We start from the raw sequence: 461,373 nt of genomic DNA, 5'->3' as shown, positions 1-461,373 counted from the left end.
TATTTATCAAAATTGGTATAGGCCCTATTCTTCCGCAATTGTTTGCGGTAGTTGCTAGGGGTGGTATGGTAGTATTGCTTGAACTGGCGGTTGAAGTTGGACAGGTTATTAAAGCCAACTTCGGTGGCGATTTCTAGTACTGGTTTGAGGGTATTGGTCAGGAGCTCGGTTGCGGCTCGCAGTCGGACTTGGATGATAAATTCCATGCAGGAAGTTCCGGTTTGTTGCTTGAAGACTGTCATAAAGTGAGTTTTGGTATAGCCCATTCGGTCTGCCAGTTGTTCAATGGTCAGGTTATCGGCATAATGTTGCTGGATGTACTCGATCAACAACCGCAGTTTTTCATTCTTCCGATACATATCATCGGTATTTTTTCGGACAATGTAGCGGTGGCGATAGAGCAGGTAGAAGAGGTCAAAGAGTCGACTCTTGAGTGGCAATTCGAAGTAGGGTGGCTGGTGTCTGACCAATTCGAAAATGGTTAGTAAGCACTGTCTAATTTCTGCATAGCCTGGGTCTTGGGCTTGGATACGTGGAACACACTTGAAGACATCCGTCTGCAAGGGTTGGAGATAGAGCATGCTGGTTTTGTCCAAGTGAGAAGCCCCTAGCATATCCAGATGAAAGAGGAGGGTATCGGTCTCGTGCCCCCGCTGTTCAATCGGGTGAATGGAATGCGGAGCATTGGGCCGAATAAGGATAATGTCGCCAGCCTGACTATTGAAATAATCGTAGTCGATATGGTAGCGAGCTGTCCCTCCGTAAACATAGTTGATTTCAAATTCATTATGCCAATGAAAAAGAACATCAGGAATCCCGTTCATGACACTGGTGTGGTAAAACTTGTAAGGCAATAATTGACTATCATAGTCAACAGCGTGTTTGAAGTTGTTATCCGTCAATGGTGGTTGCATACAATTCTCCAATTCGTAGGATAGTATCATTATAGCATATTATTTGAGAAGAAAAGGGTTTCAAATCTGTTTATACTATATTTATCAGAAAAAAGATAAGGGAGAAACTTATGTCACGATTTCCAAAAAATTTCCTCTGGGGAGGAGCTATTGCAGCCAACCAGGCAGAAGGTGCCTATAATGTAGACGGACGCGGTTTGGTCCAGACAGACGTTACAACAGGAGGTTCTGTTAACAGCCCTCGCTATACAACCTACATTGATAAGTATGGCAAGCCAGGCAAGTATGCTTCTATGGGGCATGCTGGCGGACATCTGCCAGAAGGGGCAACCTATGCAGTCCTAGAAGACCATTATTATCCAAACCATAAGGCTGTGGATTTCTATCACCGCTACAAAGAAGACATCAAGCTCTTCGCTGAAATGGGCTATTCTGTTTTCCGATTGTCCATTTCCTGGGCACGGATTTTCCCAAATGGGGATGATGCAGAGCCAAACCAAGCAGGTCTTGATTTCTATCGTTCTGTTTTTGAAGAATGCCGCAAGTATGGTATTGAGCCGCTGGTTTCCATTTGGCACTTTGATACACCGCTTAGCCTGGAACAACGTTTCGGTGGCTGGAAAAACCGCAAGCTTGTTGATTTCTATGTCAAATATGCGGAAACCATTTTCAAGGAATACAAGGGGCTTGTTAAATACTGGTTGACCTTCAATGAAATCAACGGTGGCATCATGTTCTTAGATCTCTTTGGTGATGACATGACGGACCAGGATTACCAAGATGCTTACCAAAGCCTCCACCACCAGTTTGTTGCCTCTGCCAAGGCTGTTCAAATTGGGCATGAGATTGATCCAGAAAATAAAATTGGGAACATGATTTGTGGTATCACCTTCTACCCAGGCACCTGTGACCCAGCAGACATTCTTGCCAACCAACACGCTTGGGAGCAAAACATCTACTATTGTGGCGATGTGCAGGCCAAAGGAAAATACGGTACCTATGCCAAACGTCTCTGGGCAGAACACAATGTAGTAGTTGAAATGGCGGAGGATGACCTAGAAGTCCTGGCCAAAGGGAAAGTTGATATGTACACCTTCTCTTACTATATGTCTACCGTTGTGACGACTCATCAGACAGAGGATACCGTTTCTGGCAACTTCTCGGCAGGTGCCAAAAACCCTTACTTGACTTACTCTGACTGGGGCTGGGCACACGATCCGTCTGGACTCCAATACTACCTTGAAAAAATGTACGACCGTTATGAAATTCCGCTCATGGTTGTGGAAAATGGCTTGGGAGCCTTTGATACGGTGGAAGAAGACGGCTCTATCCATGATGATTACCGCATCGACTACCATCGTGCCCATGTTAATGCCATGGCAGATGCTATTGCCAACGGCGTAGACTTGATTGCCTACACCACTTGGGGTTGTATCGACCTAGTGTCAGCAGGAACAGGTGAAATGCGGAAACGCTACGGCTTTATCTACGTGGATATGGATGATGCTGGAAACGGAACACTTGATCGAACACCAAAAGATTCATTCTACTGGTACAAGAAAGTCATTGCCAGCAATGGTGAAGATGTCGAATAAAGAAGACGGCGATGTGCCGTTTTTCTTTAAGGAAGGAGTACAACATGAGGATAGAACATGTAGCAATCTACACTCAGGATTTGGAAGGTATGCGTAATTTCTTTGAAACCTATTTCCATGCTCAATCGAATCAACTCTACCATAATCAGAAAACCAGTTTCGAGTCCTATTTTCTTACCTTTGAAGACGGGGCTCGACTGGAAATTATGACCAGGGACGATGTGGTAGACAAACCAAGCCAGCTCAATCATCTAGGTCTCATTCATCTAGCCTTTAGTCTAGGAAGTGAGGAAGTTGTGAATGAGTTGACAGAGCGACTCGTTGCAGCAGATTACCCACTTCTCAGTGGGCCAAGAGTAACTGGAGATGGTTACTATGAATCGTGCGTTTTAGGATTTGAAGGTGTTCAAATTGAGTTAACAGTGTAAAGGAGCCAAGTAATGTCAGAAAAACAATTTCCAAAAGGATTTCTTTGGGGAGGTGCAACAGCAGCCAATCAGTTTGAGGGAGGATTCGGAGAAGGAGGGCGTGGCTTTGCGACTTCCGATACATCCCGTGCGGTTTCACCAGAGGAGCGTAAATCGATGGGGAGTGAGTTCACTACTCCGATGAATCGAGAAAAGCTCGAATTTGCAATGAATGATACGGAAGGGCTCTATCCTAAACGCTGGGGGTCAGATTTCTACCATCGTTATAAAGAAGATATTGCACTCTATGCGGAGATGGGCTTTAAAACCTTCCGACTTTCAATTGCTTGGCCACGTATTTTCCCGAAAGGTGATGAATTAGAGCCGAATGAAGAAGGCTTGGCATTCTACGACAAGGTCTTTGATGAACTCAATAAATACGGCATCGAACCATTGGTGACCCTTTCGCATTATGAATTCCCAGTTCATCTGGTGACGGAATATGGCGGTTGGAAGAACCGCAAAGTGATTGACTTCTTCGTTCGCTATGCAGAAACAGTTTTCAATCGTTACAAGGGCAAGGTCAAGTATTGGCTAACCTTCAATGAAATCAATATCCTTGGTATGACTGGTTATTTATCAGGCGGCTTGCTATTTGAAGATGATCAGTTGCACTTGGACGAAATGTACCAAGCAGTCCACCATCAGTTTGTCGCTTCTAGTTTAGCAACAAAAGTTGCTCATGAGATTGATCCAGAAAACAAGGTTGGTTGTATGCTGGCTCGTATGGAAGCCTATCCAGCAACCTGTCATCCAGATGATATGATGTACGCGCTACAAAAAGACCAATCTAACCTGTTTTACTCGGATGTTCAAGTGCGTGGGGAATATCCGCGTTACATGAATCGCTTCTTCAAGGAAAATAATATCACCATTCACTTTGAACCAGGCGATGAAGCGATTTTGAAACAATATCCCGTGGATTTTATGAGTTTTTCATACTATATGACCTCCGTTACCCGCCATCCAAATAATCAAACGCCAGAGCAAAAAGCGACAGCAGGAAACTTGATTCTAGGCGAAGCAAATCCATATCTGGAAGCCTCCGACTGGGGTTGGCAGATTGATCCTGTCGGCCTCCGTCTCACACTCAATAAGCTCTACGACCGTTACCAAATTCCTCTCTTCATTGTGGAAAATGGCCTAGGTGCCTTGGATACGGTTGAGAAGGATGGTTCCATTCACGATCATTATCGGATTGATTACCTTCGCAAACATGTGGAACAAATGTATGAAGCCATCGAAGATGGGGTAGAACTCATGGGTTACACCTGGTGGGGTTGCACGGACTTGGTTTCAGCTTCAACATCAGAAATGTCCAAACGGTACGGTTTTGTTTATGTAGATGCGGATGACCAAGGAAATGGCAGCTTTGACCGTTCACGGAAGGATTCCTTCTTCTGGTATAAGGACCTTATCGCAAGTAATGGAGCAAGCATTTTGAATGACTAGGAGGTTTTATGGTAAAAACAATCTATTTGATGCGCCATGGGGAGACACTTTTTAACACCCAAGGTCGTGTACAGGGCGTCTGCGATTCTCCTTTGACGGAAAATGGCAGAGCGCAAGCACAGGCGGCTAAGAATTACTTTGCTGAGCAAGGTGTCCAGTTTGGTGCAGTCTATTCTTCCACACAGGAACGTGCGACAGATACTGCCAAGATTGTGTCAGGTCAGGAGAATGTCCAGCAATTAAAAGGGCTCAAAGAAATGGATTTCGGCATTTTCGAAGCACAACCTGAAATGCTTTTGCCCAAGTTTCGTCCAGGAGCCAATTCATTTGAAGACCTCTTGGTGCCTTTCGGAGGTGAGGATATTCGTACAGTCGGACAACGAGTAGCTCAGACGGTAGAAGAGACGGTGTCAGAACAGGATGAAAAAACGGTGTTGGCTGTCAGTCATGGTGCAGCCATGTGGGGCTTTATGTTACACCACAAAATCGAACTTCCAGCTGATTTCCGATTTAGCAACTGTGCCATTTGCCAGTTAGAATACGATGGGGACCAGATTCGCTTAGTCAAAGTAATCAATCCTGTCCTCAATCAAGTGATTGATTTGTAAGGAGGAGGGAAATGGCAACAAAATTGTACTTAATGCGCCATGGACAAACTCGGTTTAATCAACAAGGTCGCATTCAAGGGGCCTGCGATTCTCCCTTGACAGAACTGGGAAAAGAGCAAGCACTAGCTGCTCACCAGTATTTTCAAGAGCAAGGGATTGAGTTCGATAAAATCTATTCTTCAACCCAAGAACGTGCCTGTGACACAGCTGAATTGGTTACAGGGAGGATGGACTATATTCGCTTGAAAGGCTTGAAAGAACAGGATTTTGGAGCTTTCGAGGGTCAACAGGAATATCTTAACCCTCCTCTCCAAGGAGATATTGGCTACGGTGATTACTTTGTCACCTTTGGAGGAGAGTCTTATCAAGATGTCCGACAACGAATGGTCGAAACCATTGGGGGCATCATGGAAGAAGCAGAAAATCAATCCGTTTTAGTGGTTAGTCATGGAGCTGCCATTGCCCAATTTTTCAGGCAGGTATTGACAAACTATCCGCAAGTTCGGATGCGTAATTGTGCCATATTGAGCTTTGATTATGAGGATGGAAAGTATGACCTAGTCAGTGTCGTTGACCCTGTGAACAGAGAGATTCTTTATCAACAACAAAGCTAGGAAAAGGAGAAAAAATGACAGTAACAAAAGTATTTCCAGAAGGATTTTTATGGGGTGGTGCAACAGCTGCCAACCAATGTGAGGGTGCCTATGATGTGGACGGGCGTGGACTTGCCAATGTTGACGTAGTTCCAATTGGTGAAGAGCGAGGAGCCATTATCACTGGACGTAAGAAGATGTTTGACTTTGAGGACGGTTATTTCTACCCAGCCAAAGAGTCTATTGACATGTACCACCATTTCAAGGAGGATATTGCTCTCTTTGGAGAAATGGGCTTTAAGACCTATCGTCTATCCATCGCCTGGTCCCGTATTTTCCCTAAGGGAGACGAGCTAGAGCCGAACGAAAAAGGCTTGCGATTCTACGAAGACTTGTTTAAGGAGTGCCACAAGTACGGCATTGAGCCCCTTGTGACCATTACCCACTTTGACTGTCCAATGCACTTGATTGAGACCTACGGTGGCTGGCGCAATCGTAAGATGCTTGAATTTTACGAACGCCTGTGCCGTACCCTCTTCACACGCTACAAGGGCTTGGTCAAATATTGGCTGACCTTCAACGAAATCAACATGATTCTCCATGCACCATTTATGGGGGCGGGTCTCTATTTTGAAGAAGGTGAAAATGTGGAGCAGGTCAAATACCAGGCAGCACACCATGAGCTTGTTGCCTCTGCCATTGCCACAAAATTGGCCCATGAAATTGACCCAGAAAACAAGGTTGGCTGTATGTTGGCCGCAGGTCAATACTACCCACACACCTGTCACCCACGTGATGTCTGGGAAGGTCTGCAAGAAGACCGTGAAAATTATTTCTTCATCGATGTTCAGGCGCGTGGCTATTATCCAAACTATGCCAAGAAGAAATGGGAACGTGCAGGCATTGAGATTGAAATGACCGACGAAGATCTAGCACTCCTGAAAGAGCATACGGTGGACTTCATTTCCTTCTCTTACTACTCTAGCCGTGTTGCATCTGGCGATCCAGCAGAGAAGGAAAAAACAGCAGGCAATATCTTTGCTTCCATTAAAAATCCTTACCTAGACGCATCGGAATGGGGCTGGCAGATTGACCCACTCGGTTTCCGCATTACCCTCAACTCTATCTGGGATCGCTACCAAAAGCCACTCTTTGTGGTGGAAAATGGTCTGGGAGCAGTTGACACGCCAGATGAAAATGGCTATGTGGAAGACGATTACCGTATCGACTACCTCCGTCAACACGTCTTAGCTATGCGCGACGCCATTGTCGAAGATGGTGTGGAGCTCTTGGGCTACACCACTTGGGGCTGTATTGACCTAGTTTCTGCTGGAACTGGCGAAATGAAAAAACGCTACGGTTTCATTTATGTTGACCGGGACAATGAGGGAAATGGCACTCTCAAACGCTCTAAGAAAAAATCATTTGATTGGTATAAGAAAGTCATCGCTACAAACGGGGCAGATGTGGAATAAAATATGAGAGACAGGTCTTCGGACTTGTCTTTTGTTATCGTTTCCACTATAATAAAAATTAGTTAACAATAAAGGAGTTTTGCATGAAATACATCGTAAACAACAGCAATGACCCAGCTTATAACATCGCCCTCGAAGCCTATGCCTTCAAGGAATTAACAGATATTGACGAGATTTTTATCCTTTGGATCAATGAGCCTGCCATCATTATCGGTAAGCACCAGAATGCTATTGAAGAAATCAACAAGGAATTCACAGACGAAAAAGGCATCCATGTTGTTCGCCGTCTGTCAGGTGGTGGCGCCGTCTATCATGACCTCAACAACCTCAACTACACCATTATTTCAAACAAGGCAGACGAGGGAGCTTTTGATTTCAAGACCTTCTCTAAACCTGTGATTGATACCCTTGCGACACTGGGTGTTGAGGCGAATTTCACCGGCCGTAATGACCTGGAAATTGATGGTAAGAAAATCTGTGGTAATGCCCAAGCCTACGCCAAAGGCCGTATGATGCACCACGGTTGCTTGCTCTTTGATGTTGATATGTCTGTCCTCGCAAGTGCCCTCAAGGTCAGCAAGGACAAGATTGAATCCAAGGGTGTCAAGTCAGTCCGTGCCCGCGTGACCAACATCAACAACGAGTTGCCTGAGAAGATGACCGTTCTGGAGTTCAAGGATGCCATTCTCAACCAGATGAAGCAAGAATACCCAGACATGGACGAGTATGTCTTGTCAGAAGATGATTTGGCCCGTATCCAAGAAATCCGTGATACGCAGTTTGCAACATGGGATTGGACCTACGGTCAAACACCAGAATACACTGTGGAGCGCAGCGTGCGTTACCCAGCTGGTAAAATCACAACCTACATCAAGGCTGAAAAATCAGTCATCGAATCTATCAAGATTTACGGAGACTTCTTCGGTATCGGTGATGTATCGGATATTGAAGACTTGCTGGTCGGCACTCGCTACGAGTACGCAGATGTACTTGCGAAACTCCAAGAAATCGATACAACACACTACTTCTCACGCATGACAACAGAAGAAGTAGCAAAAGCGATTGTAGCTTAATCCATAGGGCTGCCCTTTGTTTGGGCAGTCTTTATTTTTTGTGAAAATGTTTTCGGCAAACTGTTTTCACTTGCACATTTTCTATATTATGGTATAATTATTTTCTGTGAGTATCCCTCACTTACTCGTGGCTAGACCATGAGTCATTAGACCAAAAGGAGGAACATATCAATGGCTAAATACGAAATTCTTTATATTATTCGTCCAAACATTGAAGAAGAAGCTAAAAACGCTTTGGTAGCACGCTTTGACTCTATCTTGACTGACAACGGTGCAACTATCGTTGAATCAAAAGCATGGGAAAAACGTCGCCTTGCATACGAAATCAAAGATTTCCGCGAAGGTTTGTACCACATCGTTAACGTTGAAGCTAACAACGATGAAGCTCTTAAAGAGTTTGACCGTTTGTCAAAAATCAACGGCGACATTCTTCGTCACATGATTGTCAAACTTGACGCGTAAGAAGGTGTTGTATGATTAATAATGTAGTATTGGTTGGTCGTATGACCCGTGATGCAGAACTTCGTTATACTCCGTCTAATCAAGCTGTTGCGACTTTTACTTTGGCGGTTAACCGCAATTTTAAAAATCAAAACGGTGAGCGTGAAGCGGACTTTATCAACGTAGTCATTTGGCGTCAACAAGCTGAGAATTTGGCGAATTGGGCTAAGAAAGGTGCTCTGATTGGTGTTACAGGTCGTATCCAGACACGTAGCTATGACAATCAGCAAGGGCAACGTGTCTACGTTACTGAGGTAGTTGCAGAAAGTTTCCAACTCTTGGAAAGCCGTACTGCCCGTGAAGGTCAAGGTGGAGGCTATTCAGCTGGCAACTCGTTTGCTGGAGGAAATGACTACAACTCACCTTATCAAGCGCCTGCACAATCTACACCAAACTTCGCTCGAGAAGAAAGTCCATTTGGAGCAAGTAATCCAATGGATATATCAGACGATGACCTACCATTCTAGGTCAAAATTAATAATATAAAGGAGAACACACATGGCTCAACAACGTCGTGGCGGTTTCAAACGCCGTAAAAAAGTTGACTATATCGCAGCTAACAAAATTGAATATGTTGATTACAAAGATACTGAGCTTCTTAGCCGTTTCATTTCTGAACGTGGAAAAATTCTTCCACGCCGTGTAACTGGAACTTCAGCTAAAAACCAACGTAAAGTAACAACAGCTATCAAACGTGCTCGCGTTATGGCTCTTTTACCATTCGTAAACGAAGATTAAAAAAATGGTCCAGTGGACCATTTTTTCATGAGCTCGAAATTAAGAAAGCGAATTAAGTCCTTGAATGGACTGTTTTTTCACGAGCATGAAAATAAGAAAGCGAGTAATGTCCCAGTGGACCATTTTTTTCATGAGCTCGAAATTAAGAAAGCGAATTAAGCCTTTGAATGGACTGTTTCAACCCGAGCCAAGAAGTTAGAAAGCGAGGCACAGTCTGGGGATAGACTGTTTCAGCAGATTACATAGACAAGTGACAGCGGATAAGGTTCTCGGGCGATTTGATAGCTGAACTGTATAGATAAACAAAAGCGACTGGAATATTCCAATCGCTTTGTTTTATTATTGAACTGGGGACATGGCATTGCGAATGTTATATTTCTTTTTCAAGAGGTAGCGTGCACCGAAAGCAGCAGCTCCGATAAGAATAGTAACAAGCGGAGGAAGAACCGGGTTAAATGCGGCTGGAATCAGTGCTGCTAGAATGAAAACGACTGACCAAGCCAGCGTAGCAAGTCCAAGAAAAGCGATAGCTTTCAGCAATTTAGGACGTTGCCCAGTTTTAATTTGTTCTCTGTAAACGAAATGGTACATCAAGTACATCCCTGCACCAACACCGAAACCGATGACAAATAATGTTAATAGCCCATACTGTGCACCTTGGCCAAAAAGATTCATCAAACCATTGATACCAGCAATAATTGCAAGCATGAAAAGACTAGAATCTAGCCACATCAACCATGGATTTTCATTGTATTCCACTTGGTCTTTCTTTTCCTGTTCAGAAATTGTCTTACTAGCAGCCCACTCACTTGGTGCTCCATAGAGATTGCGGGCAGTCACGCCAGTTTTTTGCTTTTCAATGATAGTTGGTAAAATTTCTTCCAAGAGTTCTTTGATTTCGCTATCAGACTTTCCATCTTTAATCAGTTGGTTGGTCGCAATATGGATAAATTCTTGGTTCTTTTTTGTTAATCCGTTGATTTCTGTAAATGACATGTTAATCTCCTTAGGTTAAAACCATCTCTTACGGATGAAGTAGAAGGTGAGTGATAGGCTGATTGCAAATGCGAAGAGGATAATCCACCAAAAAGCATAGGGAATATCGTTAAAAGGAATGATATTGTCCTTAAAGTTCATACCGTATGCAGAGAAGACCATGGTTGGGATAGAGAGAACGATTGTCACTAATGCCAAGGTTTTCATGATGGTATTTTGGTTGTTAGAAATGATAGAAGCAAAGGCATGGGTCATAGAGTTCAGAATGGAACCATAGATGTCTGCCATCTCAATGGCCTGTTGGGTTTCGACCAAGGTATCTTCAAGCAAATCCTCATCCTCTTCATACTTACGGAGTAGACGTGAGGAACTAGCAAGTTTTTTGACCAAACGCTCATTGGTTTTGAGGGAAGCCTTGAAGTAGACGATGGTTTTTTCCAATTCCATGAGTACAATTAATTCTTCATTTCGAGTAGCCTCATGGAGTTGCTTCTCAATCTCTTCGCTCTTTCTGTCAATGGTCCGTAGGGCTGACAAGTAGAGTTGAGCATTGCGGTAGAGAATTTGGAAAACGAAACGAGACTTCATGAAAGTGAAGAAATTCCGTAGACGACGATGGATAAACTGCTCAAACAGTGGCAATGGTTCCAAACAAGTCGTGATAATCGCATCATCTGTTAGAATAATTCCCAAAGGAATAGTAATATAATATGTCTTGTTGTTTCGTTCTTCAAGAATTGGGACGTCGACCAGGATGAGCGTATAGTCATCTTCGACAGTGATACGAGAGGATTCTTCCGCATCGAGCGGTGCTCGCAGGTCAGCGATGTCAATCTTATAGTGTTCAGCCACTTCCATAGACTCGCTCTGGGAGGGGTTGACCAAATTAATCCAAGCCCCTGGTTCAAAGGTTTGGATTTCTTCTAAATCAGTCATGGTTGATAGAAAAATTTGTTTCATATCTTTGCCCTCCTTTTATCTTTGTTGCGTTAACGCAACCTCTATTATACCAAAAAATGTGCAGTTTCGGAAAGGTTTTATATAGAAATGTGTTATAATATGTAGACATTTAAGCGAATAAGTTGTACGGACTTTTCCTTGTTCCGTATACCATAGCTTATAGCCTCTTAAGAAAGGAATTGAATGCGTGCTAAAAGCGTCGAGTTTTATACGGTTTCTTGACGTGAGATTTTCAAAACGATATTTTTTGAAAATCGAGCTAATACAAGATATAGAAATTGCCCATAGGCAGTTTCGTCTGGTGACGCGGAGTTAATCGACCGTCACCAGTTATCTTGTGAACGCACTTATAATTAGAAAGGAATTGAACACGGGCTAAATGCGGTGTCAAAAAGTACTAGTTTCTTCATGGATGAGTATGGAAACTGGTTTTTGCGTCGTAGACATCTGTACTTTCTTCGGTTTTCAACCTGTGAAAGTACTAGTTGTCTTGACGGGGGTGCGTCTTCGAAATCACAGATTTCGGACTTACCGCCTATTTTGACTGTGCATTTGACGCCCTTTGTATCTTAGAAAGGATTCGAATGCGTGCTAAAAGCGTCGAGAAAAAGACAAAATGTTTTGTCACTGATGTGACGTCACATTTTCCTATTTTCTTCTCGCTTTCTTAACGCACTTATATCATGTTATGCAAGAAAATATTGTGATTCATGGGGCGCGTGCCCATAATTTAAAAAATATTGATGTGACCATTCCGCGTGAGAAGTTGGTGGTGGTGACTGGTTTGTCGGGATCTGGTAAGTCGAGTTTGGCTTTTGATACCTTGTATGCCGAAGGCCAACGTCGTTATGTGGAAAGCCTGTCTGCCTATGCTCGTCAGTTCTTGGGCAACATGGATAAGCCTGATGTGGATTCCATAGAGGGTCTTAGCCCTGCTATTTCCATAGACCAAAAAACAACCTCGCGTAACCCACGCTCGACAGTTGGGACGGCAACGGAAATCAATGACTATCTCCGCCTGCTCTATGCTCGGGTCGGGGTGCCTTACTGTATCAATGGTCATGGTGCAATTGCGGCTTCTTCGGTGGAACAAATCGTTGATGAGGTCTTGGAATTGCCAGAACGTCAGCGGCTGCAGATTCTAGCTCCGATTGTGCGGAAGAAAAAGGGGCAGCACAAGACCATTTTTGAGAAAGTGCAGAAGGATGGCTATGTTCGGGTCCGGGTCAATGGTGATGTCTATGATGTGTCGGAAGTGCCTGAGTTGTCCAAGAGTAAGGCTCACAACATTGAAGTCGTGGTCGATCGGATTGTCATCAAAGAAGGCATTCGTTCGCGACTTTTTGACTCCATTGAGGCGGCCCTGCGGATTGCGGACGGCTATGTCATCATCGATACTATGGATGATAAGGAACTGCTTTTCTCTGAGTACTACGCCTGTCCAGTTTGTGGCTTTACGGTGCCTGAGTTGGAGCCTCGCCTCTTCTCTTTCAATGCTCCTTTTGGGTCTTGTAGCGACTGTGACGGTTTGGGCATGAAGCTGGAAGTGGATACAGATTTGATTGTCCCAGATGCCAGCAAGACCTTGCGTGAGGGTGCTTTGGCTCCTTGGAATCCAATCTCTTCCAACTACTACCCTCAGATGCTGGAGCAAGCTATGAACCATTTTGGTGTGGATATGGACAAGCCTTTCGAGGAATTGACGGAAGAGGAGAAGAACCTGATTTTCAATGGTTCTGACGGGAAGGAATTCCATTTCCATTATGAAAATGAGTTCGGTGGGGTCCGAGACATCGATATTCCATTCGAGGGCTTGATTACCAACATTAACCGCCGCTACCGTGAAACCAATAGTGATTACACACGGACAGTGATGAAGACTTACATGAATGAGTTGACCTGTGGGACCTGCCACGGCTATCGCCTCAATGACCAAGCTCTGTCTGTTAAAGTCGGTGGCGAGCAGGGACTTCATATCGGGCAGCTGTCTGACTTGTCCGTGGCGGATCATCTTGAAGTCATTGAAAATCTGACCTTGTCTGAAAATGAAGCAACCATTGCGACACCGATTGTCAAGGAAATCAAGGACCGCCTGTCCTTCCTTAATAACGTTGGTCTCAACTATCTGACCCTTTCACGAGCTGCAGGAACCCTTTCGGGTGGTGAAAGCCAGCGGATCCGTTTGGCGACTCAGATTGGCTCCAACCTGTCTGGTGTTCTTTACATCTTGGATGAACCGTCGATTGGTTTGCACCAGCGGGACAATGACCGCCTCATTGCTAGTCTGAAAAAGATGCGTGATTTGGGCAATACCTTGATTGTGGTGGAGCATGATGAGGACACCATGCGAGAGGCGGACTGGTTGATTGATATCGGTCCAGGTGCGGGAGTCTTCGGTGGAGAAATCGTGGCTTCTGGAACGCCTGCCCAAGTAGCTAAAAATAAGAAATCCATTACAGGTCAGTACCTGTCTGGCAAACGTGAAATTCCGGTGCCTCTCGAACGCCGTGTTGGAAATGGTCGTTTCCTGGAGGTAACAGGTGCCAAGGAAAACAACCTGCAGGATGTGACGGTCCGTTTCCCACTCGGAAAATTTGTGGCGGTGACAGGGGTGTCTGGCTCTGGTAAGTCAACTCTGGTCAACTCTATTTTGAAAAAAGCTATCGCCCAGAAACTTAATCGCAATTCGGACAAGCCAGGCAAGTTCAAGTCCATTTCAGGAATTGAACACTTGGACCGCCTGATTGATATTGACCAAAGCCCGATTGGACGGACACCGCGTTCCAACCCAGCCACCTACACAGGTGTCTTTGACGATATTCGTGACCTCTTTGCCCAGACCAATGAAGCCAAAATTCGTGGCTACAAGAAGGGGCGTTTCTCTTTTAACGTCAAAGGTGGTCGTTGTGAGGCTTGTTCTGGTGATGGTATCATCAAGATTGAAATGCACTTCCTGCCTGATGTCTTTGTGCCTTGTGAAGTCTGTCATGGACACCGCTACAACTCGGAAACCTTGGAAGTACACTACAAGGAGAAAAATATCGCTCAGGTCCTTGATATGACGGTCAATGATGCGGTAGAATTCTTCAAACACATTCCCAAAATCGAACGCAAGCTCCGTACCATTCAAGACGTAGGCTTGGGCTATGTTACCCTTGGACAACCTGCGACAACCCTATCAGGTGGTGAAGCGCAACGGATGAAATTGGCTTCTGAACTCCACAAGCGGTCAACTGGTAAGTCTTTGTATATCTTAGACGAGCCTACGACTGGCCTACATACTGAGGATATTGCCCAGTTGCTCAAGGTCTTGGCCCGCTTTGTCGATGACGGCAACACTGTCCTTGTCATCGAGCACAATCTGGATGTCATCAAGACAGCAGACCATATTATCGATATGGGACCAGAAGGCGGTGTCGGTGGTGGTACCGTTGTCGCGACAGGAACGCCAGAAGAAGTAGCTAGTAACCCAGCCAGCTTTACAGGCCAGTATTTGAAAACGAAGTTGAAGTAAAAAGTCGCCTCTGCGGCTTTTTTTCTCTATCTGCTAGGAAGAATTGGTATTTGTCTGTATTTCTGCTATAATAGTTACAAAATCATTGGAGGAATAGGATGCAAAAAAGACTTGAAAAATTTGAAGCAAAATTAGCTCAATCAACGGTTGATGGAATCTTGGTGACTGGTCAAAACAATATTTACTACCTGACAGGTTTTTGGGGGACAGAGGCGACTGTCTTCATCAGTGGCAAGCGTCGCTTGTTTGTGACTGATTCGCGTTATACCTTGATAGCCAAGGCATCAGTAAAAGGTTTTGATATTATCGAGAGCCGTTTTGCCCTTGAAGAGATTGTAAAGGTGATTAAGGAAGATGGGCTTGAAACCATTGGTTTTGATAGCCAGGTGACCTATGGTTTCTATCAAAGTCTGACCAGCATTTTTGAGGGTTATCAACTGGTTGCCATGTCAAACTTTATCGAAGACTTGCGCATGATTAAGGATGAGAAAGAAATTGCGACCATTCGCCGTGCATGTCAAATTTCGGATCAGGCTTTTATTGATGTTCTTGACTTTATCAAACCAGGTCAGACGACTGAGATGGACGTCAATCATTTCCTTGACCACCGCATGCGTCAACTCGGTGCAGAAGGGGCATCATTTGAGTTCATCGTGGCATCTGGCTACCGCTCTGCTATGCCTCATGGAAGAGCGTCTGAAAAGGTTATCCAAGCTGGTGAGACCTTGACGCTGGATTTTGGTTGCTATTACCAGCATTATGTCAGCGATATGACACGGACCATCCATATCGGTCATGTGACAGATCAAGAGCGTGAGATTTACGATGTGGTCTTGCGTGCCAATAAGGCTTTGATTGAGCAGGCCAAGGAAGGTGTCACCTACCGCGAGTTTGACGCTATTCCTCGTGAGATTATTAATGCGGCGGGTTACGGAGCCAACTTTACACACGGGATTGGGCACGGAATTGGTTTGGATATTCATGAATATCCGTATTTTGGAAAATCTGACGAGACTATCAAGGCAGGTATGGTCTTGACGGATGAGCCTGGTATCTATTTGGATGACAAATATGGTGTCCGTATCGAAGATGACCTATTGATTACAGAAAAGGGTTGTGAAGTCTTGACATTAGCTCCCAAGGAATTGATTGTCATTTGAGAAATTTGACAGTTTGTGGTAGAATAAAACGAATAAATAAAATTTGAAGAGGTATTCAATACAATGATTGAAGCAAGTAAACTTAGAGCAGGTATGACCTTCGAAGCTGAAGGTAAATTGATTAAAGTTTTGGATGCAAGCCACCACAAACCAGGTAAAGGAAACACCATCATGCGTATGAAATTGCGTGATGTACGTACAGGTTCAACCTTCGATACAACTTACCGTCCAGATGAAAAATTTGAACAAGCTATTATCGAAACAGTTCCAGCACAGTACCTTTACCAAATGGATGACACAGCTTATTTCATGAATACTGAGACTTACGATCAGTATGAAATTCCAGTAGCGACTATCAAAGAAGAATTGCTCTATATCTTGGAGAATTCCGATGTGAAGATCCAGTTCTACGGAACAGAAGTGATCGGTGTTACTGTACCAACAACTGTTGAATTGGTCGTTGCAGAAACACAACCGTCTATCAAAGGTGCGACTGTTACAGGTTCAGGTAAACCAGCTACGATGGAAACAGGTCTTGTAGTCAACGTACCAGACTTTATCGAAGCAGGTCAAAAACTGGTTATCAACACAGCTGAAGGAACTTACGTATCACGTGCTTAATCGTTTCCTCTTAAGAAAGGAGAGCCTATGACAACAGAATATCAAGGCGAGATTGTTATCGCACCTCGCGTCCTTGAAGTAATTACAGGCATTGCTGCAGCGAAAGTTGATGGAGTGCATTCCCTTCAAAATAAGCGTGTAGCAGACAGTTGGTCAAAAACATCGTTAAATAAAGGTGTTTATCTTGAAACTGACGAGGAAGGTCAAGTAACTGCGGATATTTACGTCTATCTAGAATATGGTGTAAATGTTCCTGCCGTATCAATGGACATCCAGCGTGCAGTCAAGACAGCAGTTTACAACTATGCAGAAGTTCAAGTGGCTGCGGTTAATATCCATGTCAGCGGCATTGTTCCTGATAAAACACCAAAACCAGCATTGAAAGATTTATTCGGAGAGGATTTCCTTGATGAAGAATAATAGACATGCCCTGCGTAAGTGTGCTTTGCAGGCAATCGTATCACTTGAATTTGGTCAAGAACCTGTTCAGGCAGCTCAGTTTTCTTATCTTTATGATAGAGAAGAAGAGCAAGAAGGAGTTGAAATTCCGCTCTTTCTCCTTAACCTTGTCAATGGTGTAGCAGACTATCGTGATGACTTGGATAAGGAGTTATCTAGCCGATTAAAAGCAGGATGGACCTTAGACCGTTTAACCTTTATTGACAAGAATATCATGCGACTAGGCCTATTTGAAATCTTACATTTCGAAGAAACGCCAGACCGCGTTGCTGTTAACGAGGCTATTGAATTGGCTAAAGAATTTTCTGATGAATCTTCAGCTAAGTTTGTCAATGGAGTTTTGAGCCAGTTTATTAAAGAAGAAGCCTGATGAGCTTCTTTTTTACTTGAGAAATAAGAGAATGTATCACAAAAAAGCTGCACCTAATTTTTATTAGGTACAGCTTTTTTTATATACTAGCTCCTGCTAGTAGGCTAATCGGCAGGATATAGTCTGTTTTTGTCAGTTTTTTTCCTTCGATTTTATCAACTAATAGTTCAACCAGCAGGCGAGCTATTTCGGTTAATGGTTGCTTGATAGTTGTCAGTTGAGGGTAGTAGTTTTCGATGAAACTGGTTCCATCATAACCAATCAATTTAATATCCTCTGGAATAGACAGTTTCATGGAACGAATGACGTTCCATACCAGCATAGCCGTTGCATCGCCAGATACAAAGATACCATCTGGTTTTTGCTTTTCAAGAATGGCTCGGATTTCCATCTCCTTGCGCACAGGTGAGAAATCACTGGAGATATGAAAAACTTCGGCTTTGTTCAAAATAGATGTGAAACCTACTTGGCGAAGGCCGGTAGGTGAATTGGAATCATCGTTCCCCGTAATCATTAATGGATTGTGACATCCCGCTTTTTGTAAGGTTTGGGCAGCTAATACCCCGCCAGCAAAATTATCGGAAGAGACAATGGGAATGGAAGGAGAGAGGTTGCGGTCAAAAGCGATAATTGGAGCTACGACACGGTCGTAGTCTTGGATACCGAGATTGTGACTGCCCGAGATAATCCCATCTACTTGGTTAGCTGCTAACATTTCTAGATACTCACGTTCCTTATCGGACTCGTGCTGGCTATTGCAAATAATGGTTTTATAGCCTCGATCAAAAAGCTCTTTTTCTAGATGGCTAATCAATTCAGAATAAAAAATATTGTTTATTGTTGGGAAGATGAGACCAACTAATTTTGCAGATTTACCTTGCAAACTACGAGCTAAATTATTAGGTTTGTAGCCCAGTTCACGCATAGCCTCTTCGACATTGCGAATGGTTTTTTCAGATAGGTATCCTTTTTTATTGATAACGCGGGAGACAGTTGTTGGGCTAACCCCAGCTAACTGTGCGACATCAGTTAGTTTTGCGACCATAATCTAAATGGTAGTAGGTTCCGGTCGGATTACCAGTCGTAATGACGATACCAGACTGATCCGCATCAGGGAAGACACGACCAGAAAATACTTTCTCTCCTTTATTGATAAAGATTTCAAAGACAGATTTGTCGATGAAGATATTGGCTGTGAGAGCTCCTGGAGAAATCTCGCAAGAGCGACTTGTACCGAAATCGAGTGCGAATGGCTGACCACAGTTGCCGCGGTCCAATGTAATCTGGCCTTGCTCAGTGTCCACAGACAAGACCAAGCCTTTTTCTGCTTCATTTGCGAACAATACGATTTCATGCTTCGCGCCCGCTGAAAAATCAAGTTCCAATTCGTAAACATTATTGGTTTCTTTTTGGGCTGAAAATGGCTGAGCTTCTTTACGAAGACTGGTAATCACGTCGACTGGATATTGGTAGAGCTTACCGTCCTTGATGGTTAATTCTTTAACTAATGACAGACAGCCTTGGTAGTCATAAGCATCGGTTGGGTATTCCACATCTGGAAGTGCCAACCAGCTAACAGATAGAGTTCGACCGTCTGGTGCATTAAAGGCCTGCGTTGCATAGCACTCAAAACCATAGTCCAGATTGATCAATTCGCTCGGTTCGACAATGCTTGCTGTTTCAGGATCGAAACTCTGACCAATCTTGTACATATTTGGATAGATATTGCCATAGTCCAATACCTCTTTGTCCAAGCCTTGTGGACAGTAGAGAAGGATGGGTTGCTCACCGACGAACGCAATATTTGGGCATTCCATCATATAAGCGGTCATGTCATTGGCAAAATCTAGGTCACCAACATAGGACCAGTTGAGGTAGTCGTTATTTTCAGCTTTATAAAGTTTGACAATCCCCTTTTTATCCAAATTTTGTCCACCGACGATAGCGTAATATTGCCCTTTATAGTTGAAAATTTGTGGATCACGGAAATGGTCGGTGGTATCTTCTGGTTGCTCAATCAAGACTTTATCAATCTTTTCAATCTTACCATCTTTATCCATTAAGGCACCGATTTGGTATGGATGGCGAACCCAATTTTCATCGCGGACATTTCCAGTATAGAAGAGGAAGAGCTTGTCGCCAAATTCCATGGCAGATCCAGAGTAGGCACCGTGGCTATCAAGTGGTGTATCTGGGTACATAACCGTACCAGTTTCTTCAAAATGGACCAAATCCGTTGATTCTGTATGGACCCAAGATTTCAATCCGTGCGCAGCACCGAATGGGAAGTATTGGTAAAAAAGCGTCCACTTTCCATTAAAATAAGAAAATCCATTTGGATCATTTAACAGTCCATGTGGTGTTTCAATATGGAAATTTGTCCTCCAAGGAGAACTCTCTGTATTCTTCTTTATTTTTTCAATATATTCGGGTGTCCAGTCAGCATAAGCCCTGTAACGCTCCTCTGTTGTAAATGCCATAATTTTCTCCAAATTTTCTAGTTTTTCATTAATATAGTAAACGTTTTCTTAAAAAAAATCAAGTTTTAACAATGTTTTTAAGAAATTCAAAAAAAAAATGTGATAAACGTTTGACATATTTTATAAAAGTGATATAATAAAACCATCGAAAGTTTGAAAACACTTTCAAAAAATAAAAAATATTTAATAAGGAGATTTTTGCAAGATGAATAATACAGAAATTGCAAAAAAAGTCATTGACGCCCTTGGTGGACGTGAGAACGTACGCAGTGTTGCCCACTGTGCGACTCGCCTTCGTGTTATGGTTGTTGATGAAGGAAAAATCGACAAGGATACAGTCGAAGACATCGAAAAAGTACAAGGTGCTTTCTTCAACTCTGGTCAATACCAAATCATCTTTGGTACTGGTACAGTAAACAAAATCTACGATGAAGTGGTTGCCCTTGGTTTGCCAACAGCGACTACTGGTGAGCAAAAAGCTGAAGCTGCTAAACAAGGTAATGCTTTCCAACGTGCGATCCGTACTTTCGGTGACGTATTCGTTCCAATCATTCCTGCTATCGTAGCAACTGGTCTTTTCATGGGTCTTCGTGGTCTTCTTGGAGCTCTTGGTTATACTCTTCCAGAAGATTTGAACGTTTACTCACAAATCTTGACAGATACAGCCTTCATCGTATTGCCAGCCTTGGTTGTATGGTCAACCTTCCGTGTATTCGGTGGTAACCAAACAATCGGTATCGTTCTTGGTATGATGCTTATTGCGGGTCAGTTGCCAAACGCTTGGGTTGTAGCATCAGGTGGCGATGTGAAACCAACTATTTTCTTCGGTTTCATCCCAGTTGTAGGTTTGCAAGGTTCAGTATTGCCAGCCTTCATCATCGGTTTGATCGGTGCTAAATTTGAAAAAGCTGTCCGCAAGGTTGTTCCAGAAGTTCTTGACCTCTTGGTAACGCCATTCGTGACCTTGTTTGTAATGTCTATTCTTGGCTTGTTTGTCATTGGTCCAGTCTTCCACGTGGTTGAAAACTACATCTTGGCTGGTACACAAGCTATCTTGAACTTGCCAATGGGTCTTGGTGGTCTCCTTATCGGTGGTGTTCACCAAGTTATCGTTGTATCAGGTGTTCACCATATCTTTAACTTCTTGGAAGCTCAATTGGTAGCAAACACTGGTGCTAACCCATTCAACGCTATCATCACTGCAGCTATGACAGCACAAGGTGCTGCTACAGTAGCGGTTGGTGTGAAAACTAAAAATCCTAAATTGAAAGCTCTTGCTTTCCCAGCAGCTCTTTCTGCCTTCCTCGGTATTACTGAGCCAGCTATCTTCGGTGTTAACTTGCGTTTCCGCAAACCATTCCTTCTTTCATTGGTTGCGGGTGCCATCGGTGGTGCTGTAGCATCTCTTCTTGGTCTTGCCGGTACAGGTATGGGTGTTACTATCATCCCAGGTTTGACACTTTACGCAGGTAATGGTCAAATTCTTCCATACATCCTTATGGTTGCTGTATCATTTGCTCTTGGTTTTGCTCTTACTTACCTCTTCGGTTATGAAAATGAGGAGAAAGAAGTAAAAAAGCCTAGTACTTCAGCACAAGAAACAGCTGAAACGCTTGAAGAAGCAGAAACAGGACTTGTAGCTGAAGAAACTCTTGTATCTCCACTTTCAGGTGACGTTGTTGCCCTTGAAAATGTTAATGACCCAGTCTTCTCATCAGGAGCTATGGGTAAAGGTTTGGCTGTTAAACCATCTGAGGGTGTTGTTTACGCTCCAGCAGATGCAGAAGTAACAATTGCTTTTGAAACAGGCCATGCTTACGGATTGAAAACAGCGTCTGGTGCTGAACTTTTAATTCACATCGGTATTGATACTGTATCAATGAACGGTAACGGATTTGAAAAATTAGTAGCAGCAGGCGATAAAGTAAAAGCTGGTACTCCGATTGCTAAATTTGATGCAGCTAAGATTGCAGAAGCAGGTCTTGATGATACAACTATGATCATTGTAACCAACACTGCTGACTTTGCAGAAGTATCTCCACTTGCAGAGGGAACAATCGCTCACGGTGTAGAATTCTTGAAAGTAGCTAAGTAATCTTATATAAAATCGATTTGTAGAGCATGACTCTACTACATAATTAACAGGAAAAAGGCTTTCAGCCTTTTTCTTCTGTTTGCTTATATGTTATAATAAAAGTGATAAAAATTTTGGAGACAATCAAATGACAAAATTATATGGTAGCTTAGAAGCTGGTGGTACAAAGTTTGTTTGTGCAGTAGGCGATGAGAACTTTCAAGTTGTTGAAAAAACGCAATTTCCAACGACAACTCCTTATGAAACGATTGAGAGAACGGTTGAATTCTTCAAGCGCTATGAAGATCGTTTGGCAGGTATTGCGATAGGTTCTTTCGGTCCAATTGATATTGATCAAAACTCACAGACTTATGGTTATATCACTTCGACACCAAAACCACACTGGTCAAATATTGATTTACTTGGTCTGATTGCTAAGGAATTTAACATTCCATTCTACTTCACGACAGATGTGAATTCATCAGCTTTTGGTGAAACATTGGTTCGTAAAGGGGTAAAGAGCTTAGTTTACTATACAATCGGTACAGGTATTGGTGCAGGTGCTATTCAGAATGGTGAGTTTATCGGTGGCTTGGGTCATACCGAAGCGGGTCATACTTACGTTTCCCTACACCCTTACGATGTAAAACATGAATTTAAAGGAATGTGTCCATTCCACAATGGGTGTTTGGAAGGCTTAGCTGCAGGTCCTTCTCTTGAAGGCCGTACAGGTATTCGTGGTGAATTAATCGAGTTAAATTCAGACGTTTGGGATGTGCAGGCTTACTACATTGCTCAAGCAGCAGTACAGGCAACCTTGCTTTATCGTCCGCAAGTAATTGTATTTGGTGGAGGAGTTATGGCTCAAGAGCACATGCTTAATCGTGTACGTGAGAAGTTTGTCGGTTTGATGAACGATTATCTCCCAACACCAGATGTCAAAGAATATATCGTAACGCCAGCTGTTGCTGAAAATGGTTCTGCAACTCTTGGGAACTTTGCTTTGGCAAAACAGGTATCAGAAAAGTAACATAAAAAGTTAGGGACTAGAAATAATCCCTAACTTTTTTTATTCTGTAAAAATACTAGTTCTATAATCATCGGTAAGTTTTAGATAGGCATCGTGTAACAATCCTTTTAATTCAGAAACTTTCGTATTTTCTGTTGTAAAATTACCTGCAGCAATATCGGCTAGGACAGCTTGATCCATCAATTCTTGCAATTGCTCATAGTTTGCTACCGTGAGCTCCTGCCCATTATAGTTGATGGTAACAGGTTTTAGGAAAGCAAGTTTTTGGACGCGTTCTTGGTACATCGCTTTCTTGAAAGTCTTATAATCGCCATTGTATTCAGGGAGAATATTGGCAAAGATGAGTGAATCAGGAACGACATCGCTATCTGCTTGTTTGTATTGGTTAGACATGTAAGGTACCATGCCGTTTTCATATCCTTTTTCAGCTAGAAGTTCAAATGCTGTACGTCGAAAAGAAAGATCACCAGGAACACGCTCGGTTGTTGCGGTAGCCCAGATAGGAGCAAAGAGACTTAGTTTGTGATAGCCGTTGTTCATCACCTCTTCAGGATTATCAGGGTCTCGCTCAATGCGATTGGCAGATTCACGACGGACGGTCACATCATTATCAACAAGGTCATCAACAGTTTTTAGCTCGATGCTATTCCATTCTTCATCTGTGAAATCGCGTTTAAGGTTTACTCCGTAAGGTCCATACTCTTCCGCACCTGGGATGAGTTTTTCTTTAGTTTCTAACTTGTGAAACCATTGGCGTTGAGTGTCTTTATCTTGTTTTAAAATAGCTGTACCTTCAGCGTATTCTAATGTGTAGATGAGATCGAATAAGCCCTGCATATATTGTTGTAAATCTGCTGAATTTTGGAAGCGTTCAGGACTAACATTGTGGTAGCGAGTGCCAGTATGACCTGAATAATCAGATAGAGAATTAAAACCGATGATTGGATAGTCGACACGGTCTGGTGCTTGTAACATTCCTTCAGGAAATGCTTCAAGTTGCATACCAGCTCTTCGGTTATGACCGAGTAAGAATTTATCATAATCAAATGCGTGAACCATCTCGTGCGTGAGTGTTACGGCGCCATCTGTTCCGAGTAATGGGGTGATGACAAAGTTGACTTCCTGTCTCCAAGCGTAAGCACCGGCCCAAGTGAGTTCAGGAAGGAAGTAGGTTCCAGAAGGACCGAAAACTTCTTGAATGGCAGCTGTTGTCTCAGCGGTAGCGTCATTTTGCATTTTCTCAACAAATTCAGGAGTGAGCTTGCCTGTATCGGAATACCAAACACCTTTCCAAGCGTAAGAAGAAGCGTCGTAGACGTAATTGCCGTGTCCTCCCCATACTGGCTGGAAGTAGAGTAAGGTATGCTTATGATAATCAGGCAGGATACGGTACCACATGTCGTAATGAGCACGATACAACTCGGCATCTGCCAGGATTTGTTCTTTTATTTTGGAGAGTTCGGCCTGATAGACTTCGGGATTGCTTAGTTTTAGAGATTGATCAATGTAACGATCGTAGGAACTAAAGATGAGATTTGATAGGTTTGAAATGATGTAAACATTGTCCTCGCTCGTTGTTAATAGCGGTAGTAACATATTTGGATAGGTATCGCGGATACGAGGCGTAATCACTTCTTCAGGGATTTGAGGATCTTTTAATCGCTCATAGACATTTAGTCTGCTATTGTCTTCATCGCTAAGAACGGTAGATTTAGTCTCTACGATAAAGGCATCTGTCGTTTGTTTGAACCAATCGTTGTCAGACATTTCAGGTAAAAAGATTTCTCGATAGGCTTCAAGGAAATCAGTCAGTGATGCCTTGTCTGTGACAGATGCAAAGTTCTCTGCATAGGAAAAATAACTTCTTTGTGGGCTATAACTCTGGTAGTCATTTTGTCCAAAAGTTATGAGAGCATCTAGTGAGTCCGCTTCTCCTCCGAAGAAATCAGTATGGAACATTGTTAATTCCTTGCTATTAATTTCTCCGTAATCAATATCGTACCATCTATCGAGGTAGGCTAAACTGAGTAAGATAATTTCTTTATTCTCTTCGATAGTACGAATGGTTTGTGTGACTGATTCTGGATCATCTAGTTTAACAGACTCGTCATTTATTAACGCTTTTTTTAGATAGTCGCGAATATTTGTCTTAACTTTGTTAAAGGGTTCTTCTAAATATAGACGGTCCATTTGCTGCTCTTGATTTTCTGTAATGGAGAGAGCAGTATACATATTTTCAGAACGAAATTCAACCGCTTGTAGGCTTGGAACTACCTTGTCTAGAATGTCAGAGTAGTCTTGTAATGTTTGGAAAGGTGAATAAGTAACTCCCCAATCCGCTACTTGGTAGTAAGCACGTTTATCTTTGCTTTCTGTATATTGGAGCGGGAAAAATAAGGTGCTGCCATCTTCAAAGTGAGCTAGGAGTGTATTGATGTTTTCTTCTTTTCCCTGTATGTCAGAAATAATGGTATTGTCGGTCATGGGGACAAGGCTGATCATTTTACTACTAGCCAATTTGTGGTCTGCGCCAATATTATTGGCAGCCTTTTTAAGTTGCTGGTTGTCGCTTGTTGGATCTAGTTTTTTTAGATTGAAGAGCAAGGTTTCATTGTTTATAGCACTATCGGTACTATCTTGCTGCTGAGATGATGCAGTTGTGGAAGAGCTCTCTTTATTTTCGGTAGATTGCGGACCTATGTCCTTGTCAGTGACATAGCCTACATACTGATACTGCTTTATGTTACTTGGATCAGGAAGTTGGTCTCCGACTTTTAGCTGATGAACCTGATTGTAGCCTGCAAGTAAATTGCTTTCTAGAGCCTGGATGCTCTGGATAGGTAGAATAGAACCAGTGGCGGTCAGAAGAAGGATGGACGAAATAATCCTTTTCTTTTTGCCTTTTCCAGCCAAACTTATTCCTAGAACTAGAAGAAGTCCCCCTCCAATCGTTAATAGATTGATCCCGGTCTCCCCTGTATCTGGAAGAATCCCAAATATTTTTTTAGGTTCGGTCTTGTAGATGAGATAGATTGTTTGATTCTCCGTAGCTGTTTCTTTGGAAGGTGAGACAGTTTTCAGCTTAGATAAGACAGAATCCTTCTCTGAACTTGTTAGTTCATCTTGTGCAATATATTGATATTGAACAGATACCGTCGATGCATCGTTTGCGTAAACTATAGGAGGCTGGCTTCCCCATAGGCTACTCACTATGGCTACTGTAGTACTAGACATGGCTAGTTGTTTAAGGGCGATTTTCTTGGTATACATTTTCCTCTCCTTTTTACATATTTACTTGTACAATCAGATTATACTACTTGTACGAAGAAAAAAATGCCAAATCGTTCACATTTTTGGGGCAATAGTGCATATTTTTTTAAAATTTTAAATGGTATATTTTTACTAGAGATAGAGGATGGTATCCTGGAATTTATTTTAGTAATTGGTGTCTTAATCATGTTCTTTTTAGCAATGTAATATTACTGTGTAGAAATTTTTCCAGATTTGTTTGTTTTATTGTGTTTTTATCTAAGAATACCGTGTATCCTGGTGCCAAACCTTGAAAATTGCCTAATTTTCTGCTACAATATATTATTGACTAAAATTAAAATAGGATGAATGATATGGTAACAAATGTACTTCGTTCTCTCATTGAAAATGATAAGGGAGAGCTAAGAAAACTTGAGAAAATGGCAGACAAGGTCTTCTCGTATGCCGATGAAATGGAAGCGCTGACTGATGAACAGTTGCAAGCTAAGACAGCAGAATTTAAGGAGCGATACAATAACGGCGAATCCCTCGACGATCTTTTGTACGAAGCTTATGCGGTAGTCCGTGAAGGAGCTCGTCGTGTATTGGGCCTCTATCCTTACAAGGTTCAGGTTATGGGAGGAATCGTTCTTCACAACGGTGACGTTCCAGAAATGCGTACAGGTGAAGGTAAAACTCTGACTGCAACGATGCCTGTTTATTTGAATGCCTTGTCTGGTCAAGGTGTTCACGTAGTGACGGTTAACGAGTATCTTTCTACTCGTGATGCGACTGAAATGGGTGAATTGTATTCATGGCTTGGTCTATCAGTTGGTATCAACTTGGCTGCTAAATCACCCTTGGAAAAACGTGAGGCCTATAACTGCGATATTACTTATTCGACCAACTCAGAGATTGGTTTTGACTACCTCCGAGACAATATGGTTGTTCGCGCAGAAGACATGGTTCAACGTCCTCTCAATTATGCCTTGGTCGATGAAGTTGATTCAATCTTGATTGACGAAGCTCGTACGCCGTTGATTGTATCTGGTGCACAAGGTTCGGAAACAAACCAGTTGTATTTCTTGGCAGATAATCTTGTTAAATCTTTGACAACAGAAGATTACATCATCGACATTCCATCTAAAACGATTGGACTGTCTGATTCAGGTATTGACAAAGCAGAGAAATTCTTCAAGTTAGATAACCTTTACGATATTGAAAATGTAGCCATTACCCATTTCTTGGATAATGCACTTCGTGCCAACTACATTATGACCTATGATATTGACTATCTGGTCAATGAAGACCAAGAGGTTATGATTATCGATCCATTTACAGGTCGTACGATGGAAGGTCGTCGTTATTCTGATGGACTTCACCAAGCCATCGAAGCTAAGGAAGGTGTACCGGTTCAAAACGAGTCTAAGACAAGTGCCTCTATTACCTACCAAAACCTTTTCCGTATGTATAAAAAATTATCAGGGATGACGGGTACTGGTAAAACAGAAGAGGAAGAATTCCGTGAAATCTACAACATCCGTGTCGTACCAATCCCAACCAACCGCCCAATCGCGCGTGTTGACCACGAAGATTTACTCTATCCAAGTCTAGAATACAAATTTAATGCCGTTATTGCTGATGTGAAGAGACGCTATGAGAAAGGGCAACCTGTCTTGGTCGGTACAGTTGCGGTTGAAACTTCTGATTTGATTTCTCAAAAATTGGTAGCTGCAGGTGTCCCTCACGAAGTATTGAATGCTAAAAACCACTATCGTGAAGCGCAGATTATCATGAATGCTGGTCAGCGTGGTGCGGTCACTATTGCGACCAACATGGCGGGACGCGGTACCGATATTAAGTTAGGTCCAGGTGTACGTGAACTTGGTGGGCTATGTGTTATTGGTACTGAGCGCCATGAAAGTCGTCGTATTGATAACCAGCTTCGTGGACGTTCAGGTCGTCAAGGTGACCCAGGTGAATCACAATTCTATCTATCTCTCGAAGATGACTTGATGAAACGCTTTGGTTCAGAACGCATCAAAGTATTTATGGAGCGTATGAATCTAACAGAAGAAGAGTCCGTCATCAAGTCTAAAATGTTGACACGTCAAGTTGAATCTGCTCAGAAGCGTGTGGAAGGGAACAACTACGACTCACGTAAACAAGTCCTTCAATATGACGATGTGATGCGTGAGCAACGTGAAATCATCTATCGCCAACGCCAGGATGTTATTACTGCTGACCGTGATTTGGCTCCTGAAATCAAAGCGATGATGAAACGGACGATTGAACGCCAAGTTGCGGGTCACTTCCTTGGTTCGAAAGATGAAGCTATTGATGGAATTATCAAATTTGCGCATGCAAATCTCGTTGAAGATGATACCTTGAGTAAAGCTACTTTTGAAGCAATGAATCAGAAAGAGATTGTCGAAGAGCTCTATGAACGTGCTTTGAGAGTCTATGATTCGCAAGTGAAAAAATTACGCGATGAAGAACGTGTACGCGAATTCCAGAAAGTTCTTATCCTTCGTGTTGTGGATAACAAATGGACAGACCATATTGATGCCTTGGATCAATTGCGCAATGCAGTCAGTCTTCGTGGATACGCTCAAAACAATCCAATCGTTGAATATCAATCAGAAGCATTTACTATGTTCAACGATATGATTGGGGCTATCGAGTTTGAAGTAACCCGCTTGATGATGAAGGCGCAAATTCATGACAATATTGAGCGTGAGCGTACAAGTCAAGAAGCACATACGACAGCTGTTAAGAATATTATGCCGAACCAATCGCATGCAATTCAGGAGAATGTATCTTTTGAAGGTGTTGATCGTAACGATCCATGCCCATGCCAGTCTGGTAAGAAATTTAAAAATTGTCACGGCCGTAAATAGGAATGACGCGTGGACTGGACGGCTGTCCAGTCCTTTTGCAGTTTTTAGACAAGTCACTAGAGTCAGTTTGTTTATTTTAATAAATGAACTGACTATGCAAAAGGAGACCGATTAATGATAGTAGGACATGGCATTGACCTTCAGGAGATGGAGGCGATTGACAGTGCCAGAATCAAACACCAAGGGTTTCCCAAAAAGATTCTCACAGAGAAGGAATTTGAACGGTATCAAAGTCTGTCCGGTCGCCGTCAGCTAGAATATTTAGCTGGACGTTGGTCAGCCAAAGAAGCGCTGACCAAGGCCTTGGGGACAGGTATTGGTAAGATAGGATTTCATGATATTGAAATTCTGAATACCAGCAAAGGAGTTCCCTATGTGACGAAGAGTCCCTTTGATGGGAATATTTGGCTCAGCATTAGCCATTCAGGAAATTTTGTACAAGCTAGTGTGATTTTGGAGGAGAAAGATGATTGAAAGTGAACATCGACCCACGCAAATTCGGGTTAACTTAGATGCGATTGCGGAAAATTTCGAGCAAGTAATGACCAACTTGCCCCCTAAGACTGAAGCATTTGCTGTTGTTAAGGCGAATGCTTATGGTCATGGAGCTGTTGCGGTAGCGAAAAAGTTATCCAGTCAAGCAGCTGGTTTTTGTGTTTCGAATTTGGATGAAGCATTAGAGTTACGTAAAGCAGGTATCGAGCATCCTATCTTGATTTTAGGAGTGGTTCCTGTACGTTTTTTACCAGTAGCTCATCAACTCAATATCAGTGTGACAGTTGCTAGTCTGGACTGGTTGCAAGATGCAAAAGACTTAGAGGCTGATTTATCTGGTCTAACTGTCCATCTTAAGCTGGATACAGGTATGGGGCGGATTGGTTTTAGAAAAATAGCCGATTTGCTACAAGCGATTGCTATCCTTGAAGAATTAGAGTATGACATCGAAGGAGTCTATACTCATTTTGCTACTGCGGATGAGGTTGATCAGGCGCACTTCGAGAGTCAACTGTCTGTTTTTAAAGAATTTTTGGATGTTCTACCAATTACTCCGCGCTGGATTCATGCCAGCAATTCAGCAACAAGCATTTGGCATGCTGATACAGTATTTAACCTGGTTCGTTTGGGAAACATTCTTTATGGACTTAATCCAAGTGGACGAGTACTAGAACTCCCGTTTGATGTTCAACCAGCCTTATCTCTCGTATCTGAAATTGTTCATGTAAAGCAGGTTGAAGCTGGCACAACAATTGGCTACGGAGCTACTTATCACAGTACCGATTCAGAATGGATTGCGACCGTTCCGATAGGATATGCAGATGGTCTTGTACGAAGCTTACAAGGCTTATCAGTCCTAGTCGATGGGCAGGCCTGTGAAATTGTAGGGCGTATTTCGATGGACCAGATCACCATTAGTTTACCTCATGCTTATCCACTTGGTCAAAAAGTCACCCTAATCGGTCAAGATGGAGATAAAACAATCTCTGTTCAGGAGTGGGCTGATCGCATCGGAACTATAAATTACGAGGTGGTTTGTCTTTTGACAGATCGCCTACCTCGAATTTTTGAGTAAACGTGACGATAATCCGCCTCTTTCACTAGGATAGAAGGCTAAAATATTAGAGAGGTATTGCCTAGAGATTGTCTATAATACAAATATCGTCATTTAGTTGACTTTTATTACTTCGACAATCGAGGAAATATCGTTTCCATATTTCCAACTTCAAACACTCCACTGGATTGTTTGAACTCGCCTTGCCTGATTTTGTAAAAGTGACTTGCTTTGCAAGCAATCTGGGGGATACGAATAGTCCAGCGGACTATATTCGTACCTGAGCCTGAAAACAAAAAAGCGAAGTGCATCAGCTGGTCACCTAGAATAAGAAAGCATGGAGTTATGCCTGTGGCTTTTGATGTGAACATCGTTCACTTTGTCCCCAGTCTCCAACTATCTCCCAGATAGTTGGAGCGAGTACTAAAAGTAAACTAAAAGACTATAATGAGTCTGGTCAAAAAGTCTAATACTCTTCGAAAATTAAAATTATCCGTTGTCAACTTGCCTTGATGAACTCCAGTTCTATCTTCGACTTCGTTTCCTAGGCTACTTTTGATTTTCATTGAGTATAAAAAATAAAAAAATAGCTTAGAATTGCATCGTCAGAAACGTTCATTCTAAGCTATTTTTGTTTATTCAAATTTTAATTGTTACTCAATGAAAATTAAAATCAGACTAGCTCCAATGGAGCTTGACACTCATCAAATCAAGTCAACAATGTCTGGTTTTGATTTTCAAAGAGTATGAAGTGGGAACTGACCGACCTCGTTGTGATTATTGCTCGTTAAAAAAAGCTTCATAGAGTGCGTGCAGAGCGCGTTTCTTTTCTTCGGTTTTGACAACGAACATAACAGAAACTTCACTGGCTCCCTGTGAAATCATTGCCAAGTTGACATTTTGTTTAGAGAGGGCAGTGGTAGCGGTAGCTGTTACACCGACATGGCTCTTCATATTTTCACCAACAATCATGATAATAGATAAACCATGTTCGATTTCGGCCTTGTCAACTTCCATTTTCGTATTGAGTTGACGAAGGATTTCTTCTTCCTTGATAGGAGTCAATTCACGCTCACGGACTACGATGGATAAATCGTCAATCCCGGTCGGCATGTGCTCCCAGCGAATATTGAGATCTTCGAGAATTTGCAACACTTTGCGACCAAAACCAACTTCACGGTTCATCAAGTATTTAGACAAGTTAATGCTGACAAAACCATCGTCTGCAGCAATACCGACAACAGGAACTGTTTGCTCGGTATGTTTGTGTACAATTCGGGTACCAGGGTGAGTTGGGTTATTGGTGTTTTTGATAACCAATGGAATTCGTCCGCGATAGGCAGGAAGGAGAGCTTCATCGTGGAGGACGGAGAAACCTGCATAAGCTAATTCTCGCATTTCACGATAGGTCAATTCTTTAATTGAATGTGGATTTTTAATGATGCCAGGATGGGCTGCAAAAATACCATCGACATCTGTAAAGTTTTCATAGAGGTCAGCCTTGACCCCGGCAGCAATGATGGAACCTGTAATATCCGATCCACCTCGTGAGAAGGTACAAATCTGGTTATCAACAGTTACACCGAAGAATCCTGGGATAATGAGTACTTCATCTGTATCACGAAGCTCTTCGATTTTGTCATAACTTGAAGGCAAAATGCGAGCATTTCCTGGTTCGGAGCTGACAATAATACCAGCTTTTTTAGGATGGACATAGCGTGCAGGCAATCCTCTGTGGGTAAAATATTCGGCAATCAATTTGGCATTATTATCTTCACCAGCTGCTAAGAACGCGTCGTAAAGGAATTCGTTATCATCAATTGGTAGGCTGGCCAAAGAGATGATGCTGTCTGCGATTTTCTTCATGCTGTTAGCTGTGAAACCAAGTTCGTCAACCATTGCTTGATAACGGTTGATGATCCATTCTTGACTGGCAGTCACATCTTTTCCGTTAACATATTCTTTATAATATTTAATCAACGCATCAGTAACTTTAGTATCCTCGGCATTGCGTTTTCCAGGTGCAGACACCACAACAAAGCGACGTTCTGAATCAGATTGAACAATATTGAAAACTTTTTCTAACTGTCCAGCTGAAGCAAGTGAGCTTCCCCCAAATTTAATAACTTTCATTCTCATCTCCTTGGATATTTTTTTCTATTATAGCAGAATGATATGAAATTGTCAGTATGTTCAGACAAATCTTGCCAAGAATTTTATCGAAAAACGAACAAGAGACAAGTATGAAAATTTCAGAAAAACATTTTTTTCTTTCAACTGTGTTACAATTAAAGTAATAGGAGGCGAGTATGGTAAAAGCAATTATTTTCGACATGGATGGTGTACTTTTTGATACAGAAACATTCTATTTTCAGCGTCGAGCAGATTTTTTAGCGACAAAAGGTTTATCGGTTGATCATTTGGATCCATCTATATTTGTCGGTGGAAGGGCTAGTCAAATTTGGCAACGGATTTTAGGGGATGATTATGATAACTGGGATGTCCCTGCCTTGGAAGAAGAATATCGTGTGTATAAAGAAAAGCGACCAACCCCTTATGCAGAGAGGATTTTTCCTGAAGTTAAAGCGGTATTGGAGAGACTAACTATCCAAGGTATTCCTGTAGTTTTGGCTTCAAATACCGACCGTTCAGAAATCGAACGTGCTTTACTAGATGCTGGTATACGCTCTCACTTTAGTCATGTTTTCTCAGCGATGGATTGTGAGGCCCCAAAACCAGATCCCACAGTTTATATGAAAGCAGCTAGTGCAACAGGAGTAGCTAAATCGGACATTTTAGTATTTGAAGATAGTGCGAAGGGGATTGAAGCGGCTAAAAAAGCAGGTTTGACAGTTTGGGCTATTCGAGACCAGCATTATGGAATTGATCAATCGAAAGCAGACAAATTGGTAGACAATCTTGAAGAGGCCTTTGACTTACTGCGATTTTAAGAAATATGATATTGTAGTCCAAGTATTAGTTCTCGTGAAAAATGGTATTTCTAGCTCAGAATCCAGTTAAATCTTCCAAAAGTATTAACGTGAAAAATGATAGTTGTAAATTAAACTTAGAGCCTATAATTTACAGTTCAGATTTGCATATTGAGGTTGTTTTTTCAAAATACAGTCAGTATTTCCCGCAAAAACTACCTTGATGACTGAAAAAGCCAAGGCGCTTTTCGTGTGAATATAGGTTCTTAGACACGTTATTTTCTAGCATATCTAAATTTTATATTGCGATGATAGCCCCCATCTTTTTCGGACGTCACACTTTACTTGCTAGAAAAAAAGTGACAATTTTAAAAACTGTGTTACAATGGAAAACAAGAATTTGAAGTTTGATATTCAAATCTTTTAATTATCAAACTATTTTGAAAGGAGCAAGGGAATGGCCTACCAAACAATTCGTTATGAAGTAATTGATTCCGTAGCGATTCTAACTTTAAACAGACCGGAAGTGGCAAATGGTTTTAATATTCCTATGTGTGAAGAAATCTTAGAAGCAATCCGCCTTGCAGAAGGGGATGCCTCCGTTAAAATTTTACAAATTCAAGCACAGGGTTCCATTTTCTCCGTTGGTGGAGATTTAGTTGAGATGAAGCGTGCAGTTGATGATGATGATATTGCTTCTTTGGTAAAAATAGCAGAGCTGGTGAATGATATTTCGTTTGCGATGAAGAAATTGTCTAAAGTAGTCATTATGGTGACAGATGGGGCAGTGGCTGGAGCCGCGGCTAATATGGCAGTGGCAGCTGATTTTGTTATTGCCTCCAGCAAGACAAAATTCATCCAAGCCTTTGTAGGTGTTGGACTTGCACCGGATGCGGGGGGGCTCTTTCTACTGAGTCGTGCTATTGGGGCTAATCGTGCTAGTCACTTGGCGATGACTGGGGAGGGCTTATCAGCGGATAAGGCTTTAGAATATGGGATTGTTTATAAATTGGCAGAGCCAGAAAAACTAGAAAAGACGGTTGCCCAGGTCATAAAAAAACTCTTGCGAGGCTCGGTAAATTCTTATGCAGCAATCAAACAACTGACATGGGAAAGTCAATTTAAAGATTGGGAGTCTTATCGCCGATTGGAGCTGGATTTGCAAGAAACATTGGCCTATAAAGAGGATTTTAAAGAGGGAGTTCGAGCGCATGCAGAACGACGTAGACCAGTGTTTACGGGAGATTAATTTTTAAATTAGTAAAAAAATGTTTGACAATCAAAGTTTTATGGTTTATACTTTGACTATCAAAGTAAAGGAGGCCTGTTTTGGAAGATCCAAAAGTAAATGAATATCTAACGGCCATTTTTAACAATGTGTTGGTGATTGAAGAAACAAGTCTGCGTGGTAGCCGATTCAATGATATTTCGATTAAGGAAATGCACACGATTGATGTGATAGGAAGCATTGATGGAGCTACTCCGAGTGATGTTGCTCGGACTTTGATGGTAACCTTAGGTACTGTTACAACTAGCTTGAACAATTTGGAAAGAAAAGGATATGTTGAGCGTATTCGTTCGACCAAAGATCGGCGAGTTGTTCATCTCTACCTGACCAAAAAAGGTCGACTAGTCTATCGTTTGCATCAACGATTTCACAATGAAATGGTAAAACAGATTACAGATGGTATGGATGAAACAGAGTATCAGGTAATGAAGAAAGGACTCATGAAACTCTATCACTTCTTGGAGGATTTGAAATGAGAAACCATGCTAAAATCAGTCAGGTGGCCCACTATCTTCCGAAGAAGATTGTGACCAACGATGATTTGGCTCAACGAATGGAGACCAGTGATGAGTGGATTCGTAGCCGTACAGGTATCGGTCAACGACACATTGTTACTGGAGAGATGACGAGTGATTTGGCTAGTCAAGTGGCTAGAAAATTACTGGAAAAGTCTCAGCTAGATGCTAGTGAAATTGACTTCATCATCGTAGCAACGATTACTCCAGATGCTTCAATGCCATCTACGGCAGCTATGGTTCAAGCGGCAATTGGCGCGAAAAAGGCTTTCGCCTATGATCTCGTTGCAGCTTGTTCAGGATTTGTTTTTGCGCTATCAACAGCGGAAAAATTCCTTGCTTCAGGAGTCTATAAGAGAGGGCTTGTCATTGGTGCAGAGACCTTATCTAGGTCTGTCGACTGGTCGGATCGATCAACGGCTGTTTTATTTGGAGATGGTGCTGGAGGAGTTTTGCTGGAAGCGTGCGAACAACCGAGCTTTTTAGCAGAAATCTTGCGAACGGATGGCGGTCGAGGTGCTAGTCTGACAGCAGGGATAGACCAGAAAGAGACGCCATTCTCGACACAAAGTCGTCAACAACCCTTTATCCAAATGGAGGGCAGAGCTATATTTGAATTTGCTACGAGGGATGTTACGGCAACCATGGCAGAGCTGCTAGAACAAGCTGATATGACTGTGGATTGCGTTGATTATTTCTTGCTCCACCAAGCCAATATACGTATCCTAGATAAGATGGCTCGTAAATTGGGAGTGGCGCGTGAAAAATTTCCAGCAAATATGGATAAATATGGCAATACCAGCGCAGCAAGTCTTCCTATTCTCTTATCAGACTGTGTAGAGAGCGGAATGTTGCGATTGGATGGAAGCCAGACTGTTCTCATGGCTGGTTTCGGTGGAGGCCTCACATGGGGAACTCTACTCTTACAACTTTAGTTAATTCCTTGCCCTAGGCAAGATTAAAATATTTTATTTTCCAAAAGGAGACACATATCATGGCAGTATTTGAAAAAGTACAGGAAATCATCGTTGAAGAATTGGGTAAGGATGCTGAAGAAGTAACCCTTACAACAACATTTGAAGATTTAGATGCAGATTCATTGGATCTTTTCCAAGTTATCTCTGAAATCGAAGATGCCTTCGATATTCAAATCGATACTGAAGAAGGCTTGACAACTGTAGGCGATTTGGTTGCTTATGTTGAAGAAAAAACAAAATAATTATAGTCATTCAGTTTATCTTTTATTACGTCAACGAATGAGGAAACTTCGTTTCCTTATTTCCAACTTCAAATAAACTTTTGTTTATTTGAACTCGCAATGCCGTACTCTACGAATGTTACTTGCTATCGTAAGTACGATTTCCAACCTTCAATAGTCCGCTGGACTATTGAAGCTATCTACAGCAATTGACACAAACTTCGTTTGTTTTATTTCCGACCTTTACCAGTCTATTCCTAGACTGGTAAAGCTAGTACTAAAAGCAAACTGAAAGACTATAGTATTCCTCTCCTTATTTCAAAGATAATATAAGGAAGAGGATAGCTAAGAAAAGTGCTGGTGAGCATTTTTCTTAAGTCAAATACTTTGATAATCAAAACATTGAAATATCAAACTATTTTTTGAGTGAGGGGGCAACCCTTCACTTGTTTACCTAATGATTTGATATTCAAATGATTAGGTAAGCAAGAAAAAAGATGAGGGAATTATGAAGACGAAAATAACAGAATTGCTCGATATTAAGTATCCAATTTTTCAAGGTGGTATGGCTTGGGTAGCTGATGGAGATTTGGCTGGTGCCGTATCTAATGCAGGTGGTCTAGGAATCATCGGTGGAGGAAATGCTCCCAAAGAGGTGGTCAAGGCAAATATTGACAAGGTTAAATCTATCACGGACAAGCCTTTCGGTGTCAATATCATGCTTTTGTCTCCTTTTGCGGATGACATTGTTGACTTGGTCATCGAAGAAGGTGTGAAAGTTGTCACTACAGGAGCAGGAAATCCAGGGAAGTATATGGAGCGTCTCCATGCTGCAGGAATTACAGTTATTCCTGTTGTACCGAGTGTAGCCCTTGCAAAACGCATGGAAAAATTAGGGGTAGATGCTGTTATTGCTGAAGGTATGGAAGCCGGAGGCCATATTGGTAAATTGACCACCATGACCTTGGTTCGTCAGGTTGTTGAAGCCGTATCTATTCCTGTTATTGCTGCTGGAGGTATTGCAGATGGTGCAGGTGCAGCGGCAGCATTCATGTTGGGTGCAGAAGCGGTGCAAGTTGGAACTCGTTTTGTAGTAGCTACAGAGTCCAATGCCCATCAGGCTTATAAGGAAAAAGTTTTAAAAGCTAAGGATATTGATACAACTGTATCTGCTTCTATTGTTGGACATCCTGTGAGAGCTATCAAGAATAAGTTGTCATCTGCTTATGCAGCTGCAGAGAAAGATTTCTTGGCAGGTAAAATTTCGGCAGATGCTATTGAAGAACTTGGTGCAGGAGCACTCCGCAATGCAGTTGTTGATGGTGATGTAACAAATGGCTCCGTGATGGCTGGTCAAATTGCTGGTCTGGTTTCTAAAGAAGAATCTTGTGAAGATATTTTGAAAGACATCTATTATGGAGCAGCCAAAGTGATTAAAGAAGAGGCAAGCCGTTGGGCCTCGGTTGGAGAATAGGATGACAAAGACAGCTTTTCTTTTTGCAGGTCAAGGGTCTCAGACAGTGGGGATGGCTCGCGACCTTTACGAATATTCCCCGATAGTTAGAGAAACGTTTGACCAGGCTAGTCAGATTCTGGGGTATGACATTCGCGACCTGATTGACAATCAAGAGGATAAATTACATCAGACTCGCTATACCCAGCCTGCTATTTTGACTACTTCTGTGGCTATTTTTCGACTGTTGGAAGAAGAGGGAATACAACCTGATATGGTAGCTGGTCTATCCTTGGGAGAATATTCAGCTCTGGTGGCATCGGGAGCTTTGGCCTTTGAAGATGCGATTGACCTGATTGCTAAGCGTGGTAAATATATGGAAACGGCTGCGCCAGCAGGGACTGGTAAGATGGTTGCTGTTCTCAACACAGATGTCAACCTGATTGAAGAAGTCTGTTCGTCAGTTACCTCTGGGATTGTTTCCCCAGCCAACTACAACACACCAGCCCAAATCGTCATCGGAGGCGAGGTGGCTGCAGTGGATGAGGCGGTTGAATTGCTGAAGGAAGCAGGTGTCAAGCGGATGATTCCGCTCAATGTATTTGGCCCCTTTCACACGGCTCTTTTAAAACCAGCATCAGACCAGTTAGCCCTGGCCTTGGAGCAGGTGGAATTTGCGGACTTCCAAGTAGAGTTGGTCGGTAATACGGAAGCCAAGGTCATGAAAAAAGAGGACATCAAGTCCCTCTTGACCCGTCAAGTGATGGAACCAGTCCGTTTTTATGAGTCAATCGCAACCATGCAGGAAGCTGGCGTGACTAACTTTATTGAAATCGGTCCAGGTAAAGTCTTATCAGGATTTATCAAGAAAATCGATAAGACGGCGCATGTTGTAGCAATTGAAGATATAGAGGGGCTACAAATAGTATTGAATAAATCATGAGGAGGAATCATGGAATTAACAAATAAAAATGTTTTTGTAACAGGTTCAAGTCGAGGAATCGGATTGGCCATTGCCCATAAGTTTGCCAGTCTTGGTGCCAATGTGGTACTGAACGGTCGTAGTCAATTAGGGCAAGAGATTCTGGATAGCTTTGCAGATTACGGTGTGAAAGTCCTCGCTATTTCAGGAGATATTTCGAGCGCGGAAGATGCCAAACGAATGGTGGCAGAAGCTATCGAAACCCTCGGTAGCGTCGATATTTTGGTCAATAATGCAGGGATTACCAAAGACGGTATGGCTCTTCGTATGACAGAAGAGGATTTTGATACGGTTCTGAAGGTAAATCTTACTGGAACTTTTAATATGACGCAGGCTGTTTTGAAACCAATGACAAAGGCTCGTGAGGGTGCTATTATCAATCTATCAAGTGTATCTGGCTTGATTGGAAATGCTGGACAGGCCAACTATTCTGCTTCTAAGGCAGGTGTGATTGGATTTACTAAAGCCATTGCCCGTGAGGTTGCAGGGCGAAATGTTCGTGTCAATGCGATTGCGCCGGGCTTTATCCAGTCTGATATGACAGATGTTTTATCTGACAAGATTAAAGAAGCTATGACGGCACAAATTCCTATGAAACGCTTTGGTGCGACAAAAGAAGTAGCTGATGTTGCTGTATTCCTTGCCAAGCAAGAATATCTAACAGGACAGGTGATTGCTGTTGACGGCGGCTTGACCATGCAGTAATCCAGTCTTCCAGTTTATCTTTTATTACTTCGACGAGCGAGGAAACTACGTTTCCAGATTTCCAGCTTCAAACAATCTATTGGATTGTTTGAACTCGCTTTGCCGTACTAACGGAGCGTTACTTACTATCGTAAGTACGATTTCCAATCTTCAATAGTCCACTGGACTATTGAAGATGTCTGCAGCTTGTTGAAATGAACTTTGTTAGTAGTACTAAAAGCAAACTGAAAGACTGCAATAACGCACTGTAAATTCAATGTTGTTTTGTGTGTTATTTTAAGAGAGGTTTGAAAATGACAAAATTAAATCGTGTAGTAGTAACAGGCTACGGTCTGACATCTCCAATCGGAAATACGCCAGAGGAGTTCTGGGATAGTTTGAAAGCAGGGAAAATTGGGATCGGAAAGATTACCAAGTTTGATACCAGTGAATATTCGGTCCATAATGCTGCGGAATTAAAAGATTTTCCTTTTGACAAATATTTCGTTAAAAAGGATACAAATCGCTACGATAATTACTCGCTCTATGCACTCTATGCAGCTAAAGAAGCGATTGCTAATGCACAGCTGGATACAGAGACGGTGGATAGTGACCGTTTTGGCGTTATCTTGTCAACAGGTATTGGTGGTATTTTGGAAATTGAAGAGCAAGTGGCTCGGATGAACGAAAAAGGTCCAAAACGCATTCGTCCCATGGCTCTTCCAAAGGCCTTGCCAAATATGGCGGCTGGAAATATTGCTATGCAGGTCGGTGCAAATGGTGTCTGCAAGTGTATCATCACAGCCTGCGCTTCATCAAATGATGCCTTAGGAGAAGCCTTCCGTGAAATCAAGTTTGGTTTCCAAGATGTCATGTTGGCAGGTGGAGCAGAAGCAGCCATTACTCCATTTGCAATCGGTGGTTTCCAAGCTTTGACAGCTATGTCGACTACTGAGGATCCAGAACGTGCGTCTATTCCATTTGACAAGGACCGCAATGGTTTTGTCATGGGAGAGGGTTCCGCGGTTTTAGTATTGGAAAGTTTGGAACACGCAGAAGCGCGTGGGGCGACGATTTTGGCTGAAATCGTCGGTTATGGAAATACTTGCGATGCTTACCACATGACTTCTCCACATCCAGAAGGTCTGGGTGCTATTAAGGCCATGAAGTTGGCCATTTCAGAAGCAGGTTTAGAGCCAGCTGATATTGATTATATCAATGCCCATGGTACTTCGACACCGGCTAATGAAAAAGGGGAAAGCCAAGCTATCGTATCCGTCTTCGGCAAGAACACGCCAGTTTCTTCTACCAAGTCCTTCACAGGGCACTTGTTGGGGGCGGCGGGTGCAGTTGAGGCGGCAGCTGTCATTGAGGCTATGCGTCATTCTTACGCACCAAAGACAGCTGGTACGACAGAATTATCTGAAGATATTGAAGCGGATGTCATTTATGGACAGGGGCGTGATATAGAAATCCGCCATGCCATTTCAAATACATTTGGCTTTGGAGGTCACAATTCGGTGATTGCTTTCAAACGTTGGGAGGCTTAAGTGAATATTACAGAAATAAAGGATTTGATGAGTCAGTTTGACCAGTCAAGTTTGCGAGAATTTTCATATAGCAATGCTGGGGAAACCTTGCATTTCAGTAAAAATCAGCAGGCGATAGTGGTTCCGAGTCCAGCGGTAGAAGCTCCGCTTGTTCCAGTAGCTCCTGCAAGCCCAGCCTCTGTGCCAGCAGTTGAAACGAGTGAACCAGCTCCAGTAGAAGCAGGTGCAAGCTCTGTGGCAGAAGGTACGGTAGTGGAAAGTCCTTTGGTCGGCGTGGCTTATTTGTCACCAGCCCCTGACAAGCCAGCCTTTGTAGCAGTTGGCGATACGGTCAAAAAAGGGCAGACTCTCATGATTATCGAAGCCATGAAGGTCATGAACGAAGTGCCTGCTGACCGTGACGGTGTGGTCACAGAGATTTTGGTGGCCAACCAGGACGTTGTAGAATTTGGACAAGGATTGGTACGCATCAAATGATTGATATTTTGAAAATTAAAGAGGCTCTTCCTCATCGCTATCCAATGCTCTTGGTCGATCGTGTCCTTGAAGTATCGGAAGATGAGATTGTCGCCCTCAAAAATGTGACCATTAACGAGCCCTTCTTCAACGGGCATTTCCCAGACTATCCTGTCATGCCAGGTGTTCTCATCATGGAGGCTTTGGCACAAACCGCAGGTGTCTTGGAGTTGTCCAAGGAAGAAAACAAGGGCAAGCTGGTTTTTTATGCCGGCATGGATAAGGTTAAATTTAAGAAGCAAGTTGTACCTGGTGACCAGTTGATCATGACTGCTAAATTTGTCAAACGCCGTGGAACCATTGCGGTCGTTGAGGCAAAGGCAGAGGTGGACGGAAAACTGGCTGCGTCGGGGATGTTGACTTTTGCTATTGGAAAATAATACTCTTCGAAAATCAAACTCAGCCGTTGTTGACTTGATTTGATGAGTGTCAAGCTCCAGTGGATCTTGACAGCCTGCTACGATAAAATAAGAAAGTAGCAGGGGGCTATCTGCTCTTGGAGAAACGAACTTCGTTCGCTCTATCTCCAACCTCCAAAGGTTTCCCAAACCTTTGGAGCTAGCCTGATTTTGATTTTCATTGAGTATGAAACAGTCCTTTATTTTTCAAACTAGTTAAGGACTGTGATTGTTATAACAATTATTCTATGTTAAAAAGGAGATAGGATTCATCATGTTTGAGAAGATTTTGATTGCCAATCGTGGTGAGATTGCGGTGCGGATTATTCGTGCGGCCAGGGAGTTGGGGATTGCGACGGTGGCTGTCTATTCAGAGGCTGACAAGGAAGCCCTCCACACCATGTTGGCAGATGAGGCTGTCTGTATCGGACCTGCTCGTTCGACAGATTCCTATCTCAATATGCAGTCGGTCATCTCGGCGGCTGTTGTGACAGGTGCCCAGGCTATTCATCCCGGCTTTGGATTTTTGAGTGAAAACTCCAAATTCGCCACCCTCTGTGAAGAGGTTGGTATCAAGTTCATCGGACCTTCTGGAACGGTCATGGATACCATGGGGGATAAAATCAATGCTCGGGCAGAGATGATTAAGGCTCAAGTGCCTGTCATTCCAGGCTCAGACGGTGAGGTCTTGACCAGCCAAGAAGCCCTTGCAATCGCTGAAAAGATTGGCTATCCTGTCATGCTCAAGGCATCGGCAGGTGGTGGCGGTAAGGGGATTCGTAAGGTGGAAAAAGCCGAAGACCTAGTGCCTGCCTTTGAATCAGCTTCCAGCGAAGCCAAGGCAGCTTTTGGCAACGGTGCCATGTATATGGAGCGTGTCGTCTATCCAGCCCGCCACATCGAAGTACAGATTTTGGCAGACCAGCACGGTCATGTCATCCATCTGGGAGAACGGGACTGTTCCCTTCAACGCAACAACCAGAAAGTCTTGGAAGAAGCTCCGTCGATTGCTATTGGCCAGACCATGCGGGATCGTATCGGTCAAGCAGCAGTGCGGGCTGCCCAGTCAGTTGGCTATGAAAATGCAGGAACCATTGAGTTCCTATTGGATGAAGCCAAGGGCGAATTTTACTTCATGGAAATGAACACACGGGTGCAGGTGGAACATCCAGTTACCGAGTTTGTCACCGGTGTGGATATTGTCAAGGAGCAAATCAAGATCGCGGCTGGTCAGGAACTCAGCGTCCGTCAAGAAGATGTGAAGATTACAGGTCATGCTATTGAATGCCGGATCAATGCTGAAAATCCAGCCTTCAACTTCGCCCCAAGTCCAGGTAAGATTTCCAATCTCTACCTGCCAAGTGGTGGCGTTGGTCTGCGTGTGGACTCGGCAGTTTATCCAGGCTACACCATTCCGCCTTATTACGATTCCATGATTGCCAAGGTTATCGTGCATGGGGAAAATCGTTTTGAAGCTCTGATGAAGATGCAGCGAGCCCTCTACGAATTGGAAATTGACGGAGTGGTGACCAATACCGACTTCCAGCTGGATTTAATTTCCGACAAGCGAGTGGTGGCTGGTGATTACGACACCGCCTACCTCATGGAAGAATTTTTACCCCGCTATCAAGCAGAATTATAGTCTTTTAGATTACTTTTAGTACTCGCTCCAACTATCTGGTGGATAGTTGGAGGTTGGAAATAGAGCGAACAAAGTTCGCATCAACAGCCGTAGGCATAGCTGGAGTACGGCAAGGCGAGTTCAAACAATCCAGTGGAGTGTTTGAAGTTGGAAATAAGGAAACGGAGTTTCCTCTTACGTCGAAGTAATAAAAGAAAAACTAAATGACGATAAAAAAGTAAACTAGGAGAATGCTATGGCTTTTTTTCGCAAAAAGGACAAATATATCCGCATCAACCCCAATCGTTCGCGGATAGAGTCAGCACCTCAAGCAAAGCCAGAGGTGCCAGATGAACTCTTTTCCAAATGCCCAGCTTGTAAGGAAATCCTCTACAAAAAGGATTTGGGATTAGAGAAAACCTGTCAACACTGTTCCTATAATTTTCGAATTACAGCCCAGGAACGCTTGGCATTGACAGTCGATAAAGGCTCGTTCGAGGAATTGTTTACAGGGATTGAAACCAAAAATCCCTTGGACTTCCCTAATTATTTGGAAAAATTGGCAGCCACCAGTCAAAAGACAGGTTTGGACGAGGCTGTTTTGACAGGAAAGGCGACCATCAGCGGACAACCAGTTGCCCTTGGAATCATGGATTCGCACTTTATCATGGCTTCAATGGGAACGGTGGTCGGTGAGAAAATTACCCGCCTCTTTGAACTGGCTACTGAAGAGAAATTGCCAGTCGTCCTCTTTACCGCCTCTGGCGGTGCTCGGATGCAGGAAGGTATTATGAGCCTGATGCAAATGGCTAAGATTTCGGCAGCTGTAAAACGCCATTCCAATGCTGGCCTCTTTTACCTGACGGTCTTGACAGACCCTACAACAGGAGGTGTGACGGCTAGTTTTGCCATGGAAGGTGATATTATCCTGGCTGAGCCACAGACTTTAGTTGGCTTTGCAGGTCGCAGGGTGATTGAGTCAACTGTACGTGAAAATCTACCAGATGATTTCCAGAAGGCTGAATTTTTACAAGAACATGGCTTTGTTGATGCAATTGTCAAACGTCAGGACTTGCCTGCGACCATTGGTCGCTTGTTGAGAATGCATGGAGGTGTCAGATGACAAGTGATGTAGCACGTATGATCCGTTTGGCACGTGACCAGGCTCGCCTGACGACCTTGGACTATGCCACACAATTCTTTGATGACTTTATCGAACTGCATGGCGATCGGAATTTCCGTGATGACAGAGCAGTTGTGGGTGGCATCGGCTTTCTAGCAGGTCAGCCAGTGACAGTTATCGGTATCCAAAAAGGGAAGAACCTCCAGGACAACCTCAAACGCAACTTTGGTCAGCCCCACCCAGAAGGCTACCGCAAGGCCCTTCGCCTCATGAAGCAGGCGGAGAAGTTTGGTCGCCCAGTTGTCACATTTATTAATACTGCAGGAGCTTATCCAGGCGTCGGTGCAGAGGAGCGTGGACAGGGCGAGGCCATTGCCCGAAACCTAATGGAGATGAGCGACCTCAAGGTACCTATTATCGCCATTATCATCGGCGAGGGAGGCTCTGGCGGAGCCCTTGCTCTAGCAGTCGCAGACCAGGTCTGGATGCTGGAAAACTCTATGTACGCCGTCCTCAGCCCTGAAGGTTTCGCATCAATACTCTGGAAAGACGGCAGTCGGGCCATGGAAGCGGCAGAACTGATGAAGATCACTTCTTATGAGTTGGAGAAACTCCAAGTGGTTGATCGGGTTGTTTTGGAAAATGGCAGAGCGACCAAGGAAGTCTTGTCTGACATCAAGGAAAACTTGTTCAGCCAGTTGGCTCAACTACAAGCATTGCCACTTGATGAGCTGCTCGAAAACCGTTATCAACGCTTTAGAAAATACTAGGAAGACCTAGTATTTTTTCTTGGTTTTTATTGACAAAAGAAAACTATCGTTGTAAAATCTTGTTAAATAATATAATAAATTTTGTAGCAGACGAGCTATACTTATTTACTATTTAATTAGGGTAGGAGAATGATATGGAAACATTCAGTCAACGATTGAAATGGCTTGGTCGAAAACTTTGGCTTTTGGTGAGAGTGCTTGGCTTGTTAGTCCTTGCTGTTATTCCGGATTTAATATTGGATAATTCTGTCTCGCAAGTCGCGCAATGGGCTGCAGGTTTGGTATCACTGGTTTTGATTGTTTTTATGTACTGGCGAGCTGAGAAGAATGGGCTTGCCATTTGGGATAGAAAATTCCTGACCTGGAAGGGCTTTGGGCTGGTAGCACTAACATTTTCCATAGCTTATTTAAGTAAAAAGCTGGGTTATTTTATTATGGAGCTTCAAGGAATTGAGGATACCGCCAATCAGCTTGATATTGAAACGATTTTGCAGAAGATTCCAGCTTGGCTAGCCTTCATAAATTTTGTATGTCTACCTGCTATTTCAGAAGAAATAATTGTTAGAGGTTATCTGTTCAAGAAGTTATTTGAAAAGTACAAGATGTTGGGAATTGTAGTATCTGGTTTGATTTTTGCCCTTTTACATGGACCAACGGATTTGGGTTCTTGGGTTTTGTATTCCCTTCCGGGTTTCCTGTTTGGGTACCTGTATTATAAGACGGATTACCTCATCTATCCCATGGCAGTTCATTTTATCAATAATGCTTGGGCCTTTTTGGCTTACTATTATCTATAGTTTTTGATCAGGAGGGTATGGATATGGTCTATATGGAGAAGTGGTTAGGAGGTTGGAAATGTTAGAAACATTCAGTCAACGATTGGAATGGATTTGTAGGAAAATCTGGATTTTATTGCAGGCCTTTCTATTATTGCTTCTTGAACTCATTCCAACTTTCATATTGCAACAATCCACCTCGCCAGTCGCTCAATGGACTGCAGGTCTATCTTCTATTACTATTATGGTCTTTATGTGTTGGTTGGCAGAAAGGAAAGGGCTTGCTATTTGGGATAGAAAATTCCTTACTTGGAAGGGACTTGGACTGGTTGCCCTCACCTTACTGTTCACTAGTCTTTCTACTGCCTTAGGGCATACTATCATGGACCTTCGAGGAATTGAAGATACGGCTAATCAGATTGGCATTGAGAAGATGCTACAGATGATTCCTTTTTGGTTAGCCTTTGTCAGAATAGCTTGTCAGGCAGTCATTTCAGAGGCTATCTATTCAAAAAGTTATTTGAAAAGCATAAGATTCTAGGAATTGTAGTATCTGGTTTGATTTTTGCTTTCCTGCATGGACCAACAGATTTGGGTTCATGGATTATTTATGCTAGCCCAGGATTTTTAATGGCTTATCTCTACTACAAGACAGATTACCTCATCTATCCTATAGCAGTGCATTTTATCAATAATGCCTGGGCGGTAGTGGCATTTTACTATTTTCAATAAGGGAAACGAAAAGACGATTCCGTTCGGAGTCGTCTTTTGCATGCTTTAGTTGAGTTCAGACTTGTCTGGTAAAAGTATAGCCAGAATGATGTAGGCAGTTAGAAAGGGTAGGTTGGTTACAATAGCTAATATAATGACCACTAAACGAACATTTTCTAATTTCCAACCGTAGTTTTCATATAGGTCAAAGTAGTCATAAAGACCTGCGATAACGCCAGCCAGTTCACCACGACTTTTGTCCTTATACCATTTCTTTTTCATATTCCTTACCTCTAAGGTTTAATCACATCAACCCCACCCATGTATGGACGGAGAACTTCTGGAATGGTGACAGAACCATCTTCGTTTTGGTAGTTTTCAAGGATGGCAGCCACTGTACGACCAACCGCTAGACCAGAACCGTTGAGGGTGTGGAGCAATTTAACCTTACCGTCAGCAGCATCGCGGTAGCGGATTTGGGCACGGCGAGCTTGGAAATCTTCTGTGTTGGAACAGCTTGAGATTTCACGGTAGGCATTTTGGGCAGGAATCCAGACTTCCAAGTCGTAGGTCTTAGCAGCTGAGAAGCCCATATCTCCTGTACAGAGGGCCAAAACGCGGTATGGCAAGCCTAGTTTTTGGAGAATATTTTCTGCGTTTGCGGTCATTTTTTCCAATTCATCATAAGACTGCTCTGGTGTGGCAAATTTGACCATTTCAACCTTGTGGAATTGGTGGAGGCGGATCAGACCACGGGTGTCACGACCAGCAGAACCAGCTTCAGAACGGAAAGATGGACTCATAGCTGTGAAGTAGATTGGTAGGTCTTTTTCTTCCAAAATTTCGTTGCGGTAGTAGTTGGTCAATGGTACCTCCGCAGTTGGAATGAGGACATAGTTAGTGTCTGCCAACTCAAAGGTATCTTCCTTGAACTTAGGATATTGACCAGTACCAAACATAGAGTCGTGGTTGACCATGTAAGGCGTGATGATTTCTTGGTAGCCTTCTGCGATATGCTCGTCCAACATGAAGTTGTAGAGGGCACGTTCTAAGCGAGCACCCAAGTTCTTGTAGAAGAGGAAGCGTGCACCAGTTACTTTTGCGCCACGTTCCCAGTCCAGAATATCTAGGTCTTCGCCCAAATCCCAGTGAGCTTTTGGCTCGAAAGTGAATTCACGTGGAGTACCCCAACGACGAACTTCCACGTTCTCTTCTTCATCTGCACCAACAGGGACAGAATCGTGCGGCGTATTTGGAAGAACTGCAAGAATGGCATTTAGTTTTTCATCAATTTCCAAGAGTTCAGCATCCAAGTTTTTTACATCGGCAGACAGTTTTTGCATGGCAGCAATCTTGTCATCAGCATTTTCCTTGTTGCGTTTTGCTTGGGCAATCTCTGCTGAAACTGTGTTACGTTCAGCTTTTAATTCTTCTACAGTAACCAAGATTTCACGGCGTTTTTCATCCAATTCCTTGATGTTTGCCAAGGTTTCGGCAACCACACCACGAGTAGCTAATTTGGCAGCCACTCCGTCAAAATCTGTACGAATACGTTTGATATCTAGCATAGATGTCTCCTTTAGAATAAAAAACACAGAATGAGAGATGCTGGAGCGATATTTACCGCGGTTCCATCCAGCTTCACATTCTGTGCACTTGATTGTATGTTGATAATTTCATAACGGTAGAATTTCACAACTTTTTCCTATCTGCTCACAGCGACCGCAGACTTTCTGGAAGGAGCCAGATGCTACTTATCCGTTTCTACTACTATTATACTTGAATTTTTATTTTTTGGCAAATAGATTCGAAATTTTTCTGCCGATTGTTTGCATAAGAGTTGGTAATTTCACAACTTTTTCATTGCCGATATGCTCGCGGGCAATTTTAAGAATCTTACCAGAATCTTTAGATGCAAACAAGAATCGACTTTTCTCTGTATAAATTTCAAAATGACGGCTGATTGCTTTGCCAGAAACGTTTGCGCCAATGCTAGTCATTTCTGACCAAGGAATCTGGATATAGCGTTCAACGTTGCTATCTGGGTAGAATTCAAGTGCCTTGTCACCAATTAGAAATTTACCAACCTTGCCACCAAAGCCCATGTAGGAAACCCCTGTGGTTTGTAGTTCAACGTTTGTATTTTGTGATTGTGCCATAGTGCTCCCTTCCTAGATATTCATTATATCATAAAACCCCGCAAGAGCGGGGTCCTTGATTACATAATGTTGAAGAAACGAGCAAGAATACCTACGATGAAGAGACCGATAATCATTGTGATTGGTGTTACTTTCTTCTTAAGCAAGTGCATGCAGAGGAAAGTAAGGAGAAGTCCCATCAAACCAGGAATCAAGCTGTTCAACTGACCTTGCAATGTTTGTGCTTGAGTTGGGTAAAGGCTAAGTCCGCTAAGGGCGTCACCCAAGATACCTTGAAGTTCAGTACCAGTTACAGTGCCTTCTGGGAAGACGATGTAAGCACCTTCTGACAATTGTTTTGCAGGAAGGTCAACGGTGAAGTTGATAGATACCCAACGTTGAACAAGAACGGCAAGGATGAACATACCAAGGATTGAAGCACCTTTAGTGATGTCTTGAAGGATACCACCAGACATGTCTTTAGTGATTTCGCTACCAGCCTTGTAACCAAATTCTTGTGTATACCATAGGAAGGCCATACGGATTGCGTTCCAACCAAGGAAGAAGATGATTGGTCCCATGATATTCCCAGATAGTGCAAGTGAAGCACCAAGAGCACCAAGGATTGGACGAACAGTAAACCAGAAGACTGGGTCACCGATACCAGCAAGAGGTCCCATCATACCGATTTTCACACCTTGGATAGCTGTGTCATCGATTTCAGCACCATTAGCACGCTCTTCTTCAAGGGCAAGAGTTACACCAAGGATTGGTGAAGCAACGTATGGGTGTGTGTTGAAGAATTCCAAGTGGCGCTCAAGAGCAGCAGCTTGATCTTCTTTTTTAGTGTAAAGTTTTTTGATAGCTGGGATCATTGCATAAGCCCAACCTAAGTTTTGCATACGCTCATAGTTCCATGAACCTTGAAGGAAGGTTGAACGCCACCAAACTTTTTTACGATCGCTTACGGAAAGTTGAATTTTTTCTGACATGATGAATCTCCCTTCTCTTAGTAGTCTTCAAGGATGTCGCCGATTGGGTCGTTAGATGAAGCACCACCGTTACCTGATCCGCCTTGTTTTGACAAGTTGAGGTAGATAAGCGCGATTGCAACACCGATAACACCAAGTGCGATAAGTGTCAATTGGCTGATAGCAGCAAAGGCAAAACCAAGTGCGAAGAATGGCCATACTTCACGAGTTGCCATCATGTTGATAACCATAGCGTAACCTACGGCAACAACCATACCACCGCCGACAGCCATACCGCCTGACAACCAAGCTGGCATAGACTCAAGAACTGCTTGAACTGCCTCAGCTGGAATTGCTAGAAGAAGAGCTGCAGGAACTGCGATACGCAAACCTTGAAGGAGAAGAGCAAACAAGTGGTAACGTTCTACAGCAGCGAAGTTTGCATCTTTAGCAGCGTTGTCAGCACCGTGTACAAGACCGACTGAGATAGTACGAACGATCATTGTAAGGAAAAGACCAGCTACGGCAAGAGGGATAGCAGTTGTTGTTGCAACGGCAATACCTTCAGTTGAGAAGTCGCCACCTTTGATCATGATGATTGCAGCAGCTACAGAAGCAAGAGCAGCGTCAGGAGCAACAGCTGCACCGATGTTTGCCCAACCAAGTGCAATCATTTGTAGAGAACCACCAAGCATAACACCTGCAGCCAAGTTACCAGTCACAAGACCGATAAGGGTACAAGCTACCAATGGTTGATGGAATTGGAATTCGTCAAGGATACCTTCAAGACCAGCGAAGAAGGCAACGATGACAACGAGAATTGCAGAAATAAGTGTAATATCTGACATGTTGTAATCCTTTCTATACTAACAGATCGATTTATTGAACGTTTGCCTTGTTGATAAGTTCAAACAAGTCTTTCTTCGAATCGTTTGGTACTTTACGCACATCAAATTCAACGCCAAGGTCACGCAATTTTTCAAAGGTTGCAACGTCATCTTTGTCCATTGACAATACGTTGTTAACCATTGTTTTACCAGTTGAGTGAGCCATAGAACCAACGTTCAATTCTTTGATTTCAACACCACCTTCAATTGCTTCAAGAGCTTCTTGAGGAGTTTCGAAAAGAATCAAGGCGTGAGTGTTACCGAATCGAGGGTCTTTAGAAACCTCAATCAATTTCTTGATTGGGACAACGTTCGCTTTTACGTTACCAGGTGCAGCTTGTTTGATGAGTTGTTTACGCAATTCATCTTTGGCAACTGTATCTGATGCAACGATGATACGATCTGCTTTGGAAGCAGGAGTCCAACCAGTCGCCACTTGACCGTGCAAGAGACGAGTGTCGATACGGGCTAAGTTGATTTTCAACTTGCCATCACCGATAACAGTACCTGGAGGGATAGCACCTTGTAGTGCAACAGGAGCAGCATCGGCAACAGGAGTAGCTTCAGCTGGTTGAAGTTCTTCTGGAAGAACTTTGATACCATCTTTGGCTTCCTTGATAATGTTTGCCGCAACTTCTTCCACGCCAGCAGCAGCGTTAATCATACGCTCTGTGTAAGCTTGGATAAGCATTGGCAAGTTTAGACCGGTGATGATAGCAAACTTACGATCTGGATTTTCACCAGCTACGCGACTTGCTTGGTTGAATGGTGAACCACTCCAAAGGTCAGCCAAAACCAAAACTTCATCATCGGCATCGAATGCGTCCACGGCAGCATTTAGCTTAGCGTATAAATCATCTGGACCTTCACTTGGCATAAAAGTAACAACTTGTACTTTTTCTTGTTCGCCAAAGATCATTGAACCTGACTGATGAATACCAGCAGCAAATTCGCCATGACTTGCAATAATGATTCCAATACTCATTATTGATCCTCCTAAATTTTTTCTAGTTCCTTTGAAATGTAAAACTATGAATAGGCTTACATTTTTTGAACTTGTCTATTATAAAACGTTTTCAGTGTATTTGTCAAGAGGAATTATGTTAATAGTGCAAAATATTTCCGAAATTTTTCATAAGTTGGTTTCAAAAAAGTGATAAAAATATGCAACGAATATGACAAAAACCTGACAGTTTATCAGGTTTTTGATGCCTATAAAAATAGGTTTTCTAGTTCACGTGCGACACCATCTTCAAAATTAGCAAATGCTGTCAATCTGTCGGCATGTGGACGAAGTGTATCGCTACAATTTTTCATGGCATAGGCTGTTCCTGCTAGGTCTAGCATCTCAACATCGTTGTGCTCATCTCCGAAGGCAATTAAGTCGCTAGGAGTGGCTTGGTAGAGGTTAAGAACATAGCTCAGAGCGGTTGCCTTATTGACACCTTTTGCACAAGTTTCGAGGATATTTAATGGTCCTCCCCACGTATTGATTTCTAATTCATCTTTGAAATAGGCATTCATTTCTTTTGCAAGTTCATACTTATCAGTTGCACGAGTCTGCATAAGGATGGAATGAGGATCACTAGTGATTAATTCAGGTTTGATGAGTGTATCTGGAGTAATCTGTTCAACCCCCATCAGAGCAGGATCAATCTTATCTAAGTTCTTTTGAGTGATGTAGAATTTATTCTTGTATTCACCAGCAATAAAATCTGCCTCGAATGTTTCTTCTTCTTTTAGAAATTCGAGTAGGTATTTTTTGTCGATTAAAATATTTTGTTCCCATTGCCATTTCTTTCCAGGGATGTGAACTAAAGAACCGTTGAAATTAATCATTGGAGTATCCAGTTCTAGTTGTTGGTAAAATTTTTCAGCCATTCGATAGGGGCGACCTGTGGCGATAAGAACGGTGTGTCCTGCTTGGCGGACCTTCTTTATAGTTGAGATGGTATAATCAGATAATTGGCTATCATTATTGAGCAATGTGCCGTCCAAATCGAAAGCTATGATTTTTTTCTTCATATTTAATAGCATTCCTTTCTAGAGTTGTTATACTAGTTTTAATAGTGAATAATGTTTAGCTAGTAGCTAGATTGCTGAGAAATTATTTTATGTGTCAAAGAATAGTACTTGTAGGTAACCATATCTTGAACTAATAATTTCCAGTATAACAAAAGGAGATAATAAAAGCAAAGAAGCAAGTAAATTTATATAGATTTTTTTGCAAGTTTGTAATGTTCGGTAATTACGAATATTCCGAGTTGTAAATTAATAAAATAACGTTTTCAAGATTAAAAAACTTGAAATTGGAATGTTTTTTGATTATAATGTTTTTATCGTTCGTAAATTAAAAGGAGAAATGAAAAAATGGATCAATTTTTTAAATTGAAAGAACATGGAACGACTGTTTCTACAGAAATTATGGCAGGACTTACGACTTTCTTTGCCATGTCATATATCTTGTTTGTTAACCCTAGTGTGTTAAGCGTTGCTGGAATGCCAACACAGGCTGTTTTCTTGGCTACAATAATTGCCAGTGCAGTTTCAACGCTTGTTATGGGATTATTTGCTAACGTACCTTACGCCTTGGCACCAGGTATGGGGTTGAATGCCTTCTTTACTTATACAGTGGTTATTGGTCTTGGTTTTACTTGGCAAGAAGCTTTGGCAATGGTTTTCCTCTGCGGTTTGTTTAACGTTTTTATCACAGTTACAAAGGTTCGTAAGAGTATTATCAAGGCGATTCCAGTTAGTTTACAACATGCCATCGGTGGAGGTATCGGGGTTTTCGTTGCCTATCTTGGTTTTAAAAACTCTAATTTAATCACCTTCTTGACATCTGGTTCAGATATTATTACTGTAAATGGTGTTGCTCCGGCAGATGCAACAGCAGAAACATTCTCAAACGGTGTTTTCTCAGTTTTTGCTGGTGGTGGTGTCGTACCTGGTATTTCAACCTTTACTGATCCAAGTGTTCTCTTGACAGTGTTCGGTCTCCTCTTGACAGCTGTTTTGGTTATTAAGAACGTGCGTGGAGCAATTTTGATTGGTATTATTGCAACGACTTTAGCTGGAATTCCAGCAGGTGTTGTGGATCTGTCTACAATCGATTTTGCAAACAACAATATCGGTACAGCCTTTGCGGAGCTTGGTACAACTTTCCTAGCGGCTTTTGATGGTTTATCTTCGCTCTTTGCAGACTCAAGCCGTCTACCACTTGTTTTGATGACTATCTTTGCATTCAGCTTGTCAGATACCTTTGACACACTTGGTACCTTTATCGGTACAGGTCGTAAGACTGGTATTTTCTCAGAAGAAGATGAAAAAGCTCTCGAAAATGGTACAGGTTTTAACTCTAAGATGGACAAGGCGCTCTTTGCAGATGCGATTGGTACCTCTATCGGTGCACTATTTGGTACTTCAAATACAACGACATATGTTGAATCGGCTGCAGGTATCTCTGCAGGTGGTCGTACTGGTCTGACAGCTGTTACAACAGCGGTTCTCTTCCTTCTTTCAATTCTTATCTTGCCATTTATCGGTATTGTACCAGCAGCGGCAACTGCTCCAGCTTTGATTATCGTCGGTGTCATGATGGTTTCATCATTCCTAGATGTGGATTGGAGCCAGTTTGAAGACGCTCTTCCAGCCTTCTTTGCGGCCTTCTTCATGGCGCTTTGCTTCTCTATCTCTTACGGTATTGCAGCAGCCTTTATCTTCTATTGCTTGGTAAAAGTTTCTACAGGTAAGGCTAAAGAAATTCATCCAATCCTTTGGGGTGCCACAGCTCTATTTATTCTGAATTTCATTATTCTAGCCATCTTGTAATCTGTTTATTATCCTTGAACTGATCTTTATTTGAAGGTCAGTTTTTTTATTTACGATTAAAATATATGGGAATCAATGTGATTTATTCAGCATAATGCTGTATTGAATATTGTAAATTGAAAACGGATGGAGTCTATTTTTCTATTTCGTCGCTTCTCTGTCTCCTCTTAGTGTCATTTTTACTCCTTGTGACTGTATTTTAAATGGCTGTTCGTTATTGTAAGCAAGATGTCACATACCTAGACATCTGCTGGATTAATGTCATGATGGGGTGAAAAATTTATCATGTAGTCTTTGGGAGTCACAGGGCATAGAATAACCCCTGAGCTTGGGCTCAGGGGAGTTTTCTAACTATAATGTTTGAATAGCGAATGAGTTGCTTGATGGATGGTGCGGGCCGTTTCGGCATTGTTCATAGTGTAGAGATGGATACCAGCCACATCATTGGTCACTAAGTCAACAATTTGATCTACAGCATAGGCCAGACCTGCTGCCCGAAGAGATTCAGGATTGTGCTCGTATTTTTCCAAGATGGCCTTGAATTTACGAGGGAGGCGGATATTCTCACAGGTTTTCAAGAGTCGAAGTGCCTGATTCCTGTTGATGATAGGCATAATACCTGCGATAATAGGCACTTCGATGTCTGCTAGAGAACATTTCTCCTGAAAGTTATAAAATGCTTCGTTATCGAAGAAGAGTTGAGTTACCAAGGTTGAGCAACCGGCATCAACTTTCTTTTTCAAATTTTTGATGTCTGAGACAGAATTTGGTGATTCTGGATGTACTTCTGGATAACAGGCTCCAATAATGTCAAAATGTGGAGCTTCTTCCTTGATAAAGGAAATCAAGTCAGTTGCATACTGGAAGTCCTCTTTAGGGGAAAGACCTTCAATGATATCGCCACGAAGTGCTAAAATCTGATGCACACCAATTTCATCGAGAGAATGAAGAACGGATCGGACCTTTTCTTTTGTCAAGTAAGCAGCTGGCAAATGTGCGATAGTTGGAATATGCAATTCATTGCGAACATGGTTAGCCAACTTGACAGTAGTCTCTTCTACGTTCAAATTGTTATTGCTGCATGTAACACTGATAAAATGAGGGGCCAAACCTTGCATCTCATCGAGAGTTTGGATAATCTTTTCATTGCCTACTGCTGGTTTTGGAGGAAAAATTTCAAATGAGAGACTTGGGGTTTGACCGATCATAAATTAGAGTTCCTTTCTGGCTGTCTTAGCTGCTTGAGTCAAGTGGATAAGACTAGCTTTTGTTTCTGATTCGCCACGAGTCTTGAGTCCGCAGTCTGGGTTAATCCAAACTTTTTCTTTCGGTACTTTAGCAAGGATGGCTTGGATTGTGTGTGCAATTTCATCAACGGCAGGGACACGTGGAGAGTGGATGTCATAGACACCAGGACCTACCTGAGTTTGGAAGTTTTTAGCCTTGAGTTCATCTAGAATAACAAGATTTGAACGGCTGGCTTCAAAGGAGATAACGTCCGCATCCATATTGTCGATGGCAGGAATGATGTCAGTAAATTCGCTATAGCACATGTGAGTGTGAATTTGTGTATCTGGTGCAACAGTTGAGTGTACTAAACGGAAGGCAGGGATTGCCCAATCAAGATACTCGCTGTACCAGTCGCTACGACGGAGTGGTAGTTTTTCACGAAGGGCTGCTTCGTCGATTTGGATAATCTTAATTCCAGCTGCTTCAAGGTCGAGAACTTCTTCCTTAATCGCAAGGGCGATTTGAAGGGTTGATTCCTTGATAGAAATGTCTTCACGTGGGAAAGACCAGTTGAGGATGGTTACAGGACCTGTCAACATACCTTTGACTGGTTTGTTGGTACGGCTTTGAGCATAGCTAGACCATTTAACAGTAATTGGGTTCAAGCGTGTTACATCACCCCAGATGATTGGTGGTTTAACTCCACGCATACCGTAGGATTGTACCCAACCGTTTTTACTGAAGAGGTAACCAGACAGGTTTTCGCCGAAGTATTCTACCATGTCGTTTCGTTCAAACTCACCGTGAACTAAGACGTCGAAGTCAACTTCTTCTTGCCATGCAATCCACTCATCTGTTTGAGTTTTGACAAATGCATCGTATTCTTCTTCTGAGATATTTCCTTTACGGAAAGCTAAGCGTGTGCTACGGACTTCCTTGGTTTGAGGGAAAGAGCCAATCGTTGTTGTTGGAAGAAGTGGTAAGTTTAGCTTCTCGCGTTGAATGGCTTCACGCTCTGCAAAGACTGGTAGGCGTGTATAGTCAGCGTCTGTCAGTCCTGCAAGACGGTCTGCAAGGGCTGCATCACGACCAACACGCTCAAGGGCAAAGAGTTCCTTGTTAGCTGTGAGAGCAACTTCGCCTTGACCGTTGCGGATGGCATCCAAATCACGCAATTCGCTCAGTTTTTCAACTGCAAAGGCAAAGTGGTTGAGGATAGCTGGTTCAAATTCTTCATTAGCAGTTGTGAAAGGTACATGAAGAAGGGAGCAAGAAGTTGTTATAACGACATTTTCAGCTGGAATAGCATCCAAAACAGCCAGGCTCTTTTCGTAGTTGTTGCGCCAGATATTTTTACCGTTGACGATACCAGCGTAGAGGGTCTTGTCAGCTGGGAAACCAGTTGCAACAAGTGCGGCAGTTTTCTTACCTTCTACAAAGTCAAGACCGATGGCATCAACTGGTAGACTGGTCAATTCTGTGTAAATATCACGAACATCACCGAAGTAGGTTTGGATGAGAACTTGCAAACCTTTCTTATCTGCCAAGAGTGTTTGGTAGATACGTAGGAAAAGGGCTTTTTCTTCAGCAGTCAAATCCTTGACCAAGCTCGGTTCGTCCAGCTGGATTTTTTCAGCACCAAGCTCTGCCAATTTCTCAAAGACTTGTCCGTAGGCTGTAACTAAGCTATCAGCGAAATCAGTAGCAGTTAAACCTTCTTCAAAATCAGTTAATTGTAAGAGTGTGAATGGACCAATCAAAACTGGACGAGTTGTGATACCCAAGTTCTTTGCTTCTTGGAATTCATCGAAAATCTTATGACCGGCTAGTTTGATTTCTGTATCTTTTTCAATAGCTGGAACGATATAGTGGTAGTTGGTGTTGAACCATTTTTTCATCGGTCTAGCACGAACGTCCCCTTTTTCTCCTTGATAACCACGTGCAAGAGCGAAGTATTTTTCAAGGTCAGTCAAGTCAAGGTTCTGTACTGCTTTAGGTACGATGTTGAAGAGAACAGCTGCATCCAAAACATTGTCATAGTGGGAGAAGTCGTTGCTTGGGATTTCAGTAATGCCTGCTTCTTTAACAATATTCCAGTGCTTAGCACGTAGATCTTTAGCTGCTTCCAAAAGCTCTTCTTGTGGAATTTCATTTCTAAAGTATTTTTCAGTGATAAATTTTAACTCACGGTGTTCTCCGATACGTGGGAAGCCGATAATAGTAGTAGTCATGTTTTTTCCTCCAAAATATTTCTATGCCCCTATCCTAACAGAAAAAACGACTCTTGTATAATTGTAAAAAATTAGAGGGAGTTATAACTTTTGACTATAACAGATTGAAAGAGAGCTACTTTTTTGATATTTCTTCTATATAAAAGCTTGAAAAAACGCCTGTTTATCAAGCTTGACTTTTTTATGCTGGCTCCAGTATAGTTTTTTACTAAGTGTGGTATAGATTTTATCTATGAAACTGCTAAAGGCAAACTCTTGTTTGCGAGCAATTGTTTATAGGTAGTTCTGATGGTTATTCCTATGGGAACCCCTGACTTAGCCAAGGACTATATCAACATGATTGATAAGTTGATTTTATCAGGCGGTCAGCATGTAGACCCAAGTCTATACGGTCAAGAGCGCTTGATTGATAGTAATGATTACCTCTTGGAACGGGATGAATTTGAATTGGCTTTGATTGAGGAAGCTCTTCGTCAGGGAAAACCAATTTTTGCAGTCTGCCGAGGGATGCAGTTGTTGAATGTTGCTCTAGGCGGAAGCTTGGAACAAGAGGTGGCTCATCATTGGCAAGATGGTATTGCGGGGACATCTCATCGTTTACAAGTGAAACCTAAAAGCCGAATCGGTCAACTGTTTGCCCAAGGGAGCCCTATTAATTCCTTCCATCAGCAACGAATCAAAGAATTGGCTCCAGGACTGGTGGCGACAGGTTTGGATCCTAGAGATGGTACGATAGAAGCTTATGAAAGTAGGGGGAACCAAGCTTTGTTTGGTATCCAATGGCATCCAGAATTTTTGTACAATGATTGTAAGCAACATCGAGACCTGTTTCAGTATTTAGTAGATATATTTTAAGAGGGGTATCCCTCTTTTCATTATCAATGCTTATAATTGCAAGGGTATTTGTTATAACGAAAAGTTATAACTTTCTATAAAAAAAGTCAATTAGTCAGAAAGAAAATTCTGTGTTAAGATAGATACAGTTCTAATTTAAGGAGATCATTTTATGAAATTAAAAAAATTGTTTAGTTTGGCAGCAGCTGCTTTATCAGTAGGTGTACTTGCTGCATGTGGTAACTCTTCTTCAAGTTCAGATTCATCTGCAACAACTGTTCGAGTAGGTGTGATGAGCTTGAGTGAGTCGGAAGAAGCTCGTTGGGATAAAGTTCAAAAAATTCTTGGGGACGAAGTGAAGTTGGAATTCACTCAATTTACAGACTACTCACAGCCAAACAAGGCAGTTGCTGAAAATGAAGTAGACATCAACGCATTCCAGCACTACAACTTCTTGAATAACTGGAATCAAGAAAATGGTGAAGACTTGGTTGCTATTGCGGATACATATATCGCACCAATCCGTCTTTACTCAGGTACAGCTGATGGAAAAAACAAGTACACTAAAGTGGAAGAAATTCCAGATGGTGCAGAAATTGCGGTTCCAAACGACCCAACAAACGAAAGTCGTGCTCTTTACCTTCTTCAAGCAGCTGGCTTGATCAAGGTTGGTGTATCTGGTACAGAATTGGCAACTATTGCTGACATTACTGAAAACAAGAAAAACTTGAAGATCACTGAGTTGGATGCAAGTCAAACAGCAAGCTCACTTAGCTCAGTTGATGCAGCAGTTGTAAACAACACATTTGTGTTGGAAGCTGGTTTGGATTACAAAAATGCCCTTTACAAAGAGCAAAAAGATGAAAATTCAAAACAGTGGTACAACTTGATTGCAGCTCGTAGTGATTGGGAAAAATCAGAGCAAGCAGCAGCGATTAAGAAAATTATCGAAGCCTACCACACGGATGAAGTGAAAAAAGTTATTGAAGAGACTTCAGACGGTATGGATGAGCCAGTTTGGTAAAATGTAAATAGGTTGAGGACTGGGCAGTGTTGTTCAGCCCTCTATCTGTTTTTATAGAGATAAGAAAAATCTCTTAACCAAAGTCAGAAATGTGGGAGAATATTTGATTTTGGTTAGTAGATTTAATTGGTTTTCATTGAGTATGAGGAGAAAGTATGGCAGATAGTAAAGTTCAAGCATTTGAAAATGATGCGATTATTCAAACTTATTTTGAAAAGTTGAAGGTCTTGATTTCAAAGAAATCTATTTTTGCTCAGCAGATTGGTTTGTTGGATGTGGCGACTTACTTGAAAGATATGTTTGAAGATGCTGGTGCAGAGGTTGTTTTAGACGACAGCTATGCCGCACCATTTGTCATGTCAACGTTTAAGGCTTCGGTGCCAGATGCGAAAACATTGATTTTCTACAATCATTATGATACAGTACCTGCAGATGCCGATCAGGTCTGGGAGAAGGGCAACCCCTTCGAATTGACCATTTCCGATGGCTATATCTATGGTCGTGGGGTGGACGATGACAAGGGCCATATCACAGCCCGTTTATCTGCCCTGAAAAAATATCAGGCTAGACAAGATGGTCAGCTCCCTGTTAATATCATCTTTATTATGGAGGGGGCAGAAGAGTCAGCCTCTGTCGACTTGGACAAATACCTTTCAAAATACAAGGAACACTTGATTGGTGCTGATTTGCTTGTCTGGGAGCAGGGGCATCGCAATAGCCTACATCAGCTAGAAATTGCTGGGGGAAATAAAGGAATTGTGACCTTCGATCTTCAGGTCAAATCAGCTGACTTGGATATTCATTCTTCCTATGGAGGTGTCATTGATTCGGCAAGCTGGTATTTATTATCAGCACTTCAATCCATGCGGGCTGCAGATGGGCAAATTCTGGTAGATGGCATTTACGATCAGGTTCAAGAGCCAAATGAGCGTGAATTGGCCTTAGTGGAAGAATTTGCACTGGCTACCAGTCAGTCTATGACGGATATTTATGGACTAACCCTTCCAACCTTGGTAGAAGATCGTCGTGAGTTTTTGAAGCGTTTGTATTTTGAGCCATCGATTACCATTGAAGGCTTGTCAACTGGCTATCTTGGTCAAGGTGTCAAGACCATCATACCAGCTCAGGCTTCTGCTAAGATGGAAGTCCGTCTGGTACCTGGGTTGGAGCCGCATGATGTATTAGATAAGATTCGACAGCATTTGGACAAACATGGTTTTGACAAAGTTGAGGTTGTCTTCACTCTAGGAGAGATGAGCTACCGAAGTGATATGTCGCACCCTGCCATTGTCAATGTGATTGAATTGGCCAAAAAATTGACACCAGAAGGAGTTGCTGTCTTGCCGACGTCACCGGGGACAGGACCCATGCATACAGTCTTTCATGCTCTAGGTGTGCCGATTGCAGGATTTGGTCTAGGAAATGCCAACAGTCGCGACCATGCTGGTGATGAAAATGTCAGCATCGCTGACTACTATAGCCATGTTGAATTAGTAGAGGAGTTAATTGCAAGTTATGAGTAAGGAAATGATTAAGCTAGATAATATTGATGTAACTTTCCAGCAGAAAAAACGTACGATCGAAGCGGTAAAGGATGTGACCATCCATATCAATCAAGGGGATATTTACGGTATCGTAGGGTATTCTGGAGCAGGGAAATCTACCCTTGTTCGAGTGATTAATTTATTGCAGGTGCCGTCTGCGGGTAAGATTACCATTGATGAGGATGTAATTTACGAGGGAGAAAAGGTCACACTTACCCCAGCTCAATTGCGGAGCAAACGCCGTGAAATCGGCATGATTTTCCAACATTTCAATCTGATGGCTCAAATGACGGCAGAAGAAAACGTCGCCTTTGCACTTAAGCATTCGGGTTTGAGCAAGGAAGAGAAGAAAGAAAAAGTTGCTAAGTTGTTGGACTTGGTTGGGCTCTCTGACCGTGCTGAAAACTATCCAGCTCAATTGTCTGGTGGTCAAAAGCAACGTGTTGCCATTGCCCGTGCCTTGGCCAATGACCCTAAAATCTTGATTTCTGATGAGTCTACTTCTGCCTTGGATCCGAAAACGACTAAGCAGATTTTGGCACTTTTGCAGGAATTGAATGAAAAATTGGGCTTGACCATTGTTATGATTACCCATGAAATGCAGATTGTAAAAGATATTTGTAACCGTGTGGCTGTTATGCAGGATGGTCACTTGATCGAAGAAGGTTCCGTTTTAGAAATCTTCTCTCATCCAAAAGAAGAATTGACACAGGACTTCATCAAAACAGCAACAGGAATTGATGAGGCCTTGGTGAAAATTTACCAGCAGGATATTGTTAAGAATTTGCCTGAGAATAGCATTTTAGTGCAACTCAAGTATGCTGGTTCCAACACGGATACGGCAATTGTCAATGATTTGTACAAATTCTATCAAGTATCTGCCAATATTTTGTATGGCAATATTGAGATTTTGGACCATACGCCAGTTGGTGAGATGGTAGTGATCTTATCAGGTGAACCTGGTCAGTTGCACCGTGCGATTGAGGCAGTGACGGAGGCGCGTGTGGAAGTGACGATTTTGAAAGGAGCAAACTAGATGTTAGAATGGATTCAAACGAATTTTCCAGATATTTATAAATTGGGCTGGGATGGTCAGACAGGTTGGTTAACACATTTTAATTTGACCCTCTATATGACCTTTGTTTCCTTTGCTTTTGGTGGCTTTATGGGCTTGGTTTCAGGTTTGTTCTTGGTATTGACTGGTCCTCGCGGTGTCATTGAAAATAGGACGGTTTACTGGATTTTGGATAAGGTAGCTTCTATCTTCCGTGCCATTCCTTTCATTATTTTGTTGGCGGCCATTGCTCCTTTGACAAAAATTATTGTTGGGAAAACGATTGGTACGGAGGCAGCCTTGGTGCCGCTTGCCCTTTCAGTCTTTCCCTTCTTTGCCCGTCAGGTTGAAGTGGTCTTGTCAGAATTGGACCGTGGTGTCATTGAGGCCGCACAGGCTTCAGGAGCGACGTTCTGGGATATTGTCCTTGTCTATCTGCGTGAGGGTCTGCCTGACTTGATTCGTGTGACGACCTTTGCCCTGGTTTCTTTGGTCGGCTATACTGCCATGGCAGGAGCTATCGGAGCAGGTGGTTTGGGACAGGTTGCGCTATCATACGGCTACCTACGGTATAATAATGATGTGACCTTTTTAGCAACCCTTTTGATTTTAGTTATCATCTTCGTAATCCAGTTTATTGGAGATTTCTTGACGAGAAAGATTAGTCATAGCTAACAGGAAGCCGTGTTTTTCAATTGTTGGATTGTCCTTGACTTTTTTAAAGCATTTTTATACAATATAATTAATTAAATAAACACTGCCACCGGGTAGTCATGCAACAGCATTTTATGAACGTTGTTAGGTCTTAGAAGATGTTCATAGGGTGCTGATTTTTGTATAAAAGGAGTGAGAATATGTCACAATTTGTTGTTGATTCATCTTTTTGGAGTCTATTTCCAGATGCAAAAATTGGAGTTCTATTATTGAAAGATTATAAAACGCCATCAGAATCACCAGAAGATTTAGTGAAACTACTGGAAGAAAGTAATGAAATTGCCCAGAAATTTCTTACAGAAGATACTTTTAGTGAAAATGAAGTCATCCAAGCGTATCGCCAAGCTTATCAAAAATTCAAAACAAAAAAAGGCGCGCGTTCTAGTATCGAAGCCCTTTTGAAACGTTCAACTAGTGACCGTCCAGTTTCGACAATCTCGCCCTTAGTGGACATTTATAATGCGGCGAGTTTACGTTTTGGTCTTCCATGTGGTGCTGAAGATTTAGATACATTTGTAGGCGATCTCCAACTAACGATCACTGAGGGTGGAGACGAATTCTATCTCATTGGTGATGAAAACAATAATCCAACTCTACCAGGTGAAGTTTGCTATAAGGATGATAAAGGAGCCGTTTGTCGCTGTTTCAATTGGCGCGATGGTGAGCGAACCATGATTACGGATGAGACAAAGAATGCTTTCTTGGTCATGGAGCTGGTCAATTCTGATAGAGTAGAAGATTTGGAAAATGCCCTTGATTTTATCAGTCAACACGCAGAAAAATTCTTGGGAGTAGTACCAGAAAAATATCTATTAGATTGCGATACGCCTGCAATAGCCTTGTAGGATTTGTCAGTGGGATTGTGTTCGGATAAATAGTGGTCTTTCTAGACAAATGCTGATTTTTCTGCTACAATACTAAGCATGAAAGAAGGTTGTTTCAAAAGCCTGTCTAGCGAGCTTGGGAGAGTGAAAGCCAAGCCAGTCTTGAAATAATTGGCGCTTTCCCAGTCGTGACCATGTCCGACTCAATCAGAATCATACAAATGAAGTAATAAATTAGGGTGGAACCGCGTTCTCAACGCCCCTATGTCTGTTGACAGGGGAAAAGAATGTGGTTCTTTTTGTCTGCCGACCGAGTATTTCTTATTTTTCATCTCAAGGTGAAAGACAGCTACTATAAAGAAAGGAGACAAATGTTCACCTTAGAAAATATCAATCGAGGTCATGAACAGTTTACTGGGCCTGATTTTCCCAAACTGATTGCCTATTTTAAGGGCTTGGGTATGGTGGAAAATACTGTGGATATCCAGTCTGGCCAGGTTATCTATCGCTCACAGACAGGTCAAACTCTGGAAAAGCAGGGCTACCAAGTAACGATACCTGTTACTGACCAAGCCAATCTGGACCAGTTTGTGACTATCTTACGCAATCATCAGGCTGGGCAAACAGATTTCCCTACCTTCTGCCAAGAAACAGCAGAAGCAGGCATTTACAAGTGGGTCATTGACCTAGCAGCCATGACCTGTTCCTATCTGGACAAGGCAGAGCAGGCTGTTTTTGTGGAAACCATACCGAGTGTGGAGAACTAGCAATTTTGAAATATAAATAGAAAGAAGGAAAAATATGTCAAAGAAACTTACATTTCAGGAAATCATTTTAACCTTACAACAATTTTGGAATGAGCAGGGCTGCTTGCTCATGCAGGCTTACGATACGGAAAAGGGTGCGGGTACCATGAGCCCCTACACTTTTTTGCGTGCTATCGGTCCTGAGCCGTGGAATGCGGCTTATGTGGAGCCAAGTCGTCGTCCTGCGGACGGTCGTTACGGGGAAAACCCAAACCGTCTCTATCAGCACCACCAATTCCAAGTGGTTATGAAACCGTCGCCTTCTAATATCCAAGAACTCTACTTGGAGTCTTTGGACCGTTTGGGCATCAATCCTTTGGAGCACGATATTCGTTTCGTTGAGGACAACTGGGAAAACCCGTCAACAGGTTCAGCAGGTCTGGGCTGGGAAGTTTGGTTGGACGGTATGGAAATCACGCAGTTTACCTACTTCCAACAAGTTGGTGGTTTGGCGACAGGTCCAGTCACAGCCGAAGTAACCTATGGTTTGGAGCGTTTGGCTTCCTATATCCAAGAAGTTGATTCCGTTTACGACATCGAGTGGGCAGACGGCGTTAAATATGGTGAAATCTTTATCCAGCCAGAATATGAGCATTCAAAATACTCCTTTGAAGTATCGGACCAGGATATGCTCCTTGAAAACTTTACTAAGTTTGAAAAAGAAGCAGAGCGGGCTTTGGAAGAGGGCTTGGTTCACCCAGCCTTTGACTATGTGCTCAAATGTTCTCATACCTTTAACCTACTAGATGCACGCGGTGCAGTGTCTGTAACCGAGCGTGCAGGTTACATTGCCCGTATCCGTAACCTTGCCCGTGTCGTTGCCAAAACCTTTGTGGCAGAGCGGAAGAAACTCGGCTTCCCACTTTTAGATGAAGCAACGCGAGTAGAATTGTTAGCTGAAAAGGTTGAATAATGTCTTTGAAATATGAAGAACCAGATATTTTAATTTCTTTAAGTTTAAAGGTAGATGAAGAAATTAAAATTGATTATCTTGTTAAACCTGAAGAATATCATAATAAGAGGATGAAACGTGCAATTCTGAGTCATTTGCTCAGCGGCTTGTTACCGGAAGATAAATTCAATAATATTTTACTATCGGTGGTGACTTCGTCCGATGACATGAAATTAGTAATCCTATCAATTTCATTTAACTCTTCACTAGTTGAGTTCCTTGATTCATCAGAACGACTTTTAAACTCTTTTAGAGATTCTGAAGGGAAGATTGTCCCATTGTGGAGTGCTGAAAAACATATTACATCTAAGTGTGTAGGAGTAAAAATTACAGAAAGTTAGAATAAGAAGGTATGAAAAAACTATTAATTGAACTTGGTTTGGAAGAAATTCCTGCCTACATCGTAACCCCAGCCATGCACCAGTTGCGTGACCGCATGGCGACCTTTTTGACAGACAATCGCTTGGCTTTTGACAGCATTGATATCTTTTCAACACCACGCCGTTTGGCTGTTCGTGTGCTTGGTTTGGCGGACCAGCAGACTGACTTGACCGAAGATTTCAAGGGTCCTGCTAAGAAGATTGCCTTGGACGCAGACGGAAACTTCACTAAGGCGGCAGAAGGCTTTGTCCGTGGCAAAGGCCTGACGACAGCGGACATCGAATTCCGCGAGATTAAGGGTGAAGAGTATGTCTATGTGACCAAACACGAAGCTGGTCAGCCAGCTGAGGCCGTCTTGGCGGGTATTCCAGAGGTCTTGAAGGCTATGACCTTCCCTGTCAGCATGAACTGGGCTTCCAACAAATTCGCCTACATCCGCCCTGTCCACACCTTGACCGTTCTCTTGGATGACGAGGCATTGGATATGGACTTCTTGGACATTTCGTCCGCTCGCATCAGCCGTGGTCATCGTTTCCTTGGAAATGAAACTGAGATTGCAAGTGCAGATTCTTACGAGGCTGACTTGCGAGCACAGTTTGTCATTACAGACCCCGCAGAGCGTCAAAATATGATTGTTGAGCAAATCAAGGCTATCGAGGACAAACACAATGTGACCGTTGAGATTGATGAGGACCTACTCAATGAAGTTCTCAACTTGGTCGAGTACCCAACTGCCTTTATGGGCTCCTTTGATACCAAGTACTTGGAAGTGCCAGAGGAAGTCTTGGTGACTTCTATGAAAAACCATCAACGTTACTTCGTGGTGCGTGATAAGGCTGGCAAACTCTTGCCAAACTTCATCTCCGTCCGCAATGGTAATGACCAGTATATTGATAATGTCATCAAAGGAAATGAAAAAGTTTTGGTGGCTCGTCTGGAAGACGGTGAGTTCTTCTGGCGTGAGGACCAAAAACTCAAGATTGCCGACTTGGTAGAACGCCTCAAAGTCGTGACCTTCCATGAGAAAATCGGCTCACTTTACGAGCATATGGAACGCACCAAAGTCATCGCAGAAAAACTGGCTGACTTGGCAGGTTTGTCTGCGGATGAAAAATCGGATGTGGCACGTGCGGCGGACATCTACAAGTTTGACCTCTTGACAGGTATGGTCGGCGAGTTTGACGAATTACAAGGGATCATGGGTGAGAAGTATGCCCTGCTTGCAGGGGAAAAACCTGCGGTGGCAACGGCAATCCGTGAACATTACTTGCCAAACTCAGCAGAAGGTGAATTACCTGAGAGCAAGGTCGGTGCGGTCTTGGCACTGGCTGACAAGTTTGATACCCTTCTCTCCTTCTTCTCAGTAGGTCTCATTCCTTCTGGCTCAAACGACCCTTACGCTCTGCGTCGTGCGACACAGGGTATCGTGCGGATCTTGGAAGCATTTGGTTGGGAAATTCCATTGGATCAGTTGATTGCGGAGCTCTACAGCTTGAACTTTGCTAGCTTGACCTATGACAACCAGCCAGCTGTGATGGACTTTATTCGTGCCCGTGTGGAGAAGATGATGGATAAGGCGATTCCGAAAGACATCCGTGAGGCTGTGCTTGCTAGCTCAACCTTTGTAGTCAGACTACAACTGGCAGCCAGCTCTGCTATTTTCCAAAAATCAAAAGAGGCTGACTACAAGGAAGCCGTGGAAAACTTGTCACGGGTCTTCAACTTGGCTGAAAAGGCGGAAGCGGCTGTCATTGACCAGGCCCTCTTCGAAAACGACCAGGAAAAAGCCCTTGCTGATGCAGTGACAGGCTTGGAGTTGACAGAAGACATGGCGGGCAACTTGGACAAGCTCTTTGCTCTTAGCCCAGTCATCGCGGCCTTCTTTGACAATACCATGGTTATGGCAGATGATGCGGCAATCAAAGCCAACCGCTTGGCCCTCTTGAAAGCCTTAGCGGATAAGGCTTCCGCAGTGGCCGTCTTCAATCTCTTGAATAGTAAGTAGGAGGTAGACATGGAACAAGCAAAAATCGATCGGATCAATGAATTGGCTAAAAAGAAAAAAGCTGGTACCTTGACACCAGAGGAAAAAGTTGAACAGGCTCAGCTCAGGGAAGAATATATTGAGGGGTATCGTCGAGCAATCCGTCATCATATTGAGGGGATTAAACTGGTTGATGAAGACGGTAACGATGTGACGCCAGAGAAACTCCGTCAAGTCCAACGTGAAAAGGGCTTGCATGGCCGTAGTTTGGATGATCCAAATTCCTAAGAATAAATGATAATAAACAAGGAAAGACTAGGTTTTCTAGTCTTTTTTTGATATACTATTAAAAAGGAGGTTTGCTATGTATAAAGTGTGGAATTGGTTGATCATAGGCATTTCAGTTCTTTGTGGTTTTGCGAGTGCCATGTACTCAACCTATGGAATGGCTCAACTTCTTCCAGAAAACCTTGCCTTTCATGGGGTGATAGTCCTTGGATTAGGTTACCTCTGGTTTCTAGGTAGTTTTTACCTGACCATTATTCTCCACGAACTAGGTCATGCCTTCTTTGGTTGGCTGACAGGCTTTGACTTGGTAGCGCTTGGCTTGGGCAATCACTTGTTGGTCAAGACTGACCAAGGATGGAAATGGAAGAAAACGGTGATTGTGCAAGGGGCAGCTGCTCAGTATATTGGAGTCAAAAGAGATGAGGATGATCCTCGGGCGATTCTGATGTTTGCAGGTGGCTTGATTGTCCATCTTAGTCTCATCCTTGTTTCTGTTTTGATTGGATTCTTGACAGGGCATTGGAGTCTGCCTCTATCGCAAATTCTCCTCAATCTATCCTTGTTTGTCCTCAATGCCAATCCTTCGGGTATGGTGGATGGTGCTAAGATAAAAGAATTGTGTACTCATCCAGAGTATAGCCGCTTGGTTTATCAAGCGCTTAGTCACACCTCTCAAATCATGGTTGATCCAACTGCAGCGAATTTAAGTGATTTTGTCATGAACCTGCCAATCTTGCCTGGTCATTTGCCACAGATTCACTATCTAAACTGGACGGAAGTGCTGATTTTTAAAGGGGAGTATCAAAAAGCCCAAGAACGCTTGGAAAAACTGATAGTGGCATCGGATAATGACTATATGGTGAAGCTGGCAAAACTTGTACTGTTGGAAGTCTATCTCTTGCAAGGCCTGGAGGAAGAGGCTAGAGCATTAGGGCAGGACAAGCAGGTCAAGGCTCTGTTCAAGTATCCTATGGGAAATTACCAGGTCATCGCGGCTCTCTACCACCAGCGAATTACGAAAGATAGCAAAGCCTTGAAAAAATCTCTGGCTCAGGCTAAAAAAATGCTGCCCAACAGCCCGCTTTTGGCTGATGAGCAGGATTATTATAGCAAACTCTTAGCAGAGATTGAGTTGGAAAGTAAACTATTATAGTAAAATATTTGCGACCGACATCAATAATATGTTAAAACATATTCGTAAATAAATGTATAAAAAAACTCTTTAGGAGGATTTGTCATGAAAAAACTGATGTACACCTTGTTGGTGCTTGCCTATGTTACGGTCGCTTATTTGTCGGTCTACGTCCTTCCTCACTATTATTGTGGTGCAATTATAGGGGCGGCAGGAGCCAGTCTTGGAGCTAGTTTCAAACAGTTCAAGGAAGTGCGAGCTTGTCCTGACCAACCCTTGTTAGCCTATTTTAAGTGGGATAAGAAAAAGACAAGTAGTTTGTTATTGTTCCTTCTTGGAATCATCCTTTTTGTTAGCCTTGTGCTGGAATTTAATTGGCAATATGGCATAGCTTTTGTAGTGGCGATCAGCTATGCTACGTTTTGGAATCTCCTTCATATCCAATTCCTACGAAAATATTATTTTGGGAGTGGGAAAGAACTCGACTAGTCTAAAAAAGAGTTCGTCTTCACACCCCCGCACAGTTGATTAGGTCAGATTTGGAGTGTGAAACACGAACAAATCTGCCAATCAACCACTGCGCTGAGATGTTGACACGAACTCTGAGAAGTGTGCTGGGCTTGAGCCCAGCGTTTTCTTTATATACTTTGTCCAGCTTTTAATTTTTTCATAAAGATGATGGAACTTGGAATCAGGACAATGATACTGCCGATCCAGGCGGCGGGGTTAGCGGCGGCGGTCCCATAAAAACCGAAATACTGCATGCCGATGATGGCGACTGCTGCTCGGAAAATCAATTCCCCAAAGCCTGCTAGTGTTGGGATAAAGCCCTTGCCAAGTCCCTGAATAAAGCTACGGAGAATAAAGAGGGAGGCAACAATCCAGTAACAAGAGCCGTTAATGATGTAGTAAACAAGAGCCAAGTCCAGCACTGTTTGACTGGCATTTGGTAGAAATAGACCAGAAAAGAAACGATTGCCCAAGATGAGAATGACCGCAAATACAATGGCCCAAACAATGCTGAGGAGTAATGAGTGGCGCACCCCTTCTCGAATACGGTCATAGAGTTTGGCACCGTAGTTCTGAGCAGTAAAGGTTGCGATAGCCAAGCCCAGATTAACCATGGGTAGCATAGCCAACTGGTCAGTACGAAGGGCAATGGCCTGGGCGGCGATGGCGTCTGTTCCTAGTTGGTTGACCATAAACTGCAAGGTCATGGCTCCGATGGCGATAATACTGGCTTGAAATCCTATTGGAAAAGCAAGCTGGGCATGTTTCTTGAGATTATCCCTATCCAATTTTAAATCAGCTAGTCCAATATGATAGTGAGGTACCTTGTGGATAATGTAAAAAATAAGAAAGAGGACCGAACAGGCTTGGGCAAGGATAGTTGCAAAGCCAGCTCCGAAAACGCCCCAGTTCATAACTAAGATAAAGAAAAAATCCAGACCAATATTGATAAAACAAGCGATAATTAGAGCAAGTAGAGGTGTTTTAGAGTTTCCGAGACTGCGTAGGGCTGAAGATAGGAAATTATAAAAAATAGTAAAAGTCAATCCTCCAAACATGGCCGTTAGAAAGGCATGGGAGTGGTCAATGATACTCACAGGCGTTTGCATTAAGACCAAGATAGGTTTCAAAAATGCTAAGGCTGAGACTGTTAGTAAAAGGCTGATGAGGGAAGCGTAGAAGAGTCCGTGGACAAACGATTTTTTAAGCCCCTCTAAGTCGCCAGCTCCAAAGCGTTGGGCAGAAATAATGGTTAATCCATTGGTGACACCTTGGGCAAAGCCGATGATTAAAAAAATCAGGCTGGCTGTTGAACCGACACTTGCAAAGGCATCCTTTCCCAAAGTATGCCCCACAATCATGGAATCAGCAAAATTATAGGCCAGTTGAAAAAAAGATCCAATCAACAAGGGAATAGCGAATTGTAAGATGACCGCAATCGGCTTTCCTTTGGTTAAATCATTCATAACGTCTCCTTTTGACAGATGATAAGCCCACTAGATAAATGATAGTCTAGTAGGCTTTCTAGGGATAAAATATTTCTCCTGAAAACGGAGTATAGGGCGTAAATTTGTTATTTAATTTGTCAGCTCTTCAAAATGATCGACAGTGTTATGGTCTGTTACTGCTAAGATGAGTTCGTCAGATTTGAAGACATAGTCAGGAGTCAGTTGGATGTTTAATTCCTGATTTTCGCCACTTCGGTAACCGATGATATTGAGTTTATAATGTTGGCGGAGTTTTAATTCGCCGAGTGTTTTGCCAATCCATTTTACTGGCGGGTGAAACTCGACAATGGAAACATTGCCTTCGAGCTCAAAGAGGCTGGTTGTGTCGCGGTGGAGTAATTGTTTTGCTAGGGAAATACCAGTTTCGCGTTCGGGAGAAATAACCTTGTCGGCACCAACACGAAGAAGGACTTCTTTCGCAGTTGTTCCTTTGACTTTGGCAATGACCATAGGAACGCCTAGGACCTTGCTATGCATAACAGCAAGAACACTGGATTCCAAGTTTTCGCCAGTAGCTACAACAACAGCATCGCAGTTACCGATTCCTGCTGCACGTAGGAGCGAGCGATCGGTGATGTCTCCGACAATACCGCGCGTGAGAATAGGTTCTAGATGATTGATACGTTGCTCATGATTATCGATAGCAATGATATTGCAATCGTAATTGTGTAATGTTTTTGCAATGGTAGTACCAAAAACTCCCAGACCGAGAATTCCGATAGTATAGTTTGGCATGATTTCTCCTTTTAGACAAGCATAGATGATTTTGCGTATTGAAGACTTTCGGTTTTAGATAATTTTCGAACAGAAAGGCTTGCGAGAATAGAAAGTGGACCGATACGGCCGAAGAACATGAGTGCCATAATGACTGCTTGACCGGCCATGGTTAGACTTGGAGTCAGATTGGCCGTAACACCTACAGTGGCTAGTGCTGACATGACCTCGAACATTAAAAATAGAAGTGGTTGTCGGTCATCTGTTAGGGCAAGTGCGAAGAGCCCTATGATGAACATGAGAAGGAAGACTGAGAATGTCGCAAAAGCTTTGCGGATGCTGAGGTTATCGATGGTTCGTCCCATAAAGTTGGTATGAGGGAGACCGAGAATCTCGCTACGAGCATAGAGCACTAAGGTTAGGAAGGCGGTTATTTTAATACCGCCGGCTGTTCCACCTGGGGCTCCGCCAAGCATCATCTGAAAGATATAGAGCAAGAGGGTGATCGGTTCAGCCTTCGTGTAGTCGATACTGGCAAAACCAGCGGTTCGCATGGTGACCGTCTGGAAAAAGCTGGCTAATAATTTATGGCCAAATGATAGTTGCCCGATAGTAGAAGGGTTGTTCCATTCGGTGAGTAAGGTTGTCAGAGTTCCGAGGGTCAGTATAATGGCTGTTAGGCCTAGAACAATCTTTGTATGGAACCCTAGTTTTCGTAGGCTACGTTTTTGCCCGATTTGTGTTTGAAGGTCAAACCAAACCGAGAATCCAAGACCTCCCATAATAATGAGACTGGCTAATGTTAGGTTAATCAGAGGATTATCCACATAGCGCATGATGCTAGTTGCACCAAAATTATCAAAACCAGCATTACAAAAGGCTGAAATAGCTACGAAAATCGAGGTGAATAAACCTCTCGCCCATCCAAATTCAGGTACAAAATGGAAGGAAAGTAAGAGGGCTCCAAAGGCTTCGACCGCCAAGGTAAAACCAAAAGCTGATTTGAGGAAGCTACGAAAATATTTTGTGTCAGATCGGTTTAGAGCCTCTTGTAAGGTTGCCATATTGATGAAATTCATTTTACGGCCACCGCGTAAAGCGAAGAGACCGATGAATCCTATCAAGCTCAAACCACCAATTTGGATTAGCATCATACAGATAATCTGTCCAAAAGTAGAATAGGTTTCAGCAACGGCTTTGGTAAATAGCCCTGTTACACAAACCATGGAGACAGATGTGAAGAGATGATCCCAATAACTTGCTGTAGAGGTGCTAATTTGTGAGATGGGAAGACTTAGTAAAATTGATCCAGTCAGAATCACGAATAAGAAGCTGATAATGATTCGCTGACTGGGGGAAAGTTTGATCCTAAATGGTGACATAATTCTACCTTTGCTCAAAAAATAAAAGATGAAGATATTGTAGCACAAAAGAAAGAAAATGTACGACTAAAACACGCAAAGAACCTGATTTTTTCTCTTCTTGAAAGTTTCATTATTTTTTATTACCATGGATTTTATAAGTGGTGTTTATATGAGGTGGCTTAGGTGGCTCATTTTATTTGTGACAACGGGATTATGGGGAAATTATTATGGGCAATGAAAAAGTAGTGCGGACCATAAAAAGAATCTCCTTAGTTGACCTAGGGAGATTTATTTCCATTCTGCTAAGACTTGTTGATGATAGTGACGTAAAGGTCCGACCTTTTGGAGGAGGTAGGTAGCAGCCAGTCCGACCAATAAGCCTGATAAAATTCCTGTAAAAGCGAGGATTGGCAGGTAGTTTAGTACATAGAAAGACCGGGCAATGGTAGCAAAAACAAGAAGCTGACCAAGATTGTGCAACATCCCGCCCAGAATAGAAATTCCAATAGGACTGACACGGTTTGGACCGAGCTGCTTGGCAGAGAGCATTCCTATATAGCTCAAAGTAGTTCCGGCAAAGCCATAGAGGAAGGTTGAAAAGGTGCCTCCCAGAAAGGTTGAGATGAGCAAGCGTAGTGCGACAACCTTTAGGCTATCCTTTGTAGGGAGGGTAAAAATAGCAATTAAGCTAATCAAATTTCCCAGTCCTAGCTTGGCACCTGGAGCAAAAGCAAATGGGGGGGCGATGAGTCGTTCAATCAAAGAAATGACAACTGCCTGAGCTGCCAGCATCGTAATAAAGTTAAGTGTTTGACGTTTAGAATTCATGGTGTAGAGAAAAAACTCTTTCTAGTCGATTATCTATTTTACTATCATACTTGTTTTTGTTCACTATGGCAAGTTTTGTTTGTTGTATATTACTAATTATTGAAATTCGCTTGTCAACTATCTTGGAATGCGGTATAATGAAAACATGTAATTTGTTTTGATTTTCACAAGGAGGAAACATTGTGACGAAAAATATTGTGATTGTCGGTGCTGGTTATGCGGGGATTGCAGCAGCTCGATTGCTAGGAAAAACCTTTAAAAAGGATCAAGATGTAACAGTTACCTTGATTGATAAGAACTCTTTCCATACCTATATGACAGAGTTGCATGAAGTTGCGGCAGGGCGTGTAGAAGCCAATGCAATCAAGTATGACCTTCAACGTATCTTCAAAAAATATCCAAAGGTTCAATTAGTAACAGACAAGGTTGTTGAGATTGACTACGATAAGAAACAAGTAGTTGCGGAACACCAAACTTTGGATTTTGATTACCTGCTCCTTGCAATGGGTGGTGAGGCTAATGACTTTGGTGTGAAAGGTGTTAAAGAACACGGTTTTACACTTTGGTCTATCGAAGCAGCAGAACGTTTGCATGACCACATGATTGATGCTTGCTATCGTGCCATGCGTGAGCATGATGAAGCCAAACGTCGCGCTCTTTTAACCTTTACCGTTATCGGTGCTGGCTTCACAGGTATTGAGATGATCGGTGAGTTGATTGACTGGGTACCAATTTTGGCGCGTGAGTTCAAGTTGGATCCAAAAGAATTCTCACTTAAGGTTGTTGAGGCAACGCCAAATATCTTGGCTATGGTTACTGAAAAAGAGCAAGTCAAGGCTCGCAAATACCTTGAGAAAAAAGGTGTTGAATTGGTTCTTGGCGATGGTGTAGCAAGTGTACAAAAAGATAGCTTAACACTTTCATCAGGTCGTCAAATTCCTACCTATACCTCTATTTGGACAGCTGGTGTTCAAGCCAATACAGACGCAAGTGAATTTGGTATTGAAAAAGCACGTGCAGGTCGTTTGGTAGCCAATGAGTTCATGGAAGCGAAAGGCAAGGAAAATGTCTATGTAGCTGGTGACTTGGTTTACTTTGAAGAATCAGAAGGGAAACCAACTCCACAGATTGTACAAGCAGCTGAACAGACAGGCCATACTGCGGCAAGTAATATTATTGCAGCAATCAAGGGTGGCGAAAAACATAGCTACAAAGGTAAATATGATGGGTTTATGGTATCTATTGGATCACGCTACGGTGTAGCCTTCTTGATGGACAAATACCACATGTCAGGCTTTATGGCAATGGCTGTCAAACACATGGTAAACCTACTCTACTTCTTTACCATCCGTAGTTTCTTCTACATGGGTTCTTATGTTCGTCATGAATTCTTTGACATTCAGAATAAGCGAAACATTTTCGGAGGTCATACTTCAGGCAAAGGAAATCTTCTCTGGTCTGTGCCAATGCGTGTCCTTTATGGTTCAGTATGGCTCTACGAAGGTATCAAGAAAGCCTTTGGTCTATTTGGAACAACATCATGGTTTGGGGATCAAGTTGTCTTCCCATTCCCTTGGTTAGCTGATCCAGTATCTGGTGCATCTGCTGCTGAGGCGGTTTCAAGTGCCTCACAAGCGGCAACTGCTGCGGCAGAAGCTGCTGAACCAATTTTTGGTTTGAGCTATGCCTATGGTGAAGCACCGATGGCTGTTTTGGACAAAATGCCTGATTGGTTTGCTACTATCATGGAATTTATGATGCCAAACCAAGAAGTAGCACTCTTTATGCAAAAATTTATGACAGTAGCAGAAATCGGTATTGGTCTGGCTTTGATTGCTGGTGCCTTTGTATGGATTGTATCTGCTGCAACCGTTGCTTTGGTAGTTATGTTCAGCCTGTCAGGTATGTTCTACTGGGTAAATATTTGGTTCATCCCAGCAGCTATTTCTCTTATGAATGGTGCGGGTAGAGCCTTCGGTCTAGACTACTGGATTATGCCATGGTTGGGTCGTTTCCTAGACAAGAAGATTTATGGAAAGCCGAAGCATATTTACCGTATCAAGGATAAAAAATAAAGGAAATATAGAAAGTTAGTGGTACATCAAATTTGGAATACCTATCCTGAGATTGAGAGGGGACTTGAAGAGGTAAAATCCATCATCTTATCTGAGATGATGGTCCTGCATCCAGCAGTTACAGCGAAGATTGTTGAATATGTAGAGGCGCCAGGGAAATACCTGCGTGCCGGCCTCTGTCTGCTCTTTGCACAAATGACGGAAGGAAAGATTAGCCGTTCAAAGCTATATTTTGCTGCCCATTTAGAAGTCCTGCATCTGGCGACTCTGATTCATGACGATGTGATTGATGGCGCGGATAAACGGCGGGGAGTCACGGCGGCTCATCAACAATTTTCTAATCGAATCGCTATCTACACGGGTGATTATCTTCTTGCCTATTCAAGTCGACTATTTGGAAAAGGGCTTCGTTTGCTAGAAGTATCACGTGATGATTTGGATTTGGGCAATGATAAGCTGATGGAAACAATTCTTCGAGGGGAATTATCTCAGCTACTCAATCAATTTGATGCCAATATGACTATGAAAGCCTATCTCAAGCAAATTCAAGGGAAAACAGCTTTTCTATTTGGACTTGCCTGTCAGTTGGGGAGCTTTGTACCAGGCCAATCTAGGAAAGACAGTAGCATGGCTTTTCGGTCTGGGCAAGCACTTGGCATGGCCTTTCAGCTACGAGATGACTTAATTGACTACCAGCTGGATGTGGCAGAATCAGGAAAACCTAGATTGCAAGATATTCAAAACGGTATCTATACTGCACCGCTACTTTTTGCCATGCGAGAAGACAAGTCTATCCAGCAGCAATTGCGGGCCTATATTCAATCCCCTACGGCAGAAGGGTTGGAAATCCTTACAGATAGGATTTTTGCAACGCATGCTATTGCCAAAACAGAGAAACTGATTGTTAGCTATTTGGAAAAAATGATGAATTTTGTAGATAGAATACCACAGTTATCGACTGCGTCTATGCAAAATTTGGTGGCAATAGTTTTTAGTCATTATTTTTAAAAAATAACTAGACATTTTCTCTAATTAGGTATATCATTATAAGTATAAAACTATTTACTTAACAAAAGGAGTATTGTTATGAAAACAACTAAAGTTGTGTTGAAAAGTTTGGTAGTTCTTGGTGCTGTATTTGCACTTGCTGCTTGCGGTTCTAAACAAGAATCTACTTCAACTTCATCTTCAACTACCGAAACAGTAGTATTGAAAGATGGTACTTATAAAGCTGAGTCAGGCAAAGACGATTATGGCTACAAAATTGTTCACACATTGACTGTTAAAGATGGAAAAATCAGTGAGTCAAAATTTGACTATGAAGCTGAAGATGGAAGCCTTAAATCAGCAAATGAAGAGTACAACAAAAACATGAAAGATAAAGCTGGAGTTTCTGCTGGTGAAGCAATCGAACAACTCAATGCAGCTTTGGTTGAGAAACAAGACCTCTCAGCTGTTGAAGTTGTATCAGGTGCAACTCATACTTCTGAAGACTTCAAGAAGAGTACAGAAGCCCTTCTTGCAGCAGCTGCTGAAGGAAAAACAGAAACTGTAAAACTTGACTAATTAAGTCTATACAGAAAAGACACAGTCGCACTTGTTTGGCTACTGTGTCTTCTTATTTTTTGGGGAAGGTAAAATCAGTGAAAAAAATTGCAAGTCTATTGTTCGTGGGCCTACTGATGGTTTTGCTTGTTGCCTGTGGTGGTAAACAAAACGAAGGTTTATCTGTTATGAAAACTCCGTTGACTCGTAGTGAAAGCTTACTTCACACAGTAGTGCAGTTGAGCATTTATCATGAAAATCAGGAAGAAGCGATGGATGAAGCTGTCTCCTATATCAAGGAGATGGAAAGTCTGTTGTCCACAAACTTGGAAGGGGCAGATGTCTACCGTATCAATCAGGCAGCAGGAAAAGAAGCAGTCAAGGTGGATGAACGTACCTTTGAAGTAATTGAAACAGCTATTGACATGAGTAATGAAAGTCAGGGCCTATTTGACATTTCCATTGGAGCTGTGAGCAATCTGTGGAAAATTGGAGATGAGGATGCTCGTAAGCCCAGTGATGAAGAAATCAAGGCTGCTCTGCCATTTATCAATTATAAAGACATTACTTTAGATAAGGAGAAGAAGACCGTCTTTATCAAAGAAGGAATGACGCTAGAATTAGGAGCTATTTCCAAAGGTTACATTGCAGATAAGGTTAGAGAATTGTTTGCCAGCAAAGGGATTACGACAGCTATCATCAATCTAGGCGGGAATGTGGTGGTTATGGGGGATTCGCCAACTACACAAAATGGTTGGAATGTTGGAGTTCAAGACCCAGACCAAGTGCGTGGATCAACGGTCGGTTCTGTGCCAGGGACACATGACTCGGTTGTTACCTCAGGTATTTACGAGCGCTACTTAGAGGTGGACGGTGTCAAGTATCACCATATTCTGGATCCAAAAACTGGCTATCCTGTGGAAAACGATATTTCAGGTGTGACAGTCTTTTCCAAAACATCTATCCAAGGGGATGCCTTATCCACAACTCTCTTCTTACTAGGTGTGGAAAAAGGTCTTGACTTTATCAATCAGATTGACGGCGTAGAAGCTGTTTTCATCGATAAGGAGCAGGGCGTTCATCTGAGTGATGGCTTGAAAGAAAGCTTTGAATTAACGAATGAGGAGTATCATCTTGTCAATGAATAAATCAACTAAAGGGCTCAGTTTGCCTGCATTTCTAGAATTTGTTGAAATGAAGACCAAGGTAGCTAGTGTTTTTCCGATGACCTTGGGAATCCTCTGGGCTATCTATCGCTATCAAACCTTTAACTGGCTCAACACACTTTTGTTCATTATTGCCGTTCTTAGCTTTGACATGTGTACAACTGCCATCAACAATAGCATGGACTACCACAAGGCCAAGGATGAAACCTATCGTCAGGAAAGCAATGTGATTGGAAAATTCTCTCTAGATTTCCGTCAGATGATTGGAATCGTCCTTGCCCTGCTTATTTTTTCTCTACTGGTTTCATTGCTCCTTGTATGGCGGACCAGTTGGCTCCTACTACCGATGGGAGCTCTCTGTTTCCTCATTGGTATCTTTTATACCTTTGGACCTATTCCGCTTTCGAGAATGCCACTGGGTGAGGTTTTCTCTGGAGTAACCATGGGATTTGGGATTTTCTTCTTAGCAGTCTTTATCCAAGACCCAGCTGGGCTATTGACCAGCCAAGTGAGTGGCCAGTGGATGACCTTGCAATTCTCTTGGACAAAAATAATAGACATTATTGTTATGTCCCTTCCTTTGGTAACCTTGATTGCCAATATCATGTTGGCCAACAATACCTGTGATTTAGAAGAAGATATTCGCAACCATCGTTATACTCTGGTTTACTATATTGGCAAGAAAAATGCTCTTAAATTGTATTTTGTCTTGGCAAGTTTACCATGGTTGCTGTGGATAATCTACTGTCTGACTGGATTCTTACCAATCTGGGCACTGATCGGTTTAATCGGTGTTTGGCCTGCTTATAAGAGTCTAGAAACATTTTTGAAAAAGCAAGTCAAACGGGAAACCTTTATCGAGGCAGTAAAGAGTTTTGTACTCTTTGCGCTGCTATATGTGGTGATACTTGCTTTAGCCCTTATTTTCTAAAAAGGAAAGACACAGTCGTTCATCAGGCTGTGTCTTCTTTGTTATAGTGGTAAAATGAGTTCTTCTTCGTCAGTGCTTTCCCCGCCAACGGATTTGATTTCAATCAACAGGTTATGTGGCAGGCAGACGGATAATTCGCCCGGCTGACTAATCCAGCTGGTCATAACGGCAATTTGGTCTGGGCTATTGTCTTCCTTGACACGAATGCGTTCGCCATCAACTTCAATGATATTGTATTGCCCTTCATTGGGATAGTAGGTCTTTTCTTGATGGGGTGTGTCCTTTGATAATTCAAATTGGTCGACCACCTCACCATTGATGCGGACATAGGCAATTGTTTTTGCCTCATTTGTATCTGTTGTCAGATGTGTATAGGTAAAAATTGCCGGAAGAAAGGATAAAACTAGGGTGAATCCGATTAAGATATAATCAAATAGTTTGAGTTGTTTGAGAATGGATTTGAATGTCATATACAATCTATTTTATAGAAAAAATCCTACTTTGTAAAATGTTGGATACAGATTACTTTTTCAATTATCTAGAGAAGAGTAGGATGGCTAACATTCCCCAAAATCTAGCATGAAGTGGTTGTATTTTCCCAGCGAAAAATCCAATGGAGAAAGTTAGGGCAAAACCTGCAAAGAGAAACCAGAGCAGCGGTTTATGATAAAGATAGATAGCTTTTTGGACAACATTTGATTCTGGACGGGTAGTTTGCCAGTCACTATTTAAAATTGGAAGTATAGTGAATAGTAAGAAAAGGATTGATGGATTGTCCCCTGTCAGGTAGCTATGTATATATGCTACAAATTGCTGTATAGGAGAGAACAATCAAAGTGAAAATGAATTTCGGTTTGTCAACGTCTATCTGGTTTCTCCTTTTTAAGATAAATCCGATAAAGAATAGCCAGAGCAAATCCAGCAGGAAGGATGAGGGCAAGTGGTTTGACATGCCCTAGCCAAATGCCTACAGAATAAGTCAAGGTCATGGCAAACAGTGCAAAGACAGATTGAATGAGAAAGTAGCGTTTTTCCTCTGTTGTTTTATAGGATCTAAAGATCTGAATGGTCGGTAGCGTAATCAAGAACGAATCGCTGCTAATTGGCTCATTGACCATATAAGAGTAGATGAAGAAGGCAGAAAAGAGGCCATAAAACAAGACAAAAATGTGACAGGTTTGTTTAGGTGTAAAAGGTTTATTCATGGTGTTAGCTCCTTATTTTTTCTTAGCAGTATCTGCTTCCAGTTTTTGCAGATAGGCAATGGCAGACAGGGCTAGACTGGCAAAGAGGCCCATCATGCCACCGAAGAAGAGGGATTTTACGTGGAAGATGGAATCCAGTAGGGGAAGCTGGAGGCTAAAGAGGTCTGCCAGCCCAGCAAAGAGGCTAGATAGCAGGGCAACTCCCAGTCCCCAGAGAAGTGGGTTAAGGGGCCGGGCTTGTCTTTCCTCAGGGCTCAGTTCGTCCACGTCATATTGAGGCAGGTCAGCATGGAGAGTACGCATATTAACGATACCAATTAGGATAATACTGAAGAAGGCAATGATCATTGGATAGTAGGCAGCCACCTCCAGAGGGTAGCGGTAGGCTAGGAAGTAGGCGATGGCATTTCCAAGAGCTAGGAAGTAGAAGTAGTAGATAAAGGCTTGTCCGCCGATAGCATCAGCCTCGGCCCGTCGGTATTCGTCTAAAGGACCGCGGATACCATAAAAACGTTTAATCATATTTTTGATCCACTTGGGTTCTTCTTTGGCAATAGCAGAGCTGACAGTTAGTTTTTCTGCCTTTTTCATGCGTTTACGAAGAGTGATTTCGATATAAATTCCCATGAAAACACCGACTAGACAGGCTGCAAGGAATTTTCGGAGGTCAAATAAATGGTCTAGTGGATTGAGTCCTTCCATCCAGGCATCAAATCCCGTGTTCCAGATATACATACCACAGGTGAAATAGAGGGCGAATTTGATACTTGCTCCCTTGAATTTCTTTTGTTCCTTGGTAGTCAGTTCTTCTACATCTAAACTGTCCAGTTGACTGTGCCGGAGTTTAAACATGATGTAGGTACTAGCAGATAGGTAGGCTAGGAGCAGAGTAACGGGGTAGCCATAGGCAACGACTTCTGGGTAGCGTTTGGATAGAGCGAGTGCCAGTAGGGTAAGAGCCATGGTGCCCCAAAAGAGCAGGATAAAGCAGGTATTGCCTAGTCGGAAGGCTTCTTTTTGGCGAAATTCATCCAAGGGCCCTGCGATACCGTAAAATCGTTTGATTAATTTATCTTGAAAGGTTTCTTTTTTCATAAGCAGCTCCTTATTTTTGATCGAACAATGGTAAGATGTAAACAAAGCCTAAGAAGTAGATGGTCCCAGCAATCAGCAATTGTAGCCAAAATTTTGCTTGGCTGATGGTGTGCAAGATTTCTGCTCCGCTATTGCCCCAAAGCTGAAAGAGGACAAAGAGCGGGATAAAAATAAGGGTAGAGATAAGAGCTTGACGTATATTCTTTTTCATGATATTTTCCTTTCTATTCATTCCAAAAGAGACTATTGAGGTCAGTCTGTAAAGCTTTGGCTAGGTTGATACAAAGGTCTAGCGAGGGGTTGTACTTGTTGTTTTCAATCATGTTGATGGTTTGCCTGGATACGCCGATGGCTTTGGCAAGATCCAGCTGGGAAATCCCTAGCAGTAGGCGATAATCTTTGACACGGTTCATGGGTTCTCCTTTCATGTAAAATATATACGACATTCTATTGTAAAGAGAGAGGAGTGGGGAAGAACTCAACCATTCATAGAAGAGTTCCCCTCACTTCCAAACATTTAGGTTCGGGCTAAAATAGTCCACTGGACTATTTTACTCCCACCTCCGCACAGCTCCAAAGGTTCGAGGAACCTTTGGAGGTTGGAGATAGAGCGAACAAAGTTCGCATCAGTCGTAGAGGTTAGATTTGGAGTGTAAAACACGAATTGCTGAGATTTGCTTCGCAAATCTTATCTCCAACCTTTAACAGTCCACTGGACTGTTAAACCCAATCAACCACTGCGCTGAGATGTTGACACTAACTTTGAGAAGCGGTGCTGGGCTTTTTACCCAGCCTCTAGGCACGATGTCAATTATATGCGACAGTTGGTTGTAAAAAAATGAGGGAGACCTCCCTGTTGATGTCAACTATATGTGACATGTTTCATTACTGTTAGTATATACCTGTTCATATAAGTTGTCAACTATATTTGACAGTTTTTTTTGTAAAAAGTTTGCAACAACTTTTTATTTTAATTTGTGGTACAATAGAAAAGATATGATCAAGGAATTTAATCACACAACTGTTCTCTTGCATGAGACAGTCGATATGTTAGACATCAAACCAAATGGAATTTATGTAGATGCAACGCTGGGGGGAGCAGGGCATAGTGAGTATCTGCTCAGTCAGTTGACGGATGGGGGGCATCTTTATGCCTTTGATCAGGATCAGACTGCTATTGAGCATGCCCATATTCGCTTGGCATCCTACATTGAAAAGGGACAAGTGACCTTTATCAGGGATAATTTCCGCAATCTCAAGACTCGCTTGGCGGAGCTAGGTGTAACAGAGATTGATGGGATTTGTTATGATTTAGGAGTATCTAGTCCGCAGTTGGATGAGCGGGAGCGTGGCTTTTCTTACAAACAAGATGCACCGCTTGATATGCGGATGAATCGAGATGGTCAGTTGACAGCCTATGATGTGGTCAATAACTATGACTATCACGACTTGGTACGGATTTTCTTTAAATACGGTGAGGACAAATTTTCCAAGCAGATTGCTCGTAAGATTGAACAGGCGCGTGCGGTCAAGCCGATTGAAACAACGACTGAGTTGGCAGAGCTGATCAAATCTGCCAAGCCAGCCAAGGAACTTAAGAAGAAGGGGCATCCTGCTAAGCAGATTTTCCAAGCTATTCGGATTGAGGTCAACGATGAGTTGGGAGCAGCAGACGAATCTATCCAGCAGGCCATTGACTTATTGGCTCTGGAGGGACGGATTTCTGTTATTACTTTCCATTCTTTAGAAGATCGTTTGACCAAACAACTCTTCAAAGAAGCAAGTACGATTGATGTTCCAAAAGGTTTGCCGTTTATTCCAGATGATTTGAAGGCGCCACTTGAATTGGTCAATCGTAAGCCTATCTTACCTAGTCAAGAAGAATTAGAGGCAAATAATCGCGCGCATTCAGCTAAACTGCGTGTAGCTAAGAAAGTACATAAATAGGAGAGAGTCTATGTTGCAAGAAAAACGTAGAGAAGCCACTATGCGGGTTATCGGTGATAAAATTAGAACTTTCACACGTGTAGAAAAAGCCTTCTATTCAAGCATCGTATTATCTGGATTAGCCCTTGCGATAGGAATTATCTTTATGCAAACGCGGCTTTTGCAACTTCAATCTGGGATGGCCAAAGTCAATCAAGATATTAGCCAAAAACAGATTGAAATCAACGATGCAAAGCAAGCTGTCAATGAATTGACACGTTCAGCTCGATTGATGGAAATTGCTGAAAAAGCTGGATTAACTTTTAATAATGACAATATTGGAGTAGCCGAATAATGCCCAGAAGAAATAATAAACTCTTGCGGTATGTCTTGAAAAAACGATATGTTCCGTCAAAAAATCGTCGAAGAGTAGGACAGAGCCTACTTCTTTTGACGGTTTTCGTCTTTTTTCTCTTTTTAATCAACTTTGCCTATATTATCGGTACCGATAGTAAATTGGGGGTGAACTTGTCAGAGAGAGCTGATGCGGTACATCAGCGTGAAGTTACCGTTCAAGCTAAACGGGGGACGATATACGACCGTACAGGAATTCCTATTGCGGAAGATTCAACGACCTATACAGTCTATGCCATCATTGACACAGAATATGTGTCAGAACTGAAAAAAGTTTTGTATGTGCAGTCTTCTCAGTTCAGCAAAGTAGCAGAAATCTTTAAAAAGCATCTCGGAATGGAGACGGCTTATGTTATGGAGCAGCTGAATCAACCTGAACTGAAGCAGGTATACTTTGGGACGTTAGGTAAGAATATCTCCTATAGTACGATGTCTTCAATCCAAGAAGAGATGAAGGCGGCAGGTATTGAAGGGATTGCCTTTAATGCTAGTCCAGGACGGATGTATCCGAATGGAAATTTTTCTTCAATTTTTGTCGGGTTAGCTAATCCGGTTGAAAACAAGGATGGTAGTCATAGTTTACAGGGTGTGAGTGGTTTGGAATATTATCTGAATGATATTCTAGCTGGTCAAGACGGAAAGGTTATCTACGAGAAAGATAGCCAAGGCCGTGTCCTACCTGGGACAGAAAAGGTTGAAACAGAGACAGTAAATGGGCAGGATGTCTATACGACCATTTCAGCCGATCTGCAACGTTCTCTTGAAACCAATATGAATACCTTCTTTGATAACGCCAAAGGGCGATATGCGAATGCAACTTTGGTTTCAGCCAAGACGGGTGAAATACTGGCGACGACCCAAAGGCCAAGCTATGATTCAGATACCAAAGAAGGTCTGGGACAAGAAGGACTGCTAGAGCGATCACTCTTATACCAAGAGGCCTTTGAGCCTGGTTCAACAATGAAGGTGCTAACAGTAGCGTCAGCTATCGATAATGGAACCTTTGACCCAAATGCCTATTATACCAATAATGAGTACGTTATCGCAGACGCGAAAATCAATGACTGGACCCTCAATGCAGGTTATTCAGCTGTGACTCTCAATTATGCGCAAGGCTTCTCCCTATCCAGTAACGTTGGGATGACCTTATTGCAGCAACAGATGGGAGATGAAAAATGGCTAAATTACCTCGCTAAATTCCGCTTTGGCTACCCAACGCGTTTTGGTATGGGGGACGAGGCACCAGGAATGGTACCAGAGGATAACATTGTTTCTATCGCCATGTCATCGTTTGGTCAGGGGATTTCTGCAAACCAGGCACAGATGCTTCGTAGTTTTACCGCCATTGCGAATAACGGTATTATGCTAGAGCCTAAATTCATCTCAGCTCTTTATAATCCTAATACAGATACAGCTAGAGTTTCTTCGAAAGAAGAAGTGGGAAATCCAGTTTCAGAACAAGCTGCCGATGATACACTTCGCTATATGATTAATGTCGGTACTGACCCTGTTTATGGTACGCTCTACTCACATGACTTACAGGGGCCAGCAATTCAAGTTGATGGCTATGATATTGCAGTTAAATCAGGTACGGCGGAAATTGCCAGCGAAGATGGTCAAGGGTACATTAAAGGTGCCTACATCAACTCTGTAGTAGCCATGATTCCTGCTGAGGATCCTGAATTTATCATGTATGTGACCATTCGCCAACCGGAAGTTTTGAATGTCCTGTCTTGGCGTGACATTGTCAGTCCTACATTGAAAGAAGCGATGCTGTTGAAAGACAATTTGAATCTGGATTCACCTGCACCAGCATTGGCACAGGTCGCTAATGAGACAGAGTATCAATTGCCGGACCTCATTGGTAAGGCACCAGGCGAGTCGGCTGAGGAACTTCGCCGTCAATTAGTTCAACCAGTTATCCTTGGAAACGGTGCTGAAATTAAAAAAGTTTCAGTCGAAAAGGGAAGTAACGTAATCGCCAACCAACAGGTTCTACTCTTGACAAATAAATTCGAAGAAATGCCAGACCTGTACGCAATCACCAAAGAGAATATGGATATATTTGCTGAATGGACTGGTATCGAAGTGACCTATAAAGGAACGGGTTCAAAAGTGGTCGACCAAAGTGTAGAGGTCGGTACCGCTTTGAATAAAACAAAGAAAATAACAATAACCTTAGGAGACTAACATGCAATTCGCACTTATGTCGGGATTGGTCGCTTTTCTAGCAACCGTTCTCTTAATCCCACGATTTATTACATTTTATCAAGCCAAACGCATCGAGGGGCAACAGATGCACGAAGATGTGAAACAACATCAGTTTAAGGCAGGCACACCAACAATGGGGGGAACCGTTTTTCTCGTTGTTGCGATTCTTGTCAGCTTGTTGTTTGCAACGGCCTTTCAACTGTTGACGGGTGGTGTCCTTGCCATCCTCTTCATCCTTGCCCTTTATGGTGTAGTAGGATTTTTGGATGACTTTTTAAAAATTTTCCGTAAAATAAATGAAGGTCTTAATCCTAAACAAAAGCTTGCTCTACAAATTTTAGGAGGTATTGTCTTCTACTTTGTCCACGTAAGAGGAGCAGGTGGCGGAGAATTGAATGTATTTGGTCACATGATACATTTGGGAGTTCTCTATTTCCCATTTGTTCTGTTCTGGCTGGTCGGTTTTTCAAATGCAGTTAATTTGACAGATGGTATTGATGGATTGGCTTCTATCTCAGTTGTTATCAGCCTTCTAGCTTACTCTGTCATCGCCTTCAATGAGCAAAAATTTGATATTCTTCTAGTTTGTGTGACCATGATTGGTGGCTTGCTCGGTTTCTTTGTTTATAACCGTAAACCAGCGAAGATTTTCATGGGGGATGTGGGAAGCTTGGCTCTCGGTGGTATGTTGGCAACTATTTCAATTGCCCTCCGTCAGGAATGGACCCTCCTCCTTATCGGCCTGGTCTATGTCATTGAAACGTCCTCTGTTATGTTGCAGGTTTCATATTTTAAATACACCAAAAAACGCTTTGGAGAAGGTCGTCGTATCTTCCGTATGACTCCTTTCCATCACCATTTGGAGCTTGGAGGTTTGACCGGAAAAGCTGAAAAATGGAGCGAGTGGAAAGTTGACTTTTTCCTCTGGTCAGTCGGTCTCATCATGAGCTTGATTACCCTAGCTATTCTTTATCTATAAAATGTCAGAAACAGCAGAAATGCTGTTTTTGTGCTATAATAGAAGGCAGTATAATTAAGAATCTGTATTCACAGTTCAAGGTTTCCATATAGGACTAGTTTTCAAACTACTTATCGTTAGTTTTTTCAAAGTACAATCGGTAAAATGACTTTGTTAGCGAAAATGATTTCTTATATAAGCACTTTGCTTGTGAATACAGCTTCCAAAGAGGGAACTATGAAATTTACAGATATGAAACTCAAGCCTTATATTCAGGAGGCTTTGAAAGAAATTAACTTTGTCCAGCCGACAGAAGTTCAGGAGAAATTGATTCCTGTTGTTTTGTCAGGGCGAGACTTGATAGGGGAATCAAAAACAGGTTCGGGTAAGACCCATACCTTCTTGATTCCGATTTTCCAAAAATTAAATGAGGAATTGGACCAAGTTCAGGCTGTTATTACAGCCCCATCTCGTGAACTGGCTACTCAGATTTATCAAGCGGCACGCCAGTTGGCTAGTCATTCGGACATCGAAGTTCGTGTGACCAATTATGTTGGCGGTACGGATAAGAACCGTCAAATTGACAAGCTTCAAGCTGGGCAGCCTCACATTGTTGTTGGGACACCAGGGCGTATCTATGATTTGGTCAAATCAGGTGACCTTGCTATCCATAAAGCCAAAACCTTTGTGGTTGATGAGGCAGATATGACCTTGGACATGGGCTTTTTAGAAACAGTTGATAAGATTGCTGGCAGCCTGCCAAAAGACTTGCAATTTATGGTCTTTTCAGCGACCATTCCGCAGAAACTCCAACCGTTTTTGAAAAAATATTTGTCTAATCCAGTTATGGAACAAATCAAGACTCATACGGTTATCTCAGATACCATTGAAAACTGGCTGATTTCAACCAAGGGGCGTGACCGTAATGCTCAAATCTTGGCAGTAACCAAGCTCATGCAACCATATTTGGCCATGATTTTCGTCAATACCAAGACACGTGCAGATGAATTGCATAGCTATTTGACTGCGAATGGTCTACGCGTTGCAAAGATTCATGGGGATATTCCTCCACGTGAACGCAAGCGGATTATGAACCAGGTGAAGAACTTGGATTATCAATACATTGTAGCGACAGACTTGGCAGCACGTGGTATTGACATTGAAGGTGTCAGCCATGTCATCAATGATGCCATTCCGCAAGACCTTTCCTTCTTTGTTCACCGTGTGGGGCGCACAGGTCGTAATGGTTTATCAGGCATTGCCATCACCCTTTATCAGCCAAGCGATGATGCAGATATTCGAGAGCTAGAAAAACTCAATATCAAATTCTTGCCAAAAGAAATGAAAAATGGCGAATTTGTCGATACCTACGACCGTGACCGCCGTGCTAACCGTGAAAAATCTCGTGAAAAACTAGATTTGGAAATGATTGGCTTGGTCAAGAAGAAAAAGAAAAAAGTCAAACCAGGCTACAAGAAGAAAATTCAATGGGCTGTTGATGAAAAACGTCGCAAGACCAAGCGAGTTGAAGCGCGTGCAAAAGGTCGTGCAGAACGTAAAGCCAAGCGTCAAACCTTTTAAAGTAATCGAGGAAAAAGATGTTACAAAACATTCTAAGTTTTTATTTACAAGGATTGCTAATAGCTTCCTTGTTGATTATCACTTCTAGTCTGGTCTGGTTTATCTGGCGTGCGACAAAGGGTGTGGATAAAACCTTGCAAGAACGACAAGATTTCTTGTTTGATTTGTTGATGATTAATGTGATGACAATCCCCATTGCGGCCTTTGGAGTAGTGGGAATCTTATTAATGTTTAAAGCGTAGAAGGAAAAAGTATATGTACGATACAGTTGTAATTGGTGCGGGTCCTGCGGGGATGACTGCAGCTCTTTATGCAGGGCGTAGCAATTTAAAGGTAGCTCTTTTGGAACGTGGTATTTATGGTGGTCAGATGAACAATACCGCGGAAATTGAAAACTATCCAGGCTATGACCATATTTCAGGTCCAGCCTTGGCTGAAAAGATGTTTGAACCCTTGGAAAAATTCGGTGTGGACCATATTTTTGGCACCCTAGTCCGTATCGAAGAAGAAGGACAAATTAAGAAAGTGATTACTGAGGATGGTGTTTTGGAGACAAAGACAGTCGTTCTAGCCATGGGGGCAAAACACCGTTTGTTAGGTATTCCAGGTGAGGATACTTACAATAGCCGTGGTGTCTCATATTGTGCAGTCTGTGACGGTGCCTTCTTCCGTGGACAAAAACTCTTGGTTGTCGGTGGTGGAGATTCTGCCGTTGAAGAAGCGCTCTTCTTGACACAATTTGCGGAATCTGTGACGATTGTTCATCGACGTGACCAACTTCGTGCTCAAAAAGTTATCCAAGATCGCGCCTTTGCCAATGAAAAAATTAACTTCATCTGGGATAGCGTAGTCGAAGAAATCAAGGGGGATGACTTACGTGTACAAAGCGTGGTTATCAAAAATGTGAAAACTGAAGAAGTCAGTGAACTTGATTTCGGTGGTGTCTTTATCTATGTCGGTCTGGATCCGATGACTGATACAGTTGCAGACCTAGGAATTACAGACGAAGCTGGTTGGGTTATCACTAATGAAAAGATGGAGACGACTCAATCAGGCATCTATGCCATCGGTGATATTCGTCAAAATCAACTTCGTCAGATTGCAACGGCAGTTGGAAATGGTGCAGTTGCTGGACAAGAAGTCTATAACTACATTACAGAACTAGCTGAATAGGGGAATACAATGTTTCATATTTACGATATTCAGAAAAATCCAGATGGAATCTCCTTTGATAAAACCTTGGATTTACAGGAAGAATTGCAAGCTCGAAATGGTGAAGTTCTAGGCTTGTCGCCAGTCCAAGTCACTGGAAATATCCGTTTTGAATCAGGTTTCTTTTTCTTGGACTATCAGATGACTTATGATATTACCTTGGCATCCAGTCGTTCTCTGCAACCAGTTGTTTTGCATGAGGTCCAAAACGTCAATGAACTCTTTGTTGCCAATGAAGCAGTTCTTAAAGAACAAGATTTGATTGATGAGGATATGGTACTGGTAGTAGAAGATGACCACATTGTTCTTGATGAGAGTGTAGCAGATAATATTTTATTGGCTATACCAATCAAAGTCTTGACACCTGAAGAAGAAGCTGGACAGGAACTACCATCTGGTCAAGCTTGGGCTTTAATGACTGAGGAAGATTTTCAACAAAAAGCTCAAGAGAAAAAAGAAGCCAATAGTCCTTTTGCCCAATTACAAGGGTTATTTGGCGATGAGGACTAACTCAGATTGGCAAGATAGTTAAATTATCTGAAAATTCTTGTCAATTTTAAGCTTTCGGTGTATAATAAAAGAGATACAAATTAGAGGAGTAAACAAATGACTAAAGCAAATTTTGGTGTTGTAGGGATGGCCGTTATGGGCCGCAACCTTGCGCTTAACGTTGAATCACGTGGCTATTCAGTAGCCATTTACAACCGCTCTGCTGATAAAACAGAAGATGTTGTTGCAAGCAACCCAGGTAAAAACTTGGTACCAAGTTACGATGTGGAAAGCTTTGTGGCATCAATCGAAAAACCACGTCGCATTATGCTTATGGTTCAAGCTGGTCCTGGTACAGATGCAACCATTCAAGCGCTCTTGCCACACTTGGATGAAGGCGACATCTTGATCGATGGTGGTAATACTTTCTACGAAGACACTATCCGTCGTTCAAAAGAATTGGCAAACTCAGGTATTAACTTCATCGGTACAGGTGTATCTGGTGGTGAAAAAGGAGCCCTTGAAGGTCCATCTATCATGCCTGGTGGTCAAAAAGAAGCTTACGAATTGGTGGCAGATGTCTTGGAAGAAATTTCAGCAAAAGCACCAGAAGATGGAGCACCATGTGTGACTTATATCGGTCCAGATGGAGCTGGTCACTACGTAAAAATGGTACACAACGGTATCGAGTATGGCGACATGCAATTGATTGCGGAGTCTTATGACCTCATGCAACACTTGCTCGGTTTGTCAGTGGATGAAATGGCTGACATCTTTACCGAGTGGAACAAAGGCGAATTGGATAGCTACTTGATTGAAATCACAGCAGATATTTTGAAACGTAAAGACGACCAAGGTCAAGATGGACCAATCGTTGACTACATTTTGGATGCGGCTGGTAATAAGGGAACTGGTAAATGGACAAGCCAATCATCACTTGACTTGGGTGTGCCACTGTCATTGATTACAGAATCCGTATTTGCTCGTTATATCTCAACCTACAAAGATGAGCGTGTGGCAGCAAGTAAGGTTCTTCCAAAACCAGCTCCGTTTGCATACGAAGGCGATAAGGCTGAATTGGTAGAAAAAATTCGTCAAGCATTGTACTTCTCAAAAATCATGTCTTATGCACAAGGTTTTGCACAGTTGCGCGTAGCATCAAAAGAAAACAACTGGAACTTGCCATTTGGTGAAATCGCAAAAATCTGGCGTGCAGGTTGTATCATCCGCGCTCGCTTCTTGCAAAAAATCACAGATGCCTACGGACGTGATGAAGACTTGGCAAACTTGCTCTTGGATGAGTACTTCCTTGATGTAACAGCTAAGTATCAACAGGCAGTTCGTGATGTTGTTGCCTTGGCAGTTCAAGCAGGAGTTCCTGTACCAACATTCTCAGCAGCTATTACCTACTTTGATAGCTATCGTGCTGAAAACTTGCCAGCGAACTTGATTCAAGCACAACGTGACTACTTTGGTGCTCACACTTATAACCGTAAAGATAAAGAAGGAATCTTCCATTACGACTGGTATAGCGAATCAAAATAGAAAAGATGGGCGTGGAAGCGCCCTTCTTTCTAGTCATAATACGATTCCTACACCATTTGAAAGAATAGAAAAGGATGGACAATGGCTAAGAAAATTTTGATTGCTGGTAAAGAACGCAATCTCTCGCATTTTGTTTCCATGGAATTGCAGAAAAAAGACTATCTTGTTGATTATGCATCGACAGGGAAAGAGGCTATGTCCTTGGCACATGAAACGGATTTTGACTTGATTCTGATGAGTTTTCAGCTTTCAGACATGTCCAGCAAGGAATTGGCTACAGAACTGTTAGCGATAAAACCAGCCACGGTCATGATTGTGGTAGTTGAGCCGACAGAAGTTAGTCAATATGGGGAAGAAGTCCTCTCTTATGCTGTTTCCTACGTAGTGAAGCCCTTTGTCATCAGTGATCTAGTGGAGCAAATCTCTGCGATTTTTCGTGGTCGTGATTTTATTGATAATAACTGTAAGCAGGTTCACATGCATGCGGCCTATCGTGATTTGAAGGTTGATTTTCAAAATCGAACAGTGACTCGAGGTGATGAATTGATTAATTTGACCCGCCGAGAGTATGATCTGTTGGCGACCTTAATGAATAGCCCAGAGCCTGTTAGTCGAGAACAACTTCTTGAGCGTGTTTGGAAATATGAAGCGGCTTCTGAGACCAATGTCGTCGATGTATATATTCGCTATCTACGTGGTAAACTGGATTTGCCACATCAAGATTCATATATAAAAACAGTTCGTGGTGTCGGATATGCCATGCGCGATTGATTTAGAGTAGAGAGGAGGGAAGCTTTCCCTCTTTCTTTTTCTATAAGCGTGTGATAAAATAATAGCCAATAAGTAAGAATGGAAAAGTTATGAATACATCATTTAAAGAAAAAGTCATATTGATACTCTTATCTGGAGCGACATTGTTAGCTGTTCTCAACTGGTCTAGTATTTATGGGGCTATTCAACAATTATTAGGCAGTATGAACTCGCTTTTTATTGGAGCTATTTTTGCCTTTATTCTCAATGTTCCCATGAAAAAATTAGAAGATCAGTTTGAAAAAATTTCTTTTTTAAAGAAATCCAAGCGGTCTTTGGCAATTGTTGGAGTATTAATTGGATTTGCTTTAATTGTGACAGGACTGGTGGTGATTGTTCTTCCTACATTGGTGACGACTGTTTCAGAACTGGTTTCGGTTAGTAGCACAGCCATTCCAAAATCGGTAAATGCCCTAACTAATTTTCTTGAATCAAATGGTCTTTTGTCGGGACAAATCGGAGACCAGATTGCCAGCTTTTTGGATCAGTTGAAGAATTTAACACTTATTTCAAGTTTGGTCACACCGATTTTATCTGGCTTGGTGTCCAATGTGACGGGGATTTTTTCGAACACTATGACGTTGATAATGGCTTTCTTCTTCACTCTAGCGATTTTAGGGAGCAAGGAACACTTGCAGGCGATGACGAGAAAGTTCTTGCAGGCTACCTTGCCGGAGAAGGCTGTCAGAGTAGTGAACTATATTGGAGAAGTTATTGTTGATACCTATGACCGATTCTTGATGAGTCAAATTGTTGAAGCGTGTATCATTGGGATACTTGTCTTTGTTAGTTATTCGCTCTCAGGAATTCCTTATGCCAGCATGGCTGGTATTTTGGCTGGGGTCCTATCATTTGTACCTTATATCGGTCCCTTTTCAGCATGTTTGATTAGTGCTCTCTTTGTGGCGGTGCAAAATCCGCTCTTGGCACTCTGGTCTATCGCCCTTTTCCAGATTATTCAGCTGATAGAAGGAAATGTTATCTATCCGCGCGTGGTTGGTCAATCAGTTGGTCTTCCGACTCTATTTACCCTGGCTGCAGCCTTGATTGGTGGTAATTTGTTTGGCCTACTTGGTATGGTCTTCTTTACCCCAATTTTTGCGGTTGTCTACCGCCTGGTTCGTGAATGGGTTGCCAGTCGATTGAAGAAGCAAGATGAATTATTGGTAGAAAGTGAGTAATTCTCGCTTTCTTTTATTTTTGTCATTTTTATGCTATACTGAAGTGATAAAGTTTATGTAGGAGAAAGAGTATGCGTTGTCCAAAATGTCAGAGTTTGAAATCAAGTGTCATTGATAGTCGTCAGGCTGAAGATGGCAATACCATCCGTCGTCGTCGTTCCTGCGACCAATGTGGTCAACGTTTTACCACCTATGAACGGATTGAAGAGAAAACTCTAGTCGTTGTGAAAAAAGACGGGACTAGAGAGCAGTTTTCACGTGAAAAGATTTTCAATGGGATTATTCGTTCTGCTCAAAAGCGCCCTGTGTCAACCGATGATATTGATGAAGTGGTGAATCGGATTGAACAGAAGGTGCGAGCACAAGGTGATAGTGAAATAGAATCCGATGTCATTGGGAATTTGGTAATGGAAGAATTGGTCGAATTGGATGAAATCACCTATGTGCGTTTTGCATCGGTTTATCGTTCTTTCAAAGATGTTGGAGAGCTAGAAAATTTGCTTAAGCAGATGATTTCCAAAGGAAGTAAGGTAAAACCGGGAAAAAAAGATGAAACCAAATGATTTATTTGCCTATATAAAAATCAGCCCGTTTACACCTGATATTGTCAGTCTTAGCCAATGCTACCAGCCGATTATCGGTTTTGATGCATTAGCGCTTTATTATTACTTTTATAGTTTTGCCGATCAAGGGCAAGGCCGTTACAAATGGACTGTCATTCTCAATCACATGGATTTTGGGATGCATCGTTTGGAGAAGGCTCTGGATGTTCTGACTGCCATGGGGCTCCTAGAACTCTATCGTGCAGATGAATTAACAGGTTTGGCGCTACAAGCCCCTCTGACCGTAAGAAGTTTTCTAGCGAAACCCTTGTATAAGAACTTGTTGGCGAGGAAGATTGGGGAGTCAAGCATGGAGAATCTGCTTGTTCACCTACCCAATCAGGAACAGAATATCTCAAAAACATTTTCTCAGGTCTTTACCATGGATGGGCAGGCTCCAGTTGTTTTTGAACCGAAACATGATTTTGACTGGTCTGCCTTTAAGGCATTAATGGCTAAAGATAAGCTTCTTTTTCAGGATGAAGCTGAGGATATTATTGCGCTTAGTTACATAGCAGAGCAGGCAGGCTGGACCTGGTTGGAAACCTATCGTCAGGCTAAAGCAACAGCTATTGGACAGACGATCTCGACCAAACGCTTGCAGCAGTCACGTCAGTCATTGCCAACAGAAAGCGCCAACCTCACTGCCCAAGAACAAGCCATTGTTCGTGAAGCGAAATCAAAATCCAGCCTAACCTTCTTGTCCTTTATCAAGGAGCAACGGAAGGCAGCAGTGACCGCAACAGAACGAAAATGCTTGACGGATTTGGCAAATTTGGGTCTGCTTGATGAAGTTATCAATGTCTTGGTCCTCTATACCTTTAACAAGGTGGACTCAGCCAATCTGAATGAAAAATACGCTATGAAGCTGGGCAATGATTTTTCCTACAAGGGAATTGGCAGTGCAGAGGCAGCTGTTCTTTACCTAAGAGAGTTGAAGACAGGGCAAGTTGTTACCAAGTCTAGCCAGCCACAGAAAAGCAATGTGCCTGAGTGGAGTAAGGAAGAGGTTGTCATGGATAACAGTCCTGAAGCTCAGGCAAGAATGGAAGCACTTAGAAAACGAATGTTAGAAAACGAAAGTAAGGGAGGTAGCTGATGAAATCAGTTCAAGACAGGTTGTCGCAAACAACCAATCCAAGTCCAAAATCTTATCAGCAACTCTATCAGGAGATAGTGAGTGATCCTGAAGTCGCTGCTTTTATCAAAAAAGAAGGTTTGACCCAGCAGGAAATCACCCTCTCCATTTCTAAGTTTTTGGAATATATCAGTCAGCGTGACCTCTTTGTCAAGCAGGATGAATCCTATATTGCAAAAGGCTATCAACCGGTTTTAGTCATGAATGAGGGCTATGCGGATGTTTCCTATCTTGAGACAGAAGAATTGGTCGAATACCGTCGTTTGGAAGCCATCAAGAATCGTATCCAGCTCATCAATATGCCTCAGGCTCTCAAAAAAGTTACAGCTGAGGACTTGGATTTTACGGATATTAATCGTGTTGAGGTTTATGAGGCTATTGCAGATTTTGTCAAACGATTTGAGGAAAAACCAAAAGGGCTCTACATCTATGGCAATTTCGGTATTGGAAAAAGTTATTTGATGGCTTATTTAGCCAATCTTTTGTCCAAGACACATCTTCAATCAACCACCATGCTCCATTATCCAACCTTTGTGGTAGACATAAAAAATGCCATCAAAGATGGTTCTGTCAAGGAGCGAATTGATGAAATCAAGATGGCTCAGGTATTGGTGCTAGATGATATTGGAGCAGAGCAACATAGTCCTTGGGTACGTGACGATGTCCTGCAGGTCATTCTTCAATACCGCATGCAGGAAAATCTACCGACCTTCTTTACCTCCAATTTCTCCTTTGATGATTTGGAGCGTCATTTCGCCTCTGGCAAGTCTGGTGATGAGACCTGGCAGGCCAAACGGGTAATGGAGCGGATTCGCTATCTGGCTCGCGATTTGCATTTGAAAGGAAATAACCGCCGATGAATGAAACCATAGACTTGATGTTGAATCATACTTCCGTCCGTCGTTTTACGGAGGAGCCTATTGAGGCGGAACATTTGCAAGCTATTATTTCAGCTGGGCGAGCTGCGTCTAGCTGGAAGAATTTCCAGTCCTATTCCATCATTGTGGTGCAGTTGGAGGAGAAAAAACAAGCACTCTATGATTTGGTGCCTCAGCCAGCTATTTTACAGGCTCAGGCTATTCTGGTTTTTGTGGGCGACCATAATCGTGCCAGCAAGGCGGCTCAACTCCATGGTTCAGACTTTGATGCCAAAGGAACAGAGAATCTCCTGATTTCTTCTGTTGATGCGAGCCTAGCAGGGCAAAACGCCCTCTTGGCAGCGGAAAGCTTAGGTTACGGTGGCGTCTTTATCGGTATGATTCGCCATAAGGCCTTGGCAATAGCAGAGCTGTTCAACTTGCCAGATTATACCTATCCCATTTTCTGTATTGCCTTGGGTCGACCAGCCCAAAACCATCCTGTCAAACCACGTTTGGCAAGTGAAACCATTGTCTTTCAGGAAGAATATGTGGAGCAAGGCGTGGAAGTAATCCAAGCCTACGACCAAGTTCAGACAGCCTATGCAGGTGCCCGTCAGACAGAAACCTGGTCCGAGCGTATGGTTGCCCAGTTTGGTCAGGCTGAACAACCAGAAACAAAGTCTATCTTAGAAAAGAATAAATTATTGTAAACTAGAAGAGGAGGAGCTATGGCTCTACCAACTATCGCCATCGTTGGACGTCCCAATGTTGGTAAATCAACACTATTTAACCGTATTGCGGGGGAACGTATTTCTATCGTAGAAGACGTGGAAGGTGTGACCCGCGACCGTATTTATGCTACTGGTGAGTGGCTCAACCGTAAGTTTTCCTTGATTGATACAGGTGGTATTGACGATGTGGATGCTCCTTTCATGGAGCAAATCAAGCATCAGGCTGAGATTGCTATGGATGAAGCAGATGTTATCGTCTTTGTCGTTTCAGGCAAAGAAGGTGTGACAGATGCGGACGAGTATGTATCGCGTATCCTTTATAAGACCAACAAACCAGTCATTTTGGTTGTTAATAAAGTCGATAACCCTGAAATGCGTAATGACATCTACGATTTCTATTCACTCGGTCTTGGCGATCCTTATCCAGTATCTTCTGTACACGGTATCGGAACAGGGGATGTCCTGGATGCTATCATTGAAAATCTTCCAGTCCAAGAAGCAGAAGAAAATCCAGATATTATCAAGTTCAGCTTGATTGGTCGTCCAAACGTTGGTAAATCAAGCTTGATTAATGCCATTTTGGGTGAAGAGCGTGTGATTGCCTCACCTGTTGCTGGAACGACTCGTGATGCCATTGATACGCACTTTACAGACCCAGAAGGCCAAGAGTTTACCATGATTGACACCGCAGGTATGCGCAAATCTGGTAAGGTCTATGAAAATACAGAGAAATACTCTGTTATGCGTGCCATGCGTGCCATTGAACGTTCCGATGTCATATTGATGGTCATCAATGCTGAAGAGGGTATTCGTGAGTATGACAAACGCATCGCCGGTTTTGCCCATGAGGCTGGTAAGGGAATGATTATCGTAGTCAACAAGTGGGACACGCTTGAAAAAGACAACCACACCATGAAGCAGTGGGAAGACGATATTCGTGATCAATTCCAGTATTTGTCATATGCACCGATTATCTTTGTGTCAGCCTTGACCAAGCAACGCTTGCACAAGTTGCCTGAGATGATCAAGGCTATCAGTGAAAGCCAGAATACCCGTATTCCATCGGCTGTGCTTAACGATGTCATCATGGATGCCATTGCTATCAATCCAACACCGACTGATAAAGGTAAACGTCTCAAGATTTTCTACGCGACTCAAGTTGCGACCAAGCCACCGACCTTTGTGGTTTTTGTCAACGAAGAAGAGCTCATGCACTTCTCCTATATGCGTTTCTTGGAAAATCAAATCCGCAAGGCCTTTGTCTTTGAAGGAACACCGATTCATCTGATTGCACGGAAACGGAAGTAAGAAATGAAAAGAGGGCAACCTCTTTTTTCTTTGCATACCATGTAAAAAATGCTACAATGAAAAAAAGGAGGTGATTCCATGATAGCGGGCAATGTCATTCTAATGTTGTTTGCATTTCTAACAGTTCCTGTTCTTCTACTAGTAGACTATGAAGATAAGCAGTACAAGCCCTTTGGTCTTCGTTACTGGTTTGGAGTCTTTGCGTGTATATTGGTATTTTTAGTGACTCTTTTGGTTTATTTTGTAACCTACGCAGCTGGATCCATCATGGTTTTCAACCATTTTGACAGGTTCTTGGTTGGCATCTTTCTTTTCTTGGTATTTGGAGCAAGTGTGTTGACGATTCTACTGGCTAGGGCTATCAAAACCTTAATTCGACGGACTAAGTATTATCAGCAGATGAAATAGGGGGACCGACCATATGGAAATAATCGGTGAAACCTTGGTTGAGTTTTTGACTGGTCTAGCAGACTTCGATGAAAAGAAACACCCTCCTTTTGGCCTTCGCTATTGGCTAGGTTGGTTGGGAGTTCTGATTCATATCTTACTCCTTGCCTTGCTTACTTGTGTGACCGTCTTCTTTTTCAAGTTTTTCTTGGGTGGAAAAGGCTTGATTAACGTAGTAGTGGCAGTTGTTTTCCTGCTATTTGCTCTATTTTGGCTTTGGAAAAGCAGAAAAACAATCTTGAAAATGTGGCAGGCAACGATTTATTATTTAGCTATTCATTAGAGACATCAGTTTACCAGCTGGTGTTTTTTTGATACCTATTTAAACAATTCAAATTGAAAATATGCTATAATGAAAAGATAATATTTTATACTCAATGAAAATCAAAAGTAGCCTAGGAAACGAAGTCGAAGATAGAACTGGAGTTCATCAAGGCAAGTTGACAACGGATAATTTTGATTTTCGAAGAGTATTAGATATATTTTACAGAAGAGCTGATGATTGGTTGAAGGATAAAGGAGTTAGAATGGGTCGCATGATGCCAGGGCGGATTCGCCAAGAAGGAATTGATTTGTACGAGGCTGGGAAACTGACTGTTCTTCATAGTGAGAATGGAAAGATGGTGCTGGATATTGCTGGTGAGCGCTTCACTTACGGCGATGCAGATAGCGATTTACAGTGTAGTTGCCAGTTATTTCAAAGTAAGGGCTACTGTCAACACCTAGCTGCCACGGAGTATTTTTTAAAAAATGATGCCTCGGGCAAGGATATGAAGCAGTCTTTGAAAGAAGATGGTGAACAACATAAGGAAACCGTCCGTCGGACTTATTTTGGCGGTCTCTTTTTAGATGAAATTTTGCGGCCAGAATCTGAACTGGGGCTTAAGTATCAGTTATCAGTTGAAGGGAGCTTATTGCCCTATGATCGTCAGATAGATTGGACCTTGAAAATTACCCGTTTGCCAGATACACGTTCGTACATTGTGCGGGACATCGGAGCTTTTTTGCGCATTGTGAAAGCCAATGGTCACTATCAAATAGGGAAAAATTATTATGAGCAAGTTACTTATGAAAATTTTGATGAACCAAGTCAGGCTCTCCTGGATTTTCTCTGGGCCTTGGTACCAGAGAAAGTTGGTATAGATTCGGATATTCTTACTCATTTTGGACGACATTTTCGCCTGCCACAAGCCTATTTTGAGGAGGGGTTGGAGCTGTTAAATCAGCTAGAACATTTTAACTTTTCCTATCAACAGCAGTCCTATTCCTCCTTGATGGTTCTTCCGTTGACAGGTGAGGAAGGGCTCTATCATTTTGAGGTGACCGTTCACACGCAGATGATTGAAATGGTTATTCACGAAAAAACAGTCCGACCACTTTTTCATGGGCGCTATCTCTTAGTAAATGGCACGGTTTATAGTGTCAATCGCCATCAAGAACATCTGATTTACCAAATTTCCGAACTTGTTCCAACCGAATCAGGTTTGAGAAAAGTGCAGGTGGATTTCCCTGACCAAAATCGTCTGGCTTTAAGCTTGCTAGATTTGCAGACAATTGGGACTGTTAAGGCACCTAAACGCTTCATCATTCATGATTTCAAGCCAGAATTTCATATTCAGATGGAGGCAAATGAAAGTTTATCACTCCAATTGGTTTTGGATTTTGATGGACGTCAGGTAAGGAGTGAAGAGGATTTGGCTCTCCTGCCTTTTGCCAGCCATTTCCAACATTTGGAGAGGGTCTATCAGGCTATTCGTTTAGCTGGCTTTAGGGGGACATATCATGCCCAGAGAGCGGCTCTTAGTCAGCAGGATCTCTATCCATTTTTCCAACAACAATTGCCTATATTACAAAAAATGGGGCAGGTTCATCTAGCAGAAAGGCTCCAGGCTTTATATATTGAAGCCAAACCTCAATTAGAAATTGTGCGTAACGGATCACTTTTGGATATTTCGTTTGACTTATCAGGTATTGAACAATCTGAAATCGATCAGGCGATTACAGCCTTGCTGAATCAAGAGGATCACTATACTAGCCCGAGCGGTAAGGTATTTGTTTTTGATGAGGAAACCAAGAAAATCAGTCAAACCCTAATCTATCTGCGGGCCCGTCATGGTAAGGAGGGGCAGGTACAAGTCCATGCTCTTGCTGGTTACCAATTGGCTCAATCCTTGTCACAATTCAACCAAGTCAGTTTCTCCAAGGAATTTGAGGAAATGGCAAGCTATCTAGCTCAGCCAGATTTGTTCCCGCTTCCTGCTGTGGAAGTAACAACGTCGCTTAGGGATTATCAGCAGACAGGGCTTAAGTGGTTGACTATGCTGGATACGTATGGTTTTGGTGGAATTTTAGCTGACGACATGGGGCTTGGAAAGACCTTGCAAACTATCGCCTTTCTGTCCAGTCGGATGACAAAAGATTCCAAAGTTTTAATATTGGCACCGTCTAGCTTGATTTATAACTGGTTAGATGAGTGCAAGCGGTTTGCTCCAGGTTTAGATGTGGCTGTTGTCCATGGAAACAAGGACCAGCGTGAAGAGATCATTGCCAATGGTCACCAAGTCTTAGTTACCTCCTATCCATCCTTCAGACAGGATGTTGCACTCTATAGACAGGAACGCTTTGACTACCTCATTTTAGATGAGGCGCAGGTTATGAAAAATGCCCAATCTAAGATTGCACAGCTCCTGCGTGAGTTTGAGGTTGGGAATTGCTTTGCCCTCTCAGGTACTCCGATTGAAAACCATTTGACGGAACTCTGGTCCATTTTCCAAATTGTCTTACCAGGTTTATTGCCAGGCAAACAAGACTTCGGTAAATTAGCAGCCAAGGACATTGCGCGGACCATTCAACCCTTCGTTCTCAGACGTCATAAGGAAGACGTTCTTCAGGAATTGCCTGATTTGATAGAGGTCAATGTGCTTAATGAACTAACAGATGAACAAAAAGCCATCTACCTAGCCCAGCTTCAACAAATGCGGACTCAAATAGCTGGCGCAGATGATGCTCAAATCAATCGTAGCAAGATAGAAATCCTATCAGGAATTACTCGCTTACGTCAAATCTGCGATACCCCTAGCCTTTTCATGGAAGAGTTTAGTGGTGAGAGTGGCAAACTTAATAGTTTGAAAGAATTACTCTTGCAACTAAAAGAAGGTGAACACAGGGTCTTGATATTCTCCCAATTCAGAAATATGCTGGAAAAAATAGAAGAACAGCTGGTAGAAATTGGGATGACATCCTATACTTTGACTGGTTCAACACCTGCTAACCAACGCCAAGAAATGACACAGGCCTTCAATGCAGGAAGTCGAGATGCCTTTCTCATTTCCTTGAAAGCAGGTGGCGTTGGCTTGAATTTGACAGGTGCAGACACAGTCATCCTAGTCGACCTTTGGTGGAATCCTGCCGTGGAAGCACAGGCTATCAGTCGGGCTCATCGTATGGGGCAGACTGAAAAGGTTGAATGCTATCGCCTGATTACTAGAGGGACAATCGAAGAGAAGATTCAAGAATTACAAGAAAATAAAAAGAACCTTGTCAAAACAGTCCTTGATGGCAATGAAAGCCGAGCGAATTTGACGGTTGAGGATATTCGTGAGATTTTAGGGATTGAGTGATATGGAATCAGTTGGCTCAGCGTAGAATTAGGAAATAAGGCCTAAGTATGGTATAATAAGGGTTCGAAAGGATGACTTATGATTAGACATGAAAAAAGATTTCCACTAGTCGCAGATGATGAGGTACTAGTTGGAGAAAATCCAATTATGAGTTTATATGATGAGAGCGACCTGATTAGCAATATCAGGGGACCTTATCAAGAAAAGGAATTTAGCTGGTCTACCGATTCACAGCGAGTTGCGTCGGCAAAACCAGTAGCACAAACGGAAGATGAGCTCCTGCCTCCTCTGTTTGAAGCTAAGCCAAGCCATTATTCTCGCAAGGAACGCCTTCAGCAACTGACTAAAACGAAGCCTTCTCCAGTGAAAACACAGGGGCAGTTGGCTCGTGAACAGGCTAGAGAAGACTTGAAGAAAAAACGATCAGCAACCTACTTAAGAGATGAAAAACCAGCACCAGCTAAAGTTGTGGTGAAACCTCCTGTCGTTTCAACAACTGAATCTAAGGCAGGTCGGTTGACACGTTTGGCGGACAACCTACGTCAGACAGACTATATTCTCGCTGATATGCCAGCTGTCTATTCTTTGAAGAAAGAAGATAGAGAACAGGAGCAGGTTATAAAGAAAAACTCGTATGACTTTTTAAGAAAGAGTCAGGTTTACAATTATCCTGAGCGCAGACAACATCGAGATCGCCAAGTGGCACAAGAATTGAATTTGACACATATAGAAGAGGAATAACATGACAAAAACCTATCATTTTATCGGAATTAAGGGATCAGGTATGAGCGCACTTGCTCTTATGTTGCATCAAATGGGGCATAAGGTTCAAGGTAGTGATGTAGAGAAATACTACTTTACACAACGCGGGCTTGAACAAGCTGGGATTCAGATTTTACCATTTGATGAGAAAAATATTACAGCAGATGTTGAATTGATTGCTGGTAATGCTTTTCGTCCAGATAACAATGTGGAAATCGCTTATGCTGATGCCCAGGGCTATACCTACAAACGTTACCATGAATTTCTAGGTGAATTTATGAAAGGTTTTACGAGCCTCGGTGTTGCTGGTGCCCATGGTAAGACCTCTACAACGGGATTATTGGCACATGTTATGCGCAATATCACAGATACTTCCTTCCTGATTGGTGATGGTACTGGTCGCGGTTCGGCAAATGCTCAGTATTTTGTGTTCGAATCCGATGAATACGAACGTCACTTTGCCCCATACCATCCTGAATACAGCATCATTACCAATATTGATTTTGACCATCCAGATTATTTCACTAGTCTAGAGGATGTTTTCAATGCTTTCAATGATTATGCGAAGCAAGTAAAAAAAGCTCTCTTCGTTTTTGGTGAAGATGAGCAACTTCGTCGTATCACGGCAAATGCTCCAATCTACTATTATGGCTTGGAAGACAATAATGATTTTGTTGCCTATGACTTGAAGCCTTCTACAAGTGGCTCACAATTCAAAGTTCGCCATGGTGAAGAAGAGTTGGGAGAATTCCAAATTCCAACCTTTGGTAAGCATAATGTGATGAATGCAACAGCTGTTATTGCCAATCTCTATATTGCTGGATTTGATTTGCAACTGGTTGCAGAACACTTGAAGACATTTGGAGGTGTCAAACGTCGTTTTACGGAGAAGATTGTTAATGATACTGTTATCATTGATGACTTTGCTCACCATCCAACGGAAATCATTGCTACTATTGATGCGGCACGTCAGAAGTATCCTAGCAAGGAGTTGGTAGCCATCTTCCAACCACATACATTCACTCGTACCATTGCGCTTCTCGATGAGTTCGCAGATGCGTTGAATGGAGCAGATGCAGTTTACCTTGCTCAAATTTATGGATCAGCGCGTGAAACAGACAACGGTCAGGTTAAGGTAGAAGATTTGGCGGCTAAAATCAACAAAAAAGGTGGACTTGTTACAGTTGAAAATACTTCACCACTTTTAGACCATGACAATGCAGTATATGTATTTATGGGAGCTGGTGATATTCAGTCCTATGAATATTCCTTCGAAAGACTCTTGTCAAATCTTACAAATAACGTCCAATAAAAAGAAAGACGGAGGCCTATGGCCCCTGTTTTTCCGCTATATAAGGGAGAAAATTATGGAAATTCGTTTTGCTACTCCTTCGGATTTAGAACAAGTTGTTTTGATTGAAAATGCCAATTTTTCCAAAGAAGAACAAATAGCTGAGTCTGTTCTTGCTATTTATCTGAATGCTTTGAGTAAAACCTGTTTAATAATGGAACACGATGGGGAAATCGCAGGATATTTATTATCCTGTCCTTCTGTTTCGCAGACTGTTACAGACGATATTTTTTACTTGACAGAGAGTGACATGCCGACAGGCAGTCACCTAGCTATTGCTAGTCTATCCGTAGCGGCTACCTATAAGGGACAGGGAGTGGGGACACTTTTGTTGGCAGCCATAAAAGAAGTGGCTTTAGCAGGAGGATTTGAAGGAGTTTCCCTGACCTGTAAGGAGTATTTGATTGGCTACTATGAAATGAATCAGTTTGAAGACTTTGGCCCCTCCTTGTCACAATTTGGAGGACAAATGTGGAGTGATATGTACTGGAAAGCCTTGTAGAAAGGGAAGTTCTTGCAATTCATAAGCCTTTAAGATATAATGTATAGTAACTGTGTGAAAGGAGTAACAGCGTGACAAAGGATACGAATGAAAAAAACACGCAGTCTTCAAGCTTCCGCGATCAAATTTTACGAGATTTGGAAGAATTGAAGGTGAAACGTTTGGCGGAACAATCAGCGGATGTTCTTGTTGATAAGCGTAATGAAGTTATCAACGAGCTCCAGCCTAGTCTTGCCGAAGAAAAAGCCCCCCATAGAGAGACTGAAATTGTAAAAGTAGAAGGTATTGCCTTCCCTGATTCATACTTGCCAGAAGAACAGCAAGAATCAGAAGTGATGACGGAAAGTATTGAAGAGCCAACATCAGAAACTTTGGCTACTCCAGAGACTTTTGTGATTGAAAAAGAAGTCATTTCAAGTCCGGTTCCTCAAGATACGGTGGAGCGGAACTTGGAAGAGCTACGAAACCTTGTAGCTGCTAATACTGTAGAATTTGATGAGGCTCCATCAAGCTCATTGGTTTCCGAACCAGTTGAGCCTGTCCTTTCAGAGAAGTCTTCTTTGGAAGATACATTTTTGGAATTTCCAACGGAAGATGTATCAGCTGTAACGGGTGATACAGAGGTTATCTCACTGGAAGAAACAATTGTTGCAACGAAGGCAGTAGCTCCAGTTGTAGCGACAGAAGAGCAGATGCAACCAACACAGTCTAGACGATCATCGTCGCACATAGCAAACAAGCAACGTCGTAAAAAACAGGATAAAGCCGCTAAACGCATTGTCTCTGTTATCATGTCGATTATTGTAGTGGCGGTTCTAGTGACAGGTCTTACTGGCTATATGTGGGTAAAATCTAGTCTGGAACCAGTCAATACCAAAGCTACAGAAGCTATTCAGGTAGAGATTCCAGAAGGGTCTTCAACTTTAGAAATTGGTAAAATTTTAGTTGATAACAAGTTGATTAAGAATGCTACTATTTTTAATTACTACTCTAAAATTAAGAGCTATAATAATTTCCAAAGTGGTTTTTATAATTTAAAACAAAATATGTCTGTGGATGACATCGCCAAAGCACTTCAAGAAAGTGGCACTCCGACAGCTCAAAAAGAAGCCGCAGGTAAGATTTTGATTGTTGAAGGGTATACACTGACACAAATTGCTCAGGCTATTACAGATAATACCAAGACAGAAGATAAAAATGATAAAACACCATTTACCACAGAACAATTTATGGCTACTGTGACCAACCAAGATTTTATTAATCGAATGGTTGCTACTTATCCAAAATTGTTTGCCAGCTTACCAGCTGCTGATAGTGGAGTTATTTATCAGTTGGAAGGTTACCTCTTCCCAGCGGTTTATGAATACAGCGATGAAACAACTATCGAAGAGCTCGTTGAGCAAATGATTGCCGCGATGGATAATCGTTTACAACCATATTATGAAACGATTGCTGCTAAGAATTTGACTGTAAATGAAGTTCTTACCTTGGCATCTTTGGTTGAAAAAGAAGGTTCTACTGATGAAGATCGTCGAAACATTGCAAGTGTCTTCTTTAACCGCTTGAATGCAGCAATGCCTCTACAATCCAATATTGCCATCTTGTATGCTCAGGGTAAACTTGGTCAAGAAACAACTTTGGCAGAAGATGCAGCGATTGATACATCAATTGAGTCACCATACAACATTTATTGGACACCAGGATTGATGCCTGGACCAGTGGATAGTCCAAGCCTTTCGGCTATCGAGGCAGTGATTAATGCCAACACGACAGACTATCTTTACTTTGTAGCAGATGTTACAACTGGAAATGTTTACTTTACAAATAATATTGATGAACATAACCAAAACGTTGCTAAGTATGTAAATGCACATCTTAATAATGAGTAAATTCTTACAACAAAATTATGTGGTTTTCCACATAATTTTGTTTTCATGAAAAATAAAAGAAAAGAAAAGGAAAGACAAATGGCAGAAAAAACATATCCAATGACCTTGGAAGAAAAGGAAAAACTAGAAAAAGAACTAGAGGAACTAAAGCTAGTTCGTCGACCAGAAATTGTTGAACGTATTAAAATTGCTCGTTCTTACGGAGACCTTTCAGAAAACTCTGAGTACGAAGCAGCTAAAGATGAACAGGCTTTTGTTGAAGGTCAAATCTCAACAATCGAAACAAAAATTCGCTATGCTGAAATCGTAAACAGTGATGCAGTTGCTGCGGATGAAGTGGCAATTGGTAAGACTGTGACTGTTCAAGAAGTTGGTGAGACCGAGGAAGAAGTCTATCATATCGTTGGTGCTGCAGGTGCAGATGCCTTTGCAAACAAGATTTCAAATGAAAGCCCAATTGGTCATGCTTTGATTGGTAAAAAAACAGGAGATATTGCAACAATTGAAACCCCTGCTGGTAGCTATGATGTAAAAATCTTGAAGGTTGAAAAAACGAAATAAGGTGTGGAGAGAGTCGAAAGATTCTCTTTTTTTTGTATAGTCTTTTAGTATATCTTTGATTTCTTCGACGAGCACTGAGGCGAACAGAGTTCGATTCAGCTCAACAACTTAAAACGAAAAATTGTTGACGAACTCTTCTATGAATGGTTGAGCTCTTTCCCACTCCCTATTTCCAACCTCCAACTATTTCCCAGATAGTTGGAGCAAGTAAACTAAACATACTATATAAGAAAACAACCATCTGAAACAGATGGTTGCGATTTTTTATCTAGAACGTTGTTTACCGGCGTTACGGTTTGATTTCTTCGACGTTTTTTCTTCGATGATAGCGGATGCTTTAGGAGTTACATCCTTGATAGTTGATTTATATGGTTTTGGAGGATTATTTTTAAATTCTTCTTCAACCTTAGCACGGATACGTGGTTTCAAGATGAGGTTTGTAAGAGCTTGTTGAATAAGACCGATAAATCCACCGACTACCCAGTAGAGGGTAACACCAGCAGGTGAAGACCAAGAGAACATAACAATCATCAATGGGTTCATGATTGCCACAGCTCTCATTTGTTTCTTCTGTTCTTCGTCCATACCGACTTGCATCAGAAGTGATTGAGCGTAGTAGAGGATACCAGCAATAGCTGTTAGAATGAGACTTGCAGAACCGAGATCAATGCCAAGGAAGGTTGCTTCTGAGATTCCTTCCGTGTAACGAGCTGCATAGAAGAGTGCCGTAAAGAATGGCATTTGAATCAAGATAGGAAGGCAGCCCATTCCACCAAATACGCTGACACCATATTGTTTTTGAGCAGCAAAGTATTCCTGTTGGGCAGCCAATTGCTCTTCTTGGGAACTTGCATTTTTCATGCGTTCTTGGATTGGACCTAAAATTGGTTTGAGGTAATTCATTTTCTCAGACTGATAGGTTGATTTCCAAGATTGGTAAATACCTAGTGGCATGATGAAGAGACGAACAATCAATGTCACGATAATGATAGCAACACCGAAACCGAGTCCTTGGTTTTCCGCGAAGAATTTAATCAGGTTTCCCATTGGGGCAACAAGGAAGTTGTAGACCCAACCTTCACCAGTAGGAACACCGTTCTTTGTCTGCACACATCCTGATAGAAATACTAGCGTAGACAGGGCTAGACCTGTTAATAAAATTCGTTTATTCTTTTTCAAAATGATACATTCCTTTTTTTACAAGATACATTCTATTTTACTTTTTTTGTTCAAAATATACAAGTTTTATCTATACGCCACCTGAAAATCCTTATAGTCTTCGAAGTTGGCTAGGGTGACATCTAGATAGGTGACTTTGGCCATACGAGAAGGCCCTTTCCGAATTTCATGGATAAAATGGCTAAGTTTCTCAGCATTATCTGACTGAGCTAAAATGGTGACAGTTCCATCATCATTATTCCAAACTCTGCCGTAGATGTCGCCTATTTCCACAGCTAAAAATTGAACAGACCAACGAAAGCCGACTCCTTGCACACGACCAGATGCAATCATTTTTACCTTTCGCATAAGTTTCTCCTTTTGACAAGACATTTACTTTATTATATCATGGTTGGGTAAGACTGTTCAAAAATCAAGATAATTGATTTAGCCGTTGGAAAATTGAAGTTGCTGAGCAGTAAAAGAAAAAGGGGCATTCATGGAGATCATTCGCTCAAAGGCCAATCATTTGGTCAAGCAGGTTAAGAAATTACAACAGAAAAAATACCGTACTTCTTCTTATTTGATTGAAGGTTGGCATTTGTTGGAGGAGGCTTTGGCAGCCAAAGTACCTATTGAACATATTTTGGTATCAGAAGAACATGTTCATCGGGTTGCTGGCTTATCCAATGTAACAGTTGTCAGTTCAGATATTATGCAGGATTTGGCAGACTCACGGACACCGCAAGGGGTAGTAGCTCAACTGTCCTTACCAAATCAGACCTTACCCGATGTCTTAACAGGGAAATTTTTGGTTCTGGAGGATGTGCAGGACCCTGGAAATGTTGGTACCATGATTCGTACAGCTGATGCAGCTGGTTTTGATGGAGTATTCCTATCGGATAAGTCGGCAGATATTTACAATATGAAAGTTCTGCGTTCCATGCAAGGGAGTCATTTCCACTTGCCAGTTTATCGGATGCCGATGACCGCTATTTTTTCTGCTTTAAAAAGCAATCAGATAGAAATCTTGGCAACAACCCTCTCTAGTCAGTCGGTTGACTATAAGGAAGTTACGCCAAATCCGAGTTTTGCCTTGGTCATGGGAAATGAAGGTCAAGGAATTTCAACTTTTGTAGCCGATGAGGCGGATCAACTTGTCCATATTACCATGCCAGGGCAGGCGGAAAGCCTCAATGTAGCCATTGCGGCGGGCATTCTATTGTTTAGCTTTATTTAAGCCAAGTGTACTATAGTGTGGTATAATATTCCAACGAGGTTAACGAATGGTTGCATATAAACAAGATAAAGAATACATGCATTACGTGGGGCACTTGATTGCCACACCCAAGGTGCAAAAATTGGGGAAAATCCCTCATCATTATTACTCCACGCGCTTGGAACATTCCATCAATGTCTCTTATACAAGCTATAAGATTGCGAAAAAATTTGGTTGGGATGCCAAGTCAACAGCTCGTGGTGGTCTATTGCATGATTTATTCTTCTATGATTGGAGAAATACCAAATTCAACAAGAGCCATGCTTGGGTTCATCCAAGAATTGCTAAACGCAATGCTCAGAAACTCATTCAACTCAATAAACTAGAAGAAGACATCATTGTGAAGCATATGTTTGGTGCGACAATCGCTCCTCCTCGCTACAAGGAATCCTGGATTGTGACATGTGTGGATAAGTATTGGGCTGTGAGAGAGTGGAGTCTGCCCTTACAACACAAGTGGAAAAATCGTAAGGTCTTTCGTTTTCAATAAAATGATTTAAAGGAGAATAGTATGAATAACGATTCATTTATTATTAATCAGGTGGATAATACCGCCCTCAACCGTTTCTTCGGTAAAATTTATGGTGTGGTTGCCATGGGAATTGGTCTATCAGCTCTAGTTTCTTTCTTGGCTGTGACCGTCTTTCAATCTTTATTGCTTAGTCTGCTGAGTGCAGGTTCCATCATCATGATGCTGATTATGATTGGTCAGATTGCCTTGGTTGTTTCTGCTTCAGCAATGGCAGCTAAAAATAGCCCAATGGCTCTACCAATGTTTCTTGCCTACTCAGTAACAAATGGTATTACCATCAGCATGATTTTGATGTTCTATACCAGCGAAACAGTTGTACTCGCCTTCGTGTCAGCGGCTCTCATGTTTGCTATCATGGCTGTAATTGGGATGACAACGAAGAAGGATCTTTCTGGTATGGCTCAGGCATTGCGTGCAGCTCTATGGGGAATTATTATTGCAAGTGTTATTAATATCTTCCTTCGTAGCTCAGGTCTAAGCTTTATGATGTCTATCATTTCTGTTTTGGTGTTCTCAGGTTTGATTGCTTATGACAACCAACGTATCCGCAATGTTTTCGAACAAACTGGTGGTAATGTTGGCCAAGGTTGGGTCGTATCCATGGCGCTTCAGCTCTATCTTGACTTCATCAACCTCTTCCTCAACTTACTCCGTATTTTTGGTGGTTTGAGTAGAGACTAATTATGACATATAAAAAAAGAGGGGTGCCCTCTTTTTTTATATGTCGTCTGTTATGCTAGGGCTCCCATTGGATCCCATGGGGCAAGGACTTGTGGTTGAGCTTGATAAGCTGCTAGTTCTTCTGGTGTGAGGAATTCTTTTCGGACAACAATCTGATAAGTATACTCGTCCATCCAGCTATCTGATGCGACGAAGTATCCCTTGTCACCAACCTTGTCACCCCAAGAGTTTTCTACTTTCCATTTGAGAGGTTGCTCATTGTCGTCTAAATCAACACCAGTTAAGACCATAGCGTGGGTCATCAAACTTTCGGAGTAGTCTAATCTTCCAGCCTTGTCTTGATGGAAATGGATACCCAGACCTGAAGAGAAGTCGTAGGTGTTGGTTGCCATAATACCAGTTTGACGGTTGCTACTTTGACCGACATCGGAACCAAACCAAACAGACTCGCCAGCTTTGAGTTGGGCAATAGCCAGTTCTTTAAAACGGTTCATTTCTACATTGAGGTAGCGGACAGCAGGGGCGCCAACGACGTTCCCCAACAATTCGACTGTATAAGATTTATTGTAAGGTTTATCAGTTGTTGGAGCGTTGATAATGGAGACATAGTCAGATAGTTTCAAACCAACGTATTTCTCATAGAATGCCTGAGGTGTCACATTTGTATCACGGTGATAGACATTGTCTTTATCTCTATATGCAAAATCAAAGCTGCGAGGAGGGAGTCCAAGGTTGACGGCTAGGAAGTTAAAGATTTCTTGAAGTAAGTTTTCTTTTTGTACTTGAACTTCTTCTGATGAAGCTCCTTTGGCAAGGAGGTCTCGCAAGATTTGTGCATCTTGACGGAGCAATTTGTTAAGGTACTGATTGAGCTCACGGCTGGCACTGGATGAGATAGATTCTGGATAGACGGATTTTGGTACCACACCATATTTTTCAAATAAGGCAACAACCATATCCCATTGACCGCCATCTTGTTGCGGGGTATCCAATAAGAATTTTACCTTACGGCTACCAATTTCTTGGTCAGCTGTAGCAATGATTTGTTCGAGGAACCAGTTGGACTTTTCATATTTATCCCAAAAGAAGGTATGGGCCTGTGATAGCTCAAAATTCTCCAACTTGAAGTCTGAGATGAGCTTGTGGCGGAAGGTGTTTAATGCAGCAAACATCCAGCAACGTCCAGAAGCCTTTTGGTTTGAAACAGCGTCCTTGGTCAAATCGATTGAAAAGACATAGTCATTGTCGATGGCGCTTTGGCGTGTTTCTAAGGATTTCAAAAGTCCGTTGTGGCTCACGGCATTTTCGGTTGCCTGTAGGCTTGGATTAGCTAGATAGTTGGCATACAAGCGTTCTGTAAAATCAAAATCTAATGTTGACATATATTACTCCTTTTTTTAATGATATTCACATTATAGCGCTCATAATTTATTTTGCAAGTATTTGGTGGAGTTGAAAGCTACAGTTCCTCACATATTTGTGATATAATAGGAAAAATATTTGATGAGGTAGCGACATGACCAAGACACCATTTGTTAGTAAAGAAATTTTGGATACCATTACGGAGCAATTTCCGACTCCTTTTCATTTGTATGATGAAAAAGGCATTCGTGAGAAGGCCCGTGCCCTCAATGCAGCTTTTTCATGGAACAAGGGCTTTAAGGAATATTTTGCGGTCAAGGCGACTCCAACTCCAGCTATTTTAAAAATTCTTCAAGAAGAAGGCTGTGGAGTGGACTGTGCAACAGATGTAGAAGTGCTGATGAGTGAAAAATTGGGCTTTAAGGACATCATGTTCACATCCAATGATACCCAGGCGCAAGAATTTGTCTATGCCAGAAAAGTTGGGGCGACCATTAACCTTGATGCCTATGAGCATATTGAATTTTTAAAAAATGTTGCTGGGATCCCAGAAACGGTCTGCCTGCGTTACAATCCAGGTGGGGTCTTCTCGCTGGGAACGGACATTATGGACCATCCAGAAGAATCTAAATTTGGGATGACCAAGGACCAGCTCATGAAGGGCTACAAGGAATTGAAAGAGCTTGGTGTCAAGGAGTTTGGGATTCATGCCTTTCTGGCTTCAAATACTGTGACCAATGATTACTATCCTGTCTTAGCTCGCCAACTCTTTGAATTGGCCTTGGAAATCCGTGAGGAAACAGGTGTGACCTTGGACTTCATCAACCTGTCAGGTGGGATTGGTGTCAACTATCGTCCTGAACAAGAGCCGAATGACATTGCTGTCATTGGTGAGGGGGTTCGTAAAGCCTATGAGGAAATTCTCACGCCAGCAGGTATGGGACATGTCAAAATCTTTACGGAATTGGGACGCTTTATGTTGGCTCCACACGGTCACTTGATTACAAAGGTGCTTCATCGTAAGGAAACCTATCGGACTTATATTGGTGTCGATGCATCAGCTGCCAACCTCATGCGCCCAGCCTTCTATGGTGCCTACCACCATATCACCAACATCACGCGCTCAGATGCCCCAATCGAAGTGGTGGATGTGGCAGGTTCCCTCTGTGAAAACAACGACAAGTTTGCGGTCAACCGTGAATTACCACGGGCCGAAGTAGGAGACACCTTGGTCATTCATGACAGTGGGGCCCACGGCTTCTCCATGGGCTACAACTACAACGGTCGTCTGCGTTCCTCTGAAATTCTTTTACAGGAAGATGGCACAGCGCGGATGATTCGTCGTGCTGAAACACCAGAGGATTATTTCGCAACCATTTACGGTTTTGAATTTGACAGGTAAGTCTTGGAAAAGCCTGCTGAATTTGGTATAATAGATTCATTAAGAGATTGTCGCAGGGCAATTCCGAATGAATTATTTTTAGAAGAGTCAGGAGATTGACAAATGAACTTAGGTTTAGCAATTTTACTTATTGTATTGGCATTTGCAGGTGGTGTAGCCTTGGGCATTTACTTGTCACGTAGACAGGTGGAAAACTATATTGCTGACAAGCCAGTTTTGGATGAAAATGCTTTGCGTTTGATGATGAGCCAAATGGGTCAAAAACCAAGCGAAGCAAAAGTACAACAAGTACTTCGCCAAATCAAGAGCCAACAAAAAGTGGCAAGCAAGAAAAAATAATCAAACTGGGACTGGGATATTCATTCCCAGATCCCATTTTTTGAGTAGAAAAGAAAGGCTAGTCAGATTTTCTGGCTATTCTCAGTATTATGGATAATCGACCAATAGGTTTTTTAGATTCAGGTGTGGGGGGATTAACGGTTGCGCGTGAGTTAATGCGCCAACTTCCCCATGAAGAAATCGTTTATATCGGGGACTCGGCACGGGCACCTTATGGACCTCGTCCAGCAGAACAAATCAGAGAATATACTTGGCAGTTGGTTAATTTCCTTGTGACAAAAAATGTAAAAATGATTGTCTTTGCCTGCAATACGGCAACAGCGGTAGCCTGGGAAGAAGTCAAGGAAAAGTTGGATATTCCTGTTTTGGGTGTTATTTTACCAGGTGCTTCGGCAGCTATCAAGGCAACGCAAACTGGTAAGGTTGGTGTTTTAGGAACGGCTATGACTATTCAATCCGATATCTATCGTGAAAAAATTCAGGCCCTTTCTCCAGAAACGCAGGTAGCCAGTCTAGCCTGTCCCAAGTTTGCCCCTCTGGTTGAGTCCAATAGCCACCAATCCAGTCTTGCCAAAAAGGTTGTTTATGAGACACTTCGACCACTCGTTGGGAAAGTGGACACCTTGGTTTTGGGCTGCACCCATTATCCTCTGCTTCGCCCCATCATCCAGAATGCCATGGGCAAGGATGTCAAGTTGATCGATAGTGGTGCAGAGTGTGCGCGAGATATTTCTGTTTTATTAAATTATTTTCAAATCAACCGCAGCCGAACCGAAAAGGATATTCAGCACAGATTTTACACAACAGCTAGTCCGGCAGCTTTTAAAGAAATAGCTGAAAGCTGGATGGGCATTGATATTCATGTGGAGCATGTAGAACTATGACAGACAAGATTTACGAGTACAGAGATGAACACAATTGGTTTATCGGAAAGTGGGAGGGTTTTAACTCGATTGCTGGTATTGGAAATGTGAGTGATGAAGAACATTTTTACCTCAATAGGCTTTTGACTCGCCTAAACCCTCCAACTGATAATGATGTTCTTTCGGGCTATGATGTGACAATCGTAAGGAAACAATCTGATTTCCAGCTTTTTCGCTTTATAGTGGAAATCATCAAGACAGAAACAGGTCGTGACTTGCAGGTTCTTCAACACCAAGGAGCTATTCTGGTAACAGAAAATGACAAGCTTCTCTTGGTTCATCTGCCCCAAGCAGGGGTTAGCACGGCAGATTTCTTCGGTCAAGACAAGGGGTTGGCAAGCGTGGGAGATACCATCTTGATTGCCACTAAAAATGAAGGTAAGACCAAGGAATTTCGCAAGTTTTTTGAGCGTTTTGGCTACCAGGTCGAGAACCTCAACAATTATCCTGACCTGCCAGATGTAGCAGAAACAGGTATGACCTTTGAGGAAAATGCACGGCTCAAGGCTGAAACCATAGCAGAGCTGACAGGCAAGATGGTCTTGGCAGATGATTCGGGTTTGAAGGTTGATGCTTTAGGTGGTTTACCAGGAGTTTGGTCTGCACGTTTTTCAGGTCCAGATGCCACAGATGAGCTCAATAATGCCAAGCTCTTGCACGAGTTGGCCATGGTCTTCGACTTGAAAAATCGTTCGGCACAATTCCATTGTACTCTGGTCATGGCTGCTCCAAATCGTGAGAGTTTGGTGGTCGAAGCGGACTGGGAAGGCTTTATCGGTATGGAACTCCGTGGGGAAAATGGGTTTGGATATGATCCACTTTTCCTCGTAGGCGAAACAGGTAAGACTTCGGCAGAATTGACCCTAGAAGAAAAAAATAAGATTTCCCACCGTGCACAAGCACTAGAAAAATTAGTGGAGGCATTTCCAGTATGGCAGGAGCAAGCAAAACAATCCTAGTCATGAGCGACTCTCATGGGGATAGACAGATTGTAGAGGATATTAAACATCATTATCTTGGGAAGATCGATGCCATCTTTCACAATGGCGATTCAGAGCTAGATAGTCAAGATAGTCTCTGGGAGGGCATTCAAGTGGTCAATGGGAACTGCGACTATTTTGGTGGTTACCCTGACCAGCTCATTACTCAATTGGATGGTGTGACTATCGCCCAGACTCATGGTCATCTTTATGGCATTAATTACGGCTGGCAACGGTTGGATTATTGGGCCCAGGAAGTGGATGCGGACATTTGTTTATATGGGCATTTACATGTGCCAGATGCCGAAGTGCGTGGCAAGACCCTCTTCCTCAATCCTGGCTCCGTTAGTCAACCTCGTGGTCTGGTCAGAGAATGTCTCTATGCTCTTGTGACCATCTATGACGATCACTTCCATGTGGATTACTACAATCGACAGCACCAACTTTACCCAGCATTGACAAAGGATATTTCAAGATGATTGCAAGAGAATTTGAAGCCTTTTTATTGGACCAGGAAGAAACTTTCTTGACACCAGCGGATAAATTGGCAGTAATTATTGATACGCATAATATTGACCATGCGAAACTGTTACTCAGTCACATGACCTATTCACGCGTACCTGTGGTAACAGAAGACGGTCGTTTCTTCGGCACCATCGGCTTGACGGAAATCATTAAATATCAAGCTGAAAATGAACTATCGGATGATGAGTTAAACAGAGATATTTCTGTGATTGTAAAGACAGATGAAGAGACTGTTGGTCTGGATTATGATTTGACAGAAGTGATGCGCAAGCTAGTAGATCAATCTTTCTTACCCGTTCTTGGGGAAAATAGAGAATTTATGGGAATCATTACACGAAAATCCATCTTAAAGGCAATCAATGCTCTCTTGCATAATTTCCCCCTAGCATCAAAAGAAGGCAAGAAATGAAGCAGGCGATTGAATCTTTTATCCAGAGCAAAAAGGTCAGTGTCAACAGCCAAAAGTCCTATACCTATGACCTGCAGCAATTTGTGACAGTAACAAAGGGGGAGATTAGCCAACAGTCTCTTTTGGTCTATCAGCAGTCTCTTCTAGACTTGAAACCTGCTGCTCAGAAAAGAAAAATGTCAGCGGTCAATCAATTTCTCTACTTTCTTTATGAAAATAATCTCCTGGATCGTTTTTATAAATTGCAAACGATGTCAGGTCCAGCCAGCGTCAAAAAGAAGCTGGAGCGTGAGGATTTAACTCTCCTCTTTCAAGAAAGTCCTTGGCTTGATGGGCAACTGATTGCTCTTTTGATTGCCTTACTAGGGCTGACTCCTAGTGAAATAGCAGAGCTGACTAGTCAGCAGGTCAATCTGGATTTTCAAGTTCTGACAGTTGAGAAAGGGACGACTAAGCGCGTGCTCAGTCTGCCCAAGGAAGTGATACCCTATATGGAGCCTCATCTGTCTGGAAGCTATGTCTTCGATAAGAAGGGACAGACCTATTCTCGTCAATGGTTCTTTAATCGTCTGACAGAATTTGTCCAGTCCATTGGCAAGCCTGATTGGACAGCCCAAAAATTACGAGAACAGTATATTCTAAAACAGATAGACGAAGGAAAATCCTTGGACCAAATCGCCAAGCAGTTGGGACTGAAAACAAGCATGAGTTTGGAAAAATTTAGATAATGGATATAAAATTAAAAGATTTTGAAGGGCCACTTGATCTCCTGCTACACCTGGTGTCCAAGTATCAAGTAGATATTTACGAGGTTCCGATTACAGAGGTTATCGAGCAATATTTAGCCTACATTGCTACCTTGCAAGCCATGCGTTTAGAGGTAGCGGGAGAATATATGCTCATGGCTAGTCAATTGATGGTCATCAAAAGTCGTCGGTTATTACCGAAGGTTGTTGAGCAAATTGATCCCGAAGATGATCCTGAAATGGACCTCTTGGACCAGTTGGAAGAATACCGCAAGTTCAAGCTTCTTAGTGAGAAATTAGGGGAGCAACATGATGAACGGGCGAACTATTTTTCAAAACCTAAATTAGATTTGATTTATGATGATGTACAATTAGCCAAGGATAAGACCGTCATTGACATTTTCCTAGCTTTTTCTAAAGTAATGGCTGAAAAACAGGCAAGCCTCCGTCAGTCTCATACGACCATTGCCCGTGATGAATATAAAATCGAAGACATGATGGACTTTGTTCGCAGTCGTTTCGAGACTGGTCCACGCCTTGAACTCCGTCAGCTTTTTCAAGAAAGTCAAGATGTCAATGAAATGATTACGATCTTCCTTGCGACTTTGGAATTGGTCAAGGTTCATGAAATCGTCTTGGAACAGACAGAGACTTTTGGAGATATTTATCTAGTAAGGAGTGAAGATGAATCGCTTAGCTGAAATCGAAGTCCTGCTCTTTGTGGCAGGTGAGGATGGCTTGACGTTACGAAATTTGGCAGAGATGTTGGAAATGCAGCCGACAGCTGTCAGCCAGCAGTTAGAGAAACTTAGTGAGAAATATATGGCAGACAAAGCCTCAGGCTTAGCCATCTTAGAATCCTCCAACCGCTACAAGTTGGTTACTAAAAAAGAATATGCAAATCTTTTGCGAATCTATGCCAAAACACCAATCAATCAGACTATGTCACGGGCTCTTTTGGAAACCTTATCAATCGTAGCCTATAAGCAACCCATTACTCGGATTGAAGTTGATGATATTCGTGGGGTCAATTCCAGCGGTGCCATCAGTAAGTTGCAGGCCTTTGACCTCATTCGTGAGAACGGTAAGAAAGAGGTTCTTGGTAGACCAAATCTCTATGTGACGACGGATTATTTCCTGGATTACATGGGAATTAATAGTCTAGAAGAATTGCCTGATGTGTCTGAAATAGATTTGATTCAAGAAGAAACAGAGCTATTCGTAGAAAGAAATGAGTTAGAAAATGAGAATTAATAAATACATTGCCCATGCTGGAGTTGCCAGTCGTCGTAAGGCAGAAGAACTAATCAAACAAGGACTAGTTACTGTAAATGGTCAGGTTGTTCGTGAGCTAGGGACAGTTATCAAATCGGGTGATAAGGTAGAGGTTGAGGGACAACCAATTTATAACGAAGAGAAGGTCTACTATCTCCTCAATAAACCACGAGGTGTTATTTCTAGTGTGTCAGACGACAAGGGAAGAAAGACGGTTGTGGACTTGTTGCCAACAGTTAAGGAGCGGATTTATCCTGTTGGTCGTTTGGACTGGGATACATCTGGGGTTTTGATTTTGACCAATGACGGTGATTTTACAGATGAGATGATTCACCCACGTAACGAGATTGATAAGGTTTACTTGGCGCGTGTCAAAGGGGTTGCCAACAAGGAAGTCTTGCGTCCCTTGACCCGTGGTGTTGTCATTGATGGCAAAAAGACCAAGCCTGCGGTGTATGAGATTATCAAGGTGGACCCTGTTAAGAACCGCTCAGTTGTAGAATTAACAATCCATGAAGGTCGAAACCACCAGGTTAAGAAGATGTTTGAGGCTGTCGGCTTGCAGGTAGATAAGCTGTCTCGTACTCGCTTTGGTAATCTTGACTTGACCGGCCTACGTCCAGGAGAATACCGCAAGCTCAACAAGAAAGACATCAGTAAGCTACATACCCTGGCTGTTACTAAGCCAGTTAAAAAATAATGACTAGACTCTTGATCGGCTTGGTCCGATTCTATCAGAAATTTATTTCTCCTCTTTTTCCCCCCTCTTGTCGTTACCGTCCGACTTGTTCGGCTTATATGATCGAGGCCTTACAAAAACATGGACTCAAGGGCTTTTTGATGGGGTTGGCTCGAATTGGTCGCTGTCATCCCTTTGTGGAAGGTGGGGAAGATCCTGTGCCGGACAGGTTTAGTCTGAAAAGAAATAGGCAGAAGTAGGGCAACCTACTTTTTGTTCTGTATAAATATAGGTTTTTAGGTTGCCTTTAGTACTCTCTCAAAAGGTTTGGGAGCCTCTGAAGGCTGAACATTGTACTTACGATACTAGGTAGCAATCGTGAAGTACAGTCTGCCATTTAACAAAGTAATCAAAGATAAACCAAATGACTCTCCTTTTTGTTACCGACAAGACTATACTATACTTATCCGAGTTCATTGAGTCTTGGGCTTAGTGGATTATCATTAAAAACTAAGAAGCAGTAGGTATGAGGGGAGTTTGCCTTGACCTTCATACCTGATCATTTTTAGTTAGAATGGAAGAAAGTGAGAGTACTCAAAGGCGAATATTGTTGGTCAGATAGTTGCATATTTATGCTAAATCGTGCTATACTATTCAAAATAAATAAATGGGGTAGAGATATGAAAAGAATGAAAAACATCGCTTTAACTGGTATCGGTCTGCTTTCTATTGCAGCGTTAACAGCTTGTCAAACTAAAGAAAAGACGAGCGATGTTGCTCTGACATTTAACTCAGAAGTGACAAACGAAGGACAAACTATCGAAGGCGGGAGTCTCAAATATGCCTTGGTAGCTTCGGCACCTTCGACCGGTATCTTAATTGATGAATTATCGCAAACGGCGGTAGACTCAACCTTTGCAGACATGGTTGATATTTCTATGTTTGGATATGATTCAGCTCGTAAGTTAGACGATTCAGGTCTTGCTAAGGCAGAGTTTGATGTAGACGCAAAGACAGTTACCGTTAGTTTGACAGGCAAGGACTATAAGTGGTCCGATGGGCAAGGCTTCACCATCGATGATTATATTTTCACAATCGAACAACTAGCTAGTCCAGACTATACAGGGGTTCGTGCAGACACTACCTATACAAATATCATTGGTTTTGAAGAATTTCAGGCTGGAACAGCAAGTGAAATTTCAGGCGTTAAGAAGGTTGATGACTATACGGTAGTTCTCTCAGTGAAAGACATGTCTCCATCCATGATGTATGCTGGTGGGGGAGTACCTTATTTAGTCATGCCGAAACACATTTTTAAAGACATTGCAGTCAAAGATTGGGAATCAAGTGAGTATTCTCGTACGGCAAAAGTTGTCGGTATGGGCCCTTATAAGGTCAAGGAAATTGTCAATGGCGAGTCGGTGACCTATGTACCAAATGAGTACTACTTTAAAGGGAAAGTTAAGCTAGATAGTTACAGGATTGATATTGTTTCACCAGATACGATTGTTGCAGAAATGAGAGCAGGCAATTATGATATTGCTGATATGCCAACAGACCAGTACGAATCTTATAAGGACTTATCAAATATTACTTTGCTAGGTAGTCTGGATGGTATTTACAATTATATTGGCTTCAATCTTGGTAAGTACGATGAGACCAGCGGTAAAAATGTGACCAATCCTAATGCTAAGATGAATAATGTTAAATTGCGTCAAGCAATGGGATATGCGTTGGACAATGCGGTGATTGGAGAGAAATTATATAACGGCTTGTATCACCCGACAAACTCACTAATTATCTCTTTCTTTGGAGATGTTCACGATTCAGAACTAGCTGGCTATAGTTATGATCCTGAAAAGGCTAAGAAACTTCTCGATGAGGCAGGATATAAAGATGTTGATGGAGACGGTATGCGTGAAGATGCTGATGGAAAACCACTTACCATCAGTGTTGCAGCACAGAAATCAACCGAAACGCAAGAAACCATGGTACAGCAATACCTTACATGGTGGAAAGAAATTGGTTTGAATGTGGAACTCTATACAGGAAGAACCATTGAGTACAATACTTTCTATGAATCAATTGCTGCCGATGATGAGGGGATTGACGTCTATCTTGCTGCTTGGATTGCTGGCCTAGATCCAGACCCGACATCATTGTGGGGACCTGAAGCGATGTACAACTATACTCGCTTCGTTTCAGATGAAAACACAGCACTTTTAAATAAAATTACCTCTGCTGAGTCATTTGACGAACAGAAAAATATTGAAAATTACAAAGCTTGGCAAGAATATGCATTCGAACAAGCCTTTGCAATTCCAACCTTTGAACGTGAAAGTATTACTGCCGTTAACAAACGCGTTAAATATTACGACGTTTATATCGGTTCGGACAGTAAATCAGGCCATGAAAATCTTGAGTTGACTGCGGAAAAAGGGATTGCAGCAGAATAAATGTAAGAAAGGGGAGTTTATTTGCTCTCCTTTTTCATTTTCTATGAAAATTTGAAAAAAATGGGGCAAAACTCTTGATTTTCAGCCTTCTTTAAGCTACAATAGTATCACGATTTCATTGATTTAACTCAAACCTGTTGTGAGTTAAGTGAATGAATCATCATTCACCATGCTGTTTGCTGAGCTTGACTCCGGGCAGTGTGGCTATTTTTTTGTCTTTCTTGCCATAGGAGACAATCGAGTCTTTTTACTCAATGAAAATCAAAAAAAGAAACTAGAAAACAAGCATGGTATACGGCAAAATGAAGCTGACATGGTTTGGATTTGATTTTCGAAGGGTATTCGTATTTAGTGAAATGTCACCAGAGAGGTCCTTATGAATATTGAAACATTAGAGTATATAGAAGAAACAGCCAAAAACCACATTGTCTTATTTGAACCACAGATTCCACAGAATACAGGCAATATTGCTCGAACTTGTGCTGCAACCAATAGTCCTCTCCATATCATTAAGCCTATGGGATTTCCAATTGATGACCGTAAGATGAAACGTGCAGGACTAGATTATTGGGATAAGTTAGATGTTCGCTTTTATGACAATTTAGCAGAATTTATGGATTATGCCAGCAAACAAGGACGTGTTCACTTAGTATCTAAATTTGCTGATAAAACCTATTCGGATGAAGACTATGATGATGGGAACATTCATTATTTCTTATTTGGCCGTGAAGATAAGGGCTTGCCAGAAGATTTTATGCGTGAACATCCAGAGAAAGCTATCCGTATTCCAATGAACGATGAACATGTGCGTAGTCTTAATGTCTCTAATACAGCGTGTATGATTGTATATGAGGCTCTTCGGCAGCAACAGTTTGCTGGTCTAGATTTGGTTCACACCTATGAGGGGGACAAGTTAAAATAGTGAAAACTTACCAAGCTCTTGCAAATGCAAGGCTTTTTTGGTATGATGAAATAGTCTTCAGGGCAGGGTGCAATTCCCGACCGGCAGTGTAAAACGTGGCTATCTTATTTTAAGACTAGGCAGCGAATCGAAGACTATACTGAATGTATGTCGAGATGAGCTAACGCAGTATTAGAACAAAATAGTCCGTTGGTAGTCTGCGAGCGAAAGCTGATGTGGTGCAATTCCACAACCGACAGTAAAGTCTGGATGGGAGAAGACGAAGTGGAGGCTTTTTGCCTACTCTTCCACGCTTCTTCAATTTTCAAAAATTGGAGGAACCTTATGACAAACACACGCAAAATGACGATTATCGCCATTCTCTCAGCAGTATCCTTTCTGCTCATGTACTTGAAATTTCCGCTGATTCCAACAGCCAGTTTCTTGGAAGTGGATTTTTCTCTCGTACCGATTTTATTTGGTCTGCTTATTCTAGATATGAAGTCTAGTTTTGCTATCCTTTTGGTACGAACTTTTCTCAAACTGATTTTAAATAATCAGGGACCATCGACAATTATTGGCTTACCGATGAATATTGCAGCTATGTCAGTTTTCATTTTAGCAGTAGCTTATTTCTGGAAAAATGACCAAGCGATAAAAAATTATTTAAAAGCAGCCGCTGTTGCAACAATTGGTTCGACAGCAGTGATGCTGGTATTAAATTACGTTTATGCGGTGCCTGTCTATGCAGCCTTTGCAAACTTTGATATTAAAGAAATCTTGGGTCTGACTAACTATCTTTTGATGATGGTGCTTCCTTTTAATCTTTTACAAGGGATTGTGCTTTCAGCAATATTTTATATCTGTTACAAAGCAGCCCAACCTATTTTAAAGAAAGTTTAACCTTTATAAGGTAAACTATATTGTATGAAGAATAAACAAATCCATTTACGAAACGCATCTTTTTTTGCTCTGGCCTTTGTGATATTGGGCTATGTAGTAAAATTTTATCCTACTACCCTAGCAGGTTTTGACTCGACTGTCCAGTCTGCCATTCGTGGAAATTTACCAAGTGGAGCCAGTCAATTTTGGACCTCTATTACTGTTTTAGGAAATACAGTTATTATTTTAGCTATTACCTTGGTTCTAGCTGCTATCTTTTACTACTATAAAAAATGGAAGATAGAAGCTTATTTCCTACTTGCTAGTTTTGCGGCGATGGGTGTGGCATCCACAGCCCTGAAATATGTCTACCAACGTCCGCGTCCAAGTATTGAATGGTTGATTGATACCATCGGTTACTCATTTCCTAGCTGGCATACTGCATCAACTATGATGATTGCAGGAGCAGTTGTTATTATTGTTCACCAGAGGATGAAGAAAGGCATAGCTAGATTGGTGCTACAAGCCGTGTTGATTCTACTTGCTATCCTGGTAGCTGTATCCCGTATCTATATTGGGGTTCACTATCCGACAGATATTATCGGCGGTTGGCTACTTGCCGTCACTCTTTTACAAATGATGTATCCATTTTACGATCAGAAACGCTTTGAATGGCGTTTCCAAAGTAAGCAAAAATAGTCAATTTGACACCAACTCCTACTGTAAAAGGTAGGAGTTTTAATTTGCGGTCCTTTGCAGAAGTGGCTTATTTCACAAGATTTATTGAGACTGAGCTTAGGCACAGCGCAATTTCTTAGAGTTCGCGCTGGACTTATCGGAAAATAGTGCAAAAATCCTCCGAGAAATTCTCAGAGGATGATGATGTATAAATCTAGTTTTTGATTGGGCCATCAGCAACGGCTTCGACAGCATTTTTTATCGTTTGGGCGAAGACTTCGCCTCCATTACTTTCAAGATTGAAATGAACAAGGTCGGTATTGTACCAAATTGGTGGATTATCCTTTGCAACTTGATACCAGTCTGCAATGGAAATGTAATCATATTTTTCAGCCAATTCTTTTTCGTATTGACCTGTTTGATAGGAAATGGATTCGCTCGGAGTGAAGTTTCCATCGTAAGGAGTGACAAAAATAAGGCGACGTCCTTTAGGAAAATCTTTGACTAGTTGGTCTAGTAGTTCCTGATAATTATCCGTAGTATTTGTACCTAGGGCTACAACTACAGTCTCTTTCAAACTATTATTTTGCTGATAAAGACTTATCAATTTAGCAATTTCAGAGAGATTTCGGCTGACAGTTCCATCAATCTGTGCATCTGGTAGCGCGGTCTGTATGGCAGAACTTGCGCGAACAGTAACAGAATCGCCAAAGATGATAACTCCTTTTTGAATTTCAAAACTAGTAGCTTTAGCGTTTTCAGCAGCAGATCGTGTTGTATTTAGTTGGGTCTGAGCTTGATAAAGATTGCTAACCATGCTCTCTTGTTCAAAACTTCCTAATTTTGGTGCAAACAGACAGATACCTAAGCTAATTGCAGTCAAGCAAGCAGAGCTGCTAAGAAGCCATTTTTTATAGGGTTTCAAGTCCATTGGTAATCCAAACAAACTTCCTACTTTACCAGCAATATATGGTTCTAGAATATAGAAGGAAATAGTTGATAGGATAGTAGAAAAAACAAAGGATAATCCCGCAGCGATAGAGGCATTTGTCAATTGTGTAAAGATAATGAGCAAGGGCCAATGGAAGAGGTAGATACCATAAGAAATACTTGCAAAGAAGAGGATAATTGCAGGTTCTTTGATATCTTCGGTTTTCTCGTGAAGTACCCGAGCAGCAAAAATCATAGTTACTGTAGCTAAACTGGATAGAAGAAAACCAATTAGATAGGTCCAGATGGAACTGAATTGAAGAGTAAAGAGAAGAAGAAGTTCTACTCCTAGTCCTCCAAGAAACAGACCTATAGCTTGTTTGATACTCAATGTATTCACTTGTTGCTGGAAGGCAGTTGTTGTATTTCCGATACCAGCGATGGTTGCGAGAATGCTTCCGAGGAAGAATGGGAAGGTATGGGTAAAGCTCGAGTAGTAAATGGTTGAGAAATTATCCACAAAGAAACTTGAGATAGACATTGCTAAAAAACTTAGCGAGAAGAGGCTTATAGATGTTAGAAAAATTGATCCACGTAGTTGCCCCACACTTTTTGAGATGCGAGTCAGATACCAAACTAAACCAGCCCAGACAAGGTAATACTGAACTTCTATGGCTAGGGTCCAAGTATGAACAAATAGATGAGGTGAAAATTGATTCTCGTAACTACCACCAGATAGAATTTCAAAGAAGTTTGTCATGAATCCGAGCGCAGCGGCTATCTGATTGCCGATATTGGCAATGAAATCATTGCGGACAAGCAGAGCAAGTGGAAGAACCAAAAGAATCGTTAAAACCAGAGGGGGGATAATCCGATAGAACCTTCTTCTGAAAAAGCTGACAATATCTATTTTTTTATGTTTTGCAAACTCATCAATCAAAAGGGCGGTTGTCAAATATCCAGACAGGGTAAAGAAGAGGTCAACCCCTACAAAGCCACCTGGGAAATATTTGATAAAGAAATGATAGAGTAGGACAAAGACTAATCCAATCACACGTATAACGGATAACCATTTAATTTTCATATTGATAAATCCCCTGTTTAAAAGTTCCTTCGTAGGTAGCTTGTCCTTCGGTGGTCAATTTTCCTTTTCCATCGGCATAGCCGTTTTTAAATTGCCCGGTATAAACCCACCCACTTGCAGATGTGTAGGTTCCTTGACCGTGGAAAATTCCATTTGTAAATTGTCCTTCGTAGACATCTCCATTATCAAATGTCAATTTTCCTTGACCATTCATTTTATTTGCAACCACATAACCGTTGTACTGCAGGGCGCCATTATTGAAAGTCATGGCTTGCTTGCTGGCAATTCGCCCTGTAAATACAGAGAGGGCACAGATGAGGATGATAATAAGGGAGAGGATTTCAAGTTTTGGACGGGTGAAATGACTTGTTATATTATGCCATTTTATACTAGGTAATTTGAACTCTTTCATCGTTTTACTCTTTCATAGGATTTGACCGATGCTAATCAGTTCTTTCTAGGATACAGTAAGAAATTATCAGTTCAGTCAGAAATAGTTTACCATTTTTTTACAAATATTACAAAAATATTACATAAAAAATCTTATTCTTGGTCAAATGACTGTAACCTGTCCAACCAGTCTTGGCAACCTTTCTTTACCATTTCGTAGGTTTCGTCAAAATCTCCAGTATACCAAGGGTCTGGTACGGATTTTTCTGCGAATTGAAAAATCTTATTTTGGGCATGTGCTGGTGCCATTTTCTGTAAATCTCGGACATTATTGCTGTCCATACCAATGATGACATCAAATGTTTCGAAATCTGTCTGGCTCATTTGCTGTGATGATTTATTTTGGTCATAGGGAATATTGTGCTTTTGGAAAATTTTCTGAGTTCCAGGGTAGATAGGATTACCATGTTCCCAGTTTGAAGTAGCACGGCTTTCAATATGAAATTGATTTGTCAAATCTTTCATGACAAATTCAGCCATAGGGCTACGACAAATATTTCCAAGACAGACAAAAACGATTTTTTTCATAGATTCTCCCTTCGTGGCATAAGAAAAGAGAAGGCAGACTCGACAGGTAAATGTCTGAGTTCCCCTCTCTGCATATTTTTGTTCGGGCTACAGGTAAAAGACCAAATTGAGTGTAATGTTCATTATCAAACAGTGCACGAGCAATCCTACCTATATTGAACTCTTTGTTTATTTCTCTTCTTTGTCGAAAGCATTTCTGATGCCGTTAATGGCACCTTCAAGCCCATCTTTTGCATCTTCGACTAGCTCTTTTGCTTTGCCAATTCCTTTCTCAACAAGTCCTTCAACTTCGATTTCCTTGTCGCCGGTCAGCTTACCAATTACCTCTTTTGCAGAGCCAGATAGCTGTTCTAGTTTTGCGTCAAATTTTTCTTCTGACATAAAATCCCTCCTTGATATACACATATGGGGCGATGATTTTCTAAAAAGAAAATCACATACTATTCTTACTTACTAGTCTAACGTATATAAGTTAATATAGCAAGGGATTTGTTTATCAATAGGTCAGAGGAGGATGAGGGATAATTCTTGCAATTTTTTCTTCTTTTATTTATAATAATTATAAATAAAAGAAAGGGTGATATATGATGAAACAAAAATATTATCAATCTCCAGCAGAAATTGCGTCTTTCAGCCCGCGTCCATCACTGGCTGATTCTAAGGCTGTTTTGAATCAAGCGGTGGCCGATTTATCAGTAGCCCATTCTATCCTCCATCAAGTTCATTGGTATATGCGTGGTCGTGGCTTTATGATTTGGCATCCAAAGATGGATGAATATATGGAAGAAATTGATGGCTATTTGGATGAGATGAGTGAGCGTTTAATCACCTTAGGTGGGGCACCATTTTCTACCCTTAAAGAGTTTAGTGAAAATAGTCAGCTCAAGGAAGTTCCTGGTGATTACACTGTAACGATTGAAGAGCAATTGGCGCGTGTGGTAGAGGTGTTCCGCTATCTGGCTGCTCTTTTCCAAAAGGGATTTGATGTCAGTGATGAAGAAGGTGACAGCGTAACCAACGACATTTTCAATGTGGCTAAGGCTAGTATTGAAAAACATATTTGGATGTTGCAGGCAGAACTTGGTCAAGCGCCTAAGTTGTAAATAGATGAAGGGTCCCCAGTAGGACTCTTTTTTGCTGTATTATTTAATACTCTTCGAAAATCAACATTATCCGTTGTCAAGAGCCTTGATGAGTGAAAAGCTCCGGTGGAGCTTTTCAGCCTGTTACCTTGAAACAAGATAGTAACAGAGTTCTATCTTCAACTTCGTTTCCTAGGCTGCTTTTGATTTTCATTGAGTATAATATGACATTTGTCATATCAGTCCATGACAAAGGCTTCTAGTGTGACTTCCTTTTTCGAGATATACTGTCTATGTAAGATGTTCAAGAAGTAGGAGGTAGCAAGATGATAGAAGTAGAAGCACTAGAAAAAATCATCAAAGGACGGACCATTTTGTCTGATATTTCCTTTGAGATACAGTCTGGGGAATGTGTGGCCTTGATTGGTCCCAACGGGGCTGGGAAGACAACGCTCATGTCCTGTTTGTTGGGCGATAGAAAGGCGACGAAAGGGAAGGTTTTGTTGGACGGTCTGGCTCCGCAGGCTCGGCCCAATAAAGAAACAGTAGCAGTTTTACCTCAAGAAAATGCTATTCCAACGGACTTGAAGGTCAAGGAATTGCTCCGCTTTTTTCAAGCTATCTACAAGGACAGTCTGACAGATGTGGAAATCGACAGCCTGCTCCGCTTTTCCCCAGAGCAAAAAAATCAGCTGGCAGGCAAGCTATCGGGTGGTCAGAAGCGGCTCTTGGCCGTTGTCATTTGCCTGATTGGCAAGCCCAAGTTGCTCTTTTTGGACGAGCCAACGGCGGGCATGGATACGTCGACCCGTCAGCGTTTTTGGGAGATTGTACATGACTTGAAGGAAAAGGGTGTGACCATTTTTTATACCAGCCACTACATCGAGGAAGTGGAGCATACGGCGGAGCGGATTTTGGTCTTGCACCAGGGTAGGCTCTTGCGGGATACGACGCCATTTGCCATGCGGAGTGAGGAGCAGGAAAAAGAAGTAGCACTGCCAATCCGCTTTGCGACGGTGGTGGAGGGCTTAGATGCGATTGACGACATCAGCTATAAGCAGGACACGGTCAGCTTCAAGACCCGAGCTATTGAGCAGGTTTGGGCGAATTTGCAGGAAGCAGGCTGTCGGATTTCAGACTTAGAGGTGCAGAACAAGACCCTGCTCAACAGTCTATTTGACAAGACAAGGGAGGGAGAATCATGAAAGCATTGGTGAAAGTAGAAGCTGTCAAATTATCTAGAAGTTTGGGAGTTTTTCTCCTGTCAATCGGGATGCCTCTTATCTTTTTCCTGATTTTTTCATCAACGGTTCAGTTTGATGATGCGACCACGCAAAAAGCCTTTATCCAGTCCTATATGCTGACCATGACAGGTTTTTCCATGTCGGGCTTTGCCCTCTTTACCTTTCCCATGATGTTGGCGGAAGATAGAAACAATAGTTGGTTAACCTTTATCCAGCATTCTCCCCTACCAATCTGGCAATATTATCTGTCCAAACTCGTGCGGGTCTTGCTCTGCTTTGTGTCTTCCATTGCCATTGTCTTTGCGGTGGGTGGCTTAGTCAAGGGAGTTGAGATGACAGCTCAAGAATGGGGAATTTCGGCTCTCTTGCTTTTAGTAACTTCTATCGTATTTCTAGCCATTGGCTTACTTTTGGTGCAAATCCAGTCGGAACAAACCATGTCGGTGGTGGCCAACTTGCTCTACTTTGTTCTGGCTATCATGGGTGGCTCTTGGATGCCTGTCTCCCTCTTTCCTGACTGGGTACAGCGAATTTGCAAACTTATGCCCAGCTACCATGTTAATCAGCTGGTGACCACCTATGCCCAAGAGGGAGTTTTTCTCTGGAAATCCTTGCTAATTGTCCTAGGATATGCCATAATTTTCTTAGGAATTGCTCTGGCTATTCATAGAAAATCTGAACAGCAGTGAGGTGACCCATGATTTTTGAGAAAAGAAAGATACCACTCATGTTCTTCGTGGGCATGGTCTTTCTCTATTTTCCACTTTATTACGCCCAGTATAGTCCAAATCCGACGGCGGTTATTCTAGCAACCATTCTCTTTGCCTTGGTCTATTGTTCTCTCTTTTACACGGACCACAAGCTCTATTCCATGCTGGGCTGGTTTTACCTGATTGGCTATATCGCCGTCATGAGTTTTTGGTGCAATCTGCAATTTTCACTCTTCATCTTCAACCTATCCAATATGCTGAGCTGGTATTATAAGGAAACTCGGCCGACCTATCGAACGGTGTCCTATGGGATTTTGTTGCTGGTCATTATCCTCTGGGCTCTCTTTGGACCAGTCCCCTTTGAGATGCGGGCCTTTGCACTCATCATTCACTTTTTCGGCCTGGCCTTGCTGATTTTCAGCTGGATTGAAACCAAGCGGGAAGCCCTCCAGCAACGGATTCAGGAGCAAAATGCTTCCATTAACCTCCTGCTTGCTGAGAACGAACGCAACCGCATCGGTCAGGACTTGCACGACACCCTGGGCCATGTCTTTGCTATGCTGTCCGTCAAGGCGGAGCTGGTCAAGACTCTTTTGGACCACGACCAGATTGACCAGGCCAAGAAGGAAGTGCAGGAGCTCCAGACCTTAGCCAAGGACTCCATGCAGGATGTCCGCCAGATTGTCCAGTCCCTCAAGCAGCACACCGTGGCAGAGGAACTCCAGATTTTGCAGCAGATGTTGGATTTGGCAGGAGTGGATTTGGTTGTTTTGGGTGGGGAAATAGCAGAGCAGCTCAGCTTGCCTGTCCAGAACAAACTGGCCATGGTGTTGAGAGAGTTGGGCAATAACCTGCTCAAACACAGCCAGGCTAGTAAGTGCCGTTTGATAGTTGAAGAAGACCAGCAAGAATTAGTCTTGTACTACGAAGACAATGGTGTGGGCTTTGCCCAGTTGACAGGTCAAGAATTGCATACCATAAAGGATAGACTGGTGACGGTGCAGGGGAGTTTGGAATTTCTTTCTCTGGCACAGCCTACCCGCCTGTCCATACGAATTCCGCTTGAGGAGGTGGTAGAATGAGAATCTTAGTCGCAGAAGACCAGGCTATGCTGCGGGACGCCCTCTGTCAGCTCTTGGCCTTTCAAGATGCGGTTGAGGCTGTTTTACAGGCAGAAAATGGCAGTCAGGCCATTGTTCTTTTGGAAAAAGAGCCAGTAGATGTGCTACTCTTAGATATTGAAATGCCTGAGAAGACGGGGCTGGATGTCCTGGAATGGGTGCGTGAGAAATCCCTGCCCGTCAAGGTTGTCATCATGACTACCTTCAAGCGACCAGGCTATTTTGAGCGAGCGGTCAAGGCTGATGTAGATGCCTATGTGCTCAAAGAGCGCTCCATTTCGGACCTTATGCGGACCATTGAAACGGTCTTGGCGGGGCGGAAGGAGTACTCGCCAGAGCTAATGGATATTCTCCTGACCCAACGCAGTCCCTTGACGGAACAAGAATGTCACCTACTTAAATTGGTGGCGAATGGATTGTCCAATAAGGAAATTGCCAGCCAGCTCTATCTGTCTGACGGGACGGTCCGCAACTACATGACCTCTATCTTGGCCAAGCTGGGAGCTGAAAACCGCACGGCTGCTGTTAAGGTGGCACAGGAAAAGGGTTGGTTATGATATAGACACTCAGTTTATCTTTTATTACTTCGGCGAATGGGGAAACTTCGTTTCCTTATTTCCAACTTCAAATAATTTTATCATTATTTGAACTCACTTTGCCTAACTTCAGTTATGCCTGCAGCTTTTGACGTGAACATCGTTCACTTTATCCCCAGTCTCCAACTATCTCCCAGATAGTTGGAGCGAGTATAAAAGCAAACTGAATGCCTATATTAGAATTGGATTATATTGGTGATTTATCCAATCCTTTTTAAGCATTTCATAAATTCCAACTGATTTTTTATATTGAAAAACACCTAAAATTCTGCTACAATTTTTTTATGAAAAGACTTTATGATGTGCAACAATTACTCAAACGGTTTGGTATAATTGTCTATATGGGCAACCGTCTCTACGATATTGAAATGATGCAGATAGAATTAAATAGAATCTATCAGGCAGGTGTCTTAGATCGGTTGGAATATATGGAAGCAGAGCTTGTTTTGAGGCGTGAACATCGTTTGGAATTAGAGTATCAGAAATCAAGGGAGAATGAGTGATGGAAACATTTTGGGTATTTTTAGTATTTTTGGCAGTATTGGGAGCCTGGATGGGTTTTAATTACTGGAGATTGCGCCGTGCGGCGACGGTGATTGATAATGCAGAATTTGCAGAAAAGATACACGGAGGTCAGTTGATTGACCTGCGAGATCCGAGTGAGTTTAATCGTAAGCATATCTTAGGTGCGAGAAATATTCCTTACCAGCAATTACGCCAGTCTACAGCTGCTTTGCGTAAGGACAGACCTGTCTTGATCTATGAGAATGATCGTGGTCAGTTGGTAACGCCTGCAGCCCTTCATCTGAAGAAACAGGGCTTTAACGAAATCTATATTTTAAGCTATGGTCTAAATGGATGGAATGGTAAGGTAAAAACGACTAAGTAACATTGTCAGTAGGCTAGAGTATTTTCTTATGCAATAAGACGGATAAGGGCAAAAATATGGAAAAGAAATTTGAAAAGTTGTCATTGGCAGAAATTGGCATTATTTCTTTTATGGGACTTATTTTATTGATTAGCTTAGGCGCTAGTTGGTATAAAAATGCTCAAAGTGAAACAAGTGATACAAAGACAGTACAGCAAGCGCCCAATCAGAAAAAAACGGTTGATACAGTATTTCAGGATGCTGAGAATGCTGTCATTGTATTAGAAGGAACACATACTGAAGAGAAACTTGCAGAGGCACAATCTGCAGTAAACAAGGTTACGGATGCGACTAAAAAAGCAGCATTACAGAAACGGATTGACCAAGTAAAAGAGCAAGTAGGACAGCAGACAGATGCTCAAACACAGGCTAAGCTAAAAGCGGAGTTGGTCAGGGCGGAAGCAGCCCAAAAAGTAGCTGATGAGAAAAAAATATCTGAAACAGGGACCAGTCAGTCAACGGACCTTGCTGAAGCTAGTGAGACCTCACAAGAATCTTATGTAGTACCTAATCAAAATATATATGGAAACCAAAGTGTGAGTTCAACAAGCCAGTATACAAGCAGCGTGGCGTCAACTAGTACAAGTACTTCAGTCCCTCCGACTAGTGAAGGAGCACCTGTGGTAGAAACTTCAACAGTTTCTGAAACACCGGCGGAAACGACAGATTCAACAACTAGCCTGGTTGAGTCAGTGGAAACAGTTCCAACAGCTGACGAGAGTTCACCAGATAATCCGTAGGCTTTTTAGCTACTGGTTCTTTATGGCGTATTAGCATACTGGAAAAAATAGCTATTTGTATTTTAACACTAATTTTTTCTTGTAACGATCTAGTTTAAATACATACGATAAGAGTGAGGAATTTCGCGTAAAACAGAATTTCCTTGCTTTTTATTTTTATCATTTTGTTGCATAGCGCGAGAATGATTTCCTGCTATAGCGGTTGAGAGTGTATTTGGCGGAAGGTTGAAAAAGTTGGTGCAAAAAGGAAAGCAGGAAGTGCACTTGGTTTCAGCAACGAGCTTCATTTTTTGCTATAATATACCTTATGAGAATTGTATCGGGAAGCTATGGTGGAAGACCACTGAAAACGTTAGATGGAAAAACAACCAGACCGACATCGGATAAGGTCCGTGGAGCCATGTTTAATATGATTGGTCCCTATTTTGAGGGTGGTAGAGTTCTTGACTTGTACGCCGGCAGTGGTGGTTTATCTATCGAGGCTATATCTCGTGGCATGGAGTCAGCAGTTCTGGTTGAGCGAGATCGACGAGCACAAGCCATTATCCGTGAAAATATTGCAATGACTAAGGAAGCAGATAAATTTCAGCTTCTAGCAATGGAAGCTAGACAGGCTTTGAACAGTGTGGAAGGTCCTTTCGACCTGGTATTCTTGGACCCTCCTTATGCAGAGCAGGAAATTGAAGATGTGATAACAGAACTTTGTCGCCGTGACTTACTAGCAGATGATGTTATGGTAGTCTGCGAAACGGATAAGGCGGTCTCTCTTCCGGAAGAAATAGCAGAGCTGGGGATATGGAAAGAGAAACTCTACGGAATTAGTAAGGTAACAGTATATGTCAGATAAGATTGGATTGTTTACGGGCTCATTTGACCCCATTACCAATGGACACTTGGACTTAATTGAACGAGCGAGTGGACTATTTGATAAATTATATGTGGGAGTTTTTACCAATCCTAAAAAGGCAGGACTCTTGACGGGCTTGGAGAGAAAAGCCATTTTGGAGAAGCTTTTTGTAGGAATGGAGAATATCGAGGTCGTTCTGTCTGAAAATGAATTGGTAGTCGATGTAGCTAAGCGCTATGGAGTAACACATTTGGTCCGAGGATTGCGTAATGCGACCGATTTGGAATACGAGTCAAGTTTTGATTTTTACAATCGTCAGTTGGCGCCAGATTTGGAAACTATTTATTTAATCGCCAAGCCAGAGCTTAAGTTCGTATCATCCAGCCAGGTTCGAGAATTGCTGTATTTCAAACAGGACATAGGCCCTTATGTTCCAGAAATTGTTAGTGAGGAGATTAGAAAGAATGAAGAAAAATAGGAAGTTAACCCTAATTGCGTCTATTGTTTTAGGAACTCTTTTGATTTGGTTTGCCGTTTTTGTTCGTCTGCCTTATTATCTGGAAAGTCCAGGTGGAGCTGCCGATATTCGTCAGGTACTAACGGTGAACAATCAAATAGACCAAGAGGATGGCTCTTACAACTTCACCTATGTATCAGTCCAACAAGCTACAGCTTTACAACTATTCGCTGCTCAGTTTGATCCCTATACGACAGTTCGCTCCTCTGAAGAGATGACAGGAGGAGCCGACAATGAAGAGTATTTCCGTATAGCACAGTTTTACATGGAGACATCGCAAAATATGGCAAAGTATCAAGGTTTGACCTTGGCAGGAAAAGAAGTCAATCTTGATTTCTTTGGTGTCTATGTACTTGCCTTGGCGGATGATTCGACCTTTAAAAAAGTTCTTAATATTGCCGATACTGTTGTGAGTATCAATGGAAAAACATTTGAGTCTTCTCCTGATTTGATTAAATATGTGAGTGGCTTGGAACTAGGAAGTGATGTAACAGTTGGTTATATTAGCGCTGGCCAGGAGAAATCTGCGGACGGTAAGATTATCAAATTGTCTAATGGCAAAAACGGAATCGGCATCACTCTCGTAGATCATACAGAGGTTCAAAGTTCGATTCCGATTGATTTTCAAACGGGAGATATTGGTGGTCCAAGTGCTGGTCTGATGTTTACACTTGCCATCTATACTCAACTCGCAGAGCCTGACTTACGTGATGGTCGAATTATTGCTGGTACGGGGACTATCGAGCAGGATGGAAAAGTAGGTGACATTGGTGGGGCTGATAAGAAGGTTATTTCGGCAGCTAAGTCAGGTGCAAGTATCTTTTTCGTACCAAACAATCCAGTTGATGTGGAAGTTTTGAAGGAAGATCCAAAGGCTAAAACTAACTATGAAGAAGCTAAGGAAGCTGCGGAGAAAGCAGGATTGGATATTGAGGTAGTTCCTGTGAAAACGGTTCAAGAGGCTATTGATTATTTGAAGAAAACAAAGGGCGAGTAAATCGTCCTTTTTTGTTAGAGAATAATATTATAATTGTCAGAAATTTCTCCTAAATGGTAAAGTAGAAGAATTTCCAGATAAATCGTGTTATAATGATAAGGTTAAGTGTGAGAATTTAGATTCTGACCAGATAGATTATTAATCAAATAATTTTTACGTATGAAGATTTTATAAGATAGGAGGACAAATGAAAAAAGAAATTTCACCTGAAATGTATAACTATAATAAATACCCTGGTCCGAGTTTTGCTCGTGTCGGAGATAAGGTTGTATCTGAAAATATTGAATTGGACCTTTTGGAAGATTACAAGAATGCTTTTGACCAGACGATTTTTGGTCAACGTTTTTCACAACTCATGCTCAAGTTTGATTATATCGTGGGAGATTGGGGCAATGAGCAGCTGAGATTAAGGGGATTCTATACAGACGATAAAAATGTTAAATCAGACTTAAAAATCAGCCGCTTGGACGACTATTTGACGGAGTATTGTAATTTTGGTTGTGCTTATTTCGTCCTAGCCAATCCGAATCCACAAGACTTGCCTGCTGAGGAGGAGGATAAACCTCGTCGGAAGCGGAGTCGTTCTCGCAATCGTAACAGAAATCAACAGCGGACGGAGCCTATTGCGCCAAAAGAAAACAAAAATAATCGCAATGACCGTCAGAAAAAAGGGAAGCAGCAGAACAAACAGTCGGAACAACGTCATTTTACTATGAAGAATGCTGGTGTTAAGGCGAGTCAAACGGAGCGTTCTCAAAAACGTGAGCGTAAGCAGAGCAAGCGTGAGATGAATGAAGTGAAGCGTAACTTTGTTATCCGCCAGAAATAGGGAGAAATATGAAACCATCAATTTATGCATTTAGTCAAGCCAATCTGGTTGATTGGATTTTAGAAAACGGAGAGAAGAAGTTCCGTGCCACTCAAATTTGGGAATGGCTTTACCGTTCTCGTGTTCAATCCTTTGCGGAAATGACCAACTTGCCAAAATCTTTGATTGAAAAGTTGGAAGAGAATTTTGTAGTTAACCCGCTCAAACAACGGATTGTACAGGAGTCTAAGGACGGTACTATCAAATACCTCTTTGAACTGCCAGATGGCATGTTGATTGAGACAGTTCTCATGCACCAGCATTATGGTCTTTCTGTCTGTGTAACGACACAAGTTGGCTGTAATATCGGTTGTACCTTCTGTGCATCTGGATTGATTCCGAAGCAACGGGACTTGACCAGCGGTGAGATTGTAGCTCAGATTATGTTGGTGCAAAAATACCTAGATGAGCGCAACCAGAATGAGCGTGTTAGCCATATCGTTGTCATGGGGATTGGTGAGCCGCTTGATAACTATGACAATGTTATGACCTTCTTGCGTGTGGTCAATGACGATAAGGGCTTGGCAATTGGTGCTCGTCATATCACAGTGTCAACATCTGGTTTGGCACCGAAAATCCGTGATTTTGCCCGCGAGGGAGTTCAGGTTAACTTGGCAGTATCTCTTCACGCGCCAAATAACGACCTTCGTTCCAGCATCATGCGCATCAACCGTCGCTATCCAATCGAAGTCTTGTTTGAAGCGATTGAGGACTATATCAAGGTGACCAACCGCCGTGTGACTTTTGAGTATATCATGCTCAATGAGGTCAATGATGGAGTGGAACAGGCGCAGGAATTGGCTGATTTGACCAAGAACATCCGAAAATTGTCTTATATCAACTTGATTCCCTACAACCCTGTAAGTGAGCATGACCAGTACAGCCGTTCAACTAGAGAACGGACCTTGGCTTTCTTTGATGTCTTGAAGAAAAACGGGGTCAACTGCGTTGTTCGCCAGGAACATGGTACAGATATCGATGCGGCTTGTGGTCAATTGCGTTCCAATACCCTCAAAAAGGACCGTGAAAAAGCACGTGCTCGTATTGCAGCCGCAAAAGCAAAGGCAGGTATTCGAGCATGAGAAAATTCTTCCAAGCAGATGGAAACTTGACCAAGCTAGGAAGACAGATTTGTAAGACCTTAGCTGGAGCCTATGCTCTGGCTATTGTTTTACTTTGTTTTCTACCTCAGACTTGGTACCCACAGTATAAGGATTTCTCGACCCCAGGAATTATTCAAATCGGCCGTCTCTATCTTTTACCAACGCCTTTCAACAGCATCGTCAACGGGGACAAGGTAGATAGTTTGGCGGACCTAGGATGGATTTTCTTGCAAAACATCACTAATATTTTTCTACTTTTCCCTCTGGTTTTTCTTCTTTTGTTTCTTAGGGAAGAATGGCGGAGCCTTCGAGCGGTGATTCGTTATAGTTTTTGTATCAGCCTTTTTATTGAATGCACACAATTACTACTGGATTTGCTGATTGATGCCCAACGCGTCTTTGAAATCGATGATTTATGGACCAATACAATGGGGGGAATACTAGCCTATTTTACCTATTCATTGATAAAGAGAGGGATAATCCTTTCCAAAAAGGAGTCTTAGAACCTATCGTCACAGGTTCAGAATGTCCATCTAAGGCTATTGTTTAAGCTACACATCGTTAATTTTTTGAAATACAGTCAGTATTCCCTTAAAAATGACCTTGACTAGTTAAAACTATCTTTGATATAAGCGCTTCGCTTGTGAGTACAGTTTTTTTAGAAAGTCACTTAAGCAGAGTGGCTTTTTGTTAGTTTTTAATGGATTCAGACAATGGAAACTGAATGGAAACTGAATTTTCGAATTGTTTAGAAAATTTCTAAAAATTACTTGACCATTTCGATTTTGTAACGTATAATTACAAGTAATCAGAAAAAGTAATAAACACTTTGTCTTTAGAGAGTCTATGGTTGGTGTGAATAGATGATAGAGGTTTATGAAATGGGCTGATGCCAAACAAGCATTCGTATCCATTTTATGGATTGTCTGGTTTAGTAAAGCGAGTTTGGTTCGATGAATTCGAAACAATGAGAATTCGGTCCGCACCCCTTATCGTGCGCCTCCTTGTTAGAGGAGAAAAAGTTATGGACTTTTCTAGTCGAGTCCATAAGTGAGGTGGCACCGTGTCCATTGACGCCCTCGCAGGTTATTTTTCCTGCGTGGGCTTTTTTATTGTCTGTGTAGATTGCTTTTATATTTTGTCGCGATTGGCTTGCCTACTTCAAACAGTCCACTGGACTGTTTGAAGTCAATGCTTGAAAACGAGGAAGCATTGAGTTGTGTTTGCGTCTCCGTTCCTTGTCTAAAAGCAATCTACTTTGACAATGATAGAAATTACGAGGTAATCAAGATGAAACGATGGCGTAGCAATTAAGGATAAGTAAAGAAGGATTAAACTCTTGACCTTATTGGTCTCTTGTAGCGAATGTTGAAAGAGGGAATTATATGACAGAAAAAGGTTATTTTGGACAGTTTGGTGGTAGTTTTGTACCGGAGCAAATTCAGGTTTTGTTGGATCAGTTGGAGGAAACGTTTGAACAGTACCGCAATGATCCAGAATTTTTGGCGGAATACCAAGCTTATCTGAAAGATTATGCTGGTCGTGAAACGCCATTGTATTTTGCGGAATCATTGACCAAGGAGCTTGGTGGAGCGAAAATCTATCTCAAACGGGAAGATTTGAATCACTTAGGTTCTCATAAGTTAAACAATGTGCTGGGGCAAATTCTATTGGCAAAAAGAATGGGGAAAACTCGAGTGATTGCAGAAACTGGTGCTGGTCAACATGGGGTTGCGACGGCTGCTGTTGCGGCACGATTTGGTTTGGGCTGTGATGTCTATATGGGAGCTGAAGATGTCAAACGCCAACGACTCAATGTTTTTCGAATGGAGATGATGGGGGCGCGTGTTCATGCTGTAACGGATGGAACGCAAACCTTGAAAGAGGCAGTTGATGCGGCATTCGGTGCTTGGATGGCTGATTTGGATGCCTTCTATGTTTTGGGATCAGCAGTCGGTCCTCATCCTTATCCGACGATTGTCCATGAGTTTCAAAAGATTATTAGTCTAGAATCTCGCCGTCAGATTTTAGAAAAAGAAGGTCGTTTGCCAGACTACGTTATTGCCTGTGTGGGTGGCGGTTCCAATGCCATTGGTGCATTTTCTCAATATTTACCAGATGAGTCAGTCAAGCTTATCGGTGTAGAAGCAGCTGGTAAAGGTGTTGATACCGAACTGCATGCAGCGACCATGACTAAGGGAACAGTTGGTGTGGTTGACGGTATGAAGACAATCTCCCTCTTTGATGAAAATGGTGGAGTTGCACCTGTTTATTCCATTTCAGCAGGCTTGGACTATCCAGGCGTTGGGCCAGAACATGCTCACTATAAGGAAACTGGTCGTGTTCATTATGTCGCAGCAACAGATGATGAGGCTGTTAATGCACTTCTGACCTTAAGTCGTACAGAAGGAATTCTTCCTGCCATTGAATCGTCTCATGCGATTGCAGAAGCTATTCGATTAGCACCACAACTAGATAAAGATAAAATCATTATTATCAATGTTTCCGGTCGAGGAGACAAGGATGTCGCAGCGATTGCGGATTATTTGGAGAGTAGATAAAAGATAACCCCTGACGGTTGCCTATCGTCAGGGGATAATTTTATTTCCAAAAGTCATCAAAAATCGTGATTGGCAGATGGCGTTTGTGGGCTGTTTTGTTCCACCATCCTTCGATAATGGTTTGGGCTTGAGGGTCGATGGTTTTGCCTTCGAGATAGTCGTCGATTTGGTTATAGGTAACACCGAGTGCGACTTCGTCAGCAAGACCTGGCTTGTCTTCTTCCAAGTCCGCAGTAGGAACTTTGAGGTAGAGTTTTTCATCTGCCCCCAGTTCAGCTAGAAGCTGCTTTCCTTGGCGTTTATTGAGGCGGAAGAGGGGGAGAATGTCTGCACCGCCGTCGCCGTGCTTGGTAAAGAAACCAGTGATATTTTCAGCGGCATGGTCGGTTCCAATAACAGCCCCCTTGCGTTCCCCAGCGATAGCGTATTGGGCAATCATGCGCATGCGGGCTTTAGCATTTCCCTTATTAAAATCAGACATAGTAAGCCCATTTGCATTGACTGCAGCCACCATGGCATCTGTTGATTCCTTGATGTTGATGGTTAAGCTGACATCTGGTTGAATAAAGGCTAGGGCTGCTTGGGCGTCAGACTCGTCAGCTTGCACACCGTAAGGGAGGCGGATAGCGATAAATTGATAAGAATCGTCACCTGTTTCCGTCCGCATTTCTTCCATAGTCAGCTGAGCCAAACGACCAGCCAAGGTCGAATCTTGTCCACCAGAAATCCCCAAGACATAGGTTTTCAAAAATGGGTGTTTTTTTAGGTAGTCTTTGAGAAAGTCGATGGAGCGACGGATTTCTTCTTTGGGGTCAATGCTTGGCTTGACCCCTAATTCTTTGATGATTGTTTCCTGTAGGGTCATAACATACCTTTCTTAGATGGATTTGGTCTGAGTTTGTTTGCGAATACGATTGATGAGGTTCATCTTATTATCCCAAACATCTTGTGCCAAGTCGACTGGATAGAGCTGTGGGTTGAGCACACGTTTGTATTCATCCCAGAGCTTATCAAATTCTTGATTGGCATAGGTTTGAATTTCCGCTAGGCTTGGAAGTTCGTAGACCTGTTTTCCTTTTTCGAAAATAGGAACTAGGAGTGGACGTGCATCAAAGTTCTCGATGGTTTTATTGATGTAGGTGTAAGTTGGATGGAACATATAGATACTATCCATCTGTGTGACGTCAGTGTCCGCAAAGGTGATGTAGTCCCCTTCTGATTTTCCTTTTTCTTTGGAGGTGATGCGCCAAACCTGTTTCTTGCCAGGAGTGGAGACTTTTTCCGCATTAGAAGACAGCTTGATTGTGTCACGCATATTTCCATCTTCATCTTCGATGGATACAATCTTGTAGACAGCGCCCAAGGCAGGTTGGTCGTAGGCGGTGATGAGTTTGGTACCAACTCCCCAGACATCAATTTTTGCCTTTTGCATTTTGAGGTTGAGGATGGTATTTTCATCCAGGTCATTAGATGCGTAAATCTTCGCATCTGTAAAACCTGCATCATCTAATTGCTGACGAACTTTCTTGGAAATATAGGCCATATCGCCTGAATCAATCCGAACCCCTTTGAAGTTAATCTTATCTCCCATTTCTTTGGCAACCTTGATGGCTGCTGGAACACCAATACGAAGCGTATCATAGGTATCAACGAGGAAGACACAGTCATGATGGGTTTCAGCGTAGGCTTTGAAAGCCTTGTAATCATCTCCGTATGTTTGAACCAAGGCGTGGGCATGGGTACCAGCGACAGGGATACCGAAGATTTTGCCAGCTCGAACATTGGAAGTTGCAGATGCTCCACCAATAAAGGCTGCCCGTGTACCCCAGATAGCAGCATCCATTTCTTGGGCACGGCGAGTGCCAAATTCCATCAAGGGCTCATCTTCAATGACAGCCTTGATACGGCGAGCTTTTGTGGCAATTAGGGTTTGGTAATTGACGATGTTTAAGAGGGCAGTTTCGATTAGTTGGCATTGTGCCAATGGTCCTTCGATTTGAAGAATGGGTTCGTTAGCGTAGACCAGGTCGCCCTCCTTAGCCGAACGGACAGTGAGCGTCATTTCCAATTGGGACAAGTAATCAAGGAAAGTCTGCGGATAACCCAGTTCTGTCAGATAGTCAATGTCTGTCTGGCTAAAGCTGAGATTGTTGAGGTAGTTTACAACGCGTTCCAAACCGGCAAATACAGCGTAGCCATTTTTAAAAGGCTGTGAACGGAAATAGACTTCGAATACAGCGTGTTTATTGTGGATGTTTTGATCAAAATAGACCTGCATCATGTTGATTTGATAAAGGTCGGTATGTAGGGTTAGACTGTCATCCTTAAATAGTGTCATAACGTTTCTCCTTTTGCCTTCCGATCAAGAAGGCACTCCAATTATTTTGATGGAGTTGAACTCTAATATGCCTTCTATTATAACAAAAAAATCGAGAAAAACTCGATTTAGATGCACAGAATGATAGGAATACTTGAAAGAAAAAGGAGTGGTACGTAGGGAATAGACTTGGGTTTGAAAATAGTGAAGACAAGAAGCCCTAGGAGGGAACTAATCTGGATAATCCAGAGGAGTTCTGTAAATCCACATATTAAGGCCAAACTTGCCAGATAGAGAAAGTCACCAGAACCAATACTGACTTGCCATTTTTCAGTCAGATAGGCCAAGAGTAAAAAGCCACAGAAAAGCCAGTTGAGCTGGGAGAGTACCAGAGCTATAAAAGTAAAAACGAGCCAGACAGCAAAAGGATATTCCTGATGCTTGATGTCGTAAATGGTTAAAACTAGCCCTGCTAAGCTGAGAATGGTTTCGGTTAGGTTTAGGACTTGAAAATGGCAGAGCAGGACGACTAGACCAGCTAAGACTTCTAGTCCCAGATACCAATAAGGTATCTTCGCCTTGCAGTAACGGCATTTGGATTTTGTCGAAAGCTGGGACAGGATGGGTATTAGGTCCCAGGCCTTGAGTCGTCGCTTGCAGGCATTGCAGTGACTGGAGGGGGAGATAATGGACTGTTCAGGGAAACGGTCGATGACCAATCCCAAGAAGGAGCCGATAGAAGCTCCAAGGAAAAATAGGATAATTGTCTTCATACCTATTTATTCGCAAATGGGTGAGGAAAATGTGAAGTTTTTTTAAAAATTTTTTACAAAATTTCGATGGTACTCTGGACAATACCAAAGGTAATGAGAGAATTTCGTATTTTTACTTTGGTCTTGTCTGCTACAGCAGGATTTGTCAGTTTGACCGTCACCGTCGCGCAATGTTCATATCCATCCATGGTCCAGACATTCAGTTGAGTGATTTCGTGAACATTTTCAATAGCCATGAGAATTCCTTTCACTTCTTCAAGATTTACTCCTTGCGGGCTTGTTTCAAGTAGAATCTTGACATTATTCCAGGCTTTTGGTAGGGCTTTGGAGAGGATGAAGATAGCAATACAGAGCGAGAGAAGTGGGTCTAGAAAGTACCAATCAGTAAATTGAAGAATGATGGAAACAAGGATGACCGCCAGCCAACCCATAATATCCTCTAAAAAGTGCAAGCTGAGAATGGATTCATTATGGCTATGGCCATTTTTTACAATACGGGAAGCAAGGAAATTGATGATGACAGCGATAATCCCAAGCACCAGCATCCCATCTTGATTGACAGGCTGGGGATGGAAGAGATTGGGAATGTTTTCCACAAGGATCAAGCTGGAGCCGATAATCAGAATACTAGAAGTCAAGAGAGCGGCCAAAATATTCCATCTCTTGTAGCCAAAGGGATAGACCTTGTCAGCAGGCTTGTTGGCATAGGTTTGCATGATGGCAGAGCTTCCGATGGCGAGGGCGTCACCCAAATCATGAACAGCATCTGCTAAGATAGCGCTGGAACCAAAGAGCCAGCCAAAGATAAACTCGATGATAGAAAAGCTGAGATTGAGGAGAAAAGCGATAAATGTATTTTTAGAAGATGACATGAGATTCCCTTTCTGTGTTATACTGTTTATAGGTTTATTATGCACTGTAATGGGCCGAAAAACTAGAAACAAGAGAAACGGTTTGTCTTTTTCTGAACAAATTGTTTGAAATGTACGAAAAATGGATAGACGAATTGCAAAAACAAAAAGAGCTATTTTTCAGGCTTTTTTGACCTTATTAAATGATAAGGGCTATGACGAGATGCGCGTGCAGGATGTCATTGACCTGGCAGATGTGGGACGTTCCACTTTCTATGCCCACTATGCCAGTAAGGAAGCCCTGTTGGAAGAGCTTTGTCATGACCTCTTTCATCATTTATTTACAGGTCGTGAAGATGCGGATGTGAAGACCTTGTTGGTTCATATTTTCAAACACTTTCGGACCAATCAAAATCGTGTTGCCAGCCTTTTGTTGTCCCGCAATGCCTATTTTCTAAGAGAACTGGAAGCGGAGTTGAAACACGACATTTTTCCAAAGGTGGCTGAAGATTACATGCAGGATAAGAGAAATCTTCCAGAGGATTTGCTGGTGCATTTTGTTGTGACGACTTTTGTGGAGACGGTCAGCTGGTGGCTCCAGCAACGCAAAAAGGTGGACGAAGCCACCTTGACCGATTATTATGTAAAATTATTAACTTAAGGAGAAAGAATGCTTAGACCTTTACACATGGCCCATGCCTTTTTAGATGAGATATTAACAGACCAGGACCTAGCGGTCGATGCGACGATGGGAAATGGTCATGACACGCTATTTTTAGCCCAACGAGCAGGAAAAGTGGTGGCCTTTGATATTCAGGAACAAGCCCTGGCCACAACGGCTGAAAAACTAGAAAAAGCTGGCTTGACCAATGCCCAATTGGTTTTGACAGGACACGAAAACCTAGATCAGTATGTGGAGGAATGCAAGGCAGCAATTTTCAATCTGGGCTATCTTCCTTCGGCGGATAAGTCAGTTATTACCCTGCCTGCAACCACCCTTCAAGCTATTGAAAAAGTTCTTGACCGTCTGGTGGTTGGTGGTCGCCTAGCCATCATGATTTATTATGGACATGAGGGTGGGGCGGTTGAGAAGGATGCAGTTTTAGACTTTATCAGCCAGTTAGACCAGACTGTCTTTACAGCCATGCTCTACAAACCACTCAACCAAGTCAATACCCCACCATTTTTGGTGATGGTGGAACGATTAAAATCCAGCTCAAACTAGGGCTGGATTTGTTTTTTATAATATCGGCTTAATGAACAATCTTCCCTCACCCAAGTCAATCAATTCCACCTGATTGCCATAAAAATCGCTGAGGAGTTCAGGTGTCAGGATGTCTTCTTTGGATCCCTGTGCCAAGACCTTCCCATCTTTGAGCAGGAGAACATGGGTGAAATTATCAGTGATTTCTTCGGCATGATGGGTGACGTAGATAATGGCAGGAGCCGTTGGGAGTTGGCAGATATGGTCGATGTGATGGAGCAGGCGTTCGCGAGCCAAAAGGTCTAAGCCCACAGTAGCCTCGTCCAAAATCAAAATAGCCGGCTCTTCCATCAAACTGCGGGCGATTAACAGGAGTTGGCGTTCACCTTGTGACAAACTAGCATAGGTCCGACCAATCAAGTGCTCAGCTTTGATTGTTTTGAGCATGTCTATGGCTTCATCCAATTCAGCTTGACCGTATTCACGGTAGAGGATGGAGGATTTGTACTTTCCAGTCAAGACAATCTGTTCAGCTGTCAAATCAATAGGAAAGCGTTCTGCAAGGAAAGAACCAACGACCCCAATCTTAGTGCGTAGGCTGGGAATATCTCCCTTGCCAAACTCCACTCCAAGAACCGTCAAGTCACCAGAGGTCTTCCAAAACTCAGCCATTAGAATACGAAGGAGGGTTGACTTTCCAGCTCCATTTAGCCCTAAAATAGCCCAACGCTCGCCTTTTCTAAATTCCCAGTTGATGTCTTTTAAAATAGTTTTACCTTGTCGTTTATAGTGGACATTCTTCATCGAAATAATCATAGTTGTTCTCCTATTCCTTTTGATTATTGTAACATAAACAGACATGAGGGACTATTTATAACAAGAAATATGTTAATTTTTAGAATTTGTGGTATAATGGAAATGTTATAAATTTTATTATAGGAGAACATCATGGAAGACCCTGGTAGTCAGACCATCTATTTACAACTGTTAATTTTATTCTTATTGACCCTGTTCAATGCCTTCTTTTCAGCCTCTGAAATGGCGCTTGTTTCTCTAAATCGTTCAAGAGTAGAACAAAAGGCCGCAGACGGTGAGAAGAAATATATTCGCTTGCTTCAAGTTTTAGAGAATCCTAACAATTTTCTATCAACCATTCAGGTCGGTATTACCTTCATCTCCATCCTTTCAGGTGCCAGCTTGGCTAATGATTTGGGAGCTGTATTTGCCAAATGGATGGGGAATTCAACAACAGCGCAAACCGCAGGATACTGGCTTGCACTGGCTATGTTGACTTTCGTTTCAATCGTTCTTGGTGAATTGTACCCTAAGCGGATTGCCATGAATATGAAGGAAAATCTGGCAGTAGTCACTGCACCTGTGATTATTTTCCTTGGAAAAATTGTGAGTCCGTTCGTGTGGTTATTATCAGCTGCAACGAATCTTATCAGCCGTATTACTCCTATGAATTTTGATGATGCGGATGAGCAGATGACACGGGATGAAATTGAATATATTTTGACAAAGAGTGAGAAAACCTTAGATGCCGAAGAAATCGAAATGCTTCAAGGTGTGTTCTCTTTAGATGAGCTGATGGCACGTGAAGTAATGGTTCCTCGTACGGATGCTTTCATGGTGGATATTGAGGATGATACAGCAACCATTATGGCAGCTATCCTCAAGCAGAATTTTTCACGTATCCCTGTTTATGATGGCGATAAGGACAATATCATTGGTCTGATTCATACCAAGAAAATCTTGTCAGAAGCTTTCAGTAATGGCTTTGACAATCTCAACATCCGCCGCATTATGCAGGAGCCTCTCTTCGTTCCAGAAACGATTTTCGTGGATGATTTGTTGACATCATTGAGAAATACCCAAAATCAAATGGCCATCTTGTTAGATGAGTATGGTGGAGTTGCAGGTCTCGTTACCTTGGAAGATTTGCTGGAAGAAATTGTCGGGGAAATCGATGATGAGACCGATAAGACTGAAATTTTTGTCCGAGAAATTGCTGACAACACCTATATCGTCCAAGGAAATATGACCTTAAATGACTTCAATGAGCATTTTGAGATGGAGTTGGAAAGTGATAACGTTGACACGATTGCTGGTTATTATCTGACAGGGGTCGGTACCATTCCGAGCCAAGACGAAAAGGTTTCCTTTGAAGTGGATAGTAAAGATCACCATCTAGTTCTTATTAACGATAAGGTAAAAAATGGTCGCGTAACAAAATTAAAACTCTTGATTACACCACTGGAGAAAGAAGAAGCTGATAAGGACTAGGGCAACCTAGTCTTTTAGCTTTCTTTTTACGGAAGATGATAGTTATGAAAGAAAGAAAGTAAATGATAGAAGCGTTTTCATTTTTGTGATATACTAGTCTTATAAAATGATGAGGATGAGATGATGACAGAAATTGATTATCGTAAAGTGACAGGTTTGGTTCATTCAACAGAGAGTTTTGGTTCGGTTGATGGCCCAGGGGTACGTTTTGTAGTCTTTATGCAGGGCTGTCACATGCGTTGCCAGTATTGCCATAACCCAGATACTTGGGATCTGGTCAATCCAGCAGCGACTGAGAGAACGGCAGAAGATGTCTTGAATGAAGCCCTGCGTTTTCGTATGTTTTGGGGAAAAGAAGGGGGTATTACCGTTTCAGGTGGTGAAGCAACCATCCAGATTGATTTTTTAATTGCTCTGTTTACCCTTGCAAAAGAAAAAGGGATTCACACTACTTTGGATACCTGTGCGTTGACTTTCCGTAAGACAGAACGCTACTTGGAAAAATATAGTCAGCTTATGGAAGTAACAGACTTGGTGCTCCTTGATATTAAGGAAATGAATCCTGAGCAACATCGCATTGTGACAGGTCATAGTAACAAGACTATTTTAGAATGTGCTCAATATCTATCAGACATTGGTAAGCCTGTTTGGATTCGTCATGTCCTGGTACCGAATTTGACTGACCGAGATGAGGACTTGATTGAACTTGGTAAGTTTGTTAAAACATTAAAAAATGTCGAACGTTTTGAGGTGTTACCTTATCACAATCTTGGTGAATTTAAGTGGCGTGAGTTGGGCAGACCCTATCCACTAGAGGGGACTAAGCCCCCAACGAAGGCTCGAGTGGAAAATGCAAAGGCATTGATGGAGACAGAAACCTATCAGGAGTACTTGAATAGAATTAAGGGATAATAGTGAAGAGGTCGGAGATTGATGCGGAAAAGATTTAATGTGTTAGGGACAAGTATCACTTGTCTCTTGTTTATTGGGCTTATGCTAGGCTTGTTCTTTTTGGGAGATCGAATACAAAAGGAGCAAACCAAAGTTGCAACGACATCATCTAGCCAAGAAATATCTGCTAGGGACAAAGTGATTGCAAATTATCTAGATCAAATGACCTTAGAAGAAAAGGTCGGACAGATGATTTTTGCTCGGATGCCATCTGCAGGACAAACTGAGGCATTGGAAACCTATCATTTTGGGGGCTATATCTTATTTGCAAGTGATTTTGAAGGTAAGACACTGGAGCAAGTTAAAGAAGAGATTGCTTCTTATCAATCACTTTCAAAAGTGCCGCTATTAATGGCTTCAGATGAGGAAGGTGGGACGGTAACGAGGATTAGTCAACTTCTGGAAACACCTTTTGCATCACCCTTGGAACTGTACCAAGCTGGCGGCATTGAGGAAATTTTGTCGGATGCCAAGCAGAAGACCAGTCTTTTAAAGGAAGAGGGAATCTATGCAGGATTCTTCCCAGTTGCGGATTTGTCCACCGATCCATCATCTTTTATCTACGATAGGACTATTGGACAGGATGCGAAAACCACTTCAGACTATATTGGTCAATTGGTTTCATTGTTGAAAGAGGAACAATTTGCTTCGACCTTGAAGCATTTCCCGGGTTATGGGGATAATGCGGATTCGCATACGGATTTGGTCTATGACAATCGTAGTTTAGAAGAATTGCGTGCCAATGATTTTCTTCCATTTAAGGCTGGGATTGAGGCGGGTGCAGACTCTATCATGGTTAGCCACAATATCGTACCTGCCATTGATAATGTCCCATCATCCATTTCACCTGAAATCAATAAAATTCTTCGGAATGAGCTTGGTTTTGAGGGTGTCATTATGACGGATGATTTTGATATGCAAGGCTTGGTCCAATTTGTAGATCAAGATACAGGTGCCTTGCAGACCATTCAAGCTGGGACAGATATGATATTGTCTTCAAGTTATGCCAGTCAAATTCCTTATATTATCGAACAAGTAAAAGCTGGAACTATTACAGAGGAACGGATTGACCAATCCGTCAAACGGATTTTGGGAATGAAATATGATCTAGGTTTGATCAAATAAACAAAGAAAGGGAGTGCTCAGGCATTTCCCTTTCTTATTTCTATTCTAAGATAAGTTTGGTTTTGATACCATCCACATCGACAAAGGCTGCGCTATTGTCTAGTCTTTGAAGATTTAGGTTTGCGGCAATGGCACGATTCAAGGTTGCTTCAAAAGCTTCTGGATTGGAATAAATGACCGTATAGTAGGCAAGTCCTGGCATGCCTTCTTTTCTGGTTTTCAGATTTTTTCCTCCCCATTCATTGACAGCTAGGTGGTGATGGTAGTCGCCAGAAGCTAACCAGGATGCAGATGGGACGGAGAATTTATCCTCGATAGCTAGGACCTCTTGGTAAAATCGGCTAGAAGCTACGCTTTCTCGGACCGATAGATGGACATGGCCCATGCGACTGCCAGCTGGCATCTGATAGGCTGCGTCAGCTTTTTTCCCTAAAGCATAGATCGTTTCAGCATCCATAGGCTCAGTAATGCCGACGATGCGGCCATCTGGGCGGACATCCCAAGTGTCTTGAGGCAGGTCGCGGTAAACTTCGATGCCATTGCCTTCGGTGTCGGCTAGGTAAATGGCTTCGCTGTAACCGTGGTCGCTGGCACCTTGGAGGGGAATCTTATTGTCGATAAAGTGGCGGAAAATGCTACCAAGGTCTTCACGGCTTGGTAGGACAATGGCCAAGTGGTAGAGGCCGTAGCTGTGGCTGACTTCGCCGTTCTGCTCTGTTTGAATCAGGCGGACAAGGGTGTTTTTTCCAACACCAAGGTCAATCTGCTTTGAGCTTTGGGAGAGAACTTGGAGCCCCAAGACTTGTTGGTAAAACAGGCTTTGGAGTTCTAAATCGCGGACGTTGAGGGCGACATGGCCCAGTTCAAATTGGGAATTGTACATAGGCATTAAGCTTCCAACAATGCTTGAGCTTGGGTCTGCAAACCGGCAATGGCTTCCTCTGACAAGACCAATTCTCCAGTTCCCCATGCTTCTGGGTTGACAGTTGTACCTGTAAATTCACCTACGACTTGCATACGAACAAATGGTAATAGAGCTTGGTAGCTAGCGAACATTTGGTCATGTCCAGCATTGGCAACAGATGATACGGTAACGATTTTGTCTTGAAGGGCAGATGGACCACGTGTATCTGACAAGTCAAGGGCACGGCTGAGCCAGTCAATCAAGTTTTTCACAGTACCTGGGATAGCAAAGTTGTAAACGGGTGAGAAAATCCAGATGGCATCTGCTGCCATAATGGCATCGCGTGCAGCTTGGACTGTTGGCAAGACAGGTGTCTCAAGGTCTTGGTTCATCAATGGGACATCTTTGTAATCAAGGTAGCTTACAGTAGCTTGACCTTCTAAAATGCTTTCTGCTTGTTTAGCCATTTGGTGGTTAAATGAACCTTCACGCAATGAACCGACGATAAATAAGATGTTCTTCATTTGTTTTTCTTCCTTCTTTGTAAAGATTTTTTTGAAAGTTGAGATAAGAGACATATATCCTCCTCTTAAGAAAATTCTTTCCTACTTTCGTAGTTTATGGTATGATTGTAGCAAATACAGTTCAAAATACAAGTACGATTTTTTTGAATAGTCACTATCTTTTTCTAAAGTAATGTGGCGATTCAAGGAAAAAAGGAGGAGTTTGATGCCTGATTATCATACAAAAAATGTTTATGCCTGTCCTTACTTGGCAACGCAGACAGTCTTGTCAGGGAAATGGAATATTTTGCTATTGCATCATATTGAGGACGGACCGATTCGATTTAATGAATTGCATCGGCGGTTAGAAGGGATTTCCCAAGCAACCTTGACTAAGCAGTTGCGTCAATTAGAAGAAGACGGCTTGATTATGCGTAAGGTTTACGCCCAAGTTCCACCAAAAGTGGAGTATGAATTAAGCGAGATTGGTCAAGAATTTAAATTGGTTCTGGAGCAAATCGAAACCTTTGGGGAAAAATACATCAACTTTGTCAAATCAAAAAAATCTGAATGAGTTGTTCATTCAGATTTTTGTGTTTTATAGTTCGTCATCCTTAACTGCATTTAACCATTCGGCCGCAGCTTTGGCGGTGCTTTCGAGGGCACCTTCTTTGAACGGTGATTGGAGGTTTGCGGCTTCAACCACTTGCAAGAAGGACTTGGTACCACCCAAATCACAGATGCGGATGTAGTCTTCCCAAGCCTTTTCATCGTGATCTACCTGCGTACGTTTCCAGAATTGAAGGGCACAAACTTGGGCCAAGGTGTAGTCAATGTAGTAGAATGGGCTAGCAAAGATATGACCTTGACGGTACCAGAAGATACCGCGGTTGAGGGCTTCTGACTCGGAATAGTCACGGTCTGGCAAGTAGAGATCTTGGAGTTTTTTCCAAGTTGCCTTGCGTTCTGCTGGTGTCATTTCTGGATGTTCATAGACTTCGTGCTGGAAGTGGTCCACCAAGACACCGTAAGGCAAGAAGAGTAGGGCGCTTGCCAAGTGGGTGAATTTATACTTATCTACTTGTTCCTTGAAGAAACGGTCCATCCACGGCCAAGTCATAAATTCCATAGACATGGAGTGGATTTCACAGGTTTCATAGGTTGGCCAGACAACTTCTGGACTTTGAATCCAACGGGAACGATAGACTTGGAAGGCGTGACCTGCTTCGTGGGTCAAAACATCAATATCACCGCTGGTTCCGTTGAAGTTAGAGAAGATAAATGGGCTCTTGAAGTCAGGGATATAGGTACAGTAGCCACCGCTGTTTTTTCCTGGTTTTGCGACCAAATCCAAGAGTTCATGCTCAATCATGAAATCAAAGAACTCGCCCGTTTCAGCGGATAATTCGCGGTACATGTCTTGGGCTTGGCTGACGATAAAGTCAGGGTCACCTTGAGGAATAGCATTTCCATCCAAGTACTCAAGGTTGAGGTCGTAGTGCTTGAGGCTTGGAACTTGCAAGCGTTTGGCTTGGCGTTGACGCAAATCTTGCACAATCGGTACGATGTGCTTGAGGATTTCTTCACGGTAGACCTTGACCATGTCACGATTGTAGTCGAAACGGTTCATCTTGAGGTAGCCGTATTCCACATAGTCCTTGAAGCCAAGTTTGTGGGCGATTTCTGTGCGGACTTTTACTAATTCATCATAAACACGGTCAAAATCAGCTTCCTTGCTTTCAAAGAAGGCAGTTGTGGCAGCAGATGCAGCCTTGCGGACCTCGCGGTCAGTTGATTGACCGAATGGCCCCATTTGTGCCAGGTTGTAAGTCTGACCTTGGAAATCAATCTCTGCACCAGCAATCAGTTTACTGTACTCATCGGTCAATTCATTTTCCTTTTGGAACAAGGGAATCACATCAGATGAGAAGGTCTTGAGCTTGTTTTCTGCCTGCATGAAGAAGGTTTGAGGCAAGATGTCTGACAGTTCTTCCTTGTACGGCGTCTGGACAATGACACGGTAGTAGTTGGTGGTCAATTCTTCAAAAAGTGGCGAATATTCATTCCAAAACTTGGTTTCTTCATTGTAGAACTCATCGTTCATGTCGATAGTATGGCGGATCATCCAGAGGTTGTACTGGGTATCGACCAAGTTGAGTAATTTGGTAACGGCTGCCACTAGTGTACGAGTTGTTTCCAAGTCACTTTCCTGAGCCAACTGGTCTGTCAGGTCAGAAAATTGAGCCTTGATAGCTTCATAATCTGGACGAACATAGGTATAGTCTGAAAATTTCATATGGTTCTCCTTTTGTATTGCTACCTTCTATCTTACTCTTTTTGAAAACGTTTGGCAAATCCCGACCCGTCCATGTTCACAAGTCTTTCTATTTATGGTAAAATGTAGGAGATTATTAGAAAAATGAGGTTGTAGACATGTCTAAATTTTTAGTTTTTGGTCACCAAAATCCTGATACAGATGCCATTGCATCATCATACGGTTGGGCTCACTTGGAGCGTGAAGTGTTTGGTCGTGATGCGGAAGCAGTTGCACTTGGAACGCCAAATGAAGAAACAGCGTTTGCACTTGACTATTTCGGTGTTACTGCACCGCGCGTGGTTGAGTCTGCTAAGGCAGAAGGCGTTAGCCAAGTCATCTTGACAGACCACAATGAATTCCAACAATCAATCGCAGACATCAAAGATGTAGAAGTGGCAGCTGTTATTGACCACCACCGTGTCGCAAACTTTGAAACGGCAAATCCATTATACATGCGTTTGGAGCCAGTAGGTTCAGCATCTTCAATCGTTTACCGTGCCTTCAAAGAAAATGGAGTAACACCTCCAAAAGAAGTGGCTGGTCTCCTCCTATCAGGTTTGATTTCAGATACACTCTTGCTCAAATCGCCAACTACTCATGCAACAGATCCACAAGTAGCAGCTGAATTGGCTGAAATTGCTGGTGTGAACTTGGAAGAATACGGCTTGGCACTCTTGAAAGCAGGAACCAACCTTGCCAGCAAGTCAGCAGAAGAATTGATTGACATCGATGCAAAAACCTTTGGTTTGAACGGAAATGACGTGCGTGTAGCCCAAGTCAACACAGTGGACATTGCAGAAGTCTTGGAACGCCAAGCAGAAATCGAAGCAGCTATGACAGCGGCATCAGCAGCAAATGGTTACTCTGACTTTGTTTTGATGATTACAGACATCGTTAACTCAAACTCTGAAATCCTTGCGCTCGGTAGCAACATGGACAAGGTAGAAGCAGCCTTCAACTTCAAGTTGGAAAATAACCACGCCTTCCTTGCAGGTGCCGTTTCACGTAAGAAACAAGTGGTGCCACAGTTGACAGAAGCGTTTAATGCGTAAATACCTAGCACCTTCGGGTGCTTTTTTACTAAAGGAGAAACGATGTCCTACACAGTTAATTTCAAAGAAGTCGAAACGACGGGCTTGGAAACCAGCCCAGTCGCAGAAGTCTTGGCCGGTCTGCGTGCCAATGAAGCCCGCTATTTCTGGAACAAATATAAGCAGGAGTTCGTGGTCTTTACGCCGGAAGAAAAGCCTGAAATCCTGCCCTTCATCGAGAAGGTCTTGGCAGAGCGGGACATGGTTTTTCCTTATACTCCACTCAATGTCGCTCAGCTTGAGGTAGACGGTATTCTTTGGTCATTTGTTTTTTATGACAATGGTCTGGCTGTCAATGTCCTCTATACGCTAGAAGAAGGAGGCAAACGAGCGGTCGGTTTCAAATTGTCAGATGGCATTGATATTCCCAAAGAATTTGAAGGCAAATTCAAGTTTGCCCGCCAACGCTCCAAACTAGCAGGCGAAATTCGTGGCACCTTCTTTGTGGTCAAGGGAGAATATTTGTAAGCAAGAATCTGGGATTTCCCAGATTTTTTAAAAATGGCTTGACTTGGAGTGGACTTCAAGGTGTATAATAAGCGAAATATCGTCATTTAGTTTATCTTTTATTACGTCGTTAACTCACCTTGCCTAACTCCAGTTATGCCTGTGGCTTTTGAAGCGAACGTGGTTCGCACTATCTCCAGCCTTCAAAGGTTCTCCAAACCTTTGAAGCGAGTACTAAAAGTAAACTAAAAGACTATAATAAGCGAAATATAGAAGGGATCTTGGAATGAATATCAAAGAAGTTAGTCAAGTGACGGGTCTATCAGCCGATACCATTCGCTACTATGAACGGATAGGACTTATTCCCAAAATTGCAAGAAAATCTTCTGGAGTAAGAGATTTTGTGGAAAATGATGTAGCCATTTTAGAATTTATCCGCTGTTTTAGGAGTGCTGGTATGTCTATTGAGCGCTTGATTGAGTACATGGGCTTGGTGCAGGCTGGAGATAGTACAGTGGAAGCTCGGATCGATTTACTAAAAGAAGAGCAGGAAGAATTGCGGTCACGCTTGTCGGAAATTCAGCAAGCTCTAGATCGTTTAGATTATAAAATAGAGAATTACCAGACTACATTAAGAGGTGCAGAGAATCAATTGTTTACAGACGGCAGTAGTTCATTCAAAAAAGGCAGAGGATAACTTCTCTGCCTTTATAATTCATTATTCATTTTTTCTTATAACTTGTTTGGGTTTAAATTTCTTCTTTAGCCCAATTTGAACCAAACGTAGTCCAAGAAAACCCGTCGCACTTGCCAATATGATGGCAATAAAAACAGGAATGCCTATGGATAGATAGACATAACTAGCGATGACTGTTATCAAACTAAAAAATGCGATATTAACAAAAAACAACAATTCCTTTAGACGTTCTTTATTGGTATTTTTTGCCTGATAGGTTTGAAAATTAGCCTTTTTCTCTTTCGGGATATACTCTTCGTACTGGTACTCATGGGACTGATAGTGTCTTAATGCCATATCGTCTCCTTTTCTGCTCCTTAAAGAATACCATAACATTGCTGAATTTTTATGTCATTTATATTACAATAATGTTACAAGAGAAAGATTAGAAAAGTCTGAACATTAAAATACAGGTAGTCACTTATCAGATATTTCTCTTTTTGATATAATTATCTTTATGGAAAAAATTATCATTACAGCAACAGCTGAAAGTATTGAGCAGGTCAAAGAACTGCTTGCAGCAGGAGTTGACCGTATTTATGTTGGGGAAGAGGACCATGCCCTTCGCATCCCAACAAATTTTACCTATGATGAACTCAGGGAAATAGCAGAGCTAGTTCATAGCGCAGGGAAGGAATTGACGGTCGCTGCTAATGCCCTCATGCACCAAGATATGATGGACAATATCAAACCGTTTATGGAGCTAATGAGGGAAATCAAGGTTGATTATCTGGTTGTCGGAGATACTGGAATTTTCTATATCAATAAACGTGATGGCTACAATTTCAAGCTAATCTATGATACATCTGTCTTTGTGACTTCCAGCCGTCAGATTAACTTTTGGAAAGATCATGGAGCAGTAGAGGCTGTTTTGGCAAGAGAGATTCCATCAGAAGAACTCTTTGATATTGCTAAGAACTTGGAAATGCCAGCGGAAATCTTGGTCTACGGCGCCTCTGTTATTCACCATTCTAAACGAACCTTGTTACAGAATTACTACAATTTTACAAAGGCTGATGAGACAGATTTGTCACGTGGACGCGGACTTTTCTTAGCAGAGCCGAGCGACCCAGATAGCCACTATTCTATCTTCGAGGACAAGCATGGTACCCATATCTTTATCAACAATGACATTGATATGATGACCAAGCTGTCAGAATTAGATGAACATGGTTATCATAATTGGAAACTGGATGGCATCTATTGCCCTGGTCAGAACTTTGTTGAAATTGTTAAGCTTTTTGTTCAAGCAAGAGATTTGATTGAAAAAGGCGAATTCACTTATGATCAGGCCTTCCTTTTGGATGAACAGGTGCGCAAGCTCCACCCCGCAGAGCGTGGCTTGGATACAGGCTTCTACGAATTTGATCGTAATAAAGTCAAATAAGTTTCAGTTTAATCATATATTTATTATTTTACTTACTCTATCCTGGCAGAGTTAGCTCTGTCACTTACTATGTAAGGTCAGAGCACGAAAACGCCTTTGGGCGATTTTCTAGACTCTGCACTAGGTTTCCACATGAAAAAGTATCGTTTTCACGTGGAAACCGTCGCAAATAGAAAGAAGTTTATTATGTCAAAAACATTAAAGCGTCCCGAGGTCTTGTCACCTGCTGGGACTTTGGAGAAATTGAAGGTAGCCATTGATTATGGTGCTGATGCTGTCTTTGTCGGTGGCCAGGCCTACGGTCTGCGTAGCCGTGCAGGGAACTTTACCATGGATGAGATGCGGGAAGGGATCGAATATGCCCATGCCCGTGGTGCCAAGGTCTATGTAGCTGCCAACATGGTCACCCACGAAGGCAATGAAGAAGGAGCGGGAGCCTGGTTCCGTGAACTACGAGACATGGGCTTGGATGCGGTTATCGTTTCCGACCCAGCCCTTATCGTTATCTGTGCAACCGAAGCACCAGGTCTTGAAATCCACCTGTCAACCCAGGCATCATCTACCAACTACGAAACCTTTGAGTTTTGGAAGGAATTGGGCTTGACCCGTGTCGTTTTAGCCCGAGAAGTGACCATGGAAGAGGTGGCTGAAATCCGTAAACGGACAGACGTTGAGATTGAAGCCTTTGTTCACGGAGCCATGTGTATCTCCTACTCAGGTCGCTGCGTCCTCTCCAACCACATGAGCAAACGCGATGCCAATCGCGGTGGTTGCTCCCAGTCTTGCCGCTGGAAGTACAACCTCTACGACCTACCTTTTGGCGAAGAACGCCGTTCGATTAAGGGGGAAATACCAGAGGAGTTCTCCATGTCTGCGGTGGATATGTGTATGATCGACCATATTCCAGACATGATTGAAAATGGGGTCGATAGCCTGAAAATTGAAGGCCGTATGAAATCCGTCCACTACGTATCAACCGTAACAAACTGCTACAAGGCTGCGGTAGATGCTTATCTTGAAAGCCCAGAAAAGTTTGAAGCGATCAAACAAGACCTGATTGATGAGATGTGGAAGGTTGCCCAACGCGAATTGGCAACAGGTTTCTACTACAGCCCACCGAGCGAAAACGAACAGCTCTTCGGTGCCCGCCGTAAAATTCCAGAATACAAATTCATCGCCGAAGTAGTGGCCTTTGACAAGGAAACCATGACTGCAACCATTCGTCAGCGTAATGTTATCAACGAAGGCGACCAAGTAGAGTTTTACGGACCAGGTTTCCGTCATTTTGAAACGACTATTCAGGACTTGCATGATTCAAATGGAGAAAAGATTGACCGTGCCAACAAGCCGATGGAACTCTTAACTATTAAGCTGGACCGTGAAATCTATCCTGGCGACATGATCCGTGCCTGCAAATCAGGCCTCATCAACCTCTACCAAGAAGATGGGCAATCCCTAACTATTCGTGCATAAACAAACAAAAGGCTGAAATTTCAGCCTTTTGTTTGTTGTTGAGAAGTCTTGATGCTATCTGGAACCAAGGTAACTTTTTTGATGTCCTCGATTTTTATAATGCTGGTAACCTGACGTTTGAAATTTTTCATGATAATCCGTTGGCGATTGGTATCATATTTCACAATGTCACCTGTGAAACTACGATCACCATAGATGACATGGACTGCAGCTTTTTTATATAAAGCCAGCTCCAAGTTATTCTTGATTTCTTCCTTGCTATCTGGCTCAATAGACTTAGGAGCTTTGCCATGTTCTAAAAAGACGGTGATCTGCTCGAAAATAACTTCTAAAAACCTCTTCATGGCATAATCCTTTCAAACTTGATATAATTATATTATCTAATTTTTATAAAAATGACAAGCTTTTTCGAATAGATAAGCGAGGAGGTAACAAATGGCAGAATTTACATTTGAAATTGAAGAAAAATTATTGGTCTTATCTGAAAATGATAAAGGATGGACCAAGGAGCTTAATCGAGTATCTTTTAATGGCGCACCAGCCAAGTATGACATCCGTACCTGGAGTCCTGACCATACCAAGATGGGGAAAGGGATCACTCTTAGCAATGAGGAATTTCAAGTTTTACTCGATGCGTTTGCTAATAAATAAATGAAAGAAGCCTAAGCAAAATAGGCTTCTTTTTTGATAACAGGTTGCAATAAGCGATGACAAATCATGACTAGTGTAATTTTAGCTAAATCAGGAAGAATGAAAGGCAGAACAGTCCATCCGATAGTGTCAGTCCAACTGGCACCTGAAACTAGCTTAAATACAAAACAGCCGAGAAGGAAACAGATACTTGTTCCAAGTAGGCAGGCTAGAAAAATTGTAATTGGTGAGGAGTCTGATTTAGTGAGGGCAGAAGTGATGATAGTGTAGAGTAGAAACCCCCATAGAAAGCCAGATGTCGGTCCTGTGAGTGCAGCAAAGCCACTAGAAAAACCGGAAAAAACAGGTAAACCGATAGCGCCAAGAACTAGATATAAGCTGACACTTGTAATTGCCTCCTTGGGTTTGTATAGACAAGCTACTAAGCCGATAGCCAGGGTTTGTAATGTAAATGGTACAGGTCCAATAGACAGACTGATTTGTGAAAGGGTGGAAATTAAGGCTGTTCCAATAGCGATATAAACAAGTGATTTGATAGAAGTTGTTTTCATTTGTTATCCTCTTAAAATTTTATGGTTAACAAAAATTATAGTGAGATTGGATAAGAAAGTCAATGCTCTTTCATCGGCTGTAACAACTCCATAGGTGATTTTTATAACAACTAATAAGAAACTTATATAGTAAAAAACAACAAATTATATGTAAAACAACCTATACCTATGCTAGAATAATAAAAAAAGAAAGTGAGGATTTCTATGACAGAATTACTTGATATTTACCGTACTCTTAAATCTAAAACTTGGGTAGACTTGACTCACCAAATCAATGAAAAGAGCCCGCATTTCCCTGCGCTACCAGCTCTCGAAAAGAAAGCCCTATTTACTCATAAGGATGGCTTCTTTGTCGAACAATTTACGGTTGTGGGGCAGTATGGAACCCATATTGATCCTCCGATTCATTTTGTAGAAGGAGCTCGTTATCTTGATGAGATTGATTTGAAAGATTTACTCCTGCCACTCTACGTTATTGATAAATCAGCTGCTGTTATAGAAAATAATGACTATGAGATAACTAAGCAGGATATTTTAGACTTTGAGGTTGAATATGGCCCGATAGCGCCAGAATCTTTTGTTGCCTTTCGTTCGGATTGGTCAAAGCGCTGGCCCAGTCAAGATGCCATTCGTAATCTAGACGAAGATGGAGTTCAACGTACACCAGGATGGAGTCATGAAGCTCTAGAATATTTGATTGAAGAACGTCAGGTGAAAGCAGTTGGTCATGAAACATTGGATACCGATTCAGGAGTATCTGCAGCCAAACACGGAGGAAGTTTACCAGAAGAATACTATCTCCTATCAAAAGATATTTATCAGTTGGAAGTATTGGCAAACTTGGATCAGGTACCACCAACAGGCGCATTGATTTCAATCGCTTTTCCTCATTGGGAGAAGGCTTCGGGTTCACCAGTGCGAGCAATTGCTATATTACCATAAGAAAAAGTCCAGACAGTGCTGACCTTCATGTCTGGACTTTTTCAATTGAGTTAACGCATAGTAACAAATTCTTCAGAACCTGTCGGATGGATGGCGACAACGGCATCAAATTCTTCTTTTGTAGCTCCCATTTTGATAGCAACTGAGAATCCTTGAATCATTTCATCGACACCATAGCCAATGCCGTGCAGACCAACGACTTTTTCATTTTCTCCTACGGTTACTAATTTAAACTTGGCCATTTGGCGGTTGTTTTCTAGGGCAGTGTACATAGAAGTAAAGGCTGAAGTATAGACTTTTACATTGTCCTGACCGTATTGGGCAATCGCTTCGTCCTCAGTTAGACCAACTGTTCCGATAGCGGGGTGAGAAAAGACGACAGTTGGGATGGTTGTGTAATCCATTTTTGCGGTTGGTTTATTGTTAAATAAACGTTCTGCCAAAAGGCGACCTGCCTTGATTGCAACGGGTGTTAATTCTTTTTCACCAGTCACATCACCGAGGGCATAGATACCTGGTACAGCTGTTTCTTGGTATTCATTGACAGAAATATGTCCTGAAGAAGTAAGTTGAACACTAGTTGCTTCTAGGTTGAGTTTGTCAATATTTGGTTTACGTCCAATTGCCCAAAGGACCTTCTGAGCAATATGGTTACTACCGTCAGCAAAGTTAATCTGGATTTGTCCATCATCAGTTTTTTCAAGACTGACAGGAGTTTTCCCGGTATGGAGTGGAAGATTGGTACGTTGCATTTCTTCCATCAAGGCATCAACAATGTAGGTATCAAAGCTACGAAGAGGGCGATTGCCACGAACATAGAGGTCAGTTTGGACACCGAGTCCATGTAGGAGACCGGCCATTTCCACAGCGATATAACCAGCACCAATCACAGCCACAGAAGAAGGTAATTCTTCCCATGCAAAGACATCGTCAGATACAATCCCTAGCTCACTACCAGGAATAGCAGGGACTGCCGGTTTGGCGCCAGTTGCGATGACAATGTGTTTTGCACGAATCAGCTCACCATTGACTTCAACCGTTTGATTGTCCACAAAACGTGCGAAACCCTGGATAACTTCTACTCCGTTATTGTTAAAAGTATTACCGTAGGATGCGCGTGAACGCTCAATATAGGCTTCGCGATTTTTACGCAAGGTGGCAAAATCAAAGGTCACTTCTTGGCTAGTAAATCCATATTCAGGTCCATAATGCTGGATGGCTTCTGCTACCTGAGAACCGTACCACATAATTTTTTTGGGTACACAGCCAAGGTTAACACAGGTCCCTCCTAGATAGCTTCCCTCAATAACTGCTGCCTTGGCACCGTACATAGCGGCTCGGTTCATGGTAGCAATGCCTCCGCTTCCGCCTCCGATAGCGATAATATCAAACACTTTCATAAATTTCCTCCAATAAAATCAGTAACTATATTCATTGTAACGTTTTTTTGTGTGTCAATCAAAAATCCGCTACGTTACCTTACAAAAATGTAAGTGGGAAAATTGCCGAACTTTTTATAAAATAGTTAGGAAAAAACTTGCATTTGTTCTTGTATTTGTGTATTATATAGACAACACAAAATAAGTATGTTTTATAAAGAAAAGGAGTTTGTTATGTTAAAGACAAAGAAAGCGAAAATTGCTTTGTTTGGCGGCCTTGGAGTAGTCGCAGTTGCCCTAGTAGGTGGGGCCTTGATTTTTAGCAATATGCTAACGTCGTCACCATCTTCAGAAGAAGTAGCCATGAGTATGACCTATACTGTTGCTAAAGAGGGCTCGATTGCTTCCTCAACGCTACTTACAGGAACGATTACAGCAGCAGATGAGCAGTATGTTTACTATGATCCTTCTAAGGGAGATTTGAGTGAGGTTCTAGTTGCTCCAGGTACTCAGGTCGAAGTAGGCACCCCTTTGATTCGCTATGATGCTACAGAGTTGCAGTCTGCTTTGGATACTGCTGTTCGTGGTCGTGATAAGATTGGTCGCCAAATTGAAGACTTAAGAACCAATGGTCAAACTGTTCAAACAACTGGTGATGCAGAAACAGATGCTGCCGCAACTGCTACTGCACAACGTTCAGTAGATATGCAGTTGGCAGACTTGAATGATTCATACGCAGATGCTCAAGCTGCGGTCGATAAAGCCTATGCAGCCTTAACTGAAGCGACAGTAACTAGCACCGTTGCTGGTACAGTTGTTGAAGTGAATAAGGCTGTCTCTAAGAACTCTACATCTAGCCAGACAGTTGTACATATTGTAAACCAAGGTAGTTTGCAAGTAACAGGTAGTTTGACAGAATACGATTTGGCTAATATTGCAGTGGATCAAGAGGTCAAGCTGACTAGCAAGGTGTATCCTGATAAGACTTGGACAGGGAAAATTACCTATATTTCAAACTACCCATCTAGTGATCAAGCTGGTGCCGCAGTTACAACAGGAACTGGTGGTTCAGGTGCTAAATATCCATTTAAGGCAGCTCTAACTAGTGAATTAGGTGAGTTGAAGCAAGGATTTTCTGTAAATATTGAGGTTGTCAATACAAGTAAAAACATTTTAATTCCGGTGTCCGCAGTTGTGCCAGAAGAAGATAAAAACTATGTGTGGACCCTGGTTGATGGAAAAGCTAAGAAAGTGGAAGTCACTCTCGGAAACGCAGATGCTTTGAACCAGGAAGTGACTGCTGGCGTAGCAGTAGGTGATAAGGTTATTACCATTCCAACTCCGGATCTCGAAGATGGCAAAGAGGTTGAAGCCAATGAAGAACCAGCTTATTAGATTAACGAATATCAATAAATCCTACAAAAATGGTGATCAAGAGCTCCGAGTTCTAAAGGATATTGATTTAGAGGTGGAAGAGGGAGAATTTCTTGCTATTATGGGACCTTCTGGTTCAGGTAAATCAACCCTTATGAACATCATCGGGCTTTTAGATCGTTCCAGTTCAGGAAACTATTGGTTAGAAGGTGAAGAGGTCAGTCAACTTTCTGAGAAAAAATTAGCTCAGGTTCGGAATGACCAAATCGGTTTCGTTTTCCAACAATTTTTCCTATTATCGAAACTCAATGCCCTTCAAAATGTAGAATTACCCTTGATTTATGCTGGAGTTCCATCAAGCAAACGTAAGGAACTAGCTCAACAATATCTTGAAAAAGTTGAGTTGGCAGAGCGGATGATGCATTTACCATCGGAATTGTCTGGTGGTCAAAAACAACGGGTGGCTATTGCGCGTGCACTAGTCAATACTCCGGCTATTATTTTAGCGGATGAACCTACAGGTGCCCTAGATACCAAGACAGGCGAGCAGATTATGCAACTTCTGACGGAGTTGAATAATGAAGGAAAGACCATTATCATGGTTACACATGAGCCTGAGATTGCTGCTTACGCAAAACGAAAAATCGTCCTACGTGATGGAGTGATTACCGAAGATAGTCGAAGGGAGGGAGTTTAGATGGAAAATTGGAAATTCGCCCTCAAATCTATTATGGCTCATAAAATGAGGTCTCTTCTTACGATGTTAGGTATCATAATCGGTGTGGCTGCAGTTGTCATTATTGTTGCCATGGGTACAGGGATGTCCAAGAGCATAGAAAAGTCTCTAGCTGGCGATCAAAATAATGTTCAAGTTTACTTTACTGCCTTCTCCAGCTCAAGCACAGCCTTCGGTCCATTTGGAACAGTATCGACGGAAGAGCCAATCTTAGAAGAAGAGCCAGATTTGACGGATTCTACTTTAAAAGGATTGCTAGAGATTGATGGTGTATCGAGCTATTATTCCAGTATCAGTAACATGGCTGAAGTCAGTTCAGGCAATAAAAAAGCAGAGAATGTCACCATTACTGGTGTCAGTCAGAATTACTTTGCTGTGAAAGAATATGAAATTTTAGCTGGTCGTCAATTTACAGCTAACGATTATAGTCGTTTTTCACGTATGATTATGCTAGATACGGCACTAGCTGAGAAGTTGTTTGGTTCTATAGAGGACTCTCTCAATCAGACGATTAGTGTCAATAGCAATGCTTATCTCGTAATAGGAGTTTACAAAGATCCAAAAGCAGGGACAGCTATTTATGGAATGAATTCAGGCGGAAATGCCGTCATGACTAATACGCAGCTGGCTGCTGAAACAGGTATGAAAGAGAATTCTCAAATCTATGTCCATGTTGAAGATGTTACTCGGGCAACAGAAGTTGGTCAGGCCGCTGCAGATTACTTGACTAAAGCGACTGGATTGAAAGAAGCGAGATATGAGATTTATGATATGTCAGCCATGTTGGAGGAGTTTAAATCTCAAATGTCTGGTGTTACCTTGTTTATCGGTGCTGTCGCAGGTATCTCCTTGCTAGTTGGTGGTATCGGTGTCATGAATATCATGCTGGTATCAGTAACCGAGCGGACTCGTGAAATCGGCCTTCGAAAAGCGCTTGGAGCAACCCGAGGCAATATCTTGATGCAATTCTTGATAGAAGCCATGGTCTTGACCACTCTTGGTGGAGCAATCGGTCTCGCAATCGCCCAAACAATAGTCTTCTTGCTCAATGTGAGCAAGGCGATGGGAGAAAGAATAACTGCTGAAGTTTCAATTCCAGTTGTTCTGGGAAGTCTGGCTTTCTCAGCGGTAGTTGGTATTGTATTTGGTGTACTACCTGCTAACAAAGCATCTAAGCTTGATCCAATTGAAGCTTTGCGCTATGAATAATCTATTGAAACGATTAGGTTTTCCTAGTCGTTTTATTTTTTGAACAAATCAATTGACTATATCACTAATTAGAGATAAAATAAACGCATCAATTAAGAAATAGTGATTTCAAAGGAGAATACATCATGGTAGAATTAGGTATTTCAACATTTGGCGAAACAACTCCACTAGAAAAAACAGGGGAAACTTACAGCCACGACGAGCGGATCCGTCAGCTAGTCAAAGAAATCGAACTAGCAGATGCGGTGGGGCTTGATGTTTATGGGATTGGGGAGCATCACCGAGAAGATTTTGCGGTTTCTGCACCTGAGATTGTGCTGGCAGCTGGTGCCGTCAATACCAAGCATATCAAGCTAACATCAGCAGTTTCAATCCTTTCCTCCATGGACCCTGTAAGGATCTATCAGCAGTACACAACCATTGATGCTTTGTCAAATGGCAGAGCGGAAATCATGGCGGGTCGTGGTTCCTTTACGGAATCATTCCCTTTGTTTGGCTATGATCTCCATGACTATGAAGAACTCTTCGATGAAAAGCTAGATATGCTTCTGGAAATTGACAAGGAAACCAATCTCAAGTGGGATGGGCATTTTACCCAGTCGGTCGATAATAAGCCAGTCTATCCACGTCCTGTTCAGGAAGATTTTCCCATTTGGGTGGCAACTGGGGGTAATGTAGAATCCACCATCAAGATTGCTAAGAAAGGCCTGTCTATTGTGTATGCAGTCATTGGTGCAGGTGCCCATCGCTTTAAACCTTTAGTCGATGCTTATCGCAAGGTTGCCCGCAACTCAGGTCATGATCCAAAGAAGACGAAAGTTGCAGCTCATTCTTGGGGTTGGATTGCAGACGACCATGACAAGGCTGTGGAAGAATACTATCATCCAACCAAAGTAATTACGGACAATATTGCCAAAGACCGCCCACATTGGAGCGAGATGACCAAGGCGCAATATCTCTACTCCCTGACTGACGAAGGGGCAACCATCGTCGGAGATCCAAAACGAGTCGCTGAAAAAATTATTAAGACAATTGAAACACTTGACTTGGACCGTTTCTTCCTCCATCTCCCAATCGGCTCTATGCCACATGAAGATGTCCTCCGTGCTATCGAACTCTACGGAACAGAAGTCGCGCCAATTGTCCGAGAATATTTTGCAAAAAAAGAAGAGAATCAGTCCCAAGACTGATGAGAGAGTTGATAGGAAGAGCTATACTATAGTCAATCCTAAATATTTTTCATAATCTCCTGAAAAGCTTGGTCAGTTGGCCAGGCTTTTTTGCGTACAAAAATACTCTTGGAATTTCCAAGAGTATGTTCAGTAGCAGTGGTGAAAAAGTTTGTTGTCACCTATTTCATTGTAGGGAACAACAACACATCCCGAATGGTAGTGGTGTCTGTCAAGAGCATGCAGAGGCGGTCGATACCGATTCCGAGGCCACCTGTTGGTGGCATACCGTATTCGAGGGCTTCGATGTAGTCGTAGTCAACGCCTGTAGCTTCGTCGTCACCGAGTTCTTTAGCCTTAGCTTGGGCTTCGAAGCGTTCTAATTGGTCGATTGGATCGTTCAATTCTGTAAAGGCGTTTCCATATTCCTTGGTCATGATGAAGAGCTCGAAGCGGTCTGTGAAGCGTGGGTCTTCATCGTTTTTCTTAGCCAGTGGAGATACGGCTACTGGGTGACCATAGACAAAGGTTGGTTGGATAAGAGTTGCTTCAACGTATTCTTCAAAGAAGCTGTTGATGATTTGACCAACTTCTGTATGGTGTTTTTCCACAGGGACCTTATGCTCAGCTGCAAGGGCTTTTGCTTGCTCGAAGCTCATCTCTTGCCAGAAGTCCACGCCAGTTTGTTCCTTAATAGCGTCAACCATATGGATACGCTTGAATGGCTCATGGATAGCAATTTCAGTGCCCTGATAAGTCACAGGACCATCACCGACAACTGCCTTGGCAGTGTGCTGAATAATGCCTTCTGTCAAGTCCATGATGTCCAAGTAATCCGCATAGGCTTGGTAAACCTCAATGGAAGTGAACTCAGGGTTGTGAGTCGCATCCATACCTTCGTTACGGAAGATACGGCCGATTTCATAAACGCGTTCCATACCGCCGACAATCAGGCGTTTGAGGTGGAGTTCTGTCGCGATACGAAGGACCATGTCAATGTTTTGGGCATTGTGGTGGGTAATGAATGGACGAGCCGCAGCACCACCAGCTTCGTTGTGAAGGACAGGTGTTTCCACTTCCAAGAAACCAAGTCCGTCAAGGTAACGGCGGATTTCTGAGATAATTTTTGAGCGGGTCACAAAGCGGTCAAAGCTCTCGCGGTTAGTAATCAAGTCCAAATAACGTTTGCGGTAGCGGGTCTCGATGTCTGTCAAACCGTGGAATTTTTCTGGCAATGGGCGGAGCGATTTAGAAAGGTGAGTCAACTTGCGAGCATGGATAGACAACTCACCAACGTTTGTCTTGAAGACATCTCCCTCGACACCGATAAAGTCACCAAGGTCTGCTTTTTTGAAGATTTCATAATTTTCTTCGCCAACATCATCCTTACGAACGTAGATCTGAATCTGGCCTTCGCGGTCTTGAATGTGAGCAAAACCTGCCTTACCCTTACCACGCTTGGTCATAATACGACCTGCAACGATTGCTGTTTGACCTAATTCTTCCAAGTCTTCTTTTGATTTGTCTTCGTACTGGGCCTTCAATTCAGCTGAGTTGGCAGAACGCTCAAAACGTTTTCCAAATGGGTCAATGCCCTGTTCAGCAAGAGCCGTCATTTTCTCACGACGGACAATCTGTTGGTCATTTAATTCTTCAAAATGTTCAGTTGACATAAAAATTTTATTCCTCCAAAGTCTGTTATTTCTATTTTATCATAGAAGAGAGAAAAAATCAGTATAAATTGCTAATAGGATAGGAAAAAACAGCAGAAAATTCTACTGTTTTGCTTTATAGCTGGTATCATTCCAAGCTAATTCTGTAAAGTTTTCGAAATCGCTTGTTTCTAAAATAGTAACCGATGCATTATCCAAACCACCTCGGTGACGCAGTTGGGCTGGTGGAAAACCAAGCAGGCGATGGATAGAAGCGGTTAGAAAGGCACCATGGCTGACGATGAGGACTGTTTCCAGGTTTTCTTCTTGAAGAGACTGGATAAAATCGACCATTCTCTGTGTGACCTGATGGACAGATTCGGCATCAAAGACATCGTGTTTAAATCGTGCTAGATTATGTTTGAGTGCCCAGGCTTGTTTGGGGTAGATGGCACGAAAAATTGCCATCTTGCTTCCTTCTAGCGTTCCAAAATTCCATTCACGTAGTTGTGGCGTGGTTAGAACGGTTTGGCAATGGTGATTGGCTTTGGCAATTTCTACGGCAGTGCTATGTGCGCGCTGCAAATCACTAGAATAAATAGCATCAAAGGGGATTTCAGCAAGGTATTTGCCGAGTTTTTCTAAATCCTGATAAGATTCGGGCAAGAGAGCTGAATCTCCAGAATAGCCTTGAAAGCGTCCCTCTAAATTCCATTCGGTCTTACCGTGACGGACAAAGTAGATTTTCAAGTCTAGTCCCTCCCTTCAATCAAATCGGCAAAGTCAGCTTTTACAAAATCAGCTAAAACCTGGCTATCAATTTTAATCGACCGACCAATTTCACCAGCAGAGACAATCAAGTGACCGAGTTCAAGGGCAGACTGATCAATATAGATTGGGAAATTATGCTTCTGACGAATGCCCACGGGATTGTTGGCACCGTGGACGTAGCCAGTTGTCTTTTCCAAGTCCTTTTGCGGAATCATGCTCACTTTTTTATTGCCAGAGATCTTGGCTAATTTTTTCTCAGACAGGTGTTCTGTAATTGGGACAATGCCGATAATTGGTCCAGTTTTATCCCCAGTTAATGCCAGTGTTTTGTAAATTTCGTGTTCTTCAATTCCTGGTGGCAATTGGCCATCGAGGGCATTTAAAACAAGGCTATCATGATCGATCTTAGCCTTGTCTAATATTTGGTCCACCAAGGTTTTCTTTATTTTAACCTTTTTTGCCATTATTTATATTTTTCCTCAAGTTTACTCATCCAAAGCCCTAACCATGCGCCTAGTATAAATAGGACAATAGCAGCAATCCATGTAACAAAGTTCGCTCCAGCATAGGAAATTGATTCTTTATTACTTGCTTGTGGAATCAAAATTAGCAGAGTAGAAGATGAGACGATACCAATAATAAAGTGATAAACACGTGAATGGTATACTTTCAGAGCGTGGTCCATTGCTTTTGAAAATGCAACCATTGCAAGAACGCCACCGATTGCGATTGGTAGGAAGGTGCCGAATAGATCAAGTGATTTGAAACCATTTAGCATTGGCGTGTAGATCCCCAAAATTAATAGCAAGTTTGAAGGGCTGAGTCCAGGAACAAGTACCCCTAAAGCAATCAAGGCACCTGCCAAGACAAAACTTGCAAAATTTGCTGGAAGCGTTCCTACAAGATCGCTTAAATTGTAAAGTAGGAGACCAGAAATGATGAATGTCCCAATCAACCAAGCTAAATCAATGCTATCTCGTTTGCTCTTTTGAGTTGATTCTTTAAGCAGGCTAGGAATAGTTCCCACGATTGCTCCCGCAAAGGCCCACAAAACTGGGACTTGGAAATGTTGCAAGAGATACTCAACTGGAAATGAAAAGAGTGCGATTCCCAAAATTCCACCGATTCCTACAGGAACAAAATAAAGAAAGTTTTCCTTGAAATCTTTTCGAATATTTGCTAAAAATCCAATTAGTCGCTCATAAATTCCGAGGATAGCAGCGAGTACTCCCCCAGAGACACCAGGTAAGATAAAGCCGAGTGCGATAATCATACCTTTAATAATTCTTGAAATCCAAGAAGCCATAATTTCCTCCAAAATGTATTATAACGCTCCTATTATAGCATAAAGCAAGTAAAAATAATTAAAAAGACTGCCTGTTAGATAAAATCCAGCAGGCAGTTTTGATTAAAGATTGTAAAAAACTGGTCTTGCTCTATAGAGTAAAATGAGCAGAATAGAGGCAATTGCAGTGGAAGGAAGAATATAGCTGATATTGTAGGTAAAGGAATAGAACCAGACAGGCATACCATCTGGGGCGTAGTCTGCGTAGAAAATAATTCCTGATAAGAAGGTGGCTATCAATCGGATGCTTCCTCCTAGAAAACTAGCCAGAGTAATGATGAGAGTAGCATTTTTAAGATCTTTTTGTTTGGATAGGGTGGGGGCCACTAAACCTGCTAAACCAATTCCGGCGTAAGAAAGTGCATAGTCAAGAAAAACTTGAAAAACGTTTAGGAAGTAGCCACCGTAGAAAAGTTGAATGGTTCCGACAATACCACCAGTAAGAACCCCCACCCCTAGTCCGTGGCGTAGAGCAAGCAGTAGGATTGGAAGCATGACTAAAGACACGGATCCACCTTGGGGCATTGTAAAGAGCGGGATTTTGTCAAAGACGAGGGCAATTGCAGAAAAGATAGCGACTTCGGCTAGGATGGGTAATTTTGATGTGGACATAAAAAGACTCCTTTGTAGATGGTCAACAAAGGAGTCTTTATAGCAGAGTATAGTATCATTCTATAAAGCACACAATTCCTACGCTAGTTTTAACTAGATCAGGTTCGAGGATTTCGCAGTTGCGATCTCAGCCGAAGCACTCCTTTGTGTATATGTAATTAGTGAAATTGTATCATTTTATTCGGGTGTTGTAAATAGTTTCTGATAAACTTCGTTAGGATCTTTGAGTGTAGTAATGAGGTTTAAATCCAAATGGTGTTCAAATCCGTTGACATACCCACGTGATGTGTACTGGTGGAGATCGTAATCCAAATCAGTATTTGGAGCGGCATTGTAGTAGCCAGAATCATCACCATATGTAGGAATCCAGACTGCATCGAATTTATCCACATTGATGCTATGGTCCTCCATGAAATAGGTTCCGACGTAAATTCCAATGTTTTTAGCACCGAGAGTTTCTAACTCTTTTCGAAAAGCCTCCACTCCAGCATTCATATCATCCATGGTATATTCTTCAACGTCTAACCAATAGAAGGTTGGCTTGTATTTATTTGCGGCCTTATAAAAGCTTCGAGCTTCCTCCTGCATGCTCTCAATACTATTTCCCGTGACATAGGCATAGACAGCAACAGGGATATTTCTTGCTTGGAATTCTTTAATATGGGTATCAAAGGATTTATCTAACCCGTTTTTATCAGTTGCTGTATTTTCGTTTTTAGTGTGTGATCCACTTTGAATACGAACGATTGCGCCAGAAATATTTTTGCTAAGAGTATCGTAGTCAATTTCAGACGGTCTCTGCCAAGCAGAAACGTCGACGATAGGTTTCATTTCGAGCGCATTTGCAATGTAATAACTTGAGCTAGAATTTGTTGGTTTAGAACTTGTACTGGTGTTTGATTGTGTGACTGCGGGTTCGTTAGCTACCTCCGTCTTATTTACAGTATTTCCAGTCACCCCAGTGATGAAAATAAGAGCAAAGAAGGAGAGGAAAAAACCAACAACAATCATCGGATTTAGTTTCTTTCTCATCTCCTCAATTCTACCGTAAAATCATGAAAAAATCAAAAAAATACGATTCAAGAAATAGTAAAAGATTATCTGAACTTGACATAATAAAGGGAATAAGGTAGGCTAAATTGGTATGCATGACAAAAGTGAAAAAGTAAGACGTGTTAGTCAGCTAGTTGTTCTGTCCTCTTTGACAATTGTTTTAAGGGTGGTTTTTGGGCCATTTCCCAATATAAAGCCTCTTACGGCTATTTTCCTCATTGTTCTGTCCTATTTCAGTTTGCTGGAGAGCTGGACATTGATGATACTAGCGATGGTAGGGAGTGGCTTGCTTTTTGGATTTGGAACAGTTGTTTTGTGGCAAGTTCTTAGTTTTGCTTTAATCCAATTTATATGGTGGTTGGCAATCGGTCCTTTTATCAAAAAAGAGAGCATTTCCTTGTGGCTACAGAGTCTTCTGGCGGGGATTCTTGTCTTTTTATATGGGCTAACGATAAGTTTTTTATCTGCTACACAGTTTGGGATTTCCCCTATCGTCTTCTGGCTTAATGGTCTAGTTTTTGATAGTTTACACGCGGCTTCAACAGTTTTGTTTTATCCAATTATTGATTATATTTTTAGGAGATTTTATAAATGAAAAAAATTAGTATTATGTTGACGGTTATCTTCTCGCTCTTCTTGGCTGCTTGTACAAACACTAATGAGAAACAGAGCAACTCGGCTATCGAAGTCACTTTGCAGATTACAACCAAGGACAAAGAGAATCGTCAGGAAGTTACTGCGGAAGAAGGTGATAGTATCATGGATGTGCTTAAAGAACATCATGACATTGTAGAAGACAATGGTTTGATAACAGAAATTGATGGTGTTAGCCAAGATGCGAGTACCAATACATACTGGATGTATAAAGTTAATGGCCAAATGGCTGATAAAGGGGCGAAAGACCTTACAGTTGCGAATGGGGATGAAATTGAATTTTATCTTGAAACATTTGAATAGATATGAAAGGCTTCGGCCTTTTTCTTGTTGACAAAAGTTAGTTCCGAATGTTTGCAGAGCAACTTAGAAAGTGATAAGTATTTTTATACAAAGTATGCTATAATAAGAGCTATACTCGAAGAAGGTTGGATAAGCAATGAAGATTGACAAACGCCAGTTGTTGAATTACTCCATACTGATTCCCTATCTCATCTTATCGGTGATTGGGTTGGTCATGGTCTATTCGACAACCAGTGCTACGCAAATTATTAATGGTGGAAATCCATTTAGAACAGTGATTAACCAGGCAGGATTCTGGATTGTCAGCTTGGTAGCAATCTATACGATTTATCGTATGAAATTAAGTTTTTTACGCAAGAAAGCCGTTATCTATTCGGTTATTTTGGTAGAAGTATTTCTGTTAGCTATTTCTCGGTTGTTTCCTCCGATTAACGGGGCTCATGGCTGGATTCCTCTGCCGATTGCAGGAACCTTGCAGCCGGCAGAATATTTGAAATTAATAATCATTTGGTATCTGGCACATGAGTTTGCAAAACAACAGGCGGATATTCGGACTTATGACTATGTATCGTTGATTAAAGGAAGTTGGATTCCGAAAGAGTTTACAGATTGGCGGGTGGTCAGTCTGCTCCTCCTTGGTCTAGTTGCAACACTGCCAGACTTGGGGAATGCGACGATTATTGTGCTGATTATGGTCGTGATGATCAGTGTGAGTGGGATTGCCTATCGCTGGTTTTCAACAGCGGTTTTGGGAATTGTGGCCGCCTCAACAGTTATTCTAGGAACGATTCGTATTTTGGGTGTAGAAACGGTGGAAAAAATTCCGCTCTTTGGTTATATTGCTCGTCGTTTTGCGGCCTATTTTGATCCATTTGGTAATGCCACCAACTCAGGTCTTCAATTGACTCATTCTTACTATGCGATGAGTAACGGTGGATGGCTTGGACGTGGCTTGGGAAATTCGATTGAGAAAAAGGGGTATCTACCAGAGGCCCACACCGACTTTGCGTTTTCGATTGTCATTGAAGAACTCGGTTTTGTCGGAGCTAGTTTAATTCTAGCCTTATTGTTCTTTTTGATTATTCGAATTATTATTGTAGGCGTCCGTGCTCGTAGTCCATTTAATGCGATGATGGCACTTGGAATGGCAGGTATGCTTCTGATTCAAACATTTGTCAATATCGGAGGAATTTCGGGAATTATTCCTGCAACGGGGGTAACTTTCCCCTTCTTGTCACAGGGGGGGTCGAGTCTTTTGATTATTTCCATCGGGATAGGGTTTGTTCTGAATATTGATGCTAGTGAAAAACGTCGATTAATTGAAGAAGAAATAGAGCGTACGCTAATTTAGAGATAGGAAAGAGGTAGGAGATGGCTATTCAAAAATTAGAAAACTATAATAACAAGGAAGCAATCCGTGAAGAAGTAACGATTCTAACATCTATTTTGGAAGAAGTAGCAGCCCAAATGATGCCTGCAGAGACTTTTGCTAAAATTGTAGAATTATCTCAATTGTCTCGTCAGGATGATTATCAGGCATTGATTGCTATTATCAGTCAGTTGAATAATGATGAACTAGCAGTTATTTCTAGATATTTTGCTGTTTTGCCACTTTTGATTAATATATCAGAAGATGTTGACTTGGCCTATGAAATCAATCATCAAAACAATATTGAACAAGACTATCTTGGCAAGATTTCAACAACAATTGATATGGTTTCCAAACAAGAAAATGCAGCTGAAATCCTTGAAAAGTTGAATGTTGTTCCAGTCTTGACAGCCCATCCTACTCAGGTTCAACGCCAGTCTATGCTTGATTTAACCAAGCATATTCATGAGTTGCTTCGTCGTTATCGCGATGTGAAATTGGGCTTGCTCAATAAAAACAAATGGGAAGATGAGCTCCGTTGTTACATTGAAATTATCATGCAGACGGATATGATTCGTGAGAAGAAGTTGAAGGTAACCAACGAAATCACAAACGTTATGGAGTATTACAATTCTTCCTTTATTAAGGCTGTCACTAAGTTGCAGCGGGAATACAAACGTTTGGCCGCTGAGAAAGGAATCGCCTTAAATAACCCTCGTCCAATTACAATGGGGATGTGGATTGGGGGAGACCGTGATGGGAATCCATTTGTTACTGCAGAGACCTTGAAGCTGTCAGCCTTGACTCAGTGTGAAGTCATTATGAATTATTACGATGAGCAACTCTATAAACTCTATCGGAATTTTTCGCTCTCAACTTCCATTGTAAATGTATCTACAGCGGTTAAGATGCTGGCGGATTTATCTGAAGATAGTTCTGTCTACCGTGAAAACGAGCCTTATCGTCGTGCTTTTCACTATATTCAGATGAAACTTGCAAATACAAGAGATTATCTAGTTCACAATAAGCCGTCAGATGTTCGCTATAGTAATGTAGCCGAGTTTAAAGCTGATTTATTAGCCATCAAACAATCTTTGATTGAAAATAAATCTATGGCGCTATTGAAAGGTGATTTTACAGAATTACTTGAAGCGGTTGAAGCGTTTGGTTTCTACCTAGCTAGTATCGATATGCGCCAAGACTCTTCTATTCATGAAGCAAGTGTTGCGGAATTATTGGCTTCTGCCCGTATCGTAGAAGACTACTCCAGTTTATCTGAGGAAGCTAAATGCCATGTTCTTTTGAAACAGTTGGAAACTGATCCACGCATTCTTTCTGCAACGCACATGCCAAAGTCAGAACAATTAGAAAAAGAACTGGCTATCTTTGCTGCTGCGCGTGAATTGAAAGATAAGCTAGGTGAGGAAATCATCAAGCAACACATTATTTCACACTCGGAGAGTGTTTCTGATTTGCTGGAATTAGCTGTCCTATTAAAAGAAGTTGGTCTAGTAGATGTCGATAAGGCCCGTGTTCAGATTGTTCCACTTTTTGAGACAATCGAGGACTTAGATAATGCACCTGATACCATGCGTCAATATCTGCAATTAGATTTAGCGAAACGTTGGATTGCAGGCAATAAATACTACCAAGAAATCATGCTTGGCTACTCAGATTCCAACAAGGATGGTGGCTACCTATCCTCCGGCTGGACACTCTACAAAGCACAGAATGAATTGACGCAAATTGGTCAAGACTACGGAGTAAACATCACCTTCTTCCACGGTCGTGGTGGTACTGTTGGTCGTGGTGGTGGTCCTTCCTACGATGCGATTACATCTCAGCCATTTGGTTCCATCAAGGACCGGCTTCGTTTGACAGAACAAGGCGAAGTGATAGGCAATAAATATGGTAACAAAGACGCAGCCTACTATAATTTAGAAATGCTGGTATCTGCAACGCTTGACCGTATGGTCACACAAATGATTACCGATCCAAATGAAATCGATGGCTATCGCGAAACCATGGATGAAATTGTATCAGATAGCTATCGTATTTATAGAGATCTTGTGTTCAATAATCCACATTTTTATGATTATTTCTTTGCCGCTAGTCCAATTCGTGAAGTATCAAGTCTGAACATTGGCTCACGTCCAGCGGCTCGAAAAACCATCACAGAAATCGGTGGTTTGCGTGCGATTCCATGGGTATTCTCCTGGTCACAAAACCGTGTTATGTTGCCAGGTTGGTATGGAGTTGGTTCAAGTTTCAAACGCTTTATTGATAAGCACCCTGATAATTTGTCTAAGTTACAAAAAATGTACGAATCTTGGCCATTCTTCCGTTCACTTCTATCAAACGTGGATATGGTATTGTCTAAATCCAATATGAATATCGCATTTGAATATGCTAAAATGTGTGAAAGCGAAGAGGTACGAAATATCTTCCATGTCATTTTAGATGAATGGCAGTTGACCAAAGAAATCATTTTATCAATCGAGCAAAATGATGAGCTTTTAGCAGAACTGCCGTTCCTAAAAGCCAGTCTTGATTATCGCATGCCTTATTTCAATGTGCTCAACTATATTCAGATTGAATTAATTCATCGTCTTCGTCGTGGAGAATTGAGCAAAGAACAAGAGAATCTCATTCATATTACCATCAATGGTGTGGCGACAGGTTTGCGCAACTCAGGTTAATACCACTACAAAACAACTTCTTCGGAGGTTGTTTTTTTCTATTCTAAAAATATATAATAATTATAAGAAAGCGTAACCAAATTATCCCTTATTCGTTTTATTAGTGAAAGGAGGAGATGAGTATCAAACTTGATCAATATGAAAAAGAAGTCATTGGTATTGCAGAGGAGATTTCCTACTATCTGCAAAAATCAGGAGCCAGCCCAACTGACAGTCAGGATATTGCCCAAGATGTTCTAGTCAAATTGCTTGAATCTGATATTGTCCTTCCTTTTGAAAAACTAAGAGCTTGGCTTTACCGTTCTGCAGTTCGGGCTTACATTGACAAATACAGGCGAGACAAGCACTACCATGAAATTTTACAAAAGGAGTTTTTTACACCTGAAAATTTTTTGATCTATGACCAAGAAGGCTATGAGGAACTCTATCAAGCTGTTGCAGACCTGCCAGAAAAATCCCAGCAAGTGATTGACCTCTATTATTTTCAGGATATGAGTATCAAGGAGATTGCGCATATTTTAGGTGCTGGTCAAAGTTGGGTGAAAATCAGCCTTTACCGAGGACGCAAACAGTTAAGGAAAGCATTAGAAGAGAGAGGATATGGATATGAAGACTTTTGAAGAGGTAACGAAAAGGAGTAAGCGGAAGAATTTATGGAAGACAATAGGGTTGTCATCGCTCATCGGTTTTATCTTATTATTGATTGGCGTTCAAACCGTAAAAATAATTGTCGGTGCACGAGAAGGTCGTGAGGTGTGGGAACAAACGATGCTAATGGAAATCGCCTATCCAAATATAAATCATGATGGCATTAAAATCCAAAGCACAAGTTATGTATCTGGAAAACTCTACTTCAATTTGTACAAGGATTTAGACGGTGTTCCTATGGCTTTTGGTCAGCATGAAATTTACTATGACCTGTTTGATAGTCATTATGACTTTGCCCAGCATATACCTGGGAATACCCTCAAATACCTATATGATCATACAACCAATACCAAGGTACCTGTTTTTTACAATAAGAATCAGATCGTGTGGAGTGAGTCAGAGATTGCTAAAGAATTGCCTTATCTAAGAGAAATGAGTGGTCAGCTAGTAGAAGTGGCTATTTCCTTTGATAAGAAGTACAGCTTGGCAGAGATTAAGGAGATGATTCCTAGCAACCTCAAGCAAAATTGGTATTGGATAGGGACAGAAGGGAAGCAGAGTACCCATTACTATCGTCCAGAGCAGCTTTTGGGATTAGATCCAGAGGATATTCAACTGGTCTTTTCGGATATGCCTGGAGACTATATGTCAGGTATGGACTATATGAAAGAGTTCTTAGAATCGGGAGATCAGAAACGAGCGCAGTATTTGGACATACCTGTGGATGACTTGCAAGCCTTTGTCGATAAGTTTGGTAACACCGACTTTACCAAACAAGAAGAGATTGATCAGTTGGAGTTCGCAGGCATTATCCTAACAGGAAAAGCAGAAGACTTTGCTCAGTTGGAAGGCAAGGACTGGATTTATTCTTCTAGTATTGGCGCGTCCATTCCTATTCAGCCTTATTATCAACTGCATCATTAAGTGAAAATAGTCAATATATTTTCAATACTTATAGCAAGAGGCTTGCCAGGGAGTCGTAGGATGACTGAACGGAGAAAGGTCTGTTGCAGTAGTCTCGTATTTGTGGCACCTTGTAGCTATGGTAACATCAATATCCCTATAGAAGTGAGGTGTTTTTAGTTGAGTAATAGGTTAAAATGGGTTGATAAAAAAAGTTATGAGCGAAGCTAATAGCCCTTGCAGAAAATGGATAAAATAAAAAACGATAGAAAATGCTTGCAATTCTGCTACAATTTGATAGAATAGTAAGGTAAAGTTAGACTGTATTGCCTACTGTCTATCTATAAAATATATTTTATTGGAGGCTTTTACCAAAATGGCAAAAGAAAAATACGATCGTAGTAAACCACACGTTAACATTGGTACAATTGGACACGTTGACCACGGTAAAACTACTTTGACAGCAGCTATCACAACTGTATTGGCACGTCGCTTGCCTTCATCAGTTAACCAACCTAAAGACTATGCGTCTATCGATGCTGCTCCAGAAGAGCGCGAGCGCGGTATCACTATCAACACTGCACACGTTGAGTACGAAACTGAAAAACGTCACTATGCTCACATCGACGCTCCAGGACACGCGGACTACGTTAAAAACATGATCACTGGTGCTGCTCAGATGGACGGTGCGATCCTTGTAGTAGCTTCAACTGACGGTCCAATGCCACAAACTCGTGAGCACATCCTTCTTTCACGTCAGGTTGGTGTTAAACACCTTATCGTCTTCATGAACAAAGTTGACTTGGTTGACGATGAAGAATTGCTTGAGTTGGTTGAAATGGAAATCCGTGACCTTCTTTCAGAATACGATTTCCCAGGTGATGATCTTCCAGTTATCCAAGGTTCAGCTCTTAAAGCTCTTGAAGGTGACTCTAAGTACGAAGACATCGTTATGGAATTGATGAACACAGTTGATGAGTACATTCCAGAACCAGAACGCGACACTGACAAACCATTGTTGCTTCCAGTCGAGGACGTATTCTCAATCACTGGTCGTGGTACTGTAGCTTCAGGACGTATCGACCGTGGTACTGTTCGTGTCAACGACGAAATCGAAATCGTTGGTCTTCAAGAAGAAAAATCTAAAGCAGTTGTTACTGGTGTTGAAATGTTCCGTAAACAACTTGACGAAGGTCTTGCCGGCGATAACGTTGGTGTGCTTCTTCGTGGTGTACAACGTGATGAAATCGAACGTGGTCAAGTTATCTCTAAACCAGGTTCTATCAACCCACACACTAAATTCAAAGGTGAAGTTTACATCCTTACTAAAGAAGAAGGTGGACGTCACACTCCATTCTTCGACAACTACCGTCCACAGTTCTACTTCCGTACAACTGACGTAACTGGTTCAATCAAATTGCCAGAAGGTACTGAAATGGTAATGCCTGGTGATAACGTTACTATCGACGTTGAATTGATCCACCCAATCGCCGTTGAACAAGGTACTACTTTCTCTATCCGTGAAGGTGGACGTACTGTTGGTTCAGGTATGGTTACAGAAATCGAAGCTTAATTCGATTGAGTTCCCAGAAATAACAATTATAGTCAGACAACTTAATTGTAACTCTCTACTTTCGGGTAGAGAGTTTTTCTGTAAGTATTCATAAAATGCACAGAAATTCTTTAATCTTAGCTAAGTTTATGCTATAATGTACCTTGTACAATAAATATAGAAGAGGTAAGTGAAATGTCACGTAAACCAATCATTGCCGGTAACTGGAAAATGAACAAAAATCCTCAAGAAGCACAAGCTTTCGTTGAGGCAATTGCAGGAAAATTGCCTGCAGGCGACAAAATTGAAGCTGCTATCGCAGCTCCAGCTGTAGATTTGAACGCTCTCTTGTGGTTCGCTAAAGATTCTGAATTGAAAGTTGCTGCTCAAAACTGCTACTTTGAAGATGCTGGTGCCTTCACTGGTGAAACATCTCCAAAAGTATTGGCTGAAATGGGTGTTAACTATGTTGTTATCGGTCACTCAGAGCGTCGTGATTACTTCCACGAAACTGATGAAGATATTAATAAAAAAGCTCATGCAATCTTCCGTAACGGTTTGACTCCAATCATCTGTTGTGGTGAGTCACTTGAAACTTACGAAGCTGGTAAAGCAGTAGAATTTGTAGGTGCACAAGTTTCTGCAGCTTTGAAAGACTTGACTGCTGAACAAGTAGCATCACTTGTTATTGCTTATGAGCCAATCTGGGCAATCGGTACTGGTAAATCAGCTACTAAAGATGATGCACAAAACATGTGTAAAGCTGTTCGTGACGTTGTTGCTGCTGATTTCGGTCAAGAAGTTGCAGACAAGGTTCGCGTTCAATACGGTGGTTCTGTAAACCCATCAAACGTTGCTGAATACATGGCATGTCCAGACGTTGACGGTGCGCTTGTTGGTGGTGCATCACTTGAAGCAGAAAGTTTCTTGGCTTTGTTGAACTTCTAATATAGTCATTTAGTTTTTCTTTTATTACTTCGTTAACTCGCTTTGCCGTACTCCAGTACTGTCTGCAGCTCGTTGCCTAGTACTAAAAGTAAACTAAAAGACTATAACAAAAAGCATCGGCTTGTGAATCCGATGCTTTTTTTGATATTTTAAGAGGCTATTTCAGTACCCATTCTCTAAGAGCGTGGGCTACACCGCTCTCATCATTTGACTTCGTAATGTATTTGGCGATTTTCTTCAATTCAGGATTTCCGTTTTCCATGACAACAGGATTACCAACAACTTCCAACATTGGACGGTCATTTTCTTGGTCACCGATGGCCATGGTTTGATCCATAGTTAGTCCAAGCTTCTCAGCTAGATGAATGATAGCTTGTCCCTTGTTAACAGTTTTAGGGGTGATTTCCAAATAAAATGGTGCTGATTTTGCTACGTTGTACTTCTCAGTCAAGCTGGTCGGTAGAAGTGGAATAGCAGCATCAAGAATTTCTGGCTCATCAACCATCATTGTTTTGATGATTTCCTTGTCAGCCATTTCTTCAGGAGTGCGATAGAAAATGGGTGCACTTACTAGTGTGGATTCGTAAATGGTGTATTTACCGATGTTACGGTTGGCAGTATAGATACCTTCCTTGGTGCTGGCATGCATTGGGAGCTTGAGTTTACGGGCAGCAGATTCGATGTCAAGATAATCCTCATAAGTCAAGGTATCTTTGACAATATCCTCACCAGTTGCTGCATCTTGGACTAAGCCACCGTTAAAAGTGATGACGTAGTCACCTGCTTCTGTAAGATTGAGTTCTTCTAAAATTGCTTGAACACCGGAAATAGGGCGACCAGTAGCAATAACAATTTTAACGCCTGCTTTTTTTGCTTCTTGGATTGCTGAATGTACTTCAGCTGTAATTTGGTGTTGACTATTTAGTAGTGTACCATCAATATCGATGGCGACAAGTTTAATGCTCATTTGATTCTCCAATTATAAAATGATCGTTATGTATATGGCTGTTAAAATCAGCTATTTGAGGTGCGAAAATCCCTGTTTCTTCTAACATTTCTTTTGGGAAATAGAAACGGCTATCGCCGTGGATTGTGCCTGATAGGGAGTGAACAATTGGTGATAGAGAGGATAGTTCTACCAAGGTTTCATCTTTGCGATAAATCTCAATTTGAGTCCGTTTCTTTTCTGCATTCGGACGGTAAATGTCATACGGCAAATCGAAGTTGTGGTGAATAGCAGTATAGTATTCTGGGTCAAACCCGACATCTGCGACCAGGCTACGCAGGCGGTCCAAAGCTTCCTCTTCTTCGGCCTTGAAAGTGATGGATTTGAGCACTTTCCTATTGATATAGCGCTGGGCTAAGTCAGATAAAATATGATCTGGTCCATCTATCCATGATTGAAAGTAAGTATTCATAACTCCATCATCCAGACTGAGGTAGTCGGTTAGACGGATACGATGCTCAAAAAAAGGTAATAGCCGAGGTGAAGTTCGTACAAAAAACTCCTGTTCACTAGTATATAGTAGTTTGGCACGATTGAGTAAATTCTGCAATAGTACTTCCATAGAGCGGCTTGCTGGATGAAAATAGACTTGCATGTACATCTGGTAGCGGCTGAGAACGTAGTCTTCTACTGCATGCATACCAGATTCTTTGAAGGCGATTCCATTTTCTGTCGGGCGAATGACACGTAATATCCTAGTTAGGTCAAATTCACCATAGTTCGCTCCTGTGAAGTAGGAATCTCGTAATAGATAATCCATCCGGTCAACATCAATCTGGCTCGAAATGAGTTGAACGACCTGTTTATTTGGATAGGTGTGTTTGATAACACTAGCAACCTTGTCTGGAAACTCAGGCGAAACTTGTTTCAACAGAGCATTGATTTCCGTTTCTGGACTAGTAATAATAGCACAGGTCATTTCCTCATGGTCTGTATCAAATAGACGCTCGAAGGTATGAGAATAGGCTCCGTGTCCAACATCATGGAGTAGCGCAGCAACCATGGTCAGTAGGGACTCATTTGTATCCCATATTTGTGGATACTTGTCTTCAAATTTTTGAGTAATCCGTCTGGCGATTTCGTAGGCGCCAAGGCAGTGCGAAAAGCGGCTATGCTCGCCACCATGGAAGGTATAGGAAGTAGTCCCTAGTTGCTTGATGCGGCGTAGTCGCTGAAATTCTTTTGTATTGATAAGTTTATAAATCAGCTCATGATCAACATGTACATAGTTATGAACTGGATCGCGAAATACTTTTTCTATCATAGTTTTATTATAACAAAAAAGGGAGATAAATTCCTGATTTTTCTAAAACACAAGGATATTGCTATGTATCCAAAGGAATCTTTTGGTATAATGGAGAAATGAATAATCAAATTATCTTATTAACTATTCAGGTCTTTATTATAGCCCTGATTCTTTGGATGCTTTACACAATTCTATCCTATGCTAAAAAGCACGATATTTCTCTAAAAGAGAAATTTTGGACAGGATTTGGTATCGGTTATGTTACTGATTTGCTAGACACCTTGGGGATTGGAACCTTTGCAACGACAACCACTATGTTTAAACTGACAAAGTTGGTGGAAGACGATCGTAAAATTCCTGCGACCATGACAACGGCGCACATCATACCAGTCTTAGTAGAGGCGCTATTGTTTATTACGATAGTTGAGGTTGACATGGTCACTCTGATTGCTATGGCAGTAGCGGCATTTACGGGTGCCTTTGTTGGTGCCAAGGTAACTCAAAAATGGGATACAAAGAAAGTTCAACGAATTCTTGGGATTTTGCTAATTATTGCAGCCTGTTTCATGGTCTATCGCATGATTACTAACCCTGGCGCAGATCTTACCAATGAAGTAAAGGGCTTAACTGGTTGGAAACTGGCTGTTGGTATTGCCTTTGATTTTATGGTGGGAATGCTGATGAGTATGGGGCTGGGTAACTATGCTCCTGAGTTAATCTTCTTCTCATTGATGGGAATTAGTCCAGCGGTTGCTCTTCCGGTCATGATGTTGAATGCTGCTATGATTATGACAGCAGGTGCCAAGCAGTTTATCCAATCAGGACGAGTAAACTGGCCAGGAGTTCCAGGAATCATTGTCGGTGGGGTGCTGGGTGTTTTGACAGCCGCTTTCTTCTTATCAAATTTGGATATTAATAATTTAAAAATTTTGGTAGTCTTCATTGCAGCGTATACAGGCTTTACTCTGCTTCGTTCTTCCTTTGTTGCTAGGATTAAAAAATAGTAGGAGGATCTATGGATATTCATTTACGAAATGAAATTGATTTGGATGGGCAGATTGAGGTAGTGGATCAGCAATTTCAAGTGGAAGTTAAGGAAAAAGATGGCACTCTCTATCTCATTTATAGTAACGATGAAGCTGAAAAAGTTGTCATAAAATGTGACGAAGAAGAGTTAGTGATGACACGCTTTTCCACTCCGAAGTCTATTATGCGATTTATTTCTGGTAAAGAAGCTATTGTGACCATTCCTACACCGTTAGGAATCCAGCATTTTGTGACCGATACAAAACGTTACCAATTAAACCGTTCGGATCAAAGTGTCCAGTTGCAATATGAATTAAAGGGATTGGAGAACCAGCAAGTTTTTGCTTCCTATGATTTGGAAATCTCGTGGAAATAATCTCTTATTTCCAGAAAAATATTCTTGAATTTCTCGGGATTTTTGATATAATAGTTAACAAATCGAGGGAGTAGCTAGCGGAAAATTCCGTGATATTGTCGTCAATCCGACTTGTTTCCGGCAATATATTAAATAGCGAGACTTGTTTTAATAAGACAGGTCTCTTTTTTATTTGTTAGGTAAAAAAGAGACCGAGAAGGAGAAGGAAATTGTCAAAAGAACAAAAACGCGATTTGTTTTATACACAGAGCGAAGAGCAAGTATTGTCAAGCATGGGGTCTTCTTTAGACGGTTTGTCTAGTGATGAGGCAAGCAAACGTCTAGCAGACTACGGTCGTAACGAATTGGATGAGGGTGAAAAACGTACACTCTTAGCTAAATTCTTGGATCAGTTTAAGGACTTGATGATCATTATCTTGATTGCAGCAGCAATCTTGACGGTGATTACAGAAGGTTCACACGGTTTGACAGATGCCATTATCATCTTGGCCGTGGTTATCTTGAACGCTGCCTTTGGTGTTTATCAAGAAGGGCAAGCTGAGGCAGCCATTGAGGCGCTAAAAAACATGTCAAGCCCAGTTGCGCGTGCGCTTCGTGACAATCATGTAGTCGAGGTTGATTCTAAAGACTTGGTACCAGGTGACATCGTCTTGCTTGAAGCAGGTGATGTTGTTCCTGCCGATATGCGTTTGTTGGAAGCTAACTCCCTTAAAATCGAAGAGGCAGCTCTTACAGGTGAGTCTGTACCAGTTGATAAAGATTTGTCAGCAGTTTTGGCTGAAGATGCACCGATTGGTGACCGTGTCAACATGGCTTACCAAAACTCAAACGTTACTTACGGTCGTGGTCTTGGTGTGGTTACAAATACAGGTATGTACACTGAAGTTGGTCATATTGCTGGTATGCTTGCCAATGCTGATGAGACTGATACACCATTGAAACAAAACTTGCACCAGTTATCAAAAGTCTTGACTTATGCAGTTCTTGTAATTGCTGCGGTAACGATGGCTGTTTCGGTATTTGTACGTGGAGAAGGTATCTTACCTGCTCTTATGACTTCTGTAGCTCTTGCAGTTGCGGCCATTCCTGAAGGTTTGCCAGCTATTGTTACAGTGGTTCTTTCGCTTGGTACACAGGTCTTGGCTAAGCGTAACTCGATCATCCGTAAGTTGCCTGCTGTTGAAACACTTGGTTCAACTGAAATCATCGCATCAGATAAGACTGGTACTTTGACTATGAACCAGATGACTGTTGAAAAAGTTTATACAAACGGTCAGTTGGTGGATGCTAAAGAAGCTTTGGATGCAAGCAATACAACGCTTCGTGTTATGAACTTTGCCAACGATACAAAAGTTGACCCAACTGGTAAATTGATTGGTGACCCAACTGAAACGGCACTTGTTCAATTTGGTTTGGATCAAAACTTTGACGTTCGTGAAGTCTTGGTATCTGAGCCTCGTGTAGCTGAATTGCCATTTGATTCAACACGTAAATTGATGTCAACCGTTCACCAACAAGCTGCTGGAAACTTCTTCGTAGCTGTTAAAGGTGCTCCAGACCAATTGCTCAAACGTGTAACGCAAATTGAAGAAAACGGTACAATCCGTCCGATTACCGATGCGGATAAACAAGCTATTCTTGCAACTAACAAAGAGTTGGCTAAACAAGCCCTTCGTGTCTTGATGATGGCATACAAGTATGTGGATGCTATTCCTGAATTGGAATCTGACATTGTTGAAAACGACCTTATCTTCTCAGGTTTGGTTGGTATGATTGACCCTGAGCGTCCTGAAGCAGCAGAAGCTGTTCGTGTCGCTAAGGAAGCTGGTATCCGTCCAATTATGATTACAGGTGACCACCAAGATACAGCTGAGGCAATTGCAAAACGTCTTGGTATCATCGATCCAAACGATACAGAAGACCATGTATTTACAGGTGCAGAGCTCAACGAATTGACGGATGAAGAGTTCCAGAAAGTCTTCAAGCAATATTCTGTATATGCTCGTGTATCTCCAGAACACAAGGTTCGTATTGTTAAGGCTTGGCAAAATGATGGTAAGGTTGTTGCCATGACTGGTGACGGTGTTAACGATGCACCATCACTTAAGACTGCCGACATTGGTATCGGTATGGGGATTACAGGTACGGAAGTATCTAAAGGTGCCTCTGATATGGTCCTTGCAGATGACAACTTTGCGACTATTATCGTAGCGGTAGAAGAAGGACGTAAGGTCTTCTCAAACATCCAAAAAACTATCCAGTATCTCTTGTCAGCTAACACTGCTGAAGTATTGTGTATCTTCCTTGCTACCCTCTTTGGTTGGGACGTATTGGAGCCAGTTCATCTTCTTTGGATTAACTTGGTAACAGATACACTTCCAGCGATTGCCCTTGGTGTTGAACCTGCTGAACCAGGTGTTATGCAGCACAAACCTCGTGGTCGTAACTCAAGCTTCTTCTCAGGTGGTGTCTTGAGCTCTATTGTCTATCAGGGTATTCTACAAACAGCATTGGTACTTGGTGTCTATGGTTTTGCACTGCTTTACCCAGAACACAGTACTTATGAAGAAATCCATGCAGATGCCTTGACAATGGCCTATGTTACTCTTGGATTGATTCAGTTGGTACATGCCTTCAACGTTAAGTCTGTTTACCAATCTATCTTTACCGTTGGTCCATTCAAGAACAAACTCTTTAACTGGTCTATCGTAGCTGCCTTCTTGCTCTTGATGGCAACTGTTGTGATTCCAGGATTCAATACCTTCTTCAAGGTTTCAATCTTGACACCAACTCAATGGATGGTAACGGTAATTGGTTCAGGTCTCATGGTTGTTGTTGTAGAAATTGTTAAATTTGTACAACGTAAGTTGGGCTTGGATGAAAAAGCTATCTAATATAGTTATTCAGTTTATCTTTTATTACTTCGTTAACTCGCCTTGCCGTACTTCAGTACAGCCTGCGACTCGTTACCTGGTACTAAAAGCAAACTGAAGACTATATCATTTGAAAAAGCTCAGATTTAGTGGTCTGAGCTTTTTTCTGTACTGATAATGTATTTTGGGAAGATTCCTTGTCCCCAAAATGTAAAGATTAGAGATGTAGCAAGTAGGATTATCTTTATCATCGTAGAAAATTGGAAAAAGATGACAATTGGAAGGATAGCCAAGCTGAAATAGTAGAGGGTGAAGTACTTACTGTTTTCCATAGTCATTTGAATTAGCTTTGATACATCGTCACTTTCGCCTTGCCGTACTCTAGTACAGCCTGCGACTCAGTTCCTTGTCTGAAAGCTAATTCATTTGACTATATTACTTGAACCCTATCGCCGTCTTTAACTTGAATGCTTGATTTTTTATCCCCTCGAATGCTTAGTGTAACAGATGATTGTGTGATTGGTAAGCTTAGAATTTTACCTTGAGTAACTGTCCCAGCAATTTTTCCATCTACCAGGAGTGGAAGTTTTTGGGAGGATAGTTGTTTGATAGGTTTTGGATAATGAATAGTAACTCTCATATGAACCTCCTTGTAATCTAGTTTCATTATAGCAAAAAAAGAAAATATGTAAACGTTTTCTGACACTGTTTTCCCCTGTAGGCTTGCTTGAAGAATAAGAAACTGCTATAATTTTGAAGAGGTAGGAGTTTATATGAATTATCTTCAGAATTATATTTTAAGTAAAAGCGGTTATTTGCCATCTGATAAGTTATTCATTCTGCAAAAAGAACTAGAAGATTTAGATGATGAGGCTTTAAACGTTCTTATGATGGTTGAGATGCGTCACCCTCTTGTCGCTCTTATTTTGGCTATTTTCTTCGGTGAGTTTGGTGTCGACCGTTTTTATGTCGGGAATAAAGAATTGGGATTTGCCAAGCTGATTGCTTTTGCAGTATCTTTTGTTACGCTATTTATCTTGATTGGGTTCTTGTTATTTTTGGGACTTTATTTGTGGAAGTTTATTGATTGCTTCTTAATCATGCGAGCATGTAAGGAGGCGAACTTTGAGCGTTTGATGCTACAAATCCATCAATATAAGGCTTTTCAGCATAGCCATCAGACATTTTAAGTAAGATATTTTTGTGAATAAGGGGAGGCTTGGTATTGTCTTCCTTTTCTGTTTTTTAGCAGGATGTAAAGTACTTGTAATATGGAACGAGCTTTGTCACAGAAGTGACATTTTATGGAACAGCATTTATGATATAATGATAAAATATGCTAGTTGAGAGGAGAATTTCTATGCAGACAAAGAAAATGAGTATGTTTTTATTTTTTGCCTATCTCCTTTTACTTACTTGGATGATTGTCTTTAAGATGGACTTGAGCATCTTATATGGACGCTATGGTTATGCTAGTATAAACTTAATTCCGTTTGCAGGAACAGCAGTCTATGATGGAGTGCTGGATTTTCCAGAAATTCTATTTAATATTGTAAGTTTTATTCCCTTTGGTATTTATATGGAAATGCTATTTCGCAAGGCATCGTGGGTGGCTAATCTACGTTTGATTATGTTAGTGAGTCTCTGCTTTGAGGTTCTGCAATATCTTCTTTTACTTGGAGTTGCAGATATAACTGATTTACTGGCTAACGGCTTAGGGGGAGCAATCGGTATTAATGTCATGTATGTCTTGACCAGTATTTGGCGGGAGAAGGCCTATGTTCGTATGAATATTTTTTGTTTTGCGCTAACGTTTTTTGTTATATTAATAACTTATTTAACTCTGTAAGTCTTGCCAAATATGTCTGTGGTTTGCTAAAATGAATATAATGAATATTAAGGAAGAGATTATTAAATTATCTCAGGAAATAGGAATTTCAAAAATTGGTTTTACAACGGCTGATGATTTTGCTTATTTGGAGAAATCACTTCGTGCTAGTCAGGAAGAGGGGCGTTCGTCAGGATTTGAACATAAGAACATTGAAGAACGTATCCGTCCCAAACTGTCGTTAGAATCTGCCAAAACCATCATTTCTATCGCGGTAGCTTATCCTAGACATTTGCCTGTCAAACCGCAGAAGACCCAATACAAACGTGGAAAGATTACCCCTAGTTCATGGGGACTTGATTACCACTATATCTTGCAAGATAAGATGGAGCGTTTGGCACGGGGAATTGAGAAATTGACGGATGGTTTGGAATACAAGGCTATGGTAGATACAGGAGCTTTGGTGGATACAGCGGTCGCTCGTCGTGCAGGAATTGGCTTTATCGGGAAGAATGGGCTAGTCATTTCTAAGGAATTTGGTTCCTATATGTTCCTAGGAGAATTAGTGACCAACCTGGACATCGAACCAGATCAGCCTGTAGATTATGATTGTGGTGACTGTAATCGCTGTGTTGCAGCCTGTCCGACGTCTTGTTTGTTAGGTGACACGACCATGAACGCCCGCCGTTGTCTGTCCTTTCAGACACAAGATAAGGGTATGATGGACTTGGAGTTTCGTAAGAAAATCAAGACGGTCATTTATGGTTGTGATATTTGCCAGATTTGTTGTCCTTACAACAAGGGAATTTCCAGTCCACCTGTGGTGGAGATCGACCCTGATTTGGCCGAGCCTGAGCTGATTCCCTTCTTGGACTTGTCAAATGGGCAATTCAAGGAAAAATTTGGTATGATTGCTGGTTCTTGGCGAGGGAAAAATATTCTCCAGCGCAATGCCATCATAGCCTTGGCTAATAGTAATGATCGCTCTGCTATTCCCAAACTCCTAGAAATCATCGATAAAAAACAAAATCCGGTCCACATGGCAACGGCTATCTGGGCCTTGGGGCAATTGGTCAAACAGCCCAATGATGAAATGGTAGACTTTATCGCAGGTATTTCATCAGACAATGATGATGTCATAGCAGAGCAAACAGCCTTTCTCAACATGGTCAAGGACTTGCAAATGTGATATAATAAAGATTATGAATAAAAATGAGGTGTATATGGATACAGCAGAAATTCGCCAAAAGATTGAAGAACTTGGCAAAAAATTAACTTCCTTTAGGGGGTCTCTTTGACTTAGAAGGTCTGGAAGAAGAGATTGCCATTCTTGAGAACAAGATGACGGAGCCAGATTTCTGGAATGATAATTTGGCAGCCCAGAAGACGTCTCAGGAGTTGAATGAATTAAAAAATACTTATGGAAATTTCCATCAGATGTTGGATTTATATGATGAATCCGAAATTTTGCTAGATTTTCTGGCAGAAGATGAGTCTGTTCGGGATGAACTGGTTGAGAAGTTGGCAGAATTGGACAAAGCCATGACTGCCTACGAGATGACCTTGCTCTTGTCGGAACCCTATGATCACAATAACGCTATCTTGGAAATCCATCCAGGTTCGGGTGGTACCGAGGCACAAGACTGGGGAGAAATGCTCCTGCGGATGTATCAGCGTTATGGAAATGCCAAAGGTTTTACAGTGGAAACCTTGGATTATCAAGCTGGTGATGAGGCAGGTATTAAGTCCGTAACTCTAAGCTTTACTGGACCAAACGCCTATGGCTTGCTTAAGTCAGAAATGGGTGTTCATCGTTTGGTGCGCATCTCACCTTTTGACTCAGCTAAGCGTCGTCATACTTCCTTTACATCTGTAGAGGTAATGCCTGAGTTGGACGATACCATTGAAATTGAAATCAGAGATGATGAAGTGAAGATGGATACCTTCCGGTCAGGAGGTGCTGGTGGACAGAACGTCAACAAGGTCTCAACTGGTGTTCGCTTGACGCACATTCCGACAGGGATTGTGACTCAGTCCACAGTTGACCGTACTCAGTATGGAAACCGAGACCGTGCAATGAAACTCTTGCAGGCTAAATTGTATCAATTGGAGCAGGAGAAGAAAGCGGCAGAAGTTGACTCACTCAAGGGAGACAAGAAAGAGATCACTTGGGGAAGTCAGATTCGTTCTTATGTCTTTACACCTTATACAATGGTAAAAGACCACCGTACTGGTTATGAGGTGGCTCAAGTCGATAAGGTTATGGACGGAGACTTGGACGGCTTTATAGATGCTTATTTAAAATGGCGAATTAGCTAAGATCCTGTATTTACAAGTGAGGTGCTTGTATATAAGAGAGAGTTTTTCGCTCATCAAGGAAGTTTTTTGAGAGAATACGGACTGTATTTTGAAAAAAACGTTCTCAAATCTAAAGAAAGGACTGTCTAAGACAGGAAATCCTATGGGAATAATAGAAATGAAAGACGTTTCCAAGAAATATGGAAACGGAACGACTGCCCTTCGCGGAGTATCAGTCAATGTTGAAGCGGGAGAATTTGCCTACATTGTAGGTCCTTCTGGTGCAGGTAAGTCAACCTTTATCAAACTCTTGTATCGGGAGGAAAAGCTCGATAAGGGGAGTCTAAAGGTTGGTAAGTTTGACCTTGCAAAAATTAAAAAGAGAGATGTTCCTCTTCTACGTCGTAGTGTAGGAGTGGTTTTCCAAGACTACAAACTCTTACCTAAAAAGACTGTCTTTGAAAATATTGCTTATGCGATGGAAGTTATCGGTGAGAAACCACGGAATATCAAGAAACGTGTAATGGAAGTTTTAGATTTGGTTGGTTTGAAGCACAAGATTCGTTCTTTCCCAAATGAACTTTCAGGTGGTGAGCAACAGCGGATTGCTATTGCCCGTGCCATTGTAAATAATCCTAAAGTATTGATTGCTGATGAACCAACTGGTAACTTGGACCCTGAAAACTCTTGGGAAATCATGAATCTATTGGAGCGAATCAATTTGCAGGGGACAACGGTTCTTATGGCAACTCATAACAGCCAGATTGTTAATACCCTCCGCCATCGGGTAATCGCGATCGAAGACGGTCGAGTAGTACGGGATGAAGAACAAGGAGAGTATGGATACGATGATTAGACGATTTTTTAGACATTTTATTGAATCATTGAAGAGTTTGAAGCGAAATGGTTGGATGACAATTGCAGCTATCTCATCTGTAGCGATTACTCTTACTTTGGTTGGTCTATTTGCTTCAGTTATTTTAAACACAGCAAAGCTTGCTTCGGATTTGGAACAGAATGTACGCATCAATGTATACTTGAGAGCGAACTCAACTGATCAAGCTGAGACGATTGTGAACGAAGCAGGAGAGACGGTAGCTAATCCAGATTATCAAAAGGTGTATAATCAGATTACAGCTATAGAAAATGTACAATCTGTTACTTATTCAAGTAAGGATGAACAGTTGCAGAAATTAACAGCTACCTTGGGAGACACTTGGAACTTATTCCAAGGAGATGCCAATCCACTTTACGATGCTTATATCATTGATACGACAGATCCAAATTATGTTAAATCTGTGGCTGCAGAAATTGCAAAAATTGATGGTGTTACAGAGGTTCGAGATGGTGAAGTAGAGACAGAGCGCATTTTCAAGTTGGCTGATTTAGTTCGGACTTGGGGATTGGCAGCGACTGGTTTGTTGCTCTTTACGGCGGTCTTCTTGATTTCCAATACTATTCGAATTACCATTATTTCTCGTAGCCGTGAAATTCAGATTATGCGTCTGGTTGGTGCTAAAAACAGTTATATTCGTGGACCATTCCTCTGGGAAGGTGCCTGGGTAGGGTTCCTCGGAGCTATTTTACCTTCTGTTTTAGTCTATTCTCTTTATAAGATGATCTATACTTCAGTAAATGCTAGTCTTGCTAGTCAAGATTTGTCTCTGATTAGTATGAATGTCTTTGTTCCAGGAATGATTGGCGCACTTTTTGTAATTGGTATTATTATTGGTTCCTTGGGATCAGTCATTTCCATGAACCGCTACTTAAAAATTTAATAGACAAGCTACATGTAAAAAGGTCTGCACAATAATGAGGCAGACCTTTTTGTTATGGATGTCTATGGTGAGAAGATTTGTTCATCTCTTGCTTAATAGTACAGTCGCAGGAACAATCTCCGCAGGATCCTTTTCCTTTGATGAGACTGCGAATAGCAAGAGAAAATAAGATGACGATGATGAGAAAGAGGATAAGAGTAGGCATTAATATTCTCCTTTTTCTAATGTTTTTAGCGTGACGATTGGAAGAGTATTGGCTGGTTTTTTCACTAGGCTGTAGATGGCTGTGATAATTAGAAAGATAGCGATAAATGTCCAGACGGTTGGTAATTGTCCGTAGATAAGTACAAGACCAATCTGATAGATAACCAAACTACTTGCATAGGCTAAACCTGTTTGGAAACCGATAGCAATCCATGTCCATTTGGCTTCTCCCATTTCACGGTGAATGGCACCAATAGCCGCAAAACAAGGGGCACAGAGGAGATTGAAGACTAGGAAGGAATAGGCTGATAATGCTGTATAGTCTTGTTGTAAAAGCCCCCAGAGTTCGGGATTTTCTTCGGTTGTTTCTCCTAATTTATAGAGGATACCAAAGGTGGCAATGACGGTTTCCTTGGCTAAGAGACCTGTAATGGCTGCAACAGTTGCTCGCCAATTTCCAAAACCAAGTGGGGCAAAGAGGAGAGAAAAACTGCGTCCAATGGAGGCTAAGATACTCTCATCTGTTTCTACCATTTGTAAAGACCAATTATAGGAACTACTGAACCAAATAATGATGTTGGTCACAAATATAATGGTACCAGCTCGTTTGATAAAACTAAGCGCCTTATCGAATGCATACCGGAGAACCGTACTGAGTTTCGGTAAGTGATAAGATGGTAATTCCATGATAAAGGGGCTTGCGACTCCACCGAGCTGCTTGGTCTTTTTTAGTGCCATTCCGGATAGGACGATGGCGGCCATACCGACAAAATAGGCGCTTGGAGCAATCCAAGGATTGTCAGGAAAGAAAGCACCGGCTACCAGAGAAATGATAGGAAGTTTGGCAGAACAGGGCATGAAGGTTGCTGTCATAATGGTGATTTTTCGGTCCTGTTCATTTTCAATAGTCCGACTTGCCATGACTCCAGGAACGCCACAGCCTGTGGAAATCAACATGGGAATAAAGGATTTACCTGATAGACCAAAACGTCTAAAAATCCTATCCATGACAAAGGCGACTCGGCTCATATAGCCAATGTCTTCCAAGATTCCCAAGCAGACGAAGAGGACGAAAATTTGTGGTACAAAACCGAGAATGGCTCCGCATCCTGCAATAATGCCATCAAGGACCAGTGATTGTAGCCAGCCAGCGATTTCAAATCGATCTAGATTTTCCTGAATAAGGCCTGGAACAAGCTCTCCGAATAGGACATCATTTACCCAGTCCGTCCCCATTGTACCAACCGTTTGAATAGACAGGAAGTAGGTCAGCCACATGACTGCCGCAAAGATAGGGAGGGCAAGAAAACGATTGGTAACAAGTCGGTCGATGTTATCAGACAGGTTAAAAGTCTTATCGCTGTCTTTTGTGACCAGTTCTGTGATTTTCTCGATAAATTGGTAGCGTTGATTGACGATAATGGCTTCCATATCGTCTGCGTAAATTTTTTCCAAAATGGCAATGATTTCGGTCAAATCAAGCATGTCTTGTGCATTGAGTTGCAATTGATCTAGAATGACTTGATCTTGTTCGAGTAGCTTAATGGCGTAGAAGCGTTTTTGATGATTTGGGATGGAATCCGATAATAGGTCAATAACTTGGGCGAGACCGGCTTCAAATTGCTTATCATACTGAGGATAGATTGGCTCGGCTTGCTGATTGGTAATTTTTTCTACTTCATGGAGGAGCTGGGATATACCTAGCTTTTTTAGTGCACTGATAGGCTGTACAGGAACTCCCAGTTGATAGGAGAGTTGGTCGCTGTTTATTGAGCGACCTTGACTTTTCAGGGCGTCTGTCATATTGAGGGCGATAACAGTAGGAAGGCCCATTTCTAATAACTGCAAGGTCAGATAGAGATTTCGCTCCAAGTTTGTTGCATCAAGGACGTTGAGGATAGCAGCTGGTTGGTCCGCTATCAAATAATCTCTGGCAACCCGTTCTTCTGGTGTGTAGGGAGACAGCGAGTAGATACCTGGTAAATCTTGAATTAGTAAATGCTTTCGCTTTTTGATTGTTCCAGATTTTCTTTCAACGGTGACTCCAGGCCAGTTACCAACACGTTGGTTGGTCCCTGTTAGGAGGTTGAAAAGAGTTGTTTTTCCGCTATTTGGATTTCCTGCAAGGGCGATGTGTTTTGTCATTTCTTCACCTCGCTTGTGATTTGAACACCAATCATTTGCGCTTCGGATTTGCGTAGTGTCAGCTCGTATCCTCTCAAGGTAATTTCGATTGGATCGCCCAAGGGAGCGACTTTTTTGAGAAATAGCTGCGTGTTCTTTGTAAGTCCCATATCCATGAGGCGACGACGGAGTGCACCTGTTGCATAGATGTCCATGACCTTAGCTGAGCTACCAATAGGTGCCTCAGATAGATTGATTATTTCCGTAGCTGACTTTTCTATTAAAACCAGAGATTCAATAATTTCTCTATCTAGGGCTAGACGGCTTGCCTTGACTTGGAAAATAGCATTGGTCTTGGTTTTTGAAATGATGCGAATCTCTTCTCCGACTTTTAAACCCAAGTGCGCTAAGTGTTTACGAATATCATCTTGCGTTAGACAATCTTTGACTAAATAAGATTGTCCAACTTGAAGGTTTTGCAGTTTCATATCGTTTCCTTTGTGATTTTTATAACAATAGTATAGCATAATTCCTTAAAAGTGTCAGATAATTTTTAGGAATGACTTATTTTCGGACTTGTTTTCTCTTTATTTTTTTCCATATTTCCAAAAAATCCATTGACTTTTTTTAGAGATATGATATACTAGTCAAGTACTGCTGGTTTAGCTCAGTCGGTAGAGCGCATCCATGGTAAGGATGAGGTCGCCGGTTCAATCCCGGCAACTAGCATCGAATACTATCGAAAGACCTTGTTTGACAAGGTTTTTTCTTATTTTTGTCCTAAATTCGCCCCAATTGTCAAAAAATCCCTTGACATGAATGTTTATTGTGGTAGAATAGGGCTTAGAAATATGAAAGGAGTAAAACAAATGAACAAGCAACTTGTCATGCAGCAAGCTATTTTTTATCATACACTCCTTTCTAAGCAGGAAAACAGGGCTCATTGATAAACTTATGAAGTTTTTCGTGGGCTATATTTTGAAACATTGAGACAATCAAGCACTGTGGCCATGGTGTGATAAAAATTGTCGACTATGTTCAAGAGCTGGTCTATTTTTGTGGACTTACGCAAGCCTAGGTGGAGTGAAATGCTTCCCTGGGCTTTTTTGCGCGCTTAGAAAGGTAATACTCTTCGAAAATCAAAATTATCCGTTGTCAACTTGCCTTGATGAACTCCAGTTCTATCTTCGACATCGTTTTCTAGGCTACTTTTGATTTTCATTGAGTATAACGTCTATCAATTGTTGCTTATTGAATAAAGTGGCAAATGATAGGTTATAGATTTGTAAAGGAGATATATGTTTCGATTAATTTTTGACTACATCAAGCGTCATAAGTGGCTCTATCTATTGGTTGCTGTGACCTTGATTATTTATGACGCCACACTTTTGCTACCAACGCAAATCATACAGCGGATGGTCGATATACTGACCAAGAATGAATTGACTCAGGCCATATTGGTTCAGGAGATGACCTTATTGTTATTGGTAACAGTACTGAACTATGCAACAGCCTTCATTTGGCATCTGAAATTATTTCAGGCCTCTGTCAACTTCAAGTTTGACATGCAGCAACGTGCCTTTAAAAAATTAGTAACCATGCGGACTCCATTTTATGAAAAATTCCGCTCAGGAGATGTCATGACTCGTTTTTCAACGGATGTGGATGGCCTGATGGAGATGGTGGGTTACGGTCTTATGATTGTCGTCTATGCAGGCGGTATGTTGGCTTTTATCATTCCCACGATGTTCTTCATTGATTGGAAAATTTCGCTAGTAGCTTTACTACCGATGCTATTCATGACACTATGTATATTTTTTATCGGGAGAAAACAAGATAAGGCGATTGATGCCAATAGGGAAGCTGTAGCCCAGCTCAATAATGAAGTTTTGGAGGTCATCGAAGGCATTCGAGTGACTAGGGCTTATAGTAAAAAAGCAACTCAAAAGGCTCAATTTCAAGCTCGTACCAAGCAATTGGCTCAGGGTGGGGATCGCATCACTTCCTTGCAATCATTGTATAATCCATTAGCCACAGTCTGTTTGGGATTATCTACTATTTTCGTGCTTCTCATGGGGGCACAAGCCGTGAAAGCAGGGCAATTGACCTTGGGACAAGTAATTGCCCTTCAATTGTATGTTGGTTCGCTTTTAGAGCCGTTTTGGACACTAGCAGATTTCATCCTTGTTTATCAGACTGGTAAGACATCTTTCGAAAAACTGCAAGAGCTGATTGAGACGGGTGATGATTTGGAGGCTGATGGTTCTAAGGAAATTGCAGAGCTGTCTAGTATTTCCTTCAAAAATTATAGCTTTAGTTATCCACAGGCGGAAAGAGCCAGCCTACAGGACATCAATTGGACACTGAAAGCAGGGCAAACTGTAGGTATCGTTGGGAAGACTGGTTCGGGAAAAACGACCTTGGTTCGCCAATTCTTACGCCAGTATCCGATTGGTCAGGGAAATTTTTTCATCAATCATCAATCTGTTTTAGACTTTAAACGTTCTAGTATAGAGGCAAAAATTGGCTATGTTCCACAAGAACACATTTTGTTTTCAAGGTCTGTTGGAGAAAATATTGCCCTTGGGAAAGTAGCTAGTAGCTCTGAGGAGATTGAACAAGCCATTGCCACAGCAGCTTTTAGTCAAGATTTAAAACGGATGAGTGATGGTCTTGATACCATGATTGGTGAGCGTGGTGTGTCTATTTCTGGCGGTCAGAAACAACGGATTTCCATTGCCCGTGCTTTCCTGCGAGAGCCAGATTTGCTAATTCTCGATGATTCTTTGTCGGCAGTGGATGCTCGGACAGAACGCCAGATTATCCAAAATATTCAAAAAGAACGTGCAGGCAAAACCAATGTCATCGTGACCCATCGTCTATCTGCTGTCAACCATGCAGACTGGGTACTAGTCTTGGATGAGGGGCGTATCGTTGAGGAGGGGCGTCCAGCTGATTTGCTTGCCCAAAGAGGTTGGTACTATGAACAATACCAACGACAACAAAGCCAGGAAGGAGGAGAGTAATGACTATTTTAGGTTTTTTATTAAAACAAATCGGTCGTGTCAAGTGGCTATTTATAGTAGCTGTCGGCTTCTATCTGTTGGCTTCAACCATGGTGCGATTGGCTCCTTTGCTGATTCAGCAGGCGATTGATGGACCGATTACGGATTTAAGCAAGGGTTTGCCCTTTGATGAAGCTGTTTTCTTAAACCAGTCAGCTCAATACATGGGAATGATTATTCTGGGAGCTATTGGCTTCTACCTATCTATGCGTTTACTCATGCATTGCGCCAATCGTATTGCTGAAAATCTGCGTAATCAAGCCTACGATGTTATGCAACGGTTGCCTATTTCTTATTTTGATGATAAGCCCGCTGGAAAAATTGCAACTAGAATTGTCAATGATACAGAAACCCTGCGGACACAATTTTATGGGACCTTAGTTAATGCCTTTAACAATATTGTTCGTTTGCTCTTTACATACGGTGTCCTATTTTACATGAATAGGAGTCTCGGTTGGCTGATGTTACTCTTGATACCACTCTATATCGGTATTCAATTTGCTTACAAGAAAATGACAGACAAGCCAATGAAGGATTTTTATGATGCAAGGAGTGACGTCAATACGCAGGTGAATGAGACCATGAATGGTGCAAGTTTGATTCAACTTTTTGGACAAGAAGAGCGCATCATGAGAGAATTTGAAGTGACTGCTGACAAGATGCGTCGGGCAGATAATAAGATTATCTGGGCCCAGTCTCTTGCCACGTGGAATCTGAGTGGTTTTCTGCAAAATTTAGTCATTGCTGCGATTTTAACGGTAGTCGGCTATCAGTTTCTTGCGGGACAGGATGGAGTTACAGCTGGGAAACTCTTTGTTTATGTCAACTATATCGAAGGAGTCTTCATTGCTTTGGGAGCGCTGGTTCAACAGTTCCCAAATATGCTTCGCTCTTTTGAAACAGGTAAGCGTCTAATGGCCCTTCTAGAAGAAGAAGTGGAGGACGACTGTGATCGTATTTTGGAAGTTGAACAAGGGCAAGTCGTGTTTGAACACGTGAACTTTAGCTATGAAGAAAACAGACCAGTTTTGAAAGATATTACCATTCGGGCAGAAAAAGGAGAAACAGTTGCTTTGGTTGGGCATACTGGGTCTGGTAAGTCTTCTATTATGAACCTCCTCTATCGTTTCTATGATCCACAGGAGGGACGTGTACTGATTGATGGGAAAAACATCCGTGATTATTCCCGTGAAAGCCTGCGCAGTCACATGGGGATTGTTTTGCAAGATCCCTATCTCTTTACAGGGACGATTGCCAGCAATGTTTCCATGAATGAAGAGGAAGCAGATAGAACAAGAATCATGCAGGCGCTAGAAAAAGTTGGTGCAGTGCCTATGCTATCTCGCTTAGAGAAAGGGATTGATGAACCGGTTGTTGAGAAGGGGGCGGCCTTTTCAAGTGGGGAACGTCAGTTGATTGCCTTTGCGCGGACACTCTACTCTGATCCTAAAATTCTGATATTGGATGAAGCAACTTCTCATATTGATACGGAGACGGAAGAAATTATCCAACATGCCATGGAAGTGGTAAAAGAAGGTCGGACAACCTTTATTATTGCTCACCGACTTTCTACCATTCAAAATGCAGACCAGATTCTTGTCTTAGATCAAGGTCGAATTATTGAACATGGGAAACATGAAGAATTGGTTGCACGTGGTGGAGTATATGCTCAAATGCATGAGATTCAAGCAAAGGTGTAATAAGCAGTTAAAAATTCCAAGCTTTGGCTGGAATTTTTTGCTATAATTGACTCATGAAAGCCTTAATTTTTGATGTAGATGATACGCTTTATGATCAGATTCAACCGTTTGAACGTGCTTTGGAAAGACATATTGAAGTAGCAAGGGAGCAAATTGAACCACTCTACCTTTCCTTTCGCAGATATGCGGATGAAGTATTTGAAGCGACAGCAACTGGAAAGATGAGTCTGAAAGACAGTCATATTTATCGGATGAAACATGCTTTGGCAGATTTTGAGTATCAGGTGTCTGATGCAACAGCCTTAGCTATTCAAATAGATTATGATTATTTTCAAGGGCAGATAGAGCTCAGTCCAGTGTTTCTAGAAATATTTTCGTGGTGCCAGGCGCAAGGAATTGCAATGGGGATTATTACGAATGGACCTTATAGACATCAGTTGAGAAAGATACGCACGATGGGGTTAGTTAATTGGTTTGAGCTAGAACATGTCCTTATTTCTGGACAAGTTGGTATCACAAAGCCAAATCCTGCTATTTTTCAACTAATGGAAGAACGTTTGGGGATGTCAGGCGAAGATATTTGTTATCTAGGAGATTCGTTTGAAAATGATGTGGTAGGAGCGAAAGCTGCGAATTGGAAGGCAATTTGGTTTAATCATAGAAAGAGAGTAGAGCCAATAGCTCCCTATCAGGCAGATAAAGTGGTGATAGATTGGGATGAACTGGTCGAAGTTATCCAGTCTTTCTAGTGGTTTCTGCAAGGGATTATCAATTTTTTATAGGTGCGATAGGTAAAATATATTAGCAGGATACCTGTCTTTATGATAGTATAAAATGTAAGCATAGAAGTATAGGTGTGAATCCAAGCAGATTTTTATTCCTACTCTATGAAATTTTTTAAAATGGAGTTACCTATGACACAAGCTTTCTTTCCTATCCATACTCTAGAGACTGTTAGTCCAGAATTACGAGAAAACCTTGCGACTGTCAAGAAAAATAATGGCGGTTATATTCCTAATCTCATCGGTCTTTTAGCCAATTCTCCTACAGCCCTAGAAACCTACCAAACTGTCAGTGGTATCAATCGCCGTAGTAGTCTGAATCCGACCGAGCGTGAAGTGGTACAAATTACAGCTGCCCTTACCAATGGCTGTGGATTTTGCGTGGCAGGTCATACGGCTATTTCTATCAAGCAGGTTAAGATGCCAGATGCTATTCTACAAGCTCTACGCCAGGGAACTCCCATCGAAACGGATGCAAAATTAGATGTTCTCGCTCGATTTACTCTGGCTGTTATTCATGAAAAAGGTAAGGTTGGACAGCCCTTGCTAGAGGAATTTTTCCAAGAGGGCTACACGGCTGAAAACGCCTTGGATGTGGTGTTAGGAGTCAGTCTTGCAACTCTTTGTAATTATGCCAACAATCTCATCAATACTCCTATCAATCCAGAATTACAGGCCTATGCTCTATAGGAGTTCCAGAAGAATATGTATCGAAAACTAGTTAGGACGTTTACGTTATCCTAACTAGTTTTTTTGAATTAACCAAGTATGATTTTCCTAATATACATTTGAGATGGCCTTTGTTTTCTAAAACTAGTTTTAGAAGAGGTATAAAATGTTGAAACTAGTTTCAAAAGAAGACTATTTTCTTTCAAAATAGAAATTAGATTTTAAATGAGGAACTGGGATTGAAAAAAAGTTAATGTGCTATATAATAATATTGTAAGCGCTATCCAGGATGCAGAAATAGAAAGGAGAAATTAATGGGCAAAATCAGTAAAGAAGCTCTAAAAGAACAGATAAAAGATGGAATTATCATTTCCTGTCAGGCTTTGCCAGGCGAACCTCTGTATAGGGAAGAAGGCGGTATTATGCCTTTACTAGTCAAGGCTGCCCAAGAAGCAGGTGCTGTCGGTATTCGGGCCAATAGTGTACGAGATATTAAGGAGATAAAAGAAGTAACTACTTTGCCAATTATCGGAATTATCAAGCGAGACTATCCTCCACAAGAGCCCTTTATTACGGCTACGATGCGAGAAGTAGACGAGTTAGCAGCTCTAGATATTGAGGTCATTGCTCTTGATTGTACCAAGCGTGAGCGTTATGACGGACTCGATGTTGTTGATTTCATTAAGCAAATCAAGGAAAAATACCCCGAACAACTTTTTATGGCAGATATTTCAACCTTTGAGGAAGGATTAACTGCTTATGAAGCAGGCATCGATTTTGTTGGGACAACACTTTCGGGGTATACATCCTATAGTAGGCAGGAGGAGGGACCGGATATTGAATTGGTTGACCGCTTGTGCCGAGCAGGTATCGATGTGATAGCGGAAGGAAAAATACACTATCCTGACCAAGTAAAAATTATTCATGATTTAGGTGTGGCAGGAATTGTTGTAGGCGGTGCAATTACACGTCCAAAGGAAATCGCAGAGCGGTTTATTAGTGCTTTACATAAATAATAAATAGGTTATAGAAAGGAATGGAGTATGAATTTTAAGAAGTTTTCTCAGCTAGGGCAGGCCTTTATGCTGCCAATCTCAATTTTGCCTGTGGCTGGTCTCTTACTGGGAATTGGAGGCGCCTTATCAAATAGTAATGCTGTAGCACAATTTCCTGTATTGGATCAAGCGTGGTTGCAAGCTGTATTCACTATCATGAGTACGGCAGGTAGTGCGGTATTTGCGAATTTAGCGCTGATTTTTGCAATTGGTGTTGCTGTAGGTTTGGCAGATGCTGATAAGGGGACTGCTGGCCTATCTGCTGGGGTTGCATACTTGGTTTATACGGCTACTATTAGTGGCTTTTTAACTCTTTTTGCAGATAAGGGAGCAAGCATTGATACTGGAGTTTTGGGCGCTTTAGCGATTGGTATTACTGTTGCAACTTTACACAATAAATACCGAAAAATTGAATTACCAGCCTTTCTTGGTTTCTTCGGAGGCTCTCGCTTTATTCCAATTATTTCATCATTTGCAGCAATTGCGATTGGTTCCATTTTTTATATAATTTGGCCACCGATTCAGAATTTGTTAGTTGATTTTGGTAAGGCAATCGCAGAGATGGGAAGTTTTGGAACCTTCTTATATGGTTTTGGATTACGTTTGACAGGTGCGTTTGGCTTGCACCATACCATCTATCCAATGTTTTGGTATACTTCATTAGGTGGAAGTGAAGTGGTAGCAGGTGAGACAATCCAAGGTGCGCAAAATATTTTCTTTGCTCAATTAGCAGATGCGAACCATACAGGCTTATTTACTTATGGAACTCGATTTTTTGCTGGTCGATTTGCAACGATGATTTTTGGTCTACCAGCATCTTGTTTGGCTATGTATCACGCAATTCCTAAGGAAAATCGTAAGAAGGTTGGCAGTTTTTATTCAAGTAGTGCATTAACTTCCCTATTGACAGGAATTACTGAACCAATCGAGTTTTCTTTCTTGTTTGTTGCTCCATGGCTATATGTTGTTCATGCATTTTTAGATGGACTATCATTCTTAGTTGCGGATCTCCTGCAAATTCGTATTGGGAACTCATTTTCTGGTGGGCTTATTGATTACTTGATTTTTGGTGTTTTCCAAGGAAATGACAAAACCAATTGGATTTACGTGATTCCTGTTGGCTTGCTTTGGGCAGCAGTTTATTATCTAGTTTTCAAATTTTTAGTAACCAAATTTCACGTGCTAGTTCCTGGTATGGAAAGCAGTGATCAAGCATCGCATTCTGAAAAAGTTTTATCAAACGGTTCTAGTCTTCGTGATAATGCAATTGCTATCATCGATGCTCTTGGTGGACCAGATAATATTGAGAATGTGACTGCCTGTGCGACTCGATTAAGAGTATCGCTCAGAAATAGTGGTCTTGTGGATAAGGGAGTTATTCAGTCTATAGGTGCAACGGCTGTTTTGGATGTAAAAGGAGGAATACAGGCTATTTTCGGAGGTAAGGCTATTCTGTATAGCCAAGAAATCAATCAAATTCTTGGTCTTGAAGAATAGAGTTAGATTTAAGCGAATTAAAAGCATTCAAACTGTACCTATCGGGTATTTTTGAATGCTTTTTGTCTTATTAAGAGTGTTGTGAAATAGAAAGATGGATGAATTATTCTCTAATAGTCTGCTTGAAAATATTCTCTTTTTTCTCCTGGTCAATAGCCAAAAAATAGGCGTAGATAATATCTAGCATGATGAGCAGGGGAATTTGTGGTGAGATACGATTGCCGTAATTGAGGTGGCGGACAGAGGCGACTGGAATGATTTGGTCAAAAGTCGGATGGAGAAAACTCTTGGTTGTTAACAGGGCGGTAGGAATCCCCTTTTGAGCAGCCAGGTGGAGATGCTCCATGACCTCTTCTGTCTGACCAGACAGAGAAAGACCGATGACCAGGCAACTAGGGTCTAAAATAGTAGTTGTCCAAATAAGATTGTTTTTATCAGTAATTGCATCGCAAACTACACCCAGTCGCATAAAGCGGGATTTGATTTCCATTGCAACCAAACCAGAACTGCCGATTCCGTAAAAATAGACACGCTTGCTACTGTCAATCAGTTTGGCAATTTCTTCCAATTTTTCTTCATCAACGAGTTTATTGGTAGCAGTTAGGATTTCCTCATAGTCTACCAAGACTTTTTTTGTTAAGCTCCGCTGTAATTTTTCAAAATGTTTATCCAAGTATTGTTGGTTATTCTGAAAGGCAAAGACAAATTCTCGATAACCGGAAAATCCACATTTTTTGGCAAAACGGGTAAGAGCAGATGGAGAAATGTGGAGTTGCTGTATAGTGTTTTCTTGGCTAAGATTGGCGCTAGATGGATCTAACTGAGTAAAATAACTAGCAATCTGCTTTTCAAGTCTAGTCATCTGATCCAGATGAGACTCAATGATGGCAGAGATGTGTTTCGGTGTTTGTAACATTTTCCATTCCTCTGATAGCTTCTGAGGACATTATACCACTAAAACCCCCTCATTGATAGGTTTTATGATATAATGGAAACGTAAAAGGAATGTAAGATTATGTATATTGAAATGATTGATGAAACAGGGCAGGTTTCTGCTCAAATGCAGGAGCAGATTACGGAATTGCTCCAGTTTGCTGCCGAAAAAATTGGCAAGCAGAATAAGGAAATGGCTGTGACCTTTGTGGACAATAAGCGTGTCCATGAGGTTAACTTGGAGTACCGAGGAATTGACCGTCCTACAGACGTTGTCAGCCTAGAATATAAGCCAGAGTCGGAGATTGTTTTTGATGAGGAAGACTTACTGGACAATCCTGAATTGGCTGAAATGATGGAAGATTTCGATGCTTATATTGGTGAATTGTATATTTCTATCGATAAGGCGCGTGAGCAAGCTGAAGATTATGGTCATAGCTACGAGCGCGAAATGGGCTTTTTAGCTGTACACGGTTTTCTGCATATCAATGGCTATGATCATTATACGCCAGAAGAAGAGGCAGAAATGTTTGGTTTACAAGAAGAAATTTTGACAGCTTATGGACTTACAAGAGAATAATTCAAAAAATCGCTGGAAAAACCGAGAATTGATTGCAAGTCTAGAATTTGCAGTAACAGGTTTACTGACGGCTTTCAAGGAAGAACGCAATATGAAGAAGCACCTTGCTTCAGCTGTCCTTGTTGTGCTTGCAGGACTTATTTTCCAAGTATCTGTGACAGAATGGCTCTTCCTCTTGCTTAGCATTAGTCTGGTTATCGCTTTTGAAATTGTGAATTCGGCTATTGAGAATGTGGTGGATTTGGCGTCAGACTATCATTTTTCTATGTTGGCAAAGAATGCAAAAGATATGGCAGCAGGGGCAGTCTTGTTTGTGTCAGGATTTGCCTTGTTGACAGGATTGATTATCTTTGTGCCGAAAATTTGGGACTTTATTTTTTAGAATTTAGTCTTTTAGTTTACTTTTAGTACTAGGCAACGAGTCGCAGGCATAACTCAATGCTTTCTTGTTTCTAGGTGACCAGCTGATGTACTTCGCTTTTTTGTTTTCAGGCTCAGGTACGAATAGTCCACCGGACTATTCGTATCCCCCAGACTGTTTCAATCAGGCAAGGTGAGTTCAAATACTCCAGTGGAGTGTTTGAAGTTGGAAATAAGGAAACAAAGTTTCCTCATTCGTCGAAGTAATAAAAGAAAAACTAAATGACAATATAAGGAGAATACATGACATTTAACTCAGGTTTTGTGGCGATTTTAGGTCGTCCAAACGTTGGGAAATCAACCTTTCTCAACTATGTAATGGGGCAAAAAATTGCCATCATGAGCGACAAGGCTCAAACAACCCGTAACAAGATTATGGGGATTTATACAACAGAAGAAGAGCAGATTGTCTTCATTGACACACCAGGAATCCACAAGCCTAAGACGGCCTTGGGTGACTTTATGGTGGAATCTGCCTATAGCACCCTTCGTGAAGTGGACACGGTCCTCTTTATGGTGCCAGCCGATGAAAAGCGAGGCAAGGGTGACGACATGATTATGGAACGTCTTAAACAGGCCAAGGTTCCAGTCATTTTAGTGGTTAACAAGATTGACAAGGTTCATCCAGACCAGCTTTTGGAACAGATTGATGATTTCCGTCAACAGATGGACTTCAAGGAAATTGTGCCAATTTCTGCTACCCAAGGGAACAATGTTAATCGTCTCATGGAAATTCTCAAGGAAAATCTGGATGAAGGTTTCCAGTATTTCCCAGCGGACCAAATCACTGACCACCCAGAACGTTTCTTGGTATCTGAGATGATTCGGGAGAAGGTTCTACACCTGACTCGTGAGGAAATTCCGCACTCTGTGGCCGTTGTCATCGAGTCCATGAAACGTGATGAATTTACCGACAAGGTCCATATCCGAGCGACGATTATGGTTGAGCGTGATAGCCAGAAAGGCATCATCATCGGCAAGCAAGGAGCCATGCTCAAGAAAATTGGCTCCATGGCCCGTCGTGATATTGAATTGATGTTGGGCGACAAAGTCTTCCTCGAAACCTGGGTCAAAGTCAAGAAAAACTGGCGAGACAAAAAACTCGACCTCGCCGACTTTGGCTATAATGAGAAAGAGTATTAATAAGGTTTGGGGAACCTTATTAACCCGAGCCAAGAAATTGGAGAGCGAGGTAGGTTCGGGGGAGTGAAACAGTCTGGGAATAGACTGTTTCAGCAGGTCACATAGGAGTGCGAAAGTGACCATGTGAAGAACCGAGCCTAGAAATTAGAGAGCGAGGCAGCCTGGGGATAGGTTGTCTAAGTCAATCACTTAGAAATAGTTAGCAGAAAAGCCGAAAGGCTTTTACTGCGTTATGGAGAAATCTTTTTAGTAAACAAGAAAGGAAAGCTGGTTAGGTGTTGTAATTGAGCACGCCTACGACTCTTTGAAAAAAGATAACCATGACCTAGGTGTCGAAGCACCGTCGGTCAGGTTTCTATTTTTCTTTGAGTCGCTTAACGGCTTAGTATCTTAGTATGCCCGAATTGCCTGAGGTTGAGACGGTTCGTCGTGGGTTGAATCGGTTGGTCAAGGGAAAGGTTATCGAAAGGGTCAAGGTGACCTATGCTCCTATGATTAAGACTGGTGTGGATGCCTTCTGTCAGGACTTGATTGGTCAGGAGATTTTAGATGTGGATCGTCGTGGCAAGTATCTCTTGATTTACCTGACAGACCATGTCCTCATTTCCCACTTGCGGATGGAAGGTAAGTACAATTTCTTTCCTGACCAGGTGCCTGCCAACAAACATTTCCATGCCTTTTTTACTTTTTCAGATGGCTCGACCTTGGTTTATCAGGATGTCCGCAAGTTTGGCACAATGGAACTGCTGGGCAAGGCAGATGTGGATGCCTACTTTCTCAGTCGAAAAATCGGTCCTGAGCCGACGGAGGAAGATTTTGACTTGGAAGCCTTTGCTGCTAAGTTGGCCAAGTCGAAAAAGCCCATTAAGTCGCATCTTTTGGACCAGTCTTTGGTGGCTGGTTTGGGCAATATTTATGTTGATGAGGTCTTGTTCAAGGCACAAGTTCATCCTGCTCAAGCAAGTAATCAGCTATCGGCTGAGCAGGTGGCAGACCTCCGTCAAGCCACCATAGAAGTTCTTCAACTAGGAACTGAAAAAGGTGGTTCAACCATTCGGACCTACAAAAATGCCTTGGGAATGGACGGGACTATGCAGGATTATTTACAAGTTTATGGAAAGACAGGACAGGCTTGTCCCCGTTGCCAGACGGAGATTGTCAAAATCCAGCTGGGCGGTCGAGGGACGCATTTCTGTCCTCAGTGTCAGGTGAAACATGGCTAAAGTTATTGGTTTAACAGGCGGTATCGCCTCTGGAAAATCAACGGTTACAGCTTTTTTGCGAGAACAGGGCTATCCAGTCATCGATGCGGATGCGGTCGTGCATGAGTTGCAGGCTAAAGGCGGAAAGCTCTATCAGGTCTTACTTGCCGAGTTTGGGGAAGCTATCCTGTCAGCTGATGGCAGTCTAGATAGGGCTAAGCTGGGGCAGGCTGTTTTTGCGGATAGCAATCTGCGGGCTCGTTTATCTGTCTTGCAGGACAAGATTATCAGGCAGGAGCTGTTAGACAGAAGGGATGCTCTCAAGCAGACTGAAGATGTAATTTTCATGGATATTCCTTTGCTTTACGAGGCTGATTATAGCGGGGAAGTAAATGAAGTCTGGCTAGTTTATGTCGATAGAGCGCAGCAGTTGGAACGGCTCATGAAACGCAATGGCTTAGCTGTTCAAGATGCAGAAAATCGTCTGGCTGCTCAGCTTTCTTTAGAGGAAAAACGGTCGCAAGCCCAGGTGGTGATTGACAATAGCGGAGCGGTTGAGGCGACCTCAACACAGGTTGCGCAACTTTTGGAGGAATTAAAGGATGGACGACGGTAGTAGTTATTGGAAGCAGAATTTGAAGGTGGCTTGGTTGGGAAATTTCCTAACAGGGACGAGTTTTACCTTGGTTATGCCTTTTATCTCGGTTTTTGTGGAAGAGTTGGGGGTGGGCCCTGGACAGGTAGAATATTATGCGGGACTTGCGGTATCTGTTAATGCCCTTGCGGCAGCCTTGATGGCACCTATTTGGGGGAGTTTGGCGGACCGTTACGGTCGCAAGCCTATGATGGTGCGGGCTGCTTTTGCGATGATTTTTACTATGGGTGGTATGGCCTTTGTACCAAATGTTTTTTGGTTGCTTGCCTTACGTGTCCTAAATGGGGTATTTACAGGGTACATTCCCAATGCGACTGCCTTGATTGCCAGTCAGGTTCCAAAGGATAAGACGGGGTATGCTCTGGGGACCTTATCAACAGGTGCGGTAGCGGGTAATTTGATTGGTCCGACCCTAGGTGGTATCTTAGCAGAGATGTTTGGCGTACATACGGTATTTTTGCTGGTGGGACTTCTTTATGCTATCGTTGTGTTACTGACCGTTTTCTATATTCGAGAGGATTTTGTTCCAATCAAAAAAGGCGAAGAGATGTCGGTTAAAGAGGTATTTGAGCAGGTGAAAGATCGGCAGATGCTGGTTGGGCTTTTTGTGACTTCTATGATTATTATTGCAGCTGCTCAGGCTGTTGTTCCTATATTGACTCTCTACGTGCGGCATTTGGGACAGACAGACAATCTCCTTTTTGTAGCTGGCTTTATCATTTCCTTGCCTGGTATGGCATCGCTAGTGACATCAGGTTATTTAGGGAAAATTGGTGATCGTATTGGCAACCATCGACTTCTATTGATTGCTTTGACTTACAGTCTGTTGATTAATGTTTTCTGTGTTTTTGCAGAAAATCCTTTCCAGCTTGGTTTGTTGCGATTCATGTATGGTTTTGGGACAGGAGCATTGTTGCCTTCGGTCAATTCTCTTTTGACCAAGTTGACTCCAAAAGAAGGGATTTCAAGGATATTTTCCTACAACCAACTCTTTAATAATCTAGGTTCTGTTGTTGGTCCCATGATGGGGTCTGCGGTGGCTGCTCACATGGGTTATGACTGGGTTTTCTATCTGTCGAGCGGACTTGTCCTCTTTAACCTTATCTGGTCTTTGACCAATTTTAGAAACTATTTGAAAGTAAGGGATGTTTAGTGAGAGTTAAAATCAATTTACAATGTTCAGAATGTGGTAGTAAGAACTACTTGACTAGCAAAAACGCCAAGACTCATCCAGATAAGATTGAAGTCCTTAAATACTGCCCAAAAGAGAGAAAAGTAACCCTCCACCTTGAAACTAAGTAGGTTTTATGGTATAATGTCATAAGTTATTGTAGAAAGTGAAAAAAATATGTATCAAGCATTATTAGCAATTCTGTTGATTTTATCTGTTATTTTGATTGTAGTGATTTTTATTCAACCGGCTAAAAACCAGTCTAGCAACGTCTTTGACTCTTCTAGTGGAGCCTTATTTGAACGTACAAAGGCCCGTGGTTTTGAAGCGGTGATGCAACGCATTACAGCTATTCTTGTTTTTCTTTGGATGCTGGATGCGCTGGCACTTGTTATCATTTCAAGTAAGTAGATAAATCAGACTGGGACTTGTTCTTGGTCTATTTTTTTAGTAAAGGTAAGATGAAAAACGAAATTATTAACTATATTAAAGAAGTTGGTCCTGTGACAATGGACCAGCTGGCAGATCAGTTTGGAGCCAGTTCTGCAAAAGGTTTTACAGACTTGGTCAAGCTGGTTTCTAGTATGGAAGGGAGCCGTCAACTTTTCTTTGACAATGCGGGACGGATTGCTCTTCCTGCTCCAAAAATCTCCAAGAACAAGGTGACCTTGCAGGGCATTTTCCGTGCCCACAAATCAGGCTTTGGCTTTGTGACCATTGACGAGGAGGAAGATGATCTCTTTGTCAGTCGTGACGATGTTAATTTTGCCATCGAGGGCGACCGAGTGGAAGTGGCGATCAAGAAAGTGGCGGACAGGCTCAAGGGAACGGCTGCGGAAGCGGAAGTCATTGATATTTTAGAACATAGCCTGAAAACTGCGGTAGGCTTGATTGTTTTTGACGAAGATAAGCCAGAATATGCAGGCTACATCAAGTCTAAAAACCAGAAAATCGCTCAGAAGATTTACATCAAGAAGTCACCTCTGGTATTGACCGGAACGGAAATCCTCAAAGTCGACATTGAAGCCTATCCAAACAAGAAACGGGACCACTTTATTGCGACCATTCGGGACGTGGTGGGCCACAAGGACGATGTGGGGATCGATGTCTTGGAAGTTTTGGAATCCATGGACATCGTGTCGGAATTCCCTGATGAAGTCTTGGCGGAGGCTAATCGAGTGCCAGAAAGTCCGTCTGAGAATGACTTTGAAGGCCGCTTGGACCTGCGAGATGAAATCATCTTCACCATTGACGGTGCGGATGCCAAGGACTTGGATGATGCGGTCCATATCAAGCAGCTCAAGAATGGTAATCTGGAACTGGGTGTCCATATCGCTGATGTCAGCTACTATGTGACCGAAGGCTCTGCCTTGGACCAGGAAGCTGTCAAGCGTGGGACTTCTGTCTATGTTACCGACCGTGTGGTGCCGATGCTACCAGAACGCCTGTCAAATGGCATTTGTTCCCTTAATCCAAATGTGGATCGCCTGACCCAGTCGGCTATTATGGAAATTGACCGCAAGGGCAAAGTGGTCAAGCACTGGATTGGCCAGACGGTCATCAAAACCACCTTCCGCATGACCTATTCTGATGTCAATGACATGATTGCGGGTAATCAGGAAAAGTTGGACAAATACAAGGCAATCGTGCCAAGTGTGGACCTCATGGTCAAACTCCATGAAACGCTGGAAACCATGCGGTACAAGCGTGGAGCCCTTAACTTTGACACGACAGAAGCCAAAATCATCGTCAACAAGGATGGTCTGCCAGTCGATATTCAACTGCGCCAGCGAGGCATTGCCGAGCGGATGATTGAGTCCTTCATGCTGGCTGCCAACGAGTGCGTTGCTGAGCATTTTGCCAAGTTGGACCTGCCTTTCATCTATCGGATTCACGAGGAGCCTAAGTCGGACAAGTTGCAGAAGTTCATCGACTATGCGACCAGCTTTGGCCTGACGGTCTATGGTACGGCCAGCTCTATCAGCCAGGACGCCCTTCAGGACCTCATGGAGCGGGTCAAGGATGAACCCTATGCGGATGTTCTCAACATGATGTTGCTTCGCTCCATGCAGCAGGCACGCTACTCGGAGCACAACCACGGCCACTACGGACTGGGTGCGGAGTTCTACACCCACTTCACCAGCCCTATCCGCCGCTATCCTGACCTGCTGGTTCACCGTATGGTGCGGGAATATGGTCAAAATCCTGCGGAAAAAGCAGAGTATTTTGAACAGGTTATTCCTGAGCTTGCCAAGTCTTCGTCCAGTTTAGAACGCCGTGCCATTGAGGCAGAGCGGGAAGTCGAAGCCATGAAGAAGGCAGAGTTCATGCAAGAATTTGTTGGGCAAGAGTTTGATGGTGTCGTGTCTAGCGTAGTCAAGTTTGGACTCTTTGTCGAGTTGCCAAATACGGTTGAAGGCCTGATCCATGTCACTAACCTCAACGAATACTATCAATTCCACGAGCGTACTCTGACCTTGCAGGGTGAGAAATCTGGGCGAGTCTTCCGTGTCGGTCAGCCAATCCGTATCAAGCTAACGCGTGCGGACAAGATGACAGGGGAAATCGATTTTGCCCACGTGCCGTCCGAGCTGGATATTGTCGAAAAGGCCTTGAAAGCTAAGCGGAGAACGGCTAGTCACTCCAACCGTGACCGTGATGATCGGTCAGGGCGAGGACGGGGCAAGCACCACAAACAAGAAGCTGCTGGTCGCGATAGCGGACGTCACAAGTCTGGGAAAGACCACAAGTCAAAAAGTGGTAAAAAAGACAAGAAAAAGAAACCATTTTACAAAGAAGTGGCTAAAAAGAACAAGAAGAAAAGGAGATAGGCATGGCCAAGGGTGAGGACAATGTGATTGCACAGAATAAAAAAGCCCGCCACGACTATACCATTGTCGATACAGTGGAGGCGGGGATGGTCCTGACGGGGACGGAGATTAAGTCTATTCGTGCGGGGCGGATCAACCTCAAGGATGGCTTTGCCCAAATCAAGCAGGGCGAGGCTTGGTTGGTCAATGTCCATATCGCTCCCTATGATGAGGGCAATATCTGGAACCAGGAGCCAACGCGGACCCGCAAGTTGCTCTTGCGGAAGAAGCAAATCGAGTCCTTGGGCAATGAGGTCAAGGGAACAGGGATGACCCTGGTGCCCCTCAAAGTCTATATCAAGGACGGCTTTGCCAAGGTCCTGATTGGGCTTGCCAAAGGGAAGCACGACTACGATAAGCGGGAGTCAATTAAACGCCGTGAGCAAGACCGCGATATTAAACGGACTATAAAGGCTATCAATAGTCGCTAAGACTGGGAGAAATCCTGGTTTTTTTTATTATCTGGTTTTTCGTTAATCTTTGTTATCCACGTTTTGCAATGTAGCGTTATTTTTCTTGAGAGTTTTCAAGATTGCTGAGAAAACGTTCGATTTTCATAAGCATAAGAGGATGATCGTATATGCGGCATAATTCTCTTGCTTGTAAGTAGTAGTTCCTCACCTGCTCCTTGTCCAAAAATGATGCACCAGCATTGCCGACTATTATTAAAAAATGTTCTAATTGATAGCTAGTATGCTTAGATTTACAGAATTCAATCATTTCAAGTGCTTCTTGCATGGCTTCACTATATTTTTTCTGTGACTGTAAATAGTGGGCGTAGTTGAAACGGATTCGGATATAACCGAAAAGAAATTCTTGGTTTGTCAGATCCTTGGTTTGATAGAGTTCTTTGAGAAGTTTGTAATTTTTTTCATACTCTTCTTCACGTTTGACTAGAGAATAAAAATTAGACAGAGTGTTGAGGATTTTAAGATAAACAAGGGTTGTAGTTGATAGTTTCGAAAGGGCTTTTTCCAAATGTGAGATAGCTTGATCTTTTAAATCATATTTATAAAAGTCAATGATGGCTTTACTCCATTCGAGGTACATTTTATCTTCAAAAGATAAAACACTCTTTTTTTCCATTTCCAATCGATAGATATATTCTAAATTGTCATAATTTCTATCTTCTAATAGTTTTGATGATAATTGTTTGAAATGAGAGAGATTAGACTTGACCTCGACTTGTTCATTAAAAAAGTAATCTAGAGGTACTTCTAGACGCTTGGATAGCTTGAAGAGAAGCTCAGCGGATGGCATGAAACTCCCTCTCTCAATTTTACTAATCTGGCTTTGTTCACAAATGCCTTCTGCGAGAGTTTTCTGCGATAGTTTGAGTTCCTTTCGTCTTAATCTAAATTTTTCACCTAACATATTCATAAATACTCTATTTCCTTTGATTTTCTTCTAGTTTTATTATAAAAGAAATATTCTTTTACAGCAAGTTTTTTTATAAAAATAGCTATCTAAGTAATATATTGTAAAATAATTACAATAAAACATATTTTAAGTTGATTTTGCCATTAAATCATGCTATAAATGAAATAAATTGGTGATATGAAAAATACGTTTGACTGACAAATAGGAGGCTTTATGAAACATCTCATCACTCTGATTTCTAAGTTTAAGTTTTTATTTTTAGGCTGTCTATTGAGCTCCTTTCTTTTTGCTTTTGACGGCATATTATCTCCCTACGTGATGGGAGAGTTATCAGTTAAAATGGAGCAGGGAAATCTTGCTTCAGTAGTGTCTTTGATTGTTTTTTGGGGCTTAGGACTTGTTGGTTTATTGTTAGCCCAGTTGGCTTATAATTTTTTGAAAGGAAAATTTTTACAAAAAACGAGTGTCTTTCTGAGAACAGCAATTTTACAATCCTCCTTTCAAAAAGATCAATTGGATCTTGCCCCAACAAGTTTTCTGACAAAATCCTTATCCGATGTTCCGCTCATCCAAGAAAAAGTCATAACCGCCAGCATTCAACTCTGTTACTGCCTTGCTCAAGGTGCCCTTGCATTTACTTTTGTTCTGTCACAGAATTGGAAACTAGGCTTGGTATTTATTGGATTTGGTATCTTGCCGACACTGGTACCTAAGATAACGGCCAAATGGATTAAGAATGGTACCACGACTTGGCAAGTCAACAATCAAGCTTACGTTCTATCTCTGGAAGAAAGTTTCTCATCGCGTTGGTTATTGGTACGCTTTAAAGCGATTGGAAATATTCTATCCAAAAATGGAGAGCTCTTAGCCACTATGGAGAGTAGTTATTTTAGTATGAATTTTAGGCAGGCAGTTTCTTCCTTCTTTGTCAGTCTGCTCTATAATCTCTCGATACTTGTTGGATTTTTCTATGGAGTTTATCTGATTAGTACAGGGGAACTGATCTTTGGTGTCTTACTTTCGGTTTGTATGGCTTCTGACCGAGTTGTGACCCCACTTATTTCAGCAATCTATTATGTTAACGAAATACTAGGAGCTTTGCCTTTACTTGAAGCGATTCAATTGAATAGCCAAGCTTATGGCTTAAGTGATGAAAAAGCTCTACCAACTAAAAAGATGAAGCAAGGGGAGATTGAGACAAAAGACCTAGCAATTGGTTATGATTCTACTGTCTTGTTAAAAGGTCTCAATCTATTTATACAGCAAGGGGAGAAGGTACTGGTGACAGGTGGCTCAGGAACTGGGAAATCAACCTTATTCAAAACCTTGCTTGGAGAGATTCCTGCTTTAGATGGTACAGTACGGATTGGTCGAGAGGATAAGGAAGAGAGTGTCTATGAGCATATTGCTGTGATTGACCAAAATTCTTTTGTCTTTACTGATACCCTACGGTTTAATCTAACACTTGGTTTTCCGATGGAAGACAGCCGTTTGTTGGAGGTTTTAGGACAAGTAGGCTTAGAAAAATTTGCTGACTTAGCAATCTTGGATACCTTGTTAGGTAAGGAAGGGATTCAGTTGTCAAATGGTGAACAACGTAGGCTTGAAGTTGCACGTGCCTTGTTACAAGAGAAAGAGATTTTGTTTGTTGATGAAGCCTTATCGGGTCTGGATGTGGTCAATGCCGATCTTTTGAGTGCTATTTTACTGCATTACCCTGGTACTGTATTGAACATCGAACACCATATACCAGAGCAGATGAGAGCCTCATATACACAAGTGATTAATCTGAATAATTATTGTTAGAGACGAGTAGGTAATCGTCTCATTGAAGTCTTAGATTTTAAGGTTTGTAACGAACGAGCGATTTCATTTTTACATTTCCTCATATAAAACAACCCCAGACAATTTCGAAACTATCTGGGGTTTATTATTTGATTTTTGAAGAGTATTAATCCACCGTAATCATGGCTTTAATCGTTTTGCGGTTGGCCATGTCTTTGTAGGCTTGGTCAATATTGTCTAGGCTGTAAGTTTGGGTGAAAACTCGACCTGGGTTGATGTCGCCTTTAAGAACAGCATCGAGCAAAATTTCCTTATCATAGGTTGTGACAGAAGCAGAGCCACCACCGATAATGATATTTTGAGCAAAGGTTGAGCCAAGGGCGTGGTTATTGTAATGAGGTACACCGACAAAACCGATACGACCACCATTGTGAAGAACACCGAGGGCTTGGTCAATGGAGGCTTCTGTTCCGACACATTCGAGGGCTGCATCCGCTCCACCACCTAGGATTTCACGGACTTTGGCAATGCCTTCCTCGCCACGTTCTGCTACGATGGCAGTAGCCCCTGATTCCAAAGCCATTTGCTGGCGATCTGCGTGGCGACTCATCATGATAATCTGAGAAGCTCCGCGCATTTTTGCAGCAATGACGGCACATTGACCCACTGCACCATCACCGATGACAACAACCTTGTCACCAGGTTTGACATCTGCAACACGCGCAGCGTGGTAGCCTGTTGGCATAACATCTGCCAGTGTCAAAAGGGATTTAATCATGCCTTCCGAGTAGTCGCTTGGCTGACCAGGAATTTTGATCAAGGCCCAGTTGCCGTAGTGGAAACGAATGTATTGAGACTGGTAGTTGTTGCCCCAGTTGGTGTAGCCTGGATGGTTGTCACAAGTACCGTCAAAGCCAGCACGACAGGCATCACAGTGTCCGCAACCGTGTGTAAATGGAACGATGACAAAGTCACCAGGAACAAGGGTTGTAATGTCTTCGCCTACCTCTTCAACGATACCGATGGCTTCATGACCAGAGTTGGTGTCACCATGGTCATGGTGAATGTCTTCTCCGTAGCCCCAAAGGTCTGACCCACAGACACAGGCCCGAACGACCTTGATAATGACATCATCCTTGGCTTGAAGGCTTGGTTTTTCGATTTCTGCAACGGTCATCTTACCGGCTTTTTCATAAATAGCTGCTTTCATATTCATCACACATTTACTTGTCAGTAAATATCCTTTCTGATTGATATGGAATATTATACACCTTGGAGTTAACTCCAAGTCAAGAAAAAATGGGTTTGAATTCATATTTTCTTTGTGATAGACTAAGTGTATTGGAAAGAAAAGGAGAGATAATGACGGTTTTAGTTCCTTACAAACGCATGCCCATTTGGAATCAGGATACGGTTCCTCAGCATTTTTTGACCAAGCACAATACCAAGGTGGGTACTTGGGCCAAAATCAAGGTTTTAAAGGGCCAGCTCAAGTTTGAGCCCATTTCAGATGATAATGAGATTTTGGGAGAATATGTTTATGGTCCGATAGATGATATTCCTTTTGTGGAGCCACAGGCTTGGCATCGGGTGACCCTGTTGACAGAGGATACGGAGTTTTTCTTGGAATTTTTCTGTCAGCCGGAGGATTATTTTGCTAAAAAATATGACTATACACGGACACATTCAGAAGTCTTGGAGGCTTTGAAAATCATCGAGCCCTGCAAGGTTTTGGATTTGGGATGTGGACATGGTAGGAACAGTCTTTATTTGGCCCAGCAGGGTTTTGAGGTGATGGCGGTTGACAAGCACGTGCCGAGTATTCGGACCCTCTTGCAGGTCAAGGAAGCGGAGGATTTGGACTTGCAAGCTGGGACCTATGACATCAATTCAGCTAGTCTGGAGCAGGATTACGATTGGATTATCTCAACAGTGGTCTTTATGTTCTTGGAGCGGGATCGGGTGCCAGCCATTATCCGCAATATGCAGGAGCAGACACGACCTGGTGGCTATAACTTGATTGTGGCGGCTATGGATACGGAAGATGCGCCCTGTCCTATGAATTTCTCCTTTACTTTTGGAGCAGGTGAGTTGAAGGAATACTACCGTGACTGGGAACTGGTTAAATACAATGAAGATTTTGGTCAACTCCATAAACGGGATGAAAATGGCAATTTCCTTAAGATGCGGTTTGCGACCATGTTAGCTAGAAAAAATGTGTAAAATATATCTGAAAGCACTTGCAAGGCAAGTGTTTTTGCGTTACAATGTAGGTGCAAATGGGTAAATCATATTATACTCCACGAAAATCACCTTCTGTTTGGGTCGGAGACTTGTGTAAAATAGTCTCTGGATTCCTGTCTTTGGAAGGAGCCTACTTCTGATTTTCACAGAGTATCAGGAAAGGAGAAGTCTATGAAAAAGACTTTTGTTCGTATAGCCACATTTCTAATGTTGGTTTGCCTATTCCCTGCTCAACTTGTTCAAGCCTGTTCAGGCTTTATCATTGGGAAAGGGTTGACAACGGATGGTTCTATCCTTTATGGTAGAACGGAAGATTATCCCTATCCACCAGATAATGGAGCGCACAATAAAAATTATATTGTGGTTCCAGCAGCAACCTATGCTGAGGGAGATATGTTGGTGGATGAAACATTTGGTTTTACAGCACCACACTTGGCAAATGAGTTCAAGTACACCTCTACGCCTGATGCGGCGCGTGGGGATGGTTCAAATGGTAATTATGGGGCGCACGGTTTTAACGAAAAAGGCGTATCCATGACTGCTACTGTAACAGCTATTCCAAATGCTAAAGTCTTGGCAGTTGATCCTCTAGTTGAAGCTGGAGGGCTGGGAGAACCAATTTTGATTGATTATGTTCTTCCTAGGGTCACTAGTGCGCGTGAAGGTGTTGAGCTGATTGCAAAGACAATCGATGAAAAAGGCTCAGCAGAAGGGAATATTGTTATTATTGCTGACAAAAATGAAGTTTGGTACATGGAAATTTTGTCAGGACACCAATACGTAGCCATCAAGTTCCCTGAAGACAAGTATGCAATTTTTGCAAATACTTACTATCTAGGTCATGTTGATTTTACCGATACAGAAAATGTGATTGCTTCTGCAAAGGTTGAAGAAGTAGCCAAACAAGCGGATAATTATGTGACAGTCGATGGACAGTTCCATATCGCTAAATCATACGATCCTGCAACTTATGCTGAAGCAGACCGTTCCCGTGTGTATGCAGGTATTAAATTGATGGATCCAGCATCGCCTGTAACCTATGAAGATGCTGTGTATGATTTGCTACGTCAGCCAACAGATCCAAGTCGTCGCTTTAGTTTACAAGATACCTTTGCCTTACAACGTAACCGTTTTGAACATCTTCCAGAATTTCGTCCAGACGATGAAGCAGGTAAGGTAAAACAAGGGGATAATGGTGCGAATGACCAAGCGGCAGATGCGACTTATAAATACGCTCTTGGTAATGAAAACGTCATCGATGCCCATGTTTATCAGATCAATAGTAGCTTACCATCAGCCTTCGGTGGCACAGTATGGTTGGGCTTGGCTCAGACAAGGAATACACCGTATGTTCCATTTTATGGTATTGTGACTGATACTTATGAAGCCTTTAAAAATCGCTCAGCTTCTTATGACACGAATTCATGGTACTGGACGGTACAAAATATTGATAAGATGGCCATCTCACACCCAGAGTTATTTGGTACATCGATTCAAGAAAAATGGATTGCCCTTGAAAAAGAATGGATTGCTGCACAGGCAGCTCTTGATGCTCAATATGCTGGACTTTCAGAAGATGCAGCTGTAGCCCTGGCTCCAACTGTAACAGAGGAAACCTTGGCTCGTTCAGCAGAGATTTTTGCCCAACTAAAAGCTGTTGAAGCTGAAATGATGGCAAAAATTGAAGCAGCAACAAGTCCGTCATCCAGCAGCACCGACTCATCAAGTGGTACTGAAACATCCACTAGTACCGAACCATCATCAAGTGGTACTGAACCATCCACTAGTACCGAACCATCGACCAGCACAGAGCCATCATCAAGTGGTACCGAAACTTCAACCAGTACAAGTCAGTCTACAAGTGCTTCTGACACAGGAGGAGCTACGGATACTTCCTCATCAAGCGGAACAGTAATGTCTTCTGATAAGAAAGTAACACCTACTAATAAAAAAGGTAAATCAAGTCTTCCTAGTACAGGTGAGCAAGTCAGCCTCCTGTTGGTGGCGCTAGGTGTTGCAGGAATTTTAACAGCAATTTTTCTTCATCGAAAAAAATCCAGTAAAGAATAGAATGAGATTATTGGTCATCAGTGGATGACTAGAAATGAAAAAAGCCTTATTTTTAAGGCTTTTTTCATTTTCGGAAATAACTCTGTATTACGAAAAGGTTAACTTTATTAAAAATGTAGTTCGTTCATAACTTAGTATGATAAAATATTAATTTTACGATTATAATAACATACTAAGGAGAAAGTAATGAAATACGGTTATGCACGCATATCATCCTACAGTCAAAAACTCGATAGACAAATCAAGGCTTTAACAGATGTTGGTTGTGATATGGTGATAACAGATAAAGAGTCGGGGAAGAACTTTGATCGAAAAGGTTATAAGAGATTAATGAGGAGGTTGAACAAGGGAGATGAACTCTACATTAAGTCTATTGACCGATTAGGTCGAAACTATGAGGAAATCATTGAACAATGGCGGATGATTACGGTCATAAGAGAAGTTGATGTCATTGTCTTAGACTTTCCCCTGCTCAACACGAAGGAACAAGTTAACGGCTTAACGGGGCGTTTTTTATCTGAACTAATTCTCCAAATCCTCAGTTATGTAGCTCAAATAGAGCGAGAAAACATCAAGCAACGTCAAAAAGAGGGGATTCAGATTGCCAAGGAAAAAGGTGTCCAGTTTGGTCGCCAAAGTTTTGAAATCTCAGCAGAGGCAAAAGCAATAATAGAGCGGTATATTGCAGGTGAGATTAGCTCCTTGAGAAAATGTTCACAGATGATCGGAGTGAGTCATGTAACTGTTGCAAAATGGGTAAAACAGCTAACCCAAGATGAAATGTAAGAAATTAATAAAAAATTGCAATAAAAAGTAAGAAAAATGAAAAAAACAGTAAATAATAGTATACATAAATTTACACTTTAATCCATTCAAAATACCCCTATATTATGTAGTATACAACTATTGTTAAAAAAAGTATACTTTAATTTACAATTTCTCCCCATGAAAAAAAGGAGTAACAAAGATGAAGAAAAAGTCATCAATGAATTGGTATCACCAAAAGCAACGTTTCTCATTACGTAAGTACCACTTTGGCGCAGCTAGTGTGCTTTTGGGGACTGCTTTGGTATTTGGTGGAGCGCAAGTTTCAGCAGAAGAGGTAACTACTACAGGGACGGCTGAAAACACAATGCTTATTGCCAATGAGACCGAAAATGGAGAAGAAGGTGCACCAGCGAGTGAACCAAGTGCGTCAAGTACAACAAGTACGGAGGAAAATACTTCAGTAGCTCCAGCAGAGTCAGGAACTACTGCTGTGGCGGAACAGCCAGCAGCAGAAAACTCTTCTGCGACAGGCGAAGTGATCTATTTGCTTTCAAAGGATGGTCTAGAGAGCGCCATTGCATCGGCAAAATCACAAGACCTGAGCACCAAGACCAGCGAATCAGTAGCGGTTCTTTTGGCAGCGATTGAGCATGCGGAAACAGTCTTGGCGACTGCGACAAGCCAAGCTGAATTGGATCAGGCGCAAGCTGACCTTGTGGCAGCTGAAGCGCAATTGGCTGAACAAGTGGTCGAAGCAGAGGTAGAAAATACAACAACTCAGCCGGAAACTCAACCGATGACAACGACTAGAGCGGCGGTGGTTTCTGAAACAGTGCAACCTCTAGCTGCCTTGTCATCTCCGACGGCGACAGCTGTTCATGTCGCGACGTTTAACACTATTAGAAAGACACCAGGTATTGTCCAGCAAAAAATTACCCTGACGACCAAAATAAACGGTCGCGTAAATATCGGAGATACTCTGGAATATATATTTACGAATGTACAAGTTCCGCCTACTACATTTGGAGCAACCGTAAAAGACAGTAGTGGCAGGACAATTGGAACGGTTAAGCACACTAATATTGTCCCTGTTGGCTATACTAGACAACAGGGAGCAGTGGATGAAAGTCTTGGTGATACCTATGTAAAAGAGAAGTACGTCCTAACCTTTACTGAAGCTCTTGATAATACAGAGTTAAACTGGGACTTCACACTCTCTTCGGGTGCTTTTTATAATAAAGATTCTCATATCATGAGTCAGACAATAGCGGTAGATGGAGTAGAAATTGCTCGCAATGATGAAACAATTCCAGCTATGTCCCTCCCTACTTCAATGGAATCAAGAGGAGCGTTGACGGGACGGATTTATTCACGGCCTGACGGGAATCTAATCACCTCTTTGTGGTTCGACCATTATGTACCTTCAGGAAAAGGAGAAGATGGCGAAGTATCTTTCCGCATAGATAGTGGCAACCTATCTATAGATACCAGATTTATTAAAGTAGGTGATGTAGTCGATCTTATCAATATTCCGCTGACTGATGTTGCTTCAGCTCAATACAATAGTCGCGGTTATATATTTTACCCAAAAGTAGAAGGCGCTAAAGCAACAATTACTAAAGTTACCGATAAGGAACTATCCTACACTGTCACAGGGATTGATCCTAAACTTGCAACAGTCTATCGTCTAAATAAAAGTGTGCAAGGGATAGTCAACGATACCAGTACAGTTGTGAATAATGCGATGCCAATTAGCTATAATGTGACAGGTGCTAATACTGACGGAGAGACAATTTACGACAAAACGTATACAAATGTTCGCAACATTGACTATACAGGTGGAACCTTGAAGTCAGATACAGTTTTAGCTAAGCGTGGCTCCGTTTACGCAACCTATAAGACCGAGGATGGAGTGGAGCTCAAACCACAAGTCACAGTGATGGACAATCAAGTTGTCGGAGATCGTTACACTGCGACTGCAGAGGAGTTTGTAGGCTACAAGCTCGTTGCAACCCCTGCAAATGCGACTGGACGCGTCACAGAGTCTCCAATCACTGTAAACTTTGTCTACGCAGTGCACAACAGCACCGTGACAGTAAACTATGTTGATGCAGAGACAGGTGCGGAACTCCTACCAGTTAAGACAACCACCGTCCAAGTTGGTCAGCCTTACAGCACACAAGCTGAAACGATTACTCACTACGATTTGGTAGAAACACCAGCTAATGCCACAGGTACAGTCAGTGAGGGCGGCATTACCATTACCTATCGCTACAAGCAGCAACAAGCATCTAACCCAGTTATTAATCCTGTAGACACAGATGATACTACTGTGACAGGTACAGGAACTCCAGGGGCAACTGTAACCGTAACTTTCCCAGGTGGCTCAACCACTACTGTACCAGTCAAGACGGATGGAACATGGAAAGTTTCAGCACCAGATGATCTTGCTAAAGATGACAAGATTACAGCTATCCAAACAGAAACAGGTAAAAAGCCAAGTGAACCAGCAACTGTGATTGTAACGGAAGCGCCTGTCAAAGATACAAGTAGTACACCGACAATCAATCCAGTGGACACGGATGATACTACAGTGACAGGTACCGGTACCCCAGGAGCCGCTGTAACCGTAACCTTCCCAGATGGAAGTCAGACCACAACTCCAGTCAAACCAGATGGCACTTGGTCTGTTCCAGTAGCACCAGGTAGCTTGAAAGAGGGTGACCAGGTCACAGCCACACAAACGGAGTCAGGTAAGAACCCAAGTGCACCAACAAACACTAACGTCACTGCTGCACCGACACCACAAGCAGACGACTTCACACCGAAAGGTCAAGACGTGCCAGCTAAAGTAGGCGACACACCAAAAGCCGAAGACGGTATCTCTAACAAAGGCGACCTTCCATCAGGTACAACCTATGAGTGGAAAGATAAGCCAGATACGACAACGCCAGGTGACAAGCCAGCAACCGTAGTCGTGACTTACCCAGACGGCTCTAAGGATGAAGTCCCAGTAACGGTTAAAGTGACTGAGCCAGCCAAGGAAGATAGCGTTCCACCAACAATCAACCCAGTTAATCCAGGTGATACGACAATCGGAGGCGAAGGCACCCCAGGTGGTACCGTTACCGTAACCTTGCCAGATGGCAATACAGTAACTGTTCCAGTCAAACCAGATGGTACATGGACAGCCCCAATCACCCCAGCCAAACCAGGTGACACTTATACAGGCATTCAAACCGAACCAGGTAAGAATCCAAGTGATCCAACATCAGTAACTGTACCGAAGACTCAGGCAGACGACTTCACACCGAAAGGTCAAGACGTGCCAGCTAAAGTCGGCGACACACCGAAAGCTGAAGACGGTATCTCCAACAAAGGCGACCTTCCATCAGGTACAACCTACGAGTGGAAAGATAAGCCAGATACGACAACGCCAGGCGACAAACCAGCAACCATAGTCGTGACTTACCCAGACGGTTCTAAGGATGAAGTCCCAGTAACAGTTAAAGTGACTGAGCCAGCTAAGGAAGATAGCGTTCCACCGACAATCAATCCAGTCAACCCAGGTGATACGACAATCGGAGGCGAAGGCACCCCAGGTGGCACAGTAACCGTAACCTTGCCAGATGGTAATACCGTAACTGTTCCAGTCAATCCAGATGGTACATGGACAGCCCCAATCACCCCAGCCAAACCAGGTGATACTTATACTGGTACGCAAACCGAACCAGGTAAGAACCCAAGTGACCCAACTTCAGTAACTGTACCGAAGACTCAAGCAGACGACTTTACGCCGAAAGGTCAAGACGTGCCAGCTAAAGTCGGCGACACACCAAAAGCTGAAGACGGTATCTCTAACAAAGGTGACCTTCCATCAGGTACAACCTATGAGTGGAAAGATAAGCCAGACACAACAACGCCAGGCGACAAACCAGCCACAGTAGTCGTGACTTACCCAGACGGCTCTAAGGATGAAGTCCCAGTAACAGTTAAAGTGACTGAGCCAGCCAAGGAAGATAGCGTTCCACCAACAATTAACCCAGTTAATCCAGGCGATACGACAATCGGAGGCGAAGGCACCCCAGGTGGTACAGTAACCGTAACCTTGCCAGACGGCAATACAGTAACCGTCCCAGTCAATCCAGATGGTACATGGACAGCGCCAATCACACCAGCGAAGCCAGGTGACACATACACTGGTACGCAAACCGAACCAGGTAAGAACCCAAGTGACCCAACTTCAGTAACTGTACCGAAGACTCAAGCAGATGACTTTACGCCGAAAGGTCAAGACGTGCCAGCCAAAGTCGGCGACACACCAAAAGCAGAAGACGGTATCTCTAACAAAGGTGACCTTCCATCAGGTACAACCTATGAGTGGAAAGATAAGCCAGACACGACAACGCCAGGTGACAAACCAGCAACCGTAGTCGTGACTTACCCAGACGGCTCTAAGGACGAGGTTCCAGTAACGGTTAAAGTGACTGAGCCAGCCAAGGAAGATAGCGTTCCACCAACAATTAACCCAGTTAATCCAGGCGATACGACAATCGGAGGCGAAGGCACCCCAGGTGGTACAGTAACCGTAACCTTGCCAGACGGCAATACAGTAACCGTCCCAGTCAATCCAGATGGTACATGGACAGCACCAATCACGCCAGCCAAACCAGGTGATACTTATACTGGTACGCAAACCGAACCAGGTAAGAACCCAAGTGACCCAACTTCAGTAACTGTACCGAAGACTCAGGCAGACGACTTCACGCCGAAAGGTCAAGACGTGCCAGCTAAAGTCGGCGACACACCGAAAGCTGAAGACGGTATTTCCAACAAAGGCGACCTTCCATCAGGTACAACCTATGAGTGGAAAGATAAGCCAGACACTACAACTCCAGGTGACAAACCAGCAACTGTAGTCGTGACTTACCCAGACGGCTCTAAGGACGAGGTTCCAGTAACAGTTAAAGTGACTGAACCGACACCACAAGCAGACGATTTCACACCGAAAGGTCAAGACGTGCCAGCTAAAGTCGGCGACACACCGAAAGCTGAAGATGGCATCTCCAATAAAGGTGACCTCCCATCAGGTACAACCTATGAGTGGAAAGATAAGCCAGACACAACAACACCAGGTGACAAACCAGCAACTGTAGTCGTGACTTACCCAGACGGCTCTAAGGACGAGGTTCCAGTAACAGTTAAAGTGACTGCACCGACACCACAAGCAGACGACTTCACGCCGAAAGGTCAAGACGTACCAGCTAAAGTCGGCGACACACCAAAAGCTGAAGACGGCATCTCCAATAAAGGCGACCTTCCATCAGGTACAACCTACAAGTGGAAAGATGAGCCAGACACGACAACGCCAGGTGACAAACCAGCCACAGTAGTCGTGACTTACCCAGACGGTTCTAAGGATGAAGTCCCAGTAACAGTTAAAGTGACGGATCCTAACAAGGATACTGATGGCGACGGTGTTACTGATGAGGATGAGAAGAAAGATGGTACTGATCCTAAGAACCCAGACACTGACGGCGATGGCGTCAAAGACGGTGACGAGAAGAAAGACGGCACTGATCCTAAGAACCCAGACACCGATGGTGATGGTGTCAACGACGGTGACGAGAAGAAAGATGGCACCGATCCTAAGAACCCAGACACCGACGGCGATGGCGTCAAAGACGGTGATGAGAAGAAAGATGGCACCGATCCTAAGAACCCAGACACCGATGGAGATGGCGTCAACGACGGTGACGAGAAGAAAGACGGCACTGATCCATTAAATCCAGACACTGACGGCGATGGCGTTAAGGATGGAGATGAGAAGACCGACGGCACCGATCCTAAGAACCCCGATACCGACGGCGATGGCGTTAAGGATGGAGATGAGAAGACCGACGGTACCGATCCTAAGAACCCAGATACCGATGGAGACGGTGTCAACGACGGTGACGAGAAGAAAGATGGCACCGATCCTAAGAACCCGGACACCGACGGTGGTGGTGTGAACGATGGTGACGAGAAGAAAAATGGTACTAACCCACTTGACCCATCAGACGACAAGAAAACCCCAGAAGATCCTAAGAAGGATACTGATGGCGACGGTGTTACTGATGAGGACGAGAAGAAAGACGGCACTGATCCTAAGAACCCAGACACCGATGGTGATGGTGTCAACGACGGTGACGAGAAGAAAGACGGCACTGATCCTAAGAACCCAGACACCGATGGTGATGGCGTCAAAGACGGTGACGAGAAGAAAGATGGTACCGATCCTAAGAACCCAGACACCGACGGCGACGGCGTTAAAGACGGTGACGAGAAGAAAGACGGCACCGATCCTAAGAACCCCGATACCGACAGCGATGGCGTCAAAGATGGTGACGAGAAGAAAGACGGCACCGATCCTAAGAACCCAGACACCGACGGCGACGGCGTTAAAGACGGTGACGAGAAGAAAGACGGCACCGATCCTAAGAACCCAGATACCGACGGCGATGGCGTCAAAGATGGTGACGAGAAGAAAGACGGCACCGATCCTAAGAACCCAGACACCGACGGTGATGGCGTCAAAGACGGTGACGAGAAGAAAGATGGTACTGATCCTAAGAACCCAGACACCGACGGCGATGGTGTCAACGACGGTGACGAGAAGAAAGATGGCACCGATCCTAAGAACCCAGACACCGATGGTGGTGGCGTGAACGATGGTGACGAGAAGAAAAATGGTACTAACCCACTTGACCCATCAGACGACAAGAAAACCCCAGAAGATCCTAAGAAGGATACTGATGGCGGTGCGAAAGATAGTGGAACAAATTCAAATTCTTCCGTTAAAACTCCAACTTCTGGTGCGACTAAGCTTGGTCAACCATCTTCAGTAGGAACAAATAAACAGTTGCCAAATACAGGCGATGCCTCTAATCAAGAAATTGCTTTTGTTGTAGCAGCTCTCTTAGGCGGCACAGCTCTCGCTATGAGAAAACGTAAAGAAGAGGAATAGTGGCTGGTTAGTTTACTTAACTCCTGTTGACTCATTCGTATTTTATTGGGCTATTCAACCCCACTAAGTTTTACTGAATTCTCTTGATACCTCATCCCCCCAGACAATGTTATCAAGATCTAATCATTACTTATATGAATAAATTCTTTCCAAAATACCAATTCTGCTTGCAGAAACATACTAATATTTCTAATGACGAAGGTGAAGCTTTTTATTGAGTAGCCCAAGTGTTTAATAGATAGTGGAGTGGGGAAGGGGTCCTATAGTGGGAGGGATTCTCTTCCTCTGCTCCATTTTTGTTACGTAAAATAAAACCGATTGAATAGAAAACTAAAAGTGAGAAAGGAGACTTATGTGACGTATTCTCAACAAATGGTGACTGTAAGCGTCATGGATATAGATCGCCATGTAGAAGTAGCTAAGAAAACTATTGAAAGCCCGCAAGATTATGATAATGCTAAAGAGTTAGCTATTTGGCTAAATAAGGGATATACAGTTGAAAACATCACAACAGAGGAAGTCGATTCAGAAGTTTTTATTACTCTGTATTTGAAAGAAAGAGTGGTATTAGTACTACCGTCTGAGCCTAAAGTTCCAGGAACAGCAGTTGACGGAAAAGGAAAATTAACATGGCCAGAGGGTGTCGCTGAGGCAGACTTGGTCAATGTTTTTGAACGGATACTCTCTTTTACCTACGAAGATGGTCGTCAGGCTCTCCCTCCTGTTGTTCAACAGATAGTCTTATCACGAACAGCCATGTTTAATTTTGTGACGGAAGAATTGACCTATCTACCTTGGAGGTCTTCTACAGGTAATAAATCTTTTCCTCTGTATTCTGTGCAAGAGCTTCCTGGCTTTACTCCATCAGAACGAGAAATTCCTGCTATTGAGGTTCTTTCCTTGCCTACAAACCAAGTTTCGACGACTATTGTCTATAGACGTAGTACCAGAGAAATTCCTATTCAAGTAGTAGATGAAGAAACTGGGGCAATTCTTGCAGAGGATACTTTCAATGGAAAAACGGGTGATGTGATTCGTTATCCAGCCGCATCGCTTGTTCAGGGCCTTATTGCAAAGGGTTATGAAGTGGTTCGTAATGACTTGGAATCTTCTCAATATATTCATGCAGAAGGCAATGTTCCTATCGTTATCAAGATGAGGCCAGTAGTGATGGATATTGATGTGCCAACTACCTATCCAGCGGTAGGAGAACGTGTCTATCCGGAAATGGAAGATAGTATCGTATGGCCTTCAGAATTAGGAGAAGAAGAGCTTCATCGGGAAGTCCAGCGGACCGTTCATTTCTACGATGAAGAGGGGGAAGTAATTCTAGAACCGATTCATCAGGTTGCACATTTTTATAGACGGGCTCAATGGAACTTGGTAACAGGTCATATCTACTATGGTCCGTGGGAAGGTGAGACAACGGTTTTTCCAGCCGTTGAAGCACCCAAAATTTCTGGTTATTTGGCTAAGCCACTCCATATTCCTGCATGGAATCATCTTTCGCCGATGAAACAAAATCGGATTGAGTCCATCACGTACTCTAAAATTATCCAAAAGATTCTCATTAAATTAGTCCTTGAGGAAGATGGCGTAGAACTAGACACTATTCAGCTATTTGGAAAAGCTGGAGATCCAATTCACTATCGCCCAGATGAGAAAATCCAGACATACTTGGCAGCTGGTTATGAGTTGGTCTCAAATGACTATCCAACAGAAGGGATTTTTGGTGTTGATGATGGAGAAGAGAACACCTATCAGATTATTCTCCGTTCTCGCCTCCTCACGGTAATGCCAAATCAGCCGAAAAAAGCTGGAACGGTTGTTGATGAAAATAGTCCTACAGGGCCGTTTTGGCCAAAGGGTGTAACCGAAGAGGAGTTGAAGCGTACGGTTCACCGTCGGATTCGTTTTTTGTATGAAAATGGGGAAGAGGCTTTTCCTGATAGACTAGATATGGTAAGCTTCTCTCGGAGTGCGCAGGTAAACCTTGTCTCAGGTTTAATTACTTATCAACCATGGGATCATAATCACCTTATTTTCGAAGAGATTACGCCTCCTGAACATCCTCAATTTTATGCGGACCATCTCCGTGTTTCTTCTACGGAGGTCACTCCTTACAGCGCACATCAAGAAATAACAGTATATTATAGTGAACGAGAAACCGTATATACTCTTCGTATTTTTCGAGAATCTGATGGTGTATTACTGAGGGAAAGGAAATGTCATAATCCAGACACAGAAGAGATTACTCGTGTCTTCAATCAGATGTTACTACCTCTGACTGATGCAGGATACTGCCTTCCTAAGAAACATAAAAAATTAGAAATTCAGTACCAACAAATCGATACGGAATTAACGCTCTATGTTCACTCAGTCAAAGAAAAGGTAACGATAGAATCACCAAAAGAAGCTTTTTCGACTATAGAAGGTTATCCACGCCTATCTTGGCCAAGTGGTCTCGAGATGGAAGATTTAACTAAGACTGTAACACGTACCATCTATTTCCAATGTGTTGGTCATGCTCCTTTTAAAGAGGAACGGCAAGTCATTCATTTCTCACGTCATGCCCTTGTTGAGATAGCGACGGGTGAAATTACCTACGGTCAATGGACTTGTTCCACCTCATCAGGATTTGATAAGATTCTTTCGCCAGACTTGGACGATTTTGACATGGAGGTGGGGCATGTACCGGCAAAACCATCCTCCCTTATCACAGAGAATGAAGTTGTCCATGTTTATTATCGACCAAAGGTTGGAAATATTCATATTGATTATCAATCTGAGCACGGCAGTTTAGGAAAAGAAGTGTTAACAGGTATGCTGGGAGAAGAAGTTTCTCACCAACTGCTAACATTTCCGGGGTATGAAATTCTGACTAGTGATTGTCCATCTATCCTATCGTTTAGTGAGCAAGAACTTCACTATACTGTTACCCTACGTTCGAAAGTGATGACTGTCGATTATGAGCATCCGTTACCGGCTTATAGAATGATGGATTTGGATGGTTGTTCGACGATGGTTCCAGTAGGATTGGAAGCACACGATTTAACTTATATCAATCAACGAGTTATTCGATTTTTATCTGACACGGGTCAGACCTTATTTCCAGACATTGTTCAAGAAAGCAGAGTCAGCCGGACAGCGGAATTAAACCTTGCGACGCAGTCAGTCCGATATGGTGAGTGGGAAGTAGAGGCACCGTTCCCAGAAGTTAGGGTTCCAGATTTAGTTGGTTATGAAACTCAAAGGCAGTTAATACCAGAATATTCTGTTACTCCAACAGGTGAGAAGCTTGTTTTTAATGAAATCGTACGATATTATTCTTGTCCATATCGATTCTATATTCGTATCATAGATGTCAATACCTTGCAGGTTCTTGAAGAACTTCAGTTGGTGATTCGAACAGGTGAAGAGGCTCCGTATAATTTGGAGCAATTAGTTGACATCTATAAAGACGAGGGTTATGAGCTGTTGGAGACGAAGGTGGTCGGTGAAGAAGACTATTATCGTGATGTGGAGTTGTATCTTCAAGCACGGATAGTTGAGGTTCATCGCGAAATGATTGAAAACGACTATCAAGAACTCCCCTTGGACTTGGCTCAGTATTTACGTCGTATTCCACATTTGACTCTCCATCATCTTGAAAGAAAAATCAGGAGAACAATCTGTTACCTAAATGAAGAGAGAGAAGAAGTAGCGGATTCATATATTGGGGAAGTGCTTTTCGAAAGGGAAGCAGCAGTCAACTTAACTACAGGAGAGGTATCTTTTGGCGATTGGTATAGCCGCTATCCAATCTTTGATGCCATTGTGCCTCCATTAGTAATTGGGTATCAATCGAGTCAGGAATTTATTCCAAGTATTACATTGGAGAGTTCAGAAACTGCTGATATACTCGAAGAACTATATTATTTTTCAAGCGGTCCATCTACTGTCGTTGATGTTAGCCGTATGGACGAAAAAGATACTCACATTGGTGAAAATAAGTCTTCGACCGATAGACATGCGACTCAGTCAGATGGAAAAGAAGTACCAGCAATTGCTACAAAAATTAAAAAGCAAAGTTTATGGACACGTTTGAAAAAACTATTTCACCTGGGAGACACGACTGATTGATATGTCTTAGATAGGTATAGCGAATGTAGTCGATTCGATAAAGATGTATTAAAAGTACATTGCTTGTTTTATTTGTTAAATTTGTTTCTATGATTTCCATGGTAAACTGCCACTATGGTCTTGTAGAATCAAATCAGACTAGTAAGAAATAGGTTGGGGTCTCTCCAATCTATTTTTTATACTTAATGAAAATCAAAAACAGACTAGCTCCAAAGGTTTGGGGAACCTTTGGAGGTTGGAGATAGAGCGAACGTAGTTCGTTTCTACTTACGCAGATAGAACCCTGTTACTATTAACAGGCTGAAAGGCTCCACTGGAGCCTTTCACTCATCAAATCAAGTCAACAACGTCTGATTTTGATTTTTGAAGAGTATCAATCAAAAATGTTTACAAATGTAGTCGTATGTTGTATAATTTGTTTACAGATGTAGTCGGAAAAGGAGTAACCTATGAAACAAGCAAGCTATCCCATTCAAGGTATGACCTGCGCTTCCTGTGCTCTGACGGTTGAAAAAGCTGTTGGTAAATTAGCAGGGGTAGAAGAGGCTAGTGTCAACCTAGCGACTGAAAAATTGAGTGTTAGCTATGATAAAAAGCTTTTGGGACTAGAGGATATTCGTCAGGCAGTTGAAAAGGCGGGCTATCAGCTAGTCGATAACTTGGTGACCGAGTCTTATGACATTTCAGGCATGACCTGCGCTTCCTGTGCTCTGACGGTTGAAAAAGCTCTGGGCAAACTAGAAGGTGTAGAAGAAGTCAGTGTCAATTTGGCAACAGAAAAGGCGACTATCCGTTATAGCCGTGATAGGCAAAATCCAGCCAGTCTTGAAAAAGCAGTTGAGCAAGCAGGCTATCAACTGATTAGACCAGATCAAGTGGAAGAGACGGTGGATAAGGGACCAAGCAAGGAAGACAGTCTTTGGAAACGATTTGTCTGGTCAGCAGTCTTTACTCTTCCACTGCTCTATATTGCTATGGGTCCTATGTTACCCTGGGGTGGGCTTCCATTACCAGCCTTGCTCCATCAACCGCTAGTCTATGCGGTCAGTCAAGTCCTCCTGCTCATCCCTGTCCTTTATATGGGACGCAGTTTTTTCCAAAAAGGCTTTAAAACTCTCTTGCAAGGCCATCCCAATATGGATTCCTTGATTGCCGTTGGGACTGGAGCAGCCTTGGTTCAAGGCCTGTTGATGATTGCTTTTCTTCTGATGGGGAAAGAAGTAGCCATGCACGGTCACCATCCAGAACTGTATTTTGAATCAGCCGCCGTTATCTTGACCTTGATTACCTTGGGAAAATATTTTGAAGCTAGAGCCAAAGGTCAGACTTCTGAGGCCATTAAGAAATTGATGGATCTGGCTCCCAAGACGGCCCAGGTCTTACGAAATGGGCAGGAAATACAAGTGCCGATTGAAGAAGTGGTGGTCGGTGACCAGGTCATTGTTCGCCCAGGTCAGCAGATTCCTGTTGATGGTCAAGTTCTAGAAGGCCAGACACGTGTGGATGAGTCCATGCTGACGGGTGAGAGCCTGCCAGTGAAGAAGGCTCTAGGCGACAATGTTTTTGGCGGTACCCTTAATCAGCAAGGTGCCATTACCATGCAGGCTACCAAGGTTGGTCGTGATACGACTCTGGCTCAGATCATTCGCTTGGTAGAAGAGGCTCAAGGATCTAAGGCCCCCATCGCCAAATTGGCTGACCAAGTATCTGCCGTCTTTGTGCCAGTTGTCATGGGCTTGGCATTCTTGTCTGGGCTGGCCTGGTACTTCTTGGGGCAAGAATCCTGGATTTTTTCACTAAGTATTATCATCGCCGTCTTGGTCATCGCCTGCCCTTGTGCTCTGGGTCTAGCAACTCCGACGGCTATCATGGTTGGGACTGGAAAAGGGGCAGAAAACGGTCTTCTGTTTAAGTCTGGTCAAGCTATTGAAACCCTACAAGGTGTGAATACCATTGTCTTCGACAAGACAGGGACTATTACAGAGGGCAAACCCCAGGTGACGGACATTCATCTCTTGTCTACTAAAAATCGTGAGCAGGTCCTCCAGCTGGCAGCAAGTAGCGAGCAATTTTCCGAGCATCCTCTGGCTCAGGCTCTCCTGCAAGCTGCACAGACAGAAAAGATTACTCTCTTGCCCGCCACCGATTTTCAGGCTCTTTCAGGTCGTGGTCTTTCGGTGACAATAGCAGAGCAGACCATCTATCTGGGAAATGAACGGTTGATGCGGGAACAGGGAATTAATGTTTCCCAAGGACGTGCAGTTGCGGAGGCATTTGCCCATCAAGCCAAGACGCCTGTTTTCCTAGCCAGCCAGCAAGAATTACTAGCAGTCATTGCCGTTGCCGATAAAGTAAAAGAGACCAGCCGTCAGGCTGTCCAGGCTCTGCAAGCCATGGGCTTAGAAGTGGTCATGCTGACAGGGGACAATGAAAAAACTGCCAAAGCCATTGCCAAGGAAGTCGGCATTGAGCAGGTGGTCAGTCAGGTCCTACCAGATGACAAGGCCAACCAAGTCAAGCTATTACAAGAACAGGGCAAAACAGTCGCTATGGTAGGGGATGGCATCAACGATGCCCCAGCTCTAGCTCAAGCCCATGTGGGTCTGGCCATTGGTTCTGGGACTGATATTGCCATTGAGTCTGCCGATATTGTCCTCATGCATAGTGACATTTTGGATGTGGTCAAGGCTGTTAAACTCAGCCAGGCAACCATGCGGACCATCAAACAAAATCTCTTCTGGGCCTTTGCTTATAATGTGATTGGCATTCCAATCGCCATGGGTCTATTACATGTATTTGGTGGACCTCTGCTCAATCCTATGTTTGCAGGTGCAGCCATGGCCCTTAGCTCAGTGTCCGTCGTCTTGAACGCTCTGCGATTGAAAACCTACAAACTATAGCAAAAATACCAGTCAAAAAACTGGTATTTTTGATTATAAACGCTTACAATAGATATATTAAGTGCAAGGGAGATGTTTATGACAACCTTTATTGGAAAACCGGTGACCTTGGTAGGTCCACGATTGCAGGTGGGAGATACCGCCCCTGATTTTGTCCTCATGGCCAATGACTTGAGCCTGAAAAGTCTGAAAGACTTTGGCAAGCAGACTAAGGTCATCAGTGTGGTGCCTTCTATTGACACAGGGATTTGCGATACCCAGACTCGTCGCTTCAATCAGGAACTGGCTGACCGTGACAATACGGTTGTCGTGACGATTTCAGCAGACCTGCCTTTTGCCCAAAAACGCTGGTGCGGGGCTGCAGGTTTGGAAGATGCCATCACCCTGTCTGATTACTATGACCATGCCTTTGGTAAATCCTACGGTGTGCTCATGCGGGAGTGGAATTTGCTGGCGCGTGCGGTCTTTGTCCTTAATGCCGACAATGAAATCACCTACGTAGAATACTTGGACAATGTCAACGAACATCCAGATTATGATGTGGCTTTAGAGGCTGTTAAATAATAATATAACGGTGTCTGAGCAGGCATCGTTTTTTTGTTTTTTATATTGACTTATAGTGAACTACAAGTGTTATAATGGCATACAGGAGGTATAGACCATGGACAAACTCGGCTACACGATTGCGGAAGTCAGTCAAAGATACCAGATCAATAGTAATACTCTACGTTATTATGAACGAATTGGCTTACTGCCAGATGTTCCAAGAGCAAGCAATGGACATCGCTATTTTACAAAGGAAATCCTGGCTTGGCTGGAGATGATTATCTGTCTGCGTCACTCAGGTGTCAGTATTGAAACGCTGACAGAGTATGCTTCCTTGTTGAAGGAAGGAAATAGCACCGTTAAGGAACGGGAAAACTTGTTGCGGGAGCAGTTGACAACTCTCTATCAAAAGCAGGCCAACCTCCAACGCTCCATTGACCGCTTGGAGAAAAAAATAGCCTTATATGAATCAGGTGAGATTGAACAAGACCTTTCCTACTTTGAAGACTATGCGATTTTATCCGATGAAAAGGACAGTTGGAAGGAGATAGATGTATGAAAATAGATGTATTTGCCCATGTATTGTTGCCCCAGTTTTACCAAAAAATGTTGGCCCTTGATCCAGCCTTGCCTCAGAAAATGCCTTTTTTGCAAAATCCTGTCCTGCAAGACATGGAAAAAAGGCAGGCTCTACAAGATCCAGCTGTCAAACAGATTATTTCATTTGTCAATGTCAATCCAGAAGATTATCTGGAAGCAGAGCCAGCTTTGGCTTTGGTTCAAGAAGCCAATCAAGAACTCTTGGAAACTGTTCAGGCCTATCCAAATCAATTTTTTGCTGGTGTGGCCATGCTGGCCCTGAACAACATTGAGGGAAGTCTGGAAATTTTGGAAGACTTTGTCGATAAAAATCCTGAAATGGTTGGCATACAGCTGTTTTCAAGACACCTTGGACTATCCATTGCAGACCAGAGCTTCAGACCAATCTTCGCTAAATGTGAAGAATTAGATATTCCTATCTGGTTGCACCCTGTATTTGACAATCGCAAACCAGATAATAACATTGTTTTTTCATGGGAATACGAGCAGAGTCAGGCTATGCTACAATTGGTGGAGGCAGGAATCTTTCAAGATTATCCTAATCTGAAAATCATTGTTCACCATGCAGGAGCCTTGGCCCCCTTCTTTAGCGGACGGATTCAGTACATTTTGCCGGAAAAACAGGTGGAGGACTTCCGCAAGTTCTATGTAGATACCGCTATCTTAGGCAATCCAAAGGCTCTAGAATTAACCATCGACTATTTTGGCTTAGATCGGGTACTCTTTGGAACCGATGCGCCTCTTGGGATTGCGCCTGCAGGGGCTACGCTGGTCATCTCAGAAGCTATTGACTCCTTGCACTTATCTCAAGAGGACAAGCAAGCCATTTACTCTGAAAATATCAAACTATTACTGAAGGAGACAAAATAGATGAGTAAGCCAGTTGTTCATTTATTTCATCTAGGAGTTGATGAGAAAAATCGTGATAGCTTTTACCAAGTGGGTATGGAAAATTTCCAGACCTCCTATGAAGAGGAAGCTGGCACTCTTGCCATGTACGCCAGTTCTTTAAAGGGAAATCCGTTGGAGTACAAAATTTTTGAGGTCTATGCAGATGAGGTGGCCTACCAAAGTCATCGGACTTCTCTGCACTACCAATCCTATGTAGAGCAGGTGGGATCCAAACTCACCAAGCGGGAGGTCTATGAAGTAGAAGCCTTGTTTTTGGAAGAAAAGTTGCCGTCTGGAGTGTGGCTAGGACCAGAACACCATTTCCTAAAATTTGCTCAGGTTCAAGTGAGAGAGGGAAGCCAGGAAGCCTTTGAAAATAGTGTCCTAATAAACATGCAAACTTCTATAAAAGAAGAATCAGGTGTTTTAGCAATGTATGCCGCAAAGGACAGCCAGCAATCAAATCGTTATTATTTCTACGAAGTGTATGCGAGTGCGAAAGCCTACGAAGACCACCGTTTGACTCCGCATTTTCAACGCTATATTTCAGAAACGCAGGATTTGGTGGAAGAAAAAAACTTACAGGACTTGGAAAACAGTATCGCAATCTCGAAAGGGCAGTTGGCTTTTTCTAGCTAATTTGTATCCCCTAACTTTCTGTGCTATACTGTTGAAATGAAAAAATTTTAACAGGAGATTCTATGCCCTTTATCAAGCATAAAAAGGTCGAGTTGACCGAATTATTTTATGATTTAGTTTATGTCTATACTATCAGTCAGCTGACGTCGATTATCCACCATTCCCATCAGGGAGTCGTCAGTCTTCAATCATTTTTTAACTTCTCAGTTGGACTGATTATTTTTGTCAATTCTTGGATGGTGCAGACTGTCTTTACAAACCGTTTTGGGAGCAACAGCCTGCGCAATATCATTTTCATGTTTTTGCAGATGATCTGTCTTTTGGTGGCATCAAGTGCAGTTGCAGGAGAGTGGCAGACTAGTTTTGTATGGATTTTTCTACCCATGGCCATTATTTCCTTGCTGCTTCTGGTTCAGTACATTTTAGAATATTTCCAGACTTCAAACGATGCGGATCGGAGTCTGATGAAGCAGTTTTTCTATATCCTCGGTTTGCGGTCTGTCATGCTCTCCCTTTCCTTATTTTTCCCTTATGAGATAGGTATGTGGATTGCCTTGGTTGGTATTCTCTCGACCTGGTTGCTACCTGGATTGCTCAGCGATCCCAACCGTGGCTTTGTTTCGGCTGACTTGAATCCAGTAAATTTTCCACACTTGATGGAGCGCTTGTCGCTCTTAGTGATTATTACCTTTGGTGAGTCCTTGATTGGAATCTCAGAGCATTTTAGTCCAGAGAATTTTTCTTGGGAATCCATTGCGATTTTCATTACTCTAACAAATCTTTTCATGGTCTATATTGTAGAAGTGGACCACCTGCTTGATGTAGAACGGGAAGAAACTGGGATTCGTGCCATTTATAGTCACTACCCCATACTCTTTGGGCTCAGCTTGATAACCATAGCCCTCTCATTTTTTGGAAATGGTGACATGAATACCCAGTACACCGTCTTTTATTTTTATGGTGGCCTAGTCCTCTTTATACTCGGACTCCTTCAGCACAATGTTTATAATAAGCAAGGCAGAATCCTATCCAAGCAATTTCAATCTACCCAGCTCCTGCTCATCAGTATCGGCTTTGGAATTAGTCTGCTAGTCTTTACTCAGTCATGGAGTTGGTTGATCGTGACCAGCTTGATCGTGACTAGTCTGATGATGATTGGTTTTGTTGGTATGAACCTTGGTCATTCGGCAGAATAAAAAATCCCGCTTCAATCGAAGTGGGATTTCTGCTTACTGACGCTCAATAGTCAGGCTGATTTTGACGATTGGTTTGCCTGGCGTCCGCTTGGTCCACCAGTCTTTTATGTGGAAATAGCTGAGCAGGGCAAGCAGGATTGGATAGGCAGTTGACCATACACTGATAAGTGTATGGAGTTTTGAGACTTGAAGTACCAGTGATTCCTTGGTTGCCAAAAGGATGCTCTTATCACGAATGTAGTCTTGAATGCTGTCAAATAAGACCTGCACATCACCAATTTTCGTCAGGGGAGCTTCAGCTACGATGGCTTGAATTTCCGTCCCAATCGCCTGAACATCCAGGTCTTGTATGGCTTGGATATTTTTCCATAAGTCCAGTCCAGTCGAGAGACTAGTCACCAAACCAAAGACAATCAAACCGATTGAGTCCCAGAACAAGAGGCGGTAGCCCCAAAGAATGAAGGTGTTAACCTTGCCGTCCAAGAGCTTGAAGGCCTTGATGAGCTTGCTAGTTAGGACATAGAAGAGAATGATTTCTACTAGGCAGATGAGGACCATGACAAGTAGAAGCAGGATTGCCCGACGCAACCAGCCCTGAACCAGCTGGTCTTGAATCAGATCGCTGATGTTTTCTAGGTCAAGCTGGAAAAGGCCTTGGATTTACTTGTTTAAAATGGTACGTGAAAGAAGAAAATCAAACAAGAAAGTATTAGGTAGATTGCACTCCAAGTAAATGAAGATAGGGATAATTTTTTCACTTTTCATGCCTTTCTTATGCTAACGTTTGCACACCAAGGCATTGTAACATATGTTCAGTTTGAAGTCTAGTGACTGGCTTGCATTCGGCTTATTTTCGTTTATACTTTTCTAGGATTTTAGCTGTTGCTAATCGGATAAACACAAGATAGCAACAGGTCACACCAGCCATTTCCAGCAAGAGTTTCTGCAACTGCTTCCCTACTGTTATGGTAGACTGAGGATTTGCGCCAATCAGAATGGGATATTTTTCTTGGAAGGTAAATCGGAACTGATGTGCCAATAGAAGTAGCATTAATAGGATGAGGGCATAGATAGCAACTTGGAGGAGAAGAGCAAGTAAGGTCAGGCTAGTGGCATATTGACCAGGGGATAGTCCGTTGATAAAGAGGAGACCACGATGTTTGGAAAGGTCAGTCATCAGAAGCCAGACTAAGAGACAGCAGATGACGAGAGGAATCATATAGTTACTAGCTGGAAGAAATTGTAACAAGGTCAGATAAAAATCCTTGGGAGCAGTAGGATAGTGAAAGGTAAGAGTTTGCTCTAGAACTTTTTTATAGACTGTGATACGTTCTGCCAGTTCGCTTCTCGTAAAATGATTGATTCTATTTCCCTTTGCCTCCCAGTTTTGCAAGGTCTGATAGAGTTCTAACTCAGTTTCCAAGACCTCCTGACTTTTGCCTTGGATATGTTCCTTTTCTAAGTAGGTGGTTGCCAGTTCCAAGAGTTTTTTATAATAATCCATGCTTTCCTGGTCTAAGGCTTGGGCCTCCTTATCGTCAGCATACAAGACAATTTCAGCTTCTTTTTTGACTTGTATGATACGGGTTCGATCCTCAAATCGTAGGTTTTCGGCCTCTAGAACATTCCGATAGGACAGAGCAAGTGGAATCAGAGCCACAGCAGTCATGAGGGCTAGAAAAATAGCATTACGTTTCAGTCGTAGAATGAAAAGGAGCAGTAGATTCATGGTCAAGCCTCCCTATTCAAATAGTTCTTTATAGATTTCTTCGGACTGGTGCTCCTGAATGCTAATATCCAATATTTCCACCTGACAAGCCATGAGCTGGTCTAGATAGAAATGCAGACTATGAACACTGGTGTCTACCTGAATGCTATCATTGGCCAAAGTCAGTCCCTTCACTTGCCCAAGTTTCTGAAAAACTGTCTGATTGTCACTAGTCTGAATGGCATATTGTCGCCCAACCTGTTCCAGTTTCCACTCAATGATTTTTCCCTGTTTGAGAAAGAGCAGTTGATCGGTTAGCTGGTCCACCTCGTTTAATTGGTGGGAAGACACGATAATGGTTGAACCATTTTTGGCTAGTTTCTGGAGCAATTTTCTGGTCTGGATGTAGCTGGTTGGGTCCAAGCCGTTCAAGGGTTCATCCAAGAGCATGACCTGGGGCTTGTTCATAATACCGATAGCCAGCAGGAGATGTTGCTTCATTCCTAGGGAATAATTTTTGACAGGGATATTCACATAATCACGGATACCGATTTCTTGGATGACTTCCTCAATCCGCTCTTTGGGTAAACCTTGGATAGTTTGGACCAATCGCAAATGCTCCAGTCCAGTCAATTCAGGGTAGAGGACACGGTTGTCCTGCAGGTAGGCAAAGGTTTGGTAGACATTTGGATTATCGTGCTTTTTGCCATTTATTGAAATCTCTCCCGAATCAACGGTTTGCAGGTTGGCAATGCAGTCTAGGAGGGTTGTCTTTCCAGAACCGTTTGGTCCAATCAAGGCCCAGATTCCAGGCTCCACCAGTTCTAGGTTTAGCTGGTCCAGTATTTTCTTTTTCCCGTAGGATTTGCACAAATTGTGAATGGATAATCGCATGGTTAGACCTCACTTTTTCTTGTCAGGAGATAGAATTGCAGGCAATAGATGAGCAGGTTACTGATGAGAAGGACTGTAAAAACTTTTGGAATACTGTATCCTGTTAATTGATGGTAGATGATAGCACTTCCGTCCGCCAGATTGCCTGCATTCCATAGGCTAAATGGATTGAAGATATGGGGAAAGAAGTTGGCAGAGATGACAAGTCCCAGTGTGATAACCAGTCCTGCCAGTCCATTTTTTAATACTCTAGTCAAGGTCTGTGCCACTCCCAGCAAAAATAGAAGGTAGAGATAGTGCATGCCACAGGCTAGCAAGATGACTTGGTAAATAGGTTTTATGGTTGTGGTGATAAAACTGTAAGCCAGTCCCTTACTGCTATAGGTGGTGACGGGATAGATCCAGCTACTATTTCCATTCAGTAAAAAAGCGATGAGAAACTGGCTAAGATAGAAGGTGAGAAAAAGAGCAGTATATAGTACCAGAAAGGCTAGATACTTGTTTCGCGTAATCTGAATCCTACTCAGACCTAGAGTTTGCAAAAGTCGAATCTGCCGGCTGGTTCCCTGCTGGTCCTTAATGAAAAAATTGGTGAAAGCTAGGAGAAATAGGGGGAGAGAGATGATTAGCCCTAGCTGTTTTTGACCCTGCCAGATTTCATGACTGGTTCCTTTTAAGGCCTGCTGTCCCAGGCTCTTGACGATTTCTCTATCTGTTGGTGTTTTGGGATTCTCAAAGGCTGTTAGGTAAAGCGCGGTTGGAAAGGCTGAGGGTATCTCCTTTTCTAGCAGATACTTGGAAATCAAGAAGGTATTTTCGATGGTTTGTGGGGTAAATTCATAGCTTCGGTAGGAAAGGCTAACGTATTGGCCATCCTGCTGATAGTGCTGGATATTTTTCTCATAAAAATAGGTCCAGTCCTCCTTTTTGACCGCCTCAATCTCCTTCTGGTAGTTGGCAATATAGTCTGTAAAAAATGTTTTTTCAGCCTGATAATCTTCTTCGCTGAGAGTTTGATTCTGATACTGTGTTTCTAAATCTTGTATGATATTTTCAAATTTTTGAATGTATTGTTCATAGTTTTGGATGACATTTAATTTGGCTTGGCGATTTTGGTAGCCTGCTAGAAGGGAACTAGCTAGAATCGTCATCAGCATGACCAAGATAGCGACCAAGTTTTTCTTGATACGGAAAAATAGCTTTCCTTCAATTTGAAACATAGATACCTCCAAGGGAGAAATGGCGAATAGGTAGATATATAAATGTGTTATTTTCTATAATTATAATATCAACATAAATATAAATCAAGAGATTATACAAAGAACTGGAATATTTTTGTCTAATTTGATATACTAAATTTATCATAAACAAGGAGGGTCTTTTATGGAAAAGACACAGATTATTCAAGACGTTTTGGCCCTCATTCAAGACTTGAATCAGGCCTTTCAAGCAGATAAAGTAGGAACAGCTGATGAGCAACGGTTCCAGCATAATTTGACTGAGACGACACGCATATTGTCGGAGGCCAAGACGGTCACCAATTCAGAATTGATTGCGATTGAGAAGTTCTACCGTTCGACTAGTTTTTTGGTTGGACTGGGCGATCTGCGGTTGAGTGAGACTAGCAGGCAGGCTTGGAAGGCCTTTGACCGCTACTACTACCAGACCATCAGAGAAGAGCTGAAACTCTATGGTGGCTCTGCTATTGCCCAAATCTAAAAGATAATAGGAGAGGGTGAGAATCCCTCTTTTGTGCTATAATAAAGTATACGAATTTAGCCGATAGAAAGAGAAGAAGCGAGGTGTGCCATGTCCTACATCCAAGTAAAGAATTCGTCAAAATACTACCAAATGGGGGATGCGACCATTGTGGCAAATGACGGTGTGTCCTTTGAGATTGAAAAGGGGGAGCTGGTCATCATTCTCGGCTCATCTGGTGCGGGCAAATCCACTCTGCTCAATATTTTAGGTGGCATGGATAGCAATGACGAGGGGGAGGTTTGGATTGACGGTGTGGATATCGCACAGCTGTCCAGTCATGAATTGACCAACTACCGCCGTGATGACGTTGGCTTTGTCTTTCAATTTTATAATCTAGTCGCCAACCTGACTGCCAAGGAAAATGTGGAGCTAGCAGCAGAAATTGTCAAGGATGCCTTGGATGCCGAGGAGGTCTTGGAACAGGTCGGACTTGGTCACCGTATCAATAATTTCCCCGCTCAGCTTTCAGGCGGCGAACAACAACGCGTGGCTATTGCCCGTGCTATTGCAAAAAAGCCTAAAATTCTCCTCTGTGATGAACCGACAGGTGCCCTGGATTATCAAACAGGTAAGCAGGTCTTGCAAATCTTACAAGATATGTCCCGCAAGCAGGGGGCGACGGTGATTATCGTTACCCACAATAGTTCCCTAGCCCCTATTGCAGACAGAGTGATTCGAATGCGGGATGCCCGTGTACACTCCGTTGAGTTACACGCAGAACCACAGGATATTGCAAGCCTAGAATATTAGTGGATGAAACTATGAAAAAGAAAATCTACTGGAAGGATATGAGACAATCTCTGCTTTCTTCCAAGGGGCGTTTTTTGTCCATATTTAGCCTGATGATGCTAGGAGCTCTAGCTTTGACAGGTCTGAAAGTAACAGCTCCCAATATGGAAAAGACGGCCCAAGCCTATATAGCCAGTCATCGAACGATGGATTTGGCAGTAATTTCAGGTTTGGGACTTAGTCAAGCTGACCTTGACGAATTAGAAACGATAGAAGGTGCTACTCTTGAAGCAGGCTACTTTAAAGATGTGGTTACTAATGAAGGTCAGACTGCAATTCGGCTGTTTTCAGTTCCCAAGACCCTATCGACCTATAAGCTAGTAGAAGGGGAAATGCCCAGTCAAAAGGGGCAAATAGCCCTATCAGCTTCTTTAAAAAATCGTTACAAATTGGACGATACTGTTCAAGTGACGGAGTCTGATAAGGATGGAAAAATCTTGACACAGACAAGTTTTACTCTTGTGGGCTTTGTCGCATCAGCAGAAATTTGGGACAATGAAACCATGGGCATGGCTGCAAGTGGTGATGGGCAGTTAGGTGGCTACGGCCTTGTTAGTCAGGATACCTTCAAATCAGAAGTTTACACTATTGCCCGTATTCGCTATGATGATTTGGTTGATTTACCATATTACAGTCAGGCCTATCAAGACAGGTTGGACCAGCACCAAGAAGACTTAGAAAAGTTATTGGCTAACAATGATGAACAACGATTGGCAGCTATTCAGTCAGATGGACAGACAGATATTTCAAAAGGGGAAGAGGAAATTGCTCAGGCTCAATCCCAGCTTGAACAGGCAGAGTCAGAACTGGAAACAGGGGAGGAGCAATTAGCGACAGGTCGTAGAGAGTTTGCGCGTGGTAGGGCTAAGGTTGTCCAAACGGAAGCTGAATTACGAGCCGCCCAAGCCCAACTATTAAAAAATAAGTTTGAATTGGAAGAAAGTAAAAAGGAATTGGATGGGCGTAAGGCTCAATTAGAACAGACTGCTTCGTTTCTAGACGGCTATCAGATGGAATTAGAAACGTCAGCCCAGCAGTTAGAAAAGGCCAAGCAAGAATTGGATTCCCAAAATGCCCAACTGAGTCAGACCGCATCTCAGATTTCCACAGGGCGAGCTAGTTGGTTTCAAGCTCAGCAAGAGTTAGACCTTGAAATTGCCAATCACTTGCAAGAAGACCAAACCCTCTCAGACTATCCTGACTTGTTAGCTAGACAGGAAGGTTTGGATGTTGAGAAAAGCCGATTAGACCAAATGGAATCTGTCCATGAGCAGGCCAACCAAGCCTATTTACAAGGTTATGATTACTATCAAACCAAACAAAATGAATACAATAGCAATCTAGCCCAGTACCAAACTTGGAATCAAGAATATCAGGCAGGTTTGGCCCGTTATCAAGCAGGTTTGAGTCAGTATGAACAAGGCATTGCAGCCTACAATAAAGGAGTAGAAGACTATGAATGGGGACTTAGTCAGTTAGAGTCTTCAAATCAACTGCTTCGTCAGGAAGAACTCCGTTTGGAGGAGGCTGATAAAGAGTTAAGTCAAGCTCAATCCCAATTTTCTGAAAAGAAAGCTTCGGCCGATCAAGAAATTAGCCAAGCTCAAACCGAGATTGCTCAGGCCAAATCCGACTTAAGTAAGCTGGAAAAAGCGCCTTATCAGGTCTATACTCGAACAAGCCTACCAGGGGGGGATGGCTATACTACCTATAGCAATGCGACTAGGTCTATTGCAGCAGTGGGCAATGTCTTCCCAGTTGTTCTCTACCTTGTCGCAGCTCTAGTGACCTTTACTACCATGGCCCGTTTTGTCGATGAAGAGCGAACCCAGTCAGGTCTCTTCAAGGCCCTTGGCTATACGAATAGACAGATTATGGCTAAGTTCATTCTCTATGGTTTGGCGGCAGGTCTGGCAGGAACAATAGTCGGCATAATAGCAGGTAATCTCCTCTTGTCTCCACTTATTTCCAACATTATTACGCAGACAACCGTGATAGGACCAGCTAAACTCCATTTTTATCCCCTTTGGACAGGTTTAGCCTTGCTCCTGTCTCTGGCTTCCTCGGTCCTGCCAGCTTACTTGGTGGCTCGTGGGGAACTGACAGAAAAACCTGCTCAGCTACTTTTACCTAAGCCACCGGTTACAGGCTCCAGCATTTGGCTCGAAAAATGGCCGGCTATCTGGTCTCGTCTAAGCTTTACCCATAAGGTGACAGCCCGCAATATCTTCCGCTACAAGCTTCGTATGCTTATGACCATCTTTGGAGTAGCAGGGACCGTCGCCCTTCTTTTTGGAGGACTGGGTATCCGTTCCTCTATTTCAGGAGTTGTCCAACGACAGTTTGGGGAGCTGATCCATTATGATATGTTGGTGGTGGAAAATAGCAGAGCTACTGAGGAAGAGTTGGATAAGTTAACACATTTTCTTCAGTCAGATCAGGTTCGCCAATCCTTGCCAGTGGCTTTTGAACAGCTCAATCAAACGGTGGATGAAAACGGTCAGAGAAAGAATCTATCGATTAGTCTCTACATTTCAGACCGTCGGGATTTTGGAAATCAAGTCAGTATGGAAACTTCGACAGGTCAGCCTATTAAACTGAGTGATAGGGGGATTGTCCTCACAGAAAAATTGGCGCAAATCTACGGAGTCTCAGTTGGTGATAAATTATCACTGACCTTGGAAGATAAGGAAGTTTCAGTCAGGGTAGAGGCTGTGGCTGATATGTACGCAGGGCATTTTATCTATATGACAGATAGCTACTACGAACAAGTGACCGGCAAGCAGAAGACTGCTAATGCCTATCTGGCTCAGTTGAAAGACAGTCAGTTGGGGCATATTCAGACTCTTGCAAGTCAACTCCTAGCGATGCCAGCAGTCAGAAGTTTGGTTCAAAATACTTCTCTTATAGACATGCTTACCACGATTGCAGGCTCGCTTCAGACCATCATGACCATTCTAGTCATTCTATCCATCTTGCTTGGCTTGGTTATTCTTTACAACCTTACAATTATCAATATGTCTGAACGGATTCGTGAATTATCTACCATCAAGGTACTAGGCTTCCACAATAAAGAGGTGACCATGTACATCTATCGTGAAACCATTGCCCTTTCGCTGATTGGTATGTTGGTTGGACTGGTTGGCGGTATCTATCTCCACAAGCTCCTTCTTGCCATGATTGGTTCGGACAGTATCCGATTCAATCCATCTGTCGGACTAGAAGTCTATCTCATTCCTATCTTAGCCATTAGTGGAATTTTGGCTGCTCTTGGTTGGTACGTCAATCACCATCTGAGAAAGGTGGATATGCTGGAGGCCTTGAAGTCGGTTGATTAAAACAGTCTGGGAATAGACTGTTTTAACCCGAGCCATGAAATGGGAGAGCTAGGCACAGTCTGGGAATAGACTGTTTTAACCCGAGCCATGAAATGGGAGAGCTAGGCACAGTCTTGGTTTGGAAGGAATTTTAAAAAGAGAATGACAGTCTTGCGATTCAAAAATCCTAGTGTATCTAGGATTTTTCTGTAAACACAAGTCTAGAAGTATGCTATAATCATCTCATGAAAACAATAAGTGATTTAGGATTAACAGGTCGAAAATTAGTTGGAGAAGGTCTGATCTTAGTCTTCATCGGTCTTGGATTTTTAATTGCTGGTTGGCAATTTCCAGGACTGATTCTTCGATTTGTTCACGCAGGTTTATTCTTTTTAGCTTTATATGAATTAAGCATGATATTTTTCAGAAAGAAGAAGTCGAGTGAAAGTGTACTTGCCCTAGTGGGAAAAGCAGTATTATTTGGAATTTTGGCAAGTATTGATTTGGCTATTCAAATTCCTCTCTATTTTGCAGCTATTTTTATAGGGATTTACCAGCTTTTTACGGCAGTCATTAATTTCATTACTTTCTATCTATATAGAAAAGATGGGGTGCAGCCACGGATTCGTTTTTTGATTGACGGAGTTTGGCTATCCCTGTTAGGCATCGCCTCTCTCTTTGTATCAGGCACACAGCTGGTTGTTCAAACAATTGTCATCGGAGGGTATCTAGTCTTGTACGGACTAACTAATCTGCGTGATGGTTTCTTGTTTGAGGAGGCGATTGAGCAACAAAATCTTAAGCGCCATGTCCGTTTGCCTCTACCTTTATTTTTAGCAGCTTTGATTCCTCGTATGACCTTGCAAAAAGTCAATGATTACTTGGCGGATAATAAGGGACAAACAGCTCAATCTATCTATAACCGCCACAAAGAAATTGCGGAGCTTCCAGCATTAGAAGTCTTTGTACACGTTGGAGAAGAAGGGTTCGGAGCAGTTGGGCATGTTGATTTGAGTTACAAAGGGCAGGTCTACGGTTTTGGTTCATACGATGTCCTGTCAGAGCGTTTGGGTGGTGCAATTGGTGACGGAGTTTTGTTTAAAGCTGAACGTCAGGCCTACATTGATTTTTGTAACCAAGAAGGAATGACTATGTTGGGCTATCAATTAGCATTGAGTTCTGAGCAGGAAAAAGCAGTAGAAACGCGACTAGCTGAAATAGAAGGTTTACTGCTTCCATGGCAACCAAGTGCGGAAAAGGTCTCTAGAAGGCCAGACGGCCAGCCTATCGAAATGTATGCCTACCGCATGAAAGAGGCAATTGGGGCAGCTCTTTTCAAATTTAAAAAATCAAAATTCAAAACCTACTTTGTCCTCTCAACCAACTGCGTCCTTTTGGCTGATTCAGTAATCGGTCAAGCAGGAACAGATGTCCTAGGCTTGCGCGGTTTCATTGCTCCAGGAACCTACCAATCTTACCTAGATCAAGAATATGAAAAACCACATAGTTTAGTAGTAGCAAAGAACATTTATTATCGAAAAGAGAAATCCTAGTCACTGACTGGGATTTTCTATTATTCCAGCCCTCCCTAGTCCACTAAAACATACGTTTCATGCTATAATAGAGACATGAAAAAAAATAAATTATTATTAATCGATGGCTCTTCGGTAGCCTTCCGTGCTTTCTTTGCACTTTATAATCAAATTGATCGTTTTAAGAGTCCGACAGGTCTTCACACCAATGCTATCTACGGCTTCAATCTCATGCTGGACCACATGATGAAGCGGATTGAGCCGACCCACATTCTTGTGGCTTTTGATGCTGGAAAGACCACTTTCCGCACGGAGATGTATGCAGACTATAAGGCAGGTCGTGCCAAGACTCCAGACGAATTCCGTGAGCAGTTTCCTTTTATCCGTCAGATGTTGGATGCCATGGGAGTCAAGCATTACGAACTGGATCAGTATGAGGCAGACGATATTATCGGTACCTTGGACAAAATGGCAGAGCGGACAGACATCCCTTTCGATGTGACCATTGTTAGCGGTGATAAGGATTTGATCCAGCTGACTGATGAGAACACCGTAGTCGAAATTTCCAAGAAAGGCGTTGCCGAATTCGAAGAATTTACCCCAGCCTACCTCATGGAAAAAATGGGGATTAGCCCTACTCAGTTTATTGACCTCAAGGCTTTGATGGGAGATAAGTCCGATAACATTCCTGGCGTGACCAAAATTGGTGAAAAAACAGGTCTAAAACTCCTGACAGAATTTGGTTCTTTGGATGGTATCTACGAAAACATTGACAGCATGAAGGCTTCTAAGATGAAAGAAAACCTGATTGCTGATAAGGAGAAGGCCTTCCTATCTCGTACACTTGCTACCATTGACACCAATGCACCAATCGAAATTGGTCTGGATGACATTGTTTATCAAGGTCCAAAGCTAGAAGAACTAGGACAATTCTACGATGATATGGGCTTCAAGCAATTAAGGGCTCAGTTAGGTACGACCAGCTCGCAAGAGGAAGCGGTACTCGATTTCCAAATCGTAACGGAAATCAACCCCGCTATGCTCAAACAAGACCAGTTTTTCTATTTTGAAATCTTGGGTGAAAATTATCACCGAGAGGATTTGGTTGGTTTAGCTTGGGGAGATAAGGAGAAAATCTATGTCGGAGGGCCTGAGCTACTTGATAGTCCAGTCTTGCGTGACTTTTTAGAACACCAAACCATAAAAACCTATGACTTTAAGCGTGGAAAAGTTCTTCTTGACCGAAAAGAGATTACGCTACCTCCAGCTACTTTCGATAGCCGTCTAGCCAAATACTTGCTTTCCACCGTTGAGGACAATTCCCTAACAACCATTGCCAACCTCTATGGTCAGACCAGTCTTGTTCCAGATGAGGCAGTTTATGGCAAGGGTGCTAAGTTAGACTTGCCAGAACGCGAGGTCTTTTTCCCACACTTGGCACGTAAGGTTCAGGTTTTGATTGAGACAGAAGAGCCGATGTTGACCAAATTAGAAGAAAATCAGCAATTAGATCTTTTGTTTGACATGGAGTTGCCACTGGCAAATGTTTTAGCTAAGATGGAAATTGCTGGTATTAAGGTGGAAGCTGAGACTCTCAAAACTATGCAATCTGAAAACGAAGTTTTGATTGACCAGTTGACCAAGGAAATCTATGAACTAGCTGGTCAGGAATTTAATATCAATTCGCCTAAGCAGCTTGGGACCATTCTCTTTGAAGAGATGGGACTACCGTTGGAATATACCAAGAAAACCAAGACAGGCTATTCAACAGCAGTAGATGTCTTAGAACGATTAGCGCCAATTGCACCAGTTGTGTCAAAAATCTTGGAATACCGTCAGATTACCAAGCTTCAATCAACTTATGTAGTCGGCTTGCAGGATGCCATTTTAGAAGATGGTAAGATCCATACCCGCTATGTACAGGATTTGACACAAACAGGTCGTCTATCTTCGACGGATCCTAACTTGCAAAATATTCCTGTTCGTCTAGAACAAGGGCGCTTGATTCGTAAGGCATTTGTGCCATCGCTTGAAAATAGTGTCCTTTTAGCATCGGACTATTCACAGATTGAATTGCGCGTCTTGGCTCATATTTCTCAGGACAAGCATTTGATTGAGGCCTTCCAGCAAGGTGCAGATATTCACACTTCGACAGCTATGCGGGTCTTCGGTATCGAAAAAGCTGAGGATGTGACACCAAATGACCGTCGGAATGCCAAGGCTGTAAACTTCGGTGTCGTCTATGGTATTTCGGATTTCGGTCTATCCAATAACTTGGGGATTACACGTAAGGAAGCTAAAGCCTATATCGATACCTATTTTGAGCGCTTCCCAGGAATTAAGAATTACATGGAAACCATTGTTCGTGAGGCACGTGATAAGGGGTATGTAGAGACGATTTACAAACGCCGTCGTGAATTACCAGATATAAACTCTCGCAATTTCAATGTCCGTAATTTTGCGGAACGAACAGCCATCAACTCACCAATTCAAGGTTCGGCCGCAGATATTCTCAAAGTAGCCATGATTAATCTCGACAAGGCTTTGACTGAAGCAGGTCTTGCGACACGTATGTTATTGCAAGTACACGATGAGATTGTTTTGGAAGTCCCAGTGGCAGAGCTAGAAACGGTAAAAGCCATGGTAAAAGAGACTATGGAATCGGCGATTAGCCTGTCTGTACCATTGATTGCGGATGAAAATGAGGGACCGACATGGTATGAAGCTAAGTAAGAAAGGAAGAGCATGAAAAAGATAGTTCTTTGTATTGGTCTATGTAGTCTTCTGCTCGCAGGTTGTGGAAAAACAGCGCAGAAGACTGAGAAAACACCAGCTTCCTCAGGGGAAGAGTTTTCAACCACTTTACCGATTTTGCAAGAAAAACAAGATACTACGAACGAACAGTTCAATGTTTTAGCAAATGCAGAGCTTATAGCTGTTAATAGTACACAACCTGCTGACGAAACACAAAAAGGCCACAAGATTTATGCGGCCAATAATGGTGTTGCTGAAAAAGATGAAAATGGGAATATCAAGGAATATTTCCGTTATTATGATGTGCCATCTACTTGGACAATTAATGCAGAAAATACTCAGGATGAGACAGTCGCTGCAGTCTATGATGTTAAAGAAGGTTCCAGCAATTACATGGTCCAACTCTATAATATCAATGCTTTTAATCAGTCTCCATTGGAAGACGGTCGCAATATGACGCCGGAGGAATTAGAAGCACGGATGGTTGAAACAAATCATTCCTTTAGTGAAAAGACAGTTGTCACAATCAATGGTCAGGAATGGCAGGTTGGGCGACAGTTATTAACAGATCAAAAATTAGCTCGTCTGACTTTTTATCGGATGGAATCGACAGCTACTTATGATGACTCCGTGGTTGTGGGTTCAATCTATTATTCCTTAGATCCAGGAACCGATAAAGATCGGACCAACCTTAAAAAGGTTATCGGGCAAGTTAAGGATGTCGTGTACCAAATTGCTAAAAAATAATCAAGGTAGACAAACTATAATCAGTAACGAGTTAAAATTGACAAGATTGTGTTATAGCACACCTTATTCATTAAACTTTTATTGATTCTAACATTTAATATACATTAAAGGAGGTCTCTATGTCTTATTCCTTCCAAAATCCTAGTCAGGACATTATCTTTGACTATCTGAAAAATGCTAAGACTATTGCGGTGGTCGGTTTGTCTAGTCGAGAAGAGACAGCAGCCTACCGCGTTTCCAAGCTCATGCAGGAAGCGGGCTATAAAATTATTCCAGTTAATCCCAAGGCTGCTGGTGAGACTATTTTAGGAGAATTGGTCTATAGTAGTCTAGCAGAGATTGACCAACCTATTGATATTGTAGATGTTTTCCGTAGAAGTGAATTTTTACCAGAGGTAGCACAGGAATTTATCCAGTCGAACGCCAAAGTTTTCTGGGCTCAACTTGGTTTAGAAAGTCAAGAAGCAGAAAAACTGTTGCGTCAGGCAGGTCGTAACGATATTGTCATGAATAAATGTATCAAGATTGAATATCTTGAAATGAAAGAACAATACGAATAAGTCGGGTATATTTATCCGACTTTTTTCATCGAAAAAGCAGTTCAATGAACCATTGAACTGCCGGATGACTCTAAGTGAGGAACGCTTAGAATTGGAACAAATTACTACACATGGCGTAAAAATAGAAAGGAAGAAATCTGCTCCAATACCAAGCAGGCTAAAATAGTCCTTTGTCGCTCCTCAGTCATAGTATAACACAATCCAAATGTTTGTACCAATTATTACTATATTTTTTTCTTAAATATCAACATAAAAAGCGTGTATAAAAATAAGAGCATATATCGCTCTTATTTTTATACGTAACTCATTTTCTTAGCCTGATCATCTAAAATTTCTTCATGGAAGTGCATTTGGGCAGCATAGTGATACGGCCATACATATAAACCAGCCAGGCCAAATGTAATAATGACAAGAAGGAACCAGCCAATGAAGGATAAATCAAGTGTAAAGCGTTTAAACTTGTAACCTTTCACCAACTTTCGACTAGACCGAATGATTGAAAAGGCACTTGTATATTCTTCGCGTTCCAATTGTTCAAACAAGATATATTCTACCTGTGAGTAGGCATAGATTTGTGGAATATAAAGAGCCAACCCTAAAAGGATAAGTAGGATACCTCCCATAGCCATTAGCCCCAGTATGGCAAGGATTTCCATAGGAAGCGCATTAGGATCCAAGGTTTGACTGGATGCAGCTATAATTGTAATCATCGTTCCAGCACCGATAAGTAGACCGATGCCAAGGTAAAACAGGAGTCCCCAAAGGAAGAGCAAGAAACTTTTTAAAATGTAGGTTCGAAAGATTTTCCAGAAATCTTTATGATTGAAAATCATCAGCGCATCTTTAAATGATGTGGAAGTTTTTACCCCTTTGATAAGATGAAATATAGTGCATATAATGGATAAGTGCAGTAGTCCTAATAGCAATCCGTAAAATATTGGAAACAAGGAGGTAGAAATAAAGTAGCTAGGACTAGCGAGTTCCTCAGCCGACACTCCAGCAAGGCTATTGCGAGAGAAAGAAATTAACTGAACGATAACAGAAATAGTGACGGGGATGACGGCCACTTGATAGATACCAGGTGTCTCGTTTAGTGTTTGGCGAGCCCGCTCACGTATATTAGAAATTGTAAACATCTACATAACCTCCTTACCCAACATTGTAACATAATTCTAGATGACAAGCTAGGCTTTTTTTGATAGACTGGAAGGTGCTGTGGTAATTGGTCAGTTTGTTGTGATGCGCCTATCTATTTACTATTAAATAAGTAGAAGACAAGGTAAATATCGCTGAAATAAGCGAGAACATTTAAGACATTCTGATGGATTAGACCATGCAAGATTAAGAAACTGTATTCACAGTAAAGTGCTTTTATGTATGATATGAAAGAGCTGAACTGTGAATCCACAACTAATATCCTAGGACTGTTTTTCCTAGCGGGAGGTAAATAAAACATGACAGATGTTCCAATCAAGTATCGCTTGATTAAGAAAGAAAAGCACACAGGTGCACGTTTGGGCGAAATCATTACCCCACACGGGACCTTTCCAACCCCCATGTTTATGCCAGTTGGAACTCAGGCAACGGTAAAAACCATGTCGCCTGAAGAATTGAAGGCGATGGGTTCAGGGATTATTCTATCCAATACCTATCATTTGTGGCTTCGTCCAGGTGACGAATTGGTGGCGCGTGCAGGTGGTTTGCACAAGTTTATGAATTGGGATCAACCGATTCTGACTGACTCTGGTGGTTTTCAGGTTTATTCTTTGGCGGATAGTCGCAATATCTCAGAAGAAGGTGTGACCTTCAAAAACCATCTCAATGGTAGTAAGATGTTCCTATCACCTGAAAAAGCTATTTCCATTCAGAACAATCTTGGCTCTGACATTATGATGAGCTTTGATGAGTGTCCGCAGTTCTACCAGCCTTATGACTATGTAAAAAAATCCATCGAAAGAACAAGTCGTTGGGCAGAACGTGGTCTCAAGGCTCACCGCCGTCCGCATGACCAAGGCTTATTTGGTATTGTACAAGGTGCTGGTTTTGAAGATCTTCGTCGCCAATCAGCCCATGATTTGGTTAGCATGGATTTTCCAGGTTACTCTATTGGAGGATTGGCTGTTGGTGAAACACACGATGAAATGAATGCTGTACTGGACTTCACGACCCCTCTTTTACCGGAGAATAAACCACGCTACCTCATGGGTGTTGGAGCACCAGATAGCTTGATTGATGGCGTGATTCGTGGGGTTGATATGTTTGACTGTGTATTACCAACACGTATTGCGCGTAATGGAACCTGTATGACCAGTCGTGGACGTCTTGTAGTGAAAAATGCTCAGTTCGCTGAGGACTTTACACCGTTAGATCCAGAGTGCGATTGCTACACATGTAAAAACTATACACGTGCGTATCTCCGCCATTTACTTAAGGCTGACGAGACATTTGGTATTCGTTTGACAAGTTATCACAATCTCTACTTCTTGATTAATTTGATGAAGAATGTCCGCCAAGCAATCATGGATGACAACCTTTTGGAATTCCGTCAAGACTTTATGGAAAAATACGGTTACGGTAAAAACGGACGTAATTTTTAATGCTATTAGAACTCCCTACTATTTGTAGGGAGTTTGTTTTATTCAATGGATGATTTCTATCTGTTTTTTGTGTAAATAATGATGTTCGGATTATAAAAAACATTGAAAAATTGTATGGTTAAAATAAATGAATATATTTCAAGATAATAGGAAGTATTATTCACTAAAATATTAAAAAAAATAACATAGCAACCGATTACATCTGTTTATAATGAAGAGGTTTAAGAAAAAAAGAATAAATATTCAAAAATATATTAGTTGTTTGCAGAAATCTCCTGCTATGAAAAAATAGATACAAAAGACAAAAAAACGAACAAAAAGATATTTTTATAAGAAAATGTTCAAGAAATAATATATTAAATGTTAATTCTTACTAAAAAGTACACAAAAAAAACAAAATAATCCTAAGCCATTTTGATTGACGAAATGTATGATAGTCTATATAATTAGCTTATAGATTTTCGCTTCATTATATTAGGTGAATGTCAAAAAATTTAGGGGAGAATTTAGACATATGTTTAAAGATCAATCAAAAAAGATGATCAAGAAGCAGGAGTATTTCTCGTTGCGCAAATTTAAGCGTGGACTTGCTTCTGTTACTGTAGGTGCGACGTTATTTATGGCAGGCGCAGCGGTGGAATCTTTCGTTGCACCGCAAGTAGTTGTTTATGCAGCGGAGGAAACTTATTCTGCAAATGGAGAATGGACATTTACAGATACAATTCCATCAAGTAATGCTAATGTTAACCCGCAAATGACAGCGTGGGACTACACACCACATACAGCTGGTCAAACAACTGTGACACAACAAGATGGTTCTACTGTTACTGTGACGGCAACTATCACTCCAACAAATGGTAATGAAGTTGGTGTCAGCTACTTAGTACCAGGTGCAGACCAATCTTACTATGATGCGACAGCAGCAATGTTAGCAGGAAATCCAGACCCTGCATCTATTCCAGCGATGGGGATTTATCTCCAACCATCACCATCTACTCCAGGGACTTTGACTGATAAGTTGAACTACAATGGTGAAGTAGAAAACGCTGAATTGACATTGACCTTTAGCGAAGAAGTAACTAACCCAATCATCGACCTTTCAGGTATCGGTGGTAGCGGTAAAGCAATCGTAGACGATACTGCTGGTAACGTATATGTTGCTAAAGGATCATTTAATAGTACAAACTTTAAACTCATCACACCTGATGTTAAATTAGAACAATTAACTGGAACAAACTTGACTGTTACGGATACTACTATTCAAGTAACGGATAGAAACACTTATGACCGTGCAGTTGTTGGTAATGATGATATGTTTCTTGGTGAATACCGCCTGCCAGATTTGGTACCGGCTGGTACTGGGTCAATCCGTTTGGTAGGTACATTTAAAGAAGTAACCTTCAAACTTTTCCACCAAGCAACTCCATTTACGCAATATCCTACTGCAACTCATAACACTTCAAGTCTTTTCTTTGATAACGGTCGTATTGGTGACGGAATCAATGGTTTGAACAAATTCTGGTCAGATCCAGTTAACGAAGTAAGTAACACAACGACAAACGCTGACCTTCTTCGTTTCTCAGTTCGTTTGAGCAATACTAAGTACGGTTCAGTAGTTGTTAACTATGTCGATACTGAAGGTAACGTAATCGGTACAGAGTTCAAAGACACTACAAACCAAGCGGTAGGTACAGCTTACGATACAACTACAGATTCTGGTACAGTCGCATCAGATAAAACAACAGATCGTCCAGCAGTGATTACCAAAGATGGTAAGACATACAAGTTGGTTGCTAAAGATACAACTGCAACAGTTGGTACGGTAAAAGCTGACGGTAGCTTGGCAGCAAATGGTACAAACTTTAACTTCGGTACAGATGCAGTTTCTGGTACAGTTGCTGAAGGTACTAAATCAATCACTTACGTATACGAAGAAGTGAAAGGTTCAGTTATCGTTGATTACGTTGATACAGACGGGAACAAGATCGGTACTCAGTTTGTTGATACTGCTAACGAATCAATCGGTACTGCTTACAATACAGCAAATGATACAGGTACAAAAGCTTCAACAGACACTTCAGAGCGTCCATCTGTGATTACTAAAGATGGTAAGACTTACAAATTAGTCCCTGCTGGTGACTACAATGTAGGTACTGTTGGAACAGATGGAAACTTGACAGCAACAACTAAAGATTTGGGAACAGATGCAGTTTCAGGTGAAGTTGCTGAAGGTACGAAGAAAGTTACTTACGTATACCAAGAAGTGAAAACTGGATCAGTTGTAGTTGACTACGTTGACACAGAAGGTAATGTTCTTCAGAAACAATACGTTGATTCACCAGAAGGTACTGCTGTAGGTACGGCATATAACGCAGAACAAATCACAGGTACAACTGAAAAACCAGCAGTTATCGAAAAAGATGGTAAAACGTATGAACTTGTTCCAGCAGGTACTTATACAGTTGGTACAGTTGGTGAAGACAATAACCTTACTGCAACAACGACAACATTTGGTGTTGCTCCAGTAACAGGTGAAGTTGTTGAAGGTGTAACAAAAATCACTTACGTCTACAAAGAAAAAGTTGAAGCACCTAAGACAGGTAACGTTGTTATCACTTACGTTGATACAGAGGGTCTTGAGTTGAAGGCAACTGTTAAAGACACAACTGACGGCGAAGTTGGTTCAACTTACAACACTAAAGATTCAGCGGATGAGTATCCAGAAACAATCGAAAAAGATGGTGTGACTTACAAACGTGTCGTTGCAGGTTCACACACAGTTGGTGAAACAACAGAAGACGGTCACTTGGTAAGTTCAGATGCGGTAGAAGGAACTGTTGAAGAAGGTACTAAGACAGTTACTTACGTATACGAAAAAGTTGAAACACCAGTTGTTAAGACAGGTTCAGTCGTAGCTCGTTATGTTATCGAGGGTACAGAGACTGAAATCGCAGACGATAAGACAGTTAAACCAACCGATACACCGGTCGATGAAGTCTATGGTGACACCCCACCAGCAACAATCACAAAAGATGGTAAGACTTACGAACTTGTTCGTACACGTACAAATGAAGGTGATGCCCCAGAAAACGGTGTTGTTAAAGAAGGTGAACAAACTATTACATACGAGTACAAAGAAAAAGAAGAAACACCAGTCGTTAAGACAGGTTCAGTCGTAGCTCGTTACGTTATCGAGGGTACAGAGACTGAAATCGCAGACGATAAGACAGTTAAACCAACTGACACACCAGTCGATGAGCCATATGGTGACACCCCACCAGCAACAATCGAAAAAGATGGTAAGACCTACGAACTTGTTCGTACACGTACAAATGAAGGTGATGCCCCAGAAAACGGTGTTGTTAAAGAAGGTGAACAAACCATCACATACGAGTACAAAGAGAAAGTTGAAACACCAGTTGTTAAGACAGGTTCAGTAGTAGCTCGTTACGTTATCGAAGGTACAGAGACTGAAATCGCAGACGATAAGACAGTTAAACCAACCGATACACCGGTCGATGAAGTCTATGGTGACACCCCACCAGCAACAATCACAAAAGATGGTAAGGCTTACGAACTTGTTCGTACACGTACAAACGAAGGTGACGCCCCAGAAAACGGTGTTGTTAAAGAAGGCGAACAAACCATCACATACGAGTACAAAGAAAAAGTTGAAACACCAGTCGTTAAGACAGGTTCAGTCGTAGCTCGTTACGTTATCGAGGGTACAGAAACTGAAATCGCAGACGATAAGTCAGTCAAACCAACTGATACACCAGTCGATGAGCCTTACGGCGACACCCCACCAGCAACAATCACAAAAGATGGTAAGACTTACGAGCTTGTTCGTACACGTACAAACGAAGGTGACGCCCCAGAAAACGGTGTTGTTAAAGAAGGCGAACAAACTATTACATACGAGTACAAAGAAAAAGAAGAAACCCCAGTTGTTAAGACAGGTTCAGTCGTAGCTCGTTACGTTATCGAAGGCACAGAAACTGAAATCGCAGACGATAAGACAGTTAAACCAACCGATACCCCAGTCGATGAAGTTTATGGTGACACACCTCCAACTACAATCGAAAAAGATGGTAAGACCTACGAACTTGTTCGTACACGTACAAATGAAGGTGACGCCCCAAGCAACGGTACAGTTGTAGAAGGCGAACAAACTATTACATACGAGTACAAAGAAAAAGAAGAAACACCAGTCGTTAAGACAGGTTCAGTCGTAGCTCGTTACGTTATCGAAGGAACAGAGACTGAAATCGCAGACGATAAGACAGTTAAACCAACCGATACCCCAGTCGATGAGCCATACGGCGACACACCTCCAACTACAATTTCATTTGGTGGTAAGACTTATACACTTGTACGCACTCGTACAAATGAAGGCGATGCCCCAAGCAACGGTACAGTTGTAGAAGGTGAACAAACTATCACATACGAGTACAAAGAAGTTGTTGATACACCAGATCCAGTTGAGAAGAAAACAGGTAGCGTCCTTGTTCGTCACATCACTGATAAAGGTGAGGTTCTTGCAGATACAACTGATGTCGTTCGTGATGGTGAAGTAGGTTCAACCTATGAAACAACAGTTGGTAATTTCGAAGGCTACACATTTGTTAAAGTTGATGAAACAGGTGCAACACCAACAGGTGAAGTTGAAGAAGGTGAGAAGACTGTAGTTTACATCTACACTAAAGTTGAAACCCCAGTTGCTAAGACAGGTAGCGTCCTTGTTCGTCACATCACAGATAAAGGTGAGGTTCTTGCGGATACAACTGATGTCGTTCGTGACGGTGAGGTAGGCTCAACCTATGAAACAACAGTTGGTAATTTCGAAGGCTACACATTTGTTAAAGTTGATGAAACAGGCGCAACACCAACAGGTGAAGTTGAAGAAGGTGAGAAGACTGTAGTTTACATCTATACTAAAGTTGAAACACCAGTTGTTAAGACAGGTTCAGTAGTAGCTCGTTACGTTATCGAAGGAACAGAAACTGAAATCGCAGACGATAAGACAGTTAAACCAACCGATACACCAGTAGATGAAGTCTATGGTGACACTCCACCAGCTACTATCACAAAAGATGGTAAGACTTACGAGCTTGTTCGTACACGTACAAATGAAGGTGATGCCCCAAGCAACGGTACAGTTGTAGAAGGTGAACAAACTATCACATACGAGTACAAAGAGAAAGTCGAAACACCAGTTGTTCCACCAGTAGTTGAAAAACAAGGTAAAGTAATTGTTCATTATGTTGATGAAAATGGTAATGTTATCAAGACACCAGTAGTTGATACTGAGAACGGTACAGTGGGCGGAGACTACGATACTTCAGACAATCGTCCAAAAGTGATTGTATTCAATGGAAAACGCTACATTCTTGTAGAATCTCGTATTCCAAATAATGCAAAAGGTAAAGTAGTTGAAGGTGAAACTCATGTAACTTACGTTTATAAGCAAGAAAATGAGGAGCCAACAACACCTACAACACCTACTACTCCAACAACACCTAACCAACCAACAACTCCGTCAACTACACCGGTGACTGAGACAACAAAAGTAACACCTAAGACAAGTGCAATCTTGCCAGAAACAGGTGAAAGCACATCTGCACTTGCATTGGTAGGTTTAGCTTTGTTGGGTACAGTTGCAGTGGCGTCACGTCGTCGCAAAGAAAAATAAACAGATTAAGCATTAATCTGATTGGAATGAATAAATTCTGAATTAGTTATTATGCTTCAACATTAGAGTTTTCTCTAGTGTTGAAGCTATTTTATTTTTATACATAAACATTCATTGAAGTGAATGTGGGGGAAAATAATTTTTGTAGACTTTCATATCTTATGAGTTACAATTGTTGGGGGAAGCGACAGGATCGTTAAGCAGTTAAACTGGATGAGAGTCTAACAATGGAACGAGGAAAGAATGAAGAAAACACAAAAATATATGAGTGAGACGAGCCGTAAAACCCGTGTAAAAATGCATAAGGCTGGAAAGCACTGGGTACGTACTGTTATGACTCAAATTGGCTTTATCAAATTTAAGCGATCTGCAAGAGAGATAGATGAGTATGCTGTAAATTCGGGAATCTCGGATTCTGCTAAAATCCTACGAGGAGTAATTGCTGCAGGAACGGTTCTAGGTGGTGGTCTAGCTTTGGATGAAACGGTCCGAGCAGAGGAAACCACAATGGCATCAGAAGTTGCAACAGATACAACGCTTGGAACGGCGGATACGGTTATTATGGAAACGACTCCGACTGTGGGAACTGCGACAAGTGAAACAACTACTGCGTCTACTGATTCAGTAACCACCTCAGTAGAGACAGCCACTTCAGAAGTTGCTCAAAGTGATAATAGTGTGGCTACTGAGGAAAAAGTCGATAAAAGCCTACTAGAACAAGCAATTGCGTCGTTGAAAGATGCACTGGCTAAGTCGGTTCCAGAAAATGTTGATACAACTACAGATAAATATGCTAAGTACTTGAAAGCTTTGGAAACTGCAGAAGCAGCTTTAACAAAGGCAGAAGCAGCGCTTATAGATGAAACATTGACCCAGGAACAAGTAACGAGCCTTGCGACTTCCTCAGCTCAATCAGCTATTAGTTTGACAGGTCGTATTACCCAGCTTACAACTATGAAAGTAGTTGAGGGGTCTGGTTTCCGTGTATTGGCTTCCACTTCAGTTCTCTCAAATGTTGATATTGAATTGAATGTTCCTGACGCGGCAATCGAGCCAATGGGAGCCAATGGCGGAGATATGTACTCAGTCATTAAATTTACACTTGATGATGCAGCTAAAGCGGGCGATACATTTAAAATTGTCCTTTCTGATACCTTGAATACAACAGGAAATGGTGTTGTTAATGATGCAGTTATTCCAAATATTGTTGTCAATGGAAATATAGTCGCAACAGGAACTTGGGATTACGCAAGCCGTACAATTACCTATACAATGACAGAATATGTGACTAATAATAATAATATTTCTGGACAAATTGAACTCTCGGTATTTGTTGATCAACGAACTGTGCAGAATGAGGGAGTACAAACTTTTAATGTTACGGTAGATGGTGAGACAGTATCAAAATCACAGAATGTAGTCTACTCTAATCCTGCTTCAAATGGTGGCATGTATTCTATTAGGAGCTTTTTCACAAATATTGATCGAAAAGCTGGAACCTATGAACAAGTCGTTTATTTGAACGAAAATGGGATGAACACGAATCTACGCTACAATGATAGCTTGACTGTACGAACGGATACTTCATCAGTTACCTATACTCCTGAGAACTCACAAGTTATTGTTTATAGCGTTCCTGTGGGTGGCTTTATCGACAGTATGGAAGGCGATTTTAGTAAGTATACAGATGTGACGAATAAGACAACTGTAACCTATGCAGCGAACGGTTCATCAATCAAAGTCCAAATGAATGGCCATACGGCATCACCTCTCCTTGTTCTTATAAAATCATCTGTAGATATTGATGCAACAGATAAAATTCATGTTACTTCAATTTACGCTAATAGTTCGAATACGACAGGTGCTATCTGGACAACAGAGAACTCAATCTTTGCGAACTATGCTATTGCTGAGGGTGAGAGTAGAATTTCAACATCAGAGTCGACAAGTAAATCTGAGTCCTTGTCTAATTCAGAGTCAGCAAGTAAGTCTGAGTCCCTGTCTAACTCAGAGTCAGCAAGTAAATCTGAGTCCTTGTCTAATTCAGAGTCAGCAAGTAAATCTGAGTCCTTGTCTAATTCAGAGTCAGCAAGCAAGTCTGAGTCTTTGTCCAATTCAGAATCAGCAAGTAAGTCCGAGTCCTTGTCAAACTCAGAATCGGCAAGTAAGTCCGAGTCCCTGTCTAATTCAGAGTCAGCAAGTAAGTCTGAGTCCCTGTCTAACTCAGAGTCAGTTTCAAGTTCAGAGTCTATTTCAAATTCGATTTCAAACTCATTGTCAGAGTCAGTTCGAGAATCGGTAAGCGAGTCAATTTCTGAATCAGTCCGAGAATCGGTTGTTGAATCAGTATCAGAATCGGTTTCAGAGTCAATCTCTGAGTCCATCTCAGAATCAGTTAGCGAGTCGATTTCAGAATCAGTCTCTGAGTCCATCTCGGAGTCAGTGAGCGAATCGATTTCCGAATCCGTATCTGAATCCATCTCCGAGTCAGTAAGTGAATCTATCTCAGAATCGGTAAGCGAGTCAATTTCTGAATCAGTATCAGAATCCATCTCAGAATCAGTCTCAGAATCAGTCTCAGAATCAGTCTCAGAATCAGTCTCAGAATCTATCTCCGAATCGGTAAGCGAGTCTATCTCCGAGTCAGTCAGCGAGTCGATTTCTGAATCTACATCTGAGTCCCTTTCAGAATCAGTTAGTGAATCTATTTCTGAATCCGTCTCAGAATCTATCTCAGAATCGGTCAGCGAGTCGATTTCTGAATCTACATCTGAGTCAATTTCCGAGTCAGTAAGTGAGTCTATTTCCGAATCCGTCTCAGAATCTATCTCAGAATCAGTAAGTGAATCGATTTCCGAATCCGTATCTGAATCTATCTCTGAATCTACATCTGAGTCCCTTTCAGAATCAGTTAGCGAGTCGATTTCCGAATCAGTCTCTGAGTCCATCTCAGAGTCAGTCAGCGAATCGATTTCCGAATCCGTATCTGAGTCTATCTCCGAGTCAGTAAGTGAGTCCCTTTCAGAATCGGTATCAGAATCCATTTCGGAATCTACATCTGAATCTATCTCTGAATCGGTAAGCGAGTCGATTTCAGAATCTACATCTGAGTCCCTTTCAGAATCAGTAAGTGAATCCATTTCCGAGTCAGTTAGCGAATCGATTTCAGAATCAGTTTCTGAGTCCCTTTCCGAGTCAGTTAGCGAATCAATTTCAGAGTCTACATCTGAGTCTGTCTCAGAATCGGTAAGCGAATCCATTTCGGAATCTACATCTGAGTCCATTTCCGAGTCAGTGAGCGAATCCATTTCCGAGTCAGTGAGCGAATCCATTTCCGAGTCAGTGAGCGAATCCATTTCCGAATCTGTCTCAGAATCTATCTCTGAATCGGTCAGCGAGTCCCTTTCAGAATCTGTATCTGAATCTATCTCCGAGTCAGTCAGCGAGTCAATTTCAGAATCCGTATCAGAATCCATCTCCGAGTCAGTTAGCGAGTCAATTTCAGAATCAGTCAGCGAGTCTATCTCAGAGTCAGTTTCTGAGTCCCTTTCCGAGTCAGTCAGTGAGTCCCTTTCTGAATCAGTTTCTGAATCCATCTCCGAGTCAGTGAGCGAATCTATTTCTGAATCTACATCTGAGTCCCTTTCCGAGTCAGTTAGCGAATCTATTTCGGAATCTACATCTGAATCAATTTCCGAATCCGTCTCAGAGTCAATTTCCGAGTCAGTAAGTGAATCCATTTCGGAATCCGTATCTGAATCTATTTCGGAATCTACATCTGAGTCAATCTCTGAGTCAGTCAGTGAGTCCCTTTCAGAATCGGTATCTGAATCCCTTTCAGAATCAGTTAGCGAGTCTATCTCTGAATCGGTCAGCGAGTCTATCTCTGAATCGGTCAGCGAGTCTATTTCAGAATCTGTATCTGAGTCCATCTCCGAGTCGGTAAGCGAGTCTATTTCAGAATCCGTATCTGAGTCCCTTTCCGAGTCAGTGAGCGAATCGATTTCCGAATCCGTCTCAGAATCCATTTCCGAGTCGGTCAGCGAATCGATTTCAGAATCCGTCTCAGAATCTATCTCTGAATCGGTAAGCGAGTCTATTTCAGAATCGGTATCAGAATCCATCTCCGAGTCAGTCAGCGAGTCGATTTCTGAATCCACATCTGAATCTCTTTCAGAGTCAGTCAGCGAATCAATTTCAGAATCTGTATCTGAGTCCCTTTCCGAGTCAGTCAGCGAGTCGATTTCTGAATCCACATCTGAATCTCTTTCAGAGTCAGTCAGCGAATCAATTTCAGAATCTGTATCTGAGTCCCTTTCCGAGTCAGTCAGCGAGTCCATTTCAGAATCCGTCTCTGAGTCAATTTCCGAGTCAGTAAGTGAATCAATTTCCGAATCAGTCTCAGAATCTATCTCCGAGTCAGTAAGTGAATCGATTTCAGAATCTACATCTGAGTCAATTTCCGAGTCAGTAAGTGAGTCGATTTCAGAATCCGTATCTGAGTCAATCTCAGAGTCAGTAAGTGAGTCAATTTCTGAATCAACTTCAGAATCTCTCTCCGAGTCAGTCAGCGAGTCGATTTCTGAATCTGTATCTGAATCTATCTCAGAGTCGGTAAGTGAATCAATTTCCGAATCAGTCTCAGAATCCCTCTCAGAGTCAGTGAGCGAATCGCTTTCAGAATCCCTTTCCGAGTCAGTCAGCGAATCAATTTCCGAATCAGTCTCTGAATCTATTTCAGAATCAGTATCTGAGTCTATCTCAGAGTCGGTCAGCGAATCTATTTCTGAATCTACATCTGAGTCAATTTCCGAGTCAGTGAGCGAATCTATTTCGGAATCTACATCTGAATCAATTTCAGAATCAGTAAGTGAATCGATTTCAGAATCAGTTTCTGAGTCCCTCTCCGAGTCAGTCATCGAGTCGATTTCTGAATCGGTAAGCGAATCGATTTCAGAATCCGTATCTGAGTCAATTTCAGAATCAGTTAGCGAGTCTATCTCTGAGTCAGTGAGTGAATCAATTTCCGAATCAGTATCTGAATCAATTTCAGAGTCAGAATCAACTCCGTCTCGTCAGTCTCAAACTCCGCGTAGACAAGGCGTGTTGCCAAATACAGGTGAACAGTCATCAGCTTGGGCAGGCATGCTTGGAGCGGGTCTTCTTCTTGGTGGTTTGTACAAGAAACGTAAAAAAGAGGAGAAGAAATAGTTCGTCTGAGTTTACGATAAAATATAAAAGTAGCTAGTACAATTTGTACTAGCTACTTTTGTATATAAGAGATTGGAAAGTTTTTTAACGGATAGCACGATGTGATTTTAAATAATTAATTGGAGGTGTGGAGATGCTATTCAAGAGTATACAGCATAAAAAAGAAGGGGGCTACCCTTCAAAATACAGTAATTCTTTTGGTGTTTTTGTAAAGACTTCAAAGCCATTTTTGGTAACGTAACCACAATCCTCGATACGAACACCAACTTTTCCAGGGATGTAAATACCAGGCTCGACAGAGAAACACATACCTTCTTCGATGACCAAATCATTGCCTTCCATAATCGATGGGAATTCATGGACACTCATTCCCAAACCGTGACCGAGTCGGTGGTTGAAGTACTCGCCATAACCTGCTTTTTCAATCACAGAGCGAGCGGCATAGTCAATCTCACCAGCAGTCACACCAGGCTTAATCATATTGACAGCCGCCATGTGAGCCTCCAGATTCAAGTTGTAAATATCTTTTTTAAACTGATCAGGTTTACCGACAGCGACAGTCCGTGTCATATCAGACGTATAGCCCAAAGCTTCCACGCCTAGGTCGAACAATAGCAGAGCGTTATTCTCGATTTTGTTTGTTGAGGGAATACCGTGTGGATTTGCGGCATTGTCGCCTGTTAAGACCATGGTCTCAAAGCTCATTTTTGAGATGCCTTGTTTCTTCATTTCAAATTCAATCTGAGCAATAATATCCGTTTCGGTTACGTTGAGTGAGATATTGTTAAACCCAACCTGCATAGCCTTATCCGCAAACTCTCCAGCAACCAGCATTTTTTCAATTTCATCACGAGACTTGATCAATTTCATAGTATTAATCAGAGGTGTAATGTCTGAAAATGGTTGGCTAAAGATAGACTGAAGACCATGGTAGCGGGTTAAATTCAAATTATCAAATTCTGCACCGATTGCTGAGAAAGATTTTTGTGGCAATTTGCTCTTGATAATCTGCCATGGATTTTCTGAGTCCATATAGCCGGCTACAGGAAAGTCAACCGTCGCAACCGCACGTTCTACATCCAAGGCAGGGAGAAAGAGTAGTGAGTCGTGGTCAGGCATAACAAAGAGCATCATGTGGCGCTCATGAGGATCGCTATGATAGCCAGTCAGATAATAGATGCTAACTGGATCAGAGAAGATGGCCAAGTCCATTTTGTTGGCTTCTAAGTAGGATTTAACATGATGTAATTTTGACATAGTGGAGACCTTTCTAGCATGTAGTGGTAAAAAAAGTGAAAGTTTCGTTTATTATATAGACTATTGTTCCAAAAAATGAAAAAAATTGCAAGTATTATCAAAAAAATGGTGTTTTTCTCTTGAAAGTGGTTTCAAAAAGTGATACACTATACTTGAGTGAAAGCGTAATTTTCATAGAACTAGAACTATTGAAAGGGAGTACATAACGTATGTTAAACACTGACGATACGGTAACGATTTATGACGTTGCCCGCGAAGCAGGTGTATCCATGGCGACAGTATCGCGCGTGGTAAATGGGAATAAAAACGTAAAGGAAAATACTCGTAAAAAAGTATTAGAAGTCATCGACCGTTTGGATTATCGTCCAAATGCTGTTGCACGTGGATTGGCCAGCAAGAAGACTACCACTGTGGGGGTTGTGATTCCAAACATTGCTAATGCTTATTTTGCAACCTTGGCCAAAGGTATCGATGATATTGCCGATATGTACAAATACAATATCGTCCTAGCAAACAGTGATGAAAATGATGAGAAAGAAATCAATGTAGTAAATACCCTATTCTCAAAACAGGTGGACGGAATCATTTTCATGGGTTATCATTTGACAGACAAGATTCGTGCGGAGTTTTCACGCTCACGTACACCGATTGTTTTAGCTGGTACCGTGGATTTGGAGCACCAATTACCTAGTGTCAATATTGACTATGCTGCCGCTAGTGTTGATGCAGTCAATCTGTTAGCTAAGAACAACAAGAAAATTGCCTTTGTATCAGGGCCGCTTGTAGATGACATCAATGGTAAAGTTCGTTTTGCAGGCTACAAACAAGGTTTGAAGGACAACGGAATCGAGTTCAACGAAGGATTGGTTTTTGAATCCAAGTATAAATACGAGGAAGGCTACGCTCTAGCAGAACGTATTTTGAATGCAGGAGCAACTGCAGCTTATGTTGCAGAAGATGAGATTGCTGCTGGTCTATTGAATGGTGTCAGTGATATGGGCATCAAGGTTCCAGAAGACTTTGAAATCATTACAAGTGATGATTCCCTAGTGACCAAGTTTACCCGTCCAAACCTGACCTCTATCAATCAGCCGCTATACGATATTGGTGCAATTGCTATGCGCATGCTCACCAAAATCATGCATAAGGAAGAGTTGGAAAACCGTGAGGTAGTTCTTAACCACGGAATCAAAGTACGGAAATCAACTAAGTGATAAATGAAAATAGCACTTCATCTATTGTGAGTGCTATTTTTATAAACTAAGGAATACTCTAATCTATATAAAAATAAAAGAGCAGTCACAGTTAACGTGATTGCTCTCTCTTTTTACCAAGCAAGTGATTAAACGAGTTGTATATTACCTGGGGGAGGATTTACAACATATTTTTGAAAAATTGGTCGTATATTTTTGGGGGAAAATAGTTTGCTAAATGCAACTATAAATATATAAGACCAATCAAATCTAGCATATACTAAAAAGTGAATGGCTAGGTTGATATTCAAATTATTCCGATCACACTTGCTTTATAATAATATCAAAAAAATCTACAAAAAAACCGTGTTTAATGTATTTTTTTTCTGTTTTTTGAAAAAATATCAACATATTTCAACATAAACTCTGTTGATATTGCACGGGAAATAGACTATGTTTGATTGATAAAAATATTTTTGAACAGATTAGTTGAATTTTTTGGGGATTATATATATAATATCTTTGCTAAAATGAATATATTTTGCATTTGGAATCACAGAGATCAAGACTACTTACTTTTGTAGCAAATTCATCTGATGAGACCTTCGTTTTTACCAAGCAATTGTGATATTTTATAGAGGCTGTTCGGGGGGACAGTTAGATTGTTTGAATGACAGCTCAATGATTGGAGCATGTTTGAAAGTAGAAGACTTGTTTTTTCATTAGTTTTCTTACAATGTTTTAATTTTTGAGCAAGATATTTTATTGATTCCACTAGTCACCTTGACATGCTCGTTAATCTATTTTTAACGAAAACAAGCTGTATGAACAAAAAGTTGGACGACACGAACTTTTGTTTCGTAAGCTTAGTGATATGAGGTGGAATTTTTACATTATTTACCTCTGTACAGTTTTGAGTTCTTGCAGAGGCTTTATTTTGTTTCCGATAAAAATAGATAGCGAGTAGGCTTGCGAACGAACGTTTGCGGGCGTGTAATCATTTTCGCTAAGAATTAGGAGTTTTGCCATTGCAGGCTACCTAATTGTTAGAATTGCTAGATTGTTTTATAAAAATGGAAGGAGAGCGCATGGCAAAAATTTTAGTATTAGAAGATGATTTAGTTATTAATCAGGTAGTCTGCGAATTTTTAAGAGATAGTGGTCACGATGTTTTACCTCTATTTGACGGTGGACAGGCACTAGAAGAAATCCAGAAAATGGAATTTGATCTGCTTATTTTGGATATTATGGTGCCGACGATGACAGGATTGGAGTTATTGACAGCAGTTCGGAAAATTTCATCTGTTCCAGTATTGGTTTTGACTGCTTTAAGTGATGAGTATACTCAATTAATTAGCTTTAATCAGGATATAAGTGATTTTGTGACAAAGCCGTTTTCACCTCTTGTTTTAATGAAGAGAATTGAAAATATTTTAAAAGTAAAACATGTGGATGAGACTATACGAATAGGTGACATCCTTATTGATCAACAGGCTGGCTATGTTCATGTAGGGGAGCAGGAAGTACAGTTAACGAAGAAAGAGTATGAGGTCTTCCTCTACTTGGCAAAAAGAAAAGGTAATATTGTGAGTCGAGATAATCTAATGATGGGAATTTGGGGGTATACAGAATTGGATAGTCGTGTGTTAGATAATCATATTAAAAATATTCGTAAAAAGTTGCCTAGCTTACACTTAAAAACGGTAGTTGGTCGTGGTTACCAAATTGAAGAGGGTTAGATGAAACTTGCCCGTAGACAATTTATTATCGTTACATCTCTAATTTCAGTTACATCCCTCATTCTCGTTGCCCTACTTTATTTTGCTATGCCGATTTATTATAATCAGCAGAGACGTCAAGAATTACGAGATAATTTTAATACTGTTATGGTTAATTTGGACGGTCAATCGAACGAAGATATTCTGACCAATATTGAAAAGTATGATTTGAATCGTCCAGATTTATTGTATAGTCTTTTTGATAGTAATGGTGAGCGACTCTGGCCAAGAGAAGAATTGATAACTGATGATCAGGGGAGACATCCTAATTATAAAAATCTTAGCTCCTACGATGAAGTAGGGTCATGGTCGACAACGCTTGTTTCTAAAGAAAAATCAACCTATATATTAATGGCGGAATATGGCTTTACAGGTCTTTCACAAGTCAGTCAATCACTCTTGACCCTCTATCCTTTCGTGATGATCTTGATTATTATTCTGGCACTGATTGTGGGAGCAATTTATAGTAAATTGTCTACTCGACGAATTGCTTTGATTTCAGAGACTGCACGTAAGATGCAAAGTTTAGAAAGCGGGATTGAATGTCAGGTAGTTGGTCAGGATGAAATTTCTGTTTTGGCTCAGGATGTGAATCGTCTCTACTCTAAACTGTTAATGAGTATTGAAGAGTTGAGAATAGAGACGAAACAGGCACAGAATAGAGAACGTGAAAAATCAGAATTTCTTCGGATGACTTCTCATGAACTAAAGACTCCGATTGCCAGTATGATGGGGCTTGTAGAGGGAATGATTTATAATGTAGGAGAATTTAAAAATCATGACCTTTATTTGAAAAAATGTCGTACAATTTTACAAAATCAATCAGAGTTGGTACATTCCATCTTGGATGCAACTAATATGGAAATTTCTACTCGAAATCCGGAAGAGATTTTCCAACTAGATGAAGTACTTCAGGAATCAATGGCGAGTTACAATGCATTAGCGATTGTTAACCAGTATCAATTCTCAACTATATTGTCTCCGACATCTATAAAAGGTGATCGTGTCTTGTTGATGAAGGCTTTAAAAAATATTATTGATAATGCTTTCCGATACAGTCGTTCAGGAGGAAAGATTAGTCTGATTTGCAAACAAGGGACGTTTATTGTGGATAATGAAGTGGCCCATATTTTACCTGAAGATGAGATAGAAAAGTTGTTCCTTCCTTTCTATAGACCGGATTATAGTCGTGCTAAGCAAGATGGGGGAACTGGGATTGGTTTGTATTTAGTGAAGCAAGTTTTGGATAAGCATGGTTTTAATTATAGTTTCACAGTGGTTGACGATAGTACTATGCGTTTTCGCATCGACTTTGACTTATAAAATTTATCGCCCATGTTGTATTAAGTAAATAGTAGAGAGAATACAAGTATTCTCTCTCTTTTTTATGCTCAAGTAATAGGGGGGATGGGAATGTGGGAAGGAAGAAATTCCTTTTTTTGCTTGTTATTATGTGTTAGTATCAACACGAATAGGGGGAGCTTATTTGATTTCCAATGGCCGTATTGCGAGTCAAAATTAAAAAATGTTATCAGGGAAAAGATATGATTTGTAAGAGATTTTCTCTTATTAGATGATACCTTTTGCCAGTATTTCATGACTACCAATAAACATGTATAGATTTTTAGTACAAAAAAAACAGAGTAAAAACAGATATTTTTGCATATATTTCCTTTCTAAAATAAAATCACAATGTTAAACTAATAATAGGCCAAAAAACAATATAATAAAAGGAGGTATTTCTATGGGAACAGGTGAAGATGGAGGACGAACTGTTGAACTAATCAGCGAGACAAAGGTGCGCCTTCATAAGGTAAAAAAGAAGTGGCTACGTAGAGTAACACGTCTTGTTCGCAAAAGAAAATTGGCAAGAGATTTGGATGATGTAAGAATTTCAAGTCCATCAATGGTCAAGGGGATCGTATCTATAGGGGCGTTATTGAGCGGTGTAGCGATAGAGCAAGTTGTGACTGAGGATGTCGTATATGCTTCAGAGTATACAGAAGAAACAGCGCTGGCAATGACTGATGAAGTCACAATGAATACGGTTGTATCGGATAATGCTGAGCCCGCATCTATTGATGGTGAGCATAGTGTTTCAGAAAGTACAGAACCTGTTATAGAAGAGGTAGTGGAGGAGACTGTTGAAGAATCAATATCGGAGGAGGAAACTGTTCCTCTTGCAAGGGATAATAGTCGACTAGAGGCTATAATGGCTTCGATGAAAGCGGCGCTTACGGAATTGGTTGACCCCGGTGAACAGGCAGATTCTCAGGCTTATAAAGATTACCTGGAGGCACGAACTCGCTTAGAAGAAAAGTTAAAACTGGCTGAACAACTATTACAAGATAAGAGTCGGACACAAGAGGAATTAGATAAAGCAGCCTTGGAGTATGGTCAGGATGCAATCAATTTGACACGTTTGGCTGAAGAGTTTCGGACTTATTCGGCAAGTGTCGGTAGTGGTTTTAGAAGGTTGACCAATCAAGAAGTTATCACTTCAGGAACTGTTTCATTATCGATTCCCTCGACGGTTGAACCAATGGGCTTATCAGGGGGGCAGTTAAGAGCAAACTTAGATTTTTCCATAAATGATTTAGCTAAAGCTGGAGATCAATTTACAGTGACGTTATCTCAAAATTTGAGTCTGTCAGGTAGCGGGGTACCGGAAAATGTAAAAATTCCCGATATTGTGGTAAATGGAAAAGTTATTGCAACAGGGGTTTGGAATCATGATACTCGTACAATTACCTACACTTTGAATTCGAATGTTGATGATTTGCAATCTGTTACGGGAAGTATTAATCTTTCGGTATTTGTGGACCAAAAAGTTGTACAGAGTGAAGGAAATCAGCAATTTACGATTACTTTGAATAATCAACATCAAGCGACGCAGTCTTCTTATATTCGCTATTCAGATCCAGTTTCTCGATCAGATGGTGCCTATTCTCTCCGAGCGTTTCTGACCAATATTAATTTAACAAACGGAACTTATGACCATGTTATCTATATAAACGAGAACGGAAGGAACAATAGTAATTACAATGAAATTGTGCAGATTGTTTCCAAAGGAGCATCCAGTTTTTCAGCGGCAACAACTACTATTCGTGCCTATAGTGTGCCACAAGGACAGTTTATTGATAGTATGGAGGGGGATTTTTCGAACTATGCAGATGCTTCAAATAGGATAACCTCCAGTTTTGGCACAAATGGTCAATCCTTACGGTTGAATATTGGTGGCTATACAGGTTCACCGTTGTTAATTGTTGTTAGCAGCCGAGTTGATGTTAATTCAACAAAGAATATTTTGACAGAGACAACTTATGCGAACAGTACGATGAATACTGGAAGCCAGTGGACTAATGAAAACTACATGTTTGCTAATGCGGCAATTGCCAGGGGCGAATACAATTCGACCTCCATTTCGTTATCCACTTCTGAATCAATATCTACCTCGATTAGTGAGTCTACCTTTGAGTCAATGTCAGAGTCAATTTCCAACTCAGAATCAGAATCTATCGCGAAATCAACTAGTGAATCTACATCTGAGTCTATCTCCGAGTCAGTCAGCGAATCAATTTCAGAATCCGTATCTGAGTCCATTTCAGAATCAGTTAGCGAATCGATTTCAGAATCCACATCTGAATCCATCTCAGAATCAGTCAGCGAGTCAATTTCTGAATCTACATCTGAGTCCCTTTCAGAATCGGTAAGCGAGTCGATTTCAGAATCAGTTTCTGAGTCCATCTCCGAGTCAGTAAGTGAGTCTCTTTCAGAATCTGTATCAGAATCTATCTCCGAGTCAGTTAGCGAATCTATTTCGGAATCTACATCTGAATCGATTTCAGAATCCGTCTCTGAATCTATCTCCGAGTCAGTCAGCGAGTCGATTTCAGAATCAGTTTCTGAGTCCATCTCCGAGTCAGTCAGCGAGTCAATTTCCGAATCTGTATCTGAGTCCATCTCCGAGTCTGTATCTGAGTCCATCTCCGAGTCAGTCAGCGAGTCTCTTTCAGAATCTGTATCAGAATCCATCTCCGAGTCAGTTAGCGAATCTATTTCAGAATCTACATCTGAATCCATTTCCGAATCCGTCTCAGAATCTATCTCTGAATCGGTAAGCGAGTCGATTTCAGAATCCGTCTCAGAATCCATCTCAGAGTCAGTATCAGAATCCATTTCCGAATCTGTATCTGAGTCAATTTCAGAGTCGGTCAGCGAGTCAATTTCAGAATCCGTATCTGAGTCTATCTCCGAGTCAGTTAGCGAATCAATTTCCGAATCCGTATCAGAATCAATTTCCGAGTCAGTAAGTGAGTCGATTTCAGAATCTACATCTGAGTCAATTTCAGAATCAGTCAGCGAGTCTATCTCAGAGTCAGTGAGCGAATCTATTTCTGAATCTACATCTGAATCAATTTCAGAATCAGTCAGCGAGTCGATTTCAGAATCCGTCTCAGAATCGGTCAGCGAGTCAATTTCCGAATCAGTCTCTGAATCTATCTCAGAGTCAGTAAGTGAATCTATTTCCGAATCAGTCTCAGAATCTATCTCAGAGTCAGTGAGCGAATCGATTTCCGAATCCGTCTCAGAATCTATCTCCGAGTCAGTAAGTGAATCCATTTCCGAATCCGTCTCTGAGTCAATTTCCGAGTCAGTCAGCGAGTCGATTTCTGAGTCCGTCTCAGAATCCCTCTCCGAGTCAGTTAGCGAATCAATTTCAGAATCCGTCTCAGAATCCATTTCCGAATCGGTCAGCGAGTCGATTTCTGAATCCACATCTGAATCCCTCTCCGAGTCGGTCAGCGAATCTATTTCTGAATCTACCTCTGAGTCTATCTCTGAATCGGTCAGCGAGTCGATTTCAGAATCTACATCTGAGTCTATCTCCGAGTCAGTAAGCGAATCTATTTCGGAATCAGTCTCTGAGTCTATCTCCGAATCAGTCAGCGAGTCAATTTCCGAATCAGTCTCAGAATCTATCTCAGAATCAGTAAGCGAATCTATTTCGGAATCAGTCTCTGAGTCTATCTCCGAATCAGTCAGCGAGTCAATTTCCGAATCAGTTTCTGAGTCCATCTCAGAGTCAGTCAGCGAATCGATTTCCGAATCCGTATCAGAATCTATCTCAGAGTCGGTCAGCGAGTCGATTTCCGAATCTACCTCTGAGTCCCTTTCAGAATCAGTTAGTGAGTCCATCTCCGAGTCAGTAAGCGAGTCGATTTCAGAATCTACATCTGAGTCTATCTCTGAATCGGTAAGCGAGTCGATTTCAGAATCTACATCTGAGTCTATCTCCGAGTCAGTCAGCGAATCTATTTCGGAATCAGTCTCTGAGTCTATCTCCGAATCAGTCAGCGAGTCAATTTCCGAATCAGTTTCTGAGTCCATCTCAGAGTCAGTCAGCGAATCGATTTCCGAATCCGTATCTGAATCTCTTTCAGAGTCAGTAAGTGAGTCGATTTCAGAATCTACATCTGAGTCAATTTCAGAATCCCTCTCCGAGTCAGTTAGCGAATCAATTTCCGAATCAGTCTCTGAGTCAATTTCAGAGTCGGTTAGCGAGTCTATCTCTGAGTCAGTTAGCGAATCGATTTCAGAATCTGTATCTGAGTCCATCTCCGAGTCGGAATCAACCCCTCCTCGCCACTCTCAAGATCCGCGTAGACAAGGTGCATTACCGAATACTGGTGAACAATCATCAGCTTGGGCAGGAATCCTTGGAACAAGCCTCCTTCTTGGCGGTTTGTATAAGCGACGCAGACAGAATAAGGAGGAGGAAGAGGAGTAATTCTCTGAAAAGAAGAAAAATTAGCTAGTTTCGACTGGCTAATTTTTTTTGATAGAATACAGTTTAAAATATGAAAAAATGTAAAAAAGGGCTATAATGGTATTATGAAAGTACTATTGTATTTAGAAGGTAAAACTGTTTTAGAGAAATCAGGAATTGGCCGGGCACTTCAACACCAGATGGAAGCGCTAGATATGGCAGGTATTCCTTATACAACAGACCTGCTGGGAGATTATGATGTCATTCATATCAATACCTACGGTCCACGCTCCTGGTTATTGCTACATGCAGCCAAACGGAGTGGAAAAAAGGTAATCATGCATGGACATTCCACGAAGGAAGATTTTCAAAATTCCTTTATCGGTTCGAATACCCTAGCTCCTTTTGTAGGGAAATATCTAGCAAGCATGTACCAAAAGGCAGACTTTGTTATCACTCCTTCAGAGTATTCAAAAAAACTCATCCAGTCTTACGGTGTGACAACGCCAATTATAGCCGTTTCGAATGGTATTGATTTAGATAAATATAAGAAGGATGAACGTAAGGAAGCAATCTTTCGAGAGCATTTTAAAATTGAAGAAGGTCAGCCAGTTGTTGTCTGTGCAGGACTTTACTTCCGACGTAAAGGAATTGAAGACTTTGTCAAGGTAGCCGAAAAGATGCCGCATGTCCGCTTCATTTGGCTCGGTTCAATCAATAAATGGCTGATTCCGTCATATATTAGAAAAATTGTTGAGGGAGATCATCCAGCGAATGTCGAGTTTCCAGGTTATTTTAAAGGTGCTGTTTTTCAAGGTGCAATGAGCGGAGCGGATGCCTTTTTCTTCCCATCGTATGAGGAAACAGAAGGGATTGTTGTTCTGGAAGCTCTTGCTAGTCATCAGCATGTTGTTCTAAGAGATATTCCAGTTTACGATGGTTGGATTGACGAAAACGTTGCCGAATTGGGACATACAGTGGATGATTTTGTTGATTCTATTCAGAAAATCTTAGACAAGCAGGTTGATAAACGTGAGGCGGGCTACCAGGTTGCGGTTAGTCGCTCGATTGACAATGTTTCCCACCAATTGGTGGATGCCTATCGACAAGTATTGGAGATGTAAATGCGGATTGGATTGTTTACGGATACCTATTTTCCACAGGTTTCAGGAGTCGCGACTTCGATTCGGACTCTTAAGACAGAGTTGGAGAAATTGGGACATACGGTATTTATTTTTACGACGACAGATGAGGATGTGAATCGCTACGAAGATTGGGACATTATCCGAATTCCTAGCGTACCTTTTTTTGCCTTTAAAGATCGTCGAGTGGCCTACGCAGGTTTTACAGATGCCTTAAAAATTGCAAGTCGCTATAAACTAGATATTATTCATACTCATACAGAATTTTCTTTGGGGATTTTGGGGAAAATGATTGCCAAGGAACTTGATATTCCGGTGGTACATACTTATCACACCCAGTATGAAGACTACGTACACTATATTGCCAAGGGGAGGATTATTCGTCCCGGGATGGTTAAATATTTAGTACGGGCATTTTTAAAAGATTTGGATGGGGTAATTTGCCCTAGTGAGATTGTTGAAGATCTTTTAATGAGTTACAACGTTCCGATTTCTAAACGAGTAATTCCGACAGGAATTGACTTGGCAAAGTTTGATAGACCAGAAATTGGCAAGGATGAAACAGATGAGTTGCGGGAACAACTAGGAATTGCTAGTGATGAAACGATGTTGCTAAGTCTATCTAGGATTTCTCACGAGAAGAATATCCAAGCAATCGTTCAGGCAATGCCAAAAATTTTGCTGGAAGATCCAAAGGCGAAGTTGGTCATTGTCGGAGGTGGACCTTATACAGATGATCTTCAGGAAATGATAGCGGAGCTTAATCTAGATGAACACGTCCAGTTGACGGGAATGATTGCTCCAAGTGATACAGCGCTTTATTATAAAGCTGCGGATTTCTTTATTTCTGCTTCGACCAGTGAAACACAGGGACTAACTTTCTTAGAAAGCTTAGCTTCTGGAACTCCTATTTTGGCACATAGCAATCCCTACTTAAAAAACGTTATAACAGATAAGATGTTTGGGACACTCTTCATTCGAGAACAGGAGTTGGCAGATGCCGTTGTTGAGGCAATTATTGCTACACCACCAATGAATCCGTATGTGCTTGATAAGAAGCTCTATGAGATTTCTTCTACGAATTTTGGGCGCAAGGTTTTTGAATATTATCTAGATTTGAAGATTTCGTATGATTTTAGAAAAGAACATACTAATCAAGATAGTGTAGCAGAAGCTTTGATAAAAGAGGCTATTTACCTACCGCAAAAAGTAGTAGTTAAATCAACAGACACAACAGCAAAAATATTGAAAAAATCAGTCGAACAAGTAAAATCAATCCGGAATTTCTTTGAATAATTTGGAGGTTTCAAATGGAAAAGCTTCGGAAAGAGAGTTGGAAGAATCCGGTTTTGGCAACTCTCATTGTTCTATCCATGTATGCAGGTATTTATCTGATTGCCTTTCATCTGATTAGTGACACCATGCTTTCTAAGGAACTGGTGGTCGGGAATATATTGCTCTATACTCCCATTGTACTATTCCTAACAGGTCTTCTTTATGGATTTTTTCACGGTTTTTCTCCAAGCCTTCTTGCCTTGGTTTTACTGCTTTATCCTGTAACCATCTTTTTCTTTAAGGAATGGATTGTTCTCTATCAGATTGTCTACACCTTATGTGCTCTGATTGGAAATGGGATAGGAGCTCTGCTATTTTCTCTAAGAAAGAAAATGAGGAAAAATCCTTGAAAAATCAGAAAATCCTTGTTATAATAGCCTCTAGAGACTTATCAATTCTAGGAAATCTTTGAGAGAGTGGGCGGTTGGTGCAAGCACATAGAGGATAGGATTGACACTACTCGGTATGATTTTATGCAAACATAAAAGGGTGGTTCCCTTATCGCCAATCTGAGGTAGTCAGGCTTTTCAGCGTGACTGCGAATGAAGGTGGAACCACGTTACGACGTCCTTTTGCGAGGGCGTCGTATTTTCTTTTTTGACAAAACAAGGAGATGAAGTTGACCAGCATTCCACAAGAAACGATTGACCGTTGCCTAGCCATTCGCAAGGCTTACAGAGAGTTGGAAGTCAAGCACCACGACAAAGAGTGGTCCATTGAGGAGTGAAACAGTCTGGGGATAGACTGTTTCAGCTCAACAACTTAAAATAAAGACTTGTTGACCAATGATATTGGCAGTATGAACCGCCTGATTATGACCAAGCAGGGTCGTTACTATGATGAAACGCCTTATACTTTGGAGCATAAACTGGCTGAAAATATCTGGTGGTTGATCGAATTAGCCGATCGACTGGATATTGACAGTCAAAAAGAAATGGAAACCTGATAACTCAAAAAGAAGAGTTACTGGGGATTAAAAATAAAAAAATAGAAAGGACTAGGGCATCCGTATTTGGTTGAACTGAATACGGGCTACGGACTGGGCCAAAAAGATAAACGAGAACTAGACGCTTGCGTCGTCGTTCTGTTTCCTATTTTGTCTGTGTCCGCTTAACGCCCTTTATATCTTATATTATGATTCATATTACTTTCCCAGATGGTGCTGTTCGTGAGTACCAAGCTGGTGTGACTACTTTTGAAATTGCGGAGAGCATCAGCAAGTCTTTGGCTAAAAAGGCTCTTGCTGGTAAGTTTAATGGTAAATTGATTGACACCGCTCGTGCCATTGAAGAGGACGGCACGCTTGAAATCGTAACGCCTGACCACGAGGATGCCTTGGACATCTTGCGTCACTCAGCAGCTCACTTGTTTGCCCAAGCGGCTCGTCGTCTTTTCCCAGACATTAAGTTGGGGGTTGGTCCAGCTATTCAGGACGGTTTCTACTATGATACGGACAATGCGGCTGGTCAGATTTCAAATGAAGACCTGCCACGCATTCAGGAAGAAATGATGAAGATTGTCAAGGAAAACTTCCCTTCAGAACGCCGTGAGGTGACCAAGGAAGAAGCTCTTGAGATTTTCAAAAACGATCCATACAAGTTGGAATTGATTCAGGAGCATTCTGATGATGAGGGCGGTTTGACCATTTATACCCAGGGTGAATACGTTGACCTCTGCCGTGGCCCACACGTTCCGTCAACAGGCCGTATCCAGATTTTTGAATTGCTCAACGTGGCTGGTGCCTACTGGCGTGGTAAGAGCGAAAATCCGATGATGCAACGTGTTTATGGTACAGCTTGGTTTGACAAGAAAGACCTCAAGGCTTACCTTCAAATGCGTGAGGAAGCCAAAGAACGTGACCACCGTAAACTTGGTAAGGAATTGGACCTCTTCATGATCAGCCAAGAAGTTGGTCAAGGCTTACCATTCTGGTTGCCAAACGGTGCAACTATCCGTCGTACCTTGGAGCGTTACATCACAGACAAGGAATTGGCTTCAGGTTATCAGCACGTCTACACACCACCGTTGGCTTCGGTTGAACTCTACAAGACTTCGGGTCACTGGGAACATTACCATGAAGACATGTTCCCAACTATGGACATGGGCGACGGTGAGGAGTTTGTGCTTCGTCCGATGAACTGTCCGCACCACATTCAAGTTTATAAAAACCATGTGCGTTCTTACCGTGAATTGCCAGTGCGTATCGCTGAGCTTGGTATGATGCACCGCTATGAAAAATCTGGTGCTCTTACTGGTTTGCAGCGTGTACGTGAGATGACTCTTAACGACGGTCATATCTTCGTGACACCTGAGCAAATCCAAGAAGAGTTCAAAAAAGCTCTCCAGTTGATTATCGATGTGTACGCAGATTTTAACCTAAACGACTACCGTTTCCGCCTGTCTTATCGTGACCCAGAGGACAAAGAGAAGTACTATGACAACGATGAGATGTGGGAAAATGCCCAGCGTATGCTGAAGGGTGCCATGGATGAAATGGGTGTGGACTACTTTGAAGCAGAGGGTGAGGCAGCCTTCTACGGTCCGAAGTTGGATATTCAGGTTAAGACTGCCCTTGGTAATGAGGAAACTCTGTCAACCATTCAGTTGGACTTCCTCTTACCAGAACGCTTTGGCTTGACCTACATTGGTGCTGACGGTGAGGAGCACCGCCCAGTCATGATTCACCGCGGTGTTATCTCGACCATGGAACGCTTCACTGCCATTTTGATTGAAACCTACAAGGGCGCCTTCCCAACTTGGTTGGCTCCAACCCAAGTGACTATGATTCCAATCTCTGTGGAAGCTCACTTGGATTACGCTTGGAAGGTTGCCAAAGAATTGCAAGACCGTGGCGTTCGTGTACACGTGGATGAGCGGAACGAGAAGATGCAGTACAAGATTCGTCAGAGTCAGACTAGCAAGATTCCATACCAACTCATCGTCGGTGATAAGGAAATGGAAGACAATGCTGTCAACGTTCGTCGTTACGGAAGCAAGGCAACACAAACTCAGTCTGTATCAGAATTTGTGGACCATATCTTAGCAGATATTGCTCGCAAGTCACGTCCAGCTGATGCTGAATAAATAAAGTAAGAAGTCCAAAAGGGCTTCTTTTTTGGTATAATAGTCAAGGAAAGTGATGGTAGTAATGAAGAGAGTAATAAAAGTTATTGTAGGTCTGATGTTAGGAATTGTTGGTTTCTTTATTGTCATGATAGTTGGTTTGTGTCTCTTATTTAGTCCTAGGGTGGCTAGTCGAGAGGAATTGATATCGTATCAGATGATGCTTGAACAGGGGATGGAGTCATATGGTTTCACTGGTAAGGTGGAGTTGACAAAATTTCGTCCTATAGCCATTGGTAACCCATGGGATGTTTTAGAGTATGATTATACCGAAGTTATAGACGGTCAGTCAATTACACTTCAATCCTCTGATACTTTGGTCAATAACCGAATTGAAGGACAGGAGGCATTAAACGGACTACTAAATATGACGGTCTATTTTGATGATAGTCCAAGCGGAATGTTGTATCAATTTGATGGTATCGTTGACCAAGCTATGTGGCATCAGCCGAGAGGTAAATATTTACTGAATCAGGCACAGCAGATATTTAAATTGATGGAAGAAAAAGATTTCACTTTGTTTGAAGTGGATGGTAGGCTTGAAACTCAGGATGAAAAACTGATAAAGTTTTATGAAAAGGTAGAGGAAAATCGCTATAATGGTCGGGCTTTTGCAGGTTTTTATGATATTAATTTAGACTGGCTCATGGAGGAAGAAATGGCGGTAATTGAAGTTGAATTTTTTAATAAGAAGGACCTTGGTTTAGAAAACGACTTAGTAGAGGAAGATAAATTACTAGCTGATTTAAAACAGAAAGTCGAAACATTTGACTATTCTAATGTGGAAGACGGAACCTATAGAATTGGTTTTCGTAGACCTGGAGTGCAGTCGACAAGTTTTTTCGTAACAATCAAGGTAAAAGATCATCATTATTCATTCTTAAAATAGTTGTTACAAACACAAAAACTCCCAACCGACTGGCTGGGAGAAATCTTACTCTATGCTGCTCGCCCAAGACTTAGCCACATAACGTGACAGGCTTGAGATGGCAAAGTTGATGCTAAAGTAAATCAAGGCGACCATGAGATAGAGGGCGAAAACTTGTTCTGCCTCAAAGTAGCGTCCCATGAGGATTTGACTAGAACCAAAGAGTTCTTGCAAGGCGATAACGGAGTAGAGGAAACTAGTGTCCTTGATGACCGTTACAATCTGCGAGATGATGGCTGGCAGCATCTTGCGAATGGCCTGCGGCATGATGATATAGACCATGATTTGCACTGGAGTAAAACCCTGTGATAAACCAGCTTCGGTCTGGCCCGGTCCGATGGCGTTGAGACCACCACGGATAATCTCGGCCATGGCTGCCGTGGTAAAAATAGTAAAAGCAGTGATACCAGCAGGCGTTGACTTCATTTGGAAGACCAAGAAGACAGTGAAAATCCACAACAAGTTTGGGACATTACGCACAAACTCGATATAGATTGTCGCAATCCACTTGAAGAGTGGATTTTTTCCATTTCGCATAATGGCCAAAATCATACCAAACAGGACAGACAAGACCACGGAAATACTGGAAATATAGAGAGTGAGTTTCAAGCCGTTCCACAAGAGTTGGAAGGTTGAAGGTTTGAGTAATTCTAAAACATAATTCATCGTTCAACCTCCTCTTAGTGTGAAAATGCAGACTTATTCTTTTCTTCAATACGACGGCCCCAGCTTGCAACAGGGAAGCACATGATGAAGTAAAGGAAAGCAGCACCAGCAAAGGCTGGTATGTAGTTGGCATTCATGGCAGACCAAGATTTTGTCATAAACATAATATCAGCTCCAGAGATAATGGCAACAGTAGCCGTATTCTTGATTAAGTTTACTACTTGGTTGGTCAAAGGTGGCAGAATCGTAGGAATGGCCTGTGGCAATATGATGATTCGCATGGTTTCAGCCTGGGTAAATCCCTGTGAAAGTGCGGCTTCAGTTTGCCCGGTAGGCACAGCCTCAATCCCTGCACGAATGACCTCTGCGATATAGGCACCGTGATAGAGGCCCACGCAGATAACAGCTGTCCAGTAGATGGACGGCATGAGGACATAATTTGAAATCAGTGGAAGTCCATAATAAACAATCATGAACTGAACCAAAAGCGGTGTATTTTGATAGTATTCAACATAGACACGTGCGATGATTTTTAAAACTTTATTTTTACTTGAAGAGAGACTACCAAAGACAATTCCTAAAAACATGGCCATGATAAAGGCCCCGACAGAAATGGCTAAGGTAAAGAGAAAGCCTTGGAAAAAGGTTGGGAAATCCTTGAAATAACTGACCCAATTCTCCCAAGAGTAAGGACTAGTTGTTAAAACTGTCATATTGTTTCACCTTTCTATTCGTCAGTTTCTGTGACTGGTTTGAGGCCATTGGCATCATAGATGCTTTGTAGGCTAGTATCGGCAGTCCATTTTTCTACGAGACTATTTAAGTAGTCGTTAAGGTCTTTGTTAGATAATTTAGTAACAATTCCATAGTCAGAAGCTGAGAAGCTAAAGTCCATGAGTTCAGATTTCGAGCTGATATACCCAGAAAGGATAGATTGGTCTACAGAAAATGCGTCTGTACGGTGAGCACGTAGCGAGACAGAGAGTTCTGGATAAGAACCAAGTTCAGCAAAGTTTACTGAAATGCCATACTTATCTGCTAGTTCAGAGATGAGGGTACGTGTAATAGAACCCTGAGCCACACCGATTGTCTTTCCATCCAGGTCGGTAAAGGTCTTAATTCCGCTATCCTTATTGACCAAGAAGCCAACGGCATCTGTGTAGTAAGGAGTTGTGAAATTGTAGAGCAACTTGCGCTCCTCGGTGATGGTAAAAGTTGCGATGACCATATCGACTTGACCGTTATCAAGCAGTGGTCCGCGAGTTTGTGCCGTAACAGGGGTAAATTCAATCGCCACCCCTAACTCGTCCGCAATTTTGCGAGCAATGTCAATCTCCATTCCCTCGAATTCACCAGTATCAGGGTTCTTGTAGCCAAAGTTAGGAACGTCCTGTTTCACTCCGACGCGGAGCACGCCCCTATCGATGATAGCTTGAACTTGATCACTATTGGTAATGGATGCGGGTGTTTCTGTTTGAGCTACTGGTTGTTTTGCGAAAACGAGAAGAATAAGTCCGAAGACCAATAATCTAATTGCAAAGAAAATGTTGATTTTTTTCTTATCCATAGACTTCCTCCTAGAGTTTTACTTTGTCAGATTCGTGGTTGATAATCTTGCTGAGGAATTGTTGGGCACGAGGCTCTGTCGGGTTATCAAAGAAGCCATTCACATCTGTTGTATCAACTAAAACTTCTCCCTCGGCCATGAAGATGATGCGATCAGCTACTTCACGGGCAAAGCCCATTTCGTGTGTTACGACAATCATGTTCATCCCGTCACGTGCCAATTTTTGCATAACTGCAAGTACATCGCCGATAGTTTCTGGGTCCAAGGCAGATGTTGGTTCATCGAAGAGTAGAAGCTCAGGTTTCATAGCTAAGCCGCGAGCGATGGCGACACGTTGTTTTTGGCCTCCGGATAGCATAGCAGGGTAGGAATCCTTCCGATCCCAGAGGTTAACAAACTCAAGATACTTTTGAGCGGTTTTTTCAGCCGTAGCTTTATCGATTCCCAAAACCTTAATAGGTGCCAAAGTAACATTTTCTAACACGGTTTTGTGTGGGTAAAGGTTAAAATGCTGGAAAACCATGCCAACTTCTTTGCGAAGTGATACGAGCTCTTTGATAGAAGTAGAGGAAATATCATGTCCGTTGACAATGAGCGTTCCTTCATCAATTGCCTCTAAACCGTTAATCGTGCGAATGAGAGTAGATTTTCCGGATCCGGAAGGTCCAAGGAGAACGACAACCTGTCCAGGTTCGAATTCCAAGTTGATATTGTGTAGGGCGTGGTAGTCGCCATAGTATTTGTTGACATCTTTAAATTCTACTAAAGCCATAAAATTCTCCTTGCATAGTGTTTTTTAGGTATTCCCATCTTAGCACTGCCTATATACAATGTCAAGTAAATTCTGACAATTTAATGTATTGTATGTTATAAAATGTGACATAGCTGTGTCAGGTGGTTTTGAAATATGAATTTTTTAGGTAAGTTTGATATAATAGAAGAAATAAAGCAAAGGTAAGATACTAATGAAAAAAATATTAATTGTAGATGATGAAAAACCAATCTCAGATATTATTAAGTTTAATATGACGCGCGAGGGATATGAAGTTGTGACAGCTTTCGATGGACGTGAAGCCTTGGAAGTCTTTGAGGCTGAGTTTCCTGACATTGTCATTTTGGACTTGATGCTGCCAGAATTGGACGGACTAGAAGTCGCTCGAACGATTCGTAAGACCAGCAATGTTCCAATCTTGATGTTATCTGCTAAAGATAGCGAATTTGATAAGGTTATCGGGCTTGAAATCGGGGCGGATGATTATGTGACCAAGCCCTTCTCTAATCGTGAATTGCAGGCGCGTGTTAAGGCTCTTCTTCGTCGTAGTGAATTGGCAGAGACGCAGACAAATATTGAGTCAACAGGGACTCCAGAGTTGGTGATTGGCGATTTGGTCATTCTGCCTGATGCGTTTGTCGCTAAGAAGCATGGCAAAGAGCTGGAGCTGACCCATCGTGAGTTTGAATTGCTCCACCATCTGGCCAAACACTTAGGTCAGGTTATGACTCGAGAACATCTATTGGAAACAGTTTGGGGTTATGATTACTTTGGTGATGTCCGCACGGTGGATGTAACGATTCGTCGTCTGCGTGAGAAAATTGAAGATACACCAAGCAGACCAGAATACATTCTTACTCGTCGCGGAGTGGGATATTTTATAAAAGGAAATGATTAATCAATTACGTTATTTAATGACCACGGCAGAATTTTGGTTTGTTGTCATTTTGATTGGCTTTCTAATTGCTCTGACGGTCCTTTTGATTGAAAACTATCGGGATAATAAGCAAATTAAACAACTCAATCAAAAAGTCAACGCCTTAATTGAGGGGAATTATGCAGATGTGTTAGACATGAGGGGAAGTCCTGAAATCACAGACATGGCGAATTCTCTTAATGATCTGTCCGAGGTCATCCGCTTAACTCATGATAATTTAGAACAAGAAAAGACGCGTCTGACTTCCATCTTGTCCTATATGAGTGACGGTGTTATTGCTACAGACCGTATCGGACGGATCATCATGATTAACGATATGGCCCAGAAACAGTTGGGGCTTTCTAGCCAAAAGCAGGAGCAGTATCACCTGCTCGAGGTTTTAGATTTATCAGATCGTTACACATTGAGAGATTTGTTGGCTCAGACACCTGAGATTGTGATTGATCACACCAATGAAAACGAAGAATTTCTGACTTTACGCGCTAATTTTGCCACGATTCGTAGTGAGAGTGGTCTGATTTCTGGCTTGGTTGTCGTCTTACATGATATGACCGAGCAGGCCAAGGAAGAACGGGAACGTAGGCTGTTTGTGTCAAATGTGAGTCATGAATTGCGTACGCCATTGACTTCCGTCAAATCCTATCTAGAGGCTCTGGATGAGGGAGCGCTAACGGAGTCTGTTGCACCGAGTTTTGTTAAGGTATCCTTAGATGAGACCAACCGCATGATGCGGATGATTACAGACCTCCTAAGTTTATCGCGCATTGATAATCAGGTTGGTCAGATAGATGTCGAACTGATAAACTTTACTGCTTTTGTGACCTTTATTCTTAACCGTTTTGACCAAATGAAAAATGCTGATTCTGATAAGGTCTATACGATTGTTCGTGACTATCAAATCAGTCCTATTTGGGTTGAGATTGATACAGATAAGATGACTCAGGTTTTGGATAATATCTTAAATAATGCCATTAAATATTCGCCAGACGGCGGGACAATTACCTTCAGCATGAAGACCACAGATAGCCAGTTGATTGTGTCCGTCTCAGACGAAGGTCTGGGGATTCCGAAAGCAGATTTACCTAGAATTTTTGACCGATTCTATCGCGTGGACAAGGCACGATCTCGTGCCCAAGGTGGTACAGGTCTTGGTTTAGCTATTGCAAAAGAAATCGTAAAACAACATAAGGGCTTTATCTGGGCTAAAAGCGAATATGGTCATGGCTCAACGTTTACAATTGTCTTGCCGTACAGCAAGGACATCGCACTAGATGAGTGGGATGATTCAGATGAGGAAGAATAGGAGAATATGATCGGAAAAGGTTTTAATTATAGTATTTTAGCTTCGGGGTCCAGCGGGAATTGTTTTTACTTGGAAACAGATAAAAAGAAAATCTTAGTGGATGCTGGCTTATCAGGGAAAAAGATTACCAGTCTTTTGGCGGAAATTGACCGAAAGCCTGAGGATATTGATGCTATCCTGGTAACGCATGAACATAGTGATCACATCCATGGTATCGGTGTTTTAGCACGTAAGTATGGGATGGACATTTATGCCAATGAATTGACCTGGCAGGCTATGGAGAGCAAATTGGGCAAGATTGATGTGGCTCAAAAACATATCTTCGAATTGGGTGCTATGAAGACTTTTGGCGACCTAGACATTGAGTCCTTTGGAGTTAGTCACGATGCTGCATGTCCGCAATTTTACCGTTTTATGAAGGATGACAAATCCTTTGTTATATTGACGGATACAGGCTATGTCAGTGACCGCATGGTTGGAATTGTAGAAAATGCCGATGCTTATTTGATTGAATCGAACCATGATATTGAAATTTTGCGCTCGGGTTCTTATTCATGGAATTTGAAGCAACGGATTCTATCCGATAAGGGCCATCTTTGTAACGAAGATGGAGCTGATGCCATGATTCGCTCACTTGGAAATCGGACCAAAAAGATTTACCTAGGGCATTTGTCAAAGGAAAACAATATCAAGGAATTGGCTCACATGACCATGGTTAATCAGTTGGCGCAGGCTGATTTAGGAGTTGGAGTAGATTTCCAAGTCTATGACACATCGCCAGATACAGCGACTGCCTTGACCAAGATTTGACAAATTCATTTAACTTGTTTAGAATAAATATATAAAATACGTGAGGTGAAGTTACATGAATAATTAAGCTACTTATTAGTCGTTCTTAAAACTTGTTGAAAATCAATTATTTGATAATTTAGTCTTTTAGTTTGCTTTTAGTACTAGGCAACGAGCTGCAGGCTGTACTGAAGTACGGCAAAGCGAGTTAACGAAGTAATAGAAGATAAACTAAATGACTACACAAGGGATAAGACTGCTCATAAGGGCTTACTATTCATGTGACTTTTTCCATAGGGAAAGGTCATGTTTTGCATGGCTTTTTTCTTGTTCATTGAGCAGAATAGGGGCCCTTTTTGTGAAGAAAAGAGGTCTATATGGAAGTAATGAAATGTATTCAATTAGAGAAGGAATTTGCGGGACGAAGTTTGTTTACAATCAAGCAGTTGAGCCTTCAAGCTGGTCAAAAGGTTGGTTTGGTTGGAAATAACGGTGTTGGCAAGTCTACTTTTTTGAAAATCTTGCTGGGACTAGATAGGGATTTTGCTGGTCAGATTGAGGTAAAAGCAGACTGGGCCTATGTGCCCCAGTTACAGGAAAGGAGCTCGCTTTCAGGTGGGGAACAGGTTTGGAAGTCTATTCAAGAGGCTTTTGCCCAAAGACCACAGTTGTTAATCATGGATGAACCAACTGCCAATTTGGATCAAGAACATCAGAAAAAGCTGATCAAACAAATCAAACGCTATCGTGGAAGTCTACTGGTTGTCAGTCATGATCGGCATTTTCTCAATCAAATAGCCAGTCACATTTGGCATTTAGAAGAAGGAAGTATTCAGGTCTATACAGGGAATTACGAGGCGTTTGTAGAAAGTCGCCGGGCTAGGCGAGAAGGACAGCAGGAGGCTTATGAAGCCTATCAGAAAAAAGTCGCTCAACTAAAAAAAGCCCAACAAGAGCGTCAGGTCAAGGCTCAGAAGATGGGGAAGAGAAAGAAAAGTGTTTCATCGTCTGAGTGGAAAGTCAGTGCTATGATGGGTTCCTATGATAGTCAAGCCAAGTCAATGGCTAAGTCTGCTAAACAGTTAGAGAAAAGGATTGAGAGGTTGGAAAAGGTTAGTCAGCCCAGAAAGGAGGCGTGGGTAAAGATGGAAGCGAAAGGTGCTTTGGATACTGGTCTTCACAGCCTCTTTCGCTTACAGGCTGGTCAGCTCTGGATTAGGGAAAAGTATTTATTTGGTTTCCCTCAGATAGGGATGACGTTTGGGGAGAAGTTAGCCTTAGTGGGGGCGAATGGTTCTGGAAAGACTAGTTTTGTCCAAAAATTATTAAGGAAAGAATTAGCAGGCTATTATAATCCTAAGTTAAAAATTGCTTATTTTGCACAGGATTTGATAAACCTTGATGAAGAAAAGACTGCTTTTGAAAATGTTAGTTGTACCTCTCTTCAAGATAGGATGACGATTCTCAATTTATTAGGTATGTTAGGACTTTCTTACGATAAGGCTCAGCAGAAGGTAGCAAATCTGTCTGGTGGTGAGCGTGTGCGTCTCTCCTTAGCTAAGGTATTGGTGGCGGATGCAAATCTTTTGATATTAGATGAACCGACAAATTTTCTAGATATGGCAGCTATTGAGGCTTTGGAAACATTCTTGAAAGAATATGAAGGAAGTGTCCTCTTGATTTCCCATGATCAACAGTTTGTGGAAACATCTGTTCACAGTCAATGGGAGATAGTGCAAGCTTGTCTCGTGAAGAAATCATAAGAAAATATTTTCTGAAAAGGAGGCTCTGTCTAAAAAATATTTTTTGCCTGTGGTATAATAAGAAGGATATTTCTAGAATGAGGTCTTTGAAGTGAAAAAAAGAAAGAACAAGCCTTTGGAACACGATGGAAATTTTATTTCCCTTCGTTTAAATATTTTATTTTCTATCGTGATTTTTCTTTTCCTAGTTTTGATATTGCGTCTGGCAGATATGCAGATTATCAATCATGATTTTTATAGTAATAAGCTGTCTACTGCCAGTCAGAAAATCATCAGCAATGGCTCTATCCGTGGGCAGATTTACGATGCACAGGGAAAACCTTTGGTTGAAAACGAGATTCAGCAGGTTGTCTCCTTCACACGTTCCAACAAGATGTCTGCTCAGGAAATGAAAGAAGTAGCTAATAAACTCTTGCAGTGGGTCAATGTGTCGGACGTAACAATTACTCAACGTGATAAGGCAGACTATTATTTGGCGGATGAAGAAGTTTATCGTCAGGTAGTCGAGGCCTTGCCAGAAGATAAAAAATACGATTCTGATGGCAACTACCTGAGTGAATCGACAATTTATTCTAATGCGGTTGATAGTATCCCTGCTGAAGCGTTACAATATTCTGAGCAAGATAGCAAGGCGATTGAACTGTTTAAGCAGATGAATGGAGCTACTTACTTCTCTACTGTTAATTTGGTAACAGATACTCTAACTGCTGAACAGGTTGCTCATATTGTAGCCAATGAAAGTCAACTTCCAGGCATTTCAACGACTAACAACTGGCAACGGACGATTTTACCAACTTCCCTCAGCTCTATTATTGGTACAGTAACGAGTGAACAGGCTGGTTTGCCTGCGGAAGATGCGGAATACTATCTCTCCAAGGGCTACTCACCAAATGACCGTGTGGGAACTGCCTACCTCGAGAAACAATATGAAGAAGTCTTACAAGGTCAACGTGAGAAAAAACAAATCAACCTTGATCGAAATGGCAATGTCGAAAGTATTGAGACAATTCAAGAAGGGCAGCAGGGAAATAATATTAAACTGACTATTGATTTAGCCTTTCAAGATGGGGTCAATGCTATTTTGAAAAAATACTTTGAAAGTGAGCTGGCTACTGGTAGTGCACTTTACTCGGAAGGAGTTTATGCAGTCGCATTGGAACCTTCAACAGGTGCGGTGCTTGCCATGTCGGGATACAGTCATGAAAAAGGAGCAGGTAGCATAACAGAAGATGCCCTTGGTACTATTACAAGTGTTTTCACACCAGGTTCCATCGTCAAAGGAGCGACAATCAGCTCTGGTTGGGAAAATGGAGTTATCAGTGGCAATCAAGTGCAGTTAGACGAACCAATATATTTTGCAGGTTCAGCACCAATTACATCTTGGTATGGGGCCTATGGTAGTTTTAATATTGATGCGACAGAGGCTCTAGAATATTCTTCTAACGTCTACATGGTTAAGATTGCCTTAGGACTACTTGGTCAGACCTATTCAGCTAACATGTATTTGAATGATGGCGATACATTGACAAATGCCATGACTAAGCTTCGTTCGACTTTTGCAGAGTATGGTTTAGGTGCGTCAACAGGTATTGACCTGCCACTCGAATCTACAGGATTTTTACCGGAAGAGTATTCGACAGCCAACTTTATTACCAACGCTTTTGGACAGTTTGATAACTATACACCGATGCAGATGGCACAGTATGCAGCGACCATTGCGAATAATGGAACACGGATTTCTCCACACCTCGTTGAGGGAATTTATGGGAATAATGCCCAAGGTGGTTTGGGAGAATTAATTGAAACCGTATCTGGTAAGGAGATGAATCAGGTTAATATTTCCGCTGAAGATATGTCTCTTCTTCGTCAAGGTTTCTACCAAGTTGTCAATGGTAGTGGGCGCTTTAATACAGGTAGTGCTATCGGTCGTGGTGCGGCTGTGACCATCAGTGCCAAGACTGGTACAGCCGAAACCTATACAACGACAGCTTCTGGGGATGTGGTTACTGCGGTCAATACCAACGTTGTTGCTTATGCACCTAGTGATAATCCTCAAATTGCGGTAGCAGTTGTCCTACCAAATTTGACCAATCAAAGTTCAACAACTACTAAGACAATTACTCAAGAAATTATCAATTTATATCAATCACTTCACCCAATGAATTAAGGAGGCTTATGCTTTACCCTACACCTATTGCCAAGTTAATTGATAGTTATTCTAAATTGCCAGGTATCGGTATAAAAACGGCTACCCGTTTAGCTTTTTATACTATTGGCATGGAGGATGATGTCGTTAATGAATTTGCGAAAAATTTATTGGCAGCCAAGCGAGACCTATCTTATTGCTCTATTTGTGGTAATTTGACAGATCAGGACCCCTGTGCCATTTGCCAGGACTCAACGCGAGACCAATCTACTATTTTGATTGTAGAGGATAGTCGAGATGTTACAGCTTTGGAAAATATTCAAGAATACCACGGTCTTTATCATGTCTTGCATGGCTTGATTTCCCCCATGAATGGTATCGGACCAGATGATATTAATTTGAAAACCCTTCTCACTCGCCTGATGGACAATGAGGTTACAGAAGTTATTGTGGCGACCAATGCAACAGCAGATGGAGAGGCTACATCTATGTATATATCACGTGTCCTCAAACCTGCGGGAATCAAAGTAACCCGACTAGCTCGTGGCTTAGCGGTAGGCAGTGATATTGAATATGCAGATGAAGTGACCCTGTTGAGGGCTATTGAAAACCGTACAGAGCTATAGCTGCTCTGTAGTTAGATACGTTCCTAATTTTAAGATAGGATAGATATGATTTGTTAAATTATGCTATACTAAGAGTAATAGCGTTGATACAGGAAGGAAAATATATGTCAAAAGAAACCTTGATTTTACTATATGGTGGGCGTTCTGCAGAGCGTGAGGTATCCGTTCTGTCTGCCGAAAGCGTCATGCGTGCCATCAATTATGATAAATTTTTTGTCAAAACCTATTTCATCACACAAACTGGGGACTTTATTAAGACGCAAGAGTTTTCTCAAACACCGTCTGCCGATGAAAAACTCATGACAAACGCGACAATTGTTGAAGAGCAAAAAATCCGTCCGAGCGATATTTATGAAGAAAAGGCAGTCGTTTTCCCTGTTCTTCATGGACCAATGGGAGAAGACGGGTCAATTCAAGGCTTCTTGGAAGTACTTCGTATGCCGTACGTGGGTACCAACATCTTGTCTTCCAGCGTTGCCATGGACAAGATTACAACTAAGCGCGTTCTTGAATCAGCAGGAATCTCCCAAGTACCTTATGTGGCAGTTATCGAGGGTGAAACTATCGACGATAAGATTGCAGAGATTGAAGAAAAATTGACTTATCCGGTCTTTGTAAAACCAGCTAATATGGGATCAAGTGTCGGTATCTCTAAGGCAGAGGATTTAGCTGGCTTGCGTAAGGCGCTTGATCTGGCTTTCAAGTATGACAGCCGTGTCCTCGTTGAGCAGGGGGTTAATGCGCGTGAGATTGAGGTTGGTCTTTTGGGAAATGCTGACGTGAAAACGACACTTCCTGGTGAAGTAGTCAAAGACGTTGCTTTTTATGACTACGATGCCAAATACATCGACAACAAAATCACCATGGAAATTCCAGCTAAGATTGATGAGTCTATCATGGATACCATGCGGGACAATGCTGCCAAGGCCTTCCGTGCTATCGGTGGTTGTGGCCTTTCTCGCTGTGATTTCTTCCTGACTGAAGACGGAGACATCTTCCTGAATGAGCTCAACACCATGCCAGGCTTTACTCAGTGGTCTATGTATCCACTCCTTTGGGATAATATGGGACTTGCTTACCCAGACTTGATTGAAGAGCTTGTTCGTTTGGCCAAGGAAATGTTTGAAAAACGTGAAAGTCATTTGATTTAATGAGAATGAAAAGGATTGGAAAATTTCCAATCTTTTTCTAGTTCACATTCTTGCAAAGGGTTGCAAAAAAGAATAGAATGGTTTCAAGTATGTGGAGGTGTTTATGTATCAAACGACGGTAAAAGGGGAAGGTCTGTTTCAGGCAGTTTCTCAAGGTTATGGAGAACCAGTTCATACTTTTGGTGTAACAGAGCAGGGAGAAACTCCCGTAAGCCTTGTGAACATTGGCTTAGCTGCCTGTGTGACCATGTGTGTGCAGGGCTACTATGCCAGCCAAGAAGGCAATAAAACCATGCCTGTTCAGGTGGAGAGTCGCTTGGACAATCAGCATTTTGAGGTGTTGATTGGAATTGGAGAGTCGGTTTCAGCGCAAAAGCAGAAAGAGATTCTTGCCTATGTGGAAAAGAAATGTAAAGTCAAAGATCTTTTGAGGGAAGACTTGAAGTTTGAGACAAGTTTTTATGTCTTAGAAAGTGTGGAGTAGATGTTTTTAGCAATTGAAGAAATGCGACAAAATAAGTTGCGTTACGGCTTGATTTTGGGCCTGCTAGTCCTTATAGCCTACTTGGTCTTTTTCCTGACAGGTTTGGCTTATGGTCTCATGCAGGAGAATAGAACAGCTGTTGACAAGTGGCAGGCAGATTATGTCTTACTTAATTCAGAAAGCAATCGTTTGATAACAGCTTCAAAAATTGATACAGCCTTGCTTGATCGGGTGGACGCTGGTGACAAAGCCTTGATTCGCCAACAAGCTGGAGTTGCCTATGTGGATGAAAATGCCACCTCAGACGAAAAAGAAAAGGTAAACATCTTTGCCGTTGAGTCTGATAGTTTTATCGTCCCAAATATTGTAGAAGGTCGTTTGTATGAAAAAACGGGAGAAGTCGTTGTAGACAAAACCTTGTCAGAAGTAGAAGGTTTTGGGCTAGGTGATGAAGTCTATCTGTCGGGAACTGATGAAAAAGTGACCATTGTAGGTTATACAGACAATGCTTATTTTGGAGTGGCGCCTGTTGTCTATATGGACATTACGGCGTTTGCAGAATTGATGCAGGCTGATAAACAACAAGCAGCAACGAGTAATCTTGCTAGTGCCATTGTCGTTCGTGGAGATGTCGCTTCTGTACCAGATGAGCTGGAAAAAGTTGCCATTGCAGACTTTATTGAAAATCTGCCAGGATATAAGGCACAAAATATGACCTTTGGCTTTATGATAGGATTCTTGATTGTCATCTCAGCCATTGTTATTGGTATTTTTATCTTTGTTTTGACAACACAGAAATCACCGATTTTTGGCTTGATGAAAATTCAAGGTCTTTCAAATGGCTATATTTCAGGTTCTGTACTGGCTCAAACCTTCCTACTTGCTGGTTTGGGAACCGTCCTTGGATTGGCTGGAACTTATTTGTCATCCCTTGTCTTGCCAAGCGCTGTTCCATTTGAGAATAACTGGACCTTCTATATTGTAATCGGCCTAGCACTAGTTGTATTTGCCCTATTGGGTGCTAGTTTCTCTGTACGTTCTATCTTTAAGGTAGATCCATTACGAAATCTATCTTAGGAGGTTGTTATGAAAACACTTATTTTTGAAAATATTAGTAAGACCTTCCAAGATGGCAGTCAAACCATTACGGCTCTTAAACCGACTAATTTTAGCATTGAAGAAGGCGAATTTGTCGCAATCATCGGACCGTCCGGGTCTGGGAAATCAACTTTTTTGACCTTGGCAGGTGGTTTACAAACGCCGACAACAGGTCGTGTTTTAATCAATCAATCGGATTATTCTGATTTACCTGAGAAAAAACGTGCCAAATTGCGCTATAAGAACATTGGTTTTGTCTTGCAGGCTTCCAATTTGATCCCATTTTTAACAGTCGAAAAACAATTAACCTTGGTTGATAAGGTCAATAAGAAAGCTGATCCGAGCAAGCGAAATGAGCTTCTATCTGAATTGGGTGTGGACCATCTCAAAAACAAGTTTCCTAAGGATTTGTCAGGCGGAGAACGGCAGCGTGTAGCTATTGCCCGTGCGCTCTACAATGATCCAGCCTTGATTCTTGCTGATGAACCGACAGCCAGTCTAGACAGTAATCGTGCTTTTGAAGTGGTTGAGTTATTAGTGAAGGAAGCCAAAGAACGAAACAAATCCATCATCATGGTAACGCATGACCAGCGCATGATTGAAAAATGTGACAAGGTATATGAGATGAAAGATGGTGTCCTCACTCAAGTTCGATAAAAAGTGGTATAATAGAAAGAGCGAAAGCTCTTTTTTAGTTTATTGGAGAAAACAATGAAATTAATCTTACACGAAGTCGCTCAGGTCTTGGGCGCAAAAAATGATATTAGTCTTTATCCTGATACAGCACTCAACAAGGTCGAGTTCGATAGCCGACTCGTCACAACTGGCGACCTCTTTGTTCCCCTAAAGGGTGCGCGTGACGGTCATGACTTTATTCCTGTAGCTTTTGAAAATGGCTGCGCAGTAACCCTTTCGGAAGTCAGCCTTGATGTTCCCCACATCCTAGTAGATGACTGCTTGGCTGCGCTTCAACAATTAGCGGCCTACTACCTAGAGAAAACAGGGGTAGAAGTCATTGCTGTGACAGGCTCAAACGGTAAAACGACCACCAAGGACATGATTCACGATGTTCTGGCGACGACTTACAAGACTTACAAGACACAAGGCAACTACAACAACGAAATTGGTCTGCCTTACACCGTCCTCCATATGCCTGACGATACAGAAAAACTGGTATTGGAAATGGGCCAAGACCACTTGGGAGACATTCATCTCCTATCTGAAATTGCCAAACCAAGTCTATCAGTTATTACCCTTTTTGGAGAAGCCCATCTGGAATTTTTCGGCTCACGTGAAGAGATCGCCAAAGGAAAATTACAGATTGCGGATGGAATGACAGCTGGTAGTAAACTCTTGATTCCAGCAGATCCGATTGCGGATAAGCTCTTGCCGAGCCATGTAGAACTCATTCGTTTCGGTGAACAGGCTGATTTGCAGGTGACCAGTCTGGTCGAGTCAAAAGATAGCCTAACCTTCACCGTCAACTTTATGGACGGCGACATTTTCCTCCCAGTAACGGGCAAGTACAATGCCACCAATGCCATGGTAGCAAGCTATGTGGGGAAGACCTTGGGTGTGCCTGATGAGGCCATCAAGTCGGCCCTTGCCAGTCTTAACTTGACCCGCAACCGCACCGAGTGGAAAAAAGCAGCCAACGGAGCCGACATACTCAGCGATGTCTACAATGCCAATCCAACCGCTATGCGCTTGATTTTGGAAACCTTCTCTAGCATTCCAGCCAATGAAGGCGGCAAGAAAATCGCTGTTTTAGCAGATATGAAAGAACTGGGTAGCCAGTCAGTCGATCTCCACAATCAGATGATTCTAAGCCTGTCGCCTGATGTGCTAGACACCGTCATTTTCTACGGTCAGGACATTGAAGAATTGGCCCAGCTGGCTAGTCAGATGTTTCCGATTGGAAAAGTCTATTTCTTTAGGAAAAATGCAGAGCAGGACCAATTTGAAGACCTGGTGAAGCAAGTCAAGGAAGTCCTTGGTGGGAAAGACCAAATCCTCTTTAAAGGCTCTAATTCTATGAACCTTGGAAAAGTGGTGGAAGCAATAGAAAAGTAGAGAGGCAAGACCTCTCTTTTTAGCAAGTCTTGTCAAAATATCGAAAAGTTGATATACTAACTTCTGAGAAAAGAGAGGAATTTAATAAAGATGAGTGATTTTTTTAGCAATCAGATTTCTGAAGCACCGAACCTGAACGTATTGGAACATCTGTTTCTCATGATTATTTGGTTTTTCATGCTCCGTCTTTGTTTTCGTTGTTATCAAAAAAGATGGTTTCATATTGTTTTTTGGTGGCTTCAATTTATACAGATTGTCTCCCTTTATACTTGGTATATCGTAGCTGATTTTCCTCTTTCAGAGAGTCTTCCTTTTTATCATTGTCGCTTGGCCATGCTCTTTATTCTTTGGGCGAAGCCCGGACCTCTGAAACGTTATTTTGCTTATCTCGGTCTTTTCGGATCGCTTTCGGCCTTTATTCATCCGGTATTTGATCCATTTGCTTTCCCACACCTTACCTTCTTTACTTTTGTTATTGGCCACTATGCCTTGACCGTTAATTGTATGTTGTACCTGTTATCTGATTTAGAAGGGGAGATGTTGAAGGGGAAAGAGGTAGTGAAATATACGCTTATTATGAATATGCTGATTCTAGGAGTAGCTCTTTTAACTGGTGGAAATTATGGATTTTTAAGACAGGCACCTTTAGTGAATACTAATAATCTTCCTTTGAATTTCTTCTTGGTAACTTGCCTACTCTGTTTCTCTATTTTGAGTATACAAGCTATGCTGATTGCCTATTTGAAAAAAGAAAGCAAACAAATGAATTCGCAGATATTGAAAAAATAAGATTTGAAATTAGTTTTTCAAGTCTTATTTTAGTTTTTAAATGCGCCTTGTTTGTAGCTAATCCAGAAAAAGACAGGGATAAAAATAAGCATTAATCCAGAATAGATTGGCAATGTGTGACTGTTTAGGGGGTGGATTTCAATCAGACCGTGTAGGAAATGGGAGCTGATGAAGAAACCGAAAACGGAATAAATAATAAGAGCCAGTCGAGCTTTTGTCAGTGGCAAACAGGCACGAATGACAGCCAGTAGACCTGTTGAACCAAGAACATAATAAGAGAGGGTTTGCATGTCATGCAAGTTTAAGTATCCAAAGACTTGCAGTAAATGGAAAATAAGGACACTGAGAACAACCATGAGAGCATTTGGTAGGGCTAAGAGAAGAGATTTTCTGAGAAAATGTTTTTCTACGGGGCGGATATTTCGTTCAAAGGTTAGGATAAAAGGAGGAAAACCTTCAACAAATTGACCAATGAGGGTCATTTGTATCTGAATAAATGGGAAAACTAACAAATATTCTGCTTTACCTAGGGCGATACTAGCGATACAGATAAGGCCAAGTAAGAAAGAGTAGATTGTTTTGATAAGAAAGATGGGAGCAATGTGGGAGATGTTATTAACAACGCGTCGTCCCTCAAAGAGAATCTCAGGAATATCTCGAAATTCAGAATCTAGGAGGACTAGATTAGCGATTTGTCTAGTAGCGGGATCGCCTTCTGCCATAACAATGGAACAATCAGCTTCGCGTAGTGCAAGAATATCATTGACCCCATCACCGGTCATTGCAGTAGTATGTCCCTGTGCTTTGAGGGTTTGGATGAGCAATTTTTTCTGATGTGGGGATACGCGACCGAAAATGGCGGTTGTTTCAGCTCTGGCAATTAGTGCTTCGTCGTCAACTTTGGAACAATCGATATAACTATCGTAGTCAGCAAATCCAGCTTCCTTAGCAATGTGTGAGACAGTCACAGGATTGTCGCCAGAGATTATTTTTAGTATCACCTCTTGCGAGCGAAGATAGGCTAGTGTTTCTGCGGCGTCTTCTCGGATTGGGTCGGCAATTTCTAATAGAGCTAGAGGTTCAATATTCTCAGGTAGCTGATTTTGAGAAGAAGGAAGGGACTGTTGGCTAAGCGCAAGAATCAGGACACGGGAACCACGAGCCTGTGCCTCAGAAACAGAAGGAGGATTTTGTGTTAGTAACATTTCTGGTGCCCCTAGAAAAATGCGACCAATGTTTTCTATTGTCATTGCTCCCCATTTTCTATCACTAGAAAATGGAATGATGTGACTAGCTTTATAGTGGTGCTCTAAATCACCATATTCTTTTCGAATGGCCTGAGCTGTTGAATTAGTATCCTCACTTGTCTGGATATAGGTAGCGAGTATCTGTTGGATAGTGTCAAGTGAATAATGGTTGTTTAAGGGGAGCAGGTTTTCGACGGTCATTTTCCCCTGAGTAATCGTTCCGGTCTTATCCAAACAAAGAACATCAACTCGGGCAAGTGTTTCGACGGAATACATTTCTTGTACGAGGACATTTTTCATTCCAAGTTTGATAACGGCAGTTAAGAGAGAAGTGATGGTTAGCAGAGCAATTCCCTTTGGTAACATACCTAGTAGGGCAGTAGAGCTGGTAATAACTGAGTCTTTTAAGGGAAGAAGTTTGATGAAAAAGGCTTCTAGAAAAAGAGCGAGTCCGAATGGAATGATAATTTTTCCTGTAAATTTAGCAATTTTATCCATATTGTAAAGAATACGAGAGACGATAGGTTTGTGAGTTTTCGCCTCAAGCATGAGCTTATTGGCATAGTTTTCTGCGCCAACATGGATGACTTTTGCATAAATCTGTCCGCTAACTAGATAGCTACCAGACAATAATTCAGCCCCATTATTTTTCACAATCAAGTCGCTTTCACCAGTTAACATGGCCTCGTTTGCCTCGGCTATACCTTCTAAAACAATAGCATCACTAGGAACTTGTTCGCCAGCAGACAGCAAGAGAACATCATCTAAGACAATATCTTCTGGTGCAATAGAGATTGTCTCGCCGTCACGAACAACTCGGATAAAATCCTTGTTCATCAGGTTGAGTTTGTCAATCATTCGTCGTGCCCGCCATTCTGTCAGCATTCCTGAAACAGCGTTGAGGACAATGACTCCGAAGAAGAAAAGGTTGGACCATGCCTGAACAGCTAGTAAGGCTAAGAAAATGGCAAAATTGAGTGCGTTAAAAGATGTAAACACATTTCGTCTGAAGATTTCCCAATTACTGGCGCTGGTCTTTGTCTTAAAATGATTGGTTTGCTGGTTTTGAATACGTTCTTGTACTTCCTTGGTTGATAAACCTTTTATTTTTTTGTTCATTATTTTATCTTTCTTTTTCTAGTATATAGAATGCATCTCATACTTATTGTAACATATTTATAATACAACAGTATAGGTCTGTAGACCTATTCTTCAATAGTTTGAAAAATTCCCTTATTTCCGATATAATAAGAGAGTTGTCTAGTAAAGAATAAGGATGAATCCAATGTAAATCGAATAAGATAAGAGCTCAGCTCTGCTATGAATCAAAATACAAAAAAATGAAAAGGAAACATTATGTCACTACAAGAAGAAATCAAGAAACGCCGCACCTTTGCGATTATCTCTCACCCGGACGCGGGTAAGACCACCATTACCGAGCAGTTGCTCTACTTTGGGGGTGAGATTCGTGAAGCAGGTACGGTCAAGGGGAAAAAGACTGGTAATTTTGCCAAGTCTGACTGGATGGATATTGAGAAACAACGTGGTATCTCTGTTACCTCCTCTGTTATGCAGTTTGACTACGCAGGCAAGCGTGTCAATATCTTGGATACACCAGGGCACGAGGACTTCTCTGAGGATACCTATCGTACCTTGATGGCGGTGGATGCGGCTGTCATGGTGGTGGACTCTGCCAAAGGTATCGAGGCCCAGACCAAAAAGCTCTTTGAGGTTGTGAAGCACCGCAACATTCCTGTTTTCACTTTTATCAACAAGTTGGACCGTGATGGCCGTGAGCCATTGGATTTGTTGCAGGAGTTGGAAGAAGTCTTGGGCATCGCTAGCTATCCGATGAACTGGCCGATTGGTATGGGGAAATCTTTCGAGGGTCTCTATGACCTTCATAACAAACGCTTGGAACTCTACCGAGGTGATGAGCGTTTTGCAAGCTTGGACGAGGGTGACAAGCTCTTTGGTTCTAACCCCTTTTATGCACAAGTTCTAGATGATATTGAACTTTTGGCGGAAGCTGGGAATGAATTTTCAGAACAGGCGATTTTGGACGGCGATTTGACACCTGTTTTCTTCGGCTCAGCCCTGACAAACTTTGGTGTGCAGACCTTCCTGGATACATTCTTGGAGTTTGCTCCAGAGCCACATGGTCACAAGACAACGACAGGGGATGTCATTGACCCGCTCAACAAGGACTTTTCAGGTTTTGTCTTCAAAATCCAAGCTAACATGGACCCTCGTCACCGCGACCGCATTGCCTTTGTCCGTGTGGTTTCGGGCGAATTTGAACGCGGTATGGCAGTTAACCTGCCTCGTACAGGCAAGGGAGCCAAGTTGTCCAACGTGACGCAGTTCATGGCAGAATCTCGTGAGAATGTGGAAAATGCAGTGGCGGGTGACATTATCGGGGTTTACGATACAGGGACCTATCAGGTAGGAGATACCTTGACCGTAGGCAAGAACAAGTTTGAATTCGAACCGCTACCGACCTTTACCCCTGAAATTTTTATGAAAGTTTCTGCTAAAAACGTCATGAAACAAAAATCCTTCCACAAGGGAATCGAGCAACTGGTGCAAGAAGGAGCTATCCAGCTCTACAAGAACTACCAGACAGGCGAGTATATGCTAGGTGCCGTTGGTCAGCTCCAGTTTGAAGTTTTCAAACACCGCATGGAAGGCGAGTACAATGCCGAGGTAGTCATGACCCCAATGGGTAAAAAGACTGTCCGTTGGATCAAGCCAGAAGACCTGGATGAACGCATGTCATCAAGCCGCAACATCCTAGCCAAAGACCGCTTTGACCAACCAGTTTTCCTTTTTGAAAACGACTTCGCCCTCCGCTGGTTCGCGGACAAATATCCGGATGTGGAGTTGGAAGAGAAGATGTAGCAAACATCTGGGAGATGTTTGCTATCGGGAGATGGGAACTGACGGCAGTCAGTTTACCGTTGAATAAAGTCTGGGTGGATTGAAACAGTTCGGGGAACTGTTTCAGCCTGAGCCTAGAGATGTCAAGCGAGGTGAAAGGTGGGAGATGGGAGCTGATGGTATCAGCTTACAGCTGTTCAGCTTTGAAAATCAAGCTAAAACTTCGTTAAGTTGCTTCGATGAACCTCTAGTTCAATCTTCAGCTCCTTGCCTAGTTTTATTCTTGAGTTTCTTTGCGTAAAGTCAGTAATCAGCTTTGAAAATCACTATCTACTCGAAATAATAGAGGAATAAGGCTCGGTTAATCCGATCCTTTTCTTTTACCTCGCTTCTATGGGGGATTTTTTGCAAAAAAAACAATATTTTAATATAATTGTATTAAAAGCAAATACTCGAATCAATCGGAGGTGCCGATAGCAATGTTCCATTACCTAAAAAAGTGTCGTTCAGAATTTTTTATCTATAGCTTGGTTTCAGTTGTTTATGCTCTGATTTTAGCAGCGACAGGTTTCGTCTATGCTCGGGTTTCTGAGTCGGCTTTGTCTGGAAATCAGCAGGTATTTTTGATAAGTTCTCTTATAGCAGTTGGATTCTTCATTTGTGATATTTATTTTGATTATTTACCACGCTATCTCAAGTTTAAATTGGTCAATCGTATCATGGAATTGACAAGAAATGAGTTGGTTGCAACCTATGCAGTAGAGGATATTGCTCAATTTGAAGAAAAAGCAAGCTCAGATAGGGTAAGTGTTTTAGTGAATCATTTAGATGTATTAGAAAATGGCTTTTTAATACCAGGTTTATCAATGGTAACGAGTGTCCTTGTATTTACTTTCTCCTTAATTGGAGCACTTTACTTGCAAGGAACAATGACTATTATCATGTTGGTGCTTTGTTTTATCCCTTTCTTAGCACCGTTGATAAATAATAAAATTTTGGCTCATACGACTAAAGAAAGTCAAGAAGAGAAAAATGTCTATTTAAAACGATTTAGTGAGTTTGTACAAGCATTTTCTTTCATACGTATTAGTAATATTACGCTAGTCTTTGAAAAGAACCTAGAGACTTCTAGTCAAGAATACGCTAAAAGAGCCATCCTATTTTCCAAAAAGCAATCTCAAACCTATGCAGTATCTTACGGTTTGAGTAGTATTGTCTATTCTGGTTCATGGATTATTGGAGGTATCTTTGTTTTCCAAGGGATGCTGAAAATTTCAGACTTGATTGCTATGACCACACTAATGGGAACGGTTGCTAGTCCCATTCAAACCATGTCAGGACTGATTACAGAGTATCTTGCTAGTCGAACGGTCGTGGAAGAATTGACGAATATTCTGAAAGGACAACCACATGAAGACAAAGTCCAACAAGAGTTGACAGAACCTATAAGGACTTTAACTTTAGATAGGGTTAGTTCCCATAATCAACAACACCCTATATTTGACAACTTTTCTTATCAATTTCTTGCTGATAAAAAATATGCTATCGTTGGTAAAAGTGGTAGTGGGAAGACGACATTGCTGAGACTCTTGCTAGGTGTTCAATCACCAGATGAGGGGGCGATTTTCATAAATCAGATTAATCTTTCAGAAGTGGCTCAGGCTTCCTATTTTGATAAGATGTATTATCTACCACAAAAAACAGCTATTTTTGCAACAACTATAGGAGATAACTTGACACTGTTTGAAACTTTGGATGAGGCTAAAGCCCTGAAATGTTTAGAACAAGTAGGGTTGCTGGACTGGTTTGAGAGACAGGAGGCTGGATTCGATACACCTTTATCCTCCTCTAAACAACTATCGGGTGGTGAAGAGCGGAGATTTGATTTGGCGCGGGCCCTTTATAGAGATGCGGAGGTCTTACTATTTGATGAACCAACAACGGGGTTAGATAGTGAGAATGAGGCTTTTATTGCAGAGACTCTTTCTAATATTAAAGAGAAATTGTTGATAGTGGTTACTCATTCACAAAGTGAATCATTCTTATCCGTTTTTGATGAGAAGGTTGAGTTATGATGTTTAAAGTCCTTAAAGCAATTAAGCATTACAAGCTTCTGAGTATATAGGCTACATCTTGATATGAAAATCATAAAAGGACGAGCTTTGTACAACTCGTCCTTGTTTTGTTATTTTTCTAGAGTAAATTCTTCATTTCCGTTAATAATGGTGGTATTTCCCTTGCGAGAATAGGAAATAATATCTTTTACAGCAATATCATATGTAGTTAGCTGGTTGATAGCTGCGTCATTAATTTTTGTAATGGTCACGGTATGGAAGAGCCGATCGACTTCTCCCTCGAAAAAGGTAGCTGAGATAGTACCAGTTTCTTGATTGTATGTGGCACCTAGTTCTTTAGCATACTCGTCTTGGTACTTATGAAATTCTTTTTCCGCCTCAGCTTGTGTAGGTAGAAATGATTTCAAGTGCTTTTCATAGTCTGCTCCGAGAGCGGTTGTTAAGTATTCTTCTACGGAAATTCCTAGAGAACTTGCTTCTTTTTGTGCTTCCTCTAACATTACCTTGTAAGCTTGATCCAAGGTTAATTTTGCGATTTTAGGAATATCAAAGCTTGTTGTAGCGGTGAAGACAGCTTTCTTATCTACGACTGTCATCGTATAAGTTGCATCAATCCACGTTTTATCGATACCTGGAAGTTGATTTTGCAATTCCTTGATACTGGTTTCGACAATGTCTTGTTCAGCTTGGGAATTGCGCCATGTACCGCTAATGTTGCCACTATTATATTTGAATAATGCAAGACAGGCAAAAAATACGATAATAGTCGTAAAGACAGTGATGATTATTCCAAGAATGCGATTACGTTTCTTTTTCTGTTCCGCAACGAGTTCTTCGAAAGCTTGAGTAGCTGTGTTTTCCATAATATTCTCCTTCTGTTCCCCCTTTTTCAATATACTATAGTTTGTTTGCTCTGTCAATGGCTATATTAGTGTACAGAGGTGAGGAAGAAGTGTCGAGCCTCCTCGCCTTACAGAAGTAGATGAAGAAGGGGAGCGGAAGTGTTGTGACGTATGATTGCCAAGGACAAAGTAGCCTATTTTCATTATTTTATGTTATACTATAGAAAAATACCAAAGGAGCCATATTATGGGACTATTTTCAGGTTTACTAGGTAATGCCTCGCAAATGGATAATGATAAGATTGAACAGGAATTGGAGCATGTTCTACTGGATAATGAACAGGTTGAGGTGGCATTTAGTCTGGTTCGTGATTTGATTGTTTTTACAGAATATCGATTGATTTTGGTCGATAAGCAAGGAATGACTGGGAAAAAGGTATCTTATAAATCGATTCCTTACCGCTCGATTTCACGTTTTACGGTAGAAACCTCTGGTCATTTTGACTTAGATGCTGAGCTGAAAATATGGATTTCATCGGCTGTTGAACCTGCTGAAATTCTTCAGTTTAAGAGCGATAAGAGTGTTATTGCTATTCAAAAAGCACTGGCTTCAGCAGTCTTAGGAAAATAGGAAAAAAGTACAGAAAGTGGCTATCCGCTTTCTGCTTTTTTTGATATACTAAGGTGGAATGTTTGTGAGGAGAGGATATGATGCAGATAAAATGGAGAGACTGCTTATTGATATGTTTTGGGGCAATCCTATATGCCCTTGTTTTGAATATGCTCATCATTCCACATGAATTTGGCGAAGGTGGGATTACTGGTGTTACCCTACTTTTGTTTTATACGACAGGGATTGAAACAAGTCTGTCCAGTTTTGTTTTGAATGGGATTTTGATTGTATTAGCCTATCGCTTTTTGAGTAAGTTAACGGTTTTCTATACTTTCTTAGCGGTTGCTACTATGTCCTTAACCATGCATTATACGACTTTTCTGCAAATAAAATGGTTGCCCCTGATTCCCTCTGCTCTCTTGGCGGGATTGGTGACAGGTTTATCAATGGCTCTAGTCATTTATGGAAACGGGTCCACGGCAGGAAGTGATATTATTGCATTGTTGTGTAATAAATATTTCAAATGGAAGATTTCCACCGTTATTCTCATTTTTGATGTATTTGTGGTAACTCCTTTGGCTTTTAAAATTGGGCTTGTAAAAACATTTTGGACATTGGTAATGGTTGTCATTATCAGTAAAAGTTTGGACTGGTTCTTGCAAGCATTGAAAAAGAATAATCATAAATAAAAATACAAGAGAAACCCAGTTGTGCATGTATAACTAGTTTTCTCTTTTCTTATAGTCGAATGAATTAATACTCAATGAAAATCAAAAACAGACTAGGCGACGCAGATGCAGATAGAACTGAAGTTCATCAAATTAAGTCGACAATGTCTGATTTAGTATAACTTTCAGACAAGGAGCTGGTACTAGAGTAAGGCAAACCGAAAGTGTCTATGTATCAAAGCTAGTTCAAATGTCTATAAAAATGATGGACTCCTCATGAAAACGTATTATTGACTTTTTAAAGGTAAATATTAACTATTATTGTTAGATTGTGTTATACTTGGTAAGTTACAAATCCAATATCAGTGGTTCGACCCTGATATCTTGTTACAAAAAAAGTTAGATAAGGTAGCTTCGCACTGCCTTTTAGAAAAGAGAATACATTGAAATTTACTGAATTAAATCTATCAGAAGATATTTTGCTTGCCGTTGAGAAGGCTGGTTTTGAAACGCCGTCACCAATCCAGGAGCAGACCATTCCGCTTGCTCTGGAAGGAAAAGATGTGATTGGTCAAGCGCAGACGGGGACAGGGAAAACTGCAGCCTTTGGTTTGCCAACTCTCAACAAGATTAATACAAACAATCAAGCAATTCAGGCCTTGATTATTGCTCCAACGCGTGAGTTGGCGGTGCAGAGTCAGGAAGAACTCTTCAAATTTGGTCGTGAAAAGGGTGTGAAAGTCCGCTCTGTTTACGGTGGATCAAGCATTGAAAAACAAATCAAGGCCCTTCGCTCAGGTGCCCACATCGTTGTTGGTACACCAGGACGCTTACTGGACTTGATCAAACGCAAAGCCCTCAAACTTGACGGCGTTGAAACCCTCATTCTTGATGAGGCTGATGAAATGCTCAACATGGGCTTCTTGGACGATATTGAAGCGATCATTGAACGTGTGCCAGAAAGTCGCCAGACTCTCCTATTTTCTGCGACCATGCCAGAGCCAATCAAGCGTATTGGTGTCAAATTCATGAAAGAGCCTGAGCACGTTAAGATTGCGGCTAAGGAATTGACCAACGTTAACGTTGACCAATACTATATCCGTGTCAAAGAACATGAAAAATTTGACACCATGACACGCCTTATGGACGTTGACCAGCCTGAATTGTCTATCGTCTTCGGTCGTACTAAGCGCCGTGTTGATGAATTGACTCGTGGTTTGAAATTGCGTGGCTTCCGTGCGGAAGGTATCCACGGAGATTTGGATCAGAACAAACGTCTACGTGTTATTCGTGATTTTAAAAATGACCAGATTGACGTCCTTGTTGCGACGGACGTTGCGGCGCGTGGATTGGATATTTCAGGTGTAACGCATGTCTATAACTACGATATTCCACAGGATCCAGAAAGCTATGTTCACCGTATCGGTCGTACAGGTCGTGCAGGTCAATCAGGTCAGTCTATTACCTTTGTTTCGCCAAACGAGATGGGCTACTTGGCAATCATCGAAGATTTGACCAAGAAACGTATGAAAGGTCTCAAACCAGCAACTGCTCAGGAAGCATTCGAAGCTAAGAAGAAAGTTGCTTTGAAAAAGATTGAGCGCGAAATGGCGGATGAAACTATCCGTAGCAATTTCGATAAGTTCAAGAAAGATGCAGTCAAGTTGGCAGCTGAATTTACCCCTGAAGAGTTAGCGCTTTATGTATTGACCTTGACTGTTCAGGATCCAGAAAGCCTGCCAGAGGTAGAAATTGCGCGTGAAAAACCTTTGCCATTCAAGTTTGCACCTGGTCAAGCTAAGGGCAAGGGTGGCCGTGGTGGTCGCGACCGTGATCGTGGTGGCCGTCGTGACGGTGACCGCAACCGAGACCGCGGAGGACGCCGTGGTGATCGTAACGACCGCAACCGTCGTGATGACAAGTTCAAACGTGACAACCGCCGTCAGGACAACAAAAAACCACACCAACGCACATCAAGTGAAAAGAAAACAGGCTTTGTTATCCGTAATAAAGGCGAGAGATAAGCTTAAAACCGCTTCCTAATTGGAGCGGTTTTTGTTATACTAGAAGTAGCAAAACAGGAGGTAAGACCATGGGCATTTTGACAATGGATAAAGCCTTTGTATTCTAAAAAACAATACAAAGGAGAAGATCATGATTACTTACAAACAACATTCTCAACTCGATTTTCAAGCTGTCCTTGAACTCTATGCTTCAGTTGGTTGGACAAATTATACTGACCGGCCTGCCGTGTTACAGAAGGCTTTGGAACATAGCCTGTTTGTTCTTGCGGCCTTTGACGGTAATCGTCTAGTGGGTCTCTTGCGAGCAGTTGGTGACGGCCATTCAATCGTTTTTATTCAGGACATCTTGGTTCTGCCAACCTATCAGCGACAAGGAATTGGGCGTCAGCTTTTGGAGCAGGCCATTACCCACTTTTCAGGGATTTATCAGCTGCATCTCTTGACGGACAATACTGAGAAAACGCGATCTTTCTATGAGGCAATTGGCTTTACAGCCGTTGATAGCCTGGACTGTGTCGCTTACACCTATTTAAAATAATAAAACAATCTAAAAAAGCAGAGGCTGGGAGACCAGCCTTTTGCTTTGAGCAAATGATTTGAATTTCAAATAAAAAAGAGTAGAATGGAACTATCAATAATTAGTAACAAAGGAGATGAACAATGGCAACCGTATTAATTGTAAAGGCCCACCCCCTCGACGCACAAAGGTCCTACGCCTTGCGGGCTTTGGAAGAGTTTCAAACTCGGTACGCCAGTTTGCACCCAGAAGATCGGATTGAAGTAGTAGATGTTTTTGAAGACCAGATTCCCGCCTTAGACAAGTCCTTGTTAGAGGCTATGGGAGCAGCAAAAAAAGGTATAGAAATCAGTCCTGAACAAGCGGAGCAGTTGGACCGCTACAATGCCTTGACCCAACAATTTCTTGCAGCAGATAAGATTGTCGTGGTCAATCCCCTTTGGAACCTCAATGTGCCAAGTCAATTAGTGTCATGGATTAATACCATTAACGTTGCAGGACTGACCTTCAAGTATGGACCTGAGGGCTCTATCGGTCTGGTCAAGGGCAAAAAATTGTTGCATATCCAGTCCAATGGTGGAGTTTACGCAGGTCAAGATCCAGCAGCCCAATACATCAAATCTATCTTTGAGTTTCTGGGCTTTGAAGACATCCATCAGGTCTTTATCGAAGGACAATCGGCTGATCCAAGCCAGGCTCAAGCGATATTTGAAGAAGCTATGGGGAAAATTGATACAATTTTACTACATTTCTAATAAAAAAATAGCCACGCTTCATTTGGAGCATGGCTTTTTTTGCATTTCTGCGATATAGTCTAACTTGTTCTGCCGACTGCGTTTCTTAAAGAGTGCCTCGGCGGACATGGCTTCCTGCTTACTAGCAAAGGCTTCTTGATAGAGCAGGCTGACAGGCAAGCGTCCGCGGGTGTACTTGGCCCCTTTCCCACGATTATGGGTAGCAAGCCGTTTCTCCACATCAGTCGTATAACCAGTATAAAGACTCCCGTCGGCACATTCCAAGACATAAAAGTAGGCCTTATTTTCCATAATAAATCTCATGAATAGCCGGAGTATAGTCGCCGTTTTCTTCATGGACAACCAGAGGTGGCAGGATGTGCAGCCCGTCCACCGAGCCGTCCTTGATAGCCTCAATCAGCAACATATTGGCCTCCTTGCTGGCCTTGGGATAGACAAACTGGATACGTTTGGGAGCAAGTTTGTAGGTTCTTAGTGTGTCCAAAATATCTAAAAATCGGTCGGGTCTGTGGACCATGGCCAAGCGACCATTGGATTTGAGCACCTGTTGGGCCACCTGGCAAATGCTGTCTAGGTTGGTTGCAATCTCGTGTCTTGCCAGAAGATAATGCTCGCTTTCATTGAGGTTCGAACCCTCGTCTACCTTGAAGTAGGGAGGATTGCAGAGCATCAAATCAACCTTGGACCGCAAATTATACTGGGGCAGGTTTGCCAAGTCGTCATTGATGACCGATACCTGTTCCTCCAGACCATTTAGGGCGATGGAGCGGCGATTCATGTCCGCCAACCGTTCCTGCAACTCGACCTGAATAATCTGAGCCTTGGTGCGTGTGGAGGCAAAGAGGCCCACTGCCCCATTTCCACTACAAAGGTCAACAATCAGCCCCTTCTGAGCAGGCATTTTTGGAAAACGCGAAAGGAGGACACTGTCGATCGAGTAGCTAAAAACCTTCCGGTTTTGAATAATCTGAACATCTGTCGAGAAGAGCTGGTCAATCCGCTCTCCGTCTAATAACTCAATTTTTTGCATGGTATTATTATACCATCTTTAGCAGAAAATCTCAGTCCATTTTGGAAGAAAAAAGGAGCGCATATCACGCTCCTTTCAATCTAACTAAAAAATTCAATCCAAGCCCCAACCAGTAAGAAAGCGATACAGAGATAGATTTGCCAATTTGCTTTCAAGGTCCATTCTTTTGACCAAAAGGCACTACGGGCAGTACCGACAGTAGCAAAGAGCAAGAGTGCAAGCCAGAGGCTAGGTCCCTTGTCTAGCCATTCTCCTACACTCCCCAGCAACAACAATATCATCAAATAAAAATTCAAACTCCGATAAAATTCTTTATTAAATTCCTTAAACATATAAAATCCTCACAATACAAAGAAGGAAATGATTATCCAACTAGCAATCAATCCAATCGTCAGATAAATTTGCCATGTTTTTTTAATCCAGCTACGTGACTTAAAGAAAGCTAGATAACCAGCATAAAGTCCAATTCCAAGCTTGAGAAAATGGATAAACCAAAACGGTCCATTTACAGCAGCATAAATCACTTGTAGGATACAAAGAATGGAGAAATAAAATTCCCAAGTTCGATAAAATGCTGTATTGAAGTTCTTAAACATAGTAGACTCCTTTCTACTTACTCAGCACGAATCTAAGATATATAATCAGTACAATCATTCCGAAATGAAAGATGTAGCCCATGCGAGTGAGCTCCTTTTCTTCGTTGAGGAAAAAAGCCCTGAAAATATGAATAGGAATGATTATTAGAATTAGGCTTGTATACCAGAGTGGCCACTGATCAAAGCTATCATTGGCAGTTGGTAGCAGAAAGCAAATCCAAAATACCATAGAATAAAAATTACTGAAACGGTAGAAGTATTTGTTGAATCTGATTTTCATAATGACCACCTCTTTGTCATTATATCAAATTAATAATGGATAATCCAGCAAGTATATGTAAGGGGGGAGATATTGTTATAAATAAAAACTATAACAAAGCTTGCTGTTTTTCTATAAGTATTTTTGGATATTTTTCACACCAAATCTCCTATTTCATGCTAGACTAGATTGTAAGTTAGAATGGAGTAGATGTTATGATAGATTATAAGATTGATACGATTTTGGCACATACTGGCATCAATAACGATGAAAAAACTGGGGCATTGATTTCCCCTATTCACCTTTCGACGACCTATCAACACCCTGAGTTTGGTCAATCGACAGGTTATGACTACACGAGAACAAAAAATCCGACACGTGCCAGTCTAGAGACGACTTTGGCAGCTATTGAAAAAGCCGACTATGCCCTAGCAACGAGCTCGGGAATGGCTGCTCTGGCCTTACTTTTTAATGGTTTTCCTGTAGGGAGTCAAGTGGTAGCGGCGCGTGATTTGTACGGTGGTTCCTTCCGCTGGTTCAATGAGCAAGAGAGTATCGGTAGATTTCAATTTACCTATGCAAACACCGAGGAGGAGCTGATTGCAGCCATCACCGAAGAGACAGACTATGTTTATCTGGAGACGCCGACCAACCCACTCATGGTGGAGTTTGACATCGCTAAGGTTTCGGCTATCGCCCATGCCAAAGGTGCTAAGGTAATTGTCGATAACACTTTTTATAGCCCTATTTATCAAAATCCACTTGTTCTAGGAGCGGACGTTGTCCTACATTCAGCAACCAAGTACCTATCTGGGCATAATGATGTACTAGCTGGCGCTTTGATGACCAATGATCAAGCCCTATATGATAAGCTCTTTTATGACCAAAATACATCGGGGCCAACCCTATCTCCACTGGATTCTTACTTACTCATGCGTGGACTCAAAACCCTCTCGCTTCGAATGGAGCGGGCGACACAAAATGCTCAGAAAATTGTTGCCTATTTGGAGAAGAGTCCAGCAGTCAAGCAAGTTTACTACACAGGAAAAGGTGGGATGATTTCTGTTAAGGTGGTAGATGAAAGTCGGATTCCCCATATTCTCAACACCCTGAAAGTCTTTACCTTTGCTGAAAGTCTGGGTGGAGTAGAGAGTCTGATTACCTATCCAGCCACTCAGACCCACGCAGATATTCCAGCTGAAACCCGTCATTCTTACGGTTTGACAGATGATTTACTTCGTTTATCTATTGGTATAGAGGATGCGGAAGACTTGATTGCAGATTTAAAAACAGCCTTGGAGGGATAAGATATGACACAGTATAATTTTATAGATAGTCCGAATCGCCTATCCCAGCATGCAGAAAAATGGAGAAAGGTAGAGACGGATAAAGAACTCTTACCCTTGTGGATTGCAGATATGGACTTTGAGCCACTTCCAGAAATTCGCCAAGCTATCCGTGACTACGCAGATCATCATGTTTTTGGTTATCCTTATGCTAGTGATAGCCTCTATCAGTCTATTATTGACTGGGAAGATAGACAGCATGGCTATAAGATTGAAAGAGAATCCATCCTACTCATCGAAGGAGTTGTTCCTGCTTTATCTGTAGCTATTCAATCTTTGACCGAAGAAGGGGATGCAGTCCTAATTAACACGCCAGTCTACCCACCCTTTGCACGGACTGTCAAATTAAACAATCGTCAGCTAGTCACCAATTCACTAGTTGATGTGGATGGTATTTTTAGGCTTGATCTTGACCAGCTTGAAAAGGACATTGTAGAGAATCAAGTTAAACTCTATATTTTCTGTAATCCCCACAACCCAGGTGGTAGGGTTTGGACAAGAGAGGAAGTTTTGGCGATTGGACGTCTTTGTCAGAAACATGGTGTTATCCTTGTCTCAGATGAAATCCATCAAGATTTGACCTTATATGGTCACAAGCATTATTCCTTTAACACAGTGGATGAAAGTTTTAAAGAGTTTTCAATCATCTTATCATCTGCGACCAAGACCTTCAATATTGCTGGTACAAAAAATAGCTTTGCAATCATTGAAAATCCAAGCATTCGCAAGACTTTCGCTAAGCGTCAATTGATAAATAATCAGCACGAGATTCCAACGATTGGCTTGTTAACCACGGAAGCTGCTTTCACTTATGGAGATGAGTGGTTGAAGGAGTTGAAGGTTATTTTGGAGAGAAATATAGACTTTGTTGAGGAGTATTTGACAACCCATACAAGGATCAAGGTCATGAAGCCCCAGGGAACCTACCTCATCTGGCTTGATTTTTCTGCTTATGAGTTAGAGCATGCGGAGCTCTTTGATATTCTTCATTGTAAAGCGAAGTTGATTTTGAATGATGGTTTGACCTTTGGTAAGGAAGGTAAGCACCATGCACGTCTGAATGTGGCAGCTCCATTTGATGTCATTGAAGAAGCTTGTCAGCGACTTGGTAAGGTTTTTGGATAAAGAAATAAGGACTAGGTGTAAGTATAATCACCTAATCCTTATTTTTTTGTGTTTTTCGAAATTCTGTCGGGCTCATATGGAAATAATTTTTAAAGGCCGCGCTGAAGGTAAGAGGGTCTTGGTAGCCGACAGAATAGGCGATTTCAGTGATACTCCGAGAAGCATCTTCTAATAGTTGACAAGAACGATTCATTTTTACTTGTAAAATATAATCTTTGATAGAATAGCCAGTTTCCTGCTTAAAAATTTTATAGAGATAGCTTCGGCTTAGAGCTAGAAAATCTGCTATTTCAGAAACTTTAATTGGATGAGCATAGTGGTTATGGATCATCTTGATGGCTTGCTGAACATAATGCTTGGTTTGTGTTTCAGGCTTAATTAATGTTTCACTTGGAAATTCCTCGATGAGTGCTGCTAAGAGTTGATTGAGATAGCCAATTAAGACCAATTCTGTGATAGAGGGGATGGGATGCATCTGAACATGGTTAATCTGATGCATGTAGCCTAGAATTGGTGACTCTAGATTGGAGTGGAGGTAGTAGTTTTCTAGCAGTTGACTTTGATTCAGTAGGTCTTTTGCTCGTGAACCACTAAAACCAACCCATATATAGGTCCAAGGATCTATATCATCAGCTTGATAGAAAATGGAAACATCCTTTGGAAGAACAAATAAATCGCCTGCAGCAAGATAGCTTGTTTTTCCATCAACAAGAATTTTTCCTCTTCCTTTTGTAATAAAATGCAGGACAAAATTATTACGGATAGTAGGACCGAAGGAATAGCCCTTGTCACATTGTTCGGCACCGTAATGGTCTACATTTAGGTCAAAGTTGTGACTATCAAGCTCGTTATAGATGTTCAGAATATTCATCTTACTCCTCCTTAGGAAACATTATAACATGTTTTAAATACAAAAGGCTATTAAATAAAGCGTTTTCATTTTGTAAAATAATAGCATAAAGAAGAGATGGGAGAGATGAATGTGATTGAGACTTATAATGAAAAACAGATTTTTCACCTGAAAACAAGAGAATTCTCTTATATCATCCAAGTGTTGGAAACAGGAGATCTGGTTCATCGTTATTTTGGGAAAAAAATCGAAAAATTTAGCGATGGAAACAAAATAACATATTTAGATCGATCGTTTTCTCCGAGTCCAATTACTGGGGACAGGACATACTCATTGGATGTCCTCCCACTCGAATATTCTAGCAATGGTCTGGGAGATTTTAGAACCTCAGCACTAGATGTTCGGAACGAATTTGGGGTTACTCTTGACCTAAAATACAAAGAGTATCGATTATACAAGGGGAAAAAAGAACTGAGGGGATTACCAGCAAGTTTTGGAAATCAAGAAGAGGTAGAGAGTCTTGAAATTGATCTTTATGATCAGTTGACAGATGTTACCGTAACACTTCAGTATTCTGTTTTTGAAGAAGCTTCTTATCTCGCACGGTCAGCTACAATTCAAACTGGCAAATATCCATGCAAACTAGAGAAGGTCTTGTCTGCAACTCTTGATTTTCCACATCAAGATTTCATTGTTCACAGCTTGACAGGACGCTATGCTTATGAAAAAGAGTGGACACAGACCCCATTGACAAAAGGTCAGTATTCGATTGGTAGCATTCGAGGTGCTTCAAGTCACTCAAGAACACCCTTCTTAGCACTAGCCTCACCCGATGCAAGTGAGGACAAGGGCGATGTTTATGCGGCCCACCTTGTCTATAGTGGCAACTTTACAGCATTTGTCGAAACGACAGCCATGGAAACCAGTCGATTGGGATTAGGATTGGAAAGTCACTATTTCTCATGGCAATTGGATAAGGATGACCGGTTTCAAACTCCAGAAGTTCTCTTATCATATACTGATAAAGGATTTACTGGCATGACACAAAATAGTCATCACTTTATCACAAAACACCTCATTCGATCATCGTTTGTAAACAAACCAAGACCCATTTTAATCAACAACTGGGAAGCGACCTATTTCGAATTTACAGAAGAAAAGATTTTACAGTTAGCTCAGGTCGCAAGTCGAGCTGGTATTGAATTGTTTGTTCTGGATGATGGTTGGTTTGGTAAACGAAACAATGATGAAAGTTCATTGGGCGATTGGAAAGTCAATTTGGATAAGTTGCCAAATGGTTTGAATGGTTTAGCAGAGCGAATAAATGAGCTTGGCATGAAATTTGGACTGTGGTTTGAACCAGAGATGATTTCTATTGATAGCGATCTTTATCGTGAGCATCCTGATTGGGCAATTCGCACAGAAGGACGCTTACCAATCTACAGCCGAGAACAATTAGTTTTGGATTTGACCAAGCAGGAAGTCTGTGACTACATCATTGATAGCGTCTCTTCCATATTAGAATCAGCCAATATTTCTTATGTAAAATGGGATATGAACCGTAATATCACCAATATTCCTGAAGGTTTAGCAAATGACCAGCGCTTTGAGTTCCACCATCGTTACATGCTAGGTCTCTACCGTGTATTAGACCACCTTACCAAGCGGTTCCCAGATATTCTTTTCGAATCCTGTGCAGGCGGTGGAGGTCGTAATGATTTGGGAATCATGTATTACATGCCACAAGCTTGGGCAAGTGATGATACAGATGCGATTGAGCGCTTATCTATTCAAGAAGGTACTAGTTTGATTTATCCCCCTTCCTCAATTGGTGCACACGTTTCTGCAGTTCCAAACCATCAGGTTGGTCGAATCACACCTCTTGCTACACGAGGCAATGTGGCTATGATGGGAGGAGCATTTGGTTACGAGCTGGATTTAACGAAACTTTCGGAAAAGGAATTGGATGAAATCAGTCAGCAAATCGAAACCTATCACTCCATTCGTGAAACTATACAATTCGGTCAGCTCTACCGTCTGAAAAAGACGAGCAATACTTGGGCTGCCAATTATGTTAGTCAAGATAAGAATCAAACGGTCTTTACATTTGTAAAAATTCTTGCCAAGCCAGAAGCGCCTTTGCTTCATGTTCGGTTGAAGGGGCTAGACCCGGATGCCTTGTATGAATGCCCTCAATTGGGAGAAACATTCTACGGGGATGAACTGATGAACATTGGTCTTACAATGCCACATGTTCAAAAAGATTATTTTAGTGTACAATATATTTTTAACAAAATCTAGGAGGATTTTATAATGAAAATGAAAATATTTTTAAAATGTGCATCGGTTTGTGCTTTTGCCAGCTTTTTGGTTGCTTGTGGGAATGCAAGTAGTAGCGATAAGGTAGAAATAGAATATTTCTCACAAAAACCAGAAATGCAAGCTACCCTTCAGGAAATTATTAATGATTTCGAAAAGGAAAATCCTACGATTGATGTTAAATTTTCAAATGTACCAGATGCAGGAACTGTTTTGAAAACCCGTATGGCCAACAATGAAGCGCCAGATGTGATTAACATTTATCCACAAAATGCGGACTTCAAAGCATACGCAGCGGATGGTCGTTTCCTAGAAATTGGTGATGATGCAGGTCTCAGTCATCTAAAAGATGGTGCTGTAACACCATATCTTGTTAACGAAAAAAATTATACCCTTCCTTTGACAGCTAATGCTTACGGAATTTACTATAATAAGGATAAGTTCAAAGAATTGGGGCTCGAAGTTCCAACTACCTATGCAGAATTTGTGGCTTTGGTAGACAAAATCAAGGCTGATGGCAGTGTAGCACCGTTTGCTCTTTCATTGAACGATGCTTGGTCATTGAACGGCTACCATCAGTTAGCTTGGGTAACTGTTGCGGGTGGATTTGATGGTGCAGAAGATATTCTGATTCGCAGTGCAAAGGGAGCGATTCAAGATGATGCTACAACAAAAGTAGTGTTAGAACGCTTGCAATTGTTGAAAGACAATGGACAAAAAGGGGCAACAGGCGCGCTCTATGCAGATGCGGTGGCAGCCTTTGCAGCAGGTGATGCTCTCATGCTTCCACAAGGTACATGGGCAGCTACAGCTGTAAACCAACAAGAACCAGAATTTGAATATGGTATGTTTACATTCCCTGGCGATAAAGAAGGTGGCGACTATACCATCGGTGCAGCTGACCTTGCTCTATCTATTTCAGCAGATACAGAGCACCCAGAAGAGTCTAAAAAATTCCTAGAATACCTCTCTCGTCCAGAAGTTATCCAGAAATACTATGATGTAGATGGTTCGCCAACTTCTGTAGAAGGCGTTGAAACAGAAGGTAAGTTTGAAGAAACTGCTGGAGTGACGCAATATGCCTTCACTGACAAACACGTAGTTTGGTTGCAATCTGAATGGGAATCAGAAGAAGAGTTCTGGAACATCACTGTTGAAATGGTTAAAAATCCTAACTCAGCAGAATTAGTGAAAAAACTGAACGCATTCTTTGATCCAATGAAAAAATAATCCAGGAAAACTATAAGCAGGGGCTAGTTGTAGCCTAGCCTCCTTATAGTTGCCTAGTGTCAGTTTTAGTAACCCTATGGGATTCCTTGAACTGAGACTAAGCAACTATAACTTTATCAAAAGGAGTACCATGATGAATCAAAAAGGATTTATTGCCAAATATTGGCCCTATCTATTTGTTGCCATACCAATTGGCTTACAGTTAATCTTTTTCTTCTATCCTCTATTTACAGGTATCTATTATAGCTTGACGGATTGGAATGGATTGACATCAGATTTTAGTTTGATAGGTATTCAAAACTATCTAGATATCTTGAAGAATCCTGATTTTTATACATCCATGACTTTTACCATTATCTTCACCATTGGTTTGGTCATCGGAGAAATTGTTATAGGGATTTGGTTGGCTAGTCTCCTCAATCGTAAGATTAAAGCTGTTGGTTTCTTTAGAACTTGGTATTTCTTCCCAGCAGTGCTATCCACAGTCACTTTAGGATTGATTTTTGTCCAATTGTTCAACTATGGTTTTACACAGATTGGAGAAATCCTTCATATCGATTGGTTGATGGAAAACTTATTGGTACAAGAAAATACTGTTATTCCAGCTGTACTTTTTGTGGCTCTCTGGCAAGGATTGGCTATGCCAGTTATCATCTTCCTGTCTGGCTTACAAAGTATTCCAGAAGATGTGAAGGAAGCAGCAGCTATTGATGGTGCAAGTCGTTCTCAACAGTTCTTCAATATTGAACTTCCTTTCTTATTACCATCTATCAGTATGGTGTTCATCTTGGCAATGAAGTCAGGTTTGACAGCATTTGACCTTATCTTTGCACTGACAAGTGGTGGCCCAGATGGCAAAACAGAATCCTTGGGTTTACTCGTTTACAACTATGCCTTTGTAGACAATAAATTCTCTTATGCCAATGCTTTGGCTGTAGTACTCTTCATCTTCATTATTGTCATCTCATTGATTCAGATGAGAATTTCGAAGAAATTTGAAATTTAGGAGGACAGACATGAATAATCAAAAACAGAAAAATTGGTGGGTTTACTTAGTTCTCTTTAGTGGGATATTGTTCATGTTTATTCCACTATTGGTAACCATTATCAGTTCTTTTAAACCAACAAAGGAAATTACAGGAAATTTCTTTGGTTTGCCACAAGAGTTTACTTTGAGCAACTATGAACGCCTGTTTAATGATGGGATTGTACAATATTTTGGTAATTCAGCCTTGATTACGATTGTAGCAATTGGCTTGATTCTACTTGTTATTCCAATGGCAGCTTTCGCCGTAGCCCGTCAAATGAAACGCCAGACAGTGTTTAACTTTATCTACTTTTTCTTGATTATTGGGATATTTGTACCTTTCCAAGTGATTATGCTCCCAATGACCAAATTAATGTCAAGCCTTGGTTTGAACAATATTGTCGGTTTGATTATTCTATATTTGACCTATGCAGTTCCTCAGGCCCTCTTCCTCTACGTCGGTTATATTAAGACCATTGTTCCTGAAGAAATGGATGAGGCGGCAGCTATTGATGGCTGTGATAAATTTACTATGTACTGGAAAATCATTTTCCCACTCATGAAACCCATGCATGCAACGGTTTTGATTATCAATGCCCTCTGGGTCTGGAATGATTTCCTCTTGCCGCTCTTGGTTTTGAATCGTGATCAAAGCATGTGGACCTTACCACTTTTCCAATACAATTACCAAGGTATGTATTTTAGTGACTATGGCCCATCATTTGCATCCTATGTTGTAGGAATTATCCCAATCTTACTTGTTTACCTCATCTTCCAAAAACATATTATTTCAGGTATGACAAGTGGTTCTGTCAAATAATTACTAAGGTTGACTAGTTCAACCTTTTATAAAATAGCAAAAAAGAAAAGGCTTACAAAGGAGAAAGTCTATGAAAATTAAAAATCAAGCTATGTTAATTACCTATTCGGATAGTTTAGGCAAGAATCTTAAAGATTTGAAAAAAGTCCTCGAAGGTCCATTAAAGGATGTTGTGGGAGGTATCCATATTCTGCCGTTTTTCCCATCATCAGGTGACCGTGGGTTTGCGCCAATGGACTATACAAAGGTGGACCCTGCATTTGGAGATTGGTCAGATATTGAAGCACTAAGCAAGGACTATTATCTGATGTTCGATTTTATGATCAATCATATTTCTGCAAAATCTCCTTATTTCCTTGATTTTCTTGAAAAGAAAGATGAATCAGCTTATGCGGATTTGTTTATTCGCTATAAAAACTTTTGGCCAAATGGTGAGCCAACGCAAGAAGATGTTGATTTGATCTATAAGCGTAAACCTCGTGCTCCATATCGAATTGCAACATTTGCTGATGGTAGTGAAGAGAAGGTGTGGTGTACCTTTGATGAACAGCAGATTGATTTAGATGTGACAACGGAGACAACCCGTCGTTTCATCCAAGAAAATTTGGAACAGTTGGCAGAGCATGGTGCTTCGATTATTCGTTTGGACGCCTTTGCTTATGCCAATAAAAAAATCGGAACCAATTGTTTCTTTGTGGAGCCTGATATTTGGGAAATGCTCCATTTTCCACGTCAGTTATTGGCACCAAAAGATGTAGAAATCTTACCAGAAATTCATGAACACTACACCATTCAGCAGAAAATTGCCGAGCAAGATTATTATGTTTATGATTTTGCCTTGCCAATGCTAGTTCTCCACGCTTTGTATTCTGGTCATGTCAATCGCCTGGTTCACTGGATGGAGATTTGCCCTCGCAAGCAATTTACAACTCTTGATACACATGATGGAATCGGTGTTGTGGATGTTAAGGATTTGCTGACGGATGAGGAGACAGAGGAGACCCGTGAAGCCTTGTATGCACAAGGTGCCAATGTGAAGAAAATTTATAGCACTGAAGCCTATAATAATTTGGATATTTATCAGATTAACTGTACTTATTATTCTGCTCTTGGCAATAATGATCAAGCTTATCTATTGGCGCGTGTTCTCCAATGCTTTGCACCAGGTATTCCACAGATTTACTACGTTGGTTTACTAGCAGGTGAAAATGATATTGAGCTTTTGGAATCAAGTAAGGAAGGCCGCAATATCAATCGCCATTACTATGATTTGGAAGAAATTGAGCAGGAAGTGCAACGGCCAGTGGTACAATCCTTGTTCAAACTCCTTAAATTCCGCAATACAAGTCCAGCTTTCGACGGAGAGTTATCTGTTAAGATGTTGGATGAAACAAGTATGGAAATTTTCTGGAATAATCAAGATGCAGGGGTGTCTGCCCGTCTAACAGCAAACCTAAAAGAAAAATCCTTTGAAATTGTTGAAATTGAAGAGGGAAAAATTACCACAATTGAGTTATAATATGATTATATAGAAAGAGGGGGGATTCCTCTTTTTCTTGCGTAAATAAGATTGTACAGAAAGGATCAATCAAATGCCAGAAATACAAAAAACAGATTGGTGGAAGAAGTCCGTCATTTACCAAATTTACCCTCGTAGTTTTCAAGATTCAAATGGAGATGGAGTAGGGGATATTAGAGGGATTATCAGCCGATTAGATTATCTTCACGAGCTTGGAATTGATGCTATTTGGCTCAGTCCTGTTTATCAGTCCCCCATGGATGACAATGGTTACGACATCAGTGACTACCAAGGAATTGCTCCAGAATTTGGGACCATGGAAGATATGGAAGAGCTGATTGCAGAAGGCCATAAGCGCAATATCAAAATAATCATGGATTTAGTGCTCAATCATACCTCGGATGAACATTTCTGGTTTCAAGAAGCCCTCAAAGGACCAGATAATCCCTATTATGATTATTATGTTTGGGCTGATGAGCCGAATGAATTACGCTCGACCTTTTCAGGCTCCGCTTGGGAATACGTTCCACATCTGAACAAATACTACCTCCACCAATTCTCTGTTAAGCAACCGGATTTGAACTGGAAAAATCCTGCTCTGAAACAAGAAATCTGGGATATGATTAATTTTTGGATTGAAAAAGGTGTCGGTGGTTTCAGGCTAGATGTGATTGATTTGATTGGAAAAGAACCAGAAAAATTAATTACAGCCGATGGACCGACTCTCCATCCTCTTATTCAGGAATTAAATGAGAAAACCTTTGGTGCTTATGACTTAGTGACTGTTGGGGAAACCTGGAGTGCCAATCCAGAAAATGCTCAGTTATATTCGCATCCTGACCGAAAAGAATTTTCGATGATTTTCCAATTTGAACACGTAGGACTTGATCAGCAGGAAGGGAAAGAAAAGTGGGATTTGGCACCGCTTGATCCAGCTCGTCTACATAAGGTTCTATCCAAATGGCAGACTGAACTGGTTGGTAAAGGCTGGAACTCGCTTTTCTGGAATAACCACGATTTACCTCGTGCCATTTCTCGCTTCGGTGATGATCGACCTGCATTTCGTGAGCTAAGTGGTAAAATGTTGGCTATTTATCTTCATTTTATGTCAGGGACACCTTATATCTACCAAGGTGAGGAAATTGGTATGATTAATACACCGATTACGGATATTAGCCAAGCGGACGATATTGAAACACGTCGCATGTATGCGGAACGGATTGAAAATGGCTTCACCAAGGAGGAATTGATTACTTCTATAAATGCCAAAGGTCGTGATAATGCTCGCCGTCCAATGCAATGGACAGAGGCAGAAGGAGCGGGCTTCAGTACAGGTCAAGCCTGGCTGGCTTTGGGAGATACTGTCAAAGACATCAACGTTGAAAAAGCACTTGCAGACAAACGATCGCTTTTCTATACCTATAAAAAATTAATTGCTCTTCGGAAAGAGTATCCTTGTATGTCTGAAGGAAAATATGAAGTGATGGAGACTGGAAATAGCTCGATAATGGCCTACCGTAAATATGATGAACAGGATGATTTCATCATATTAGTAAACTTTTCAAGCCAGGAGCAGGCTTATACTATAGCTGTGGAAGAATATTCTATTTTCATGAACAATTATGAAAACGAAGAGGCGATTAATAAAGGGATGTTGAGACCTTTTGAAGCTATCGTTTTCAAAAAATAAATAAATTTGCCATATTCTCAAGCATTTTTTCAATTTTTTTGGTAAAATAGAAAAAACAAAAAAGAGAGGTTTTATCATCATGGGGAAATTCCAAGTCATTTCACACCCACTCATTCAGCATAAGTTGTCTATCCTTCGTCGTACATCTACTTCAACAAAGGATTTTCGTGAGTTGGTTAATGAAATCGCGATGCTGATGGGTTACGAAGTTTTGCGTGACTTGCCACTTGAAGATGTGGAGATTGAAACGCCAATCACTAAAACAGTTCAGAAACAAATTGCAGGTAAAAAATTAGCTATCGTACCAATTCTTCGTGCAGGTGTTGGTATGGTTGATGGTTTGCTAAGCTTGGTACCAGCAGCTAAAGTTGGTCACATCGGTATGTACCGCGATGAAGAAACCCTTCAACCCGTTGAGTATCTTGTGAAATTACCAGAAGACATTGATCAACGTCATATTTTTGTAGTTGACCCAATGCTTGCTACAGGTGGTTCAGCTATTCTTGCAGTTGATTCATTGAAAAAACGTGGTGCTTCAAATATCAAATTTGTTGCTCTTGTTTCAGCTCCAGAAGGTGTAAAAGCTCTTCAAGATGCACATCCAGACATTGATATTTACACAGCAGCTTTGGATGAAAAACTCAATGAAAAAGGCTACATCGTACCAGGTTTAGGAGATGCAGGTGACCGCTTGTTCGGTACAAAATAATTGATTAAAAGGAATCAGCTCTGCTGGTTTCTTTTTCATTTCCTGAAATCGTGTTTTTTATTTGACCAATTTTGACTATTCATATATAATGGGTACAGAAAATCTCGAAAAGGAGTAATTTTATGATTCCAGTAGTTATTGAACAAACTAGCCGTGGTGAGCGCTCGTATGATATTTATTCCCGTTTGCTCAAGGATCGCATTATCATGTTGACAGGACCAGTTGAGGACAACATGGCTAATTCGATTATTGCACAATTGCTTTTCCTTGATGCCCAAGATCCTACAAAGGATATTTACCTCTATGTTAATACGCCAGGGGGATCGGTGTCAGCAGGTCTTGCCATTGTAGACACGATGAATTTCATTAAAGCTGATGTTCAAACCATCGTTATGGGAACAGCTGCGAGCATGGGAACCATCATTGCATCAAGCGGTGCCAAGGGCAAACGTTTCATGTTGCCAAATGCAGAGTACATGATTCACCAACCGATGGGTGGAACAGGTGGTGGCACTCAGCAAACAGACATGGCTATTGCAGCAGAACACCTATTAAAAACACGTAATAAGCTAGAAAAAATCTTGGCAGATAATTCAGGTAAGACAGTCAAGCAAATCCATAAGGATGCAGAACGTGATTACTGGATGTCAGCAGAAGAAACCTTGGCTTACGGTTTTATTGACCAGATTATGGACAATACAAAAGTCAAATAAGCAGCGAAAAATATGTAATAACACTGACTATTCCTATTAGCTCCAACTCTTTTACAGGTAGTTGGAGCTTTTCATTTATCATTGAAAACGGTATAATATAGAAAGAGAATTTTTAGAGGAGAAGACATGTTTGAGAAGAAAAATCGCACCTGCTTAACTGTCTATTTACACTACAATCGTGATGCACGTAAACTCAGCCAATATGGAGATATTGTTTACCATTCCAAACGATTGCGATATGTTTTGGTGTATATGGATCAAGAACTAGTAGAAGCTACCATATTAAAATTGAAAAAGGAACGTTTTGTAAAAAAAGTGGTTCCTTCGTACATTAAGGAATTAGACCAAAACTTTGTAGGTAATCTATGGAGAGATGAAGAACCATCAGTCGCAGGATAGTCGGAATTAGCAGGGGATACATACCTGCTAATTTTTTATTTTAAAAATTTTTTCTTTTTTTGTTGACAATTTTCAGATAATTCAGTATATTAGATACATCGTAAAATTTAAGAAAGATTTAAGGAGTTTTCATGAAAACAAGAAAATTTGCAGTAGCGCTTGCTACATTTGCCTCTGCAGCTCTACTTGCTGCATGTGGTAATGTTTCGACAACCAATACTTCAGCCGCAGGTTCTTCTGTAGGTGATACATTTAAAATCGGCTACAACTTGGAGTTGTCAGGTGCTGTTTCATCCTATGGTCAAACAGAGGAAAAAGGTGCCAACCTTGCCGTGAAAGAAATCAATGCTGCGGGTGGTATTGACGGCAAAAAAATCGAAGTGATTACAAAAGACAACAAGTCTGAAACAGCAGAGGCAGCTACTGTTGCAACAAGCTTGGCAAGTGAAGGGGCAAACGTTGTGATTGGTCCTGCTACATCAGGAGCTTCAGCAGCCTCTATTCCAGCATTGACATCTGCTGGTGTTCCTATGATTACTCCTTCAGGAACTCAAACAAACTTGGTTGTGAACGATAAAGGTGAGGTACAAGAATACTTCTTCCGTACAACCTTTACAGATGGGTATCAAGGTCAAATTATGGCTAAATACGCTACTGAGAACTTGTCAGCTAAGAAAGTTGTTCTTTACTTTGACAACTCTTCTGATTATGGTAAGGGTGTAGCAGAGGCTTTCAAGAAGGCTTACAAAGGAGAAATCGTTTCAGAAATCACATTTGCTTCTGGCGATAAGGATTTCCAAGCTGCTTTGACAAAATTGAAAGATAAAGAATTTGATGCCATCATCATGCCTGGTTACTACAATGAAACAGGTACAATTGTGAAGCAAGCACGCGGTTTGGGTATTGACAAGCCAATTCTTGGTTCAGATGGTTTTGACTCACCACAATTTACTGAATTGGCAACTGCATCAGCAGCATCAAATGTTTACTACCTTTCTGGATTTGTAACATCAGCAAGTGAAAAAGCAAAAGCATTCTATGATGCCTATGTGAAAGAATACAATGAAGAGCCATCAATGTTCTCAGCTCTAGCTTACGACTCAGTTTACATGGCAGCAGAAGCAGCAAAAGGTGCAGCTGATTCAGCAGCAGTGAAGACTAATCTTGCAGCTCTGAAAGACTTTGAAGGTGTGACTGGTACAATGTCTGTTGACAAAGAGCACAATGTCGTTAAATCAGTTTATGTTGTTGGTTTAACAAACGGAGAAGAATCGTCTGTAGATACTATCTCTATTGACTAATAGTGGATGAAAAGAGGGAATTCCCTCTTTTTCACTTGTCAGAATGTGTAGAATAGTATACATGCGGATATAAAATTTGGTTAAAATTTCTGTAATTTTAATGATTAAACTCTCTATCTAACTTGCTTATTTTCAGAAAATTTTGTATAATGTAACAATGCTATTGAGCTCGAAAAATATTTAGAAAGATTGGTGAACCTATGCTTCAACAACTTGTCAATGGTTTGATTCTTGGTTCTGTTTATGCCCTTTTGGCCCTTGGTTATACCATGGTGTACGGAATTATCAAACTCATTAACTTCGCCCATGGTGATTTGTATATGATGGGTGCTTTTATGGGGTACTTCCTATTAAATAATTTAACTTTTATTGCAGATGGTGGAACGCGTTTCTTTGTTGCCCTCATTCTAGCGATGGTAGGGACGGCTATTCTCGGTGTCGTTATAGAGTTTTTAGCCTATCGTCCTTTGCGTAATTCAACGCGTATAGCAGCTTTGATTACGGCTATCGGTGTATCCTTCTTCTTGGAATACACTATGATTAAATTCTTTACAGCAGACGTAAAAGCCTTTCCACAAGCAATCGAAGCTGTGACTTTTAACCTTGGTCCAGTTTCTGTTACCAATATCCAGTTGATTATTCTTGGTGTATCGCTTGCGTTGATGGTCGCTCTTCAATTAATTGTCAAACGTACAAAAATGGGGAAAGCCATGCGTGCGGTCTCTGTAGATAGCGATGCAGCTCAGCTTATGGGGATCAATGTAAACCGTACAATCAGCTTTACTTTTGCTCTTGGGTCAGCTCTTGCGGGTGCTGCGGGTGTTCTCCTAGGTCTCTACTACAACCAGATTGAGCCTTTGATGGGGATGACTCCAGGTTTGAAAGCCTTTGTAGCGGCAGTATTGGGCGGTATCGGTATTATTCCAGGTGCTGCACTTGGTGGCTTCGTTATCGGTATCATCGAAACATTCACCTATGTGATTGAATTCGATACTTTCCGTGATGCGATCGTATATACTGTTTTGATCATCATCCTCTTGGTGCGTCCAAGTGGTATTCTTGGTAAAAATGTGAAAGAGAAGGTGTAACCATGAAGCAAAATTTAAAAGTTAATGCGATTTGGTTGGCTATCTTATTGGCTGGTTTTGGGCTTATTCAAGGTCTTGTATCAGCAGGGATTCTGAATTTTTACTACATCCAGATTGTTCAGCAAATCGGTATTCAAATTATCTTGGCAGTTGGTTTAAACTTGATTGTTGGTTTCTCAGGTCAATTTTCACTTGGTCATGCTGGTTTTATGGCTATTGGTGCTTATGCAGTAGGTATTCTTGGGAAAATGATGCCAACTTATGGTGGATTTGCTATCGCCTTGATTGTTGGGATGTTAATCTCAGGTGCAGTAGCTCTTTTAGTTGGTATTCCAACCCTTCGTTTGAAAGGTGACTACCTTGCAATTGCGACTCTTGGTGTTGCAGAGATTATTCGTATTTTAATTATCAATGGTGGTAGTGTAACGAATGGTGCAGCAGGTATTATGTCTATTCCACTCTTTACAAGCTGGCCTTTAGTTTATATTTTTGTAATCATCACAACCTTGGTGACAGTTAACTTTTTGCGCAGTCCGATGGGACGTGCTACAATTTCTGTTCGTGAGGATGAAATTGCGGCAGAATCTGTAGGTGTCAATCCAACATTTGTGAAAGTTTCAGCCTTTGTATTTGGTGCCATGACGGCAGCCATTGCAGGTGGTCTCCATGCAGGATACGTTGGGACAATTGTTCCGAAAGACTTTGCCTTTATGACCTCCGTTAACGTTTTGATTATCATTGTATTGGGTGGTTTGGGCTCTATCACAGGTACCTTTGTAGCAGCCATTGTACTTGGTATTTTGAACGTATTCCTCAAGAGTTACTCTGATATTTCAATGATTATCTATTCATTAGCTCTTATTCTCTTGATGATTTTCCGTCCTGGAGGTCTTTTGGGAACTAAGGAATTCAGCGTAGCAGCTCTACTCAAGAAGAAGGAGGTTAAGTAATGGCATTACTTGAAGTAAAAGATTTAACCAAGAACTTCGGTGGCCTGACTGCCGTTGGTGACGTGACCATGGAACTTCATGAGGGGGAATTGGTTGGTCTTATCGGTCCAAATGGTGCTGGTAAAACGACTCTTTTCAACCTCTTGACAGGTGTTTATGAGCCAAGCGAGGGGACAATTTCTCTTGCAGGGACTATTTTGAACGGTAAAGCACCATCAAAAATTGCTTCGCTTGGTCTTGGTCGTACTTTCCAGAACATTCGTTTGTTCAAAAATATGACCGTTTTGGAAAATGTTTTGATTGGTCTTGGCAACCATGGTAAATCAGAAGTATTTGCAAGTTTCTTCCGTCTTCCAGCATTCTATAAGAATGAAGAAGCGTTGAAAACAAAAGCGCTTGAACTTTTGAAAATCTTCGATTTGGATGGAGATGCAGATACATTAGCTAAAAACCTTCCTTACGGTCAACAACGACGTTTGGAAATCGTTCGTGCCCTTGCGACTGAACCAAAAATTCTTTTCTTGGATGAACCAGCAGCTGGTATGAACCCACAAGAAACGGCAGAATTGACCCAACTTATCCGTAAGATCAAAGAAGAATTTGGTATTACGATCATCTTGATCGAACACGATATGAGCTTGGTTATGGAAGTGACGGAGCGTATATACGTATTGGAGTACGGTCGTTTGATTGCTCATGGTACACCAGAAGAAATTCGTAATAACAAGCGTGTAATTGAAGCCTACCTTGGAGGTGAAGCTTAATGGCAATGTTAGAAGTAAAAAATCTTTCCGTTAACTACGGTGTTATCGAAGCTGTTAAAGATGTTAGCTTTGAGGTTAATGAAGGTGAAGTTGTAACTCTTATCGGCGCTAATGGTGCTGGTAAAACCTCTATCCTTCGTACTATTTCAGGACTTGTTCGTCCATCAGCTGGAACAATTTCTTTCCTTGGAAATGAGATTCAAAAAGTCCCTGCTCGTAAAATCGTAGCAGACGGTTTATCACAAGTCCCAGAAGGTCGTCATGTTTTTGCAGGCTTGACTGTTATGGAAAACTTGGAAATGGGTGCCTTCCTTCGTAACAATCGTGAAGAAAACCAAGCAAACTTGAAAAAAATCTTTGCTCGTTTTCCACGTTTGGAAGAACGTAAAAACCAGGATGCAGCTACCCTTTCAGGTGGTGAGCAACAGATGTTGGCCATGGGACGTGCCCTAATGAGCCAACCAAAGCTCTTGCTCCTTGATGAACCATCAATGGGCTTGGCTCCGATCTTTATCCAAGAAATTTTTGATATTATCCAAGATATTCAAAAACAAGGAACAACTGTCCTCTTGATTGAGCAAAATGCCAACAAAGCTCTCGCTATTGCAGATCGTGGCTATGTTCTAGAAACAGGAAAAGTTGTCCTCTCAGGAACAGGAAAAGAACTCCTCGCCTCAGAAGAAGTCAAAAAAGCATATCTGGGTGGCTAAAATGAGGCTGACGCCTCATTTTAGGTTGGAAATGGGAACTGCCGGCAGGCAGTTTTCTTTATCTCAAGGTCCGGGGTACCTTTTTAGGTCGGAAATAGGGACCGTCGGCAGACGGTCTTTCCTTTTATTCATTTTGGGTACCTTTTTAGGTTGGAAATGGGGATCCTTCTCAAGCACTCTCCCTCGTTATTACTATCTATGCAGTAAGCTTCAAATATAGTATAATGAATGTATATTTGGAGGTTTGTATGATTAAAGTTGAAGAGATTTTATCGACTCTATCACCGAATCAAAAGGTTAACTATGATAAAGTGTTTCAAAAAATGGCAAGCACGTGGCAGGAAGCGGGGCTTCGACCGAAAATTCTCATGCATGTCTGTTGTGCCCCATGCTCGACCTATACATTGGAGTACTTGACTCAATATGCAGATGTAACCATCTATTTTGCGAATTCCAATATTCATCCAAAGGCGGAGTACCAGCGGCGGGCAGCCGTGACGGCCCAGTTTGTCAAAGAATTTAATCAGAAAACTGGACAGTCGGTAGGCTATCTAGAAGCTGACTATAGCCCTCAGGAATTTTTCAAGAAAACTCAGCATCTTGCCAATGAGCCAGAGGGAGGAGATCGGTGTAAGGTTTGCTATGATTATCGGTTGGATAAGACTGCGGAGAAGGCAGTTGAGCTTGGTTTTGACTATTTTGGTTCGGCTTTGACAATCAGTCCACATAAGAATTCGCAGACCATCAATGCTGTTGGGATTGAGGTGCAGAAATTATACGATACCCAGTATCTTCCGAGTGACTTTAAGAAAAATGGAGGCTATCAGCGTTCAGTTCAAATGTGTGAAGAGTATGACATTTATCGCCAGTGCTATTGTGGCTGTGTCTATGGAGCCAATGCCCAAGGTGTCAATCTCGTACAGGTAAAAAAAGAAGCCTTGGAGTTTTTAAAAACGCACAGAGATTATTCCCACATTCCTTTCAAGGTGCTGGATAAGAATTGATTTTCATTTCTTTTCATTAAATATTGAAATCGTTTTCGGATTTGTGGTATAATAAAGTATGATTTACCAAAGGAGGAAGTTCTATGTCTGTTAAAGATTTTATGACCCGTAAAGTTGTTTATATTTCACCAGATACAACCATTGCACACGCTGCAGATATTATGCGTGAACAGGATTTGCACCGTCTACCTGTTATTGAAAATGATAAGTTGGTTGGTTTGGTCACTGAGGGAACGATCGCAGAAGCTAGTCCATCGAAGGCAACTAGCCTATCTATTTACGAGATGAACTACCTTTTGAATAAGACTAAGGTCAAGGATGTGATGATTAAGAATGTTATCACGGTCTCAGGTTATGCTAGTCTGGAAGATGCTGCTTATCTCATGTATAAAAACAAAGTGGGGATTCTTCCAGTTGTTGACAACGGTCAACTATATGGGGTCATTACTGATCGTGATATTTTTGCAGCTTTTCTTCATGTCTCAGGTTATGGAGAAGAAGGAGTACGCGCTCGGTTCCTTGTTGAAAATAAGGCAGGGGAGTTAGAAAAAATTATTCGATTGGTGGCAGATAAGGATTATAATATTGTATCTACTGTGCAACTTGCTACCAAGTCTGGAAAAGTTGTCATCGAAGTGCAGATTGACGGAAAAGTTGATGTTGAAGAAGTTCGAACTCTTTTCGAGGGTGCAGGTATCCAAGTGGATAGCTTGGTTCCGACTGTTGCTAAAAACATTTAAAAACCGAGATTTCTCGGTTTTTTTCTTTAGCTATCATTCTAGTATTTTAGGGGAATGTGATATAATAAAGTATATCACGTATGAGGAGGCTCTATGGGGCACAAATATAAAAAGTATAAGAAATATGGTAAAAATAATTCAGGACTTGTGGCCCTCCTTGTTTTATTGGCAATCGGTTTTGTCATGAGTTTCTGGTATATCTTATTGCCCATTGGGCTCTTAATTGGCTATTTTTACAAGAGAGAGGCTATCCAGCGTTTTTTGAATAGAGATTCTATAAAACGCTTGCAGGTATTAGCGCTATCTATTCGTTCGGGCTATGAAAAGCATCAAGAGCTCTTGGTGGAAAAGGGTGAGGATAAGGTTGTGTTACAGTTGCGAAACAGACTGTTAGGACAATTATTTGAATTAGATCAGCTCTATCAAAAAGTTGGAAAATATCTGAATGGATATGAAAGTAAAGAAGTTGTAGATACCTTGCAACTAAAATATCATTTAAAACTGCCAGAAGCTAAAACAGAAAAAAAGACTGACACACAGGTTTCTACTGGTGGTAATGCTGTGATGGATGAACAAGGCATGATAGCGGATTTAGCTCCTGAAATTTTAGAAACCTATTGTAATATTCAAAGAGACAATCTTGTTATTCTTGAAAAGCTGGAAAAGGCGACAGATAAGCGGGAAGAATTGACAGCTATCCATGAGGCCAATATGAATCGGTTTAATGATATTTTACAGGGTTATTTGAAAATTAAAAAATCACCGAAAGATTATTTTAACGCAGAAGAACGATTGGTGCAGGCAAAATCAGCCATGGAAATGTTTGATAAGGATTTGGATGATACCATCAAACAATTTAACGAAGCGGATATGAAAGATTTTGAAGTCAGTCTGCGTATGATGAAAAGAGAAGAGGAATAGAGAAGATGTCAGGATTTAATTTCGATATTGATCAGATTGCTAATAATAGTTTATCAACTAAAGATAAGACAACAGAGCTTATTCAAGCGACTCCGACTGGAGATAATTCAAAAGTGTCTTTCTTGGCACAGTTGACACCGGAACAACAAACAGGTATTCGTGCCAAGGCTCCCCAATTGGTGGATAATTTCTTAGCTAATCAAAATGCTCTCTTGGATTTTGGTAAGGAAGCGGTAGAAGAAGTCAATGCCACGGTCAATCACATCCTGTCAGAACAGAAGAAGATTGAAATTCCACAAGTGGATGAGCTTTTGGCCAATACCAACCGTGAATTGAATGGTTTTGTGGCTAAGTATAAGGACATTTCCACAACTGCTGAATTAGAAAAGAAACCAGGTTTCTTCCAACGCCTGTTCAAGCAGACCAAAAATGATTTGCAGGAATTTTATTTTGATTCGCAGACTATTGAAAAGAAAATGGATAGCATGGCAGCCAGTGTGGTCAAGCAGGAAGAGGTGTTGGCGCGCAATATTGTTTCTGCAGAGCTTTTGATTGAAAACAATACCAAGTCTATCGAGAATTTGGTGGGGGTCATCGCCTTTATTGAAGCGACTGGTCAAGAAGCGGCAGAGCGTGCGAAATTGGCACAAGAAAACCTCGCAACTTTAGTACCGACTACAGTCGATTATCAAGTAGCTTCTGAGAAGTTGGCACGTGTAACAGAGGTTGCTAATATCCTCGAACAACAACATTCTGAGTATATGAGTCGCTTGTATGTTGCGTGGACAACGACACCGCAGATGCGTAATCTGGTCAAGGTTTCTTCGGATATGAAACAGCGCCTTGGGATGTTACGTCGCAATACTATTCCAACAATGAAATTGTCCATTGCACAGTTGGGCATCTTACAACAATCTATCAAGTCTAGCCAGACAGCAGATGCGATTGTCAATGCTAATAATGCTGCCCTTCAAATGCTTGCGGATACATCAAAAGAAGCCATCCCGATGATGGAACGCACAGCTCAGAATCCGACCCTTTCAGTAGCATCTGTTACCAAATTGGCAGAAAGTTTGGTTGCCCAAAATAATGGCATTATTGCAGCTATAGATGAAGGGCGTCAGAAACGTCGGGAGTTGGAGGCAGCTATTGTACGGTCAGCAGAGACTATCAACGATTCTGTTAAGCTACGCGATCAAAAAATCATTGCTGCTTTGCTGGAGCAAGGCAAAGAAGCACAGTCTGAGGTAGAGCAACCACTTGAAACCAATCAATAATATAAAACCTGCAGTTCAGCGAAACTGCAGGTTTGTTTAATGGCGTTCTATTGGTTTTTTATCTCGATCTAAAGTAAATCCCTCACCGAGTACTTCATGTGCGTCTGTAATGGTGATAAATGCGTGGGGGTCAATGCGGTGAATAAGCTCCTTCATCTCTTGGAGTTGGCTCTTATATATGACCGAGTAAATCATGTTGACATCGGCTTTGCTGTAGAAACCTTGTGCTTTGATAAAGGTGACACCACGCTCGATTTCACAATCAATAGCCTGAGCCAATTGGTCAGATTTTTGAGAAACAATCATAACCCCCTTGCTACCATATCCGCCCTCCGTGACAAAATCAATAACCTTGGAAGCAATAGCAACCATCATTAAAGTATATAGAACTGTTCGGAGGTCTTTAAAAACAATAACAATCAGAGTTAGGATGAGGATGTCAACTGCAAGAATGATTTGTCCAATGGAGTAAGGTAGGAATTTATGACCTATACGAGCAATAATATCGCTTCCCCCAGTCGTTCCGCCAGCACGGAAGATGGTTCCTAATCCTAGTCCCATAAGAATCCCACCCAGGATACTAACGAGTATCAAATCTTGTTGTAGATTGATTGAAAAATGGATTTTTTCAAAAATGGCCAACCAAAAGGTAACGCTAAAGGTTCCTAAGATACTGAGATAGAGAGTCTTCTTTCCGAGTATTTTCCACCCGAGGATGAACAATGGAATATTAATCACAATGTTCATTATCCAAGGTTGAATATGAAAAAGGTAGTAAATAATCAGCGTCAATCCAGTTGCGCCACCCTCGAATAGACGATTGGGCATGATTAAATAATTTAGCCCAAAGGCAAATAGCCCTGCACCAAGCAAAATAAGTAAAATATTTTTCAAACGAACCATAAGCATCTCCGAATATGTGTATATATCAATTTTAAAAGATTTTCTCCTTATAAAACAAGTCAATTTTCAAGTGATTTTTTGACTAATTTTTGGTAAAATGGAATGAATATCTAAGAACCAGTCTTCACAAGTGAAGTGCTGAACTGTGCATACTGGTACTAAGAGCGAGGGAAAGATGAGAAACGGTTTTTTTATTACATTTGAAGGTCCAGATGGGGCAGGGAAAACGACGGTATTGCAACAGTTATTGCCAGCCTTGCAGGAATTGGGGCCAGAAGTAGTCACAACTAGAGAGCCAGGTGGGGTGGCTATTGCAGAAGAAATTCGCAATATAATTCTCAATCCTGCCAATACTGAAATGGATGATAAGACGGAGCTGTTATTGTTCATTGCAGCACGACGTCAGCATTTGAAAGAGAAGATTCTTCCACCCTTGGCACAGGGGAAATTGCTCTTGATTGATCGTTTTATCGATTCCTCTATTGCCTATCAAGGATTTGGACGGGGCTTGGATATAGATGACATTCATTGGCTTAACCAGTTTGCAACAGATGGTTTAAAGCCAGATTTAACCCTCTATTTTGATATTGATACAGAAGAGGGGCTGGCTCGAATTGCCCGCAATGCTGACCGTGATGTGGATCGCTTGGATATGGAAAAAGCAGATATGCATAGACGGGTGCGTCAAGGCTATCTTAGTATTTTAGAGCAGGAACCAGAGCGGTTTGTAAAGATTGATGCCAGTCAGCCACTAGAGGCTGTTGTTGCAGATGCTCTGGCGGTCATTAAGAAACGGTTTGCAGAAAGAACATGAAGATTGAAGAACTTAGAAACTTACAACCCAGTGTATTTCAACGTTTTGTGACAATTTTAGAGCAGAGACGTTTGGCGCATGCCTATCTATTTTCAGGTGACTTTGCTAGTTTTGATATGGCAATTTTTCTCAGTCAATCGTTATTTTGTCAGGAGAAAGAAGGCGTCCTTCCTTGTCAGAAATGTCGGTCTTGTCGCCTAATTGAAGCAAATGAGTTTTCAGATCTTACTGTTATTGCACCGCAGGGAAATGTTATCAAAACAGATACGATACGTGAATTAGTTAAGAATTTTTCACAATCTGGATTTGAATCCAATAAGCAGGTTTTCATTATTCGTGATGCTGAGAAAATGCATGCTAACGCAGCCAACTCTTTGCTAAAAGTGATTGAAGAACCTCAGTCAGCCATTCATATCTTCTTATTGACCAATCAGGAAGAAGCTGTCCTTCCTACTATCAAGAGTCGGACACAGATTATAGGTTTTCCTAAAAATATTCCGGCCATGGAGCGAATGTTAGAAGAGGAGGGCTTGTTAAAAACACAAGCGAATCTCTTAGCTCAACTGGTTTCAAGTCAAGAAGAAGCGAAAAAGTTAGCAGAAAATAAAAACTTTTTAGATTTGATGGGACAGACAAAGAAATTTACAGACTTGCTCTTGGTGGAGCCTACACGTGCTTATTTGCAAGTTGGAATCCTAGTGTCTTTAGCTGTGGAAAAAGCTGAGCAGGGACGTTTGTTTGACCTTCTGAGTCTGATATTATCTGAGAAAATGATGGAATCGGCAAATGTACGTGAAAAAATGGATGCTGTTCTTAAGGCTAAGAAGATGTGGCAGGCAAACGTAAGTCTACAAAATAGTCTAGAGTATATAACTCTGTAAAATAAAAGAAAGGGAGATAATGGATAAAAAAGAAATTTTTGATGCCCTAGATGATTTTTCGCAGAATCTTCTAACCACGTTGGCAGAAGTGGATGCTATCAAAAAGCATTTACAGGGAGTTATTGATGAAAATACGACCCTCCGCTTGGAAAATTCCAAGTTGCGCGAACGTTTGGAAAAAGAAGATAAGACAGGCCATAAATCTTCCAACTTTGGTAAGGAGAATTTGGAGAATATTTACGAAGATGGTTTCCATATTTGTACCTTCTCTTATGGTCAACGTAGGGATAATGATGAACCTTGTATGTTCTGTGTAGAATTATTGAATCGAGATTAGGATGAAAGTACAAAAATCATTTAAGGGACAGACGAGTTTTGGGACTTTATATCTGGTGCCAACGCCTATTGGAAACTTACAGGATATGACATTCCGAGCTGTTCAGATTTTGAAAGAAGTGGATATAATTGCAGCGGAAGATACGAGAAATACAGGCCTCCTACTCAAACATTTTGAAGTAGAAACCAAGCAAATATCCTTTCACGAACACAATGCCCATGAAAAAATTCCAGTTTTGATTGATTGGCTCAAATCTGGTCAGTCCATTGCGCAAGTTTCTGATGCAGGCCTACCTTCCATTTCGGATCCTGGTCATGACCTGGTACGGGCAGCGATTGCGGAAGATATTCCTGTTGTAGCACTTCCAGGAGCATCGGCAGGAATTACAGCCTTGATTGCATCTGGTTTGGCACCCCAGCCACATATTTTTTATGGATTTTTACCGAGAAAATCGGGGCAGCAAAAAGAATTTTTCCAAGAAAAAAAGACCTATCCTGAGACGCAAATTTTCTATGAATCTCCATATCGTGTGGCAGATACCTTAGAAAATATGTTGACAGTTTATGGTGATCGTCAGGTAACGGTTGTTCGAGAATTGACCAAGTTATACGAAGAATACCAGAGAGGAAGCATTTCCGAATTACTAGAGTATTTGGAAGAAAATCCACTTAAGGGAGAATGCTTGATTATTGTCGAGGGTGCTGGTGAGGAAGTCTATCCTTCTGCTGACGAAGTAGACTTGAAGGCTGAGGTAGAAAGAGAAATTGCAAGTGGCATAAAACCTAATCAGGCTATCAAAGAAGTGGCCAAACGCTACCAACTCAAAAAACAAGAAGTATACGATATATATCATGGACTAGGTTAAGGCCTAGTTTTTTGTATGTTTATGCAATTTTATACTCTTCGAAAATCAAAATTATCCGTTGTCAAGAGCCTTGATGAGTGAAAAGCTCCAGTGGATCTTTTCAGCCTGTTACCTTGAAATGAGAAAGTAACAGAGTTATATCTTCGGCTTAATGACGCGAACACAGTTCTCTATACTTCCAGCCTTCAACTATATCCAAGCTAAGCTACTTTTGATTTTCATTGAGTATTAATATGCAGATAGCAATTGGCGACACTCCCCAAACAGTCAAATCTGGTCATAAAATTTTCATTGAAACCTGATAAATCCCTGTGAGGCAAGTGGCTCGTTTATGGCTAAAAGTAAGAGGTGCTTTAGAAAGTAGAATAAATATAAGAAATCCGAATATTTTTACAAAATAATCATATTTTATGGAATTGTCTGAATATTTGTGATATAATGAACAGACTAACTTAATGGAGGGATTTTATGACAATCTACAACTTCTCTGCAGGTCCTGCAGTATTGCCAAAACCAGTACTTGAACGCGCCCAAGCTGAATTCTTGGACTACAATGGTTCGGGAATGAGCGTTTTGGAGATGTCGCATCGCTCCAAGGACTTCGATGATATTATTAAAGGTGCTGAGGCAACGCTTCGTGAATTGATGGCCATTCCAGATAATTACAAGGTTATTTTCTTGCAAGGTGGAGCTTCTTTGGAATTCACAATGATTCCCCTCAACTTCGCTCAAGGCAAGAAAGCCTACTATCTTGTAGGTGGCTCATGGGGTAAAAAAGCCTATACTGAGGCTGTGAAGCTGTCTAAAACAATTGCCTTTGAACCAATTTTGCTTGGATCAACGGAAGATATTACCTATGCAGAATTGCCAACCTTCGATAAAAATGATATTGATCCAACTGCTGCTTACGTGCATTTGACAACAAATAACACTATTGAAGGAACAGCAGTTTATGATATTCCTGACACCAATGGTGTGCCAGTCATTGCTGATATGTCTTCAAACATCTTAGCGGCTCGCTATAATGTTGAAGATTTTGCCATGATTTATGCTGGCGCTCAGAAAAATATTGGTCCTGCTGGTGTGACGGTGGTGATTGTTCGTGAGGACTTCCTCAATGATCAACCAATGCTTTCAAGCATGTTGGACTACCGTATTCAAGCAGAAAATGACTCTCTTTATAATACGCCACCAGCTTATTCTATCTATATTTCTAAACTCGTCTTTGAATGGGTAAAAGAAATTGGTGGTGTTGATGAGATGGAAAAAATCAACCGTGAAAAATCTGGTTTGCTTTATGACTATATCGACCAGTCTAATTTCTATACAAACCCTGTTCGCAAAAAAGAAGAGCGTTCAGTAGCGAACATTCCTTTTGTCTCACCAAGTGAAGAATTAGATGCCAAGTTTGTCAAAGAAGCAACAGCAGCTGGTTTTAAAAACATCAAAGGTCACCGTTCAGTAGGTGGGATGCGGGCGTCGCTCTATAATGCTTTCCCACGTCAAGGTGTGGTTGAATTGATTGAATTCATGAAAAAATTTGCAGCGGAGAATGCGTAATGGAAATTAGATTAGCACATCCAAATGAGATGGAGGCTATTGTTAATATTCTTGAAGATGCTCGTGCATTTCTAGCAACCTCCGGTATCAATCAATGGCAGGGAGAGTATCCTAATAAAGAGAATATCTTTGATGACATTCTTTCTGGCAGAGGTTACGTTGGTATAGTTGACGGTAAGGTGGCAGCTTATGCCGCCGTTCATCGTGGTCAAGAAGCAGAATATGAGGCCATATATGAAGGAAAATGGCAGCATAATCATCCTGTATATACAACATTCCATAGAATTGCAGCAGCTGACGAATTTCGTGGTCAAGGAATCATACAAACTTTTTTGCAAGGTTTAATTGAAGGTCAAAAAGGACCTGATTTCCGCTGTGATACCCACGAGCAGAATAAGATAATGCAGCACATTCTAAAAAAATTAGGCTATGTCTATTGTGGTAAAGTCCCAATAGATGGAGAACGTCTAGCCTATCAAAAAATCAAGCAAAAGAGCGAGCGGAGTCTTTATCAGGAAATCAGTGAAGACGACCGTTGGTTACTCGGAAATAATTAATGAAATAAAGAAAGAAAAGGACCGGGCAAAAGCTTCATATCACTTCTCAAGGTTCGGGTCAACATCTCAGCGCAGTGGTTGATTGGCAGATTTGTTCGTGTTTTACACTCCAAATCTGACCACTACGACTGATGCGAACAGAGTTCGCCTTATCTCCAACCTTAAACTGTCTCCCAGACAGTTTGAGCTGTGCGGGGGTGGGAGTGAAACAGTCTGGGAATAGACTGTTTCAGCTCAGCAACTAGAAATAAAGACTTGTTGACAAACTCTTCTGTAGTTAGGTGAGTTCTTTCCCACTCCCCTTTTTAGGTAAAAATAAATGGTATTTAGCGTACGTACTTTTAACAATATCAATCAAATTGGTCTTAAGGAATTGGGCAATAAATTCCAGATTGACGGAGATCATGCAGCAAATCCAGATGCCTTTATTATTCGATCTGAAAATTTGCATGGATTTGATTTTCCTGAAAATCTAAAAGCTATTGCCCGTGCTGGTGCAGGGACTAACAATATTCCAATCGAAGAGGCAACAGAGAAAGGTATTGTTGTCTTTAACACTCCAGGTGCCAATGCCAATGCCGTAAAAGAGGCAGTCATTGCTTCCATCCTCTTGTCAGCACGTGACTATATCGGAGCGACGGCATGGGCAAATACATTGTCAGGAGATGATGTACCTAAGCAGGTTGAAGCAGGTAAGAAGCAGTTTGCAGGGACAGAAATTTCAGGTAAGACTCTTGGTGTTATCGGACTTGGTGCTATCGGTGCGCGTATTGCCAACGATGCCCGCCGTTTGGGAATGAATGTTCTCGGTTACGACCCTTATGTATCAGTAGAAACTGCATGGACCATTTCAAGCCATGTCAAACGCGTGGATGACTTGAAAGAAATCTTTACCAATGCGGATTACATTACTGTTCATGTTCCTTTGACAGATAAGACACGAGGACTTTTCAATGCGGATAGCTTTGGTCAAATGAGAAAAGGGACAACCTTGATAAACTTTGCCCGCGGTGAACTGGTTAATAATGCTGATTTGTTTGAAGCAATTGAGGCAGGAGTTATCAAGAACTATATCACGGATTTTGGGACAGAAGAAGTGCTCAACAAGGACAACATTATCGTCTTCCCGCACGTTGGTGGGTCAACAGAGGAAGCAGAGCTCAACTGTGCCATTGCTGCTGGTCAGACCATTCGTCGTTTTATGGAGACGGGTGAAATTATCAACTCAGTTAACTTCCCAAATGTGAAACAATTCCTAGATGCACCGTATCGTATTACCTTGATTAATAAGAATATTCCTAATATGGTAGCAACGATCACAACGGCTGTATCTGAGTTGGGAATCAATATCGATAATATCATCAATAAGTCTAAAGGTGACTATGCCTATACTTTACTTGATTTGGATGAAGCGGATAAAGTGAAAATTGAGCAGTTGGTTGCTAAATTTGAAGCAACGGATGCAATTGTCAAAGTGCGTGTCATTCAGAATAAAAACTAATCATGCTGTATAAACAAATCTATCACAGTCCACTTGGCCCCATGTCATTAATTGCTAGTGATAAGGGATTGAGAGGGGCCTGGTTTGAGGGACAAAAATATTTTGAACGAGGCTTGAATGAGAAAGCTATTTTAGCCTCCCATCCCATTTTAGACCAGACAGCTCGATTGCTTGACAAGTATTTTTCAGGGGATCAGGTGGACTTTTCAAACCTTCCATTAGAAGCTGTGGGAACAAATTTCCAAGAGCATGTCTGGCAATTATTGAAGACGATTCCGATTGGTCAGACGACTACCTATGGACAACTGGCTCAGCAACTAGGCCTTCGTTCTGGTCAGGCAGTAGGAGGTGCAGTTGGGCGTAATCCTTATTCTATTATTGTTCCTTGTCACCGAGTTCTCAATCAGAAAGGACAGTTGACAGGTTATGCAGGTGGACTGGATAAGAAAATCTGGCTCTTGCGACATGAGAATCCAGAATTTGAGGTGAAAGATGATTTTATTTTATGAGTATCCAAAATGTTCGACTTGCCGAGCAGCAAAGGCGGAGCTGAAGAGTTTGGGATTGGAATTTGAAGCTATTGACATTAAGTCAACACCGCCTAGTGCTGAAGAGCTAAAAGCTTGGATGGAGGCGACAGGACTAGAATCGAAAAAGTATTTTAATACTTCTGGGAATAGCTATCGTGAATTAGGCTTGAAAGATAAGTTTGATAGTCTTAGCTTGGAGCAGGCACTTAATCTTCTAGCTAATGATGGTATGCTGATTAAGCGTCCCCTACTGATTCAGGATGGTAAAATCTTACAGATTGGCTATCGAACAAAATACGAAAATCTCGGTTTATAAGCCGAGATTTTGTTTATTATAGCGCATATTCTATTGAAATATATTCATGATGTTTTTTCAAAAGATAGAGTATCTGAGGCTTATCTTCTAAGAGTTTTTGGATAATTTCGTGATGGACATTGTGGAGATTGATTTTAACGCGAATCTTCATGCCTTGTTTGAAAATATGGATTTCAACATCATTGCTATCTTCCTTTAAGTAAGGCTCCAATAGCTGATAGATAGAATCATGTATCTCAGGGAAATGGATTGTTCCGTTGGCAAGTTCCTTGAAAGATGCCACTAATAAGTTCCAAGGTTCCTTAAATGAAATGATTGCTAGTGCTAGTGTCAAAAAGAAGTCGCCAGTATAATGCAGGAAGCCGAACCAAGAGTTGATAGGAACAAGATAGAGCAGAAGAATTGCAATTCCAATTGCACCTGAAATGAGTCCGTCTACAAGGTTGCCTTTTGCTTCTGCTAATATGATAGTAGACAGATGATTGACTTTGGTACTCATATGGCGGTTGTATAGGTAAAGCCCCATGCAGACAAAAAACATGGTTATGGTATAAGGGAGAACGGGACCAGTAGTCATTTGATGACCGATTCCATGAACAAAGTAAGCAAAGGCTGTCGCGCTAGTTTCAAGTACAGCAAATACAAGGAGTAGTAGAGTTGCGAGAGATTTCATGATAGCGTAGAGAGGTTCTAGAAAATACAGTCCTTGAGGAAAAGTCTCGGTTTTCCGATGGCTATTTTTCGATATGTAAACTGCAACTAAGGACGAAATAAATGCTATTAGAGAAAAGACTCCGTCTAGGAGGAGGGCGTTTAGGTCAGTCATGATATAAACGGCAATACCTGCTAGTCCAGATAAACCGTTCACAACAGAGGAAACAGTTAGAGATTTGCGTTCGATAATTTTGTGGTCCATAATCCCTCCTTTTAATATATATCTATATATTTATTTTACCACAAAATGACACCGTTTTCAAATCGAGCGGATTAAAACAAGGTAGAGTGATAAGAAATAAAGGCTCAAAACCCTTGCAATAGACCTACGGGTTTTAAGCCTTTAATATCTGTTATCTGATAATTGAAATCAGGTTATACTCTTCGAAAATCAAAATCAGACGTTGTTGACTTGATTTGATGAACTTCAGTTCTATCTGCATCTGCGTCGCCTAGTCTGATTTTGATTTTCATTGAGTATTAATATCCACTGTTAGAATGAAATCTCCATCACAATTGGTGTATGGTCCTGACGAGCACCGGAGTCAATCATATCTGACTTACTTACTTTGTCGGCGATGCGGTCGCTGACAAGCCAGTAATCAATTCTCCAGCCTGTGTTGTTGATTTTACTGGTGCGGCTACGTTGTGCCCACCAAGTGTAGGCGTTGAGAACATCACCGTGCAAGTGGCGGAAGGTATCTGTAAAACCTTTTGCTAGAAGATTTGTAAAACCTTGACGTTCTTCATCTGTAAATCCTGGAGATTGACGGTTACTTGCGGGATTAGCAAGGTCAATTTCCTTGTGAGCAACGTTGTAGTCACCTGTTGCAAGAACAGGTTTGTGGCTATCAAGTTTTGCTAAGTAGTCAGCATACTGTACATCCCAGATTTGACGGTCAGCAAGCCGTTTCAAGCCATCACCAGCATTTGGCGTATAAACTTGTGTGACATAGAAGTCATCAAATTCTAGCGTAATGATACGCCCTTCAGAATCCATGGTTGTTGGAGCACCAATCTCAGGGAAGGTAATGATTGGAGTTAGATGGTTTTTGTAGAGGAAGAGCGTACCAGCATAGCCTTTGCGAGCTGGTTCTACAGATGAACGCCAGGTATTGGCATATCCAGGGAAGTAGCTTTCCAAAATTTCTAGATGCTTTTTAGTCGGTCCCTTATCTGACAATTTTGTTTCCTGAATGGCGATAATATCAGCGTCTTCTGTCACAAGTGTATCGATGACTGCGCGTGATAATAGGGCGCGAGGAGACTCTGCAGTCAATGCAGCGTTAAGAGAATCAATATTCCAAGAAATGAGTTTCATAATTTTCCTTTTCTAGTCTGTTACTGTTTTACATTATACCAAAAATAAAAGTTGCAGGCGAATATGGAAACTTGAAAAAATTTTTATAATTCTTGTATTATAACATTAAAATTGTGATACAATAGAACTAATAAATCTGTGTCAAGGAGGTTATTATGAAAAGAAAATTATTTGTTTTTGCCTGGTTAGCCCTAGTTTTGGAAATGCTAATCTACTACTGGTACCAGTTGCCTGCTTTAAATATTTTGAGTGTGGACTTCTGGATATTTTTCCTTCAATCTGTCGGATTGGTTTGGCTCATACTTTCCATGTTCAGCTCCAAAGGTGCTTTTCAAAAGGTGACCAAGATTTCCGGTCGCCAGAGACCAGTAGATACCTATCAGATTAAAACCTCGCAACTGCCAGCTTACTTAAAATGGTTGGGACGAATTTGGGTATTGGCTGTCCTGGGTTTGTTGGGGTTGGGGCTTATCAACTCACGTGTATTTCGTGCTAAGGATTACGCTGCTGTCATAAGCGTCAAGGATGCGGATTTTAAAGCAGATTTTCCTGAAACAGACATATCCAAATTGGCCCTCCTAGATCGTGCCTCAGCCGAAAAAATCGGTGATACTTATCTAGGTACCATTGACAAGGTCTCCCAGTTTGGCATTTCGGATGATTATCGCCAGATTACTATCGGTCAGCAACCGTTCCGTGTATCGCCTTTAGAATATAAGAATTTTTGGAAATGGCTGAGCAACCATCAAGATGGGATTGGTTACTACGTGAAGGTTAATCAGACAACAGGAAAGGCAGAACTTGCCAAGTTGAGCAAAGCCATGCACTATTCAGATTCCGAATTTTTGCTGAATGATACCTTACGTCATCTTCGCCTGCAATACCCGACAACTATTTTTGGGAAACCATCCTTCGAAGTGGATGACCAAGGAAATCCATATTATATTGCAACGATTTACGAGCCAAAATTTGGACTTTCATCAAATGATCCGATTGGTGCTATTGTATTGGATGCAGTAACAGGCGAAAGTAAGAAGTATAGTCTGGAAGATATTCCAGAGTGGGTAGACCGTGTTTATTCGGCAAACAATGTTATCAGCCGTGTAGATGACCACTATACTTATCAAAATGGTTTCTGGAATACCATTTTCAGTCAAACTGGTGTGAAAAATACAACAGACAGCTATAATTATATTTCTATCGGCTCAGATATTTATCTCTACACAGGTATCACCTCAGCAACTGCTGATTCATCCAACCTTGGATTTATTCTTGTCAATATGCGAACTCGTGAAATTACCAACTACAAATTGGCTTCGGCGACTGAAACAGCAGCGCAAGAGTCCGCAGAAGGTGAAGTGCAGGAAAAAGGCTATAAAGCCACTGCTCCAAGCCTGGTTAAGTTGGCAGATACAGCCTACTATTTAGTATCCTTGAAAGATGATGCCGGCTTGGTTAAATCATACGCTCTTGTTGATGCCGAAGATTATCAACAGGTTACTGTTAACAACGATATTGCGCTCTTAATTTCTCAAGTCACAGGAACGGATGCTTCTAGCCTTTCAGGATTGACGGTGACTGAAAATGGAGAAGTTGGTGAACAGACTGAGGTTATCAGTGGAAAAGTAGAAGCTTTAGCGAGTCAAATAATTGGCGGTGCGACAATCTACTATATTGAGTCTGAGGGCAAGATTTACAAAGTCAAAGCAACGGAAGATAGTACAGATCGATTACCATTTATCAAGGTAGGAGATCACTTTAGCGGTCAGTTAGATAAGAAAAATTATCTTAAAAACTTTAAGGTTAATCCAGAATAATCATAAGAAAGAGTGAGGTAGAAAAGCCTTGCTCTTTTGCTTGTCGTCACCCATGCGAAATATTTCAACTTATGGTATAATGGGGCGTTGTGGTTCTTTGACAGGAATCCGTAGCTTGTTCTGTCGAGTATCCCTATTCTTATTCTGAAGGAGTATTTTGTGAGTTTATTTAGAAAAAAACAAGCAGTCGGTCGCCATAGTCAAATGCGTCGGCATTTAGGCTTAGTTGATTTGATATTTTTAGGTATCGGTTCGATGGTTGGAACAGGTATCTTTACGGTAACTGGTTTGGCAGCAGCCCAGTATGCAGGGCCAGCTCTGATCATCTCAATTGTTATTGCAGCAATTTCAGTCGGACTAACAGCCTTGTTTTACGCAGAATTTGCCTCGCGTATACCGACTAACGGTGGTGCCTATGGTTATCTCTACTCGGTTTTTGGTGAATTTCCTGCCTGGATTGCTGGCTGGCTGACAATCATGGAATTCTTGACTGCTGTATCGAGTGTTGCATCTGGTTGGGGAGCTTATTTGAAAGGACTCCTGGCTAATTTTGGTATCGCTATGCCGACAGCTCTGAATGGAACTTTTAACCCCGCTGCAGGTACCTATGTAGACCTCTTACCAGTTCTCGTCTTGATTTTTGTGGTAGGAGTGGTCTTGCTTAATTCTAAGGCAGCTCTTCGTTTCAATTCAGCCTTGGTAGTTTTGAAATTTTCAGCGTTGGCTTTATTTATTTTAGTAGGGTTATTCTTTATCAAACCAGAAAACTGGTCGAACTTCTCTCCTTTTGGTTTTGGTGCCATTTATGGTGGACAGGCAGGAATTATGGCGGGAGCGTCTCTCATGTTCTTTGCCTTCCTGGGATTTGAGTCTATTTCATTAGCGATTGATGAGGTGAAAAAACCTGAGAAGAATGTACCAAAGGGAATCGTGTTGTCTCTATCCATTGTAACAATTCTTTATATTGTAGTGACATTAGTATTGACTGGTATGGTTCACTATACTAAGTTGAATGTGGCAGATGCGGTAGCTTTTGCACTTCGAGAAGTTGGATTGGATTGGGCAGCGAGTTATATTTCTATTGTAGCAATCCTAACATTGATTACAGTATGTATTTCGATGACCTACGCCTTGTCGAGAATGGTCTATTCCATCAGTCGTGATGGTTTGCTACCGAAATCATTGAGTCGATTAACACAAACAAGCAAGGTTCCTAAGAATGCGACCATTCTTGTGGGGATTTTTGCAGCCATTTGTGCAGGTATTTTCCCACTAGCAAGTATTGCTTCCTTCCTCAATATCTGTACCTTAGCTTATTTGATCATGCTGGCGTTGGGTATTATTCGTCTGCGTCAAGTCGAAGGTTTGCCAAAAGATGGACAATTTAAAACACCTCTTGTTCCCTTGTTACCTATCCTCTCAATTATTATTTGTCTTTCATTTATGTTCCAGTATAGTTTAGATACTTGGTTAGCATTCGGAGTATCCTTGGTCGTTGGAATTTTGATTTACTTCTGTTATGGCTATCGTCATTCGGAAGCAAAATAATAGATTTCCCTTCTTTATTTGAAGGGATTTTTTGTACAATTTTTTTATAGAAATAATGGAAAACTTAAAAATAAAATAGTATAATATATATAACGATACAAATATATGGAAGGGAAAACGCAATGTCTAATAGCGATATTCGAGCTAAAGCAACGGTTATTCGTGAACAAACAGATGGGATGATAACCTTGTTTTTGGCACCTGTTTTGATTTCTTTTCTGTCAGGAGTGGCAGAATTTGGCTTGAAACAAATCTGGGGGCAAACTGGTACTTTCTCCTGGGGCACAACTATTGTGAAAGATGGTGTTACTTGGACTCATCATTTTATTTCTGTTGGCCCGTCAATCATATTTGATTTTATTGCACAATGTTTAATTGTGACAGCTTGTTTTCAACTAATAAGACTGGTGAGAAAGCAAAGAACCAAGGTTAGCTTTACGGAGTGTTTCACTTTACTAGATGGGAAAAATTTTTTACCAGTTTTTAGTACGACATTATTGAAAATGCTGGTCTTGTATTTAGCAAGTTTCCCTGCTGTTCTTGGAATGATATTGATAGGTTTAGCTTTCTATAGTACTATTGTCATCTTTGGTGCTCCTATTGATTATCAGCCTGATTTTTCAGCTTTTTTCAGTTCGTCTTATTTTCAAACAGGATTAATACTGGTATGTGTAGGGATTATTTGTAGTTTATTCGTAGGATATGGGCTCAGTCAGGTCTCTTTTCTTCTCTATGATTATTTGGAAAACAATACCTATTCTTCACCATTTAAACTCTTCAGTCAGAGCTGGCAGTTGATGAAGGGGAATAAATGGCGCCGTTTCCTCTTGGATTTATCTTTTGTTGGCTGGTTTATTGGAGTTCTTTTGACGTTTGGGTTTTTGGGACTTTACGTATATCCATACTATTGGACTTGTCAGACTATATTTTATGAAGATTTGAAGGCCAAGAATCCATTGGTGTTTTCAACTTATAAATCAGTTATCTCTTCCACAGTAGCCTAGGGAGTATGGAGATAACAAATTATTAGGAATCCCTTCGTATTTTGGAGGGATTTTCCTGTTTTTAAGAGATGTTCTGGAAAATTAATGGATAAAGTTTTATACTAATAGTAGGATGGTAAAGTAGTCCGATGTTGATAGAATATTTGCGACGTGACTTTATAAATAAGGAGAGAAAATTGGAGGGGAATTGTGATGATGACGAGTGATATAGTATCAAGAGCGATGATGACTCGCGAGCGGACAAGAGGTACAACACTACTATTTTTGCCCTCCATTTTGCTATCTATTGTTTATGCTGTACCAGTAACAATTTTTCGCCTACTGACATTTCTAGAGCTCCGTCAAAACAGTGCTTTTGTGGAAGGGCGATTGGTTTCTTCGATCAGGTTGACCTATTTAGGTGAGTTAGGCTTCGCTCTGTTGTTACAGCTGTTCATCGGTCTGTCCTGTTTTCATTTATTGGAATTGTTGAGAGGGGATAGACAGGAGTTTTCTTTAAAAGATAGTTTTTCCTTTCTAAAGACAGAATGGAAGAAGCCTATCTGTACCACTTTTCTTTATTATTATTTGCTTCTTTTTATAGCTGGACTTCCAGCTAATCTAGGGGCTGCTTTATTTATTAAAGGCTTCACAATGAGTAGTTTGATGGTCTTATCTCCGGGGGCAATGGCAGAGCTGGCAGTTCATCAGCCTAGTCAATTAATGAAGATAGGGGCTCCGATTTTCCTGCTAGGAATGATTAGTTACCTTGTTGTCTACTATACCTACTCACAGGTTGTTTTTGTCTTGTATGACCATTTGGATAATGCTAGTTATACTGGTCCCCTGGCTGTATTTAGGGAAAGTCGTTTCTTGATGAAAGGGAACTATTGGCAACGTATCTGGTTAGATTTATCCTTTTTAGGTTGGTTTATTGGAGAATTATTGACCCTTCATCTGTTATCTTTTTTTGTGACTCCTTACTATCATTTATCTAGGACTATTTTCTACGAAAAATTGAAAAAACAAAGACTGTCAGCTGTAGAGTAGCTAACAGTCTTTTATGATTATAGGGAGTTTGTTTTGGGCTTGAAATAGAGATCGTAAACCAACCAGGAAATCATTATTTCTTGGACAAGCAAGCTGATGACGGAGCCCTCTACGCCAAACTTTCCACCAGATAGCCACTCAGGACCAGTGATACCGATTTGAATAAAGGCTTGACCAGCATCGGAGCCACTGACTGGGAAAGCAAAAACATTCCCTTGGAAACAGTTCCACGCAGCGTGTAAGCCACCAATCACCCAAATGTTGCCAGTTTTGAGCATAATGAGGCAGGCAAGAACGGCAAATAGGGTTAAATCCAAAATTGGAATGAGTGAAATAGCATTGTTTCCGAGGTGGAGAAATGTGAAGAAGAGGGAAGAAACAATGATACCGATAGGAATATTGTGTCTAGCGGAAAGTGATGAGAACATCCATCCTCTTGTTAGAATTTCTTCTGTCGTACCTTGGATAGACCAGGCAAGGATAAGGATAATAAATTCTCCGACTAATTTTGTAGAGAACTGGATGCTTGTAAATTCAATCGCGCCTAATCCCCACATGATGAGTGTACAAGTGGTCAGCATTGCAGCTCCGATTCCCCACCCGAGTAGAAAATCTTTTCCCGCACCTTTTTTAGTAAAACCAAGTCCTACCCACGGGCTTTTTTCAATATACCGTGCCCATAAAATGACCATCAGGCTGATAAAAGCGAAAGCGAATAGTTCAAAACTTACAGAAAGGGTCTCGCTAAATGGGAGTAAAAAGCTTATTGGAGTGAAAATAACAGCTCCTAGTGAATCTCCTACTAGCAACAAAATAATAGCTACAATAGGAGAGGTGACGATGTTGAGATTGAAAGCTGATTGAGCCTTCTCATTGATAAATTCGGTTTTCATAGGACCTCCTTTTACTAGATACTTTACTAGTTCACTATTCTATCACATTTTTCCAAATAAGACTAGACCTAATTTCCTAGTATATGGTAGAATAGTACAAAGCTATATAAGGAGAATAGTATATGGAATTGAATCAATGGCTGAAGTCCTTTCAACTGAAAGATAATCGACTAGTGGGCCCATTCTTTTATGGCACACCTCTTGCTCTTAGATTTGAAATCGGGCCTGCAGACGAAGCAGAAGAATTATCAAGAGCAATCTATCTTGAAAGAGCCTATGCACGTGCAGTAGAACTTTTTGAGCAGGCTAGTTCAGAATACGACTATGTGCTCCTTTCGCTCCTTCGACAGGAAGATAGGGATATAGACACCTACCTCTGGCATTTTTCATCGAAATTTAACTTCGACAAGCTTCCTGAGCCTGAGTTGATAGAAGTGGAGGATTTGACGGGAGATGTGCTAGTCTTTGAGCGCTATCTCTTTCCAGTTACCGACCAGGACCTGAAGGCTTTGTTGAGGGAGATTGTCAAAGCCGACCATGGAGGTTTTAACTATCTATCAAGTTCCGTTCTCTTCCTATCTAGTCAGGACAATATCATCTATCATTGCTACGATGATCGGGGAGTTGATATTGCTATTTTAGATGATGATAAACGTTTGGAGCTCTTTACAGACTACCATGACCTCCTTTTTGACTATGATATGGAGGAGATGGAGAGGAGGGTGAGGAGGTAGGAAGAAAATGTATATCTGATGACCGTCTTCTATAGTAATTAGTATATTATGGCACACAACTAATTTTTAGGGAGCAAATCAATGCCTTACCGTAAATTAACATCAAGAGATCGGACTTTTATTAAAGGGGAAACAAATCGTATCCTTCATCAGATGAATAGCAGTGCGGAATATTTGGCGACTGTCCAGACCTATGAGGCAGCCAAGGCTCGTGCCAACCAAGCCTATCTGGCAATGGAACTAGAAGATGACCTAGAAAAAAAGTTACGGCTGGCAAAATTGGTTGAAACCTATACTGCCCAAGCCCAGTCTATATTGGATGATTGGGAAGAGAAGAACAGGAGAGCAGAGAAAAACGCAAGAAATGTGAAGTTGATTTTGTGGCTGACCGTGCTCTTCGCCCTTAGCTTTGTTTTCCCGGTCAATATCATTCTAGCCATCCTATTTGCAGTCTGGTTTTATCGGAATTACCTTCGTTCAAGCAGAATTGCCCAAGTGTCTAAGTCTACTGCGAGCCAGTCACTAGTGACAGAAGAGGAAAGTTATGAAGACTGGCTGACAGAAAAGATTGTCACACTTAACAAAGATAAGCGTGAGTGGACAGAGGATGTACTTGCAAAATATGACAGTTTGGATGAAATAGCAGCAGGTATTGGTAAAATTGACGAGATAGATAAAGAAGCTGGTAAGAAAATTCTCCATCGTTATCAAGCAATCTTAGTTGATATTGAAAAATTACCAGATTCTGACCAGAAAACCTATTATTTAGATTTTCATCGAGAAATGATAGCTGATTTGAAAAATGTATTTGAACAGCTCAATATTGTATAAGAACACCGGAAACAGTTCCAAACTGGTACCGGTTTTTCGCTCTTCGTCAATTGACAAGAACAAAACTATAATTTTATAGAGAAGATAGACATTAGCTTTCGACTTGGCTTGTATTTAGAACCGCTTTGTGATTTAGCTGAAAATATGATAAAATAGGATGTTGTCAATAACAGGGTTTCATTTGCTCTGAATTTGAAAGGAAAAAAACATGACAAAAACACCGTTTTACATTACCACACCGATTTATTATCCGTCTGGAAAACTTCACATCGGGTCGGCCTACACAACCATTGCCTGCGATGTATTGGCTCGTTACAAACGCCTTATGGGGCATGAGGTCTTCTATCTGACAGGGCTGGATGAGCATGGCCAGAAGATTGAGGAGAAGGCAAAAGAGGCAGGTTTGACTCCGCAAGCCTACGTTGACGGCATGGCGGTTGGCGTTAAGGAACTCTGGAACTTGCTGGACATCTCTTACGACAAATTTATCCGCACGACTGATGATTACCACGAGGAAGTGGTGGCGGCTGTTTTTGAAAAATTGCTGGCGCAGGACGACATTTACTTGGGAGAGTATTCTGGTTGGTACTCCGTATCGGACGAGGAATTCTTCACCGAGAGCCAATTAGAAGAGGTCTTCCGAGATGAAAACGGCAAGGTAACAGGCGGTATCGCTCCTAGCGGTCACGAGGTTGCCTGGGTGTCAGAAGAGTCCTACTTCCTCCGCCTCAGCAAGTATCAGGATAAGTTGGTCGAGTTCTTCAATGCTCATCCAGACTTTATCCAGCCAGACGGCCGCCTCAATGAAATCATGAAAAACTTCATCGAGCCAGGCTTGGAAGATTTGGCCGTATCGCGTACTTCATTTACCTGGGGCGTGCCCGTACCGTCCAATCCAAAGCATGTTGTCTATGTCTGGATTGATGCCCTACTCAACTACGCAACTGCCTTGGGCTATGGTCAGGAAGAAACAGCCAACTATGACAAGTTCTGGAATGGAACAGTTTACCACATGGTTGGCAAGGACATTCTTCGTTTCCACTCCATTTACTGGCCAATCATGCTCATGATGTTGGATATGAAGTTGCCAGACCGCTTGGTTGCTCATGGCTGGTTTGTCATGAAAGATGGCAAGATGTCTAAGTCTAAGGGCAATGTGGTCTATCCAGAGATGTTGGTCGAGCGTTTCGGCTTGGATCCACTGCGTTACTACCTCATGCGTAGTCTGCCAGTTGGCTCTGACGGAACCTTCACACCAGAAGATTACGTTGGTCGTATTAACTACGAACTGGCCAACGACCTTGGAAACTTGCTCAACCGTACAGTTGCTATGATTAACAAGTATTTCGGTGGTCAGGTACCAACTTTTGTTGCCAACGTGACAGATTTTGATGCGGACTTGGCGGCAGTTGTAGCTGACAACTTGGCAAGCTACCACAAGTATATGGAAGCTGTTGACTACCCACGCGCCTTGGAAGCTGTTTGGAATATCATCTCCCGTACCAACAAGTACATCGATGAAACTGCACCTTGGGTCTTGGCTAAGGACGAAGCGGACCGTGACAAGTTGGCAGCAGTCATGGCTCACTTAACAGCAGGTCTGCGTGTGGTGGCGCACCTCATTCAGCCATTCATGATGACCACTTCAAATGCCATTATGGAACAGCTTGGTTTGGGAACAGCATTTGACCTTGAAAACCTTGACTTTGCAGGTCTTCCAGCTGGTTTGACAGTGGTTGCAAAAGGTACGCCTATCTTCCCACGTCTGGATATGGAAGAGGAAATCGCCTATATCCAAGCCCAAATGGGTGGTAGCTCTGCTATTTCCCCAGAGGAAGAAAAAGAGTGGAATCCAGCTGACGTGGAACTCAAAAACGAGAAGGCCGCGATCAAGTTCGAGGACTTTGACAAGGTGGAAATCCGCGTGGCCGAAGTCAAGGAAGTAGCCAAGGTGGAGGGCTCTGACAAGCTGCTCAAGTTCCGTCTGGACGCAGGTGATGGTCAGGACCGTCAAATCCTGTCTGGTATCGCCAAGTACTATCCAAATGAGCAGGAGTTGGTCGGTAAGAAAGTCCAAATCGTTGCCAACCTTAAGCCACGTAAGATGATGGGCTTGCTCAGCCAGGGCATGATCCTCTCAGCCGAACATGGTGACAATTTAACACTCTTAACAGTCGATCCATCTGTGCCAAACGGCAGTCAGATTGGGTAAGAAAATTCAAACACTCAGCATAGCTGGGTGTTTTTTTGCGAACTAATAAAGAGAGGAGGTTTTATGTTAGTTGCACTTGATGAAGATGGACAAGTTTTTAATGTCTTGGAAAATCCTGCGCCGCAAGGTAGCTATTCTTGTCCAGGTTGTGGAGGGCTGGTCCGATACAAATCCGGAAAAGTTCTGCGTTCGCACTTTGCCCATGTAACCCTGCGGGACTGCCACTACTTTTCCGAGAATGAGTCGGCCCAGCACCTGTCCCTTAAGTCTTGTCTGTACAGTTGGTTAATCAATGCCGAACAAGTTGAACTTGAAAAATGCCTGCCTAGTATAGGGCAGGTCGCTGATTTATTTGTCAATGATCGTTTAGCCTTGGAAGTACAGTGTTCCAGTCTACCCATTTCTCGTTTGCAGGTGAGGACGCAAGCCTATCATGAAGCTGGTCTTCAGGTTCTCTGGCTGTTGGGAAAAGGCCTATGGTTAAAAGAAAGATTAAGCAAATTACACAAGCAATTCCTCTCTTTTAGTATGAACATGGGTTTTCACCTCTGGGAATTGGATGATGAGAAAAAAGAATTGCGTCTTCGTTACCTTATTCATGAAGACTTACGAGGTAAGGTCCACTGTCTGACAAAGGTTTTTCCATTTGGCGAGGGAAATTTATTGGAAATATTGCGTCTACCATTTGCCAAGCAAGCTTTATCGCATCTTACTTGCCCGTTAGATAGGGATTTGCCTCGCTACATTGCTCGTCAGCTGTATTACAGAACTCCCAATTGGTTAGCCCTACAGGCGGAAGCCTATGGTCGTGGTGAAAATCTACTAACCAAGACGGCAGAAGAATGGTATCCCCACATCCGTCTACCCCGCTCTGCCATTGGCTTTGCCCAAATACAAAAAGATTTAACCCTAGTTTATCAGGATTTTGACCAGCATTACGACAGTATTGAAGACAAGCAGAAACAGGTTCTATATCCACCTATAATTTATAGAAAACCAATGTAAATAGAGATAGCTGATGGAGGTGTATATATTGCTTTTGAAAATATGTTCGTTATTTTATGTTAGTCATGCTACTGTTGGTGAGGGTTGTAGACTTTATTATCCTAGTGGCGACTTGCTATAGCGAATGCCAAAAACTATTTTCCAGTTGAATAGTAACCAATAAGCCCTCACTTTCCTATGGAAAGAGGGGATTTTTTATGTTAGAATAAAGGATACGGAGGATTAATTATGTCTAAACAACGTTACGAAATTGAAGAAAAATACCAGTGGGACTTGACCACTATTTTCCCAACAGATGAAGCCTGGGAAGCAGAACTTGCAGATTTACAAGCTGAAACTGAAAAAACAAAAGAATTTGCAGGTCACTTGCTCGACTCAGCGAAGAGCCTTTTGACAATCAGCGAAACGCAACTTGGTCTTATGCGTCGCATTGAAAAACTCTATGTCTATGCGTCTATGAAGAACGACCAAGATACTCGTGAAGGCAAATACCAGGAATTTCAAGCTAAAGCCATGGGCTTGTATTCGGTCTTTTCACAGGCTTTTGCCTTCTATGAGCCTGAGTTTATGGCCATTACTGAAGAGCAGTTGGAGGCCTTTAAGGCAGAGGAGCCAGCTCTTGTTCAGTACAGCCACCAATTTGAAAAACTTTTAGCGGCTAAGGACCATGTCCTGTCACAAGAGGTGGAAGAAGTATTGGCAGCGACCAGCGAGATTTTCGAATCACCTGCTGAAACCTTCTCAGTCTTGGACAATGCCAGCCTGCGTTTCCCAGAAATCGCAGATGAGGACGGTCACTTGGTGCCCCTTTCACACGGTAACTACATTCACTTTATGGAGTCTAAAAACCGTGACGTCCGCCAAGAAGCATATGAGGCTATGTACGGTACCTACGAGCAGTTCCAGCATACCTATGCTAAGACTTTGCAGTCTAATGTCAAGGTCAATAACCTGAAAGCTCGTTTGCGGAAGTACGATTCAGCCCGTCACGCATCACTTGCAGCTAATTTCATTCCAGAATCCGTTTACGATACATTGGTAGCGGCAGTCAACAAGCACCTTCCGCTCTTGCACCGTTATATCAATTTGCGTAAGAAACTCTTGGGTATTGATGACTTGAAGATGTATGATATGTACACGCCATTGTCAGATTTCAGTACCAAGATTTCTTATGAAGATGCACTCAAGAAATGCCAAGAAACCTTGGAAATTTTCGGTGAGGATTATTCGGCTATTGTAAAAGAAGCCTTCGAAAACCGCTGGATTGATGTCCACGTTAATGAAGGAAAACGCTCAGGAGCATACTCAGGAGGTGCTTACGACACCAACGCCTTCATGCTTCTCAACTGGCAGGATAACTTGGATAACATGTACACTCTTATCCATGAAACAGGGCATTCTCTCCATTCTATGTTGACTCGTAAGACTCAACCCTATGTCTATGGACATTATTCCCTATTCTTGGCTGAAATTGCTTCAACGACCAATGAAAATCTTTTGACAGAAAAACTCTTGGCAGAAGTAGAAGATGACAAGGAACGCTTTGCTATTCTCAATCACTATCTAGATGGTTTCCGTGGTACAGTCTTCCGCCAGACCCAATTTGCCGAGTTTGAACAGGCTATCTATAAGGCAGACCAGGAAGGTCAAGTCTTGACGGCTGATTTCCTCAATGAATTGTACGGTCAGACAAACGAGAAATACTACGGACTTTCTGCAGAAGAAAATCCAGAAATCCAGTTTGAGTGGGCTCGCATTCCACACTTCTATTACAATTTCTATGTCTATCAATATGCGACAGGTTTTGCGGCAGCATCAGCTCTTGCAAACAAAATTGTCAATGGTAGTCCAGAAGACAAAGAAAACTATCTTAACTACTTGAAGGCTGGTAGCTCAGACTACTCACTCAATGTCATTGCAAAAGCTGGTGTAGACATGACCAAGGAAGATTACCTCAACGATGCTTTCAAGGTATTTGAAGCTCGTTTGGAAGAATTAGAAGCTCTCGTTGAGAAAGGTGTGCACCTCTAATATGATTTCCTATAAACGTTCGATTGTGGTACCAGTTGCAGTCAGTATTGGTTTGGTCTTGATTGGAATTGGCTTAATGACAAAGCCGGAACCAGCAGTGGTTTCAGGATTGTGTTATTTATTGCTGAATATTCCGTCAGCATTATATGCTTATTTCTTGCGCAAACAGGGAGCTGTCTTTGTCTTGAATGAGGAGTATTTAGAATATCAAAGCAGAGCAGGAGGAGACTATCAGCGCCATTCGTTAGAAGAGATTGCGGAGATTCGATACATCGTTTCTCCTGTCTATCGTGGCTATCAGTCGAAACGTTTGCGAATCGTAGGAAATAAGGGAGCACTACTTGCAGTCGTCAATTTGAATAAGCTTGATGGTGCAGATTTTAATGATATTTACCATTTTTTAGAGCAAGTAGCACCGCATATAAGATGGGATTTTTCAAATTCATAATGGAGGTATTATGTTAACGGAAGAACAGCTACAGGACATTTTTGAACTGGCGGACCTCATGTCAAATGGTGACAGGGAGCTATTTCTCCAACTTAGAGATGTGGTTTTTGCTAGTGATCCGAATCAGATTCTAGACTCTATCGAACGCATCCTAGAACCAGATTCATTCGATGATTTCTTGGACCGTGTTGGGGAGTCTGAAAAGGAAAATCTTTGGTTAATCTTGATAAAATTACTAGAGCATTTTAATTATATTTGTGTGCGTGATTATAAGGATAATCTTGAAGATTTTATCTACTTTTTTGACCGTCTTCATCAAGTCCGCAATGCAGGGATTTCTCTCAAATTGGATTCAGATGGATTAAATCCAGCTGCCTCTATTTCAGAATGGGCAAGAGTCGTTGATAGCAAATATCTTGATGAAAACTTTTGTCTAGGGGCAGTGGATATGGACACGGATAGTTACTATCTCTTTTTCAGTAAGCAAGCGACTTTTGTTCGACTTCAAGAACTAGCTGGAAATTTAGGGTATCGAATTGATTACGCCAAAAATATGTAAAGAAAAGGTGGGGAAACCTACCTTTTAGTGTGTTGAGGAAGAAAATCTTGTCGGCTTATGATATAATGGATTCTATGGTCGAATCATATAGTAAAAACGCAAATCACAATATGCGCCGTCCAGTTGTCAAGGAAGAAATTGTGGATTTTATGCGAACACGTCAGGCGCAAAATACAGGTTTTTTGAAAGAACTGGAAGAGTTTGCTCGTCAAGAAAATATTCCAGTCATCCCTCATGAAACGGTAGCCTATTTCCGCTTACTAATGCAGACACTCCAACCTAAACGTATTTTAGAAATTGGAACTGCTATTGGCTTCTCTGCGTTACTGATGGCTGATAATAGCCCGCATTCGAAGATTACAACGATTGATCGAAATGAAGAAATGATTGGCTTTGCAAAGGAAAACTTTGCCAAATATGATCAGCGCCAGCAGATTGAATTGCTGGAAGGGGAAGCCATGGATATTCTTCCGACTTTACCAGATAACACATATGATTTTGTTTTCATGGATTCTGCTAAATCAAAATATATTGTATTTTTACCAGAAGTCTTGAAAAAGGTCAAAGTAGGCGGTTTAATCATTTTGGATGACATCTTCCAAGGAGGAGATGTTGCCAAGGACATCAAGGATGTCAGAAGAGGGCAGCGCACTATTTACAAAGGATTGCAACGTTTATTCGATGCGACTTTGGATAATCCAGATGTGACTGCTAGTCTTGTTTCCATGAGTGACGGTCTCCTTATGTTGAGAAAAAATAGGGAAAATGTTGACTTAAAACATACAGAAATTTAAGAAGTTTTTAAGCTTTTGTGTTATAATGAAAGGGTTAACGAAAAAAAGGAGAGAGTCTTTAAATGAAGCAAACTAAAAAAATTCTCGCGGGAGCAGTAACACTCTTTGCTGCGGTAACACTCGCTGCTTGTTCCAATGCAGCTGATAAAGATATCATTACGATGAAAGGCAACACGATTACTGTGTCTGAGTTTTATGAGAAGGTAAAAACAAACTCTCAAGCTCAACAAGTTCTATTGTCAATGATTATTAGTAATGTATTTGAAGAGCAGTATGGTGACAAAGTGACTGCGAAAGAAGTCGACGAGGCTTATAACAAAATGGCAGAGCAATATGGTGATTCATTTGCAACAGCTCTTTCTTCAGCTGGCTTGACTCAAGAAACTTACAAAGAACAAATCCGTACTAATAAATTAGTTGAGTATGCTGTAAAACAGGCTGCTGAGAAGGAATTGACCGATGAGAACTACAAGGCGGCTTATGACGCTTATACACCAGAAGTGACTGCACGTATCATTAAATTGACAGACGAAGCAAAAGCAAAAGAAGTTTTAGCTGCAGCACAAGCTGAAGGTGCAGATTTTGCTCAATTGGCAAAAGACAATTCTACGGATACTGCTACAAAAGACAATGGAGGCGAAGTTAAATTCGATTCAACTTCAACAACTGTTCCTACAGAAGTTCAAAAAGCGGTCTTTGCCTTGGATGCAGGTCAAGTAGGAACTTCAATTGTTTCTGCAGTTGACTTAAAAACTTATACTACTAGCTACTATGTTGTAAAACTGGAAGCGAAGTCAGAAAAATCTGCCAAATGGGAAGACTACAAGGATAAGTTGAAAGAAATTATTTTGGCGCAAAAGCAAAGTGATTCATCGTTTGTTGCTACTGTGCTGAAAGAAGCGCTCCAAAAAGCAAACGTTAAGGTTAAAGACAGTGCCTTCCAAAATCTTCTTTCACAATATGTGACAACAGAAGAAAGCAGTTCTTCATCAACGGAAAGTAGCTCTTCGTCGACTGAAAGCTCTTCTTCAACAACAGAATCTTCTAGTTCTTCAGGTCAATAATTGACGCTTTACTTATTAAGAATAGATACTTGATTACTTAGTTCAGAAAATTGGCGGTTGTTGCGAGCCATCTAAGCCAAGTATCTTGCTACTTAATGGAACAATTGAATATAGGTTATGAAATGAGAATGACAAGTCATTGAATGAAGGTGGTACCGCGGTTTTTCGCCCTTCGTTTGGTTTCTTGTTATTTTTTTTGGAGGTTATCATGAAGCAATTTCAAGTGAAACAACGCTTTACTTTTGGTGGTGAAAAATTTGATATTTGTGATAGTTTTGGGGATCTTGCTTATCAAGTGGAGGGATCTTTTCTCGAAATTCCAAAACGATTTATTGTGACCAATTCCAGAGGTGGGGAAGTTTGTCAGATTACTAAGAAGTTTTTGACCTTCCTGCCCCAGTTTACCATTGATATGGCAGATGGTCAATCTTTCTACTTGCAAAAGGAATTTACTTTTTTCAAGGATCGCTATACTGTGGAAAATCTAGGTTTAATCCTAGACGGAAATATCTGGGATTTGGATTTTCGCTTGAAAAGGCCAGATGGTGTGCTCGTAGCCGAAATCTCCAAAGAACTCTTTCATTTAACTTCTCATTACTCCGTTACTGTATTGGAGGACTCCTATGCAGATTTGGTCATTTCCTTGGTGGTCGCAATTGACTACGTCGAAATGATGGAAGATGCATCGAATTAATCGTGAAATAATCATTCAGTTTAACTGTTTCGTTAAATTGAATCCGCCTAACTATCACTTATGAAAGGAAAGGTTCAATTTAGATAATTTTCTGAATTGAACCCGAGCTAAAAGCGTCGAGAAAAAGATAGACCGCCTAGTGCGCTGGCGCACAGCGTTGGTCTCCTATTTTCTTCTCGCTTTCTTAACGCTCTTGGTATCTTAGTTTATGAAAAATTTATCTTCTGCTCAAATTCGTCAAATGTGGTTGGATTTCTGGAAATCAAAGGGGCACTCTGTTGAGCCTTCAGCAAATCTTGTCCCAGTAAATGATCCAACTCTTTTGTGGATCAACTCTGGTGTGGCAACTCTTAAAAAATATTTCGATGGCTCAGTCATCCCTGATAACCCACGGATTACAAACGCCCAAAAATCCATCCGTACCAACGATATTGAAAACGTTGGTAAGACAGCCCGCCACCACACCATGTTTGAAATGCTTGGTAACTTCTCTATTGGTGATTATTTCCGTGATGAAGCGATTGAGTGGGGCTTTGAGCTCTTGACAAGCCCAGAATGGTTTGCCTTTCCAAAAGACAAGCTCTATATGACTTACTATCCAGATGATGTGGATTCATACAATCGATGGATTGCTCTTGGTGTTGAGCCAAGCCACTTGATTCCGCTTGAAGATAACTTCTGGGAAATCGGTGCAGGTCCTTCTGGTCCAGATACGGAGATTTTCTTTGACCGTGGTACTGACTTTGACCCTGAAAACATTGGTATCCGTCTCTTGGAAGAAGATATTGAAAATGACCGTTACATCGAGATTTGGAATATCGTTCTGTCACAATTCAATGCTGATCCAGCGGTTCCGCGCTCTGAATACAAGGAATTGCCAAATAAAAACATCGATACGGGCGCAGGTTTGGAGCGTTTGGCAGCTATTTTCCAAGAGGCTAAGACCAACTTTGAAACGGACCTCTTCTTGCCAATCATTCGTGAAGTTGAAAAGATTTCTGGTAAGACCTATGACCAAGATGGCGACAACATGAGCTTCAAGGTTATCGCAGACCACATCCGTGCTTTGTCATTTGCTATCGGTGACGGTGCCCTTCCTGGAAATGAAGGCCGTGGTTATGTCCTTCGTCGTTTGCTTCGTCGTGCTTCTATGCATGGTCAACGTTTGGGTATTACAGAGCCATTCTTGTACAAACTGGTGGAGACAGTTGGTAATATCATGGAAAGCTACTATCCAGAAGTACTTGAAAAACGTGCCTTCATCGAGAAGATTGTTAAGAGTGAAGAAGAGTCATTTGCTCGTACTATCCATACAGGTTCACAATTTGCTGAACAATTGATGGACAAATTGGCGGCAGAAGGCAAGTCTGAGATTGATGGTCGTGATATTTTCAAACTCTATGATACCTATGGTTTCCAAGTAGAATTGACAGAAGAATTGGCTGAGCACCGTGGTATGACCCTTGACATTGCGGGATTTGAAGCGGCTATGAAAGAGCAACAAGACCGTGCCCGTGCTTCAGTTGTCAAAGGTGGTTCAATGGGTATGCAAAATGAAACCCTGGCTGCTATCACAGAAGAGTCTACCTTTGTTTATGGTCAAACAGCTCTTGAGGCAAGCTTATCTGTCATTGTGGCTGATAATGCGCGTACAGAAGCAGTTTCAGAAGGTCAAGCCCTCCTTGTCTTTGACCAAACACCATTCTATGCAGAAATGGGTGGTCAGGTTGCAGACCATGGTTTTGTGAAAAATGCTGCTGGAGACATTGTTGCGACTGTCATCGATGTGCAGAAAGCACCAAATGGTCAACCATTGCACACAGTTGAACTGTCCGCAAGCATTTCAGTTGGTCAAACCTACACACTTGAAATCGAAACAAAACGACGTAAGGGTGTTGAGAAGAACCACACAGCAACTCACTTGCTCCATGCAGCTCTTCACAATATTATCGGTGAGCATGCAACGCAGGCTGGTTCCTTGAATGAGCAAGACTTCCTCCGCTTTGACTTTACGCACTTTGAGGCAGTTACTGCGGAAGAACTTCGTCGTATCGAAGAAGAAGTCAATGAGCAAATTTGGAATGCTATTCCAGTTGTGACAGTTGAAACTGATATTGACACAGCTAAGGAAATGGGTGCCATGGCTCTCTTCGGTGAAAAATACGGTAAAGAAGTCCGTGTGGTGACAATTGGTGATTATTCTGTTGAACTCTGTGGTGGTACCCACGTTGGCAACACCGCTGAAATCGGTATCTTCAAGATTTTGAAAGAAGAAGGTATCGGTTCAGGTACTCGCCGTATCATTGCGGTAACAGGCCGTGAAGCCTTCCTTGCCTATCGTGACCAAGAAGATGCCCTCAAAGAAGTAGCGGCAACCATCAAGTCACCGCAGATCAAGGAAGTACCAAACAAGGTTGAAAGTCTTGCTCAGCAAGTTCGTGATCTGCAAAAAGAAAATGCAGCTCTGAAAGAAAAAGCAGCGGCAGCCGCTGCTGGTGATGTCTTCAAAGATGTCAAAGATGCTAACGGCATTCGCTACATTGCCAGCCAAGTCCAAGTATCAGATGCAGGTGCCCTCCGTACCTTCGCTGACAACTGGAAACAAAAAGATTACTCAGATGTCTTGGTGCTGGTTGCTGCAATCGGTGACAAGGTCAATGTCCTTGTAGCTAGCAAATCAAGCGATGTTCATGCAGGTAACCTCATCAAAGTCCTTGCTCCAATCGTAGCAGGTCGTGGTGGTGGTAAGCCAGATATGGCTATGGCAGGTGGTAGCGATGCCTCTGCTATCCCAACCCTCTTGAACAGCGTAGCAGAAAACTTGTAATCTATACTGAAAAACTCTTCTATCCAATGGATAGAAGAGTTTTTTGCGCGTTATTCTAGTCATTTTGACAAACTTCATAAACTTTTTGAAAAAAATTGTTGTTTTTTTGACAAAGATAGTTGTCAAAAAGAAAAGGAAGTGTTACAATGATATCAAGATAAAGAGATGAAAACGAATTTATCAGGTAAATAAACAGAAAGCAGGAAACAATTATGAAAAAGGTAAATCAAATTGACATCAAACGTTTTGTACAACTTATCGCTATCATCTATCTTGTTTTTGTCCTGCTGGCTGACATTATGAAGTGGTAGCAGTTGGATAAAACCCATGTCGTTCTTGCTATTTGCACCATCGCAGTGACAGATGAGCGCTTGAGGAAACTAGGTATCAGAAAAGAGTAAAAGGAAAAATTAGTCGAAAGTAAGTGGGGAAAGTTATGAAAAACAATAACAATAAAAAAGGAATTTTAATCTCAGGAACAGCTGTTGTTCGTGGAGTGCAGATTCTAGTTGCACTATACTTGATGTATAGTTTCGTTCAAATATTTGTATTTGGTCAGGAGATAGATACAATGCCACTCTTGATGATGACGAGTTCTCTCCTTCTTTTAGAAGTTACTCTCAGCAGAGAAAAGGAGAAGAAAAATGAACAAGATAGTTAAAAATGGAATGAAAGTAGTCCTACTGTTTTTTGCACTCTTCTTGATAAATATTTTGGTGTTTAAAATTTTAGCCTTGCTAGGATTTGATCTTAGTTTGACGGAAATGAGTTATCTCTTTCCTCCTTTGTTGGCGACACTAGTGTTAGCTCTACAATTTAACAAAAAGAAAAATAGTGAAAAAAGCTAAGGAAAGATAGGAGAAACCTTATGAAACGACACATTTCAACAGATATGGCAGCGATTGTGATTGCAGGCGCAAGTATTATTGGCTTACTGATTGGAGTTGCTCTAGGACTATATAGTTTAGTCTAGCTTGTAGGAAAATGAAGGAGAAGAAGCATGGAAGCGAAAAAGAAATTATATGAAGTCAATATTATGGAAAATAAGAAGTTTGTCTGGGGCTTGAATATTCTTGCTGTGGTACTCATCTTTCCATTTGCCTTTGTATTTGGAATGATAGACAGTTGGTTGATAGCTAACGGTTCGCAATACTCGGAACTGGCCGTATCTGAGGTATGGTTGCTTTTCCCTCTCTATATTCTTTTAATAGTTGTGCATGAAGCTATTCATGGATTATTTTTCAAGATTTTTTGTCCTGAAAATCCTGTCAAGTTTGGTTTTAAATGGAAATCGGGCATGGCCTATGCGACCAGTCCAGGTTCACTCTACAATAGGATGCAAATGCTAGTGATTAGCCTGGCTCCCTTTGTTGTGATTAGTTTGGGCTTGACCATGGTAGCAGTTTTTTGGGGGATGGATGTATCTCTTTATCTGATATTGGTGACTATGCATGCAGTGGCTTGTGTAGGCGATTTCTACTATGCCTATCTCTTATTGGTCAAGTTTGCCAAGGAAAATATAGCTGTCGAAGACACAGAAACTGGCTTGATTATCTACCAAGCCTAGAAAGGAAAACTCATGGAATATGTCTTAAAAAATCGGCTCAAGGAATTGCGAGCCAGAGATGGTCTCAATCAGACAGAGCTAGCAAAGTTAGCAGAAGTATCACGGCAGACCATTAGCTTGATTGAGCGGGGGGAATATACGCCCTCGGTGGTCATTGCCATGCGTATAGCACAAATTTTTAATGAAAATGTGGAGAATGTCTTTCAATTAGTGGAGGTTGGAGAATGAAACAGGGGAAACAAATTACAACAAAACAAAGATGGATGAGGAACCTTACCTATTTGTTTTTAGGGGCAATTTTTGGAGCATTTTGTGGCTTTTTTGGAGTAATGATTGATAAGTTTGGATTGCCGTCTTTTGTCAATCTAGATAACTTTCTATTTTGTTTGCGTATCGTTACTTTTGTCATTTTCGCCGGAACTGTATATCTTGGGCTTAAGGCAAATCAATCGTATAAACTTTATCATTCGATTTCAGATGAGGATGAGGAACGGGCAGATGAACTAAATATGAAAATGTATCGTAACCTAGAATATGCGATTATAATGTTTAATATTGCTGCGTCATTGACTCTTTTAAATTTAGGATTAGGTTTTGGTTTTGGTGTTGCCTTCTTAGAAGAGAGTGCGATCATGTACGGATCAATATTTGATGCAGTTTTCTATGTTATTCTTCTCATTGGTCAGATTTTTATCATGAAATTAACTCAGAAAATTCGTGACTATCAGTTGTCTGCTTTTGCTACGGTAAAAGAAGTGAAGGATTTTATGGAGGCAATGGACGAGGGGGAGAAACAAGCAAACTACGAAATGAGTTTCCAAATCGTCTTCACTTTGAATCAAATCGTGTTACCAGGTTTGTATCTATTCCTATTTGTACTTAGCATGCTATTGCAGGAGCGACAAATTACAGCATTTCTAGTTGTTGCCTTTCTTCACATTTACATCAATGTCATGCAGGTCCGCATGATCCGTCGTTACTTCAAATAAGAATGTTATGAAAGGTTTTTAGGTACTAGCTATGAAAAAGGAAAATGTACACATCAAAGCAATTCGTTATTTCTATGATATTGTTGGTGAGTTAGATGAGGTGTCTTATGCGACCTTGACGAATTTCGGCAACAATATGTATATGCTCTTTATGACAGTGACACTGCTGAGCTTTCTAGTTAGCTTTGCGCTGGGAGAAGATGTCATGGGAATCAGCCTCTTCTTGACGTTGGTTTATTCTCAATTCAAACAGGACGCCATTATCAAACAGTTGGGACTGGATAAATTGTTTGTTGCAAAGGCTGATGTGAAATTGGCTCGGAAGAAAATGATGAAACGAACTCTGTTTCAAACCCTACAGATTGCTGTCTACGGTCTGTTAGTTAGTATTGGTCTCTGGCAGTTACAAATTCCACAGGAAAGCGGGACATCTGCAGCCGAGTATTTCCAGTTTGTCACTCCCATGACAGTTGTCTTGATGACTCTTGTTGGATTCCTTAGTTTCTATATTGTCAACCGTAAGAAAATCAAGCTTATTTAGTTTAAATGGAGTTAGCTCATGAAAGTCTTTATGAAAATTTATCTTGTCCTATTAATCGGCCTTGGTCTCTACGCAGTTGGCTATATTTTCGGAGAGTGGCTGGCTACTGGGCAGATTGATTTGTCAACCCTGAATATCCTCTTGCCGATGGTTTTGGGCTTGCCTGCTCTGCTATTGATCGAAAAAGAAAGTAATGAAAACTGATTTTGTGTATGTGAAGGAGATTGCTATGAATAGACTTGGAAGTGTCAAAGATTGGAATGTGGTTAAAAATTGGAAGTTTCTCTTAGTGGGACTAGCTGTCGTTGCCCTTAATGTATTGACCCAGATGGCTATGTTTACTCTACCAAATTTTGATGGGAATAACCTTCTGATTGCTGCTGCCTTCTTGTTGGTTGCTGTAGTGCTTGGTCTTATCTTGACTGGTAAATTAGGTCTGTGGAAAGGTGAGCAGAAGTGGGGGATAGGTGCGAATTTTGGTTTTGTAGCCCTTGCCTTTATCGTTATGTTTGGTCTGAAAATAATTGGCGGGCAATTGATTATGCTGGAAGAGGGATACGGTCAAACGACTGCCAATCAGGAAATTATCAACAATTCAGGCTTGCCAACCTTAGTTTTATTTCTCTTTGCAGTTTTCTTTGCTCCAGTTTTGGAGGAACTGCTTTTCAGAGGGATTCTTATGGGGAAAGTCTTTGGTAAGGATTCGATTGTGGGATTATTGCTATCGAGTTTTCTGTTTGGACTTATTCACAATCCGACCAATAGCGGATCTTGGGTTGTCTACGGAGGTATGGGCCTGGTCCTGGGACTCGCCTATCGTATTTCTGGCAAATATACCAATGCACTTATTCTACACAGTCTGAATAATCTTCTCGGATTTTTGTTGATGCTACTGATGCAAAGTCTGGGCTTGATATAGGAGGATAGGATGGAACTATTTTTATGGATTCTAGTAGGATTTCTATTTTTCAATTCTCTATCAGATAGGAAAAAAGTGAAGTAATTGCAAGCTAGGGTAAAAAATTGCAGAAAACTACAAAAGGAGAAAATCAGATGTCAGTTTTATTGAAAGAATTGGTCGGAAGTAAAGCCAAAATCCGCTTTGATGAGGAATTTTCTATTACTTATGAATACACTATTTTGGCAGTTGATGAGGAGTGGGTTAAAATTTCTCGTGAATTAGCGAATGGGGAGCTTGAAACCAAGTTGGTTCGGGTCGATAATATTATTGACTTGAGCTTGTAGGGAGGGAATATGTTGAAATTTATCAAACACGCTGCATTACTATTTCTATACTTTGTTGCCTATCAAATTGCTTCAGGTTTTCTAATGGTAGGACCAACCTTACAAACGATTCCTGATATTCCTGCCCAGTTGATTGATAGTACAATTTGGATTTGTGCGATAATTGGTCTTGTTCTCTCTATTGCGCTCATTATTCTGTTATGGAAGTATATCTATCCACGTCATTCTGTTGACTATCGTGTGACAGCTTCATGGTTCCAAAAGATTCAATGGCCGATATTACTCTATATTGCATTTTTTATCTTCCAATTTATTGTACCAGTCCCAGAAAGTGAAAACCAAAAGCTTGTAATCGAATTCGTATCAGCTTATCCCTTGATTGCATTTAGCTCAGTAGTGGTTTTTGCTCCCATTTTAGAAGAATTGATCTTCCGTGGATTTTTAGCGACCTATTTCTTCCCTAAAATGGCAGATATGAAGGCTGTTGGAATCTATCTTGTTGTAACGGGGTCTTTATTTAGTCTAGTCCATATGCCGGCAACCCTTCCTCAATTTTTGATTTATTTCACGATGGGACTCAATCTAGGATGGCTCTATCTGATCAAACGTGATATTCGTTATCCGATTGCGCTACATATGCTCAACAACGGTATTTCTTATTTGATGATTGTATTTTTAGTATAAAAAATAAGCAGCTCGGATTGAACTGCTTTTTTGATTATAAACCGTAAAGATAATCATCATCCTGCATGGCTTCTACTTCACCGAGCAGATAGCCGTTACCAACTTGGGAGAAGAAGTCGTGGTTAGATGTACCGGTTGAGATACCGTTCATAATGATTGGGTTGACATCATCTGCTGAATCTGGGAAGAGTGGATCCTGTCCCAAGTTCATGAGGGCTTTGTTGGCATTGTAACGAAGGAAAGTCAAGACTTCCTCAGTCCAGCCAACTGCATCATAGAGGGAGCGTGTGTAGCCTTCTTCGTTTTCATAAAGTTGGTAGAGCAGGTCGTACATCCAATCGCGGAGTTTATCTTGCTCCTCTTCTGGCAATTCATTGAAACCAAGTTGGAACTTGTAACCGATGTAGGTACCGTGAACTGACTCGTCACGGATGATCAGCTTGATGATTTCCGCAACGTTGGCCAATTTGTTGTTACCAAGGTAGTAGAGTGGCGTGAAGAAACCAGAGTAGAAGAGGAAGGTTTCTAGGAAAACGCTGGCTACTTTCTTTTCAAGTGGTGTACCTGTTTCGTAGATTTCGTTGATAATCTTTGCCTTGCGTTGCAAGTATTCGTTGCTGTTGGTCCATTCAAAGATGTCTTCAATCTCAGACTTGGTGTTCAAGGTTGAGAAGATAGAAGAGTAAGACTTGGCGTGAACAGATTCCATGAATTGGATATTGTTGTAAACAGCTTCTTCGTGCGGTGTACGAATATCGTTGCGAAGAGCTTGGACACCTGTTTCAGATTGAAGGGTATCCAAGAGGGTTAATCCACCAAAGACCTTGCCAACCAGGTCTTTTTCTTCAGCAGTAAGTTTACGCCAGTCATCCAAGTCGTTTGATAATGGGATACGTGTATCGAGCCAGAATTGCTCGGTCAACTTTTCCCAAGTTGACTTGTCAATAACATCCTCAATGGCGTTCCAGTTTATGGCTTTGTAGTAGGTTTCCATCATATTCTCTTTCTTTTTCTTATACTTCAAATATTATATCACAAATAGATAGTAGCCTGTAAAAAAATCCCCTAAAAGGGATTTTTAATCGAGCGCTCATTAGTTGCTTTACATCATGAACGACAGTGTCGTAAGGTAGTAAGCTAAGCCACCAATAGCAGTTAGCGTAGATACGGTAGTTGGCTTGCCAACAGCTAATCCCTTGCAAGTTACGACCTGAGAAAAGTCGTTCGAACTTAACGACTTTTCGAGGTAGTAAGCCACTTAGGTATTGACCAAATAGTCAGTACCGTGCATTCATTAGATGCTTTAGCATTAGTGTCTTACGACACTCCGAAACTGAAGACGATATTTCTTCAGTTTCGGAGTTAGTGAGGTAGCTAGCTAATCCGCCGATAGCGGTTAGCGTAGATTAGCTAGTTGGTTTACCAACAGCTAAACCCTTGCAAGTTACGACCTGAGAAAAGTCGTTCGAACTTAACGACTTTTCGAGGTAGTAAGCCACTTAGGTACTGACCAAATAGTCAGTACCGTGCATTCATTAGATGCTTTAGCATCAATGAATGTTAGTGTCTTAAATCACACAACTTTCACATTGGTTTGCGCCGACTTCTTCGCCGTCATCGGTAAAGGTACGGATGTAGTAGATAGACTTGATACCTTTGTTGAAGGCGTAGTTACGAAGGATAGAGAGGTCACGTGTGGTTTGTTTGTTCTCTTTTTTCCATTCATAGAGTTCTTTTGGAAGCTCGCTGCGAAGGAAAAGAGTGAGTGACAAACCTTGGTCGACGTGTTCTGTTGCAGCAGCGTAGACATCAATGACCTTACGCATATCCATATCGTAGGCAGACTTGTAGAATGGAATAGTTTCTGTTGCCAAGCCAGCTGCTGGATAGTAGATTTTACCGATTTTCTTCTCTTGGCGTTCCTCAATCCGTTGTGTGATTGGATGAATAGAAGCAGAGACATCGTTGATGTAGCTGATAGAACCGTTTGGAGCAACAGCTAGTCGGTTTTGGTGGTAAAGACCATCTGCCATGACTTTCTCACGGAGGTCAGCCCAATCTTGTCCGCTTGGAATGAAAATCCCTTCAAAGAGTTCTTTGACACGGTCAGATTGTGGTTGGTAGTCACCAGTCACGTATTTATCGAAATAAGTGCCGTCTGCGTATTTTGATTTGTCAAAATTATGGAAAGTTGCCTTGCGTTCGCGGGCAATGTTATTTGATTCTACCAAGGTCCAGTAGTTGAGGAGCATGAAGTAGATGTTGGTAAATTCTACGGCTGTTTTTGATCCGTAATCAATCAAGTTCTGAGCCAAGTAAGAATGAAGTCCCATGGCACCAAGACCGATTGAATGCGCCTGACTGTTTCCTGCTTCAATAGATGGTACAGCAGAAATGTGTGAATGATCTGTGACATAAGTCAAAGCGCGTGTCATTGTACGAACAGAACGTCCAAAATCAGGTGACTTCATCAGGTTAACGATATTAGTTGAACCGAGGTTACATGAAACGTCAGTACCCATGGTCAAGTATTCTTGCGAATCATTAAGAATGCTTGGTGTTTGAACTTGAAGGATTTCCGAACAGAGGTTTGACATGATAATCTTGCCGTCAACAGGGTTGCTACGGTTAGCTGTATCGATGTTGATGACGTAAGGATAGCCAGACTCTTGTTGCAGTTTAGAAATTTCTGTTTCCAAGTCGCGTGCCTTGATTTTTGTCTTACGAATGCGAGGGTTTGCCACCAATTCATCGTATTTTTCTGTGATGTCAAGGTAGCTATAAGGGACACCGTATTCCAACTCAACTGAGTATGGGCTGAAGAGGTACATGTCTTCATTTTTACGTGCCAATTCGTAGAATTTATCAGGAACGGTGATACCGAGTGATAAGGTCTTCACACGAACTTTCTCGTCGGCATTTTCTTTCTTAGTCGAAAGGAAGGAAATAATATCTGGGTGGAAAACATCCAGATACACTACCCCAGCCCCTTGGCGTTGCCCAAGCTGGTTAGAATAGGAGAAGCTGTCTTCGAAGAGTTTCATAACAGGAACAACCCCAGAAGCCGCCCCTTCATAGCCCTTGATTGGAGCACCTGCCTCACGCAAGTTGCTAAGGGAAATACCGACACCACCACCGATACGGGACAATTGCAGAGCAGAGTTGATAGAACGCCCGATCGAGTTCATATCGTCAGTGACTTGAATGAGGAAACACGATACCAACTCACCACGGCGGGCACGACCTGCGTTGAGGAAAGAAGGTGTTGCTGGCTGGTAACGAAGGTGAATCATTTCGTTAGCCAAGTTGAGTGCCAACTCTTCATTTCCTTCTGCAAAATACAAGGCGTTGAAGAGAACACGATCTTCCATACTTTCCAAGTAATAGGCGCCATCATTTGTTTTGAGGGCATACTGATTGTAGAACTTGTAGGCAGCCATGAAAGACTTGAAGCGGAAATTTTGGTCTTTCAAGAATTGATCAATTTTAATGATAAATTCTGAACTGTATTGGTCCAAAAATTCTTTCTCAAGATAATTTTCTTCTAATAAGAAGGCAATCTTGTCCAAAATGGAATCAAATTGCTTGGTATTTGGGAGGACGTTTTCTTTAAAGAAGGCCTTAACCGCTTCTTGGTCCTTGTGGAGTGGGATTTGCCCATTAACAGGACGGTTGATTTCGTTATTTAAACGGAAGTAGGACACATCGCCTAGCTCTTTTAAACTCATAGTCGCAATCTCTTTCTATAAACAGTAGGGAGTTAAACCAAGGCTTTTAGTTTTCCTGGTTGAAAACCTGAGAAAACATCATTTTCAGTTTCGATAACAGGTGCAGCTGAGAAACCGAGACCTTTTACGTGATCGATAAATTCAGGCTGTTCATCTAGATTGATTTCTTTATAATCTACACTATGTTGGTCCAAGAATTTCTTGGTCATTTTACACTGTACACAATCATTTTTTGAATAGATCGTTACCATTCAATTTCTCCTTTGTCCATGAGGGATTAATAAAAAATCCCAATTTTGTTACCAATCTAGGATACAAGATTTTAAGGTTAAAGTCAAGAAGGAAGTTTATTTAAAATCACAAAATATAGTGCATAATATTTTTATAAAACACCATATATTGTACCTCCGCTCATTGCCGCTAAGTCGAAAAATAGCGTTTACATAGCTGTTTCTATTTAGTTTGATAACCCTAACAATCTCTCGGTAAAATATAGATTAGCTTTTCTGCAAATGTCATAATATTTTGAAGGAAACATACGTTGTCACAAAATATAACATTTATAGTTATACATGTATTGAATATATATTACATTTTGTACTATACTATTCAATAATGCTGAAAGAGGTTATAAAATATGGAAAAATTACATAGAAAAAGCTTGTTTCATAAAGGGAGAGAATATTCATATTATGCATTGGATTCGATTTCAACGGAAGAAAAAGTGGATATTCATTCACTTCCCTATACTATTCGTATTTTATTAGAAAGTCTTTTAAGAAAAGAAGATGGCGTAGACGTTACAAAAAATCACATAATGGAGTTGCTTCATTATCAGGCGGCATCTCCTAAAGGAGAAATCCCCTTTAAACCTAGTCGTGTTATTTTGCAAGATTTTACAGGTGTTCCTGTTGTGGTAGATTTAGCCTCCATGCGTGATGCGGTGGTGAAAGCAGGTGGAAACCCTGAATTGATTAACCCAGAAATTCCAGTGGATTTAGTCATCGACCACTCTGTTCAAGTTGATTTTTTTGGGACTGAAGATGCTCTGGAGAAAAATATTGACTTAGAGTTCGAAAGAAATAATGAACGCTATGAATTTCTGAAATGGGCAGAGAATTCCTTTGAAAATTATCGTGCAGTGCCTCCAGCGACAGGAATTATCCATCAGGTAAACATTGAATTTCTAAGCGATGTTATTATCAACAAGGATGGCTTGCTTTATCCAGATTCTATGTTTGGTACAGACAGTCATACGACCATGATTAATGGTATTGGTGTACTTGGTTGGGGTGTGGGTGGTATTGAGGCGGAAGCTGCAATGTTGGGTGAAGCATCTTATTTTCCTATCCCTGAGGTGATTGGTGTTCGCCTAGCTGGGCAATTGCCTAAGGTTGCCACTGCAACGGATTTGGCGCTTAAAGTCACTCAACTTCTACGTCAGGAAAATGTAGTTGGGAAGTTTGTCGAATTCTTTGGACCAGGTTTATCTTCTCTTACATTAGCGGATCGAGCAACTGTTTCTAATATGGCTCCAGAATACGGTGCGACTTGTGGCTATTTCCCGATTGATGGAGAAACTTTACATTATATGAGATTGACCAACCGTTCGGAGGAGCACGTGGAGTTGACAGAAGCCTATGCTAAGGCTAATTATTTATTCTATGATGCTGAACATTTTCCGTCTTATAGCAAGGTTTTAGAATTGGATTTATCGACAGTAGTTCCATCTATTTCTGGTCCTAAAAGACCACAAGATTTGATCGAATTAACAGATGCAAAAGCAGAGTTTCAGGCTAGTTTAATACGTGAAGTAGGTGTGCGTGGATTTGGTTTGGAGGAAGCAGAGTTAGATAAAACAGCCACGGTTAAGTATGTTGAAGGAGAGGAGCAAATTCAAACAGGTCATGTTGCTATTGCGGCGATTACCTCATGTACAAATACATCCAATCCGTATGTCCTTTTGGCGGCAGGATTACTGGCAAAAAATGCGGTAGAAAAAGGTCTGGCAGTTTCTAAGACAGTCAAGACGTCATTGGCACCAGGCTCAAAAGTAGTGACTGGCTATTTGAAAAAATCAGGTTTACAGACCTATCTAGATGCCTTAGGGTTCAATTTGGTTGGTTATGGTTGTACAACTTGTATCGGTAACTCAGGTGATCTGCGTCCCGAAGTAGCGGAGGCGATTAAGGAAGAAGATTTATTGGTTTCTGCGGTATTATCTGGAAATCGTAACTTTGAAGGACGGATTAATCCATTGGTAAAAGCTAATTTCTTAGCGAGCCCTCCGCTAGTAGTTGCCTATGCTATTGCGGGAAATATGAATGTAGATTTAACAAGGGATCCGCTGGGGTATGACGAGAAGCAACAAGCTGTCTACCTTGCGGACATTATGCCAAGTCGTGAGGAAGTAGATGACTACATTGAGCGTTATGTGACTCGTGACCTTTATAAGGAAGAATACCAACAGGTATTTACAGATAGTCAGGCTTGGAATGCGATTGAAACAAAGACAGATAAGAATTACAATTGGAATTCCTCTTCTACCTATATTCAAAATCCGCCCTATTTTGACAATATGCAGGCAGATTTATCCATAAAACCACTGGAAAATTTATCTGTTTTGGCTAAATTTGGCGATTCTGTAACGACAGATCATATTTCCCCGGCAGGGAATATTGCACGATTGAGTCCAGCCGCTCGTTATCTCGAAGAAAATGGCATTGTTTATAAGGATTTTAATTCTTATGGAAGTCGTCGTGGAAATCACGAAGTCATGATGCGTGGGACTTTTGCAAATATTCGTATAAAGAATGAGCTGGCAGATGGAAAAATTGGTGGTTGGACAAGAGTTGGTGATGAGATTCTTTCAATCTATGATGCGGCTATGAGATATAAGGAAGCTGGTATCGGTAGTATTGTTATTGCTGGTAAAGACTATGGGATGGGGTCAAGCCGTGATTGGGCAGCCAAAGGTTCAAGTTTACTTGGTGTGAAGGCTGTTCTTGCTGAGTCATTTGAGCGGATTCACCGTTCAAACTTAGTGATGATGGGTGTTCTTCCTTTACAATTTTTAGAAGGTCAGTCGGCAGAAAGTCTTGGCTTGACTGGACACGAAAGCTATACAATCGACTTGCCAGAAGATGTCAGTGTTGGTCAAATTGTAACAGTCCATGTGCAAACAGACGATGTTACAAAGGAGTTTCAAGCTCTGGTGCGGTTTGATGCAGAGGCGGATATTCGTTATTATCGTCACGGAGGTATTTTACCTATGGTAGTAAGAAAGAAACTAGGAGGAAAGGTATGACAGAAACGAATGGGTTAAAAGATGCGATTGCCTGTGATACGCGAATCAGTGCAATTGAAAATGACCGCTTGTCCTATGCAGGATATGACATTGCTGAATTGATGGAGAATAACGCTTCTTTTGAGGAAGTCATCTATCTTCTGTGGAACCTGCATTTGCCAACTCAGATTGAATTAAATTATTTTGAGAAAAGCCTGCGAAAAGAATATGCGATTTCAGATGCGGTAGAGCAATGTATTCTGATTCAATCGCGGCGACATTTGCATCCTATGAGCGTATTGCGTTCGACAGTATCTCTCCTTGGAGTATATAATGTACACGCTGAGGAGAATTCGTTAGAAGCTTTGTATGAACAATCTATTCAGATTATGGCCAAGGTTCCGACAATTATTGCAACATTTGCTCGTTTGAGACGCGGATTGGTTCCAATCGAACCGCGGGCTGATCTTGGTTTTGCGGCGAATTTTCTTTATATGCTGAACGGTGAGGAGCCGAGTGATTTGCAAATCAAAGCGTTTAACAAAGCTTTGGTGCTTCATGCTGATCATGAATTGAATGCGTCTACTTTTGCTGCGCGTGTCACGGCATCAACGTTAACGGATTTATATTCTTGTGTCACCACGGCAATTGGGACTCTGAAAGGCTCATTGCATGGTGGTGCAAATGAACGAGTGTTTGACATGTTGCTGGCTATTCGTGAGGGTGGTGATGCCGAGAGATATTTGCAGAAGAAGCTGGATTCGAAGGAAAAAATTATGGGATTCGGCCATCGAGTCTATAAAACGGTTGATCCTCGTCAAGAGTACTTGAAGGAGATGGCGCGTGATTTGACATTCGGAACAGACGATGAAGCGTTTTATAGATTGTCAGAGGAAGTAGAGAGTTTTATTAAAAACAAAAAAGGTTTAATTCCAAACGTAGATTTTTATTCGGCGACAGTTTACCATGTGCTAGGTATTGATAGTGATATTTTTACATTGATTTTTGCAATGAGCCGTATGGCGGGGTGGATTGCACATGTCCAGGAACAACGGAAAAATAATAAATTGATTCGTCCGCGCTCTTCCTACTTAGGTGGTAGGAATTTGGTTTACATCCCGATTGGAAAGAGGTAAATATGGCAGAAAAAATCCTGATGAGAGAGGGACGGTTAATCGTCCCAGATTGTCCCGTTATTCCTTATATTGAAGGAGATGGTATTGGCAGGGATATTTGGTCAGTCAGTCAAAAAGTTATTGATGCTGCAGTGAAAAAAGCCTATGCAGGTCAACGTTCTATTCAGTGGAGGGAGGTTTTTGCAGGAGAAAAGGCTTATGAATTAACGGGAACTTCTTTGCCGAATGAGACATTGTCAATAATCCGTGAGTATTTAGTTGCAATCAAAGGTCCTTTGGGGACGCCGATTGGGAAAGGTCATCGTTCTCTTAATGTTGCACTTCGTCAAGAATTAGATTTGTATGCCTGTGTGCGCCCGATTCGCTATTTTAAGGGAGTGCCAAGTCCGCTGAAAGAGCCTGGAAAGACAGATATTACTATTTTTCGTGAAAATACAGAAGATATTTATGCAGGTATTGAATGGGAGGCTGGTTCAGATGAAGTTGCCAAAGTCATTTCCTTTCTGCAAGAAGAAATGGGAGTGGTAAATATTCGTTTTCCAGAATCTTCAAGTATTGGTATCAAACCGATTTCGGAAGAAGGGAGTAAACGCCTCATTCGCTCTGCAATAGAATATGCCTTAGAACATCAACTGAAGATAGTGACCTTAGTTCATAAGGGAAATATTCAAAAGTTTACAGAAGGCGGTTTCCGCAAGTGGGGTTATGAATTGGCGAAAGAAGAATTTGCTACAGAACTTGCAGAGGGGACTTTGGTAGTAAATGACATTATTGCGGATAACTTTCTGCAGCAGATTTTATTGGCGCCGGAAAACTTCCAAGTGGTTGCTCTTACAAATCTAAATGGAGATTATGCATCAGATGCTCTTGCGGCACAGGTCGGAGGAATAGGCATCTCACCAGGTGCTAACATTAATTATCAGACAGGTCATGCTATCTTTGAAGCGACACATGGAACTGCTCCTGATATTGCAGGAAAGGATCTGGCTAATCCATGTTCCCTCTTGCTTTCGGCTTGTATGATGTTGGAATATATAGGCTGGAAAGAAGCGGCAACTTTGATTATTCAGGCCTTGGAAGACGCTTTTATAAATAAAAATGTTACGCTTGATTTTGCTAAAATTTTGGACGTTGCTCATCTATCTACTAGTCAATTTTCAGAAGTTCTAATAGATTCTATTTAATGAAGAAAAAGTAAAATGAACCTCTCTTTTTATGACAGAAACATGAAAGAAAGGTAAAAAAATCTTGAAAATGATTTCAAAAAGTGGTATAATGTCCTTTGTAAGGGTTATCACAAATAACTCACAATTTTGTAAAAATAAAGGAGAATCCAAATATGGCTTCAAAAGACTTCCACATTGTGGCAGAAACAGGTATCCACGCACGTCCGGCAACTTTGCTTGTGCAAACAGCTAGTAAGTTTGCTTCAGACATCACTTTGAACTACAAAGAAAAGTCTGTTAACCTTAAATCTATCATGGGTGTTATGAGTCTTGGTGTTGGTCAAGGCGCTGACGTAACAATCTCTGCTGAAGGTGCTGATGCTGACGACGCAATCGCAGCTATCACTGAAACAATGGAAAAAGAAGGATTGGCATAAGAATATGACAGAAATGCTTAAAGGAATCGCAGCATCAGATGGTGTTGCTGTTGCTAAGGCATATCTACTCGTTCAGCCAGATTTGTCCTTCGAAACTGTTACAGTTGAAGATACAAATGCAGAGGAAGCTCGTTTGGATGCTGCTCTAGAAGCATCTCAAAACGAGCTTTCTGTTATTCGTGAGAACGCAGTAGCTAGCCTAGGTGAAGAGGCCGCAGCCGTATTTGATGCACACTTGATGGTTCTTGCTGACCCAGAAATGATTGGTCAGATTAAGGAAACAATTCGTGCGAAGAAAACAAACGCTGAGACTGGTTTGAAAGAAGTTACGGATATGTTTATCGCTATCTTTGAAGGTATGGAAGATAACCCATACATGCAAGAGCGTGCTGCAGATATTCGTGACGTAGCAAAACGTGTGTTGGCACACTTGCTTGGTGTTCGCTTGCCAAACCCAGCAACTATCGACGAAGAGTCAATCGTTATCGCGCATGACTTGACACCTTCAGATACAGCGCAATTAAACAAACAGTTTGTAAAAGCTTTTGTAACGAACATTGGTGGTCGTACAAGTCACTCAGCTATCATGGCTCGTACACTTGAAATTGCTGCTGTTTTGGGTACAAATAACATTACTGAAATCGTTAAAGACGGTGATGTATTGGCTGTTAACGGTATCACAGGTGATGTAGTGATTAACCCTTCTGAAGAAGTGATTGCAGAATTTAAAGCAGCTGGTGAAGCCTATGCTAAGCAAAAAGCTGAATGGGCTCTTTTGAAAGATGCTCAAACAGTTACAGCTGACGGCAAACACTTTGAATTGGCAGCAAACATCGGTACACCAAAAGACGTTGAAGGTGTAAACGATAACGGTGCTGAAGCAGTTGGTCTTTACCGTACAGAATTCTTGTACATGGATTCGCAAGACTTCCCAACAGAAGATGAGCAATACGAAGCTTACAAGGCTGTTCTTGAAGGTATGAATGGCAAGCCTGTTGTGGTTCGTACAATGGATATTGGTGGTGATAAGGAGCTTCCTTACTTCGACCTTCCACACGAAATGAACCCATTCCTTGGTTTCCGTGCCCTTCGTATCTCTATCTCTGAGACCGGCAACCAAATGTTCCGTACTCAGTTGCGTGCCCTTCTTCGTTCATCTGTACATGGTAAACTTCGTATCATGTTCCCAATGGTTGCCTTGTTGACTGAATTCCGTGCAGCAAAAGCAATCCTTGAAGAAGAAAAAGCAAACTTGTTGGCTGAAGGTGTAGCAGTTGCAGATGATATCCAAGTTGGTATCATGATTGAAATCCCTGCAGCAGCAATGCTTGCAGACCAATTTGCAAAAGAAGTTGACTTCTTCTCAATCGGTACGAACGACCTTATCCAGTACACAATGGCTGCAGACCGTATGAACGAGCAAGTTTCATACCTCTACCAACCATACAACCCATCAATCCTTCGCTTGATCAACAACGTTATCAAGGCTGCGCATGCAGAAGGCAAATGGGCTGGTATGTGTGGTGAGATGGCTGGTGACCAACAAGCTGTTCCACTTCTTGTAGGTATGGGCTTGGATGAGTTCTCTATGAGTGCAACATCTGTACTTCGTACACGTAGCCTTATGAAGAAACTTGATACAGCTAAGATGGAAGAATATGCTCACCGTGCCTTGACAGAATGTGCAACGGCAGAAGAAGTTCTTGAACTTCAAAAAGAGTATGTTGATTTCAACTAATAGATAAAAAGGGAAAACAGGGGTAGAAATATCCTTGTTTTTTCTATAACAAAAATAGACTTGCCGAGGCAAGTCTATTTTTGTGCTTAGTTTTTCTGATAAAACTTATTGTGTTGGTAAATTGGATCAAATGTTAAATTGATCCCAAGCTTACGAAGGACACTCTTATCTTCATCGGATAGGATAACAGTCGAATGGGCTTCGCTACCATTTAATTGCCCTAATTCTTTCATGGCACTCGCTGCAAGAGGGCTGTCTTGTGCAGTGATGGCAAGGGCGTTAAGAATCTCACTTGCATCGAGTCGTGTATTGGTTTTATCCAGATAATCTGCCTTCAATTCTTGAATTGGGCGGATGTAATTTGGTTCGATGAGAAGTGTTTCATCATCGATTTGTGCGATTTGCTTGATGGCATTGAGAAGAACAGTTGCAGTTGGTTTGAGGAGGTCTGATGTTTTACCTGTTACAATCTCTCCAGTTGGCAACTGAATAGCAAGGGCAGGGCTAGTTGTCAGCTCTGCTTTTTCGCGCGCAGCGATAACAACCTTACGATCGGCTGGTGTCACACCGACTTCATTCATGAGGAGCTCAATCTTTTTAACTGCTTGCTCGCTCACCCGCTCTGCCTTGAAATCAACCAAGGTCTGGTAGTAGCGGCGGATGATTTCTTGCTTGGATGCTTCGATCGCAGCCTCTTCGTCTACGATGGAGTAGCCCACCATGTTGACCCCCATGTCTGTCGGTGAGGCATATGGTGATTTGTTCAAAATACGTTCAAAGGTACGGTTGAGGACAGGGAATACTTCGATGTCACGGTTGTAGTTGACCGCAGTTTTGCCGTAGGTTTGCAGGTGGAAGGGGTCGATCATGTTGAGGTCGTCCAGGTCGGCAGTTGCCGCCTCATAGGCCAGGTTGACTGGGTGGTGGAGAGGCAAGTTCCAGACAGGGAAGGTTTCAAACTTAGCATAGCCTGATGTTACGCCGTGCAGTTGGTCGTGGTAAAGTTGGGAGATACAAGTCGCCAATTTACCTGAACCAGGTCCAGGTGCGGTAACAACGACGAGATTGCGACTGGTTTCGATGTAGTCATTTTTGCCCATACCTTCTGGTGAGATGATGTGGTCAATATCAGAAGGATAGCCTTTGATTGGGTAGTGGAGATAGGACTTGATACCATGTTTTTCCAACTGCTTGCGGAAGGCATCCGCAGCTGGTTGGTTGCGGTATTGGGTAATGACGACAGAACCAACATAAATATCAATATCATTGAAGGTGTCAATCAAGCGGAAGACTTCTTGGTCATAAGAAATACCCAAGTCGCCACGTGCCTTAGAATGTTCGATATTACTGGCATTGATGGCGATGACGATTTCTACTTGGTCTTTCAACTCTTGGAGGAGTTTGATTTTGTTATCTGGTTCATAGCCAGGTAAAACACGGGCTGCGTGGAAATCTTCCAGCATTTTTCCGCCAAATTCCATATAGAGCTTGCCTTCAAACTGAGCAATTCGTTCTAAAATATGGTCACGTTGCAAATTCAAATATTTATTTGAATCAAATGCGATTTTCTTCATCCAATAAGTCCTCCAAATGTGTAATTTTCTCTGGGAAAAACAAAAATAGCTCCCTAAAACTAGGGAGCCTTTTCTCCGACCTCTCAAAAGAGGTGCCCGAACAATACTATAACAAACTGTGCTAATCTTGTCAAGAAAAAGTCAGATGGAACAAAAATTAAACAAATGCTTAAAAAATATTTAATTTTTATAAAATTAAGTATTGACTTTATTTAAATAAAGTGTAAAATAATATTAAACAAATATTTAATCTAAGTTTAAGGAGATGTTTATGAAAAAACTAGTCAACAATAAATTATTTCTATCTAGCTTTGTGGCAGACTTGATTTCTAACTTTGGAGATACGCTTTACTATCTGGCTTTGATGAACTATGTCCTGTTTCTACCAGATACCAAGTTTGCCTTGGCTATGATTACGGCTTCTGAAACTTTGCCGATTTTGGCAGGTCTCTTTATCGGGATTTGGGCAGATAAGACGAAAAATAAATTGGATACCATTCTTGCAACCCTGCTGGTTCGTGTCGGCCTGTATACCCTTGTTGGTCTCTTAATGGGCTTTGCCCCAGCTCTCTGGATTGTAGCAGTCGTATGTGTCATCAACTTCTTGTCTGATTTGGCAGGTCAATATGAAAATGGTCTTTATCTGCCTGTCAGCCTGCGGGTTGTGGCAGCAGAGGATCGCGAAACAGCCATGGCCTTCAAAATGACAGTCAAATCACTCTTTCAGATTGCATTTCAAGCCAGCGGAGCCATCCTGATCGGATTTATGTCTTATCAACAACTTGCCTTCTTCAATGCTGGTACCTTCTTGGTTAGTCTGGCTATTATGGCAATTCTTCGTCCAGCTTTTGCTAAATTACTGAAAGAAAATCCTATCCAGCAGGCCGAGCAAGTAGAAACTGAAGCTGGGATTGTCAAAGGAATTGGTCAGAGCCTCAAAGAATCCTACCAAGCTGTGCAGAATATTCCCGTACTTAAAGCGTCAATCATCACCATTGCTAGCTTGAATGCCATCTTTACAGCTCTCTCTCCCTTGGTGGTTTTAAATATGAAGGAGTTTTCAGATTTTGTAATTGTCAATGCGGGGACAACGGTGGCTTTGATTTCCATTCTCTTCTCAGTTGGTAGTATTTTGGGTTCAAGCGTGGGGATGGCAGCCTTTAAAAATGTCAGTCTAATCAACCTGCTCAAGTTCTCTACTCTTATGCCAGTCTTACTTTTTTCAGGGATTTTTCTTCACAATATCTATATGGTGCTAGCTGTTCTCTTCGTAACGGCAATGACTTTGGGAATTTTCAATCCGAAAATGGGTGCTCTGGTTATGAATGAATTGCCAGAGGATAAATTGGCGACAGTTGGTGGAGGGATTGATGCCTTCTGTCAGATTGGTATGGTAGCAGGTCAAGCCTTGGTGTCATTGATGGTAATGTTCTTGTCTCCGACCAGTATTTCCCTTATCTTCCTCTTGCTTTCTGTGGGATTGTTGGGATATAGCATTTTTACAGGAAAAAATCCTGAAAAGATTGTAGCTAGTGCATAGATAGAAAAATTTGACTACTAGAAGGAAAATCGCTTGTGAAAAAAATTATCTGTAATAAAATATTCTTGTTCAGTTACCTAGCAGATGTGATTTCCAACTTTGGAGATACGCTTTACTATCTAGCTCTGATGAACTATGTCCTGTTTCTACCAGATACCAAGTTTGCTCTGGCTATGATTACGGTTTCTGAAACTCTGCCAATCTTGTCGGGACTTTTTATGGGAATCTGGGCTGATCGGACAAAAAACAAATTGGATACCATTCTAGCTACCTTAGTTGTACGTTTCGGTTTATATGCACTTGTTGGCTTCCTAATGGGATTTACACCAGCTCTCTGGATTGTAGCAGTCGTTTGTATGGTGAATTTCCTGTCTGACTTGGCTGGCCAATATGAAAACGGTCTTTATATGCCACTTAGCCTGCGGGTTGTTGCAGCAGAAGACCGTGAAACAGCCATGGCTTTTAAGAATACCGTGGGCGGCATCTTGATGATTGTCTTTCGATCTAGCGGTGCTATTCTCATCGGCTTCATGTCTTACCAGAATCTCGCCTTTTTCAATGCAGGGACCTTCTTGGTCAGTCTTGCGATTATGTCAGGTCTTCGTCCAGCTTTTGCCAAGTTGTTGAAAGAAAATCCTATCCAAGAAGTTGAACAAACTGAAACAGAAGCAGGCCTTATCAAAGGAGTCGGTCAGAGCCTAAAAGAATCTTATCAAGCCATTCAAAACATCCCTGTACTAAAGACTTCTATTCTGACCATTGCGGGTATCAATACGGTTATTAGTGCCGTATCTCCCTTGGTTATCCTGGCTATGAAGGAATTTCCAGACTTCGTGATTGTCAATTCTGGAATAACTCTTGCCTTGGTCTTTAATCTCTTTTCTGTCGGCTACATCCTTGGTTCTAGTTTAGGCATGGCTTTCTTCAAACATGTCAGCTTATCCAACCTGCTCAAATTTTGTACAGGTTTGTCGGTCATGCTGTTTGTCGGATTTTACTTTCATAATATCTATATTGTAATGGTAGTTATCTTACTCAATACCATGACGGCTGGTATTATCAATCCAAAATTGTATGCCCTGATAATGAATGAATTGCCAGAGGATAAATTGGCGACAATCAATGCAGGAATGGGGACTATATTTAATATTGGCATGCTTGCAGGTCAAGCCTTGGTAGCTCTGATGGTGACACTTTTGTCTGTCACAAGCATCTCCCTTATCTTCCTCTTGCTTTCTGTGGGGCTAGTAGGCTATACTATTCTTGTGGGTCATAAACCTAAAAATGAAGTAGCTCAAGTTTAGAAAGTATGCGTATGAAATTAGATTACCGAGATTATAGAAGCGAGATTGTCGAAAAGTTCTTTATTCCCTTGATTGTTAAGGAGCGTGAGGAGCCGTTTGAGGTGGATTTGTCACAAAAAGAGAGAGACATTCTCAAAGATGCCTTGGACATTCGTGATGAGATTGAAGAAAAGTTGACAGATTTTCGTCAGGAAGTCAACGAGGTCTTTGTTTGGGGTCATATCTTTAACATTTTGCATAGTCTTTATTTCTATCTCTTGAATGATGGGCAGGATCCAAAAACGATTGAGGAAGCCTGTCAGTTGATTGTAAAGCTGTCTCAAGAAGAAGTAGAAGAGGCCATGCGGACCATGTTGGCGTCTGAAAATGACGGACATCGCGAGAAAGACCTCAGCCTCATGGAACTCTTGGAAAAAACGGATAAAAAGCCAGCAGAGAAGTGGTACTGGTCACTGGCTATTCGCAATCCTTTGGAAACTGTTGAGCGGTCTGTCACTCTCTTAGACAAGCTGCTTCCAATCTATCAGCCTTACTTTGAAGAGGCAAGGGCAGAGAGGGAAGAATTTGCTCAGGAATTTGACATTGAAAAACTCTATCGAGAGTCCAAGCAGTTGTCCATGACTGGCTTGGATGCTTTAGGAGTGGAAACTGCCCAATTCTTCGTCCTCAGTCCTTGGAATTATTGGTTTGCTTATTATGGTAATGAACAATTTGACAATATGAAAGTTGCTTTGCTGGCTTCCTGTCGAATTGATCAGATAATGCTCTCAAATGACGAGCTAGATCTGGATGATTTGACAACGGCTCTTAAAGTCATCAGTGATAGCACGCGTTATCAGGTCTTGGTGGAGTTGACCAAGCCCCATGCCAAGAGCAAGGATATTGCAGAGCGATTGGCTATTACAGGGGCAGCAGTATCCTTCCACACTCAAAAGCTGATTAACGGCGACCTGCTTCTCTTTAATGCCAAAGACAAGAATGTCAAATACAGTGTCAATCGGGATTTACTCCAACAGGTGATTGATAAGTTGAAAGAGGATTTTGATTTGTAAAAAAGCCTTGTAAGTTAAGTCTTACAAGGTTCTTTTGTGCTTATACTCTTCGAAAATCAAAATCAGACGTTGTTGACTTGATTTGATGAACTTCAGTTCTATCCGCATCTTACGGTCACGAACCAAGTTCGTCTAATTTCCGACCTCCAACAGTCTATTCCCAGACTGTTGGAGCTAGTCTGTTTTTGATTTTCATTGAGTATTAATGATTAACCAGCTGAGCAGTTGGCAAGTGATGATGGTGATAAGGAAGACTAACCAACCTTGCTGTATTTTGGTCAGGGCACTAGTTTCTAGGAAGAAAAAGCTGATTTCGACTGGGATAACATGGATAAAATAATAATAGCTGGCGTATTCTTTGAGAAATTGGAATTTTTTCTGGCGGAAGAGGTCTGTGGTTAGAGTCCAGGCGACTAGATAGGCTGTGAATGGAATCAGGCTAAATAGAAAGTTCTTGTCGTAGCCCTGATTGAGATAGATGATTGTAGCCTCAAAAGTTAAAAGAGCTATGCAGACAAGTAGTTTGTTTTTTTGTCTGTATTGGAAAATGGGTTGATTGAGTTTGTCGGCTAGATAAAAGCCTGTCAGGACAAAAATCGGTGCGTAGAAGAGGCCGTTGCGGCTGGTGAAAAAGAAGGTTTTGTAGCTGTCAAATGCGGTCAGGAAAATCGATTCTGCCAGGTAGGAGGAGTAGGTTTCGACTGAGCCTAGGAGATAGAGAAGGCAGGCTAGACAACCTGTGATGCGCCAGCCCCATTTCTCCAAGGAAAAATGAACGAGGACAAGACCTAGAAAGAAAGCGGGCATGTACCAGAGTTGGTAGCTGGTGCCGGTGTAGGTCAGTCCGACTAGGAGTGCGAGGGGATAGTAGGGGAAGGGGATTTCTTGGAGTGTTAGGTAGATGAGGTAGAAGGGGAGGTAGAGGATGGACCAGGTCAGGTATTGTTTGCTGTAGCGGATCAGGTATTGTTTGGAGAGGCTGGGATAGTTACGTCGGAGGAAGAAGCTGGCTGTGACCATGAAGTAGGGAACGACCATGCGGCTAAAGATGGATTTTTGGATGAAGTGGAACTGGTCTGCTTCAAATAATCTGCGGCAATGGAGGGCGATGACTAAAATAGCTCCGATGAACTGGATGAAGGAGAGCAGGGATGTATTGAGTGGTTTTGTCTTATTTTGCATGTTAACATTTTTCTTTTTTCTTCCATTTTATCGAAATCTGATGAATATGTAAATGTTTGCAAAAAGATGTGGAGAGGTGCTGGCTGAAACTTAGTTGACAAGAGAAGTCCAGTGGAAAATATGGTATAATGTTAGGACGGAGTAAATGTAAACCATCTATTTCGTTTAAGTTAGAAAGGAGCATATAGATGAAAGATTTACATGCAAAATTATTGGCTGATTTTGGGATTGATTTTTCGGATTTGAATTTATTAGAAACGGCTTTTACCCATACTTCTTATGCCAATGAGCATCGCCTTCTAAAAATTTCACATAATGAGCGCTTGGAATTTTTAGGAGACGCTGTTCTCCAGTTGATGATTTCCAAATATCTCTATCAAAAATATCCTGATAGACCCGAAGGTGAGATGTCCAAGTTGCGTTCGACCTTTGTACGTGAGGAGTCTTTGGCTGGTTTTTCACGTGCTTGTGGTTTTGATCGGTTTCTTCGTCTTGGTAAGGGGGAAGAGAAGTCTGGAGGACGAAATCGCGATACTATTTTAGGAGATGCTTTCGAGGCGTTCTTAGGAGCTCTGCTATTGGACAAAGGGGAAAAGACCGTGGAGGAATTTATCCATAAGGTCATGATTCCTCGTTTAGAAAAAGGGAATTTTGAGCGCGTGACCGACTATAAGACTGCTTTGCAGGAAATTTTGCAGGTCAATGGTGAGATTGCTATTTCGTATCAAGTAATAGCTGAGTCTGGTCCTGCCCATGATAAGACCTTTGAAGTGGAGGTATCTGCTGATCAGCGTGTGATTGGTCGTGGTCGTGGTCGCTCTAAGAAATTAGCTGAACAAGCCGCCGCCAAAAATGCTGTGGAGGCTAGAGGATAGGTATGTATCTAAAATCAATTGAAATGCAGGGCTTTAAGTCCTTTGCGGATAAGACCAAAGTCGTCTTTGACCGTGGAGTGACTGCTGTTGTAGGGCCGAATGGTTCTGGCAAGTCCAATATTACAGAAAGTCTACGTTGGGCCTTGGGAGAGTCGTCTGCTAAAAGCTTACGTGGAGGCAAGATGCCAGATGTTATCTTTGCAGGAACGGAAAGCCGTAAGGCTCTTAACTATGCCTCGGTAGTCGTGACCTTGGATAATTCTAGCGGATTTATCGCGGATAAGGCTAAGGAAATTAAGGTTGAACGCCACATTTATCGTTCTGGTGATAGTGAGTACTTGATTGATGGGAAAAAGGTTCGTCTACGGGATATTCATGATCTTTTCATGGATACTGGCTTGGGTCGGGATTCTTTCTCTATTATTTCTCAAGGGCGGGTTGAGGCCATTTTTAATTCAAAACCTGAGGAACGCCGTGCAATTTTTGAAGAGGCGGCAGGGGTCTTAAAATACAAGACCCGTAAGAAAGAAACAGAAAGTAAGCTGGCTCAGGCTCAAGGGAATTTGGACCGCTTGGACGATATTATCTATGAACTGGATAATCAGGTCAAACCATTGGAGAAACAGGCACAAACTGCTAAGAAATTTCTAGAATTAGATGGTCAACGTAAGGAATTATACTTAGATGTTTTGGTGGCTCAGTTGTCGCTTGGTAAGGAAAAGTTATCGGAAAAAGAAGCCGAACTAGAATCTGTCAAAACTGAATTGACTAGCTACTACAAACAGCGTTCTGAGCTGGAGCAAGAAAATCAGAATTTGAAAGAGAAGCGCCACCGCCTGTCAGAACAATTGGAGCGTGAACAGGCAGTTCTGTTGGATTTGACCAAGTTAATCAGTGATTTAGAGCGAAAAATTGAGGTCCATAAACTGGAATCTAGTCAAAACGAATCAAGTCGTCAAGAAGCGCAGGCGCGTTTGGAAAACTTGTTGAATCGACGAGAGCAGTTGGCAGAACAGATTGAGCAAAAGCAAGAAACACTTGCGCAATTAGATAGTTCCTTGTCTAGCTTGAAAGAAGATATTGCTGCGGTAGACAAAGAAATTTCCTACTTTTCAGAAGATCCTGATCAGGTTTTAGATCATCTGCGCGAACAGTATGTTGCTCTGATGCAGGAAGAGGCAGAAGCTTCAAACCGTCTGACCAAGATTCAGCAGGATATTGCCAATCAAATCAGTCTTTCTGAGAGTAAATCGGAAGACTTGGCACGCTTACAGACGGAAAAACAAATAGCTCAAGAAGTACTTGATAAGAGTCGGAAAAGTTTGGAAGAAGCTGATCACGTTTTACGCCAGTTACTTGAGGGCTATCAGATCAAAAAAACAGAATTGGATCAAGTCCAGACTGCTTATCAGGCTGAGCAAGGTCGCTTGTTTGATTTGCTGGATCAGTTGAAAGGTAAGCAGGCTCGCCAGTCTAGTTTAGAAGCTATTTTAAAAAATCATTCCAATTTCTACGCAGGGGTTAAGGCTGTCTTACAGGCGGCGCCAAGCTTAGGAGGAATTATTGGAGCAGTCAGTGAACAATTGACCTTTGATACTCGTTACCAAACGGCTTTGGAAATTGCTCTTGGCGGTGCTAGTCAAAACGTCATCGTTGAAGATGAAGCGACTGCTAAACGAGCTATCGCATTTTTGAAAGAAAAACGGCAAGGACGGGCAACCTTCTTACCTCTAACAACTATTAAGCCACGTCAGCTTTCTGGACAGCAAGTCTCTTTACTAGAATCTTCAGAAGGATTCTTGGGGCTTGCAAGTGATTTGGTGACTTATCAGCCAAATTTAGATGCGATTTTCCAAAATTTGCTAGGCACTATCGCGATTTTTGATACCATTGACCATGCCAATCAGGCAGCGCGGGCAACCAAGTTTCAAGTGCGTATGGTGACCATGGATGGAGCGGAAATCCGTCCTGGTGGATCCTTTGCTGGTGGTAGCAATCGAAATAATAGCACGACCTTTATCAAACCAGAACTGGATGCTCTTTTAGGAGAAATAGCAGAGCTGTCTAGCCAGTTGCAGGAGCAAGAAAGCTTGGTTGCAGCTAAGAAAACTAGCTTAGACCAGACCAGAGAAGCCTTGGAAACGATTAAGGCGGAGGGGGAAGAAGCTAGATTGAACCAGCAGAGCGCAAGGATTCATCAGGAACAGGCAGAAAATAGCCTGGTTCAGCTATCAGCCCAGTATGACCTGCAAATGAGTCAGGTCAGTCCGACCATTTTGACTGAGCTAGAAGAGGCTGCTGCTAAGGAAGAAGTAAATGTCCAAGCCTTGAATGAGAAAAAACTAGCCTTGGATCAACAAATCAATCAAGTTCGTGATAATCGCGACAGTATTCAAGAAAGCTTGCAGAAACTACAGACTCAGAAGGGTCAACTAACTTTGGAACAGGCTGAACTCACTAGCCAACTTCGTTTTGAACAGACAGATCTGAGACGTTTGCAAGAAGAAAAAGTGGTTGCAGATAAGGAAATTTCTCTTTTAGAGGATATGATTGACCAGAAGCTAGAAGCTCTTGAAGATACTAGTATTGAGATTCTTGAAGAACAATTGCAGGCCGCATCTGATAAGCAAAACCAGACCAATCAGATTCTAATTCGCTTAAAGTTTGAATTGGAAGATATTGATGGGCAGTTTGAAGACTTGGAAGAAAGATTGCAACAAGCTCGGACTAAGAATGATGATTTGATTCGTAAGCAGGCTAAGTTAGAGGCGGATTGTGAGCAAGCGGGCGATAAATTACGGACTTTACTTGGTAATTTGACCGAGCATTTTAAATTGAGTTTTGAAGCTGCCCAGTCTCAGGCCAAGGAAGTTGAGAATCTTGCAGTTGCTGAACAAAGCCTCAAAGACCTAGAAAGAGCTATTCGTGCTTTGGGGCCAGTCAATTTGGATGCTATTGAGCAGTATGATGAGGTCAATAACCGTCTGACCTTCCTCAATGAGCAACGGACGGATATTTTGTCGGCGCGTGATTTGCTCTTGAATACCATTCATGAAATGGATGATGAAGTCAAGGAACGCTTTAAGGTTACCTTTGAAGCCATTCGCGAAAGCTTCAAGCAGACTTTCAGACAGATGTTTGGCGGTGGTTCTGCGGACTTGATTTTGACGGAGCAGGACATTTTGACTGCGGGTGTGGAGATTTCAGTTCAGCCTCCGGGTAAGAAAATCCAATCGCTCAACCTCATGTCAGGTGGCGAAAAAGCCCTCTCGGCCCTCGCTCTGCTATTTTCCATTATCCGCGTCAAGACCATTCCTTTTGTCATCTTGGACGAGGTGGAGGCAGCCTTGGACGAGGCCAATGTCAAGCGTTTTGGGGACTACCTCAACCGATTTGACAAGGACAGCCAGTTTATCGTCGTGACCCACCGGAAAGGGACCATGGCGGCAGCAGATGCTATGTATGGGGTGACCATGCAGGAATCTGGTGTGTCCAAGATTGTTTCTGTTAAACTGAAAGATGTGGACACTTTTACAGACTAAAATAGGAAAACTTGGAAATTTCCAGGTTTTTTCCTTTAGGAAAAATAGGAAATAGTGTGGATAAATGGTATAATAAAAGGACTGGACGGAGGTTGTTTGTTATGTATAAGAAAATTATCGCAACGGATATGGATGGTACCTTTTTACGAAGTGACCATGGATTTGATGCCAATCGGTTTCGAAATTTGTTGGAGACGTTTAAGGAAAAAGGCTACTTGTTTGTGGCGGCAAGTGGTCGTTCTCTGCCGAGTCTCAAACAGTTATTTGAAGAATTTTTAGATGACATCGCTTTGGTAGCTGAGAACGGAGCAGTTGTTGTTTATCGCAATCAGACCATCTACCTGGATGATCCCATTCAGCCGGCAACTTACCTTTCTTTAGTAGAGGAACTGGTGCAGAGTGGGCACGTAGCTGCACAACATGTGACCTTATCTGGCTTAACAGCTTCTTATATGCTGAAAGCAGTTGACACTGGACTTTATAATATTTTATCGGACTATTATCACGATATTGCTTTGGTGGAACAGTTTGAAGATATTTCTGAGCCGATTATTAAGTTGAATCTCTATGTCGATGAATCCAATCGTCAGTCAACTCAAGACTGGATTAATCATCATTTCAAACAATTGACTGCTGTTACAACTGGTTTTACCTCGATCGATATTATTTTGTCAGGTGTACACAAGGGAATTGGTTTATCTCATTTGTGCCAACACCTTAGTCTAACAGGAAAGGAACTGATTGCCTTTGGAGACAACCAAAATGATCTGGAGATGTTGAAACAGGCAGCAGTCTCAATCGCAACTGCGAATGCCATAGATGAGGTAAAGGCTCAAGCAGACCTAGTCATTGGTCATTGTGATGATGAATCTGTCATAGAATACATGGAGGAATTAGCAAATGGCAATTAAGTTGATTGCGTTGGATTTAGATGGAACGCTTCTGACATCTGATAAACGGATTTCAGAGGCCAATAAAAAGGCCTTGCAAGCAGCACGTGATTGTGGCGTCTATGTGGTTCTAACCACAGGTCGTCCCTTGCAGGCTATTGGAGGTTTCTTAGAAGAACTAGATTTACTTGGAGAAAATCAATATTCTATCACTTTTAATGGTGGTCTGGTTCAGGAAAATACTGGCCGGATTTTAGATAAAACGGGTTTCACCATTGAAGATGTCCGTACCATCCGTCGTGTGACAAATGAATTGGATTTGCCATTGGATGTTTTGTACGGCGGAGATGTTTACTCGCTTCCAGCTGCCCATGAATCTCTTTACCTAACAGCCAATCCACTTTTGAATAAAATCAATGTTTCAGATGAGGAGCTGCCAGAAGAGTTTGTCTACAATAAGGCAGTCTCAGCAGTAGATGCAGCATTTCTAGATGGTCAAATTCCAAAAATTCCTGAGGAATTGTACGATCGTTTCGAGATTTTCAAATCGCGGGATATCTTGCTTGAGTGGAGTCCTAAAGGGGTTCACAAGGCAAACGGTTTGGCCAAGTTGATTGGACATCTGGGGATTGACCAGTCAGAAGTCATGTCCTGTGGTGATGAAGGAAATGACTTGTCTATGATTGAATGGGCTGGTTTAGGGGTTGCCATGGCAAACGCAACTGAAGAAATCAAATCAGCAGCCAAGGTAGTCTTACCCAAAACTAATGATGAAGATGGTATTGCTTGGGCCATCGAGCACTATGTATTGAATGAGGACTAAGTATGGGATTATTTGATCGATTATTTGGACAAGAAAAACAAGAGGAGCAGGTTGCTCTTGTTGAAGAAGTGGAAAGGGAGCAGTCGGCTTCTAGCGAAGATACAGTAACTACTGAAGTTGAGTCAGCTACTCAAGAAATGGAAGAGTTCCAGTCTGAAGTAGCAGAGCCTGAATTGACAGCTGAACAAGAAGCTCAGAAACAACGGACCTTAGACATGATGGCTCAATATTATGCAGCCAAAGAAGCCGCTGCAGCTCGTGTTAAGGAAGCGCAGGAACAAGGCTTTGACCCTGCTATTCAAACCAAGGTCAAGGAAGAGCCTGTTGAGGAAGTTGTTCCAGTAGAGCAAGAAAGTGAGCAGGACAAGTACCAGCGTACCTTGAAAAAGACGCGTACAGGATTTGGGGCAAGGCTCAATGAATTCTTTGCCAATTTCCGTTCGGTTGATGAAGAATTTTTCGAAGAGTTGGAAGAAATGCTGATTTTGTCAGACGTTGGTGTGCAAGTAGCTTCGACTCTGACAGAGGAGCTCCGCTATGAGGCCAAGCTACAAAATGCCAAGAAGACAGATGAACTCCGTCGGGTTATCATCGAAAAATTGGTGGATATTTACGAAAAAGATGGTCAGTTCAGCGAGCAAATCAATTTCCAAGATGATTTGACAGTCATGCTCTTTGTCGGTGTCAACGGCGTTGGGAAGACGACCTCTATCGGTAAGTTAGCCTACAAGTACAAGCAGGCTGGCAAGACGGTCATGTTGGTCGCAGCGGACACCTTCCGTGCGGGTGCGGTAGCCCAGCTGGCTGAGTGGGGTCGCCGTGTCGATGTGCCTGTGGTCACAGGTCCAGAAAAGTCAGACCCAGCTAGTGTGGTCTTTGATGGGGTAAAACGTGCCGTGGCAGAAGGTGTGGATATTCTCATGATTGACACAGCAGGTCGTTTGCAAAATAAAGAAAATCTCATGGCAGAGCTGGAAAAAATTGGTCGCATCATCAAACGGACTCTGCCTGATGCACCGCATGAAACTCTCTTAGCACTGGATGCCTCCACAGGTCAAAACGCCCTTAGCCAAGCCAAGGAATTTGCAAAAATTACTCCATTGACTGGGCTAGTCTTGACCAAGCTAGACGGTACAGCCAAGGGTGGTGTCGTTCTTGCCATCCGTCAGGAACTGGATATTCCAGTTAAACTGATTGGTTTCGGTGAGAAAATCGATGATATCGGTGAATTCAAATCCGAAGAGTTCATGCGTGGACTCTTGGAAGGATTGGTGTAATATTGAAAAAAGTCGTTAGTTGAAAAACTAGCGACTTTTTCTATCTGTATGCAACAGTGAGTAAATGGCAATATCCACAATACCACGATTGTTTCGAGCGGCTTGGCGGAGAGTTCCTTCATAGGTCATACCGACTTTTTCCATGACACGACCAGAAGGACGATTTTCACTATCGTGAACAGCTGTAATCCGTAAACAGCCCACTTCCTCCAATAAATAGTGATTAACAGCTTCAAGAGCTTCGGTCATATAACTTTGCCCCCACCATTTACTGCCCAACACCCAACCTAATTCAGCAGCTTGGACTCTTTCATCAAGGCTAACAACGGAAATATCTCCAATGGGTTGCTGATTTTCTTTGAGCTCAATTACCCACCTGTATGTTTTTTCCTGTGAATAGGATTGAAGACAGAACTGGACATAGTCTTCAGTATCTTGGAGTGTCTGATGAGTTGGCCAGGTCAGATAGGTGGTAACCTTTTCATCTGAAGTCCAGTTTTGGAAAACTGATTCAACATCGCTTGCTTGAAAAGGGCGTAAAACTAGGCGTTCTGTTTCTAAAATCTGAGTTCCTTTATGTTGCATCTTATTTCCTCCTCAATAATGCCTCAATCCAGTCGGGTGCGTAGGCAGAAGTACAGCCTTTTGGAACCTTCATATCGGAATAGACAGCGAGTTCCTGACCGATTGCAAAACCTTGCTCCAGATAGTCAGGATAGGCAACGGCAATCTCCACCAAGCATTGGTTCATGGTCCATTGAACCTGCGGGTCTGCGGTTTGCAAATGCAGGCGAATATGTTCTAGAGTTTCTTCAATTTCTTGGTTTGTTGCTGTTTTTCCAGCAAAGTATTTGGCACTGAGGAACCAGCCAAGTCTGTTAAAGATGGCCTCGTCTTTGGCAAGTAAGATTTCTTCCCAATCCTTGCTGTCTTTTCGTTTGCTGAGAATGATAGAAGCCAGTTTGTCTAGGACATTAACAGAAACTTCTTCATTGAGGCAATTCTCTAGGTCAGCTTGGGGAAGCTGATCAGGCTTATTTTTTGCAATTTGAATAGCTAAATATTGTGCTTCTAGGACACCTGTTTGCCAGAGTGGAGCAAACAAGTCCAGTCGATTTTTATAGGCCTTGGCGATACCAGAAATAGCTCCCATTGGAACGCCGTAGTAGGGCTTGGTTTCGCCAATTTTTTCATAACGCTTGAGGGTGCCAGCATGGCTGGCTGCTTCAAGTTGGGTGAGAATGGTGTTCATTTCAGTCATAAATATCTCCGAAAAAAACTGGATTGCTCCAGTTTTTATATGTAGTCGTTTAGTTTGCTTTTAGTACAAGGCAACGAACTGTAGGTTGCTAGAACAGCCCAGAGGCTGTTCTAGGTTGGAAATAAGACATGCGAAGCAAGTCACTTTCGTGGAGTACGGCAAAGCGAGTTAACGAAGTAATCAAAGATAAACTAAATGACTACTTCAATAAGCCACGTTCACGATACCATACATCAGGTGTCCAAACCCACTTGCAACCGTAGCTTTCTAGCAAATCAAATGCTGCCTCAGGTCCCATAGTTCCAGCTGGATAGGTGTGGAGTGGGACTTGATTGCTTGCCCACAAATCAACAATGCGGTCAATCAAGCTCCAGCTCGCCTTCACTTCTTCCCAATGGCTAAAGTTAGTAGAATCACCATTTAGGACATCGAAAAATAGTTTTTCGTAGGCTTCGGGTGAATTTCCAAGAGCAGTTGCATTGTGGCGGAAGTTGAGTTTGGCAGGTGTAAGAGCAAAATGGGAACCAACTTCCTTACCGTTGATAGAGAGCATAAAGCCTTCAGTTGGTTGGATGAAGATGGTCAATACATTGGCCTCAGAAGGCTGACCAAAAATATCTTCCGCATGCTTGAAGATGATGGTCACGCGCGTGCCCTTTTCTGTCAGACGTTTACCTGTACGGAAGAAGAAAGGTACATCACGGAAACGGTCAGTATCAACGAAGAAGACACCTCCTGCAAAGGTTTCTGTCTGAGAACCTTCGGCAATATTTGGTTCATCCAAGTAGCTAACATAGTCTTTTCCGTCGATGGAACCTGCTGCATATTGACCACGGATGAAGTTGCGTTTGAGGTCCTCATCAGAAGGCTGACGAAGGTGTTGGAAGACCTTGATCTTTTCAGCGCGGACATCTTCCTCTTTGAAGCTGGCTGGCTTATCCATTGCTAGAAGGGATAGGACTTGAAGGGCATGGTTTTGCACCATGTCTTTTAAGGCGCCAGAATGATCGTAGTAGCCCCCACGATCCTCAACACCAATCGCTTCAGCAAATGTAATTTGGACGTTATCGATGTAATCGCGGTTCCAAATATGCTCAAAAATGATATTGGCAAAGCGAACCGCAAAGATATTTTGTACCATTTCCTTGCCTAGGTAATGGTCGATACGGTAGATTTGGTCTTCATTGAAGGCTGCTGCCAATTCATCATTGAGTTTGGTAGCTGTAGCAAGGCTAGTTCCGAAAGGTTTTTCAATAATCAAGCGTTCAAAACCTTGTCCATCAACGATCTGCTCAGACTTGAGGTGTTTGGCAATAGTTCCGAAAAATTCAGGTGCCATAGAGAGGAAGAAGACCTTGTTGTGCTGGGTATCGTATTTTTCACACAAGTCATCCTGCAATTTACGAAGAGCTACATAATGTTCCGTGTCATTGACATCGTGGCTTTGGTAGTAGAAATGACTTGCAAATTCATGAGCTTGACGTGGTGTGTCAGGCAGATCACCTAGTGATTCAATGACGGTTTGCTCAAAAAATTCCTTGGTCCAGGGTCTGCGAGCTGTACCAATTACTGCAAAATTTTCTCGGATATGGCCTGCCTTATAAAGACGGAAGAGGGATGGATAGAGTTTGCGTTTGGCAAGGTCGCCACTAGCACCAAAAATTGTAAACAATACATGTGATGACATAATTTCATTCCTATCTGTTGAATATCATTAATAGTATACCACAAATTGTCAGAAAATTCACTTTTTGAGTTGGAATTATTAGAAAACACGGTAGACATACGGGGAATCTGGCTGTTCAATCTGAACCATCGATTGTAATTCAAGTGTTGGGAGATTTTGTTTCAACGATGTGTGGTAGGAAACCTTGACTGTTCCTCTGGCTTTTACCCAAGTATTGTTAGGAAATTCTGTGGTAGCCCCCGTAGAGAGTAAGCCATATACCCCAGAATCAGCAATGCAGTGAATAATACCAAAGCGGAAAAGGAAAAATTGCTGGCTATTGTCAGGGTCATTGTAGACAAATCCAATCATTTCAATCGTTTTTCCTGAAAATTCCGTAGGATAGTCGTAGATTGCTTCCATCACTTCCATATAGTTTTCATTAGTAACGACAATGGTTTCTTCAGCCAAGTACCGATCAGCAATTTCACGCATCTGGTTTTGATAGGCAGATTTCGTAAAATAAATAGAAGTATCAGGCTTGAGATACTGAACAGTCGTCCCTTCTTGGTTTTGTGTATTAGCATCGTTTTCTGCTGCTAGTGGGAAATGATAGCCCTTGGCAGCAACAGTTGTTGAATCCAGGCTTACCGTAGGAAAGAGCCAGGCTATAGCAAGAGGAATGAGCAATAGTCCAATGCTTGATAGTTTGGCAATTTTGCTATTTAAATGGCTATGTACTCGAATTTCTTTTACCCAGACATATAATTGTACGATGGCAAGTATGAAAGATAAAACCATGGATAGATAGGCTAGATAGCTATAGTGCAGATTGATGTATTGGTCTAATTTTCCAGAGACATAAAGATACATGGTCATCTCAAAATAGCCTGCAAGAATTAAAAAACGAATCATACTACACCTCCAAGTATCAGACTATATCCCAAAATAACGAGAGTGATAGTAATGATAAAACCGGCTATAAATTTCCCCTTGAAATAATGTTTCATCATGAGCAAGTTTTTAACATCCACCATGGGTCCGATAACTAAGAAAGCCATTACTGGGGCGAATCCGAAGCTGGATAGTAGTGATGCACCAATAAAGGCATCGGCTTCAGAACATAGGGAAAGAAGAAAGGCCAGCAACATCATCAGTAAAATAGCTGTTAATGGACTGTGACCGATGGTAGTCAGGACAGCAGTTGGAATATAGACTTGTACGAGACTGGCAAATAGACAACCAAAGACTAGGTAACGCCCCGTATCAAAAAATTCATCAATGGCATGAATAAGTGCGAAGCCAACTTTTTGCCAGCTGGTTTTATCCGAATAATCATGCTGGTGATGGTCAAACTTGCTTCCTCTAAGAATGGGTCCTTTTACGAAAAAACCAAGAATGATTCCCAATACTAGGGATACAATGATGGCTCCTAGGGCTCTATAGAAGGCGAAAAGTAGGGAATTGCCAAAAGCAGTAAAGGTTGCAAAAAGGACGATGGGATTAATCACAGGAGCCGTTACTAAAAAGGGAACAGCAGTATAATTAGGTACTTTTTTCTCTAATAGCCGATTGACAATAGGGACAATACCACATTCGCAAGACGGAAAAATGAAGCCGATAAAGGTTCCAAATAGAATGGCAAGAAACTTGTTCTTGGGAAGGAGTTTATGGACTTTTTCAGGGGTGATAAACACATCAATAAAGCCAGAAATCAATGCTCCAATCAACACAAAGGGCAAGGCTTCAATCATGATAGATAGGAAAATAGCCCCCGCCTGTAGGACGGAGGTAGGTAATTGATCAAGACCGAACATATTATTTTTTATCCTGATTCAAGTTGTTTTTCTCGGAATTTTCTTTTGATTTTGGATCAGGATACTCAATTTCTTCCAGTTTTTCAAATGAAGCAAATTCTTCCAGCATCTTTTCTAAATCATCTTGTCGTTTATAGGTTACAGCCATAGGGCACCTCCAAAAATTTTATATACACATTATACATTTTTTACTAAAAATTATCTAAAGGAATCTGTTTTTATTGAAGCGCAAATATAGTTCGCACCCTCAAATCATGATATAATATTCTTATGAAAACAAGAATATCAGAATTAGTTAGCGTGCTCAATCAATACGCTAAAGAGTATTATCAATTGGACAAACCTAGCGTATCAGATGCAGAATATGATACGCTTTATCGTGAATTAGTAGAACTGGAAACAGCTCATCCAGAACTGATTTTACCAGACAGTCCTACCCATCGGGTCGGGGGAAAGGTGCTAGACGGATTTGAAAAATATAGTCATGTTTATCCTCTTTTTAGTTTGCAGGATGCCTTTTCTCGTGAAGAATTAGAAGCTTTTGACCAGCGAGTTCGCAAGGAATTTCCTCAAGCAACTTATATCTGTGAATTGAAGATTGACGGTCTATCTATTTCCCTGACCTATGAAGCGGGTAATTTAGTCGTGGGTGCTACACGTGGTGACGGTAGTGTCGGTGAAAATATCACAGAAAATCTCAAACGAGTGGCTGATATTCCTTTGACCCTACCCGAAGCTGTGGACATCACTGTCCGAGGTGAGTGTTATATGCCAAAGGCTTCCTTTGACCGTGTCAACAAACAGCGTCAGGAGGCTGGTGAAGCTGAATTTGCTAATCCGCGTAACGCAGCGGCAGGAACTCTTCGCCAATTAGACACAGGTGTCGTGGCCCAGCGTGGACTTGCAACCTTCCTTTACCAAGAGGCTAGTCCATCTGAAGCGACTAGTCAGTCCGATGTGCTTCGCAAGTTAGATGCTCTGGGATTTGTGACCAACCACGAATATTGCTTGGCGGAGTCGATTGATGACACGTGGGATTTTATTGAAAAAATAGCAGAGCGTAGAGATAATCTCCCCTATGAGATAGATGGTGTTGTCATCAAGGTAAATGATTTAGCTATACAAGAAGAACTAGGATTTACAGTAAAAGCGCCACGATGGGCAGTAGCTTACAAGTTTCCAGCTGAGGAAAAAGAAGCAGAAATCTTGTCGGTTGATTGGACTGTTGGCCGGACAGGTGTTGTGACACCAACTGCCAACCTTAGTCCTGTTCAACTGGCAGGAACGACTGTCAGTCGAGCGACTTTGCACAACGTAGACTATATCGCCGAAAAAGATATTCGTATTGGCGATACGGTCATTGTTTATAAGGCGGGAGATATTATTCCAGCAGTTCTGAAAGTGGTGGATAAATATCGAAAAGAGCAAGAAATCATGCCTATTCCTAGTCATTGTCCGTCTTGTCAGAGCGACCTACAACACTATGAGGATGAAGTTGCCCTCCGCTGTATCAACCCTATTTGTCCTAGCCAGCTGATGAGTAAGTTGGAACATTTTGCAAGTCGGGATGCCATGAACATTGCGGGACTGGGTAGTTCAATCGTTGAAAAACTCTTTGGAGCAGGTTTGGTACACGATGTTGCTGATATTTATAAATTAACTGTCGATGACCTATTGACCTTGGAAGGTTTCAAAGAAAAATCAGCTGACAAGCTCTATCAAGCCATTCAAACTTCTAAGAGCAACTCAGCAGAACGCCTCCTGTTTGGTCTAGGTATTCGCCATGTCGGCAGTAAGGCAAGTAAGATTTTAGTAGAAAAATTTGGCGATTTAGAAACCTTAGCATTTGCTGATCAAGAAGCAATTGCTTCGCTAGAAGGTCTTGGTCAGGTTATTGCTAAATCCTTGACAACTTTTTTTGCTAGTGAGGGTGCGCAGCAACTTTTAGCTGAACTTAAGGAAGCTAAGGTAAACTTGACCTATCTCGGACAAGTAGTAGATGAAAATGCTGCGCTATCGGGTATGACAGTTGTACTGACTGGTAAATTGGAGCGAATGAAACGAAACGAAGCCAAAGCCAAATTAGAAGCTTTAGGGGCAAATGTAGCAGGATCAGTTTCTAAAAAAACTAATCTTGTGGTTGCTGGAACAGATGCTGGTAGTAAATTGACCAAAGCACAGGAACTAGGTATCGAAATAAAAGATGAGGCTTGGTTGGAGAGCTTGTAAAGGTAAAACGATGGAAGAAAGAAAACGTGCTAGACTAATATATAATCCGACCTCAGGTCAAGAAATCATGAAGAAAAATGTGGCCGAAGTATTGGACATTTTGGAAGGTTACGGTTATGAAACTTCAGCTTTCCAAACAACTGCTGAGAAAGACTCTGCAAAAAATGAGGCTACACGTGCGGCACTTGCAGGCTTTGACTTGATTATTGCGGCTGGTGGAGATGGAACAATCAATGAAGTCGTCAATGGAATTGCTCCGCTTGAAAAACGTCCGCAGATGGCCATCATACCGACTGGCACCACCAATGACTATGCGCGTGCATTAAAAGTGCCCAGGGGAAATCCTGTAGAAGCAGCTAAGGTTATTGGTAAGCAGCAGACCATTTTAATGGATATTGGTTTAGTCAAAAATCAAAAAAATGGTTTTCATCAAGAACATTATTTTATCAACATTGCTGCGGCAGGTACACTTACGGAATTGACCTACAGTGTTCCAAGTCAACTTAAGACCATGTTTGGCTATTTGGCCTATGTGGTAAAAGGAGCAGAACTCCTGCCACAAGTACAATTTACACCTGTTCGTGTAGAGCATGACGAGGGCGTGTTTGAAGGCTCGGTTTCAATGATTTTTGTTGCCTTAACCAATTCAATTGGAGGGTTTGAACAGATCGTTCCAGATGCTAAGTTAGATGATGGTAATTTTACCTTATTGATGGTTAAAACAGGGAATTTATTTGAAATTCTGCATCTGATTCGTCAAGTCTTAGACGGTGGCAAACACATTGATAGTGATTTAGTTGAATACATAAAAACCAAGAGCCTATCCATCGAAAATCTTAACCCAGATAACCGTCTACTGCTCAATCTAGATGGAGAGTTTGGTGGGGAAGCCCCTGTACGTCTGTACAACCTATCAAACCATATAGAGTTTTTCGCAGATACAGATCTGGTTTCTGACCATGCAATCACTCTTGATACTGATCAGATGAATCGAGAAGATATGGCCAAACGCTTCATTGAAGAAACAGACCATATTAATGAAACTATTAAATAGGAAGAAAAGATGAAACAGTCTTTTCTTTTTATTTTGTAAAAATGAATTAAACGCTTACAATGGCGGTATTTTCTTGACAAATAGATGTTTTAGGAGTATCCTTACATGGTATTAAATTTTAAAAGGAGAATTCGTTATGAGTTTAGGCGCATTGGCCCTTGGATTGGCCTGTCTTGGTGTAAGTATCGGTGAGGGACTGTTGGTGGCTTCATACCTTAGTTCGACTGCACGTCAACCAGAAATGCAAAGTAAATTGATGGCTGGTGTATTTTTGGGTGTTGCCTTTATCGAGGGAACTTTCTTCGTAACCTTGGCTATGACATTTGTCTTGAAATAGTAGAAAATAGAGAAATAGAAAAGGGGGGAACCTCCATTGGAAGAACATTTAAGTCCAACCCTTACCCTTGGTCCCGTAACCTTTGACCTGACCATGGTATTGGTTTCTGTCATTACCATTTCCATTATTTTCTTACTTGTTTTTTGGGCTAGTCGTCGGATGGAGCTCAAGCCAAAAGGAAAACAGAATGTTTTGGAGTACGTTTACGAATTGACCATCAATTTTACAAAAGGGAATCTTGGCGATGCGGAAGCAAAGCGGTATTCCTTGTTCTTCTTTACAGTCTTTACTTTTCTTTTGGTTGCTAATAATCTAGGTTTGATGACCAAATTGGAAACAGCAGAAGGACATAATTTGTGGACTTCTCCAACGGCCAATATGGCTTACGATTTCGGTTTGGCAACAATTGCAACAGTATTTTGTCATGTTGAAGGTATTCGTCGTCGCGGTTTCAAGGCGTACCTCAAATCTTTTGTGACACCCTGGGCTATGGCTCCAATGAACATTTTGGAAGAAGTGACCAACCTTGTGTCGCTTGCTCTTCGTCTGTACGGTAATATTTATGCTGGTGAAGTGCTTGTCTCTCTTCTTCTACAATTATCTCAACAAAGTGCACTTGCATATCCAATTGCCTTTGCTCTAAACGTTGTTTGGACAGCATTTTCTGTATTCATTTCATGCTTGCAGGGATATGTATTTATCATGTTGGTATCTATGTACTTAAATAAAAAAATTAGTGGTGAGAGTGAATAGGAAAGGGAATGACAACTATGGCAACAACTATTACAATGCAATCTAGTACCATTCTTGGAAACTTTATCTTGGTAACAGCCTCATTTACAATACTTATTATTCTTATTCGTGTTTTTGCATGGGATAAAATTACAGGTATTTTTGAAGAACGTGCCAATAAGATTGCAAATGATATTGATGCTGCAGAAGAAAAACTAACAGCAGCAGCGAACCTTGTTCAACAACGTGAAGATGAGTTGGTACAGGGACGTATTGAAAGTCAAAAGATTATTCAAGACGCGGTTGAACGCGCAAAACTAGAGAAAAAACGTATTCTTGAGCAAGCAGATGTTGAAATTCAAGGATTGAAGCAAAAAGCTCAATTGGAAATTGAAGCTGAAAAACGTGAAGCACAAGAAAACTTGCGTGTTCAAGTTGCTGAATTGGCAGTTGATCTTGCAAGCAAAATTATTTTGGAAGATTTGGACCAACAAGCTCATAGTAACTTGATTGACCGTTATTTGGACAAACTAGGAGACAAGTAGATGAACGCTAGAGAAAATGCCATCGTGCAAAAATATGCTCTATCATTTGTTGAAAAAGTCAGTGATCATGCAGATATTTGGGATATGTATGACCAGATTTCTGACTTGATTTCCATCATTCATGATAGTAAGCTGAATCGACTCTTGCTGTCAGCGACAGTGTCGAGAGAAGAAAAGGCTGACTTTGTAAGGACGGTACGTCAATCTAGTTTCTGGCAAATCAATGACTTGATTGAAGATGTTATTCGTGATGGTCATGCAGATTTGCTTCTTGAAACCCTTGAGCGTGTCCAATTACAAATCAGTAAATTTAAAAATGAATTTGAAGCCCATGTGGTTTCTGTTTACCCTTTGACTGAAGGACAAAAAGAGCGTCTCCGTCACTTGGTAGAACAACGATTTTCCTTGCGTGTACGCAATATCACGGAAGAACTTGATCAAAGTCTCCTCGGTGGTTTTATTGTAACGGTTAACCATAAGGTAATCGATGCAAGCGTTCGGACACAGTTGAAGGACGTTAGAAAAAAACTTTAGAAAATAGAAAGTGGTGTTCTTTTGATTAATGCACAAGAAATTAGCGCTTTACTAAAACAACAAATTGAAGGCTTTCAGCCTGACTTTGACTACACAGAGACTGGTGTCGTAACCTATATCGGTGACGGTATCGCCCGTGCGCAAGGTCTTGACAATGCCATGAGTGGAGAGCTTTTGGTATTTGAAAATGGCACCATTGGTATGGCACAAAACTTAGAAACCAACGATGTTGGTATCATTATTCTCGGACAATTTACCGATATTCGTGAAGGGTCAGTTGTTCGTCGTACTGGTAAAATTATGGAAGTACCAGTTGGTTCGGCTTTGATTGGTCGTGTCATCAACCCACTTGGTCAACCTGTGGATGGTCTTGGTGAAATTCGTACTAGTAAGACTCGTCCGATTGAATATCCAGCACCAGGTGTTATGCAACGTAAGTCGGTTAATGAACCGCTTCAAACTGGTCTTAAGGCGATTGACGCTTTGGTTCCGATTGGTCGTGGTCAGCGTGAATTGATTATCGGTGACCGTCAGACAGGGAAGACATCTGTAGCTATTGATGCTATTCTCAACCAAAAAGGCCAAGACATGATTTGTATCTATGTGGCTATCGGTCAGAAAGAGTCAACTGTTCGTACTCAGGTTGAAACGCTTCGTCAATACGGTGCTTTGGATTACACAATCGTAGTAACTGCATCTGCTTCACAACCGTCTCCATTGCTTTTCTTGGCTCCTTATGCTGGTGTTGCAATGGCAGAAGAGTTCATGTATGAAGGCAAACACGTCTTGATTGTTTACGATGATTTGTCAAAACAAGCGGTAGCTTACCGTGAATTATCTCTCTTGCTTCGTCGTCCTCCGGGTCGTGAAGCCTATCCAGGGGATGTATTCTACTTGCACAGTCGTTTGCTAGAGCGTTCAGCAAAGGTTTCAGATGAATTGGGCGGTGGTTCTATTACAGCTCTACCATTTATCGAAACACAAGCGGGAGATATTTCAGCTTACATCGCTACCAACGTGATTTCAATCACGGATGGACAAATCTTCTTGAAGGACGATTTATTCAACTCTGGTATCCGTCCAGCCATTGATGCGGGTTCTTCTGTATCACGTGTAGGTGGCTCTGCACAGATTAAGGCCATGAAAAAGGTTGCAGGTACCCTTCGTATCGACTTAGCTTCTTATCGTGAATTGGAGGCCTTTACGCAATTCGGTTCGGATTTGGATGCAGCAACTCAGGCCAAACTCAACCGTGGTCGTCGGACTGTGGAAGTGTTGAAACAGCCATTGCATAAGCCACTCCCAGTTGAAAAACAGGTTTTGATTTTGTATGCTTTGACAAATGGCTTCTTGGATTCAGTGCCAATTGATGACATTTTGGCATTTGAAGAAGAACTGTACGCATATTTTGATTTGCACTACGATGGTCTTTTGGATGTTATTCGTACAACAAAAGATCTTCCTGACACAGATGAATTGAATGCTGCTATCCAAGCTTTCAAAGACCAGTCTGTCTTTAAGTAAAGGAGTGAATAATGGCAGGTTCTCTCAATGAAATCAAGTCAAAAATTGCATCAACTAAGAAAACCAGTCAAATCACCGGTGCCATGCAGATGGTTTCGGCTTCTAAATTAGCCAAATCAGAGCAATTAGCGCAATCCTTTCAGATCTACGCTAGTAAGGTTCGTCAGATTACAACGGATCTCTTGCGTGGAGAATTGATGGCTTCAGATACAAGCAATCCAATGCTGATTCGCCGTCCAGTTCAAAAATCGGGTTATATTGTCATTACCTCTGACAGCGGACTAAAAGGTTCTTATAATTCCAGTATTTTGAAGGCTGTGATGGGGATGATTGAACAGGATCATGACTCGAAAGATGAGTATGAGATTATTGCTATTGGTAGTATGGGAGCAGATTTTTTCCGTGCTCGTGGTATCAATCCTGTCTTTGAATTGCGCGGTTTAGCAGACAACCCAAGTTTTGAAGAGGTTCAAAAAATCATTTCTAAGTCTGTTGAGATGTACAAGAATGAACTCTTTGATGAGTTGTATGTTTGTTATAACCACCATGTCAATAGTTTGACCAGTCAAGTGCGTGTACAACAGATGCTTCCTGTAGAAGATTTGGACCACAATGAAGCAGATGGTTATACAGCTACCTTTGAGTTGGAACCAAACCGTGAGGTTATTTTGGAACAACTCTTGACTCAATATGCAGAATCAACTATTTATGGAGCGATTTTGGATGCAAAAACTGCTGAAAATGCAGCAGGTATGACAGCCATGCAGACAGCGACGGATAATGCTAAGAATGTCATTAACGATTTGACAATCCAATACAATAGGGCTCGTCAGGCAGCGATTACTCAGGAAATTACTGAGATTGTAGCTGGTGCCTCAGCCCTTGAGTAATAGAAATAGAGGAAATAGAATGAGTTCAGGCAAAATTACTCAGGTTGTCGGACCAGTTGTAGACGTTGCGTTTGCAGCAGAAGATAAACTTCCTGAGATTAACAACGCACTCGTTGTATATAAAAATGATGATTCCAAACAAAAAGTCGTGCTTGAAGTGGCTTTGGAACTTGGTGATGGCGTTGTACGGACCATTGCCATGGAATCAACGGATGGATTGACACGTGGGATGGAAGTTCTCGATACAGGTCGTCCTATCTCTGTTCCAGTCGGTAAAGAAACCTTGGGTCGTGTCTTCAATGTGTTGGGAGATACCATTGACCTTGAAGAGTCTTTTCCGGCAGATTTTGAACGTGAGCCTATCCATAAGAAAGCGCCAGCTTTTGACGAATTATCTACTTCAAGCGAAATTTTGGAAACAGGGATTAAGGTTATCGACCTCCTAGCACCTTATCTAAAAGGTGGTAAGGTTGGTCTCTTCGGTGGTGCCGGTGTTGGTAAAACCGTTCTTATCCAAGAATTGATTCACAATATTGCCCAAGAACACGGTGGTATCTCTGTGTTTACCGGAGTTGGCGAGCGTACCCGTGAAGGGAACGATCTTTACTGGGAAATGAAAGAATCAGGTGTTATTGAAAAAACGGCCATGGTATTTGGTCAGATGAATGAGCCGCCAGGAGCCCGTATGCGTGTTGCTCTTACCGGTTTGACCATTGCGGAATACTTCCGTGATGTGGAAGGGCAGGATGTTCTTCTGTTCATCGATAATATCTTCCGTTTCACTCAGGCTGGTTCAGAAGTGTCTGCCCTCTTGGGTCGTATGCCATCAGCCGTTGGTTATCAGCCAACACTTGCAACTGAGATGGGACAATTGCAGGAGCGTATTACCTCAACCAAGAAGGGTTCTGTTACATCTATTCAGGCTATTTACGTACCTGCGGATGACTATACAGACCCAGCTCCAGCGACAGCTTTCGCTCATTTGGACTCGACTACCAACTTGGAACGTAAGTTGACTCAGCTTGGTATCTACCCTGCTGTGGATCCGTTGGCGTCATCATCTCGTGCGCTTTCTCCACAAATCGTTGGTGAAGAGCACTATGCAGTGGCTATGGAAGTAAAACGTGTTCTTCAACGTTACCAAGAATTGCAAGATATTATTGCCATTCTCGGTATGGATGAATTGTCAGATGAAGAGAAGACATTGGTTGGTCGCGCTCGTCGTATCCAATTCTTCCTCTCTCAAAACTTCAACGTTGCGGAGCAATTTACAGGAATGCCAGGTTCTTATGTGCCAGTAGCTGAAACGGTGAAAGGCTTTAAGGAAATCTTGGACGGCAAACACGACCACCTACCAGAAGATGCCTTCCGAAATGTTGGTTCAATTGAGGATGTGGTCGCTAAAGCTGCTAAAATGAAATTCTAGAGGTGGCTTATGGGACAAATGACTGTACAAATCGTAACACCAGACGGTATCAAATATGACCATCATGCAGCATTTGTTTTGGTCAAAACGGTTGATGGTGAGATGGGTGTCTATTCTGGACATGAAGAACTGATTGCAGTTTTGGAAATCGGTGAAATGAAAGTGCGTCGTGTTGATGATGAAAACCATGTAGACTGGATTGCGGTCAATGGTGGAATCATTGAAGTCAACAAGGATATTATTACGGTCATTTCTGATTCCGCTGAGCGGGAACGGGATATTGATATTAGTCGTGCGGAACGTGCCAAATTGCGCGCGGAACGTGAATTGGAAGAAGCACAGACTGCTCGTAATATTGATATGGAGATGCGTGCAACAGTCGCCCTCCAACGTGCGATAAATCGTATTCGTGTTGGGAAACATTAATCTATATGGGATTGAACTTGGTTCAGTTCCATTTTTTAATTTCATGGTATAATGGAAACATGGTAATTTCAATTTTACAGTTTTTTAGTCATATATTGTTTATCTATCTGGCTCATCATCTCTTGGTTACAACAGTTGATTGGTCACGGTGGTTGAAGGTGACGGGGGACAATCAGCGTAAAATCAATTTGCTGATTCTCTTTCTGGCAATAGCACTGGGGTACTTGGTCTCGACTTTCTTTTTAGAATTGTTGATGATGGGACGCTCTTTTGCAAATATGTGATTTAAGTAAGAAAAGGATAAGAAATGGATACAATTATTGTTACAGGTAGTAAAAACGGTTTGAAAGGACAGGTTGAGATTGAGGGGGCGAAGAATGCCGTTCTGCCTTTATTGGCAGCAACAGTTCTAGCAAGTCAAGGGCAAACCAAATTGACTCAGGTTCCTATTTTGTCTGATGTCTATACAATGAATAATGTTGTACGTGGTCTGGGAGTTCGTGTGAAATTTGACGAGGAAACAAAGACTATCGATATTGACGCAACAGGTAAACTTGGTAGTGAAACTCCTTATAAGTATGTGAGTCAAATGCGCGCCTCTATTGTTATTCTTGGTCCGATTTTGGCACGCAATGGTTATGCTAAGGTTTCTATGCCAGGAGGTTGTACAATTGGTAGTCGTCCAATAGATTTGCACTTAAAAGGTTTGCAAGCTATGGGGGCTAAAATTAAACAGCGAGCTGGTTATATTGAAGCGAGTGCAGAGAACTTGCAGGGAGCTCATATCTATCTTGATTTCCCAAGTGTTGGGGCAACGCAAAATTTGATGATGGCTGCAACTCTGGCGCAGGGCACAACGGTATTGGAAAATGCAGCGCGCGAACCTGAAATTGTTGACTTGGCTATTTTCCTAAATAAAATGGGGGCTAAAGTTAAGGGGGCAGGCACAGAGACGATTACGGTTACTGGTGTAGAAGAATTGACTGGCGCAGAACACCAAGTGGTGCAAGATCGTATCGAAGCGGGTACCTTTATGGTGGCAGCAGCAATGACTGGTGGCGATGTCTTGGTGAAAGATGCGGTCTGGGAGCACAACCGTCCACTCATTTCTAAGATGTTGGAGATGGGAGTTGAGGTGACGGAAGAAGATGAAGGGATTCGAGTTCGTTCGCAAGTGGATAAGCTTAAACCTGTAACAGTAAAAACCTTGCCACACCCAGGCTTCCCAACGGATATGCAGGCTCAATTTACAGCTCTAATGGCAGTTGCAAAGGGTGAATCTACCATGATTGAAACGGTATTTGAGAATCGTTTCCAGCATTTGGAAGAAATGCGTCGGATGGATTTGCATTCGGAAATTTTACGAGATACAGCTATCATCACGGGAGGACAAGCTCTGCAAGGTGCTCAGGTTATGTCTACTGATTTACGAGCAAGTGCCGCCTTGATTCTGGCTGGTTTGGTTGCTGAAGGTGAGACGATTGTAGGTAAATTAACGCACTTAGACCGAGGATATTATCGTTTCCATGAAAAATTAGCTGCTTTAGGTGCAACGATTGAACGTGTGAGTGGAGAAGATGAAAATGGATAAGGATAATCTTAGCTATGTTGGTAAAAATTTAATCTTAGTAGCAGTTGTTTTGTTGATTGCTATTTTGGTGTTTATTTTAGGATTAATGGTTGGTTACGGTGTCATAGGAGATGGAGACAATGTATTTGCGGTGTTGTCACCAGCTAAGTGGCAAGAACTAATCGGTAAATTTACAGGAAAGTAGGCTGGACCTGCTTTTTTGATGGAGAGAAAATGACGAAGAAAAATGTAAAAAAACAAGCAATGAGTCTGCTCAGCTTATTGGCTACGATTGTTGTAGTAGCGGGTGGCTATCTTTTAAGCGATAACAAGAGCAGTAATGTTGCGGATTATTCCTATTATGTCAATCAGTCTAAGGCAAGTGAAGGCACACCTAGTCAGGAACTGGCTAGTTCGGTATTGACAGAAGATGTAAAAAAGCAACTGGGGAATTCGATTGAATGGAATGGTGCTGGAGCATTTATTATTAACGGAAATCAAACGGATTTAGATGCCTCGGTTGCCAGTGTTCCTTATGGTGATAATAAGACAAAAACAGTCCAGGGAGAAACGGTTCCAACAGTAGCCAATGCGCTTTTAGCCAAATCTACACGTCAGTATAAGGACCGTGAAGAAACAGGAAACGGTCGGACTTCTTGGACACCTGCGGGTTGGCACCAGGTCCATGATTTAACTGGAGAATATGACCATGCAGTGGACCGTGGTCACCTCCTAGGTTATGCTTTGATTGGTGGATTGTCTGGTTTCGATGCTTCAACCAGCAATCCTAAGAATATTGCAGTTCAAACAGCTTGGTCCAACCAAGCTAACGACCAAACTTCAACTGGGCAGAATTATTTTGAAAGTCAGATTCGGCGGGCCTTGGATAAAAATAAGCGTGTCCGCTATCGTGTGACCTTGGTGTATGCTGAGAGTGAAGACCTTGTTCCAGTCGGAAGTCATCTAGAGGCAAAAGCAGCAGATGGTAGCCTAGAGTTCAATGTGTTCGTTCCAAATGTGCAGAGTGGTCTCAGTATCAACTATCATAGTGGGGAAATTACGGTGAATGAATAAATAGTCAGACGAATTCTCTCTTGCCAAATCAAATATATCAGACGATTTTCACGTAAAATCGTCTTTTTTTGCGTATAATTAAAAATATTTACAAAAACAGTTGACAAATCATCTGATGAATATTAGAATATAGTTAAAGAAAACGCTTACGACTTTGTCGTAGAAAACATTTAGGAGGAATTTCCAATGGAAAAACATGTTGAGCAACGTGTCGAAGACGTTACTTATAACAAAGCCAAGTTATGGCAAATCATATTATTTGCGATGAACAATTCATCGACGAATATTTACTTGGTTGCCTTTACTTTTGTGACTTATTTATCGACAGGTGTGCTTGGTCTTGCAGCCCTGTTTGTTAGTCAACTCATGGGCTATATTCGTATCTTTGATGGTTTCATTGATCCTACAATCGGAGTTATCATTGATAAAACGGATACTAAGTTTGGTAAATATCGTCCTATCTTGGTTTTGGGGAATATCATTACAGCAGCTTCTCTTTTTATGATGTTAGGTTTAAGTGGAGTTAGTGAGAGTCTCCGTCTTCCTCTATTCATCCTTGTTTTGATTATCCATAAAATTGGTTATTCATTGCAACAGACCATTACAAAAGCAGGACAAGTTGCGCTTACCAATGATCCAAAGCAACGTCCAATCTTTAATATTGTTGATGGTATTGCCACAACTGTGTTGATGACTGGTAGTCAGGTTGTTGTATCAGGGACATTGGTTCCGAAACATGGTGGTTTCACTCCAAGTTTCTTCCAAGAATTGTTCCTCGGTGTAGTAGTAATTTCAGCTGTTCTGGGTATTCTTGCTATTATCGGTATTTGGGAAAAAGACAATAAGAAATACTTTGGTCTTGGTGAGAAGACACAAGAAACGAAGTTGAAAGACTACTGGAAAGTTATCAAAGGAAACAAACCTTTGCAGGTTCTTTCAATCTCTGCAGCCTTTGTAAAATTTGTTGCTCAACTGTTTGGAGATTCCGTTATCGGGGTGATGCTGTATGGTATTATCTTCGGTGACTATGCTCTTTCTGGAAAAATGTCTATGCTTTTGATTTTGCCAGGTATTCTTGTAACAGTTGGTGCTGCGCAATTGGCTCGTCGTAAAGGTTTACGTTTTGCCTATATTACAGCGCTTCAACTTGGGATTGCTGGCCTTGTAACCTTGGCAGCAATGCTCTTTTCAGCTAAACCAGGTATGTTGGATTTGACAAATTGGAATCTCTACACAATCGGTTTCTTTGTTGTTTATATCATTGCTCGCTACGCATCTAGTGCTCCATCTGGTTTGGTATTGACCATGGGTGCGGATATTACAGACTATGAAACTTCAGTATCTGGTCGTTACTTGTCAGGTATGATTGGGACTATCTTCTCATTGACAGACTCAATTGCTTCTTCATTTGCTCCAATGGTTGTTGGATTTGTATTAGCAGGTATCGGTTTTGGTAAAGAGTACCCAACTGTTGAAACAGCATTTTCAACAGATTTGAGAATGGCACTGATTGTCCTGTTGACAGTGATTCCAGCAGCGGTATTGAGCGTATCCTTGTTCTTGATGAAATTCTACAAACTAGACCGTGAAGAAATGGCTCGTATTCAAGAAAAAATCCATGTTATGAAAGCGGCAAAAGACGAAGAACGTGTACGTGCGATTGCGAAAAATGTTCCATTATCTGATATGGATTATGTTGATGTAACTCAATATAAGGTTGATCAATACGACGATAAATAATACATTAACGACCTAGTTGGAGGATACCAGCTGGGTCTTTCATCTAGGAGGCGGTATGAAAAAAATCTTAGCATTTGGAGAAGTTTTATTGCGGCTATCTCCTCCTCATTATCAGACCTTAACACAGGCTACGAGTTTGGATTGTCAGTTTGGTGGTTCGGAGTTGAATGTTTTAGCCAGCTTGGCTCAGCTTGGTCACTCAGTCGAGTTGGTGACGGCACTGCCTAAGAATGAAGTGGGGAAAATGGCAGAACACTTTCTTTTTGCAAGGCAGATTGGACAGAAATATGTGATTCGAAAAGAGGGAAGGCTGGGTCTTTATTATTATCAAAAGGGTTTCTCTCTTAGACCTAGTCAGGTGACCTACGACCGTGATTATTCTGCTTTCAGCTTATCCAAGGAAGAAGACTATGATTTGGAAGGTATGTTTGACGGTATCGATTGGTTTCATGTGAGTGGTATAACGGTCGCTTTGAATCCAGATATTTACCGACTGGCCTTTCGTTTGATGGAAATGGCAAAGGGGCAGGGTGTTAAGGTTTCCTTTGACTTGAATTATCGAGAAAGTTTGTGGTCTTCTTTTGAAGAAGCGAGGGAGAAATTATCTCCTTTTGTAGGTTTAGCAGATATTTGCTTTGGTCTAGAGCCTATTCAACTCTTCAATGAATCTGGTAAAGATGTGAAGGATGAATTGGGGTTGAAGCGCCCTTATGAAAATAAAGAAGTTTTGTTGGCGGTGGTTAAGGGTTTGGCGGAGACTTATTCTTTGCAAAGTCTTGCTTTTACCCAGAGGGAAATGACCTACAATAATGAATATTTGCTGAAGGCATACTTGTATCAAGATGGTATTCTTTATGAAACGGAAAAAGAATCCATTCAAGTTTTGGACCGAGTTGGGACAGGGGATGCCTTTACAGCAGGAATTATTTTGGGTTATTTGCAGGAAAAAACGCCACAGGAAATAGTCGACTTGGGGATGGCTAGTTTTCAATTCAAACATACCATTGAAGGGGACATTAATGTCATCAGTCAATCAGATATTGATTTGCTATTGAAAAAAGGGTCACGTGAAATAAAACGATAGAAAGAAGGAAAAAGTATGTTGTATCCTATACAAACAAAAACACGCTCAGTTTATTCTTTAAATGGAATATGGGCTTTTAAGCAAGGGAACAATGATGTTCATAGTCTGTTAGATACAGATGAAGTAATGGTTGTACCGAGTTCCTTTAATGATGTTGTTGTCGATAAAGCAAAGCGCCGTTTTGTCGGAGATAATTGGTATGAACTCATGGTGGCTCTCCCTGTCGTATCAGCTGATGAGGAGTTGGTTGTGCGTTTTGGTTCGGTGACGCATCAGGCCAAAGTCTATGCAGATGGCCAGCTAATCGGAGAGCATAAGGGTGGTTTCACACCTTTTGAATGCTTGATTCCATCAAACTTATACAACGCTGACCAATTCCGTTTGACAGTCTGTGCCAATAATGAGTTGAATTACACAACCCTTCCAGTAGGGAATTATAGCGAAGAAGTGGATGGGAATGGTCAAATTGTGAAGACCGTCAAGGAGAATTTTGACTTTTTCAACTATGCTGGTATCCAGCGGACAGTCCATCTCTATAAACGTCCCAAAAATAGAATTGAGGATATTGTTATTCGGACGGAGCTAAATCAAGATTTGACTCAGGCGGTAGTGAATGTTGATGTGAAGATAGTTGGGCAGTACGATTCCATCCGTGTGTCTATTTTAGATCAAGAGGGACAGGAAGTAGGTCTTCTTGAAAACGGACAAATGGTCAGTGAACATCCACGCCTTTGGGAGGTCTTGGATGCCTATCTCTATACTGCTAAAGTTGAATTATTTGACGGAGAAAACTTGCTAGATACCTACTCAGAACAATTCGGCATTCGTAGTGTTGCGGTTGAAAATGGGCAGTTTTTCATCAATGGAAAACCTTTCTATTTCAAGGGATTTGGTAAACACGAAGATACCTTTATTAATGGTCGTGGTTTCAATGAAGCAGCCAATCTGATGGATTTGAATTTACTGAAGGATATTGGAGCAAATTCTTTTAGGACATCCCATTATCCCTATTCTGAGGAAATGATGCGGCTGGCAGATCGTTTGGGAATCGTCGTCCTTGATGAAGTGCCAGCAGTTGGACTGTTCCAGCTTTTCAATGCAGCCTTGAATTTGACAGGTGACTCTGAAGAAGTAAAAAATACTTGGGAAGTTATGCAAACCAAGGAGGCTCATGAGCTGGTGATTGATGAATTGATAGCGCGTGATAAGAATCATCCTTCTGTAGTGATGTGGGTTGTTGCCAATGAACCGGCAGGGCATGAAAAGGGAGCACGTGCTTACTTTGAACCTTTGATTCAGCGCATGAGGGACAGGGATCCTTCTAAGCGTCCTGTGACCTTAGTCAATATTATTAAAGCAACGCCTGATAAGGATGAGGTTATGGATTTGGTCGATGTTATCTGTCTCAATCGTTACTATGGTTGGTATGTTGCTCATGGTGACTTGAAGGCGGCAGAGAAAGGGCTCCGTCAAGAATTAGAGATCTGGCAAAAACTTTATCCTGACAAGCCGATTTTGATGACGGAATATGGTGCAGATACCCTTCCAGGGTTGCATTCGATGTGGGATATTCCTTATACAGAGGAATTTCAAGTGGATTACTATGATATGAACCATCGAGTATTTGATTCAATTCCTAATTTAGTTGGTGAGCAGGTCTGGAATTTTGCTGATTTTGAAACCACGGTTGGTCTCATTCGGATTCAAGGAAATCATAAGGGGTTATTCTCACGGAATCGTCAACCGAAGCAAATTGTTAGAGAAATAAAGAAACGTTGGACTGCCATTCCAAACTACCATTATAAGAGGAAATGAGCTATAATAGTAGCAAATAGAAAGTTGTATTGGAGGACCAAGCACATGGCGAAACCCTTGGTAGAAAAAGCATCGGAACGCTTATTGGAATTGATTTTGGAAAGAGGATATGAAGTTGGTGACAAGCTTCCAAATGAGTATGAATTGGCCCAAGATTTAGAAGTTGGACGTTCGACTGTTCGTGAAGCTGTTCGAAGTTTGGCTACTCGAAATATTCTGGAGGTGCGCCAAGGGTCGGGAACCTATATCAGCTCTAAAAAAGGAGTATCAGAGGATCCCCTAGGTTTTTCTTTGGTAAGAGACCGTGTAAAGTTGACGACAGATTTGTTTGAAGTGCGGTATTTGCTTGAACCGAGAATTGCGGAGCGTGTCGCTCAGTTTGCCTCGGACGAAGACATTGCTCGACTAGAAGAAATTGTCCTTGCTATTGAAGAGGCCGTTGCTGCTGGAGACACGAAGCATCTGGAGTTGGATGTGAAATTCCACTGTATGCTGGCTGAGATGAGTGGGAATCTGGCTATGACAAGTCTGATGCCAGTCATTAATCAATCTATTCATCTGATCAATGAAAATTACTCAAATCGTCAGATGAAATCGGATAGTTTACAGGCCCACAGGAACATCTTAATGGCTATCAAGCAACGCCACCCTGTTGCAGCATATGATAGCATGTTAGCACATATTATATCAGTAAGACAGGTTGTTTTAAGCGAATGGTTCGATAAAGATATGACCTTGCATGGTCTCAATGATCATAAATAGAAATACAAAATAAATTGCCCAGAAGAATTCTTCTGGGTATTTTTTGCTTTTTTTATTGACAAATCATCTGATGAATTGTATACTATAACTATAAATGACAACGCTTTCTAATTGGAGGTCAAGATGTTAAAGCAATTAAAAGAAAATTACTTTTTCGCAGTGATTCGCGGAAAAGATGAAGAAGATGCGAAAGAAATCGCTCGTCATGCGATTTTGGGAGGTATTCGAAATATTGAAATTACATTTTCGACTCCAAATGCAGCGACAGTTATCAAAGAATTACAAGAGGAGTTCTCAGACGATTCTTCCGTAGTCATCGGGGCGGGAACAGTAATGAATCTTAAGCTGGCACAAGCGGCCATTGATGCAGGTGCTAGTTTTTTGGTTAGTCCTCATTTTGATAAAGAAATTCAAGACTTGGCGCAAGAGGCTGAGGTATTCTACTTCCCAGGCTGTGCAACTGCAACAGAGATTGTTACAGCTAGTCAGGCGGGTTGTCCTATTATCAAGCTTTTCCCTGGTGGTGTGTTGGGACCTGGATTTATCAAGGATATTCACGGCCCTGTACCCCAAGTGGATTTGATGCCTTCTGGTGGTGTATCGGTTGAAAATGTTGCAGATTGGAAAAAGGCAGGTGCTTGTGCTGTTGGAGTCGGTTCGGCTCTGGCAAGTCGAGTGCAGGCTGAAGGCTATGAAAGTGTAACGACGATTGCTCGCAGTTTTGTTGCAGCTTTGGAGGGATGAAATGAGTTTTAATGATAAAAACTTTATGCTAAAAAATGAGCCTGCTAAGGAGCTTTATGGGAAAATAGCAGAGCTTCCTATCTATGATTTCCATTGCCACTTGGATCCTAAGGAAATTTTTGAAGATAAGGTTTATGAAGATATTGTTGATCTGTGGCTGGGGGGTGACCATTATAAGTGGCGCTTGATGCGGGCTAATGGTATCTCAGAAGAAGAAATCACAGGTTCAGCAAGTAAACTAGATAAGTTTAAGGCCTGGGCAAGAACCTTGGAACGGGCTTTCGGAAATCCTCTCTATCATTGGAGTCATTTAGAATTGCGACGAGTTTTTGGTGTTGAGGAATTGTTGACCAAAGAAAATGCAGAGCGACTCTATCATCAGCTCAATGCTTATTTACAAGAACATCAAATGAGTCCACGGAAGCTGATTGCGGATGCTAGGGTGACCTTTATTGGGACAACTGACCATCCACTAGATAGCTTGGAATGGCATAAGCGCTTGGCTGAGGACTCAACTATAGATACTGTAGTGGCACCAACTTTTCGCCCAGATGAAGCCTTTATAGAACATCGAAATTTCAATCCATTTATTAAACGCTTGGAGGAAGTAACAGGGGTAGCGGTAAGAGACTTTGCACGTTTTGTAGAGGCACTTGGTCAGCGCGTTTCCTATTTTGCTCAACACGGTTGCCGAGCAAGTGACATTAGCTTTACGGCTATTTCATACGAAGAAGCAAGCCTTGAAGAGCTTGATGATATTTTACTAGCAAGACTTGCAGGTAAAGAGGCTGGCCAATCCAGTATCAATAAATGGCAGACTGCCATCTTTAGAGAATTATGTCGATTGTACAAGAAACATGGTTTTGTGACCCAAGTTCACTTTGGTGCCCTACGGAACAACCATACCGGACTGTTTGAAAAACTTGGAGCAGATGTAGGTGTGGATTCGATTGGAGACCAGACATATCTGACTGTGAATTTGAATCGTTTGTTAGATAACTTGGTCAAGGAAAATGCCCTTCCAAAAATGATTTGGTACAATCTCAATCCAAGTTACAACATTGCTCTAGCCAATACTTTGGCGAATTTCCAGTCCAATGAGGAAGGGCTTCGTAGCCAGCTACAATTTGGTGCTGGTTGGTGGTTCAATGACACAAAGTTGGGTATGATTGACCAGATGAATGCCTATGCAGAACAGGGCATGCTTGCTAATTTTGTTGGGATGTTGACAGATTCGCGTAGCTTTTTGTCTTATCAACGACATGATTATTTCAGACGTATTTTAGCGACTTATGTCGGCCAATGGATTGTTGATGAAGAAGTGCCTGAAGATTACAATCGTTTAGGGCGGTTTGTAGAAGCCATATCCTATTACAATGCCAAAGAATTTTTTGAACAATAAAGGAGAGTAAATCATGAAAATGTCATTTCGATGGTATGGGAAAAAGGATCCTGTGACACTTGAAGAGATTAAGGCGATTCCTGGTATGCAGGGGATTGTAACTGCTGTCTATGATGTGCCAGTTGGTCAAGCTTGGCCCCTTGAAAATATTCTAGAGCTGAAAAAAATGGTAGAAGAGGCAGGACTTGAAATTACTGTTATTGAATCCATTCCTGTTCATGAAGACATCAAACAAGGGAAGCCAAATCGTGATGCGTTAATCGAAAACTATAAAACGTCCATCCGTAATGTCGGAGCTGCAGGTATTCCAGTTGTATGCTACAATTTCATGCCTGTGTTTGACTGGACCCGTTCAGACTTGCACCATCCACTTCCAGATGGTTCAACTTCTTTAGCTTTCCTTAAATCTGATTTGGCAGGTGTTGATCCTGTGGCGGATGATTTGAACTTACCAGGTTGGGATTCATCCTATTCCAAGGAAGAAATGAAGGCTATTATCGAAAATTATCGTCAGAATATTTCCGAAGAAGATTTATGGGCGAATTTGGAGTATTTCATCAAGGCGATTATGCCAACGGCTGAGGAGGCTGGTGTCAAAATGGCCATTCACCCTGATGATCCTCCCTACGGAATCTTTGGTTTACCGCGCATCATCACTGGTCAAGAAGCCGTTGAACGATTTTTGAATCTCTACGATTCCGAGCACAATGGAATTACCATGTGTGTCGGATCCTATGCTTCTGATCCGAAAAATGATGTCCTTGCCATGACAGAATATGCTCTCAAACGCAATCGCATCAATTTTATGCATACGCGCAATGTGACAGCAGGTGCTTGGGGCTTCCAAGAAACAGCACATCTGTCACAGGCTGGTGACATTGACATGAACGCTGTTGTTAAATTATTGGTAGACTATGACTGGACGGGTGCCTTGCGTCCAGACCACGGTCGTCGTATCTGGGGAGACCAGACCAAGACACCTGGTTATGGTTTGTATGACCGAGCCCTTGGGGCAACCTACTTTAACGGTCTCTATGAAGCCAATATGCGAGCAGCAGGCAAAACACCAGATTTTGGAATTACAGTCAAAACAGTTGGAAATAAGGAGAGCTAATATGTCACGTGTTATTGAGTTTAAGGATAAGGTTGTTGTTATTACAGGCGCAGGAGGCGTTCTTTGTGGCTATTTGGCAAAAGAATTTGCTAAGGCAGGTGCAAAGGTTGCGCTTTTGGACTTGAATGAGGCTGCGGCTCAGGTCTTCGTTGATGAGATTGCAGCAGCAGGAGGCGTTGCAAAAGCCTATAAATCTAACGTTCTTTCTAAGGAAAATTTGGAAGAAGTTCGCCAGCAAGTCCTAGCAGATTTTGGTCCTGTAGATATATTAATCAATGGTGCAGGAGGCAATAATCCCAAAGCGACAACGGACAATGAGTTCCATGAAATTGGGTTGCCGGCTGGTACCAAAACTTTCTTCGACTTGGATGAGGCAGGGATTAACTTTGTTTTCAATCTGAATTATCTAGGAACCTTATTGCCAACACAGGTCTTTGCACAGGATATGATCGGTCGCTCGGGAGCAAATATTATCAATATTTCCAGCATGAATGCCTTTACTCCTTTGACAAAAATTCCAGCCTATTCAGGTGCCAAGGCTGCTATTAGTAATTTTACCCAATGGTTAGCAGTCCATTTTTCAAAAGTTGGCATCCGCTGTAATGCGATTGCTCCAGGATTTTTGGTAACCAACCAAAACCGTGGTTTGCTATTTGATGAGTCAGGTCAACCGACCGCACGTGCTAACAAGATTTTGACCAATACACCGATGGGACGGTTTGGTGAAGCCGAAGAGTTGGTGGGAGGAGTCTTCTTCTTGGCGGATGAGAATTTGGCAAGTTTTGTCAACGGTGTTGTTTTACCGATTGACGGTGGCTTCTCAGCCTATTCAGGAGTCTGATGATGAAGATGGAATACGTATTTTGTGTGGACTCTGATGGCTGCGCCATGGATACCATGACCTACAAACATAAACTCTTTTTCGGTCCCTTGGCTGCAGATGTTTTTGATGTCAAAGATAAAGAACCGTTTTTAGCTGAATGGAATCGAGTCAATCTCTACTCTCGAGAACGTGGCATTAACCGCTTTGTAGGCTTAGTTAAAGGCCTAGAATTTGCAGGTGTGACGGGTATAGACAACTTGAAAAATTGGGTCGCGACCACAGATTCTTTGTCAAATGCTTCTCTGGAAAGATTGATAGAGGAGCAGCCGTCTAAAGATTTGGAACTCGCTTTAAAATGGTCCAATCAGGTCAATCAAGCCATTAAGCATTATAGCGGTCCTGTTTTAGCCTTCATCGGCGTTCACAAGGGCTTGGAAAAATTGAGCCAGTTAGGAAAAGTCTACGTGGTTTCTTCTGCTAATAAGGAAGCAGTAGAAGAAGAGTGGACAGACCAAGGTTTGATGGACTGTGTTACAGAATTGTACTGTCAAGACCGTGGTAAGAAAGAAGATGTCATCAAACTGTTAATAGAGGAAGGGTATTGTCCTGATAAGATTATGATGATTGGTGACTCGCCTGGTGATTTGAAGGCAGCGGAATTGAACGGTGTCCATTTCTATCCTATTTTAGTAGGACGAGAGATGCAATCTTGGACAGATTTGACAGAAACGATTGCAGATGAATTTGCTCATCAAGCATTCACAGATGAGAAAGAAACAGAATTGACACAGGCATTTTGGAATAATTTAGACGACTAGAGAGAAGGGCTAGAGGCGCTATGCCCTCTAGCTTTTTTGGAGGCCAAACATGACACATTTAGTAGATTTACGGAAGAAACCTTACAGCCTTGATGAAGAGGCTATTTCTTGGATTGAAGAAACCATTGCTCAGATGACCTTGGATGAAAAAATCGGTCATCTCTTTGTCAACATGGGGAGCCAGCGGACGGAAGAATATCTGACTGGAGTATTAAATGATTATAAGATTGCTGCTGTTCGTTACAATCCTGGACCTGCTGCAGATATTTGGGAGCAAAACTATATTTTGCAGACCAAGTCTAAGATTCCTCTCTTGATTGCAGCCAATACCGAATCTGGTGGGAATGGTGCTGTTACGGATGGAACGAAAATTGGGGATGAAATCAAGATTGCTGCGACAGCCGATCCCCGCTATGCTTATGAAATGGGGAAAGTTGCAGGTCTTGAAGCAGCTGCGGTAGGTTGCAATGCCTCCTTTGCACCGATTATGGACCTAAGTCGTAATTGGCGCAATCCAATCATTGCAAACCGAACTTGGGGAGCTAATGTAGACCAAGTCATTGAATTATCTAAAGAATACATGCGTGGCATTATGGAGCAAGGCATTGTGCCGTTTGCTAAGCATTTTCCAGGCGATGGTATTGATGAACGTGACCATCATCTCTCTTTTGCTTCGAATCCTATGACCAAGTCTGAGTGGATGGAAACATTTGGACGGATTTACGGTGAGATGGCTGACGCAGGTCTTCCAGGTATTATGGCGGGACATATTCATTTGCCAAATGTTGAGAAAGAAATGCATCCAGAACGTGAATTGGATGACATGTTGCCAGCTTCGCTGAATAAAATCCTCTTGGATGAATTGCTTCGTGGGGAATTAGGTTACAATGGAGCCATCGTCACGGATGCCAGTCACATGATCGGTATGACAGCCTCTATGCCGCGTCGTGAGCTATTGCCTACAGCTATTGAGGCAGGATGTGATCTTTTCCTTTTCTTCAATGATCCAGAAGAAGATTTGCAATGGATGAAAGAAGGATTGGAAAATGGTCTGCTTTCTGAGGAACGCCTCCATGATGCCCTTCGTCGTACCTTGGGCTTGAAAGCTAAACTCGGTCTTCACCAGTTTGAAGGTCGCCGTCAGGAAATCATGGTGCCAAAAGAAGAAGCGCTGGATTTGATTGGTAGAGATGAGGCGAAACAGCTTGCAAAAGAAGTAGCTGACAAGGCGATTACCTTGGTAAAAGCCAAGCAAGAAGGAATTTTCCCTGTCAATCCAGAACGCTACAAACGGATTTTGTTGGTAGAAGTAGATGGCTATAAGGGTGGTTTTGGCGCCATGATCAATGCTGGCAAGAAGAGAGCAGCCGATACGCTGAAAGAACTATTAGAAGCTCGAGGTCACCAAGTATCTATCTGGGAAAATACAGAAGCACGGATTGCCAAATTGCCAGAAGAAGAAAGACCAGCAGCTATTGCAAATGTCTATGCTTCCAAGCGTCCTATTGCCGAAATTACAGAACACTATGATTTGATTATCAATTTAGTCGATGTCAACTCAGGCGGGACAACTCAGCGGATTATTTGGCCAGCTGCCAAGGGAACACCAGACCAGCCTTTCTATGTTCACGAAATTCCAACCATTGTTGTCTCTGTTCAGCACCCATTTGCACTTGCAGATATGCCACAGGTTGCAACCTATATCAATGCCTACGATGGCTTGCCTGTCACTTTAGAAGCCTTGGTTACTAAATTAGCAGGAGAGTCAGCCTTTACAGGAGTATCGCCTGTAGATGCCTACTGTGGTTTGGTAGATACACGTATTTGGCGAGGAAAATAAGGAGGAAGTAATGCCTAGATTGGTTGATTTACGGAAGAAACCCTATTGTTTGAATGAAGAGCAGATTGCTTGGGTGGAAACTACCTTGGCTCATCTGACTGATGAAGAAAAAATCGGTCAATTGTTTGTCAATCTATTCTTCTTCGGAGGAGACGCTTTTAGCGGAAATAATCTGAGTAATCAGGAATTGATGAATCGATACCACATAGGTGGCGCCCGCTATATGAATGGTAGTCCAGAACAGGTACAAGGACTGATTAACGAGTTGCAAAGCTATTCAAAAGTACCTCTCTTGGTTGCAGCGAACTGCGACTCAGGTGGAGATGGAGCTGTGAAAGGAGGAACCTATATTTCCTCAGGTGCTCAATCTGAAGCCAGTCGGGATCCTCGTATCCCCTACCTAGCAGGTCTCGTATCTGCGCGCGAGGAGACTGCATTAGGTGTAAATGTCAATTTTGACCCTTGCGTGGACATTGTTCAGAACTGGCGCAATACTATCGTCAATACCAGAGCCTACGGTACAAATTCTGATGATGTTATTGCCTATACCAGTGCCTATTTAGAAGGATTGACTGCTGAAAGAGATGTTATTCAATGCATCAAGCATTTCCCAGGAGATGGTACAGAAGAACGTGATCAGCACCTAGTCCTCGGTGTCAATGAGCTCTCTCCAGAAGAATGGGACAAGAGTTTTGGTCGTGTCTATCGTCATCATATTGAAGCTGGTGTTGAGATGATTATGGCGGGTCATATAGCCTTGCCATATTACCAACAACGACTCAATCCAACTTTGAAGGATGAAGACATTTTGCCTGCAACACTGGCTCCTGAATTGATTCAAGATTTATTGAAAGAAAAACTGGAATTCAATGGCTTGGTCATAACAGATGCCAGCCACATGTTGGGGATGACAGCAGCGATGCGTCGTGAAGATTATGTCCCAGCAGCCATTGCTGCGGGTTGCGATATGTTCTTATTCTTCAATAACTTAGAAGAAGATTTTGGATTTATGCTCAATGGCTACCGCAAGGGAGTGATTACTGAAGAACGCCTTCATGATGCTCTCCGTCGCATTTTAGGTCTGAAAGCCAAACTCAATCTGTATATCAAGCAAGCAGAAGGAAACTTACTAAAATCAGCTGATGAATTGGCTATTATCGGCTGTGAAGAACACTTGGCTTGGCAACGTGAAGCAGCAGATAAGGCGATTACCTTGTTGAAAGATACACAGAAAAATCTTCCAATCAGTCCAGAAACCCATCGCAGAATCCGTTTGTATTACCTAGAAGGCGAAAAAGAAGGGATTATTGCGGCAAGTACAGAAGTGGTTGATAACCTTAAAGCTGCCCTAGAGGCGCGTTGTTATGAAGTGACTGTCAATGATGGCACAACTCGAATCAAAGGAAAAACGCTGCAATACCGAGAAGAAGTTGATCTAGCCTTGACTGTTGCCAATGTCATTGGATACGGAGCGCAGAATAACTATCGTATCCAGTGGAAAACAGCCATGTCCAATGAAGTTCCTTGGTATGTACATGAAGTTCCAACCATTTTCGTTTCGCTAAACTATACAACTCACCTTCACGATGTTACCATGGTCAAAACTGCTATCAATGCCTACCATCATAATAAAAACACGATCGAATCCCTCCTTGATAAATTAGAAGGAAAAGATACATTCTATGGTGTGCCAAATGAGAATGTTTGGGCCAATAAATGGCAGGCAAAACTATAAGAACCTGTATCAACAGTTTAGCACTTTCATCTAAGGCTAGTTTTTTCAAAATACTATCTTTATGAGCGAAAAACTAGTTCTTATTTAAAAGTGCTTCGCTTGTAAGTACATGTTCTAAATGTAAACTCCTTTCTATCCTAGATAGAGGGAGTTTTCTAGGAAGATTTCTTGCCAAACTTTCTTATTTTTGATAGAATATTCTTAATTGAATAGAAGTCTGTGAGACTAGTACACCTATGGAAACTGTCCAGGGAGTTGAGCCGTGACTGTAAGCTCAATCAGTGAAAATTGGTCGAATTCACTCACGCAAAGACTTAGAACTAAGGTCTGCCTAGCAGATGAAAACGGATGGTACCGCGTGACAACGCTCCGATATGAGTGGTGTCATGCGTTTTTTTATTGGAGGAATTATGTCAAACATTGAACAACAGTTGGCTGAATTAAGCCAAACTACACTTGAACAATTAAAAGAAATCCAGCACCAAGGAGAAAAAGAACTACAAGACCTGCGTGTTGCGGTTTTGGGTAAAAAAGGGTCCTTGACTGACTTGTTGAAAGGCTTGAAAGACCTATCTAACGACATGAAACCAATTGTTGGTAAGCAGGTCAATGAAGTCCGTGATGTGCTGACTGCTGCCTTTGAAGAAACCGCTCAGAAGGTTGCAGCCGCAAAAATTCAACAGCAATTAGCTTCAGAAACCATTGATGTGACCTTGCCAGGTCGTCAGGTTAAGGTCGGAAAACGCCATGTCTTGACTCAGACTTCTGAAGAAATCGAAGATATTTTCTTGGGCATGGGCTTCCAAATCGTTGACGGATTTGAAGTGGAAAAAGATTACTACAACTTTGAGCGCATGAATTTGCCAAAAGACCACCCAGCACGTGATATGCAGGACACTTTCTACATCACCGAAGAAATCCTTATGCGGACCCATACCTCACCTGTTCAGGCACGGACCATGGACCAGCATGACTTCTCAAAAGGTGCCTTGAAGATGATTTCGCCAGGCCGTGTTTTCCGTCGTGATACGGACGATGCGACCCACAGCCACCAGTTCCACCAGATTGAAGGCTTGGTTGTCGGTGAAAATGTATCCATGGGTGATCTCAAAGGTACGCTTGAAATGATCATCAAGAAAATGTTTGGTGAAGAGCGTCAAATTCGCCTCCGTCCATCATACTTCCCATTCACCGAGCCTTCTGTTGAGGTGGATGTTTCCTGCTTCAAGTGCGGTGGTGACGGCTGTAACGTATGTAAGAAAACAGGCTGGATTGAAATCCTCGGTGCCGGCATGGTCCACCCACAAGTATTGGAAATGAGCGGCATTGACTCAACCAAGTACTCTGGCTTTGCCTTCGGTCTCGGTCAGGAACGCATTGCCATGCTCCGTTACGGTATCAACGATATTCGTGGATTCTATCAAGGCGATGTACGATTCTCGGAGCAATTTTAACGTAGCACTACTTAAGGCTGATAAAGTCAGCTCTTAAGTAGACGGGAATCGCTATTCTGCGACTTCCCTAGCTACCTTACTAGGATTTCAAGCAAAAAATATCGTTTTGCTTGAAATCCGTCGTAATTCGATACTCATAAATGGTGCTGAAGCACCTATTTATGAGACGACAGTCGCTTTGGCGAACTGTCTAATCGTCTCACTAGCTCTAATGTTGAAAAAATATCGTTTTCAACATTAGAGCGTCGTAATCTGCTAAAGTTAGTAAATTGTTGTTTGAGAGAAACGGTAGCTGTTATAGCGGTCTACCTACTCCCCTCACTAGTTCTAATGTTGAAAAAATGTCGTTTTCAACATTAGAGCGTCGTAATCCGATAAAGTTAGTAGATTGAGAGAAGCGGTAGCTGCTCTAGCGGTCTACCTACTCCTCTCACTAGGTTTACAGTTGAAAAAGTAGTGTTTTCTAAAAAAATAAAGAAAGAAAAGTTATGTTAGTAAGTTACAAATGGTTAAAAGAACTCGTTGACTTTGATGCGACAAGCCATGACTTGTCTGAAAAAATGTCAACAACAGGGATTGAGGTAGAAGGGGTTGAGCAAAAGAGTGCTGGCCTGTCTAAGTTGGTTGTCGGTCAGGTTGTGTCTGCTGAGCCAATTCCAGATACCCACCTCAACATCTGCCAGGTCAATGTTGGTGAGGAAATCACGCAAATCGTTTGCGGTGCTCCTAATGTCAAGCCAGGAATCAAGGTGATCGTCGCTCTGCCAGGAGCTCGTATCGCTGGCAACTACAAGATCAAGAAAGGCAAAATCCGCGGAGTTGAGTCCTTGGGTATGCTCTGCTCATTGAGCGAAATCGGCGTGTCCGACTCTGTGGTGCCAAAAGTCTATGCGGACGGAATCTACCACCTGCCTGAAGATGCAGTCGTGGGTGAGCCAGTCTTTTCATATCTTGACCTCGACGATGAGATTATCGAGCTGTCTATCACGCCGAACCGTGCCGACGCCCTCTCTATGCGTGGCGTGGCTCACGAAGTGGCGGCTATCTATGACAGCAAGGTCAACTTCAAGCCTGTGACCTTGGAGGAAAGCGACAAGAAGGCCAGCGATGTGATTGAAGTGGCTATTGAATCAGACAAGGTGACTGCCTACACAGCCCGTGTCATTGAAAATGTGACTATCGCACCGAGTCCACAGTGGTTGCAAAACCTGCTCATGAACGCAGGTATCCGCCCGCTCAACAACGTGGTGGACATCACCAACTACATCTTGCTCTACTTCGGTCAGCCAATGCACGCCTTTGACTTTGACAAGTTTGACGGCAAGAAAATCGTGGCTCGCCAGGCAAGAGAGGGTGAGAACTTGGTAACGCTTGACGGCGAAGAGCGTGACTTGATTACTGATGACATCGTCATTTCCGTTGCGGACAAGGCAGTTGCCCTTGGTGGTGTCATGGGTGGTGCCAACACAGAAATTGACAACAACTCTAAGACGGTTGTGCTGGAAGCTGCCCTCTTTGACGGCAAGTCTATCCGCAAGACCTCAGGTCGCCTCAACCTTCGCTCTGAGTCCTCTTCTCGCTTTGAAAAAGGCATCAACGTAGCAACTTTGAAGGAGGCTATGGACACAGCAGCTGCTATGGTTGCAGAACTGGCTGGCGGTCAGGTCTTGTCTGGCATCGTTTCTGCGGGTAGCGTGGACACTTCTGATGTCCCAGTCACAGCGACCATTGATTATGTCAACCGCTCGCTCGGGACCAATCTTGACTATGCCCAAATCGCAGACATTTTCCGTCGTTTAGGTATGGAAACAACTGGCGATGCAAGTCAGTTTACAGTAGCAGTACCGCGTCGTCGTTGGGACATTCGCATCCCAGCAGACTTGGTAGAGGAAATCGCACGTATCTATGGCTATAATAATCTGCCGACCACTCTTCCGAAAGAGGACGGTACAGCAGGTGAGTTGACCCTGACCCAGAACATCCGTCGCCAAGTACGTAGCCTGGCAGAAGGTGCAGGTCTGACAGAAATCATTTCCTATGCCTTGACAACACCTGAAAAGGCTGTGGAGTTTGCGGCTCGTCCAACCACAGTCACCGAACTCATGTGGCCGATGACCATTGACCGCTCTGCCCTTCGTCAGAACATGGTATCTGGTATGCTGGAAACGGTAGCTTACAACGTGGCTCGTAAGAACAAGAACTTGGCCCTCTACGAAATCGGTAAAATCTTTGAACAGTCTGGCAATCCAAAAGAGGACCTGCCACAAGAAATCAATAAATTTGCCCTTGTTTTGACAGGTTTGGTAGCTGAGAAAGACTTCCAGACACCTGCTGTACCCGTTGATTTCTTCCATGCTAAAGGTATTTTGGAAGCTATCTTTGCTCATTACAAGTTGGCAGTTGACTTTGTGGCGACCAGTGAGATTGCTGCTCTGCACCCAGGTCGTACAGCTGAAATCCATTTGAATGGGGCTTTGATCGGCTTTGTCGGTCAGGTACATCCTCAAACGGCCAAGGACTACGGTATTCCTGAGACTTATGTGGCTGAAATCAATCTGGATGCGATTGAAGAAGCTCTCCAGCCTGCTCAGCCATTTACCGAAATCTCTAAATTCCCAGTGGTTAGCCGTGATATTGCCCTGCTTTTGAGCAGTGATGTCAAGCATCAGGATGTCTTGGATGCCATTGCTGGTGCGGGCGTGAAACGCTTGACCAAGGTGACGCTCTTTGATGTCTATGCGGGTAACAATATCGAGGCTGGTAAGAAGTCTATGGCTTACAACCTGACCTTCCAAAATCCTGCGGACAGCCTGACGGATGAGGAAGTGGCGAAATACATGGAGAAAATCAGTAAGGCTTTGGTGGAGCTTGGTGCTGAAATTCGTTAATTTGTAGATCTTATCAAATCCTAGTCTGCGGGCTAGGATTTTTGGGAGGGAGATATGAGTACTCAAGACATTCAAGAAAAATTTTTCCGAGAAGGGAAGTTACTTGTCATTCCGAAAAAGCTGAAAAGTAAGCAGGTCTTGTTTGCTTACTTACAGGAGGAATTGGCTAAGAAGGGCTCAACATTCACTGAAAAAGAGGTTAATGCCTTTCTAGCTGAGTTTTATGATGACTATGCTGTATTGAGACGCTACTTGGTGGATTATGGCTACTTATCGCGTGATTAGTATGGTTTGGAATACAGAATAGAAGAAAAGAGATGATTGCGGTCATCTCTTTTGTCTTATACTCTTCGAAAATCAAAATTATCCGTTGTCAACTTGCCTTGATGAGTGAAAAGCTCCGGTGGAGCTTTTCAGCCTGTTACCTTGAAACAAGACAGTAACAGAGTTCTATCTTCGCCTTCGTTTCCTAGGCTACTTTTGATTTTCATTGAGTATTACAAAATAAAAGGTTCAATCTTCAAGTCTATCTGGTTGCTATACTTGGCTAGTAAATCGTCTGCCAGGGGATGATAGAGTGCTCGTAGTTGTTCAATCTTGTCAGGGAATTGCTTGCCGATGTAGTCAAACTTGCATTCGATGGTTAAGAAAAGTTGGTGGAAGAGTTCGTTAATCTCATTCAATCGGGCAATCATTTCTTCGTCATCTTTGAGAAAATCAGGAATTTCTGAGCGATTGTTGACAAAACTGTCGATGAGTTTTACGGGGAAAGAGCCGTATTCTAGGACAAATTCGTACATGGGTTTCTCCTTGCCTTACTATTGATAGGACTATTGTAGCATAGATTAGAATGTGACAAAAGAATTTCAACTTTATTGCAGTTTAAGTTTTGTTTAATTTTATTTTCAGTTTCATTTAAAGCTTGGTCGGTAAACTATATCTTGTAAACAAGACAGGGACCTGTCAAAATTTAGGATAGAAGAGGCACAATAATGAAAACAAGAATCGTACAAAAGCAGTTTAAGCGTAAAGAGACTAAATATATCGTTGATAAAAAAACTTTTGAACTTTTAGAAAAGGAACTTCGTCAGTACATGATGGCAGATGAATTTGCGACATCAACGATTACCAATATCTACTTTGATAATGAAGATTTTGATATGATTCAAGATTCACTTGCCAAAAAGAATGGACGTGAGAAAATTCGTATGCGTGTCTATGATGCGACACCATCTGAATCGAGTCAAGCCTTTCTTGAAATCAAGAAAAAAGAAAACAAAATTGGTTACAAATACCGTTTAACTTCAAACCCTGTTTCTGTAACAAATTATATCGAAAATGGAGTGATTGATTCTACAATCAAGGATGATAAGGTAACCTCAGAACTCGAAATGTTGAGAGAACGCTACGGGACTATTAAGCCGAAGATGTATATCTACTACGATCGCGTATCCTATAAAGGAATCGAAGACAAAAAAGTTCGTCTCACAATCGATAAGAACTTACTGTATCGAGACTACGATGTGGATGCAATGGAAGGTAAATTTGGTAAGAACCTATTAGACCCAACCAAAGTAATCATGGAAGTAAAAGTTCCAGAAGAGCGACCAGAATGGTTAGTAGCCTTGCTTGAAAAATACCAGATCGAAAAACAATCATTTTCAAAATATGGCAATGCCTATAAGCTTGCCCACAACATCCCTGGAGAGGAAGTAAGCCAACATGCAGCTGTTTAATAGTATCTTTTCAACGGCCAATAGCAATATTACCTTAGCGCAGATGTCCATGGTTTTTGGAGTTAGTCTATCCATGGGGGTACTCTTAGCGGCTGTTTATAAATATAAATCTAATTATACAAAGGAATTTGTCATCACACTAAGTTTAATGCCAGCTTTGATTGCTGTTATCATTGCATTAGTTAATGGTAACTTGGGAGCGGGTGTTGCGGTAGCAGGGACTTTCAGTCTAATTAAATTCCGCTCAGCAGCAGGTTCTTCGAAGGAAATGCTTGCAGTCCTCTTAGCGATGGCTATCGGTCTAGCGACAGGAATGGGTTTCCTAGGTTTGGCTGTCTTTATGACGGTCATCCTATCTGCTTGTATCTTGATTTTTGAGAACATCAGCTTTGCTCAAGTCAATCAAAATCGTCGTCATCTCTTGGTGACAGTGCCAATGAATTTTGACTATGATCAATTTTTTGAAAATCAATTTGGTAAATCTTGCAAGCAAGCCGACTTGATTTCCCTCAAGTACAAAAAGAAAAAAGAAGCGCTGATCTTAGAATATCAAGTTCTCCTCGATAAAAAAATTACAGATAAACGTTTGGTAGATACAGTATTGTCAGCTGGTCCCCTGGATGTCGTATTGAACAAGCAAATGCCTAAGAAAAAATTCTTATAACGAAAGTAAGCCTTGAAAACCAAGGCTTTTTCTATTTATAGAATTACTCCTCATAAAAATCAACGCTGTAATCCAGCAGTTTATCCCCATCATAGCGAAAGCATGCAGAGAAGAAGGGACGGTTTTCCAAGAGCCACTCTTGAAAATGGCGATCGCCTTCCCAAGTTGGTTTGGAGAGCACTTGGTCATAAGGAACCCATTCTAAATCGCCTTCGTTGCAATCAATCAAACTTCCTTCAAAACCAGTTATCTTAAAGACATAGGTGTACCAGTCTGTGTTTGGAGTAAAGTCTGGGAAGGTTATCACTCCTTTTAGAGCATGCTTTGTTACAGTAAGCCCAGTTTCCTCAAAGACTTCTCGAATGGCACAAGCCTGTGGTGTTTCGCCAGGTTCTAGTTTACCACCAACTCCAATCCATTTTCCTTGATGGACATCGTTTTCTTTCTTGTTTCGATGAAGGAGAAGAAATTCCTTACCATTATCAATGTAGCAAATCGTAGCGAGTTGGACGGGTTTCTTGGTCATAAAGGCTCCTTGTAATTGATTTATCCTATTATACCACAAAGGTGGTAGTAGGGACACCTGCTTGGTGCTCTGGTAGGGGACAGTTTTGGGATTAGAATACTGAAAGCCCTTTTCTGAAAACAGTTTTTGAGGTATAATAAGAACATCAAACTATTTAGGATGCACTATGTCAAAACAAGAACAAATCGAACAAACAATTTATCAATTATTGGAATTATTGGGTGAGGACCCGAATCGTGAAGGTTTATTAGATACGCCTAAACGGGTCGCTAAGATGTATTTAGAAATGTTTAACGGCCTAGAAGAGGATCCCAAAGACCAATTTACAGCTGTCTTTTCAGAGGGATATGAAGAGGTTGTTTTGGTTAAGGATATTCCTTTTCATTCTATGTGTGAACACCATCTTGTCCCATTTTATGGTATTGCACATGTAGCCTATATTCCGAGTAAGGGGCGTGTGACAGGTCTTAGTAAATTGGCGCGTGCAGTAGAGGTGGCGAGCCGTCGTCCTCAATTGCAGGAGCGCTTAACTCATCAAGTGGCTCATGCACTTCAAGATGCCCTTGAACCAGAAGGCGTTTTTGTCATGGTCGAAGCAGAGCATATGTGCATGAGTATGCGTGGTATTCGCAAGCCAGGTAGTAAGACAGTGACCACAGTTGCCCTTGGCAAATACAAGGAAGATGCCATCTTGCGCCGTGAACTCTTGTCCATGATTCACAATAAATAGGAGGTTTTATGTCAATCGAACAGTTAGCGAATCAAGTAACCATTATGGGGATTCTTAATGTGACGCCAGACTCATTTTCAGATGGTGGTCACTATAATGAGGTGGAGTCTGCCTTGGTACAAGTAGAAAAGTTGTTGGCTGAGGGTGCTACCGTCATTGATGTTGGTGGTGAGTCCACTCGTCCAGGTGCAACATTTGTATCTGAAGAAGAAGAGATTGCTCGTGTGGTTCCGATTATACGCGCTATCAAAGAAAACTATGACTGTCTAGTCAGCATTGACACCTATAAAACAGGCACAGCCCGTGCAGCCTTGGAAGCAGGCGCAGATATTTTAAATGATGTCTGGGCAGGACTTTATGATGGAGATATGTTAGCCTTGGCTGCGGAGTACAAGGTACCAATTATTCTCATGCACAACCAGACAGAAGAAAGCTATGCGGATGTTGTTGGAGAGGTCAAAAACTTTCTAGCCGAGCGTGCCCAAGTAGCACTTGATGCTGGTGTTTCTGCAGACCGGATTTGGTTAGACCCAGGATTTGGTTTTTCAAAAAATGTCCAACATAATCTGGACCTCTTGCAAGGTCTGGAACAGATTACTGCTCTTGGTTATCCCGTTCTATTTGGAATATCTCGTAAGCGCGTGGTAGATTATCTGCTTGGTGGAAATAGCTTACCGACTGACCGCGATCAAGCAACGGCAGCCTTGTCTGCCTGGGCAGTCCAAAAAGGCTGTAAAATGGTCCGTGTTCACAATGTCGCTGCCAACCGTGACATCGTTAAAGTTTGGGACCAATTGACTTCTGGAGGTCAACATGGATAAGATTTCTCTCAATAAATGTCGCTTTTACGGCTACCATGGTGCCTTCAAAGAAGAACAAGTTCTTGGTCAAATTTTCACAGTTGACTGTGATTTATTTGTTAACCTGACAGCAGCTTCACAAACTGACAATTTAGAAGACACAGTTCACTACGGTATGGTCTTTGATACCATTAAAGCAGTTGTGGAAGGCAAGCCCTACATCCTTATAGAAAAGGTAGCAGGTGTTATTTGTCAGGAGATTTTTGATCAATTTCCAAAGGTGGAGAAGATTCGCTTGGCCATTTACAAGGAAAATCCGCCCATTGCTGGACACTATGATTCTGTCGGAATTGAATTGGAGCGTGAACGACCATGAAGCATCTAGCCTATCTCAGTATCGGAGGGAACATGGGCAATCGGCAAGCCTATTTACAGGCAGCCCTAGACAAATTAGCCAGTCATCCAGGTTGCCAGCTTGGCTTAGTTTCCAACATTTATGAAACTCCAGCTTGGGGTAAGACAGATCAGGCTGATTTCCTCAATCTAGCCTGTCAAGTGTATACTGATTTATCTGCTCAGGATTTTCTAAGCGTTTGCCAGAACATCGAACAAGAGTTGGACCGAGTACGGATTGAAAAATGGGGACAACGGACCATTGATTTGGATATTATTTTTTGGGATGAGGAGAAGATTCAAGAAGAGAATCTGATTGTTCCTCATCCCTACGCCCATGAAAGAGCATTTGTTCTCAAACCTCTTGCTGAGATTGCTTCTGATTACCGTCACCCAATTTTGAAAAAAGTGGTATCGGACTTACTTGCAGAACTAGGGGAACAAAAAGATATAAAAATTTTCAAATAGTTGCCTCTGATACTAGGTTTATTAGAGGATAGAATAGATAAAGGAGTTTTATGACAATTTTAGCAACTTTAGGGGTTTTATTGGCTATTGTAGCCATTATTTATTGGACATCAAAAAATTTACATGTTATCATTGCGGCACCACTAGCTAGTTTAATCATCATTCTGACCAATCAGATGAATGTTTTGGAAGTTATGTTGGGCAAAGAGCAGTCTTATATGGCGGGCTTAGCAGGTTTTTTGATTAATAATTTTGCCATCTTTATGCTGGGGTCTATCTTGGCACGTTATATGGAGGCGAGTGGAGCTACGCAGACGATTGCCAATAGCATTTTGAAAGTAATGGGAAAAGATAGTCCCTATAAGGGCTTGTTAGCCATCACTTTGATTGCTTCCATTTTGACCTATGGTGGTGTGAGTATTTTTGTAGTCATTTTTACCTTGCTTCCCCTTTCACGCCCCCTCTTTAAAGAGTTGAATATCAACTGGGCCCTTTTTCCGATTCCTGTCTTTTTGGGAGCAGGTACCTATACGATGACAACTCTTCCTGGGGCACCTTCCATCCAAAATGTCATTCCGACAAAAGTTTTGGGAACTAGCTTGACCGCGGCCCCCGTTATCAGTTTGGCAGCCAGCTTGACGCTATTAGTATTTGGCTTGCTCTACATGGCCTACTGCCTCAAGAAAAGTCTAGCAAATGGAGAGACGTATACGGAAGAAGAGGATGAAACTGCAGTAGTGGTAGCTGATAAGACACCAAATCTATTTTTATCAGTCTTGCCTCTATTCAGTCTTATTGGGACGATTTTCCTAATGAGTAAAACTCCGAATGTCCTGGCAATCGGATTGTTGGTCTCTATTCTTCTATCAGCCTTGATTTTTTATCCATATCTGCCAAATCAAAAAGAAATTTTGAATGCTGCGACAACAGCATCTATAGTGCCTGCTTTTGCAACTTCTAGTACCGTAGCATTTGGGACGGTGTTAACCTTGTCAGCAGGTTTTGCAGTCATTCAAGAATGGATTCAACAAATACCAGGATCACCGCTGATCAGTTTATCTGTTTCGACAGCATTGGTTAGTGGTATTATCGGTTCATCTTCTGGTGCGGTAGGTATTGCTTCAAGTAATTTCCTCCCTGCCTATTTGGAAATGGGGATTAATCCAGAGTTGCTGCATCGTGTAGTAGTTGTTGCATCAGCTATCTTGACAGTTGTGCCTCAGTCTGGCGTGATGATTACCTTCCACAATCTTTCGAAATTAAGTATGAAACGAGGACTCAAGTATTCGTTTATCCTAGTGACAGTTGGGCATTTGTTAGCCTTACTTGTGATTTTACTGTTGGCGCCTTTGCTATATTAGGATTGATTAACAAACAAATAAAAGCCCTGCCAAATGGCGGGGCTTTTATGCACGAATAACAAGAAGTGGCTTAAGACCAAAACTTCTCTGCAATTTCTTGGCCTTGTTTAATTTTTGCCCACTGTTGCGGGATGGCCAATTCATTACCTGAATCGCATGAAGCGAATCCACATTGATGTGACAAGTAGAGACGCTCTTTTGGAATAATCTTGCTTGCTTCCTCGAGTAATTTATAAACACGTTCTTCATCATCCAAATCAGAAGTTTTACTTGAAAGTAGACCAAGAACGACTTCGACATTCTTATCACGCAAGCTTTCCAAAGCTTTTAAATCACCTGCACGTTCATCATCCCACTCAAGGAAGAATCGATCGTATTTTTGGTCACGCAGGAATTTTTCAGCAATGGCTTCGTAAGTTCCGCCAGCTGCTGAGCGGCTTTCATAGTTACCACGGCAGTTGTGCGTCCAGACGGTTAAGCCAATTTCATGTCCGTAATCAATAACAGCATTATTGATAGCAACAAACTCATCAGCCAAAGCAGCCAATGCTTCAGAATCGTCTTGTGGCAAGAAAGGTACAGGGTTAGCAGGGTCGAATAATTCCCAAAGGCAGTCATCGAATTGAACGATTTGTCCACCAGCTTCCTTGTACTGGTCTAAAAATTCTCTATAGGCAGCCAATAAACCTTCTTTCAAATCCTCACGTGTTTTATAAACTTGGTCTGGACCGACTTGACCATTGAAGAGAACAAGCTCGGTAAAGGCATGGGCAGGTCCCCATACAGTTAACTTTGTATCAGTTTCACCAGCTAGTTCTTTAACTTTTTTATAAATGTCAATGAAATGGTGATTTTTTGCTGAAAGAGGACCTGTGATACGCAATCCAATATCCTTACGTGTTTCAAAAATTTGTCCATCATGGTCTTTAAAAGGATAACCATGCTCAGCAATGTAACGCTCGATACCATCGAAGCCCCAGACAAAGTCAAGATGCCACATTGATTTTGAAAACTCACCGTCTGTTACAATATCAATACCATTTGCTTTTTGTTCAGCTACAATCGCCTCGATAGTTGCAGCTTCAGTTTCTTGATAGCCATCAAAGGCGTCGTAGAATGGGTATTGGATATTGTCACGATGCTCAATTTTACGTTTAAATTCTCCTAAGTTTGCTGGTCGAAGAAGTGAACCGACTAATTGGAATCTTGAAGTTGTCATATATGTATCTCTCTTTCGTTTTAGTGATGAACCTATTCTAACTCAGAAGCTATCATTTGAAAAATAGTTATTTTCATGGCAAATCCATAGTTAAAAACTATAACTAGAAAAAAAGACAGAAATAACTTTCTATCATTTGTCAACTATGGTATAATCGAAAGTGCTGAAATCCGAACATTAGGAGACTTAGGAGAAAAATGAAAAAACAATCACCCTTTATAATTGCAGGAATCGTCATGCTAGGGGTCGTGATGCGTGCCCCCTTTACAGCTTTACCTGCTATTTTGACAGATGTTGCAGCAGGACTGGGAGTAGAAGTGAGTTCATTAGGAATTTTAACCTCTATTCCGCTCATCATGTTTGCTCTCTGTTCATCCTTAGCACCGCGTCTTGCGGCTAAGTTTGGCATGGAAAAACTAATGGCCCTAGTCTTACTGGTTATGGTGCTTGGTTCAGGGATGCGAGTTCTCAACTTACCAGCCCTTTACATTGGTACTATGCTTGTTGGTGCTACAATAGCGTTTATTAATGTTTTGCTACCAAGTTTGGTTGCGGCTAATTTTCCAAAGAAAATTGGTCTATATACGACGATTTATATCACTCTCATGGGGGTGGCGGCAACAGTTGCATCCATGATTGCTGTTCCAATTGTATCCTCTAGTTCTTGGGAATTTTTTATTCTGTTAATTACAGGATTGGTGCTTCTGGCTTTCCTAATCTGGTTGCCTAATGTAAAAAATAACCATCGATTTTCAAGTGAGAACCAAGGAAAACAGAAATCATCTATCTGGAAAAATAAAGCAGCGATTGCCTTTTTGATATTTGGTGGGCTACAATCAGTCCTCTACTATACAGAGATTACCTGGTTGCCAACCATTTCTCAATCAGTTGGCTTTAGTAAGGCAGAAGCAGGTCTAATGGCTGGTTTCTTTAATATGACAGCTATTCCCATGTCAATGATTATCCCAGCTGTTCTTTCCCGTCAGACAAAAGAAATGCGTCGAAATATCATGCTGGCTATTTCCTCTGTTACCTTGCTTGGCTTGGCTATGATGGCATTGATTCCGACCAATCTCATTCTTTGGTCAGCACTTCACATTATTTTAAGTTTTTCAAATGCAGCCCTCTTCCCTTATATGATGTTGAGCTTTACTTTGAAAACAAGCAATAGCCAGGCTACTGCCCAGCTATCAGGGATGGTGCAGACAGGTGGCTATCTCATTGCAGCGTTTGGACCAGGCCTTCTCGGTTATAGCTATCCAATCTTCGGAAACTGGATGCCATTGATTCTTTCTCTGGCTATCGTCACACTTGCCATGATGTGGACTATTGTTCTCATTGAAAGAGAAGATATTATTTTATAAAGTATAATCCCTTAAGAAGGCTGGCATTTTTCTGTGAAAATGGCAGAGCTTCTAAGGGCTTTTTTGTCAAACAAAAAAAGCTGGGACCTTTGCCAGCTTTTTAATGTGCTACACGTTTACGAGCAGCTTTTTTACGATTTTCCTCAATGAAGGCTTCTTTCTTTTCTTCTGGTTCAATGATTGTTTTGTGAACAGTGAAGACTGCACCTGCTGCAAGAGCAACTGTAGAAAGAACACCTGTCAAGAAACCTTTACCAAAACCTTTAGCCATAGTTATTTCTCCTTTACTTGTGTTATAATAGATTTTAGCGAAAAAACAAAATATTTTCAAGGAAAAAGATGAAAACTAAAGTTATTGTGGTCATTGGACCAACTGCGGTAGGAAAAACTGCTTTAGGCATTGAATTGGCCCAGCGCTACAATGGAGAAATTATCAGCGGTGATAGCCAGCAAGTCTATTGCAAACTAGATATTGGTACGGCAAAAGCTAGTCCTGAAGAGCAGGCTGCTGCGGTGCATCACTTGATTGATGTCCGAGATGTGACCGAGGGCTATTCGGCTTATGAATTTGTAGCAGAAGCCAAGGCTTTAATTGCAGACATTACTAGTCGTGGCAAGTTGCCTATTATCGTGGGTGGGACAGGGCTTTACATTCAAAGTCTGCTTGAAGGCTACCATCTGGGCGGGCAGGTTGACCAAGAGCAAGTTCTTGCTTATCGGGCGGAACTCGACTGCTTGTCTGATGAGGATTTGGAATCAATGGCAGAGCAGGCAGGTTTGACGGTCGAAGGAAACAGCCGACGGAGAATTATTCGTGGGTTAGAGTTGAAAAAATTTGGCAAGAATTTAGAAAATACAGAGTCAGAATTTGAGCCTCTTTACATCTGCCTGACGGATGATAGACAGGTTCTTTACGACCGCATCAATCAGCGAGTGGATAAGATGGTGGCGGCGGGCTTACTAGATGAAGTTAGCTGGCTCTACCAAGAATACCCAGAAGCCCAAGCTGCTATGGGAATTGGCTACAAGGAGTTTTTCCCATACTTAGCAGATCAAATCAGCCTAGAAGAAGCAGTTGATAAGGTCAAGCAAAATAGCCGCCGCTTTGCCAAACGCCAATTGACCTGGTTTAGAAATCGGATGCAGGTTCCCTTTTATTCAGTAGGCGAGCCAGATTACAAGTCGCAGATTTTCACCGCCGTGGAGGAATTTTTAAATGATTGAAACGCAGAAAGAACAAGAACGCGCCCTCCTGATTGGAGTGGAATTACAGCAAACAGATAATTTTGACATGTCCATGGAAGAGTTGGCAAGCCTTGCTAAGACAGCTGGCGCTCTGGTCAAGGGAGTCTACACTCAAAAACGTGAAAAATACGACAGCAAGACCTTTGTCGGCTCAGGGAAACTAGAAGAAATTGCCCAGATGGTCGAAGCTGACGAGATTGATACCGTCATTGTCAATAACCGACTGACACCCCGTCAGAATGTCAATTTGGAGGAGATTTTAGGTGTCAAGGTCATCGACCGTATGCAGTTGATTTTGGATATTTTTGCCATGCGAGCACGGAGTCACGAGGGTAAACTGCAGGTCCACTTGGCCCAGCTCAAGTACATGTTGCCACGCTTGGTTGGACAAGGTATCATGCTCAGCCGTCAGGCGGGTGGTATTGGCTCTCGTGGACCAGGTGAAAGCCAGTTGGAGCTCAACCGTCGGAGCATTCGCAACCAGATTCACGACATCGAACGCCAACTCAAAACAGTTGAGAAAAATCGAGCGACTGTCCGTGAACGCCGTCTGCAATCAGGCGTGTTCAAAATCGGCTTGATTGGCTATACCAATGCTGGTAAGTCCACTATTATGAATGCCATGACGGATAAGCGACAGTATGAGGCGGACGAACTCTTTGCGACACTTGATGCCACGACCAAGCAGGTTAACTTGGCTGACAAGTTCAATGTGACCCTGACTGACACGGTTGGTTTCATTCAGGACCTGCCGACTGAGTTGATTTCTGCCTTCAAATCCACCTTGGAGGAGTCCATGAACGTGGACCTCTTGCTCCATGTCATAGACGCTTCTGACCCCAATCATAGCGAGCAGGAGCAGGTGGTCTTGGATATTCTCAAAGACCTGGATATGCTGGACATTCCACGTCTAGCTCTCTACAACAAGTTGGACAAGACGGACGACAGCTTTACCCCCAGTCAGTTTCCTCATGTCATGCTGTCCGCTAAGGATGAAAATGCCAAAGGCCATATACAGATGATGGTCTTGGCCAAGATTAAGACCATGTTTGAACGGTTTGAGGTCAGGGTCCCACTAGCTGAAGCTTACAAGTTGCACGATTTAGCTACTCTAGCTCTGATAGAAAATCGGACCTACGAAGAGGATGTGGAAGTGGTATCAGGCTATATCGCTTCCAGCAATAAATGGAAGTTGGAAGAATTTTATGACGGATTATCTTGATTTGGCCATCAAATACGGTGGCTTTACCAGTCTGGACAAGGTCTATCTGGCGAAGAAATTAGCTGATTTGACTGACCAACAAAAACTAGATTTTATCACGCCACCGCCTTCGGTTATCAATGCCTATTTTGCGGAAATCTACCAGAAACAAGGAGCAGAAGAGGCGACGAACTACTATCTCACTCTATCTCAGCAGCTCTGCCTTTTTCCAAAAGAGCCCAGCTTTGAAGAAGACAAGCCCTTTGTCCGCCTGAATTTGTCAGGCAAGTCTTTCGGATTTGCCTATGTATCGGCGGACGGTCTGGCTCAGGTTTTTTCGGAAGGAGTAGAGGAAGTGACGGATAGCTTGCTCTTTGAAATTGCCCAAGTCTTTCCCCACTATGTCGTCTTTGTGGAGGAGGGCAAGATTTTTATGAAAGTCAATCCCTTTGTGAACGTCGAGTTAGAGGAAGTTGAAACAGACTACCTCTTGACTCAAGTAGAGACGACAGAAGGTTTGGTCAAGATTTCAGGCTTTAATCAGGAAGAAGTGCTGGAAGTGGCGGACGGATATGCTGGTCAGAGCTATTATGCCTGGTCGGGTCGCTCTGCAATTTTATATATAAAACATTAGAAAGTAAACAATGCAAATTCAATTTTTAGGTACGGGGGCTGGTCAGCCCTCCAAGGCTCGAAATGTATCCAGTTTGGCCTTGAAACTCTTGGATGAAGTCAATCAGGTTTGGTTATTTGACTGTGGCGAAGGAACTCAAAATCAAATTTTGGAAACGACTATTCGTCCACGTAAGGTCGCAAAAATCTTTATCACTCACCTGCACGGAGACCATATTTTTGGACTGCCAGGTTTTTTATCCAGTCGTTCTTTCCAGTCAAGTGAGGAGCAGACTGATATTGATATTTACGGTCCTGTTGGCATCCGTTCCTTTGTCTTGGCAAGTTTGAAAGTATCAGGGACACGCCTACCTTATCGTATTCATTTTCATGAATTTGATGTTGATACGGTAGGTCAGGTCCTAGAAACCGACAAATTCACGGTATTCGCTGAAAAGCTGGACCATACCATTCCTTGTGTCGGCTATCGTGTCATCCAGAAAGATTTGGAAGGGACATTGGATGCAGAGGCTCTGCGCGCGGCAGGTGTACCATTTGGCCCCCTTTTTGGAAAAATCAAAAACGGTCAAAACGTGACCTTGGAGGACGGCAGGGAAATCATTGCCAGCGACTATATTTCTCCTCCTCGGCCTGGTAAAGTGGTGACCATTCTTGGTGATACGCGTAAGTGTCATGCTAGTGTCCGTCTGGCTGTCAATGCTGATGTGCTGGTGCATGAGGCGACTTACGGAAAAGGTGATGAGAAGATTGCTCGCAAGCATGGGCATTCGACCAATATGGAAGCCGCTCAGGTTGCCAAGGATGCTGGTGTCAAGCAGCTCTTGCTGAATCATATCAGTCCACGATTTTTATCCAAGGATATTAGTCAATTACGGAAAGATGCAAGTACTATTTTCGAGCAGGTTCATATTGTCAAGGATTTAGAGGAAATTGAGCTATGAGAACCATTCTAATCACAGGTGCTTCTGGTGGCTTGGTACAGGAAATGGTGCCCTTGCTGAAGGATGATTTTTTGATTTTACTAGGTCGTGATGTCGAAAAAATTGAGCAGCTCTATGCTTACCATGAAAAAAAGGCTGTCTTTGATGTAGACATCCGAGATGAAATAGCTCTGACGGCATTTTTCGATGAACTGGATAGTCAGTTTGGTCAGATTGATATTTTGGTCAATAACGCTGGCTATGCCATTTACGATGATTTTGAGAATTTTTCCAGCCAGCAGGTGCAAGCTATGTTTGACATCAATACTTTTGCTCTGATGACCATGTGCCGTTTAGTAGGTAAACGAATGAAGGCAAGACGGAGCGGGCAGATGATCAATATCATTTCCATGTCAGGCTTGATCGCTTCAAGCAAGTCATCCGTTTATTCGGCGACCAAGTTTGCAGCTATGGGTTTTTCCAATACCATTCGCTTGGAATTAGCCCAGTATGGTGTGACGGTTACAACTGTTAACCCAGGACCTATTGCAACCAGCTTTTTCGACCAAGCAGATCCAGACGGAAGCTATCAAGAGAGCGTCAAGGCTTTCTTACTCCAGCCAGACTATGTTGCCAAGAAGATTGTTTCAGCTATGGGAACGAAGAAACGGGACATCAATCTGCCTCGGTCACTAGCAGCTGCTCATAAACTCTATACTCTCTTTCCAAGAATAGCAGACTACTTGGCCAGTACAGTATTTAATTTGAAATAGAAAAACGCCGAAATAAAACTCGGCATTTTCGTGTATACTAGCTACGCTTTTTTCTACGTAAGGAGATACTGCCTAGAAGTAGGCTACCTAATGCGATAGCGATATAGTTTGTTTTTTCACCTGTTTGAGGTAGTTGTTTTGCATCGGTAGACTTGGTGGTATGTACTACTGTAGTAGTTTTTGGCGCCTCATCCAGAATATTTTTTGGCATTTCAGGTTGTGGTACAAGAATTTCTACAGCTGGTAAGTCTTCTAAGGTTGCTAATTGGCTACCAAATAGGGCGTTGGACACCCAACGGAAGAAGTGAACAGGGTGGACCTTGTTTGTTGGATTACCTGCATAAATAAAGACAGGTTGGTCTTGATAATTTCCAGCGATGGCGACAATTTTATTGGCTAATTTGTCATGACCAGGCCACCACCCTGCGATATAATAATCTTTGTCAGCAATTTTAACAAGTGTTTTAAATCCTTCAGGAATGCCTTCAATCCAATTACCGGAGTTGGAATAGAAAAGTCCATTCATAGCGTAGCCACTTGTTAATGGATCTTTATCATCAATAATAGCCCGCATGAGACCTTCATAGTCACCACCATCTGTAAATTGTTCCGCATTGAAACCTGCTAAGATTCCTAATTCCTCCAGTTTTTGCATGGCGACACCACCTACGATGATAATTGGTTTCTTACCAAATACACTGGCATCGAATTGATCAGATTCGAGAATGATAGCATCAGCCTCATCTGCGCTATTGACAATTTCAAAGCCCATTCGTTCTACCGCAAGTGCAGCATTTGCAAGAATGGCAAAGTCGCCTGCCCAACTATAAGAGTGAGAAGGAGCATACACCTTCATTGCTTTCAATTCTTGTCCAAGAGGCTTCTTATAGAGAGGCTCGCCGTATAGAGCATAGGTGTCCAGTAAGTGGCTAAATTGGTTAGTTTCCATGATGTAGCCATCGTCTGTAAGGTAGACCTTAGCACCTGATTTGATGGCTTGATTAATGGCCTGAACGGCGCTTTCAGATGTGTTTGCAACGATATAGTAAGGCGCTTTGAAATCAATTTCTGTAGTACGTGGAGCTTTTGTCCATGTGATGCTACCTAATTTGCCGCTAAAGGCATTTTCTTCAAATATAGCCTTGGCGCTAAAGCCTTTCATATCTGGGAAGTTGACCACCAATTCAGCATACATGGCTCCCCAAGCAGATTCATCAGAACCAGCGTAGAGGACATGGTTAGCGAATCCTCGTTTGGCTTGAGCCATATCGACAACTAGGTCGCCCTTGCGGAAGTTTCCAACATCTTCAGTTAATTCCTTGACAACAACCCCATTACGATTGAAATATTCAATCATCTTAAATGCTTCTTGCATATCGTTGTGTTTATCGAGCGTCATAGGAATCACATAGTAGTCTGGGAAGAATTTTGGCTGGTCTTTTTTGACACGTCCGACAACAGCTCCGTCTGGTCCGACTAATTCAGACTCTGCTTTTGGATCTTCTACCTTATTGACACCGCGTGAATAGTATTTGAGACGCATTTCCATGAGACTGTCTGGCTTGGTTGCCATATTGTGAACACCGCCCAAAACAGCAAAGAATCCCGCCTTGAATGATTCTTGATTTCCTTCTGGAATTTCAATCGTGTGTCCAAGAATACCGTGGTACATTGCATACACCGCTGTATAGCCTGAGAAGGAATCGTCCCAACCATCTCCCCAGTGGACTTTAGGAATGGTGTAGCGTTCATATTTAGAATTTGCAATACCTGCTCGGCCCATTTCGTGAGCTTTTTCCAGCATAATATCGGCTAGTAAATCATATTCAAAGTTCGGGTCATGTGGCGGAGTGGCAGGCTCGATGAGAAATCCAGATACAAAACCATGAATATCTAAAACAGATATTGGATTCCATTTGTGGATTTGACGGACGATGGCTTGTGTTTCTGGATTCACTTGGAAACCAGTATCGCGGTTAGGGTCCAAACCATTTACTAGTGAACGCAAGTTTTTAACATCGCCATCAGGATTTTCTGTGAAATTGAACAAGAAGATAAATTTATCTAACAAATCTGTCACTTTTAAATGAAGAGTAACAGGATTTCCATCGGCATCTGTAGATGGGAAGGTGATGGTATCTTTTTGTGCAAATTCTTTGAATAGGCTAGTTACTACATCTATGCCGGGTTGTTCATCAGCATGAGTGTTGTTGATGAGAATAGGTAATTTATAGTCGAAGGTTCCAGCTTGCAACTCTTTCAGCATTTGGTCGGGTTGGGTCAGCATGAGTGGCGTTGTTTCAGTAAGATATTTATCAATACTTGCTTGATCTTTAGCCACAACGGCCATTTTTATATCTCTACCTTCAGCTGATTGACCAATTGACTCAATCCTTACTAGGCGGTCGGTCGCGGCATTATTTTTAGTTTCCTCAATCTCTGTCAACATTTCCTCATGTGTACGGTAGGCTTCATAAGGACGGAAATGAAGAGTTTTTGAAATTATCAAGTTTCCATCGGCACTAGTACCTTCCAATAGCATATCTTTTATAAAATGTCGATAGGTACGGCGAATATTACTCGGTGTCCGTTTACTCAAATCTTCTCCAAAGAGAGCTGCGAGCTGGATATTCAAATGAAGTTGGTTATCCTGTCTGCTTTCTTCTACTGTGATAAATGTATCGCCTGTGAAATCTCCCTCTTTCAAATTCCATGTTTTCCATTCGGAGATAGGCTTTCCATCCAATGTCCATTCTATTTTTTCAGTCGTATCTGGAAGAGTGACGGATTCTGTGATAGTGACTGCTTCCGATAGATAGACAGTTTTTGTTTCGAGTGTAATTGTATCAATAGTTGGTACGGCAGATTTTTCTTCTGTAGGATCCTGACTATCATTATTAGCTGATTTGAGCGTAGTTTCCTCGGCATTGGGCTCGGAAGATGTTGTATCTTCTTCTGTGGAAACAGGTGTAGGAGAAGTATCTGCTATTTCTTCAGTTTGTTTTTCTGTCTCCTTCCCTTCTACAAGATTATCTGTAGCTTCGCTTGTGCTAGTTTCCGTGATAGGAGTCTCTTCAGGCAGTGGAGTCACTGTTTCACTAGCAGTAGTTGGCATCTCCTCTGTATTTGCGAAGACCGTTCCCTGAGTGAGAGATGCAGCCAAAAGAACCGTTGAGGCAAGTAGGACTTGATTCAACAGCCTTTTCTTATATGAAAGTTTCATACGAACTTCCTCCTTTTGATAATGTGTACGGGGTAGTAAATTAAAACGGGTTATTTCATGCCTATCTTATCAAAAAATATATGTCTTTACAATATAAATTGAATATGTTTATATATTTAAAATATTCAGAAATATCGGATCATAAAGACTATTTATTTTGAGTAGGATAATGAACTAAAATCTGTTATAATGGTAAAAAAAATAAGGGAGAGATGTATGGAAAAACTTTGGAAAATTATATACAGTCGGACCTTTATCGTCATTAGTTTGATTGTTCTAACCATTTTCCTTATTCTATGGTTGGTAGGTTCGGCAGCTACCTATATGCCTGCTTTATTGATTGTTTTGCAAATTTTTTCGATTTTTGTAGCTATTTCAATCATCAATAGACCGATGAATACCAGTTTTAAGTTAACCTGGATTGTTTTTGTCATTGGTATTCCGATTTTTGGTGCTCTATTCTATTTTATTTTGCAGTCCAACATCGAAACCAAACGCTATCGTAAAAATTTTCATAAGCAAGCACAAAGACTTCGGGAGTATAGTAAGACGTCTGAAAAGGTCATGAAGGCATTAGAGCGGGAAGATAAGGAGCAACTGAAATTAGCTCACTTTATGAGTGAGTACGTTGGCTACCCAATTCATACCAATACGGATGCCGTCTATTTTTCGACAGGTCAGAAAAAATTTGAAGCTCTACTAGAAGAATTGAAAAAGGCAGAGCAGTATATTTTCATGGAGTACTTTATTGTCGATATGGGATATATGTGGGATTCCATCCTTGACATTTTGAAGGAAAAGGCAGCGCAAGGGGTGGAAGTTCGTTTTATGTATGATGGGATGAATTCACTGACCAATCTTCCCTATAATTACTATAAAACCTTGAGAAAATATGGGATAAAAGCCAAAGTATTTTCTCAAATTATCCCAGCCTTATCTACAGTGCAAAATAACCGTGACCATAGAAAAATTGCGATTATTGATGGAAAGGTTGCCTTTACTGGTGGCATTAATATCGCAGATGAATACATCAACAAGAAAGTGCGTTTTGGTTACTGGAAAGACGCAGCGATTATGATTAGGGGAGAAGCTGTTGCAAACTTTACGTTGATGTTCCTTCAAATGTGGAATTACAATGAAAAGACAGAGACAGATGATCTACAATACCTCAAAACGCATAAAGATTTAGAGACGGAAACCATTGATGCTGAAGGTTTCTTCCTTCCGTATGGCGAGAATCCATTTGATGGAGATGAGGTAGCCAAACGAGTCTGCCTAGACATGATTCAGTCGGCAACGGATTATATTTATATCATGACACCCTACTTAGTGTTGGATGATGAAATGATTGATAATTTGACTTATGCTGCGAAGCGTGGAGTCGAGGTTCGCATTCTGCTCCCGCATATCTATGATAAAAAATCAGCCTATTTGGCTGCTCGTACTGATTTTCCGACTTACTTGGAAGCAGGAATTGAAATCTTTGAATTCCAGCCTGGATTTGTCCATTCCAAAGTTGTTTTGGTCGATGATAAGAAAGCTACTGTTGGTACGGTGAATATGGATTTTCGCTCTTTTTATCTTAATTTTGAGTGCGGTCTCTATATTTACAATCACTCAGCAGTTTTGGCAGCTATTAAGGATGACTTTACTCATTCCTTCAAAAAATCACAGCAAATTAACCTTCTAACCTTCCATAAAACGTACTCTTGGTATAAGCGTTTGGGAGGAGCCCTACTGCGAATTATTTCGCCGTTATTATAAATTGCACTATTAGTTCTTCATGGAGCAAGGGATCGATATTCTGTTTCGGTCTTACCTTGCTCCATTTTTCTTGGAAAATGATATAATAGAAAGATAGTTTATACTCGAAAAAGTTACAGGTTACTTGTGATTTTGAGTATTAAGGAGTAAAAAAACGTGATAAAACCCAATTATGACTGGCAATTATTGACCGGTTTTTCTGATGAACAATTTATCAAAATTGCTAAAAAAGAAGGAGTGGACCCGGTAGCGGCTAAGTTGCTGTATGAACGTGGTATCCATTCGGCGGAAGAATTGCATACTTTCATACAACCAAGCTTAGAAGACCTTCACGATCCCTATTTACTACATGATATGGACAAGGCGGTAGAGCGGATTCGCCGAGCAATCGAAGATTACGAACAAATTTTGATTTATGGAGATTATGATGCAGATGGCATGACCTCGGCATCTATTCTGAAAGAAACTCTGGAGGAAATGGGGGCAGAAGTCCAAGTTTATCTTCCCAATCGTTTCACAGATGGCTATGGGCCAAATCAATCAGTTTACAAGTATTTTATCGAGCAGCAGGGGATTTCTCTTATTGTGACGGTGGACAATGGCGTAGCGGGTCATGAAGCGATTGCCTATGCCCAGGAAATGGGTGTCGATGTTGTCGTGACAGACCACCATTCCATGCAGGAAACCCTTCCCAATGCCTATGCGATTGTACATCCAGAGCATCCAGAGGGAAATTATCCCTTCAAACATTTGGCAGGTTGCGGTGTGGCTTTCAAATTGGCCTGTGCCCTTCTTGAAACGGTTCATGCAGACTTGCTGGATTTGGTCGCAATTGGCACCATCGCTGATATGGTTAGCTTGACCGATGAGAATCGTGTCATGGTCAAATATGGTCTGTCCCTTCTCAAACAGACCGAACGTGCAGGCCTCCAAGAATTGATGAAAATAGCTGGCATTGATATGGATAGCCTTGATGAAGAAACAGTTGGCTTCCAACTTGCTCCGAGGTTGAATGCCCTTGGTCGACTCGATGATCCAAATCCAGCCATCGAATTACTGACTGGTTTTGATGACGAAGAGGCCCATGAGATTGCTCTCATGATTAACAGTAAAAATGTAGAACGCAAAGACGTTGTCCAAGCAATTTACGATGAAGCAAAAACCATGCTCCGTCATGATAGACCTGTTCAAGTTCTGGCTAAAGAAGGTTGGAACCCAGGTGTTTTAGGGATTGTAGCAGGACGCCTACTAGAAGAATTGCACCAGCCTGTTATCGTCTTGTCTATTGAAGATGGTAAGGCAAAGGGTTCGGCTCGTTCTGTTGAAGCGGTTGACATTTTCAAGGCCCTTAAAGATCATCAGGACCTATTTATCGCCTTTGGTGGTCATGCTGGTGCAGCAGGTATGACCTTGGAAGTTGACAAACTTGAAGAGCTTGCTCTAACCTTGGCAGACTACATTATCGAAAATAAATTGGATTTATCCAGCAAGTCTTCGCTGGTCTTAGATGAAGAATTGGATTTAGAGGAATTAACCCTAGATACTCTAAAATCTTTCGAGAAGCTTGCGCCTTACGGCATGGATAATAAAAAGCCTGTATTCTACATCAGAGACTTTCAGGTAGAATCAGCAAGAACTATGGGGCAGAATAATGCCCATTTGAAACTACGCATTACTAAAGGTGCTGCTGGATTTGATGTGGTTGCTTTTGGTAAGGGTAATCTAGCCTTGGAATTTTCACAGGCCAAGGGCTTAGAACTAGCTGTTACCTTGTCTGTCAATCAATGGAATGGTAATACCAGTCTTCAGCTCATGTTGGTTGATGCTCGGGTCAATGGTGTTCAACTTTATAATATTCGTGGAAAACAACATCCTATTCCTGCAGGAGTCCCAATTTTGGACATTGAAAATCCAGTAGCAGATAACAAAGCAATTGTCTTAGCTAACTTGCCTGAGGACCTCAGTAGTCTGCGTAGCTATTTTCAGGAAAGAGAATTTGAGGCCATTTATTTTAAAAATGAAATTGCCAAACCGTACTATCTAGATGGTTATGGTAGCCGAGAACAATTCGCTAAATTGTATAAGACTATTTACCAATTTGATGAGTTTGATGTCCGCTACAAACTGAAAGATTTGGCTGGTTACTTAAAAATTAAGGACAGTCTCTTGGTCAAAATGATTCAGATTTTCCAAGAATTAGAATTTGTTACCATTACGGATGGGGTTATGCGGGTCAACAAAGAGGCGCAGAAGCGAGAGATTTCAGAAAGTCAAATATATCAAGAATTGAAAGAAACAGTTATCCAACAAGAGTTGATGGCGCTTGGCACCGTTCAGGAAATTTATGAATGGTTATGTGGTCGCGTTTGATGACAGTAGAAGCTCTGGTTATTGTTGGAGTGCTTGGAACGCTTCTCTACACTTATAGTTTTTTCAGGCAAAAAAGCCTGTTGAAAAATCTTGAACAGATAACCGAAATAAAGCACGCACTGATTGAATTACGGCGAGTAGGATGGTCAGAAAGAGCCATCAAAAAGGTTTTCCTGAAACAACTGTTGCCTCTAAAACAAGAAGCCATCCCAGCATTTGTTCAAAATTTGATAAAAGAAGCTGCTATTTTTGCCTCAACTAGCTTTTATCAGTTGATAAGAGTTGACAGTCGCTCTTTAAACCAAGAGAAAGCGACGGCTTTATTGGAGCAAAGTATGAATATGTTAGATTTTCCTGAGGAATTAAGTCACGGGATATTACCTGAACTTTTGCAGAAGATGGATGTGAATTGTCCTCCACACCATCCGTTTTGGCGGTACTTTGCTAAGCTAGTTGATAAGGCTTTTCCAGTTCGAGAATTAGAAGTCAAACGGCCGTTAAACAGACAGGTCCATCAACTGCGCTACCTTATTTCCTATCAGCAGGCTTTTTGGGTACGTCAGCAGTTTGGAAAAGGAAAAACAGACTGGCAGGCTCTAGTAGCCTATTTACGTAGCCTACCTCGGTGGTCTTACCGCTTACGAGAATCTGCCCGCCTACACAATAAACAACTGTTCGGCAAGAAAAATCAGAAGACCTTGCCAGTCAATATGAAGATTTTGATTCATTTTCACAGTGAATTTATCCTAAATCAAGATGGACAATTTGCCTTGATTTTAGAAGAACGACCACATGTCAATGGCGTGGTAAACGGGGCTTCCTTCAATTATGCCAGAGCTAATAATAAGCGCCATAGACAACTTGATATGGCTCCAGTTGGCACGCAGGATCCCGTTTTTCGGAAAGAATTGCTACGCTCAAAGATGGGAGTCTATTTATCGCCTACTCGCTTGCGCCACTACCAAAAAGGAAGAAATGAGGTTGGCTGGGAGCAGTCTTACTTTAATCAGCAAGGAAGTTTTTCCTATGGTGGGCATAGCAGGGCAGCTTGTGTGGCGAATGTGAGGAGACGATTTGCTAAAGATATAGGTCTGAAATGTACCAAAAAACAATTTCATGGTATAATGAAGAGTAAAAATTATTTTTAAAAAGAGAGAGACAAATGAACTTAAAAGATTACATCGCAACAATTCCTAACTATCCAAAAGAAGGTATCGAATTCCGTGACATTAGCCCTTTGATGGCAGATGGAAATGCTTATAGCTATGCAGTACGTGAAATCGTTCAGTATGCGACAGATAAGCAAATCGATATGATTGTTGGGCCAGAGGCGCGTGGTTTCATCGTTGGATGTCCAGTTGCCTTTGAATTGGGAATCGGTTTTGCACCAGTTCGTAAGCCAGGTAAGTTACCACGTGAGGTTATCTCAGCTGACTATGAAAAAGAATATGGTGTAGATACATTGACGATGCATGCAGACGCAATCAAACCAGGACAACGTGTCTTGATTGTCGATGACTTGTTGGCAACTGGTGGTACTGTAAAAGCAACGATCGAAATGATTGAAAAGCTTGGCGGTATCGTTGCTGGCTGTGCCTTCTTGATTGAGCTAGATGATTTGAAAGGCCGCGAAGCAATCGGCGATTACGACTACAAGGTTTTGATGCACTATTAATCTAAGGTTATAGCCAAAACTTATAACTGGTCCTATTTTTATTCTAATTGAATTGCATAGCAGCCTGTCTTATAATAAATATAAGAAAATTGGGAGGTTGCTTATGCCAATTAAAATTGAAAAATCATTACCAGCAGTTGAAATTTTGAGAAAAGAGAATATTTTTGTGATGGATAGTGACCGAGCTAGTCATCAGGACATTCGTCCTATCAAAATCCTTATTCTCAATCTCATGCCACAGAAGATAGTGACGGAGACTCAGTTGCTCCGTCTTTTGGCTAACACTCCTTTACAGCTAGAGGTTGAATTTCTCTACATGGCTAGTCACGAGTCCAAAAATACACACTCGGACCATTTGAAGCAGTTTTATAAGACTTTTGAGCAGGTCAGGGATAGCTATTTTGATGGGCTCATCGTGACAGGAGCACCAGTTGAAAACTTACCTTTTGAGGAAGTTGATTACTGGCAAGAACTTACTCAAGTTTTTGATTGGTCAAAAACACATGTTTATTCAACATTGCACATTTGTTGGGGTGCACAGGCTGGTTTGTATGCACGCTATGGTGTACCCAAACACAGTATGTCTCGAAAACTATCAGGCGTATATTGTCAAGAAGTGACTAATCCAACTAGCCCTCTTATGCGTGGATTTGACGATGAATTTCGTTCGCCACACTCCCGTTATACGGAAGTAAGAGAAGCAGATATTGCCCATCTGAGTGGGTTGACGATTTTATCACAAGGTCCAGAAGTTGGTCTATCCATTTTAGCCAGCAAGGATTTAAGAGAAATTTATAGTTTTGGACATTTAGAGTATGATAGGGATACCCTAGCTAAGGAATACCAACGTGATTGTATAGCTGGAAAAAATCCCCATTTACCGGAAAATTATTTCAAAGAAGATGACCCTACAAGCAAACCATCTCTCTCTTGGAATTTACCAGCAGCACAATTCTTTACCAACTGGGTGAATTATGCTGTCTATCAAGAAACTCCATACGACTGGCATATCTTTGAACAATCAGCCCAGTCAGCTAGTCTTTAAAGGGGAAGTATGAACTATTCACAGCAATTTCGTCAGGGACATTTGGTCCTGCCAGCAGCAATATTATTCCACTATCAAGAGCTTTTTCCGTCGGCAGATGATTTTTTGATTTGGCAGTTTTTCTTTTATCAAAATTCTTCGGCTATCGAATCATTAGCGCCTAGTGAGATTGCTCAAGCTACTGGTAAAACAGTTGCCCAGGTCAATCAAGCTATTGAAAATCTCCAAGATGCTGGACTCTTAGAATTTAAGACAATCAGTATTGCTGGTGAAATTGAAATGATATTCGATGCGCTTCCTGCTTTTGAAAAATTGGATGCTCTGTTAACTCCAAAACAGGCAGTTGAGATTGTGCAGCAAGAGAATGATTTGAAGACCTTGGTGGGTGATTTTGAACGTGAATTGGGCCGCTTTTTATCGCCGTTTGAAATCGAAGATTTGCAGAAGACTATTGAGGATGACAAAACTTCGATTGATTTGGTTCGTGCAGCCTTGAAAGAAGCTGTTTTTAACAACAAAACAAATTGGAAATACATCCAAGCTATTCTACGAAACTGGCGCCGTGAGGGAATTACTACAGTTGCGCAAGTAGAAGCGAAAAATGCAGAAAGAGAAATTCAGACTCCTAAGAATGTGACTGTTTCAAGTGACTTTCTTGATGCAATGGATCTCTGGAAAGATTGATATGGAAACAAAATTATCTAAAAGGCTGGAAACAGTCGCAAGTTTTGTCCCACAAGGGGCACGTCTAGTTGATGTAGGGAGTGACCATGCTTATCTCCCTCTTTTTTTGGTAGAGCAGGGGCGTATTGATTTTGCCATTGCGGGGGAAGTCGTTCAAGGCCCCTATCAGTCAGCGCTCCAGAATGTAGAGCAGGCGGGACAAACAGAAAAAATTCTAGTCCGTTTAGCAAATGGCTTAGGTGCGTTTGAGACGTCTGACCAGATGACTGCCGTGACCATAGCAGGTATGGGAGGACGCTTGATTGCAGAAATCTTAGAAGCAGGAAAAGAAAAGCTTGCGACCATTGAACGGTTGATACTCCAGCCAAATAATCGTGAAGATGATGTGCGTCGATGGTTGGAAAAAAATGGTTTTAGATTGGTTGCTGAAAAGATTCTGGAAGAAAATGGCAAGTTATATGAAGTCCTCGTTGCAGAATCAGGACAGATGAGATTATCAGAAGTTGAACATCGTTTTGGTCCCTATCTACTAGAGGAGGCTTCACCAGTTTTCGTCAAAAAGTGGAGAAGAGAACTTGAAAAATTAAGTTTTGCTTTGGAACAAGTTCCATCTGAACGCCAAGGTGACCGCTTTGCCATTTCCCAAAAAATCCAACAAATTCAGGAGGTACTCCATGTTAGCTAGTCAGGTTATTGAGCGCTATCAAGCCTTTTGTCTCCCTTCTTTGGCTATGGAAGGCGATGTCAAAGGGCTGCAAATTGGTACCCTTAATAAAGAGATTCAACGTGTCATGGTGGCTCTGGATATTCGTGAGACAACAGTGGCAGAGGCGATTGATAAAAAGGTGGATTTGATTATCGTCAAGCACGCTCCGATTTTTCGTCCTATAAAGGATTTGGTGGCTGACAATCCGCAAACTAAAATGTATCTTGATTTGATTAAGCATGATATTGCAGTCTATGTCAGTCATACAGATATTGATGTGGTTGAGGGTGGTCTCAACGACTGGTTCTGTGAACTATTAGAAATTCAAGATACTACCTACTTGATTGAAACTGCCGAGGGGCAGGGGCTTGGTCGTGTGGGGACAATAGCAGAGCAGACCTTGGAGGATTTGGCTTTGAAAGTCAAGTCTGTCTTTGGTCTAGATGCTGTCCGTCTAGTGACCTATGGGCATCAAGCCAAGCAGTATGTCAGCCGTGTAGCCATCTGTGGAGGCAGTGGTGGTTCCTATTACCATGAGGCTCTTGCCAAGGGAGCAGATGTTTACATCACAGGCGATATTTACTACCATACGGGTCAGGATATGCTGACCCAGGGCTTGCTGGCTATTGATCCAGGCCATCATATCGAAGCCTTGTTTATCAAGAAAATTGCTGAATTGTTGGAAACATGGAAGGCAAATGAAGGTTGGGATGTCGAAATTCTACCTTCAACTGTTTCAACCAATCCGTTTAGACATTTGTGATAAATTAATCAGTACCTAATTATGGAAAGACCAAGACGACATTTAATGTAGTTTTAGGTCTTTTATTTTTTAGATATTTTCTTATTTATTTAAGTGAAAAAGCTTGAATTTTATAATAAATTAGGGTATCTTAATTTATAGGATATGCAAGATTAAACAGGATAGGATGTTAGTTATGACTTGGTTTACTAATCAGTCTGTAGTTCTACAGGCTTTGCTAGGTGGTTTATTCACATGGTTTTGTACGATTATGGGATCTGCCGTTGTATTTTTCTTTAAGACAGTTAGTCGTCGTTTGCTAGACACCATGCTAGGCTTTGCAGCTGGTGTTATGATTGCGGCTTCTTTTTGGTCTTTATTAGCCCCATCAATTGAGTATGCTGAAAGTTCATACGGCAATTTGGCTTGGATACCAGCAGCAGTAGGTTTTGCAGCAGGTGGTATTTTTTTACGCTTGGTAGATGCCTGGGTTCCGCATTTACATTTGGGAAATGATAAAGACAAGGCAGAAGGCGGTGGTGAGAAGGAGAGAAAAAATCTATCCAAAACAGCCCTGCTCTTCTTAGCCATTACAATTCACAATATTCCTGAAGGCTTGGCGGTCGGTGTGACATTTGGTGCACTTGCTTCTAACTATAGTCCAGCAGCTTTTATTGGTGCAATCGGCCTTGCTATTGGGATCGGTATACAAAATATTCCTGAAGGGGCAGCCTTGGCTATTCCAATTCGTACAGACGGTGCATCTAGGTGGAAAGCTTTTTACTGGGGATCAATGTCAGCAATTGTCGAGCCGATTGCAGCAGTCATCGGTGCTTTTGCGGTTACCTTTATGACACCTATTTTACCTTATGCCCTCTCCTTTGCGGCAGGAGCCATGATTTTTGTCGTCGTAGAAGAGCTCATTCCAGAGTCGCAGACAAATGGCAATACGGATATTGCAACTCTGGGCTTAATGGCCGGTTTTATCATCATGATGAT

The 461,373-nt window shown here is 41.9% G+C and carries 424 protein-coding genes, 1 tRNA gene, 6 pseudogenes and 2 riboswitches (2 of these 433 running past the window's edge); of the genes and pseudogenes, 334 read left to right on the top strand and 97 right to left on the bottom strand.

What is annotated here, in order from left to right:
• Positions 1-914, bottom strand: partial view of an AraC family transcriptional regulator gene (locus GPW69_RS08725; protein WP_074391678.1) — the 5' portion only. The gene continues 1 nt to the left of window position 1, outside the view; 914 of the gene's 915 nt are visible here — the first part of the coding sequence; its start codon is at positions 912-914; only part of the stop codon is in view: it crosses the left edge, with 2 bases visible at positions 1-2.
• A gap of 110 nt (positions 915-1,024) precedes the next feature.
• Between GPW69_RS08725 and GPW69_RS08720 the strand changes: the two genes are divergently transcribed.
• The 10 genes from GPW69_RS08720 (at position 1,025) to rpsR (ending at position 9,416) form a co-directional block, all read left to right on the top strand.
• Positions 1,025-2,509 (top strand): family 1 glycosylhydrolase, encoded by a 1,485-nt coding sequence (locus GPW69_RS08720; RefSeq protein WP_024410374.1) that lies wholly within the window; start codon positions 1,025-1,027, stop codon positions 2,507-2,509.
• A 44-nt stretch (positions 2,510-2,553) separates the two neighbouring features.
• Positions 2,554-2,937: a VOC family protein gene (locus GPW69_RS08715; protein ID WP_029171008.1), complete on the top strand. Its 384-nt coding sequence runs from the start codon at positions 2,554-2,556 to the stop codon at positions 2,935-2,937.
• A 12-nt stretch (positions 2,938-2,949) separates the two neighbouring features.
• Complete coding sequence (locus tag GPW69_RS08710; protein ID WP_074391679.1) at positions 2,950-4,428, top strand: 6-phospho-beta-glucosidase; 1,479 nt, start codon at positions 2,950-2,952, stop codon at positions 4,426-4,428.
• Between the two features lie 8 nt (positions 4,429-4,436).
• A complete protein-coding gene (locus GPW69_RS08705; protein ID WP_074391680.1) occupies positions 4,437-5,036 on the top strand; it encodes a histidine phosphatase family protein in 600 nt (199 codons plus the stop codon).
• Positions 5,037-5,047: 11 nt separating this feature from the next.
• Entirely contained in the window at positions 5,048-5,650 is a 603-nt protein-coding gene (locus GPW69_RS08700; protein ID WP_074391681.1) for a histidine phosphatase family protein, read from the top strand.
• 14 nt (positions 5,651-5,664) lie between these two features.
• Positions 5,665-7,104 carry a 6-phospho-beta-glucosidase gene (locus tag GPW69_RS08695; protein WP_074391682.1) on the top strand — a complete coding sequence of 480 codons (1,440 nt, stop codon included), beginning with the start codon at positions 5,665-5,667 and terminating at the stop codon, positions 7,102-7,104.
• A gap of 83 nt (positions 7,105-7,187) precedes the next feature.
• Positions 7,188-8,177 (top strand): lipoate--protein ligase, encoded by a 990-nt coding sequence (locus GPW69_RS08690; RefSeq protein ID WP_014736331.1) that lies wholly within the window; start codon positions 7,188-7,190, stop codon positions 8,175-8,177.
• 171 nt (positions 8,178-8,348) lie between these two features.
• Entirely contained in the window at positions 8,349-8,639 is a 291-nt protein-coding gene (gene rpsF / locus GPW69_RS08685) for a 30S ribosomal protein S6 (RefSeq protein WP_002942403.1), read from the top strand.
• A gap of 11 nt (positions 8,640-8,650) precedes the next feature.
• Positions 8,651-9,145 (top strand): single-stranded DNA-binding protein, encoded by a 495-nt coding sequence (locus tag GPW69_RS08680; RefSeq protein WP_002942409.1) that lies wholly within the window; start codon positions 8,651-8,653, stop codon positions 9,143-9,145.
• 31 nt (positions 9,146-9,176) lie between these two features.
• Complete coding sequence (gene rpsR / locus GPW69_RS08675) at positions 9,177-9,416, top strand: 30S ribosomal protein S18 (protein WP_002939250.1); 240 nt, start codon at positions 9,177-9,179, stop codon at positions 9,414-9,416.
• Positions 9,417-9,755: 339 nt separating this feature from the next.
• Here rpsR and GPW69_RS08670 read toward each other — a convergent pair whose 3' ends face one another.
• Both GPW69_RS08670 and GPW69_RS08665 read right to left on the bottom strand, forming a co-directional pair.
• On the bottom strand, positions 9,756-10,412 hold the full coding sequence (locus tag GPW69_RS08670) for a DUF1129 domain-containing protein (RefSeq protein WP_012027735.1): 657 nt from the start codon (positions 10,410-10,412) through the stop codon (positions 9,756-9,758).
• Between the two features lie 15 nt (positions 10,413-10,427).
• Positions 10,428-11,372, bottom strand: a complete 945-nt coding sequence (locus tag GPW69_RS08665) for a magnesium transporter CorA family protein (protein WP_002939248.1) — start codon at positions 11,370-11,372, stop codon at positions 10,428-10,430.
• Positions 11,373-12,060: 688 nt separating this feature from the next.
• On the opposite strand from GPW69_RS08665, the gene uvrA reads away from it, so the two are divergent.
• The 5 genes from uvrA to nusB all read left to right on the top strand — a co-directional run bounded on the left by uvrA (position 12,061) and on the right by nusB (position 17,496).
• Positions 12,061-14,886 (top strand): excinuclease ABC subunit UvrA, encoded by a 2,826-nt coding sequence (gene uvrA / locus GPW69_RS08660; RefSeq protein WP_074391683.1) that lies wholly within the window; start codon positions 12,061-12,063, stop codon positions 14,884-14,886.
• A 98-nt stretch (positions 14,887-14,984) separates the two neighbouring features.
• On the top strand, positions 14,985-16,046 hold the full coding sequence (locus GPW69_RS08655; protein WP_074391684.1) for a M24 family metallopeptidase: 1,062 nt from the start codon (positions 14,985-14,987) through the stop codon (positions 16,044-16,046).
• Between the two features lie 63 nt (positions 16,047-16,109).
• A complete protein-coding gene (gene efp / locus GPW69_RS08650; protein WP_002942436.1) occupies positions 16,110-16,667 on the top strand; it encodes an elongation factor P in 558 nt (185 codons plus the stop codon).
• Between the two features lie 27 nt (positions 16,668-16,694).
• Positions 16,695-17,087 (top strand): Asp23/Gls24 family envelope stress response protein, encoded by a 393-nt coding sequence (locus tag GPW69_RS08645; RefSeq protein WP_015647326.1) that lies wholly within the window; start codon positions 16,695-16,697, stop codon positions 17,085-17,087.
• Positions 17,077-17,496: a transcription antitermination factor NusB gene (nusB, locus tag GPW69_RS08640; RefSeq protein WP_074391685.1), complete on the top strand. Its 420-nt coding sequence runs from the start codon at positions 17,077-17,079 to the stop codon at positions 17,494-17,496. Before GPW69_RS08645 ends, nusB begins: the two co-directional genes overlap by 11 nt.
• A 79-nt stretch (positions 17,497-17,575) precedes the next feature.
• On the opposite strand, the gene GPW69_RS08635 is transcribed toward nusB, so the two are convergent.
• Complete coding sequence (locus tag GPW69_RS08635) at positions 17,576-18,541, bottom strand: LacI family DNA-binding transcriptional regulator (protein WP_002938271.1); 966 nt, start codon at positions 18,539-18,541, stop codon at positions 17,576-17,578.
• Positions 18,522-19,976: a sucrose-6-phosphate hydrolase gene (locus GPW69_RS08630; RefSeq protein WP_074391686.1), complete on the bottom strand. Its 1,455-nt coding sequence runs from the start codon at positions 19,974-19,976 to the stop codon at positions 18,522-18,524. Before GPW69_RS08630 ends, GPW69_RS08635 begins: the two co-directional genes overlap by 20 nt.
• A 205-nt stretch (positions 19,977-20,181) precedes the next feature.
• On the opposite strand from GPW69_RS08630, the gene GPW69_RS08625 reads away from it, so the two are divergent.
• Together GPW69_RS08625 and scrK are read left to right on the top strand one after the other, a co-directional pair.
• On the top strand, positions 20,182-22,071 hold the full coding sequence (locus GPW69_RS08625; protein ID WP_074391687.1) for a sucrose-specific PTS transporter subunit IIBC: 1,890 nt from the start codon (positions 20,182-20,184) through the stop codon (positions 22,069-22,071).
• Positions 22,072-22,198: 127 nt separating this feature from the next.
• A complete protein-coding gene (gene scrK, locus GPW69_RS08620) occupies positions 22,199-23,080 on the top strand; it encodes a fructokinase ScrK (RefSeq protein ID WP_024410996.1) in 882 nt (293 codons plus the stop codon).
• 39 nt (positions 23,081-23,119) lie between these two features.
• Here scrK and GPW69_RS08615 read toward each other — a convergent pair whose 3' ends face one another.
• Positions 23,120-26,350 carry a ZmpA/ZmpB/ZmpC family metallo-endopeptidase gene (locus tag GPW69_RS08615; protein ID WP_074391688.1) on the bottom strand — a complete coding sequence of 1,077 codons (3,231 nt, stop codon included), beginning with the start codon at positions 26,348-26,350 and terminating at the stop codon, positions 23,120-23,122.
• Positions 26,351-26,703: 353 nt separating this feature from the next.
• On the opposite strand from GPW69_RS08615, the gene secA reads away from it, so the two are divergent.
• From secA to alr, 3 genes are all read left to right on the top strand, one after another.
• On the top strand, positions 26,704-29,229 hold the full coding sequence (secA, locus tag GPW69_RS08610; RefSeq protein ID WP_002938259.1) for a preprotein translocase subunit SecA: 2,526 nt from the start codon (positions 26,704-26,706) through the stop codon (positions 29,227-29,229).
• Positions 29,230-29,343: 114 nt separating this feature from the next.
• Complete coding sequence (gene acpS / locus GPW69_RS08605; protein WP_014636124.1) at positions 29,344-29,703, top strand: holo-ACP synthase; 360 nt, start codon at positions 29,344-29,346, stop codon at positions 29,701-29,703.
• The gene (gene alr / locus GPW69_RS08600) at positions 29,696-30,799 is read left to right on the top strand and encodes an alanine racemase (RefSeq protein WP_074391689.1); all 1,104 of its coding nucleotides are present in this window, start codon (positions 29,696-29,698) and stop codon (positions 30,797-30,799) included. The genes acpS and alr overlap by 8 nt, the downstream gene beginning before the upstream one ends.
• Positions 30,800-31,555: 756 nt before the next feature.
• Here alr and GPW69_RS08595 read toward each other — a convergent pair.
• Positions 31,556-32,911 carry an aspartate kinase gene (locus GPW69_RS08595; protein ID WP_002942489.1) on the bottom strand — a complete coding sequence of 452 codons (1,356 nt, stop codon included), beginning with the start codon at positions 32,909-32,911 and terminating at the stop codon, positions 31,556-31,558.
• A gap of 176 nt (positions 32,912-33,087) precedes the next feature.
• Between GPW69_RS08595 and GPW69_RS08590 the strand changes: the two genes are divergently transcribed.
• The 17 genes from GPW69_RS08590 (at position 33,088) to GPW69_RS10750 (ending at position 47,314) form a co-directional block, all read left to right on the top strand.
• Positions 33,088-33,729, top strand: a complete 642-nt coding sequence (locus GPW69_RS08590; protein WP_014638572.1) for an HAD family hydrolase — start codon at positions 33,088-33,090, stop codon at positions 33,727-33,729.
• A gap of 436 nt (positions 33,730-34,165) precedes the next feature.
• Positions 34,166-34,957 carry an enoyl-CoA hydratase gene (locus GPW69_RS08585; RefSeq protein ID WP_009910717.1) on the top strand — a complete coding sequence of 264 codons (792 nt, stop codon included), beginning with the start codon at positions 34,166-34,168 and terminating at the stop codon, positions 34,955-34,957.
• A gap of 80 nt (positions 34,958-35,037) precedes the next feature.
• The gene (gene fabT / locus GPW69_RS08580) at positions 35,038-35,472 is read left to right on the top strand and encodes a fatty acid biosynthesis transcriptional regulator FabT (protein WP_009910713.1); all 435 of its coding nucleotides are present in this window, start codon (positions 35,038-35,040) and stop codon (positions 35,470-35,472) included.
• Positions 35,469-36,446: a beta-ketoacyl-ACP synthase III gene (locus GPW69_RS08575; protein ID WP_074391690.1), complete on the top strand. Its 978-nt coding sequence runs from the start codon at positions 35,469-35,471 to the stop codon at positions 36,444-36,446. Before fabT ends, GPW69_RS08575 begins: the two co-directional genes overlap by 4 nt.
• 59 nt (positions 36,447-36,505) lie before the next feature.
• Complete coding sequence (locus GPW69_RS08570; RefSeq protein ID WP_002938891.1) at positions 36,506-36,730, top strand: acyl carrier protein; 225 nt, start codon at positions 36,506-36,508, stop codon at positions 36,728-36,730.
• Positions 36,731-37,217: 487 nt separating this feature from the next.
• Positions 37,218-38,183, top strand: a complete 966-nt coding sequence (gene fabK, locus GPW69_RS08565; RefSeq protein WP_074391691.1) for an enoyl-[acyl-carrier-protein] reductase FabK — start codon at positions 37,218-37,220, stop codon at positions 38,181-38,183.
• 1 nt (position 38,184) lies between these two features.
• A complete protein-coding gene (gene fabD, locus GPW69_RS08560; protein WP_074391692.1) occupies positions 38,185-39,105 on the top strand; it encodes an ACP S-malonyltransferase in 921 nt (306 codons plus the stop codon).
• Positions 39,106-39,114: 9 nt separating this feature from the next.
• A complete protein-coding gene (gene fabG, locus GPW69_RS08555) occupies positions 39,115-39,849 on the top strand; it encodes a 3-oxoacyl-[acyl-carrier-protein] reductase (protein WP_074391693.1) in 735 nt (244 codons plus the stop codon).
• Positions 39,850-40,142: 293 nt separating this feature from the next.
• Positions 40,143-41,378, top strand: coding sequence for a beta-ketoacyl-ACP synthase II (gene fabF / locus GPW69_RS08550; protein WP_074391694.1), 1,236 nt, complete (start codon positions 40,143-40,145; stop codon positions 41,376-41,378).
• Positions 41,379-41,855 carry an acetyl-CoA carboxylase biotin carboxyl carrier protein gene (gene accB, locus GPW69_RS08545; protein ID WP_074391695.1) on the top strand — a complete coding sequence of 159 codons (477 nt, stop codon included), beginning with the start codon at positions 41,379-41,381 and terminating at the stop codon, positions 41,853-41,855. It abuts the gene before it with no gap.
• Positions 41,852-42,274: a 3-hydroxyacyl-ACP dehydratase FabZ gene (fabZ, locus tag GPW69_RS08540; protein ID WP_024406598.1), complete on the top strand. Its 423-nt coding sequence runs from the start codon at positions 41,852-41,854 to the stop codon at positions 42,272-42,274. The genes accB and fabZ overlap by 4 nt, the downstream gene beginning before the upstream one ends.
• 292 nt (positions 42,275-42,566) lie before the next feature.
• Complete coding sequence (locus tag GPW69_RS08535; RefSeq protein WP_074391696.1) at positions 42,567-43,934, top strand: acetyl-CoA carboxylase biotin carboxylase subunit; 1,368 nt, start codon at positions 42,567-42,569, stop codon at positions 43,932-43,934.
• Between the two features lie 235 nt (positions 43,935-44,169).
• A complete protein-coding gene (accD, locus tag GPW69_RS08530) occupies positions 44,170-45,036 on the top strand; it encodes an acetyl-CoA carboxylase, carboxyltransferase subunit beta (RefSeq protein WP_074391697.1) in 867 nt (288 codons plus the stop codon).
• The gene (locus GPW69_RS08525; RefSeq protein WP_074391698.1) at positions 45,033-45,806 is read left to right on the top strand and encodes an acetyl-CoA carboxylase carboxyl transferase subunit alpha; all 774 of its coding nucleotides are present in this window, start codon (positions 45,033-45,035) and stop codon (positions 45,804-45,806) included. Before accD ends, GPW69_RS08525 begins: the two co-directional genes overlap by 4 nt.
• 134 nt (positions 45,807-45,940) lie before the next feature.
• Positions 45,941-46,603 carry a CPBP family intramembrane glutamic endopeptidase gene (locus GPW69_RS08520; RefSeq protein ID WP_079848517.1) on the top strand — a complete coding sequence of 221 codons (663 nt, stop codon included), beginning with the start codon at positions 45,941-45,943 and terminating at the stop codon, positions 46,601-46,603.
• Positions 46,604-46,661: 58 nt separating this feature from the next.
• Positions 46,662-47,123: a hypothetical protein gene (locus tag GPW69_RS08515; RefSeq protein WP_232051798.1), complete on the top strand. Its 462-nt coding sequence runs from the start codon at positions 46,662-46,664 to the stop codon at positions 47,121-47,123.
• A complete protein-coding gene (locus GPW69_RS10750) occupies positions 47,036-47,314 on the top strand; it encodes a CPBP family intramembrane glutamic endopeptidase (RefSeq protein ID WP_332068171.1) in 279 nt (92 codons plus the stop codon). Before GPW69_RS08515 ends, GPW69_RS10750 begins: the two co-directional genes overlap by 88 nt.
• A gap of 45 nt (positions 47,315-47,359) precedes the next feature.
• Here the strand turns inward: GPW69_RS10750 and GPW69_RS08510 are convergent, their stop codons facing one another.
• The 7 genes from GPW69_RS08510 to GPW69_RS08480 all read right to left on the bottom strand — a co-directional run bounded on the left by GPW69_RS08510 (position 47,360) and on the right by GPW69_RS08480 (position 53,314).
• Positions 47,360-47,575: a PspC domain-containing protein gene (locus GPW69_RS08510; RefSeq protein ID WP_024381939.1), complete on the bottom strand. Its 216-nt coding sequence runs from the start codon at positions 47,573-47,575 to the stop codon at positions 47,360-47,362.
• An 11-nt stretch (positions 47,576-47,586) separates the two neighbouring features.
• On the bottom strand, positions 47,587-48,861 hold the full coding sequence (gene serS / locus GPW69_RS08505) for a serine--tRNA ligase (protein WP_074391699.1): 1,275 nt from the start codon (positions 48,859-48,861) through the stop codon (positions 47,587-47,589).
• Positions 48,862-49,080: 219 nt separating this feature from the next.
• Positions 49,081-49,452 carry a DUF956 family protein gene (locus tag GPW69_RS08500; RefSeq protein WP_074391700.1) on the bottom strand — a complete coding sequence of 124 codons (372 nt, stop codon included), beginning with the start codon at positions 49,450-49,452 and terminating at the stop codon, positions 49,081-49,083.
• 59 nt (positions 49,453-49,511) lie between these two features.
• Complete coding sequence (locus GPW69_RS08495) at positions 49,512-50,423, bottom strand: PTS system mannose/fructose/sorbose family transporter subunit IID (RefSeq protein WP_024416344.1); 912 nt, start codon at positions 50,421-50,423, stop codon at positions 49,512-49,514.
• Between the two features lie 17 nt (positions 50,424-50,440).
• Entirely contained in the window at positions 50,441-51,250 is an 810-nt protein-coding gene (locus GPW69_RS08490) for a PTS mannose/fructose/sorbose transporter subunit IIC (RefSeq protein WP_024393899.1), read from the bottom strand.
• Between the two features lie 31 nt (positions 51,251-51,281).
• Positions 51,282-52,274, bottom strand: coding sequence for a PTS sugar transporter subunit IIB (locus GPW69_RS08485; protein WP_014638554.1), 993 nt, complete (start codon positions 52,272-52,274; stop codon positions 51,282-51,284).
• A gap of 227 nt (positions 52,275-52,501) precedes the next feature.
• Positions 52,502-53,314 (bottom strand): Cof-type HAD-IIB family hydrolase, encoded by an 813-nt coding sequence (locus tag GPW69_RS08480; RefSeq protein ID WP_074391701.1) that lies wholly within the window; start codon positions 53,312-53,314, stop codon positions 52,502-52,504.
• Between the two features lie 345 nt (positions 53,315-53,659).
• On the opposite strand from GPW69_RS08480, the gene GPW69_RS08475 reads away from it, so the two are divergent.
• Positions 53,660-55,120, top strand: coding sequence for an NCS2 family permease (locus GPW69_RS08475; RefSeq protein WP_074391702.1), 1,461 nt, complete (start codon positions 53,660-53,662; stop codon positions 55,118-55,120).
• Between the two features lie 347 nt (positions 55,121-55,467).
• Here GPW69_RS08475 and metF read toward each other — a convergent pair whose 3' ends face one another.
• Both metF and metE read right to left on the bottom strand, forming a co-directional pair.
• Positions 55,468-56,328: a methylenetetrahydrofolate reductase [NAD(P)H] gene (gene metF / locus GPW69_RS08470; protein WP_074391703.1), complete on the bottom strand. Its 861-nt coding sequence runs from the start codon at positions 56,326-56,328 to the stop codon at positions 55,468-55,470.
• A 3-nt stretch (positions 56,329-56,331) separates the two neighbouring features.
• Positions 56,332-58,581, bottom strand: coding sequence for a 5-methyltetrahydropteroyltriglutamate--homocysteine S-methyltransferase (metE, locus tag GPW69_RS08465; RefSeq protein WP_074391704.1), 2,250 nt, complete (start codon positions 58,579-58,581; stop codon positions 56,332-56,334).
• 282 nt (positions 58,582-58,863) lie between these two features.
• On the opposite strand from metE, the pseudogene GPW69_RS08460 reads away from it, so the two are divergent.
• The 13 genes and pseudogenes from GPW69_RS08460 to GPW69_RS08400 all read left to right on the top strand — a co-directional run.
• Positions 58,864-59,436 (top strand): annotated as a pseudogene (locus GPW69_RS08460) (gamma-glutamyl-gamma-aminobutyrate hydrolase family protein); the annotation flags it as partial.
• 151 nt (positions 59,437-59,587) lie between these two features.
• Positions 59,588-60,439, top strand: coding sequence for a MetQ/NlpA family ABC transporter substrate-binding protein (locus GPW69_RS08455; RefSeq protein WP_074391705.1), 852 nt, complete (start codon positions 59,588-59,590; stop codon positions 60,437-60,439).
• 155 nt (positions 60,440-60,594) lie between these two features.
• Entirely contained in the window at positions 60,595-61,962 is a 1,368-nt protein-coding gene (locus GPW69_RS08450; RefSeq protein ID WP_074391706.1) for a M20/M25/M40 family metallo-hydrolase, read from the top strand.
• Positions 61,955-63,019: a methionine ABC transporter ATP-binding protein gene (locus GPW69_RS08445; RefSeq protein WP_074391707.1), complete on the top strand. Its 1,065-nt coding sequence runs from the start codon at positions 61,955-61,957 to the stop codon at positions 63,017-63,019. The genes GPW69_RS08450 and GPW69_RS08445 overlap by 8 nt, the downstream gene beginning before the upstream one ends.
• A complete protein-coding gene (locus tag GPW69_RS08440) occupies positions 63,020-63,712 on the top strand; it encodes a methionine ABC transporter permease (protein WP_074391708.1) in 693 nt (230 codons plus the stop codon).
• A 179-nt stretch (positions 63,713-63,891) separates the two neighbouring features.
• Entirely contained in the window at positions 63,892-64,596 is a 705-nt protein-coding gene (locus GPW69_RS08435) for a B3/B4 domain-containing protein (protein WP_074391709.1), read from the top strand.
• 350 nt (positions 64,597-64,946) lie between these two features.
• Positions 64,947-65,342, top strand: a complete 396-nt coding sequence (locus GPW69_RS08430) for a DUF1398 domain-containing protein (protein ID WP_232051795.1) — start codon at positions 64,947-64,949, stop codon at positions 65,340-65,342.
• Positions 65,343-65,376: 34 nt separating this feature from the next.
• Entirely contained in the window at positions 65,377-66,294 is a 918-nt protein-coding gene (gene glyQ, locus GPW69_RS08425; RefSeq protein ID WP_074391711.1) for a glycine--tRNA ligase subunit alpha, read from the top strand.
• A 5-nt stretch (positions 66,295-66,299) separates the two neighbouring features.
• Positions 66,300-66,674, top strand: coding sequence for a hypothetical protein (locus GPW69_RS08420; RefSeq protein WP_141668703.1), 375 nt, complete (start codon positions 66,300-66,302; stop codon positions 66,672-66,674).
• 11 nt (positions 66,675-66,685) lie between these two features.
• Positions 66,686-68,719 carry a glycine--tRNA ligase subunit beta gene (glyS, locus tag GPW69_RS08415; protein ID WP_074391713.1) on the top strand — a complete coding sequence of 678 codons (2,034 nt, stop codon included), beginning with the start codon at positions 66,686-66,688 and terminating at the stop codon, positions 68,717-68,719.
• 9 nt (positions 68,720-68,728) lie between these two features.
• A complete protein-coding gene (locus GPW69_RS08410) occupies positions 68,729-68,986 on the top strand; it encodes a DUF896 family protein (protein WP_002942632.1) in 258 nt (85 codons plus the stop codon).
• Between the two features lie 76 nt (positions 68,987-69,062).
• On the top strand, positions 69,063-70,139 hold the full coding sequence (locus GPW69_RS08405; RefSeq protein WP_074391714.1) for a site-2 protease family protein: 1,077 nt from the start codon (positions 69,063-69,065) through the stop codon (positions 70,137-70,139).
• Between the two features lie 84 nt (positions 70,140-70,223).
• Entirely contained in the window at positions 70,224-70,607 is a 384-nt protein-coding gene (locus GPW69_RS08400) for a hypothetical protein (RefSeq protein WP_074391715.1), read from the top strand.
• Between the two features lie 149 nt (positions 70,608-70,756).
• Here GPW69_RS08400 and GPW69_RS08395 read toward each other — a convergent pair whose 3' ends face one another.
• The 4 genes from GPW69_RS08395 to GPW69_RS08375 all read right to left on the bottom strand — a co-directional run bounded on the left by GPW69_RS08395 (position 70,757) and on the right by GPW69_RS08375 (position 75,042).
• Entirely contained in the window at positions 70,757-72,094 is a 1,338-nt protein-coding gene (locus GPW69_RS08395; RefSeq protein WP_074391716.1) for an MATE family efflux transporter, read from the bottom strand.
• 111 nt (positions 72,095-72,205) lie between these two features.
• On the bottom strand, positions 72,206-72,871 hold the full coding sequence (locus GPW69_RS08390) for a potassium channel family protein (RefSeq protein ID WP_014638537.1): 666 nt from the start codon (positions 72,869-72,871) through the stop codon (positions 72,206-72,208).
• Between the two features lie 11 nt (positions 72,872-72,882).
• Entirely contained in the window at positions 72,883-74,232 is a 1,350-nt protein-coding gene (locus GPW69_RS08385; protein ID WP_024406622.1) for a TrkH family potassium uptake protein, read from the bottom strand.
• Positions 74,233-74,502: 270 nt separating this feature from the next.
• Positions 74,503-75,042: a Gx transporter family protein gene (locus GPW69_RS08375; RefSeq protein WP_044762238.1), complete on the bottom strand. Its 540-nt coding sequence runs from the start codon at positions 75,040-75,042 to the stop codon at positions 74,503-74,505.
• 182 nt (positions 75,043-75,224) lie between these two features.
• Here GPW69_RS08375 and GPW69_RS08370 point away from each other — a divergent pair, with 182 nt between their 5' ends.
• From GPW69_RS08370 to menA, 5 genes are all read left to right on the top strand, one after another.
• Positions 75,225-77,117, top strand: coding sequence for an NAD(P)/FAD-dependent oxidoreductase (locus GPW69_RS08370; protein ID WP_024399613.1), 1,893 nt, complete (start codon positions 75,225-75,227; stop codon positions 77,115-77,117).
• 18 nt (positions 77,118-77,135) lie between these two features.
• Positions 77,136-78,125 (top strand): polyprenyl synthetase family protein, encoded by a 990-nt coding sequence (locus tag GPW69_RS08365; protein ID WP_024405955.1) that lies wholly within the window; start codon positions 77,136-77,138, stop codon positions 78,123-78,125.
• A 78-nt stretch (positions 78,126-78,203) separates the two neighbouring features.
• Complete coding sequence (locus GPW69_RS08360; RefSeq protein WP_015647284.1) at positions 78,204-78,683, top strand: FMN-binding protein; 480 nt, start codon at positions 78,204-78,206, stop codon at positions 78,681-78,683.
• Between the two features lie 77 nt (positions 78,684-78,760).
• Positions 78,761-79,810 (top strand): FAD:protein FMN transferase, encoded by a 1,050-nt coding sequence (locus tag GPW69_RS08355; RefSeq protein WP_074391717.1) that lies wholly within the window; start codon positions 78,761-78,763, stop codon positions 79,808-79,810.
• Positions 79,803-80,759 carry a 1,4-dihydroxy-2-naphthoate polyprenyltransferase gene (gene menA, locus GPW69_RS08350; RefSeq protein WP_074391718.1) on the top strand — a complete coding sequence of 319 codons (957 nt, stop codon included), beginning with the start codon at positions 79,803-79,805 and terminating at the stop codon, positions 80,757-80,759. Before GPW69_RS08355 ends, menA begins: the two co-directional genes overlap by 8 nt.
• A 41-nt stretch (positions 80,760-80,800) precedes the next feature.
• On the opposite strand, the gene GPW69_RS08345 is transcribed toward menA, so the two are convergent.
• The 5 genes from GPW69_RS08345 to GPW69_RS08325 all read right to left on the bottom strand — a co-directional run bounded on the left by GPW69_RS08345 (position 80,801) and on the right by GPW69_RS08325 (position 83,472).
• Positions 80,801-81,229: a NusG domain II-containing protein gene (locus GPW69_RS08345; protein WP_029996826.1), complete on the bottom strand. Its 429-nt coding sequence runs from the start codon at positions 81,227-81,229 to the stop codon at positions 80,801-80,803.
• 387 nt (positions 81,230-81,616) lie between these two features.
• Complete coding sequence (locus GPW69_RS08340) at positions 81,617-81,964, bottom strand: MFS transporter (protein ID WP_074391719.1); 348 nt, start codon at positions 81,962-81,964, stop codon at positions 81,617-81,619.
• Between the two features lie 12 nt (positions 81,965-81,976).
• On the bottom strand, positions 81,977-83,059 hold the full coding sequence (locus GPW69_RS08335; RefSeq protein WP_044762246.1) for a DUF3278 domain-containing protein: 1,083 nt from the start codon (positions 83,057-83,059) through the stop codon (positions 81,977-81,979).
• Positions 83,060-83,069: 10 nt separating this feature from the next.
• A complete protein-coding gene (locus tag GPW69_RS08330) occupies positions 83,070-83,270 on the bottom strand; it encodes a hypothetical protein (protein ID WP_002937997.1) in 201 nt (66 codons plus the stop codon).
• Between the two features lie 13 nt (positions 83,271-83,283).
• Positions 83,284-83,472 carry a helix-turn-helix transcriptional regulator gene (locus tag GPW69_RS08325; protein ID WP_002942681.1) on the bottom strand — a complete coding sequence of 63 codons (189 nt, stop codon included), beginning with the start codon at positions 83,470-83,472 and terminating at the stop codon, positions 83,284-83,286.
• Between the two features lie 583 nt (positions 83,473-84,055).
• On the opposite strand from GPW69_RS08325, the gene rsmH reads away from it, so the two are divergent.
• From rsmH to greA, 24 genes are all read left to right on the top strand, one after another.
• Entirely contained in the window at positions 84,056-85,006 is a 951-nt protein-coding gene (gene rsmH / locus GPW69_RS08315; protein ID WP_074391720.1) for a 16S rRNA (cytosine(1402)-N(4))-methyltransferase RsmH, read from the top strand.
• A 10-nt stretch (positions 85,007-85,016) separates the two neighbouring features.
• Complete coding sequence (ftsL, locus tag GPW69_RS08310; protein WP_002937992.1) at positions 85,017-85,340, top strand: cell division protein FtsL; 324 nt, start codon at positions 85,017-85,019, stop codon at positions 85,338-85,340.
• Positions 85,340-87,589, top strand: a complete 2,250-nt coding sequence (gene pbp2x, locus GPW69_RS08305) for a penicillin-binding protein PBP2X (protein WP_044762250.1) — start codon at positions 85,340-85,342, stop codon at positions 87,587-87,589. Before ftsL ends, pbp2x begins: the two co-directional genes overlap by 1 nt.
• A gap of 1 nt (position 87,590) precedes the next feature.
• Positions 87,591-88,589, top strand: a complete 999-nt coding sequence (gene mraY, locus GPW69_RS08300) for a phospho-N-acetylmuramoyl-pentapeptide-transferase (RefSeq protein WP_024376390.1) — start codon at positions 87,591-87,593, stop codon at positions 88,587-88,589.
• Positions 88,590-88,805: 216 nt separating this feature from the next.
• On the top strand, positions 88,806-90,149 hold the full coding sequence (locus tag GPW69_RS08295; protein WP_074391721.1) for a DEAD/DEAH box helicase: 1,344 nt from the start codon (positions 88,806-88,808) through the stop codon (positions 90,147-90,149).
• Positions 90,150-90,166: 17 nt separating this feature from the next.
• Entirely contained in the window at positions 90,167-90,391 is a 225-nt protein-coding gene (locus GPW69_RS08290; protein ID WP_002936682.1) for a DUF4059 family protein, read from the top strand.
• Between the two features lie 13 nt (positions 90,392-90,404).
• Positions 90,405-91,322, top strand: coding sequence for a thioredoxin-disulfide reductase (gene trxB / locus GPW69_RS08285; protein ID WP_002942687.1), 918 nt, complete (start codon positions 90,405-90,407; stop codon positions 91,320-91,322).
• Positions 91,323-91,331: 9 nt separating this feature from the next.
• Positions 91,332-91,871: a YceD family protein gene (locus tag GPW69_RS08280; RefSeq protein WP_014736258.1), complete on the top strand. Its 540-nt coding sequence runs from the start codon at positions 91,332-91,334 to the stop codon at positions 91,869-91,871.
• A gap of 96 nt (positions 91,872-91,967) precedes the next feature.
• The gene (gene gndA / locus GPW69_RS08275; RefSeq protein ID WP_002942698.1) at positions 91,968-93,395 is read left to right on the top strand and encodes an NADP-dependent phosphogluconate dehydrogenase; all 1,428 of its coding nucleotides are present in this window, start codon (positions 91,968-91,970) and stop codon (positions 93,393-93,395) included.
• Positions 93,396-93,476: 81 nt separating this feature from the next.
• Positions 93,477-94,166: a response regulator transcription factor gene (locus tag GPW69_RS08270; protein WP_012027645.1), complete on the top strand. Its 690-nt coding sequence runs from the start codon at positions 93,477-93,479 to the stop codon at positions 94,164-94,166.
• An 89-nt stretch (positions 94,167-94,255) separates the two neighbouring features.
• On the top strand, positions 94,256-95,386 hold the full coding sequence (locus GPW69_RS08265; RefSeq protein WP_024390116.1) for an AI-2E family transporter: 1,131 nt from the start codon (positions 94,256-94,258) through the stop codon (positions 95,384-95,386).
• A gap of 71 nt (positions 95,387-95,457) precedes the next feature.
• Positions 95,458-95,949 carry a transcriptional regulator NrdR gene (gene nrdR / locus GPW69_RS08260; protein WP_002938341.1) on the top strand — a complete coding sequence of 164 codons (492 nt, stop codon included), beginning with the start codon at positions 95,458-95,460 and terminating at the stop codon, positions 95,947-95,949.
• Entirely contained in the window at positions 95,936-97,087 is a 1,152-nt protein-coding gene (locus GPW69_RS08255) for a replication initiation and membrane attachment family protein (RefSeq protein WP_074391722.1), read from the top strand. Before nrdR ends, GPW69_RS08255 begins: the two co-directional genes overlap by 14 nt.
• Complete coding sequence (dnaI, locus tag GPW69_RS08250; RefSeq protein WP_074391723.1) at positions 97,087-97,986, top strand: primosomal protein DnaI; 900 nt, start codon at positions 97,087-97,089, stop codon at positions 97,984-97,986. Before GPW69_RS08255 ends, dnaI begins: the two co-directional genes overlap by 1 nt.
• Positions 97,983-98,696 carry an NADPH-dependent oxidoreductase gene (locus GPW69_RS08245; protein WP_024399628.1) on the top strand — a complete coding sequence of 238 codons (714 nt, stop codon included), beginning with the start codon at positions 97,983-97,985 and terminating at the stop codon, positions 98,694-98,696. Before dnaI ends, GPW69_RS08245 begins: the two co-directional genes overlap by 4 nt.
• An 18-nt stretch (positions 98,697-98,714) precedes the next feature.
• Complete coding sequence (der, locus tag GPW69_RS08240; protein ID WP_044684118.1) at positions 98,715-100,025, top strand: ribosome biogenesis GTPase Der; 1,311 nt, start codon at positions 98,715-98,717, stop codon at positions 100,023-100,025.
• A 78-nt stretch (positions 100,026-100,103) separates the two neighbouring features.
• Positions 100,104-100,433: a hypothetical protein gene (locus tag GPW69_RS08235; RefSeq protein WP_044684117.1), complete on the top strand. Its 330-nt coding sequence runs from the start codon at positions 100,104-100,106 to the stop codon at positions 100,431-100,433.
• 13 nt (positions 100,434-100,446) lie between these two features.
• Positions 100,447-100,755, top strand: coding sequence for a hypothetical protein (locus GPW69_RS08230; protein ID WP_074391724.1), 309 nt, complete (start codon positions 100,447-100,449; stop codon positions 100,753-100,755).
• Positions 100,756-100,999: 244 nt separating this feature from the next.
• On the top strand, positions 101,000-104,092 hold the full coding sequence (locus tag GPW69_RS08225; protein ID WP_074391725.1) for a DEAD/DEAH box helicase: 3,093 nt from the start codon (positions 101,000-101,002) through the stop codon (positions 104,090-104,092).
• Positions 104,093-104,170: 78 nt separating this feature from the next.
• On the top strand, positions 104,171-104,833 hold the full coding sequence (locus GPW69_RS08220) for a hypothetical protein (protein WP_074391726.1): 663 nt from the start codon (positions 104,171-104,173) through the stop codon (positions 104,831-104,833).
• Position 104,834: 1 nt separating this feature from the next.
• Entirely contained in the window at positions 104,835-106,166 is a 1,332-nt protein-coding gene (gene murC, locus GPW69_RS08215) for a UDP-N-acetylmuramate--L-alanine ligase (RefSeq protein ID WP_024378795.1), read from the top strand.
• 55 nt (positions 106,167-106,221) lie between these two features.
• The gene (locus tag GPW69_RS08210) at positions 106,222-106,707 is read left to right on the top strand and encodes a GNAT family N-acetyltransferase (protein WP_074391727.1); all 486 of its coding nucleotides are present in this window, start codon (positions 106,222-106,224) and stop codon (positions 106,705-106,707) included.
• Positions 106,708-106,778: 71 nt separating this feature from the next.
• The gene (gene mltG / locus GPW69_RS08205; protein ID WP_074391728.1) at positions 106,779-108,596 is read left to right on the top strand and encodes an endolytic transglycosylase MltG; all 1,818 of its coding nucleotides are present in this window, start codon (positions 106,779-106,781) and stop codon (positions 108,594-108,596) included.
• Between the two features lie 78 nt (positions 108,597-108,674).
• Positions 108,675-109,157, top strand: a complete 483-nt coding sequence (greA, locus tag GPW69_RS08200; RefSeq protein WP_024384565.1) for a transcription elongation factor GreA — start codon at positions 108,675-108,677, stop codon at positions 109,155-109,157.
• Positions 109,158-109,421: 264 nt separating this feature from the next.
• On the opposite strand, the gene yidC is transcribed toward greA, so the two are convergent.
• Positions 109,422-110,336 carry a membrane protein insertase YidC gene (gene yidC / locus GPW69_RS08195; RefSeq protein WP_074391729.1) on the bottom strand — a complete coding sequence of 305 codons (915 nt, stop codon included), beginning with the start codon at positions 110,334-110,336 and terminating at the stop codon, positions 109,422-109,424.
• 66 nt (positions 110,337-110,402) lie between these two features.
• Positions 110,403-110,684, bottom strand: a complete 282-nt coding sequence (locus GPW69_RS08190; RefSeq protein WP_002942735.1) for an acylphosphatase — start codon at positions 110,682-110,684, stop codon at positions 110,403-110,405.
• Positions 110,685-110,814: 130 nt separating this feature from the next.
• Here GPW69_RS08190 and GPW69_RS08185 point away from each other — a divergent pair, with 130 nt between their 5' ends.
• The 3 genes from GPW69_RS08185 to GPW69_RS08175 are packed head-to-tail and all read left to right on the top strand — an operon-like array spanning position 110,815 to position 112,807.
• A complete protein-coding gene (locus GPW69_RS08185) occupies positions 110,815-111,555 on the top strand; it encodes a TrmH family RNA methyltransferase (protein ID WP_074391730.1) in 741 nt (246 codons plus the stop codon).
• Positions 111,556-111,601: 46 nt separating this feature from the next.
• On the top strand, positions 111,602-112,084 hold the full coding sequence (locus GPW69_RS08180) for an HD domain-containing protein (protein ID WP_074391731.1): 483 nt from the start codon (positions 111,602-111,604) through the stop codon (positions 112,082-112,084).
• Between the two features lie 21 nt (positions 112,085-112,105).
• Positions 112,106-112,807: a Bax inhibitor-1/YccA family protein gene (locus tag GPW69_RS08175; RefSeq protein WP_009910586.1), complete on the top strand. Its 702-nt coding sequence runs from the start codon at positions 112,106-112,108 to the stop codon at positions 112,805-112,807.
• Positions 112,808-112,857: 50 nt separating this feature from the next.
• Here GPW69_RS08175 and pepC read toward each other — a convergent pair whose 3' ends face one another.
• Positions 112,858-114,189 (bottom strand): aminopeptidase C, encoded by a 1,332-nt coding sequence (gene pepC, locus GPW69_RS08170; protein ID WP_024391151.1) that lies wholly within the window; start codon positions 114,187-114,189, stop codon positions 112,858-112,860.
• 134 nt (positions 114,190-114,323) lie between these two features.
• Here pepC and GPW69_RS08165 point away from each other — a divergent pair, with 134 nt between their 5' ends.
• The 15 genes from GPW69_RS08165 to GPW69_RS08095 all read left to right on the top strand — a co-directional run bounded on the left by GPW69_RS08165 (position 114,324) and on the right by GPW69_RS08095 (position 126,385).
• Positions 114,324-115,571, top strand: a complete 1,248-nt coding sequence (locus GPW69_RS08165) for a diaminopimelate decarboxylase (RefSeq protein ID WP_074391732.1) — start codon at positions 114,324-114,326, stop codon at positions 115,569-115,571.
• Between the two features lie 102 nt (positions 115,572-115,673).
• Entirely contained in the window at positions 115,674-115,910 is a 237-nt protein-coding gene (locus GPW69_RS08160; RefSeq protein WP_024384571.1) for a YneF family protein, read from the top strand.
• An 89-nt stretch (positions 115,911-115,999) separates the two neighbouring features.
• Positions 116,000-116,794 carry a glutamate racemase gene (gene racE, locus GPW69_RS08155; protein WP_074391733.1) on the top strand — a complete coding sequence of 265 codons (795 nt, stop codon included), beginning with the start codon at positions 116,000-116,002 and terminating at the stop codon, positions 116,792-116,794.
• Positions 116,791-117,792 (top strand): nucleoside-triphosphate diphosphatase, encoded by a 1,002-nt coding sequence (locus tag GPW69_RS08150; RefSeq protein ID WP_044675066.1) that lies wholly within the window; start codon positions 116,791-116,793, stop codon positions 117,790-117,792. The genes racE and GPW69_RS08150 overlap by 4 nt, the downstream gene beginning before the upstream one ends.
• The gene (locus tag GPW69_RS08145; RefSeq protein WP_074391734.1) at positions 117,765-118,292 is read left to right on the top strand and encodes a metallophosphoesterase; all 528 of its coding nucleotides are present in this window, start codon (positions 117,765-117,767) and stop codon (positions 118,290-118,292) included. The genes GPW69_RS08150 and GPW69_RS08145 overlap by 28 nt, the downstream gene beginning before the upstream one ends.
• Positions 118,289-118,747, top strand: a complete 459-nt coding sequence (cbpB, locus tag GPW69_RS08140; protein ID WP_012027618.1) for a cyclic-di-AMP-binding protein CbpB — start codon at positions 118,289-118,291, stop codon at positions 118,745-118,747. Before GPW69_RS08145 ends, cbpB begins: the two co-directional genes overlap by 4 nt.
• Complete coding sequence (gene xerD / locus GPW69_RS08135) at positions 118,744-119,475, top strand: site-specific tyrosine recombinase XerD (protein WP_074391735.1); 732 nt, start codon at positions 118,744-118,746, stop codon at positions 119,473-119,475. The genes cbpB and xerD overlap by 4 nt, the downstream gene beginning before the upstream one ends.
• Positions 119,475-120,194, top strand: a complete 720-nt coding sequence (locus GPW69_RS08130) for a segregation/condensation protein A (protein ID WP_074391736.1) — start codon at positions 119,475-119,477, stop codon at positions 120,192-120,194. Before xerD ends, GPW69_RS08130 begins: the two co-directional genes overlap by 1 nt.
• Positions 120,178-120,747 carry an SMC-Scp complex subunit ScpB gene (scpB, locus tag GPW69_RS08125; protein ID WP_002939233.1) on the top strand — a complete coding sequence of 190 codons (570 nt, stop codon included), beginning with the start codon at positions 120,178-120,180 and terminating at the stop codon, positions 120,745-120,747. Before GPW69_RS08130 ends, scpB begins: the two co-directional genes overlap by 17 nt.
• The gene (locus tag GPW69_RS08120) at positions 120,737-121,468 is read left to right on the top strand and encodes a pseudouridine synthase (protein WP_012027615.1); all 732 of its coding nucleotides are present in this window, start codon (positions 120,737-120,739) and stop codon (positions 121,466-121,468) included. Before scpB ends, GPW69_RS08120 begins: the two co-directional genes overlap by 11 nt.
• A complete protein-coding gene (gene yidD, locus GPW69_RS08115) occupies positions 121,468-121,707 on the top strand; it encodes a membrane protein insertion efficiency factor YidD (protein WP_024406654.1) in 240 nt (79 codons plus the stop codon). Before GPW69_RS08120 ends, yidD begins: the two co-directional genes overlap by 1 nt.
• 420 nt (positions 121,708-122,127) lie before the next feature.
• Positions 122,128-123,903 (top strand): oligopeptide ABC transporter substrate-binding protein, encoded by a 1,776-nt coding sequence (locus tag GPW69_RS08110; protein WP_074391737.1) that lies wholly within the window; start codon positions 122,128-122,130, stop codon positions 123,901-123,903.
• A gap of 376 nt (positions 123,904-124,279) precedes the next feature.
• Entirely contained in the window at positions 124,280-124,825 is a 546-nt protein-coding gene (locus GPW69_RS08105; RefSeq protein ID WP_024400983.1) for a tRNA (cytidine(34)-2'-O)-methyltransferase, read from the top strand.
• Positions 124,826-124,874: 49 nt separating this feature from the next.
• Positions 124,875-125,090, top strand: a riboswitch (FMN riboswitch).
• 59 nt (positions 125,091-125,149) lie between these two features.
• Positions 125,150-125,707: an ECF transporter S component gene (locus GPW69_RS08100; RefSeq protein ID WP_029186164.1), complete on the top strand. Its 558-nt coding sequence runs from the start codon at positions 125,150-125,152 to the stop codon at positions 125,705-125,707.
• A 24-nt stretch (positions 125,708-125,731) separates the two neighbouring features.
• A complete protein-coding gene (locus GPW69_RS08095) occupies positions 125,732-126,385 on the top strand; it encodes a phosphatase PAP2 family protein (RefSeq protein WP_074391738.1) in 654 nt (217 codons plus the stop codon).
• 193 nt (positions 126,386-126,578) lie between these two features.
• On the opposite strand, the gene GPW69_RS08090 is transcribed toward GPW69_RS08095, so the two are convergent.
• From GPW69_RS08090 to GPW69_RS08075, 4 genes are all read right to left on the bottom strand, one after another.
• On the bottom strand, positions 126,579-128,378 hold the full coding sequence (locus GPW69_RS08090) for an acyltransferase family protein (protein WP_074391739.1): 1,800 nt from the start codon (positions 128,376-128,378) through the stop codon (positions 126,579-126,581).
• Complete coding sequence (locus GPW69_RS08085; protein ID WP_074391740.1) at positions 128,368-128,790, bottom strand: MORN repeat-containing protein; 423 nt, start codon at positions 128,788-128,790, stop codon at positions 128,368-128,370. Before GPW69_RS08085 ends, GPW69_RS08090 begins: the two co-directional genes overlap by 11 nt.
• A gap of 131 nt (positions 128,791-128,921) precedes the next feature.
• Positions 128,922-129,356 carry a low molecular weight protein-tyrosine-phosphatase gene (locus GPW69_RS08080; protein WP_024400988.1) on the bottom strand — a complete coding sequence of 145 codons (435 nt, stop codon included), beginning with the start codon at positions 129,354-129,356 and terminating at the stop codon, positions 128,922-128,924.
• A 168-nt stretch (positions 129,357-129,524) separates the two neighbouring features.
• Positions 129,525-129,737 carry a CsbD family protein gene (locus GPW69_RS08075; protein WP_074391741.1) on the bottom strand — a complete coding sequence of 71 codons (213 nt, stop codon included), beginning with the start codon at positions 129,735-129,737 and terminating at the stop codon, positions 129,525-129,527.
• Between the two features lie 203 nt (positions 129,738-129,940).
• Here GPW69_RS08075 and GPW69_RS08070 point away from each other — a divergent pair, with 203 nt between their 5' ends.
• The 15 genes from GPW69_RS08070 to trpB all read left to right on the top strand — a co-directional run bounded on the left by GPW69_RS08070 (position 129,941) and on the right by trpB (position 142,670).
• Positions 129,941-130,459, top strand: coding sequence for a Dps family protein (locus GPW69_RS08070; RefSeq protein ID WP_024384587.1), 519 nt, complete (start codon positions 129,941-129,943; stop codon positions 130,457-130,459).
• A gap of 305 nt (positions 130,460-130,764) precedes the next feature.
• The gene (locus GPW69_RS08065) at positions 130,765-131,643 is read left to right on the top strand and encodes an ABC transporter ATP-binding protein (RefSeq protein WP_074391742.1); all 879 of its coding nucleotides are present in this window, start codon (positions 130,765-130,767) and stop codon (positions 131,641-131,643) included.
• Complete coding sequence (locus tag GPW69_RS08060) at positions 131,640-132,371, top strand: ABC transporter permease (protein ID WP_074391743.1); 732 nt, start codon at positions 131,640-131,642, stop codon at positions 132,369-132,371. Before GPW69_RS08065 ends, GPW69_RS08060 begins: the two co-directional genes overlap by 4 nt.
• Positions 132,372-132,379: 8 nt before the next feature.
• The gene (locus GPW69_RS08055) at positions 132,380-133,474 is read left to right on the top strand and encodes a sensor histidine kinase (protein ID WP_171841473.1); all 1,095 of its coding nucleotides are present in this window, start codon (positions 132,380-132,382) and stop codon (positions 133,472-133,474) included.
• The gene (locus GPW69_RS08050; protein ID WP_074391745.1) at positions 133,471-134,070 is read left to right on the top strand and encodes a response regulator transcription factor; all 600 of its coding nucleotides are present in this window, start codon (positions 133,471-133,473) and stop codon (positions 134,068-134,070) included. The genes GPW69_RS08055 and GPW69_RS08050 overlap by 4 nt, the downstream gene beginning before the upstream one ends.
• A gap of 323 nt (positions 134,071-134,393) precedes the next feature.
• Positions 134,394-134,612 carry a YqgQ family protein gene (locus tag GPW69_RS08045; RefSeq protein ID WP_004194736.1) on the top strand — a complete coding sequence of 73 codons (219 nt, stop codon included), beginning with the start codon at positions 134,394-134,396 and terminating at the stop codon, positions 134,610-134,612.
• Positions 134,612-134,998, top strand: a complete 387-nt coding sequence (locus GPW69_RS08040; protein WP_004194735.1) for a rhodanese-like domain-containing protein — start codon at positions 134,612-134,614, stop codon at positions 134,996-134,998. The genes GPW69_RS08045 and GPW69_RS08040 overlap by 1 nt, the downstream gene beginning before the upstream one ends.
• A gap of 56 nt (positions 134,999-135,054) precedes the next feature.
• Positions 135,055-135,777 (top strand): serine protease, encoded by a 723-nt coding sequence (locus GPW69_RS08035; RefSeq protein ID WP_074391746.1) that lies wholly within the window; start codon positions 135,055-135,057, stop codon positions 135,775-135,777.
• Between the two features lie 307 nt (positions 135,778-136,084).
• Positions 136,085-136,624, top strand: a complete 540-nt coding sequence (gene rsmD / locus GPW69_RS08030) for a 16S rRNA (guanine(966)-N(2))-methyltransferase RsmD (protein ID WP_014638485.1) — start codon at positions 136,085-136,087, stop codon at positions 136,622-136,624.
• Entirely contained in the window at positions 136,614-137,102 is a 489-nt protein-coding gene (gene coaD / locus GPW69_RS08025) for a pantetheine-phosphate adenylyltransferase (RefSeq protein WP_002939048.1), read from the top strand. Before rsmD ends, coaD begins: the two co-directional genes overlap by 11 nt.
• Positions 137,089-138,138, top strand: a complete 1,050-nt coding sequence (locus GPW69_RS08020; RefSeq protein ID WP_014638484.1) for a SepM family pheromone-processing serine protease — start codon at positions 137,089-137,091, stop codon at positions 138,136-138,138. The genes coaD and GPW69_RS08020 overlap by 14 nt, the downstream gene beginning before the upstream one ends.
• 187 nt (positions 138,139-138,325) lie before the next feature.
• Complete coding sequence (locus GPW69_RS08015) at positions 138,326-138,967, top strand: YutD family protein (protein WP_074391747.1); 642 nt, start codon at positions 138,326-138,328, stop codon at positions 138,965-138,967.
• Between the two features lie 8 nt (positions 138,968-138,975).
• Complete coding sequence (gene rlmN / locus GPW69_RS08010; protein ID WP_074391748.1) at positions 138,976-140,088, top strand: dual-specificity RNA methyltransferase RlmN; 1,113 nt, start codon at positions 138,976-138,978, stop codon at positions 140,086-140,088.
• Entirely contained in the window at positions 140,085-140,612 is a 528-nt protein-coding gene (locus tag GPW69_RS08005; RefSeq protein WP_024406669.1) for a VanZ family protein, read from the top strand. Before rlmN ends, GPW69_RS08005 begins: the two co-directional genes overlap by 4 nt.
• 882 nt (positions 140,613-141,494) lie before the next feature.
• Positions 141,495-142,670 carry a tryptophan synthase subunit beta gene (trpB, locus tag GPW69_RS08000; RefSeq protein ID WP_024406670.1) on the top strand — a complete coding sequence of 392 codons (1,176 nt, stop codon included), beginning with the start codon at positions 141,495-141,497 and terminating at the stop codon, positions 142,668-142,670.
• 40 nt (positions 142,671-142,710) lie between these two features.
• On the opposite strand, the gene nadE is transcribed toward trpB, so the two are convergent.
• From nadE to GPW69_RS07980, 4 genes are all read right to left on the bottom strand, one after another.
• Positions 142,711-143,535: an ammonia-dependent NAD(+) synthetase gene (gene nadE, locus GPW69_RS07995; protein ID WP_044681117.1), complete on the bottom strand. Its 825-nt coding sequence runs from the start codon at positions 143,533-143,535 to the stop codon at positions 142,711-142,713.
• 12 nt (positions 143,536-143,547) lie between these two features.
• Positions 143,548-145,008 carry a nicotinate phosphoribosyltransferase gene (locus GPW69_RS07990; protein WP_044684097.1) on the bottom strand — a complete coding sequence of 487 codons (1,461 nt, stop codon included), beginning with the start codon at positions 145,006-145,008 and terminating at the stop codon, positions 143,548-143,550.
• A gap of 107 nt (positions 145,009-145,115) precedes the next feature.
• Positions 145,116-145,760 (bottom strand): prepilin peptidase, encoded by a 645-nt coding sequence (locus tag GPW69_RS07985; protein ID WP_002942854.1) that lies wholly within the window; start codon positions 145,758-145,760, stop codon positions 145,116-145,118.
• 53 nt (positions 145,761-145,813) lie between these two features.
• A complete protein-coding gene (locus GPW69_RS07980) occupies positions 145,814-146,632 on the bottom strand; it encodes a cation diffusion facilitator family transporter (RefSeq protein WP_074391749.1) in 819 nt (272 codons plus the stop codon).
• A 121-nt stretch (positions 146,633-146,753) separates the two neighbouring features.
• Between GPW69_RS07980 and GPW69_RS07975 the strand changes: the two genes are divergently transcribed.
• Positions 146,754-147,272, top strand: a complete 519-nt coding sequence (locus GPW69_RS07975) for a TetR/AcrR family transcriptional regulator (protein ID WP_074391750.1) — start codon at positions 146,754-146,756, stop codon at positions 147,270-147,272.
• A gap of 9 nt (positions 147,273-147,281) precedes the next feature.
• Positions 147,282-147,836, top strand: coding sequence for a tRNA 5-(aminomethyl)-2-thiouridylate-methyltransferase MnmM (mnmM, locus tag GPW69_RS07970; RefSeq protein ID WP_074391751.1), 555 nt, complete (start codon positions 147,282-147,284; stop codon positions 147,834-147,836).
• Positions 147,837-147,851: 15 nt separating this feature from the next.
• Here mnmM and GPW69_RS07965 read toward each other — a convergent pair whose 3' ends face one another.
• Positions 147,852-148,631 carry an ABC transporter ATP-binding protein gene (locus tag GPW69_RS07965; RefSeq protein WP_074391752.1) on the bottom strand — a complete coding sequence of 260 codons (780 nt, stop codon included), beginning with the start codon at positions 148,629-148,631 and terminating at the stop codon, positions 147,852-147,854.
• A gap of 132 nt (positions 148,632-148,763) precedes the next feature.
• Between GPW69_RS07965 and GPW69_RS07960 the strand changes: the two genes are divergently transcribed.
• The 3 genes from GPW69_RS07960 to GPW69_RS07950 all read left to right on the top strand — a co-directional run bounded on the left by GPW69_RS07960 (position 148,764) and on the right by GPW69_RS07950 (position 152,177).
• Positions 148,764-150,101 (top strand): hemolysin family protein, encoded by a 1,338-nt coding sequence (locus tag GPW69_RS07960; protein WP_044762074.1) that lies wholly within the window; start codon positions 148,764-148,766, stop codon positions 150,099-150,101.
• Between the two features lie 120 nt (positions 150,102-150,221).
• A complete protein-coding gene (gene pflA / locus GPW69_RS07955; protein WP_024401711.1) occupies positions 150,222-151,013 on the top strand; it encodes a pyruvate formate-lyase-activating protein in 792 nt (263 codons plus the stop codon).
• A gap of 21 nt (positions 151,014-151,034) precedes the next feature.
• Positions 151,035-152,177: a glycoside hydrolase family 3 protein gene (locus GPW69_RS07950; protein ID WP_044761223.1), complete on the top strand. Its 1,143-nt coding sequence runs from the start codon at positions 151,035-151,037 to the stop codon at positions 152,175-152,177.
• A 40-nt stretch (positions 152,178-152,217) separates the two neighbouring features.
• Here GPW69_RS07950 and GPW69_RS07945 read toward each other — a convergent pair whose 3' ends face one another.
• Positions 152,218-153,060: a VOC family protein gene (locus tag GPW69_RS07945; protein ID WP_044681204.1), complete on the bottom strand. Its 843-nt coding sequence runs from the start codon at positions 153,058-153,060 to the stop codon at positions 152,218-152,220.
• A 5-nt stretch (positions 153,061-153,065) separates the two neighbouring features.
• A complete protein-coding gene (locus GPW69_RS07940) occupies positions 153,066-153,605 on the bottom strand; it encodes an NADPH-dependent FMN reductase (RefSeq protein ID WP_029171500.1) in 540 nt (179 codons plus the stop codon).
• Between the two features lie 205 nt (positions 153,606-153,810).
• Here GPW69_RS07940 and GPW69_RS07935 point away from each other — a divergent pair, with 205 nt between their 5' ends.
• The gene (locus tag GPW69_RS07935; protein WP_029171501.1) at positions 153,811-154,158 is read left to right on the top strand and encodes a winged helix-turn-helix transcriptional regulator; all 348 of its coding nucleotides are present in this window, start codon (positions 153,811-153,813) and stop codon (positions 154,156-154,158) included.
• A gap of 24 nt (positions 154,159-154,182) precedes the next feature.
• On the opposite strand, the gene GPW69_RS07930 is transcribed toward GPW69_RS07935, so the two are convergent.
• The gene (locus tag GPW69_RS07930; RefSeq protein WP_074391753.1) at positions 154,183-155,880 is read right to left on the bottom strand and encodes a M3 family oligoendopeptidase; all 1,698 of its coding nucleotides are present in this window, start codon (positions 155,878-155,880) and stop codon (positions 154,183-154,185) included.
• A 137-nt stretch (positions 155,881-156,017) separates the two neighbouring features.
• On the opposite strand from GPW69_RS07930, the gene GPW69_RS07925 reads away from it, so the two are divergent.
• The 3 genes from GPW69_RS07925 (at position 156,018) to nmlR (ending at position 158,136) form a co-directional block, all read left to right on the top strand.
• On the top strand, positions 156,018-156,953 hold the full coding sequence (locus GPW69_RS07925; RefSeq protein ID WP_024387158.1) for a manganese-dependent inorganic pyrophosphatase: 936 nt from the start codon (positions 156,018-156,020) through the stop codon (positions 156,951-156,953).
• 42 nt (positions 156,954-156,995) lie between these two features.
• Positions 156,996-157,460, top strand: coding sequence for a hypothetical protein (locus GPW69_RS07920; RefSeq protein WP_044673345.1), 465 nt, complete (start codon positions 156,996-156,998; stop codon positions 157,458-157,460).
• Positions 157,461-157,725: 265 nt separating this feature from the next.
• Positions 157,726-158,136 carry a stress response transcriptional regulator NmlR gene (gene nmlR, locus GPW69_RS07915; protein WP_044681103.1) on the top strand — a complete coding sequence of 137 codons (411 nt, stop codon included), beginning with the start codon at positions 157,726-157,728 and terminating at the stop codon, positions 158,134-158,136.
• A gap of 21 nt (positions 158,137-158,157) precedes the next feature.
• Here the strand turns inward: nmlR and GPW69_RS07910 are convergent, their stop codons facing one another.
• The gene (locus tag GPW69_RS07910; protein WP_044681101.1) at positions 158,158-158,472 is read right to left on the bottom strand and encodes a DUF3270 domain-containing protein; all 315 of its coding nucleotides are present in this window, start codon (positions 158,470-158,472) and stop codon (positions 158,158-158,160) included.
• A gap of 160 nt (positions 158,473-158,632) precedes the next feature.
• Between GPW69_RS07910 and GPW69_RS07905 the strand changes: the two genes are divergently transcribed.
• Complete coding sequence (locus GPW69_RS07905) at positions 158,633-159,562, top strand: peptidase U32 family protein (protein ID WP_024384623.1); 930 nt, start codon at positions 158,633-158,635, stop codon at positions 159,560-159,562.
• A 186-nt stretch (positions 159,563-159,748) separates the two neighbouring features.
• Complete coding sequence (locus tag GPW69_RS07900) at positions 159,749-161,035, top strand: peptidase U32 family protein (RefSeq protein WP_014637579.1); 1,287 nt, start codon at positions 159,749-159,751, stop codon at positions 161,033-161,035.
• 20 nt (positions 161,036-161,055) lie between these two features.
• On the opposite strand, the gene GPW69_RS07895 is transcribed toward GPW69_RS07900, so the two are convergent.
• Positions 161,056-161,379: a hypothetical protein gene (locus GPW69_RS07895; protein ID WP_024384625.1), complete on the bottom strand. Its 324-nt coding sequence runs from the start codon at positions 161,377-161,379 to the stop codon at positions 161,056-161,058.
• Positions 161,380-161,470: 91 nt separating this feature from the next.
• On the opposite strand from GPW69_RS07895, the gene GPW69_RS07890 reads away from it, so the two are divergent.
• Positions 161,471-161,686, top strand: coding sequence for a YdbC family protein (locus GPW69_RS07890; RefSeq protein ID WP_004194749.1), 216 nt, complete (start codon positions 161,471-161,473; stop codon positions 161,684-161,686).
• Between the two features lie 11 nt (positions 161,687-161,697).
• Here GPW69_RS07890 and GPW69_RS07885 read toward each other — a convergent pair whose 3' ends face one another.
• Positions 161,698-162,237 carry a biotin transporter BioY gene (locus GPW69_RS07885; RefSeq protein ID WP_074391754.1) on the bottom strand — a complete coding sequence of 180 codons (540 nt, stop codon included), beginning with the start codon at positions 162,235-162,237 and terminating at the stop codon, positions 161,698-161,700.
• Positions 162,238-162,441: 204 nt separating this feature from the next.
• Here GPW69_RS07885 and GPW69_RS07880 point away from each other — a divergent pair, with 204 nt between their 5' ends.
• Positions 162,442-163,179 (top strand): cyclase family protein, encoded by a 738-nt coding sequence (locus GPW69_RS07880; protein WP_044681096.1) that lies wholly within the window; start codon positions 162,442-162,444, stop codon positions 163,177-163,179.
• Between the two features lie 50 nt (positions 163,180-163,229).
• On the opposite strand, the gene gorA is transcribed toward GPW69_RS07880, so the two are convergent.
• Positions 163,230-164,579, bottom strand: a complete 1,350-nt coding sequence (gene gorA, locus GPW69_RS07875; protein ID WP_044761224.1) for a glutathione-disulfide reductase — start codon at positions 164,577-164,579, stop codon at positions 163,230-163,232.
• Between the two features lie 213 nt (positions 164,580-164,792).
• On the opposite strand from gorA, the gene GPW69_RS07870 reads away from it, so the two are divergent.
• The 4 genes from GPW69_RS07870 to GPW69_RS07855 all read left to right on the top strand — a co-directional run bounded on the left by GPW69_RS07870 (position 164,793) and on the right by GPW69_RS07855 (position 169,067).
• On the top strand, positions 164,793-165,953 hold the full coding sequence (locus tag GPW69_RS07870; protein ID WP_044761225.1) for an efflux RND transporter periplasmic adaptor subunit: 1,161 nt from the start codon (positions 164,793-164,795) through the stop codon (positions 165,951-165,953).
• Positions 165,934-166,629: an ABC transporter ATP-binding protein gene (locus GPW69_RS07865; RefSeq protein ID WP_044681091.1), complete on the top strand. Its 696-nt coding sequence runs from the start codon at positions 165,934-165,936 to the stop codon at positions 166,627-166,629. Before GPW69_RS07870 ends, GPW69_RS07865 begins: the two co-directional genes overlap by 20 nt.
• Positions 166,630-167,877: an ABC transporter permease gene (locus tag GPW69_RS07860; protein WP_044681089.1), complete on the top strand. Its 1,248-nt coding sequence runs from the start codon at positions 166,630-166,632 to the stop codon at positions 167,875-167,877.
• Positions 167,878-168,002: 125 nt separating this feature from the next.
• Positions 168,003-169,067, top strand: coding sequence for an LLM class flavin-dependent oxidoreductase (locus GPW69_RS07855; protein ID WP_044681088.1), 1,065 nt, complete (start codon positions 168,003-168,005; stop codon positions 169,065-169,067).
• Positions 169,068-169,228: 161 nt separating this feature from the next.
• Here GPW69_RS07855 and lysS read toward each other — a convergent pair whose 3' ends face one another.
• The 6 genes from lysS to GPW69_RS07825 form a co-directional block, all read right to left on the bottom strand.
• The gene (lysS, locus tag GPW69_RS07850) at positions 169,229-170,719 is read right to left on the bottom strand and encodes a lysine--tRNA ligase (RefSeq protein ID WP_044681087.1); all 1,491 of its coding nucleotides are present in this window, start codon (positions 170,717-170,719) and stop codon (positions 169,229-169,231) included.
• 102 nt (positions 170,720-170,821) lie between these two features.
• Entirely contained in the window at positions 170,822-171,448 is a 627-nt protein-coding gene (locus GPW69_RS07845; RefSeq protein ID WP_029752197.1) for a histidine phosphatase family protein, read from the bottom strand.
• A gap of 2 nt (positions 171,449-171,450) precedes the next feature.
• Positions 171,451-171,933, bottom strand: coding sequence for an aminoacyl-tRNA deacylase (locus GPW69_RS07840; RefSeq protein ID WP_044764122.1), 483 nt, complete (start codon positions 171,931-171,933; stop codon positions 171,451-171,453).
• Positions 171,933-172,775: a DUF368 domain-containing protein gene (locus GPW69_RS07835; protein ID WP_024410120.1), complete on the bottom strand. Its 843-nt coding sequence runs from the start codon at positions 172,773-172,775 to the stop codon at positions 171,933-171,935. Before GPW69_RS07835 ends, GPW69_RS07840 begins: the two co-directional genes overlap by 1 nt.
• Before the next feature lie 102 nt (positions 172,776-172,877).
• On the bottom strand, positions 172,878-173,426 hold the full coding sequence (gene thiT, locus GPW69_RS07830) for an energy-coupled thiamine transporter ThiT (RefSeq protein ID WP_074391755.1): 549 nt from the start codon (positions 173,424-173,426) through the stop codon (positions 172,878-172,880).
• Between the two features lie 58 nt (positions 173,427-173,484).
• Positions 173,485-173,580: riboswitch (TPP riboswitch) on the bottom strand.
• A gap of 23 nt (positions 173,581-173,603) precedes the next feature.
• Entirely contained in the window at positions 173,604-174,458 is an 855-nt protein-coding gene (locus GPW69_RS07825) for a glycoside hydrolase family 25 protein (protein WP_024406698.1), read from the bottom strand.
• 112 nt (positions 174,459-174,570) lie between these two features.
• On the opposite strand from GPW69_RS07825, the gene GPW69_RS07820 reads away from it, so the two are divergent.
• From GPW69_RS07820 to tpiA, 8 genes are all read left to right on the top strand, one after another.
• Positions 174,571-175,074, top strand: a complete 504-nt coding sequence (locus tag GPW69_RS07820) for a hypothetical protein (protein ID WP_171841474.1) — start codon at positions 174,571-174,573, stop codon at positions 175,072-175,074.
• Positions 175,071-175,436, top strand: coding sequence for a DUF4430 domain-containing protein (locus GPW69_RS07815; RefSeq protein WP_044764127.1), 366 nt, complete (start codon positions 175,071-175,073; stop codon positions 175,434-175,436). The genes GPW69_RS07820 and GPW69_RS07815 overlap by 4 nt, the downstream gene beginning before the upstream one ends.
• Before the next feature lie 136 nt (positions 175,437-175,572).
• Positions 175,573-176,787 carry a cell division peptidoglycan polymerase FtsW gene (ftsW, locus tag GPW69_RS07810; protein ID WP_011922075.1) on the top strand — a complete coding sequence of 405 codons (1,215 nt, stop codon included), beginning with the start codon at positions 175,573-175,575 and terminating at the stop codon, positions 176,785-176,787.
• A gap of 20 nt (positions 176,788-176,807) precedes the next feature.
• A complete protein-coding gene (ppc, locus tag GPW69_RS07805) occupies positions 176,808-179,504 on the top strand; it encodes a phosphoenolpyruvate carboxylase (RefSeq protein WP_074391756.1) in 2,697 nt (898 codons plus the stop codon).
• Between the two features lie 116 nt (positions 179,505-179,620).
• Positions 179,621-180,124, top strand: a complete 504-nt coding sequence (locus GPW69_RS07800; protein WP_044753624.1) for an RNA polymerase sigma factor — start codon at positions 179,621-179,623, stop codon at positions 180,122-180,124.
• A complete protein-coding gene (locus GPW69_RS07795; protein ID WP_044753626.1) occupies positions 180,105-181,076 on the top strand; it encodes an anti-sigma factor in 972 nt (323 codons plus the stop codon). Before GPW69_RS07800 ends, GPW69_RS07795 begins: the two co-directional genes overlap by 20 nt.
• A gap of 355 nt (positions 181,077-181,431) precedes the next feature.
• A complete protein-coding gene (tuf, locus tag GPW69_RS07790; protein ID WP_012775011.1) occupies positions 181,432-182,628 on the top strand; it encodes an elongation factor Tu in 1,197 nt (398 codons plus the stop codon).
• Positions 182,629-182,802: 174 nt separating this feature from the next.
• Complete coding sequence (gene tpiA, locus GPW69_RS07785; protein WP_004298713.1) at positions 182,803-183,555, top strand: triose-phosphate isomerase; 753 nt, start codon at positions 182,803-182,805, stop codon at positions 183,553-183,555.
• 157 nt (positions 183,556-183,712) lie between these two features.
• On the opposite strand, the gene yidA is transcribed toward tpiA, so the two are convergent.
• The gene (gene yidA, locus GPW69_RS07780) at positions 183,713-184,522 is read right to left on the bottom strand and encodes a sugar-phosphatase (protein WP_024377408.1); all 810 of its coding nucleotides are present in this window, start codon (positions 184,520-184,522) and stop codon (positions 183,713-183,715) included.
• A complete protein-coding gene (locus GPW69_RS07775) occupies positions 184,512-185,825 on the bottom strand; it encodes an HD domain-containing protein (RefSeq protein WP_074391757.1) in 1,314 nt (437 codons plus the stop codon). The genes yidA and GPW69_RS07775 overlap by 11 nt, the downstream gene beginning before the upstream one ends.
• A gap of 98 nt (positions 185,826-185,923) precedes the next feature.
• Here GPW69_RS07775 and GPW69_RS07770 point away from each other — a divergent pair, with 98 nt between their 5' ends.
• From GPW69_RS07770 to GPW69_RS07760, 3 genes are all read left to right on the top strand, one after another.
• Positions 185,924-186,811 (top strand): sulfite exporter TauE/SafE family protein, encoded by an 888-nt coding sequence (locus GPW69_RS07770; protein ID WP_074391758.1) that lies wholly within the window; start codon positions 185,924-185,926, stop codon positions 186,809-186,811.
• An 11-nt stretch (positions 186,812-186,822) separates the two neighbouring features.
• Positions 186,823-187,209 (top strand): YwiB family protein, encoded by a 387-nt coding sequence (locus tag GPW69_RS07765; RefSeq protein WP_074391759.1) that lies wholly within the window; start codon positions 186,823-186,825, stop codon positions 187,207-187,209.
• Positions 187,210-187,418: 209 nt separating this feature from the next.
• A complete protein-coding gene (locus tag GPW69_RS07760) occupies positions 187,419-190,103 on the top strand; it encodes a cation-translocating P-type ATPase (RefSeq protein ID WP_074391760.1) in 2,685 nt (894 codons plus the stop codon).
• Between the two features lie 409 nt (positions 190,104-190,512).
• Here the strand turns inward: GPW69_RS07760 and GPW69_RS07755 are convergent, their stop codons facing one another.
• Complete coding sequence (locus GPW69_RS07755) at positions 190,513-190,722, bottom strand: hypothetical protein (RefSeq protein WP_171841475.1); 210 nt, start codon at positions 190,720-190,722, stop codon at positions 190,513-190,515.
• 133 nt (positions 190,723-190,855) lie between these two features.
• On the opposite strand from GPW69_RS07755, the gene GPW69_RS07750 reads away from it, so the two are divergent.
• The 6 genes from GPW69_RS07750 (at position 190,856) to ftsX (ending at position 195,986) form a co-directional block, all read left to right on the top strand.
• Complete coding sequence (locus GPW69_RS07750) at positions 190,856-191,272, top strand: TM2 domain-containing protein (protein ID WP_074391762.1); 417 nt, start codon at positions 190,856-190,858, stop codon at positions 191,270-191,272.
• Positions 191,273-191,442: 170 nt separating this feature from the next.
• Complete coding sequence (locus GPW69_RS07745) at positions 191,443-191,931, top strand: VanZ family protein (protein WP_074391763.1); 489 nt, start codon at positions 191,443-191,445, stop codon at positions 191,929-191,931.
• A 40-nt stretch (positions 191,932-191,971) separates the two neighbouring features.
• Complete coding sequence (queG, locus tag GPW69_RS07740; RefSeq protein ID WP_074391764.1) at positions 191,972-193,099, top strand: tRNA epoxyqueuosine(34) reductase QueG; 1,128 nt, start codon at positions 191,972-191,974, stop codon at positions 193,097-193,099.
• A gap of 34 nt (positions 193,100-193,133) precedes the next feature.
• Positions 193,134-194,229 (top strand): peptide chain release factor 2 gene (gene prfB, locus GPW69_RS07735; RefSeq protein WP_105135597.1). Its coding sequence is split into 2 segments (ribosomal slippage): positions 193,134-193,205 and positions 193,207-194,229, totalling 1,095 coding nucleotides; the frame shifts between segments, so codons are not numbered across the junction.
• 142 nt (positions 194,230-194,371) lie between these two features.
• Positions 194,372-195,064 carry a cell division ATP-binding protein FtsE gene (gene ftsE / locus GPW69_RS07730; protein ID WP_023369634.1) on the top strand — a complete coding sequence of 231 codons (693 nt, stop codon included), beginning with the start codon at positions 194,372-194,374 and terminating at the stop codon, positions 195,062-195,064.
• Positions 195,057-195,986, top strand: a complete 930-nt coding sequence (gene ftsX / locus GPW69_RS07725; RefSeq protein WP_023369636.1) for a permease-like cell division protein FtsX — start codon at positions 195,057-195,059, stop codon at positions 195,984-195,986. The genes ftsE and ftsX overlap by 8 nt, the downstream gene beginning before the upstream one ends.
• Positions 195,987-196,038: 52 nt before the next feature.
• Here the strand turns inward: ftsX and GPW69_RS07720 are convergent, their stop codons facing one another.
• Genes GPW69_RS07720 through GPW69_RS07710 form a run of 3 tightly spaced genes read right to left on the bottom strand, consistent with a single transcriptional unit; the run spans position 196,039 to position 198,802 of the window.
• Positions 196,039-196,191 (bottom strand): FeoB-associated Cys-rich membrane protein, encoded by a 153-nt coding sequence (locus GPW69_RS07720; protein WP_105119105.1) that lies wholly within the window; start codon positions 196,189-196,191, stop codon positions 196,039-196,041.
• Positions 196,191-198,335, bottom strand: coding sequence for a ferrous iron transport protein B (gene feoB / locus GPW69_RS07715; RefSeq protein ID WP_074391766.1), 2,145 nt, complete (start codon positions 198,333-198,335; stop codon positions 196,191-196,193). The genes GPW69_RS07720 and feoB overlap by 1 nt, the downstream gene beginning before the upstream one ends.
• Positions 198,332-198,802, bottom strand: coding sequence for a FeoA family protein (locus GPW69_RS07710; RefSeq protein WP_014637631.1), 471 nt, complete (start codon positions 198,800-198,802; stop codon positions 198,332-198,334). Before GPW69_RS07710 ends, feoB begins: the two co-directional genes overlap by 4 nt.
• A 168-nt stretch (positions 198,803-198,970) precedes the next feature.
• Between GPW69_RS07710 and GPW69_RS07705 the strand changes: the two genes are divergently transcribed.
• From GPW69_RS07705 to GPW69_RS07675, 7 genes are all read left to right on the top strand, one after another.
• A tRNA-Thr gene (locus GPW69_RS07705) sits at positions 198,971-199,043 on the top strand.
• 569 nt (positions 199,044-199,612) lie between these two features.
• On the top strand, positions 199,613-201,340 hold the full coding sequence (locus tag GPW69_RS07700; RefSeq protein WP_074391768.1) for an ABC transporter ATP-binding protein: 1,728 nt from the start codon (positions 199,613-199,615) through the stop codon (positions 201,338-201,340).
• On the top strand, positions 201,340-203,079 hold the full coding sequence (locus tag GPW69_RS07695; protein ID WP_074391769.1) for an ABC transporter ATP-binding protein: 1,740 nt from the start codon (positions 201,340-201,342) through the stop codon (positions 203,077-203,079). The genes GPW69_RS07700 and GPW69_RS07695 overlap by 1 nt, the downstream gene beginning before the upstream one ends.
• Positions 203,080-203,132: 53 nt before the next feature.
• Positions 203,133-203,828 carry an HAD family hydrolase gene (locus tag GPW69_RS07690; RefSeq protein ID WP_074391770.1) on the top strand — a complete coding sequence of 232 codons (696 nt, stop codon included), beginning with the start codon at positions 203,133-203,135 and terminating at the stop codon, positions 203,826-203,828.
• A gap of 165 nt (positions 203,829-203,993) precedes the next feature.
• Entirely contained in the window at positions 203,994-204,551 is a 558-nt protein-coding gene (locus GPW69_RS07685; RefSeq protein ID WP_141668704.1) for a carboxymuconolactone decarboxylase family protein, read from the top strand.
• 293 nt (positions 204,552-204,844) lie between these two features.
• Positions 204,845-205,546, top strand: coding sequence for an N-acetylmannosamine-6-phosphate 2-epimerase (locus GPW69_RS07680; protein ID WP_024406720.1), 702 nt, complete (start codon positions 204,845-204,847; stop codon positions 205,544-205,546).
• Between the two features lie 27 nt (positions 205,547-205,573).
• Positions 205,574-207,082 (top strand): PTS transporter subunit EIIC, encoded by a 1,509-nt coding sequence (locus GPW69_RS07675; protein WP_044673958.1) that lies wholly within the window; start codon positions 205,574-205,576, stop codon positions 207,080-207,082.
• Between the two features lie 103 nt (positions 207,083-207,185).
• Here the strand turns inward: GPW69_RS07675 and GPW69_RS07670 are convergent, their stop codons facing one another.
• Complete coding sequence (locus GPW69_RS07670) at positions 207,186-207,998, bottom strand: MurR/RpiR family transcriptional regulator (protein ID WP_044681065.1); 813 nt, start codon at positions 207,996-207,998, stop codon at positions 207,186-207,188.
• Positions 207,999-208,097: 99 nt separating this feature from the next.
• Here GPW69_RS07670 and ybeY point away from each other — a divergent pair, with 99 nt between their 5' ends.
• From ybeY to smpB, 10 genes are all read left to right on the top strand, one after another.
• Positions 208,098-208,595, top strand: a complete 498-nt coding sequence (gene ybeY, locus GPW69_RS07665) for an rRNA maturation RNase YbeY (protein ID WP_002935749.1) — start codon at positions 208,098-208,100, stop codon at positions 208,593-208,595.
• A complete protein-coding gene (locus GPW69_RS07660) occupies positions 208,576-208,977 on the top strand; it encodes a diacylglycerol kinase family protein (protein WP_012027339.1) in 402 nt (133 codons plus the stop codon). Before ybeY ends, GPW69_RS07660 begins: the two co-directional genes overlap by 20 nt.
• Positions 208,978-209,258: 281 nt before the next feature.
• Positions 209,259-210,158, top strand: coding sequence for a GTPase Era (era, locus tag GPW69_RS07655; protein ID WP_024389976.1), 900 nt, complete (start codon positions 209,259-209,261; stop codon positions 210,156-210,158).
• Between the two features lie 395 nt (positions 210,159-210,553).
• The gene (gene mutM, locus GPW69_RS07650; protein WP_074391771.1) at positions 210,554-211,381 is read left to right on the top strand and encodes a DNA-formamidopyrimidine glycosylase; all 828 of its coding nucleotides are present in this window, start codon (positions 210,554-210,556) and stop codon (positions 211,379-211,381) included.
• Complete coding sequence (gene coaE / locus GPW69_RS07645; protein WP_074391772.1) at positions 211,374-211,976, top strand: dephospho-CoA kinase; 603 nt, start codon at positions 211,374-211,376, stop codon at positions 211,974-211,976. The genes mutM and coaE overlap by 8 nt, the downstream gene beginning before the upstream one ends.
• Positions 211,963-213,168 (top strand): multidrug efflux MFS transporter, encoded by a 1,206-nt coding sequence (locus GPW69_RS07640; protein WP_024411776.1) that lies wholly within the window; start codon positions 211,963-211,965, stop codon positions 213,166-213,168. The genes coaE and GPW69_RS07640 overlap by 14 nt, the downstream gene beginning before the upstream one ends.
• Positions 213,168-213,317, top strand: coding sequence for a 50S ribosomal protein L33 (gene rpmG / locus GPW69_RS07635; RefSeq protein ID WP_012775228.1), 150 nt, complete (start codon positions 213,168-213,170; stop codon positions 213,315-213,317). The genes GPW69_RS07640 and rpmG overlap by 1 nt, the downstream gene beginning before the upstream one ends.
• A gap of 46 nt (positions 213,318-213,363) precedes the next feature.
• The gene (gene secG / locus GPW69_RS07630) at positions 213,364-213,597 is read left to right on the top strand and encodes a preprotein translocase subunit SecG (RefSeq protein ID WP_002935768.1); all 234 of its coding nucleotides are present in this window, start codon (positions 213,364-213,366) and stop codon (positions 213,595-213,597) included.
• A 50-nt stretch (positions 213,598-213,647) separates the two neighbouring features.
• Positions 213,648-216,017 carry a ribonuclease R gene (rnr, locus tag GPW69_RS07625; protein WP_074391773.1) on the top strand — a complete coding sequence of 790 codons (2,370 nt, stop codon included), beginning with the start codon at positions 213,648-213,650 and terminating at the stop codon, positions 216,015-216,017.
• 2 nt (positions 216,018-216,019) lie between these two features.
• Entirely contained in the window at positions 216,020-216,487 is a 468-nt protein-coding gene (smpB, locus tag GPW69_RS07620) for an SsrA-binding protein SmpB (RefSeq protein WP_044673967.1), read from the top strand.
• Between the two features lie 76 nt (positions 216,488-216,563).
• On the opposite strand, the gene GPW69_RS07615 is transcribed toward smpB, so the two are convergent.
• Positions 216,564-217,436: a helix-turn-helix domain-containing protein gene (locus GPW69_RS07615; RefSeq protein ID WP_044673969.1), complete on the bottom strand. Its 873-nt coding sequence runs from the start codon at positions 217,434-217,436 to the stop codon at positions 216,564-216,566.
• Positions 217,437-217,649: 213 nt separating this feature from the next.
• On the opposite strand from GPW69_RS07615, the gene GPW69_RS07610 reads away from it, so the two are divergent.
• Positions 217,650-219,242, top strand: a complete 1,593-nt coding sequence (locus tag GPW69_RS07610) for an ATP-binding cassette domain-containing protein (RefSeq protein WP_074391774.1) — start codon at positions 217,650-217,652, stop codon at positions 219,240-219,242.
• Between the two features lie 145 nt (positions 219,243-219,387).
• Here the strand turns inward: GPW69_RS07610 and GPW69_RS07605 are convergent, their stop codons facing one another.
• Positions 219,388-220,431: a zinc-binding dehydrogenase gene (locus GPW69_RS07605; RefSeq protein WP_074391942.1), complete on the bottom strand. Its 1,044-nt coding sequence runs from the start codon at positions 220,429-220,431 to the stop codon at positions 219,388-219,390.
• A 152-nt stretch (positions 220,432-220,583) separates the two neighbouring features.
• On the opposite strand from GPW69_RS07605, the gene tehB reads away from it, so the two are divergent.
• The 11 genes from tehB (at position 220,584) to GPW69_RS07550 (ending at position 242,203) form a co-directional block, all read left to right on the top strand.
• Entirely contained in the window at positions 220,584-221,444 is an 861-nt protein-coding gene (gene tehB, locus GPW69_RS07600; RefSeq protein ID WP_074391775.1) for an SAM-dependent methyltransferase TehB, read from the top strand.
• Positions 221,445-221,636: 192 nt separating this feature from the next.
• Positions 221,637-223,535, top strand: a complete 1,899-nt coding sequence (locus tag GPW69_RS07595) for a C69 family dipeptidase (RefSeq protein ID WP_074391776.1) — start codon at positions 221,637-221,639, stop codon at positions 223,533-223,535.
• Positions 223,536-223,721: 186 nt separating this feature from the next.
• Positions 223,722-224,321: a recombinase family protein gene (locus GPW69_RS07590; RefSeq protein WP_074391777.1), complete on the top strand. Its 600-nt coding sequence runs from the start codon at positions 223,722-223,724 to the stop codon at positions 224,319-224,321.
• 181 nt (positions 224,322-224,502) lie between these two features.
• On the top strand, positions 224,503-231,309 hold the full coding sequence (locus GPW69_RS07585) for a Rib/alpha-like domain-containing protein (protein ID WP_156697657.1): 6,807 nt from the start codon (positions 224,503-224,505) through the stop codon (positions 231,307-231,309).
• 354 nt (positions 231,310-231,663) lie between these two features.
• Positions 231,664-235,431: a mucin-binding protein gene (locus GPW69_RS07580; protein ID WP_141668705.1), complete on the top strand. Its 3,768-nt coding sequence runs from the start codon at positions 231,664-231,666 to the stop codon at positions 235,429-235,431.
• Positions 235,432-235,880: 449 nt separating this feature from the next.
• The gene (locus GPW69_RS07575) at positions 235,881-238,331 is read left to right on the top strand and encodes a heavy metal translocating P-type ATPase (protein ID WP_044761264.1); all 2,451 of its coding nucleotides are present in this window, start codon (positions 235,881-235,883) and stop codon (positions 238,329-238,331) included.
• Positions 238,332-238,409: 78 nt separating this feature from the next.
• Positions 238,410-238,895 (top strand): thiol peroxidase, encoded by a 486-nt coding sequence (tpx, locus tag GPW69_RS07570; RefSeq protein ID WP_044761265.1) that lies wholly within the window; start codon positions 238,410-238,412, stop codon positions 238,893-238,895.
• Between the two features lie 97 nt (positions 238,896-238,992).
• Positions 238,993-239,436 carry a MerR family transcriptional regulator gene (locus GPW69_RS07565; RefSeq protein WP_044758488.1) on the top strand — a complete coding sequence of 148 codons (444 nt, stop codon included), beginning with the start codon at positions 238,993-238,995 and terminating at the stop codon, positions 239,434-239,436.
• Positions 239,433-240,347: an amidohydrolase family protein gene (locus tag GPW69_RS07560; protein ID WP_074391780.1), complete on the top strand. Its 915-nt coding sequence runs from the start codon at positions 239,433-239,435 to the stop codon at positions 240,345-240,347. Before GPW69_RS07565 ends, GPW69_RS07560 begins: the two co-directional genes overlap by 4 nt.
• Positions 240,348-241,007 (top strand): putative quinol monooxygenase, encoded by a 660-nt coding sequence (locus GPW69_RS07555; protein ID WP_074391781.1) that lies wholly within the window; start codon positions 240,348-240,350, stop codon positions 241,005-241,007.
• Positions 241,008-241,069: 62 nt separating this feature from the next.
• A complete protein-coding gene (locus GPW69_RS07550; protein WP_079848519.1) occupies positions 241,070-242,203 on the top strand; it encodes a low temperature requirement protein A in 1,134 nt (377 codons plus the stop codon).
• 33 nt (positions 242,204-242,236) lie between these two features.
• Here GPW69_RS07550 and GPW69_RS07545 read toward each other — a convergent pair whose 3' ends face one another.
• From GPW69_RS07545 to GPW69_RS07530, 4 genes are all read right to left on the bottom strand, one after another.
• Positions 242,237-242,791 carry a hypothetical protein gene (locus GPW69_RS07545; RefSeq protein WP_141668706.1) on the bottom strand — a complete coding sequence of 185 codons (555 nt, stop codon included), beginning with the start codon at positions 242,789-242,791 and terminating at the stop codon, positions 242,237-242,239.
• A gap of 259 nt (positions 242,792-243,050) precedes the next feature.
• Positions 243,051-243,932, bottom strand: coding sequence for a hypothetical protein (locus GPW69_RS07540; protein ID WP_044761267.1), 882 nt, complete (start codon positions 243,930-243,932; stop codon positions 243,051-243,053).
• Between the two features lie 12 nt (positions 243,933-243,944).
• Complete coding sequence (locus tag GPW69_RS07535; RefSeq protein WP_044761268.1) at positions 243,945-244,805, bottom strand: ABC transporter ATP-binding protein; 861 nt, start codon at positions 244,803-244,805, stop codon at positions 243,945-243,947.
• Positions 244,806-244,807: 2 nt separating this feature from the next.
• Positions 244,808-246,025: a hypothetical protein gene (locus GPW69_RS07530; protein ID WP_044761269.1), complete on the bottom strand. Its 1,218-nt coding sequence runs from the start codon at positions 246,023-246,025 to the stop codon at positions 244,808-244,810.
• 163 nt (positions 246,026-246,188) lie between these two features.
• Here GPW69_RS07530 and GPW69_RS07525 point away from each other — a divergent pair, with 163 nt between their 5' ends.
• From GPW69_RS07525 to GPW69_RS07495, 7 genes are all read left to right on the top strand, one after another.
• Entirely contained in the window at positions 246,189-246,524 is a 336-nt protein-coding gene (locus tag GPW69_RS07525) for a hypothetical protein (protein ID WP_044761270.1), read from the top strand.
• A gap of 90 nt (positions 246,525-246,614) precedes the next feature.
• Positions 246,615-247,316, top strand: a complete 702-nt coding sequence (locus tag GPW69_RS07520) for an ABC transporter ATP-binding protein (RefSeq protein ID WP_074391783.1) — start codon at positions 246,615-246,617, stop codon at positions 247,314-247,316.
• 11 nt (positions 247,317-247,327) lie between these two features.
• The gene (locus tag GPW69_RS07515; protein WP_074391784.1) at positions 247,328-250,693 is read left to right on the top strand and encodes an FtsX-like permease family protein; all 3,366 of its coding nucleotides are present in this window, start codon (positions 247,328-247,330) and stop codon (positions 250,691-250,693) included.
• Positions 250,694-250,917: 224 nt separating this feature from the next.
• Positions 250,918-252,225, top strand: a complete 1,308-nt coding sequence (locus tag GPW69_RS07510; RefSeq protein ID WP_074391785.1) for a hypothetical protein — start codon at positions 250,918-250,920, stop codon at positions 252,223-252,225.
• A 75-nt stretch (positions 252,226-252,300) separates the two neighbouring features.
• Positions 252,301-254,937 (top strand): DNA polymerase I, encoded by a 2,637-nt coding sequence (gene polA / locus GPW69_RS07505; RefSeq protein ID WP_074391786.1) that lies wholly within the window; start codon positions 252,301-252,303, stop codon positions 254,935-254,937.
• Positions 254,938-254,949: 12 nt separating this feature from the next.
• Positions 254,950-255,705, top strand: a complete 756-nt coding sequence (locus tag GPW69_RS07500; RefSeq protein WP_074391787.1) for a glucose-6-phosphate isomerase — start codon at positions 254,950-254,952, stop codon at positions 255,703-255,705.
• A gap of 119 nt (positions 255,706-255,824) precedes the next feature.
• Positions 255,825-256,265, top strand: coding sequence for a CoA-binding protein (locus GPW69_RS07495; RefSeq protein ID WP_074391788.1), 441 nt, complete (start codon positions 255,825-255,827; stop codon positions 256,263-256,265).
• Positions 256,266-256,558: 293 nt separating this feature from the next.
• On the opposite strand, the gene GPW69_RS07490 is transcribed toward GPW69_RS07495, so the two are convergent.
• On the bottom strand, positions 256,559-257,401 hold the full coding sequence (locus GPW69_RS07490) for a DUF975 family protein (protein ID WP_074391789.1): 843 nt from the start codon (positions 257,399-257,401) through the stop codon (positions 256,559-256,561).
• Positions 257,402-257,719: 318 nt separating this feature from the next.
• Here GPW69_RS07490 and tgt point away from each other — a divergent pair, with 318 nt between their 5' ends.
• The 3 genes and pseudogenes from tgt to GPW69_RS10955 form a co-directional block, all read left to right on the top strand.
• A complete protein-coding gene (gene tgt, locus GPW69_RS07485; RefSeq protein WP_002935810.1) occupies positions 257,720-258,862 on the top strand; it encodes a tRNA guanosine(34) transglycosylase Tgt in 1,143 nt (380 codons plus the stop codon).
• 514 nt (positions 258,863-259,376) lie between these two features.
• Entirely contained in the window at positions 259,377-264,554 is a 5,178-nt protein-coding gene (locus GPW69_RS07480; RefSeq protein ID WP_156697656.1) for a MucBP domain-containing protein, read from the top strand.
• A gap of 243 nt (positions 264,555-264,797) precedes the next feature.
• Positions 264,798-265,904: pseudogene (locus tag GPW69_RS10955) on the top strand (Ig-like domain-containing protein); the annotation flags it as partial.
• A 548-nt stretch (positions 265,905-266,452) separates the two neighbouring features.
• On the opposite strand, the gene GPW69_RS10950 reads toward GPW69_RS10955, so the two are convergent.
• Entirely contained in the window at positions 266,453-269,473 is a 3,021-nt protein-coding gene (locus GPW69_RS10950; RefSeq protein ID WP_269472422.1) for a hypothetical protein, read from the bottom strand.
• 91 nt (positions 269,474-269,564) lie between these two features.
• Between GPW69_RS10950 and GPW69_RS10805 the strand changes: the two genes are divergently transcribed.
• On the top strand, positions 269,565-269,765 hold the full coding sequence (locus GPW69_RS10805) for an LPXTG cell wall anchor domain-containing protein (RefSeq protein WP_269472430.1): 201 nt from the start codon (positions 269,565-269,567) through the stop codon (positions 269,763-269,765).
• 171 nt (positions 269,766-269,936) lie between these two features.
• Here GPW69_RS10805 and GPW69_RS07470 read toward each other — a convergent pair whose 3' ends face one another.
• Complete coding sequence (locus tag GPW69_RS07470) at positions 269,937-271,022, bottom strand: M24 family metallopeptidase (protein ID WP_044692778.1); 1,086 nt, start codon at positions 271,020-271,022, stop codon at positions 269,937-269,939.
• Positions 271,023-271,231: 209 nt separating this feature from the next.
• On the opposite strand from GPW69_RS07470, the gene ccpA reads away from it, so the two are divergent.
• The 10 genes and pseudogenes from ccpA to GPW69_RS07415 all read left to right on the top strand — a co-directional run bounded on the left by ccpA (position 271,232) and on the right by GPW69_RS07415 (position 286,252).
• Positions 271,232-272,236: a catabolite control protein A gene (ccpA, locus tag GPW69_RS07465; protein ID WP_004298830.1), complete on the top strand. Its 1,005-nt coding sequence runs from the start codon at positions 271,232-271,234 to the stop codon at positions 272,234-272,236.
• 1,067 nt (positions 272,237-273,303) lie between these two features.
• The gene (locus GPW69_RS07460) at positions 273,304-273,954 is read left to right on the top strand and encodes a response regulator transcription factor (protein WP_024384330.1); all 651 of its coding nucleotides are present in this window, start codon (positions 273,304-273,306) and stop codon (positions 273,952-273,954) included.
• Complete coding sequence (locus GPW69_RS07455) at positions 273,955-275,316, top strand: HAMP domain-containing sensor histidine kinase (protein WP_074391791.1); 1,362 nt, start codon at positions 273,955-273,957, stop codon at positions 275,314-275,316.
• A 421-nt stretch (positions 275,317-275,737) separates the two neighbouring features.
• Positions 275,738-279,784: an Ig-like domain-containing protein gene (locus tag GPW69_RS10945; RefSeq protein WP_074391792.1), complete on the top strand. Its 4,047-nt coding sequence runs from the start codon at positions 275,738-275,740 to the stop codon at positions 279,782-279,784.
• Positions 279,785-279,888: 104 nt separating this feature from the next.
• The gene (locus GPW69_RS07440; RefSeq protein ID WP_014637671.1) at positions 279,889-280,887 is read left to right on the top strand and encodes an LTA glycolipid anchor biosynthesis glycosyltransferase, IagA/BgsA family; all 999 of its coding nucleotides are present in this window, start codon (positions 279,889-279,891) and stop codon (positions 280,885-280,887) included.
• On the top strand, positions 280,888-282,201 hold the full coding sequence (locus GPW69_RS07435; protein ID WP_074391793.1) for a glycosyltransferase family 4 protein: 1,314 nt from the start codon (positions 280,888-280,890) through the stop codon (positions 282,199-282,201).
• A gap of 14 nt (positions 282,202-282,215) precedes the next feature.
• Positions 282,216-282,590 carry a hypothetical protein gene (locus GPW69_RS07430; RefSeq protein WP_074391794.1) on the top strand — a complete coding sequence of 125 codons (375 nt, stop codon included), beginning with the start codon at positions 282,216-282,218 and terminating at the stop codon, positions 282,588-282,590.
• A gap of 263 nt (positions 282,591-282,853) precedes the next feature.
• Positions 282,854-283,260, top strand: a pseudogene (locus GPW69_RS10735) (nucleoside triphosphate pyrophosphohydrolase family protein).
• Positions 283,261-283,374: 114 nt separating this feature from the next.
• On the top strand, positions 283,375-285,324 hold the full coding sequence (gene thrS / locus GPW69_RS07420; protein ID WP_074391944.1) for a threonine--tRNA ligase: 1,950 nt from the start codon (positions 283,375-283,377) through the stop codon (positions 285,322-285,324).
• Positions 285,325-285,379: 55 nt separating this feature from the next.
• Positions 285,380-286,252, top strand: a complete 873-nt coding sequence (locus GPW69_RS07415; protein ID WP_074391795.1) for a hypothetical protein — start codon at positions 285,380-285,382, stop codon at positions 286,250-286,252.
• Between the two features lie 45 nt (positions 286,253-286,297).
• Here GPW69_RS07415 and GPW69_RS07410 read toward each other — a convergent pair whose 3' ends face one another.
• From GPW69_RS07410 to GPW69_RS07395, 4 genes are read right to left on the bottom strand one after another with little or no spacing between them, the layout of a single operon-like run.
• Positions 286,298-286,957, bottom strand: a complete 660-nt coding sequence (locus GPW69_RS07410) for an amino acid ABC transporter permease (RefSeq protein WP_024384909.1) — start codon at positions 286,955-286,957, stop codon at positions 286,298-286,300.
• A gap of 14 nt (positions 286,958-286,971) precedes the next feature.
• Positions 286,972-287,670: an amino acid ABC transporter permease gene (locus GPW69_RS07405; RefSeq protein ID WP_074391796.1), complete on the bottom strand. Its 699-nt coding sequence runs from the start codon at positions 287,668-287,670 to the stop codon at positions 286,972-286,974.
• A 14-nt stretch (positions 287,671-287,684) separates the two neighbouring features.
• A complete protein-coding gene (locus tag GPW69_RS07400; RefSeq protein WP_074391797.1) occupies positions 287,685-288,524 on the bottom strand; it encodes a transporter substrate-binding domain-containing protein in 840 nt (279 codons plus the stop codon).
• 10 nt (positions 288,525-288,534) lie between these two features.
• Positions 288,535-289,296, bottom strand: coding sequence for an amino acid ABC transporter ATP-binding protein (locus tag GPW69_RS07395; protein WP_074391798.1), 762 nt, complete (start codon positions 289,294-289,296; stop codon positions 288,535-288,537).
• 193 nt (positions 289,297-289,489) lie between these two features.
• On the opposite strand from GPW69_RS07395, the gene yycF reads away from it, so the two are divergent.
• From yycF to GPW69_RS07335, 12 genes are all read left to right on the top strand, one after another.
• Positions 289,490-290,194, top strand: coding sequence for a response regulator YycF (gene yycF, locus GPW69_RS07390; protein WP_004298854.1), 705 nt, complete (start codon positions 289,490-289,492; stop codon positions 290,192-290,194).
• Complete coding sequence (gene vicK / locus GPW69_RS07385) at positions 290,187-291,536, top strand: cell wall metabolism sensor histidine kinase VicK (protein ID WP_002935841.1); 1,350 nt, start codon at positions 290,187-290,189, stop codon at positions 291,534-291,536. Before yycF ends, vicK begins: the two co-directional genes overlap by 8 nt.
• 6 nt (positions 291,537-291,542) lie before the next feature.
• The gene (locus tag GPW69_RS07380) at positions 291,543-292,346 is read left to right on the top strand and encodes an MBL fold metallo-hydrolase (RefSeq protein ID WP_044681030.1); all 804 of its coding nucleotides are present in this window, start codon (positions 291,543-291,545) and stop codon (positions 292,344-292,346) included.
• A gap of 356 nt (positions 292,347-292,702) precedes the next feature.
• Entirely contained in the window at positions 292,703-294,088 is a 1,386-nt protein-coding gene (gene vga(F) / locus GPW69_RS07375; protein WP_044681027.1) for an ABC-F type ribosomal protection protein Vga(F), read from the top strand.
• 91 nt (positions 294,089-294,179) lie between these two features.
• Positions 294,180-296,255 (top strand): penicillin-binding protein PBP2B, encoded by a 2,076-nt coding sequence (gene pbp2b, locus GPW69_RS07370; RefSeq protein ID WP_024413929.1) that lies wholly within the window; start codon positions 294,180-294,182, stop codon positions 296,253-296,255.
• A gap of 8 nt (positions 296,256-296,263) precedes the next feature.
• The gene (gene recR, locus GPW69_RS07365; RefSeq protein ID WP_002935848.1) at positions 296,264-296,860 is read left to right on the top strand and encodes a recombination mediator RecR; all 597 of its coding nucleotides are present in this window, start codon (positions 296,264-296,266) and stop codon (positions 296,858-296,860) included.
• A gap of 104 nt (positions 296,861-296,964) precedes the next feature.
• The gene (locus GPW69_RS07360; protein WP_044673859.1) at positions 296,965-298,011 is read left to right on the top strand and encodes a D-alanine--D-alanine ligase; all 1,047 of its coding nucleotides are present in this window, start codon (positions 296,965-296,967) and stop codon (positions 298,009-298,011) included.
• Positions 298,012-298,114: 103 nt separating this feature from the next.
• On the top strand, positions 298,115-298,495 hold the full coding sequence (locus GPW69_RS07355; RefSeq protein WP_044683164.1) for an OsmC family protein: 381 nt from the start codon (positions 298,115-298,117) through the stop codon (positions 298,493-298,495).
• Entirely contained in the window at positions 298,496-299,572 is a 1,077-nt protein-coding gene (locus tag GPW69_RS07350; RefSeq protein ID WP_044683165.1) for an ABC transporter permease, read from the top strand.
• A 9-nt stretch (positions 299,573-299,581) separates the two neighbouring features.
• Positions 299,582-300,250, top strand: coding sequence for an ABC transporter ATP-binding protein (locus GPW69_RS07345; RefSeq protein ID WP_044683166.1), 669 nt, complete (start codon positions 299,582-299,584; stop codon positions 300,248-300,250).
• 54 nt (positions 300,251-300,304) lie between these two features.
• Positions 300,305-301,666 carry a UDP-N-acetylmuramoyl-tripeptide--D-alanyl-D-alanine ligase gene (locus GPW69_RS07340; RefSeq protein WP_044683167.1) on the top strand — a complete coding sequence of 454 codons (1,362 nt, stop codon included), beginning with the start codon at positions 300,305-300,307 and terminating at the stop codon, positions 301,664-301,666.
• Positions 301,667-301,756: 90 nt separating this feature from the next.
• Positions 301,757-302,455, top strand: a complete 699-nt coding sequence (locus GPW69_RS07335; protein ID WP_044681014.1) for a YwaF family protein — start codon at positions 301,757-301,759, stop codon at positions 302,453-302,455.
• A 29-nt stretch (positions 302,456-302,484) separates the two neighbouring features.
• Here the strand turns inward: GPW69_RS07335 and GPW69_RS07330 are convergent, their stop codons facing one another.
• Positions 302,485-304,821 carry a cation-translocating P-type ATPase gene (locus GPW69_RS07330; protein ID WP_044673864.1) on the bottom strand — a complete coding sequence of 779 codons (2,337 nt, stop codon included), beginning with the start codon at positions 304,819-304,821 and terminating at the stop codon, positions 302,485-302,487.
• A 237-nt stretch (positions 304,822-305,058) separates the two neighbouring features.
• Here GPW69_RS07330 and GPW69_RS07325 point away from each other — a divergent pair, with 237 nt between their 5' ends.
• Entirely contained in the window at positions 305,059-306,603 is a 1,545-nt protein-coding gene (locus GPW69_RS07325; protein WP_002935863.1) for a peptide chain release factor 3, read from the top strand.
• A 458-nt stretch (positions 306,604-307,061) separates the two neighbouring features.
• Complete coding sequence (locus GPW69_RS07320) at positions 307,062-308,657, top strand: ATP-binding cassette domain-containing protein (RefSeq protein ID WP_074391799.1); 1,596 nt, start codon at positions 307,062-307,064, stop codon at positions 308,655-308,657.
• Positions 308,658-308,767: 110 nt separating this feature from the next.
• Here the strand turns inward: GPW69_RS07320 and GPW69_RS07315 are convergent, their stop codons facing one another.
• Positions 308,768-309,520, bottom strand: a complete 753-nt coding sequence (locus GPW69_RS07315) for a hypothetical protein (RefSeq protein ID WP_074391800.1) — start codon at positions 309,518-309,520, stop codon at positions 308,768-308,770.
• 226 nt (positions 309,521-309,746) lie between these two features.
• Between GPW69_RS07315 and GPW69_RS07310 the strand changes: the two genes are divergently transcribed.
• From GPW69_RS07310 to GPW69_RS07285, 5 genes are all read left to right on the top strand, one after another.
• A complete protein-coding gene (locus GPW69_RS07310) occupies positions 309,747-310,130 on the top strand; it encodes a PH domain-containing protein (protein WP_074391801.1) in 384 nt (127 codons plus the stop codon).
• Between the two features lie 77 nt (positions 310,131-310,207).
• Positions 310,208-310,801, top strand: coding sequence for a YitT family protein (locus tag GPW69_RS07305; RefSeq protein WP_024386456.1), 594 nt, complete (start codon positions 310,208-310,210; stop codon positions 310,799-310,801).
• A 422-nt stretch (positions 310,802-311,223) separates the two neighbouring features.
• Positions 311,224-312,804 (top strand): DEAD/DEAH box helicase, encoded by a 1,581-nt coding sequence (locus GPW69_RS07295; RefSeq protein WP_074391803.1) that lies wholly within the window; start codon positions 311,224-311,226, stop codon positions 312,802-312,804.
• A gap of 130 nt (positions 312,805-312,934) precedes the next feature.
• Positions 312,935-313,342: a GNAT family N-acetyltransferase gene (locus tag GPW69_RS07290; RefSeq protein ID WP_074391804.1), complete on the top strand. Its 408-nt coding sequence runs from the start codon at positions 312,935-312,937 to the stop codon at positions 313,340-313,342.
• A 122-nt stretch (positions 313,343-313,464) separates the two neighbouring features.
• Positions 313,465-314,076: an FMN-dependent NADH-azoreductase gene (locus GPW69_RS07285; protein ID WP_074391805.1), complete on the top strand. Its 612-nt coding sequence runs from the start codon at positions 313,465-313,467 to the stop codon at positions 314,074-314,076.
• Between the two features lie 18 nt (positions 314,077-314,094).
• Here GPW69_RS07285 and GPW69_RS07280 read toward each other — a convergent pair whose 3' ends face one another.
• The 4 genes from GPW69_RS07280 to GPW69_RS07265 form a co-directional block, all read right to left on the bottom strand.
• Positions 314,095-314,367, bottom strand: coding sequence for a GIY-YIG nuclease family protein (locus tag GPW69_RS07280; protein ID WP_024384890.1), 273 nt, complete (start codon positions 314,365-314,367; stop codon positions 314,095-314,097).
• Positions 314,357-315,106, bottom strand: coding sequence for a tRNA1(Val) (adenine(37)-N6)-methyltransferase (locus tag GPW69_RS07275; protein WP_024384889.1), 750 nt, complete (start codon positions 315,104-315,106; stop codon positions 314,357-314,359). The genes GPW69_RS07280 and GPW69_RS07275 overlap by 11 nt, the downstream gene beginning before the upstream one ends.
• Positions 315,107-315,186: 80 nt before the next feature.
• Entirely contained in the window at positions 315,187-315,438 is a 252-nt protein-coding gene (locus GPW69_RS07270) for a hypothetical protein (protein WP_024384888.1), read from the bottom strand.
• A gap of 9 nt (positions 315,439-315,447) precedes the next feature.
• Positions 315,448-315,702 carry a hypothetical protein gene (locus GPW69_RS07265; protein ID WP_024384887.1) on the bottom strand — a complete coding sequence of 85 codons (255 nt, stop codon included), beginning with the start codon at positions 315,700-315,702 and terminating at the stop codon, positions 315,448-315,450.
• Positions 315,703-316,176: 474 nt separating this feature from the next.
• Between GPW69_RS07265 and GPW69_RS07260 the strand changes: the two genes are divergently transcribed.
• Entirely contained in the window at positions 316,177-317,268 is a 1,092-nt protein-coding gene (locus GPW69_RS07260; RefSeq protein WP_074391807.1) for a cystathionine gamma-synthase, read from the top strand.
• 3 nt (positions 317,269-317,271) lie between these two features.
• Positions 317,272-318,432, top strand: a complete 1,161-nt coding sequence (locus tag GPW69_RS07255; RefSeq protein ID WP_024384884.1) for a MalY/PatB family protein — start codon at positions 317,272-317,274, stop codon at positions 318,430-318,432.
• 31 nt (positions 318,433-318,463) lie between these two features.
• Here the strand turns inward: GPW69_RS07255 and GPW69_RS07250 are convergent, their stop codons facing one another.
• Positions 318,464-319,303 (bottom strand): AraC family transcriptional regulator, encoded by an 840-nt coding sequence (locus tag GPW69_RS07250; protein ID WP_024384883.1) that lies wholly within the window; start codon positions 319,301-319,303, stop codon positions 318,464-318,466.
• Between the two features lie 105 nt (positions 319,304-319,408).
• On the opposite strand from GPW69_RS07250, the gene GPW69_RS07245 reads away from it, so the two are divergent.
• The 18 genes from GPW69_RS07245 (at position 319,409) to GPW69_RS07160 (ending at position 338,463) form a co-directional block, all read left to right on the top strand.
• Positions 319,409-321,583 carry an alpha-galactosidase gene (locus GPW69_RS07245; protein WP_074391808.1) on the top strand — a complete coding sequence of 725 codons (2,175 nt, stop codon included), beginning with the start codon at positions 319,409-319,411 and terminating at the stop codon, positions 321,581-321,583.
• Positions 321,584-321,595: 12 nt separating this feature from the next.
• Entirely contained in the window at positions 321,596-322,831 is a 1,236-nt protein-coding gene (locus GPW69_RS07240) for an extracellular solute-binding protein (protein ID WP_074391809.1), read from the top strand.
• A gap of 133 nt (positions 322,832-322,964) precedes the next feature.
• On the top strand, positions 322,965-323,837 hold the full coding sequence (locus tag GPW69_RS07235) for a carbohydrate ABC transporter permease (protein WP_024413306.1): 873 nt from the start codon (positions 322,965-322,967) through the stop codon (positions 323,835-323,837).
• A 10-nt stretch (positions 323,838-323,847) separates the two neighbouring features.
• On the top strand, positions 323,848-324,678 hold the full coding sequence (locus GPW69_RS07230; protein WP_074391811.1) for a carbohydrate ABC transporter permease: 831 nt from the start codon (positions 323,848-323,850) through the stop codon (positions 324,676-324,678).
• A gap of 70 nt (positions 324,679-324,748) precedes the next feature.
• On the top strand, positions 324,749-326,197 hold the full coding sequence (gene gtfA, locus GPW69_RS07225; RefSeq protein WP_044771698.1) for a sucrose phosphorylase: 1,449 nt from the start codon (positions 324,749-324,751) through the stop codon (positions 326,195-326,197).
• 73 nt (positions 326,198-326,270) lie between these two features.
• Positions 326,271-327,887, top strand: coding sequence for a glycoside hydrolase family 13 protein (locus GPW69_RS07220; RefSeq protein WP_074391812.1), 1,617 nt, complete (start codon positions 326,271-326,273; stop codon positions 327,885-327,887).
• A gap of 79 nt (positions 327,888-327,966) precedes the next feature.
• On the top strand, positions 327,967-328,596 hold the full coding sequence (upp, locus tag GPW69_RS07215; protein WP_012027487.1) for a uracil phosphoribosyltransferase: 630 nt from the start codon (positions 327,967-327,969) through the stop codon (positions 328,594-328,596).
• Positions 328,597-328,697: 101 nt separating this feature from the next.
• On the top strand, positions 328,698-329,309 hold the full coding sequence (locus GPW69_RS07210; protein WP_223375679.1) for an ATP-dependent Clp protease proteolytic subunit: 612 nt from the start codon (positions 328,698-328,700) through the stop codon (positions 329,307-329,309).
• 126 nt (positions 329,310-329,435) lie between these two features.
• Positions 329,436-329,708: a YlbG family protein gene (locus tag GPW69_RS07205; RefSeq protein WP_014638365.1), complete on the top strand. Its 273-nt coding sequence runs from the start codon at positions 329,436-329,438 to the stop codon at positions 329,706-329,708.
• Positions 329,709-329,839: 131 nt separating this feature from the next.
• Positions 329,840-331,009, top strand: a complete 1,170-nt coding sequence (locus tag GPW69_RS07200) for an ABC transporter substrate-binding protein (RefSeq protein ID WP_024384877.1) — start codon at positions 329,840-329,842, stop codon at positions 331,007-331,009.
• Between the two features lie 200 nt (positions 331,010-331,209).
• Positions 331,210-332,097, top strand: a complete 888-nt coding sequence (locus tag GPW69_RS07195; RefSeq protein WP_012027482.1) for a branched-chain amino acid ABC transporter permease — start codon at positions 331,210-331,212, stop codon at positions 332,095-332,097.
• 2 nt (positions 332,098-332,099) lie between these two features.
• Entirely contained in the window at positions 332,100-333,047 is a 948-nt protein-coding gene (locus tag GPW69_RS07190) for a branched-chain amino acid ABC transporter permease (protein WP_002937293.1), read from the top strand.
• Complete coding sequence (locus GPW69_RS07185) at positions 333,047-333,811, top strand: ABC transporter ATP-binding protein (protein WP_024384876.1); 765 nt, start codon at positions 333,047-333,049, stop codon at positions 333,809-333,811. Before GPW69_RS07190 ends, GPW69_RS07185 begins: the two co-directional genes overlap by 1 nt.
• Positions 333,811-334,521: an ABC transporter ATP-binding protein gene (locus tag GPW69_RS07180; RefSeq protein ID WP_002937288.1), complete on the top strand. Its 711-nt coding sequence runs from the start codon at positions 333,811-333,813 to the stop codon at positions 334,519-334,521. The genes GPW69_RS07185 and GPW69_RS07180 overlap by 1 nt, the downstream gene beginning before the upstream one ends.
• 248 nt (positions 334,522-334,769) lie before the next feature.
• Complete coding sequence (locus GPW69_RS07175) at positions 334,770-335,525, top strand: epoxyqueuosine reductase QueH (RefSeq protein WP_024387922.1); 756 nt, start codon at positions 334,770-334,772, stop codon at positions 335,523-335,525.
• Positions 335,526-335,608: 83 nt separating this feature from the next.
• On the top strand, positions 335,609-336,265 hold the full coding sequence (locus GPW69_RS07170; RefSeq protein WP_002935353.1) for a CBS domain-containing protein: 657 nt from the start codon (positions 335,609-335,611) through the stop codon (positions 336,263-336,265).
• A 93-nt stretch (positions 336,266-336,358) separates the two neighbouring features.
• Entirely contained in the window at positions 336,359-337,186 is an 828-nt protein-coding gene (locus tag GPW69_RS07165; protein ID WP_074391813.1) for a hypothetical protein, read from the top strand.
• Positions 337,187-337,191: 5 nt separating this feature from the next.
• Entirely contained in the window at positions 337,192-338,463 is a 1,272-nt protein-coding gene (locus tag GPW69_RS07160) for a toxic anion resistance protein (protein ID WP_074391814.1), read from the top strand.
• Between the two features lie 36 nt (positions 338,464-338,499).
• On the opposite strand, the gene GPW69_RS07155 is transcribed toward GPW69_RS07160, so the two are convergent.
• Complete coding sequence (locus GPW69_RS07155; RefSeq protein WP_002935357.1) at positions 338,500-339,366, bottom strand: YitT family protein; 867 nt, start codon at positions 339,364-339,366, stop codon at positions 338,500-338,502.
• A 175-nt stretch (positions 339,367-339,541) separates the two neighbouring features.
• Here GPW69_RS07155 and tmk point away from each other — a divergent pair, with 175 nt between their 5' ends.
• The 9 genes from tmk to GPW69_RS07110 all read left to right on the top strand — a co-directional run bounded on the left by tmk (position 339,542) and on the right by GPW69_RS07110 (position 346,727).
• Complete coding sequence (gene tmk / locus GPW69_RS07150) at positions 339,542-340,180, top strand: dTMP kinase (protein WP_024412257.1); 639 nt, start codon at positions 339,542-339,544, stop codon at positions 340,178-340,180.
• A complete protein-coding gene (locus GPW69_RS07145; RefSeq protein WP_024381557.1) occupies positions 340,177-341,061 on the top strand; it encodes a DNA polymerase III subunit delta' in 885 nt (294 codons plus the stop codon). The genes tmk and GPW69_RS07145 overlap by 4 nt, the downstream gene beginning before the upstream one ends.
• 19 nt (positions 341,062-341,080) lie before the next feature.
• Positions 341,081-341,398 (top strand): DNA replication initiation control protein YabA, encoded by a 318-nt coding sequence (gene yabA / locus GPW69_RS07140; protein ID WP_002935361.1) that lies wholly within the window; start codon positions 341,081-341,083, stop codon positions 341,396-341,398.
• A gap of 1 nt (position 341,399) precedes the next feature.
• Positions 341,400-342,263 carry a 16S rRNA (cytidine(1402)-2'-O)-methyltransferase gene (gene rsmI / locus GPW69_RS07135; protein WP_074391815.1) on the top strand — a complete coding sequence of 288 codons (864 nt, stop codon included), beginning with the start codon at positions 341,400-341,402 and terminating at the stop codon, positions 342,261-342,263.
• Between the two features lie 468 nt (positions 342,264-342,731).
• On the top strand, positions 342,732-343,823 hold the full coding sequence (gene serC / locus GPW69_RS07130) for a 3-phosphoserine/phosphohydroxythreonine transaminase (RefSeq protein WP_015646952.1): 1,092 nt from the start codon (positions 342,732-342,734) through the stop codon (positions 343,821-343,823).
• The gene (locus tag GPW69_RS07125; RefSeq protein WP_074391816.1) at positions 343,823-344,380 is read left to right on the top strand and encodes a GNAT family N-acetyltransferase; all 558 of its coding nucleotides are present in this window, start codon (positions 343,823-343,825) and stop codon (positions 344,378-344,380) included. The genes serC and GPW69_RS07125 overlap by 1 nt, the downstream gene beginning before the upstream one ends.
• A 319-nt stretch (positions 344,381-344,699) precedes the next feature.
• The gene (locus GPW69_RS07120) at positions 344,700-345,881 is read left to right on the top strand and encodes a phosphoglycerate dehydrogenase (protein WP_014638089.1); all 1,182 of its coding nucleotides are present in this window, start codon (positions 344,700-344,702) and stop codon (positions 345,879-345,881) included.
• Positions 345,882-345,883: 2 nt separating this feature from the next.
• Complete coding sequence (locus GPW69_RS07115) at positions 345,884-346,390, top strand: methylated-DNA--[protein]-cysteine S-methyltransferase (RefSeq protein ID WP_024410949.1); 507 nt, start codon at positions 345,884-345,886, stop codon at positions 346,388-346,390.
• Positions 346,374-346,727: an arsenate reductase family protein gene (locus GPW69_RS07110; protein ID WP_074391817.1), complete on the top strand. Its 354-nt coding sequence runs from the start codon at positions 346,374-346,376 to the stop codon at positions 346,725-346,727. Before GPW69_RS07115 ends, GPW69_RS07110 begins: the two co-directional genes overlap by 17 nt.
• A gap of 16 nt (positions 346,728-346,743) precedes the next feature.
• On the opposite strand, the gene GPW69_RS07105 is transcribed toward GPW69_RS07110, so the two are convergent.
• Together GPW69_RS07105 and GPW69_RS07095 are read right to left on the bottom strand one after the other, a co-directional pair.
• Positions 346,744-347,643, bottom strand: coding sequence for a cation transporter (locus tag GPW69_RS07105; RefSeq protein WP_074391818.1), 900 nt, complete (start codon positions 347,641-347,643; stop codon positions 346,744-346,746).
• Between the two features lie 291 nt (positions 347,644-347,934).
• On the bottom strand, positions 347,935-348,762 hold the full coding sequence (locus GPW69_RS07095) for an exodeoxyribonuclease III (RefSeq protein WP_024410951.1): 828 nt from the start codon (positions 348,760-348,762) through the stop codon (positions 347,935-347,937).
• Between the two features lie 155 nt (positions 348,763-348,917).
• On the opposite strand from GPW69_RS07095, the gene GPW69_RS07090 reads away from it, so the two are divergent.
• The 4 genes from GPW69_RS07090 to GPW69_RS07075 all read left to right on the top strand — a co-directional run bounded on the left by GPW69_RS07090 (position 348,918) and on the right by GPW69_RS07075 (position 354,160).
• Positions 348,918-350,579: a hypothetical protein gene (locus tag GPW69_RS07090; RefSeq protein WP_074391819.1), complete on the top strand. Its 1,662-nt coding sequence runs from the start codon at positions 348,918-348,920 to the stop codon at positions 350,577-350,579.
• 159 nt (positions 350,580-350,738) lie between these two features.
• Positions 350,739-352,127: an amino acid permease gene (locus GPW69_RS07085; protein WP_074391820.1), complete on the top strand. Its 1,389-nt coding sequence runs from the start codon at positions 350,739-350,741 to the stop codon at positions 352,125-352,127.
• A gap of 122 nt (positions 352,128-352,249) precedes the next feature.
• Positions 352,250-353,131, top strand: coding sequence for a DUF975 family protein (locus GPW69_RS07080; protein WP_014638086.1), 882 nt, complete (start codon positions 352,250-352,252; stop codon positions 353,129-353,131).
• Positions 353,132-353,323: 192 nt separating this feature from the next.
• Positions 353,324-354,160: a DUF975 family protein gene (locus tag GPW69_RS07075; protein WP_074391821.1), complete on the top strand. Its 837-nt coding sequence runs from the start codon at positions 353,324-353,326 to the stop codon at positions 354,158-354,160.
• Positions 354,161-354,177: 17 nt separating this feature from the next.
• Here the strand turns inward: GPW69_RS07075 and GPW69_RS07070 are convergent, their stop codons facing one another.
• Positions 354,178-355,053: a CPBP family intramembrane glutamic endopeptidase gene (locus GPW69_RS07070; protein ID WP_074391822.1), complete on the bottom strand. Its 876-nt coding sequence runs from the start codon at positions 355,051-355,053 to the stop codon at positions 354,178-354,180.
• 122 nt (positions 355,054-355,175) lie between these two features.
• Between GPW69_RS07070 and GPW69_RS07065 the strand changes: the two genes are divergently transcribed.
• From GPW69_RS07065 to GPW69_RS06960, 21 genes and pseudogenes are all read left to right on the top strand, one after another.
• Positions 355,176-355,787 carry a DUF3885 domain-containing protein gene (locus tag GPW69_RS07065; RefSeq protein WP_074391823.1) on the top strand — a complete coding sequence of 204 codons (612 nt, stop codon included), beginning with the start codon at positions 355,176-355,178 and terminating at the stop codon, positions 355,785-355,787.
• A gap of 81 nt (positions 355,788-355,868) precedes the next feature.
• A complete protein-coding gene (locus tag GPW69_RS07060; protein WP_074391824.1) occupies positions 355,869-356,618 on the top strand; it encodes a hypothetical protein in 750 nt (249 codons plus the stop codon).
• Between the two features lie 208 nt (positions 356,619-356,826).
• Positions 356,827-358,830 carry a methionine--tRNA ligase gene (metG, locus tag GPW69_RS07055; RefSeq protein WP_044671000.1) on the top strand — a complete coding sequence of 668 codons (2,004 nt, stop codon included), beginning with the start codon at positions 356,827-356,829 and terminating at the stop codon, positions 358,828-358,830.
• 63 nt (positions 358,831-358,893) lie between these two features.
• On the top strand, positions 358,894-359,835 hold the full coding sequence (locus GPW69_RS07050) for a competence protein CoiA (RefSeq protein ID WP_074391825.1): 942 nt from the start codon (positions 358,894-358,896) through the stop codon (positions 359,833-359,835).
• A 228-nt stretch (positions 359,836-360,063) separates the two neighbouring features.
• The gene (gene pepF, locus GPW69_RS07045; protein ID WP_044668708.1) at positions 360,064-361,866 is read left to right on the top strand and encodes an oligoendopeptidase F; all 1,803 of its coding nucleotides are present in this window, start codon (positions 360,064-360,066) and stop codon (positions 361,864-361,866) included.
• Between the two features lies 1 nt (position 361,867).
• Positions 361,868-362,314 (top strand): membrane protein, encoded by a 447-nt coding sequence (locus tag GPW69_RS07040; protein ID WP_044761306.1) that lies wholly within the window; start codon positions 361,868-361,870, stop codon positions 362,312-362,314.
• A 10-nt stretch (positions 362,315-362,324) separates the two neighbouring features.
• On the top strand, positions 362,325-362,873 hold the full coding sequence (locus tag GPW69_RS07035) for a DUF6630 family protein (RefSeq protein ID WP_029176930.1): 549 nt from the start codon (positions 362,325-362,327) through the stop codon (positions 362,871-362,873).
• Positions 362,874-362,947: 74 nt separating this feature from the next.
• Positions 362,948-363,667: an O-methyltransferase gene (locus tag GPW69_RS07030; RefSeq protein WP_043034995.1), complete on the top strand. Its 720-nt coding sequence runs from the start codon at positions 362,948-362,950 to the stop codon at positions 363,665-363,667.
• 62 nt (positions 363,668-363,729) lie between these two features.
• A complete protein-coding gene (gene prsA / locus GPW69_RS07025; RefSeq protein ID WP_044761681.1) occupies positions 363,730-364,731 on the top strand; it encodes a peptidylprolyl isomerase PrsA in 1,002 nt (333 codons plus the stop codon).
• A gap of 208 nt (positions 364,732-364,939) precedes the next feature.
• Positions 364,940-365,425 carry an LURP-one-related/scramblase family protein gene (locus GPW69_RS07020; RefSeq protein ID WP_074391826.1) on the top strand — a complete coding sequence of 162 codons (486 nt, stop codon included), beginning with the start codon at positions 364,940-364,942 and terminating at the stop codon, positions 365,423-365,425.
• A 208-nt stretch (positions 365,426-365,633) separates the two neighbouring features.
• Positions 365,634-368,252 carry an alanine--tRNA ligase gene (gene alaS / locus GPW69_RS07015; protein WP_044763772.1) on the top strand — a complete coding sequence of 873 codons (2,619 nt, stop codon included), beginning with the start codon at positions 365,634-365,636 and terminating at the stop codon, positions 368,250-368,252.
• 436 nt (positions 368,253-368,688) lie between these two features.
• Positions 368,689-368,913: a hypothetical protein gene (locus GPW69_RS07005; RefSeq protein WP_044763774.1), complete on the top strand. Its 225-nt coding sequence runs from the start codon at positions 368,689-368,691 to the stop codon at positions 368,911-368,913.
• A complete protein-coding gene (locus GPW69_RS07000; RefSeq protein ID WP_044763776.1) occupies positions 368,897-369,100 on the top strand; it encodes a hypothetical protein in 204 nt (67 codons plus the stop codon). Before GPW69_RS07005 ends, GPW69_RS07000 begins: the two co-directional genes overlap by 17 nt.
• A gap of 152 nt (positions 369,101-369,252) precedes the next feature.
• A complete protein-coding gene (locus GPW69_RS06995; protein ID WP_074391827.1) occupies positions 369,253-369,819 on the top strand; it encodes a DUF3267 domain-containing protein in 567 nt (188 codons plus the stop codon).
• Between the two features lie 12 nt (positions 369,820-369,831).
• Positions 369,832-370,047: a helix-turn-helix transcriptional regulator gene (locus tag GPW69_RS06990; RefSeq protein WP_014637779.1), complete on the top strand. Its 216-nt coding sequence runs from the start codon at positions 369,832-369,834 to the stop codon at positions 370,045-370,047.
• Positions 370,044-370,808: a DUF3169 family protein gene (locus tag GPW69_RS06985; protein WP_074391828.1), complete on the top strand. Its 765-nt coding sequence runs from the start codon at positions 370,044-370,046 to the stop codon at positions 370,806-370,808. Before GPW69_RS06990 ends, GPW69_RS06985 begins: the two co-directional genes overlap by 4 nt.
• Positions 370,809-370,839: 31 nt before the next feature.
• On the top strand, positions 370,840-371,349 hold the full coding sequence (locus GPW69_RS06980) for a DUF3278 domain-containing protein (RefSeq protein ID WP_074391829.1): 510 nt from the start codon (positions 370,840-370,842) through the stop codon (positions 371,347-371,349).
• A gap of 18 nt (positions 371,350-371,367) precedes the next feature.
• On the top strand, positions 371,368-371,553 hold the full coding sequence (locus tag GPW69_RS06975) for a hypothetical protein (protein WP_044756584.1): 186 nt from the start codon (positions 371,368-371,370) through the stop codon (positions 371,551-371,553).
• Positions 371,554-371,578: 25 nt separating this feature from the next.
• The gene (locus GPW69_RS06970) at positions 371,579-372,268 is read left to right on the top strand and encodes a type II CAAX endopeptidase family protein (RefSeq protein ID WP_074391946.1); all 690 of its coding nucleotides are present in this window, start codon (positions 371,579-371,581) and stop codon (positions 372,266-372,268) included.
• A gap of 9 nt (positions 372,269-372,277) precedes the next feature.
• A pseudogene (locus GPW69_RS10855) lies at positions 372,278-372,594 on the top strand (hypothetical protein).
• A gap of 9 nt (positions 372,595-372,603) precedes the next feature.
• A complete protein-coding gene (locus tag GPW69_RS06960; RefSeq protein WP_074391830.1) occupies positions 372,604-373,278 on the top strand; it encodes a CPBP family intramembrane glutamic endopeptidase in 675 nt (224 codons plus the stop codon).
• Positions 373,279-373,312: 34 nt separating this feature from the next.
• Here GPW69_RS06960 and nrdF read toward each other — a convergent pair whose 3' ends face one another.
• The 3 genes from nrdF to nrdH all read right to left on the bottom strand — a co-directional run bounded on the left by nrdF (position 373,313) and on the right by nrdH (position 377,257).
• Positions 373,313-374,272: a class 1b ribonucleoside-diphosphate reductase subunit beta gene (gene nrdF / locus GPW69_RS06955; protein ID WP_029751858.1), complete on the bottom strand. Its 960-nt coding sequence runs from the start codon at positions 374,270-374,272 to the stop codon at positions 373,313-373,315.
• Between the two features lie 574 nt (positions 374,273-374,846).
• Positions 374,847-377,006, bottom strand: coding sequence for a class 1b ribonucleoside-diphosphate reductase subunit alpha (gene nrdE / locus GPW69_RS06950; RefSeq protein ID WP_074391831.1), 2,160 nt, complete (start codon positions 377,004-377,006; stop codon positions 374,847-374,849).
• A 32-nt stretch (positions 377,007-377,038) separates the two neighbouring features.
• Complete coding sequence (gene nrdH, locus GPW69_RS06945; protein ID WP_004299071.1) at positions 377,039-377,257, bottom strand: glutaredoxin-like protein NrdH; 219 nt, start codon at positions 377,255-377,257, stop codon at positions 377,039-377,041.
• A gap of 386 nt (positions 377,258-377,643) precedes the next feature.
• Here nrdH and acnA point away from each other — a divergent pair, with 386 nt between their 5' ends.
• The 5 genes from acnA (at position 377,644) to ptsP (ending at position 384,769) form a co-directional block, all read left to right on the top strand.
• Positions 377,644-380,313, top strand: coding sequence for an aconitate hydratase AcnA (gene acnA / locus GPW69_RS06940; RefSeq protein ID WP_074391832.1), 2,670 nt, complete (start codon positions 377,644-377,646; stop codon positions 380,311-380,313).
• A complete protein-coding gene (locus tag GPW69_RS06935) occupies positions 380,310-381,428 on the top strand; it encodes a citrate synthase (RefSeq protein WP_074391833.1) in 1,119 nt (372 codons plus the stop codon). Before acnA ends, GPW69_RS06935 begins: the two co-directional genes overlap by 4 nt.
• A 2-nt stretch (positions 381,429-381,430) precedes the next feature.
• Entirely contained in the window at positions 381,431-382,612 is a 1,182-nt protein-coding gene (gene icd, locus GPW69_RS06930; RefSeq protein WP_074391834.1) for an NADP-dependent isocitrate dehydrogenase, read from the top strand.
• A 155-nt stretch (positions 382,613-382,767) separates the two neighbouring features.
• Positions 382,768-383,031: a phosphocarrier protein HPr gene (locus GPW69_RS06925; protein WP_002936050.1), complete on the top strand. Its 264-nt coding sequence runs from the start codon at positions 382,768-382,770 to the stop codon at positions 383,029-383,031.
• Between the two features lie 4 nt (positions 383,032-383,035).
• A complete protein-coding gene (gene ptsP / locus GPW69_RS06920) occupies positions 383,036-384,769 on the top strand; it encodes a phosphoenolpyruvate--protein phosphotransferase (RefSeq protein WP_074391835.1) in 1,734 nt (577 codons plus the stop codon).
• Positions 384,770-384,855: 86 nt separating this feature from the next.
• On the opposite strand, the gene GPW69_RS06915 is transcribed toward ptsP, so the two are convergent.
• Positions 384,856-386,343: a DUF1846 domain-containing protein gene (locus GPW69_RS06915; RefSeq protein ID WP_029171371.1), complete on the bottom strand. Its 1,488-nt coding sequence runs from the start codon at positions 386,341-386,343 to the stop codon at positions 384,856-384,858.
• A gap of 271 nt (positions 386,344-386,614) precedes the next feature.
• Here GPW69_RS06915 and GPW69_RS06910 point away from each other — a divergent pair, with 271 nt between their 5' ends.
• Genes GPW69_RS06910 through GPW69_RS06900 form a run of 3 tightly spaced genes read left to right on the top strand, consistent with a single transcriptional unit; the run spans position 386,615 to position 390,239 of the window.
• Positions 386,615-387,883: an MFS transporter gene (locus GPW69_RS06910; protein WP_044761674.1), complete on the top strand. Its 1,269-nt coding sequence runs from the start codon at positions 386,615-386,617 to the stop codon at positions 387,881-387,883.
• Positions 387,884-387,918: 35 nt separating this feature from the next.
• Positions 387,919-389,187, top strand: coding sequence for an MFS transporter (locus GPW69_RS06905; protein WP_074391836.1), 1,269 nt, complete (start codon positions 387,919-387,921; stop codon positions 389,185-389,187).
• Positions 389,188-389,198: 11 nt separating this feature from the next.
• On the top strand, positions 389,199-390,239 hold the full coding sequence (locus GPW69_RS06900; RefSeq protein WP_074391947.1) for an ArsR/SmtB family transcription factor: 1,041 nt from the start codon (positions 389,199-389,201) through the stop codon (positions 390,237-390,239).
• Between the two features lie 192 nt (positions 390,240-390,431).
• On the opposite strand, the gene GPW69_RS06890 is transcribed toward GPW69_RS06900, so the two are convergent.
• Positions 390,432-391,421, bottom strand: coding sequence for an acyltransferase family protein (locus tag GPW69_RS06890; protein ID WP_074391837.1), 990 nt, complete (start codon positions 391,419-391,421; stop codon positions 390,432-390,434).
• Between the two features lie 188 nt (positions 391,422-391,609).
• On the opposite strand from GPW69_RS06890, the gene rnc reads away from it, so the two are divergent.
• From rnc to ftsY, 5 genes are all read left to right on the top strand, one after another.
• Complete coding sequence (rnc, locus tag GPW69_RS06885; protein WP_012028264.1) at positions 391,610-392,296, top strand: ribonuclease III; 687 nt, start codon at positions 391,610-391,612, stop codon at positions 392,294-392,296.
• Between the two features lie 2 nt (positions 392,297-392,298).
• The gene (gene smc, locus GPW69_RS06880; RefSeq protein WP_074391838.1) at positions 392,299-395,838 is read left to right on the top strand and encodes a chromosome segregation protein SMC; all 3,540 of its coding nucleotides are present in this window, start codon (positions 392,299-392,301) and stop codon (positions 395,836-395,838) included.
• Positions 395,839-395,939: 101 nt separating this feature from the next.
• Positions 395,940-396,749: a Cof-type HAD-IIB family hydrolase gene (locus GPW69_RS06875; RefSeq protein ID WP_074391839.1), complete on the top strand. Its 810-nt coding sequence runs from the start codon at positions 395,940-395,942 to the stop codon at positions 396,747-396,749.
• Entirely contained in the window at positions 396,739-397,551 is an 813-nt protein-coding gene (locus GPW69_RS06870) for a Cof-type HAD-IIB family hydrolase (RefSeq protein ID WP_074391840.1), read from the top strand. Before GPW69_RS06875 ends, GPW69_RS06870 begins: the two co-directional genes overlap by 11 nt.
• A 2-nt stretch (positions 397,552-397,553) precedes the next feature.
• Entirely contained in the window at positions 397,554-398,828 is a 1,275-nt protein-coding gene (gene ftsY, locus GPW69_RS06865; RefSeq protein ID WP_074391841.1) for a signal recognition particle-docking protein FtsY, read from the top strand.
• 27 nt (positions 398,829-398,855) lie between these two features.
• Here ftsY and GPW69_RS06860 read toward each other — a convergent pair whose 3' ends face one another.
• The 6 genes from GPW69_RS06860 to GPW69_RS10650 form a co-directional block, all read right to left on the bottom strand.
• Positions 398,856-399,413 (bottom strand): GNAT family N-acetyltransferase, encoded by a 558-nt coding sequence (locus tag GPW69_RS06860; RefSeq protein ID WP_074391842.1) that lies wholly within the window; start codon positions 399,411-399,413, stop codon positions 398,856-398,858.
• A gap of 1 nt (position 399,414) precedes the next feature.
• Positions 399,415-400,089, bottom strand: coding sequence for a DNA alkylation repair protein (locus tag GPW69_RS06855; protein ID WP_074391843.1), 675 nt, complete (start codon positions 400,087-400,089; stop codon positions 399,415-399,417).
• 199 nt (positions 400,090-400,288) lie between these two features.
• Entirely contained in the window at positions 400,289-401,776 is a 1,488-nt protein-coding gene (gene zwf / locus GPW69_RS06850; RefSeq protein WP_074391844.1) for a glucose-6-phosphate dehydrogenase, read from the bottom strand.
• A gap of 78 nt (positions 401,777-401,854) precedes the next feature.
• Positions 401,855-402,670: a TIGR03943 family putative permease subunit gene (locus GPW69_RS06845; RefSeq protein ID WP_074391845.1), complete on the bottom strand. Its 816-nt coding sequence runs from the start codon at positions 402,668-402,670 to the stop codon at positions 401,855-401,857.
• A complete protein-coding gene (locus GPW69_RS06840) occupies positions 402,667-403,572 on the bottom strand; it encodes a permease (RefSeq protein WP_044693571.1) in 906 nt (301 codons plus the stop codon). The genes GPW69_RS06845 and GPW69_RS06840 overlap by 4 nt, the downstream gene beginning before the upstream one ends.
• Before the next feature lies 1 nt (position 403,573).
• Complete coding sequence (locus tag GPW69_RS10650) at positions 403,574-403,720, bottom strand: SPJ_0845 family protein (RefSeq protein ID WP_002936026.1); 147 nt, start codon at positions 403,718-403,720, stop codon at positions 403,574-403,576.
• A gap of 122 nt (positions 403,721-403,842) precedes the next feature.
• Between GPW69_RS10650 and ligA the strand changes: the two genes are divergently transcribed.
• The 28 genes from ligA to GPW69_RS06700 all read left to right on the top strand — a co-directional run bounded on the left by ligA (position 403,843) and on the right by GPW69_RS06700 (position 434,417).
• Positions 403,843-405,801, top strand: coding sequence for an NAD-dependent DNA ligase LigA (gene ligA, locus GPW69_RS06835; protein ID WP_044751987.1), 1,959 nt, complete (start codon positions 403,843-403,845; stop codon positions 405,799-405,801).
• A 10-nt stretch (positions 405,802-405,811) separates the two neighbouring features.
• A complete protein-coding gene (locus tag GPW69_RS06830; protein WP_074391846.1) occupies positions 405,812-406,855 on the top strand; it encodes a diacylglycerol kinase family lipid kinase in 1,044 nt (347 codons plus the stop codon).
• 136 nt (positions 406,856-406,991) lie between these two features.
• Positions 406,992-407,192 carry a F0F1 ATP synthase subunit C gene (locus GPW69_RS06825; protein ID WP_002936021.1) on the top strand — a complete coding sequence of 67 codons (201 nt, stop codon included), beginning with the start codon at positions 406,992-406,994 and terminating at the stop codon, positions 407,190-407,192.
• A 36-nt stretch (positions 407,193-407,228) separates the two neighbouring features.
• The gene (gene atpB / locus GPW69_RS06820) at positions 407,229-407,945 is read left to right on the top strand and encodes a F0F1 ATP synthase subunit A (protein WP_024407435.1); all 717 of its coding nucleotides are present in this window, start codon (positions 407,229-407,231) and stop codon (positions 407,943-407,945) included.
• A gap of 17 nt (positions 407,946-407,962) precedes the next feature.
• Positions 407,963-408,469, top strand: coding sequence for a F0F1 ATP synthase subunit B (gene atpF, locus GPW69_RS06815; RefSeq protein WP_029171228.1), 507 nt, complete (start codon positions 407,963-407,965; stop codon positions 408,467-408,469).
• The gene (locus GPW69_RS06810; RefSeq protein WP_029171227.1) at positions 408,470-409,003 is read left to right on the top strand and encodes a F0F1 ATP synthase subunit delta; all 534 of its coding nucleotides are present in this window, start codon (positions 408,470-408,472) and stop codon (positions 409,001-409,003) included. It abuts the gene before it with no gap.
• A gap of 3 nt (positions 409,004-409,006) precedes the next feature.
• Entirely contained in the window at positions 409,007-410,527 is a 1,521-nt protein-coding gene (gene atpA, locus GPW69_RS06805; RefSeq protein ID WP_032497571.1) for a F0F1 ATP synthase subunit alpha, read from the top strand.
• An 11-nt stretch (positions 410,528-410,538) separates the two neighbouring features.
• Entirely contained in the window at positions 410,539-411,417 is an 879-nt protein-coding gene (locus GPW69_RS06800) for a F0F1 ATP synthase subunit gamma (RefSeq protein WP_002936012.1), read from the top strand.
• 19 nt (positions 411,418-411,436) lie between these two features.
• Positions 411,437-412,843, top strand: a complete 1,407-nt coding sequence (gene atpD / locus GPW69_RS06795) for a F0F1 ATP synthase subunit beta (RefSeq protein ID WP_024407431.1) — start codon at positions 411,437-411,439, stop codon at positions 412,841-412,843.
• Between the two features lie 9 nt (positions 412,844-412,852).
• Complete coding sequence (locus GPW69_RS06790; protein ID WP_002936007.1) at positions 412,853-413,269, top strand: F0F1 ATP synthase subunit epsilon; 417 nt, start codon at positions 412,853-412,855, stop codon at positions 413,267-413,269.
• Positions 413,270-413,328: 59 nt separating this feature from the next.
• Positions 413,329-413,553 carry a DUF1146 family protein gene (locus tag GPW69_RS06785; protein WP_012775178.1) on the top strand — a complete coding sequence of 75 codons (225 nt, stop codon included), beginning with the start codon at positions 413,329-413,331 and terminating at the stop codon, positions 413,551-413,553.
• 23 nt (positions 413,554-413,576) lie between these two features.
• Entirely contained in the window at positions 413,577-414,860 is a 1,284-nt protein-coding gene (murA, locus tag GPW69_RS06780; RefSeq protein ID WP_074391847.1) for a UDP-N-acetylglucosamine 1-carboxyvinyltransferase, read from the top strand.
• Positions 414,853-415,044, top strand: a complete 192-nt coding sequence (locus tag GPW69_RS06775) for a DNA-directed RNA polymerase subunit beta (RefSeq protein WP_012775177.1) — start codon at positions 414,853-414,855, stop codon at positions 415,042-415,044. The genes murA and GPW69_RS06775 overlap by 8 nt, the downstream gene beginning before the upstream one ends.
• Positions 415,045-415,073: 29 nt before the next feature.
• Positions 415,074-415,913, top strand: a complete 840-nt coding sequence (locus GPW69_RS06770; protein WP_029171223.1) for a DNA/RNA non-specific endonuclease — start codon at positions 415,074-415,076, stop codon at positions 415,911-415,913.
• A 186-nt stretch (positions 415,914-416,099) separates the two neighbouring features.
• Complete coding sequence (locus tag GPW69_RS06765; RefSeq protein ID WP_024394643.1) at positions 416,100-417,653, top strand: MFS transporter; 1,554 nt, start codon at positions 416,100-416,102, stop codon at positions 417,651-417,653.
• A 55-nt stretch (positions 417,654-417,708) separates the two neighbouring features.
• Positions 417,709-418,737: a sugar kinase gene (locus GPW69_RS06760; RefSeq protein WP_074391848.1), complete on the top strand. Its 1,029-nt coding sequence runs from the start codon at positions 417,709-417,711 to the stop codon at positions 418,735-418,737.
• Positions 418,738-418,752: 15 nt separating this feature from the next.
• Positions 418,753-420,552 carry a beta-glucuronidase gene (gene uidA / locus GPW69_RS06755; protein ID WP_074391849.1) on the top strand — a complete coding sequence of 600 codons (1,800 nt, stop codon included), beginning with the start codon at positions 418,753-418,755 and terminating at the stop codon, positions 420,550-420,552.
• Positions 420,553-420,597: 45 nt separating this feature from the next.
• A complete protein-coding gene (locus GPW69_RS06750; protein ID WP_002938037.1) occupies positions 420,598-421,314 on the top strand; it encodes a FadR/GntR family transcriptional regulator in 717 nt (238 codons plus the stop codon).
• 123 nt (positions 421,315-421,437) lie between these two features.
• A complete protein-coding gene (locus GPW69_RS06745; RefSeq protein WP_023369915.1) occupies positions 421,438-422,058 on the top strand; it encodes a bifunctional 4-hydroxy-2-oxoglutarate aldolase/2-dehydro-3-deoxy-phosphogluconate aldolase in 621 nt (206 codons plus the stop codon).
• Between the two features lies 1 nt (position 422,059).
• Positions 422,060-423,460: a glucuronate isomerase gene (gene uxaC, locus GPW69_RS06740; RefSeq protein WP_074391850.1), complete on the top strand. Its 1,401-nt coding sequence runs from the start codon at positions 422,060-422,062 to the stop codon at positions 423,458-423,460.
• A gap of 13 nt (positions 423,461-423,473) precedes the next feature.
• Positions 423,474-424,574, top strand: a complete 1,101-nt coding sequence (locus GPW69_RS06735; protein ID WP_029188531.1) for a mannonate dehydratase — start codon at positions 423,474-423,476, stop codon at positions 424,572-424,574.
• Position 424,575: 1 nt separating this feature from the next.
• Entirely contained in the window at positions 424,576-425,415 is an 840-nt protein-coding gene (locus GPW69_RS06730; protein ID WP_074391851.1) for an SDR family oxidoreductase, read from the top strand.
• Positions 425,415-426,215, top strand: coding sequence for an HAD family hydrolase (locus tag GPW69_RS06725; protein WP_074391852.1), 801 nt, complete (start codon positions 425,415-425,417; stop codon positions 426,213-426,215). The genes GPW69_RS06730 and GPW69_RS06725 overlap by 1 nt, the downstream gene beginning before the upstream one ends.
• A 49-nt stretch (positions 426,216-426,264) precedes the next feature.
• On the top strand, positions 426,265-428,055 hold the full coding sequence (locus GPW69_RS06720; protein ID WP_074391853.1) for a glycoside hydrolase family 3 protein: 1,791 nt from the start codon (positions 426,265-426,267) through the stop codon (positions 428,053-428,055).
• A 10-nt stretch (positions 428,056-428,065) separates the two neighbouring features.
• Complete coding sequence (locus GPW69_RS06715; protein ID WP_074391854.1) at positions 428,066-429,790, top strand: glycoside hydrolase family 3 protein; 1,725 nt, start codon at positions 428,066-428,068, stop codon at positions 429,788-429,790.
• Between the two features lie 410 nt (positions 429,791-430,200).
• The gene (gene pheS, locus GPW69_RS06710; RefSeq protein WP_024400731.1) at positions 430,201-431,244 is read left to right on the top strand and encodes a phenylalanine--tRNA ligase subunit alpha; all 1,044 of its coding nucleotides are present in this window, start codon (positions 430,201-430,203) and stop codon (positions 431,242-431,244) included.
• Positions 431,245-431,732: 488 nt separating this feature from the next.
• Entirely contained in the window at positions 431,733-434,132 is a 2,400-nt protein-coding gene (gene pheT, locus GPW69_RS06705) for a phenylalanine--tRNA ligase subunit beta (RefSeq protein WP_074391855.1), read from the top strand.
• Between the two features lie 54 nt (positions 434,133-434,186).
• Positions 434,187-434,417, top strand: coding sequence for a DUF2087 domain-containing protein (locus GPW69_RS06700; RefSeq protein ID WP_074391856.1), 231 nt, complete (start codon positions 434,187-434,189; stop codon positions 434,415-434,417).
• Between the two features lie 212 nt (positions 434,418-434,629).
• Here the strand turns inward: GPW69_RS06700 and GPW69_RS06695 are convergent, their stop codons facing one another.
• Complete coding sequence (locus GPW69_RS06695) at positions 434,630-434,932, bottom strand: hypothetical protein (protein WP_074391857.1); 303 nt, start codon at positions 434,930-434,932, stop codon at positions 434,630-434,632.
• A 192-nt stretch (positions 434,933-435,124) separates the two neighbouring features.
• Here GPW69_RS06695 and GPW69_RS06690 point away from each other — a divergent pair, with 192 nt between their 5' ends.
• On the top strand, positions 435,125-435,868 hold the full coding sequence (locus GPW69_RS06690; protein WP_074391858.1) for a polyphosphate polymerase domain-containing protein: 744 nt from the start codon (positions 435,125-435,127) through the stop codon (positions 435,866-435,868).
• The gene (locus tag GPW69_RS06685; RefSeq protein WP_024407416.1) at positions 435,855-436,532 is read left to right on the top strand and encodes a DUF4956 domain-containing protein; all 678 of its coding nucleotides are present in this window, start codon (positions 435,855-435,857) and stop codon (positions 436,530-436,532) included. Before GPW69_RS06690 ends, GPW69_RS06685 begins: the two co-directional genes overlap by 14 nt.
• A 43-nt stretch (positions 436,533-436,575) precedes the next feature.
• Here the strand turns inward: GPW69_RS06685 and GPW69_RS06680 are convergent, their stop codons facing one another.
• On the bottom strand, positions 436,576-437,058 hold the full coding sequence (locus GPW69_RS06680) for an NUDIX hydrolase (RefSeq protein WP_074391859.1): 483 nt from the start codon (positions 437,056-437,058) through the stop codon (positions 436,576-436,578).
• Positions 437,059-437,224: 166 nt separating this feature from the next.
• Between GPW69_RS06680 and folE the strand changes: the two genes are divergently transcribed.
• The 5 genes from folE to GPW69_RS06655 are packed head-to-tail and all read left to right on the top strand — an operon-like array spanning position 437,225 to position 440,810.
• Positions 437,225-437,788, top strand: coding sequence for a GTP cyclohydrolase I FolE (folE, locus tag GPW69_RS06675; RefSeq protein ID WP_074391860.1), 564 nt, complete (start codon positions 437,225-437,227; stop codon positions 437,786-437,788).
• 8 nt (positions 437,789-437,796) lie between these two features.
• On the top strand, positions 437,797-438,609 hold the full coding sequence (folP, locus tag GPW69_RS06670) for a dihydropteroate synthase (RefSeq protein WP_074391861.1): 813 nt from the start codon (positions 437,797-437,799) through the stop codon (positions 438,607-438,609).
• Positions 438,602-438,964 (top strand): dihydroneopterin aldolase, encoded by a 363-nt coding sequence (gene folB / locus GPW69_RS06665; RefSeq protein WP_074391862.1) that lies wholly within the window; start codon positions 438,602-438,604, stop codon positions 438,962-438,964. Before folP ends, folB begins: the two co-directional genes overlap by 8 nt.
• Positions 438,961-439,449, top strand: coding sequence for a 2-amino-4-hydroxy-6-hydroxymethyldihydropteridine diphosphokinase (folK, locus tag GPW69_RS06660; protein ID WP_024400722.1), 489 nt, complete (start codon positions 438,961-438,963; stop codon positions 439,447-439,449). Before folB ends, folK begins: the two co-directional genes overlap by 4 nt.
• A gap of 50 nt (positions 439,450-439,499) precedes the next feature.
• Positions 439,500-440,810, top strand: a complete 1,311-nt coding sequence (locus GPW69_RS06655) for a GntP family permease (protein ID WP_044683219.1) — start codon at positions 439,500-439,502, stop codon at positions 440,808-440,810.
• 70 nt (positions 440,811-440,880) lie between these two features.
• Here GPW69_RS06655 and GPW69_RS06650 read toward each other — a convergent pair whose 3' ends face one another.
• The gene (locus tag GPW69_RS06650; RefSeq protein ID WP_044763959.1) at positions 440,881-442,029 is read right to left on the bottom strand and encodes a cobalamin-independent methionine synthase II family protein; all 1,149 of its coding nucleotides are present in this window, start codon (positions 442,027-442,029) and stop codon (positions 440,881-440,883) included.
• 197 nt (positions 442,030-442,226) lie between these two features.
• On the opposite strand from GPW69_RS06650, the gene GPW69_RS06645 reads away from it, so the two are divergent.
• Positions 442,227-443,393 (top strand): MFS transporter, encoded by a 1,167-nt coding sequence (locus tag GPW69_RS06645; RefSeq protein WP_074391863.1) that lies wholly within the window; start codon positions 442,227-442,229, stop codon positions 443,391-443,393.
• A gap of 100 nt (positions 443,394-443,493) precedes the next feature.
• Here the strand turns inward: GPW69_RS06645 and GPW69_RS06640 are convergent, their stop codons facing one another.
• Entirely contained in the window at positions 443,494-443,664 is a 171-nt protein-coding gene (locus GPW69_RS06640) for a DUF3042 family protein (protein WP_012775205.1), read from the bottom strand.
• A 68-nt stretch (positions 443,665-443,732) separates the two neighbouring features.
• Here GPW69_RS06640 and miaA point away from each other — a divergent pair, with 68 nt between their 5' ends.
• The 6 genes and pseudogenes from miaA (at position 443,733) to GPW69_RS06615 (ending at position 448,165) form a co-directional block, all read left to right on the top strand.
• Positions 443,733-444,617 carry a tRNA (adenosine(37)-N6)-dimethylallyltransferase MiaA gene (gene miaA / locus GPW69_RS06635; protein ID WP_074391864.1) on the top strand — a complete coding sequence of 295 codons (885 nt, stop codon included), beginning with the start codon at positions 443,733-443,735 and terminating at the stop codon, positions 444,615-444,617.
• Positions 444,610-445,639 (top strand): annotated as a pseudogene (gene hflX / locus GPW69_RS06630) (GTPase HflX); the annotation flags it as partial. The gene miaA and the pseudogene hflX, both read left to right, overlap by 8 nt.
• A 74-nt stretch (positions 445,640-445,713) precedes the next feature.
• Positions 445,714-445,860 (top strand): annotated as a pseudogene (locus GPW69_RS10940) (GTPase HflX); the annotation flags it as partial.
• Positions 445,844-446,473 carry a cystathionine beta-lyase gene (locus GPW69_RS06625; RefSeq protein ID WP_074391866.1) on the top strand — a complete coding sequence of 210 codons (630 nt, stop codon included), beginning with the start codon at positions 445,844-445,846 and terminating at the stop codon, positions 446,471-446,473. The pseudogene GPW69_RS10940 and the gene GPW69_RS06625, both read left to right, overlap by 17 nt.
• Before the next feature lie 10 nt (positions 446,474-446,483).
• The gene (gene rnz, locus GPW69_RS06620) at positions 446,484-447,413 is read left to right on the top strand and encodes a ribonuclease Z (protein ID WP_074391867.1); all 930 of its coding nucleotides are present in this window, start codon (positions 446,484-446,486) and stop codon (positions 447,411-447,413) included.
• The gene (locus tag GPW69_RS06615; protein ID WP_074391868.1) at positions 447,410-448,165 is read left to right on the top strand and encodes an SDR family NAD(P)-dependent oxidoreductase; all 756 of its coding nucleotides are present in this window, start codon (positions 447,410-447,412) and stop codon (positions 448,163-448,165) included. The genes rnz and GPW69_RS06615 overlap by 4 nt, the downstream gene beginning before the upstream one ends.
• Before the next feature lie 37 nt (positions 448,166-448,202).
• Here the strand turns inward: GPW69_RS06615 and GPW69_RS06610 are convergent, their stop codons facing one another.
• A complete protein-coding gene (locus GPW69_RS06610) occupies positions 448,203-451,388 on the bottom strand; it encodes a M14 family zinc carboxypeptidase (RefSeq protein WP_074391869.1) in 3,186 nt (1,061 codons plus the stop codon).
• Between the two features lie 216 nt (positions 451,389-451,604).
• On the opposite strand from GPW69_RS06610, the gene cls reads away from it, so the two are divergent.
• From cls to GPW69_RS06565, 9 genes are all read left to right on the top strand, one after another.
• The gene (gene cls, locus GPW69_RS06605) at positions 451,605-453,152 is read left to right on the top strand and encodes a cardiolipin synthase (RefSeq protein WP_044769163.1); all 1,548 of its coding nucleotides are present in this window, start codon (positions 451,605-451,607) and stop codon (positions 453,150-453,152) included.
• Between the two features lie 156 nt (positions 453,153-453,308).
• On the top strand, positions 453,309-455,522 hold the full coding sequence (gene recJ, locus GPW69_RS06600) for a single-stranded-DNA-specific exonuclease RecJ (RefSeq protein ID WP_044686005.1): 2,214 nt from the start codon (positions 453,309-453,311) through the stop codon (positions 455,520-455,522).
• Positions 455,501-456,670: a DUF3114 domain-containing protein gene (locus GPW69_RS06595; protein ID WP_074391870.1), complete on the top strand. Its 1,170-nt coding sequence runs from the start codon at positions 455,501-455,503 to the stop codon at positions 456,668-456,670. The genes recJ and GPW69_RS06595 overlap by 22 nt, the downstream gene beginning before the upstream one ends.
• 14 nt (positions 456,671-456,684) lie before the next feature.
• On the top strand, positions 456,685-457,197 hold the full coding sequence (locus GPW69_RS06590; RefSeq protein WP_002937136.1) for an adenine phosphoribosyltransferase: 513 nt from the start codon (positions 456,685-456,687) through the stop codon (positions 457,195-457,197).
• A 103-nt stretch (positions 457,198-457,300) separates the two neighbouring features.
• A complete protein-coding gene (gene metA / locus GPW69_RS06585; RefSeq protein WP_014637718.1) occupies positions 457,301-458,242 on the top strand; it encodes a homoserine O-acetyltransferase MetA in 942 nt (313 codons plus the stop codon).
• Positions 458,243-458,251: 9 nt separating this feature from the next.
• Positions 458,252-458,926, top strand: a complete 675-nt coding sequence (locus GPW69_RS06580) for a DnaD domain-containing protein (RefSeq protein WP_074391871.1) — start codon at positions 458,252-458,254, stop codon at positions 458,924-458,926.
• Position 458,927: 1 nt separating this feature from the next.
• Positions 458,928-459,611, top strand: coding sequence for a tRNA (adenine(22)-N(1))-methyltransferase (locus tag GPW69_RS06575; protein ID WP_074391948.1), 684 nt, complete (start codon positions 458,928-458,930; stop codon positions 459,609-459,611).
• A complete protein-coding gene (locus tag GPW69_RS06570; RefSeq protein ID WP_074391872.1) occupies positions 459,601-460,395 on the top strand; it encodes a Nif3-like dinuclear metal center hexameric protein in 795 nt (264 codons plus the stop codon). The genes GPW69_RS06575 and GPW69_RS06570 overlap by 11 nt, the downstream gene beginning before the upstream one ends.
• A 175-nt stretch (positions 460,396-460,570) precedes the next feature.
• On the top strand, positions 460,571-461,373 hold the 5' portion of the coding sequence (locus GPW69_RS06565) for a ZIP family metal transporter (RefSeq protein WP_024410284.1). It continues 22 nt past the right edge of the window; 803 of the gene's 825 nt are visible here — the first part of the coding sequence; its start codon is at positions 460,571-460,573; the stop codon falls past the right edge of the window.

The organism is Streptococcus suis (genome assembly GCF_902702775.1).
Lineage (GTDB): Bacteria > Bacillota > Bacilli > Lactobacillales > Streptococcaceae > Streptococcus > Streptococcus hashimotonensis.
This window is presented reverse-complemented; position numbering and strand designations above follow the sequence as displayed.

Coding starts and splice junctions, on each gene's coding strand:
- GPW69_RS08720 (WP_024410374.1), top strand. CDS start 1,025: ATGTCACGATTTCCAAAAAATTTCCTCTGGGGAGGAGCTATTGCAGCC.
- GPW69_RS08715 (WP_029171008.1), top strand. CDS start 2,554: ATGAGGATAGAACATGTAGCAATCTACACTCAGGATTTGGAAGGTATG.
- GPW69_RS08710 (WP_074391679.1), top strand. CDS start 2,950: ATGTCAGAAAAACAATTTCCAAAAGGATTTCTTTGGGGAGGTGCAACA.
- GPW69_RS08705 (WP_074391680.1), top strand. CDS start 4,437: ATGGTAAAAACAATCTATTTGATGCGCCATGGGGAGACACTTTTTAAC.
- GPW69_RS08700 (WP_074391681.1), top strand. CDS start 5,048: ATGGCAACAAAATTGTACTTAATGCGCCATGGACAAACTCGGTTTAAT.
- GPW69_RS08695 (WP_074391682.1), top strand. CDS start 5,665: ATGACAGTAACAAAAGTATTTCCAGAAGGATTTTTATGGGGTGGTGCA.
- GPW69_RS08690 (WP_014736331.1), top strand. CDS start 7,188: ATGAAATACATCGTAAACAACAGCAATGACCCAGCTTATAACATCGCC.
- rpsF (WP_002942403.1), top strand. CDS start 8,349: ATGGCTAAATACGAAATTCTTTATATTATTCGTCCAAACATTGAAGAA.
- GPW69_RS08680 (WP_002942409.1), top strand. CDS start 8,651: ATGATTAATAATGTAGTATTGGTTGGTCGTATGACCCGTGATGCAGAA.
- rpsR (WP_002939250.1), top strand. CDS start 9,177: ATGGCTCAACAACGTCGTGGCGGTTTCAAACGCCGTAAAAAAGTTGAC.
- GPW69_RS08670 (WP_012027735.1), bottom strand. CDS start 10,412: ATGTCATTTACAGAAATCAACGGATTAACAAAAAAGAACCAAGAATTT.
- GPW69_RS08665 (WP_002939248.1), bottom strand. CDS start 11,372: ATGAAACAAATTTTTCTATCAACCATGACTGATTTAGAAGAAATCCAA.
- uvrA (WP_074391683.1), top strand. CDS start 12,061: ATGCAAGAAAATATTGTGATTCATGGGGCGCGTGCCCATAATTTAAAA.
- GPW69_RS08655 (WP_074391684.1), top strand. CDS start 14,985: ATGCAAAAAAGACTTGAAAAATTTGAAGCAAAATTAGCTCAATCAACG.
- efp (WP_002942436.1), top strand. CDS start 16,110: ATGATTGAAGCAAGTAAACTTAGAGCAGGTATGACCTTCGAAGCTGAA.
- GPW69_RS08645 (WP_015647326.1), top strand. CDS start 16,695: ATGACAACAGAATATCAAGGCGAGATTGTTATCGCACCTCGCGTCCTT.
- nusB (WP_074391685.1), top strand. CDS start 17,077: ATGAAGAATAATAGACATGCCCTGCGTAAGTGTGCTTTGCAGGCAATC.
- GPW69_RS08635 (WP_002938271.1), bottom strand. CDS start 18,541: ATGGTCGCAAAACTAACTGATGTCGCACAGTTAGCTGGGGTTAGCCCA.
- GPW69_RS08630 (WP_074391686.1), bottom strand. CDS start 19,976: ATGGCATTTACAACAGAGGAGCGTTACAGGGCTTATGCTGACTGGACA.
- GPW69_RS08625 (WP_074391687.1), top strand. CDS start 20,182: ATGAATAATACAGAAATTGCAAAAAAAGTCATTGACGCCCTTGGTGGA.
- scrK (WP_024410996.1), top strand. CDS start 22,199: ATGACAAAATTATATGGTAGCTTAGAAGCTGGTGGTACAAAGTTTGTT.
- GPW69_RS08615 (WP_074391688.1), bottom strand. CDS start 26,350: ATGTATACCAAGAAAATCGCCCTTAAACAACTAGCCATGTCTAGTACT.
- secA (WP_002938259.1), top strand. CDS start 26,704: ATGGTAACAAATGTACTTCGTTCTCTCATTGAAAATGATAAGGGAGAG.
- acpS (WP_014636124.1), top strand. CDS start 29,344: ATGATAGTAGGACATGGCATTGACCTTCAGGAGATGGAGGCGATTGAC.
- alr (WP_074391689.1), top strand. CDS start 29,696: ATGATTGAAAGTGAACATCGACCCACGCAAATTCGGGTTAACTTAGAT.
- GPW69_RS08595 (WP_002942489.1), bottom strand. CDS start 32,911: ATGAAAGTTATTAAATTTGGGGGAAGCTCACTTGCTTCAGCTGGACAG.
- GPW69_RS08590 (WP_014638572.1), top strand. CDS start 33,088: ATGGTAAAAGCAATTATTTTCGACATGGATGGTGTACTTTTTGATACA.
- GPW69_RS08585 (WP_009910717.1), top strand. CDS start 34,166: ATGGCCTACCAAACAATTCGTTATGAAGTAATTGATTCCGTAGCGATT.
- GPW69_RS08575 (WP_074391690.1), top strand. CDS start 35,469: ATGAGAAACCATGCTAAAATCAGTCAGGTGGCCCACTATCTTCCGAAG.
- GPW69_RS08570 (WP_002938891.1), top strand. CDS start 36,506: ATGGCAGTATTTGAAAAAGTACAGGAAATCATCGTTGAAGAATTGGGT.
- fabK (WP_074391691.1), top strand. CDS start 37,218: ATGAAGACGAAAATAACAGAATTGCTCGATATTAAGTATCCAATTTTT.
- fabD (WP_074391692.1), top strand. CDS start 38,185: ATGACAAAGACAGCTTTTCTTTTTGCAGGTCAAGGGTCTCAGACAGTG.
- fabG (WP_074391693.1), top strand. CDS start 39,115: ATGGAATTAACAAATAAAAATGTTTTTGTAACAGGTTCAAGTCGAGGA.
- fabF (WP_074391694.1), top strand. CDS start 40,143: ATGACAAAATTAAATCGTGTAGTAGTAACAGGCTACGGTCTGACATCT.
- fabZ (WP_024406598.1), top strand. CDS start 41,852: ATGATTGATATTTTGAAAATTAAAGAGGCTCTTCCTCATCGCTATCCA.
- GPW69_RS08535 (WP_074391696.1), top strand. CDS start 42,567: ATGTTTGAGAAGATTTTGATTGCCAATCGTGGTGAGATTGCGGTGCGG.
- accD (WP_074391697.1), top strand. CDS start 44,170: ATGGCTTTTTTTCGCAAAAAGGACAAATATATCCGCATCAACCCCAAT.
- GPW69_RS08525 (WP_074391698.1), top strand. CDS start 45,033: ATGACAAGTGATGTAGCACGTATGATCCGTTTGGCACGTGACCAGGCT.
- GPW69_RS08520 (WP_079848517.1), top strand. CDS start 45,941: ATGGAAACATTCAGTCAACGATTGAAATGGCTTGGTCGAAAACTTTGG.
- GPW69_RS08515 (WP_232051798.1), top strand. CDS start 46,662: ATGTTAGAAACATTCAGTCAACGATTGGAATGGATTTGTAGGAAAATC.
- GPW69_RS08510 (WP_024381939.1), bottom strand. CDS start 47,575: ATGAAAAAGAAATGGTATAAGGACAAAAGTCGTGGTGAACTGGCTGGC.
- serS (WP_074391699.1), bottom strand. CDS start 48,861: ATGCTAGATATCAAACGTATTCGTACAGATTTTGACGGAGTGGCTGCC.
- GPW69_RS08500 (WP_074391700.1), bottom strand. CDS start 49,452: ATGGCACAATCACAAAATACAAACGTTGAACTACAAACCACAGGGGTT.
- GPW69_RS08495 (WP_024416344.1), bottom strand. CDS start 50,423: ATGTCAGAAAAAATTCAACTTTCCGTAAGCGATCGTAAAAAAGTTTGG.
- GPW69_RS08490 (WP_024393899.1), bottom strand. CDS start 51,250: ATGTCAGATATTACACTTATTTCTGCAATTCTCGTTGTCATCGTTGCC.
- GPW69_RS08485 (WP_014638554.1), bottom strand. CDS start 52,274: ATGAGTATTGGAATCATTATTGCAAGTCATGGCGAATTTGCTGCTGGT.
- GPW69_RS08480 (WP_074391701.1), bottom strand. CDS start 53,314: ATGAAGAAAAAAATCATAGCTTTCGATTTGGACGGCACATTGCTCAAT.
- GPW69_RS08475 (WP_074391702.1), top strand. CDS start 53,660: ATGGATCAATTTTTTAAATTGAAAGAACATGGAACGACTGTTTCTACA.
- metF (WP_074391703.1), bottom strand. CDS start 56,328: ATGATCGGTCAAACCCCAAGTCTCTCATTTGAAATTTTTCCTCCAAAA.
- metE (WP_074391704.1), bottom strand. CDS start 58,581: ATGACTACTACTATTATCGGCTTCCCACGTATCGGAGAACACCGTGAG.
- GPW69_RS08455 (WP_074391705.1), top strand. CDS start 59,588: ATGAAATTAAAAAAATTGTTTAGTTTGGCAGCAGCTGCTTTATCAGTA.
- GPW69_RS08450 (WP_074391706.1), top strand. CDS start 60,595: ATGGCAGATAGTAAAGTTCAAGCATTTGAAAATGATGCGATTATTCAA.
- GPW69_RS08445 (WP_074391707.1), top strand. CDS start 61,955: ATGAGTAAGGAAATGATTAAGCTAGATAATATTGATGTAACTTTCCAG.
- GPW69_RS08440 (WP_074391708.1), top strand. CDS start 63,020: ATGTTAGAATGGATTCAAACGAATTTTCCAGATATTTATAAATTGGGC.
- GPW69_RS08435 (WP_074391709.1), top strand. CDS start 63,892: ATGTCACAATTTGTTGTTGATTCATCTTTTTGGAGTCTATTTCCAGAT.
- GPW69_RS08430 (WP_232051795.1), top strand. CDS start 64,947: ATGTTCACCTTAGAAAATATCAATCGAGGTCATGAACAGTTTACTGGG.
- glyQ (WP_074391711.1), top strand. CDS start 65,377: ATGTCAAAGAAACTTACATTTCAGGAAATCATTTTAACCTTACAACAA.
- glyS (WP_074391713.1), top strand. CDS start 66,686: ATGAAAAAACTATTAATTGAACTTGGTTTGGAAGAAATTCCTGCCTAC.
- GPW69_RS08410 (WP_002942632.1), top strand. CDS start 68,729: ATGGAACAAGCAAAAATCGATCGGATCAATGAATTGGCTAAAAAGAAA.
- GPW69_RS08405 (WP_074391714.1), top strand. CDS start 69,063: ATGTATAAAGTGTGGAATTGGTTGATCATAGGCATTTCAGTTCTTTGT.
- GPW69_RS08400 (WP_074391715.1), top strand. CDS start 70,224: ATGAAAAAACTGATGTACACCTTGTTGGTGCTTGCCTATGTTACGGTC.
- GPW69_RS08395 (WP_074391716.1), bottom strand. CDS start 72,094: ATGAATGATTTAACCAAAGGAAAGCCGATTGCGGTCATCTTACAATTC.
- GPW69_RS08390 (WP_014638537.1), bottom strand. CDS start 72,871: ATGCCAAACTATACTATCGGAATTCTCGGTCTGGGAGTTTTTGGTACT.
- GPW69_RS08385 (WP_024406622.1), bottom strand. CDS start 74,232: ATGTCACCATTTAGGATCAAACTTTCCCCCAGTCAGCGAATCATTATC.
- GPW69_RS08375 (WP_044762238.1), bottom strand. CDS start 75,042: ATGAATTCTAAACGTCAAACACTTAACTTTATTACGATGCTGGCAGCT.
- GPW69_RS08360 (WP_015647284.1), top strand. CDS start 78,204: ATGAAAACAACTAAAGTTGTGTTGAAAAGTTTGGTAGTTCTTGGTGCT.
- menA (WP_074391718.1), top strand. CDS start 79,803: ATGAATAAATCAACTAAAGGGCTCAGTTTGCCTGCATTTCTAGAATTT.
- GPW69_RS08345 (WP_029996826.1), bottom strand. CDS start 81,229: ATGACATTCAAATCCATTCTCAAACAACTCAAACTATTTGATTATATC.
- GPW69_RS08340 (WP_074391719.1), bottom strand. CDS start 81,964: ATGAATAAACCTTTTACACCTAAACAAACCTGTCACATTTTTGTCTTG.
- GPW69_RS08335 (WP_044762246.1), bottom strand. CDS start 83,059: ATGAAAAAAGAAACCTTTCAAGATAAATTAATCAAACGATTTTACGGT.
- GPW69_RS08330 (WP_002937997.1), bottom strand. CDS start 83,270: ATGAAAAAGAATATACGTCAAGCTCTTATCTCTACCCTTATTTTTATC.
- GPW69_RS08325 (WP_002942681.1), bottom strand. CDS start 83,472: ATGAACCGTGTCAAAGATTATCGCCTACTGCTAGGGATTTCCCAGCTG.
- rsmH (WP_074391720.1), top strand. CDS start 84,056: ATGATCAAGGAATTTAATCACACAACTGTTCTCTTGCATGAGACAGTC.
- ftsL (WP_002937992.1), top strand. CDS start 85,017: ATGTTGCAAGAAAAACGTAGAGAAGCCACTATGCGGGTTATCGGTGAT.
- pbp2x (WP_044762250.1), top strand. CDS start 85,340: ATGCCCAGAAGAAATAATAAACTCTTGCGGTATGTCTTGAAAAAACGA.
- mraY (WP_024376390.1), top strand. CDS start 87,591: ATGCAATTCGCACTTATGTCGGGATTGGTCGCTTTTCTAGCAACCGTT.
- GPW69_RS08295 (WP_074391721.1), top strand. CDS start 88,806: ATGAAATTTACAGATATGAAACTCAAGCCTTATATTCAGGAGGCTTTG.
- GPW69_RS08290 (WP_002936682.1), top strand. CDS start 90,167: ATGTTACAAAACATTCTAAGTTTTTATTTACAAGGATTGCTAATAGCT.
- trxB (WP_002942687.1), top strand. CDS start 90,405: ATGTACGATACAGTTGTAATTGGTGCGGGTCCTGCGGGGATGACTGCA.
- GPW69_RS08280 (WP_014736258.1), top strand. CDS start 91,332: ATGTTTCATATTTACGATATTCAGAAAAATCCAGATGGAATCTCCTTT.
- gndA (WP_002942698.1), top strand. CDS start 91,968: ATGACTAAAGCAAATTTTGGTGTTGTAGGGATGGCCGTTATGGGCCGC.
- GPW69_RS08270 (WP_012027645.1), top strand. CDS start 93,477: ATGGCTAAGAAAATTTTGATTGCTGGTAAAGAACGCAATCTCTCGCAT.
- GPW69_RS08265 (WP_024390116.1), top strand. CDS start 94,256: ATGAATACATCATTTAAAGAAAAAGTCATATTGATACTCTTATCTGGA.
- nrdR (WP_002938341.1), top strand. CDS start 95,458: ATGCGTTGTCCAAAATGTCAGAGTTTGAAATCAAGTGTCATTGATAGT.
- GPW69_RS08255 (WP_074391722.1), top strand. CDS start 95,936: ATGAAACCAAATGATTTATTTGCCTATATAAAAATCAGCCCGTTTACA.
- dnaI (WP_074391723.1), top strand. CDS start 97,087: ATGAAATCAGTTCAAGACAGGTTGTCGCAAACAACCAATCCAAGTCCA.
- GPW69_RS08245 (WP_024399628.1), top strand. CDS start 97,983: ATGAATGAAACCATAGACTTGATGTTGAATCATACTTCCGTCCGTCGT.
- der (WP_044684118.1), top strand. CDS start 98,715: ATGGCTCTACCAACTATCGCCATCGTTGGACGTCCCAATGTTGGTAAA.
- GPW69_RS08235 (WP_044684117.1), top strand. CDS start 100,104: ATGATAGCGGGCAATGTCATTCTAATGTTGTTTGCATTTCTAACAGTT.
- GPW69_RS08230 (WP_074391724.1), top strand. CDS start 100,447: ATGGAAATAATCGGTGAAACCTTGGTTGAGTTTTTGACTGGTCTAGCA.
- GPW69_RS08225 (WP_074391725.1), top strand. CDS start 101,000: ATGGGTCGCATGATGCCAGGGCGGATTCGCCAAGAAGGAATTGATTTG.
- GPW69_RS08220 (WP_074391726.1), top strand. CDS start 104,171: ATGATTAGACATGAAAAAAGATTTCCACTAGTCGCAGATGATGAGGTA.
- murC (WP_024378795.1), top strand. CDS start 104,835: ATGACAAAAACCTATCATTTTATCGGAATTAAGGGATCAGGTATGAGC.
- GPW69_RS08210 (WP_074391727.1), top strand. CDS start 106,222: ATGGAAATTCGTTTTGCTACTCCTTCGGATTTAGAACAAGTTGTTTTG.
- greA (WP_024384565.1), top strand. CDS start 108,675: ATGGCAGAAAAAACATATCCAATGACCTTGGAAGAAAAGGAAAAACTA.
- GPW69_RS08190 (WP_002942735.1), bottom strand. CDS start 110,684: ATGCGAAAGGTAAAAATGATTGCATCTGGTCGTGTGCAAGGAGTCGGC.
- GPW69_RS08185 (WP_074391730.1), top strand. CDS start 110,815: ATGGAGATCATTCGCTCAAAGGCCAATCATTTGGTCAAGCAGGTTAAG.
- GPW69_RS08180 (WP_074391731.1), top strand. CDS start 111,602: ATGGTTGCATATAAACAAGATAAAGAATACATGCATTACGTGGGGCAC.
- GPW69_RS08175 (WP_009910586.1), top strand. CDS start 112,106: ATGAATAACGATTCATTTATTATTAATCAGGTGGATAATACCGCCCTC.
- pepC (WP_024391151.1), bottom strand. CDS start 114,189: ATGTCAACATTAGATTTTGATTTTACAGAACGCTTGTATGCCAACTAT.
- GPW69_RS08165 (WP_074391732.1), top strand. CDS start 114,324: ATGACCAAGACACCATTTGTTAGTAAAGAAATTTTGGATACCATTACG.
- GPW69_RS08160 (WP_024384571.1), top strand. CDS start 115,674: ATGAACTTAGGTTTAGCAATTTTACTTATTGTATTGGCATTTGCAGGT.
- racE (WP_074391733.1), top strand. CDS start 116,000: ATGGATAATCGACCAATAGGTTTTTTAGATTCAGGTGTGGGGGGATTA.
- GPW69_RS08150 (WP_044675066.1), top strand. CDS start 116,791: ATGACAGACAAGATTTACGAGTACAGAGATGAACACAATTGGTTTATC.
- GPW69_RS08145 (WP_074391734.1), top strand. CDS start 117,765: ATGGCAGGAGCAAGCAAAACAATCCTAGTCATGAGCGACTCTCATGGG.
- cbpB (WP_012027618.1), top strand. CDS start 118,289: ATGATTGCAAGAGAATTTGAAGCCTTTTTATTGGACCAGGAAGAAACT.
- xerD (WP_074391735.1), top strand. CDS start 118,744: ATGAAGCAGGCGATTGAATCTTTTATCCAGAGCAAAAAGGTCAGTGTC.
- GPW69_RS08130 (WP_074391736.1), top strand. CDS start 119,475: ATGGATATAAAATTAAAAGATTTTGAAGGGCCACTTGATCTCCTGCTA.
- scpB (WP_002939233.1), top strand. CDS start 120,178: ATGAATCGCTTAGCTGAAATCGAAGTCCTGCTCTTTGTGGCAGGTGAG.
- GPW69_RS08120 (WP_012027615.1), top strand. CDS start 120,737: ATGAGAATTAATAAATACATTGCCCATGCTGGAGTTGCCAGTCGTCGT.
- yidD (WP_024406654.1), top strand. CDS start 121,468: ATGACTAGACTCTTGATCGGCTTGGTCCGATTCTATCAGAAATTTATT.
- GPW69_RS08110 (WP_074391737.1), top strand. CDS start 122,128: ATGAAAAGAATGAAAAACATCGCTTTAACTGGTATCGGTCTGCTTTCT.
- GPW69_RS08105 (WP_024400983.1), top strand. CDS start 124,280: ATGAATATTGAAACATTAGAGTATATAGAAGAAACAGCCAAAAACCAC.
- GPW69_RS08100 (WP_029186164.1), top strand. CDS start 125,150: ATGACAAACACACGCAAAATGACGATTATCGCCATTCTCTCAGCAGTA.
- GPW69_RS08095 (WP_074391738.1), top strand. CDS start 125,732: ATGAAGAATAAACAAATCCATTTACGAAACGCATCTTTTTTTGCTCTG.
- GPW69_RS08090 (WP_074391739.1), bottom strand. CDS start 128,378: ATGAAAATTAAATGGTTATCCGTTATACGTGTGATTGGATTAGTCTTT.
- GPW69_RS08085 (WP_074391740.1), bottom strand. CDS start 128,790: ATGAAAGAGTTCAAATTACCTAGTATAAAATGGCATAATATAACAAGT.
- GPW69_RS08080 (WP_024400988.1), bottom strand. CDS start 129,356: ATGAAAAAAATCGTTTTTGTCTGTCTTGGAAATATTTGTCGTAGCCCT.
- GPW69_RS08075 (WP_074391741.1), bottom strand. CDS start 129,737: ATGTCAGAAGAAAAATTTGACGCAAAACTAGAACAGCTATCTGGCTCT.
- GPW69_RS08070 (WP_024384587.1), top strand. CDS start 129,941: ATGATGAAACAAAAATATTATCAATCTCCAGCAGAAATTGCGTCTTTC.
- GPW69_RS08065 (WP_074391742.1), top strand. CDS start 130,765: ATGATAGAAGTAGAAGCACTAGAAAAAATCATCAAAGGACGGACCATT.
- GPW69_RS08060 (WP_074391743.1), top strand. CDS start 131,640: ATGAAAGCATTGGTGAAAGTAGAAGCTGTCAAATTATCTAGAAGTTTG.
- GPW69_RS08055 (WP_171841473.1), top strand. CDS start 132,380: ATGATTTTTGAGAAAAGAAAGATACCACTCATGTTCTTCGTGGGCATG.
- GPW69_RS08050 (WP_074391745.1), top strand. CDS start 133,471: ATGAGAATCTTAGTCGCAGAAGACCAGGCTATGCTGCGGGACGCCCTC.
- GPW69_RS08045 (WP_004194736.1), top strand. CDS start 134,394: ATGAAAAGACTTTATGATGTGCAACAATTACTCAAACGGTTTGGTATA.
- GPW69_RS08040 (WP_004194735.1), top strand. CDS start 134,612: ATGGAAACATTTTGGGTATTTTTAGTATTTTTGGCAGTATTGGGAGCC.
- GPW69_RS08035 (WP_074391746.1), top strand. CDS start 135,055: ATGGAAAAGAAATTTGAAAAGTTGTCATTGGCAGAAATTGGCATTATT.
- rsmD (WP_014638485.1), top strand. CDS start 136,085: ATGAGAATTGTATCGGGAAGCTATGGTGGAAGACCACTGAAAACGTTA.
- coaD (WP_002939048.1), top strand. CDS start 136,614: ATGTCAGATAAGATTGGATTGTTTACGGGCTCATTTGACCCCATTACC.
- GPW69_RS08020 (WP_014638484.1), top strand. CDS start 137,089: ATGAAGAAAAATAGGAAGTTAACCCTAATTGCGTCTATTGTTTTAGGA.
- GPW69_RS08015 (WP_074391747.1), top strand. CDS start 138,326: ATGAAAAAAGAAATTTCACCTGAAATGTATAACTATAATAAATACCCT.
- rlmN (WP_074391748.1), top strand. CDS start 138,976: ATGAAACCATCAATTTATGCATTTAGTCAAGCCAATCTGGTTGATTGG.
- GPW69_RS08005 (WP_024406669.1), top strand. CDS start 140,085: ATGAGAAAATTCTTCCAAGCAGATGGAAACTTGACCAAGCTAGGAAGA.
- trpB (WP_024406670.1), top strand. CDS start 141,495: ATGACAGAAAAAGGTTATTTTGGACAGTTTGGTGGTAGTTTTGTACCG.
- nadE (WP_044681117.1), bottom strand. CDS start 143,535: ATGACCCTACAGGAAACAATCATCAAAGAATTAGGGGTCAAGCCAAGC.
- GPW69_RS07990 (WP_044684097.1), bottom strand. CDS start 145,008: ATGACACTATTTAAGGATGACAGTCTAACCCTACATACCGACCTTTAT.
- GPW69_RS07985 (WP_002942854.1), bottom strand. CDS start 145,760: ATGAAGACAATTATCCTATTTTTCCTTGGAGCTTCTATCGGCTCCTTC.
- GPW69_RS07980 (WP_074391749.1), bottom strand. CDS start 146,632: ATGTCATCTTCTAAAAATACATTTATCGCTTTTCTCCTCAATCTCAGC.
- GPW69_RS07975 (WP_074391750.1), top strand. CDS start 146,754: ATGGATAGACGAATTGCAAAAACAAAAAGAGCTATTTTTCAGGCTTTT.
- mnmM (WP_074391751.1), top strand. CDS start 147,282: ATGCTTAGACCTTTACACATGGCCCATGCCTTTTTAGATGAGATATTA.
- GPW69_RS07965 (WP_074391752.1), bottom strand. CDS start 148,631: ATGATTATTTCGATGAAGAATGTCCACTATAAACGACAAGGTAAAACT.
- GPW69_RS07960 (WP_044762074.1), top strand. CDS start 148,764: ATGGAAGACCCTGGTAGTCAGACCATCTATTTACAACTGTTAATTTTA.
- pflA (WP_024401711.1), top strand. CDS start 150,222: ATGATGACAGAAATTGATTATCGTAAAGTGACAGGTTTGGTTCATTCA.
- GPW69_RS07950 (WP_044761223.1), top strand. CDS start 151,035: ATGCGGAAAAGATTTAATGTGTTAGGGACAAGTATCACTTGTCTCTTG.
- GPW69_RS07945 (WP_044681204.1), bottom strand. CDS start 153,060: ATGTACAATTCCCAATTTGAACTGGGCCATGTCGCCCTCAACGTCCGC.
- GPW69_RS07940 (WP_029171500.1), bottom strand. CDS start 153,605: ATGAAGAACATCTTATTTATCGTCGGTTCATTGCGTGAAGGTTCATTT.
- GPW69_RS07935 (WP_029171501.1), top strand. CDS start 153,811: ATGCCTGATTATCATACAAAAAATGTTTATGCCTGTCCTTACTTGGCA.
- GPW69_RS07930 (WP_074391753.1), bottom strand. CDS start 155,880: ATGAAATTTTCAGACTATACCTATGTTCGTCCAGATTATGAAGCTATC.
- GPW69_RS07925 (WP_024387158.1), top strand. CDS start 156,018: ATGTCTAAATTTTTAGTTTTTGGTCACCAAAATCCTGATACAGATGCC.
- GPW69_RS07920 (WP_044673345.1), top strand. CDS start 156,996: ATGTCCTACACAGTTAATTTCAAAGAAGTCGAAACGACGGGCTTGGAA.
- nmlR (WP_044681103.1), top strand. CDS start 157,726: ATGAATATCAAAGAAGTTAGTCAAGTGACGGGTCTATCAGCCGATACC.
- GPW69_RS07910 (WP_044681101.1), bottom strand. CDS start 158,472: ATGGCATTAAGACACTATCAGTCCCATGAGTACCAGTACGAAGAGTAT.
- GPW69_RS07905 (WP_024384623.1), top strand. CDS start 158,633: ATGGAAAAAATTATCATTACAGCAACAGCTGAAAGTATTGAGCAGGTC.
- GPW69_RS07900 (WP_014637579.1), top strand. CDS start 159,749: ATGTCAAAAACATTAAAGCGTCCCGAGGTCTTGTCACCTGCTGGGACT.
- GPW69_RS07895 (WP_024384625.1), bottom strand. CDS start 161,379: ATGAAGAGGTTTTTAGAAGTTATTTTCGAGCAGATCACCGTCTTTTTA.
- GPW69_RS07890 (WP_004194749.1), top strand. CDS start 161,471: ATGGCAGAATTTACATTTGAAATTGAAGAAAAATTATTGGTCTTATCT.
- GPW69_RS07885 (WP_074391754.1), bottom strand. CDS start 162,237: ATGAAAACAACTTCTATCAAATCACTTGTTTATATCGCTATTGGAACA.
- GPW69_RS07880 (WP_044681096.1), top strand. CDS start 162,442: ATGACAGAATTACTTGATATTTACCGTACTCTTAAATCTAAAACTTGG.
- gorA (WP_044761224.1), bottom strand. CDS start 164,579: ATGAAAGTGTTTGATATTATCGCTATCGGAGGCGGAAGCGGAGGCATT.
- GPW69_RS07870 (WP_044761225.1), top strand. CDS start 164,793: ATGTTAAAGACAAAGAAAGCGAAAATTGCTTTGTTTGGCGGCCTTGGA.
- GPW69_RS07865 (WP_044681091.1), top strand. CDS start 165,934: ATGAAGAACCAGCTTATTAGATTAACGAATATCAATAAATCCTACAAA.
- GPW69_RS07860 (WP_044681089.1), top strand. CDS start 166,630: ATGGAAAATTGGAAATTCGCCCTCAAATCTATTATGGCTCATAAAATG.
- GPW69_RS07855 (WP_044681088.1), top strand. CDS start 168,003: ATGGTAGAATTAGGTATTTCAACATTTGGCGAAACAACTCCACTAGAA.
- lysS (WP_044681087.1), bottom strand. CDS start 170,719: ATGTCAACTGAACATTTTGAAGAATTAAATGACCAACAGATTGTCCGT.
- GPW69_RS07840 (WP_044764122.1), bottom strand. CDS start 171,933: ATGGCAAAAAAGGTTAAAATAAAGAAAACCTTGGTGGACCAAATATTA.
- GPW69_RS07835 (WP_024410120.1), bottom strand. CDS start 172,775: ATGGCTTCTTGGATTTCAAGAATTATTAAAGGTATGATTATCGCACTC.
- thiT (WP_074391755.1), bottom strand. CDS start 173,426: ATGTCCACATCAAAATTACCCATCCTAGCCGAAGTCGCTATCTTTTCT.
- GPW69_RS07825 (WP_024406698.1), bottom strand. CDS start 174,458: ATGAGAAAGAAACTAAATCCGATGATTGTTGTTGGTTTTTTCCTCTCC.
- GPW69_RS07820 (WP_171841474.1), top strand. CDS start 174,571: ATGCATGACAAAAGTGAAAAAGTAAGACGTGTTAGTCAGCTAGTTGTT.
- GPW69_RS07815 (WP_044764127.1), top strand. CDS start 175,071: ATGAAAAAAATTAGTATTATGTTGACGGTTATCTTCTCGCTCTTCTTG.
- ftsW (WP_011922075.1), top strand. CDS start 175,573: ATGAAGATTGACAAACGCCAGTTGTTGAATTACTCCATACTGATTCCC.
- ppc (WP_074391756.1), top strand. CDS start 176,808: ATGGCTATTCAAAAATTAGAAAACTATAATAACAAGGAAGCAATCCGT.
- GPW69_RS07800 (WP_044753624.1), top strand. CDS start 179,621: ATGAGTATCAAACTTGATCAATATGAAAAAGAAGTCATTGGTATTGCA.
- GPW69_RS07795 (WP_044753626.1), top strand. CDS start 180,105: ATGGATATGAAGACTTTTGAAGAGGTAACGAAAAGGAGTAAGCGGAAG.
- tuf (WP_012775011.1), top strand. CDS start 181,432: ATGGCAAAAGAAAAATACGATCGTAGTAAACCACACGTTAACATTGGT.
- tpiA (WP_004298713.1), top strand. CDS start 182,803: ATGTCACGTAAACCAATCATTGCCGGTAACTGGAAAATGAACAAAAAT.
- yidA (WP_024377408.1), bottom strand. CDS start 184,522: ATGAGCATTAAACTTGTCGCCATCGATATTGATGGTACACTACTAAAT.
- GPW69_RS07775 (WP_074391757.1), bottom strand. CDS start 185,825: ATGATAGAAAAAGTATTTCGCGATCCAGTTCATAACTATGTACATGTT.
- GPW69_RS07770 (WP_074391758.1), top strand. CDS start 185,924: ATGAATAATCAAATTATCTTATTAACTATTCAGGTCTTTATTATAGCC.
- GPW69_RS07765 (WP_074391759.1), top strand. CDS start 186,823: ATGGATATTCATTTACGAAATGAAATTGATTTGGATGGGCAGATTGAG.
- GPW69_RS07755 (WP_171841475.1), bottom strand. CDS start 190,722: ATGAGAGTTACTATTCATTATCCAAAACCTATCAAACAACTATCCTCC.
- GPW69_RS07750 (WP_074391762.1), top strand. CDS start 190,856: ATGAATTATCTTCAGAATTATATTTTAAGTAAAAGCGGTTATTTGCCA.
- GPW69_RS07745 (WP_074391763.1), top strand. CDS start 191,443: ATGCAGACAAAGAAAATGAGTATGTTTTTATTTTTTGCCTATCTCCTT.
- queG (WP_074391764.1), top strand. CDS start 191,972: ATGAATATTAAGGAAGAGATTATTAAATTATCTCAGGAAATAGGAATT.
- ftsE (WP_023369634.1), top strand. CDS start 194,372: ATGGGAATAATAGAAATGAAAGACGTTTCCAAGAAATATGGAAACGGA.
- ftsX (WP_023369636.1), top strand. CDS start 195,057: ATGATTAGACGATTTTTTAGACATTTTATTGAATCATTGAAGAGTTTG.
- GPW69_RS07720 (WP_105119105.1), bottom strand. CDS start 196,191: ATGCCTACTCTTATCCTCTTTCTCATCATCGTCATCTTATTTTCTCTT.
- feoB (WP_074391766.1), bottom strand. CDS start 198,335: ATGACAAAACACATCGCCCTTGCAGGAAATCCAAATAGCGGAAAAACA.
- GPW69_RS07710 (WP_014637631.1), bottom strand. CDS start 198,802: ATGAAACTGCAAAACCTTCAAGTTGGACAATCTTATTTAGTCAAAGAT.
- GPW69_RS07700 (WP_074391768.1), top strand. CDS start 199,613: ATGTTTCGATTAATTTTTGACTACATCAAGCGTCATAAGTGGCTCTAT.
- GPW69_RS07695 (WP_074391769.1), top strand. CDS start 201,340: ATGACTATTTTAGGTTTTTTATTAAAACAAATCGGTCGTGTCAAGTGG.
- GPW69_RS07690 (WP_074391770.1), top strand. CDS start 203,133: ATGAAAGCCTTAATTTTTGATGTAGATGATACGCTTTATGATCAGATT.
- GPW69_RS07685 (WP_141668704.1), top strand. CDS start 203,994: ATGACACAAGCTTTCTTTCCTATCCATACTCTAGAGACTGTTAGTCCA.
- GPW69_RS07680 (WP_024406720.1), top strand. CDS start 204,845: ATGGGCAAAATCAGTAAAGAAGCTCTAAAAGAACAGATAAAAGATGGA.
- GPW69_RS07675 (WP_044673958.1), top strand. CDS start 205,574: ATGAATTTTAAGAAGTTTTCTCAGCTAGGGCAGGCCTTTATGCTGCCA.
- GPW69_RS07670 (WP_044681065.1), bottom strand. CDS start 207,998: ATGTTACAAACACCGAAACACATCTCTGCCATCATTGAGTCTCATCTG.
- ybeY (WP_002935749.1), top strand. CDS start 208,098: ATGTATATTGAAATGATTGATGAAACAGGGCAGGTTTCTGCTCAAATG.
- GPW69_RS07660 (WP_012027339.1), top strand. CDS start 208,576: ATGGACTTACAAGAGAATAATTCAAAAAATCGCTGGAAAAACCGAGAA.
- era (WP_024389976.1), top strand. CDS start 209,259: ATGACATTTAACTCAGGTTTTGTGGCGATTTTAGGTCGTCCAAACGTT.
- mutM (WP_074391771.1), top strand. CDS start 210,554: ATGCCCGAATTGCCTGAGGTTGAGACGGTTCGTCGTGGGTTGAATCGG.
- coaE (WP_074391772.1), top strand. CDS start 211,374: ATGGCTAAAGTTATTGGTTTAACAGGCGGTATCGCCTCTGGAAAATCA.
- GPW69_RS07640 (WP_024411776.1), top strand. CDS start 211,963: ATGGACGACGGTAGTAGTTATTGGAAGCAGAATTTGAAGGTGGCTTGG.
- secG (WP_002935768.1), top strand. CDS start 213,364: ATGTATCAAGCATTATTAGCAATTCTGTTGATTTTATCTGTTATTTTG.
- rnr (WP_074391773.1), top strand. CDS start 213,648: ATGAAAAACGAAATTATTAACTATATTAAAGAAGTTGGTCCTGTGACA.
- smpB (WP_044673967.1), top strand. CDS start 216,020: ATGGCCAAGGGTGAGGACAATGTGATTGCACAGAATAAAAAAGCCCGC.
- GPW69_RS07615 (WP_044673969.1), bottom strand. CDS start 217,436: ATGAATATGTTAGGTGAAAAATTTAGATTAAGACGAAAGGAACTCAAA.
- GPW69_RS07610 (WP_074391774.1), top strand. CDS start 217,650: ATGAAACATCTCATCACTCTGATTTCTAAGTTTAAGTTTTTATTTTTA.
- GPW69_RS07605 (WP_074391942.1), bottom strand. CDS start 220,431: ATGAAAGCAGCTATTTATGAAAAAGCCGGTAAGATGACCGTTGCAGAA.
- tehB (WP_074391775.1), top strand. CDS start 220,584: ATGACGGTTTTAGTTCCTTACAAACGCATGCCCATTTGGAATCAGGAT.
- GPW69_RS07595 (WP_074391776.1), top strand. CDS start 221,637: ATGAAAAAGACTTTTGTTCGTATAGCCACATTTCTAATGTTGGTTTGC.
- GPW69_RS07590 (WP_074391777.1), top strand. CDS start 223,722: ATGAAATACGGTTATGCACGCATATCATCCTACAGTCAAAAACTCGAT.
- GPW69_RS07585 (WP_156697657.1), top strand. CDS start 224,503: ATGAAGAAAAAGTCATCAATGAATTGGTATCACCAAAAGCAACGTTTC.
- GPW69_RS07575 (WP_044761264.1), top strand. CDS start 235,881: ATGAAACAAGCAAGCTATCCCATTCAAGGTATGACCTGCGCTTCCTGT.
- tpx (WP_044761265.1), top strand. CDS start 238,410: ATGACAACCTTTATTGGAAAACCGGTGACCTTGGTAGGTCCACGATTG.
- GPW69_RS07565 (WP_044758488.1), top strand. CDS start 238,993: ATGGACAAACTCGGCTACACGATTGCGGAAGTCAGTCAAAGATACCAG.
- GPW69_RS07560 (WP_074391780.1), top strand. CDS start 239,433: ATGAAAATAGATGTATTTGCCCATGTATTGTTGCCCCAGTTTTACCAA.
- GPW69_RS07555 (WP_074391781.1), top strand. CDS start 240,348: ATGAGTAAGCCAGTTGTTCATTTATTTCATCTAGGAGTTGATGAGAAA.
- GPW69_RS07550 (WP_079848519.1), top strand. CDS start 241,070: ATGCCCTTTATCAAGCATAAAAAGGTCGAGTTGACCGAATTATTTTAT.
- GPW69_RS07540 (WP_044761267.1), bottom strand. CDS start 243,932: ATGAATCTACTGCTCCTTTTCATTCTACGACTGAAACGTAATGCTATT.
- GPW69_RS07535 (WP_044761268.1), bottom strand. CDS start 244,805: ATGCGATTATCCATTCACAATTTGTGCAAATCCTACGGGAAAAAGAAA.
- GPW69_RS07530 (WP_044761269.1), bottom strand. CDS start 246,025: ATGTTTCAAATTGAAGGAAAGCTATTTTTCCGTATCAAGAAAAACTTG.
- GPW69_RS07525 (WP_044761270.1), top strand. CDS start 246,189: ATGGAAAAGACACAGATTATTCAAGACGTTTTGGCCCTCATTCAAGAC.
- GPW69_RS07520 (WP_074391783.1), top strand. CDS start 246,615: ATGTCCTACATCCAAGTAAAGAATTCGTCAAAATACTACCAAATGGGG.
- GPW69_RS07515 (WP_074391784.1), top strand. CDS start 247,328: ATGAAAAAGAAAATCTACTGGAAGGATATGAGACAATCTCTGCTTTCT.
- GPW69_RS07510 (WP_074391785.1), top strand. CDS start 250,918: ATGAAAACAATAAGTGATTTAGGATTAACAGGTCGAAAATTAGTTGGA.
- polA (WP_074391786.1), top strand. CDS start 252,301: ATGAAAAAAAATAAATTATTATTAATCGATGGCTCTTCGGTAGCCTTC.
- GPW69_RS07500 (WP_074391787.1), top strand. CDS start 254,950: ATGAAAAAGATAGTTCTTTGTATTGGTCTATGTAGTCTTCTGCTCGCA.
- GPW69_RS07495 (WP_074391788.1), top strand. CDS start 255,825: ATGTCTTATTCCTTCCAAAATCCTAGTCAGGACATTATCTTTGACTAT.
- GPW69_RS07490 (WP_074391789.1), bottom strand. CDS start 257,401: ATGTTTACAATTTCTAATATACGTGAGCGGGCTCGCCAAACACTAAAC.
- tgt (WP_002935810.1), top strand. CDS start 257,720: ATGACAGATGTTCCAATCAAGTATCGCTTGATTAAGAAAGAAAAGCAC.
- GPW69_RS07480 (WP_156697656.1), top strand. CDS start 259,377: ATGTTTAAAGATCAATCAAAAAAGATGATCAAGAAGCAGGAGTATTTC.
- GPW69_RS10950 (WP_269472422.1), bottom strand. CDS start 269,473: ATGACTGACTCGGAGAGGGACTCAGAAACTGATTCTGAAATCGATTCA.
- GPW69_RS07470 (WP_044692778.1), bottom strand. CDS start 271,022: ATGTCAAAATTACATCATGTTAAATCCTACTTAGAAGCCAACAAAATG.
- ccpA (WP_004298830.1), top strand. CDS start 271,232: ATGTTAAACACTGACGATACGGTAACGATTTATGACGTTGCCCGCGAA.
- GPW69_RS07460 (WP_024384330.1), top strand. CDS start 273,304: ATGGCAAAAATTTTAGTATTAGAAGATGATTTAGTTATTAATCAGGTA.
- GPW69_RS07455 (WP_074391791.1), top strand. CDS start 273,955: ATGAAACTTGCCCGTAGACAATTTATTATCGTTACATCTCTAATTTCA.
- GPW69_RS10945 (WP_074391792.1), top strand. CDS start 275,738: ATGGGAACAGGTGAAGATGGAGGACGAACTGTTGAACTAATCAGCGAG.
- GPW69_RS07440 (WP_014637671.1), top strand. CDS start 279,889: ATGAAAGTACTATTGTATTTAGAAGGTAAAACTGTTTTAGAGAAATCA.
- GPW69_RS07435 (WP_074391793.1), top strand. CDS start 280,888: ATGCGGATTGGATTGTTTACGGATACCTATTTTCCACAGGTTTCAGGA.
- GPW69_RS07430 (WP_074391794.1), top strand. CDS start 282,216: ATGGAAAAGCTTCGGAAAGAGAGTTGGAAGAATCCGGTTTTGGCAACT.
- thrS (WP_074391944.1), top strand. CDS start 283,375: ATGATTCATATTACTTTCCCAGATGGTGCTGTTCGTGAGTACCAAGCT.
- GPW69_RS07415 (WP_074391795.1), top strand. CDS start 285,380: ATGGTAGTAATGAAGAGAGTAATAAAAGTTATTGTAGGTCTGATGTTA.
- GPW69_RS07410 (WP_024384909.1), bottom strand. CDS start 286,957: ATGAATTATGTTTTAGAATTACTCAAACCTTCAACCTTCCAACTCTTG.
- GPW69_RS07405 (WP_074391796.1), bottom strand. CDS start 287,670: ATGACAGTTTTAACAACTAGTCCTTACTCTTGGGAGAATTGGGTCAGT.
- GPW69_RS07400 (WP_074391797.1), bottom strand. CDS start 288,524: ATGGATAAGAAAAAAATCAACATTTTCTTTGCAATTAGATTATTGGTC.
- GPW69_RS07395 (WP_074391798.1), bottom strand. CDS start 289,296: ATGGCTTTAGTAGAATTTAAAGATGTCAACAAATACTATGGCGACTAC.
- yycF (WP_004298854.1), top strand. CDS start 289,490: ATGAAAAAAATATTAATTGTAGATGATGAAAAACCAATCTCAGATATT.
- vicK (WP_002935841.1), top strand. CDS start 290,187: ATGATTAATCAATTACGTTATTTAATGACCACGGCAGAATTTTGGTTT.
- GPW69_RS07380 (WP_044681030.1), top strand. CDS start 291,543: ATGATCGGAAAAGGTTTTAATTATAGTATTTTAGCTTCGGGGTCCAGC.
- recR (WP_002935848.1), top strand. CDS start 296,264: ATGCTTTACCCTACACCTATTGCCAAGTTAATTGATAGTTATTCTAAA.
- GPW69_RS07360 (WP_044673859.1), top strand. CDS start 296,965: ATGTCAAAAGAAACCTTGATTTTACTATATGGTGGGCGTTCTGCAGAG.
- GPW69_RS07355 (WP_044683164.1), top strand. CDS start 298,115: ATGTATCAAACGACGGTAAAAGGGGAAGGTCTGTTTCAGGCAGTTTCT.
- GPW69_RS07350 (WP_044683165.1), top strand. CDS start 298,496: ATGTTTTTAGCAATTGAAGAAATGCGACAAAATAAGTTGCGTTACGGC.
- GPW69_RS07345 (WP_044683166.1), top strand. CDS start 299,582: ATGAAAACACTTATTTTTGAAAATATTAGTAAGACCTTCCAAGATGGC.
- GPW69_RS07340 (WP_044683167.1), top strand. CDS start 300,305: ATGAAATTAATCTTACACGAAGTCGCTCAGGTCTTGGGCGCAAAAAAT.
- GPW69_RS07335 (WP_044681014.1), top strand. CDS start 301,757: ATGAGTGATTTTTTTAGCAATCAGATTTCTGAAGCACCGAACCTGAAC.
- GPW69_RS07330 (WP_044673864.1), bottom strand. CDS start 304,821: ATGAACAAAAAAATAAAAGGTTTATCAACCAAGGAAGTACAAGAACGT.
- GPW69_RS07325 (WP_002935863.1), top strand. CDS start 305,059: ATGTCACTACAAGAAGAAATCAAGAAACGCCGCACCTTTGCGATTATC.
- GPW69_RS07320 (WP_074391799.1), top strand. CDS start 307,062: ATGTTCCATTACCTAAAAAAGTGTCGTTCAGAATTTTTTATCTATAGC.
- GPW69_RS07315 (WP_074391800.1), bottom strand. CDS start 309,520: ATGGAAAACACAGCTACTCAAGCTTTCGAAGAACTCGTTGCGGAACAG.
- GPW69_RS07310 (WP_074391801.1), top strand. CDS start 309,747: ATGGGACTATTTTCAGGTTTACTAGGTAATGCCTCGCAAATGGATAAT.
- GPW69_RS07305 (WP_024386456.1), top strand. CDS start 310,208: ATGATGCAGATAAAATGGAGAGACTGCTTATTGATATGTTTTGGGGCA.
- GPW69_RS07290 (WP_074391804.1), top strand. CDS start 312,935: ATGATTACTTACAAACAACATTCTCAACTCGATTTTCAAGCTGTCCTT.
- GPW69_RS07285 (WP_074391805.1), top strand. CDS start 313,465: ATGGCAACCGTATTAATTGTAAAGGCCCACCCCCTCGACGCACAAAGG.
- GPW69_RS07280 (WP_024384890.1), bottom strand. CDS start 314,367: ATGGAAAATAAGGCCTACTTTTATGTCTTGGAATGTGCCGACGGGAGT.
- GPW69_RS07275 (WP_024384889.1), bottom strand. CDS start 315,106: ATGCAAAAAATTGAGTTATTAGACGGAGAGCGGATTGACCAGCTCTTC.
- GPW69_RS07270 (WP_024384888.1), bottom strand. CDS start 315,438: ATGTTTAAGGAATTTAATAAAGAATTTTATCGGAGTTTGAATTTTTAT.
- GPW69_RS07265 (WP_024384887.1), bottom strand. CDS start 315,702: ATGTTTAAGAACTTCAATACAGCATTTTATCGAACTTGGGAATTTTAT.
- GPW69_RS07260 (WP_074391807.1), top strand. CDS start 316,177: ATGATAGATTATAAGATTGATACGATTTTGGCACATACTGGCATCAAT.
- GPW69_RS07255 (WP_024384884.1), top strand. CDS start 317,272: ATGACACAGTATAATTTTATAGATAGTCCGAATCGCCTATCCCAGCAT.
- GPW69_RS07250 (WP_024384883.1), bottom strand. CDS start 319,303: ATGAATATTCTGAACATCTATAACGAGCTTGATAGTCACAACTTTGAC.
- GPW69_RS07245 (WP_074391808.1), top strand. CDS start 319,409: ATGAATGTGATTGAGACTTATAATGAAAAACAGATTTTTCACCTGAAA.
- GPW69_RS07240 (WP_074391809.1), top strand. CDS start 321,596: ATGAAAATGAAAATATTTTTAAAATGTGCATCGGTTTGTGCTTTTGCC.
- GPW69_RS07235 (WP_024413306.1), top strand. CDS start 322,965: ATGAATCAAAAAGGATTTATTGCCAAATATTGGCCCTATCTATTTGTT.
- GPW69_RS07230 (WP_074391811.1), top strand. CDS start 323,848: ATGAATAATCAAAAACAGAAAAATTGGTGGGTTTACTTAGTTCTCTTT.
- gtfA (WP_044771698.1), top strand. CDS start 324,749: ATGAAAATTAAAAATCAAGCTATGTTAATTACCTATTCGGATAGTTTA.
- GPW69_RS07220 (WP_074391812.1), top strand. CDS start 326,271: ATGCCAGAAATACAAAAAACAGATTGGTGGAAGAAGTCCGTCATTTAC.
- upp (WP_012027487.1), top strand. CDS start 327,967: ATGGGGAAATTCCAAGTCATTTCACACCCACTCATTCAGCATAAGTTG.
- GPW69_RS07205 (WP_014638365.1), top strand. CDS start 329,436: ATGTTTGAGAAGAAAAATCGCACCTGCTTAACTGTCTATTTACACTAC.
- GPW69_RS07200 (WP_024384877.1), top strand. CDS start 329,840: ATGAAAACAAGAAAATTTGCAGTAGCGCTTGCTACATTTGCCTCTGCA.
- GPW69_RS07195 (WP_012027482.1), top strand. CDS start 331,210: ATGCTTCAACAACTTGTCAATGGTTTGATTCTTGGTTCTGTTTATGCC.
- GPW69_RS07190 (WP_002937293.1), top strand. CDS start 332,100: ATGAAGCAAAATTTAAAAGTTAATGCGATTTGGTTGGCTATCTTATTG.
- GPW69_RS07185 (WP_024384876.1), top strand. CDS start 333,047: ATGGCATTACTTGAAGTAAAAGATTTAACCAAGAACTTCGGTGGCCTG.
- GPW69_RS07180 (WP_002937288.1), top strand. CDS start 333,811: ATGGCAATGTTAGAAGTAAAAAATCTTTCCGTTAACTACGGTGTTATC.
- GPW69_RS07175 (WP_024387922.1), top strand. CDS start 334,770: ATGATTAAAGTTGAAGAGATTTTATCGACTCTATCACCGAATCAAAAG.
- GPW69_RS07170 (WP_002935353.1), top strand. CDS start 335,609: ATGTCTGTTAAAGATTTTATGACCCGTAAAGTTGTTTATATTTCACCA.
- GPW69_RS07165 (WP_074391813.1), top strand. CDS start 336,359: ATGGGGCACAAATATAAAAAGTATAAGAAATATGGTAAAAATAATTCA.
- GPW69_RS07160 (WP_074391814.1), top strand. CDS start 337,192: ATGTCAGGATTTAATTTCGATATTGATCAGATTGCTAATAATAGTTTA.
- GPW69_RS07155 (WP_002935357.1), bottom strand. CDS start 339,366: ATGGTTCGTTTGAAAAATATTTTACTTATTTTGCTTGGTGCAGGGCTA.
- tmk (WP_024412257.1), top strand. CDS start 339,542: ATGAGAAACGGTTTTTTTATTACATTTGAAGGTCCAGATGGGGCAGGG.
- GPW69_RS07145 (WP_024381557.1), top strand. CDS start 340,177: ATGAAGATTGAAGAACTTAGAAACTTACAACCCAGTGTATTTCAACGT.
- yabA (WP_002935361.1), top strand. CDS start 341,081: ATGGATAAAAAAGAAATTTTTGATGCCCTAGATGATTTTTCGCAGAAT.
- rsmI (WP_074391815.1), top strand. CDS start 341,400: ATGAAAGTACAAAAATCATTTAAGGGACAGACGAGTTTTGGGACTTTA.
- serC (WP_015646952.1), top strand. CDS start 342,732: ATGACAATCTACAACTTCTCTGCAGGTCCTGCAGTATTGCCAAAACCA.
- GPW69_RS07125 (WP_074391816.1), top strand. CDS start 343,823: ATGGAAATTAGATTAGCACATCCAAATGAGATGGAGGCTATTGTTAAT.
- GPW69_RS07120 (WP_014638089.1), top strand. CDS start 344,700: ATGGTATTTAGCGTACGTACTTTTAACAATATCAATCAAATTGGTCTT.
- GPW69_RS07115 (WP_024410949.1), top strand. CDS start 345,884: ATGCTGTATAAACAAATCTATCACAGTCCACTTGGCCCCATGTCATTA.
- GPW69_RS07110 (WP_074391817.1), top strand. CDS start 346,374: ATGATTTTATTTTATGAGTATCCAAAATGTTCGACTTGCCGAGCAGCA.
- GPW69_RS07105 (WP_074391818.1), bottom strand. CDS start 347,643: ATGGACCACAAAATTATCGAACGCAAATCTCTAACTGTTTCCTCTGTT.
- GPW69_RS07095 (WP_024410951.1), bottom strand. CDS start 348,762: ATGAAACTCATTTCTTGGAATATTGATTCTCTTAACGCTGCATTGACT.
- GPW69_RS07090 (WP_074391819.1), top strand. CDS start 348,918: ATGAAAAGAAAATTATTTGTTTTTGCCTGGTTAGCCCTAGTTTTGGAA.
- GPW69_RS07080 (WP_014638086.1), top strand. CDS start 352,250: ATGTCTAATAGCGATATTCGAGCTAAAGCAACGGTTATTCGTGAACAA.
- GPW69_RS07075 (WP_074391821.1), top strand. CDS start 353,324: ATGATGACGAGTGATATAGTATCAAGAGCGATGATGACTCGCGAGCGG.
- GPW69_RS07070 (WP_074391822.1), bottom strand. CDS start 355,053: ATGAAAACCGAATTTATCAATGAGAAGGCTCAATCAGCTTTCAATCTC.
- GPW69_RS07065 (WP_074391823.1), top strand. CDS start 355,176: ATGGAATTGAATCAATGGCTGAAGTCCTTTCAACTGAAAGATAATCGA.
- GPW69_RS07060 (WP_074391824.1), top strand. CDS start 355,869: ATGCCTTACCGTAAATTAACATCAAGAGATCGGACTTTTATTAAAGGG.
- metG (WP_044671000.1), top strand. CDS start 356,827: ATGACAAAAACACCGTTTTACATTACCACACCGATTTATTATCCGTCT.
- GPW69_RS07050 (WP_074391825.1), top strand. CDS start 358,894: ATGTTAGTTGCACTTGATGAAGATGGACAAGTTTTTAATGTCTTGGAA.
- pepF (WP_044668708.1), top strand. CDS start 360,064: ATGTCTAAACAACGTTACGAAATTGAAGAAAAATACCAGTGGGACTTG.
- GPW69_RS07040 (WP_044761306.1), top strand. CDS start 361,868: ATGATTTCCTATAAACGTTCGATTGTGGTACCAGTTGCAGTCAGTATT.
- GPW69_RS07035 (WP_029176930.1), top strand. CDS start 362,325: ATGTTAACGGAAGAACAGCTACAGGACATTTTTGAACTGGCGGACCTC.
- GPW69_RS07030 (WP_043034995.1), top strand. CDS start 362,948: ATGGTCGAATCATATAGTAAAAACGCAAATCACAATATGCGCCGTCCA.
- prsA (WP_044761681.1), top strand. CDS start 363,730: ATGAAGCAAACTAAAAAAATTCTCGCGGGAGCAGTAACACTCTTTGCT.
- GPW69_RS07020 (WP_074391826.1), top strand. CDS start 364,940: ATGAAGCAATTTCAAGTGAAACAACGCTTTACTTTTGGTGGTGAAAAA.
- alaS (WP_044763772.1), top strand. CDS start 365,634: ATGAAAAATTTATCTTCTGCTCAAATTCGTCAAATGTGGTTGGATTTC.
- GPW69_RS07005 (WP_044763774.1), top strand. CDS start 368,689: ATGAAAAACAATAACAATAAAAAAGGAATTTTAATCTCAGGAACAGCT.
- GPW69_RS07000 (WP_044763776.1), top strand. CDS start 368,897: ATGAACAAGATAGTTAAAAATGGAATGAAAGTAGTCCTACTGTTTTTT.
- GPW69_RS06995 (WP_074391827.1), top strand. CDS start 369,253: ATGGAAGCGAAAAAGAAATTATATGAAGTCAATATTATGGAAAATAAG.
- GPW69_RS06990 (WP_014637779.1), top strand. CDS start 369,832: ATGGAATATGTCTTAAAAAATCGGCTCAAGGAATTGCGAGCCAGAGAT.
- GPW69_RS06985 (WP_074391828.1), top strand. CDS start 370,044: ATGAAACAGGGGAAACAAATTACAACAAAACAAAGATGGATGAGGAAC.
- GPW69_RS06980 (WP_074391829.1), top strand. CDS start 370,840: ATGAAAAAGGAAAATGTACACATCAAAGCAATTCGTTATTTCTATGAT.
- GPW69_RS06975 (WP_044756584.1), top strand. CDS start 371,368: ATGAAAGTCTTTATGAAAATTTATCTTGTCCTATTAATCGGCCTTGGT.
- GPW69_RS06970 (WP_074391946.1), top strand. CDS start 371,579: ATGAATAGACTTGGAAGTGTCAAAGATTGGAATGTGGTTAAAAATTGG.
- GPW69_RS06960 (WP_074391830.1), top strand. CDS start 372,604: ATGTTGAAATTTATCAAACACGCTGCATTACTATTTCTATACTTTGTT.
- nrdF (WP_029751858.1), bottom strand. CDS start 374,272: ATGGAAACCTACTACAAAGCCATAAACTGGAACGCCATTGAGGATGTT.
- nrdE (WP_074391831.1), bottom strand. CDS start 377,006: ATGAGTTTAAAAGAGCTAGGCGATGTGTCCTACTTCCGTTTAAATAAC.
- nrdH (WP_004299071.1), bottom strand. CDS start 377,257: ATGGTAACGATCTATTCAAAAAATGATTGTGTACAGTGTAAAATGACC.
- acnA (WP_074391832.1), top strand. CDS start 377,644: ATGGAAAAATTACATAGAAAAAGCTTGTTTCATAAAGGGAGAGAATAT.
- GPW69_RS06935 (WP_074391833.1), top strand. CDS start 380,310: ATGACAGAAACGAATGGGTTAAAAGATGCGATTGCCTGTGATACGCGA.
- icd (WP_074391834.1), top strand. CDS start 381,431: ATGGCAGAAAAAATCCTGATGAGAGAGGGACGGTTAATCGTCCCAGAT.
- GPW69_RS06925 (WP_002936050.1), top strand. CDS start 382,768: ATGGCTTCAAAAGACTTCCACATTGTGGCAGAAACAGGTATCCACGCA.
- ptsP (WP_074391835.1), top strand. CDS start 383,036: ATGACAGAAATGCTTAAAGGAATCGCAGCATCAGATGGTGTTGCTGTT.
- GPW69_RS06915 (WP_029171371.1), bottom strand. CDS start 386,343: ATGAAGAAAATCGCATTTGATTCAAATAAATATTTGAATTTGCAACGT.
- GPW69_RS06910 (WP_044761674.1), top strand. CDS start 386,615: ATGAAAAAACTAGTCAACAATAAATTATTTCTATCTAGCTTTGTGGCA.
- GPW69_RS06900 (WP_074391947.1), top strand. CDS start 389,199: ATGAAATTAGATTACCGAGATTATAGAAGCGAGATTGTCGAAAAGTTC.
- GPW69_RS06890 (WP_074391837.1), bottom strand. CDS start 391,421: ATGCAAAATAAGACAAAACCACTCAATACATCCCTGCTCTCCTTCATC.
- rnc (WP_012028264.1), top strand. CDS start 391,610: ATGAAAGATTTACATGCAAAATTATTGGCTGATTTTGGGATTGATTTT.
- smc (WP_074391838.1), top strand. CDS start 392,299: ATGTATCTAAAATCAATTGAAATGCAGGGCTTTAAGTCCTTTGCGGAT.
- GPW69_RS06875 (WP_074391839.1), top strand. CDS start 395,940: ATGTATAAGAAAATTATCGCAACGGATATGGATGGTACCTTTTTACGA.
- GPW69_RS06870 (WP_074391840.1), top strand. CDS start 396,739: ATGGCAATTAAGTTGATTGCGTTGGATTTAGATGGAACGCTTCTGACA.
- ftsY (WP_074391841.1), top strand. CDS start 397,554: ATGGGATTATTTGATCGATTATTTGGACAAGAAAAACAAGAGGAGCAG.
- GPW69_RS06860 (WP_074391842.1), bottom strand. CDS start 399,413: ATGCAACATAAAGGAACTCAGATTTTAGAAACAGAACGCCTAGTTTTA.
- GPW69_RS06855 (WP_074391843.1), bottom strand. CDS start 400,089: ATGACTGAAATGAACACCATTCTCACCCAACTTGAAGCAGCCAGCCAT.
- zwf (WP_074391844.1), bottom strand. CDS start 401,776: ATGTCATCACATGTATTGTTTACAATTTTTGGTGCTAGTGGCGACCTT.
- GPW69_RS06845 (WP_074391845.1), bottom strand. CDS start 402,670: ATGATTCGTTTTTTAATTCTTGCAGGCTATTTTGAGATGACCATGTAT.
- GPW69_RS06840 (WP_044693571.1), bottom strand. CDS start 403,572: ATGTTCGGTCTTGATCAATTACCTACCTCCGTCCTACAGGCGGGGGCT.
- GPW69_RS10650 (WP_002936026.1), bottom strand. CDS start 403,720: ATGGCTGTAACCTATAAACGACAAGATGATTTAGAAAAGATGCTGGAA.
- ligA (WP_044751987.1), top strand. CDS start 403,843: ATGAAAACAAGAATATCAGAATTAGTTAGCGTGCTCAATCAATACGCT.
- GPW69_RS06830 (WP_074391846.1), top strand. CDS start 405,812: ATGGAAGAAAGAAAACGTGCTAGACTAATATATAATCCGACCTCAGGT.
- GPW69_RS06825 (WP_002936021.1), top strand. CDS start 406,992: ATGAGTTTAGGCGCATTGGCCCTTGGATTGGCCTGTCTTGGTGTAAGT.
- atpF (WP_029171228.1), top strand. CDS start 407,963: ATGGCAACAACTATTACAATGCAATCTAGTACCATTCTTGGAAACTTT.
- GPW69_RS06810 (WP_029171227.1), top strand. CDS start 408,470: ATGAACGCTAGAGAAAATGCCATCGTGCAAAAATATGCTCTATCATTT.
- GPW69_RS06800 (WP_002936012.1), top strand. CDS start 410,539: ATGGCAGGTTCTCTCAATGAAATCAAGTCAAAAATTGCATCAACTAAG.
- atpD (WP_024407431.1), top strand. CDS start 411,437: ATGAGTTCAGGCAAAATTACTCAGGTTGTCGGACCAGTTGTAGACGTT.
- GPW69_RS06790 (WP_002936007.1), top strand. CDS start 412,853: ATGGGACAAATGACTGTACAAATCGTAACACCAGACGGTATCAAATAT.
- GPW69_RS06785 (WP_012775178.1), top strand. CDS start 413,329: ATGGTAATTTCAATTTTACAGTTTTTTAGTCATATATTGTTTATCTAT.
- murA (WP_074391847.1), top strand. CDS start 413,577: ATGGATACAATTATTGTTACAGGTAGTAAAAACGGTTTGAAAGGACAG.
- GPW69_RS06775 (WP_012775177.1), top strand. CDS start 414,853: ATGGATAAGGATAATCTTAGCTATGTTGGTAAAAATTTAATCTTAGTA.
- GPW69_RS06770 (WP_029171223.1), top strand. CDS start 415,074: ATGACGAAGAAAAATGTAAAAAAACAAGCAATGAGTCTGCTCAGCTTA.
- GPW69_RS06765 (WP_024394643.1), top strand. CDS start 416,100: ATGGAAAAACATGTTGAGCAACGTGTCGAAGACGTTACTTATAACAAA.
- GPW69_RS06760 (WP_074391848.1), top strand. CDS start 417,709: ATGAAAAAAATCTTAGCATTTGGAGAAGTTTTATTGCGGCTATCTCCT.
- uidA (WP_074391849.1), top strand. CDS start 418,753: ATGTTGTATCCTATACAAACAAAAACACGCTCAGTTTATTCTTTAAAT.
- GPW69_RS06750 (WP_002938037.1), top strand. CDS start 420,598: ATGGCGAAACCCTTGGTAGAAAAAGCATCGGAACGCTTATTGGAATTG.
- GPW69_RS06745 (WP_023369915.1), top strand. CDS start 421,438: ATGTTAAAGCAATTAAAAGAAAATTACTTTTTCGCAGTGATTCGCGGA.
- uxaC (WP_074391850.1), top strand. CDS start 422,060: ATGAGTTTTAATGATAAAAACTTTATGCTAAAAAATGAGCCTGCTAAG.
- GPW69_RS06735 (WP_029188531.1), top strand. CDS start 423,474: ATGAAAATGTCATTTCGATGGTATGGGAAAAAGGATCCTGTGACACTT.
- GPW69_RS06730 (WP_074391851.1), top strand. CDS start 424,576: ATGTCACGTGTTATTGAGTTTAAGGATAAGGTTGTTGTTATTACAGGC.
- GPW69_RS06725 (WP_074391852.1), top strand. CDS start 425,415: ATGATGAAGATGGAATACGTATTTTGTGTGGACTCTGATGGCTGCGCC.
- GPW69_RS06720 (WP_074391853.1), top strand. CDS start 426,265: ATGACACATTTAGTAGATTTACGGAAGAAACCTTACAGCCTTGATGAA.
- GPW69_RS06715 (WP_074391854.1), top strand. CDS start 428,066: ATGCCTAGATTGGTTGATTTACGGAAGAAACCCTATTGTTTGAATGAA.
- pheS (WP_024400731.1), top strand. CDS start 430,201: ATGTCAAACATTGAACAACAGTTGGCTGAATTAAGCCAAACTACACTT.
- pheT (WP_074391855.1), top strand. CDS start 431,733: ATGTTAGTAAGTTACAAATGGTTAAAAGAACTCGTTGACTTTGATGCG.
- GPW69_RS06700 (WP_074391856.1), top strand. CDS start 434,187: ATGAGTACTCAAGACATTCAAGAAAAATTTTTCCGAGAAGGGAAGTTA.
- GPW69_RS06695 (WP_074391857.1), bottom strand. CDS start 434,932: ATGTACGAATTTGTCCTAGAATACGGCTCTTTCCCCGTAAAACTCATC.
- GPW69_RS06690 (WP_074391858.1), top strand. CDS start 435,125: ATGAAAACAAGAATCGTACAAAAGCAGTTTAAGCGTAAAGAGACTAAA.
- GPW69_RS06685 (WP_024407416.1), top strand. CDS start 435,855: ATGCAGCTGTTTAATAGTATCTTTTCAACGGCCAATAGCAATATTACC.
- GPW69_RS06680 (WP_074391859.1), bottom strand. CDS start 437,058: ATGACCAAGAAACCCGTCCAACTCGCTACGATTTGCTACATTGATAAT.
- folE (WP_074391860.1), top strand. CDS start 437,225: ATGTCAAAACAAGAACAAATCGAACAAACAATTTATCAATTATTGGAA.
- folP (WP_074391861.1), top strand. CDS start 437,797: ATGTCAATCGAACAGTTAGCGAATCAAGTAACCATTATGGGGATTCTT.
- folB (WP_074391862.1), top strand. CDS start 438,602: ATGGATAAGATTTCTCTCAATAAATGTCGCTTTTACGGCTACCATGGT.
- folK (WP_024400722.1), top strand. CDS start 438,961: ATGAAGCATCTAGCCTATCTCAGTATCGGAGGGAACATGGGCAATCGG.
- GPW69_RS06655 (WP_044683219.1), top strand. CDS start 439,500: ATGACAATTTTAGCAACTTTAGGGGTTTTATTGGCTATTGTAGCCATT.
- GPW69_RS06650 (WP_044763959.1), bottom strand. CDS start 442,029: ATGACAACTTCAAGATTCCAATTAGTCGGTTCACTTCTTCGACCAGCA.
- GPW69_RS06645 (WP_074391863.1), top strand. CDS start 442,227: ATGAAAAAACAATCACCCTTTATAATTGCAGGAATCGTCATGCTAGGG.
- GPW69_RS06640 (WP_012775205.1), bottom strand. CDS start 443,664: ATGGCTAAAGGTTTTGGTAAAGGTTTCTTGACAGGTGTTCTTTCTACA.
- miaA (WP_074391864.1), top strand. CDS start 443,733: ATGAAAACTAAAGTTATTGTGGTCATTGGACCAACTGCGGTAGGAAAA.
- GPW69_RS06625 (WP_074391866.1), top strand. CDS start 445,844: ATGACGGATTATCTTGATTTGGCCATCAAATACGGTGGCTTTACCAGT.
- rnz (WP_074391867.1), top strand. CDS start 446,484: ATGCAAATTCAATTTTTAGGTACGGGGGCTGGTCAGCCCTCCAAGGCT.
- GPW69_RS06615 (WP_074391868.1), top strand. CDS start 447,410: ATGAGAACCATTCTAATCACAGGTGCTTCTGGTGGCTTGGTACAGGAA.
- GPW69_RS06610 (WP_074391869.1), bottom strand. CDS start 451,388: ATGAAACTTTCATATAAGAAAAGGCTGTTGAATCAAGTCCTACTTGCC.
- cls (WP_044769163.1), top strand. CDS start 451,605: ATGGAAAAACTTTGGAAAATTATATACAGTCGGACCTTTATCGTCATT.
- GPW69_RS06595 (WP_074391870.1), top strand. CDS start 455,501: ATGGTTATGTGGTCGCGTTTGATGACAGTAGAAGCTCTGGTTATTGTT.
- GPW69_RS06590 (WP_002937136.1), top strand. CDS start 456,685: ATGAACTTAAAAGATTACATCGCAACAATTCCTAACTATCCAAAAGAA.
- metA (WP_014637718.1), top strand. CDS start 457,301: ATGCCAATTAAAATTGAAAAATCATTACCAGCAGTTGAAATTTTGAGA.
- GPW69_RS06580 (WP_074391871.1), top strand. CDS start 458,252: ATGAACTATTCACAGCAATTTCGTCAGGGACATTTGGTCCTGCCAGCA.
- GPW69_RS06575 (WP_074391948.1), top strand. CDS start 458,928: ATGGAAACAAAATTATCTAAAAGGCTGGAAACAGTCGCAAGTTTTGTC.
- GPW69_RS06570 (WP_074391872.1), top strand. CDS start 459,601: ATGTTAGCTAGTCAGGTTATTGAGCGCTATCAAGCCTTTTGTCTCCCT.